The sequence below is a fragment of the Desulfosarcina alkanivorans genome, assembly GCF_009688945.1.
Taxonomy (GTDB): domain Bacteria; phylum Desulfobacterota; class Desulfobacteria; order Desulfobacterales; family Desulfosarcinaceae; genus Desulfosarcina; species Desulfosarcina alkanivorans.
The window spans coordinates 2,590,003-3,051,375 of sequence record NZ_AP021874.1; the positions used below are offsets into that span (position 1 = coordinate 2,590,003).

Sequence of the window (461,373 nt, forward strand, 5' to 3'; positions counted from 1 at the left end):
ATATGCTGTGGACCGGGCGCGGGGTGCCGCGCAAGTACTGCGGGAACTGCAAGCCCATGATTTCCGGGTACGACGACGCGGCCTTTTACGAAGCCGCCATCAGCGCTCCCGGCCATTCCAAGAAGAAGGGCCGGCGGCATGAGGGGGAGTGAAGATAGCTCATAGCTCATAGCTCATAGCTCATAGCTCATAGCTCATAGCTCATAGCTCATAGCTCATAGCTCATAGCTCATAGCTCATAGCTCATAGAGCGAGAACCAGAAGACGGTGGAACTGTCAACCGGAAACGGTGGCAAGTGGCCACAGTGAATAGTGAGTAGTGAACGGTGATGTGGGATATACCTAAAACTTAAAACAGGCCCTGCCAACCAATCGAACCAATTCAACCGTCAGATTAAAATAAAAAAGGCCGAACGACCGCGTCTGCGGTCTGTCCGGCCTTGTCGTTTCCGGTTGGGGCAACCTTAGAAATTGCCTTTATTTTACCATCGGTCAGGCATTGACGGGTTCCATTTATCCCCGGCGGTGCAATCGCCTGAGCGCGCCAGCGCCGAGGCGGCAGGGGTGACGCCGTAGTGTTTTACTGCGAACCCGTGGCAACAAGGGCGATGAAGGGCTCAGGCGTTCCCGTAGGGTAAAGAATTGAGGGAGCCTGACATTTTCACTGAATGGACCGGTGGTGATGTCCTGACCGGGGTGTAAGCAGGCACCACAAAATCATGGGCCGTTAAGCATGTTCTTTCTGCACCGCCGGGGTTTTTTTCATGGTTCTCACCACCGACGGATGGTTCTGCCGTCTGGCCAATTGCTCGAAGAGCCGGCTCAGGGTCGCCAGCCGCTTTTCCAGGTCGACGACCTTCTGCTCCAGCCGGTCGTTTTTGCGGCGCTCTTCGTCCAGGAGCGCTTCCAGCTGTTTCATCAGGCGGTCGTGGTGGGCTGCCAGTTCCGCTTCGAGCTGCCCGACCCGCCCCTTGACCTCCATGCGGATGTTCTCGAGAGCCTCCGCCGACGGGACCGGGTCGTCGTCCTCGTCGGATGCCACAGCAGCCGGCTCCGCCTGGATCCCCACACCGATCCGGTCCCGGGTGATCTGCCGGACGATATCCTGGGTGATCCGCGGGGCTTCATCGGCAAATCCGTATACCAGGGCCGCCTGGCAGATCAGGTTGATGGACCGGGGAACGCCCTCGGAGAGCTCATAGATCATTTGAATCGCAGCGTCGGTGAACAGCCCTTCCGGCCCGCCGGCCGTGCGGATGCGATGGGCGATGTATGCCGCGGTCTCCGTGCGATCGAGGGCGGTCAGGTGAAAATGGACAGCCACCCGCTGGCTGAACTGGCGCATCTCCGGCTTCTTGAGGGTGCGCAGCAGTTCGGGCTGCCCGATCAGGAGGATCTGCAGCAGGGCGTATTGATCGCTTTGCAGGTTCGAGAGCATGCGGACCTCTTCCAGCGCCTGGGGGGAGAGGTTCTGGGCCTCGTCGATGACCAGCAGGGTTCGACGGTCCGCCTCGTACTGCCCGATCAGGTGGCGGTTCAACGATTCGATCACCTTGGCCTTGTCCGCCGCCCCCGCATCGAGTTCAAACTCGGCCTGCACCATGCGCAGCATCTGCCCGGCGGAGACGTTGGTGTTGGCGATCATCGCCGTGTCAAACCCGTCGCCCAGCTGTCTCAGGATGTACTGGGCGGTGGTGGTTTTCCCGGAGCCCACTTCCCCGGTCAGCACGATGATGCCCACATTCTCGGTCAGCCCGTATTCCATGTAGGTCAGGGCGTGCTGATGCTTTTCGCTTTCGTACAGAAAGTCCGGATTCGGGGCCAGCTGGAATGGCTTTTCCCGGAATTGGTAGAATTGCTCAAACATGGTCAGTCCCGTCGTTCTCGGTTCTCGGTTCACTGCTCACCAGATCACCAGCTTTTAGGCTATCAGCTATGAGCTATGAGCTGCGACCTTTCACCGCCGCCCCCCATACCGCCCGTACAGGGCGGTCGCCCCATTGTATCGGTTCAGGACGAAACCGGCAATTTTCTCCCGGGGCAGCAGGTCCAGGGCATTCTTGAGATCCTGCTGGCGGGTGATCCCCTCGCCGATCACCAGGACAATGCAGTCCACCAGGGGGGCGAACGCCAGGGCATCCGCCCCGCCCAGCACCGGCGGCACATCGAATATCACATAGCGGTCGTCGTAACGGGTTTTCAGGTCGGTGACCAGGTCCTGCATGCGGGGCGACCCCATCAGTTCGGAGCTGTCCTCGATCATCCGGCCGCCGGAAATGAGTGTAAACTTCTCGATGCCCGGCCAGGCGATGATATCGTGCAGGGGCACGTCGCCTTCGAGGTAGTCCAGCAGGCCCACCTGGCTCGGGTATCCCAGGTAGCGGTGGATCGACTGCATCTGCAGGTCCGCATCCACCAGCAGCACGGTCTGGCTGTACTCGCGGGCAAAGGTCGCCGACAGGTTGATGGCGGTCACGGTTTTGCCTTCACCGGGCGAGACGCTGGTGACCATCATCGTGTTCCAGTCTTTCTTCTTGCCGATGTGGCGCAGCTGGGTGCGCAGTACCTTGTAGTACTCCACCTCGGGAAAATCTGCGGACAGGGCCACGCAGTGGTTTCTTACCGCCGTCTCCACATCGATGGAAACGGTTTTCGACTCGGAGTAGACCGGCGGCTGCCAGGCCGGTGCGGCGGTAGCCGCAGCCTTGGCGGGTTGACGGGCAGCCGGTGCGGGGACGGGGCCGGATTGCGCCGCCCGCTCCCGCTTGGCCTTGTCCAGTGCTTTTCTCAGATTCATGGGGATATCCTTTACATTGGTGGCATTTTTCTCATCAACTTCGCCCAGAACACATCCAGATCCATCACCAGGGTGTGAAATGCCAGCACACCGATGCCGACCAGCACGATGCCGGCCACGCCCCAGGAGATCCGTTTCAAGCGCCGGTTGCGCCGGTCCCCCGGGGTGACGATCGTGGGGACGCTGACCAGCAGCGGCAGGGACGAGACTTTGGCCAGGTCAAGGGGGGTGTGGATGGACTGGTCGGAAAACTCCCGTACGGCGGCAACCCCCACACCGGCTCCGACGCCCAGCACCAGGCCGATCAGGGCGATGGCCAGGCGGTTGGGCTTGAAGGGCTTTTCGGGCAGCGGCGCCGGGTCGATCAGGGTGAAGCGCTCCCCCTTCTGCTCTTTCTCCAGGCCAAGGGCCACGTTGGACTCCATGACCTTGCGCGACAGGTCCTCGTATTTGGCCCGGGTGTTGTTGCGGTCCACCATCAGGGAATTGTACTCCTGTTCGATCTTCGGTGTGGTTTCGATGCGCTGCCGGTAGACCTCCACCTTGGCCGCGCTGTCCGCTTTCTGCTGCAGGAGCGATCTGATCTCCGCGCGGGTGCTGGCCAGCTGGGACGCCAGGGTGATGTAGGCCGCATTGTCCGGCTGCTCCCGCTGTCCGTCCGGCGCATTCGCCTTCGCGGCCATACGGTTTTTCAATTCGGCGATTTCGCCGCGCATTTTTTTGACGTCGGGGTAGTCGTCGGTAAACTGGCTTTTCAGATTGACCAGTTCGAGTTCCAGCATCTTGAGGCGATCCTTCTCCGGGTCTTCCATCTCCGGGATGCTGGCCAGCTGGGTTTCCAGGTATCCCTCGCGCTCCCGCAGGGACCGGATCTGGTCGTCGAGGCGCTGGATGCCCGACTCCGCGCTGTTGAGCGACTGCAGGTTGACCTGCAGCATCTCGGGCAGTGAATTGATGTGCCGCGCCTTGAACACGGTGATTTTTTCCTCCAGTTCGTCGAGCTGCCCCTTGAGCCGCCCGGTTTCCTCTTCGAGGAATTCGGTGGTCTCGGTGGTCTGGCGCCGGCGCACCTGCAGGTTCTCGCTCAAAAAGAGGGAGACCAGCGTGTCGGCCACCCGCTGCACGGTGGCGGCCTGTTTGCCCTCGTAGGAAAGCGTGAAGGCGATGGTGGCGGCCGTGGGCCGTCCGGTGCGGCGGTCGATGGTCTCCACGCTGATCAGGTCCAGGTGGATGTCCTCGCGCATCTTGTCGACAATCTCTTCGGTGGTCCAGCGATCCTTGTACTCGGGGTAGAGATTGAAGCGGTTGATGATCTCCACCAGCCGGGTCGTGCTCATGATGCGCTGCTGGGTGGACTGGATGCGCTGCTCGGCGTACCCGGTGACCGTGCTCATGACAAAATCGGCCGGGATGTCCTGCTCTTCGATCAGGATCGTGGCGCTGGATTTGTATATGGACGGCAGCAGCAGCGCCACCGCCCCGGCCACCAGCATCACCAGCACGGCCGGAACGATCAGGTGCCACTTGCGCCGGTTGAGGATATCGACATACTGCCCGATCTCCAGGGGTTGTTCTTCCATGTTCAATGCGTTGCCTTTCGTTTAAATCGTTGAGCGTTGGGATCGAAAAAACGGTTTGGTTTGCTATGGGCTATGGGCTATGGGCTATGGGCTATGGGCTATGGGCTATGGGCTATGGGCTATGGGCTATGGGCTATGGGCTATGGGCTATGGGCCGGCAATCACAGGGCCGTTGTTCCGTCAACAGTAAAACAGTGAACGGTGAACAATCTGAAAGCGATACCGCAAACCAATCGGACCAATAAAACAAATTAAACCAACCAACAATTTTTAGCTTATTAACTGCTTCGCCCCTCGCCCCTCGCCATCAGCTATCAGCTATCAGCAATGAGCTATGAGCCATCAGCTCTCAGCTACTCCAGCCAGTCGTGCGCGGCGGTCAGCTGCAGCAGGAACTTGTTCCGGCAGGCCGTCGTGTCGCCGTCCCGATCCTCGTAGACCGTGTAGACGTAATCGGCGGTCAGGTCAAAGTCATCGGTCAGGGACCAGGTCAGCCCGCCCCGCAGGTTCCAGGTCTGGGTGTCGACGTCGTCCTGGGTGGGGTCGTCCTGGTCGCTTTCGTTGCGGTACCATTGGACGGCCAGGTTGGCGCGCAGCCGTTCCAGCAGGCGCATCTGCCCGCTCAGGCGCACCGTGGTGCGGTTGGCAGTGCTGTTCTGGCCGCTCACCGGCTGCAGGTCGTGGGAGAAAAACAGTGCGCACGAGGAGCGCTCGCCACGGTACTCGGCCGTCAGGCTGCCCACGAAGCCCCAGCTGTCGTAGCTGTCGCTGCTGGTGACCGGGGATTGCACGATCAGGGGCGGATCGTAGGTTCGCGCGACCCCCTGGTCGCTTTCGGAACGGGCGTAGCGACCGCCCAGGTCAACGGTGAGATCCAGCCTTTCGGTCAGGGCCGTCTCGGTGCCGGCGGTCAGGGAGTAGCTGTCCACCTCCGAGTCGTCGGAAATGGCGGTGGTGATGTCAAAAAAGCCGTCGGTGCCCGTCAGGGTATAATCCCGCTCGAATTCATAGTGGCTGTAGCCCAGGTTCAGCCGCCCGGTGGTGCGGGCCAGCCCCCCCTCCAGGCTGCGATTCAGGTACAGCACGGCGTGGTAGTCCCTGCGGTCCGAGGTCTGGTCGTCGTCGTAGTTCTCGCGGTTGAACTCCACGAACAGCCCGCCGGACGTCATCTCTGAAAACACGTAGGCCGCCGAGGCGCCGGCATTGGAGCGCTTGCGGCGGATGTTGCCCAAGACGACGCCGGTGGTTTCGATGTCCCGGTCGGGCCGGTTGTCGTCGCTCAGGTGGCCTTCCAGCCCCAGTTGCCAGCGCTCGGTGGCCTGGTAGCTGGCCTCGGCGTTGTACCACTGGTCCGTATCGTCGAAGTCGTCGTAGTCCCCGTAGCGGTAGAATTCGGCCATGGCGTCGGCCCGGGCGCTGAGGCGCTCGCCCTCCCGCACCAGCGCCAGCCTGGGGGCAATGGTATAGATGCTGTCGGCCAGTTCCCCGCGGTCATCCAGGCGAATGTTGTCGTTGTATTCGTAGCTTGCCGCCACGGAGGTGACCAGCTGGTTGTCGGCGCCCAGCGCGCAGTATGGACAGAGAAGTTTGAGCACAAGTACTATCAATAATACGGACGGTTTAAAAAATTTCGAGTCAGTAATGCGCGCTGGAGCTGGAAGCTGAAAGCTGAAAGCTGAAAGGTCAGGAACCATCTTTACTGATCGCATTTATGAGTCCTTTCAGCATTGCTGCGATTTCTAAACCGTCTTGCTCCAACTGGCTCAGTTCGTTGGCGTCTATCCATCCTTTTCGGTGAAAAATCTCTAGCAATGTCATGGTTTCGTATAGGGATCCTCTGGAAATATACAAGTACTGCCGGAACTCCTTTTTGGAGAGTCGACCTTTGCCTTCGGCGATATTCATGGCAATACTGGTTGAACTTGCCTCTATCTGTTCCATTAGGCGAAAATGCGTCCGTTCCGCAAAAACCCTTTCGACGGTATTGATGACCCGGACAGCAAATGCAACCGCCTTTTGCCACACATCCAATTGTTTATAAGCAAATTGCATCCTCCCCCTTTCCTTTCCGTTTTTCTTGCTTTCAGCCTTAAGCTTCTTTCAGCTTTGAACTTTCAGCTTTGAGCTTCATCCGCTACCAGCTACCAGCTACGAGCTACTTAACAACAATCACATCCCCCCGCTCCAGCCATATATTCTCCGCAACCCGATTTTCCTCGGTCACGGCCTGGTAGTTGAACGGGATCACCATGGTCCGGTCGGCGGTCTTTCGGAAGATGCGGATGTCTTCCCGATTGGCGAAGACGTTGAGGCCGCCGGCCATGGCCAGGGCCTGGAGCACATCGATCCGGCGGTTCAGGGGCAGGTGTCCGGGGCGGTTGACCTTGCCGATCACGTAGACCACCTGGCTGTTGACCTGCTGGACGATCACGCTCAGGTCCGGCTCCGGGATGTAGCGCACCAGCTTTTTCTCCATGGCGGCCTTGAGCTGCGCCACCGTGCTGCCGGCCGCAGAGAACTGGCCGATCAGCGGAAAGGAGATGGTGCCGTCGGGAAGGACCACCATCTGGCGGGTCAGGGCCGGGTCTTTCCAGACGCTGATCTCCAGAAGGTCGCCGGCGCCAACCACATAGTCCGCCACCTCCCCGGCCAGCGGCCGGACAATCATTGCGGCCGGGGCGGCGACCGTCGCTACCGGGGGCGCAGCGCCGCCCTGGTGGGCGCACCCTGCGGTCATCAGGAGGTAAAGGGCCATGCCCGTGATGAGAATGTGTATCCGACCGGTCCGCTGCCTCGATGTTTCCTGTTTCATGTTCATCCTCTGGGTTGAGCTCGTTGAGAGCGTTATGATCGTCTGGAGCGAAAAGACGGTTTGGTTTACTATGGGCTATGGGCTATGGGCTATGGGCTATGGGCTATGGGCTATGGGCCGGCAATCACAGGGCCGTTGTTCCGTCAACAGTAAAACAGTGAACGGTGAACAATCTGAAAGCGATACCGCAAACCAATCGGACCAATAAAACAAATTAAACCAACCAACAATTTTTAGCTTATTAACTGCTTCGCCCCTCAGCACTCAGCACTCAGCACTCAGCACTCAGCACTCAGCACTCAGCCATCAGCCATCAGCCATCAGCTATGAGCTATGAGCTATCAGCTATCAGCTATCAGCTATCAGCTATCAGCTATGAGCTATCAGCTACGAGCTATCAGCTTCCTATCTTCTCCAAAAGCGCCTTGGCCGCGGCCCGCTCCGGGTAGCTGCCCTCGGCCGCCAGGGCTTTCTCCAGCCGTTCCCGGGCTTCGTCCAGGCGGTCGCTGTCCACGAGCACGCGGGCCAGGTGGTAGTTGATCACGCCGCTGTCGCCGTTTTTCTCCACGGCTTTTTCAAGCGCGTCCACGGCCATATGGCGGTTGCCCTGCCTGTAATAGATCCAGCCCAGGGTATCCAGCACGGTGGGCTCGCCGGGATTGAGCGTCTCGGCCTGCCGGGCCAGGTCCAGGGCACGGTCCAGATCGGCGGCGCTGTCGGGATGCTCGGCCAGCAGGAAGGCCAGGTTGTTGGCGGCGGCCCAGCGTCGGGGATCGGCGGCCAGGGCTTTTTCGTACACCGCCTTGGCCTGGTCGGCGGCGCCGCTTTTCTGATGCAGAAAGGCCAGGGTCATGTAAGCGGCGGTATTGTTCGGGCTGGCGGCAATGGCCGCCTCCAGGTTCTCGACGGCCTCATCGGTTTTGCCCTGGGACAGGTAGAGCCGGGCCAGGTTGTCGTGGGGGACGTTCCACTGGGGGCTGCGTTCGATGGCCTTCTTCAGGGTTGCTTCGGCAGCGATCGGCTTTTTGGCAGCCACCTGCACCTGGGCCAGCAGGTTGTAGGTAAAGGCGTTTTGCGGGTAGGCGGCGATCTTTTGATCGCACAGCATCCTGGCCCGGTCCAGCTGGCCGTCTGCCGTATACAGCTTCACCAGGGCCGCCAGCAGGGGCATGGAACCGGTGTTGCGGGCGTATCCTTTTTCCAGGATGCCGATGGCCGCATCACGGCTTCCCTTGACCTCGTGCAGGCGCGCCAGTTTCAGGTAGCCGCCGGGTACCTCGGGTGCCTGGTCCACGATGCGCTCATAAAGAACCCGGGCCGCATCGACCTGTCCCTGGGACATCTTGAAATCCCCCAGGTCGGACACGGCGCGCATGTCCGCGGGGTCGATCTCGGTAATCTTGACCAGCTGCGCCTCGGCTGCATCCGCATCCTTGTCGGCCAGGTAAAGCCGTGCCAGGGCCCGCCGCAGTTCCTTGGCGGCCGGCTTGTGCCGCAGTCCCTGGTTGAGGGCGTCGGTGGCCAGGGCCGTCTGCCTGTCTGCCAGGTGCGCCTGGGCCAGATAGAGATAGCCCTTGACGTTCTGCGGGTCTTCGGCGGTCACGGTCCGAAAGGCGGTCACGGCCCCGGCCCCGTTGCCGTCGGCCAGGCAGAGCTGCCCGCGGATGAAATGGGCGTCCACGCTCTTTGCATTTTCCGCCAGCACCTCGTCGACCAGGGCCTCGGCCCGGTCGGGCTCCCGCTGCGCCAGGTGGATGCGGGCCATATTGGTCTTGGCCGCCAGGATGCCCGGGTCGGCCGGGTCGCTGGACAGTGACAGGCTCTCTTCAAGCGTTGCCATGGCCTTGTCCGGCGCCCCGATGCCGATAAAATAGTCGGCCAGGGCGTCCCTGAGCATGAAGCTGTCGGGGTTGGCGGCAATGCCGTCGCGCAGCATCTGCCCGGCGCGGTCGGTCTCTTTCTGCTTGAGGTAGAACCGGGCCGCGGCAATCGTATGCTTCTCCGTGTCCGGTTCCAGCGCCGCCAGCTCCGCCAGCACGCCGGCGGCCTTCTCCCGCTGGCCGGCCTTCCAGTAAAATTCAGCCAGGGCCAGGCGATGGCCGGCCACCTCCGGCTGCAGTTCGATGGTATCGCGCAGCACCATTTCGGCCTGGTCCGGCTTCGTGGACTTGAGGTAGTGGTTGGCCAGGATCATGCGAAGGTTGATCGCATCGGGATTTTTGGCAATGCCCTCGATCAGAAGGGCCTCGACCCGGGCCGCATCCCCCTTCCGGCTGTGAATCGCGGCCAGCATCAGGTAGAGCTCCGGTGCGGTTTCCCCATCCCCGTGCAGGGCATCCAGAATAGACCGGGCCGCATCCGTCTTTTCTTCGTGCAGCAGCAGGGCCGCCTGCACCTGCCGGGCGTCCGGGTTCTGCGGCTCCCTGGCCAGCACCAGGTCCACTTTCTCACGGGCCCGGTCCGGGGCCTTGGCCGCCATGAAGAGCCGGGCCATTTCCACCTGGGCTCCCATGTGGTCCGGGTCGAGCTTGACCGCCTTGCCGAAGCTGCCGAAGGCACGCTTGTAATTTTTCTCCTTCATCTCCACCCGGCCGAGCATGTAGTAGGCGTCGGCATACTCGGGTTCGATCTGCAGGGCATTTTTGAACTCCAGCCGGGCACGCACGAAGTCACCCTGCTCGAAAAGGGTCCGGCCCTTTTCGTAGAATCTGGCCATCTTCTCTTCCTTCGAACCGCAGGAGACCGACACGGCCAGCATCGCGGCAACCAGGAAGATGGAAGCTGTTTTTTTTAGCATGGTCATTCTTATCCTTTCAGGGTAGGCGTTTTGAGCGTTATGATCGTTGAGAGCGAAAGAACAGTTGAATTGGTTTGATTGGTTCAGATCCATTCCCAAACCAATGCAACCAACCAACAGCTTTTTCGCTTTGAGCATATTTGATAGTCAGCGCCCCAACTTGACCAACCTGGTCTGAATAGGTATATTTGGTTATATGAGGTTTGATTAGCTTCTTTTAAAGAGGATCCACCATGAAAATTGTCAATATCTCAGAGGCCAAGACGAATCTTTCGAAACTGGTTGCCCTGGTTTACCGGGGCGAAAAGGTGGTCATCGCAAAAAACAACCTTCCCCTAGTGGATCTGGTCATTCACAAACCCGAAGGGAAACGCAAGCTTGGACTTCTGGCCGGCAAGTATACGGTACCGGAAACGATCATGGACGAGGACGCTGACATCAACGCCATGTTCTATGGAAACGGGCAATGAAGATTATCATTGACACGCACATCTATCTTTGGGCTTTGGCCGAACCTTTTAGACTGAGCGATCCGAAGCGGTCCGCGTTGGAAGATCTGGCCAATACGATTTACCTCAGCGCTGTCAGCATTGCCGAACTGATGATCAAGGCGTCCATCGGAAAAATCCAGATCGATTTCGATCCGGTTGCCAAGGCCAAGGAAAGCGGGTTTTCCCTCCTGGATTTCAGTTCGGATGCCGCGTTGATGCTTAAGGATTTGCCGTTTCACCATAAAGATCCGTTTGACCGCATGCTGATCGCCCAAAGCATTGCTACCCGATATCCTATCATGACGGAAGATTCAAAAATCACGCAGTACGATTGCAGGGTCATTTAGCGGCAAGAAAAATTTTCCAAACAGGTTCGAGCGGTTGAAACCGGTTGAATTGGTTTGATTGGTTCGATTGGTTCAGGTCCGTCCCCAAACTAATACAGCCAATAGAAAAAATTAAACCAACCAACAGCTTTTTAGCGTACCAGCTGTAAGCGATCAGTTATGAGCCATCAGCTATGAGCTATGAGCTAACTAAATCGCCCCCTTGCGCTGCAGCACCACCAGCACCGTCTTCAACAGGATTTTCAGGTCGTCCATGAAACGCCAGTTCTCCATGTAGCTGCAGTCCAGGTGGACCACCTGGTCGAAGTCGTTGATCTTGTTGCGGCCGGACACCTGCCACAGGCCGGTGAGGCCGGGCTTGAAGGAGATGCGCTTGAAGTGCTCGTCCCGATAGGCCGCCACCTCCTTGGGGGTGGGGGGCCGCGTGCCTACCAGGCTCATCTCGCCTTTGAGCACATTTAGAAACTGTGGGAATTCATCCAGGGAGGTCTTGCGCAAAAAGCGGCCCACCCGGGTGATGCGCGGATCGTCTTTCATCTTGAACATGGCGCCGCCCATCTCGTTGCACCCGGCCAGGCCGGCCAGGCACTGCTCGGCGTCGTGGACCATGGAGCGGAACTTGTACAGCTTGAACGTGCGCCCGTTCTGCCCCACCCGCCGCTGGCTGAAAATCACCGGCCCGGGGGAATCGAGCTTGATGGCCAGGGCCACCACGGGGAACATCAGGACGAAAAGCACGGTGCCGACCAGCCCGCCGGCGATGTCGAGAATGCGCTTGTAGAGCATGCCGGCGGCATTGAAGTTGTTGTTTCCGATGGTCAGAAAGGGCACCTTCTGGCAGATGTCGATGGAAAAATGCCCGCTGTCCGCGCACCACAGGGACGGCAGGATGCGCACGAACACCCCCAGTGTCTTGCAGGTCGCGATATAGCCGGACAGGGTGATGCCGCGGTGCCCGTTGATGGCAAAGACCACTTCGTCCACGGTGTGCCGCTTGATGATGTCAGCCAGTTCCTCGAGGGCCCCGATGGCATCGTCGCCCTCTTCCCGGCTGGGATCGATGGAGAGGCGGCCCACGATCTCATGCCCCCAGCTCAGCTGGGTTTCCAGCAGGCCGATCACGTAACTGCCGATTTCCCGGTCGCCCACCACCAGGATCCGGTGGCGGTTGAAACGCCGTCCGGCGAACTTTTCGAAGTAGACCTGGACGATGGTGCGCGCACCGGCGATCAGGACTGCACACGATCCGGCAAAATAGAGCAGGAAGAGCCGTGAGTAGTCTTCTTGATGGGAAGCGAAAACGACAAACACCAGCATGAGAAAGGCCGGCACCAGCGCCTTGAAAATGGCGACATACAGGGCGAGGTAACCGGTCGGCCGCTGGTCGCTGTACAGCCTGAGCCGACCCATGGTGTAGTTGACCACCACCATCACAATCAACACGGAAACGGTGAACACGGAGATGTCCATGGACCACAGCCATTGGCCCTGCACCAGCCGCAGGTAGTAGGCCACATAGCCCGCCGCGATCACGCACAGTCCGTCCAGTGCCATCAGCAGTGTTGTGATGATGTAAACTTCTTGTTGGAGCATCAGGTCAGTTTGATTGGTTTGATTGGTTGGGTGGGAAAAACCGGTTTACGGTTCACTGTTCACTGTTCACTGTTCACTGTTAAGGGACTGGGAGGATTGGTTTTATTCAGCCTTCATCCTTAAGCTTCTTTTTGCTGTTTTTTCAACCGTCAACCGATAACAGTCAACCGTCAACGTGTTTTTTCAATGATTGATGCAAGGATTGAAGCATTTTGGATATTGATTTCAGCTCTTGAATTAATTCTTTTGCGTCCATATCAGAAAAAATATTAACTTCTTTTGAGATATAAATCTGTGTGCGCAGTTCTGCAGCCGACCCTTGGGCTATATTGAGAAAGCGTTGAAAGTCCGGAATGCTTTTTCTTTCGCTTCCTTCCGCAATATTCGAGGGGATAGATATCGATGCGCGCAGCATTTGATCTTTCATTCCCCAGTCGCGACAATCTTTCAATAATCCATAGAGACGCACGGATAAACGGCAGGATTTTTTCCAAACTTCCAAATCTTCAAAGGAGGATCCCAAAAGTTCCCTCTGCTTTCTGTTTTTTCAACCGTCAACGGTAAAATCCAGGTCCACGGTTTACGGTTCTCAGCCCTTTGACCTTCCTGTTGCTGTTATTAAAACCGTAAACATTTTTTTCCATTCTGTTACATCGGTACAAATTCCGGCAGCACCGCATACACCCGCCCCACAAACTCCTCGAGCACCTTATACGCCTCCGCCATGCTCTGCCCGGGGGCCAGGGTCATTTCCGCGCGCACCAGGGCGCCGTCGGTGCGATGCCGGGTAAATGCATCCACCATCAGCCAGTATTTGTTCCTCCAGGGGCTGATGATCGTGCGGCCGCGCTGGAAAAAAAAGTAGCTGCCCAGAATGCGCGTCCGGCCCTTTTCCCAGATGTTGGTCCTGAGGGGCAGCGGCTGGCCGGATTCGGTGTTTACCGTATGCTCGCGCGAGCCGATCAGGGCCCAGCCGCCGCCCAGCATGCACGACTGGGGTGCGTGGGCCGTGTGCCGGGTGCCCTGGTACTCGTAAAACGGGATCAGCAGGTAAATCGTGTTGGGAAAGCCCGGATGGTAATAGGTCGCGCTGACATAGTCGTCGGCCCACAGGCTGTTGAGAATCTCATCGGAAAGGTAGCTGCGCCTGGCATGCCACCCGCCGATGGTCATGGGGAATGTCTCGAAGGAGGTGCGCGCCGGCAGGTTGGCCGCCGAGGGCAGCCGCTGCAGGGCATAGCCGCTGCCGGCGAACAGCAGGCAGAGGGCCACCGTTATGGCAAGTGGCTTTTGTAAACCGTTTTGAACGTTAGAAACCGTCAACCTGTTTTCTTTCTCATTAGAACGCTTGGTCGTCTGACGTAGTATCAATGAGACGCCGAACAATATTGCGCCCGCCAACATAAAGACCACCCATCCGGAAAAGTCGTGGAAGAAGTCCTCGGCCAGTTCGGGGTGCCCCCACATGTGCAGCATGCCGGTGGCGAAGATGCGCAGGCCGTTGACCAGAATGGAAAGCGGCAGCACCACTGCCAGCAGAACGCCCTTCTGCCACAGTCGCCGGCAGTAGAAATAGCCGAACAGCAGGGCCATCAGGATCAGGGGAACGAAGTAGCGCAGCCCGCTGCAGGCATCCACGACCTGCAGCTGGGTGATGCCCAGATCGATGATGTTGCCGTCCTGCAGGACCGACACCCCGGCGATGCGCAGCAGCATCACCGAGAGGGTGCTGGCCGCCAGCTTGAGGTTGAAGGTCAGCATCTTATTAATGAATGGCGGCAAGGGCACCAAAAAGGATAGGATCAACAGCGGAAACAACAAGTGCCGCAAACGTAGGCCGTAGAGGATGAACAGGATACCGACGAAGCCGCCCCAGATGCCGATGTAGAGCAGGGTTTCCACCGATCCCAGTTCGCCGGCGATCATTACCAGGATGGAGAATAGCACCGGCACCAGCCCCCACAGGTTCCAGGAAAACTGACCGAAATGAAAGTCGTTCTTCTTTTCCCAGCAAAGGTAGAGGAACAGAGGCACGATCAGGTAACAGTAGCTGTTGTCGCCGCTGTTCCAGCGAATTGCCAATTTCTGAAAAAGGGGTATGAATGCAAGCACAAAGGCGGAGATCATTAACCCGGGCAGCCCAAATTTTACGGCATTTTGATTGGTCATGGTTTTACCGTTGGGTTTGTTGAGTGCGTTTAATGTGGTTTAAAGAAAACGAACACCCTGCTAAGAGCAATTATTCAGAAAGCGAGGTGTTCAATGAGCAAGAAACGAAAACGGCAAAATTACTCTAAAGAGTTCAAAACCGGATTCAAAGAATCAGTTTTTCATAAACGGCTAATGTCTGGTGAGCGATAACATCCCAGTTGTACTTATCAGCCACTATTCCCTGAAAGGCTGCTCTTTTAACACCGCTAATAGGACGATCGATAAAGCTGCAAAGCTTTTTTCCCAAGGCCCTGACATCGCCGCATGGAAAGTAATATCTGGGGTCCAAGTCTACCGCACGGTTGGCTGGAATATCGGACACAAGGGGGGGGCACCCATAGCTCATGGCCTCCAACAGAGCAATCGGTAATCCTTCATGGTAGGACGGCAAAACAAAGAGGGCTGCATTAGAATACAACTGGGAAAGATATTCACCGTTTACGTACCCTGTGAGTTTTATTCGCGGATCTTTTTGAACAAGTGATTTAAGGTGGTTGCTGTACGCAGTTTCGTGGTCCGCATCTCCTGCAATAACAAGTTTAAATTCACCTTGAACATGTTGAAATGCCTTTACCAGATCATGAAGCCCTTTTTCCGGCACAAATCTGGCTACAGCAAGAAAATAGTTGTTCTTCGAAACTCCAATGCCGTCGAGATGACATGTTTCAACTCTTTTTTCAGGAATCGGTACGCCGTTGAATATCAAATTGGCATTTTTCCCACACCGTTTATGAACGATGTTTTCGATTATTTCTGATATTACAATCACTTCATGGGAAAACTTTCCGCCGAGATATTCTCCAGTTCTTAGGACCCATCTTGCCAGCGGGCCCCACTTCTGTCGATCATATTCCGGACCATGATTGGTCATAACGACCTTGTATCCCATCAGTCGTGCCACCGGGACCAAAAGCGATGGACCGATCCCCTGGAAATGAATGACGTCTGGTTTGTGCCGGATTGCAACGGCCAAAGAAAAAAAGGTATGGCAAATGGTTTCTAAGCTCTTCCTCTTGGTCGCATATACATGGACCAAACCAACGCCTTTGAAGTAATTTTTCTTCTCTTTAACGTAGGGTATTCTCGTGCAGATTTCGACGCAATGACCTTTCTGAACAATGCGGGGGTATAACTCCTGACAGTGTGTTTCCACTCCTCCTGGGATGTCAGGAATCCCCCGGCAACCGGTTACGTAAATTTTCATAGGAATCAAAAAAATCTTTGGGCAAATTACTTCCGTTTAACTCAATCCGAGAGGCGGGTCAAACAAGATTGGGTCAAAATTCAAGGGAGTTGCTTACCAGCCACCACTACCACTACCAGTTCTTTCCCTTCTCGACGGCCATCATGATATTATGTTTTTGAGTAACCACCGGGTGGAATCAAACAAACCGTTCGAAAGTTTTCATTAGCAGGTCGATATGTGCCTGATAAGAAAATTCATTCGTGGCTTTTTGATAACAATTGAGAGCATACTCGTGAATCCTTGACGGATGCTCCATTGCAAAACATAATTTATCAGCGAGATCATTTGCATTTCCTGGTTCAAACAATAGACCAGTCTGATTCTCTTCAACAACCATGGCCAGAGAGCCGATCTTGGATGCGACAACAGGCGTCCCGCATGCATAGCTCTCTATCAGTGTATTGGGCAAATTTTCATACCAAATCGACGGGATGACGGTCATGTAGGCTGACCCCAGATAATCCGCTATCGTGTCGGGCGGCATTTTTCCTTTCATGTCGACATAGCGTTCCAAATTGTTGGTCTGGATCTGCCGGTGCAATCGACTGACATAATCCTGATCGTGCCCAGCCCCGATGACAACGGCCTTCAGGCCATCAATCTTTCTTTCGTTTTTCAGGATGCCCATCGCCTCGATGAGCACCTCGAGGCCCTTCGGGGGATCAAGGCGGCCGATATAGACCAACTGCTTTCCGTTTTTTTCAGCATGCGTCGGCTTGAAGGCCTCCGTGTCCGTAAAGGTTGGGATGCATTCAATCCGGCTGTCCGGGTAGCCGGCACGAACCATTATTTCCGCCATGAAGGGATTGGTAGCGATGAAACAATCGATCAGCTCGAAATACCGTTTGAACCGATGATACCAGGTCGCCATGGCGTCGACGGCTGAAGCGAGGTGACTGCCTTTAACGCACCGATGTCGAATGCTCGGCAACAGGTTCCCTTCGACGCAAAGCGTGCAGGGTTTTCCGGACCGAAGGCAGTGCTGTTGCGGGCAGACCATGCCGAAGTCAGAGAGCCTGGCGACAATGGGCAAATTATGTTTTTTAATTCCCTTGAGCAGGGAGGGAGACAACTTCCTGAGGTAGCATAAGATATATGCAATATCAGGTTTTGTCTCTTCTATCATCCTTGACACGGCCTTTTCGACTTCCCTTGAAAAAATAAGCCGCGAGAGTGTCCTGGAAAAGGTCCGAAGAGACCTTTCATGCTCGTGAAAATAGACCTGGTCGGTCCGACCGATCGGAGGTACAAAGTATTGCCGGTATTGCGATGGCTGATTCTGATCGTATGTCACGGAAAAGGGAAGGATGTCGATCCCGCCCTGATCCATATGCTTGATCAGGTTGAACATGTATCGCTCGGGCCCGCTGGACACAAAATACCGGTAGTGACTCAGGAGGACTTTCATCTAGCTATATAATCCTCTCCGCCGGATAAAAAAGGACATGGACGTGGAGCCAAGAAATACCCTTAGAAATAGGAATAAAGCGTGTTTGATTAGTGTGCGGCACAGATACAGGCACCCAATGAATTTGGGTCGGTCGCAAAATGCACTGTAGAAAAGTGTTTTATAATAAAACGGATAGCGCTTGTTTCGATATGCAGAAAAAATCATAGACAGTTTTTGGTTGGCAAGGTATCTATAGAAATAGTTAGAATTTGGCCGGGTATAAACCCGGCTGCCAGCAATGACTTGAAGCCGGTATCCAGCTTGTCGTGCTCTACCAAAATAATCAAGATCGCTATAATGTTGAGGAAATCTGAGCTGTTCAAAAAGTCCGATTGTTTTCAAACATGACATGGGAAGCAAAGTAGATCGGCTGCCGATCACTTCAGCTTCAATACAGGCTGGTAGATTTTCAGGATTAACGCCATAATACTGGATTTGCAACTTTCTCAGGGGACCTTTGTACCTCTCACCGGCATTTAAAACGGTACCGTCATCCTCGCTGATACAAACAGAGGCACAGATGTTCATCGGACAATCATCCATCGCCTCTATTAATCTCTTCAAAGTTTCCGTTTCCAATCGGTTATCGTCATTCAAGACATAAACATAATCCACCCCAATAGTCAGCGCGTGCTTGAACCCGCAGTTGACTCCCCCGGCCCACCATAAATTGCCATCTCCTCTAATCACTGTAACATCGGGGAACGCCTTCTCGACTACCTCCCTGGTTCCATCTGCAGAGCCGTCATCAATTACTAGAATCTCGAGCACACAGTCATCAAGAATCTGCATCTCCAACTGTTCAATGATAGAAAGTGTTAGCTGTTTCCGATTATGAACCGGCAAGATTGCCAAAATTTGTTTTTTCATGTTGGACTGCAAACGTTAAGAACCCAAATACCAAAGTATTTCTGCAAAGCATCTTGTTGAACGAATGATGACGCAAGATGCCGTGCAATCAACACGGTTTCATTCCAGCAGGCGACCTAAGTTAAACTTCCATACTTGGCGTTTTTTGCCGTCTATTTTGCTTCGTATTAGAGTTAATGGTCGGAAACTGATATCCAAAGCCCCTATTGTATTACCCCATGCACCATGACGGAGCATGAAGTTACTCTTAAGAACGAACTGCAGGTAATTGATCAATGTTTCCATCTTTTTCAATTTCAGCACGGCAGAGGTCTTAATCGTATTGGACAACCGAGATGAATACTTTTCAATAAGATAGGCTTTTTCCTTGGAAACGATGTCACGTTTGGTCTCTCTAATCGTATCCTCATGATTCACTTCGATAGCGAGAAACTCATTTACCTTCCGAAAATTATACCCTTTATCCACAAGCCTCAGCCAATACTCGCAATCAGCAAGAAGGTCCACCTCATTTCGAAAATCACCGACGGAAATAAAACACTCTCTTTTCAAAAACAACGTCGGTTGTGCAATACGGTTCCCGGCATATAACCACAACGGATGAAATGATGGCCTAATGTTTAGAAAAGATTTATTGCTTTTCAAATCAACAATGACTGAATCTCCAAAAACCACATCAGTGTTCGGATGTTTTTCGAAAACTGATGCCACCGTAGCAAGCGTCCACGGCAAGTAAATGTCATCCGTATTCAGGTATGCGATTACATCACCAGCTGCCATCTCGAAACCTTTGTTGATCGCGTCATACATGCCATCATCCGGTTCACTGAGATATTTAATCGAACCATTGGACTTGTATTTTTCAAGGAGATCTAAAGTGCCATCCGACGAATCAGCGTCAACAACAATATATTCGAGTGCCGGGTATGTCTGATTGAGAACGGATTCTATTGTTTTACCAATGAATTTTAAACGATTGAAAGACGGTGTGATTATGGAAAATTGAACTGACATTTCTGCGATATTACCCTCAAGAAAACCAAAACCGTTGGAATTAAAACCACTGCGTAAAAATTTTACCTATTGGCTTTTAATCTCATCGACTTGGCCATATTCACTGCGTGGAAGACAAATTGCCCCATCGGTTTGCCTCCAACAAAAAAAAGCCACGAAATCACTTCCCCTGCGAGCCCGCCGTCTGACCTTGAAAGCTGCCTATAATTTTGTGCAGTATCCTTATCGCCTGTCGCCTGTGCCGTCGCTATGCCTTGCACAACTCGTGCTAAAAACCTTTTCGGGTTATGGATTTTAAGCGTCCTTAAATAATGTGTTTCTTCTTTGAGGATTCGATGAATAAAAGCCTGTCGGTTAAGAATTGAGAAGGAGCCGGTTTTTAGATTCTTGGTAATCATATCCTCACCCTCCGTATGATAAATACGCAACCCTTCATGGAGATAATATCTGCAAGCCCTCTCATTGATTTTGAACCAGAGCGTATCTTCAAAACCGGGCAATTTTTCATTGAATCGATCTACACCGAGCAACTCGGTTTTTGTCAGACCCCAGAATTCTCCGGTACATTTCCGTGCGACATCAACGCTGCTTAGGAACTGATTCGCGTTCAAACCTTTGCCAGAGAATTCACCTGTGGAAGTATCGAAACAATTACACGTGATCGCATTAATTTTTTCGTCTACCTGATCGGGCACTGAAATCATCCGTTCCAGTGCTTCAGGCACCATCTCATCATCACTGTCGAGGAATGTGAACCATGTTCCTCTGATCTGATCAAGGCCAGTATTTTTAGCTTCTGTAACGCCCCTGTTCTCCGAATGAGATATAATCCTTATTCGCTCATCTTGGTATAATTCAAGCTTTGATTGCGTATTGTCACTTGATCCATCGTCAACAACAATCAATTCTAAATCTTGGTATGTTTGGGAAAGTACGCTGTCTATTGCCCTCCCAACTGTGTGAGCACGATTATACGCTGTTAAAATAATGCTTATTGTTTCTTTGCTATGGCTCATCATTTACCCAAAACGGCTTTTCTATTTTTATAAGGTTTTTTATAGCCCAAGGATTCAGCCAGCTTCCCGCACTCGTGATAAATAATATCTATTTCCCTACCTGTCAGTTCGTTTAAATAATTATCATTCACGTTCACCCTCATCGGATACCACCTTGACCTCATTGAGCCATATAGCGTTCTTTTTTGGCCGGGAGCTGGAAGGATATCAATTTCAAAATTCAGTTGCGCAAAGTCACACATGGATCGAATGTATTTTTCAGGGTCCAATATTATTTTTTCAAACTGATATAATTTAATATTTTCCACTTTTTCACTTGCTGCCAAGGCAAGTTCATATGAGTTTCTCCAATGCTGACAGCACAATCTGATGCTTCTTTCTGTAGTGATTCCGAATCCGTGTTTATGACGACTCTTGTAATAAATCTCAGCAACCCGTTTACACATGGCATAGGGATTACGTGTTACAACGATAAAAATGGGGGTAGATGGGTTCAATGCTTTTTTTACCGCTTCAATATTTATTGTGTATAGTTGGCTTTTATCAATGAAACGAGCCCTGTAGGGGTCATGGGCATAGGCTCTTATGACTCTTTTAATTACTCTTTGGAATCTATCGCTAATATCGGGCGTAATAGATTCTACATCCACACGGTATAATGGCAGTGTTTCGTCTAACGCGTAAGTCCAGTACCTGAACCTGTCCGTAGGGTACTTCGTCGGGTATTGTTTGTTCACGACAAATGAGAACTCCTTTGGGATTCTCCAGTCGTGTAAATAAGCGTGCATTTCATTTTCAGCAGCGTCCCAGTGCAGGTTGTTTCCCCGGCAAAAACAGGTTATTGAGTGTCGTTGGAAAACTTTCATCAACATTGTCAATCCACAGCCCTGTGTACCAAGAAGGAAAATAGGCTTATCGATCTCAATGCGGTTTAGGTTTGTGCTGTACCTAAATATGTTTGTAAAGTACCGTGCAGCTCGTTCTTTATTGAGCAGCCAGCGTAACAACTGAGAAATTTTAGAAAACTGAGAAATTTTGCTTATGGATCTCATATGAAAAGCTCAATTCTTTACTTCATCAATTACAGAAAGAACCTCAAAAAATCCTAGTTTAATGATTGAGGATTCAGGATTTTACAAAAAATATGTGCAAGAGAAGCGGGTTTTAATACCAGTTTTTCGAGCCCGTTTTCCAGTGTAAACTGTCTTTCAACAACTTCTTCGCCCTGCTTTCCGGAGCCAAGTGACGGTCCTCCGTTAATGCTGGTTTGCGATAACAACTCAATCACTTCCACAGTGGGCTCTATGACGACTCTATCCGGGAAAGAAATTAGGGTTTCCACTGACTGGTCTGGGTGTCTGTTGAGCACAGTGATTACAATTTCCTTATTTGCCAGGCAGTAACTTGAAACGGCATCCAAAAATTTGATTTCATCAACACCTTTGGCCAAAAATGAAGTTTCAAAAAGGGGTACACGATATGTCTTGGATTGAATATTCAGTCTAACTTTTCTACTTCCAGAATGATCTGAGTATAATTTCATAATTTTATAATGGGGCGTAACACTATCATCCGGTCTAATCATTCCAAATCCGAGCCGTTTACCAATCAGGGAAAAATGGCATAATATCGGCACGCCCTTTCTAATCGAAGTATTTAACAATCCCGCATACCATAGGGCAGACTTTAATGTCATATTTTTTTTGTGCATTTCGATATCAATTTTTCTCCCATCGCCAAAGCGGGTATTGGCTTCGGTAATAGCCACAGTTTGATGAGGATAAACTGTCTGGATACGTTGGATTTGCCGTTCAATTTGATAATTGTTTGCAACCAAAAACTGGTCGGCTATTCCCTCATAGTTCCAGATCTCTCGATCAATGCCGTATTGTATATTTTTAATCTTTACGCTTTCGACAAAAAGGTTTCGATCACCAACTCCTGGAATCAGCCTATCATTCACAAAGCACAATCGGATCGAATGCCCCCCCTTGGCCAGGGCCTTTTTAATGGAGATTTCCTCAGGCTTGTTCGGATCGACAATATGCTTTCCCGTTTTCCTGTCGACAGCCACAGCTACCTCCGGGCAACCAAGCGCACACGTGCCCCCGGCTTTTATGATTATTTCGTAATCGCCGGGTTTATTTATTAGGAATTGGCGTTCGCTGCAGGCGTTCGAAAAAAGTCTTGTTACGGGGGGCAGCCTATCAGGCTTGGCATATACATGCAGGACAATGAAATCAATTAATGCTGGATTAAGATACGGGTTCTTGTCAAACTGCTTTCCACGAAACCGCATTAGTGGATCGCCGGTCACACCGATTTTTATCTTGGGGTCAACGGCCTTCATGGCCTTTGCATAGGCATGAGCTCTTTCGATGTAGGACGAATCCCGGGTAAAATAATTCTCGTTTCCTATCTCCCAGAACTCTACGTCAATGGGGTCGAAAAGGCCATTAGCACTTCTCAACCATGCGAAGTAGTTTGGACGTATTTCCTGTTGCTCGCTGTACGAGGACATTTGCCAGGAAGGATCGATTTTTGGGGGAACCGGTAGGTTGCAGAAGGCCACCCAATTGGCTGCCTCCTCAATGCTTCCCGTCTGGTAGTTGGCGGTTATGATTATGTCAGAACCAATTGCCTTAGCAAATCGAGCCAGTTCTATGGTGCCGAAGAACTGCCTGTATTTCCTGCCTATGACATCTTCCCCAAAAGGCCTTTCAAAAAATGTTCCGATGGCATCACGCCAATGATGCATTTCGCTGTCACGAGCCCCCGGATACCTAAGAAGCTTAATTGGAACCTTCCTGCATTTTTCAACCATAAATGGATTATTCGAAACTGAACCGTCAACAGGATTGAACATCAGCAAACGGTTGGACCTGTTGACGCGAACAATGTCGGCTTCATTCATAACAAACAAATTCGTTCCGATGATATTGGGGGATATGGTCTCCCCGCTGATACCCAGTATATTTACCTTGGCCTGCTGGACGTCATTGGCGGGGAAAGCCAACCTTGGATTTATCGCGGCGATGAGGAACAAAGCCATTATAATTACAATATAGCAGTGCGGGGTACGCATGATCCAATTCCGATTATTATCTTTAACCAAAACTGCTTCTTTTATCGATTCACCATCATGCATTGCCATCTGTCGATAATGCCTCTGATATTGCATTTTCCAAAAAGACCATTCGACCTTTCGAATTTAGCGACAGATCTCTTGAGTTCAGGATCATTTTCTAAGCTGCACAACAACTTATCAAGCCAACAATTGTATAATTTCTTATCGAGCCGGTTGTTTTCAAGAATTATCGTTTTAGTTTTTTCGGAAACCGCCTCATGTTTTTTCCCGGCGGTATTGCGCTTTGAGTAATGTATGCGGCCCAAAAGCCCTTTTTCCCTCATCAACAGGAGCGAAAGGTCGAAAAGTTCCAAGATGCCGACCATAGCGAAATGATTCTCCATGTGCGCCATAGCCCTTGCCAAGTCATCCTCATTCAACTCCTTTTCGGAATTATCATCCCCGTTGGACGATGAGAGGAGCCGGACCTGGCCATTCTGGATCTCCGTTGTAGGACATGTAAGAACGAATTTTTCCAGGGACATCTTCCCGCCTGAGGGTGTAACGATTGCGGGATAGAGGTAATGATCTGGCCTTCTCAAGACAAAGTTGTAGTAAGAGATGACCCGCTTTACCGGGTCTCGAAGGAAGGTCACGTAGATGGCGTCCTCATCAAAAAATCGATGCAGGCCAAAACCCATGTGGCCCATCGCCCACAATGTCTTCTCTTTGGGCCCCCTCTTCTTGAACGCCTCTATTGATTCGATGTTATTCTTATACGATACCTGAAAAATGTTTTTTTCAGGGATGTTCTTTCTGACAATCTGGTAAAATGTCTGTCCACCGGCCTTGGGGATATGGAGGAAAACAACTTTTTTATCTGGCAGAAACGGATGCATCTAATTTGTTTCCAAGATATTGACAGATCCCCGGCAATACCAGCAAAATGGCCAGAATCTGTGTATGGCGGTAAATGATAAAGGGAGTGCCGAAAAGCAAATCCGGAATCTCAAACAAAAAACCGCAAAAAAAGGCATCTCCGATAATTTTCATGCGCTCGTTTTTCCATTTTTTTCTTCGGGCAAAAACCCACCAGAGCACATAGGAAACAAGCAACCAAACATAAACCAACAATCCAACCAGACCCATCTTGACGTACATGTGGCCCAACGAACTGTGAACAAAGTCCGTTTCCTTCCAAGGTGTAATTCTTGGACAGTTGACACCCCATGGCCCTGCGCCAAAAAAGGGGTTTATTTCATTTGTCTTTGCCACGGCATGATAGATCTCACCAAACCGATTTTTCTTGACGTCAAAGCTGCCGTCATTCGCTACCAAGTCACTGGTCATGGACTGCTTTTTTTTGTCATTTTGAAAACGCGTTTGTAAAATATTGATACTGACTGCGATCAGAAGCAGGGACAAGATCGCAATTGCCATTTTTTTCCTGAGGCTGGAAATACAAAACAGCCAGATGACAACAAACATCAACCCCAGCAGGGCAGTACGCCGAAAAGAAAAAAGGATATTGACAAAAAGAATGCCGCTCCCTGAGTATGCTACGATCTTTTTAAAACCTTTTTTATAGGCTGACCCGAGATAAAGGCAGATGGTGGTGACCAAAAAAAGGACACTCTGCCCGTAATCGAAAAAGGTCAAGCGGCTGCGACTGCCCTCGAAGTTGGCGTAGTAGTTGGCCGGGTCCCCCCCAAACAGCAAAAAACGAATCAATCCGTATATCGCCATGGCGATGGCAACGCTGACGAGCAATTTCACGAATAGGTCCAAATTGACATCACAGTCAATTACCCATTTAAGGGTGTAGTACAATATGGTCATGTTAAGCAGGGTAATCAGCCCCCTTCGCGAGAGCACATTCTCGATCGCCACCCCTTTGAGAACGCCGAAACCGGCATAGAGAATAAAGAGGATAGTCAGCAAAACAAGCGGGACCGTCACCAATTTGGGGGCAGGGATACTTTTGTATGGACCAATCACCCGGGTGGCAATACCAGCGTAAACGAACAGAAAGAGAAGATAAATATTGATTATCGACAAAGGCATCAAACCCGTACCGCGGGTGTAAAAGGTCAAGTTCGCGCCTTCTGCACCGTATAAACTCCCGGTAAAAATGAACAAGAAAAAAAGATAGGAGAAGACAGCTTTCTGTGGTTGAAAGCTGTAGCGCACAGACATCAGCGCCAGCAGAACAAAGCTCAGTGTGGTCACTAAGGATGAGTATTCGTAGGTAATGCTCATTGCAGATAAACATCCATAAGCTTGTGGGCGCTGTCTTCAACGCACGAACCGAAACAGGAATTCAGCCGATGTGAAGAGCGGAATACCGGCTCGGTCTTGAATGACAGGGCCATTTCGTCCAAGGTGTCGAACAGTTTGAGCTGTTTCGAAGATTCGACATAGCAATCGAACTCCGGGGTGCCGCCCAGTCTAAGGGCCCTCACATCTTTCGAGAGAAACAATGCCTCCAGAACACCGGTCGAACATGACTCTTCACAAATGGAAGAAAGCACGAAAACATCGGATACTATATGCTGCCGGATGCATTCCTCGTAGGGAACGAATCCGAGAAAACGGACCGGCGCATCGCGGAAACGGACCTTCAAACTTTCCAGATCGCGCCCCGAACCTGCCACGGTGATCTGGATGGGTCCGTCAAAAATGCGGTACTGCCTGCATACATCGAGAAAAACGCCGATTCCCTTATGGGGGTCAATTGAATTGGCCAGAAACACCCTAGTAATTTTATTCCCTTTTCTGGGTTCAGAATCACATGCATCCATAATCTCCCGCAGCCTGCGGCAGTCGATGAAATTATGGATCACCGAGATATTGTGGCCGACCGAACCCAGCACAGCCAAATTGACATCAGCGAGCCGCCGGGAAACGAAAATGTGTTTATGGCGTTCGATCGCAAGGCGCGCATTCCCGCGCCATTTTTTAACCCCGTCCAAGGTTATCCATCTCAACAAAGGGTAGGAAAACCGGCCATGACACTGGCTGCACTGCGCCACTCTTGATTCAATGCGACAGGGATTGCCTCCATTTTTCATTAAGGTCTTGTGAATGCAAATCAGGCTGTAGTCATGGTGGGTGATGGTCAGGTTGATGGTTTCCGGCAAATACCGGGCTATGAGCGGGAAGTGACCATGGTAATGGATGGCATCGTAGTTCGAAGCGATAGAGGTTATCATCCGGGCGATTCGCTTTGCCTTGGCCAAATGAAACGCCCCCAGGTATACACCGGCTCGATTCTCGATCTTTCTGACGTACCAGTGAATGCGCAGATGAGGCTTCGAAATCAAACGTCCCTTGAAACCCATGGCCAACACATTCTCTTCTGATGCAGCATCTGCATTGCATAAAAAGTCCACCGAATGCCCCAACTCTATAAAGCGGTTGGCAAGAATTACGGCGTGCTTACCCAGCCCCCCCATGGACGAATGAGGCACCAGTTCACATGCAAAAAGTATTTTCATATCATCCTACGACACACCCACCTTTCTCAAAGTGAGTGCGCACGTTACGAGTGAACAGATTTGGACGACGGAATTTTCTTCATCATGGTATTCATCAGGCGCCATCGCTCTTCTTGATTTAACACGCCGAAATATCCCAAAAGCATAAATAGGACGCTTACAATCAGGGATTGAGACGCCAAAGAGATCCAAAATGAGTCCACAAGTGCCATGGCCTTTTTCAGGACAAGGGTAATGGCAGTTATGAAAAGCGAACAGAAAAAGGTCAACGAATACGCTTCCTTCAATACCCGCGCGATGGAAAGTTTAATAGTTATCCGATGAACGTAGACATTGAAGCTGATGGAGCAGATGGCTGAGGACGCAAGAAAGCCCCAGGCCACACCATCGAGCCCCACCAGAACACCACCAGCGTATGTGAGTGCAATTGCCGTCGCCCCCCTGATGAAAGCAAAGGCACTGGTCACCATGGGGTGGTCCAGTCCTTCGGTGACGAGTGACGGCATCATGGTGACACGATCGAAAAGAAAACCTACGGCAATAAGCGCAAGAACCCGGAAGGCCTGATCGGCAAATTCTGATCCCATCCAAATAAGAAGGATGTCGTGGGCAAAGGCCACGAAGACGACCGTGAGCATCATATTCAGGAAAAACATGAACCGGCTCATGCGGATATATATCACGTGAAGTTTCTCAATTTCCCGCTTGGCCCCCAATTCACTCGAGATTGGGAAAATCATCATGGACAGCCGCGATGACAGGGACATGATGCGGCTTACGAGTTGCTGAGGCACACTGAACAGGGTTACGGCAGCCGGCCCCAATATAGCGCCGACGACAATTAGATGAAAATGGTTTGAGGTGACGGTCCCTATCCGTCCGATGAATGTAATGACGCTGTATGATGCTATGTTGCGTATCAGGGCCTTTTCAAACGCCATGGTGAAACGAAAATAGGGCAGGCAGCGTTTGACGGAGGCCATGAGCGCTATTACGCACAGCAGGTTGCTGACGATTCGCAGGGCAACGATTTCAAGAAGGCCGTAACCGGCATACACCAGCACCACAGTCGCCAGTGTGGTAATGACCTGGAAAAGCACATCCGTTTGGTTGCTGATGTCGAACCGGTGGAGGGCTTTGGGCAGGGACAACATGTAGCTCTTCAGGATGTTGCTCAGGAACCCGCCCCCCGTCAGAAAAAGCACGATGCGTGCCGTTTCGGTATAATTCGCAGGTATCTTAAACATCCGCATCAACACCGGATCGACAGATAGCATGATCAGGGAGCAGCCCAGAATGCCGATCGCCAGATAGGCCAGGAAGCCGAAGGAAATTACCTGCTTAACCTTTTCGTCGTCCCCTTTTCCGTTGAACTCCGCGATATAGCGGATTCCCCCTTTGACCATGTTCATGTCCAGGATGGCAAAATACCCCATTACTGTCAGGCCAAGGGTATAAATCCCATACTGGTCATTTCCAAGCCGGTTTACAATAAACGGAATGGCCAGGAACTGAACTGCTATGGGTGTCAACCATGCGAAGAAAATAGAGGTACTGTTTTTCAGAACGTTGAATTGGTTTGACATAGATTTTGTGGACATTCTTAATATTTAATTTTCTGTATTTTTGGCACCACCAACACACCCTTTTTTCCGCCAATTTAAAAACCTCGCCATCGATGACCGTTCCTTCCGGAACAAACATGGTCTCAGGGCTGTTATTATCGTTGGGAGCGTTGGGTCCGTTGAACGTTGGGATCGTGGTTTTTGCGTTTCACGTTCTAAACGATCTAAACGTTTCACGCGCCTTGGGCTGAAAGCTGTAGACTGTAGGCTATGAGCTATCAGCTTACCACCAGACACATTCACCGCAAAATAATCAACCGCTGCTGATTCAAAAAATCAACAACCCGTTCGACACAGGCGTCCAGTACGTACTGGTCGGTTTCTACCACCAGATCCGGATTCGCAGGTTCTTCGAAAGGCGCCGAGATGCCGGTCATGTTCCTGATCTCGCCCTGCCGGGCACGGCGATAGAGCCCCTTGGGGTCGCGCTGCTCGCAGACTTCGAGCGAACATTTGACATAGCACTCGAAATAGGACCACCCGGCCATCAACTCCCGCACGAACCGCCGGCTCTCTTCATAGGGTGCAATGAATGCAGCAAACACAAGGATGCCGGCATCCACCATCAGCTTGGCCACTTCGGCGATGCGCCGCACATTTTCCCTGCAGCCCTCGGGGCTGAGATCCAGTTCGCTGTTCAGCCCGCTCCTCACATTGTCGCCGTCCAGCACATAGCTGCGGATGCCCTTTTGGTATAATTTGGCCTCGACCTGATGGGCCAGGGTCGACTTGCCGCTACCGGAAAGTCCGGAAAACCAGACCAACCCGCTCTTGTGGGCGTTCATTATGTGACGGTCCTGCTGGGTGATGATCGGGTCGAAGGGGACGATGTTCGGGGCAGCATCCATGGTGGCCCAACCTCTTTAGGTGTCTTGCGTGTGTTATGGGATTTGGGGTCGAATAAGGAATAAGCTCAAAGCCCGGAAGAGCATAGGGCGTGGAACTGTTAACAAAAAACCGTTAACGGTGAACGGGATAACAGACGGTTTTAGGTTTTAGATAATACCTCAAGGCTGTAGGCTATAGGCTATGGGCAATGGGCTGAAAGCTCAAAGCTCGGAACTCAAAAAGACTGTTTATCCTTCAACCATAAACCACAAACCAGAGACCAGAGACCAGAGACCAGAACTCATCTCTCAGCACTTTTTAAATACCATTCATACGCCTGCCGGATTCCCTCTTTCAGGCTGATTTTTGACCGCCAGCCCAGGTGGGCCAGCCGTGACACATCCAGCAGTTTCTGCGGGGTGCCGTCCGGTTTGGACGCATCGAACACGACCTCTCCCTTGAAACCGACCACCTCTTGAATAACCTCCGCCAGTTGGCGGATGGTACCGTCGACGCCCGAGCCCACGTTGACGAAGCAGGGCGTCGGGTAGTTCAGCAGTTCCCTGTCGGCAGTCTTGTCGTCCAGGTTCATGACGTGCACGCAGGCATCGGCCATGTCGTCCACATGCAGGAACTCCCGTTTGGGTGATCCGGTTCCCCAGACGACAACGGAGTGCTGAGGACTGAGTGCTGGGGACTGAGTGGCCTCGGTTCCCGAGGAGGACTGAGGACTGAGGACTGGGGACTGAGTGGCGCCCGTTCCGGGCGAGGGCTGAGGACTGAGGACTGAGGTTAAAGAATGCTTGATGTCATGGGGAATGGGGCCGAAGCAGGCCTCGTCTCTTTGGATCCCCTCAATGTCGCCATTTGCCGCCAGCCTGGTCAGGTGAAACTTGCGGATCAGGGCCGGCAGCACGTGGGAATTTTCGAGGTTGAAATTGTCGTTGGTGCCGTACAGGTTGGTGGGCATCACCGCCATGAAGCGCGTGCCGTACTGCCGGTTGTAGGATTCGCACATCTTGATGCCGGCGATCTTGGCGATGGCATAGGGCTCGTTGGTCGGCTCCAGCAGGCCGGTGAGCAGGTGCTCCTCTTTCATGGGCTGGGGGGCCAGCTTGGGGTAGATGCACGAACTGCCCAGAAACAGCAGCCGTTTTACCCCGTGGACATAGCTCTGGTGGATCACATGGTTCTGTATGGCCATGTTCTGATAGATAAACTCGGCCGGAAAAGTGTTGTTGGCATGGATGCCCCCCACCTTTGCCGCGGCCAGAAACACATACGCCGGTTTTTCCGCCTGGAAAAAATCGGCAACGGCCTCCTGATCCAACAGGTCCAGCTCGGACCGGGTGCGGGTGATGATCCGCGTGTACCCTGCCGATTCAAGCCTGCGCACCAGGGCCGATCCGACCAGGCCGGCGTGGCCGGCAATAAAAATGCGGGCGTTCTTTTGCATGCCAAAAGATCGCGTGCTGAGTGCTGAGGACTGAGGATCCTCGGTTCCCGAGGAGGACTGAGGGCTGGGTGCTGAGGACTGATTTATTTGATCGGAATTCGTCATTATCTGGCGTCGCGTTGTTTTTGGATGGAAGCCCTGAGGCCGCCGATGATTCTTGAGACCTCTGTGGCGAGATCCATAAGTTTTTTACATTCACTGTCAGATAGATAATCTACATCTTTGGCTATATACAGCTGAGAGCGAACTTCGGCACAGGATCCCTTGGCAATCACCAGAAAATGATGAAATTCGGCGCGGCTTCCGCGTTCAAAGCCTTCAGCAATATTGGACATTACTGAAACGCTGGCCCGTCTTATCTGGTCCCTGAGACCAAAATCTTTTGCAAAGGCGCCTTCCGCAGTGCACAAGTATATCTGTTTCGTCAACTCTCGCGCCTTTTGCCAGGCAATCAAATCTTCAAATTTTTCTACACGCCCCATAGCCACTTCCCTCAGTCCTCAGCACTCAGTCCTCAGTCCTTCAATCTCAGTCACTCCTGATGATGATTCACCCGAAACCCCGCCCGCTCCACGAGTTCGTCGCGTTTGGCCTCCTCCAGATCGAGCCGGACCATCTCCCTGACCAGTTCCTCGAAACTGATGTCGGGCGTCCACCCCAGCTTCTCTTTGGCCTTGGCCGGATCGCCGAGCAGGGTCTCCACTTCGGTGGGCCGGAAATAGGCGGGATCGACGGCCACGACGGTTTTCCCGTTGGCCGGGTTGATGCCCTTTTCATCGATGCCCTCGCCCTGCCAGTCAATGGCCAGGCCCAGTTCCCGGGCGGCCGCGTCGACGAAGTCCCGGACCGAGTGCTGTTCGCCGCTGGCGATCACGAAATCATCCGGCTGTTCCTGCTGCAGCATGAGCCACTGCATGCGGACGTAATCCCGGGCGTGGCCCCAGTCGCGAAGGGCGTCCAGGTTGCCCAGGTAGAGGCAGTCCTGCAGCCCCAGGTAGATGCGCGCCAGGGCACGGGTGATCTTTCGGGTGACGAAGGTTTCTCCGCGCAGGGGGGACTCGTGGTTGAACAGGATGCCGTTGCAGGCATAAATGCCATAGGCCTCGCGATAGTTCACCGTGATCCAGTAGGCGTACAATTTGGCGCAGGCATATGGCGACCGGGGGTAGAACGGGGTCTTCTCGTTCTGGGGGCTCTCCTGGACCAGACCGAACAACTCCGATGTCGAGGCCTGGTAGAACCGGGTTTTCTTCTCCAGCCCCAGCAGGCGGATGCCTTCGAGCAGGCGCATGGCGCCCAGGGCATCCACATCCGCCGTGTACTCGGGGGTTTCGAAAGAGACCTGCACGTGGCTCTGGGCGGCCAGGTTGTATACTTCGTCCGGCTGCACCTGCTGCAGCACCCGGATCAGGTTGCTGGCGTCGGTGAGATCCCCGTAATGCAGGATCATGTCCCGGTCCTGTTCGTGGGGGTCCTTATAGAGATGATCGATGCGGTCCGTGTTGAACGACGACGCCCTGCGTTTGATGCCATGGACTTCGTAGCCCTTGGCCAGCAGCAGTTCCGCGAGGTAGGCGCCGTCCTGTCCGGTGATGCCGGTGATGAGTGCTTTTTTCATGGGTGTCCGTTGGGTTCGAATAAAGAGGGGTCAAGTCTGCTTTTGGCTTTTAATTAAAAATATCTTTGTTGGATTCGAAGGCCCAGTTCAAAGCTGAAAGCGAGAAAAGCTGAAAGCGAGAAAAGCTGAAAGCATGGAAACCAGAAGGCCGTTTATCCTTCAACCAGAAACGGTGATCAGTGAACGGTGATCAGTGAACTGGGAACCGAGAACTCAGAACCCGGAACCCGAACGCAGTTCGGAAAACGATCCCCACCCTCGACCTAAAACCTAAAACTACTTAGCACTTAGCCCTCAAAACCAATACAACAAATAAAACCAACCAACAGCTTTTTCGCTCACCGCCTACTCTTCCATCAGCTTTATGGCCATCAATTGTCTATCTTCCAGTTTGAAAGCGACGGCGAGTTTTCTGATGGTCGAATCCCGCAGCCGGGCACCGGGCCGTTCGAATTTGGCCACGGCCGCCTGGGACATCCCCATGCGTTCGGCCAGTTCCTTTTGTGTCAGGCCAAGGTATTCGCGCCACGCTTTGATCAGCGACTCGTTATTGTTCACATGCGCCTCGACAACCTGTTGGGGAATACCAGACGCTCGCGCCTTTTCCAGCTTCAGGATATGTTTGATGTGGTTCCAGTCCTCCCAGGGAACCAGGACGAAGGCAGGATGACCGCGGTGTACGATGGTCTGGTATTTAAAGGATCGGTTCATCATGGAGGCTCAATTATATGCCGAGGGCAAGCACCTTGATGATATCGTTTGCTTCCTATAGCTCCGCCGCCTGGGTTACATACCAGCGTGGCGATTCGATTATCGAGTGGATGGGATTGACTGGATCGAAAATATAAAACTTCGCTGTTGGACCTTTCTAAAGCGGAGAAATCCGTAAGCGAAGTCACGGCGTTTTACTGTCTTTATGTTAGCGCCGGGTTATGGTCGGGTTAGGATTTCAATAACCCCAACAATGATTATCGATCCGATGTCAAACCTCAGGAAGAGCAACTATATGCCTCTGTTTTTAATAAGCAATCAGACATTTTTCACTCGATCTGAAGCTGCAGGCCGAAGCCGCGAAAAACAACCTAACCAAAAGGGATTACCGACTTTTTAGTTTTTGGATTTCAGATGAGAATAGATGGGCACGATTCAGGTGCCAGGCCTCACGGCGGCTAATGAAATTCTAACAAACACGCTTTAGTGTGAGTGAATTGATAAGGCTGTACGCGATTGAGGAATCGTTGATCCAGACAGGGCCGTTTTTCTGCTGATTCAGGGAATATGGCCGTTTGCGGCCTGAAAAAGCCTTTTACGATACTGTCATCCGGCGTCCGACCATCGATGGCCGGCTTATCCGACATCAGCGTTATGTCCACCCATTCATTCCCGGGATACCACCGCCATGCCACCTGAAACCGCAACCGCACCGCCCGTGTGCATTACGCAAAAGGACGGCCTTCGGCAGATCGGCCTGGCGGGGCACAACACCTTTCAGAACCGGATGCTCAAGTCGATCCTCGAGACGGGACTGGGCCGGGACTGCCGGGTTGACATGATGGACGCACGCCACCGGAAAGCGGGAAGCGGCGCACAGCCGCGGGATCTGGTCCTGTGGGACGGGTATGCACTGAACGCCAGGGAGGTCTGGGCCAGACTGCGGCTGGACGACCAGCCCGACCCCGCCCGCCAGGCGGTCGCCCTGTTCAATATCACGCCCGGCGCCGACATCGCCTTCGAGCGCCAGGCCATCGAAAGGGGCATCCGCGGCATTTTCTACCAGGATGAGTCCCTGGACCGCTTCCTGAAGGGGGTGAAAATGATTCTTCAGGACGAACTGTGGTTCTCCCGCAAAACCACCTCGACCATCCTCATGGAGTCCCATTTCCGCCGCCCCGGCATCGTGGCCGCCGAGGCCATGCTGACCGCCCGCGAAAAGGAGATACTGGGCGCCATCGCCTCCGGCGCCAGCAACAACGACATCGCGGTGGAATGCTTCATCAGCCCCCACACCGTCAAAGCCCACCTCTACAACATCTACAAAAAAATCGGCGTCGGCAACCGCCTGGAAGCCACCTTGTGGGTGGCCCGCTATCTGTAATCCCCCGGACATGACCTGAAAATCACTACGACGTTTCTTTTGATGTCGCTTCGCTCCGTCTTTTGAAAGAGATCGAATGAGCCGAAGGCGAAAACCATATTCTGAGTTCTGGATTCTGACGCCTGAATTCCTATACGACGATTACGGCAGAGCCAATTATCTCCGACCTGGCCCAGAGGACCTGGTTTTCTGGACCGAATAAATAGGCCTTTTTACGAATTCGCCAGATAGTGTCGATCCAGAAATGAGGAATTTTGGTCGAGATCAAGGCATGCGAAAAATTTAACCGCAGGCATATGGTTGATATTCCGAGGATTAAGTTTTTCGCATAACACAGATATCGGGCAAAATAACCATTTGTGGATGAACACCAACTAATACCTCCTGCCCTGCAGGCCTAATACCTTTCTAAGCTCCCGCCTGCCCGAAATTAAGAAATTTTTCATACCCCGGCCGGATATCATGTCCCGGCCGGGTGTGGTTGATTATCGCCAGTACCGGTAAGTGCTCCGGGGTACTCTTGAGGTCCTTTGCTGACTTGCCCTGTGCAGGCATCAGAAAGCCCGAGGAGGCTGCAGAAGCAGCATTCCCGGGCTTTTTTTCGTAACAGGGGACGATTTCGAACAGGAGCGTAACATGGAAGAACGCCGGCAAATGAGACGATTCACGCTGCGATTGCCTTGCCTGATCCACCACTGGAGCGACACCCGCGAAGAACTGCTGGTTCAAACGATGACCCGCAACGTCAGCACCGGCGGCGCATTGGTTGAAACCGACGGTCCGCTGCCGCCCGGCATTCGTGTTCAATGCAACCTGCTGGTCCAACGCAGCGGACGGCTCAGTGGCGTCGGCGGCGGCAGCTGCATCCGCCTGAGCGGCAGGGTCGTGCGTGCCGGGACCGACGAAATGGGCGTTACCTTCGGCGAGGACTACCGCATTGTGCGCACCTCACACCTGTGGGAACAGTACCGGGCCGTTTTGCGGTGGCTTGAACAATGGGAAGCCATGGCCACCGGGCAACCCGATCGGGCCGTTGCATAGCCCACCGACCATCATACAAAAAGGAGAAGAGACATGAAAAAGATCGTATTGCTGCTGACCATCGGACTGTTATGGTTCACCGGCCCGGCATGCGCGTGCCTGGTCAACCTGCACGACAACAGCGGCCCGGTCTTCGACGATGCCGACCTGGTCGACGTCTGGGACGGACTGGATTGGGACACTTACCTCAGGGGCATCGATCAGGACATTTTCCAGCCCCAGGCAGCGGTCTTCAGCATCTGGGGCCGGTACGGATTTGCCAACGCCCTGACGGTTGAAGGCGACCGGATGCAGGGCCGGCACGGGAGAGGCCTTCACGACGCCTTCTCCTTCCGCCCCACGGCCATCTACGGCAATGGGCCCTTTGACCCTTTTTATTTTCTCTTTAACGAATGTGTTGCGGACCTGGACCACTTCTGGATGTTCACCATGGACACGCTCACCCTGGGTGATCTGGATCTTGATGTCCTGGTGGCCATCCTGATGCGGCCCACGGAGACCAATCCGGTGCCGACCCCCATTCCCGGCGCGGCCCTGCTGCTGGCCAGCGGCCTGGTGGCGGTGATGGGGACACGGAGGAAGCTGAAAGCTGAAAGATAGAAAGTACACAGTTCCCGGTTCACGGCTGACAGCTCCACCGCCCTCCGGTCTTCGCACTTTGAACTGTGATCCGGGAACTGTGTACCGTGAACCGAGGACTCCGAACGGAGTTCGTTGAACTTTGAACCCCGAACGCAGTTCGAAGACCACAGACCCCAAACCGGAAACCCTGAACAGGGTTCGTTGCCCCCGAACACATTCCTGACAAGCCCCTAACACAATCCTCATATATTTCTGTTTTCCTAACCGATCCACATCGATGCCGGACAATCGGTGTATCCGCTCTATTGCCTTGTCGTTATAGCAGCAACGGGGTTGACCGCAGGAAGGTGCTTCGAAACATGGCTCATGGATTTGTTCGGGAAATGATGCAGGCGGACAGCGCAAATTTTCGCCTGCAGCTGGGGGCATGCCTGCTCGGCGGACTTCTCCTGGGCGTATCCTATCTTTCCGCGTGGGTGTTGGATCAGGTTGAACTGGCCGCGCTGGTATCGCTGTCTGCGGCTATTTTGCTGGGCGCCCCTCTGGTTTACAACGCCCTGAAGGATTTGTGGCGTGACCGGCTTGAAATGAACGAACTGGCCGCGCTCAGCTTCGTCGTGTCCCTGGGAAGCACCCAGTATCAGACCGCCGCACTGATCGCCTTCTTCCTGGTGGGCGCCCAGTTGATCGAATACCGGTCGCAGTTGGGCGCCCGCAAGAACCTCGAGGCCCTGCTTCGACTGGCTCCTCAGCGGGCATGGGTCCAACGGGAAAACGCTTTTGAAGAGATCGATGCCGCCGAGCTCTCCGCCGGTGATGTGGTCCGGGTCCGGGCAGGGGACCAGATACCGGGGGACGGTACCGTCATGGAGGGGTACAGCACCGTCGATCAGGCCACGATCACCGGAGAGTCCCTGCCCGTTGAAAAACAGGCCGGCGACCGGGTTTTCGGCGGGACGCTCAACCAGACCGGATTGCTCACCATCCGCATCACCGTGGAAACGGGCGACACGACCCTGGCCAGAATCCAGACCCTGATCGCCCAGGCCGAAGCAAACCGCACCCCGGTGTCACGGCTGATCGACCGATACGTCTCCTGGTATACGCCCATTGTGCTGATGTGTGCGGCCATCGTGCTCTTTTTCACCCGCGACCTCAATCGCGCCGTCGCCATGCTGATCGTGGCCTGCCCCTGCACGATCATTCTCTCCACGCCGACCGCCTTCGTGGCCGCGTTGAGCGCTTCCGCCCGGCTGGGCGTCATCATCAAGAACCTTCACTTTCTGGAGGTCGCCAACCGCATCGACACCCTGATCTTCGACAAGACCGGCACCCTCACCACGGGCCGGCTCACGGTGGCATCCATCAGCGTCAACGGCAGGGTCAGCGAAGATGAACTGGTGGCCCTGACCGCCAGCCTCGAACAATACTCGACCCATCCGGTCGCCAAAGCGGTCATGGCCGAAGCCCGCCTGAGAAATATCGAGCCATCGGCAGCAGTCGATGTGGGGGAAACCCCCGGCTTCGGCATTCAAGGAAAACTCAACGGCAGCAGCATGGCCATCGGACGCAGACGCTGGATCGAAAAGCGGTGTCCGATGGGAATTATGGAATCTGCGGATGGAGACGGAACCACCAGCCTGCATGTCGCCCAGGACAACCAGTGGATCGGAACCCTTCACCTGGCCGATACGGTGCGGCCGGATGCCAAAGCCGTCATCGAGGACCTGCGATCCCAGTCGGTAGGTCAGGTGGTCATGCTGACCGGGGACCGGCGGTCCGCCGCCGATAGGATCGCCGCACACCTGTCTTGCGAGGTTGAATCCGAGGTCATGCCCAGCCATAAAATGGCCCGAGTGGAAGCGGCACGCCGGGAGGGCCGCGTTGTGGGCGTGGTGGGAGACGGGGTCAACGATGCGCCGGCCCTGGCCGCCGGGGATGTCTCCATTGCCATGGGCGCCGCGGGCAGCGATGTGGCCATTCATTCCGCCGGAATCATCCTGATGAACGACCAGCTGGACCGCATTCCGTTTGTACTGGAACTCTCCCATCGCGTCGTCGCCACCATCCGCCAGAATCTCATTTTCAGCACCCTTTTCATTCTGGCGCTGTTCGGGTTGAGTGCGGCGGGGTCCATCCCTCCGGTGCTGGCGGCGGTCCTGCACACATCCAGTTCCCTGTTTGTCGTTTTCAACTCCGCCCGCCTGCTGCGCGTGGGAGAGGACCTTTCATGAACGAAGGACGGAAACTGCTCGGCCGCGGCGCCGTCCACAGCCTGACGGGATTGCTCACCTGTACGGCCCTGGCCGGCCTGCTCGCCTGGATTACGCGGCTGCATGCCGGCACCATCGCCTGGCATGTACTCTGGCCGTGCCTTGCCGGAACGATTGTCTGGGGCCACCTGCTGGCCTCCTATCTGCTGCTGGCCCGGGATTCCCGCCACGCAGAAATCCCCGACGGGCATGAACCGGCCGATTCACAATCGACCGAATCCGGCAAACGCCGCATCCGCGGCGTGCATCGTTTCTATTACCGATTTATCGTACCCGTCATGGAGTTGGGAGCGGCCCTTCTGCTCGCCCAGAGTTTCCGTTCAGGCCTGGCTGTGCCGCCGTCTGCAACGGCAGCCGCGTCCACGAGCAGCCTGCTGCTCGTGGCGGCCTATTCCATCACGGCCCTGCTCCTGATCGTGCTTTCCGTGTATGTGACCGGCCTGATGGCGGCCAGAACCTGGCACCTGCTGAAAAGCGGGCGCAACATCACCAACCTTGTTGCCGGCCTGTTTGTCGGCCTGCTGGCAGGGGCCTGCGGCGATCATTTCGGATTCAGTAAAATAGCGACAATCGTCGGTTGGGGGTTCGTTGTTGTCAACACCCTGCTGGCCGCGGAAATCCTCCTCTCCATGGGCCTGCGCCTGTTCTCGCCGCGCAGGCCCAACGCCCTGCCGCGTCCCGCCTTCGATTTTTATCTCCTCGAAGGACTCTCCCAGCCGGACCGGATCGGCCATACCTTTGCCGCCATGCTGGAAGGCGTCTTCGGCTTCGACATCACGCGGACATCCTTTGGCAGGGTCGTTCAATCACTGATCCTGCCCACGGTTTGGGTCACGGCCGGTTCGATTGCAGGCCTCTCCTGCATCGTGATCGTCCCGCCCCACGAGCAGGCCGTCGTTTTGAACCTGGGCCGCCTCGTCCCGCAGCCGCTCCAGCCCGGCCTGCATCTCAAGCTCCCCTGGCCCCTGGCGTCCGTCCGTCGATACGACGTCGGCGCCGTCCGCAGCATTCACGTGGGCTCCCACAAACCGGGCCGCACGGGGGGCGGCGTCTACCGGAAAGGGGTTCCCATTTTATGGACCAACATGCACGGCATCGACATCGACGAACTGCTGATCTGCTCTTCTCCCCTGGACAGGAACCGCACCGCCGTGGATGGGCAGCTGCGCAAAGCGGACATCCGCAAAGTGCCGTCCGTATCGCTGGCCGCCGCCGATGTTCACATCCAGTATGCGATCGACAATCTGATCGCCTATGTGAACACCTCCGCCGCACCGGAATCGCTGCTGCGAAAAATGGCGGAAACCCGGGCGACACGGCTGATCTACCGCTACGACATCGATGCCCTGTTTACCGAGGCACGCCTCGACCTGGTCGACGATATCCGGCATGCACTGCAGGATGCCTGCGACAAACGCGAGTTAGGCATCAAGATCGTTCATGTCGCCATCACCGCCGCACACCCGCCGGTGGAGGTGGCCGACGATTTCGAGGCCACCGTCGTGGCCATGCAGGAAAAGGAGACCCGCATCCAGCAGGCACGCCAAACCGCCATTCGGACTCGGGTGGAGGCCACCGGTTCGGTCAAAACGTTCTACCGGCTGGCATCCCTGGCCGACCAGGTCGATTTCCAGAAGGAGGCGGCGGCAGTGACGGATTACGATGCGTTGCTGCATGATGCCGGAGGCGCGGTGTCTCAGCGCCTCGCGGAAGCCAAGTCCTATCGTTTTACCCGGGAAAACCGGGAACGGGGGACCACCGAGCGGTTTGTCCAGCAGCTGCGCGCCTATGAAGCCTCGCCCCGAAATTACCGCTACGATACCTATTTTTCGACCCTCGAGAAAGGCCTGGCGAAAAACAGGAAAGTCGTTCTCCTCGGCGGCACCGACAATACCATTGTTCGCATGGGCATCGGCGAGCAGGGGATGGGCATGAACCTGATGCCGGATGAAATCGGGATGAGATAATGCTGACCCACCGAATCATGAAATTTACCATTGGGATCGTTCTGTCATCGTTCTTCCTCGGCATGCTGTTCACCTACCAGGTAAACTTCGATGAGGTTGTGCTGGTGACCACCTTCGGCCGGGCCACCGAGCAGTCGGTGATCAACCGGAACGGCGACCAGGCCGGTCTTCACCTGAAATGGCCCTGGCCGATCCAGACGGTCTATCGCATGGACCGCCGTTACTTCGTGATCGAGGATCGCCTGGAACAGCAGGAAACCAGGGACCGTCAGGTCGTGATCGCCAAGGCCTTTGCCGTGTGGCGCATCGACGACCCCCTGCGGTTTCACCGCATGTTCCGCTCCAACCTGGAGGCCGAGGACTTCCTGAAGGAACGCCTGCGGGCCACCAAAGCCGAAATCAGCCGGTTTTCCTTCGACGACCTGACCAACGCCGATCCGCAGAAACTCCGGCTCGATGACGTCCAGCAAGCCCTGTTTGCGCGTATGCGATCGGATCTTGACGGACACGCCTGCGGCATCGAGGTGGTGGACATGGACATCAGCCGCATTCTTCTGCCCGAGCGGATCACGCGTTCCGTCTTCTCGCGCATGAAACAGACGCGCCAGCGGTTCGCCCAGAACGCCCGATCCGAGGGCAAGGCCATCGCCCAGGGCATCACCGCCGAAACCAACAGCGATAAGCAGCGGATACTCGCTTTCGCGGACCGGGTCGCCCAGAACATCCGCGCCCAGGGGGACGCGGCGGCGGCGCAGTATTATGCCGAGTATAACAAGGATCCGGAGTTCGCCCTGTTCCTGCGAAAGCTGGAGGCACTGGAAAAAAGCCTCGAAACCAACACCACGTTTGTTCTGGACACCGATTCGGAGCCCTTCGAACTGCTAAAAAAATAACGGAAAGCGACTCGCCCCTGTGTACGATTCACAACCCTCAAAAAAACCGGCCACTTCTTATCTGGACCACGTGATGGCATCCGGAGGCACCGAGGCCGTGAGCAGCGTCGATTCCCTGTCGCGCGCGCTCAACGTTGGATTTCGCGTTCTGAGAATCCTCATGGCTGGGCTGGCGGCCGTGTTTTGCTTCAGCAACATCTATTGGGTTCCGGAGGGATCGGTTGCCGTCCAAACCCGCTTGGGCAAAATTGTCGGGGAAAAGGAGACCGCCTTACGTCCCCCCGGCGGCCCCTACCTGGCCTTTCCCTATCCTTTGGATCAAATCGTCCGCATGCCGACCGGCATCCAGAAAATCGCCGTCCATAATGCATTCTGGTCGGAAACGGACGAAATCCAACCTGCCGTCGACGACCGGCCCGAGACCGAGTCCCTCCGTCCCGGCGTCCACGGGTCGCTGCTGACGGCGGATAAAAACATTGTCCAGGGAACCTGGATCGTCCATTATAAACTGGACACCGGCGGCGATACCCGGTCCGCGGCGACGGACTTCGTTCGCCATGTGGGCTCCATGGAGCGGGCCGCCCGAATCGTTCGCCGATCGGCTCAGTCGGCCATCGTGAAGGTGGTCGCACAAACCGATGTCGCGAATTTCGTTGCCGGCCACATCGACAATCAGGCCATCCGGAATCTGATCGCGACCCGGCTGGACCGGCTTCATGCGGGGTTGACCGTTACCGGGGTGACGGCCAGCCGGTACGCCGTGCCCAGGATGTTGATGGCCGATTTTCAGGCGGTCAATCAGGCCGAAAGCCATAAGGCCCTGTCCATCGAAAAGGCCTCCCGCCAGCGGGTATCCATCCTCAACGAGCTTGCCGGAAGCGGCTGGCAGGAGTTGCTGGAGGCGATCGAGACCCATGAACGGTCGCTGGAAAAAGGCGATCGGCCCGCCGAGGAAGCCGCCTTCGGCACGGCGCGGGACATTCTGCTTGCCGGCGATGTAGGCGGCGCCGTCGGCCAGATGCTGGATGAGGCCAAAAGTGAAAAGACCGCCACCATTCAGCGGGCCCGTGCCGCGACGGCCCGGTTTAACGAATTGCTGCCATCGTTTAAAAAGAATCCTGACGTGCTTCCAACCCAACTGATTCAGGACACGGTACGAAAAATATGGTCGGCCATCAGCGTCGACGCACTCTACGTACCGCCGGGTCAGAAACTGGTTCTGGATCTGGGTCGATCGGAGCCGATCGATCAATGAATCAAGACTGACACACTCGTAAACAGCTTTTTCAGAGCGCCCATGGCCAACACACCCGAAAGAAAGTTGGGGCGGCGTGGGAGCGGCTTCCAGCCGCGATAATGGTGAACCGAATCGCGGCTGGAAGCCGCTCCCACGAAAAAACGACCTCTGTTAGAGGCGACCTCCTTAGAAGTCGCAGAGGTGTCATGCCGGAATTGATACGCCTGTCCCGAACCTGATTCGGGGGCATCCAGAGCATATTTAAATACTTATAGATTCCCGCCTTCGCGGGAACGACAGGTCTGATGATTTTTTGCAAGACTGTCAAAAGTGGAGGAACCGTGAAGATCAAGAAAACTATCGTTGTCGTCATCGTCGCATCGCTGCTGATTGCCTGCGGATCGGAAAAAGAGCCCGAGCACCCCAAAAGCTGCCTGGAGAGCATGCCGGAAACGATTTCGGGATTGAAAGTATCGGGAGCGCGCACCGAAAAAAATGTGATCAACAACCTGTGGCCGATCATTTGCCGGGCGCAAGAGTTGTACGCCCGGCGAATGAAGGAGAATCCCGAACTGGGCAAAGGAACCGTGGCGCTGAAAATGGCCGTGGAGTTCAACGGCGAAATCGGCGCCTATTCGATCGTGCGCAACACCACCGGTGACCCTGAGCTTGAAAAAATGATTTTGAAACTGTTTCAATTCATGGATTTCGCTCCTTTCGGCGCGCACAACTCAGAATCGGAAATTGTTCTGCCGATTCATTTCAAGCCCTGAGAATTGAAAGGCCAGCAATGAATGTAATTGTCTATAATTAAGCCGGGACCTCATTCCGGCCTAAGCCCTCCCGGAGAGCCGTATTGGTGAGCCTTGAATACGGCTACTGTTCATCGTTATCTCCTTTAACCTTGGGGAAGCGGCCTCGGAACCCTTATCAATCTTACTTCACGGCCGGTTTTCCAATTTCAACGCGATTCACATGTCCTTTAGAAATTCAAGAATGTGCCGGTCCGGCGCTGCTGCAACATCCTTGCAACCCGAACTGATTTCCCCTGGCCGCAGGGCGGCGCCTGTGTGCCAGGCCGGGCAAAGCAAAGAACATGGGGAGATGCCGTAACGGCACCTCCCCATGTTTTTTGTGCTCTATCGTTTTTGCACGCTACAAAAAGATCGTTTAGATCTGGCGGAGTTTTTTCAGAATTCTGGCCGCCTTCTTGGAGATGTAGACCGTTTCGGCGACATTTGCATCGCCGGAGGCGTACACCGTCAAACCGGGCAGACTGATATTTCTGCCTCCAACGACCATGTAGTCGGCGCCCAGCGGAAAGACAGCTTTACCCACCGTGAGCACATCGTTTGCCACGTCGATCACGAAATTATCGGTGAGATTTTTAATGTCCACGTAAAGATTGTAGGTGATTTCATCCAGATCCACTTTCATGGCGTCGGCCATGATATAGGCCAGTTCGGTGTTGTCCAGAGTACCGTCAATATCGAGGCCGTAGGCCCAGACCGGCACGGTGCCGGCATCATGGCCGTGGCTGGTCCAGCCGATGGCGGTGTAGTGCTTGCTGATCACCCGGGCAAGGGCGTAGCTTTTGCCCACGCTGGGTTCCAGGTCGATGATCTCCTGGGCCACCGCATCTGAGCAGTCGATGGACCAATATGTACTCAGTGCGTCCTGGATCCCCGTGATATCCCAGCTGGCAACATTACTCACCAGGGCATTGGCGGAACAGGTCATCTTTTTCAGAGGATCAAGAAGTTCATTTTCCCCCAGGTCCGTGTAGCTCAAACCATAGTTTCCGACGGTCATACCACCGGTGTTATGGTCCGGGAAGGCCAGGACGATGGTGTTGCCGTTGCGTTCGGCGAAATCCACTGCCGCCTTGACAGCGTCATCGAAGGCCAGGAAATCGTTGAGCATGTATGCGGGGTCGTTGTTGTGGCCGGCCCAGTCCACCTGGGAGCCTTCCACCATCAGGAAGAAGCCGTCACGGTCCTGGGAGAGCAGTTCGATGGCCTTCGCGGTCATTTCCGCCAGGCTCGGCTGGGTGGGATGGAGGGTTTCACGGTCCATTTCCGGATCCAGATGGCTGTCATCGAAAAGCCCCCAGACTTTCCCGGAGGTCAGTGCGGCCATGTCCTCCTTGTTGTCCACGAAGGCATATCCCCGATCCAGAAGGACCTGCATAAGGTTCTGGCCGTCGGTACGTTTCGCCCCCCAGGTTTCGCCGAAAGTGGTGGTGTAGGGTTCGGAGATCAGGTGACGGGCGCCACCGCCGAACACCACGTCAACGTTGTTGTAGACCATGTGCTCGGTGATATCGTTGTCCCAGCCGCGGTCCTCGATGTGACAGGCAAAGGCGGCCGGCGTGGCATGGCTGACACGACTCGTTACCGCAATACCGGTGGCCTTGCCGGCCAGTTTGGCGGCTTCCAGGACAGAAGCGACCGGTGCGTAGGCATCTGCCGTGGGGGAAACGCTGGGCAGGAGGTCGTCCGTACGGGGACCGACGCCCAGAAAACGGACGGTGGTCTTGTGGCCGGTGGCGAAAGCTGTGGCGGCCGCCGCCGAACCGGTAATGATAGAGTTGGCCATGTGGATTTTGGCGCTGCCACCCTGCATGCTGTCCACCTGCAGATCACCTTCTTCCAGGACAACGTTTTTGTACCAACGGGCCAGGGTCTGGACAGACTCGTCACAGCCGTCCGGAATCAGGACGATGACGTTTTTAGCGCGCTTCTGATGGCCATACCGGTTGCCATATTTGTCAGCCAGCGCAGGGTTGATGGAAAAGGCGCCGATCATCGCGGCGACTGAAGCTCCTACCAAAATTTTTCTGGCGAAACGCATTGAAACTCCTCCTTGCTTTTAAATTAGGAATAACTGCACAACCAAGAAAAAACCGAGAAATCCTCTGTTCACCTCCTTCTCTTTTGATCTTATGGTTAGCATTGCGTTGAAATGTCCAGTTGAGCCCGGTTTCATCCTGCGGCTATCTGGCGACAGCTGCCGGCGCGGGACCCCAAGCGGTTGAGACACAAAGCCCGGACGACGCGCACGTCTTCGCATCATCCGGGCTTCTCGGTACCTTATTGAAAGGGCGACAAAGTACCCGCGAATTCGATCGGCAAGTGAATTAAACGGCCTCTCACTGAAGCTGAAAGCAGACCTATGATTGATTTGTTATGTTTTTATTAGGCGTGGCAAAGGGACAGGAATACGTCCGTCGGCATGGCAGAACACCATTTTTCTGAATTGCACTGTATTGGGAGATGGTTACATTGATCATGGTGGTTTTTGGTGCTTCACAGGGGCCCCACACTAGTAAAATTCTAACAATGTATCAGTATTCATGAACATTCATCCAACCCGTTTAACCCGTCAACAAAGAGGCCCCCTTTGCCCAGCAAAATGAAAATACTCTTTATCTGTCAGCACAACAGCGGCCGAAGCCAGATGGCCGAAGCCTATCTCAAAAAAGTATTCGGCAACGACTTCGACGTGGAAAGCGCCGGACTGGAGCCGGCCGACGCCGTCAATCCCCTGGTTGTCCAGGTGATGGCCGAAGTCGGCGTCGACCTGTCGGCAAAAAAGCCCCAGAGCGTGTTCGAACTGTTCAAGGCAGGCAGGCTTTACGATCACGTGGTTACAGTATGCCGCGACTCCGAAGAAAAATGCCCGCTGTTTCCCGGGGTGACCAGACGATGGCGCTGGCCGTTCCCGGACCCGGCCAAAGTGGAAGGCGCCGATGATGAAAAACTCGCCGAGGTCCGCCGCATCGGGGACATGATCAGTGGCTGGCTGAAGAACCCGCCGGATGGCGCCATCGATTACCATGCGCTGATTGACGGATAAGGCCCCCTGCCGGGCATGTGCAGGTCGGGTTTGTCAGGCCGGTGTTGATTCACCATCACCAAAATAGTAGTCCTGGCAAGCCTGACAGATAGCGGAGATGCGGTATTCAAGCGCAGAGAAAGAGGTGCGGAAAAATTTGGCGGGCTTCCCGCAGATCTTGCATGTGCCGTTCGCTTTGGCGACAGGGCCTCTTAACACCACCTCTTTTTCGGACAAGGCTCCAATTAACTCCTGAATTCTACTCATCATCAAATCTCCCGGAACCATCAACCGCTGTTCAAACAACGGCCAACTGTTTAAACCACCGGCAGCCGACAGGAAAGAGAAGCAGTTCTGCCGGCCGTGGCATTGCCGCTGGTGATTAGACATCACCGGCAACGCTGCTCTGCGGAAGAAGGGTTGTTGTATATGATCTACCCACGGGCGAACCGATGAATCGGCGAGGGTATCGGTGTATTCGGGGAATCATGATTCTGGATTGATTAGAAAAGGGACAGGGCTTGACTAGATTACGGATCACAGGCAGCCGGGGTCAGTCATCATTATTCGGCCTTGTGACCGGCCGCCATGTGCAGGAGGCGCTTCACGCTCTGTGCAGCCAGAAAATCAAACCCTTTCAAAAACACAATGGCTCCAGCCAGTATGACCAATCCGGTTACCGGGTAGTGAATATCAATACCTGTCATGTGCCTGCTCCGAATTATTGATTGATGTATCTCGACTTTTTCCAGAGGATTCTGCCATAAAAATGTTAGTCAACGATTAGCAGCGCCCGCCGGGAAGGCTCCCGTCGCGGCACACGCTGACTTCAGGTAACATGCCGGTTTTTTTGTTGATATTTCTATTTTCAATCCATTCTACGCGCTAAAGGACCGGCCCCTAACACAATTCTAACATTCGAACGGTAAACAGCTGGGGTCGATGCGCTCCGCCATGGTTTACGGGTGGGGGCATCCCACCCCCCTTGTAATGGGGGCAAACCATCTCAATTGACGGAGCCATCATGATATCCGAAAATTGCAGTATTGAGGAGTTCGTGGAGACCGTAAAGGACAAGGCCCCCTGGGAAGTGATCGCTCTTGCAGTCGAGGAGGCCACCCAGGCCGACCGCATGATCCATCGGACCGGCCTGCGTTCGGAGCTGGTGTTTTTCTGCGGGCGACGCTATTCCAGTCACCTGAAACGATTGATCGCTCTTTTGCGGTACACGGTAAAGCCCAGGCGTTTGAACGATGAGGTATATCATTTATATGCGGCGCATTGGGGCAACGCGTGAACCGATCGACGCGCTACTGTCCATGATCCTGATCATGTGTTTCATCGTCAGCGTGTAAAAACCGTTTCAATCATGAAACGGTACCCGGGTATCTGTTTTTCCAGATGGTTAACGGTCTCCATGACTCTTTTCACGGTGTCCGTATGCGCCTGCTGGACCTTGCCACCTGCACGTGCCGGGGAAGCATACCATTACCGGGAGACCACCGGCAAAGCCGTCACCAATGGCCGTGGCGACTCACCCGGGGGCAGCCTGCTCACCCTCGCCTGCACCTCTTTGAACGAGCAGCATACGACAACGACCAGGCACGATTACGATACCGTCCGCTGGCGGGTTTCTGCCGGCAAGGGTCGAACGGCGTTCCTGGCCGAACGCGACAAGAATACGATCGTTATTCACGGCATGCTCAGCGGCCAGCCGGTCGACAAAGTTCTCAAGGTTGACAACGCGACATGGTACCGGGCCGCCTCGCTTTCCCTGAGGGAACTGGTTGCTTCCGACGATTCCGAACGGGTATTCTGGACTATACGGTACGACACCCTGACGGCGCACAAAATCAGGACGATAAAAACCTGAATTCTTCCCGCCAGTCCGAAAAGCGCGCGAGTACTCACATATTCCTTGACCCGAACGCTTAAAAGCTGATAATTATTATCGATTCCTGCCTTTTTCTTTTTCGATGGTTTTACAGATGGTTTTTCCAGGCAAAGGTTGAAGGATACCGGGTTCAACCGGCCAGCCGTCGTCGGCAGGTTTGTTTGGTCCGTCGATTCAGCTGCCAGGAAAATATGACAATTCCGGAGGAACTGAAAATGAATTGCCTGATGGATCACATCGTTTTGAATATGGAAGAGGACGAGCGGATGATTGGATTTTATTCGAAGGTGTTGATGCTTGCCACCGAGCGTCTGGAAGAATACCGGGCGGGAAAGGTACCCTTCCCCTCGGTACGGATGAATGCCGATACCATTATCGACCTGTTTCCGAAAAACATGTGGCGGAAGACGTCGACAGGCGGGAGCGGCCGCCGCAATCTGAATCATTTCTGCCTGTCCCTGAGTAAAAAAGACTGGGAGGATCTGACGGCGCGCCTCGATGCCAACCAGGTAAAAATAGAGGACGGCCCTGTGCCACGCTGGGGGGCACACGGCACCGGAATGTCCATTTATTTTCGGGACCCCGAAGCGAACCTCATTGAAGCACGGTTTTATGAGGAACCCCATAGTTCGGAAAACTGTCTGCTCGGATCATAGATAGTACTCATCGCTAAATGACCCATTTGCCGATTTCCGGAAAAAAGAATGGACAGCTTTCCGAAACTCGACATTTCCATGGCAGATGGAATGGCTGTCACCGTCGCTGGCAGGGGGACCGTCATCCCTTAAGGAGAAAAAATTGGATATTGAAATAGCCGCCGATTCAGATTCAGGCGATGTCCTGCGCATACAGACCGAAGCGTTTGGGCACGACAAGGAAGCAAACCTGGTAAACCGGTTGCTGAATGATGACACTGCCAGGCCGCTATTGTCGCTGCTCGCTGTTGATCGGAAAGAAGCAGTCGGACATATTCTTTTCACCCGGGTTCGAATAACCGGGAACGAAGACGCTGTGTCGGCCATGATTCTCGCGCCGCTTGCCGTCCTGCCAAAGGCCCAGGGTACGGGTGTGGGCGGGAAACTCATCGAGGAAGGGTTATACCGACTCGCTGAATCCAAAGTCGATCTTGTTTTTGTGTTGGGCCATCCGGGGTACTACCCGCGTTTTGGTTTCCAGCCGGCAGGCATCCGGGGGTTCGAAGCGCCGTACCCGATTCCGGAAAAAGATGCCGCCGCATGGATGGTTCAGGAGCTGAGACCCGGCGTTATCGGAAATGTCTACGGGAAAATTATATGTGCAGACCCCCTGGATGAACCGGAGCACTGGCGGGAATGACAACCCGTCTCGCCGCGCTTTCCGGGCATCAGGCGTGCATGGAAAAAAATCAATGCGGTCTGCCCATCCATCCCTTAATTTTCCAGGCGGCCTCAAAGGGCAGGATCCCTTTGGCCGTCGTCTTTTTCCCCGGCGTCCGGATCATGTCCCGACCGGATCGGTTCCGGAGGGCGATCCGTCGCTGCCCGCCCGTCGGGCATAGCATCAGGCGCCGGGCTTCCGGAGGAAATGGAGGGTAAAATGAAGCATGGTCCCCTTCCCGCGCCGGACAACAATGGCATCATCGACGCCCTTCCCCGGAACCTGACCGAAGCAACCCTTCAGGATGCCTGCCTGCGCAGCGGGCTGCATTACGACCGACGCGACACCAACGGCGGGGTGCTCTATTTTCAAGCCCGCAAAGGGACATGAACGCCGCCATCACCATCATTGTGCTCGGGGGCCTGATCGGCGTTTTTTATTTCATTGCGTGCCGTGCCCGCACCTTCAGGCGATGCCTGGCGCAAAACGGTTTTGAACCTGGCGACCATTGCCCCGAACATGTGGAAGCCCTGTGCGGCGGCCTTTTCGACGGCCGGGTGCGTCCCGGCGTCCATTACCGGGCCCGTGCGGATTCCCGATGGGGTGATGATGCCTGGGTCGTGGACGTCGATGCCGGAGGCGGCGACGATCCGTCCCAGCAGGTGCTGATTTCCGGCGCGATATCGTCACCCCTGCCGGCGTTCGTCCTGGGCCTGACGGAAGGCATCACCCGGTTCGACCGCTTGAACCGGCTGGCCGGATCATTCAAAAAGACGGGGCTCCGGCTGCTGCCCGAATCCCTGCAGCCCTTTCTTCAGCAGCACCGTGGCATTGCCGTCTATTCCCGGCAGGCGCTGGACGCAGCCACAGTGGTTCCGCCAGCGGTGGTCGACGGCCTGCGCAGCGGCGGTTATGGGGGCGCCGCATTTTTTAACCGGCGTGTCGTGGTCTGGACCTTCGCCCAGGCCAGACCGGAAAAGCTTTTCCGGATCGCGGAAGCATTAAGCACCCGGATCGCCATGTGGCGACGCTCCGGAAAAGAGAAGTAACCCCCATTCATAAAGGGCCGGTTCACCCGGCGTCCGGACGGACACGGCCCCTTTTTTCAACTTTGGGATGGACCCCCGCAACAACCTGTTAATGACTAACCCAAGGAGGCTGAGAACGATGAAAAAAATCATGTTGATGGTCGTGATCCTGTCCGCAGTGTGCCTTGCCGCCATTTCAGCATCGGCCGGCGGTGCTTCGCCGGGGCTCTGGGATGTCTACCGGAATGTTTTCGTGGACGCCAAATACATCGACCTGACCCATGCCTTCGAGCCGGTTCAGCCGGTGTGGCCGGGATTCGGCCAGGCCACCTTCAAGCCGGCCACGGCGGGCAACCGGATCGAGGGCTACATCGATGTCGGCCAGCAGTTCGAGTATGAAAAGCACGGTTTCGTGGCCACAGCTTACGAGCTGACCACCGATCAGTACGGAACCCAGCTCGACCCGCCGGCCCACTGGGAGAAAATGGGGGCGACCATCAGCGATATCCCCGCCACCTACGCCGTCCGTCCCCTGGTGGTGATCGATATCCATGAAAAGGTCGCCAGGGACAGCGGTTATCACCTCCAGGTGGGGGACATAAACAATTGGGAGCGCGAACACGGACGCATTCCGGCGGGATCGGTGGTCATGGTCCGCTCGGACTGGTACCAAGGCTGGTCGAACCGGGAACGGTTCAACCAGAAGCCCTTTCCCGGTGTCGGCCTGGAAGCCCTCAAGTTTCTCCACCTGCAGCGCAACATCCTTTTTCACGGCCACGAACCGCTGGACACTGACACCACGCCCACCCTCGAAGGTGAGTACTGGCTGCTGCACAATCATTTCGCCCAGGCCGAAGGGGTCGCGAACCTCGACAAGGTCCCCGAGGCCGGCGCGCTGATCGCCATCGGGTTCGCCAAGCCCTTGGGCGGCACCGGCGGTTACGCCCGCTACATCGCCATCGCACCCGGGGACTGGCCCCATGGCGTTTCGATCAGGCAGGTGCCCGGCGCTCCCCTGCCCGTCCAGCCGCATCCGCTGAAGCGCGATGAAAACGGGGTCATGCGTCCCACGCCGTAGAGCACCTGTTTGTAAAAGAGGACCCGGCTTTGGGTTCCCCCTGAAAGGGGGTATGGCTGCAATCGCAAGAAACCATAGGCGTCAGAAGACAGGATTCAGGAGCCAGAAGGATTTTGATGTCGCTTCGCTCCGTCTTTTGGAAAAGATCGAATGAGCCGAAGGCGAAAACCTTATTCTGAATTCTGAATTCTGACGCCTGAATTCCTACACGACGATTACGGCGGAGCCAATTATCTCTGACCTGGCCCAGAGGACCAGGTTTTCTGGACCGAATAAAAATAACATGAAAAAATACCTTTTCCTGGCTGTGATTGCATTGCTGTTATACGGATACCTTCAAGATCGGGGCATCGGCCTGCCCGGCTTTTCATCACCGGCCCGGGATGGTGACAGCGCTCTCCAACAGGCCTATGACAACCGGCAGAGCGACCTTCAGGTACAAGGAGAGGGCGTTGTCGTCAAGGTATTGCCCGATGATCTGAAGGGGGCACGGCATCAGCGGTTCATTTTACGTCTGGGCAGCGGCCAGACGATACTGATCGCCCACAATATCGATCTGGCCCCCCGAATCCCCCGTTTGAACGAAGGCGATACCGTGGCTTTTTATGGTGAATACGAATGGAATGCCAAGGGCGGCGTGATTCACTGGACGCATCACGATCCGGGTGGCCGCCATGCCGGGGGCTGGCTGAGGCATGACGGCACCACCTACGAGTAAGGGCCGGGCCCCATGCCATCCCGTGCCACCGGCCCCGTCGGGTCTTCGGCGGTCCGTGGTTCAGGCGTCCAGGAAGGCCATGCGCCCCTCACACATGGGACTTGAGCAGCGCAATGCCTTCCTCGCGGGCATGCAGGATCGTCTTCATTTCGACCCCCGCCAGTTCGGTCCGTTTCAGGATATGCTCCTTGAGGGCCTGGCGGTATTTCAGGTACTCGTCCCTGGCGGAGATGTTGGGGATGACAGGTTCGACGTACAAAAAATTGGTGACGGACCTGTTTTTGCCGTTGGCGTTGCCGTCGGTCAGGTCCACCCGGTACTGGCCGTAGCCCAGGAAGCAGTGGATCATGGGCACATAGGGCAGGCCGTAGCGGGCAAGGATGGCATCGGTGCCCGTGACCATCGCCTCGGTCATGGCATAGATGCCGATGTTCTTTTCAACGGGCAGGTTCAACTCGCCCGCCAGGGTGGCGATGACGGCATGCTTGGTGGTGCAGGAGCCCATTTTCTCTTCGAAGAGAACGAAGAGATCGTCCCGGTCCGAGTTGTAGCCGTAGGGCAGGTCGTGAACATACCGGCAGGCATGATGAAACGTATCGACGCCGAGGGCTGAAAACTGCTCCGAAACCCCGTCGGAAGACACGATGGCCGCATCGGGAAACACGTTGTAATTGTCCATGCCCCCCCCTCAACCGCCAATCTTTTTCAGCAGCCAGGCCATGTTCTCCCCCAGGGTCTTCATGATCTCCAGCCCCTCGGCGTCGTCATTGACCTCTCCCTTTTCCCTGCCGAACCCCATGTTCCAGTAGCGGGAGCCGGGAATGATCATTTCGCTGATGGTATAAAAATGGTTGATGGCGTCGAAGGTGCTTACCGCTCCGGCCCGCCGCACCGCCACCACGGCGGCCCCGACTTTTCGCCGCAGCATCATCCCGTTGGCGATGGACACCATACCGGCGCGGTCGATCAGGGCCTTGATTTCCGGGCTCATGCAGGCAAAATAGGTCGGCGACCCCAGGATGATGCCGTCGGCCGCCAGCATGCGGTCAACGCAATCGTTGAGCATGTCCTTGTCCACGGCACAATGCCGGTCCTTGTTCTCGAAGCACTTGTAGCAGGCGATACAGCCCCGGATGGGCTTTCCGCCCACCTGAACGGTTTCGGTCCCGATGCCCTGATCCTCCAAAACATCCAGTACGCGCCGGATCAGAATGGAAGTATTGCCGTTTTTTCTGGGACTGCCGTTGAATGCGACCACGTTCATCGTTATTCTCCTTTATGGGTTGGGATCCCCCAATCTATCAGATGATCTCCCGGCCGACAACCGAAAGTGAATTGCCGGACGGCATGGGCGCAAGGTCGTTTCCTGAAGTCCAGGCCCCGGGGGAGCTTGCGTTTCCTGACGGATGGTGGTTTCCTGACTTCAGCCCGCATCGATCCCGGTTGTCTGGGGAAACCGGTCGAAGCCGGTTCGAAACAACCGATTGCCGGTCATAAGAGGAGAGACCATGCAGGGACTGATCCGCCAGATCCTGACGTCAAAAGTCTATGAAGCCGCCGTCGAAACCCCGCTCGAGGAGGCGAGCGGACTGTCGCGCCAGTTGAAGAACCGCATCCTGCTCAAGCGTGAAGACCTGCAGCCGATTTTTTCCTTCAAACTGCGCGGTGCCTACAACAAGATTGCCCATCTCTCCGAAAGGCAGAAAAAAAACGGGGTGATCGCCGCTTCGGCCGGCAACCATGCCCCGGGGTGTCGCCTTTTCAGCCCGGCAGTTGGGGCTCAGGGCCCTGATCGTGATGCCGGCGACCACCCCGCAGATCAAGCTTCAGGCCGTCAAGGCGCTGGGCGCCGAGGTGGTTCTGCACGGGGACAATTATTCGGAAGCGGCCGACCGCTGCCGCCGGCTGGCCGACGAGACCGGCATGACCTACATCCACCCCTTCGATGACGAACTGGTCATCTCCGGCCAGGGAACGGTCGCCGACGAACTGCTGCGACAGAGCGCCGGCCGGATCGATGCCGTCTTCGTACCGGTCGGCGGCGGCGGATTGATCGCCGGAATCGCCTGCTGCCTGAAAGAACTCTGCCCGGCGGTAAAAGTGATCGGTGTCGAACCGGTCGACAGTGATGCCATGTTCCAGTCGATCAAGGCGGGCCGCCGCGTCACGCTGGAATCGGTGGGAATTTTCGCCGACGGCGTGGCCGTGCGCACCATCGGCCGGCAGACCTTCGAGCTCTGCCGCCAGTACGTCGACGGAATCAATATCACCGAATTCAACTATCGGCTGGCCGACCGCAGCCAGGCCCAGTTGTTCATGGGCGTGTCCGTCGGCAGTAAAAAGGAGCGCGAAGCGTTTTCACGGCACCTGGCCGCCGAAGGCTACCGCAACCTGGACCTCACGGACAACGACCTGGCCAAAACCCACCTGCGATATATGATTGGCGGCCGATCCCCCGAAGCGACCCGCGAACGGCTGTTCCGTTTCTGGTTCCCGGAACGCCCCGGCGCATTGTCCCGTTTCCTCGCCGACATGGGCACCAGCTGGAACATTTCCCTGTTTCACTATCGGACCCTCGGCAGCGATTTCGGCCGGGTGCTGATTGGCCTGGAGATCCCCGACGGCGATGAAAAGAAATTGTCAGTTTTCCTGGACAGGCTCGGCTACCGCCACGTCGAAGAAACCCGGGACCCGGCCTACCGGCTGTTCCTGTAAAGCAGGCCGGCCCGGGATCATTCGAACCAAAAGCGGCATTGACGCAGACCCGATACTGCCCTATAGATATAAAGAAACATCGAATTTCTGGTCACGCCATCGCTTTCTCACGCCTGATGGTCTCTGAGGCACACCGCCCGAACTGGTTGCTGCGCCATCCATTTTTTCGGTCATCAGCCGCTCCCCTGCCGCATGCAACGCCCTGATCCTCTGTCTCGATATTATTTTCCCATTCCATGGCAAAGCCGCCATTTCGCACACGGTTTAATCGGAAACTCGAAATAGGGGAAGGACGTAAACATGAACCCTGCGGTCGACAACCTCTTGAATTTTCGACGGATTAAAAAAACTGGTGGGCCATGCCTGGTGATCGCCGTTCTCCTGTTGACCGGCGGTTGGTTGGGACACGTCCATGCGGGCATACCCGAATCAGAAAGAGAAAGCCTGATTGCGCTTTACAACAGCACCAATGGGGACAGCTGGGACGATAATGGCGGTTGGAAAACCCCACCGTTGCATGAAGATGGGTTTGCCCTGCCCGGCACGGAATGTGACTGGCACGGGGTATTTTGCTCTGTAGACAGCGTCACTGTAATTTCCTTAGCCGACAACCAGCTGACCGGCAGCATTCCACCCGAATTGGGCAACCTCACCAGCCTGTGGCGCCTTAACCTTTACGCCAATCAGCTCTCGGGCAGCATTCCGCCCGAGCTGGGCAGCCTGGTCAACTTGATAGAAATGAGCCTTTCGCGAAACCAGCTGACCGGCAGCATCCCAGCGGAACTGGGCAACCTGACCATTCTGCAGCTCTTTAGTCTCAGATACAACCAGCTCAACGGCAGTATTCCACCCGAGCTGGGCAGCCTCACCAGCCTGAAATGGCTTGACCTCTATTCCAATCAGCTTTCCGGCAGCATCCCGCCCGAGCTGGGCAGCCTCACCAGCCTGCTGCAACTGATACTCCCGCGAAACCAGCTGACCGGCAACATTCCGCCGGAATTGGGCAGCCTCACCAACCTGCAAGACCTTTACCTTAGATCCAACCAGCTGACCGGCAGCATTCCAGCCGAGCTGGGCAGCCTCACCAACTTGCAAGACCTTTGCCTTAAATCCAACCAGCTCACCGGCGGCATTCCAGCCGAGCTGGGCAACCTCACCAACCTGCAAGGCCTTTGGCTTGATTCCAACCAGCTCACCGGCGGCATCCCAGCCGAGCTGGGCAGCCTGGCCAATCTGGAAAACCTCTACCTCAATTCCAACCAGCTGACCGGCAGCATTCCACCCGAGCTGACGGGCATGACATCGTTGTCTGTTTTAAATCTCTGCGATAACCATCTGTATACGTCCAATCCAGATCTTCGGGATTTTCTGGATATCCTCCAGCCCGGATGGGAAAGCTGCCAGAGACCGCCCTTTGCGCGAAACCTACCCGCTATCCCGCTGCTGCTTCTCGAAGAGTAAACCCCGGCGGCCCATAAAAACATGGTGAAAACGGCCACGGGTTTGATTTCCTGATGTGATGGCGCCCACCTGTGTACTGGGCAGGACTCGACCATGGGTTCGTTCGAGGAATCGGACCGGCTCCCTTTTTTTCCTCAAGGGAGCGATAGGGTGAACGCTGACGGGATTGCCACTTCACCCGCTCATCCGATTTTCCGACCGGATCCTTTCAGCTGTCGATGGTCTTGAACTGCTCCGGCGGCGCGCCGCAGACCGGGCATTTTTTGGGGATGCGTTTATCGGTCACGTAGCCGCACACCTGGCACACATGGTATTCCTTGACCGTATCCTTGATCACGTTCATGATCGCCCGCTCGTAGAGTTTGGCGTGGTAGCCTTCCGCATCCCTGGCGTGGCTGAAAGCCATCGCGGCGGCAGTCTCGCCCTCTTCTTCCGCCGTCTTCAGGAAATCAGGATATTCGTTCTCACTGATGGATTTTTCACGCTGGAAGGACAGCTCCAGGTTGGTATCGGTGTCCTTGACGATCAGGTCCCTGACCAGGTTCATCTGCCGGGTGGCATGCACCCGCTCCGCCTCGGCGATGGCACGGAACAGCAGGGCGACCTGGGGAATGTCCTCTTCGTCGGCCTTTTGCGCGTAAGCCAGCAGCCGGAAGTACGCTTTTGCCTCTCCGATAAACGCCTTGTATACATTTGCCTTGGTCTTTTCCTTCATCAACGCCTCCGTGGATGGGGTAAAAAAAGGGGTCGAGGATTCAAGGGTCCAGGGGTTCAAATGAGGGAATACATACGCTCGATCCTATCGTGGGGCCTCTCCCTCGAATCCTTGCCCCCTGGAATCCCAATGAGGGCCTCATCCCTGCAATGTCTTCTTCAATATCTCTGCGGGCCACCTGGCCCTTACGTCTTCTTCGCCCTGATAGTAATCCACCGTTGAGCCGCTGGCGAACACCTCCAGGGTGGGCAGAACGGCCATCTTGCCGGAATCGGGATACTCGCATACGTCGATGCCCACCGTGGTCCGGATGTCCAGGTAGACACACGGCGCGTCACCGTGATTGTATACCTGATGGGCACCGGTGTCGCCCCGTTCAAAAAAAACCAGGTCGCCCGCCACGATCTTCTGGAAGCCTTCAGGCGATCGCAGGGTCGCCTCGCCGGAGAGGACGAGGAAGAGCTCCTCTGCCGCCCGGTGAAAATGGTAGGGGAACGAAAAACAATCCGGGTCCAGTGAACGGATGTCGAATTCAAGGTGGCCGGCCCCCGCCACTTTGGCCAGCCTGGGACTCGTCAGCCATTCAAACTCGGGCAGGCGGGACTTGCGCCGTTTTAATGCCAGGTCCTTTGTCTGAAACACCGTGGGCATGTTTTCCTCCGGTCAAGAATCAATCATAAAGCGCCCGTATCGCCGCATCGGCCATGGTCGGGGCGATGCGGGGCTGCCAGGCAGGATCCACCCAGGAGCCCAGATGGGTATGCATATCCAGGTATTTTTTGGGGATGGGGTGCGTGCCGACAACCACCCGGACACCGTACCGCTTTTCCAGAAACGCCTTGAAGGTGTCGATATGGGGACAGGGCGGGTACCCCACCACCATGCCGGTGGCCAGGTGAATGACCGCCGCGCCGTTTTTGACCATTTCCTCACCGGCATATTCGATATTGCCGCCGGGACAGCCGTCGCAGGTGGTGAACCCGACCAGCTCCAGGTCGGTGTCCGGGTAAATGCTGAAGGCGCCTTCCCTGTTTCTCATGGACCGGAGGCACTTTCCCCCAGCACAGCGGCGATAGCGGTCACAGATAATGATGCCGATTTTGGTGACTGGATTCATTTCAGCTCCTTTTCAAATACGGGTGAGGTTCCACAGGTTGAAAATGGACAGGAGGCCCTGTCCGCTGTAAATTCCGTTCGCAGATTATCCATACCGACGTCGGGCCCGGATCACAGCAGCCCGGTAAACTGGTCGGCGATGGGAAAGAGGCCGAAGAGCCCGCCGGTGTGGATGAAAACGATGCGCTCGCCGAATACGCGGGGTGCCTTCGCCAGTTCGGCCATCATCCCGAAATAGGCCTTGCCGGTGTAGACCGGGTCCAGCACCACCCCCTCCAGGCGGACCAGGTCACGGATGGCGGCCAGTTCCTCCGGCCGCGACAGGGCGTAGCCCCGCCCCACATAGCCGTCGACGATATCGTAGGGGGGTATGCCGGCGGAGGAGTGGGGCTGCCAGGCCCGATCGAACTCCCGGCAGATGCCGTCGATGATGTTGACGAAATAATCCCGGTCATCGCAGACATTGACCCCCACCACCCGAACCGGCTCGCCCGACAGTCGGGCACCCAGCGCCAGCCCGGCGAGGGTGCCGCCGGAACCGGCGGCGCAGACGATGGTGGTCGGCTTTACGCGGTCCCCGTCCAGGCGTTTCAGGTCCGCCGCCAGCTCCGCCATCCCGGCCACATAGCCCCAGGCGCCCAGGGCGGTCGAACCGCCTTCGGGGATGATGCAGGGGTGCCGCCCTTCGCTGCGCAGTCGCCGGGCCTCCCGTTCGAAGACCTCGTCACGCGCCCGGTATTGATCCGGCGAGATCCAGACGACGTCGGATCCGGCGAGCCGGTCGAGCAGGATGTTGCCCGAAACGGCCGGTGGGTTGGCAGGGTCGTCCGTGCGCAGTAAAAGCAGGGACGACAAGCCGGCCCGGACGGCTGCCAGGGCCGTGGCACGGCAGTGGTTGGACTGCGCGCCACCGCAGGTGATCACGGTGTCGGCACCGCGTTGAAGGGCATCGGCCAGAATAAATTCCAGTTTGCGGACTTTGTTGCCGGACAGCTCGCTGCCGGTGAAGTCGTCCCGTTTAAAAAAAATCTCCACTCCGGCCTGCCTGCTGAGCCGTTCCATCTTTTGCAGAGGGGTGGGGGTGTTGGCCAGGGTAATGCGGGGAGGAAATGCATCCTGTTGTATCATGCCGGGGCTCCTGAAACCGGGTGATTGGAATGGGTCGAAAAAAAAGCAGAAGACGCCTTTTGTTTCTACATCACATGGGCGGAGAAAAACAAGAGCCCGCTGGAAATTCCAGCGGGCTCGGGGATGGGTCGCGGGCGATCGACGACCACGGGCGGGTCATCGTCTCTCATTTTCGGGCTGCCAGGAAAAACGGTTCGGGTCCGGCACGACTGATAAAAAAGCGTCCCTGCCGGTTAAACGGGCAGGTGGAGGGTGAAGGTGCTGCCTTTTTCCAGTTCGCTTTCCACGGTAATGCTGCCGCCGTGGGCCTGGGCGATATGCTTGACGATGGCCAGGCCCAGGCCGGTACCGCCGAGTTTGCGGCTGCGCGCCTTGTCGACCCGGTAAAACCGCTCGAACAGCCGGGGCAGGTGCTTTTTGGCGATTCCCATGCCCTGGTCCCTGAAGCATATCCGGATCTCGTGGTCCACGCGAATTGCCTCGACATACAGGGCACTTTTCTCCGGACTGTACTTGATGGCATTGTCCAGGAGATTGACCGCCGCCTGTTCCAGCAGGGTGGCGTCAAAGCGGCCGCTGAGATCCGTGTCACAGGAGAGGTTTACATCGATTCCCTTTTCCCGGATGCTCTCCGAGCACAGACTGACGGCCGTCTTGAGCACATCTTCGATGCGGCAAACCTCGAGCCCGATCTGCTGGACCTCGAGATCGCGTTCGATGCGCGACAGCTGCATCAGGTCATCGATAATGGCAGTTAGCCGGTTGACGTGCTTGTTGATGATGGATAAAAAGCGCCGGGCTCGCAGCCCAAGGCGGGAACCTTCTCAGCCAGCAGGTTAAATGCTTTACCAACAAAGATCATGTTTTGAATTCGCCTTGTGTTGTTTTTTCACCATACAAGGCGGGAATCTATAAGCACCTGAAATTACTGGATCCCCGCCTGCGCGGGAATGACAAAAAGGGAATAATTTCAAATTTTACGAAACCATCACTATTGATTCTCCCCATTATCCGAACCGGCCGGTAATATAATCTTCGGTCTGCTTTTTCCCGGGGCGGGTAAAAATGGTGTCCGTGTCCCCCACCTCGACCAGTTTGCCGATGTAGAAAAAGGCGGTGACATCGGATACCCGGGCTGCCTGCTGCATGTTATGGGTCACGATGATGATCGTGTAGGTTTCCTTGAGCTGGTGAATCAACTCTTCGATCTTCTGGGTGGCGATGGGATCCAGCGCCGACGCAGGCTCATCCATGAGCACCACCTCCGGTTTGACGGCCAGGGCCCGGGCGATGCACAGGCGCTGCTGCTGCCCGCCGGAAAGCCCCAGGGCGGTGTCCTGGAGCCGGTCCTTGACCTCGTCCCAGATGGCGGCCTGCTTGAGGCTTTCCTCGACCCGCTCCTGCACGAAGGCCTTGTCCTTGATGCCGTTGACCCACAACCCGTAGGCCACGTTGTCGAAAATGGACTTGGGAAACGGGTTGGGCTTTTGAAAAACCATGCCCACTTTCCGGCGCAGCATGACCACATCGACAGCCGGCGCGTAGATGTCGTCACCGTCCAGGGTGATCCGCCCGTCCACCCGACTGATGGGAATCAGATCGTTCATTCGGTTCAGGCAGCGCAGGAAGGTACTTTTCCCGCACCCGGACGGACCGATCAGGGCCGTCACCTCGCGGGGTTTGAAAACCATGGAAACATCATGAAGGGCCTTGAAGTCCCCATAGTAAAAATCAAGGTTCTCCGACGACATTTTATATTCCGGATCCATCTGTTCTTCGGATTGTGCAGGCACATTCATGGCGCGCATCCTAAATAAAATGGGTTAAATGGGTTTGTTGGTTCAATTGGTTGGCTGGGTGGGATTTTTTTCAACGAACTCAACAAATCAACCGGCGAAGCCTATTGCAGCCGTTTTCTCAGACGGGCCCGCCAGAAAATGGCCAGCAGGTTCATCCCCAGTACCAGGGCAATCAGAACGATGGCCGTGCCGTATTGCAGGTGCCGCGTCTTTTCGATTTCCGTTCCGGCGGTGGCCAGCACATATATGTGGTAAGGCAGCGCCATGACCTCGTTGAAAATGGAAGTGGGCAGCCTGGGCGTAAAAAACACCGCCCCGGTGAACATGATCGGTGCCGTTTCTCCAGCCGCCCGGCTGATGCCTAAAATGGCGCCGGTGAGGATACCCGGCAGGGCCGACGGCAGGACCACCCGCCAGATGGTTTGCCATTTGGTGGCCCCCAGCCCCAGCGATGCCTCGCGGTAGGTGTCGGGCACGGACTTGAGGGCCTCCTCCGTAGATCCGATGATCACCGGCAGGGACATGGCCCCCAGGGTCAGGGCGCCGGCGGCGATGCTGACGCCCAAGTCGAGGATGACCACGAAAAAGGCCAGGCCGAACAGGCCGAACACCACCGAGGGGACCCCCGCCAGGTTGTTGATGCCCAGCCGGATCAGCCGCACCACCTTTCCCGGCCGGGCGTACTCGTTCAGGTAGATCGCCGAGGCGATGCCGATGGGCAGGGCAGCGATAATGGCACCGAAGCTCAGGCTGAAAGTACCCACGATACAGGGCAGAATCCCCCCCTTGGTCATGGACGCCATGGGCGGCTGGGTGAGAAATTCCCAGGTGATGGCCCGCCAGCCGTTGGCCACCATGAAATAAACGATGGTCAGCAGGGCGAGGCCGTTGATGGCGGCGGCACCACGAAACAGGAAAAAAAAGACCTTTTGGGTCAGTTTCCGGCGCCTGTCATAGCGTGCTTGGGCCTCGGACATGGTTTTTTCGGTGCTCGTCATTTTTTTTTCTTGTGGCATGGATTCAACCGTCCCCGTCCCGGACTTACTTTTCTTTGCGGTTTCGGAAACCAGAAGCGCGGCCATTACAGGGATGCCTCCCCCGCCTGCGTGTAGCGATGGGCGATATGGTCGGCAACGATATTGAAGATCATGGTGAAAACAAAAAGCACGATGCCGGTGGCGAAGAGGGCATAGTAGTGTTCACCGCCCACCGGCGCCTCGGCCATCTCCGCCGCGATGCTGGCCGGCATGGGCCGCACCGGATCGAAAATGGATTCGGGCAGCATGGCGGCCCCGCCGGCCACCATGAGCACCACCATGGTCTCGCCCACGGCCCGGGAAAGGCCGAGGATCACCGCCGTACTGATGCCCGACAGGGAGGCCGGCACCACCACGCGGACAATGGTCTGCAGTTGGGTGGCACCCAGAGCCACGGAGGCCTCGCGCAGGGCCACCGGCACGCTGTGAATGGCGTCTTCGCTGATGCTGCAGATGGTGGGAATGGACATGAAGGCCAGCATGAGCGATGCGTTGAACAGGTTCAGTCCCGTGGGGATGCCGAACACCTGTTGGAGGAAAGGCGCCACCAGGACCATACCGAAGAAACCGATCACCACCGACGGCAGGGCCGCCAGCAGTTCCACGACGGGCTTGACGACTTCGCCCACGCGGGGCCTGGCAATTTCGGAGAGGTAGACGGCAGTCATGACGCCCAGGGGGATGGAAATGAAACCGGAGACGGCGGTCACCGCCACCGAGGCGACAATCAGGGGAAAAATGCCGAAGTCCGCCGGATCGGAGGTGGGATACCAGTATTTCCCGAAAATGAAATCCCTGACCGACACGGTTTCAAAGATAGGCAGTCCCTCTTTGAAGAGAAACAGCATGATCAGGAACAATATGGTGATGGATGCCGTGGCGATAATGAAAAACATCGCCTGCATGGATTTTTCTGTGTTCTGGCGTCGGTTGACCATCGTCATGTCCCACTGCTGAGGGGTGTTTAATCCGTCTCGATTGTCCCCTGCCGAAAGGCAGGCAGTCCGCCGGACACCGGTCCGGCGGACTGCCTGATCAAGGGGAGGGCATGGTGAAGCCGTTGGGACGTTTAGTACAGCGGCACATACCCACTCTTCTCAACATGCTTCTGTCCTTTGTCCGGATGAAGCATGTAGTTGACGAAATTGAGGGTGTCGTCCTTGGGCCAGCCGTTGGTGAACATGAACAGCGGCCGGCTGATGGGGAAGGTCCCGTTGAGCGTGGTTTCCTTGGAGCCCGTCACCCCGTTGACCGTCAGGGGTCTGACGCTGTCGTTGAGGTAGCCGATGCCGATGTAGCCGATACCGTGTTTGTTTTTGGAGACGGCTTGAACGATGGCCCCGTTGGATGCCATGACCTGGGCGCGGGGGGTGACGCGTTCCTTGTTCATGACCTTTTTCTCCCAGGTCTCGTATGTGCCGGAAGAGGTGTCGCGCGAGCAGATAACGATCTTGAGGTCCGGCCCACCGATATCCTTGAAATTGGTGATTTTGCCTTTGTAGATGTCTTTTAGCTGGGCCAGGGTGATCGCGGACAGGTTGTTGCTGGGGTGAACGACCGGAATGATGGAGTCATAGGCGATGGCGAAGGGAACCGGGTAAATCCCGTTGCCGTGAGCCAGGGAGACTTCCTTGCTCTTGATAAACCGCGAGGCGTTGGCGATGTCGGTGGAACCGTCAATCAGCGCTTTGATGCCGTTGCTTGAACCGCCGCCGGAAAGGGAGATGTTCACCTCGGGATGGGCTTTCATATAGGCCTCGATGGCAATCTGGGAAATGGGCAGCACCGTGGTGGACCCCTTGATCACCAGGTTCCCGGCGGTGGCGGCAGTGGTCAACAGGATCAGTGCAGCGGCGACGAATGCGAAAATGGAGAACTGCGTTTTCATGGATGGGTCCCTCCGTAAAATTTGAAATAGAATGAATGCCGTCTAAAAAGGACGTGAGCAGCGCGCGCAGTCCGGCCAGCGAAGCCGTGCCTGAGCGCGCGATTATATGTCAGCCCAACAACGGGCCGGGCCGGCCGGGTCCGGGGCACGCGGAACCGTTCACCCCAAGGATGTCGTCGATCGTCCGAGAATAAAATGATGAGCATAACCCGGAGACCCGGCAAACTGGCCATTTAGGGTTGGACATGGTTTGATCGCGGGGTATAGCGGCTGCCTGTTAGCACAGTGTTAGTGCCGGATTAGTTTTGCATAGGGTCGGGATAATCGAAGCGGGAAGGGTGGTGTCGATTGATGCCATGAACGCCCGGCCGGAATCCAAAAAAAAAGGGGCCGAGGCAGGGTCAAGAATCCCCCTGGGGTGAGAAAAAGAATCCGTGGGCAGGTCCTGCTCTGAGGCGACGGATCATCAGGGTCAGGGCGAGTGTTCTCCCGGGCCGGGGGACCAGCACATCGGCCCGCACTGCCCTGTGCAACAGAAAATAGCCGGGGGCGGCTCGATCAGATTCGTTCAGCCGGCAGGTGCAGACAGAAGGTGCTGCCTTTTTCCAGTTCGCTTTCCACGGTAATACTGCCGCCGTGGGCCTGGGCGATATGCTTGACGATGGCCAGGCCCAGGCCGGTACCGCCCAGCTTGCGGCTGCGCGCCTTGTCGACCCGGTAGAACCGCTCGAACAGCCGGGGCAGGTGCTTTTTGGCAATGCCCATGCCCTCGTCCTTGAATTGAATCCGGATTTCATCGCCCACCGTCAGCGCCTCGATGCGGATGGTGCTCTTCTCAGGGCTGTATTTCACCGCGTTGTCCAGCAGGTTCACCGCCGCCTGCTCGAGCAGGGTCGCATCAAAGCAGCCGCTCAGACTGGCCGCGCAGGAGAGCTGGACATGGATGCCCTTCTCCGCGATGCCGTCGGCGCAAAGACCGATGGCGGTATCGAGGACATCGGCGATGCGGCAGCGTTCGAGTCCGATCTGCTGGATTTCATCGTCCCGTTCGATGCGCGACAGCTGCATCAGGTCCTCGATGATGGTGGCCAGCCGGTTGACGTGCTTGTCGATGATCGTTAAAAACCGCCGGGTCTCCTCGCGGTCGTCCAGCGCACCGGTGCACAGGGTCTCGACAAACCCTTTGATCGCCGTCAGGGGCGTTTTGATTTCATGGGATACCGAGGCGGCGAAATCGCGCCGCATGTTCTCCAGCCGGCGCAGCTGGGTCACGTCGCTGATCACCAGCAGGCCGCCCATGCGCTGTTTCTGGGAATCCATCAGCGGGGTGCATTGAACATTGAAAATACGCTCCCCGTCGTGGTGGTAGAGAATATCCGACTCGACGCTCTCCCCGGTATTCAGGCTGCGGTTTAAGAATTCCTGGAACTCGTGATTGCGGATGACCTCCAGGATGCTGCGACCGAAAACGGTTTCCATGGGAATGCTGAACATGCTGGCCGCCGTCTGGTTTATGCTGATCACCTGCTGGTCCATGTCCGTGGCGATGACCCCTTCACGCATGCTGGACAGCACCGCTTCGGTTTTGCCGCGCTGCCGGTTGATCTCATCCATGCGCTGCTGGAGCTGTGCGGCCATCTGGTTCATGGTTTCGGCCAGGCCCGAGAACTCGCGGATGTCGGACAGGGCCATGCGATGGGAAAGATCCCCGTCGGCAAAGCGCCGGGCGCTGATGCGCATCTTTTCCAGAGGCTGCGTAATCCGTCTGGATACGAACCAGCTGATACCCGAGGCCAGCAAGGCCACCAGCAGGGCGCCGGCGGCGATTCGCCAGCGGATGCCGCCGATGCGGTCATCGATCGCGCTGACGGACAGAGACGTTCTCAGCACACCGACCAGCGCTTCATTGGCATACAGGGGAATGGCCACGTACATCATGTTCCGGGAGATGGTGTCGCTGTGTCGGATGCTCACACCGGTTTCACCCTGGTAGGCATCGCGAATTTCATCCCGGTCGCGGTGGTTGTCCATGTTGGCCGGAATTTCTTCCGAGTCGCCCACCACGCGCCCGTCGGGAAGAATCACGGTGACCCGTGTAATGGTCTGGGCGGCGGCCGCCTTGCAAAGCGCATCCACCGCGTGTTCATCCAGGGGGGAAAGCAGGGCCGTCACCTGCTTTTCCAGGAGTCGACCGCTGACTTCAAGATCCACCTGGGTGCGCTCCAGGTAAAACTGGCGGGAAAAACTCAAGGCATACCAGCTCACCGCAAACAACGAAACCAGCGTAATGACCAGATAGGAAGGAAAGAGTTGATAGATCAGTTTTTTTTTATTCTTCATCATATTTCCATGAACCGGTAACCCACCCCCCGCACGGTTTCGATATATTTGCCAAGTGGCCCCAGCTTCTTTCGCAGGCCGACGATCTGCACATCGACGCTGCGGTCGGTGACCGGGTAGTCGTCACCCCGCACGGCATCCACGATCTGGGAACGGGTAAAGACCCATCCGGGGCGCCGGGCAAGAATATAAAGGACCTGGAATTCCGTATAGGTCAGGTCCAGCGACCTGCCCTGGGCCGTCACGTGGCGCCGTCCCGTATGGATGGTCAGGTCACGGACGTTCAGGATCTCGCTTTCCCCTTCCCCAAGCCCGCTCCGTCTTCGAATGACCGCCTTGATGCGGGCGATGAGAATTCTCGGGGAAAAGGGCTTGGTCACATAGTCGTCAGCGCCCAGTTCCAGGCCGGTGACGACATCCGCCTCCTCCCCCTTTGCGGTGAGCATGACAATGGGCGTATCCCTGGTGCCGGTGTGCTGCTTGAGCCGACGGGCCACCTCCAGGCCGTCGATGCCCGGCAGCATCAGGTCGAGAATGATAAGGTCCACCGGGTCGGATACCGCCGCTTTCAGGGCGGCTTCGCCCGATTCCGCACAAGCCACCGCATACCCTTCGCGGACCAGGTTGTACCGTACCAGTTCGAGGATATCCTCCTCGTCATCCACCACCAGTATCTTCTCTTTTCCCATTGTTCAACTGACCTTTGACATTTCGGGATATTCGGTTTTCTGACCTCGGCCTTCAGTCATCCGTCCGCCGGCGTTAATCCAGCCGGCCGTGCCGGACGATCTCTCCCTCGATCATATAAACCACCTCTTCGGCGATATTGGTGGCGTGGTCGGCCAGCCGTTCGATGTGACGCGAAATCAGCAGCAGGTTGATCATGTAGCCGATATCTTCGGTGACGCCATTGGCAATGGCCGTCTTGATACGGTCATAGGCCTCGTTCTTGATCGCGTCCACCTCGTCGTCCAGGTGAAGCACCCGGATGGCGTCATCCAGGTCCTGGTTCACCAGGCTGTCCAGACTCATGCGCAGCATGGCCTCCGCCTTGTCCGCCATCACCGAATAATCGAAACGATAGGGAACGACGGGATGTTTGGAGATGCTCACCACGCGCTGGGCAATGTTGACCACCTGGTCGCCGATACGCTCCAGGTCGTTGTTGATCTTGATGACCGCAATCAGGAAGCGCAAATCGGTTGCCACCGGCTGGTGCAGGGCGATGATCTTGAGGCATTCCTCCTCGACATCCACCTCCATCTGGTCGATCTCGTGGTCGAGATGGATGATCTCATTGGCCATGGCCACATCACGGTCTTCCAGCACCTGCTTGATCTGGTGGACCCGTTTCTCGACGAGTGCGCCCAGGGAAAGGATCATCTTCTTGATCTTATCGAGTTCTCTTTGAAAGTGCTTCACGGTTCGGGTTTCTCCTTGGCTTTGAAAACGGCCCGCATATCGCTTCAATTGTTAATTTTGAATGTTGAATTGTGAATTGATGTATTCTTCCTGATTTAAATCGACAGGATGCCTTAATTCAAAATTCATAATTCAACACTTAAAATTACTGTTTGTTCTCCCAATCATCCAAAGCGGCCGGTAATGTAATCCTGCGTCAACTGGTGAAGCGGGCGGGTGAACAACTGGTCCGTCGGCCCCACTTCGATCAGGAGTCCCAGATGAAAATAGGCGGTCCGCTGGCTGACCCGCGAGGCCTGCTGCATGGAATGGGTGACGATGGCAATGGTGTACTGGGCGCTCAACTCGTGAATCAGTTCTTCGATAATCGAGGTGGCGATGGGATCGAGTGCGGAACAGGGCTCATCCATCAGGATGACTTCCGGATTGACCGCAATGGTCCTGGCAATGCACAATCGCTGCTGCTGGCCACCGGAAAGACCGGTGCCCGGCTGGTCCAGCCGATCCTTGACCTCTTTCCACAACCCGGCCTTGCGCAGGGACATCTCTACAATTTCATCGGTTTCGCTGCGGGTGGTGGCGATGCCGTGGATTTTCGGCCCATAGGCGATGTTGTCGTATATCGATTTGGGGAATGGATTCGGTTTCTGGAACACCATGCCCACCTGGGCCCTCAGGGGGACCACGTCGACCGACGGATCGTAGATATCGGTTTCATCCAGCTTGATCGCGCCGGTCACCCGGCAGATATCGATGGTATCGTTCATGCGGTTCAGGCAACGCAGGAAAGTCGATTTTCCACATCCGGAAGGACCGATCAGGGCGATCACCTCGTTTTTACCGATATCGAGCGAAACGTTATAAATCGCCTGTTTTTCTCCGTAGAACACATCGACATCGCGGCATGTCATGCGCGGGTTGTCACTGAATGGATGTCCAACCGTCCGTTGCTGGCTGGCATCAATCGGTTTCCCGCTTTGCGGATCTATGATCTCATTTTTCTTATCTGCCACGTCTGCTTTTCTCCCTGTGGGCCGCAAGGCCATTGTTTTCCAATCTTGCACCCGGCCTGGTGAAACCGCAAGCGGTTAATAAACCAGGGGTTGACGATATCGTCTCGCAACGCAAACTGTTTCCGGTTGTCCTGCCGCTTTGAATGTTAAGCCGGCCGCAGGTACAAGGCAATCTCTATTTCGGATCCTGACGCGACCACAAAGGCCGGCGGCAGTCATCGTGTCCGGCCTCCCTCTGCCGGTATCGGGCCTGAGGTCAGGGCGGCCCGCTCGCATCCGGACGGGCGCCGTCTGGCCGTCGACGGGCGGGCGGCCGCGGCCGGCGCGCCCGCCGTCGATGGTTACACTACTTACACTCCATGGGGGTCAGCATTTTGATGTCCTGGGCGTACTTTTTTCTTTCCGCATCAGGCATGGGAATCAGTCCTTTTTCAGACAGGTATCCGTCGGGGCCCCAGGCCTTTTCGGAGCTGAAGGCCTTGAGGTACTCTTCCATACCCGGGATGGTCCCGATGTGTGCCTTTTTGACGTAGAAAAACAGCGGCCTGGAAACCGGGTATTTGCCATCGGCAATATTTTCGAAGGTCGGGGCGATGCCGTCGACGAAAGACCCCTGCATTTTATCCGCATTCTGGTCCAGGAAGCTGAAACCGAAAATACCCAGCGCACTGGAATCCTTTTCCAGTTTCTGCACGATCAGGTTGTCGTTTTCACCGGCTTCCACGTAGGCCCCGTCTTCCCTGACGGTGTGGCAGATGGCCTTGTATCTCTTCTTGTCCTTTTTCTTCATGGCTTTGATGAAATCGAACGTCTTGGCCCCGCCTTCCATGGCCAGTTCCACGAAAGCATCGCGCGTTCCGGAGGTCGGCGGCGGTCCCAGAACGGTAATTTTCTGGTCGGGCAGGGAGGCGTTGACCTCTTTCCAGGTTTTGTAGGGGTTGGGCACCAGGTTGTCGCCGCCCTTGGGATCCGGAACATCCTTGGCCAGCGCCAGAAAAATGTCCTTGCGGGTCAGTTTCATGACCGGGGCCGATTTGCTGTTGGCCACAACGATGCCGTCATATCCGACCTTGACCTCGATGATCTCTTTGACCCCGTTTTCAAAACAGGTCTTGCATTCGGAGGATTTAATGGCGCGCGACGCATTGGTGATGTCCGGATGTTCGACACCCACGCCGGCGCAAAACAGCTTCAGGCCGCCGCCGGAACCTGTGGATTCGATGGTCGGGGTCTTGAACCGGGTGGTCCGGCCGAATTGTTCGGCAACCACGGTGGCGAAGGGGTAAACGGTGGATGACCCCACGATGCTGATGTAGTCCCTGGCCGCCATCGTATCCACGGCGTTCACGCCGATCAGCAGGGCCGCAGCAGTCAAAATACTAAATACCTTTTTCATGAATGTCTCCTTTTCCATTGCGTTTTTTGTGCTTCTGCCGCATCCGGCAGCCGCCGTCGACCACGCTACCCGCGTTGGATCGACAGTTTTGGGTTGAACTGCATTAGATTGACAACTACCACCTTTTTTCAAAGCGTTTGCGCAGCAACACGGCCAGGGCGTTCATGGTGATCAGAAACGCCAGCAGCACCATGGTCGCCGCAGAGGTCCGCTCGACAAAAGCGCGCTCGGGGCTGTCCGCCCACAGGTAAATCTGCACCGGCAGCACCGTCGACGGATCGATGAACCCTTGTGGAATGTCCACGATGAAGGCCACCATGCCGATCATCAGCAGCGGGGCGGATTCTCCCAACGCCCTCGCCATCCCGATGATCGTACCGGTCATCATGCCCGGCATGGCCAGTGGAAGCACGTGGTGAAAAACCATCTGGTTCTTGGATGCCCCGACGCCCAGCGCCGCCTCGCGGATCGAGGGCGGCACCGACTTCAGGGAAGCCCGGCTGGCAATGATGATCGTCGGCAGGGTCATCAGGGTCAGCACCAGGCCGCCGACCAGTGGTGCTGAACGCGGCAACCCGAAGAAATTGAGGAAGACGGCCAACCCCAGAAGGCCGAACACAATCGACGGGACAGCGGCCAGGTTGTTGATGTTGACCTCGATGATATCGGTCCACCGGTTCTTGGGGGCAAACTCTTCCATGTATACGGCCGCAGCCACGCCGGTGGGAAAAGAGAGCAGCAGGGTCACCACCAGGGTGTATAAGCTGCCCATCAGCGCACCACGGATACCTGCCATCTCAGGCTCACGGGAGTCGCCATTGGAAAAGAAATTGACATTGAACGCCTTGCGCAGCCGCCCTTCCTGGGCAAGCGTATCAAGCCAGGCCAGCTGGTTGTCCTTGAGACGTCGGTCGCTTTCGGGCAGATCACGGTTCATGTGCCCCTTGACCAGCATATCCACGTCATCATCAGCCAGCACCCAGATGGATTGGACCCGGCCGATCAGGTCCCGGTCTTCAAGAAGCAGGGTTCGCACCTGAAAAGCGGCCCCGGGACTCACCAGGCCGTACAGCGATCGTTTATCCCGCCGCCCCGACACGTCGGGAAACAATCCCCGCAGTGAGGCCTTGACCAAGGCCGGAAAGTTGGCATCCGCCACCAGTTCCGCTTCGAATTCCGCCGGGTCGAAAAAGATGTCGAGCTTGATTTCGGTCTGCTGGAAGGCACTGTAACCGTTGCCCATAATTGTCAGGAACAGCAGTGCCAGAAAGGCCAGGCTGAGGGTGATGGCCACGACACCGTATATCCTGAAGCGGCGTTCGGCCCGATAGCGACGCTTCAGGCCACGGTTGACGATATCGATGGTCCGGCGGCTGTCCGTTCGCGTGAGCGACTTCAATTGACTGGTCTTCTTATTCATATTGCTCCCGATACTTACGGACCACCACCAGAGCGACGACATTCAGCGCCAGGGTGACGATAAATAAAAGCAATCCCAGGGCGAATGCCGCCAGGGTTTTGGGGCTGTCAAACTCCTGGTCGCCAACCAGCAGGGTCACGATCTGGACGGTCACCGTGGTGACGGCCTGAAAGGGATTGGCCGTCAGGTTGGCCGACAGGCCGGCGGCCATCACGACGATCATGGTCTCGCCGATGGCGCGCGAGACGGCCAGCAGAAGGCTGCCGACGATCCCGGGAAATGCGGCGGGGATGACCACCTGCCGAACCGTTTCGGAAGGCGTGGCCCCCAGGGCATAGGCGCCGTCCCGGAGAGACTGGGGCACCGCATTGATGACGTCGTCCGAAAGGGAGGAGACGAAGGGAATGATCATCACCCCCATGACCAGACCGGCGGCCATGGCGCTTTCCGAGGAGATGGTCATGCCGATGGCATGGCCGGAGTCGCGAATGAAGGGTGCCACGGTCAGTGCGGCAAAGAAGCCGTATACGACCGTGGGGATCCCGGCCAGGATCTCCATCAGCGGCTTGACGATCGCACGGACCCGCCGGTTGGCGTATTCCGAGAGGTAAATGGCGGACATCAGGCCGATGGGTGCCGCCACGGCCATGGCGATCATGGAGACCATCACCGTCCCGGCGAGCACCGGAATGGCACCGAAGGCCCCCGAGGAACCGACCTGGTCGGCGCGGATGGCCATCTGGGGACTCCATTTCAAACCGAAAAGGAAATCCGTCACCGGAACGATCTGGAAAAAGCGGATGGCCTCATAGAGGACCGAAAGCACGATCCCGATGGTCGTGAAAATGGCGATGGTCGAACAGAAGATCAGCAGGTAGCGGACGATCCGCTCCACCTGGTTGCGCGCCCGCAGGGTCGGCACGATCCTGGACCGCACGAAAACCAGGGCCAGCAGGCCCAGTGAAACCGATGCGACGGCCAGGCTGATAGATGAAATCCGCTGCAATTCAATATAACGGTCGGCGGCCTGGCGAATCATCGGATCGGACGCGGCTGAAACGATATTGCCATTCACCAGGTTGCGGATGTCGTTGAGCATCAGGTTCAGGCGTCCGTCGGGAAGGGATCGAAACGCTTCGGGGAGGCCGTTGAACACGATGCCGGTGATAATGGACGGCTCGAAAGCCAGCCAGGCCGCGTAAACCACGATGGCCGGGATACCGCACCAAATGGCGGTCAGGGCGCCGTAGTGAACCGGGCGGGAGTGCAGCTGTTGCAGGCCCTGCACGCCGCCGGCAACGGAAAAGGCCTTTTTACGGCCGATGAAGTAACCTGCACAGGAAAGCAGCAACAGAACAATCAACAAATGTAGTGGGTTCATATCTACCGGTGGTTGTTAAAAGATTGCGGGACAAGACCTTTCGATCCGGCGCCGCCTCTGCAAGATGGCAGGTGGGTGCATGGCCAGGCACAGCGTCTTGCGGTCGGTTGTCCTTCGGGTCGGATCATTTAAACGGGTCTGTCAGATTAGTGTTAGCGTTATGTTAGCGGCCTTTATTTTCTTGAAACGACTGCTTTCTGGTGGGACGCAAAGTAGGGCCTTAGTGTTAGATTTGTGTTAGCGCCGGGTTAGTTTTCAGTGAGACACGATTAGTCTTGACCCGCACTCCGGCTTTACCTATTATGCCGGTTTTTTCACAAGCGGATAGCGGCCATTGCCGATCCGGACCAGGCCCCTGCTCCGCGACCAGTAACCGATGGGACCCATTGAACCGATGAAACCCGATGCCCATGCCAACCTGAAGGTGCTTTTTGCCCTGACCCTGGTCCACTTCACCGGGGACTTTTACAGCGCCTTCACCACGCCCCTCTTCCCCGCCTTCATGGACAAGCTCAACCTGAGCCTGGCCCAGGTGGGGATGATTGCCGGCATCAACCGGTTCCTCTCTTTTATCGTCCAGCCGATCGCCGGCTACCTGGCGGACCGCTACCAGGGCCGCGCCATCATTTTGGGCGGACTGCTCATGGCCGTGGTCTTCATCCCCCTTTCCGGCGTTGCCGGAAGCTATTGGATGCTGGTGCTGTTCATCGCCCTGGGGTCCGTGGGATCATCCCTGTTTCACCCCTCCGTGGCCGGCATGATCCCCCTCTACGCCGGCAACCGCAAAGGCTTTTCCATGTCCGTGTTCAATACCGGCGGCACACTGGCCTTTGCCGCAGGACCGTTTTTCATCACCGCCGTCGTGGCCGCCTGGGGCCTGGAGGCCATGCCGGCCACCATGGTCATCGGGCTGATGGTAATGGTCTACCTGTGGGTGGTGGTGCCGTCACCACAAAGCGAAGGCATGGCCGCGCTGGGATTGATGGGCACCCTGAAGCGCCAGTTCGGCACCGTGTGGAAATCCATTTTCCTGATCTGGCTGGTCATGGTCCTGCGGGCGGTGGTCGGCCAGTCGTTCATGACCTTCATGCCCGTCCTTCTGGTGAGCCGGGGATACTCGCTGGTTTCCGGCGGCGTCATGATCACCCTGTTCACCCTGTCCGGCACGGTCAGCGGCCTGATGGCCGGATATCTCGCCGACCGGGCCGGATCCCGGCCGATCTTCCTGGTTGCCCACCTGCTGATGACGCCGGCCCTGCTCGTCATGCTGTGGCTGCCCGGGCCCTGGATCTATGCGGGTGTGTTCGTGGCCGGTTTTTTCGTGCTGGCCACCATGCCCCTGGGGGTGACCCTGGCCCAGGAACTGGCGCCGGGCGGGCGCTCCATGGTATCCAGCCTGATGATGGGCCTGGCCTACGGCCTGGGAGGCGCGATGGCGCCGGTGGTCGGTCGGCTGGCCGATCTGTATTCCATCGCCAGCGTGTTGTGGGCGGTCGCCTTCATCCCCCTGGTGACGATACCGCTGATCCTTCTGTTTCCACGAGGAAGGACCGAGGCGGCCGCCGGATAAGGGTTCGAAATTGCGCACCGCGATCGAAGCGGATGCCGTGGAGGCCCTAAAACAGCTTGCTTCCCACTTTTGCATCCACCGCCGGTGATACGAACGTGGCCTCCCCGCTGTCTGCTTTGGGGTATTGGACCCCGAGCACCAGCACCTCGGAAACGACGGGCCCCATTTGCCGGGGTGCAAAATTGAGCACACCGAGCACCAACCGGTCCTTCACCGCTTCGATGGGGTGCCGGGTAAAACGCCCGTAACTGACCCGGACGCCGAATTTTCCGAAGTCGATGGTCATCCGGTAGGTCGGCCGATGGGTACGGGTTTCAAGTTCTACCGTCGTGACCCTGCCCACCCGTATATCGAGCTTGTCGAATGAGTCCTCGAAAGCGACGATTGGCTTGGTATCCCTGGCCATTTTCATATCCTTTCCATCAGAGAAATTCCGCAGCCGCTGAGGGCGCCAAATATGGGGAACCGGCACGGCATAAAAACCGGGAGGCCCGCTCCTGTTCGCAAGGGAGGCCTTGAACAGGGACCGCAGGGCAACAGCTTACCGAAAAAGTCCTGAAAGCTCAACTGCCGTGGCCATGAGCAGCAGTGACAAGGGGAAACTACAGCGACTGCATCTGTGTGGTCACGAATACCGAGGCCCCCTTGGTGCTTTTGAATTGGAAATGGCCGCCTTCCACCAGTTCCTGGCAAGCGGCGACCACATCGGCATCATAGAGCGTGCCGCTGTTGACGGTGAGTTCCCCCATGGCTTTTTTCAATCCCAGCGAAGGGCGGTAGGGGCGGTGGGAGCCGATGGTTTCGAATACGTCGGAGACGCTCAGGATTCTGGCCTCCATCATGATGGCCTCCCCGGCGAGGCCCTTGGGGTAGCCGGACCCGTCCATGCGTTCGTGGTGCTGGAGGACAATTTCCGCCAGTGGCCAGGGAAAATCGATTTTCTTCAGAATATCATACCCTGACTGCACGTGGGTCTGGATCATTGCGTATTCCGGGCCGCTGAGACGTCCCGGCTTGCACAGGATCTCTCCGGGGATGGTCAGTTTGCCCAGGTCGTGGATCACACTGGCCATCTGCAGGCCATAAATCCGATCCTTTGAAAGTCCGACCTTCCGGGCAATGGCGCAGGCCAGCTCCGCCACCCGGTTCTGGTGGCCCGAGGTATAAGGGTCCCGCATTTCAACGGCCAGGGCGATGGCCTGGACCGACCCCTCCATGGCTTTCTGGAAACGGTCCACGTTGCGGCGCAGTTCCCGGGCGGTCTGCCTGAGCTGGCCGCGGGTCTCCCTTTCATGCAGCACCCGCTTCAGCCGCGCCACGATCTCCGCCAGCCGGATGGGTTTTTCGATAAAATCGCTGGCCCCCTGGGCGAGGATCTCCTCGTAGGCGAAATTATTCACCAGGCCGGTGATGATGATCACATCGGCATCGAAATGGTCCTTGATCCGACGGCACAGGTCGAGGCCGCTCATCCCCGTCATCTGGACATCGGAGATGACCACCTCCACCGGCTCCGAAGGCAGGATCCGTAACGCCGATTCTGCACTGTCGGCCGTCAGGCAGCGGCACCCGGAGGCCTCGATGCCATAAGCAAGAATATCACGGATATCGTCGTCGTCATCCACCACCAGAACGAGGGGGGTGGATGCGTCTTCTGGTATTGCGGGTTTCATATATAATCTCCTCAATAACCGAAAATGCCGGGTCTTGGAGGCGTTGACACAGCGCCGCAGGTTGTCCCTGGTTTCAGAAAGCCGGGTACCGCACCAAAAGGGGAGCGTGGATATGGTCGGCAGGGTGTTGGAATCGGTCCTGAAATCAGCGCCGCCGATGGCCGGCTCAGGATTTGAAAATGAGGAATATCACATAGGCCACATAGCACCCGATGAGAATCAGACCTTTTCTTCGCGAAATTGTCAAGTCCCCTCTCATCATCACCCAGGGCAGTGCACTGATGGTCATCATCACCAGGTAATCCACCACCAGGCCGCTGCCGACAAAGCCCCCGGCAATAGCGATCGGCCTGACCATGGCCGTCGCGCCGACGACACTGAGAAGATTGAACACATTGCTGCCCACCAGGTTCCCCAGGGAGATATCCATCTCCTTTTTCATGGCGGCGACCACCGATGTCGCCAGTTCGGGCACCGAGGTGCCGAAGGCCACGACGGTGAGGCCCACGAATTTTTCGTTGACCCCCAAAACGGACATCACGCTCACCGCGGCATCCACAAGCAGATCCGCACCGACGACCACCCCCGCCGTGCCACCCACGATCATCAGGCACTGCATCCACGTTTTTTGCATCAGCCCGGCATTCGTCGGTGGAACGATCGCCGCTTCGCCAACCAAGCCCGGCATGGCTCGACTGACACGCACGGCGACCTTGTAATTGAACCAGGTATAGGCAAGGATGCCGCCAAAAAGGGTGACCCCCTCGATCCTGCCGATCACCGAGTTGAAGGAGAGCAGCAGCAGGTAGGCGGAAATGGCCAGCATGAGGGGGATGTCCCGGGTGATGACGATGCGGCTGGTCTTTACGGGCTGAAACACGGCGGTCAGCCCCAGCACCAGGGCGATGTTGCAGATGTTGCTGCCCACCACGTTGCCCAGGGCGATCATGCTCTTTCCCTTGACGGCGGAAACGAGGCTGACCACCAGTTCGGGGGCCGAGGTGCCAAAGGCCACCACGGTGAGGCCGATGACCATGGGGGACAGCCCCAGGCTGCGGGCCAGGGTGGAGGCGCCGCGGACCAGCCAGCCGGCACCGTAGTATAACAGCAGGAGGCCTGCCGTGAATGCGATCAGGTGGGAAATGGTCAAAAAACACGCCTTCCTCGGGCCGGTTTTCGAAACGGCCGGTTTTCAGTCAATGCCGGCATCGGAATTTCCTTTTTCACGTCGAAATCGACCGCAATATGACATTGTCGGGGGTTGAACACAATGCGATTTTATTCAATTCGTACCTAATTTTTCAGCCGTCAGGAAGCATTTCCCGAAGGTGCGTAGCGGATCAGGGCCGCTTTTCTGCCGGCCACCCGCTGATAGGTCTCGTCGGGCCACCCCAGGGCGATCACGGCATAGGGGGTTTCGTGGTCGGGAATGCCCAGCATGCGAACGATCGACCGCTGCCGCCGCATGGCTTCGATGACAAAACCGATCAGACAGGACCCCAGGCCCATGGCATGGGCGGCCAGCAGCATGTTGCCGGTGGCCAGCATCGCATCTTCGGACGGGCAGGACGCGTCATCGTCGGCGGACACCACGATCACGGCCGTGGCCCCGTGAAACAGCAGATCCCGCTCCCCCCTGTCCCACGCCGCCAGCCCCATCTTTACCGTGGGGTAGTGAAGGCGGTAATAGGCGTCCAGTTCCGGTCTGCCGACCAGCTTCAACCCGGTGCGCAGCCATCGGTTCTCCGCCATGCGGTTGGTCTGCCTGAAAAAGTCGCCCACCCGCCGCCCCAGACGGTCGACGGCGTCCCGGTCCGGCAGGATGGTGAAGGTCCACGGCTGGCAGTTGGTCCCCGACGGCGCGGTGACGCCGACGTGCACCAGATCCTCAAGCAGGGAGCGCCCCACCGGCCGGCCTGAAAAATTTCGGCAGGATCGCCGCGACCCCATGAGATTCACCAGGGCGGCGGTGTCGAAACGGCCATGGGCGATCCAACGGGTATCGGCGGCAAAGGTCTGGAAGTGGGACAGGGCGGCATCCACCGCCGTCACCCGGATGGCGTCGACCGGGCAGGCGGCGGCGCAATGGTCGCAGCCCAGGGACTCGGTGCCGATGACAGCCGCCTTGCCATCGTTCAGGCCCAGGGTTTCCTTGGGACAGACCGGTACGCACAAACCGCACCCGATGCAGGCATCGGCATCGATTTCGGTGGTAACGGAGCGATCCTGCAGATTTTTTTTACCATCTGTCATTTTTTATTATTCCAGTGCTTGACATGGGTGTACCGGACCTTAATATTCCCGCTTTCAAAAAATTTTCCGTAAAGGAAGCTGTCCCGATACCGATTGAAAAAATCCGGTCCGCAACCATCGCACCACTGTTCCCGCGCCCGAGGAATCGCCAGATGAAAAAGTTTTTTTACCACCAGTTTATATCGTCCGTCCTGTGGAACCTGTTCCTGATTACCGCCGGATCCATCGTATTCGGCATCGGATTGAAGGCCATCGCCATCCCCCACGGGTTTATCACCGGCGGCATTTCAGGTCTGACCCTGCTCTTTTACTATGTCAGCGGCCTTATGTCACCGGGGTTATGGTACCTGATCGTCAACGTCCCCATCTTCCTGATCGGCTGGATCCACGTCAGCCGGCGATTCTTTCTTTACAGCCTTTATGGCATGGCCGCCTTATCGATGGCCATCGACCTCATCGGCTTCACCCTTCCCATCAGGGAGCCGATCCTGGGGGTGCTGGCCGGCGGCGTGCTCATGGGCGCCGGCACCGGCATCATCCTGCATTCTCTGGGTTCTGCCGGCGGCATGGACATTGTCGCCATCATCCTGAACCAGAAATTCAACGTGCGCATGGGCACGTTCTACTTTGCCTTCAATATCGTGTTGTTCGCCTTCAGCTTCGGGTTTCTGGAAGCCGACCTGGTGCTCTATTCCCTGTTCATGAGTTTCATTTCGTCACAGACCCTGGACTACGTGCTGACCATTTTCAACCAGCGCAAGATGGTCATCATTATTTCCGATTGCAACGATCGTATCTCCAGGGAGATCCATAGCCGCCTCCGCCGGGGCGTCACGTTCCTGAACGGCAGCGGGGCCTATACGGGCCGGGACAAGAAAATTATCCTGACCGTAATCCACAATTACCAGCTCAAACGCCTGGAGGAGGCCGCCCTGTCCATTGACCCGGAAGCCTTCATCATCACCGAAAACACCTTTAACGTCCTGGGCAGGGGATTTTCCAGGCGCAAGGTGTATTGATAAGCTCATAGGTCATAGGCCATAGGTCATAGGTCATAGGCCATAGGCCATAGGTCATAGGTCATAGGTCATAGGTCATAGGTCATAGGTCATAGGTCATAGGTCATAGGTCATAGGTCATAGATAGGTATGGGCCGGCCATCCGTTCTGTCAAACAAAAAAGGCGCTGTCGGTATCCGTAAATACATCGTTGCCGACAGCGCCGTATGGTTTTTGAGGGGTCGTCAGTCCGGCCGGGAAGTGTCCGGGGCCTTCTCCGCTTCGTCTGTCGCCGGGGTTTTGCCGTAAACCACAATCCCGCCCTCGTCACCGGAAAAGAGGCCGGGTCCCGGTTTTTCGTCCCTGTCGTCGTGGTATTCAAACGGCTCCGGCGAGGCGGCACATCCGGCGATCACGAGCATCATTGCCAGCACCCACGTCCGGCAGCGGTTTTTCCGGGCGGCCGTCATTTAGAACTTCACCCGCATGCCGGTCATAATGGCATTGATGGCGTCGTAATCGCCGCCGTTGCTGTCCAGGTCATGGAACCGGTACCCCAGGTAGGCCTCGGTGCCCCATCCCTGGATATCCTGAACCATCTGGAAGCCGAAGGTGTCGGCGTCGTCACCATCGGCGGCAATGTCCGAGTAGCGGCCGAAATCAATGGACATGGCGGTCACCCCCAGCGGGCACCAGCGGGCCCGGTAGCCGAATTTGGTGTAGAAAAACCCGCCGTCATCCCTGCCGGGGCCCTTGTGGTCGCGGGTGCCCATGGCAAAGGTGCCGTTGAACCCGGAGTCGTGCAGCACCGACACCGATCCGGCCAGCTGATCGTCAATGCCCTCTGACGTGCTGCCGGGGTTGGCGTAGGCCGCCGCCGCGGCCAGCTTGAAGGCATCCACCTGTGCCGTATAGCGCACGGCAAAGTCACCGCCCCCGTCGGCAATGTATGAGGTCGAACCGACAAAGCCGTTGAACGAGGGGCTGTCGTAGCGGATGCGTTCGTCCCGGCCGAGCCCGTCCATGTTGCTGAAGACGCTGCCGATATTGATCACGGACAACGCGTTGTTGTCGCTGTCGTAAAACAGCTGGCCGCCGGCCATGTCGCCAATGCTGGAATAGCCGACGACGCTGGTGCCGGACAGGTCCATCTCGGAGGTGCCGTCCGAGGCCGTGGATCCCCAGCCCAGTGAAAATTTGCCGATGGTGCCGCCATCCACCCAGAGGTCCAGGTGCCGCTTGCGAAAATTATTGTCGCCGACACCGCGCTTGTCGTTCTGGTTGACCAGGTTGCTGTCATTGGACTGGAACTCCACCTCGATCCGGGTTCCCACTTCATAGTTGCCACCCGGCTTGATGGTGCCCAACACCCCCACCCGGGTGGAAGAGTTGTCGTTGTCCACCAGGTAGACATTGCTATTGTCACCATCGTCGCTGAACAGCACCGCCTTGTTCACCTGGCCGTAAACCTTGACATTGGCCTTGGGGTTGCCGGTCTTGACGGCTGCCGGGCTGTCCGTCGCCGCCTCGGCCGAAGCCACTTCCCTCTGGTTCTTCAGGGCCTGCACCTGCACCTGAAGCTGCTCGAGGGCCTTTTGCTGTGCCTCGATCTGGGCCTGCTGCTGCCGGATGATCTTCTCGAGACGATCCAGGGTTTCCGGGTCCGCCCCGTATGCACTAAACGCAGTCATAAAACCAATCACGACAGCAAGAACGGACATGCGTCGCAGGATGTTCACCATAACCGTTTTCATGGCACCCCCTCCGTTTCCTGATGGTTGATGATAGTGGACAATCATTCGACAAAGAGCATCCCGCCCCCCTGGATGCAGCGCGGCCTCGGCTGAAAGGGCTCGTCAGGCGCCTCCCCGGCCGCGCCGTATCAAGCCAACCGGTCGGCCATGCCTGCCCGCAACCACACTGGTGATGGATTTACGATTGGACGGAATTGAACAGATGGGTCAGAATTGGATCGCAAGTCAAATACGATGGGACTATATCATCAAAAAAAGAAGTCTGCAAATGACGGTCGCCGGGCCATTTCACGAAAGTCATCTTATCTCACCGGGGGGCCGCCACGGGTTGCGCTTGCCGTAGGGCCGTATCAATCGGCCGATCCATCCGGACCGGGCTCCCCATCGGGCACACAGGACGACGGAAGCACTTTATTGGCTTTCACGCCCAGCGCCTTGAGCTGCTCGGCCCGCCGGACCAGGTTTCCCCTTCCCGAACAGAGCCGGTCCCGGGCCGTGCGATGGGCTTCCCGGGCCCGATCAAGCTGCCGGCCGACCTCCTCCATGGCCTCGATGAACCCGATAAACTTGTCATAAAGCCCGCCGGCCTGGCGGGCGATCTCCAGGGCGTTTTCATTCTGGTCCGCATAGCGCCAGAGGTTGTGAATGGTTCTCAGGGTCACCACCAGGGTGGACGGCGACACCAGGATCACGTTCTTCTCGAAGGCTTCGGCCAGCAGCGAGCGGTCGTGCTCCAGGGCCGTGAAAAAAGCCGCCTCGATGGGCACGAACATGAGCACGAAATCCAGGGTATGAAGCCCTTCCAGGTCTTCGTAGTGTTTTTCGCCCAGACCGTTGAAGTGACTTCTCAGAGAAGTGAGCAGTGCCTTGATCGCCGTGCTGCGCACCCTTTCATCGGTGGATGAATGGTAGCGTTCATAGGCCTTGAGGGACACCTTGGCATCCACGATGACATCCCTGCCCTCGGGTAGCCGGATGATGACGTCCGGCTGGTATCGGCTGCCGCGGCTGTCGGTCAGGCTCACCTGCGTCTCGTAGGCCCGTCCCTTTTCCAGGCCGGAGGCCTCCAGGATCCGTTCCAGGATCACTTCTCCCCAGCCGCCCAGGGTCTTCACGTCCCCCTTGAGGGCGTTGGTCAGGTTGAGGGCGTCCTTTCCGATCCGCTCGTTCAGGTTTTTCAGGTGGCCGATTTCATTCAGCAGGGTCGCCCGATCACGGGATTCCTTGTCGTAAACGTCCTCCACCCGCTTTTTGAAATCACCCAGTTGCTCGCGCAGCGGACTGATCAGCCCATCCATCCGGGCCTGGCTGTCGTCGGCGAAAATCCTGCCCTTCTCTTCCAGAATCCGTTCCGCCAGTACCTTGAACTCGACGGTCAGTCGCTCCCGGGCATCGTTGAGCAGAGCAATCTTCTCACTGGCCTGCCGGCGTTCGGCGTCCAGCCGGGTGGTGGTCTCGGACAACTTTTTTTCCAGGGACAGGTTCGCGGCGTTGAGCTGTTCCTGCCCGTGCCGGTTCTTCTCCAGCGTTTCCTCCAGCACGGGAATCCGGGCAGCGGTCTGTTCCAGGGCGGCCTTTTGCGCTTCCAGTCGGGACAAGGCATCGCGGCGCTGGTCCAGCTGGCCTGCGAGCGAAGCCAGGTCGGCCCGTGCCGTCTCCAGCTGTTGCCGGGCAGAAGCCAGCTTTTCTTCCATGGTCGCCTTTTCCATCTCCCCGAGGTGCATCATGGCGGCCAGTTCGGATTTCAACCGCGACCGGACGACCAGCAATGCGATCAATACAGCCAGGAGTATCCCGGCAGTTCCGCCGATCAGATAGATGAGTTGAAGCTGGGTCATTCCATGTCCCCTGTGAATGGTCATGCAGCGATCCGATGAAGGTCGTCATGCGTTTATACGCCAGTTTCAACGGCAACTCCACCCTCTTTTCATTGGTACCGGTTGAGATCGACACCGCCCGAACCATAAATGATGGTGGGCGCGCTGGCCACGTATGGAGGACCCGGCGCTAACCGTTGCCAAACCGTTTTCTAACCAAATACTAACAAAAATATTGACCCTGTCTGGCGCACTGTTTAAATTGAATCTTTAGTGCCACGATTCACCAGCATATTCAAACGTCCATGGATCAACTGCTTACAGGCGAACAACCCGATGGCCCACAACCACTCATGGCAGTCCGTATTCAAGCCGGGGAGCTCCGAAGATTTTTTCCTGGATGAAACCCCCATGAAGTTCTGCGTGAATGCGGATGGGTTCAACCCGGTCAACGCCTGGTGGCTTTCAGAGCTGTCCCGATTGATCTATCGAAGAGATGCTTCGGAGGGCGTCCAGAGGCCGGGGCGCACATCCCGGAACGCGTTCCTGGCACGCGTGGGTCTGGCTGAACGGCACTTTTTCAACGGCCCCACGATTCAAGGCGCGCTTGTGGAAACCGTCGACACCGGCAAGGATGCCTTTGCGGCCCTGGTATTTCGCGGTACCCGCGGTCGCCTGTCCAACTGGCTGGTCAATCTGGATATGGTCATGAGTCCGTGGCCTCACGGCGGCAGGGTCCACCGCGGATTCAAGCATGGGTTGATGGAACTCTGGGAATCCATCTCCGCAGCCCTGGAATCCGTGGACAAACCCCTGTTCTACACCGGCCACAGCCTGGGCGGCGCCATGGCCACACTGGCGGCATCGCTTAAATCACCACACGCCGTTTATACGTTTGGCGCCCCTCGGATCGGAGATGTCGCCTTTGCCGCAACCCTGTCCGATGTGAAGATTTACAATGTATGCAATCCCCGGGATATCGTTACCGAGCTGCCCCCTTCCGGATGGTGGTCCCGTTTTATCCATGCCGGGACCATGATCCACAATATCGAAGTGATGCGGCCCCATCGCAGCCTTGTTCAGGCGCCTTCATTTCTGGCCGGCCACGCCCCCCTGAATTATACCAACCAGCTTCCGGTCGCCTTCGACAATTAGGATCCTCCAAATACGGATATCCGATAAAGGCTTTAGATCCAGCCCTGTGCCGGATGGACGAATCGTTGACCCCGGCCACCGGTCTCTGGTAAATACTTCTCTCGCACGCCATCACCCCAAAGGGAGAAAAGCACGGCCGTGGCCCTTAACCGTGGCACAACCATACCGGATCGACTGAAGCGCCTCGACGGCTATCTTGCCGATGCGGAATCCCGAATTCAAGGAATCAGGGAGGACTGCGAAAAAACAATCGTCTGGCATGACAGCCAGCGGAAGCGGCGGGACCTTGCCATCGTATACATCCACGGTTTTTCGGCCAGCCGCATGGAAACCTGGCCCCTGTGCGACCGCCTGGCCGAGGCCAATGGCGCCAACCTGTTCTATACCCGCCTCACCGGCCACGGACAGGATGGCCCCGCCATGGCCGCGGCAACGGTCGCGGACTGGCTGAACGACGGCCTGGAAGCCGTGGCCATCGGCCGGCGTCTGGGGAAAAAGATCATCCTGGTGGGCATGTCCACCGGCGCCACCCTGGCCACCTGGCTGGCGGCCCAGCCGTCGGTGGCCCCGCTGATCGACCGCCTTGTTCTTCTATCCCCCAACTACTTTCCCAAAAACCCCATGGCCGCGGCAGCCCTGTGGCCGCCCTCATTTCGGATCATGGAGCAGTTTTACGGCGGATGGCGAAGTTTCAGCATCGCCAATGACAGGCATGCCCGCTACTGGACCGTGCGATACCCGCTGAAGGCCATTGCCGTCATGATGCAGCTGGTTCGCCGCTCCTGGCAGGTTGACCTGAAAAACGCCGCCATGCCCGTGCTGATGATGGTCAACCCCTGGGACCGGGTGGTCAACGTCACCCTGGCCGTCGTACGCTACCGGGCCTTTCCGTCCGCGCAGAAAAAGCTGGTGCTGTTCAGGAAAAACAGGGATCTGGGCCGCCACGTGCTGGCCGGCGACATCCTGGCCACGCAGGCCACCGCAAAGGCGTTCGCCATCATAAACACCTTCCTTAACGAACACAGGCCGCAGGAATGAAACACCCCCGAGGAGGAAACCATCGACCGGTTGCATAAATCCAGCCTGCACTTATTGTTGTGGAATAAGTGTTGAGAACCCGTCATCCGTGAAAGGAATACCATGGCCGACACCAACGACACCCACCTCAAATCGGTGGGCTACATTCTCTGGATCTTCGGATTCACCGGGGCCCACCGGTTTTATTTCGGCAAGCCCATTTCCGGCACCATCTACTTTTTCACCCTCGGCCTGCTGGGCATCGGCTGGCTCATCGACCTGTTTCTGATTCCCTCGCTGGACCGGCAGGCGAGCATCCGGTTCCGCAGCGGCCGCGTCGACTACACGCTCGTATGGGTGCTGCTCACCTTCCTGGGATTGCTGGGCATCCACCGCATGGCCATGGGCAAATGGCCGACCGGCATCCTTTACCTGCTGACCGGCGGCATCTTCGGGCTGGGCTACCTTTATGATTTCTGGACGCTCAACGACCAGATCACGGTGATCAACGGATCTTAGGGACCGGGCGTCCCCAGCGACCGGCCGCCCCTGAAAAAAGCGCTGCCGCCCAGCGCGTTCATCTGCTGGCGAATCTGCCAGGTCCGCCGTTTCACATAGTCGGAGGGCCGGTCGGCACGCATGCGTCTGGGGCTGGGCAGCACCGCCGCCAGGGTGGCGGCTTCGCGGCGATTCAACCGGGACGCCGGTTTGTGGAAAAACCGCCGCCCGGCGGCTTCAACGCCGAACACACCGGTGCCCATTTCGGCAATGTTGAGATAGACTTCCAGGATTCGCCGCTTGGACCATGATATTTCCATGAGCAGGGTAAAATAAACCTCCACGCCTTTCCTGACATAGCTGCGTCCCGGCCACAAAAACAGATTCTTGGCCACCTGCTGGCTGATGGTGCTGGCCCCGCGGGGACGGCTGCGGGCACGGTTGTCCCGGATGGCATCGGCAATGGCCTTGACGTCCAGCCCCCAGTGATCGAAAAAATTCTGATCTTCGGAAGCAATCACGGCCAGGGCCGCGTGGGGAGAGATCCGGTCCAGGGGTACCCACCGGTAGTCCACCCGGGTGCCCGACAGGCGCTGCTGAAGCATGAACGCGCTGGTGGGCGGGGCCACCCACCGGAAAAGAAGGGTCATTGCGATGGTGCCCGCCAGCACGAGGGCCGCTGTTTTCCGCAGCAGCCCCATGAGCCTGCGACCCCAGCTTTTTTTGGGTCTTTTTCGCCTGGCCATGGGTGGTTCACACCGTTTCCGTCATTCCGGACCAATGCATGGGCCGTCTGCCGGTTGATTCAGTTCAGGTTGAAGAAAGTCGAGGCATTCAGGTAAAAAAGTTTCTCGCGCAGGGCCTCCGGCAGGTCATCACGGTGTCGACAGCGCACGGCGTCTTCAAAAAACATGCTGCCCGAGTCCGTGTTGCACATGATGCGGTCGACCTGATCGGCATGGATCGAAACGATACGCGTCATCTCCGGCCACGCGGTTTTGGCCGGGCTCAGGGTGACCCCCGCCCAGAAACCGGCCTCGAGTACCGCCCCGATGGTTTCGACCGTGCAGTGATCGACGACCAGCCCCGGACGCAGCTCCGGAAATCGATCCAGGATCTCCAGGATGACTGCGGTAATCCGGCGTTTATCGGACCGGGGGGTGTGAACACCGATTCTTTTGCGGCGCTTCAGCAGGCGCCTGCCTATTTCGAGCTGGGCGACGAAGACCTCCCGCTCCCTGGCATCGCCGGTTTCAAGACCGATTTCACCGATGCCCAGACACGCTGGATCATCGATGAACGGTTCCAGAATCGGGCCGATCTGCGACGGCTTCAAATCCGGCGGCATCGAACGGGGGTGAATGCCGGCCAGATAATGGCAATTCAGGCCGGCAGCGGTAAGGGTCCGGATGCAGTCAGCCTTGGCCTGGAGGCTTGCTTCCAGTTGGGCAACCGATTCGACCCCTTCGAAATAGGACCATGAAACCACTGCGCAGCTGTTTTCCTTGAGCCATTGCAGGCGATGGGGGTGATGCCGCAGTATCAGATCAAGGTGAACGTGACTGTCAAGAATGCTTTTCATAGAAACCCGGCAGACCTTTCTGTGGAACAGAAGAATCTAAAAAAAGAGGATCCGTAGCCTTGCGGAAGACCGTGAATCAAGGATATAAGCAGGATACCGTCCTCCAGGCAGCCCGATGCAGCCAGAAAGCCGACACCATGGACTCGAGTAAAGCACAAATCCCGTCAGAATTCCACATCCGCAAAGGCGTCCCCGGGGACGCCCGATTCCTGGCCACACTGGGCAGAAAGACCTTTTCCGACAGTTTTGCGGCGGACAATCGCCCCGAAGACATGGCCGCCTACCTGGACGCGTCCTTCGGTCCCGGAAAACAATCCCTGGAGCTGGCGGACCCGCTGTCCGTATTCCTGATTGCCGAAGTCCGGGGCCGGGCGGCAGGATACGCAAGGCTGCTGAAATCGCCGGTGCCGCCGGGTATCCGTATCCGCCCGGAACGCCCCATCCAGCTGGTGCGCCTCTATGCCTGCCGGCAATGGATCGGACGCGGGGCCGGTCCGGCACTGATGCGCGCGTGCATTGCCGAATCACGGAAGCGGCGATGCGACGGCATCTGGCTGAGTGCCTGGGACAGGAATATCCGGGCGATCCGTTTTTACCGCAAGTGGGGGTTTTCCCGGGTGGGCACCCGGCCGTTCCTGGTGGGAAACGACCGGCAGAACGATCTGGTCCTGTGGCGGCCGCTGCTGGCGGCGCCGCAATAAGGCCAAAACCCGACCGGGGATGGGGTGACCACCAGCCGGAAACGCTGCGGGTGGCCGGGTGACGGTCCATCCATGGTCCGCTGCCATGACCGGGCGTGGGAGAGCCGGTCCACGATGACCGCAAATGGGCTGGATGCATCCACGCCTTCCTGCAGGCCGCAGGAGTGGTCAACGGTCACCGGGCCGGCTGCTTCCGGCATCGGGAGTTGATCGCCGGTCTGCAGGCTGAATCGGACTCGTCCGGAAAGGGCCCTGCCGCATACGGGTAAACGGCCGGGGCGAAATGGCATTTGGAAGGGCCCGGCACGTCAACAGGTGGCCCCGGGAGGCATGGAAATGACAGGCGCAACAGCGAAAACCGTCCTGGTTGTCGAAGATGATGAGAATACGGCATCGCTCATCGCCCTGTACCTGGAGCGCGAAGGTTTCATGCCGGTGACGGCCGGAGACGGACAAGCGGGCCTGGCCCTGGCGAAAACCCGCCGGCCCGATCTGGTGATTCTCGACCTGATGATCCCCAAGGTGGACGGCTGGGAGGTCTGCCGACAGTTGCGACAGGTTTCCGAAGTGCCGGTGATCATGCTCACGGCGCGGGGGGATGAGATCGACCGGGTGGCCGGGCTCACCCTGGGCGCGGACGATTACGTGGTCAAGCCATTCAGCCCCCGGGAACTGGTGGCCCGGGTCAAGGCCGTGCTCCGGCGCACGTCCCCGGCGGCGAAGACGGAGAAAACCGTCCTGATTCACGGTGCGGTCCGCATGGACCTGGAAAATCGCCGGTTCACCGTGAGCGATGAACCGGTTTCGCTCACGCCCCACGAGTACGCACTGATGGCGGCCCTCATGTCCGCCCCGGGACGGACCTTCACCCGGGACGAACTGCTGGACCGCCTGTATCCCGGCGGGGAAGCCGCAGTCATCGACCGGGTGGTGGACGTCCACATCGGCAAGCTTCGCCAGAAAATCGAACCGGTGCCCGCCGCGCCGCGTTACATTCTGACCGTTCGCGGCATCGGCTACCGCTTTGCGGACCGGCAGCCGGAGTAAGGAGGAGACCACGGTGAAACGCTTCCTGATGGTCAAGCTGCTGACCGTCAACCTCGTGGTCGTGGGGTTTGCGGTGGCGGTGGTGTGGCTGGCGATCGACACCCTGGCCGCAGGCTACTTCGTCACGCTCATGGAAAAATACCACATCTCACCCGAACCGGCCCACGCCATGTTTGTCGCTGCCGTGCACCGGTACCTGATCTGGGCCCTGGGGGGGGCCATGGGGCTGGCCATCCTGCTGAGTTTCGTGATGAATCGCCGCATCCTGGGCCCCCTGACACGCATGACGGCCATCACCGATGAAATTGCCGCCGGTAAATTTTCAGCGCGGGTTCCCGTGGCCGCAGCGGACGAGGTGGGGCAACTGGCCCGGGCATTCAACCGCATGGCGGAAAACCTGGAAAAGATTGAACGCCTGCGCCGCACCCTGATGATCGACGTGGCCCATGAACTGCGCACCCCGCTGACCAACATCCGGGGATACCTGGAAGCACTGACCGACGGCGTACTGCCCCCGGATCCGGGAACCCTCGGCCTGCTTCAGGACGAAACCCTGCGACTGGCCGAACTGGTGGAAGACGTACTCGCCCTGGCCCGGGCCGATGCCGCTGGCGGTCAGCTTGAACCGACGTCCGTCGATTTGCGGTTCATGGTGCAAAACGTGCTGGCGGCCTTTGCCCCGGCGGTGGGTAAAAAAACACTGGCAGTCCGTCTCCACGCACCCGCATCGCCGGTAATGGTCCACGCGGACCGCAAACGCCTGGACCGCGTCCTGCGTAACATCACCGACAATGCCGTCCGCTATGCGCCGGCGAAAAGCCCTGTTACCGTCACGGTCGCCACGGAACCGGAAGCGGTCCGGGTGGACTACGCCAATCCCGCCGATGACCTCGTCCCGGAGGACCTGCCTTATCTTTTCGAACGCTTTTACCGGGGGGAAAAATCGCGCTCCCGGCGTCACGGCGGCGCCGGCATCGGTTTGTCCATCGTCAAGAAACTGGTGGAAGCCCATGGCGGAGGGGTTTATGCCGACCTGACCGATGGCGTCGTCCACATCGGTTTTACCCTGCCTCTGGCAACGGATACGACAGCCGGTCGACGATAGATCAGGCCCCCCGCCCTCGAGAAACCGTAAGCGCGTGACCGGATCTTTCATGGATCCATGGACAGCCGGTTGCCGTGCATGACGGAAAATAATCGACAAAATGGTGCCTGTCCTGCTTAATTTTTTGAAACCGTGGGCGATATGGTTGTTAACTTCTTACTTTAGGGGAAGGTCTGAAGGATGTCCGTAAAACCGTCCTATGAAGAATGCCATCAGAAGGTCCAGGATTTAAAAAGAAGGATGGAAATTTACCGCTCCTTTGTGAACAACAGTTCGGACCTTTTTTATCGAACGGGCCTTGATGGCAAAATCTCGTATATCTCGCCTTCGGTTTACAAGCTCTCGGGTTATACCGTGAAAGAAGCAATTGGAATGAATATGGCGGAACAGATATACCTGTTTCCGGAAGAACGGAAGATTTTCATCGAAAAGCTTCATGATAAAGGTCAGGTGGTTAATTTTGAAGCCCAATTGAAAAGAAAAGACGGGGCCGTCTGGTGGGCTTCCACCAGTGCGCACCTGTACAGGGACAGGGACGGGAAGGTACTCGGCGTTGAGGGGATAACACGCGACATAACGGGGCTGCAGACCGCCAACCAGGCACTCAAAGAAAGTGAAGAGCGGTTCAGGCTGGCCTTTCTGACGATTCCGGACGCGATCAATTTAAACAGAGTCTCTGATGGGGTGTATATCGACATCAATGAGGGGTTTACCGATCTGACCGGTTATACGCGTGAAGACGTCATTGGAAAGCCATCTCTCGACATCAATATCTGGAAAGCGTCCGAAGACAGGAAGCGGTTGGTAGATGAATTGATGAAAACCGGCCATGTGAAAAATCTTGAGGCCCGATTTGTAAGAAAAAATGGAGAAGTGGGCATAGGCCTCATGTCGGCACGCATCCTTCATATCAACAATGAAGATGTCATTCAATCCATAACCAAGGATATTACCGAACGCAAAAACGCAGAAAGGTCCCTGCAACAGAGTGAGAAGCGGTTACGGTTGATCACGGACAACATGGCGGATGTCGTCAGCCAGGTGGATGCGGCCTTCAAGGTTATCTATACCAGCCCATCATTAAAAAGGATATTTGGGTATCTTCCGCATGAAATCGAAGGGAAACGCGGAACGGACATGATCCACCCGGACGATCTCGAACGGATTCTCAAGGTGGCTGAAAAAGCCAGACGACAGTGCGCGCAATCGGTTCTCCTCCAATACCGTTATCGGCATGCAAACGGCGATTACGTCTGGGTCGAATCTGCCGTTCGCCTGCTCTACGATGAACGGGGTCAGTCAAAGGGGGCCATCCTCGGTACGCGGGACATCTCTGATCGCAAGCAAGCCGAAAAAGAAAAAGAAGTCCTGGAGAAACAACTCATTCAGTCGCAGAAATTGGAATCATTGGGCCGCCTTGCCGGAGGTGTCGCCCACGACCTGAACAACCTGCTTTCGCCGATACTCGGGTACAGCGAACTGCTTTTGGATGATTTGGCCATGCAGGCTCAACACAAGGAGAAGATAGAGCAGATTAACATGGCAGGAATGAGAGCCCGGGATTTGGTGAGCCAACTGCTGGCTTTCAGCCGCAAACAGACCCTGAAGGTCCGATCGGTGAACGTGAACGACGTGCTTGCGGATATTGGAAAACTCCTTGAACGTACCATTCGTGAGGATATTGAGATCAGTATCTGCCAATGCCCCCATATCAAACCGGTAATGGCCGATACTGGCCAGATCGAGCAAGTGATTATGAACCTGGCGCTGAACGCCGCAGACGCCATGCCTGAAGGGGGAAAATTGACCATTGAAACGGCGCTGGCGGAATTGGATGAGACCTATACGTCGACGCATCCTGTCGTCAATCAGGGCGAATATGTCATCCTGAGTTTCAGTGATACCGGACACGGAATGGATGAAGGCACCCGTCTAAAAATTTTCGAGCCATTTTTTTCAACCAAGGGAAAACAGGGAACGGGTCTGGGGCTCGCAACGGTTTACGGAATCGTCAAGCAGCACCACGGCAACATCTGGGTCTACAGCGAACCCGGCAACGGCTCGATCTTTAAGATTTACCTGCCAACGACCCAAAAACAGCCGATGGTGACACCCACGGACAAAAAACCGAGTTCCGGGTTAACGGGCTCGGAAACGATTTTGCTGGTGGAAGACGATACACAGGTGCGTGACCTTGCCCATGAAATCCTTACCAATCATGGATATACGATTTTACAGGCTCAAAATGGAAAAGAGGCATTGAACGTCTGCAGGTCACATGAAGGCCCGATAGATTTGTTGATCACGGATGTGGTGATGCCGGGAATGAACGGAAAAGAGCTTTTTTCCATTTTGACAAAAAAGCATCCGGACGTCCAGGTGATCTACATGTCCGGCTATACGGAAAACATTGTCTCCCATAATGGCGTGCTCGATGAAGGTTTGCAATTCATCCAAAAGCCGTTCACCGTTTTCAATTTAACGGCCAAAGTACGTCAGGCCCTTGCCGGGTAGGCCGTGATGGTCATTTAGGACAACTGAACACGCCCAATACCAGGATACCAGAATCCTCCCAATCCCCTCTCCCTTGAAAATCTTTACCCAATCTTTACCTTAACGTTACACATCCCTTGGCGGGATGTCTTATTGTCTGTTCGTCACCCAATGGATACAGACAGACGGGCAGGAGGTGTGAAATGAAAAAAATGATTATTGCATCACTGGTACTGGCAGCGGTGCTTATCGGTTATCAGCAGGTCAGAAGCATGGATGACAAGATGGAGAAACCCATGGATAAAATGGCTGAACACACGCTATCGGCCGTCTTTGCCGGCGGCTGTTTCTGGTGCACCGAATCGGATTTCGAACAGGTGGACGGCGTTCTCCAGGTGGTGTCGGGCTACACCGGCGGACGAATGGAAAACCCGACCTATAAGCAGGTATCGGCCGGCGGGACCGGCCATGTCGAGGCCGTTAAAGTAATTTACGACCCGACCCGGATATCCTACGACCAACTGCTGGCGGTCTTCTGGCGCCACGTGGACCCCACCGATGCCGGCGGCCAGTTTGTGGATCGGGGCGATCAGTACCGCAGTGTCATTTTCTACGCTACCGATGAAGAGCGCCAGATGGCAGAAGCGTCCAAGCGAGCCCTGGATGCATCCGGCCGCTTCGATCGGCCGGTGGTGACCGACATTCTCCCGCTGGGCACGTTCTACGAGGCCGAAGCGTACCACCAGGATTATTACAAGAAAAATGCGCTGCGCTACAAATGGTACCGATCCGGCTCGGGAAGGGACCGGTTTCTTGAGATGACCTGGGCCAGGGAGGAAATGAACATGGAGAAAAAGATGTCTTCCCCGGGGGCGGCGGTGCAAAAATCCGAGCCCCCCTATGACATCCCCCCGGATGAAACGCTCAAAAAAACCCTGACCCCGGAGCAGTACCGGGTGGCCAGGGAAGACGGCACCGAGCCGCCCTTCAATAACGAATTCTGGGACAACCACGAACCGGGCATTTATGTGGATGTCGTATCCGGGGAACCGTTGTTCAGCTCCACCGACAAATTCGATTCGGGAACCGGCTGGCCCAGCTTCACGCGTCCGCTGAATCCGAAGAACGTGGTGGAGAAAAAAGATTCCAGCTTTTTCATGGTACGCACCGAGGTGCGCAGCAAGCACGCCGACTCCCATCTGGGACATGTCTTTGAAGACGGCCCCGACCCCACCGGACTTCGCTACTGCATCAACTCGGCGTCCCTGAAGTTCATTCCCGCCGATGAGCTGGATCAATCCGGTTATGGCCGCTACCGGAAGCTGTTCGACGAATAGAGGGATTGGGACCTGGTTTGTGGTTGGTTGTTTGTGGTTGGTGTTGGTGGTTTCAGTGCTCGGGGATGTGGGATATGGGTTCGGGGTTCGACATCGGCCCTCAATCCCTCAATCCCCAAATTCCTTAATTCATCCTTCGTCCCTCGCCTCTCGTCTCTGGTTGCTGGTCGCCACTCAAAGCCACAGACCAGAAACCACAAACGACAAGCCGGGCTTTAACCGGCGTTCCGGCCCAGTTCCAGCCCCAGTTCCAGGGCCTGGTGGTTCATCTCCAGAAAACCCGACGGGATGCGCTGCTCCAGAACCTTCATGATCGACGCCGGCTGCACCAGGCCGGTCATCCCCACCACCGCCCCCAGCATGCAGATGTTGAACACGATCGGCTTGCCGATCCGGTCCATGACCGTCTCGTACATGGGCAGCTGACGCTGGCGGGCGTCCACCTTCAGCTGCGGCCGGACGAAACGCGTGTCCATGATCAAAAGACCTCCGGGGCGGATGATGTCGTAAAACGTGTTGTACGACTCCTGGGTCAGGCACACCAGCACGTTGGGCTGGATCACCTTGGGAAAGTTGATCTGGGTGTCAGAGATGATCACGTCGGAGCGCGTCGCGCCCCCGCGCGCCGCGGCACCGTAAGCCTGCGTCTGAACCGCCGTCAGATCTTCGTGAAGCACCGCCGACTCGGCAAGGATGATCGCCGCCGTGATCACCCCCTGGCCGCCAGACCCCGAAAATACCATTCTGCATCGTTCCATCTATCGTCCCCCCATGGCCCGCTCGATGATCCGGTTGTACTCGCTGCAGTACTCGGGCTTGTCCGTCTGTACGAATATACCCCGCTCGATCAGATCCGGGTTCTCCGCCTTTTTCTTCGAGCCGATGGGCACCGTCATCTCCTTCATGCGCGTCATCATGTCCACGGCGCTGCCCAGCCGGTTCTTGCGTCCGAAGTAGGTCGGGCACTGGCTCATCACCTCCACCACCGAAAACCCCTCGTGCAGCACCGCGCTGCGGATGATGTCCGCCATCTGCTGCACGTGGTAGGTCGTGGTGCGCGCAACGAACGTCGCACCGGCCGCCCGGGCCATCTCCACCACGTCGAAACCCTGGTCGATGTTGCTGTACGGCGCCGTCGTCGCCATCATCCCCGGGCCCGTCAGCGGACTGTACTGGCCCCCGGTCATCCCGTAGATGCGGTTGTTCATCACGATGGCCGTGATGTCGATGTTGCGCCGCGCCGCGTGGATGAAGTGGTTGCCACCGATGGACAGCGCGTCCCCGTCGCCCATGGGAACGATCACGTTCAGCTCCGGCTTGCTCAGCTTCACACCCGTGGCGAACGCCAGGGCCCGACCGTGGATCGTGTGCAGGGTGTGAAAATCCATGTACCCCGAAATGCGCGACGAGCAACCGATGCCCGACACCATCACGATCTCGTTGCGGCTCATCCCCAGCCGCTCCACCGCGCGGATCAGGCCGTTGAGGACGATCCCGTGACCGCAGCCCGGACACCACAGGTGGGGAAAAAACCGCTCCCGGATATAGTCGTTGACTGCCATCTTAGACCCCCTTGCCCTTGATCAGGCGAAGTATGTTCTTGATGTCCGTGGGCGTGATGAACGCGCCGTCGATTCGGTTGGCCAGAAACACCCGCTCCGGGTGGTCCACCGTGGTCTTGACCATCTGGCACACCTGCCCCATGTTCATCTCCACCACCACCGTGGTCCTGGCCGCGTTGCAGTACTGGCGGATGACCTCCGCCGGAAACGGCCACAGCGTCTGCAGTTCCAGAAGGCCGATCTTCTCTCCGCGCGGCCGCAGGCTCTCCACGATGTGCAGCGCACTGCGCGCTGACGAACCGAACGACACCAGCACCGTCTCCGCGTCCTCCAGGTAAAACGTCTTGTAGCGCGCCATCTGGGCCGCGTTGTTCTCGATCTTGTCCACCAGGTGACGCAGCAGCCCGTGAACGATCTTGGGGTTGTCCGACGGAAACCCCCACATGTCGTGCACCAGACCGGTCACGTTGTAGCGGTGAACCCCGCCGAAGTCGCTCATGGGCAGCCGCCCGTCTTCGCGCGGCAGGTAGGGATGGTAGTCCACCCCCCCCTTGACCGCCGTGCGCAGCCGCTCCACCAGCGGGATCTCCCCCGGCTCCGGGATCTCAAGCCGCTCGCGCATGTGGCCGACCACCTCGTCGAACAGCAGCACCACCGGCGTGCGGAAGGTCTCGGCGATGTTGAAGGCCTCGACCGTCATGGCGAACACGTCCTGGTGGTTCGACGCCGTCAGCGCAACGATGCTGTGGTCCCCGTGGGTCCCCCAGCGCGCCTGCATCACGTCTCCCTGGCTCACGTGGGTCGGCACCCCCGTCGACGGACCCCCGCGCTGGACGTTCACGATCACGCACGGAATCTCCGCCATCACCGCGTAACCCAGCGCCTCCTGCTTGAGCGAAAACCCAGGCCCCGACGTGGCCGTCAGCACCTTGTGCCCGGTCAAAGACGCGCCGATGACCGCGCACATGGAGGCGATCTCGTCCTCCATCTGGATGAACTTGCCGCCGATCTGCGGCAGCCGTTTCGATAAATGCTCGGCAATCTCCGTCGACGGCGTGATCGGGTAGCCGGCGAAAAAATCCAGCCCCGCGTAAAGCGCCCCTTCCACGCAGGCCTGGTTGCCCTGGATGAATTTAATCTGTCTGGTCATGGCTTTGCCTTTACACTCCGTTATTGTCTGGTTTCTCTGTACTGACCGGAAACCATCTTTATCCATCACCCGAATTCAGGAGGCCGAATCCAGAATTCAGAAGGAAAGGATGTCGCCTTCGGCGGCACCGATTTATTCTGACTTCTGACTCCCGGCTTCTGGCTTCTGATCCGCCACCGTCACCTCGATGGCCAGGTCCGGGCAGCGCAGTTCGCACAGCCGGCAGGCGATGCAGTCCTCAATACGCACCGCCACCGCCTTGTCCTGAGCGTCCAGTTCCAGTACCGACTTCGGGCAGAACGCCACGCAGATCCCGCAGCCCTTGCACCAGTCCCGGTTGATCCGGTGTTCCTTCAACTTTGTTTTTGGCATGTTACCTGTGATTCCTTATTCTTTTCCAAACAGCGGGTTTCATATTCTCCGGCACATAAACATAAAGCCGCTTACCGCTTTTTAAGCTTCTGGTAATAGGAGTGGACCGTATAGACCGCCGCAAGGGGATTGTGGCCGGTTACCCGGTCTTTGGCGGCCAGTACGGTGCTGAAGGCCTCGGCTCTTTTGAGAAACATGGCGTCGTGCCCCACACAAAGGCCGAGCACTACGTTCAGATCAGTCTCTTCCCGATTCAATATTTCGGCCTGAAGCAAAGGGTTGCACATGGTTTCATAGCTCCCGACGTTCACTTTTTCAGCATCGGTGAGCCCGATCGCCTCCTTGGCGATACCGCCGCAATTGCAGGAAACGGAAGCCAGTACAAATCCTTGAGATTCAAATATGTCAGCGACGAGGCCCGCTTCCTTTTGCAGTCCTCCGCAAAAGGCGAGCCCCAGCTTGCGGCAGCCGAGCTTTTTGGCAAACTCGACGGTTTCCTGAATTCGAGACTTGGTCGGCTGAAGAACATAGGGCCCCGGATTGCGGTTGGCGTAGCATTCGGCTTCCTGGATCGAGGCCATTCGTGCGAATTCGGCAACTGCCGGATAATGGTAGCTATCGAGAATTTTCTCTGCGAGTTCACGATAGTTGACGGTAGGACAAAATTCTGGATGACGACCGCCGGATTCCCTTTTACATATTTTTTCGTTATTGGGGATACGGCATCTTGCGCAATGGGCTCTGCTTTCCATTACAGCTCCTGTTCGAAAAAGAATTTAGTGTTCCGCCTGTTTTTAGGTCATCTATTTCCATTATGGTTCAATCGCCCATCCTGCTCTCCTCGCTGAAAAAGGAGATGCAGACCAGAAGAAAAACGCTTGTAATCAGAAAAAAAACCAGGGCCGGCGTGTATGCCTCGGGCGGATAGGCGCCACCCGTTTTTCCGGTCCTGTCCATAATCCATCCCGTCAGCGGCTGGTAAACGGCGGCGCTTAAAAATGCGAAAAAGTTGACGCTTCCCACCGCTGTGCCGGCCATCCAACCGGGAAAAAGCTCTTTGGCTGCGGCAAAGGCGACCACCGCCACCCCGTTGCCGAAAATCCCGAACAGAAAAAACAGCGGAAAGAGGGCTGCGTATGACAGGCGGGTCCTGAACGAAAAGATCAGGATCCAGAGAATGACCTGCACCAGGGAGGCGAACCAGACCACCGTCTTTCTTCGACGTACCATCCGGTCCGAGATGCGGCCCAGCAAAGGGCCGCCGGCGATGGTACCCAAAGCGATCATGGCCAGAATGTTTCCGGTTTCGGATTTGGAAAGACCGCAGACATCCATCAGGAAAGGACCCGCCCACAACCCGCAGAACCCGAAGAGGATGCCACCGAAAAAGAAAAACCAGCCGGCCAGCGGCCAGAATCGGCCGGTGGACAACACGACCCCCAGACCGGTCCATACCCCGGGTCGACGGTCGACTGAATTCACCTTGCCGGCGTCCACCGATCCCGGTGGTGGTTCCGGCACCACCAGCCAGGTGGCCACGGCCAACAGGATCGTCAGGCTGCCGATGCCGGCAAAAGTCCCCCGCCATCCGAAGAAAGCCGTCATCCATGTCAGGGGGGTGGCGGCAACAAACCAACCGACGCCGCCCATGGCCAACAGCAACCCGGATACCGCCGCGTACTCCTTGGGATTGAACAGACCGGCGCAAACCCGCATGGCCGGCACGAAAACAGCGGAAAGACCGAGGCCGACCAGGATCCGGGCAGCCGTGGCCACATGGAAATTGGGTGCCAGTCCAAAGAGAATCGCTCCGGCGGCACCCAGGGTCGAAAACAGCGCAATGGTTTTGCGGGCGCCCCAGCTGTCCGCCAGCACCCCCACCGGCAGCTGCATCAGGGCGTAGGGATAGAAATAGCCAGAGGAAAGCAGGCCCAGGGAAGCCCCGCTGATGGAAAAAGCCGACACCAGCTCCCGGGTCATGAGTGCCGGAGAGACCCGGTGGAAGTAGACCAGCAGGTACTGGAGCGACAGGATCGCAAAGACCGCCCACCGATATCCGGTTTGCCCCGTGGCCCTGGCCAGCGGTTGCGAAAAAGCCATACTGTCCCCCCCTCCCGCTACCATTTTGAGGACGGCGCGGCGAAACACCGGTGCAGGAGTTCTCCCATGTCCCAGACCCGGATGCTCAGGTCCTTCTCATGCTTCATCAGGTTGATGAGGCAGATGGGGCATGCCACCAGAACGTCACGGCATCGCCCGGCCAGCTCTCTGGCCCGGATGCATGAGATCGACCGGCTCAGATCCGCGTAGGCATATTCGACCGGCCCGCCGCAGCAGGCGGTGTTGACGCGATTGTTTTCGGGTTCGACCACCTCGACGCCCATCCGGGACAAAACGGTCCGGGCAGGCTCCACGACACCCAGGTCCCGGGTCATCACACACGAGTCGTGCAGGACGATTCTTTCCGGAATCCCGTCCGGCCTGATTGCTGGAAAGATGGTTTCGGTTTGTGCAAGTACTTCCAGGTAATGGCGAACGTTCAGGTTGAAGCCCGGAATATAGCGGGGGTATATCTTTCGAAGCATGAAGGTGGTGTGGGGATCGACCGTCACAACCGTCTGGCTTCCGGATGCGTTGAGCGTCCGGTATACCTCTCGGGCGATGGGGACGACCGCCTCTTCCAGCCCCAGGTCGTATAACAGGACCCCGCTGTAAAGCTCGTTCTCATGGAGGTAAGCCGGCGGCGTACCGGCCCTTTTCAGGGCGGCAACAATGCCCTTGAGGGCGGATTCGGACCGTTCCCGGACATCTCCCTCGCGCCGGGCGCCCAGGCGGATAATGGGATCGGCGGCTATGGCACCGGCCATCTCGGCCATTTTCGCGAACGCCTTGACCGACAGCATCGGTAGCAGCGGCTGTGCGGCCGCTGCCATTTCCGTGGTCTGAACCACGTAGGGAAGCATCTGGTACATCCGGGCCGTATAGAGCAGCGCCGCGCCGCGAGCCGGCAGACCCAGCCCGCCGGCCCACCGCGTCCAGTACGCATTTTTCAAGCCCAGCGGATCCCCGGTCCGTTCCAGGTTGCCGCGGATGGTGTTCAGGGCCTGTGAAATCAAGACCTTAGAGTTTCGCATGTTTTCCTCCCTGAACCAACCGATCCGAAAGCAGACGGCGGCCACGCTGGATCAGTTCACAGATATCCAGATTCTGTCCCTTGCTCTTGCAAACAACCTCACAGCGGCGGCATTGCAGGCAGCTGTAAAGGCAGTATGTCAGCGCATCGTCCAATTCAAGCACGCCGTTGAGCAGGTGTTTTACAATTTGCATGCGTCCGTACGAGGAAAAGCTCTCGACGCCCCCGAAGGCCTGGTAGGTGGGGCAGACATCCACGCAAAACCTGCACGAACGGCATTTGGCCAGTTCCTGAAGAAGCAGTTCCTGTTCCCTGTCGTCTCTGTTCACAACCAGCCCTCCAGGTTCCCTCGATTGAGTATATTCTCAGGATCGAAAGTCTTCTTAAGCCGAATCAGTGTTTGGGTGTAAACCGGGCCGTACTTCTTTTCCAGGAACCCGGCACGCTGGGCCGTCAGGCCCCATTCACCGCCGCATCCGCCGTACTTGACGTTGAGGGCCTCGGTTTTTTCCCGGACCTCAAGGGTGACAGCCTTTTTCACCTCGTTGGAAATGTCTTTGGTGGGGATGAAGGCATAGCCATGGATGGTCGGCGCACCGATGTGGCCGAAGGAGTAAAACTCATTTCCCTTAAAACTGTCCAGGTTCAGAATCAGTTCTTTCGCTTCCCGGAAGGCGAGCTTGAGCTTGTCCACCCGGGGCGTAATCTCACTGCCGAAGGTCGAACCGAGCCGGTACACGTAATTTCCCGCCTCCGCCCGACTGCTCCAGATCTTATCCCATTCGGCCGCATCGGAGACGATCCGGGCTTCGATGGGGTTCGCTTTCTTGACGAATTCTAGGAAAATACGGGCCTTTTCCCGACAGCCCACCTCGGTGGCTGAGTGCATGCTCATCATGGCAACGGCACCGGGAGGGGCCTCAAGCCCCACGGCCTCAAATCCGACCTTTGAGGATTTCTCATCCAGGTATTCGAAAAACAAGGGGGTGTGCATCCCTTCCCGGTACATGGCCATCACCGTATCGAGAATCTCTTCGGTGCTGTTGAAATAGGCCACGATGTTCGCCATGTGCGGCTTGGGAATCAGGCGCATGCGGATCCGGGTGATTACGCAAAGCAGGCCTTCGGAACCCACGAGAAATTTAGTCGCCTCGATACCGGCCGGCTTGCGGGTCGATTGCGTCCCTGTTTGAAGGATCTCGCCGGTGGCCAGGACCACTTCCATTCCCAGCACATAGTCCCCCGGCTTGCAGAGGCTGGCATCCACCGCATGGGCGCTGGTGTTTACCGAAACGGAGCCGCCGATGGTGGCGATCGGTTCGCTCCCGGGAAAGATCGGCAACAGGGCGTTGTGAGGCGCCAGCGCTTTTCTGAGATTTCCGATGTGCATCCCCGGACCGACTTCAAAGTACCCCCGTTCCGGGAATATTTTCAGATCCTGCATCCGGGCCGTGTCGAGCACAATGGCGTTGGTTTTGGGCCGGCCGAGGCCGACCAGGGAGGTGCCGGACCCATGGGTGTGCACCGGAATCTTTTTGGCACTGGCATAGGTCAAAATGGCGGAAACCTCCCGACTGTCCGCCGGCCGGACCACCGCGTAAGGCATGTGGTGGGGCTCTACGTCCCAGGGCATGGTATCCTTGGCGTAGGCCAATGCGGTGGGCCGGTCGCTAAAGGCGTTGTCCTGGCCGACGATATTGACTAAATCTCTGGTAAGCTGTTTAAGGCCGACATCCATTGGTTTCTCCTCTTATTCATATGGCTTTTCCGTTTTTTTACCCGCATAAACCGTAAAATTGTGGTGCTTGAAAAAACAATCCACGTCCGCGAAACCGGCCGCTCTCATCCAGGCAAGTTGATGATCCAAAGTGGCGGGCCGGTCGCAGGCCATCCGCTGATAGATCGCGTCAAGTGCTTCTTTCTCGATGTCGGTTGAGCCCAGGTGCCGGCGCCAAAAGGACTGATAAAGCGCTTCCGTGGCCGGCGTTGCGCCCAATGCCAGCTCGGCATGGATAAAATACCCGCCGGGGGTCAGCCTCTCGAAGACCCTCTGCACCAACCGCTGTTTTTCCGAATCGGACAAATGATGGACCGACATGGCCGAAACGATCAGCGGGTGTGGGCCGGGCAGTTCTTCACGGGCGTAGTCCCGGACGTAAAAATCCACGCCTGTTTCCCCGGAAAACCGTTCCCGGGCCAGGGTCAGCATCTTTTCGGAATTATCGAGAAGGTGCGCCTCGGCCCTGGTGAACCGTTCCCGGATCAGCGCGGAAACCAGACCGGTTCCGGCACCCAGGTCAAGAAAGGAAAACCGGTCCGCCGGTGCGAAGGGAATCAAATCCAACAGGGTTCCGTAGAAGTCGTCAAAGCAGTAGATGACCTTTCGTCGGTTGCCGTCGTATTTCCGGGCCCCGGCGTCGAAAAGTTCTTTTACCGTCATAAAAAGCACCTGATCTTCAGTTTTTGGGGACCGGCTCAGCCGGCCATGATTCGGACGAGATCATTCACATCGGTCAGCGATTCCAGATGATCGACCATGGAGAACAGCTCGTCGCGGGCCGCATCCTGGATTTCAATTCCGCTGAAATCGATGCATTTGAGGAACTTGTTGCGGCACTGGTCCTCGTTCATGGGATTTTGGGGATTGCCCAGAGGCACCGGGACCCGTTCGCGGGCAACGGTTCCGTCCCCCCGGGTTATTTTCATGCGGGCCTGAAGGATATCCTTTGAAGGAAGGGTCGGATCGGCAACGACCCGGACGCGGTCGGCCAGGCGCATCACCGCGGAATCGGTGATGGCCCGGGGTTCAAAATCCTGCAGAAAGACATCGCCCCGGACAAGGGCGCACGCCGTGGTATAGGGGATGCTGAACTGGGCGTCGACCTGCGGGTTGTCCCCGATCTCAAAAGGCTTGCCCACCATTTCAGCCACCATGGCGGAAACGGACACGTCGACCTGCCCGATGGCATCTACCGGCCCCACCCGGTCCTTCAGGGCCAGTGCGGCGCCAATGCTTGAATGGGTCATCCGGCAGCTTGGATAGGGCTTGATGCTCAAATCAACAATGCTATGATGCGCGCCCAGGCCCTCGGTGACCGCTGAAGGGGTGAACACGCCCTGCTCGTATAGCGGGTAGAACCCGTATGCACCGGTGAGGAACCGCCGGCTGCCGGTGATGCCGCGGCCGGCCAGAAAAGCGGAAAGCACACCGGCGGAGGCGGCAAAACCGGGTTGCATCCGCTTGACCAGTCGGCCTTCAATCAGCCCTTGAGCGTTGCCGGAGGTCTGTCCGTATACCACACCGAGAGCGTTGAAAATCTGTTCCCTGTCGAGACCGAGAACCTTGGCGGCGGCGGCAGCGGCGCCAAAACCGCCGCAAGTGGCCGTTCGGATCCAGGAAAGGGGGCTGTCAATGGCCAGGCTGATTCGGCAGATGAGGTCCACGCCGACCACCAGGGCGGTGATCAGTTCCTTTCCCCCCACCTTTTTTCCGGTCTCTGCTGCCGCCAGTGCAGCGGGCAACACATTTACGAAAGTGTGCAGGGCCGAAGCATCAAGCGTATCGTCGAAATCCAGGGCATGCATCATGGCACTGTTGGCCATGGCGGCCAGCGGCGGCGGCGCCTGAATACCGGACAGAAACACCGAAGCGCCCTGTGCCGTCTGCCAGGTGGCGAGCAGGTCGACTATTTCCGGGCACCCCGGTGCCTGGCGTCCCGGGAAGGTCACACCGAGGGCATCCAGGATCAGTTTTTTGCAGCAACTGACCGCTTGCGCATCAAGGTCATCGAAGCCGGTACCGGCAATGTGATCGACCAGCAGTTGTTCCAGAGATGGTTCTATGGTTGGCATGTCGTCTCCGTCATTTTCCATTCGGGGGGAAGCATCCGGCATTCAACGGGCACCCCCCGGACATCGTCCGTGGGCCTGCCGCGAGGGCCTCTCCTTTTCTGAACGTACGGCCCCATCGGGGTATCAAAACAAGTCATGATCCCATTTCTCACGGTCAGGTGGCCTGCTGCCGGTGGATCAGACCGATGGTAAACCGTTTGACCAGATCGGGAACCCGAATGCAAAGGATCACGATGACGAGAGCCAGTCCTGCGATGTCCGAATAAAGGCCGGGATAAATGAGGCATCCGCCGCCGATGAACAGCAGCGACCGGAGAAGGATGGTCAGCCGGCCCCCAAGATAGTTCTGGGCGGCGCAGGCCAGGGCGAGCACCCCAAAAAAGGAGGTGATGCACACCTGGACAATCTGTCCGCTGTTGCCGATCAACAGCAAGGCGTTGTTGTAGACAAACATGTAGGGCACAATGAAGATGACCAGGGCCAGACGGCAGGCCGTGAACGAAGTGCGCATCATGGGTGCGTCTGCGATCCCGGCGGCCACGAAGGCGTCCGGCGCCATGGGCGGCGTGATGCCTGCGATGGTGGCGAAATAGAAGACGAAGAGATGGGCTGCCAGCGGGTAAACCCCGAGCTTGATCAGGGCCGGCACCACAAGAATGGACAGCACGATATAGGCGGCTACGGGCGGTACACCCATGCCGAGGATAATCGAGGCGACCATCGTCAAAAGCAGCAGCAGCAGCAGGTTGCCACCGGACATTTTGATCAGCAGGCCCGACATCATCAGTCCCAGACCGGTCAGGGTGATCATGCCCAGTACGACGCCGCCCAATGACAGGATGGCAACGACAGGCAGCGCCGTGAGGGCGCCCTGTTCGAGGCCGTCGAAAAACTGGCGGATGGTCATCCGCCGGCCGGGGCCGGCCAACTGGCTGCACAGGGGGATGGAAACGGCGCCCCAGAAAGCCGCCCGGGTCACCGAGACCTTGGAGTATACCAGAAAGAAAATCAGGACGAAAATCGGGATGAAGAAAAACCAGCCTTCTTTGAGCGTCTGCTTCAAGCTGGGGAGTTCCTCCCTGGGCATACCGGCCATGTCCAGTTTCTGGGCTTCAATGTCGATCATCAGAAACAGCCCGACATAGTATAGTATGGCTGCCAGGCCCCCGGCTTTCATGATGGTGACGTAGTTGACGCCCAGAACCTCCATGATAATGAAGACGGCGCTGCCCATGATCGGCGGCATGAGCAGGCCGCCGGCACTGGAAACCGTTTCCACGGCGGCAGCGAAATGGGGCTTGTAGCCGCTGCGCTTCATCAGCGGGATCGTGATCTGGCCGGTGCCCGCCACGTTGGCCGTGCCGCTGCCCGAAAGCATTCCGAACAGGGATGAGGCCACCACGGCGATTTTTGCAGGACCGCCGCGTACGTGCCCGAAAAGGGCGAAAGAGAGATTGATGAAAAATTCACCACCACCGGCGGCCCGCAGAAGCGCGCCAAAGAGAATGAACAGGAAGATGTACGTTGCAGAGATTCCGGCCAGCATTCCAAAAACGCCGTCGGTGGTGATGAACATGTTGCTGACGATACGCTCGAAGGAGTAGTTGCGATGGGCTATAAAACCGGGCAGCATTTCGCCGAAGCGGGCGTACATCATCGCCGCCACGGCGATCACCGGAAAAATCCAACCCAGTGTCCTGCGGGCGGCTTCGATGCACATCAGCAGAAAAACGGTCCCCATGGCCAGTTCGTACCAGGGAGGACACATGCCGCATTCGCCGATTTTCTTGAACCAGTTGCACAACACATATATTCCCATCAAAAGGACAGCGCCCGCCATCAGGTATCCATGCCAGGCAATACGCAGTTTCTTCTTTTGATCGAAACCGTAGGCCAGAAAAATCAACACCAGGGCGAAGGTCACATGAATGACCCGCTGGTTCATGGCGGTCAGTTGAAAGATGCCCGTATAAAGCTGAAAAAGGCTCATGGCAATGGCAATGACGCGGATGAGAAGTGGGGGGTGTACTGCGGGCGGTGCGGTTTGGTTCTCCATGATTGACCCCGTTTTTTCCGATTATTCGCTACGCTTCAGGTGGGCGGCCACCCATCTGCCCGACGGCGGACCCGACCTATGGTGCTTTCCGTATGGCGTTTTGCGGACGATACGCTGCGATGTCTCCGGCTGTGGGAGCGGCCGCTTCGACGGGCCCCTCCCGATCCGTTCCAAAGTGCTTCCAAGGCCTGTGGACAGGGCGTGGCGGACGTGCAGGCAAGTGCTGACGCTGCACGTCCATTCCGGTTATTCGTAATGCTCTGACCGATGATCCCAGATGCCCTTCTCCTTGTAATACCTGACCGCTCCCGGATGGTAACCGACGGGAACACCGGGAGATCCGCGGAAGGCGTTTTCCGGTGTATACATCTTGGCCATGGGATGGATGGCATCCCTGTCCCCCGGATGGTCATAAACCGCCTTGATGATATTGTAGACCAGGTCCTCCGGCAAATCGGTCCGACAGATCCACATCTGCGGCAGGCAATAGGTGTGGATATCCTGGTCGATGCCATTGTAGGTGCCTGCCGATATGGTCAGCGGTACGACATTGCTGAACTGGCTGCGCAGCCCTTGGAGCATATCGGGCTTGATGTCCAGAATCCGGATCGGGATGTCCCGGGCCAGTTCCATAACGGACGCCAGGGGTGAACCGGCGAAAATCAGGCCGGCGTCGATGGTCTGGTCCCGGAGGCCTCGGGTCACTTCCGAAAAAGAGATGTATTTCGGAGAGAAGTCGTCGAAGGACAGATCCCAGCCGTTCTTCAGGTGCTTTTTCGATACCACGTTGAGGGTGGCGCTTCCGGCCGGACCGACACCGATCACCTTCCCCCTGAAATCGGCGATGGACTCGATCTTGGATTCCTTGCGTACGATCCAGTGCACATCGCTGGTATGGCCGATGGCGATCAACCGGATCTTATCGACATCCAGGCCCTGCTCCTTGATGCCATTGAGGGTGCCCATGCAGGCCAGCCCCATTTCCATTTCCCCCCGGATCATCAAACGGGCATTTTCGTTGGAAGCGGCCGTGGATTCCGCAGCCACACGAACATTGGGGACATGGTTGTTGATCAATGAAGCGAAGCCGGCCCCCAGGAAATAATAGGTTCCCGCCGGGCTCCCGGTCCCGAAAGAGATAAATTCGATGGCTGATGCCGGCGGCGCGGCCACGACAAGAAGTGCGATTAATGAGACGCTGCTGAATTTCATGAACCGGATTAAAAAGCCTTTTACAGACATAATGCCCTCCTTTAGAATCCTTCGAATGGGGTTAGCCAAGCTCTTTGACCAAAATCGTGAAACCACTGGGCAACTGATTGTAGAGCATCGGAAACTCACGCGTGTGCTCCTCTCCGGCCGGCACCCCGGTCACATCGCCCTTGACCTTGCGGGGATACAACCCGCCCGCCGATGTACCGTCCGGCAGGAAAATATTGACGCGAAACCGCTTGGTTTCAGACGACATGTTTTTCACCGAAAGGGCCATGTGCAGACGGTCGGTGCCCTTGTATGGCTTGATGCAATAAGCGATCTTTGTAATTTCCGCCGAAGGGGCGATCTCATAATTGATATTCTGGGCGAAAGCATCTTCCTTGACCTCAACCGCCGTGGTGGCGCATCCGCAAAAACCAAAGATCACCATCGCCAACAAGACGCTTCCCATAAATCCAATCCGACTCAGCCTGGGCATAACATTCTCCTTTTCTGTGGTGGGGTTGTTTTGGTTGTGTCCTTGTATTCTGAAAATGGAAGATTATTCGGGGGATCGTTTCGAGTTTTCTCACCGTGGATGATTTTTGGTGGATACGTTCTTAACCTCCGAAGTGGTTCTCCTGCCGTATTCGGCGGTCGATTTCCTGCACCTGGTCTGCAGGCATGACCCGGGCGTATGCCTGGTAGGTAGCCAGCAGATGCCTGCGCGTCATTTCATAGGCCTCGGCCGAATTGCGTTTAATGATGGCATCGAGGATTTCCCGGTGCCCCTGGATGAACTTCTGGATTACCTGGCGTTTGAGCCGGGTTCGGGTCAACTCGATGATTGTGGCGGAATAGGATTGGGTGATCGATTCCGTGATGAAGATGATAATCGGGTTTTTGGTGATTTTGGCGACTTCGCAGTGAAAAGAAACATTCGTCAACCGGGCGTCTTTGCGCGAGTTGGGAATTTGAGATTCGGCCCGGTCCAAAAGCTGCCGCAGCCGGTCAATATCGTCGTCACTGCGGTACTTCGCGGCAATTTCCGACGCCCGCGGTTCGATATAGAGGCGCGCATCGATCAGGTGCGAAAAACCAATGTGCCCCATGTGAATGAGGTTGCGAAAATTTTCGGTGATCGGATCCGAATTGGGTTCCGACACGTATGCACCGGCATATACGCCTCTTCGTATTTCGATCAGGCCGGCGCTTTGCAGGTTCCTCAGAGCCTCACGGATGGTGACCCGGCTCACCTGGAACTGGTCCACCAGTTCCCTCTCCGAAGGCAGCTTCTCACCGGGTTTAAAGGTTGCATCCGCAATGGAGGATTGGATCGCGTTTTTCACTTCCTGGGAAAGCAACGGTTTTTTCAGGGACTTGTAGCCTGCCATGTCGACGTCCTTTCCAGTGGGTCGATGGTGTCAACGACTAATGTCTGTCGTTCGACGTCTGTTGTCATACCACTATAGGAACCGCATTCCGATGTCAAACCTTTTCCGAAAAAGGGGTTGAAGGAAAGCGGTCGGTCTGTGGTCTGTGTTTCCTGGTCTCTGGTTGCGGGTTTGTGGTTGCTGGTCGCCACTCAAAGCCACAGACCAGAAACCACAAACGACAAGCCGGGCTTTAACCGGCGTTCCGGCCCAGTTCCAGCCCCAGTTCCAGGGCCTGGTGGTTCATCTCCAGAAAACCCGACGGGATGCGCTGCTCCAGAACCTTCATGATCGACGCCGGCTGCACCAGGCCGGTCATCCCCACCACCGCCCCCAGCATGCAGATGTTGAACACGATCGGCTTGCCGATCCGGTCCATGACCGTCTCGTACATGGGCAGCTGACGCTGGCGGGCGTCCACCTTCAGCTGCGGCCGGACGAAACGCGTGTCCATGATCAAAAGACCTCCGGGGCGGATGATGTCGTAAAACGTGTTGTACGACTCCTGGGTCAGGCACACCAGCACGTTGGGCTGGATCACCTTGGGAAAGTTGATCTGGGTGTCAGAGATGATCACGTCGGAGCGCGTCGCACCCCCGCGCGCCGCGGCACCGTAAGCCTGCGTCTGAACCGCCGTCAGATCTTCGTGAAGCACCGCCGACTCGGCAAGGATGATCGCCGCCGTGATCACCCCCTGGCCGCCAGACCCCGAAAACACCATTCTGCATCGTTCCATCTATCGTCCCCCCATGGCCCGCTCGATGATCCGGTTGTACTCGCTGCAGTACTCGGGCTTGTCCGTCTGTACGAATATACCCCGCTCGATCAGATCCGGGTTCTCCGCCTTTTTCTTCGAGCCGATGGGCACCGTCATCTCCTTCATGCGCGTCATCATGTCCACGGCGCTGCCCAGCCGGTTCTTGCGTCCGAAGTAGGTCGGGCACTGGCTCATCACCTCCACCACCGAAAACCCCTCGTGCAGCACCGCGCTGCGGATGATGTCCGCCATCTGCTGCACGTGGTAGGTCGTGGTGCGCGCAACGAACGTCGCACCGGCCGCCCGGGCCATCTCCACCACGTCGAAACCCTGGTCGATGTTGCTGTACGGCGCCGTCGTCGCCATCATCCCCGGGCCCGTCAGCGGACTGTACTGGCCCCCGGTCATCCCGTAGATGCGGTTGTTCATCACGATGGCCGTGATGTCGATGTTGCGCCGCGCCGCGTGGATGAAGTGGTTGCCACCGATGGACAGCGCGTCCCCGTCGCCCATGGGAACGATCACGTTCAGCTCCGGCTTGCTCAGCTTCACACCCGTGGCGAACGCCAGGGCCCGACCGTGGATCGTGTGCAGGGTGTGAAAATCCATGTACCCCGAAATGCGCGACGAGCAACCGATGCCCGACACCATCACGATCTCGTTGCGGCTCATCCCCAGCCGCTCCACCGCGCGGATCAGGCCGTTGAGGACGATCCCGTGACCGCAGCCCGGACACCACAGGTGGGGAAAAAACCGCTCCCGGATATAGTCGTTGACTGCCATCTTAGACCCCCTTGCCCTTGATCAGGCGAAGTATGTTCTTGATGTCCGTGGGCGTGATGAACGCGCCGTCGATTCGGTTGGCCAGAAACACCCGCTCCGGGTGGTCCACCGTGGTCTTGACCATCTGGCACACCTGCCCCATGTTCATCTCCACCACCACCGTGGTCCTGGCCGCGTTGCAGTACTGGCGGATGACCTCCGCCGGAAACGGCCACAGCGTCTGCAGTTCCAGAAGGCCGATCTTCTCTCCGCGCGGCCGGAGGCTCTCCACGATGTGCAGCGCACTGCGCGCTGACGAACCGAACGACACCAGCACCGTCTCCGCGTCCTCCAGGTAAAACGTCTTGTAGCGCGCCATCTGGGCCGCGTTGTTCTCGATCTTGTCCACCAGGTGACGCAGCAGCCCGTGAACGATCTTGGGGTTGTCCGACGGAAACCCCCACATGTCGTGCACCAGCCCGGTCACGTTGTAGCGGTGAACCCCGCCGAAGTCGCTCATGGGCAGCCGCCCGTCTTCGCGCGGCAGGTAGGGATGGTAGTCCACCCCCCCCTTGACCGCCGTGCGCAGCCGCTCCACCAGCGGGATCTCCCCCGGCTCCGGGATCTCAAGCCGCTCGCGCATGTGGCCCACCACCTCGTCGAACAGCAGCACCACCGGCGTGCGGAAGGTCTCGGCGATGTTGAAGGCCTCGACCGTCATGGCGAACACGTCCTGGTGGTTCGACGCCGTCAGCGCAACGATGCTGTGGTCCCCGTGGGTCCCCCAGCGCGCCTGCATCACGTCACCCTGGCTCACGTGGGTCGGCACCCCCGTCGACGGACCCCCGCGCTGGACGTTCACGATCACGCACGGAATCTCCGCCATCACCGCGTACCCCAGCGCCTCCTGCTTGAGCGAAAACCCAGGCCCCGACGTGGCCGTCAGCACCTTGTGCCCGGTCAAAGACGCGCCGATGACCGCGCACATGGAGGCGATCTCGTCCTCCATCTGGATGAACTTGCCGCCGATCTGCGGCAGCCGTTTCGATAAATGCTCGGCAATCTCCGTCGACGGCGTGATCGGGTAGCCGGCGAAAAAATCCAGCCCCGCGTAAAGCGCCCCTTCCACGCAGGCCTGGTTGCCCTGGATGAATTTAATCTGTCTGGTCATGGCTTTGCCTCTGTTGCCTGGTTTCTCAGTAATGTCTGGTAAACCGTTGGTTTGCAGTGCCTGAATTCAGGAGGCCGAATCCAGAATTCAGAAGGAAAGGATGTCGCCTTCGGCGGCACCGATTTATTCTGACTTCTGACTCCCGGCTTCTGGCTTCTGATCCGCCACCGTCACCTCGATGGCCAGGTCCGGGCAGCGCAGTTCGCACAGCCGGCAGGCGATGCAGTCCTCAATACGCACCGCCACCGCCTTGTCCTGAGCGTCCAGTTCCAGTACCGACTTCGGGCAGAACGCCACGCAGATCCCGCAGCCCTTGCACCAGTCCCGGTTGATCCGGTGTTCCTTCAACTTTGTTTTTGGCATGTGTCTTCCCCGACTTTTTACCCTTTCGTTCATGCTTGGCAGGATCTCGTAAAGAGGCCTGTTTTCCAACCGCCGCAAAATGGTGCCCTCATAGAAGCTCGATAGCCCCTTGTCAAGAAAAAGCGAATTGTTTTCCGGCCTTTTGGGGTTTTAAAGCTCGAAAGGTCAAATTGCTTTGTTTTTCAATGGGGTAATGAACAGCCTGCAGCCGCAGGCAGCCGGTTGGAAAAACGGGCAGGCCGGGCCTGGAATTGCGTTGGTCCGGCGAACGAAGTGAAAAGGGCACGGGAGCGCGTTTCGGCAACGCAGGCAGCCACTAAATATAGGTAATCAAATCCGGATCGTTCTGGGCCTCCAGGTGCGCCACGCAATTGAAGAGCACCAGCCACAATTGATCCTGATGATGGCGCAGCACGGTAATGGAGGTATTGCGCAGTTCCCAGCCCAGGCGGACCGTCTGTTCTCTGGAGGTGTCCAGGGTCCGGCGCAGGGCGACGGCCGTGGGTCCGCCGGAGGTGAACACGACCACTTTCTTGTGGTCCTCCAGCTTGCGCACCAGCTTGTCGATGGCACCGCCGATTCGCTCCCTGAACTGCTGCGCCATTTTAAGGCGCGTGTCAATCTGGACAGGCATCATGTCCGCCTTTTCGGCAACGTCGAAGATCCGTCCGATAGCACCGTGGTCGGTATGGATATGCTTCATCTGCTCTGATAGCTCGGGGTCTTCCTTGATTACGGTGAACAGGCGATTCATCATCTGGTCGGAACTGTCCATTTCATTGAAATCCGCATCGATGGTCAGCTTCGGCGTCGATTCACCATTCATCTGGTCCATGGCGATGGTGGCGGTCTGCACCTGCCGCCTCAGTGCGCCGGAGTAGGCGGCATCGAACCGGATGCCGGTGTCGCGGAAGTGCCTGCCCAGCAACTCAGCCTGCCGCTCACCGACAGTGGACAGCCGGTCGTACGCCGGCTGACCGAATGACGCCTGACCATGCCGAACAAAATAGATTTCATTCATCCGGGTACCTTATTCACTTTTTGGAGTTATCGGTTTGCATTGCGGAATGCCCGCCAGCGCGGCATCGACAAGGAAGGTTCTAACCGGTTTGAAACAGGACCGACCTTATTGGATCCGATTACGGATAATTATCCCAGGCGGATCAGAATCGTCAAGAAAAATGAATATTGATTCATTTCGCTTGTGCCGGCAGCGATCGGGAAGTAGGATAGCGCCGACGGGCAGCGCCCGAAATTTCAAGTACCCTTAGATGTGACCAAGGAGCCGTTATGATATCATCAACCGTTGCAGTCGTTCGCTATCAAAAGCCCCGGGAATCCGTAAAACACGCCGTAGACCTGTGCCATGGTCTGGAGAATCTGAAATCCGGCATGCGCGTGTTCATCAAACCCAATATCGTTTTCTGGACCCGAGCGGTCGCCTTCCCCAAATGGGGGGTCATCACCACCTCGCGGGTCGTGGAAGACATGGTCCGGCTGCTGAAGGACAAGGGGGTCGACGATATTACCATCGGCGAAGGCATGGTCACCCAGAACCCCAAAGACGGCCGGACGCCGGCCCATGCCTTCGAGACCCTTGGCTACAGGGTCCTGGAACGGCGATACGGGGTCAGGACGATCAACGTCTTCGAGCGTCCGTTTGAAGGAGTGGACCTGGGAGACGGTGTTTCACTGAACTTCAACACGGATATCCTCAACTGCGACCTGGTGGTCGATCTGCCCGCCATGAAAGCCCACAACCAGACTGTTGTCAGCCTGGGCATCAAAAATCTCAAAGGCACCATCGACATCCCTTCGCGCAAACGCTGCCACAATGCGGATCCGGGCAAGAACCTGGACTTCATGGTGGCCCGCCTGGCCGACCGGCTGCCGCCGGTGTTCACCCTCATCGACGGCATCTATACCCTGGAGCGCGGCCCCGGCCCCGACGGCAGCATGCGACGCAGCGATATCCTGGTGGCATCATCGGACATCCTGTCGGCAGACATGGTCGGCGCACGGCTCCTCGGCTATGAACCGGACCAGGTGCCCCACCTGGCCCTGGCCGCCGCCAACCGCGGCCGGCCCACGGACCTTTCCGACGTTCGGGTGGTGGGCGCGGCGCCAGAGGATCTGGCCCGGCCGCATAATTTCGATTTTCCCTACACCAGCGATGAACACGGTGAACTGCCGGCTTCGCTGGCCAAACAGGGCATCAAAGGCGTGTTTTACCGCAAATACGACGATACCATGTGCACCTATTGCAGCCAGCTCAACGGCCTGACACTCACGGCCATTCGCTTTGCCTGGAAAGGGCAGGCCTGGGACCGAATCGAAATCCTCACCGGCAAACGCATGGATCCGACGCCGGGAATGCAGGCCACCATCCTGCTGGGCAAGTGCATGTACCAGAAGCACAAAAACAACCCGGACATCAACCGGATGATCGCCGTCAAGGGGTGTCCACCCCGACCGTCGGACATCGTCAAGGCCCTGCACCAGGCCGGCATCGATGCCGATCCGGGCCTGTTCGAAAATATCGACCAGCTGCCCGGATTCTACATGGCCCGCTACCAGGACCGGCCGGAGTTCGAGGAGGGCTTTTTCCGGGTGGAAGACTGAGGTCGGAAGAAAAGATCAATAGGACTGCATGGCGTCAAGCAAGAAACCAAGAAAACGGATGGATTTCAGACGCCTGCGGGTTGGAAGGGTTCGTAAACCGTTCAAGATCAAGGATTGCGAGTTCCAAGGATTGGAGGCGTAAGGGTTTACGCCGCAATGACGCGGGATGAAGCGTAACGCAGATATCGGATGTGTTTTACGGAGCCGCTGTTAGTCATAGGTATCCCAAAAATGAGATATCTGTACGGCGTTGGCCCCGCCGTCCATCATCAAGGTCTGCCCGAACCATCGGCGCAAAGCCAGATCACACGGCCCGCATCGTTACACCGCGCTGGCCCCGCCGTCCACCATCAGGATCTGTCCGGTGATAAAACCGGCACCCGGTGAGCACAAAAACAAGACCGGATGCACCACGTCCACGGTTTCGGCGATGCGGCCCATGGGAATCGCCCTGACGATCTCCTTGAGCAGGTCGTCGTTGGACCAGAAAGGCTGTGAGAAACCGGTGCGCACCATGCACGGCGCCACGGCATTGACCTGGACGTTGAAGGGCGCCAGTTCCTGGGCCAGGGTTCGGGTCATCATCTCGATGGCCGCCTTGGCGATGCCATAGATGCCCATGAACGGGGCAGCCCGCCGGGCGGCGATAGAGGTGATGCTGACGATCCGGCCCGCCTTCTGCTCCCGCATCAGCTGCGCCGCTTTTCGGGAACACAGCCAGGTGCCGGTGAGGTTGGAGTCGACAATCTTGCTGAACAGGGCCGGTTCGGCATCCACCACCCCGGTGATCAGGTTCATGCCCACATTGTTGACCAGTGCATCGACCCGGCCGAAGTGCGCCACGGTCTGGTCGAAGAGCCGGTCCACGTCGGCTTCACGGGCGACGTGGGCCGGAATGGCCAGCAAACGATCCCCCCCGTCCAGTTCAGCCGCGGCCGCATCCAGCCCCGCCTGCTTGCGGCCGCAGATGACCACCCGGGCGCCCTCGGCCAGCAGCGTTCTGGCCAGGTCCAGACCGATGCCCCGGCTGCCGCCGGTCACCACCACGACGTTTCCCTCTAATCCGTACGAAATGCTTGCCATTGTTGTCTCCAACATATCGATTGAGCGTTCGGATAACCGAACCAGGTTATGAATCTGATTCGATTTTATAACAGGATTCTATTCATCTTGACTTCACCTAATGGATTCCCTATGAAAAGTCAATCGGGCGCCCTTTAAAGAAACGCACCGGCGCGCCCCGCCGTCACGTCCGCCTGAGAACAGAAAAAAGGATTGGAGACCCTATGGCAAGCCGATTCGGCGGATATACGGGAAAAATACTGGACATCAACCTGTCCACCGGGGCCATCGGCGAGTATCCGATCTCCGACAAGGATCGGGAGCGATTTCTCGGCGGCCGGTTCCTGTCCACCAAGATCATGTGGGACCAGCTTACGCCGGGCACCGATCCCCTTTCCGAAGAAAACATTCTCATTGTCATGACTTCGCCCCTCACCGGCACCGGGGCCCCGTCCACCAGCCGCTACGACATCTCCGCCAAAAGCCCCCTCACCGGTGCCGTGGGCCACTCCAACAGCGGCGGCAGTTTCGGTATCCGCCTCAAGCGGGCGGGCTGGGACGGCATGATCGTCCGCGGCAGGGCACCCGGACCGGTCTATATCGAAATCGATCAGGACCGCGTGGCCATCCACAACGCCGAAGAACTCTGGGGGTTGGACACCCAGGCCGCCCAGGCGGCCATGGGCAAGGGCGGCACCCTGGCCATCGGTCCGGCCGGGGAGAACCGGGTCAAATTCGCCACCGTGGTCTCCCAGGAGCGCAGCCACGGCCGTACGGGCATGGGCGCCGTCATGGGGTCCAAAAACCTCAAGGGCGTCGTGGCCCGGGGAAAATGCAAGATCCCCATCCGCGACAAAACGCGTTTCAAGAAAAGCGTTAAAAAATGGACCCGCATGCTCAAGGGGCACCCGGCCACCGGCGAGGCGGCACCCCGCTACGGCACTGCCGTTTTTCTCACGGCCCTGTCCGCCGGCAACGCATTGCCCACCCGAAACTTCTCCCGTGGAAGCTATGAAAACGCCGAAAAAATTTCCGGTCAGCGGCTGGCACGGGAGTACCTGGTCAGAAACGACGGATGCGCCTCCTGCCCCATCCGCTGCGGCCGGGTGGTGGAACTGGACGGCAAGAACGTCAAAGGCCCCGAATACGAAATTCTCTGCCTGATGGGCGCCAACCTGCTGATCGACGACCTGGAGGCCATCATCCGCTGGAACTACGAACTGGACCTTCTGGGCATGGACACCATCACCGTGGGCAACCTGCTCGGCTTTGCCATGGAACTCAATGAAAGAGGCATGTGGGACAACGGCCTCCGCTTCGGTACAAAGGAGAACATCTCCGCCGTTATAGAAGACATCGCCTACCGCCGTGGCGTCGGTGCGGACCTGGCCGAAGGGGTAAGAGCCCTGTCCGAAAAATACGGCGGTCAGGCCTTTGCCGCCCATGTCAAAGGCCTGGAGATCGCCGCCTACGAACCCCGCGCCTCGGTGGGCCACGGCCTGGGCTATGCCACGGCCAGCCGCGGGGCCTGCCATCTGGACGGCGGCTACCTGATCTACCTGGAGGTGACCGGTCCGGTGACCCTCGACCCCCTGCACCGGCGCTCCAAACCCGGGTGGGTCATCCTGGACCAGGACCTGCTGGCCGCCATCAGCGCCGGCGGCAACTGCCTGTTCACATCCTGGACCTTCGTGCCCAGGATCGCCTTTACCCTATCCCGCTTTCGCTGGGTGGCCAAAACCATCACCCGGCTGATGACCTTCTCCTGGCCGGCGGTCGAGCTTCTGCTGAAAGTGCCGCCCTTTTTCATGCGATTCCACCTGCCCCTGCTGCCCCACACCAAAGTGATCAAACAGGTGACCGGCATGAAAATGGATTTCGGCCGCTTTTCGCGGGTTGGTGCTCGCGGGTACACCCTGGAACGCCTGTTCAACCTGCGTGAAGGCATCGGCAAGGCGGCCGACACCCTGCCCAAGCGGTTTACCGGGGATCCGTTGCCGGGCGCCGGGAAAAACTCGGGGGTCCCCATCGAGCAGATGCTGCCCGCCTACTACCGGCTCAGAGGTTGGGACACGGAAGGCGTTCCCACTGAGAAAACCGTGAAAAAACTGGGATTGGACGTTGTGGATCTGGACGCCTTAAGCGACTGAAACACGCCCGCCATCGTAAAAAAGCCCCGTTTTATTCACCTTCCAAATGCCTGGTTCCTCCATATCAACGGCCACCCCCTATCCCATTCCATGGCATCCTTCACCCGCCGCGATCAGGTGAATCGGTTCGATCGGAATTATCGCGGACTGTCAGGATAATTTTATCCAGAAAAATAGTCCACCGGCCTAAAGGTTGGATAAAAAGCGCCAATAAACAACAGGCAACAACGATGCTACATCGTGGCATATTTCTCTACATAGTGCCCATCCATAAATGGCCAATTTGTCCGATATCTGCGTTGCGCTCAAAATTTTATCCTTGGAATATCAGGCATATGCCTGCGGTAAAATTTTTCGCGCGCCTTGATCTCGACCCAATTTTCCTATTTCTGGATGAACACGACCTACAACAGGAGGCACCATCATGCTGAATCGGCTGTCCGTCAAAGGCAGAATGTATATCATCAACATATCGATCCTGGTTCTGTTCGTCACCATGGTCCTGTTTTCAGTGAGCAGCAGCAGCGGGGTCAAGGACCTGGGCATCGAAAAAACCGGCGAGGTGATGCTGACGGATCAGAAGGCCAAGCTCCAGGTGGCTACCCACACGGCGGCGATGATGATTGGTACAGCCATCAAGGGTGTCACCGATAAAGCGGAAGCGGTCGCCGTCATCCGCAGCCTGGTCGATGAGATCCGCTATGAAAGCGACCGGTCAGGCTACTTTCTTGTGTACGACGGTACCACCAATGTGGCCCTGCCCCCCAAAAAAGAGCTCCAGGGAAAAGATCTGGCGGGAATCAAAGATAAAAACGGCGTAATGATTGTCCAGGAAATGCGTGACAGGGCCAGGGACGGCGGCGGGTTCGTAAACTACATCTGGTCCAAGCCGGGAGCCGGCGACACCCGCAAACTGACATATGCAGAGATGATTCCGGGAACCAGCATGTGGATCGGCACCGGCGTCTACCTGGACAACATCGACGTCTACCAGGCCCGGATGGCCGATGAAATCGGTTCCATGGTCTCCAGCCGCACCACCCGCATGGTCCTGGTGTCGGGCATCATCTTCGCCGCCATCATTGCCCTGTGCCTGTCGATCGCCTTCGGCATCGTGCGGGCATTGAAGGAGATGATCGCCAGCTTCCAGGACATCGCCGAGGGCGAGGGGGACCTGACCAAGCGCATCGAGATTGCCTCCAGGGATGAAATTGCCGAACTGGCCGGCTGGTTCAACACGTTCCTTGAAAAGCTCCAGCCGATGATCAAAAAAATTGCTGACAACGCCACCCACATGAATCACTCGTCGGCAGCGTTGTCCGACATTGCCACCATGGTGTCCCGCGGTGCCGGTGAAACCTCCAGCCGGGCAAACAATGTGAGCACAGCCGCCGAAGAAATGAGCGCCAGTCTGAACAACGTGGCCGCAGCCATGGAACAATCGTCAACCAACACCTCCATGGTGGCCACCGCCGCCGAGGAGATGACCGCCACCATCAACGAGATCGCCCGGAACGCCGAAAAGGCCCGATCCATCTCCGAGCAGGCCGTGCACAAGGCCCGGGACACCTCCGGTCAGATGGATGGTTTAGGACAGGCCGCCCAGGGCATCGGCAAGGTGGTGGAGACCATCACCGAAATCAGCGAGCAGGTCAACCTGCTGGCCCTCAACGCCACCATCGAGGCGGCCCGGGCCGGCGAGGCCGGCAAGGGTTTTGCCGTGGTGGCCAACGAAATCAAGGAACTGGCCAAACAGACCAGCGAGGCGACCCTGGAGATCAAGGAAAAGATCGCCAATATCCAGGGCAGCACCGACGGCACCGTCAAGGGCATCAACGAGATCACCGGGGTGATCGACAGCGTCAACGACATCGTCGGCACCATCGCCACGGCCGTGGAGGAGCAGAGCACCGCGACCCAGGAAATCGCCAACAACATCGCCCAGGCGTCCCGAGGCATTCAGGAGGTCAACGAGAATGTCAACCAGAGTTCCACGGTGGCCGCGGACATTACCGGCGACATCGCCGTGGTCAACCAGAGTTCCAGCGAGATGGCCAACAGCAGTGACCAGGTGAAGGTCAGTGCCGACGACCTCAAGGGCATGGCTGAAGAATTGAACACCATCGTGGGCAGCTTCAGGGTTTGATCGCTTCGTTTGGGCATGAAGTGATCTCAAACGGATCTTGGCCCGGCTCCAGATCCGGTCGAAGCCGCTCTCCATGGCTGACAATCACCGCCTGCTTGCTCGATTACATAGAGAAAGGGGCACGGCATGAATACGAATCGAACAACGAACAGCCGGCCGTCAACCAGGGGAGACCGATTGTTTCGGTGCCGGCGGATCACGCTTGCCATGGCATCGTTGGCCGTCACGGCCCTGCGGGCACTTCAGGCAGGCGGTCCGGCACCCGGCCCCGCCCGGGCGCCAGCGTCAGGAGAAGCGACGGCGCCAGCGAAATTCTCATCCGCCGACCCCCTGCACAGGTCCATCAGCATCGATGGACTGGACTATCTTGCCGGAAGCAACCAGCATTGCTCCCGGCAAGCGATCATCCGTTAACCGGCCTGCACCGCAATGCGCCTGGGCGTGGCCTTTTCGACCTTGGGCAGGGTAAGCCGCAGCACCCCGTCACTGAGCTTTGCATCGATCTTTTCCTGGGCGATGACCTCGGACAGGGAGAATTGGCGGTAATAGCGCCCGGTTTCATATTCCACGTATATCTTCTCGCCGGGCGTCCCCGCGGCGGGCCCTACCTCTCCCGTCAGCGTCAGGGTATCGTCGCGAAGATCCACATTGAGATTATCCGCCTTCACACCGGGCATATCCGCCAGCAGCGTGATGGCTTTTTCGGTCTCGAAAATATCCACATTGGGGGTAAACACCGGGCCCGGCTTGGTCTGCTCGGCGGCTGAATCCAATGGCTGCTTTTCTCTGACCTTCAGTTCTTTTGACTCAGACATGATCCGTTCCTCCTTTACTGTCCGGGTTATTGAACCGCAATCTGTCGGGGCTTGGCCTTTTCCGCTTTGGCGATGGTCACGGTCAGTACGCCGTCCGCCAGCCGGGCCTTGACGTTTTCGGGATCGATGTCGCCGGGCAGGGCAATGGCCCGCGAAAAGCGCCCTGCTTCACGCTCCCGGCGATGATATCGGGCATCGGCATCCTCTTCAGAGATCTTGCGTTCGCCGGCCAGGCTCAATTGATTGGCGGTGACATTGAGGTCCAGGTCCGCGGATTTAACTCCCGGCAGTTCCGCACTGACGTAAAAAGCCTCTGCATCCTCCGTGATGTTCACCGCCGGATAGACACCGGCTCCGACACGGCCGGACTGCCTGTCCCCGAAGGCGTCGAAAAGCCGCTCCATCTGACGCCGCACACCGTCAAGATCTGTGTAGGGAGCACCGAAGCGCTGACCGGGAGCACCGAAAAGCGTTCTGTAAATCATTACCTGCCTCCTTTGGTTGTGGGTCTTTCCAACCCGTCTGATTTTTCCAAAGAATATTTATCGATTTGACGTTGTCAATATAGTAGAAATATTTTTTAATTGCATTATTTTCTAAAAATGTTGTATAAAAGTAATTACTAAAAAGCGCCGTACGTGGAGATTGAATATGAATCCGAAACACACGAAAAGTAAAAATCAGTCCCTGATGTTTATTTCCAGTTCGGGCCTTCGCGGCCGGCAATCGGTGCGAGCCACCTTCAAGCTCTCCTCGGGGTGCATCGAGGCCATCAGCATTGTTGCCGCACAGTTGGGCATCAAACAAAAATCCCTGTTCGATCATCTGGCCCAGGACAGCGAGTCACTCAACGCCATTGCCCGGGAGGTTCAAAATGCCCGGGTCCGGCCTGAAAACCGGGTCCAGAAAACCTACGTGATCAGCCGAAGTTCCCTCTCGCTGCTGGATGAAATTTCAAGGGCCTTCAACGCGCCCCGCGATGCACTGGTGGAGTTCTCGGTAAGACGGTTGCTGCCGGTAATCGACAGGGAACAAAAAAAGTATGAAATGCGCAAGGCGGCCTTCTCCGGAATCCAGCGGCATTTCAATAAAGGAATGCAGCTGCTCGAGCAGATGAGCGATCAGTTGGGGGAGGACGATCCGGTCGTCACCCGGATGGCATCGGTGATGGATACTTACACCGTTGCGGCCAAAGCCATGGCGGCCTTTCTTGAGCGAACCCAAGGCATCGAGGATTTCGATCCGGACGATCTGAACCAGATTGAGGTGCAGTTTGAGTGATAGGATCGCCCCACGGCCGGCACCTTCACGGCCGCAACGTGGCGCAATTTCATCCGGGGCTGGAAATGCCCCCCGGTCAGGGGCGCCGATGCCCCTCGTTGCCGGAAAGCACCGGACCGTTGACCCTATAACGGCCAAACCGGGCCGCCCCTTCACACCGGTTGCAGTACCGATGAGAATGGGTTATCATGTTTTCCGCTGACATTGCATCCGCGGAACCCCGTGCTTCCAGGGGGGGGGTAAGTCCCGCCCGCATGCAGATCGTCCCCGAAAAAGGAGTTCCGGCGAATCGCTGCCTTAACTGGAGGATGGGAGTCCCGAAATGATCAAACTCATCGATCTGCTCAAGATCACCGGCGTTTACCTGAACAGCTATAAAATTCATTGCGCTGCGGGCAAGGACGACTCCCCGCTGGAAGCCTTCTTCGAAGGCCGGTTCAAGGCCTGGCAGGAGCATCAGAACCAGCAGAATTTTCGATGCGATGAGATCATCTCCCTGATCCACCTGCAGGAGGACAAATGGCTTTTTGCCGGCATATACCAGGTGCTGGGCGTAAAACACCGCAAAGCGGGGGACAAAAGCTGGTTTGAATATGGCACCAAAGAGATGGCCGGCCTCGAGCATCTCACCGGTCGCATCGTCATCCAGTTCCGCAAGCGCTTTATCGCATCCCATTTGATCGGCATAAAATACATCGACAAGCTGCTGGTATCTGAAATTCGTGAAAAGCGGATGCGGGTTTCGGACTTTCCCGGATACAATGCCATCAACCTGAGTTACCGGCTGCTGCGAACCGTTGTCCGAAAAAATTTACCCCAATGGAAAGAAGCCCTGAGCAATGTCAGCGGGATTTATCTGGTTACTGACACCCATACCGGCAAACATTTTGTCGGCAGCGCCCATGGCGGCGACACGATCTGGCATCAATGGGTCTCTTTTGCCATCAGCGGCCATGCGGATGTCAAACCATTGAGCCGGCTTTTGAGCCGCGAGGTGGGCGACTACCAGTTCAATTTCCAATTTTCCATACTCGAAATCTGCGACCTGAAGACAGGCAGGGATTATGTCCTGTCCAGGGCACAGCACTGGAAACAGGTGCTGCGTTCGATTGAATTTGGTTACAATGAAAAATAAGATCCCGCTGCGTTTTCGCCGATCCCGGGGCGGCCGCCATTGAAATGGCGTTGATCTGGCCGCATCATTGGGCTAAATTGGAAAAACGATGTACCGACAGTCGAAAATGCCTGATTCTTTTTAGTGCATACCCTGCTCCGCCATCCACTTGCCCTACCCTGGAAAACATGCCTTTCAGGCCCGGCTGCCGTATATCTTTTATGGACCGTTCTCCTTGCCGCTTGACCCGGGATTGACGGTAACGTCTTTTTTACAGGAGGATCGCCACATGGATGACAAGCACCACCAAAACAGCATCGGCGGCAGGGAGGCGTGCCTGTGCGACCGGACACTGGAAAAGGATATCCAGCGTCACATGCGGTTCACCATGGGCAGGGACCCGGCCAAACCCAACCGGCATGCCTGTTTCATGGGATTGGCATACAGCGTCCGAGACCGCCTCATGGACCGGTGGTTCCACACCCAGCGCTCCCAGTATGACACCCTGGCCAAGCGGGTGTACTTTCTCTCCCTGGAATTTCTGCCGGGCCGATTTCTCATGAACTACCTGATCAGCCTGAAGATGGTTGACGAAGCCCGCCGGACGGTGGAGAAGATGGGCTTTGATCTCGACGAACTGGAAGAGGAAGAATGGGATGCCGGCCTGGGGAACGGCGGCCTGGGACGCCTGGCCTCGTGCTACATGGACTCGCTGGCCTGCCTGGACTTTCCCGGCTACGGTTACGGCATCCGCTACGATTACGGCATATTCCACCAGACCATGGAAAATGGATGGCAGCGGGAACAATGCGACAACTGGGCCCGTAAAGGAACGCCCTGGGAAATCCGCCGTGGAGAATTTTTAATTCCGGTCCGCTTTTACGGCCACACCGAAACCCGCACCGATGCCAACGGCCGCCAGTACTACCGCTGGGTCGACGGCGAAGTGGTCATGGCCATGGCCTGCGATATCCTCGTCCCCGGCTACGGAGATGGTTTCGTCACCAATATGAGACTGTGGCGGGCCCAGTCCAGCCGGGAGTTCAACCTGGATGAATTCAACCAGGGAGACTATATCGGCGCCGTCGAGGCCAAGGTGCTCAGCGAAAACATCTCAGGGGTGCTCTACCCCAGCGACGAAATGGAACAGGGCCGGGAACTGCGCCTGAAACAGCAGTATTTTTTCGTGGCCGCCACCCTGGCCGATATCATGCGTCGATTCAAAAAATTGAACCGGAATTTCTCCGAACTTCCCGATTTCGTGGCCATCCAGCTCAACGACACCCACCCGGCCATCGCCATTCCCGAACTCATGCGCCTGCTCATGGACGGGGAGGGGATGGCATGGGACGACGCCTGGCCCGTCTGCGAAAAAACGTTCGCCTACACCAACCACACGATACTCCCGGAAGCCCTGGAGACCTGGCCCGTTGACCTCATCCGCCGGCTTTTGCCCCGGCACATGGAAATCATATTCGAGATCAACCGCCGTTTTCTGAACGAGGTGCGAACCCGCCAGCCATCGGACAGCAGCCTTCCGGGGCGTGTATCGCTGATTACGGACAGCGGTCAGCAGCGGGTCCGCATGTCCCATCTGGCCATCGTGGGCAGCCATACCGTCAATGGCGTGGCCGAGCTGCACAGCAAAATTATCAGGGAAGATCTGTTCAGGGACTTCGACACGGTATTCCCCGGACGCCTGGCCAATGTCACCAACGGCATCACCCCCCGCCGATGGCTGGCCCAGGCCAATCCCCTGCTGGCACGGCTGATCAATGAAACCATCGGGCCCGAGTGGATCACGGATCTGGATCGACTGCGGGAACTGGAACCCCTGGCCGACGACGCTGCATTTCGCCGACGCTGGATGGAGACCAAACGGGACAACAAAAAACGGCTGGCACGCTATGTCCTGAGAAAAATCGGTCTGGGCATCGATCCGGACACCCTTTTCTCGGTGCAGGTCAAACGCATCCATGAATACAAGCGGCAGTTGCTCAACGTGCTGCACGTGATTACCCGTTTTCACCGCATCAAGGCCGCCCCCGGCCTCCCGGTGGTGCCGCGTACGACCATCTTTGCCGGCAAAGCCGCCCCGGCCTACCACCAGGCCAAACTGATCATCCGTCTGGTCAACGCCGTGGCTGAGAAAATCAATAATGACCCGGACATCCAGGGAAAGCTGAGGGTCCTGTTTTTACCCAATTACTGCGTCTCCCAGGCCGAGAAAATTATCCCGGCGGCAGACCTGTCCGAGCAGATTTCCACCGCCGGTATGGAAGCATCGGGAACGGGAAACATGAAGATGTCCCTGAACGGGGCCCTGACCATCGGCACCCTTGATGGCGCCAACGTGGAAATCATGGAGGAAGTGGGCCGGGAAAACATTTTCATCTTCGGGCTGACGGCAGGCCAGGTAACCACCCTTCGCAACGGCGGCTACCACCCGGGGACCTACTACGACGGTGATGCCGAACTGAAACAGGCCCTGGACAGCATCAGCCGGGGTGACTTCTCGCCGGAAGACCCCCATCTCTTTGCGCCCGTCGTCGATTCGCTGCTTCACCAGGGGGATTACTACATGCTCCTGGCCGACTACCGGGACTATCTAACCGCTCAGGAATCGGTGGACAATGCCTTTCAGGACAAGGAAGAATGGGCCCGGAAATCGATCCTCAACACCGCCCGCATGGGTAAATTCTCCAGCGACCGCTCGGTCAGGGAATACGCCGACCGCATCTGGGAATTGAAGCCGCTGCCGGCGGTTGAATTAGGTGAAGAGTCTTTAGGCTGAAGGTAAGATTCGCGGAAGCGCCAATCCTCAAAAAAATAACAATTGTTAAACGCCAAATCCCAAATAAATTCCAAATCACAATATCCTAACCGCAAATTCAGGGCCAGGTCCTGCAACAGATTGTCATTATGATATTTCCAGTTTGAAATTTTGAATTTGGCTATTGTGATTCATTTGCCATTTGGGTTTTGGGTATTGTGATTTATAATTGGTTTTGTGATCAAAAAACAAAGCTTTCAGGAAAAATCAACAATTTGTCAACCAAGAGGCCATCCACATGCCCGAAGATAAAAGCATGCCCTCTCCTGCCAGTTCGGTGTCCATCGCCCGGCAGCCCATTTTTGACCAGAACCGTCGATTGTGGGGTTATGAACTGTTTTGTGTCGGCGAGGACCCGTCGGCCACACCGGACTGCACGCCGGAAAATACGGCCATCAACGTTGCCGCAAGCGCGTATATGGGGCTCCAGCAGATTCTGAAGCAGGGCCACAAAATAATGCTCAATTTTGATGAGATCGGCATCCTGGATGACATGCCCTATGCCCTGCCCCCGGTGCTTGCCGCGGTCCAGGTGGATGAACAGGTATTTCTGCGCCCGACCATCCCTGAGATATTGGCACGCCTGAAATCCGATGGCTACCTGATCGCCGTCAGCGGGTTCAGCGGTGAGCGGCAGTTCGAGCCGTTATACCGGTTGGCGGACATCATTGCCGTACCGGTGATCGGCAAACAAAAAGCGGAGGTGTCGACCCTGTTGGCCACCATCCACGATGTGGATGCCAAGCTGCTGGCCCGTCGGGTGGATGAGGCCGCCGCCTTCGACATGGTCCGGGAAGCGGGTGTCACCCTGTTCGAGGGGGCCTTTTTCAAGCAGCCGGACACCATCAGGGTGAGGAAGATGACCTCCAGCGCGGTGTCGCGCCTGCAACTGCTCAAAAGTATCGAACAGCAGGACCCGGATATCGATGGCCTCGCGGAAACCATTCAATCCGATGCCGCCATCAGCTTCCGCCTGCTGGCCTACCTGAACGCCTCCGCCTTCGGCTTTTCTCAAAAAATCAAATCCATCCACCATGCCATCCGGCTGCTGGGATGGCCGAAACTGAAAAACTGGCTGCGGGTGGTCCTGCTCAACGACATGAGCCAGGCCGCAGACACGCCGGACCTGCTCCGTCTTTCCGCCCAGCGGGGCAAATTCCTGGAACTGGTGGCCCGGCATCACGATTTCTGGGGGTTCGATCCGGAAAGCCTGCACCTGCTGGGACTGTTTTCCCTGCTCGACACCATGCTGGGCACCCCCATGGCGGACATCGTCACCTTTCTGCCCATCGAAAACAAAATCAAGGGCGCCCTGCGCCGCGATTCCAACAACGAGTACCTGCCGCTGGTCCGTCTCGCCCAGTGCGTCGAGGAAGCCCGCTGGGAGGACGCCGGAGCCATGATGCAGCAGCTCAACCTGGATCGGGCGAAGGTGACAGCCGCCTTCAAGGATGCCGTGGAATGGGCCAACCAATTGACGTCGGCGGACGGCGTGGACCGGCATGATACCGATTAGACGGTCGATACCGATGCCCCCGGGGCATCCCCTTTCTATCGTTCGGGAAAGGCGGCCTACCCTTCCTTGATCACGATCTCTTCCCCGAGCGTGGCCCCGAGAAGCAGATCAAGGCCACCGCCTTCGGTGGAAAAATTCTTCGGGGTGTATTCCGTACAGGGCTTGCCGCCGCATTCATTGTCCGGAAGCAGTCCCATGCGCTGGTAGGCCTCGCCCACCAATTCGCTGCAGAACAGGCTGGACAGGTCCTCTTCCACATGGCCCATGGGACCGTCCCACACGGCCTTGACCATCTGGATGATGTGCGCTTCGTAGGGGCGGTCTTTCATCTCCTGTCGGAAACGGGAAAGGGCGTCGAGCATGCCGGGCGTGCGGTCAACGCTCAGGTGCCGGACGGCGATCGTACCATTGTAGGCCTTGACCGCTTCACTCATCACGTTGATCTGCACCCCGTTTTTCAGATTGCCGTCAACAAAGTCCTTTGCCTTGCACACCGGCGTGGCCTGGTAAAGCAGGGCCACGTCCGGCTGTTTCACGCGTACCACCATGGCCACGTGAGACCAGGTGCAAAGGGCGCCGATCTTCAACCCCATGCTGATCAGGCCTTTTCCTGAAAACAGTACGATGTCACCGGTATCCAGCCGCTCTCTCACGTCATCGTAAATCGCCATCAGCCAGTTCCTTTCTCCAGAGGGTAAAAGGGTTGTCGTATGCCGGCCAGTCGCAGGGGGGCATACGCCCGCGCGGGCCTTTCGGGTATCAGTAAAACCAGTGGATATGACGAACGGAATTCAAACCGGATGGAACGCTGTATTTTCAGTATCAGATGGATCGGGGGGTTACAAATGGTTTTCCGGTCCCTGTTTCTGGATGCAACCGCCGTAAAGGGTCAACCAGGGGGCCCGGCACCCAACAGGTCACGGAGCACCTCCCGTTCCTGCAGGTTGGGCAGGACGCCAAAAAGCCCGGCTTCCAGGACGATCTCCCCGCGCTGGTTGGTAAAGACGGCTTCGGCTTCCGCCCGATTCTTCTCATCCAGGGCGATGAGCGTGCAGCGGCAGGTGATGGTGTCGTTGAGATAAACCGGCTTCCTGAACCTGAAATTCATCCCCGAGGCCAGCCATCCCATCTGGCCGCCCATCTCGGTGATCATGCCGCCCACAAGCAGGCCATGGCAGATCCGGTCCGTGAACCCCTTGAGGGCAACGAACCGCCGGCTGGAGTGGATGGGGTTGTCGTCCCGGGTCACGTCGGCAAAGGCCTTGACATCTTTCTCGGAAAAGGTCCGGGTGAGGGTGAATGTATCACCGGTCTTCAGCCCGGCAACGGTCCGGCGGCGGATGTCGGTCATGGGAAAACTCCGTTTCCTTAGGGTTCAAGGATTCGAGGGGTCCGGGGTTCGAGTGAAGGCAGACGATCGTTTAACTGTTGGATCAAGCTTCAGGTTCGGATCGTTGTGAAAAGCGAGCCACAAAACAACCCATTTGCAATTTCGAAAGACCAGGGTTGAAATCATCTCATGATGGCGATTGAAAAAAGGCGGAATGCCTTCCTTGCCCCTCGTCCCTTGGCCCCTTGGATCCTTCTCATTTTTTTATCTTAACCCACAGCAGCCTCGCCTTCCCCTTGCCCGTGTTTTTCCATTGGGAGGGGGTTTCACTGCTGAGATAGATCACATCCCCCGGTTTTGCCGGAATCATGCGGTTGCCGACGTTCAATTCCACCTGGCCTTCGAGGAGATACCCCATTTCCTGGCCTTTGTGGACGAAAAAATGGGCGGAAAGTTTCTTGCCGGGGGGAATTTCGATCAGGTAGGGTTCGGCGTCTGCATCGAATTCCGCCGGACTCAGCCGGTAACCGACCGCATCCCGTTTCGGCAGGTCGGACAGGGCGACCCGGGTGCCGCCGTCCGAGAAAACCACCTGATCCACTGCGTCGGACCGCTCCTGGAAAAAAGCGGCCACCGGAACGTTCAACACCTGGGCGATTTTGTACACCCCCGGCAAAGAGGGGTAGATGGTACCGCTTTCGATCTGGGAAATGGTGCTGGGCGTCACTCCCACCAGGGCGGCCAGCTCTTTCTGGGCCATGGCCTGCCGTTTTCTGATCTGTTTGACCCGGCCGCCCAGATCGATGTTTCCGCCCTTGCCGGTCTCCGTTTCAAAGGCCACCGCCAGTCCGTCGTTCCAGTATATCAGGGGACGGTTCAGCGCGTCGGGCTTGCGTTTGTCCGCCTTGAGGATGGTCAGTGCCGACTTTCCCCGTTTGACGGACAGGTCGATGGCCACCTGGGCAATATGGTTGATGTTGGCCCTCAGCCGTTCCGAGTGGGCACGCTTTTCCATGATCCAATAGGCGATGGTATCCAGTTCATAGAGTCGCGGGCAGGCATGGGAGTAAAACTTCAGAATCGCCTCTTCCCCTCCCCACAGGTCCTGCATGCCGGTGAGCGAGTCGAATACGAAGCGCACGTCCCCCGTCATGGAACCGTGCAGGCTGTAAAAGGCATCGGAGACCACTTTCGGATCTCCGGGTTCGTTGATTCGAACGATGCGGTAGGGCCACCGGGCGCCGTCTTTCTCGTAAAATTTACTGAACACCTCGCTGCCGTCCCCTTTTCCGTGGGTGAAGCAGTCCAGGATGGTCAGATGCTGATTCTCCGCCAGCGGTCCCAGATCCTCCAGCAGGGTTCGGGGGGACCGGTCAAAGCTGATGTATATCAACGGCTTGCCCTGACGCTGGGATTCATGCACAAAATTGAGGCTGAAGGTCGCGGCCAGGCTGCCGGCATCGTCGTACCAGACGACGTTATCGCCGATAAACAGCGCCCCCAACTGCCGGTCAAGCTGCCGGACCCCCGAAGATACGCGGATTTTATTTTTAAACATGATACCCTCGTAAAAAAGTGCATTTCCGACGGATTCGTAAAAAAGCCGAGATCAAGGCTTGCGAGTCGTAAGGAATGAGGCGTACTGACGGTACGCCGCAGTGACGAGGGATGAAGCGTAACGCAGAAATCGGCATTTTTACGAATCCGTCAAACATGAATGCGGCACCTGTTGACATCGGTTGACATTTCAACTTCGGTGATCACGATACACTAACGGGCGGGTTGGACGAAAGTTAAAAAAAAGGTTGCCAAAAACCTGTCGGATCAATTAATGCGGCAGCGACAGCTATACGACAGGAAACAGCGGGTTGGGCCACTGGCTTGGGCGCTGATAATTCGGAAGGCAAAACCATGGTGAAAAAGAAACCGATCGTTGTCATCGGATGTGCGGTGCTCGGAGTGGACATGAAGCATGCCGCCAGGCACCTGGGGCTCGACGTCGACTTCAAATTCCTGGAAGCCGGACTTCACGAACGGCCCGACCTGCTGAAAAAAAAGCTGCAGGCGGCCATCGATGCGGTATCGGCCGCCGGCGACGCCGAACGGATCGTGATCGGTTACGGGGTCTGCGGCAGGGGCACCATCGGTATCCAGGCCCGTGAGATCCCGCTGACCATCCCCAAGGTGCACGACTGCATCGCCATGTTCCTGGGCGGCCCCGAGGCGTATCGCAGGCAATTCAAAAAATTCCCCGGTTCTTACTACATCACCGCCGGATGGTACGAGGAAAAAGCCGTACCGGTTTCCCAGCGCAAACTGCAGGCCTGGTATGGCGACCAGCGGGTCCACCGTGACGACATCGCCCGTCAGCACGGCGAGCGGGCGGCGGACCAGACCATTGCCTTTCTCAACTCGTGGCAAAAAAATTATCAGCGGGCCGCCTATATCGATACCGGCGTCAGAAACGGCGGGAAATCCGAGAAGCATGCCCGGGAAATGGCCGAGGCCTATGGCTGGCGCTATGAAAAAATCCCCGGCAGCCTGGCCCTGGTCGAAAAAATGCTGACCGGCACCGCCACCACCGACGAGATCCTTTTCGTCGCGCCCCGGCACGCCATCGAATTCGATGCGGTGACCGGCACCCTGTCATCGCATCCCTTGTGGGCGGAGCGCTCCGCCACAGGGGACGGCACCACCGTGGTCACCGGGGGCGCGCCAGCCGCGTCGCGCACCGCCGGCATCGGACTGGGCATCGATGCCGGCGGCACCTATACGGACGCGGTGGTCTACGATTTCATCAGCAAGGCCACCCGGTGCAAAGGCAAGGCCCTCACGACCCGCTGGGATTTTACGGTCGGCATCGATCGGGCCCTCGAAAAACTGGATCCGGACCAGCTGAAACAGGTGGAGATGGTGGCCCTGTCCACGACCCTGGCCACCAATGCCATCGTGGAGGGCGACGGCCAGCGGGTGGGCCTGCTGCTCATGCCCCCTTACGGCATATACCGGCCGGATGATTTTCACCACGAACCCAAGGCACTGATCCCCGGACGCCTGTCCATCACCGGTGAAGAAATCGAGCCGGTGGACGAAGAACGGGTGCGGCAGACCGTCACGCGGATGGTGGAAATAGAGCGCGTCAGCGCCTTTGCGGTATCCGGTTTTGCCGGTGCCATCAATCCGGACCACGAATTGACGGTCAAACGCATCATCCGGGAGGAAACGGGCCTGTGGGTCACCTGCGGGCATGAGTTGTCCGCCATTCTCGATTTTACAATCCGGGCCACCACGGCGGTGCTGAATGCCCGCATCATACCCCGACTGGGCCGGCTGATCGTCAATCTGGAACATTCCCTCAAAAGAAACAACATTCTCGCACCCATCGTGGTGGTCAAGGGAGACGGGACCCTGATGCAGGCGGAGATGGCCAAACAGCGGCCGGTGGAAACCATATTCTCCGGTCCGGCCGCCAGTGTGGCCGGCGCCCGGCACCTCACCGGCCTTGAAGATGCCCTGGTGGTGGATGTGGGCGGCACCACCACGGACACAGCGGCAGTCGAGGACGGCAGGGTGCGCGTCTGCAGCACCGGATCCACCGTGGCCGGCCGGCGGACCCATGTACGGGCCCTGGATATCCGCACTGCCGGACTGGGGGGTGACAGCCTGATCAACCGCGAAAAAGGCACCCTCTCCATCGGTCCCCGCCGGGTGGCGCCCATTGCCTGGCTGGGTGCCAATTCGGACGGCGCCGTTGAGGCCATCGAATACCTGAGCACCCGCCTGCGCCATTTTGAGACCAGCACCCGAAACATGCAGATCCTCGCCCTCAACGAAACGGCGGACCGGCTGGAGCCGACGGAGATGGAGAAGAAGGTCCTGGACCTGCTTGGGAAACGACCCCGATCCATCCTGGAACTGACCCGCCGGACCGGTGTGCTTCTGGACCGCCACCTTCCCCTGGACCGGCTGGAAGAAAACTTTGTCGTCCAGCGTTGCGGGCTGACCCCGACCGACCTGCTGCATATCAATGGAGAGTTCCGGCGCTGGGACCCGGCGACGGCCGACCGGTTTTTCCACATGTTCGCCGCCTTGAACAAAAAAGCGGAAAACGCCCTGCTGAAAGAACTGCTGGAAACCGTATCGCGAAACCTGGCCCTGGAGATTCTAAAACGCCAGCTGGACGATGAGGTCAACCCCGAGGCCCTGCACAGCTGCCCGGTCTGCCAGGCTTTGATGAACAACGTCTTCAACGGCGGGAACAGCCATTATCGCATGCACATCGACTTCAAACGGCCGGTGGTGGGCATCGGCGCGCCCATCGCCTTTTTCCTTCCCCGGGCAGCCGCCATGATCGGTGCCCGGGCCGTCCTGCCCGAGCATGCCGACGTGGCCAACGCCATCGGGGCCATCACCAGCAGCGTGGTAATCGAGCGCCAGGTGCGCATCATCCCCGGTGGGGACAGCGGATTTCTCATCGAAGGCCTCTCCGGCGCCAGGCGTTTCAAGGAATTCGAGACGGCGGATGCATTCGCCAAAGGCCAACTGGTCGGCATGGTGCGGACATTGGGCCGGGAAGCCGGCACCAGCAGCACCGAGGTCACGATCGAAACCGAGGACCAGCTTCCCGTGGATGCCGGCGGGAATCCGGTCTTCATCGGCCGGATCCTCAAGGCTCGGCTCACCGGTCCCCCCGACCGCGTCGTGGCCGAAACGCCGATGGTCAGCGCCGTATAGGTCGCCCCCCCATGAGGAACGGATGCGGTTACAATGGCGGGCCATTGTCTGAGGTGAATCCAGGAATACGGGAGGCAGAGGCCAGTAGAGGTTCGATGCCGCTGCACACCGGCGATTCCCTGTCCGTGATTGCGCCGAAGGCGGTTCCTTCTTCTGGATGCTGACTCCCGAATTCTCCTTTATCGAATTCAGGCAACACCGACTGGCCCTGACCTGGGCCAAAGACGTGATTCTCCGGAATCTTAAAACACGGCACAGGTCTATTCGACCAGGTCACGGATCGCTTTGATGCCGGCCAGGGAGAACTGCGTGGTGTGCTCGGCGATCCGATTTACGCATTCGGGGGTCAGTTCATCCTCATCGAGAAAGTCAACCCGGCTTCTGCGAAGCAGGCTGTATCCCCGGCACTGGTTGACGATGCTCATCTCGCAGAGCTTGACTGCCGTCTCGGGCACATCCGGCCCCATGATCTTTCGAATCAGTTCGGTCATCTCTTGTCGGCGGGGAGCGATTTCCTCTTTCCAGGCCTCGTCGATCAAGCCGGTCGGATTGGCCAGTTCCATCAGTTCCATCCGCCGAAAATTGCTCCTGTGCCCATCGATGTTCAGAATCTTGACGATAAATCGATGAATCATAAAGCCGAACCGCTTTTCCGGCGAAAGATCCGCTGACGTTTCTTCCATCCCGGCCAGAAACTGCTGCAAGGCCTGGCGCCAGGCCGCCACGTACAACGAGTCCTTGTCGCCGAAATAGTAGTTGACGGCGGCCACGTTGGCACCGGCCCGACGGCAGATCTCGGTGATCGTTGCCATCCGGTACCCCTTTTCCGCAAATACCGAGCAGGCTGCATCCAGTAATTTCTGCTTGGTTTCCTTGCCGTCTTTCCGCTTTGCCATTTAATAAACCTTATATTTACGAATAGTTAAAAACTAATACAGAATATTAATTGTTTATTTTAAATGACTTTTTAAAAAATTTATTTGATAATGTCAACTGTCTTTGCTATATCCGCCCTGCCATCACGGCAGGTGTGATCCATGGATCGACAACGAAATGGCATCCTCAACACCAAATGGAAACAGCAGACGGAGGAAATAGGTACCCATGAAACCGATAAATCAAATGAGGGTAAAAATTGGCATGGCGATCGTCCCGTTGGCCGTCCTGGCCATGGTCGGCTGCCAGAAAGCCAAAAAGGAAACCCGGCAGCCGGCGCCGACGCCCCAGGTATCGGTGGTAACCGTCCAGCCGCAACCGATCATGCTGACAACCGAATTGCCCGGCCGCACATCCGCCTACCGGATCGCCGAGATCCGGCCCCAGGTCAACGGCCTCGTCCAGAAACGGCTGTTTACCGAGGGCGTCGACGTAAAGGCCGGTCAGGTTCTTTACCAGATTGACCCCGCCTCTTTTCAGGCAACGCTGAAAAACGCCGAGGCCGCCCTTGCCCGATCCAGGGCCAACCTGCCCGCCGTTCAATCCAGGGTCGATCGCTACGAGGAACTGCTGGCCGAAAAAGCGGTCAGCCAACAGGATTACGACGATGCCAACGCCTCCCTCAGGCAGGCCGAGGCCGACGTCCAGTACTGGCAGGCCACGGTGGAGACCGCCCGCATCAACCTGGACTACACCCGCATCACCGCGCCCATCTCCGGCCGCATCGGCCGTTCCAATGTGACCGAAGGGGCCATCGTGACCGCCTATCAGCCGGTGGCCCTGGCAACCATCCAGCAACTGGATCCCATCTATGTGGATGTGCCACAGTCGACCACCGAACTGCTGCGCCTGAAGCGGCGCCTGGCAGACGGCCGCCTCAACCGGGACGACATGAACCACAAAATCGCCACCCTCATCATGGAAGACGGCGCCACCTATCCCCAGGAGGGAACCCTGCAGTTCCAGGATGTGACCGTGGATCCCACCACCGGTTCGGTGACCCTGCGGGCCGTGTTCCCCAACCCCGACGGTTCGCTGCTGCCGGGCATGTTCGTGCACACCGTCATCAATGAGGGCGTCAACCAGGCGGCCGTCCTGATCCCCCAGCAGGGCGTTTCCCGGGATCGTCGGGGCAACCCCATCTCCCTGATCGTGGATGACGAAAGCAAGACAGCCCTGCGCATGCTCACCGTGGACCGCGCCGTAGGCGACCAGTGGCTGGTTTCGGCCGGCCTGGCCTCCGGCGACCGGGTGATCGTCGAGGGGCTGAAAATGCTGCGGCCCGGCACCCTGGTGAAGCCATCCCCTTTCCATGCAGCCGACGCGAATCCGGCCAAAGCGACCCCGCCGGCCGGCGCACCCAACTAACGGAGGCATCTGATGTTATCGAAATTCTTCCTGGACCGGCCGGTCTTCGCCTGGGTGATCGCCATCGTCATGATGAGCGCCGGGGCCCTGGCCATCTATAACCTGCCCATATCCCAGTATCCGCCCATCGCCCCGCCGTCCATCGCCATCGAGTCTTATTATCCCGGGGCCTCGGCGGAGACCGTGGAAAACACGGTGACCCAGATCATCGAGCAGAAGATGACCGGCCTGGCCGACATGCTCTACCTTTCCGGAGAAAGTTCGTCCTCCGGCACCTCGCGGATCGAACTGACCTTCGAGCCGGGCACCGATCCGGACCTGGCCTGGTCCAAGGTGCAGAACAAGCTCCAGCTGGCCATGGCCAGCCTGCCGGACGTGGTCCAGCGCCAAGGTGTGAAGGTCAGCAAATCGACCCGCAACTACCTGATCATTATCGGGCTGATTTCCGAAGACGGCAGCATGAACGGCGACGATCTGCGCGACTACGCCCAGTCCAACCTGGAAAAAATCCTCTCCCGGGTGCCGGGGGTGGGTGAGGTCGAAGCCTTCGGATCCCAGTACGCCATGCGGATCTGGACGGACCCGGACAAACTGACCAATTTTCATCTGACCATGGAAGACGTTATCGGGGCCCTGCAGGCTTACAACGTGGAGGTCTCGGCCGGCCAGTTCGGCGGGACCCCGGCCGTGGAAGGCCAGCGCCTGAATGCGGCCATCGTGGTCCAGCACCTGCTCCAGACCCCCGAGGAGTTTGCCGCCATCCCGATCGTGACCAACCCCGACGGGTCGGTGGTGCGGATCAGGGACATCGGACGAACCGAACTGGGCACCGAGCGCTACGACGTGGTGGCCAAAAACAATGGCAAGCCCGCTGCCGCCATGGCCATCCGCCAGGCCGCCGGCGCCAACGCCCTGGACACGGCCGATGCCGTCAAAGCGAAAATGGAGGAGATGAGCCGCTATTTTCCGCCCGGTATGAAGGTGGTCTATCCCTATGACACCACCCCCTTTACCGAGGTGGCCATCCGGGAGGTGGTCAAAACGCTCTTCGAGGCGGTTTTTCTGGTCTTCGTGATCATGTATCTGTTCATGGGGACCTTCCGGGCCACCCTGATCCCCACCATCGCTGTGCCGGTGGTGCTGCTGGGGACCTTTGCCGTTCTGGGGCTGTTCGGGTTTTCCATCAATATGCTCACCATGTTCGCCATGGTGCTGGCCATCGGCCTGCTCGTGGACGATGCCATCGTGGTGGTGGAAAATGTGGAGCGCATCATGGCCGAAGAAGGCCTCTCGCCCCGGGAGGCCACGGCCAAGTCCATGGACCAGATCACCAGCGCGCTCATCGGCATCGGTCTGGTGCTGGCGGCGGTCTTCGGGCCCATGGCCTTTTTCCCCGGGTCCACCGGTGTCATCTACCGCCAGTTTTCCCTGACCATCGCCGCGGCCATGCTCCTGTCGGTGGTGGTGGCCCTGATTTTGACCCCGGTGCTGTGCGCCGCGCTGCTCAAGCCGGTACCGGCAGGGCACCAACCGGCCGACGGCGCCGTGTTTTTCCTGCGCCCCTTTTTCCGGTGGTTCGACCGGTCCTTTTCCCGTTTCCGTGACATCTACGTCAAACATGTCGGCCGGGTGCTGGCCAAAAAACTGCGCTACCTGCTGGTATTTGTGCTGATCGTGGTCGCCATGGGCTATCTTTTCAGACGCATGCCCACGGACTACCTGCCCAACGAAGACCAGGGGATCATGCTGGTCCAGGCCGTGCTGCCGGGAAATGCCACCCTGGAGCAGACCGATAGGGTCATGGACAAAGTCCGGGACCATTTTCTGACCCGTGAAAAAGAGGCCGTGGATTCGATCATGACCATTCCGGGAATCAGTTTCGGCGGCCAGGGGCAGAACATGGGACTGGCCTTCGTCAAGCTCAGGGACTGGGACCTGCGCCAGCGGCCGGATCTGAAGGTCGACGCGATTGCCGGCCGGGCCATGGGCGCTTTTTCACAGATCAGGGAAGCCATGGTCTTCGCCTTTCCGCCGCCGGCGGTACTGGAACTTGGCAATGCCACCGGGTTTGACTTCCAGCTCCAGGATCGCGGCGGGGTGGGCCATGCCAAACTGATCGAGGCCCGCAACCAGCTGTTGGGCATGGCGGCCCAGGACCCGCGCCTGGTCAAAGTGCGGCCCAACGGCATGGAGGACGTACCCGAATACCGCATCGACGTCGACTGGGACAAGGCCGGCGCCCTTGGGGTGCCCATCTCCAGCATCCACACCACCATCGCCGCGGCCTTCGGCAGTTCCTATGTCAACGACTTTATCCAGGCCGGGCGCGTCAAGCGGGTCTTCGTCCAGGCCGACGCCCCGGACCGCATGCTGCCCGAGGACCTGAACAAGCTCTATGTGCGCAACACGGCCGGCAAAATGGTCCCCTTCGCCTCCTTTGCCTCAGGGCACTGGACCCAGGCGTCGCCGCGGCTGGAGCGCTACAACGCCTTCCCCGCCATCAACGTCTGGGGCGAGCCGGCCCCGGGGCGCAGTTCGGGTGAGGCCATGGCGGCCATGGAAGAGATCGTGGCCCGGCTGCCCGAGGGGATCGGCTTCGACTGGACGGGCCTGTCCTACCAGGAGCGCATGGCCGGCTCCCAGGCGCCGCTGCTGTATGCCTTTTCCATCTTCGTCATCTTCCTCTGCCTGGCGGCCCTGTACGAGAGCTGGCCGATCCCCATCGCGATTCTGCTGACCCTGCCCCTGGGGGCCATCGGCGGGGTGATCGCCTCCACATGGCGGGGAATGCCCAACGACGTCTATTTCCAGATCGGGCTGCTGACCACCATGGGGCTGACCACCAAAAACGCCATCCTCATCGTCCAGTTCGCCCGGGCCAGGGTGGATGAAGGCGCCCGGCTGACCGCGGCCACCCTCGAAGCGGCCAAGCTGCGCCTGCGCCCCATCATCATGACCTCCCTGGCCTTCGGATTCGGTGTCCTGCCCCTGTTCCTGGCCAGCGGGGCCGGGGCCGGGGCCCAGCGGGCCATCGGCACCGGGGTGCTGGGCGGCATGGTCACGTCCACCATCCTGGTGACCCTGTTTGCCCCGCTTTTTTACGTGATTATTTACAAAGCGCTGGGAAAACATCGAAAAAGCGTTACCATGAAACACATTGTTGAAAACGGCTCAGGGGGGACAGTCTCATGAACAGGCACTTTATTTTCGTATGGGTCGGCATCGCCCTGCTGCTGGGCGCCTGCTCCCTGACCCCGACCTATACCCGGCCCGACGCGCCGGTAGCCGACTCCTGGCCCGACGGACCGGCCGATGGGAAAACCGATATCCAGCCCGATGGGCTCCGTGCCGCCGATATCCCCTGGCGGGAATTCTTCGTCGACCCGGGCATGCAGCAGACCATCGCAGCGGCCCTGGAAAACAACCGCGACCTGCGCCTGGCGGCCCTCAATGTGCAACGGGCCCGGGCAGTCTACGGCATTCAGCGGTCGGCCCTCTATCCGGCCGTGGACGCCACCGCCAACGCCAGCAGACAGCGCGTCCCGGCGGACCTCACCAACACCGGCGACGTCGAACGGCCGGAGCAGTACGATGTCAATCTGGGGATCTTCGCCTGGGAGATCGATTTTTTCGGTCGCCTGCGCAGTCTGCGGGACCAGGCCCTGGAATCCTTCCTGGCCACGGAGCAGGCATACCGCAGCACCCGGATCCTGATCGTCTCGTCCGTTGCCGATGCCTATCTCTCCCTGGCCGCCGACCGGGAGAACCTGGCCCTGTCGCGAACCACCCTCCAGGCCCAGCAGGATTCCTACCGGCTGATCAAACGGCGCTATGACGTCGGCCTGGCCTCGGAAATCGATCTCAACCGGGCCCAGACCCAGGTGGATGTGGCCCGCCGCAACATCGCCAGCTACACCCTGCAGGTGGCCCGGGATGCCAACGCACTGAAACTGCTCGTCGGTACAGTGGCGCCGGTTCCCGAGGAGATGCTGCCCGACGACCTGGCCGGCGTAAAACCGCCCGCAGTGGTCCGGGCCGGCCTTTCTTCGGAGGTGCTGCTTTTGCGCCCGGACATCCTGCAGGCCGAAAACCAGCTCAAGGCGGCCAACGCCAACATCGGCGCGGCCCGGGCTGCGCTGTTTCCGCGCATCTCGCTGACCACGACCCTGGGAACGGCCAGCGGCGATCTGTCCGGTCTGTTCGAATCCGGATCGGGCACCTGGCTGTTCGCCCCCCAGCTGGCCTTGCCGGTGTTCGATGCGCGGCTGTGGTCGGCGGTGGACGCCGCCAGGGCAGAAAACCGGATCGCCCTGGTTACTTACGAAAAAGCCATCCAGACCGCATTCCGGGAGGTGGCCGACGCATTGGCCGTCCAGGGAACCATCGACGACCGCCTGGCCGCCCAGCAGTCCCTGGTACGGGCCGCATCGGAGACCTATCGCCTTTCCGACATGCGCTACACCAAGGGAATCGACAACTACCTCAGCGTCCTGGATGCCCACCGCTCGCTCTACGCCGCCCAACAGGAACTGGTGGTGCTCAAACGGGAAAAAATCGCCAACCAGGTGCGACTCTACGCCGTATTGGGCGGCGGCGCGGAGTGAACCGGCCCCGGGACCTCGGGATGCCCGCTGCCCCTTCTGCCCGACCACAGCCCATGGCGCCGGCCGCTTCCACATGCCAATGAAACGCCAAAAAGAATTCATGGAGATGGCCCGACGCATCTGCCGCACCAGCAGCAGAATCATCGACAGGTGCAGCCCGGGCCGGATCCAATCCGGCGATAAAGTGCTCTCCCCGACGCAATGTCATCTATGCGAGGTGGTCCGGCAGTGCCAGCCGGTGACGGTCACCGAGCTGGCCCGGCACCTGCGGGTAACCGCCCCTTCGGTCTCGGTCATGGTCGAACGGCTGGTCGAGCAGGGCTTTTTGAAACGGGGAGCGCATCAAAAAGACCGGCGGAAATGCGTCATCGCCCTGACGCCGCTGGCAGCCGGCGAACTGGCTCGTGAAGAAGCCCGGCGCCTTCGGCCCATCTGCGATCTTCTGGCAAAGGCCGGCCCGGACAAGGCCAGCCAATGGCTGACCGCTTTCAGCCAGATTGAGACGGAGATGACCGACACGAACTCGTGACCGGCTCCCGGCTGTAGTGCCGCAGCCCGATCTCAACCGCCTGCCCGCCGTTCCATCCAAGAGGGTGAGCCGTCTGCCGACGCCCCTGAAGGCGAATACTGCCTTCCGCTTTCTCCTGCATGTCCCTCCTGCCGTTACAAACTGTTACCCGCCCGTAACCCAACTCCCATAAAGGCACACAGACAGCGGCCGATAGCACAACCAGACGTTGATTACGAGGCCATGAGAAAACCATATTGGATGGTTTGGCATTCATCTCACCCAAACCCAAGGAGGCAGAATCATGATGTCAGGTATTTCAGGTATGAACGCTATGATGGGGGGCATGCGTCCCGACCCGCAGCAGATGTTCAACCGCATGGACAAAGACGGCAGCAGCAGCATCGACAGGGACGAACTCGGCGCCATGGCGGAAAAAATGGCCGAAAAGACCGGCACTGAAATCGACGTGGACAGCCTGATGGAGGCGTATGACGGCGACGGCGACGGGGTTCTCAACCAGGAGGAAACCCAGGCCGCCATGGAAAGCCTCAAGGATCAGATGGGACCGCCACCAGCTGGCGGACCGGGGGCAGGGGGAGGACCGCCGCCGCAGGCGGAGACGTCCGGCGTATACGGTCAGGACGGCGCCGACGCCCAGTCCACCATCGCGCAATTGCTCGACGCCCTGTCCGAGTCGGGGGATGAAGACCGGGAGGACGCGGTAACCCGGGCGTGGATCGACACCCTGAAGGGCGAAAATCAATCCTACGCCCCCGTCGACACCCGGGCATAGGCCTTCGCCGGCCGCCCGTCCCGGGGCGGCCGGACGAACCGCTCTTCGATCAGGGGCCGTATCGACGCTTGCCGCGGCCGCCCGTCATCTGCTGCCAGTGAAGCGTTGACGGCGACAGAATCCGGCGCCGTCGTATTACAAACGGCATTCGGGGGCCGACGACATCCCGGCGGTTTCGGGGCCGCTGTGAACCGCCAGGCCGGTCTTTGAGGCAACCGCCCGCAGCATGCCCTCGAAAAGCCATCGGTGGGTGGGCAACAGCACGTACCAGTACAGGATGCCGGCCAGGCCCCGGGGCAAAAATCGGGAAATCATCTTCAATTCCACCCTGCCCGGGCCTTGCGGCGCGATGACAAACTCCAGCAGGGCGTCGCCCGGCGTCTTCATTTCCGCCAGCAGCAGCAGGCGATGGGGCGGATCCAGGGCAACCACCCGCCAGAAATCCAGGCCGTCGCCTACCCGCAGGCTTTCAGGATGACGCCGTCCCCGCCGCAGGCCGGGACCGCCGACAAGCCGATCCATGACCCCCCGCAACCACCAGAGGCCCTGGGCAAAGTACCAGCCGTTGGCGCCGCCGATGGCCTGCACCGTGGACCAGACCCTTTGGGTGTCGCCTTCCAGGACAATGCGGTGAGCGCCGCCCAGCACCGTACCACCCGCATAATCGGCATCCCCGCAGGTGGTCCACTCGGGCGGCAGGCTGCCGCCGCCGTCGAACCAGCAGGTATCCACCTCTTCCTGGCGGATGCGTTCCAGCGCTGTCCGAACGGTCTGTCGGGTATCCATGACCGCCACCGGCACCAGTTCCCGGATGCGATGGTCCCGGCAAACCACCGGAATGCTCAACCCTTCGGCCAGGGGCTGGGCGATGGCGGCCGGTACCGGGGTCACCAGGTGAACCCAGCGGGCGCTCAGCCAGGGCGTCAGCACCGGCACGGGAATGATGAGCCGCCGCCGAAGGCCCGCTTCGCGGGCATAGATCTGAATAAGGTCCCGATAGCTCAGGATATCCGGACCGCCGATATCGAAGGTCCCGCCGACGGTTTCGGGCGCCGCCAGACACCCCTGGAGGTAATCCAGCACGTTGCCGATGGCGATGGGCTGGCAGGGCGTCCGGACCCACCGGGGCGTAATCATCACCGGCAGGCGGTCCACCAGGTAGCGCAGCATCTCGAAGGAGGCGCTTCCCGATCCCAGGATCATGGCCGCCCTGAGGATGGTCACGGGCACGGGGCCTGCCCGAAGGATCCGCTCGACCTCGTGGCGCGATTTGAGATGGCGGCTCAGGCCTTCGTGACCCGCCTCTCCCAATCCCCCCAGGTAGATGATACGGGACAGGCGGTTGTCCCGGGCCGCCGCGACCATGTGACGGGCCGCGGTGCGGTCCGCATCGGCAAAGCGTCCCTTGTGGGCGTTCATGGAGTGGATCAGGTAGTAGGCCGTGCCGCAGCCGCTGGCGGCACTGACGAAGGCGTCGCAGTCCAGAGCATCGCCGGGGACAATCTCCAGGCGCTCATGGCTGCCCCAGGGCCGGCACCGCAGCCGTTCCGGGGAGCGGGCCATGGCGCGCACCCGGTGACCCCCGGCCAGCAGGCGCGGGATGAGCCGTCCGCCGACATAACCGGTGCCGCCGGTAACCAGAATGGGTGGGGTTGATGGTTTCATGAAGCACCGGAAAGCCGGAAAAAGCGTCAATGATTGGCGTGGATGGCAGCGACCGGCTTACATCGGTGCCGCCCGCGGCTAAAAGTCGTTGATGGCATCCACCATCTGCCTGAGCCGGCCGAACGCCCGCTTGTTGAAATCCACAACCAGCCGGGGCAGGCCGGCAAGCTCCGGTTCGTCCATCTCCTCGTCAAAAGGGCCGGAAAGGCGCATGTCGCCGCCGGGGGTCAGAATATCCCCATAGGCGTTTTTGAGCGTGTCCACATGATCCTGGTCCAGGGGGGTCAGCATGCGGATCACCAGCTGACCGCCCACGTATCGCAGGCTGTGATACCGGGAGTAAAAATGATGGATCCGGGCAACGACGTCATCTGCCCGGTACATCGTTTCCATGAGTTGAAAGTCGTCGTGGGAGATGTACCCCTGGCCGGACAATTCCTTTTCCAGAAAATGACACAGCCGCTCCCAGTAGGTTCCCCCGGGTTCGTCCATAAAAATCAGGGGCAGCGGATAGCGTTTGCCGGTCTGCAGCAGGGTAATGGACTCCATGGCCTCATCCAGGGTGCCGAATCCGCCGGGGAAAAGCACCACTGCATCAGCCTCCTTCAGGAATGCCACCTTACGGTTGAAAAAGTACTTGTAGGAGATATGGCGAGGATTCCCGACCAGCACGGGGTTGGGTTTCTGCTCGAAGGGCAGCCGGATGTTGACGCCGAACGAATGCTCCGGGCCGGCCCCCTCGTTGGCCGCCTGCATGATCCCTGGCCCGCCGCCGGTGATCACCATGAATCCGGCCTCGGCCAGCCGCTTCCCCAGGGTTTTCGCCATCTGGTACAGGGGCGCATCCGGCGGGGTCCGGGCCGAGCCGAATACGGTCACCTTGCGCACGGTTCGATAGGGTCCGAAAACTTTGGCGGTAAAACGCATCTCCTTCAGGGAGGCATTCATCAGCTTCAGGTCGGCACGGCCGCCGTTCTCCTGGCCGGCCTTCAGGCCGGCCAGAATGATTTCACGCACGATATCCGTGTTGACGATGCCGCCCGCTTCCGTCATCAGCCGGTCGATGGAATCGTCAACCGGTCCGTTGGTCCGGGTGAAGTGCAGTTCCACGGGTGTCGATGGTTCGATTTCGAGGTTGTCCGCCATGTCCGTCATTCCTTTCCCGATAATGGCTGTGAAAACGATAGTGTAACCGTTTTTCCACAATTAGCAAGCAGGAGGTGGAATCGGCACCGCATGCGACCGCGCGTCCGTTACGGTTCAAACCGGCTGGAAAATGATTATGTTAAGGGTTCGCAAGGGAGGGTGACCATGCAATTGTCCGAATTCAAGGCCGCGGGAAACGTGCTGACCCTGGAGGTCCGCGAGGAGATCCGGAAAGCCCGATTCAAGGCCATCTGCGAGGATATGGACCGGGCCACAGCAGCCCTGGGGACTGTCCGGCTGGTGCTGGTGATGCGGCACTACCCCTCTTTTAACAGTGCCGAGGATTTCTACGACGACTTGCGGTTTTTAAGGCTGTATGACCATGCCATCGACCGGGTGGCTGTCGTGTGCGACCGGTTCTGGAAGGACTCCTGGGTGGGCATTTTCAGCCTGTTCAGCGGTATCCGCATGCAATTTTTTGAAATGACGCAGGTCAGGGCGGTCACCCGGTGGATTCAAGGCAACTGAGACGAACGGATCCTCGGGGAGGCCCTGATCATCCGGCATGACCATCCGGTTTGGATGGATGGCCGGGAGGACGTCCGGCAGGGACGGCCATCGGGCGGACGTCGGCGGCCACCGGAACCGCCAGGCGATCCGTCGTCACCGCTCGGCGGCACGGCCGGCTGGCGCCGGGGCCCGGCCGCACGTTACGCATCAAGGTGGACACCGGGTGCCGGCCATACGGGCTGCCCGCCATCAATCCCTCAGGCGGTAGTGAAACATTTCAAAGTGGGTGTGCCCGCCGAGCAGCGCATCGATCTTCTCCTGGATCGCCTGCCGGTCCTTGCTCAGCAGCCACGCTTCCCAGTCCGAAGCGGACTCCCAGGTGCTGATGACCAGGAAGACATCCGGCCGGTCGTTGCTCTTCATGGTTTCGCCGGAGATATACCCGGGTTGAGCCGTGGCCAGGGAGCGCATCTCCCTGAACAGCTGAAGCATTTCCCTGCCCTTGTCTCCTGGAACCGTACGGGTGATCAGAACCTTGACGCTCATGGCAACCTCCTTTTCAAGTGGGGTACAGATGTGGACCAACACCCCTGCGGGATGTCAACGATCGGCCAGCCGGCAGTCGGAAAGAAAATGGAGGAACCGTGCGGATGGAAAAACAACAGGGTGGCAGCCGGCGGAAACGGTGCTCTGATTCATTAAAAGACGATATGGCCGGATTGTCAAACGGATATTGCGCTTCTTGCCGCTTGACACGATTGGGCGAAAACCTTACATTATTCAGGCTTTCTTTATAAAATTTTTAATTGATTTCAGTTTGTTAATTCAATGACCGATCTTCGTCACCGCCCCATTGTAAGGCCGGGTCAGGCCAACTCCGGATGGGTAAGGTCTTCCGGACGCGCCCTGGTATGGCAGATGACGATGGTGGTTGCCCTGTCGCTTCCACTGGCTGTGGGAACCGGCCTGGCGCCTGCAAGGGTTTATGCCGGCCCGCCCGATGCCATGGTTGACACGCTGTCGGCGGCGCATCGCGACCTCGAGCGCAACACGGCGCTGGAAGCCCGGACAGCCGCCGGACTGGAGGAGCTCAAGCAAACCGGGCGGGCACCTGCCGACGTCATCACCGACTACGAAGCGTATCTGGAGCACGTGCGGGCCATGGTGGCCGAAAACCGGCGACTGGTGCAGCAGTTGGAAACCCTGCGTCTGGAAGGCGTACAGCCGGCATCATCGACGCAGGCGCTGCAAGCCGGGCAGATGATCGACGCCCCGATTCCGGAAACGACGGTGACCGACGAAGTGGCCGCCCTGGACCGGGAATTGAACGCCTCCCTGGCGGAATTTGACGAACTGCTCCTGGAGGAAATGGAACGGATCCGCGAGCGATCCTCACCGAGGGTCGACGCCCTGGCCCAAGCGGCTGCCGACGCTGCCGAACGGCTGAAGGAAAAGGGAATCGATATCGAGGCGTCCGGTTCGCAAACGGAATCCGAATCCAGCCCATCGGGTCAGCGGGAGGCATCCGCAGCGATGCCCGGAAAGACGTCATCCCCAACCGCTGCCAATGCACCCGGCCGAGCGTCGGATTCCGGTAAGACCGCGACACCCGGGGGCGGAGACGCCGAAGGGATCGAGGGCGACCGGCAGACACCGACCGGGCGCCGTGACGGCGGCGACGACGACATCGTCGCCCGGCAGCTGAGGGAGGCTGCCGAGCAGGAAACCGATCCCGTGCTGAAGGAAAAATTATGGAAGGAATACGACGCATACAAGCGGGGCGGGGCATGAGGGCGGTTTCATGATGAACCGGCGATGGGGACCACTTCTGCTGTCACTGGCAGCCATCTCATCGTTCCTGGCCGCGTGCGCGTCGGGCCCGTATCAGAAAATCGGCCCGACCCCCATCATCCAGGCCGAGGAGGAAATTCCCCGGGAGCAGTTGCTGGATGTGGGCATCGTGCCGTTCACCTCGGATGAAATGACCGAACAGGAGGCTGAAGACCAGGGAACCAACCCGGATATCCGAACGGTTGAATCCCATTTTATGGCCTGCCACCTGAAGAACACGCTGCACCGGAGCAGCCAGTGGGGGGCCATCAGCGTTCTCCCCACCTCGGATGGTTCCGTGGACCTGATCGTCAAAGGCCACATCCTGGAATCGAGCGGCGAGCATCTGACCGTGAAGATCGAGGCCACCGATGCCACCGGCAGGGTCTGGCTCAATAAAACCTACAGTGCCCAGGCAAGTGAATACTCTTACAGGGACACCCTCCCCGGCCGGAAAGACGCCTACCAGGACCTGTATAATGCCATCGCCAACGACATCGCGCGATTCAGGGTCACGCTGTCTCCCGGCGAGGCACGGACGATCCGCACCGTTTCGCGTCTGAAGTTCGCCGAAGCATTGGCCCCGGAACCCTTCAGCGGATACCTGGCTGCGGACGGCAAAAACCGGATGACGGTCAGCCGTCTGCCGGCCGCCGACGACCCCATGATGGACCGCCTGCTCCAGATCAGGGGGCGGGAGGATATGTATGTGGATACGCTGAACCAATATTACGACGGGCTCTACAACGACATGTGGGCATCCTACGAAGAATGGCGCAAAATGAGCCTGGCCGAACGCGAGGCCATGCAGAAGATCAAAAAGGAAGCGGCCATGCGTCAGGTGGCCGGCATCCTGATGATGGTCGGCGCGATCGCCCTGGCGGCCGGTGATGTCGACTACACCGGGCCGCTCCAGGTGGGGATGGCCGTGGTCGGCGGGCAGGTCATCGTCGACGGGTTCAACATTTCCAAACAGACCCGGATCCACGCGTCGGCGCTCAAGGAACTGAGCGAGTCCTTTGCCGGTGAAATGAAACCGATTGTCATGGAATTTCAGGGCCGGCAGGTCGAACTGACCGGTTCGGCCGAAGAACAGTTCCGGGAATGGCGCGACCTCCTGCGCAGAATTTACTATGCCGAAACCGGTTTCGCCCCGGCACCCCTTGCCGATCAAACGAAAGACGATGCCATCGATTGAAACCGACCCGTGCGATGAATGACCCGACGCCACCTGAACCGATGCAACCTGTCGCACCCACCGGCGACGGTCCGCAGCACCCCGCCGTGGAACCGGTTCATTCGATCGCGTTCAAACCCGCCCACGAAAGTGAAAAACGAAAATCGGCTGCACGTCACCCAAAGCTGCGCGCCTGGGCGCTGGCCGGCCTGCTGGCCCTGCTCTTCGCGGCCGGCGGATGGCTAATGCACCATCTGCATCACCGGCCGGTCGTTTCGCAGCCCGCCAGCCCGCCCCTCCCGGCGCCTGAAACAACTGCCGCAGCGAATCTGGAGGCCACGCCGCCGCCAGGCGTTTCCGGCGAACCGGAGCCGTCGACCCCACCGGCCCCAACTGAGCCCGCGGTGGAAATGAGCGAAACACCCGCCGACCCGGTTTCCGACGACGAAACAGCGTTCCGGGCGCCCAGGCCGGGGCCGGTGACCGAGAGGGCGGCCGACAAAGCCGGCGAACCGCCGGCCCCGTCCCGCAAACGATTTCGGGACCTGTTGTCCCGGGGACTGACGGCGCTGCATGGCGGGCAACACCGTCAGGCGCACGATCTGCTGCTCGAGGCCGCATCCGTCGACCCCGGCTCGGATGCGGTCCGGGAGGCCCTGCACCAGGCCGACCAGGCGCTGAAACTGGCGCAGCTGGATCGGCTCCAGCGACTGGCAACGGCCGCCGAACGCGACCTACAATGGCAAAAGGCCCGCGACCTGTACCTGGCGGCGTTGACCATCGATCCCAACGTCGGCTTTGCCCTGCGGGGCCGGCAACGGACCATGGACCGCATCACCATCGCCCGGCGGATCGACTTTTACCTGACGCAGCCCGAAACCCTGTTCAACGACCGGCATCTGGAAAATGCCGTCCAGCTTCTTCTGGATGCCGGGCAGGTGGCCCCCCGCGACCCCGCCCTGGCGGCCAGCCTGAATGAACTGGATCAGCTCGTCACGGCGGCGCAGACCCCCGTCCGCGTGACCATCACCTCGGACAACCGGACCGACGTGGCGGTTTACCGGGTGGGCCGCCTGGGCCGCTTTGAAGCCCATGACCTGCACCTTCGCCCGGGGGCGTACACGGTGGTCGGTGTCCGCGACGGATACCGTGATGTCAGGCTGAGCGTTACGGCCAAACCCGGTGCAGGCCCCCTGACCGTCCGGGTGGTCTGCAATGAAAAAATCCATTGACCATGACCAGGATCCCCGTGCCATGCCTTCGGAAATAGAATCCAGATCCGAGTCGGCCGAAACGATCGAACCGATTCCCTTCCGCCCGGCTTCAAGGCCGCGGCGCCCGGGCCGGGCCGCGGTGCTGAAATGGCTGCTCACCGCCACCGCCGGGACCCTGCTGATCTTTCTCGTCGCCGGGACATGGTTCGTGTTCACCGCGCGGCGGGTCGCCCTGGACATCACCCCGCAGCCTGAGCAGATCAGGATTGACGGCGGGATCACAGCGCCCGGGGCCGGCGACAGCCGCCTGATGCGCCCCGGCCGTTACACCCTGTATGCGAAAAAGCCATGCTACCGGCCGCTGAGACACGCATTCACCGTCACCACCGCCCGGACGCAGACGGTTCAGGCGGCCATGGCCCGGCTGAACGGCCGACTGGCGCTGGAAATCCGGACCAAGGGCGAGACGGCGACCGCCCTGACCGGGTTGAGGGTATATGTCGACGACGTGGCCGTGACGGCCGGCGCCTTCGATGCCCTGGACCTGCCGGCCGGAAGTCGACGGATACGCATCCGTGCGGATCGGCATCAGGACTATTCCGCCGACATCACCATCGAAGGCTGCGATGTGCGGCAAACCCACCGGGCGGTCCTCGTCCCCGACTGGTCGGCGGTCACCGTCGACTCGATGCCGGCCGGGGCGACGGTCGCCGTGGACGACCGGGAGATGGGCCGGACCCCCTTGCGCATGGAACTGACGGCAGGGACCTATGAGGTGGCGCTTCGCCTGGCCGGGTACCGGACCTGGCGGACACGGCTGGCCGTCCGGGCCGATCAGCCCCTGTCCATCGAGGACGTTGTCCTTCAGCCGGCGGACGGCAGCCTGGCCGTAACCAGTACACCGACCGGCGCCACCGTGATGGCCGGAGCCCGGTATGCCGGGCTCACGCCGCTGACCATCGCCCTGGCGCCAGGCGCCGCCCACACCCTGAAGATATCCAAGACCGGATACCAGACGGCCACGCGCCGGGTGACGCTCGACCCCGGGGCGGAACAACACCTGTCGGTCACGCTCGACGCCAGGCTGGGAACCGTCCGTTTCACGGTCCAGCCGCCTGACGCCGAGCTGGCGGTCAACGGCCGGAACATGGGCAGCCTGCCGGCCAGCATGCGCATGCCGGCCGTCGAACACCGGATTGAAATCAGCAAACCGGGTTACCAGACCCATCGCACACGCATCACTCCGCGGCCGGGCTTCGACCAGGAAATCCGGATTGCACTGAAAAAGAAAGAGACCGCCACGGCAGTCCCCGGCGAAAGCATCACCGCGGCCGGCGGATACACCCTGCGACTGATCCGGCCGAAGGCCTTTACCATGGGGTCATCACGGCGCCAGCAGGGCCGCCGCTCCAACGAGACCCTCAGGGAAATCGAACTCAGCCGGCCCTTTTACATGGGGGTCAGGGAGGTGTCCAATGCCCAGTTCAGGCAATTTCAATCCAGGCACCGTTCGGGCGCATTTAAAACCAAGACCTTGAACGGCAGCGGGCAACCGGTGGTCCGGGTGACCTGGCAGCAGGCCGCTCTTTTTTGCAACTGGCTGAGCGCCCGGGAATCCCTCCCCCCGGTCTATGAAAAAACCGCCGGCGGGGTTGTCGCCGTCAAGCCGATGGGCACCGGCTACCGGCTGCCGACCGAGGCGGAGTGGGAGTATTGTGCGCGTTTCAGGAACAATCGCGCCACCGCCAGGTACCCGTGGGGAAAAGGGTTTCCGCCCCCCGCGGGTGCAGGCAATTTCGCCGACCGGTCCGCCCGGGACTTGCTCCCGGTGCCCCTCAGCGGGTACAATGATGGCTATCCGGCCACCGCGCCCACCGGGCAGTTCACGGCCAGCCCCCAGGGTCTGTTCGACTTGGCCGGAAACGTGGCGGAATGGTGCCACGATTATTATTCGATAATCAGCGGCCACGCCGGAAAGCGCCATGTGGATCCCACCGGTCCCGCCGAGGGCCGGCACCACATCGTCCGCGGCTCGAGCTTTAAACACGCCGGCATCAGTGAACTGCGGTCGGCCTTCCGCGACTACAGTGACGACCGACGGGATGACCTGGGTTTTCGCGTGTGCCGCTATGCGCGGTAGGCGGCCCGTGACCGGGAAACCCGATCGATGGCAGCAGGTGGGTGTCTGATGTCCTTGTGGATGCGCATGGCCGGAAAACTGGAAAAGGCCTTGACGCGGGCAGCTATGTGCACGGCTGTCCTCTCGGTGTGCATGACCGCCGCCTTTCCCGGCGTGGCCATGGACTGGACCGCCTCCCCTGGCGTGACGGGGTTGGACGGAGCCCCCCCCTGCAGGTGGTGCGTCCTGTTTGCCCGGGTGGACGATGCCGGGATGTCCGCATCGGGGCCACTGGAGGACGCCGCACCGGAAGCCCGGAAGGATCCGGAATCCGATTCGAAAACCTCGCCGGCAGAGTCGGAACCCGACCGTCTGGAGGAATTCAGGCCAACGGAAGAAATCGAGGCCGACCAGGGCGTTGATTTTCCATACGACATATAGGTCAGGCGCCGACGCAAAAAAAACTGGATGTTATTGATGAACGGGAAGGGTGATGCGAAAAAGAAACAGCATATCCACGGAATTCGCCTACCAGGTCATCTCGCTGGCACTGATCGTGATCATTGTCCACGCCGCCTATGTCGGTTTTATCCGTCCTTCGGCGGACGCGGTGCTTGCCCGCCAGGCCCTGAGCGTTCAAACGGACGCCACCACCATCGTCGAACGGTCCCTGTTCGTGATGGTCCGGGATTATGAACAGGAGGCCTGTTTCATTCTCATGTTCTGGGCCCTGGCCATCATGGCCTTCAAGGCCCTGGCGACCCTCCGGGACCGATCCCTCCTCGACCGGGACCTCATCCTCCTGCCCGAGGGGGTAAGGATTCTTCCCGAAGACACCCGGGACGTCTCACGCCGCATCGAAGGGCTGCCGCAGCAGCAGCGCAGCGCCCTGCTGCCCCGTGCGCTCCTGGCCGGCCTTCAGCGATTTACCGCCACGAGCAACATCCAGGATGTCGCCGATGCGACGCGCGCTTACTGCACGGCGGAAAGCGAACGCCTCGAGTCCGAGCTGTCCATGATCCGCTATGTGGCCTGGGCCATTCCCTCCATCGGCTTCATCGGCACGGTTCGGGGCATCGGAGACGCCCTGGGCCAGGCCCATCAGGCCATCGAAGGCAATATCTTCGGTGTCACCCGCAGTCTGGGCGTGGCCTTCAATTCAACCCTGATCGCCCTGCTGATCAGCATTGTTCTGATGTTCATGCTTCACCAGCTGCAGCTGCTTCAGGAGCGCTATGTCCTCGAGGCCGAGGCCTATTGCGAAGAAAACCTGACCCGGCATCTTCACTCGGGAGCGTCCTGAATGGCACCGGTATACCTGGAACTGAGTGATGCCGGTATCATCGCCGCCGGGGGGGCGCCCGCCGGGATACTGAAATTGGACGGCCCGGGCCGGACGAGTCCGGGATTCGCCCTCCAGGACGGCCGCCGGCTGATGGTGGGCCGCACCGCCGCCCTGCAGGCGCGCCGGTTCCCCCAGCAGACCATCAGCCGATTCTGGGACCGGCTGAACACGGAACCGCTGCGACAGAGTGGATTTACGGCCGCCAGCCATGCCGAACTGGCCTATGAACATTTAAAACGGATCTGGTCGGCACTGGAATCGGCGGGGGACGGGGTCGTTTTCTGCGTGCCGGGCCATTACCGTCGCGACAACCTGGGCCTGCTGCTGGGGATAGCCGGTGAACTGAAGATGGACGTACGGGGGTTTGTTCCCATCGCCCTGACGGCGGTCAGCCCCGCCGCCGGGGAGATCATCCACATCGATCTGCACCTTCATCGCTGCGAGGCCACCTATCTCAGGGCCAGCGGCGAACTGGCCCAACGGGATACCGCATCCGTTCCGGATGCCGGTCTGGAGCGCCTCTACCGGATCTGGGCCAAGACCGCCGCCCGGGAATTCCTGCAGGCCACCCGATTTGACCTGTTCCACAGTGCGGCATCGGAGCAGTCGGTCTACGAACAGCTGCCGTCTCTGATGGCAGCGCTCACGGATCATCAGACGGTGCGGTTTGAAACCGAAAAAGGCGGGAGCAGCTATCACATGCCGCTGCAGCGGCGGGGCATGGTCGAAGCGGCCGGTGAGGTGTATGCCCGGATTTCGGACATGGTCGCATCGCTGATCGAAAGGAACCGGCTTGCCGGCCGGCCCCTGGCCTTCCAGCTGTCCCGACGGGCCTGCGGTCTGCCGGGACTGAAGGCGCTGCTGGCCCCCTTCTCCCCGTACCCTGCCGAGGAACTCGCTTTCGGTGCCGCAGCGCTGGGCGCCGCCGGCTGCTGGCCGGCGATGGCGGCGCAAAACGCCGACCGCGGGCCATCCCGCCACACCCGGCGGCCCGTTGTTCAACACCCGGCCGCCGAAAACAGGGACACCGGCGGCGGAACCCGGCCGACGCACCTGCTGGTCGAGAACACGGCTTATCCCATCGGCCCGGATCCGCTGGTCATCGGCAGTTCACCCGGGCGGGGCAACGGGGCCATCCGCCTGGCCGGCAGCCATGTTTCCGCCAGGCATTGTTCGATCTACCGTGAGGGCGGACGGGTTTTCCTCGACCCCTGCAGCGAGCAAGGAACCCATGTGGACGGGGTGCCGGTGACCGAACGGACCACCCTGTCGATCGGTCAGACGGTCGCGGTCGGAGAACAGGGCGCCCCCCTCCGGTTGATCCGATGCCTGCCAGCCGATGGGCGCGGAACACCATTGACGGTTTCGTAAAAATCTTTTTCAGGTCCTGCGCGGCCGGGTATCCGAAAGGAACCGAAATGGCGCAGGAGCGGCTTCCAGCCGCGATCGTCCCATTGCATTGCGGCTGGAAGCCGCTCCTGCGAAAAACGACCCCGTTTTGATTAACGTTTCCTCAGAAGCCGGGATCGGTGAAAACGGGTCAGCCGGAATCGAGGCTCTGGTAAACTGCTATGCGGCGTAGACGCCTGAACGTTTTCAGTCTCTCATTCATCGACTGCATCTGCTGCGGCCTGGGCGCCATCATCCTTTTGTTCGTGGTGGTCAACGCCAAAAGCGCGGCCCGCCGGGATACCGTCACCGCCGGCCTGCGCGCCGAGGTGAACCGGCTCGAGACCGCACTCGTCCGGGACCGGGCCGACCTGGCGGACGCCCGCAAGGCGATGACCGACATCGAGGCCCGGGTGACAAAGACCCGGGGCCTGTCGCGGCAGGTCCGCGATACGATCGAGGCCCGCAACATCGAACTGGCGGATGAAGACCGGCAGACCCTTGCCGCCCGGCAACAGGCCGACAAGCTCAAATCGGAGTTAAAAGCGATCGAGGAGGAACTGCGGCGCCTCAGGGCGGGGGCCGATGCGCGGGACACGCCCGGTGACCGTCTGCGGACATTTCCGGGCCAGGGAGACCGCCACTACCTCACCGGCCTGAAAATGGGCGGGCAGCGGATCCTGATCCTCGCCGACGCCTCGGCCAGCATGCTGGCCGAATCGATCGTCGACGTCATCCGGCGGCGCAACCTGGAGGACGGGGACAAGCTCAGATCCGACAAATGGCGTCATGCCGTGGCCACAGTGGACTGGCTGACCGCCCGCCTGCCGCCGGCCAGCCGCTTCCAGGTTTATACCTTCAACGAAAACGCCCGGCCGCTGATCGGGGGAAACCGAAAGGCATGGCTGGATGCCGGGGATCTCGAATCGTTGAACCGGACGGTGACGCAAATGCGCAAGGTCGTTCCCGGCAAGGGCACCAGCCTGCTGAACGCCTTCCGGGCGGCGGCGGAACTGAAACCGCCGCCCGACAACGTCTTTTTGCTTACCGACGGCCTGCCGACCATGGGCGCCCGGAAACCGCGGGTCAAGCGGGTATCCAGCCGGAAACGGCGCAAGCTGTTCAACGAAGCCGTCGCGCAGCTGCCGGCCGGCGTGCCGGTCAACATCATTTTGTTCCCCATGGAAGGCGACCCGCTGGCGGCCGATGCCTTCTGGCGTCTGGCGAAACAATCCAACGGATCCTTCTTCAGCCCTTCCAGGGACTGGCCCTGAACGGATGCCATGAAAACCGGAAAAAGAAATATCGACATATTCAGCCTGTCATTCCTGGACTGCATCTGCTGCGGGTTCGGCGCCATTATCCTCCTGTTCGTACTGTCCAAATTCGCCGAGCCGGTGGTTCTCGGGGAACTGACCGAGGCGTTTTCGTCCCGGATCCGGCGCATGGAGAAGGAACTGGCCGACGTCCGGGGCAAGGCCCGCAGCCTCGATCGCGAGATGACCACCCGGGTCGCGCAGTTGTCCGCGGAAGAAAAGCGCCTGTCACGGCTGCAGGGCGACCTGTCCGACCTGCAGGGGGCTTTTGCGGCCGCCAGGGACGATGCCCGCGTGCAGAACATCATCCAGGGGAGGCTGGCGCGCGCGCGTCAGGAACTGACCGACGAGATGCGGCGCCTGCTCAAAGGGGCCCCGCCCCCCCGGGCCGACAGCCCGGTGGGCGGCATCCCCGTGGACAGCGAGTATATCATTTTCATCATCGACACCTCCGGAAGCATGCAGGCCAACGCCTGGGGCCTGGTCCAGCAGAAAATGCGCGAAACCCTTCAGGTGTACCCCAGGGTCAGGGGCATTCAGGTCATGAACGATATGGGACGCTACCTGTTCCCCCAGTACCGGGGCCGCTGGATTCCCGACTCCCCGGCACGCCGCCGGGCGATTGTTTCCGGCCTGGGCACCTGGCGCGCCTTCAGCAACAGCAGTCCGGTGGAGGGAATTACCGCGGCGATCAATACCTTTTACGCCGCCGACAAGAAAATCAGCCTGTATGTCTTCGGGGATGAGTTCAGCGGCAGCCGCGTCCAGCCGATAGTGGACGCCATCGACCGCATCAACGGCGCCGACAGCCACGGCGGCCGCCGGGTCCGGATCCACGCCGTGGGGTTCCCGGTGGTGATGGAAAAAACCAGCCAGCCGGGAAATACCGGCCAGCGGTTCGCCACCCTGATGCGCATTCTGTGCCGGCGCAATGGCGGCACCTTCGTGGGATTGAACGGCACGCGGCCCTGAAGCGGGTCATGCCCCCAGGTTGACCACCACCCGCCCTTTCTGCTGCCCCTTGAGAATCAGGTCGATATGGTCACTGAGTCCGTCGAGGGAGATCTCGGTTGAAATTTTTTCCAGCCCGTCGATTTTCCACGCGCCGGCCAGATTCTCCCACACCTTTAGCCGGACATCCATGGGGCAGTTCTGCGAGTCGATGCCGATCAGCCGGACCCCGCGCAGGATGAAGGGAAAGACGGTCAGGGGCAGGTCCGGCGAGGCCACGTTGCCGCAGCAGGTAACGGTGCCCCAGGGATGGGTGGATTTGATGGCCGTGGCCAGGATCTCCCCGCCCACCGTGTCCACCACCCCGGCCCACTGGGATTTGAGCAGGGGACGGCCGCTGGTATCGGCCGCTTCGGCCCGGTCGACAATCCGGGACGCACCGATCCCTTCGAGAAATGCCTTCCCTGACGGTTTGCCGGTCACGGCCGCCACGGTGTACCCCAGTCCGGCCAGCACGGCCACGGCCACGCTGCCCACCCCGCCCGTGGCGCCGGTGACCAGCACCGGCCCGTCTTCGGGCTTCAGCCGTTCGGTCAAAAAAAGGACGCCCATGCCGGCGGTGAATCCGGCCGTGCCGTAAATCATGCTCTCTTTCAGGGAAATGGCGCCGGGCAGCGGCACCACCCAGTCGGCCGGCACCCGCACGTACTGGCCGAAACCGCCCGACGTGTTCATGCCCAGGTCGTAGCCGGTCACCAGCACCGGATCCCCCTTTTTGAATGCATCGACCCGGCTGTCGGCAACCGTCCCGGCGGCATCGATACCCGGCGTGTGGGGGTAGTTGCGGGTCACGCCCTTGTTGCCGATGGCCGACAAGGCGTCCTTGTAGTTCAGGGAGGAATAGTGCACCCGGATGAGCACATCTCCACCGGGAAGATCGTCGCGTGTCCGCCGTTGAATCCGGCGGTGGTAGGTCTTTTCCTCACCGGCGGTCACCACCAATGCGTTGAAGGCGTCAACTGTCATGGTTCATTTCTCCTTTTGATAATCGATGGATTGAACGCTCTGGACCGGGGGGTATACTGTCGCTTGAGCCACGATGCCAGCCCATCCAGCCCGGGGAACAGGGTCCGTTCAGTGATGTTGGCCTGGTCCAGCTTGTCACGGATTTCCCACTTGAGTTCCTTGGGGATGATGATCCGGCCGTATAGCTCCGGATGATCCACCAGCCACCGGTCCAGTTGCGCAGTGGGCCTGGACATGACTGAAGAAAAGGCAAACTGGTTGACGATTCGCGCATCGATGGACGGCGGTTCGAAAAAAAGCACCAGGTCCTCCCCCAGGGCGTCGAAGGCCTTGATGTCGCCCAGGGCGTGTTCCAGCATTTCAAGGGTAAAGGCGTGGGCGCCATGGTGCACCAGTTCTTCGGACAGGGGGCTGGGCAGCATCTGGTTGATCTTCACGTAGTCGGCGAACCAGATGACCCCGTCGCGGTGGAACCGGTCCGTGTCCGCCGTGGCGAAATGAGCGGCCACAAACGGAGAATAGGTCCAGTCCAGCAGACGGGTGGGCAGGCCGTGGTGCTGGGCCACGGTGAGCCAGCGCCAGGCCGAGGCATGATCGCCGGTCCAGGGCACTTCGGCATACTTGCTGAAATTGCGCAGCAGGTGGTACTCCAGGTGCGCGTAGTCGCGGCAGCGCCGGGTAAAACTGGTTTTCAGGTCATAGGTTTCGTCCGACAGCCCCCGGAAGGCGTAATTGGAACGAAACCGCATCAGGGCATCCTGCCAGGAATTCTGGTACAGGCACTCGCACAGCTCACACCAGCTCTGTACCCGGATATCGTTGCCGTGTCCGCACGCGTCTGCCATACTCAGCACCCGTACCCGTGCACGTCGATTTCCCCTGCCGGCAATTCGACAGGGTTCCCGCCCGGACGGCAGCCCGTTTCAGGTTTCATGCGTTGCCTCCGCTTGTCCCTTCGTCACCCGGCGCCTGCCAACCCGATTCCCAGGCGGCCGCCATGCGTCCGAAGGCGGTCTTGATCCGCGTTGCCATCGGTCGATCGGCCAAAAATTGAAGCACCTGTTTTTCGATGGCGGTAATTTTCAGCCGGTCCAGGCCGACATCGCCCCACAATCGTGCATAAACCGGCCAGGCGGGCCGGGTCTGGCCCCGGTATGCCCGGCGGACCAGATCGAGATAGGCGGTCACCCGATCTTTGGATTCGCTGTTGGGCGTTTGCGCATGGACGAGCAGGGGCAGCCGTTCATCCAGTTCGGCGGCGGCCGCATCCTGCATGTCCTGAATCACCTTAGCCGCTGAAGCCCGTATCCAGCGGGCATCCGCATCCAGCTGGGCGGGGCCGCCCAGCAGCCGGTCAAACAGGGTGCGTTGAATGCGGTCACACACACAGTGGACGTGCCAGCCCAGGGTGAAGGCATCCGATGGAAAAGCCGGATCGAGAAAACGGCGCGCATGGGTCTTCCTGCGGTGGACGCCGGTAAGCCAGCGGCTGTCCGGGTAGAGGGTGCCGGAAAGATAGGCGCCCATCTGCTCCGCAGGCAGGCCGTTGGCGACCGACAGGGCAAACCGGATATGGGTAGCGGGCAGTGCCACGGTTCAATGGCTCCGTCGTCCAACAGGTTGTAAGATGGTTTTCGAACGGTCGTCGGGAACGATTACGGGTCTTCCGGTTAAAATAGTGCAAAGGCGGGCTGCCGTCAAACGATTGCAGCATCTCAGGGCTGCGGGCAGGAATTGGCAGAGAGCACGGCCTTCGGAAAAAAGGGGAAACGACCCCGGCGGGGCGCTAACCGGTTGCGGCCGCAATGCTTGCACAGGCGGGCGGGCACGTCGTCAAATCGCCGGTTCCGGCCGCCGGCCTGCCGGGGCGGGCAATCGGCGCTTGATTCGATCGTTGACGCACCGCGCCTGGCCGGGCGGTTGCCAGCGTTCCGGTCACCACCCGGCAGGCGATGCCATTCATACGGGGCGCTTTCGGCAATAGCAAGGCGCGCCCCAGGGCCCATTTCACAGCCGGATAGCCGTCAGATCCATGCGTTCAGCACCGACGGCCGTTTTTCAGCACAACAGGGTTTACCAGTGGCCTTCGGCATTGGGTTCGGAAACCCAATTGACGTTTCCGTCGTTAAAGGCGGCCACCGCCTCACGAACGGTGCCGCTCACATCACCGGCCACCTTGACCTGGGCGGCTTCGAGCGTTTTGAAGGCGTTGGGGCCGCAAAACCCGGTGAGCAGTACATCGGCGTGCCTGTCACTGATCATTGAGGCGGCCTGAATGCCGGCACCCTTGAAGGCGTTGACATTCTCTGCATTATCCAGCACATCGAAGGCCAGGGTCTCGGTGTCGACTATCAGAATATAGGCCGCCCGCCCAAAACGGGGATCCATGGGGGAATCCAAATCCTTTCCCGTGGATGTTACGGCAATTTTCATCGATGTTCCTCCCTGATTTAGAATTACTTGATTCCATTGAGAATAACAAAAAATTCACGTGCATGAACAGCGCCGCCGCTTGGCATACCGGAGCCGGACCCAAAAGCCTCGAGGCCGGCCGGAACCGGGTCGGCCGGGTCCTTCAACCGGAGGCATGCCGGGGATGGAAACCGTCGTCCAACCTCTGAAATGGCTGAAGGGGCGCATGTTGAAGCGGGTTCATCATTGTCCGCCGCCGCCGCCACACACCTGATCATCGGAAATCATGGCCAGTTTGCCGGCAATGAGGTCTTCCACCACCGGACGGATGTCCGGGCGCTGGTCGTCATGATAGACATCGATGCCGGCCTGGCGAAACCCCATGAGCGGCCGCATGCCGATGCCGCCCACCACCAGGGCGCTGACCTGATTGTCCGCCAGCAGGTTCACCGGCACCATACAGCCGCCCTGAACGTGACTCAGGTTGTCGATTGTGGAGATCTTTTCAATGACCCCGTCTTTCACGTCGACCAGGGTAAAGGTATCACAATGGCCAAAATGACCGGACCGCTTACCGTCAAGACCTCCGGCTTCCATCGAAGGGATGGCGATTCTTCCGTTTTCCATGCTGTCGTGTACTCCTTTCTATTGCTGTTATCTGTCGCTCGTCCGGAATGGGCACGATCTAGTGTTCAGCCGTCATGGCCGATGTTTGCATAATGGCGGCCCACACCTGTCGCAGATGGTTGCCGGCCGCCCCGTTGCCGTCGTATTCAAGAAGCGTCTTTCCCTGCACCATGGCACGGGTGAAGGCCGCATCGAAGGGAACCCGGCCGACCACCGGCACGCCCTGGTCCCGGGCCATCTGTTCGATGGTGGCGCTGTTGTCCGGGTTGAGGTCGAACTTGTTGATGCACACCATCACCGGCACCTTGAAAAACCGGCACAATTCGATGGCGCGGGCCATGTCGTGGATACCGGAAACGGTGGGTTCGGCAACGATCACCACGCTGGTGGCGCCGCCCACCGAGGCGATGACCGGGCATCCGACACCCGGAGGGCCGTCCGTGAGGATCAGGTCAAGGCCCCTGGCTTCGGCCAGCTGCTTGGCCTGCTGGCGCACCAGGGTCACCAGCTTCCCGGAATTTTCCTCGGCAATACCCAGCCGGGCATGCACCATGGGCCCGAAGCGGGTATCGGACACAAACCACTGGCCGCAGGTCCTGACCGGAAAATCAATGGCCTGCTCCGGACAAAAATCCACACACACCCCGCAGCCTTCGCAGCCGATCTCATCGACGACGAAGTCAGGGCTGATGGCCGAAAATCGGCACATGTCGATGCAGGTACCGCAGCCCGTACACCGCTGCGGGTCGATCACCGCCACACCGCCGCCCTGGAAATCGGTCTGTTCCTGGATGTCGGGCTGCATCAGCAGATGAAGATCCGCTGCGTCCACGTCTGCATCGCACAACATGCTGCCGGCAGCCAGGGTCGCAAACGATGCGGTCAGGCTGGTCTTGCCGGTGCCCCCTTTTCCACTGAGGATAACGAGTTCTTTCATTTTGCACCGGCCCCCTTTCCGGTCAGCGTTTCGATCTGTCCAACCAGTTCGCGGAAACGGGCCTTCCATTCGGGCATGGCCAGGGCGAACATGTCCCCGCGGGAATAGCTTTCGGCAATCTGCCGGTCGAAGGGGATCTCCATGAGAATGGGAAGTCCTTCGGCGCGGGCATAGGCCGTAACCGTGTCGTCCCCCATGTCGGCGCGGTTGATGACCAGGCCCATGGGAATCTTCAGTATTTTCACCGCTTCCACTGCCAGCTTCAGGTCGTGGAGGCCAAAGGGGGTGGGTTCGGTGACCAGCAGAACGAAATCCGTGTCCTTCATGGCGGCAATCACCGGACATGACGTACCCGGAGGCGCGTCGATCAACGTCAGGCCGTCATCCCAGGTGCAGTCGCGGACCTCCCGGATGAGCGGCGGTGCCATGGCCTCCCCCACCCGCAGCCGCCCGTGGGCAAAGGAGACGCCGTTCACGGCGCCGGTTTCCAGAACACCCAGTTCCCGCCCGGTTTCGGTAATGGCCCCCTCCGGGCATACGGCCATGCACCCGCCGCAGCTGTGGCACAGCTCGGGGAAGGTGAGCACCGTATCGCCGACAACGGCGATGGCCTTGAACCGGCACATTTCCATGCATTTCTTGCATTGATTGCACTTGTCGAGGTCAATGTCGGGAACCGGGGTGGTGACTGTTTTCGTTTCTTCGATGGCCGGCTTTAGAAACAGGTGTGCATTGGGTTCTTCCACGTCACAATCCAGCAGTTGGACCGGGCCTTCTACGGAAATGGCGAGATTGGTGGCCACTGTGGTTTTTCCGGTGCCGCCTTTCCCGCTGGCGATGCTGATAATCATTCGATGGTGCCTCCTTGAACAACAGGCCGCGTTGCCTGAAAACAAGGCATTCGCCTGTCAGTAATATCGCTGAAACCGTCAGCGTTTGGGTAGGCCAAGAGTAAGCATAGGCTCAAAAAACGTCAAGCAATTTTTTTGCTAATGCTCAAAAAAATAGGGGAGTGGGAGGAAGGGATGATCCGCCGGCCGAAACCATCGGAACCGGAAACCGGAAACGAACCGTTAACATTCAGGGTCTGTCGGGTGGGCGGCCGGATGGCCATGGAAAGGCGCCGTTATCTTGACAGGGCGGCATACCCCGTTTTTATCCGCAGCCGGTCATGCTGACCGGCTTTTTTTCCGTTTACAAGTTGCCTTCCGCCTAACAACCCGTTTCCCGGGATAAAAATCCGGCATGCCGCGACCTCGGCCGGAAATCCCCGAGTGCGGGCAGGCATGTCGTCAGGAGCGGAACCGGATCATTTTTACCGCCTCGTCCACCCAGTCCGAAATCAACCGTGACTGATCGCGGTGTGCCTTTGATTTTTTGAGGCGCTGAAAGATCTCCTCCCTGGTTTTGACGGCTTCCAGGGAGGGAATGCTCTCCATACTGCCGATATTGGCCAGGCCGCGTATGGCGATGCGCAAATTTTGCAGCAGGTGGGACATGAACCGATCGCTCTCCTTGAGAAAATAGAGGTCCGACTCCGGGCTGCCGTATTCGGTCACGGCGCTCCGCATGATCGACTGTCCCACGGTCGTTTCCATCATGGACAGAAAAATGTATACTTCCCGCTCAAGACCCAGAAGCTCCTTCACGGTCAGGCGCTGTTTGCGTGTCTGGCCAAACTCCAGGGCTTCGCACAGGGATTGATGGATGGTCCGCGCCTTGTCGAAAAAGGCCTCCTGCTCCCGGTCCATGCGCCATGCGGCATACCTCGCCACCTCTTTGTCCAGCCCCCGTTTGTCTAAAAGAATATCCTCGGGCGTGATTTCGATATCGGCCAGGCTCTTATCGTATTCGTGCAGAATGAGGTTGGCCAGCATCAGGGCCTTGGCATCCGAGAACTGGATACGGCCTGAATCCTTGAGAAAGTCTTCAAGCAGAATTTTAAAGGCCCGCTTGGGCTGGTTCATCCGGCCGGTAAGCATTTGAAGGGAATTGAGAAAAGCAGTTCGATCTTCAGGAGCCACGACATCCTTGAGATGCCGCCACAAGAACTCAAAAATCTTTTTCTCGTATCGGGTAAACCGTGACAAGGCGGAGGCAAACGCCGATTTGATGAAGCGGCCCTTCTCATCGAAACACTGTTTCAAGGCATCAACCAGTTCGCGGGCTTCATCCATATCGATGCCAAAATCCTCGGACAGGATTTCAAAATCCCGTTCATCAAATCGAATGGTGCCGTGAACCATACCGGTCATCTTTTTCCGGGTTGACGACCGCCCTTTGAAAAAAGAAACCATTTTATACAGCTGTCGGTGAACCGCCCCCAGGATCGTCCCGCTGTTGCCCACATTATCGTCTCCGGAACGGGAAACATAGAGGTTGTCGAACACGTCATCCCGGACCGTGTCCAGGCGTTTTTGCAGATTCGTCAGGACCTCCTGGCGGGCGTCCTCGCTTTTCGGTTTGCTGTCGATGGCCTGGAGCAGATGAGAGGAAAACCCCAGCCGCTCTTCCAAATGGTGAGAATTGATTTTCGGATAGTCATCGCCGTATACACTTTTGATCACCTTGGCGACCTTTTCGGGAGAGGCCTCGACACTGGCGATAATCCTCGCCACCTTGGCTTTTTCCATGGAGAAGTCTTTTTCGCTCTCTTCCCGCATGAGCCAGTCCATGTTATTGATCTCCATGGGCGGCCGGGTCAGCTGGGCACTGATTTTGGGCAGACCGAAAATGGCATTGTAGACGCTGGTAAACTGGCAGCCTTCTCCTGAGGCTTCTTTTTTTTGAATCCATGCATCCACCTTTGCGACCAGGTTGCGCATGGTTTGTGCGCCGAGCCGGTTCACGCCGGCCACCAGGGTCAAGTTGGCATTGAGGTCCCCCTTCTCATCGATCACCATGGGCACCACATTCGCTTTGCCGGTGCCCAGGACAATATCACGCTGGTTCTCGTGCGCACCGTAAAGGCGGCACAGGATGTGAAGACCGCGGTGCAGACGCCTCAGCGAATCGGGATCGCCTTTGGGGAGATTCAGGTTGAGGTTGTTGATGCCGCGATCGGAAAAAATGCCGAATGCAGACAGCAGCTGGCTCATCAGGTGGGAAAGCAGGTGGCCGTGACGCTTGATCATGGCCGGAACGATATCCAGGTCCACCACCATGTTTCCAAAAATGATTTCGTAATCCATCCGTTCGGGGATATCCGTGTCCACCGAAAGGCCTCGATACCGGACCAGGATCCGTCCGGCCTCATGGGGCAGCTGGGAAAGTTTGGCCAGGGTGTCGGACAGTTGATCAAACGTCTGACGTTCCTCGCTCTGCCGGGCATCCGGGTCCATGCGTTCAAGGTAGCCGGCAATGTGGTGCACGATCTCACACAGCAAAATCCGCCATACGTCCTGCTGTTTCTGCTCTTCAGCGAGGCTCTCGGCCATCATTTCCGCGGCCGAGCGTCCTTTTTTCTGGTCTTCGATCCCCTCTATCTGGGCAAAAAGCTGCTCGGCGGCATCGTCCAAATGTATCTGTTTTTCATCCATGGCCATGACCTGTGTCGCGTGAAAAGTGATTGTGACGGACCGGGGTGCGTTCATGCCGCCGCGGTGGCAGCATCATGCTCAACCACAACAGCAAAAGCGGGTCAACCCTATGATTCCAGAACGTATTTGTCCAATATCACAGTTTTGCAGAAACGGGAATCGAAAACCGGATGAGGCCCGCGGCGAATCGATCGCGGTGGTGCAGCCGGGAATCGACATCCGGGGGTTGGCCGCAGCGGGACCGGCAAAATGCCGCCATCCAGCCGACCGGCTTGAAATAGCGGCAGCCCTTTGGTAGTTTGGAAACCAACAGACAACCGGAACCATGAGGGGATCCTGCACTAAAAATGACAATGATCAAGTCCAAAGCACTCGAAGTCAACCTGGCCAGCACCTATGTGGACGTCACCATCGATACCCGGTACGAAAGCATCCAGGCGGTCATGTCCCGCTACTACGGGTTGATGGAGGGCGTCAACACCTTCCTTCGGGAACTGAGCCATCCCTATCGCAACTGGCAGTTTATCGTGGGTGAGGCCAGAAGCTATGCACTGGATTACTTCCACCTGTTCCAGTCCCATCCCCGGGGCGTGGAGGCGGCCGAGGCCATGGTGGGCATATTTAATGAAGTCATCGCCGCGGATGTGGACGATGGCGTGCGCACCGATGCGGTGGACAACCTGCTCTTGTACCTGCAGCAGATCATCGGCGACTCCCGTGACCGGTTGCCGGATTTTCTGCCGGTGCTCGACGCGGCCTTCAGCGGGATACACGACACCCCGGACGATCATTTTTTCCTCTTTGTCAAAAGCTTTTATCCGATCAAGCGCATCCTCCGGCTGCTGGGGGATCGCGGCGAAGGTGCCATCACCGACTATACGGTGTTCAATCACCTGCTGATCCGCACCTTCAAAGCGACCTACCATTTCTGGAGCGAAGTCAAGGACCCGTGGGACAGTTTTCAGGCGGCCGCCGGGCAGATTCAGGATCCGGAACCGGTTCGGGCCTGTTTTTCTGACATCTCCCATGAGGTTCTTCAGGCCCTGACGGACCACCTGCACCGGATCGAGAACCTTCAGCAAATGCACAGCCGGTCCGTATTCGATCAACTGCTGACCCTCACGGATTTCAGCGCAATCGTGGAGCGCTACCGGAAAATACCCCAGATGCTCATGGAGGCCGGTGCCGGCATCGGCCAGGGGCACCAGTGGAAGGTGATTTCCCTTTTCCATATCATGGGCATTTCCAGCCTGAACCTGATTCATGAAGAGGCCCTGCGCGACATCAACCGCACGGTGGGCTGGCTGATCGAAAATGAAAGCTACCGCAACATCGGCGACCTGATCGAAAAAACCTTTTTTATCCTCAAGACCCAGACGGAGCAGTTCCCGGCCACGACCCTCACCTGCGTTCTCAACATGGGCCAGGCGGTCTACCAGACCGATGCCATCGACCTGGTGAACTTTTTTATCGATCGGGTGGTGGATCTGGGTTTTCAGACGCCCATGCTTGGCGGGGTGGACAACGATTGGCAGATCCAGGTCAATTCAGCCCACCTGCAGAATATCCGCACCTGGCTGGAGCTGGTGGAGTGCAAGCCCAAATGGTCATCCCGGCTGCTCTCCAGCCTGATTATCAAACTCTCACTGTCAGGAATCTTCATCAAGGACACGGACCTGTTTCCCAGGGATATCACCCGATTTCTCAACAGCGAAATCGGACCGATCTACAATCTCGCCAAACAACTGACCCGCCTGTTTCCGGCCTATTTCAACGATATCGGGGCAGAGGGCCTCTTGCGGGATATTTCCACCCGACTGGATGAAATCACCCATCGGCGCGATATTCTCATCCATTTCCTTCGCAAGCAAAGCCACGTGGAGAGTTCCAACCGCATCATCCGGTTCATGGAAGCGGTGCTGCACTTCTGGAAAACCCGGGACAAGGCACCGCTGAAACCCTTCGTGCCCCCCTCCATCCATGCCCGGATCGAGACCCATGGCGAATACATTGACGGCGTCAACGCCCTGTTCGCCCACCTGGGCAACAAAGGCCTGGATCTTCCTGCAGAACTGCTCGTCGAGAAGGATGCGCGCATCCGCGTCCTGCTGACCGGGGCCTCCGGCGTCGATCCCATCGATATCGAACGGGTGGCGCTGATCGCCGCCTTTTATAAACTGCTTTACCACAAGTACCAGCTGGACCATAAATCGCTGCGCCACCACCTCGAGCAGCCGGACAGGGAATCTTTTCCGGACCTGGAGCGGCTGCGCGCCGCGCTGGACGAACCCGAACTCAAGCAACGCCTGTTCATGCTGATGGATTATCTGGAAGGGCTCAAAACGGTCATTCTCTCCGACGAGTCCTATGAAATCAGGGCGGACATCTACAAAAAACGCCACATCACCATCGACATCCCGTCCATGTACGGCAGCTATCACGAGCGCAAATTCGACGCCCTGGGGCTGACGTTCCGGATCGAATCCCTGATCAACGTACTCTTCGAAGAACTGGTGGACCAGATCAATCTTGGCCTGATCACCCGGGCCACCTTTCACGAAATTTATGAACGGCTGACCCTTTTCGACAAGGCCCTTCGCCTGGACGGGATCTATTCGGGCGAACTGGAACGGCAGCTGGACCTGCTGGCCCATGCCCTGGAGGTAAGGGGATTCACCTTTACCCAGTACCTGGATATCTTCAAGGGGTTCGCCGTTGCCGTCAAAAATATCATCAACGACTATTTCAACAATATTCACGGTCAGAACCTGACCCGCATTCTCGCCCACATGTCCACCGATCGAATCCTGGACAAATACCTGCCCCGGGAGGAGGCCGTGGACACGGAAAAACTCAAACACCGCGTATCCGAAATCTTTTTCCGCGACCGCATCGCCACATCCCTGGGGCTCCAGCAGCTGGACCTGTTTTTGACCCGCATTCTCAACACCCTGTTCCACCAGTCCAACATGCTCCCCAAAGACAAGCTCCATCTGCTGCTCAACTATGATTCCCAGCGAATCATGACCGGACTGGATCAGATCAACAACAGCGCCGTCGGCATCATCTACATGGGCAACAAGGGGCTCAACCTGCTGAAGCTGAAAAACCTGGGGATGCCGGTTCCCCCGGGATTCATCGTCACCACCGAGGCCTTTCGCTGCCGGGAGCTGATCGACGGGTTCGTACCGGTCAAAAAGAACTTCCGGCAGCAGGTCAGGCAGCACATCGCCCTGCTTCAGGAGATCACCGGCAAACGGTTTGGCGACCCGGCCAACCCCCTGCTTTTTTCGGTGCGCAGCGGTGCGTCCATTTCTCAACCCGGCATGATGGAAACCTTTCTGGATGTGGGCATCAATGAAGAAATTGCAGCCGGTCTGGCCCACAGGATGGACAACCCGTGGTTTGCCTGGGACAACTATCGGCGATTCCTTCAGTGCTACGGCATGGCCTTCGGGTTGGAACGCGATGATTTTGACGCCATCATTGCCGACTTCAAGGTGCGGCTGGGCATTCCGTTGAAAAAGGGCTTCACCGGCGAGCAGATGAAGATGGTGGCCCTGGCCTACAAATCCCGGATCCAGGACGAAGGCGTCGAGATCCTGGAAGACCCGCTGGACCAGCTGTTCATGACCATCAACGCGGTATTCTCTTCCTGGGAGTCCCCCCGGGCGAAGACCTACCGCAAGATCATGGGGATCTCCGATGACTGGGGCACCGCCGTCACCGTTCAGGAAATGGTCTTCGGCAACATTTCTCCCCAGGCGGGATCCGGTGTTTTCTTTACTCACAACCCCCGCTGGTCCGGCGACACCCTGAGCCCATGGGGCGACTTCACCCTGGAAAACCAGGGGGAGGACGTGGTGGCCGGCCTGGTGAGGACCCTGCCCATCTCGGTCAAACAGCAGGAGATCGAAATGCGGGATACGGATATCACCCTGGAGACCCACTACCCGGAAATTTTTGCGGCCATCCGCAAATGGGCGGCCCGCCTTATCTATAAGAAGGGCTGGAGCCCCCAGGAGATGGAATTCACCTTCGAAGGGGCTTCAGCCGACGACATCTACCTGCTCCAGACCCGGGACATGGCCATCCGGGAGCGCAAAGCCGTGCTGGCCTTCGACGTGGACGACGATCCCAAAAACCGCTACCTGGGTCACGGCATCGGCGTCGCCGGCGGGGCCATGAGCGGCCGGGCCGTCTTTACCCTGGCGGAAATCGACCACTGGCGGGCCACCGAACCGGACACGGCCCTGATCCTCATGCGCGGCGACACGGTTCCCGACGACATCAAGGAGATTTATGCCGCCGACGGGGTCCTCACCGCCAGGGGCGGACTCACCAGCCACGCGTCGGTCGTGGCCCACCGGCTGGGGAAAACCTGCGTGGTCGGATGCGGCACCCTGGTGTGCAATGAGAAGGAAAAAACTGCCGCATTCGACCAGGTGGTCATCCGTTCAGGAGACCATATTAGCATTGACGGTCGTGAGGGATCGGTTTATCAAGGAGCCATGAAGATCAGAGAGACCTAATAAGCCTCCAATAGAATAAACAACAGAATAATGCCATGAACGGTGCACAGGTGAATATCCGACATAGTGGTCCCGCCCGCATCGGCACACTTACCGTCTGGCATCACATTGGAGGCGTCAATGAATCTTGAAATGATAGACCTAATTCGGGAAATCGGTGTACCCGGAGCCATCGTCGTGGGTGTTTATCTATTCGTAAGATGGATTATGAAGGAAATAATACCCTATTGCGAGATCGTCATCAAGTACCGCCCCCCTAAGCATGACGCAGAAACTACCACAGCAAAAGGAGAATAATGCCTTGAATGAAGGACAGCTGAAGATCGGCATCAATGGCCTCGGCCGCATCGGCAAACTTACCGTCTGGCATCATGTCGGACGGCGCTATTTCAATGAGATCGTGGTCAACATCGGCCGGCAGGCCGGCACCTCCCTGACAGACATCGCCCACTACCTGGAACGGGACTCGACCTATGGCGCCCTGCATACATACCTCCATGGCCACCGGGCAGAGCCGGTGATCACCGACATCGATGAAAGCAGGGGGACCATGGTGGTCGACGGCATCACCGTGCGTTTTCTGAGGGTGGCCCGCACCCCCCGCGACATCGACTGGAAAGCGCAGGACGTGCGGATCGTGGTGGATACCACCGGGCAGTTTCTGGACCCGACCCTGCCCGCCGATCATCCCGGCGGATCGTCCCGGGGGCACCTGGAGGCCGGTGCGGAAAAGGTGGTCGTTTCCGCCCCCTTCAAAATAAAGGGAGACGGGGTGCCCATGCCCGAGGATGCAATCACCACGGTCATGGGCGTCAATGCCAACGACTACGACCCCAAACGCCACCGGATCATTTCCAACGCCTCGTGCACCACCACCTGCCTGGCCCACATGATGAAGCCCCTGATCAACGCCTTCGGGGCCAAACGGATCCTGTCGGCCTCCATGGCGACGGTTCATGCCGCCACCGGATCCCAGCAGGTGCTGGATCGCCTGCCCAAAGCCGGTAAAACCGACCTGAGAAAAAACCGGTCCATTTTGAACAATATCATCCTCACCTCCACCGGGGCGGCTAAAGCCCTGAGGCTGGTGATCCCCGAAATGGAGCACATCGGATTCATTGCCGAGTCGGTGCGGGTACCCGTCAGTGCCGGCTCCCTGATCATCCTTGTTCTCGGCATTCAGGAAAGCCCTTCCGAAGAACCGATCCGTCGCGGAATGATCAACAGCGTCTACGAGCAGGCCGCCCAGCTGGACCCCAACGGGTATCTCAAGTTTTCACAAAAGCAGAATGTCTCCGGAGACATTCTCGGTACGCCCCATGCCGCCACGGTCATCGAAGGGGATGAAACCCACACCCGGACGGCGGACCTGAGCCTGGATCTGGCCAGCGTCCCCGGTTTTCCCCGGGCGGTTCTCGACAGCCTCACGGATACGGTCGTTCGCGCACCGGTCACCCAGGCCGTCATCTATGGCTGGTACGACAACGAGATGGCCAGTTACGTAAACATGCTCGGCGACCGAACGGCAACCATCGCTGAGAACATGTAGTTGAAAAAACCCGTGATCGGCCGGCTTGCACCCCAATGCGAACAGGCATCAGATGGCAATCGCCGTGGCGCTCCTGCTGTCCGCAGGGAACCACCGCCGGATTGACGGCGGGAGAATAAAACCTCTCGGATGACAGCCATTCCCCGCAACATTAGAACTTGACGATACCGCGACCGGAGACATATATTAACTGGCATACACGACATAATCATAACCTGCGGAATCGGGAAGCCCATGAAAGGGCGGTGTAATGAGCGAAAATTCCGGACCGACAAAGGATGAATGCATCTGCACGGATATTCCCAAAGCCCTGTACGAACGTGTTGAAGACTATTGCAAATCCAGGGGAATTGCCACCAGCGAGTTCATCTTCGATGCGATCAGCGAAAAGTTACTTTCCATTCACCGGGAGCGGCGGCGAAAGCCCAGGCTCTAAAAGCCCGCCCGACCGGGCCCCAGGGACCACCGGCCAACCCGAACCCAACGCCTGCAGATCACGTGTCGCTGAGACCGTTGCCAGTATCCTGCGTCATCACGTACGATCATATTCAGGTTCACCGTTTCGCCGATGAATGACCGGCGGGTGCGGTGCCCCTGGTTCTTCATCAGGACAGGAGGTGGAGACGTCATGGCCATCCTTTCCCGGCCGGCGCTGGTCCTTGGCCTGTTTTCGATCCTGATGGCGGCCGGCTGCGCCGCCCTGCAGCTGGACACGTTCAGAAAACGGGCGGCCAGGGGCGACCACGACTGGATCGCCGCCCAGACCGTGGCGTGCACAGAGGACTCGGATGAATGCGGACAACTGCACCTGATCAAAGGGGATGCCTGCTTTCGCCTGGCCAGGGCCGGCAAGGCACCCGCTGACAACTTTGCCTGTGCCGCCCATGAACTGGACCGGGGCCTGAGCCTGATTCGCCACTGGAACGATCCCGCCGACCGGCGCCAGTTCCAGGAAAGCCTTTGCGAATCGCTGGCAAACATCCTGGACCTGCAATCCGGCGATACGGCAGCGCTGACGCAGGGCCGCTTCGAGGACGCGGCCAAGGCCCTTTTCCAGTTGGCTCCGGAGAGCGTTCCGGCCGTCTATTACCTGGCCAAGGCCCGTCTGCGGCAGGTGCAGTCCACACTGGCGGGCCTCAACCCCGCCAGCCGGGTGCCCGCCTGCAACCGCCTCAAACGGTCGCTCAACGGCGTCCTGTCGATGATGGAAAAGGCAGGCAACGCACCGCCGCCGGACTGGGAGCGGTTTGCCGACCGCTACCAGCGCCTTTCCTTCGATTTAGGGGTGACCATCAGTGCCGCCGGATGCCGGTAGCCGGCAGAAATTAAGGAGGGGGTGACATGTTCGGATCGGTCTTCCTGGAAGTGGCCATCGGGATATCGTTTATCTATTTCCTGCTGAGCCTGGTCTGCACCACCTTGAATGAAATGCTGTCCCAGATCCTCGGCATGCGGGCCAAAAACCTGGAGCTGGGGCTGAAGCGCATCCTGAGCGACGAACGCCTGCGAACCGCCTTCTACCGGCACCCCTTGATTCGCAGCCTGGGCAGGACACCCGCTGCCGGTCAGCCGGTCAGGCCGTCCTATATCCCGCCGCAGACCTTTTCCATGGTGATGATGGATGTGGTGGCCGACCAGGTGAAAACGGCCGCCGGACCGGACGGGAGCCATGCGCGGACCGATTCCTTCGACCGCTGGCGCCACACGGTCAGCCGATTGGAGCAGGAGGATATAAAACGGGTATTGTCGGGGTTCTTGGACGTCTCGGACCGCAAGGTGGAGAAAATCCGCACCCACCTGGAGATGTGGTTTGACGATGTGATGGACCGGGTGTCCGGCACTTACAAACGTAAAACCCAGGCCATCCTCCTGGCCCTGGCGCTGGGGCTTTGCGTGGTGGTCAATGCCGACACGATCGAAATCGCCAGGACGCTGTGGAACGCCCCGGTCATAAGACAGGGCGTGGTGGCCGCTGCCGAAAAGCAGGCGCAGCCCCCGGCTGCAAGGGAAAAGGCCTCCCTCGGCGAGCTGACGGGACAGCTCAATGCACTGAACCTGCCGCTCGGATGGCGCCTGGACAACCTGCCGCAGGGGTGGCAGTGGCTGACCAAGATCATCGGCCTGATGGTCACCGCCCTGGCCGTCTCCCTGGGGGCGCCCTTCTGGTTCGACCTGCTGAACCGCTTCGTCCGGGTGAGAAGTTCCGTCAAACCGGTTCCCCGGAAAGGCAGCCCTTAACGGACCGGACGCCTGTCCCCCGGCTATGGATCGGCGGTGTCCGCTCTCAAGGCGGACAGGATCCTGCCGGCCGACTGGATCAACATCAGGGAATCCATTCCCACGGCAATAAACGTATATCCCTGTTTGACAAAGGGCTGCACGGCGGCGGCATCCGCACCGAAAATCCCTATCGGCATCCGGCGCCCTGCACATGCCCGACGGACGGCTTCGATCCGGCGCCGGACGTCGGCATCGTCCACCTGCCCCGCCTTTCCCATGCTGGCGGAAAGGTCGTAGGGCCCCACGAACACGCCGTCGATACCCTGCACATCGAGGATCGAATCGATGTTGGCCACTGCGTCGACATGCTCCACCTGGACGATCACGGCCACACGCTCGTTGGCCGTCGCCACGTAGCCGGCAAAGGATGCGCCGTATCCCTGGGCCCGGGCAATGCCCACACTTCTTTCGCCCAGGGGCGGATATTTGGCCCAGGCCACCACGCGGGCCGCCGTTTCGGCGTCGTTTACCAGCGGCGCGATAATACCGTCGGCCCCCGTGTCCAGGACCTGCTTGACATGAACCGCATCGTTTGCCGCCAGGCGGACCACGCAGGGGCAACGGGGCTGGGCGGCCTGCAGCAGCAGCTGAATATCGCCCGTGGACAGGGGGCCGTGCTCCCCATCGATAAAGAGCCAGTCAAAACCGGACCCGGAAAGCAGTTCGGCCATCTGCGGGCAGGGCATGCTGATGATCGTTCCCGCCAGCTGATCGCCCCGAAGCAGCCGTTTACGAAAAGCCATTGTCATATCGACCCGTCCTGACGGATGTCCAGAAGGTCATCGATCTCAGCGCTGCCGGCGGCATAGAGGGCGTCCAGAAAGGCCACGTAAAAGCTTCCCGGCCGGTCGCTGGCGTCAAACGCCAGCTGCCCGCACAGGCCATAGAAGCCGAAGGCCGCAGCCGTTGCGGCCAGAAGGTCCTCTCCGGCCACGGCACAGAAGGCGCCGGTGACCGCCGACAGGCCGCACCCCAGTCCGGTGACCCGGGTCATCAGGGGCACGCCGTTGGCCACGCGCAGCACCCGGTCGCCGTCGGTAATCAGGTCTCTCTCACCGGAAATGGCCACGATGCAGCCGTGCTGCCGGGCGATGGCACCGGCGCTGTCGACGATCCCGTCGGACAGGGACAGGGATGAATCCACACCCCGGGTCGTCACCGAGTGGTCGGATAAGGAAAACACTTCCGAGGCATTGCCCCGGATGACGGAAACATCGACTTGACGGAGGATGTGCATGACGGTCCGGGTTCGAAAACCGGTGGCGCCCGCACCGACCGGGTCGAGGATCACCGGGATGCCCCGCTGGTTGGCCGCCCCGGCCGCCAGCACCATGGCCTCGATCCAGCTCTCCGACAGGGTGCCGATGTTGAGCACCAGCGCGCCGGCCATGGCAGCCATGTCGGCCACTTCCTTGCGGCTGTGCGCCATCACCGGTGACGCCCCCGCAGACAGCAGGATATTGGCCGAGGAGGTCATCACCACATAATTGGTGATGTTGTGCACCAGGGGAGCGGTTTCTCTTACCTTAACGAGAAGGTCGGCAGTCATCGTCCTCATGCCGGCAAACGGATCACCCATCTGCAGCCACCTTCTCATCTGCGGGAATCGCCTTTTCGAGCTGGGCGGCCACGAAATCCCAGTTGGCCAGGTTGTCCAGCACCGTCTTGACAAAATCCACCCGGCGGTTCTGGTAGTCCAGGTAGTAGGCATGCTCCCAGACGTCCACGGTAAACAGGGGCGTCAGATCATGGGCCAGGGGCGTATCGGCGTTGGCCCCGGCGACCACCGCCAGGCGGCCTTCGTCCAGCACCAGCCAGACCCAGCCGCTGCCGAACTGGTCCTTGGCGGCGGTGAGAAAAAGCGCCTTGAAATCCGTGAAACTGCCAAAGCTTGCATCGATCATCTCCGCCAGCAGGCCCTCCGGCGCGCCGCCGCCGTCCGGCTTCAGGCATTTGAAAAAATAGGCGTGGTTCCATGCCTGGGCGGCGTTGTTGAAGATGGCCGCCCTGGAGGCGTCACCGGCCGTCATCCGGATCACGGCTTCGGGGGTGTTGCCGGCAGGCCCGATCCCCCTGATCAGCCTGTTGGCATTGTTGACATAGCCGGCGTAGTGCTTGTCGTAATGAAACCCCATGGTATCCGCACTGATGAAAGGGGCCAGGGCATCCTGGCTGTAAGGCAGCGGCTCCTTGACGAAAACGGTCGCATCGCCGCCGCCGCCGCACTGCACCAGGAAAAGGGCGGCCGCGGCACAGGCCGCCAGCAGCGATAAACGGGAAATCAGGCGTTTGCCGATCACAGTAAAGGGTGCCATGCTGTTTCTCCTTTTCGACCGTCCGGGGACGGTGGTTAAAAATTCCGGGGCATTGCAGGCAATGCTTCCCACCTGGACAGCGGAACCGTTCAGCGACAGGGAGCCGCAGCCCCGCCCGACCGCAAACTTTCATACAGGGCGATTCCCACGGCGGTGGACAGGTTCAGGGAGCGAATCTCGCCGGTAATGGGAATCCGGTAGCAGGCCCGGTTGAAACGGGCAAGCATCGCTTCAGGCAACCCCCCGGTCTCGGACCCGAATACCAGAAACATCCGCCGGCGGGCCGGCATCTCCCAGAAAGAGCGGTCGGCGCCTTTGGTGAACAGCCCCATTTCGGTGTCTTCTGGCTTGAGTGCGTGGCAGAAGGCATCGAAGCTGTCCCATATCCCGGGGGAGACCCGTTCCCAGTAATCCAGCCCGGCCCGCTTCACCTGTCGGCTGTCCAGGGAGAACCCCAGGGGCCGGATCAGGTGCAATCGCGCTCCGGCACCCAGGCAGGTGCGGCCGATATTGCCGGTGTTCCAGTGAATTTCGGGTGCCACCAGCACCACGTGGCGCTCCAGACCTTCATCGGCAGCGGATGTATCAAGATTCATCTATTCCAGCCATAAATCATTGAAAAGTAGTTTAATTTCATACCGGGAATGTCATACTTTCATCCTCGCCATAGTGGTTGTTTTACGTGTTGGATTGCGGTTCAGATCAAGGCCGCAGGGCAATTGGAACCGGAGGCGTAGCAGCGCTACGTCGAGGATTCCAATTGCCCGAGAACACCGATATGGACCGAAAGATGACAGGTAAAACAGCCACTATTGGATGTAGCCCCACTCTTTCAGCCGCTGATACGCATACTGGGCCTGTTTTCCCTGCTGGACCTGCTGCAGATAAGTGTTGTAGGCCCGGGCCGCGGGCTCGACCTTCTCCATCCCCTCCAGGGAAAGCCCTTTGAAAAAAACCGTATTGGGGTTGCCGGGGAGCTGCCGTTCGTAAATGGAAAAATCTTCGTAGGCCGCGTCAAATTTTTGGTTGCGGATCTTGGTAATGCCGCTGATGTGGTAGGCCTGGGCCTCCTGGGGGTAAACCTGCTTGGCCCGGTCGGCATACCCCTCGGCCTGCCGGTCTTTTTTCTGAACCAGCTGGCACTTGGCCATGAGCAGCAGCCCCGTGTAGTCATCGGGCGCCTGGCCCAGGGCCTGCTCGAACAGCCCTTCGGCCTGGCTGTATTGCTCCTTGGGCATCGCGCCTTCACCATCCTGCATCAACCGGATGGCGCCCCCGATGCTTCTCAGGGCGGCCGTGTTGTCCATATACCGCTCCCGATACAGGGGCTGGCCATCGTACTGCCGGTAATCATTGGTGGCCTGCCTGACCGAGGTCCGGTAACGTTCCGACGACATGGGGTGGGTGGCAAAAAGAAGATCCGTGACGCCGGCTTTGTGCTGATTCATGCTGTTGAGCATCTCCATGAGGCCCACCATGCCCTGGGGACCGTAGCCGGAGCGGGTCATATAGTCCATGCCGAGGCTGTCCGCCTGGCGCTCGTTGTCCCGGCTGTAAGAGGCGAGCAAAGCGCCGGACCCCAGCTGTCCCAGCTGGCCGGCCAGGTTGCCCGCCCCCGAACCGGCAGCCGCGCCGGTGATGACGGCCAGCCCCCCCACGGCCAGGTTGGCCAGCTGGGCCTTGGACATGCTCGCGGCGGTATGCCGGGCGTTGACATGGCCCAGTTCGTGGCCCAGCAGGGCGGCCAGTTCGGCTTCATTGTCCAGCTCCAGCAGGATGCCGCGGGTGCAGGCAATGCTGCCGCCGGGAAAGGCGTAGGCATTGACGTAATTGGCATTGACGCAGTGGAAATTATAGGGCATGTGCGTGCGATGGGTATTGGCCGTCAACCGCTTCCCCGACGCCTCGATATAGCCCTGCAGTAAACGGTCCTGGACCGTCCCGTAGTCGGACGAAAACTGGTGGGGAGACTGCTGCCGGTCGATGGCAATTTCCTGTTTTTCATCCATGATCATGAACTGGGATCGCCCCGTGACGGGATTGGCGGCACACCCCACGGCCAGGCCGGTGGCCGCCATGGACGTCATGATGAGAAATTCACGACGGCTCAGCCCGTTGATCGCCCTTCTGGAAACACGCATGACCACCTCATATACGCTGAAATTGGTTTCATACACCCCCCTCATGAAGGGCCGCGACAGGACAGCCGCCCGACCATGGCAAAGGGGGCCGATTCAGTCCGCAGCATCCGTGAAACCGCAGGCGCAGCGATTCTGCGTCGTGGATTTCAACGGTGCGAAAACACCGGCCGGGGCCGGCCCGTTCAGGCCCGCTGCCCGCAATGCGGGCAATATGAATAAGAACTGTCAAAGGCCTTATTGCAGGCCACACATACCGTCTCGGCGCCTGAGGGCGGCACCTCCCGGGCCGGTGGCCGCACATCATCCACCGGCCGCCCGCAGCGATCGCAAAACAAAAACGGCGTCCCCTTCTTCACCCGGACCAGGGGGATGAAAAACAGGCTCAGGTAGTGGTCAACCCGGGTGGCATATGCCTGTGCCAGCCCGCAGGACGGGCAGCGCTGCGGGCTTTCATCCACCCGCCTGGTTTTGGGTTGAACACCGGCGATCAGAAACATGCTGTCCTTGACGGGGTCGACAAAAAGCCGACATCTGCGTTACACGTCATCGTGCGTCACTGGGGCGTACCGTCAGTCCGTCCCATTTCCCGGGATGGAACATGAATGTTCGCCGTAAGGATGAAGATCCATATACTGTTCGCCCGCTGAAGCGCACTTTCGCGGGCCCGCAAGCCCTGAGGCGTTTTTACCCCCCCCGGAAATGGGACGCTGCAGGGGCATCATCCATGGCACCGTCATCCTGCGTCGAAGGGGCAGGATCTGCCCGCGCGCGGCTATTGCAAGCGTGGGTTGTATTGTATAAGAAAAAGCTTCATAGTCAATATGCAAAACACCTTTCGTGGAGCCGGCCGGACACATGAACCACCTGCAACGCAGCACAATGGAAAAAGATTAATAAACCAATGGTATCGGAAGGAGCACGCCCATGGTCATCGATTTTCACGTTCACACCTTCCCCGCTGAAATACGCAACCACCGGGAACGTTTTTTTGACGCCGAACCTGAATTCAAACTGCTTTACGAATCCCCCAGATCCAGGCTGGTGTCCGCACCGGACATCATCGATATGATGGACGAACAGGGGGTGGACATGTCCGTGGTGTTCGGGTTTCCCTGGCGAACCCCCGACACCTGCCGGCGCAACAACGATTATGTCATCGAGGCGGTGAACCGCTATCCGGAGCGCCTGCGGGGCCTGTGCTGCGTGGACAGCCTGAACCCGGAGGCCGCCGAAGAGGTCCGCCGATGTCTGGACGCCGGCCTGAGCGGAGTCGGGGAACTGGCTTTTTACGGCTGCGGCATCGACGGTGAATGCCAGTTGAGCCTCGACCCCATCATGGCCTTGTGCCGGGAGCGGGATGTGCCGGTGCTGCTGCACACCAACGAGGAGGTGGGGCATCTCTATCCGGGCAAGACGCCCAACACCATGATTCAGATCTATGAAACCATGGCCCGGTTCCCGGACAATACCATCGTGCTGGCCCACTGGGGCGGCGGGCTGTTTTTCTACCACCTGCTTAAAAAAGCGGTCAAGGAGACGCTCCAGAACGTCTATTACGACACCGCCGCCTCCCCGTTTCTCTACGACAACCGGATTTACCGATACGCCAGGGACCTGGTGGGATTGGACAAGGTGCTGCTCGGCACCGATTTTCCGCTGCTGAAACCCGACCGGTACATCAAGGAGATGACCGATTCCGGATTGAGCCGGGCGGATATGGACCTGGTGTGCGGAAAAAGTGCCGCCCGCCTGCTGAAATTGGGCGATTCGAAGTCTTGAATCCAAACGGCCACACCCCATGAATGGGGTATGGCCGTTTTCAGGAGAATCTTTGCGTACAACTAAAGTCAGACTGTTGAAATAATTTCCGAATCGACCGATTCGCAGTACAACGAACAATTGGAGCACATCATCTGCTGATCACGGCGCCCCGGCATCTCAAGGTCTGAACGCGCTCCGGAATGGACCGCTTATCCCTCTGCATTCTTTTCGAGTTCATCCAGCCGGTCCGGCTCCGAAACCGCTATATCCACCAGACACTTGGGGATGGAACTCTGCTCGCACATGACCCGGATTTCCTTTTCTTCCTCGCTGAATTCCATAATTTCGCGGATGGATTCGATGTAATCGGCCAATTCACCCGGCGGTATGTCTTCCAGCGCGGGGCCCTCAGCCGCTGCCTTTTTCCGGGCGGCCTCCTCTTCTGCCAGCCGTTGTTTTTCTTTTATCTCGTCTTCCATGGCCTTTTTGACCGCATCGATCGCGCCTTGGTCGACGCCTGCCATCTCGATGATCAATGCTTCGGAGACGTTATTGTCATAGAGGTGCCGAACCTTTTCTTCCTCGGATTTGCCCGCCACCGCCTCAAGCAGGGTTGCCACACGTTCCTTTTCTGCACGCTCCTTCTTTATCTCGGCTTTCACCTGTTCCAATTTCTCCTCGGAAATCTCCAATGCACTGGTGATGACCTCGGAAGCCACTTCTTCTTCGATGAGCAGTCGGATACTTTCATCACCGGACAAGGCTTTTGCCTTGGCAATCAGCAGATCGAGCCGCGTCTGCTTAACAAGCTTGATCACATCCGCCCGGCGCTCGGGGATTTTGAGTTCCGGCCACGTTTCTCCGATGTCGTCAAGAAGCTTATTCGTTGCTGAATGCGGGTCGGCCACGTCCTCCAGTGAAAATGCAGCGATGGCGGCGTTGAGGTCCTCCAGCAGGGGTTTTCCGACCTTGACCGCTTTATCCACGGCCCATCTCAATTTTAGCAGGTTTCCCCCGTGGCGCGAAACATTGAACCCCGCATTGTCGAGCAGACCTGCCACCCGCTGAATGGTTGGCTCCAGTTTTCCCCCTGAGAGATCCTGTGAGTCGAGCGCAAGGATGTTTTCCTCTATTGACAACCAGAGAGGCTTTTTTTTGAATGCGTCGCTTGTGGCCATTTTTCATCTCCTTTTTAATGATGGTAACCGAAAATAAATGCGCCGATCGAATCCTTCTGAACACGTCTCTGCATGCACCCGGGAAAACAGACAAACTGATCAAAAACTGTTTTTCGGGTAAAGCCTACAGAGGCGTCCCCCTGCGAGTCAAGGGAAAATCCACAATTTGTATGCGGCGGCAATCCGGCTGAATACCCGCCAGGACATCATGCCGGCAGATGCCGCCTGATCCGGGCACGCTACCCATCCGTTATCCGGGCCCGCGCATGGTCCGGCGAAACCCCGAAAACGAGAGGTACCGGAGATGCCCAGCCGTCTTCCATCAGCGGCCGTCCCCGTCCGGCTCAGGCCTCAGCACCCAGCAGCACCTCGTCATTTTCAAAGGCTTTTCGGCGGATGGTTGAGAACATCTCCAGCAGCTTGGGCACGGTCAGTTTATCTTTGTCCGCACCGGATACGTCGATAATCACTTCACCGGCATCCATCATCAGCAAACGGTTCCCGAAAGCGATGGCGTGGTTCATGTTGTGGGTGATCATCATGGTGGTCAGGCGGTGCTCGGTGACAAACCGGGTGGTCAGGTCCATCACGATGGCGGCGTTGCGCGGATCCAGGGCCGCCGTGTGCTCGTCGAGCAGCGCGATGTCCGGATCGGAAAGCACCATCATCAGCAGGGTCAATGCCTGGCGCTGGCCGCCGGACAGGGTACTGACGTTCTCCTTCATCCGCGATTCGAGCCCCATCCTCAATTGGATCAGCTGGTCGCAGAAATAGGCTCGCCGCTTGCGGTTGAGGCTGATCACCGGCCACTTGAATCCTTTTTTGCAGGTAATCATCATATTGTCTTCCAGGGTCATGTTGGAGGCGGTGCCCGCCAGCGGGTCCTGGAAGATCCGGCCCATGGTTCTGGCACGCCGGTACTCCGGCTGGCCGGTGACATCCTCCCCCTTGATGAGGACCTTGCCGGACGTGGGGGTCAGCGTTCCGGAAATCAGGTTGAACAGGGTGGTCTTGCCGGCCCCGTTGCTGCCGATGATGGTGACGAACTCGCCGGCGTCCACGGTCAGGTTCAGGTCCCGGATCACCGTTTTGGCATTGGGGGTCCCCGCGTGAAAGGTACAGTTGAGGTCCTGCAGGCGGATCATGCGGCGGTGCCTCCCTTTCCGCGAATGCGACGGTAGTTGGTCACGGCCAGGGAGGCGATGATCAGGATGCCGGCGATCAGCTTCAGGTCGTTGGGGGTCATGTTGATATAGTAGCCGTAAAAACGGCCCAGGTACATGATGGCCTTGAACAGGATCGCGCCCAGGATCACCCGCAGGGTAAGCATGCCGATACGATTGGACTTGATGATAAACTCGCCCAGCATGACCGAGGCCAGCCCGGACACCACGATCCCCTGCCCCAGGTTCACGTCGGCAAACCCCTGATACTGGGCGGCGAAGGCGCCGGACAGGGCCACCAGCCCGTTGGACAGCCCCACGCCGATAAGCTTGAGCGTGGCCGGGTTGACCCCCTGGACCCTGACCATCTGCTCGTTGTTGCCCAGGGCACCGAACACCAGGCCCATGTCCGTGTGGAAGAACAGGTCCAGCGCAAACTTGACGGCCAGAACGACCAGGGCAAAAAAGATCAGGGATGCCCATTCGGCGGGAATCACCCCCCGGGCGGCAGCCGTGACATGCGTGATAATCGTATCCACCCGCAGCAGGGGCAGGTTGGCCCGGTTGTCCAGTATGCGGATGTTGACCGAATAGAGCATGGTCATGGTGAGGATGCCGGCCAGCAGGTGCGGTACCTTGAGCCGGTTGTGGATGGCCGCGGTGACGAATCCGGCCAGCACCCCGCCGGCAAAGGCCAGCAGCAGTCCGGTCACCGGGTTCATGCCACCGGTCAGCGATGTGGCCATGATTACGGCGCCCATGGGAAAACTGCCGTCCACGGTAAGATCCGGAAAGTCGAGAATGCGGAAGGTGAAAAACACCCCCAGGGCCATGATGGCGTATATCAGCCCTTCGACAAAAATTCCTTCAAGCATGGTGGTTTCGTTTGTTTTTTTGACCGGTTGGCGATGACAACCCAAGCCGGCATGTTACCAATCCAAGGATAATCAATACCATTCAGGAGTCAGAATCCAGAAGGAGGAAGCCGGCTGTGCCGTCATCGTCTGAATCGATCGGGCGAAGCGTGTACACCCCTTCTGAATGCTGACGCCTGACGCCTGAATACCCGAAAGGCCCTGCCTGGATGGACAGACACTATCGTCTGATCAGCTTCCCATCCTCGATAATGCTGTTGGCATTGGCGATGACATCTTCCGGGAAGGTCAGCCCCAGTTCGTTGGCCACATCCAGGTTGATCAGCAGATCCACGTCGGACGCATCGGTCATGAACAGGGTGGGGATGTCTGCCGGTTTTTCTCCATCGAGGATACGAACCACCAGGCGGCCGGTGGCCTTGCCCATCTTGTAGTAGTCGAACCCCCAGGCAGCCAGCACCGGGGTCGTTTCGGCGCTGCTGGGATCGGCGGACATCACCGGAATCCCGTATTTATGGGCCACACTGGTCACGGCGGCCAGGGCGGACACCACGGTATTGTCGTTGGAGATGTAGATGCCGTCGACCCTGCCGGCGATGGTCTGAACGGCCTGTTTGACTTCGGCGGAGTTGGACACGGTGGTTTCGATGAACTTGATGCCCATCCGCTTGCAGACCTGCCGGGCGATGGCGGCCAGGCTCACGGCGTTGGCCTCGCTGCTGGCGTAGACGTGGCCCAGGCTTTTGATCGGCTTGATGCGGTTGAGCAGTTCTATCTGCGCTTTGACCGGGGTCATGTCGGAAATGCCGGCAATGTTTTTCTCACCCTTTTCCGTTGACCCGATCAGGCCGGCCCCCACCGGATCGGTAACGGCACTGTATATGACCGGCCGGTCCCTGAGTGCATTGACCAGGGCCTGGGCCGTGGGGGTGGCGATACCGACCGCCAGGGTCACATTTTCAGCCTTGAATTTCTGGGCGATGGAGGAGGCGGTGGACATTTCCCCGTTGGCATTCTGCGTGTCGAACCGCGCATCGGGATACCCGGCCCTGACCGCTTCCTGGATTCCTTTTTCAATGGCATCCAGGGCCGGATGGGCCACAATCTTGGAAATGCCGATAAGCACCGTGTCCGACGCAGCGGCGGGTGCGGCCAGACCCGCCGTGACAAAAAGAAGCAACGACGCCAGGGCACAGAATCGTTTTTTCATGAACTTTTTTCCTTTCCTTTTTACAGATTTTTCTTTATGTTCTGTCAGGCAGAAACAAAATTGCCAAGCCCTTACCTATATAGGCAGGCAAGCAAAATCAAGCCATTTTTCCCTGTTGCGCCAATGAACACCCAAACGGATCGACCCGGCAAAATTCAGACTTAACCAAAGGCCGTCCCCATGAAAACTGTTACCCGGGAACTGATGAACGTCTTCGCCCGGACCAACGACCTCAAAGAGATGGAAGCGCTGTTCCGGGAGATCTTCACCCCCAGCGAGATCGACACCCTCACCCTTCGCTGGCAACTGCTCAAGGACCTGTACGAAGGCAAGACCCAGCGCAGGATTGCCGCCGAACATAAGATCAGCCTCTGCAAAATCACCCGAGGCTCAAAGTTGCTCAAGGCCAGGGGAAGCTACCTGAAAAAAGTGCTGGACGAACTCTACGAAAAAAGGGACGGGGACTGACCGGCCTCCCACATACACAGGCGACCGGAATTGAGGCCGGGGAATCCTAAAACGGCGGACCGGCCATGCAGCCGGCACCGGGCCACGGTGGTCAGCGTTGGTCCCACCAGGAGATAACCGGCGGGTTGCGCAGGGGCTGGCGCTTGTAGGCGAACCGGGGATATCCCAGCATCAATGCGCCGAAGGAGTGGTGGCCGTCGGGAAGGGCCAGGGCCTTCACCAGGGGCGGAAAACTCATCAATGCCGCATGGAAGTAGCCGGCCCAGCAGCTTCCCAGCCCCATGGATACGGCGGCCAGTTCCATGTATGCGAGGGCAGTGATACAGGCGGCCGGGGCCGTTCGATCGGTTTTCTCGGCATGGGTCACGACCAGCACCGGTGCGCCGCGCAGGATCACATCGGTTCCGGCCTCCCAGCGGCGGATGGCGCGGGGCATGTTCAGACCGTCGGCGATTTCCGGCTGGTTGTCGGCCATCCAGCGCATCCAGTCGATGACGGTCCCCGCCAGTTGCCTGACCCGGTCCTTATTGTCGATGACCCGCCACCGGGGGCTCTGGAAATTGTGTCCCGAGGGCGCGTGGCTGGCAATCCCGATCAACCGGGTGAGTGTGCCCCGGGGAACCGGCTGGTCCTTGTATGCCCGAATGGATCGCCGGCTGCGAAGAAAATGCTCACACTGCTCGACAGTCAACGCCAGTTCCTTCCGGACGGGCGGGCATTGCCGGGCCGTCATCTTCGCGTGAGAAATACTGGCGGTGGGGCACACCGCCACGCAATGCCCGCAGGCGATGCACAAGTCGGCCGCGTCTGCGGACGGCGAGGGCAGTTCCCCCCTGGAAAAATCAATAATGCCCATCGGGCAGACGGCGGCACAGATGCCGTCCCGGTTGCAGGTCTTCTCGTCGATGGTCAACACGGTCATTTTTTATCTCCGCATCAATGTTGCAGAATTGTGGCCTGCCTGAGAATTTCTCTATCTTCCCCGGTTTTAGGCCCCCTGTTCGTAACACCGGTGACGCACCGGGATTGCCACGTCGCCCGGATCGCAAGGCGGGAGAATCGACAATAGCAGCGCTGTCGATCCTGTTTTTCGACTATTTTTCCGTTGATGTCAACGACAAGGGGTAAATCCTCCCCGCGCCAGGCGATAGGGAATGCGCTCGCTTTTTCGGTTCACCGATGGTGAAGTCATGACAGAAATTCGAATGATGAAGGCCGGGGCGAAAAAAAATTCGGAGGCGGGGGCCCGAAGCACTCAAATTCATAGCACCCCAATGCTTCACGGGATACCCCGCCTCCACGAAAATGGCAAGGACGCATCATTTCCGACTGTTTATAATTCCATCGAAAGCGAGCCGGCGATCATCGGTTCGTGATGGCTTCAATGGCGTAGCGGCTCAGTTGCGTGTGGTGCAGCACATCACCGAACGGTGCCATCGCCTCCGGTGCGCCCTTGGCAAACACGAGAACCGGTGTAGCCGTGTGCGTGCCACTATTCCAGACCACCATCTGGTCAGCCGCCACCTCTCTGGCCAACAGATTCTGGCGGTTGTCGTCGGTCTGATAAACGAAGAAGGAGCCGGTCGGACCCATTTTAGGAACCACGTTGGTCCCCAGATAGCTGTGCCCGTCTACGAAAAATGGATTCTCTTCGGTAGCCAGGACCCTGGCGGCCTGGTCTTCGCTTATTTCGAACTCCGTGTACGCATTGACGATTTCCGCCAGCATGGCCGGCGTCTGCTGTTCCTTGGGCAGGCTGTCAAACTTGCCGTAAAAAATATCGCCGTAGCTCAGTTGCTGGCTGTAAATTTTGTCCAGCACCTCTGGATTGCCGAAGTTGTACCCGGGTTTGAATTCTCTTCCCTGAAACAGAGAACCCGGCAGAGTCATTCCCTGGGGGAGGTCGCTCGCGTTGTAGCTAATCCCGAACCCCCCGGTCGTGTGATCAGCCGTCACGATAACCAGGGTGTCATCGCGGTTTTCCGCCCAGTCCAATACATAGTCTACGGTCTCGTTGAGCCTCATCATCTCATGAAGCATCAACCCGGTATCGTTATAGTGAGCGGCCCAGTCGATCATACCGGCCTCGATCATCAGGAAGAACCCCTTGTCATTTTTTGACAACAGCTCCAGCGCCTTTGCAGACATCTCCTTCAACGTGGGAATGGTCCGCTCGGGGCTGTTCAGGCTGTGGGTCACCTTGATGCCGTCGGGCATGGCCGAGTATGCGAACAGGCCTAACACCTTGCCCTGGGCCGCTTCCATCTGGGACCGGTTAAAGGCCAGGTCATAGCCCTTTTCCCGGGCCTCCTTGAGCAGGTTCCGCTCGTCTTTGCGTTTGGACTTGATTTTGACGGAGCCCTGGGTCATCTGCTCCAGCTCTTTTCTCACCGCGGAGTCCTTATCATTGGCCGATTTGGGAATCCAATAGCGCAATCCCCCCGAGAGCATCACATCGGGGCCGGCATTCAACATGTCGACGGCAATTTCGTTTTCCAGGCTGCGATGGGGCTGATGCGCGGCAAAGGCCGCCGGTGTCGCATGGGTGAGGCGGGTATCCGAAACGAGCCCGGTCGACTTGCCCGTTTGGATTGTTTTTTCTAAAATTGTCTCCACCGGATTGCCGTCCTTGTCGGCACCGATCATCTCCGATCCGGCAAATTGGCCGGTGGCCAGCTGGGTTCCGGACGCGGCGGAATCCGTAACGAGAACACCGCTGGGGTAAGTCATCGAGAGTCCCATCACCCCCCCGTCGTCCATCAACCGGTCAAAGGCTGTTTTTCTATTCTTGATGACCGTCCGGGGCGCCTGCCTGGCGTAGGACAGCAGCAGGCCGACCTGCTCCGGGCCCATGCCGTCGCCGATAATCATAATTACATTTTTGGTCGGCGCTGCATCCGGCGCTATCCCGCGGCCCAGCGTACCGGAACAGCCGGCAGCGACCATGACCGTAACCAATGACAATACGACGAACCGGACCATTTTCTTTTTCATTTTGCCTCGCTCCTATTCAGGTGGTTGGTGTTATGTAAACCCCGCCGCAAGCGGCGGGGAAACAGGCCAGGGGTCGGGGTGAAGACAAGGTGGACAGATGAGAAAAAAGCCCAAACAGGCGTTTCGCCATTCTCGGAAAAAAGAGGAAGGACATGATTTTATGGGGTTGCGCGCATGTCTTCATCTCAAAAGGCGAAACGCCTGTTTTAGGAAAAGGCAATGTGCGGCAATCGTCTGACCCGGATCGGGCAACGACGCCCTATGCGCCTTTCTTCTCCGGCTGATGTTTGTAAAAGGGCGACGATGAGGGTGGAACCAAGGTGTTGCCCAGGATCAGGTCGGCCGCCTTTTCGGCAATCATCATCACCGGCGCGTAGATATTCCCGTTGGTCACATAGGGCATCGCCGATGCATCCACCACACGGAGGTTCTCCATGCCGTGGACCTTCATGCTGTCCGGGTCCACCACGGCCATGGGGTCCGTACCCATCTTGCAGGTACACGAGGGGTGCAGGGCGGTTTCACCGTCCGCAGCCACCCAGTCCAGTATCTCCTGGTCGGTTTCAACGGACGGGCCGGGAGACACCTCTCCGCCATTGAAGGGGTCGAATCCCGGCTGGTTCATGATCCTGCGGGCACAGCGGATGGCCTCCACCCACTCGCGGCGGTCCTGGTCGGTGGAAAGATAGTTGAACCGAAGGGCCGGATACTGCCGGGGGTCGGCGGACTTGATCTTCACCGATCCTCTGGCGTCGGAGTACATGGGCCCCACGTGGACCTGGTAGCCGTGACCGCCGGAGGGAGACGATCCGTCGTAGCGGACGGCCACGGGCAGGAAGTGAAACTGGAGATTCGGGTAGGCCACATCGTCGTTGCTGCGAATGAACCCGCCGGCCTCGAAGTGGTTGGTGGCCGCCGCCCCGCTGCGGTGAAAGAGCCACCGGTACCCCACCAGGGGCTTGTTGTACCACTGCATCGCCGGGTACATGGACACCGGCTGTTTGCATGCATACTGCACATAGACCTCCAGATGGTCCTGGAGGTTCTCCCCGACCCCGGGAAGATCGTGCACCGGCCGGACGCCCGCGCGCTCCAGTTCGGCGGCGTTGCCCACCCCGGAAACCTGGAGCAGCTGGGGAGAATTGATGGCGCCGCCGCAGCAGATGACTTCTCCACCGTATACCTTGCGCGCAGCCCCTTTTGCCTTGACATACTCGACACCCACGGCCTTTTTCCCGTCGAAAAGGATTCGATTGGCAAAGGCCCGGCAGACCACGGTCAGGTTGGGGCGGCCTTTGACCGGATGCAGGTAGGCCCGCGCCGCACTCAGGCGGCGGCCGCGGTAGATATTGCGGTCAAAGGCACCGAATCCTTCCTGGCGGTATCCGTTGACATCATCCGTCAAGGGGTACCCGGCCTCCTGAACCGCCTTGAGAAAGGCGCCGAAAAGCGGGTTTTTACAGGGGCCGGTTTCAAGAAGCAGGGGCCCGTTGACGCCATGGTATTCGTCGGCACCGATCAGGCGGGTCTCCGCCCGTTTGAAGTAGGGCAGGTTGTGGGCGTAGTCCCAGTTCTCCATACCGGCATCCCGGCCCCAGCGTTCGTAGTCCATGGCGTTTCCACGGATGTAGATCATCCCGTTGATGCTGCTGGAACCGCCGAGCACCTTGCCGCGCCCATGAAAAACACGCCGGTTATTCATGTGCGGCTCCGGTTCGCTCTCGTAACACCAGTCGTATAATTTATTGCCCAGCGGGACGGTCAGTCCGGCAGGCATGTGGATGAAAATGTCCCATATGTAATCGGGGCGCCCGGCTTCCAGCACCAGTACCCGGTTTTCCGGATTGGTGCTGAGCCGATTGGCCAGCGCACAGCCTGCGGAACCGCCGCCGACGATAATGTAGTCATAGTTTCCGGTTTTCATTTTTACTCCTCATGGGTTGCACGGATGGCTGCATTGAGCCACCCCCTGACACACCGCCGGACAGCCATTCTGAAAGCACGCTGAACGAATGGCGTCCTGTACCAAACGGGAAGGCCTGCCGGGTCGACCGGCTCCTTTTCAGGGACGAAGATTCGGATCCTCTTCCGGAAAGGGCTGCGGGCCGCAGTCAAAACGCCGTTTTTTGTCCAGCCTCAGAGAGACGATCTTTTCCTCGGTCGGGTGGCCGCGCTGGTCCCACCCGCGCTGCTGATAGTACTCCGACAGCATGAATGCCATGTCCGCCTCGCTGATGCGACGCCCCTTGTGGGGGCCGCCGGGAAGCGGCTCCGCGACAATCCGTCTTGGCAGGCGATCCTGACCGGACGTAAGCCCCTCGCGCAGGTTGAAAAGCCGGGTCTGGTTCCAGATGCGCTCCCCCAGGGTGGCAAAAAACCGGGTGTCGACCGATCGGCCGGTGGCGGCGTTGAACAGGCGCACATAGCTTTGCGGCGTGATCCCGAAGGCCCCGAAATCGCATTTTACCAGGGCATCCAGACCGGCGAGGTAATCCTGTTCGCCCTTCAGGATTTCGGCCTTTTGCGTCAGCCCGTAGGTATCCACGGGCTGGCCCCGGTACTCCCGGCCGCCGACCTCATAGGCCACCATGAAGCCGCGCTGGTGGCAGGCACCACGATCGGCGGTCATGTAGGCCAGCCCCATGCCCGGGGTACCGCGCGGCGCCCACCCGGGCACTTCCAGGCCCTTGACGTGAAGCGCGAAATTCCCCGCATCCCCCCCCAGGCGGGCAGCCGCCTGCCTGACCCCCCCGCCGAGCAGGCGGCCCAGATCGTTTTCCTGCGCGGCAATGGCATGGATCAGGTACTCGGCGCCGGCCACGCTGCCAAAGGAGAGCGTCACCCCCTCGGGCGGATCGAGAAGCCCCTTTTCTACCGCTTCAAAGGCAAATCCGATCACGCCGCCCGTGGACATGCTGTCCAATCCGTACGTATCGCACAGTTTTACCAGGTGGGCCACGGCCCGGACATCGTCAATGTCCAGGTTGCTGCCCATCAGGGCGGCGGATTCATATTCCACGATGTCGGTAATGGTATGGGCGTATTTGCCCGTACGTACGGCCCCCATCTGGCTGCATCGAATGGGACAGCCGAAACAGGCGGATTTCCCCAGGAACAGGTGTTTCTTCTGCCCCTCGTCGCCCAACCGGTCCGCCTTGTCGTTGACCTGATCGAAGTAATTGCGGTACGGCATCGTACCGACGGCATTCGACCAGGGGACGGAGTTGCTCGTGCCGCTGTCGGTGAGGGCGTCGCAGGTGTCGCTGGCCCGGATATCGGCATTGGCCGCATCGCAAGCCGCTTGAAACGCCAGTGGGTCATCGACCGTCACCAGGCGGCTGCCCGTGACGGCGATGGCTTTCAGGTTTTTGGACCCCATTACCGCCCCGGCACCACCGCGGCCGGCCTGGCGGTTGTACTCACAGCTGACCAGTGCGAACGGCACCCCGTTCTCTCCGGCCTGGCCGATGGTCACCACCCGGGCCTCGGGTGCATCGAGTTCCTTTTTAACAAGATCGTTGGCCGTCAGGGCATCGGTTCCCCAAATTCCCCGGGCCGGACGAAATTCAACCCGGTCGTCGTCGATCCACAACACCGTGGGCGCTGCTGCCCGTCCCAGGATGATCAGCCCGTCGTAACCGGCATACTTGATCTCCGGCCCGAAACGGCCGCCGAAGAAGGAATCCAGGTAGATGCCGGTCAACGGTGATTTGGTAATCACACAGGCGCGCATGCTGGGTGCCGACGTGGCCGTGAGCGGCCCGGTCATGAACATGATGACATTCTCCGGACCCAGGGGATCCGCGCCGGCAGGCGTCAGGTCATAGAGCAGCTTGGCGCCGAAGCCCTTGCCGCCGACGAAGTCATCTTTCAGCCATTGGGGCAGCGGGACGGTCCAGGCCTTTCGGGAGGACAGGTCCGCCACCAGAAATTGTCCCATGGTACCATCAGCCATCGTTCACCTCCCGCCGGACGGCCAGTTCCAGGGCGCCCGTGGGGCAGGCCGCCACGCAGTGGGGGTCACCGCCGCACAGGTCGCACTTGACCGATTTTTTCAAGTCCACATCCACGCCCACCACGCCGATGGGGCAGTACTGGCTGCACAGGTTGCAGGCCACACAGGTCGACTGATCCACCACCATGGCTCCGGTGTCGGGATCTCGGCGGATCGCCTCGACGGGACAGACATTGGCGCAGTATGGATTGGCGCAGTGATTGCACACCGTTGGGAAGTGATAGAGGTTCTCACGGCCGTGCGTGATCTTGAGCAATGCCCGGTGGGGGTTGAAACCGCCCAGCAAACGCAGGCTGCAGGCCAGCTGGCAGAGGCTGCAGCCGGTACACAGGTCGAAATTGGTTTTGATGAAAAGAGAGTCGGTCATATTCGTTGTCGGTGTCCGAACCGGTCGGAACACGAGCCTTTCAAGACCTTCAGAGTCAGAGGTTCGGGAAACCGGGGGCCGGGGCCACCCGGCCCCCCCGCTGCCGCGCCGGCGCTTATTTTATCCAGCGTGGAACGATGAATTTACTATCCTTGTAGGCCCTGGTTGGCGGATCGGTGTAAATGGCTTTCAGCTCGCCGCCCTGCACCTGGTAGTGCACCACCGGTGCGGCTTCCTGTGCGCGCAGGACATTATCCTTGTCCCACCTGATCAGGCCCTGATGCCCGTTATAGCCGTTTTCCCGGAGATAGGCGTTCACGGCCTTGAAGTCGTAAGCATCGCCCACGGCCGTTACCGCCTTGGCCCATGCCATAACACCGGTGTAGGTTGCCCATGAGCCGGCCGGGATCTGGTGATTGTATAATTTTACGAACTTGTCGATCCAGGCTTGACCGGCGGCATTGGGTGCCACGGGACCGGGCAGGCCGGTGGGCATCTCACCCACGATCCCGTCGGCGGCGTCGCCCAGGTTCTCCACCACTTCGCGCGGGGTGATCCCCCATCCCAGACTCAGGATCGAGCTGGTGGGCTTTTTGATAAACTGGCGGAAAAAAGTGATGTTCTCCTGAGCGCTGGGGATCTCGATGTGGATCAGTGCCGGTTTGATCCTGCGGATACGGGTCAGGATGGCCCCCCACTCGTTGGTGCCGTATGGCACGGTTTCACGCTTGGCGACCTTCCACCCCTTTTTCTTGAAGCTGGATTCCAGGGTATCCCCCACTTCGACGCCCCAGGAGTCATCGGTGTTGATGATGACGGCCTTCTTGTTGGGATACTCGTAAGGCAGGGCCATCAGCACCCGGAACATGCTCTTGGCCTGTTCGATGCCCACATCGGTCAGCTGAAAAATATTCGAATACTGGGCCGGGTTTTCCCTGTAGACATCCACGGCGGCCTGTGAGCCGTCGTCGGCAAAAAAGGGCACGTCGTACTTGCCATAGGCACGGACGTCCTGGCCCCATCCGGCCCATCCGGCATGCACGGAGGTGACCTTCTTCTGGCCGCACAGGTAATCGGCGCCCTGCATGACCACTTCGGGGGCAAATTCCTTGGAATCGTAGCGGATGATCTCGACGGGCTTGCCCAGCAGGCCGCCGGCCTCGTTGATCTCGTCGATGGCCATCTTGATGCCCTTGAAATAGTCATCGCCAGAGCCGGTATAGGCACCGGTCATGGCCAGAGGAACACCCACGGGAATGTTGTCGGCGGCCATGGCCGTCGACCCGGAGAGAACCAAAAAGGCCATTACCATCGATAGTATCGTCACTCGTTTCATGTCGCGCCCTTCCTTTCATTTAATGGTAATGTTGAATACGCCTGCGATACAATGGCATAAAGGTGGTTTTCCAGTTTAAGCATTGTCGTTTTCAGATACGCTGACCGCTGCCTGCCCCAGGACCGAAATGCCTGAGGAAACCATGGCGACGGCTGAAGGGGCCCGGCCGGCCCTGCGTTCAGCCCTGCTTCGCCCCGGCGGACAGGGGTTTGGTCCAGAAGCCCATGACGCCGTTGGGCAGCGCCAGCACTAAAATCACCACCAGGGCCCCCATGGTAACGGCCCGGTAGGCACCCAGCGGCGCCAGCAGTTCGTTGGCGGTGACGGTGATAATTGCCCCTAAGATGGCCCCCGGAAAGTGGCCGATGCCCCCCACCACCAGCATGACCATCAGGGTGCAGAACAGGTCAAGCTCGAGCATACGCGTGGAGATCATGCCGATGTAGTGGCCGTAAAAGGCGCCGACGATACCGGTGAGAAAAGAGGTGACGGCAAAGACCATCAGTTTGTATTTAAAGGCGCTGACCCCCAGGCTCATGGCAAATTCCTGTGAATCTTTGAGTGCCAGGAACGCCGTCCCCCAGTATGATTTGATCACCACCATGATGATCAGCGAGCAGATGACGGTCAGCACCAGGGTCAGGTAGAAGGTGGGTACCAGGTTGGCCGAACTGAAGGTATAATCGAATATGCTGATCGGCGGGATGGTCAGAATGCCGACCGATCCGCCCGAACCGATGGCCTTTCCGATATCGCCCCGCAGCAGGGGCATCAGGGTCATGTGCACGCCGAAGGTCACCAGGGCCACGTATGGTCCGGCCAGTTTGAGGCAGGGCAGGCCGACAAGAACCCCCATGGCTGCCGTAAACAGGCCCGCCAGAAGGATGGCCAACACCGCCGGCACAGCGAAATTGACCGTAATAATGGCGGAAAAATAGGCGCCGATGACGAAAAAAGCCACCTGCCCGAAGGAGAAGATGCCGGCAAAGCCCATGATGACATCCCAGCAGGATGCCACGACGGCCCAGATGAGGCACATGATCAGGATGTGCATGACAAAACGGACGTCACCCACAAACAGGGGCATGAGGGCCATGGCGGCATAGACCGCCCCCATCATGGTCAGCATACGTTTTATACTCATAGAGCGTCAGCCTTTTCCCATCAACCCCTGGGGCCTTACCGCCAGGGTGGTTAGCAGTAAAACGAAGAGAGCGATCATGCCGTAGCTCATACCGAAGGTCCAGCCCACGAAGGCTTCGAGCATGCCGATAATGAAGGCGGCGTATAGGCCGCCGCGAATGGAGCCCATCCCCCCGAAGGCGGTGATCACCCAGGACTTGATCATGATGGCGCCACCGGACATGGGCGAGATGAAGTACTTCTGGCTGAGCAGGATGCCGCCGAAACCCACCATGGCCGTCGAAATGGCAAAGGTGGCCGCAAAAATCCGGTTTTTGGGGATGCCGACGATCCTGGCCCCTTCCGGGTTCTGGGCCACGGCCTGAACGGCCATGCCCGTGCGGGTGTTGTTCAGAATCCAGCCGAAGAGCAGGATGCCGCTGATGGACAGGAAGAAGATCATGATGTCCTGGTAGGAGAAGACCAGGTTCCCCGTCTCCAGGGTGCCTTCCAGGATGGCCGGCAGGGACTTGACGCGGCCGCCGAAGACCACGGCGTACAGGTTGTCCATGAACAGGGCCAGTCCCAGGGTCAGCATCATGACTTTCATTTCCCACTCATCCCGCTTTCTCAGGGGGGCCACCATGGTTTTTTCGAGAGCGTAGCCCACGGCGAACATGAGGGGAACCACCGCCAGGAAGACGGAGAAGTACCCGCCCACCAGTCCGACGAAATTGATCATGATCCAGGCGAAATAGCCGCCCAGGTTGAAAAAGGAGCCGTATGCGAAGTTGAAGGCTTTGGTTACGCCGTATACCAGGGTCAGCCCGACGGCCATTAACGCATATACCGATCCGTTGGTCAGTCCGCTGATGATCACGTCGATGAGTTCGTAGATCAGGAACAGGGTATCTTCGTTCATTGTCATCTTGGTTCCGCTCCGTTTACCGGCAAGGGGACGAAATGCACGCGGCGGGTTCCCGGGATTGCCTGAAAAGGCGATGTATGGCCATGATCATGCTTCTGTGCCAGGGGTGTGGCTGGTTTACATGCCCAGAAAAATCTCTTTGAGGTGGTCGTTGCCCAGGGCGTCATCCTTATTGCCGGAAAAAGTGATGCAGCCTTCCTCTAGGACGTAGATCCGGTCGGCCATCTCGGTGATCTGGGGGATGTTCTGTTCGACCAGCAGTATGGTCATTCCCTGCCGGTTGATTTCCTGAATGATGTTGAACACTTCCAGACGCAGATTCGGCTGCAGCCCCAGGGAAGGCTCGTCGACGCAGAGGAAGTCGGCATTGGCCATCAGGCCCCGGGCGATGGCCAGCATCCTGGCCTCCCCGCCACTCATGGTGGAGGCCAGCTGATGGTGGCGCTCGGCCAGTCGTGGAAACAGGTCGAAGACCCGCTCCAGGTTTTGTTTTTCGCGGGGTCGGGCATTTTTTGAATAGGCGCCCAGCTTCAGGTTTTCAATTACGGTCATATCCGGAAAAAGCTCCCGGTTCTCGGCAATGTAGACCACGCCCTGGTTGACCAGGCTCTCCGCCGGCTGGCCGAGAATTTCCCGGCCATTGCAGGAGATCCTGCCCTCCACGCGTTCGGCCAGTCCACAGATGGCTTTGAGCAGGGTGCTTTTGCCGTGCCCGTTGGGCCCCAGCATCACGGCCACGGAGCCCTTGTCCACTTCGATGGAAACATCCTTGAGCACGTGGAATTGGCCATAATAGGCGTTAAGATCAGCTACCTTCAGCATACGCATCCCCCAGATAACACTCGATCACCCGCGGATCACAGGTCACTGCCACGGGATCTCCGCAACAGATTTCGCCGCCCGTTTCGATAATCAGCAGGGTTTCGGTCAACTCGGTCAACACCTTCATGAAATGCTCGATGATGATGATGGTCACCCCCATGTCCGTATTGATCCGGCGGATGAACGCCATGAGGTCCTTGATCTCGTTGGCGTTGGAGCCGGCCATGGGTTCATCGAGCATGAGGATTTTCGGCCGGGTGGCCAGGGCGGCGCCCATCATCAGTTTTTTCTTGCCCAGCAGGTTCAGCTGCCCGGTGGGCTGGTGCCGGATGGCCTGCATGTCCAGAAAACGGATGATCTCTTCCACGTACGCCGGGTCAAAACGCCCCTGCGCACCGAAGCGGTTGCCCACGCTGATGCTCTTTTCCACCGTCAGGCTGGGAAAGGTCTGGGGGATCTGGAAAGTGCGCGAGATACCCAGTTGGGCAATCCGATGGGGCTGCAGTCCGGAAATGGTCCGCCCATCGAATTCGATCCGTCCGTCGAAAGGGTAGAAACCGGTGATCAGGTTGTAAACCGTGGATTTGCCGGCGCCGTTGGGACCGGCGATGCCGAAAATCTGTCCCTTTTCGACCGTAAAGCTCAAATCATTGACGGCCACCAGTTCGCCAAACTTTTTGGTGACATGGTCGACCTTCAAGATGGGATTCGCACCGTGGCCGGCATCCTTCCCGGATGTCATCATGCGTCAGAGTCCTTTTTATTTTCGCGGATGCAGCGATTGAGCAAAACATAATGGAAGCCGATGAACGAAAGGGCCTCGAGCGGCTCACGAGCGGCAATGGCCGTGGCCGTTTCCCGCCAGTTTTGGATCGTCTTTTCCCGATAATAGGCATCTTCGTACAGGACGTAGTCATAGGAACCGAAACTGATTTGAATGGTCTGCATGATCCAGTCGAAAAGGGGGTTTCGGGTCATCTTCACCAGCAGCAGATTCAGTTCCCGATCCACCTCGGTGATGCGCGCCATGGAGGGCGAGGGGCACAGTCCGGCCGTTTCAAGTTTCTCGACGCCCCTCAAAAGTGCTGCCGCCTGGTCGTCGTCTCCTCTCGATATAGCCAGGATGGTGACCGTTCTGTCTATGGATTCACGAAACTCGATGAGGTCGGCAATGTCGATGTCGCGCTGTTTGATCATCAGCGTCAGGGGCTGACTGGCTTCGTAGGCACCGATTTTCTTGACATAGGTACCGCCCTGCCCTCCCCTGCGCGTTTCGATCAGCCCTTTTTGCTTCAGCTCCCGGAGTGCTTCCCGGACCACACCGCGACCGGTTTTGAAAAGCGTTTGAAGCTCCCGTTCGCTGGGAATTTTTTCCCCGGGCGAAAGCTTTCCGTCCAGAATGGCCGCTTCGATCTGAAGGGCCACATTACCGGTCATCCCGCTGCCGTTTACCGGATTGAACATCGTCCCGCCATTCGTTGTCCGGTTGCGGCCAAAAACGCATTGAAAACACCCACCGTCCGCAACCGTGGCTGCACAGGCGCGATTGATGCCGGTGCATGAAATTATTTTCAGATAAATGAATGAATCGCATTCACAGTTCGGTGGTCGTACCGCTACTGGATATCGAAAGGCTTGTCAACCATTTTTATGATGGTTGCAGCAGCTGCGGAAAAGGAACAAAAAGTATTTTTTTATTAATTATAATAAAGTATTGTATACGAATCTATCCGATTTTGCGTCAGAATCCTGAAACGACATCCGGCCATCTTGGACTGAATTGATGGTACTACCATTAAGGCGTTTTCATATTCATTGAACCATCCAGAAACACCCCGGCAGGCGTCTTCACGTCCATGTCACGCCGCTGACCTGTGTGCACCGGATCGGCACCGACCGGTTTATCTGGCCGGGCCCTCGCTTTTGCCGGCTCCGGCAGGCAGGACGCTGAAAAGTGGCCTCGACCGCTTCAGGTCGAACAGGAAAAAGCGGCAAGGCCTCATGTCCGCCGGCTGCCGACGGTCAACCGATGGTTTTATGCGTTCTACCGCGCTTCATCCCGCAGCACCCGCCGCAGCACCTTGCCGACGCTGGAAACCGGAATCGTATCGCGGAACTCGATGGCCTTGGGCCGTTTGTAGCCAGCCATATTCTCCTTGCAGAAATCGCGGATTTCCGATTCGGTGCAGGTTTCGCCATCTTTGAGCTGGATGAACGCCTTGACCGTTTCTCCGCTTTTGGCATCCGGAACGCCGACCACGGCAGCCAGGGCCGCCTTGGGATGGGTGAAGAGAATATCCTCCACCTCCCGCGGGTAGACATTGAAGCCCCCCACCAGTATCATGTCTTTTTTACGGTCCGTGATCACCACGTACCCGTCCGCATCCACGTGGCCGATATCGCCGGTGAGAAAATAACGGCGGCCGTCGAATTCACGGAACACCTCGGCCGTCTCTTCCGGTTTGTTCCAGTAGCCCTTCATGACCTGGGGCCCGCAAACGGCCACCTCGCCGTCTTCTCCCGGCGCCATTTCGGCCCGGCCGGTGTCGGCGTCCAGGATTTTGATGTTGGTACCGGGCATGGGAAAGCCGATGGATCCGATCTTGCGCCGGTCTCTGAACGTCGGGTTTGCCGTGGCCACCGGAGCGGTTTCGCTCAATCCATACCCCTCGAATATCACGGCACCGGTCTTCTCTTCGAAGCGTCTGCACACTTCCGGGGGCAGGGGCGCTCCGCCCGAGAAGCACCCCATCAGGGAAGTCAGGTCAAACTCATCCAGCAGGGAATGGTTGGTAAAGGCCACGAAGACGGTTGGCACCGCCGGCATCAGGGTGGGCCGGTGCGTTTCCACCAGCTTGAGCACCTCGGTAAAGGGCGGGTCGCCGGCCCGCGGGTCGGGCACGCAGATCAGGCGGCTGCCCGATGCACAGGCGGACAGCATGGCGCAGGTCATGCCGAAGCTGTGGTACCAGGGCAGTACGCCCAGGTAACAGTGATGGCCGCCCCTGCGGATGCCTTCCACCGCTCCGCCGTCTTCGTATACCAGCCGCGCCCAGGCATCCAGCGCCATCAGGTCATACACAAAATTGGCATGGGTCAGGGCCGCCCCCTTGGGCACCCCGGTGGTGCCGCCGGTGTAGATGATCAACGCCAGGTCCCCGGTCGGATCGATGTCCACGGCCGGCGGAGCGGGTTGGGCGCGGGCCACCACGTCGTCAAACATCAGGTGCCCGGGGGCGTGGCGCGCGGCACGGGGGATTTTACCGAGCAACCCGCCCAGAAACCCCTTGAGCCGGGGCAGATAGGATTTGACGCTGCAGACGACCACGGTCTCCACGTCGGTGCCCTGGATGGCTTTTTCGGTGGTGGGGTAGAATTGGGGATGGTCCATGCAGAAAAGGGCCCTGGCCCCGGTATCCGTGAGCTGATAGTTGAGTTCACCGGGCGTATAGAGCGGGTTGCAGGTCACACAGACCGCACCGGCCTTGAGGATGCCGAAGTATATGGCCGGATAGTGGGGCAGGTTGGGCAGGAAAATGGCTACGCGGTCGCCTTTTCGGATTCCCTTGGCATGCAGAAAATGGGCGATTCTGTCGGCCGTATCCTTGACCTGGGCGAAGGTTCGCGGGGCACCGCTGAAGATCGTATAGGTCTGATCCGGATAGTCCCTTGCCGCGTCGTCGAGCAATTGAAACAAGGGCATGTCATAATCATGAATCTCGTGGGGGACACCGTCGGGCCAGTTCTGTGTCGGCCAGGGAGCGAATTCCATTGCATCTACTCCTGTGGGTTGGGGTGGAACGACCGGATCTTCGGCGCTGCCTGGGGCGCCGGAGACGTCATCGGATAAAAGGCCACCGCCTGCAAGGGAGGTCTGAATCCCCGGATTCTTAAACCGGGCCCCCGATGGCGTCAACGAGACGGTAACGCCGATTTATGATTCTTTTCTCGGACTGCAAATGAATAAAAAGGGATGCTTGAAAAGGTAACTTTCGGGGAAGGGTATCCTTTTTCCCGGCCGGGGTCAACACGGGACTGACCCCGGCAAAGATCGTCTCCACCGCTGTAGAATGCTGCGGAGGCTGGGAGCGGATCGGGGGTCGGCGGGTCCGGCCGCCCGGGTCCGAAGAAAACCGGCCTTCGGACGGAAGCGTTTTTCTCCGATGAAAGCCGCTGCGGCACGGCACTGGCGTCAACCGGGCTTTGCGCCGATAATTCGCCAGGCCGGCTTTTGTTCTCTCAGTCCGTCGGGAACCCCCTTCAGGATCGATTGTCTGAGAATTTCCAGCAGCCGGGTCTTGACCTCCGGACCGTGGGTGATCAGGCTCACCTCCCGGGCCGGTACCGGTGATTCCAGGGGCCGCAGCAGTCCCCTGGACGCCGGTGCCAGCGTCATGACCGCCAATTCGGGAAGCAGGGTGACGCCGTGCCCCGACGCCACCATACGAATCAGTCCATCCAGGCTTCCGCCCACAAAGCGCAGCCGTGCAGGGCCTTCTCCACTGAGATCCGCAGATCCCGTGCACAGCCGGGACACCTGTCCGTGCATGCAGTGGCCATTGTGAAGAAGAAGCATCTCATCGGGCATGAAGTCGCCGGTGGACAGGCGCGTCTTTTCCGCCAGACGGTGACCCGGCGACACAAAACCGTAAAAAGGCTCGAAAAACAATGGGGTCTCCCGGATGCCCTTCTGCTCCAGCGGAGTGGCGGCGATGCCCGCATCCAAAGTATCCCTGCGCAACCCCTCAACGATATCCATGGACAGCAGTTCCCGGACAGTCACCCGAATGCGGCTGTGGGACGTGAGCAGATCAGGAATGAACCGGGGCAGCAGGTAGGGCCCCAGGGTGGGAATGATGCCCAGCCGGAGTTCTCCGGACGCCGCTTCCCGTTGCTCCCGGACCACCTCCGTGACGCCTTTGAGTTCCTTCAGGGTCCGGTAGGCCCGATCGATGACCGCCTTGCCGACGGGAGTGGCCTGAACCGGTTTCCTGCCGCGATCGAAAAGGGTTACGTCCAGTTCCGACTCCAGTTTCTGAATCTGCATGCTCAAGGTCGGCTGGGTGACGAAACACCGCTCGGCCGCTTTGGAAAAGCTCCCGTATCGGTCCACAGCGACCAGGTACGCCAGTTGGGTGTGCGTGATCATTCGTATAAATTCTATCTATATATTTATAAATTTAATCGATTTGATTTATGTTATGGGCGTTGCCATTGTTTGTCAACATCGGGACGGCCCCGATGTCGAAGAGCATGTGAGGATATCCCGTCACGGCGGGTAACGGAACGCCGCGGGGCCCCGTATATGAGAAAACCGAATCCGTTTGTCTTGGAGGACTGACCATGAACCACACATTACCCGGACTGCCCTATGCCTACGACGCACTCGAACCCTTCATCGATGCCCGGACCATGGAAATTCACCACACCCGGCACCACCAGACTTACGTGGACAAGCTGAATGCCGCCCTTGAGGGGCATGAGGCGCTCCACGATAAAACCGCTGAAGCCCTTCTAAAAGACCTGGACGCCGTTCCCGAGGGCATTCGCACGGCTGTGAGAAATCATGCCGGCGGACATGCCAACCACGCGTTCTGGTGGCCGATGCTGAAAAAAGAGGTCCCTTTCAGCGGGCCGGTGGCCGAGGCCGTCACCCGGCAATTCGGCAGCTATGAGAAATTCAAGGACGCGTTTTCCAGTACCGCCGCCCTGCTTTTCGGCAGCGGCTGGGTCTGGCTGGCCCTGGACCGGGGGAAACTGGAGATCGTGGCCACGCCCAACCAGGACAGCCCCGTCAGCCGGGGAAAAACACCGGTGATGGGCATTGACGTCTGGGAACATGCCTACTACCTGAAATACCAGAACCGCCGCCCGGCGTATATCGATGCCTTCTTCAAGGTGGTCGACTGGGAACGGGTCAACGATATCTATGTGGCCGCCGCCGGGTGAAGGTGGCCAGGGGCAGGCATGCCCCGGCCAAGACCTGCGGGTCATGGGTGCGGGACAGGCAGGTGGCTCAGGGGGGGCAACGGGCGCCCTTTGACCCGGTTGCGCCCCCCTGCCTTGGCTTCGTAAAGCAGAATATCGGCCTGCCGGAGCAGCGATGCCGGCGTAACCGCGATTCCATCCGCTTGAGGAGAGAAACCGGTTACGCCGAAACCGGCGGTAATGGAGATAGGATGCCCGTCGGTCCGGGTTACGCGGCCCGACACGGTTGTCCGGATCCGCTCAGCCAGCACCATGGCACCCTTCTGACCGGTTTCCGGCAGTACAACCAGAAACGCAGTCGCTGTCCATCGGGCTGCCTCATCCGAAAACGGGGTGTCCCCATTTTTCTTGCTGTCGGTGCATGACCGTTGGCGAATGCCTGCGGACCGAACATACCAGACCCATTATTGAATAACAACATCGGGGCAGCAGTCCGGTCATCGACGGCGTCAAACCGATGTTTATTTCACCGGCCCGGCCGGTCGGACGAGGCCGCTTTGGGCCGATGAGTCGATCAACAGGGTGTTGAAAAACGTCATGAGCGCAGGGCAGACAATGCGAAATTCGGCGAAATAGCGCAGTTTATGAGTGATAAATGAGTATTTTGAGACGAATTTTAACGCCGTATGGACAAGCGCAATCGTTTTTCAACATCCTGTTAAGCCAGGCACCCCCGGCAAACCCGAGCCCCGTCCACCGTTTCCAGCTTGGATGCCATGGTGGGCTCACCGCAGCGGGCACAGGGCGTGGACGGCTCGATGCGCGCCTTGTCCGGCATGCCGGCGGTCACCGCAGAAATGCTGAAAAGATCTTCAGCACGGGTATTGAGAACATCGACGGTCCGCTGCATGCCCAGGGCGTCCAGTTCCGCCCTTTCCGAATCCGTAATGCTGCCGTCGCGCGTTTTTCGGAACAATGTGATCTGGCGGTCGTTGACCCGAAACGCGTCCGGTTTCATGGCCAGGCGCACCCCCCGGCCGGTGCGGCGATTGAAGAAGGTAAAGCCCATTTTCCCGTAATCCCGGTGAATCAGGTTGCCCTTGCCGAACGTGCAGCCGGTCAGCGCCTGAATGGCGTCCACGCAACAGGCATCGGTCTCCACGATGGCCACCAGCTCTTCATCCAGCGCCCGCTTTTCCCGCAGCCAGTCCAACCCGGCGGTGGCCGCCAGGTAACCGATGGCCAGCCCGCCGCACACGTGGCCGTGAAAAGCCTGGCAGCGTTTGAAAGCATCACTGTCCATGATCTGTCGGGCGTCCATATCAGGCCTCCTTTTCCATTTCCCGGTGAATCGTCTCCATCCAGTCCGCCACCTTGAGGTTGTCCACCTGAAGGTAGGACCTGGAATAGGGCTTCACGTCGATAATGGGGCTGCCGTCCACGGCTTCGAGGCCCCTGACCTCCAGGACGTTGCCCTTTCTGGCCACCAGCGGCACCGCCGACACCAGCACCGGGTTGGGCCGGGCCGGACTGCAGGTGGCGAATATGCCCTTCAGGGGAAGGTCCTTGCGTCCCATGGGATGAACTTTTCTCAGGCTGCGCCGGGCCGGGTCGATCAGGTGAGGCCAATAGAGCACCAGCACATGGGAAAAATCCTCGATTCCGTCCAACAGGTCCGCCCATTGGGGGCCGATGACCAGCTGGCAGACGGTGTTTTCCACCCGGCGATGATAGGCCTTGATATTGTCCATGCGATCGGCGAGCGACAGGTCCGCTTCGTCGGCGGACAGCATGGGTTTGTCGATCGCGCTTCTCACCACGCCCACGGGTGTGAGTTGCATCGTCTGCGGATGAACGGGGTCGGGCTGCATAATCACCTCCAGAAATTTGAATATGGAATAACAAACAGATACGCATCCGCCTTGCGGCGGACCGCACATTTTTCCTAATCGTCAGATCTCGAACCCGGCACTGATGAAAAAGGTCTGCCCCATGGCGGGGAAGCCGTATTCCTCCTCGTACCGCTCATCGAAGAGATTGTCCACACCAGCGGTTAAAAATCCCCGGGTCCGTCCTTTCCACAACGGGCAGCGCACGGAAAGCGCCACCACCGCATAGGCGTCCAGATCCATCAGCGTGACACGGCTGCCGACCGGAGCGCCGTCCGGACTTGAAGAGCTGTTGCTGTCGATAAAGGGGACCTGCCGGTCATCCACCCAGCGCACGGCAGCTGTTGCCAGCAGACCATCGTCGCGCCGGTATTGGATGCCCGCATTGAATTTATAGTCGGGCAGTTCGGAAAGCGAATCGCTCAACGCGTTGCTGGCATCGAGCACATCGCCCGTTTTCCGGGTATCCTGCCAGGTGAAATTGAAAAAGGCGGACAGACCGTTCCAGATGCGCCCCTCCATGTCCAGTTCCACCCCGGTGAATTCCACCTGATCGATGTTGTAGACCACCCGACTGGGCGAGTAGCCGAAAATCCAGCGGATGTAGTCATCGACCCGGTAGGTGTACCCGCTCAGCGACACCCTCAGGCCCGGCAGCCCGGTAAAGGTCGCCCCCGCCTCGTATTGAAGGGCGTCCTCATAGGTGAGATCGCTACGGACCACATCGGAATCGGGGTCCACTTCCGGCCGGTAGCCGCCGTAGTACCAGTAAAACGCCGGATTGTCGGGAAAGCGGGTCGCCCGGGCAAAACGGCCGAACAGGGACAGGCCGTCGGCCGGACGGTATACCATTCCCAGCTTGGGCAGAAGCACCTCTTCATCGAATCGGGCCTCGACCGGTTCGTATCCGGCCGGCCGCCCCCCGCTGTAGCCGGAAACCTGATCCACGGTACGGTCCCCGTAGTAGTCTTCGTAGCGGAGTCCGACGTAAAGGTCCAGCCGGTCGGCCAGCGCCCACTGGTCGTCGACGTACGCCCCGTGCCAGCGGGTGCCGTCCCACTCGTCGCCGCCGTCCGTCGGCGGAACGGGGAAGTATCCGGAGCGGACGTAGGTGTTCTCCGTGCCGCCGTATCCCTGGTAGTTCCCGTCGATGCCGGCGCCCAGTCGATGGGCGGCCACCGCTTTTTCGCATCGCGCGACCCACCCCCAGGAGCGGTCGGGGGTGGCGTCCCGTTCCAGGACCACCACACCCTGGTCATATGAGGTGATGGTATCCGTGCGGTCTTCGGTATTGAAATACAGTTTTACCTCGGCATCAACGCCGGCCAGTTGTTTTTGCACCCCCAGGTCCAGTTCGGTGCGTTTTTTGGTATAGGTGCTGTTGTCCCCATGGGTATCCCCGGTGGGAAAACGGATTCCCGGACCGATGAGATAGCTGCCGATACTTTCCGGGTAACGGGGATCCAATCCGGGGGTGCCGGCCTGGTTGGCCACCGGCATGCCGTAATCGCCATCGGTGTATCGGATGCCGGCCGTAATTTCGCCGTCATCGCCCCAGAAACCGGTTATCTCTCCGGAAAGGGCGACCCGCTCCGCCTCGCTGTTCCTGAGGTGGCCGTCGGTTTCCAGGTAGCCGGCCGAGAAGCGCCCCCCAAGTGAGTCGGTCCGCCCCGAGGCAGCGGCGTCCAGCGACCAGGTGTCGTAGCGCTGGTACCCGGCGGCGGCCGTGGCGGCAGGCTCCCGGCTGAGTTTGGCCGGGACCAGGTTGATGATACCGCCCAGGGTGTTTCCGTATTTTGCGCTGAAGGCACCCTTGCCCACATCGACCGATTCCCAATGCTGGAGGGATATGCTGCTCCAGTCCACGAACTGACCGCCCATGACACCGGTGCCGTTGAGCGGCCGTCCATCCAGCATGATCAGTGACCGGCGCTCGTCGAATCCGCGGATCCTGACCTGGCTGCTCTTGGGCGTCAGGACCGACCGCTTCTGCACATCGATACCCGATGTCTTGCCGAGCACATCGGGCAGGGTCGCCGCCACCGCCGCGCCCGTGTCCGCGATGTCGATCCGCTGGATTTGCTGCTCGGGCGAAACGGTGCCCTCGCCCAGGACGGTAATGTCCTCCAGGGTATGCACGTCATCCGAAGCCAAAACCGCACCGCCGTGAACCATGAGGGTGAAGGTTATCATAAAAAAAACGGCTTTCTGCATTCGACCATCTCCTTTCAAGCTGAGTAACAGGTTCCATGTCTCGGTTCATGCCCCGGCGGTATCCCACCTGCCGGGCCGAACCCCGTGACGAAGTCACTATGTGGCTGAAGTCTTCCTGGCTTCGCTTGAAAAAAGATGATGCGTTGCATCCGCTGCCCGAGCCTTCCGATGCCGCTGCCGGTTCCGCCCGTGGCAGCCGGCAGGCCGCGTCATGGAATGCGCTGCATCCGCCGAGTATCCCCTCCTCCCCGTTGTGAATCATTAACGCCAGGCGGCTTGGCGCCGCCGGTTTCCCGCCGTGGACGGCCGGCCATTCATGGACCGTTTGTTATTGATCGTCCCCTCTGAATGCGGCGTTCATGGCTGCAGGAACCTCACGGGTTCCCCCACCGGGCCATAGTCTGCGGCCATTTGATCGTAGACCGGCCGCCCGACCAGAAAAGCGTATATCGCATCGGCCCGTTCGGCCGGGTCCACATCGGCAAACCGCGACGGGTAGAGGGTCTTGCCGATGGCAAGGGCATCAGCCATCGCAGTGCCGATGTTGGTGGTGTAAAAATTAAAGGGCAGCAGGCGGTATACCTTCCGGCTCCGGAAAGCCGACAGGGCGCGGTAAAAATCCGGCCGTTTGCGGTAGTCTTCGGCCACCAGGTCCCGACCGGCCCCGTCGATAAAAATGACCTCGGGGTCGAGGCCCAGGAGGACCTCCCTGTCCACGAAAACGTGGCTGCCGATGGCGGCGTCCACCCGTCCGGCCAGGTTGACGGCATGATTCCAGTCCAGCGGTATGTAGTTACGCTGCGTGCTGGTGATGCCGTGGGCACCCCGGTAGCCGATGCCGCCCACAAAAACGCCGGGTTTCTCCCCGTCATGGGTGTCGGCCGTCCGCCGCTTCAATTCTGCGCGCAGATCCTCGATATATTTTACCACCTCGTCGGCCCGCCGCTGGCGGTTGAGGATCCTGCCGGCCAGTTCAAGCGAATGGTATACGGCCCGGTCGAATCGGGACAATTCCCCGTAGCTGAGCACCACCACGGGAATCCCCAGGGTAGCGGCCACCTCGTCGGCCAGCGGCGCATCCATGTAGGTGGCAAAAATCAGATCGGGCCCAATCCTGAGCACGGCCTCCATGTCCGGCTTCTTGTTGATGGCCCCCGGCCCGCCGGGACCGACAACGGGAAGGGTGTGCAGTTGCGGCTGGGCCAACCAGTAGGGGCGGCCGGCAGCAAAGCGTTTTTCCATGGCCTCGACCCCCGCCACCCGGTCCTGGGCATCCAGATAGACGATCAGCCGCAGGGCGCCGGGGCCGAGGCAGACGATCCGATCCGGTTCGGCCGGCACACGCACACTGCGCCCGGCCATATCGGTGACGGTCAGCGACTGCGCCAGTACAGGCGTGGCCATCCACACCAGTAGCAACATCACCGGCAGCCAGATTCTGTACTTCATTGGTTGCTCCTCACTATCAACATTGATGTCCTTGTAAAAAGTCGTTTTTCCGACGGGTTCGTAAAAAAGCCGAGATCAAGGCTTGCGAAGACCGAGAATACCGCTATCGCGGGTGCCGTAGGCAGCGTACTTACGGTACTCCGCAGTGACGAGGGATGAAGCGTAACGCAGATATCGGCTTTTTTAAGAATCCGTCAACATTCACACCGGCACCACCACCCGATGTCCGCCCACCGTTGCCACCTGGACCTCGAGGCCATAAACGTCTTCGATAACCCCTGCGTCCAGATCCTCCCTGGCGGCCAGTGCATGAACCCGATGGTTTTTGAGAAAGAGGAATCGATCGGCAAAACGAACGGCCAGATTCAGGTCGTGGATGGCGACCGCGGCCATGAGACCGTTCTCAACCACCACGGATCGAATCAGGTCCATCACGTCCATCTGGTTTTTCAGGTCCAGGTTGCTGGTGGGTTCGTCCAGGAGCAGGACGGTCGGCGACTGGGCCAGGGCCCTTGCAATCATGACCTTCTGTACTTCTCCCCCGCTCAGGTCGCACACGGGGCGAAGGGCCAGCCCGGAAAGTCCCATCCGTTCCAGCGTTTCTTCGACCACGGCAAGATCGGCGTCCCCCACCCTCAGCCCCATGTGGGGCCTGCGGCCCAGAAGGACGGCCTCGTATACGGTAAGCTGGGCCTGCGCGTGCTGCTGGGGGACATATCCCATTCGCCGGGCAACGGCATCCCGGGGCAGCTCGAAAAGGTTTTCCCGTCCCAGGAACACCGCCCCTGACCGGGGTTTCAGAATCCGGTTGAGACATTTGAGCAGGGTCGACTTGCCGGCCCCGTTAACCCCCAGGATGGCCAGTATGCGCCCCTTTCCCACGGAAAACGAGACGTCGTCCAGCACGGGATGGCTGTTGTAGGAAAAACGGACGTCATCTACCGACAGGATCATCGATAGCCCCGGACCAGCAGGAAGAGAAACATGGGGGCCCCCATGAAAGACGTGACGATGCCCACCGGCAGGGCGCCGGAACCGATCACCGCCCGCCCGATGGTATCGGCCCCCAGCAGCAGCATGGCACCGATGATGGCCGAAAACGGGATCAGCAGACCATGGTCCGCGCCCACCAGCCGCTTGGCAATGTGCGGCGCGATAAGCCCCACAAAGGCGATCACGCCGTGAAATGCCGTGGCCAGGGCGGCCACCAGGGCGGCCGCCAGCATGCCGTAAATCCGCATGCGGCCGACGCTCACGCCCAGCCCCCTGGCGGTCTCTTCCCCGGCGGCCATGGCGTTCAAATCCCATCGCCGGTAGATCAAAAAGAGGGAGGCAACGGTCACCGCGGCGGCCAGGAGGCCGATCTCGGCCCATCCGGCGCGGGCCACATCGCCGAAGGTCCAGAAGACGACCACGGCCAGCTGGGTGTCCGAGGCCAGGTACTGAACCAGCACCGTTGCCGAGGCGAACAGGGACGACAGGGCCACACCGCAAAGGATGATGGCCTCGGGGGAAAGCCGCCGAAGCCCGGCCAGCACCATGATCACGGCCGTGGCCCCCATGGCGCCGACAAAGGCAAAGACGGTCACCGAAACCATCTGCTGACCGAAGCACACGATGGCGGCTGCCGCGCCGAACGCCGCCCCCTGGCTGATCCCCAGGGTTGACGGGGAGCCCAACGGGTTTTTCAACAGGGACTGGATGCTCAGGCCCGACAGGGAGAGGCCCCAGCCGACCACGATGGCCGAGATGATCCGGGGCAGCCGGATCTTCCAGACGACAATATCGGCGGGTCCGACGGTCGCGCCCATCAGGACCCGCAGCAGGTGTTTCGGGGTGATGTCATAGGCCCCCTGGGTCACGGCCAGCACGGCCAGAAAGGCGGTCAGCCCCATCAGAGACATCATCAGGGTGCGTTTGCCGCGAACATAGCCTAAAAAGGCCTCGGTCACCGTTCCCGATGGCGGGACGGCCGGCCCCAGGGTCAACGCCTGGCTGCCGATTTTTCCGCGGGCATCGCCGCCGCGCCACGATGGTTTCAGCATGTCTTCCTCCAAATAAAAAAGCCACGAAAGCGCTCACCCATTGCTGGGGTGCGTGGCCTTCATGGCTTGGCTGACGTGGCGGGTTCGACCCGTAAGGATCGGGATGCTGCCGGTTCAGAAAAAGGGCCGCTTCTGCCGCCCTGCATATGTTAGTGGCATATACCCAATCGACGCCTGTCCGTCAACCCTTTTTCGTAGAATAAAAATCATTCGAAGGGGCGTTGCACCCCATGTTCAAGCAACCCGGCGCACCCCGACCGGCAACATCGACCCGTGGGCCATCAGATTGCGGTGCAGATCGAAACAGTGCTCGAGGTTATGGCTGATATGCCCCAATCGCGAGTCCCGGAGATAGCCATGCAGGATGTCCCGGTAGGCCGGATGGGCGCAGCGGTCGATAATGGCTCGGGCGCGGTGCCGGGGTCCCAGGCCGCGTAAATCCGCCAGACCCTGCTCCGTCACCACCACCCCGACGGAATGCTCGTTGTTGTCAATGTGGGGGCACATGGGCACGATGGTGCTGACGTCGCCGCCTTTGGCCACCGATGGCGCCATAAAAATGGACAGATAGCTGTTGCGTGTAAATTCACCGCTCCCGCCAATGCCGTTCATAATGTCCATGCCGTATACATGGGAGGAATTGACATTGCCGTATATGTCGATCTCGAGGGCCGTGTTGATGGCAATCACCCCCAACCGCCGGATCACACCGGGGTGATTGGAAATTTCCTGCGGTCTGAGGACGATTCGGGGTCCAAAATAATCGATGTTGTCCACGATCTCCTTCAGTTTGCCGGCCGTCACGGTGAGGCTCGTTGCACTGGCGCCCAGCAAACGCTCACCGATCATCAAGTCCACCAGGGAATCCTGGAAAACCTCCGAGTACATGAAAAATGGAGGAATATGAGGAGAACTTCCCATGGCGGTCATCACCCCGTTGGCGATATTGCCCACCCCCGCCTGGATCGGCAAAAAATCGGAGGGAATGCGGCCGCAGGCCATCTCCCGCCCCAGGAAGTCGGCCACATGACCACCAATGGCCTGGCTGACGGCATCCGGTTCGCTGAATCCGCCGACCTGGTCCGACGCATCGTTTTCAACGACCCCGACCACCTTGCCCGGGTCCACCTGGGCATAGGGCCACCCGACGCGCGAGAGGGGGTCGTGAATGGGAATCGGATTCCGGTGAGGCGGCGGCGGCATGACCAGGATGTCGGCCATTTCCCTTAACCGCGGGGACTGGTGACGGTTGAGTTCGATCACCACGCGCTTGGCGTATTTCAGGTAGGTCGGGGAGGCCCCGATGGAGGTGCTCAGGTAGACCCGGCCATCCGGCGTAATCTCGGTGGCCTCGACCACGGCCAGATCGATGTCGCCCAGAAACCCCCAGGCCACCATCTGGGGAACATGGGACAGGTGCATATCCACATACTCCACCTGCTGGCGGTTGATCTGCCGTCGCAGGGCTTTACCGGTCTGGTAGGGGCAGCGCCAGGAAATCGCCTCGGCGGCGGCCAGGTCCTCGTCAATGCTGTGCCCGCTGGAAGCGCCGGTGAGCACCCTGATCTGAAAGGGATTGCCGGCGGCATGCTGTTCACGGGCATAGTCCGCCAGGGCTTCGGGTACGGCTTTGGCCGCGCCGGCGGGCGTAAAGCCTGAGAAAGAGACGGTCTGGCCATTGGCCACGGTACGGGCGACTTCTGCCGCCGTTAAAATCGGATAGGGTCCGTATGCTGCCATGTTTCAGATTTCCTCCATCGGTTATAGAAATGATCGGCAACTCGCCGTGTTCCCGTCTTGATCAGCAACCGCTGTGCCAGATGTCGTGAGTGGGCACCATTGCTCGACAAGCCTGAGCATCCATCGCCCGTGACCCCCTTCACGGGCCAGGCGCCTGTCGACCAAAGGATCGATGCGTGTCCGATTTTTTTTCAGGTTGTTCGATTCGGTGACGGCTCGAATCATCCGACAGCGATTCGTGAACGGGGAACCGGCAGGCGGACACGTGGCAACCCGGTATAGCAGCCCATGTCCTCATTTCTGCGGGGCACCATATTGACAGAATGTATATCGCATCGGCGGCCGATCAAAATTATGAATTGGACTTCGCCGGGGTTTCGTGAAAATGGGTCTATACTCATAACAAGTTAATACATCACACCTGCGGAAAGGAGGACGCGGACATCATGAAGAACTTTTTTGCCAGCCGTTGGGGAATTGTCAGCGTGGGAGGAACCATCGGCATTCTGGCATCGCTGCTGCAGAACCTGGGAAACCCCGGCAATATGGGCATCTGTGTGGCCTGTTTCGAACGCGACATGGCCGGTGCACTGGGGCTGCACCGGGCCGGCGTGGTCCAATACATCCGTCCGGAGATCATCGGGTTCGTCATCGGTTCGATGATTGCCGCCTATCTGTTCAAGGAGTTCCGGCCCCGGGTGGGTTCGGCGCCCATTGTCCGCTTCGTTCTGGGCGCCTTTGCCATGATCGGGGCACTGGTCTTTCTGGGATGTCCGTGGCGGGCGGTGCTGCGGCTGGCCGGCGGCGACGGCAATGCCATCCTCGGATTGCTGGGTTTGACCTTCGGCATCTGGATCGGTACGCTTTTTCTCAAAAACGGCTACAATCTGGGTCGCACCCAGAGCACCCACACCACGGTGGGGTGGATGCTGCCGCTGATCATGCTGGGTTTTCTGGTCCTCCTGCTGATTTATCCACAGATTGAAGGACAACCCAAAAGCGGCGTTCTATTCTACAGCCTCAAGGGTCCCGGAGCCATGCACGCCCCGCTCATCATTGCCCTGATCGTGGGATTGGGCATCGGATTTCTGGCCCAGCGCAGTCGGTTCTGCACCATGGGTGCCATCCGGGACGTGGTGCTGTTCGGTCAGACCCATCTGCTCACCGGCTTTCTCAGCCTCGTGGTGTTCGCTTTTCTCACCAACCTGGCACTGGGTCAGTTCCATCCGGGCTTTGCCGGTCAGCCCGTGGCCCACACCATGCACGTCTGGAATTTTGCCGGGATGGCCCTGGCCGGTCTGGCCTTCGCCCTGGCCGGCGGCTGCCCCGGTCGACAGTTGTTTCTCTCCGGTGAGGGCGATGGCGATGCCGCCGTATTTGTAATGGGAATGATCGTCGGAGCCGGTTTCGCCCACAATTTCGGTCTGGCCAGCTCCCCCAAGGGCGTCGGCCCCCATGGCATCGCCGCCGTGGTTGTCGGACTGGCCGTTTGCCTGTTCATCGGCTTTACCATGCGGAAAAAGGCGTAAGGAGGATAATCATGAGCACAACCATCGATGCACGCGGATTGTCGTGCCCGCAACCGGTGTTGCTGACCCTGGACGAAATCAAAAAGGGCGCTGAATCGGAAATTATCGTCATGGTGGACACGGACACCTCCAAGGAGAACGTATCCCGGGCTGCCCAAAGCCAGGGATGCACCGTAACCGGCGTAAAGCCGGATGGCGAGGGCTACCAGATCTGCATTACCAGGGGATAGCGTGGGATTTTTCAATTTTCTCAGAAGCAACCCGAATAAAAAGAAACCGGCGGCGGTCCGTCAGGAAGACCGCGGCTTTCTGGTGTTCGAAAACACCAGCGAAGTCATCCAGGCGGAAAACCTGCTCAAACAGGCGGGCTGGACCGTCCAGGTGATGGGTCCGCCGCCGGAGATCCACTCGGGCTGCGATCTGGTGATCACCTTTCCCCTGATCGAAGAACTGAACATCCTGCGACTGCTCGACAAAAACCGGCTTCCGCCCCTGTCGGTGGTGCCGGTCACCGGTCCGTTGCTCGAACCGGTCGGCATCTACCAGGTCAAGGACTTCGGCGAATATCTCATGGTGCGCGCGGCCAACATGAAGATCGCAGTAGAGAAGAATAGCCGAAAAATCGTCAACGTTTCCGGCGGCGGGTGCCCGGATGTGCCCTATCTGGCCCGCAAGATGGTCGGCAAGACGATCGATGAAGCGCCCCGCCCCCGAGAGATCGGCCACACCCTGTGCGGCTATGCCCTGGAACTGGCTTTCGAGGAGACCCGGGTTCGATGCGCGCCGTAGTCGGAACCGTACCGTTCGAGGATTTTCCCCTCACCGTGGGCAACGTCTCTCTTTCCGGACAGGACCTGCAGATCGGCGGGCACACCGTACCCGTCAACCGTGGCACGCCGGCCCTGCTGGCGGCAACGGTCAGGGCCCTGGAGGTGCTTGGCAACGGAAAGGTCACCGGTTTTCTCGTCGGGGACATCGGCCTGGGCAAGGGCAGCCGGCGACTGTATGAAACCCTGGTCCGCGATCTTAACGGATACGACCTGGAAAGCCTGACCTTCCACTACCTGCAGCCGGATGTGGACTGGCACAATCGCGTCCGCTTTGCCGTGGAGGAAATGCCCCGTCGACCGCTGCTGATCGCCGATGCCGGGTTCATGTACGCGGCCAAGATGAGCGGCAGCGCATCCAAATACGATCTGTTCACGCCGGATGCCGGCGAGCTGGCCTTTCTGGCCGACGAAGCGGCCCCCCATCCCTTTTACACCCGCGGGTTCATCCTGCACGACGAAAACAAGGTTCCCGACCTGATTCAGCGAGCCTATTCACACAAGAATGCGGCCCGCCATCTGCTGGTCAAGGGAGAAATCGACCGTCTGGCCGACCGGTCGGGCATTCTCGAAAGCGTCGACGGTCCGTCCATCGACGCCATGGAGGCCATGGGCGGCACCGGCGACACGCTGACCGGGCTGGCCGCGGCGTTGATTGGTGCCAACGGTCTCTCCCTGCACCAAGCCGCCATCGCAGCGGCTATGATCAACCGCGAGGCCGGCGCATTGGCCAGTTTGACCCCCGCCAGCCAGGTCGCCGATCTGATCCGTCATCTGCCCCGGGCCATGGAAAAAGTCCTTACCTGAGGCGTGTAGCGCTTCCTGTAGCCCCTATTTCTCGTTGGCTGGGGTTCCCACGCCTACGAATTGCCCATTTCTTTTCATTCAATTTAAATGATTTCAAACGAACTCATTGTGGTTATCTGAAATAGGACCTGGTCTGTACCATGGTTGGTATCGCAGATTTGGTAACAACAAAATCACCGGTGAAATCCGGTGCATCTTCCTTGTTGAAAAATGATTATCAAGATAGTTTGAATTTTGACAACCATTTGGATGCAGTTCTGAGTTCAGCCCCATTCGGATATGTTTTCTCTCTATTCAGTATTTTTGAAACTTGAACCATTTTAATGCTGGGAAAGAATTTTTTAAATGTTTCAAAATTTGGACTGAGGCTGCTGTCTTTCCATTTTACCTCTATTAATAGCGAAGGGATGTTGTTTGCTGTTATACAAAAATCAATTTCTCTGCCATCTTTATCCTTCAGGTAATACAGTTTTCCTTCTTCTCCCAGACAATCTTTCCGGAAATGTAACTCCTTTTGAATGGCGCATGCCACAGTGTTTTCAAGCTTAATGCCTTGTTCACCAAGGACCTGGCCGGTATCGTAGAAATAAAACTTTGGCGTTTTCTGAATAGCCCTGGCAATATTTTTGTGGAAAGGTGAAACTTTAAAAAGAACATACATGTTTTCAAGTATGGTTAACCATCTTTTAACCGTTTTATCCGAACACTGCAGATCTTGTGCAAGGGAACTATATGAAATAGGACTTCCTACCCTATGTTTTAATAATTGGATCAGGGTTTCAATCTGAGTGATCTGTTGGACATTTTCAAGATCAATTAGGTCTTGCTTTAAAATAATATCAAGATGAGATTTTTTCCAACGATTATAAAATCGGCTGGTCCCATTTAGAAATGGTTCAGGGAAACCGCCAATCCGAAGAAGTTTATCCAGCTCGGCCTCAAGATCGTCTGATTTTAAATAAGTATTAATTTCCTTAAGATCCAGTGGATGCATTCTAAATTGGAAAAACCTTCCTGCTAGAGAATCTCCAACCTTTTTATAAGTATCTAATTTGGCGCTGCCTGTAACAAGTATGGATGGTGGTATACCTTCTGTATCGTAAACCCCCTTTAACCAGGATTTCCAATTTTTTAACTTGTGCAGCTCATCAAAAATAACCAGGGGTTTTGATCGGTCCCAGGACTTTTCATTCAGGCTCAATCTGTCTTCAACACTATCATAGTTGAAATAATCAAAATCGTTTTTCAACATTTTCGATAGCGTTGTCTTTCCAGTTTGGCGTGGTCCAGTCAGTAGAATGATTTTTTTATCTAAATCTTCTTGGATATATCTTTCAAGGTATCTTTTCATGGAGACTATTTTGGCATCTATTCCGAAATAGTCAAGACTTTTTCGGAATTCTATTCGGTAAAGTCGGATTTTAAAATCTGCTTAGGACGCTGGTTTTTACCCTGAAACTGAACGGCTAAGAACATTTTGAGGCCATTTTTAAACTTGACCCGCACTTTAATGGGCGTCCCCGGATCACCGGATCACTTTCCGACCCCGGATCAGGCCACCTATCCGACCGATCGGGCATTCTGAAAAGCGTCGACGGACTCTCCGTGGAGGCCATGGGCGGCACCGGCGATACGCTGACCGGTCTGGCCGCCGCGTTGATCGGTTCCAACGGCCTCTCCCTGTCCGCAGCAGCCATCGCAGCGGCGAGGATCAACCGCGAGGCCGGTGCATTGGCCGATTTGACCCCCGCCAGCCAGGTTGCCGATCTGATCCGTCATCTGCCCCGGGCCATGGAAAAGGTCCTAGCCTGAGGCGTGTAGTCCCTTCTTGTAGCCCCTGACGCTCGTTGGCTGGGGTTCCCACGCAGACGAATTGCCCATATCATTTCGTTCAATTTAAAAAATTTCGAACGAACTCATTGTGGTTATCTGAAATAGGACCTGGTCTGTACAAGGTTGGAGCATCAGCGTAATCCGCCATCATTTTTTTGCCTGTGATAGCAATTTGAAAGTCAACTAATCATTGGAAAAGGCCAACCACCAGATGTAGCGGTTGGCCTTCCTTTTTTTTAGGATGCTACTGGGTACATAACTCTTATTATGTTGTCTTCATTGACATGGTGTTTCATCACTTCTACATCCACCTGTATGTCTGCAATAAAACTCTAATTCATTATTTAGTATTTCAGCTTGCTCCAATAGTTCTTCCGCTTCGGCCATCTCCATAAAATGCTTAATATCTAAATCTTCATAGGCATATAAAGAATCTGGAATAAAAATTCATAGAACGTCGGCCACTACTGCTGCAGTTATTGCTTCGACCCCTAAAAATGCTAAACCTGCGCCAATAGCTGCACCTGTCGCTAAATTACTTCCAGTTTTCGCAGAAGACGCCATTGAAGAAGACGCACCAATTGCAATCCTACCTAAAGCATCAAGGCCAAATGGATCAACAAAATTCACCGGATTATTTTGGACATTTATCCGGTCGTACCCTCCCTCCAAAGAAAGCGCATTGCCTATATATCAAAGATCTATACGTTATTATATCGACCTTTAACTGACATAATTTCGACAAGAAATCATAGGGTCGTAGCCGTAAAGTTATGTAAAAGAGCGGCTGAGGATTTACGCCTCAGCCGCTCTTGAATGCTTTATGTCTTGGACTATAGCTTTTCTCCACATTTAGTACATGTCTTGGGTATCCATGATGTCCAGATATAGACTTCATTACCCAAAATCTTTACAGGATTGTGCAAGACGGGTTTACCGCATGAGGGGCACTTAAGCGTCAAGCAGTAAACACCCACACCGGCGGTGAACAGCAATAAAAGGATTAGAATGTGCTCACCAATATAAGCTGAACCTATCATCAGGACAGAACCAATTACAATCCACATAGCCACAATTATTCTATAGTTTTTTCGGAGTGTTGACATATTAATCACTTACAGGGATCTCCATAGGGATTATCGAAGAAGTTTCGTATCTCATTCAGAAAATCTCTAAACGTATATGTCTCAGTGAAACTGCCCGATACCGATCCACCAATGAATGTAGCAGAAGGACCTAATCCTAATGTTCCGCCTAAAAAATCGCCTGTATTATTATCTACAATCGATGTGATGCTAAGGGGACCGACGGTACAATTCTGATTTATTGTGGTGCCTGACACATTGGAAATATCGCCTTTAATGTAACCAATAAATGCGTCAGCAGAAGCATTTACTCCTAATCCGCCTCCACCGGAGCCGAAAACTCCTACATCTGCTTTGCTTTCACCAACACCTGGATTAATCACAACACCGGCGCTTCCCTCAACGCCACCTACTCCAACAGCACTACCGCCACCTCCGATAAGGATATTTAGCAGACCATAAGGATCAATCGCATTGACCGGATTATTTTGGACAAAGATATAATGCTATGACATTCCTTTTTGAATGAGTGATTCATAAATCTTTTTTGACACAGGAATTGAGGAAATCGCTCCTAAGGTTGATACTACAATTCCAATAAAAAAGCTTTTTTCAATGATAATTAAATACAGTCCGATAAATGTAGGTATGATGATCAAAGAAATAGTTGCGAAACTCTTTACTGTCTTTAAAAAGGTTTTATTGGTGGTCTCTGCTTTAGTGCTATTTGGTGACTTTTTCGAGATAGCGTAATATCGCCGAACTCCGATGTAATACCCATAAATAACAGCAGGAAAGCTTACCAGAAAAACAGGTATAAGAATGATAAGACTATCTTGAATTGTAAAACGGAAAACTCCCGTAATAACAATATGAATTGCTAATAATGAAAGGGAATAGACAAAGGCAATGGCAAACGTCTCAGCGCAGAATTTATACATCTTTTTAGTCTCCACAAGTGTCACCAGCACCAGTATCATGATGATCTATATGGCCTGAAGGGAAGGCTGGGAAAAGGCCGGAATAATCCGAAAGAGTTGGAATGTCTGTACTGATTAAGTTGTTAACATGATTGATTATCGTTGTCGTTCCAAACATGACCTGGTATTCACCTGCGGCAACCAGGGAAACTCCAACTGGTATCACCAATGCACTAAATCCAAAAGTCTCCGGAATTGCTGCTGCAGAAGATGCTGTTAACAATGCTCCGCCAGTTCCAACCCATGCTCCAGAAATGATAGAGGCAGTTCCAATCACAAAAGGAGAAAAAAAATGTTCGACTGGTACCCAATACTCTCCCAATGTTTTTAATCCATACGGATCTAAAAAATTGATGGGATTATTTTGGACCATAGCATAGAGGTTAATCCCCCCAACTTCTCCCAACGGATCACGAGTCAGCCACTTGCCGATCAACGGTGAGTAAAGCCGGAACCCATAGTAATTCAAACCAAGCTCTGAATAATAGCGCTTGGTAGAGAACTGAAACGGCTGATCCAGAGCACCGGTTTGGGCCAGCACCTTTCCGAAACTAACGTACCGGTAGGCGACAGCGACAGCGGAGGCAGTATCCAGCACGGCAGAAACATTGCCCTTGCCGTCGTAGTAATACGTATAATCGTAAGCATTCACGGGGTACTTTGATGGTCCGATTGGCTTCGCAAGTCCCCGAAATCAATACACAAAAGCAAGGTTCCTAACCATCTGGAATAATTCAAAATAAATCTAGATTTTTCTTTTTGGCTATGATAGGGTGCTTTTCATGGCACTCAAAAGACCTTTTTCGGAACTCGATTGGCAACTGACGCCAGAGCCGGTGCGTCATTACATCATGGCTCTGGAACGGACGCTTTTCGATATGGAACAGCGGATTGCACTCCACGAAAAACGGCTCGAGAAGCTCGAGGTTCGGACCCGGAAAAATTCTCACAACTCCAGCAAGCCACCGTCTTCCGATCCACCTTTTGCGAGGAAGAAGAGAAAGCAAAAAAAGAGCAAAAAGGCTAAAGGCGGTCAGAAAGGCCATAAGCCGCACCAGCAGCAAGTGCTGGACCCGACCGAGAGCTATTGGTTGACCCCGCAACGTTGCTCATGCGGGCATTCGGCTTTCGATCAGGAAAAGATGAAAACGTTTTACGTACATCAACATATTGAGCTTCCCGAAATCGAAATGCAAGTCAATCACTATCTTCTCCAGCAATGCGATTGCCCTAACTGCGGTAACGTGGTCAAAGCCATGCTGCCACCTGAGATGTCCACCGGTTACGGTCCTCGTTTTACCGCCTTTATCGGTGAACTGAGCGGCATCAAGGGCATGAGCCGAAACGATGTCAAAAAGTTGTGCGAATCTGTATTAGACATTCCCATTGCCACCGGAACCATCCAGAAAATTGTCGACCGCACCTCAAATGCGCTATTGCCAGTCTACGAACGCATCGGCCAGATCGCCCGACGCTTTTGGTGTAACTACATCGACGAAACATCCTGGTTTAAGCAAAATGATCTGCACTGGCTGTGGGCCATGGTAAATGAACGGGTGGCATTTTATCGTATCGACCCACACCGGTCTAAGGAGGCCTTCGAAAACTTAATCCAGGATTGGAACGGCATTCTGGTCAGTGATGGATACGGCCTATACCAAAAATGGGTGCACCGCCAAACCTGCCTGGCTCACCTGATCCGCAAGGCCGATGCCCTGACGGAAAGAAAGAAACCCGACCTTCGCCGCTTCGGAGAAATCGTCGCCGCCTGGCTGAGGCAACTGGTATCGTTTGCCAAAGAACCTCCCGACTCAAAACAGTGGTCGGATTTTTATACGTTCTTCTTGTTCACCGTCTCCCTTTGGGAGGAGGACAAGACCGATGCTGGTAGACTTGCCCGTCAGATCGTACGGGAAATGGACAGTCTGTGGACCTTTCTCGATCACCATGGCGTCGAACCTACAAATAATCGCGCTGAGCGGGCCTTACGTTTTGGTGTGCTGTGGCGAAAACGCAGTCTGGGAACCCAAAGCGAAAAGGGTAATCGGTGGGTCGAGCGGATCTTGTCACTGAAAGAGACCTGCCGTTTAAATGAAAAGCCCACGTTCCCATTTCTCGTGGAATGTATTGCTTCCTACTTTCGTAATATAATGCCTGACCTTTCCTGGATTTGATTCATACGGGAATATCCCGTGAACGCGTACGTATAATCCATACCACCTTGGCGCATATTCAGCAATCCGCCGATCCCGCCACCCATGTTCGCCCCCCAGGTGTATTCGCGGGTAAGCTGATTCGTGCCGTCGCGCTCTTGGAGCGCCAGCAATCCATCGCGAACGATGCGCATATCGCTCACAGGAGAACTGTTCTCATTTTTTTATCTGTCCCATAAAACTGAAGGCGCTATATACGAACTCGGTCTTGTAGGTGGTCCCTCCATCCGCATACTCGATGGACACCAGCCGGTTCTCCGCATCGTATGCTGCGGTGAACGGATGGCCGGCAGGTGTATATCCCTGGATCAGGTTGCCTGCGTCGTCGTAGGCTAGTGCCCCGGTGGTGCTGTCGCTGGTCATCTGCTCGACAACATTGTGCGTGTAGGTGGTCACCTGATCGGCGGCAAAGCTGATGCCCGGCCCGTCGGTGACCGTTTCCGAAGAGATCTGATCCGGATGCTCGGTGTCGGCGTAGGCATAATCGAAACGAGTGATGGGTTGCGAAGAACCGTCGGTGTTGATCAGGGCTGTGAGGCGTTTGAGCGGATCGACGTATTCGTAGGTTGCCTGTCCGTTTTCGGGGCTGGTAAGGAAACGGCGGGCAAAGAAGAAATCTCCTTCAACCACCGTCAGTCTTAACAGTTTCTGAACTTTTGCAAGATGATTACTTATACCACTATTTTTTTTACCAAGAACATCTTTTTAACTTACATTCCGCACCCGTGAGAATCGATTTTAGGAAATTTTTTATCGTTCAAAAATAACCACATAGGCGATTTAACATATTGTATTTACTGTAAAATAAAAATACCTAGACATTTCAACTAGTTGCTGGTACGTTACCCCCAATCTTGACAACAACAGTTCAAAGGAGGGGACATGCCACCGCTTGACACTGAAAGTTTGACCATCACCGAGGTCAGGCATCTGCCGATCGTCAAGGCTTATGCACAAAAAATCGGTCTGGTGGAGACCATCGACCGGATGGTCGGTTCTCAAATGGAATTGAGCCCCGGCATGGCTGTATTCGGCATGGTGCTCGACACCCTTTCGGGACGGACACCGCTTTACCGTCTGACCGAATTTTTTGAAGAAAAGGATACGGAGCTTCTCCTGGGCACCGCTATCGAACCGGAACGCTTTTGCGATACCAACTTGGGCCGGTCCATGGATCAGATTTTCGAGACCGGTACCCAGAAGGTGTTTTCTCAGATCGCGCAGAATGCATTGACAGTTTTTGCCGTCGATCCGCGACGACTGCATTTCGATACGACCTCCGTGAGTGTATTCGGCGATTACCATCTGGTTGATCCACCGTTTGAGATCACCTATGGTTACAGCAAGGACAAACGACCGGACCTCAAACAGTTTCTGGTATCGATGCTGTGTGTCGACCGCAACATCCCCATTTTGGGGACCACGACGGACGGCAACGCTTCGGACAAGACCTTGAACAACGAACTGCTGACCAATATCTCCGCATACATGGCCAGACACGGGCTTGAACCGGGCGCGTACGTCTATGTGGCCGACTCTGCATTTGTCACCGAGGACAATCTGAAGAAAGCCGACAGGCGTCAGACCTGGTTTCTGACCCGCCTGCCGGCGACCTACAAAGAGTGCGGCCGGATCATTCGTGAAGCCGTGGCCGCCGATGACTGGATCGACATCGGCCGCCTGGCCGAAGAACGCGACCGCCCCAATCGCTCAGTTGCCCGCTATCGGGCCTATGACGGCACCGTCGAGCTTTACGGAAAAACCTACCGGGCGATCGTCGTGCATTCCAGCGCGCATGACAAGCGGCGTCATAAACGCATCGATCGCATGTTGAAACAGGACCGCAAGCAGCTTGAAAAAGACTGCAAAAAGCTCGCGGACACCGTGTACTATTGTCAGGCCGATGCGCAGGTCGCGTTAGACAAACTGATTCGTCAATCCGCGTCCAGCTACCACCGGCTTCAAGCTGGTGTTGAAAAAATCCCCAAATACGGTCGCGGCCGGCCTGCGGCCGGTAAGCCCCGAAAGGTTTTGCGCTACGAATATCGCGTAACGGCGACGGTTGTGGAAGCCCCGCAAAAAGTGCAACCGCTCAGGGAAGAAGCCGGTTGCTTTGTCCTGTTGACGAATCTTTTGGACCAACAAGGCGACTGGTCCGCCCCGGAACTGCTCTCCCTTTACAAGAGCCAGATCGGCATCGAGAAGAACTTCAGCTTCCTGAAGGACCCGGCCATCGTAAACAGCATTTTTCTGAAAAAGGCCCAGCGGATCGAAGTGTTGGGCCTGGTATTGCTGATCTCCCTTTTGATCTGGCGTTTGATGGAGCGTTCCATGCGCCAGTATGTCGAGACCAATGACTGTGAGTTGCCCGGTTGGGTGCGACGCAAAACCAGAAAGCCGACCAGCTTTATGATGACGACCAAGTTCTCTTCAATCATGGTCGTTTCCATCGGGAACCACAGACAGTTGGCAAAACCATTGAAAGCTGTTCAGCTTGAGTATTTGAAAGCGCTTGGCGTCACAACTGACACATTCACAGCCCCATAAAGCGATGAAAAATAGTCGAATCGTTGCTGCTTGGGGTGCGGAATGTACGTTTTAAGGCCTTAAGGCCGCAAATTGGGCCTGTTTTCAACCTAACAATTTGATATCTGAGTATTCTGTTTGCCCCAGAGTCCGATTTTGGTTCGACCCTTTTCCTCGTTAAAAAGTCACTTCCCCCAGAATATTTACTGAAGTGTTTGATCTTTTTTTAATTTTTTTAAACAGAGTTCAATACTGTTCTTAATATTTTGCTCATTTGGATTTAAGGCTTCGGCCTTCTTATATGCTTTAAGTGACAAATCATATTTTTTTATCATATTATAGGCATATCCCAATCTAACAAAACCTATATAGTCTTTCGGATAATGCTTGACATATTTTTCCAAATAATTAATTGCTGATTCAAACTCTCTAAGTTCTATAAAACTATACCCTAAATAATAATTATGGGAATCGCTTTCTCGTAACTTTTCATAACAACCTAAAAGATCAACGACTTCTTTGTATTGTTTTGATTTAAAATATACTCTGGAAAGTAAAAGAATGGTTGAATAGTTGTTACTCTCATGGTCAAGTAAAGATTCAAGTAATTTTTTTGATTCATCTAACTGATTATGATCTAAATATTGACTGCTTAAAAATAATTTTATAAATCGATTATCAGGTTTTTTATTCAGTTCTTTTAAACACACTTTCTCAACAACTGAAAAGTATGAAGCAGTAGGATTTGTAATTAACCCTGCAATTATTTTAAAACCAAGTATTATTTTTTCAATTCGCATTTTATTTCCATCCTGTACTGCTATAGAATTATGGATTACTTGCTCTTACAAGGTCCATTATTGCGCGAACGATTTTCTTCCATAGTGGTGCTTTAGGATCATTCCCTGGATCATTCGGATCATACCCTTTTCCAGGCCCCATCCACGGGGTCCCCTCTTCACATTTGCTTTTCGCAAGTTGTTCTTCCATTTCTTCTGTTTTCTCCCTTATATCTTCGGGAGTAATGGGACCTGGAGGATATAAACCTGAATCATCTTGAAAAAGCCTTACAATATCTTTCGCTAAGGGGCGAGGATCCATTAAATCCGCTATTCTCCCCAAATCCTTTTGCATCTGTGCCGACTGCCCAGGGGTTAGTCCAAGCTGAGGGTAACCGGCAGTTCCAACACCGAAACCGGAGCTTGCAACTCCACCAGCCCCCCCCATACCAATGGCAGCCGGAGTTAGCCCCCAAGGATCAACCCAGTTCACCGAATCATTGGCAAGGTTAATCCGGTCGAGCCCTACCGCCAAAAAGAGCGCAACTCCTTATATATCAAAGATCCACACCGATTTTACCCGACCTGTAATTAGGCATAATTTTGACAAAAAATGGAAAAAGCGTAACCGTAAAGTCGGGCATGGGGTTCAGTGTCGGCAGACACTTTCTTTTTAGCGCCTATGGGTAAGATAATCAAATGATTTTTAGCGGTTAAAAGAAAAAGGAGAGGTTTTCTCTTTAACCGCCACGAGGAGAACAGACCGGCTGCCCCCGCAGCAGCCGGAGGACCGGCACGGGCCGCAGGGCGAGGAGGCAGACGCCGCCTTTCAAAGGGGCGGCGGGCGGGATAAGAATCGGATTCGACCGGCTGCATTCCTTAATGTGTCGTTGCCCCGCCTGGCGGGACCCGTGCTCTGATTATATAAACTCGCGTTATCGGATGGCGCACCGCAATCTATGTCCAATCGGACGTGCTGTACGATAACGACTGATTATGTAAGAAGAAGCAGGGGGCGTGACAGGCGGGGCTTATCAATGGATGCGGCCGACCTTCGGGGCGGCGGGCGGGCATATCGATTCAGACGCAGGCCGCCCCCGCAGGCAGCGGAGGACCGGAGGGCCGTAGCCCGAGGAGGCGGACGCACCGCTCATCTGCGGTTGTAGGTGCTGCGGATGCCGTCCAGCAGAGCCTGCATGTTGTCCGGGTCCAGGGTCTGCAAGGCCTCGCCCAGGTTGAACCGGTCGTGAAGGTTCGGGTTGCACAGGTTGAGCAACGCTTCCAGGATCAAAAACTCGCCGTGGGAGAGCAGCCCGCCGCCGCCCTTGTACAGCCAGGTGGAAAGATCCAGGTCGTAAAAGTCGGTGGGCGTGATACCCGGGATATTGCCCCGTTCCACGCCTTTGTGACGCAGCGCCGGGAACGAACAGGCGATCCGGTACAGCCTTTCGTCAATGGATGACATAAGGGCCTCCTTTCACATTTTTTCCCGTTCACGGGGATGACAGCGGCGATGGATGTCTTTCAGGTCGGTGATCGACAGATGGGTATACACCTGGGTCGAGTCCAGCGAGGCGTGACCGAGCAATTTCTGGATCGTCCGGATGTCGGCCTTGTTCTTGAGCATGGCCGTGGCGCACGAATGCCGGAAGGTATGCGGGTGCACGTTCTTTTTCAGCTTGGCTTTTTTCGCATACTTTTTGACCAGTTTCCAGACCACGTTTTTGGAGAACGTTTTCCCCTGCATGGTGAGGAACAGGTGGGCGTTGTACGGATCGACGATCAACTCGCCGCGAACGGACTTGATATAGTTTTCCAAGTACCGGCAGGCGATCCGGCCGATGGGAACGATGCGGTCCTTCTTGCCCTTGCCCTCGATAATGCGCAAGAACCCGTCTTGGTAGTCCACATCGGCCAGGGTCAGCTTGTTGAGTTCGTCCTTGCGGATGGCCGAAGAGTAGAGCACTTCCAGGATGGTGCGGTCGCGGTAGCCGATGACGGTCTTAACATCCGGGGCATGGATGATCCTGCGGGCCTCTGCCGGCGTCAGCACGCCCCGGGGAAGCTTTTTGGGCTCCTTGGCATAGGCCACATTGCCGCCCGGATCGGAGACAATATAATCGTTGTCCTTTAAAAAGCGGGTGAAGTTCTTGGCCGCCGAGAGCATGCGGTTCTGGTAGGCGATGGAGTTGGGCTGTCCCCGGCTGTTCAGGCTTTCGAAAAGCGCCATTTGATACTCACGGATCGTTTGGGAAGCGATTTGCTCCACATGCGTCACGCCGCAGCCTTCCAGGTAGGCCAAAAACTTTGCCAGCATCCAGTCTACATGGTCGATGGTGCGCTCTGACAGGTTCCGCACTTTGAGCGACCGCAGATAGGCGACGGATAAGGATTTAAAGTGCGTTTCGTTCATAGCGGCCCTTGATCCTTTCGATTTGGGGTTTCACCGTGACCCTGGCGGTTTTATCCTTTTCCCTGGGGTGAGTCTTTGCGTGCACGGCCTTGATATCCAGCCCCAGTGCCCGGATATACTGCTGGGTGCTTTTCAGGTCCGCATGGCCCAGCATCCGTTGCACCGCCACGATATCCGCCCCGTTTTTTACCAGGTCGGTGGCAAAGGTGTGCCGGAACGTATGGGCCGTGACCCTTTTTTTAAGCCTGGCCTGCCGGGCAAACGTGCGGATCATGAGGCTCACCACCTGGGAGGTGACCGGATTGCCGTAGCGGTTGACGAACAAGCGCCGGGTTTTGCGGTTCTTCTTTGTCAGCCGGGGCCTGGCCTTGGCGATGTATTCGCGCACGGCTTTGACGGCGTGCCTGCCCATGGGCACCACCCGGTCCTTTTGCCCCTTGCCCTTGTTGACCCGCAAAAGGCCGCCTTGAAGATCGGCATCGAACACGGTCAAGGCGCACAGCTCCCGCAAGCGGATGCCGGTGGAGTAGAACACCTCCAGAATGGCCCGGTCCCGGATGCCGGTCATCAGGGCCAGGTTGGGCTGGTCCAGGATCTTTTCCATCTCCTTGCGGGTCAACACATGCCGGGGCAGGGATTTGTCCTTTTGCGGTTCGCGGATGGATTCTGCCGGGTCGATGAACACCCGGTTGGATGCCTCCAGGTATTCGAACAGACGCTTTATGGCCCGTACCTTGGTGCAGATGGTGCCGATGGTGTAGGATTTGCCCTTATCGGTTTTGTGGCGGTAAAGCCCTTCTATGTAAGCCTCGATATGGCCTTTGGTCACCTGCCGTACATCGCCGGCGTCCACGGCCTGCAAAAAACCCCGGGCCTGCCCGGTGTACAAATCGACCGTTGACGGGCTGCAGCCGCGGACCTGCAAATGCTCCTTGAACGAGAACAACAGCTCGTTGAGATTATCCATACGACCCCCCGTTTAACTGCGTTTACGATGACGGTTTGGCGATGTTGCCTATATTACTTTTGCCCGGATTGCCACGAAGTTGGGCCTAAAATTGCTGTCAGCCCTTGCCGATAAAGCGTTTGCCAAGATCACGGCGCACCCTCGTTGTGAGCTCGAACCGGGCTCGTAGTCCCCTTGTAGTTGAGATTTCAGCCCTCGTTGTCGTCGACAATCCCGGCCTGCTTTGCTTTTTTTCTTAACTGCTTGATATCGATCAGCCCGACCATAAAGGGCCTGCCGTCCTCGCCGCCGCCGGTGTAAACCAGCTCGTACACGTACTCCTTGCCCCTTTTTCCCATGGCTGTGTACAAATACTCCAGCTCTTCCAACTGGCGAATGTGGGTCCGCACCTGGAAGTCGCTCCAGCCGCTGTATTCCCGGATCTGGCGGCGGTTGAAGCGGTATTCGGCGGACGCGCCCGCCTTGCCGTCTTGCTCGCACATCTGCTTGACGAGAAGAAGCAGCTTGCGCGACGACGGGCTCAGTTCGTCAAGGCTGCGCCCCAGGACTTCGTTTGCTATGGTGTTGGCCTTTTCGATGTCGGCCAGCGTCACGGTGATGTATTCGATGGCCTGGCCCTCGTGCTCGACGGTGCGGCGCCTTCTCTGGTACTGGAACAGGTAGCTGACTGCCGATATCAGGTTCAGGTACTTGGTGTGGTCCCGCCTGGCCCGCAGGGATTTACTGGTGAAGGTGAGCAGTTCGGCATAGGGGTTGACCACCTTGACGGACTGCAAAAGCCGGTTGGCGTTGCGGTGCTTGGCCATGACCGCATCGGCGGACAAACCCGACAGCATCCCGGCCATGGTGTGGCGCTGCCTTTGCTTGGCCAGGATCTTTTCGGTCATCTCCACCGACTCGTCGATGGAGACGAACACGAACCGGGAGGCGGTCTCACCGTCGATATCCACGGCCGTGGTGGTGATAAAGACCATCAGCGGGCCTTCCACCGTGTTTTCTTCGGTTTTGAGCTTGCCGGTGGCCGCATCCTTGCCCGTGTAAGCGATGGTGATCTTTTTGGAACTCTGGATGGAGCGGATGGAGTAGATGGCCCCGTTCATACCGTCCAGCTCCTCGATGGCCAGGATTTTATGCTTGAGGCTGTCCGACTCCTTGTAGAACAGGGCCTGGTCGGTCAGACGGGTGTACTTGATGACCTCACCGATGGGGATCAACGATAAAACCGTGTCCTGCAAGAACGATTTGCCGGCGGCGCTCCTGGATTGGATCATCACGGACAAGGGTTCGTCCATCTTGCGCGAGACCGCCGCGATATAGCAAAGCAGCTTGTTCATGGACTCGCCGGTGTAGCCCACGGTCTCAAAATCGGCCAGGATCTCGTCGAACATATTCGGGTTTTCGAGAAGGGCCAGGGCCTTTTGTTTGTCGCCGGCGGTCATCTGCGTTTGGCCGGGTTGGGCCTCTTTGGGCGGCCGGTAGCTCTCGGCATGCTGCATCAGCTTTTGCAGGTCGTCGGAGATTGTCTTCTCGTCCAGACCGAACAGGTCGCACAAGCCCTTGAGCAAAAAGCCCCTGGACCTGGCCGAGTAAAAGTCCACCGTATCCACGTGGAAACGGTCTTTGCCCTTGTCTGTGGCAATACCCTTGATGGTGGCTTTCAGTTTGGTCTCGCGCCGGACGATCCCCCGGGCCTCGTAGCGCCGGCCGTCGATTGTCACCGCAAAGCCGTAATCGGTGGCGGTGTAGCGGTCCTTTTTTTCTTTAACCGCCGTCTCGGGCTCCGGGTCACCGGTGCCTATCAGTTTTTTGAACGCGGTGGCGGGCTCGGCGGTTAAAAGAAAAAAGTCGTTGATATCCTGGCCGTCGGGAAGATCGATGCGATGGGCGGTAAAGCCTTCGGATTCGAGTCGGGCGGCTGCTTTCTTCGCTGCCTTTCGCCCGGTATCGTCGGCGTCGAAGCAGACATGCACGGTTTCGACGCCGCACTGCTTGAACCAGGCCAGATGATCGCCGGTAACACCGTTGGTGCCGTAAGCCGGGATGGTGTTGTGGATCCCGGCGCACAGCAACGTCAGGCTGTCGATCACCGATTCGGTAAGAATGATTTGTTTGTGCGCCCGGGCCGCCTGACGGTTGAACAGGCCCAGCCGTTGCCCGGTCAGGTACAGGTGACGGGCGCAGCCGGGCTTGGCCGCATCGTCGATGCGCCGGCCGTAGATCCCGGCCGGATTACCATTGGCATCGTACAAGGGGAAGGTGACGCAGCCGTAAAAGTGCTCCTTGCCCCGCTGGTTCAAAATACCGAGCCCTTTCAACTGGCCGATCAACTCCCCGTCATCGGGCAGCACGTTTAGCAGCGTGCCGTTGGCAAAACCGGCCGTATGGGCGGACAATACCGACTTGTCCGCGATGCCCCGGGTCTCCAGGTACTGCCGGGCGCGCGGGTCTTCGCCAAAGGCCGTGTGGTAGAAGGCCACCACCCGGGCCAGCAGCTTTTTCTGTTTGGCCGACAGCGGCGGGTCGGGGGTTGGCTTCGGTTTGGGCGTTCGAGCCTGCAAGCCGTTGTCTGACAGGCGTTTGACGGCTTCTTTGAAGTCCACGCGGTCGAACAGTTCCACAAAGCGGATCACGTCGCCGGCAGCGCCGCAGCCAAAACACTGCCACAGGTTTTTATCGGGATTGATGGACAGGGATGGATTCTTGTCGTCGTGGAAGGGGCAAAGACCGAACCAGCCCTTGCCGTTTTGCTTTACATCGATGCCCCGGGATTGGACCAGGGCCAGCAGATCAACGCCACGTTTGACGGCCTCGATCTTCTCTTTCTCTATCGTCATATCTCGCTCTCTCTTGTCCCGGCGTAGCCTTTACGCGAAGCCGGGTCTCTCAGTTTGCTGAACATCACGTCGCGCAGGTGGTTCAGGCTTTCTCTCAGTTGTACCGGGTTGACCAGGGCGCGGCCGCAGCGGTAATCGCTGTCCAACCGGTCCAGGTCCCGGCCGGTGATCAAAAACGTGGCGATCTTCCGGCCGTTTCTCCGCACCCGCACGCCTGCCAGGTTGCCGCCGCTGGCCAGAAGATATGCGCCACGGAACAGGTCCGTCACTTCAAGGGTGCCCTTCAAAAGACATCACCTCCTTTGAAAATTTATTTCTGTCACGAATACGTGACTTCCATAACGAATCGGTGACGACCTGTCAAGTACTTATGGGGATTGACTATTACCTATAGATGCTAAATAATGCATTCAATTCGATAAAAACATTGATAATTGATATTTTTAGGTGATTATATGGCTATCGGCGAAAGGATACAGGCACTAAGAAAACGGCAAGGATGGAGCCAACAGCAATTGGCCAAAAAGATCGGTACCAGCGGACCGATCGTGGGGCGCTACGAACGCGGCGAGATGACCCCCTCGGTAGAAGTGGCCAAAAAACTGGCCGACACTTTCGATGTCACCCTTGATTTTCTGGTGGACGATACGGGAAGAACGGCAGAGATCAAGGACAAGGCCATGCTCCAACGCATAATGGATATCCAGGCCCTGGATACAGAGGATCAGAAAACCATTGTGCATGTACTCGACAGCCTGTTAAGGGACGCCAAAGCTAAGAAAGCCTACGCACCTCAATAGCTGGACGCAGCCCCAAGGGATATTTTTGCAGTAAAGGAGGCACCATCATGGGCCAGATTCAATATATTTCTGATGAAAACAACCAGGTGACGGGGGTCATCGTGCCCATCGACCTTTGGCAGGAGATTCAGTCCGAGAAGGAAACGGCGCATCTGCTGAAAAGCGACGCGATGAGGGCACGGCTGCTGGACGCTAAAAACCGCGAGAAAGGCATTCCTTTTGACGAAGCATGCAAAAAGCTTGGTGTTTGACCCCAACGGATTTGAGGATCTGGCCTGGTGGGTAGAGAAAGACCGTAAGAAAGCGCTACGCATCATCAAGCTGATCAAGGAAGTCCAAAAAAATCCGTTCTCCGGCACCGGTAAGCCCGAACCGCTCAAACACGAGTTGTCCGGTTGCTGGTCCCGCCGCATCGACCGGGAACACCGCCTGGTCTACCAGGTCAAAAAGGACACCATCCGTATCCTGGCCTGCCGCTACCATTATTGACCATTCCCATCCGCATTCTCACGTAACATGTAACAGCAAGGATTGGCCACTCCGGTCGCTTCATCGACAAGCCGCTGCGCTCGGCACATCCGATAATACTGTATTATCGGACATGGCCACGCCGTAAGGGCGTGCCTGCCCTCGCTCCACTAGACATAACCATATTATGTCTTCTTGACGATGAGACCGCACTCCCGGGCCTGGCTGTCTGTGTCCGCCCACCGCCCTGAATGAAAATGGCGGTTAAAGAGAAAATCATTTCTCCTTAACCGCCGTCTGTCAATGCTGGTTTCGTACCTTAACCCGATCAATGTTGCTATCGTCGGCGTCGAAGCAGACATGCACGGTTTCGACGCCGCACTGCTTGAACCAGGCCAGATGATCGCCGGTAACACCGTTGGTGCCGTAAGCCGGGATGGTGTTGTGGATCCCGGCGCACAGCAACGTCAGGCTGTCGATCACCGATTCGGTAAGAATGATTTGTTTGTGCGCCCGGGCCGCCTGACGGTTGAACAGGCCCAGCCGTTGCCCGGTCAGGTACAGGTGACGGGCGCAGCCGGGCTTGGCCGCATCGTCGATGCGCCGGCCGTAGATCCCGGCCGGATTACCATTGGCATCGTACAAGGGGAAGGTGACGCAGCCGTAAAAGTGCTCCTTGCCCCGCTGGTTCAAAATACCGAGCCCTTTCAACTGGCCGATCAACTCCCCGTCATCGGGCAGCACGTTTAGCAGCGTGCCGTTGGCAAAACCGGCCGTATGGGCGGACAATACCGACTTGTCCGCGATGCCCCGGGTCTCCAGGTACTGCCGGGCGCGCGGGTCTTCGCCAAAGGCCGTGTGGTAGAAGGCCACCACCCGGGCCAGCAGCTTTTTCTGTTTGGCCGACAGCGGCGGGTCGGGGGTTGGCTTCGGTTTGGGCGTTCGAGCCTGCAAGCCGTTGTCTGACAGGCGTTTGACGGCTTCTTTGAAGTCCACGCGGTCGAACAGTTCCACAAAGCGGATCACGTCGCCGGCAGCGCCGCAGCCAAAACACTGCCACAGGTTTTTATCGGGATTGATGGACAGGGATGGATTCTTGTCGTCGTGGAAGGGGCAAAGACCGAACCAGCCCTTGCCGTTTTGCTTTACATCGATGCCCCGGGATTGGACCAGGGCCAGCAGATCAACGCCACGTTTGACGGCCTCGATCTTCTCTTTCTCTATCGTCATATCTCGCTCTCTCTTGTCCCGGCGTAGCCTTTACGCGAAGCCGGGTCTCTCAGTTTGCTGAACATCACGTCGCGCAGGTGGTTCAGGCTTTCTCTCAGTTGTACCGGGTTGACCAGGGCGCGGCCGCAGCGGTAATCGCTGTCCAACCGGTCCAGGTCCCGGCCGGTGATCAAAAACGTGGCGATCTTCCGGCCGTTTCTCCGCACCCGCACGCCTGCCAGGTTGCCGCCGCTGGCCAGAAGATATGCGCCACGGAACAGGTCCGTCACTTCAAGGGTGCCCTTCAAAAGACATCACCTCCTTTGAAAATTTATTTCTGTCACGAATACGTGACTTCCATAACGAATCGGTGACGACCTGTCAAGTACTTATGGGGATTGACTATTACCTATAGATGCTAAATAATGCATTCAATTCGATAAAAACATTGATAATTGATATTTTTAGGTGATTATATGGCTATCGGCGAAAGGATACAGGCACTAAGAAAACGGCAAGGATGGAGCCAACAGCAATTGGCCAAAAAGATCGGTACCAGCGGACCGATCGTGGGGCGCTACGAACGCGGCGAGATGACCCCCTCGGTAGAAGTGGCCAAAAAACTGGCCGACACTTTCGATGTCACCCTTGATTTTCTGGTGGACGATACGGGAAGAACGGCAGAGATCAAGGACAAGGCCATGCTCCAACGCATAATGGATATCCAGGCCCTGGATACAGAGGATCAGAAAACCATTGTGCATGTACTCGACAGCCTGTTAAGGGACGCCAAAGCTAAGAAAGCCTACGCACCTCAATAGCTGGACGCAGCCCCAAGGGATATTTTTGCAGTAAAGGAGGCACCATCATGGGCCAGATTCAATATATTTCTGATGAAAACAACCAGGTGACGGGGGTCATCGTGCCCATCGACCTTTGGCAGGAGATTCAGTCCGAGAAGGAAACGGCGCATCTGCTGAAAAGCGACGCGATGAGGGCACGGCTGCTGGACGCTAAAAACCGCGAGAAAGGCATTCCTTTTGACGAAGCATGCAAAAAGCTTGGTGTTTGACCCCAACGGATTTGAGGATCTGGCCTGGTGGGTAGAGAAAGACCGTAAGAAAGCGCTACGCATCATCAAGCTGATCAAGGAAGTCCAAAAAAATCCGTTCTCCGGCACCGGTAAGCCCGAACCGCTCAAACACGAGTTGTCCGGTTGCTGGTCCCGCCGCATCGACCGGGAACACCGCCTGGTCTACCAGGTCAAAAAGGACACCATCCGTATCCTGGCCTGCCGCTACCATTATTGACCATTCCCATCCGCATTCTCACGTAACATGTAACAGCAAGGATTGGCCACTCCGGTCGCTTCATCGACAAGCCGCTGCGCTCGGCACATCCGATAATACTGTATTATCGGACATGGCCACGCCGTAAGGGCGTGCCTGCCCTCGCTCCACTAGACATAACCATATTATGTCTTCTTGACGATGAGACCGCACTCCCGGGCCTGGCTGTCTGTGTCCGCCCACCGCCCTGAATGAAAATGGCGGTTAAAGAGAAAATCATTTCTCCTTAACCGCCGTCTGTCAATGCTGGTTTCGTACCTTAACCCGATCAATGTTGCTATGCGGATAGCCCTATCAAATAAGGTGATACCGCTAATAATCCAACTATAAAAACCATCGGTAGGGCGGCTATTGTCAAAACGACGCCAGATTTAAGGAAAGAAGAATTCATGCAAATTTTAACTGCAAATACGGATAGCATCAACGTCCAGAGGTAGACAAAATATACCAAATAATTGAAGGGCGTATGGGGAAAAAAATATCGAAGTAAAATTGATAACACGTGAAAGATCAATCCTATTCCGCTTATGGACAATAAAGATAGCAATAGAGGCTCCATTTTAGGGCTATCTTTTAAATTAAATATCAAATAAATCAACAGGATAAAAACGAAAAAACTGACAAACGTGATCAACCAATTTACTTGCGGTATGCTCAACAATGAGAAAAAATAATTTAGTTTATCACTTGAGTAAAAATGAACAGTCTCTCTATGGACCCCGGATAGACCACCTGATTTAATAAAGCTAAGGACTGTAACTGTAATAAATATTAAAAGAGTCTCATTTTTAAATGCTCCATCTCTTATTTCTTTAAAGACATTAAACGGATTAACAACGATGTCTTTTAACAGGTTGTATACATTGGTTAAAATTACTTGCATGGGTCCTCATCTTTGCCGTAATAGTCATATGTCCAATCGTTAACCTGTGGATAGAAATAATGGGTTCCAGGGCTTGTGATAAATGTTTCATCAGGCCCCGGGATATGTTTCTGAATCCATGTTTGCTCAATTCTTCTTTGAGTTCCTATCTCAAAAGCATCGTCAAGATATGAATTTTCTGGATTTGGGTCTGGAACCCATTCTTGAATAACATCTCTTTTTAGACCCAAATACTCTTTAGGGTCTGCGCCTGCAACGGACGGGTCCATACCGCTACCAATTAAATTTGTAACCCTGTTTAGTAGAAATCTCCCCGTATTTTTCGTGCTATGGTAATCACTCCCAACGGTAACCCATATTAAACCAAATGGATCAACAAAGTTCACCGGATTATTTTGGACATATACATAATCACCATTTTTGTGTCTTTAATATTTTTTGAACAATGAAAAAGGATAGCAGCAAAAGGATTGCAATTATAGCGAGATTAAATACAATTTTCTTAAGATAATTCTTTCTTAATTGTATTTGCTGCTCCATAATCAAATACTTTTTTCTTTCTTTAATATCAGATTTGGTTGGAGAATAAGCAGATTTTGTCCCATTATGATCAATAAATTCTATTGTATTACCAGTAGTAAAATAGTAATATTGTGCTGCAGATAGTCTTTTATATGCACTAATATTTAAATCAAGAACCTCTCCTTCAATCTGCTTCAATTTTACCTTATTTACTTTTACAATTTCTGAATCATTGATCAATAACAACCCTAAAACAGGCCTACCATATGATACTAAACTGAAAAGCAAGCCAATGAAAATAAGTATTAATGCATTCGCACCTTTCGGCTCTATTTTGGTTTTATAAAATAAAATTCCAAAAAGAAAAAGGATTAAGGACAAAATAGGAAATGCGTAAAAAATTACAACATTAAATATTTTTGAGTCTTGGAAGAAAGATGATATTTCACTTACATTGTTAATTAACACAACAGGGATAAAAACAATGAAGAAAGAAATTTGAAAGAACTTAATAATTTTATTATTCATTGAATATATTTTTCCTCAACTATTAATCTGAAAGTGTTTATAACTATTGACAACGTAATTCATTAATTTCATTTGCATGGCTTGAGGATGGAGACAAAAGATCCCATGTGGCTCTAACAATTCCTACACCAAGGTAAAGAGCAACTGCCGATTTATCATGAACAATTCTTTTAAGCTCAATTTCGATCAATCTCATTTCTTCAAAGCTTTGTGCATTCCTAAGTTGATCTCTGTAGAATTTTTCTTGTCTACTAAGATCCATATATGTAGGCATCCAAGTAATTACATCACTTGCATATGATCCAATTGTAAATCCCGCTAAAAATAGACCGTAAGCATTCACGGGGTACTTTGATGGTCCGATTGGCTTCGCAAGTCCCCGAAATCAATACACAAAAGTAAGGCTCCTAACCATCTGGAATAATTCAAAATAAATCTAGATTTTTCTTTTTGGCTATGATAGGGTGCTTTTCATGGCACTCAAAAGACCTTTTTCGGAACTCGATTGGCAACTGACGCCAGAGCCGGTGCGTCATTACATCATGGCTCTGGAACGGACGCTTTTCGATATGGAACAGCGGATTGCACTCCACGAAAAACGGCTCGAGAAGCTCGAGGTTCGGACCCGGAAAAATTCTCACAACTCCAGCAAGCCACCGTCTTCCGATCCACCTTTTGCGAGGAAGAAGAGAAAGCAAAAAAAGAGCAAAAAGGCTAAAGGCGGTCAGAAAGGCCATAAGCCGCACCAGCAGCAAGTGCTGGACCCGACCGAGAGCTATTGGTTGACCCCGCAACGTTGCTCATGCGGGCATTCGGCTTTCGATCAGGAAAAGATGAAAACGTTTTACGTACATCAACATATTGAGCTTCCCGAAATCGAAATGCAAGTCAATCACTATCTTCTCCAGCAATGCGATTGCCCTAACTGCGGTAACGTGGTCAAAGCCATGCTGCCACCTGAGATGTCCACCGGTTACGGTCCTCGTTTTACCGCCTTTATCGGTGAACTGAGCGGCATCAAGGGCATGAGCCGAAACGATGTCAAAAAGTTGTGCGAATCTGTATTAGACATTCCCATTGCCACCGGAACCATCCAGAAAATTGTCGACCGCACCTCAAATGCGCTATTGCCAGTCTACGAACGCATCGGCCAGATCGCCCGACGCTTTTGGTGTAACTACATCGACGAAACATCCTGGTTTAAGCAAAATGATCTGCACTGGCTGTGGGCCATGGTAAATGAACGGGTGGCATTTTATCGTATCGACCCACACCGGTCTAAGGAGGCCTTCGAAAACTTAATCCAGGATTGGAACGGCATTCTGGTCAGTGATGGATACGGCCTATACCAAAAATGGGTGCACCGCCAAACCTGCCTGGCTCACCTGATCCGCAAGGCCGATGCCCTGACGGAAAGAAAGAAACCCGACCTTCGCCGCTTCGGAGAAATCGTCGCCGCCTGGCTGAGGCAACTGGTATCGTTTGCCAAAGAACCTCCCGACTCAAAACAGTGGTCGGATTTTTATACGTTCTTCTTGTTCACCGTCTCCCTTTGGGAGGAGGACAAGACCGATGCTGGTAGACTTGCCCGTCAGATCGTACGGGAAATGGACAGTCTGTGGACCTTTCTCGATCACCATGGCGTCGAACCTACAAATAATCGCGCTGAGCGGGCCTTACGTTTTGGTGTGCTGTGGCGAAAACGCAGTCTGGGAACCCAAAGCGAAAAGGGTAATCGGTGGGTCGAGCGGATCTTGTCACTGAAAGAGACCTGCCGTTTAAATGAAAAGCCCACGTTCCCATTTCTCGTGGAATGTATTGCTTCCTACTTTCGTAATATAATGCCTGACCTTTCCTGGATTTGATTCATACGGGAATATCCCGTGAACGCGTACAATAGACCAACCTCTTTTGCAATTTTCCCATCAGGATCAACAAAGTTCACCGGATTATTTTGGACCATCGCATAGAGGTTTATCCCCCCAACTTCTCCCAACGGATCACGAGTCAACCACTTACCAACTCCCGGAGCATAAAATCTGTAGCCGTAATAATTCAAACCAAGCTCTGAATAATAGCGCTTGGTAGAGAACTGAAACGGCTGATCCAGAGCACCGGTTTGGGCCAGCACCTTTCCGAAACTAACGTACCGGTAGGCGACAGCGACAGCGGAGGCCGTATCCAGCACGGCAGAAACATTGCCCTTGCCGTCGTAGTAATACGTATAATCCATACCACCTTGGCGCATATTCAGCAATCCGCCGATCCCGCCACCCATGTGCGCGCCCCAGGTATATTCGCGAGTAACCTGATTGGCACTGTCTCGCTCCTGAAGCGCCAGCAATCCATCGCGGACGATGCGGATATCATCCACCAGCGAACTGTTTTCGTACTTCTTTATCTGTCCGATAAAATTGCTGGCGCTGTAGGCAAACTCGGTCTTGTACGTTGTCCCTCCATCCGCATACTCGATGGACACCAGCCGGTTCTCCGCATCGTATGCTGCGGTGAACGGATGGCCGGCAGGTGTATATCCCTGGATCAGGTTGCCTGCGTCGTCGTAGGCTAGTGCCCCGGTGGTGCTGTCGCTGGTCATCTGCTCGACAACATTGTGCGTGTAGGTGGTCACCTGATCGGCGGCAAAGCTGATGCCCGGCCCGTCGGTGACCGTTTCCGAAGAGATCTGGTCCGGATGCTCGGTGTCGGCGTAGGCATAGTCGAAACGAGTGATGGGTTGCGAAGAACCATCGGTGTTGATCAGGGCTGTGAGGCGTTTGAGCGGATCGACGTATTCGTAGGTTGCCTGTCCGTTTTCGGGACCGGTGAGGCTTTGGATGCGCGGGTCGGAGCCGCTATATCCGTAAGTGAACGTTCGGGTATCGGCCTGCACGGAGGTGACTCGGTTCAGATCGTCATAAACGTATGAAAGGGCGCGGCCAAGCTGGGGACTGACGCCGATCCTGCGCCCCAATTTGTCGTAAGAATAAGTCAGGGTGTCGTTGTCCCAGGGGCCGTCAATCGTGTGCACCCGAGAATCGTCGTAATAGGTGTAGCAGGTTGTGCCCAGCCCGTCCGTAACAGTGACCAACCGGTCATAGTCGTCATATTCGAAAGTGACCGCAGGCGTATCGTCCGAATAGCGTTTGGCCACCAGCTTGCCGTCATCGTAATAATAATCGCTGCGGATGCCGCGCGGATCGATCATCCGATCCAGGCGGCCGTTCTTGTCATAGGCATACTGGATTACCCGGCCATCGGGCCAGATGCGCCTGGTCAGGCGGTTTTCCCGGTCGTATTCAAAAGCGGTCCGGTTCCGATTGGGGTTGGTGAAGCCTGTCCAATTACCGTTGGGATCGTATTCGTATTCGGTGGCCCCGCCTTCGGGATTGGTGATCCTGATCAACCGTTCGAGGGCATCGTAGTCATAGGTCGTGGTTCTTCCGGCGCGGTCGGTGATGCTGTCCACCAGACGGGGGCAGCAACTGGAATAGGATGCCTGAACCGTATGGCCGTCCGGGTAGAGTACCTGGGTGATATGGTTCAGATCGTCGTAGGAATAGGTCAGTGCGATGCCGGCCGCATCCGTGGCGGTCTCAACCCGCCCGACGCTATCGTAGGTATATTGGGCGATGGTCTGCCCGGCCCGCGTGATCTGGGAGAGGCGACGGGCACCGGGTTGCCCGGCTGGATGATAGGCAAACTCGGTAAAAATGGTGTGATCGTCGTGGATCTGGGTACTCGAAGTCACCTGGCCGTAACTGTTGTATTCGATGGGATCGATCCGCTTGCCGACCATGTCTTCAATCGAAGTGATCTCATGGTAGGCGTTATAGGTCAGGGTCACCGATCCCAATCCCGCACGGTTGATTGCGGTCAGATCCACATCGTTGGCCGGATCGTAAACAAAGGTGGTGACCGCGCCGACCTCAGGGGTGATCGAGGTCAGTTTGCCCATGGCGTTGTAGGTGTACGATGTCGTATTGCCGTAGCTGTCGGATTCGCTCAGGACCTCGCCGCTGTCATAGTCGTGGGTCTTGGTGACCTGGCGGCCTTCGGGATAGAGGATCGTTTCGATCTCCTCGCGGGGGCCGCGTGCGGTTTCTGCAACGTAATAATACAGCGTTTTGGGAACGGCATCCGCGCTATTGTTCGTGGTGGAATCCACATATTCCACATAGTGCCGGGGGCTTACATGCCAACCATACCCCACAAGCCCGTTGTAATAATACTCTTGCTTGTTGCCCAGCGGGTCCGTGACGGTAATCCGTTTATGGGCGCCCAGGCTCTCCCCGGAAGCGGGGTATGTGGCAGCGTTCGCACCGCCGCCGCCTTCGATTGAAAATTGGGTAATCCCGCGTTCGTTTTCGATGGCGGTCAGGTTGGCATCGCCATCGTAGGCGATTGCCGCCCAAATCCCCCCCATGTCCGTGATCCGGGTGAGCAGATCGCCGGTATATTCGAAGTCGGCATGGCGGCCGAAGGGGTCGGTAACACGGATGACCTTGCCGTCCGTATAGGTCAGGGAGGTTACCTGGCCAACGGCATCGGTAATCGTCTCCAGCTGCCCGCTGGTGTTATAGCCCATGGTGAGGCCAAGCCCTCGGACATTGCGTCTTTCCACCAAATGCGGGGTAGTTAGACCGGACCCGTCCGGTATCCTGAAAACAAAAACCAGGTCCATGGGGGTGCGGACCTCGAAATGGTTGTCGTCGATCTTGGCCAACCGGTTGTATTTGCCATACGGGCGTGTATAGCCATCGCTGCCGTCCGGCGTAAAGAGATCTATCCGACCATCGCCCATGACGACGGCAACTTCACCGGATTCTGAATCTTCTATAAGATAGCTGCCATATAAGAACCGCCATTTGCTGCCGAAAGGCTCTTGCCCGGTAATGGTTGCCCGGGAATTGTACGTGAGGCGAAAATAGACCGCCGGCCCGAAGGCGGGCTTGTGCCACACAGGCATGTCCGATATCAGGACATTGAAATTAAGCGGGTTTACGAACCACCTTGGCGCACCACCGCAATCGTCTTCATCTTCATAATCATCCAGGCCCAGTTCGCCCTCGGCTGACTCTACCTGGGGAATGGCTGGTGCGTCGGTACCGCCATAAAGTGATTGAGACACAGCCTTTGATAGAACATTAAATCGCCCACCAGCCTTCTCGAGACTGGCGATGAATACACCGCTCCATACGCTTTCGAACCGATCCAGCGAATGAAGAATATGTCTTTCTTTCTGGGCGTCATAAATCAAAACCCGATCCGTAAAAACGCGATCCAGGACAACGAAATGCCCGCTTGAATGGCCTTTTGCCGGATTCAAATAAACGATAGCCGGCAAGGGAATCGCATCGATGGGGCGGGTCCCTTTTTTATACGCCTTGAGAAAAATGCCATGGCTTTTCGATAGCTCAACCAGGCTCCGGATACTGCTTCCCATCAAGGATGAAGGCAGCATTTCCCTCACCCTATCGGCGGATGAAGGATATCCCTGGATCTCCAAAAGATGCGCCAGGGAGCGGATGCCGCAATTCACCCGCTGTAATCGGAATACGCCAGAAAACTCATCGGGCACGTTTCGGTCGTAGGCCGCAGCGGCGAAAGATCCCGAAGATAAGAAAAATACAGCGCCCAATAAAAAAAGAATTGCGATTTTGGCTTTCATACTGCCTCCGGTATGACCGTCATGTGTGGCTCCAAGACAATTTAGCATTGAGTAATAGATGATCATCTCTATCATCGACATCCATCATGCCAGTTGCTTTCTAAAGGCCTTCCATCCGGTTTTTTCTCATCAGTGCGAGCTTTCCCAACCCAATGAGCATCAGCATCCCTATGAGCAGGAGATAATGATTGGCAGCCGGAACGGGTATTACTCCAGGAGAACTGCCCGCATCGCCCGGGTCGGTTCCTTGCGCGATTTCATCACCATCCGACGATCCGTCTCCGTCTGCATCCGGATCCAGGATGTTGATCAGGCCATCCGAATCGATATCTGCATTCCATGAATCGCCCCAATAGGTTTTTTCGTCGCCGTCGTTCAAACCGTCTGCATCACTGTCCTCGATTTGCGGATTCAGGCCATTCTCGTATTCCCAGATATTGGTCAGCGTGTCCGCGTCACTGTCCTCATTTTCCATGAAGTCGGACAGCCAGTCGGAGTAATCGACGACACCCCTGCTGGAACTCCAATAACCATCAAGAATACGATAAACGTCCACCCAGTCCTGGCCCCAGTAATTATAGCGCCCGTCCACATCAAACTCGTTTTCGTTGTTCAGGTCGTAAGCTCCCAGGTTGCCATACAGGTTGTTATAGTTCAGCACCGAACCGTCACCTGCCTCCAAAAGTATACCCAAATAATTGCCGTGAATGTCGTTGTAATACAATTGAACCGGCGCGGAGGACTCAATATACATCCCATAATCGCCGTTGCCTGTTACCGTATTGAGGGCGATCGGTGACTCAAGCGGATCAGTATCAGAATTTCTCCAATAAATACCGTAGCCGCCATTGTCCATCACCGTGTTGCCCTGCAGTTCAACAAGAACGGTGTTTCCAACACTGCGACAATAAATACCGTCTTCGGATGCGCCGCTGACTTCATTGTTATTGATCATCAGGCTGCCATCCCAATTCCAAATTGAAGTACGGATACCATACGTACCTCCGCTGATCGTATTGCCGTCGATTGCCATGTCTATATTTGAAGCGTCTGCGGAGGCATAGATGCCGTATTCGGCGTTATTGGCAACGGTGTTGCCGTCGATGGACAGATCCGAGCTACTGGAATTAGAATTGTACACATATAGCCCATGCCCTTCATTGCCCAATACCGCGCTTGTACTGATATGACCGGTCAGTTCCGTGCCCGAGTCCGATACATATGCGTACAGCCCGTTGCCACCGCCATACGATAGTTCGGTTCCGTCCAGGGACAGCGCCACCGTGGCACCGCCGCGTGCATCGATCCAGATACCGTCGTCCGCAATGTATTCAATGGCGGTATCGGTCAGTGTCACCGAGGCGGCATGGCCGTTGTTTGCCGACACCGACACCCCCACCTGTCCATTGGAAACCTCACAATTGGAAAGGCTCACCGTCGCATCGTTCGCTTCGGCCACGACGCGGATTCCGTACCAGTCGCCACGGGCTGCTGTAATCGACGAAGAATCGAATACCACCCCGTCGGCGATCAGGGTACCGTAAACGATCAGTTCCGCCTGGGATGTGCTGGCACCGCTGGTGGTGTCATCCTGGTTGACGGCAAAATTGACTTGCGCGCCGGGCTCAATGATCAGGGTCGTTCCGACGGGCACCGTCACATCTCCGGTAACGGTCCATATACCCGACCAGGTTTCATTCCCGCTTAAGGTTCCGGATATTGTGGGCAGGCTTGTATCCACCGTCACGGTCACCCCGGTGCCAGGCGTCTCCACCACCGCGCCCGCATCCGTGGCACGGGACTCGAGGGTATAGACGCCGTCGCCCGCCAGCGTAATCTCTCCGGTCCAGGTTTCGGCGCCGCTCATCGGCTGCCAAGTACCGCCTCCATCAACACTGATTTCCACGGCATCCACACCCGCCGGCGCGTACGCTACGCCGCTTACACTTATCTGAGTATTGCCAAAAGTGCTGCCGTCCACCGGTGCGATGACAAACGATACCGGACCCGTCGGCAATACCTGGACCGTATCCAGCCACGGTTCGTAGTAAACCCTGCCAAGGCCGGGTTCATCGAAACTATCGAAAATCCGGGTGATGTCCTTCGGGTTGCCACCGCCGGTCATCTCTGTCGTTGCGCCGCTGCCCCAGTAATTGTAACGCGCATCCACTGGCGTTTCGCTGCCGTTGACCAACTCGTAATCGCCCAGATTGTCATAAATACTGTTGTAGTACACTGCGGCCTTTGTGCTTGACTCAATGTATACCCCGTATCCACCGTTGCTTGTTAGCGTGTTGAACGTGATCAAAGACTCTATCAGGCTGGAGCTATAGGCGGGAGAGCAGTGAATTCCGCTGCCGGCATTGTTTGTAACCGTGTTGCCATGTATCTCCATAACCAAAGCCGAAGTACTGGCATTCGACAGTCCCCGAATCCCGTGGCTCCCGTTATCGTGGACATAGTTGTCTATCACCCGTGGTTCAAACATACTACCCGACAAAGCATAGGCGTATATGCCTTCGTTGGCGGCACCATTCACATCGTTGTTTGAAATTGTCAGACTGCCATCCCATCCCCACGAGTACAAATAAATGCCGTTGGTACCGCCGCTAATCGTGTTACCGGAGATCATAATGTCCGTCAGGTAATTGTTGCTGGCTCGTGTGTATGCATAGACGCCGTATTCAGCGTTGCCTTCGATAACGTTGCTGTCGATGGAAAGATCCGAGCGGCCGGAACCGTAATTTTGCACGTACAAACCATTTGCACCGTTACCAGATACCGTTCCCCAACTGATGTGACCGGAAATCACCGAATCGTCCCAGTATGCATACGAATATAGTCCGTTGGCCCCGTTGTCGGACAGCGTTGTACCGTCCAGCGACAGCAATACCGTGGCACCGTGATCCGCTTTGATCCAGATACCGTCGTCAGCGCTGTCGTCGATCGTCGTATCGGCCAACGTTACTGCAGCCGTATGTGCGCCGTACACATTCACCTTCAACCCCGTCTGCCCGTGGGAGATCGTACTATTGGAAAGGTTCACTGCCGCATCGTTCTCTTCGGCCAGGACCCGGATTCCGTACCAGTCTCCCGCTGTTGGCGTGGCCGACGAGGAGCTGAATACGGCCCCGTTGGCAATCAGGTTGCCGTAAACGATCAACTCGCTTTGGGAGGCGCTGGCTCCGCCGTAGGTGTCGTCATTTAGGACCGGAAAACGGACCTCGGTATCCAGTTCCAAGGTCAATGTTATCCCCGCAGGCACGGTCACATCGCCGGTGATTTGTACCGTACCGGACCAGGTTTCGTCTTCGGTCAAGGCCCCCGAAGTGGTGTACGCGCTTGTGTCCACCGTCACGGTCACACCGGCACCCGGTGTTTCCATCGCCTCATCCACGTCCGTTGCCCGTGACTGGAGCGTATGGGCGCCATCGCCCGCCAACGTGATTTCACCCGACCAGGTCTCGGCGCCGCTCATCGTCTGCCAGTTCGCACCACCGTCATCGCTGACCTCCACGAAATCGATCGCCGCAGCCGACACCGAGATTCCCCGCACGCTCACCCGGGGATTTGCTATTGTACTGCCGTCCACCGGCGCGATAACATGCGAGACCGGCCCCGTCGGCATCGTCTGGACCGTATCCAGCCACGGCTCGTAGTAAACCCTGCCAATGCCGGATTCATCGTAAATATCGTAAATCCGGGTGATGTCCTTCGGGTTGCTCCCACCGGTCATCTCTGCGGTCACGTCACCGCCCCAGTAATTATGGCGTGCATCCACAGCCGATTCGTTGCCATTGGATAGTTCGTAATCGCCCAGGTTACCGTAAAAGTTGTTGTAATGCACCGACGAACCGTCTTCGGCTTCCACGTACAGCCCAATATCTCCGTTTTCATGAATGTCGTTATAGTAGATCTCGGCAGTCGAATTGGACTGGGAGTAAATTCCAAAGGCGCCATTGCCGGTAACCGTGTTGAGGGTGATCAAGAAGCTCTCCGAAACATGATCGCAATAGATACCGCTGCCGGTATTGTCGACCACCGTGTTGCCCCGCACTTCCATTATCAAACCCGAATCGGAAGCCCCCGTATAGCCGTGAATCCCGTGTCCCCCGTTATCGTGCACATGGTTGTTCACCAGCCGGGGGCCGGATGTGCCGTTTCTCATGTAATAGTAAATGCCGTCTTGTAAACTTCCGCTCACTTCATTGGCGCCGATCCACAAACTGCTATCCGATTCATCTACATACAGGTATACGCCGTATTCCCCGTTGGCATCGATAGTGTTGGTGTCGATGGATATATTTACAGCGCCGTCATACAAGAAGTCATCGGCGTTGTCGGTGAACACATACAACCCGTTGCCCCCGTTGTTTGACAGCGTGCATCCGTTTACCGACAGATCCAAGGTGGCATCGTTGTCCACGTCTACCCAGATGCCGTCGCCCGCACTGTTGCTGACCGTTGTGCCGGTCAATGTCACCGTGGCCGTATGCCCGTTGTCCGCCACCACCGACAACCCCACCTGGCCATGGGACACCGTGCAGTTGGAAAGGCTAGCCGCGACATCGTTCTCCTCGGCCAGGACGCGGATACCGTACCAGTCGCCCGCTGTAGGTGTGGTCGATGAAGAGCCGAACACCGCACCGTCGGCAATCAGAGATCCGTACACGATCAGTTCAGCTCTGGATTTACTGGCGCCGCTGATGTTGGTATCCTGGTGGACGGTAAAAATGATCTGCGTTCCGTCTGCGATGGTCAAGGTTTTACCCTCAGGCACGATCACATCGCCGGCAACCGTCACCGTCCCCGTCCAAGTTTCATCCTCGCTCAAAGGACCCGAGGTGGTTGGCAGACCCGTGTCAACCGTCACATTCACACCGACGCCCGGCGTTTCCTCCACATCATTCGCATCCGTGACCCGGGACAAGAGCGTATAAGCGCCACTTGCCAATTCGATCTCTCCCGACCAGGATCCGGCCCCGTTCATCGTCTGCCAGCTCGCACCGCCGTCATCGCTGACTTCGACATAGCCCAGGCCCGCCGGCGATACGGCAATACCCTTTACCTGGACTTGGGTGCTACCAAAAGATGTGCCTTCAATAGGGGTCAAGAATTTGGAAATCGGACCTTCAGGTAAAGAGATCTTTGACTGGGACCAGTCTGAATAATACACTCTGCCTTTTTCTGCATCGTCGAAATAATCGTAAATGGAATAATTGTCTTCAAGGCTGTCATAATTGGGGTATTGGAACAAAACATTGCTGCCCCAGTAATTGTGTTGGGCGGATACTTCAAAATGGCTGGCATTAAAAAGCTCGTACCTGCCACGGCTTGCATAAATATTATTGTAGTGAACGGCGGCGTTATCATCGACTTCGACGTACAAACCGATTCCATCGTTTTGGTGGATATCGTTAAAAAACATTTGCGAAAGGGCGGTGGCTTGGACGAAGACCCCGTAATCACCATTGTTCGTGACGGTATTGAACATTACATGTGGTTCGATCTCATACCTGCTATCGTTATCCCAGCGGGTAATGTATAACCCGCTGCCGGCATTGGAAGTCACCGTATTGCCCCGCACGTCAAGGAAAAAAACCTCTTCGTCGGAAACAGAGTATCCTCGGATTCCGGTGCCGGCATTGTCGTGAACATAATTGTCTATGATCCTGGGTTGGCAATTGTTAAAGCTGTCATCCACTGCGTAACAACAAATGCCAATATCCGTGCAATCGCTCACCTCGTTTTTGGATATCGTCAAGCTCCCCAGCCATTGATTCCATCCATCAAGAGCGATCTCGATACCCCTTTTGCATCCGCTGATTGCATTGCCATCAATTTCCATGTTTGTATATGAATCTTCTGCGTAGGCATAAATACCGTATGCATTGTTGTCGGTGATGGTATTGCCTTCGATGGACAGGTTCGAACGGCCGGAATCGTAATTGCGCATGTATAGCCCATGCCCGCCGTTGCCCGAGACCGTGCATGTGCTAATATGACCGGTAATTTCTGTGCCCGATTCAGTAACATTTGCGTATAGCCCATCATCTCCGTTATCAGACAGCACAGAGTCGTCCAGCGACAGCGACACTGTGGAATTGCCACTCAGCTCTAGTTGTATGCCGTTGCCGGAATTATCGGAAAATTCCGAATGGTCGATGACCATGTCAACCGACTGGCCGATATCGGTTGCCGACAATCCGTTAGAGGCATAAAAAATCCGGCAATAGGTCAGATCGATGGTTCTGCCCACCGATCCGCCGGGCATCTGGATACCGCCCCAATCGCCGGGCGCCGCTTCAGTGGCATTTCCGTCGCCATTCGTGTCACCTGCGTAACGGTCATCTCTTTCCGAGGTAAAGATGATGGGCATCGCCGAAGTGCCTTGGGCCATTAGCGCGCCGTTGACAACCAAAGTGGCGCCTGCTTCGAATTTGAATACGGTTCCCGGCTCGATGGTAAGGATTGCTCCGGGATCGACGGTCAAAGTATTTTGTACCGTATAGGGACCGGATGCCCTGGCAAGGGTCGTATTCTGAGAATAAACCTGGTCGGTTAGCACCGTTCCCGCGTGACCGAATGTGGTAAACGACCAGACCGGACTGCCGGTGCTGGTTGCCCCGTGATTGTCACGGGCGATGATCTTCCAATAGTACGTGGTGTTCACGGATAGCGCGCCGACGGAATAAACGGTTCCGCTATGGTTTGCGGAAACAAGGGGCGGCGTGGGTGAGGTTCCAAGATAGATATCGTAGTCGGCAATGTAATCTCCGGCATTGGGATCGGTTGCCGCATCCCAACTCAGGTAGGCATTGCCCGCCACGATTCCGGCATCGTTTGCCGGCATCCTGTAAACCGGCGCATTCGGCGGGGTATTGGATGTGGTAAACTGCCATATGGGGCCTTCACTGGTATCGCAGCGGGAATCACGGGCCTTTACTTGCCAATAGTAGGTTTGAGACGGTTCCAGGGCGTCAAGTGACAATACCGATGCAGTGGTTCGTTCAAAAAGGGCGGGCGGACTATTCGTGCCGAAATAGATCTCGTAGGACACCGCATCGCCTGTATCCGGGTCACCACCGGACCATTGAAGCGTTGCGGATAAAGGATCGACAGTACTACTTCCGTCCATAGGGGTCGGGTTTGAAGGCGTGTCCGGTGTTGCATTGGCTGGTGATGATACCAGGGCGATATGCCGGCTGAAACGATTGCCCATCAGATCGTAAGTATAAATTACAGCGGTGCCATCATCGTAGACCGTTTTAACCAGCCGGTTCATGTCATCATACTGGTATGTAAGGGTACCCGAAGCCATGGCCTCGAAACATAAGATAAAGACCAGGAAAACGATCGTGATGAATGTCCTGCCAAAAACGGTCTGAATCCGCATGCTATCCCCCCGGGATATATTGATTGTGCAGCATTAATTATCTACCCGTACTTTAAAGGAGAAAATCCCCAAATGATCTTCAAATGTTCTCAGGTTAATAGTGAAGATACGGTCTCCGTTCGATATGGTGGTCGTATCGATTGTCTGGGATGCCGGCAGCGAAGGGTGCGGGCTTTCGATCAGCATCTTCCCGTCGACGAATATGTACAATTCGAATTTTTCCCGTTCGAGTTGTCTAAGATTAACATCCTTGCCCGCAAAAACCTGTAGTTCGGCCTGCCCCTCGATGATTGGTATGCCATCCGCTGTTTTTTTTCCGGATTTAAAGGCTGCGTTTAGAAGCATGTCATGGCAAAATTCTCGTTGGTGCAAAGCATGCAGATTAATGGTGCTGCCCACGGGCGGTTTGATCGGAAAGCGCTTCTTGAGTCCTTTATAATTATAGGAGCGGGGATTGGAGCCGTTCAAAAGGATTGAATTCTCGGGCAGGGAAAACGCATCCAGATAGATTTCGAAGTGCTCCTTTTTCCAGACCTCTATCAGCCCGTTTACGTCTTTTCCATCCCAGGCAGCATGGTAATCCCCCTGACTTCTCGGCACCCATCCAAAAAGGCTGATATAGGCAGGCCCACCTTCCTTCTCTCCTATCCGCATCTGGCAGAGAGCCGGTTGATCCAAACGATAACTGACTTGCTTTGTCTGTGCATTGTATGAAATATCGTGACCGTTAAGCGTCAATCCCCACGGCGTTTCCGAGGGGTTGTAAATTTCGCTGCCCTGTTGGCGACTGCGCACCTTGATGATCGGAATATACGCCCCGGTGGGGCAAAGCTGACCGTTATCGTCGCGCCCGTCCCAGGTCACTTCATGTGTTCCGGGATTCCCTTTCTCGCGATCAAAAAAAGTCTTAACGATTCTGCCATTCAAGTCACAGATGAAAGCACTCATGACAACTTGTTTCGTTTGGTGCCATCGGATCCGCGTTGTCCCGCCGCTGGTACTATCTAAAGTCGTGGGCTGCACCGATACCGAAATCAATAAATCGCCCGCATAGCCATTTACATGCAGCAGCAGCAAAACGAACGCTAATAAAAGGATAAAGCGACATCCAGCAGGATGGTCCAAATCTGACTTTTTTCTCATTCTATCCTTCCCTTGTGCCTTGGCGGCGTTAAGCTATTCAGCGGCATGCCGAGAAATGAGTGCTGAATATCAGCGCTATTTTGGTTTCGATTCGTTTTCCACCTACCTGCCCCTGCCGCCAGTGTGGCAAACCAGTCTGTTAGGCGCATGATCGGCCGATAAGGCCTCGTCTTTTTGCATCTGTCGCGACCTGACACGCCCATTTCGGATCGTCAGCATGCGATCCACCAGGTATTCGGCTTCGGAAACCAGATGGGTAACAAATATGCAGGTCATGTTCATTTCCCGGGCAATCTTTCGAATTTCCAGTAGCAGCCTGTTTTTCAACTCCGCGTCAAGGCCTGAAAAGGGTTCGTCCAAAAGCAGTATTTCCGGTTCCTGGATCAGTGCACGGGCCAGGGCCAGGCGCTGTTTCTCTCCCCCGGATAGCTGGTGGGGATAGGCTTTTTTGAACGCGTCCAGCTTCACCCGGGACAACGCCGCCTCGATTTTTCCGTGGCGTATTTTTTTGTTCGACAGATCCGCCCCCACAGCAAAATCCAATTGCTGCCATACCGTCATGTGGGGCCAAAGCGCCAGTTCCTGGAACACCATGCCTACGGATCGATCATACGGCGCGGTGAGTTTTTGGGGCGTGCTGACCAGTTTGCCGTTTATCCGGATTGTGCCGGCGTCCGGTTTTTCCAATCCCGCCAGCAAACGCAACAGGGTGGTTTTCCCGCTGCCGGAAGGTCCTAACAGCGCCAGGCATTGCCCGGCCGGAACCCGCACGGATACGTCCGCCAGTATGGTTCGATCTCCCAAGCCCACCGACACCTTATTGATCTCGATCATGATTATCCTTTTCGGTTCATCCGTCTTGCCCGGCTGCCGCTATCCGAAATGGGCGAAATTTTCTAACGCCGAAAGCAAGACCTGTAGCCACACTTACATTCACGAAAACAAGAACCAGCGCCATGGCGGCCACCACCTGATTGGCGCCATAGTGCATGAGCGTGTATATTTTCAGGGAAATGGAGCCCTGGCCGGGAGGAATGACCAGCAGGGTCGCGCCCAATTCTCCCATGCAAAGAATGAACGCGATGATCCAGCCGGCAACAAGGCCGGGCGTAGCCAGAGGCAATTCAATCGAAAGCAGACGTTTCCACCAGCGCTTTTCCATGAGCAGGGCCGCATCCTTGAGGCTGCCACCGATCTGCTTGAGGTTTGCGTTCGATGCCCGTACGGCAAACGGCAAAAACCTCCCCACATAGGCAGAAATGAGAATCCACGAGCTTTGATAAACAATCTCGGTAGCCGGCCGATTCCAGCAGTAGATCAGCCCGATCCCAAGGGCGGTGGCCGGGAAGGCCAGCGGCACCAGGGTCATGTAATCCAGGCCCGCAGTGCAGAAAGATGGCTTGTTCTCAATCATCTCGGAGAGAAAATAACCCAGCAGAACGATGACAGTCGCGGAAGCCAGCGAACGCCCCATGGTAGCGGTCACTTCACTAAGAGAATTGTTAAAGACAACCTGGTAGCTCTCCGGAAAGCCGGCCCGGCTGATCAGCACCATGATGGGAACGATCACCGATACCGTAATAACGAGTCCGAAGAAAAGAAAGGCTATTGGCCAGGCACGGCCCAACTCGAACGTTACCGCTTTGCGGCTGCCCGTATCCAAGGTGACATAAGACCGGTTACCCATGAAACGCCGCTGCAGTCCCAAAAGGATAAGCCCGACAATGATCACCGGAAACGATTGGGCAGTCGCCGCGCCTTCGTTGTAAAAGGCGCTGAACTGGGTTACGGCCTCAACGGGGTAGACATGCACGCGAAGCAGCGCCGGGACACCGTAATCGAACAGGGAAAAGAGAAAAACCAGAACCGCCCCTGAAAAGATATGCGGGCTGACCAGCGGCAGGGTTACTCTTAAAAACACGGTGACCGGCTTGTGGATCAGCCCGGCGGCCTCTTCAAGGCGCCGGTCCATGCTGTCGAATCCACACAAGGCCAGCAGGATGACAAACGGGAAATAGGAAAGCGCCAGGATTGTGGCCGATCCGTAAAGATTGTAAATGTCGATGGTTGCGGTCCCTAAACCGAAGGCACCGGCAATAAATGTTGGCCAGATCCCCTTTGGTCCGAGAAAGGACAGCCATGCAATGGCATGAATGTACGAGGGAATGCAAAGCGGCAGCAGGTAAAGCCATTGCCACAATTTCTTACCGGGGACATCCGTACGCGACATCAGGAAAGCAAAGGGAACTCCCAGCAGCAGGGCCATAATGGTTGCCAGGAAAGACAAGGCCAGACTTTTAGTGAAAAGGCCGATCATCCGGCCGTCGGTAAAGACCGAAATGTAATTATCCACCGAGAACGAACCGTCTACAGCAAACGATTTTCCGAACATCATCACCATGGGCAGCACAACGATACCCAAAAACAGGGCCATGCAAATCATGGAGACGAATTTCGGCTGGCTTCTCATCGTCTTCTCAATCGAATGCGTCGGACAATGGTTATCGGATAAACAACTGCTGGACGAATTTAACCGAAACCTCCATTTCGTCAGCCATTTTCTCAAAATCAACCGGCATGGTCTTGACTTGATCCACGGAAACAAAATTGGCCGGCGTTTCCACCTGTTCCCGCACGGGCATCTGCGCCGAGGGGCAATATGCAAGATCCTTCTCCACATCCCGGCTAAGCAGGTAATCCATCAACTTTCTGGCTTTTGCCGGGTGCGGGCAGTTGGCAACCAACCCAACGGTATTGGGGATTAACAACGTTCCGAGGCCGTCTTTGTCCGGATAGATCGCTTTTATAGGCAAGCCGGCCAAAACACCGGTATTCACATCGTCGGTATCGGTAAAACCGGCGACGATCTCTCCGGATCCGACCTGGTCTTTGACGACTGAATTACCGTCAACGATCTTGATCCGGTTGGCTTTTAATTCCATGAAATACCCTTTCGCTTTCTCCTGCCCCCAAAGGGAGAACAGCGCCGCTACATGGGTTGCCGTGGTGCCGAACAGCGGATTGGCGATGGCCACTTTCCCTTTCCATTCCGGGTTCGTGAGCTGCAGGATGGATGACGGCTGTTCTTTAGCTGTCAGGGCGCTTGTATTCACGACCAGCACTCTGGCGCGGGCCGCAAAGCCCGTCCAATACCCTTCCTTATCCTTGAACTGACCGGGAATATCTTCGGCAGAAGGAGAGTGATAGGGTGTCAACACGCCTTTCCGTTTTAAAATGATGGACCGGATAATCTCGTTATTCCAGAACACGTCGCATTGCGGGTTTTTCTTTTCTGCTATCAACCGGTTAACCAGCCCCGTGGTTTTGGTTGCCTCGATATCGTATACGGCCTTGACCGCAATTCCAGACTCCTTTTCAAATCTTTTGAGGATCGGTTCGGAAAATATCTGATCGAGGGCCGTATAGACCACAACCTGACCTGACGAAGCACTAATAGCGACCGCAGGTATCAGTAAAAAAACGATGGCAGCCATGAACAAGATAGTTTTTTGTTTACGTTTCATCGGTTAAACGTCACTCCTTTATCCGGATCAGCAATTGGTCGAGAAATTGAAAACATTTTTCCAGGCATTGATGATTATTCTCCGATTGGACGATGATATTTCTCAGTGCCTGTTCGATCTCCAGTGCCAGGTCAGATCTTTCTCCGCCCCAATAATCGATTTCGATGCTATGAATGGCTTGGGCCAGTTTATCGATGCCGGGATCATCGATCCGATATTTTTGGACGATGATTTCAAAGGTGGATAAATGGTGGGTCCGGCATAGCGTTGCGTCGGGCGTGTCAAAAGGTATGCCTTCCGGCACTAAACTGCCGTCGGGAAAGAACTTAAACTGGGCTTCTATGTCCACAAATCGCTTGATCAACCAGGCCGATGCGCAACGGTCCGGTTCCATTGCCGTGCCTGTAGAATAAAGATGAGGATTATCCTGGGAATAGACGTGTTGGGCGGGCAGATTTATGCCAAGGAACAATAAACAAAGCATCAACGTAGTCAGGTGGTACGTTTTCATTTTCGCCTACCAGATATAACGGTGAACAATGAGCATGTACAAAACCGCGGGCATGTATCGTCACAGCCGCTGCAAATGAGTTCAATTCAGTTTGTAGAGGGGAAAAGTCGCGAGAGCGCTGTTGACTAATATTCTACCCAAATCCTGGTTAGAATATTATTAGATCCGAATTTTTATTCTTGGCCCGAAACAATCATGTCAGTCGAAGCCATCTATTTCGGTTCAGATTCGGTTGAATAGCATGCATATACAATGGTGTACATATACCGAATTCATCGATCTTCAGCAGTTTTCACAAAAATTTACAGAGGCACCTGGCCATCTATCAATTGTGATAGGCTGAACGAAATAGATGCCTTGACAAGGATGGGTGCAGAATAGATCACAGGACCTGAAGCTATTTGCCCCTTCAGAACATACATGTTACTTGCCTTATGTTGCTGGAAAGTAATTGAAATAATATTTAATTTGAAGCACCACTACATATGGGGGCGGCTGAATTTCCAGCTTATTGCAGATTACATTTGGAAAATGAATCTATCACAGAAATGTGGCGACCTTAGATGTGTTGAGAGAAGCTTGGGTGGGCCAGTCCTGTCAAATGTTGTGATAGACGGATATCTGATACTTAACTCATTTTCAAAATGGGGGTAGGATGGTGATGCTCAGGCGTGGTATTCGACGGCGCCTGGCGCCATCGGTGTCATCCTGCCATCGTGGAGCATCAGGATGCGGTCGGCAATCCGCCCGACCTGTTGCGGGTTGTGCGAAACCGTCACAATCGTGCACTGTTTTTTTAGTTGGATGAGCAGTTCCTCGATGACCCCGGCGGCTTTCGTGTCCAGAGAACTGGTCGGTTCGTCGCACAACAGCACCTCCGGCTCCAGGATCAATGCCCGGGCGATGCAAAGGCGCTGCTTCTGCCCGCCGGACAGGTCCAGGGCGCTCTTTTCCAGACGGTCTTTCACCTCTTCCCATAAAAAAGCCTGCTCCAGGGCCGTTCGTATCTTCTCCTCGATGACCGCTTTGTCCTTCAGGCCGGCCAGCTTCAAGGGGAAGGCCATATTTCTGGCGATACTCATCGGCAACGGGTTGGGCTCCTGGAATATCATTCCCACCTTGCGGCGAAGAAGCGGCAGGGGCAAATCCGCTGAAAACGGTGAGAGCCAGCGGCCGCCCAGCCGAATCCGGATGTCTCCCTCCATCCGGGCGCCGGGTACGTCGTCCCAAAGACGGTTGAAAAGGCCGAGGAAGGTGGACTTGCCTTGTCCGGACGGCCCCATGACGGCCGTGACGGCGTGCTCGGCAAACGTCACCCGGATGTCCTTCAATACCGGGTTTTGCCCATAGGAGAAGCTGACCCCTTCGACGATTATTTTATCCCGTGGTTGCATCGAACCCGCTATAGCACAATTCATCGCGATCTACAGTCGGAAAAGTGACCGATAGGTGAGGCTTCGCTGGATCGAGTAGGCCAGCATGAAGAGCAGGGCGCAGGTTGCCATCAGAATGAGGCAGGCGCCATACCCTCGGGAGAGTTCGGCAGGGTCGGTGTATTGGCTGGAGATATAGTAAATGTAAAACGGCAGCGCCTCGAATGAAGACAAGGGGGAACGCGGCACGCCGGCGGTGGCGACCACACCGGTCAGCATGATCACGGCGGTGTCCTCGGCGCATCGGCCGATGGCGAGCATAATGCCCGAGACAATGCCGGCCAAAGCGCGCGGAACCAGTACGTGAACGATGTTCTGGAGTCTGGTGGCCCCCAGGGCGGGAGCGGTTTTGCGGATGGTTGCCGGCACGTTTTCCAGGGCCACCTGGGTGCTGCGGATGACGTAGGGCAGGACCAGAAACGCCAGGGACATCGCACTGATGAGCAGGCAGGGGCCGATCCTGCCGGAAAAACGCTGGTGCAGAAAAATGGCGACGCTGAAACCGAACAGGCCGATGACAATGGACGGAATGCCGGCCAGTAAATCGAAGAAAAAGCCGAAAAGCCGTTTGATGGATGGACTTGCGTATTCGGCCAGATAGATGCCCGCGGCCACGCCGGTGGGTACGGCAAGGGCGGTCGACCCTGCCACAAGAAGAAGGGTGCCGGCAAGGGCGGCAAAAATCCCGTCAAAGACCCGTGCGCGACCCAACAGGGCATCCAGGGGCGGTACCGCGCCGAAGATGAGCTCCATGCCAAGGCCGGGAAGCGAGTTGATCAGCAGATAGCCCACAAACACCAGGACCACCGCACACAGCATGGCGGTCAGGGTCCAGGAAAGCACGAGAACCGCTCTTTCGGCAATATTCCGGATCACGGCGTCACCGTCCTTGTCGATTGAGCAGCCGCACGCAGGCGACGGCGGCGGCGGTAAACAGGTAAAGGATGATGCCGCAGGCGAAAATGGACCGGAATTCGAGGCTGTCGTAATCAGCGGCCTTGACCAGGGCGATGTGTGCGGTCAGCGTGCGGGCCGGGTCCAGGAGGCTTTCGGGTGCGGCGACGGCGTTGCCGGCCAGCATCAGGGCGATGAGCGTATCCCCCAGGGCGCGTCCCAGGGCGAGGATGAACCCCGATGTCATTCCCCCGAGGGCCTTGGGCAGCATGACGTACAGCAGCCGCTGCACCCGGGTGGCACCGAGGGCTTTGGCCGCCTGGCAGTACGCCGGGTCGACCGCCAGCAGGCTGTCCGAGAAGAAGAGGATCATGGTGGGGCTGATCATGACGGCCAGCATGAACGCGGCCGCAGCCACGCTCATCCCCGGCCCGCCCAGTCCATTGCGAACCAGGGGGACCAGCAGGAAGATGCCGACAAAACCGTAAATCACGGTGGGGATGCCGGTCATGAAGCGGACCAGGGCCCATAACCAGCGGCGCAGGTCCGGCCCGCCCAGGCTCGTGATGACGAAGGCCGTGCCCAGTGACATGGGCAGGGCGATCACGGCGGCCGAAAAGGCGATCCAGAGGGTGCCCGAAACCATGGAACCGATGCCGTACCCCCCCTGGTGAGGAGACCAGGGGGTGGAGAATACGGCAAGAATAGATACCTCCCTGAAAACGGGCCGGCCCAGGACGATCATGAAAAAAAGCACCGACGAGGTCATGAGCGCGCTGGCCGCGGCACACAGCATGAATATCCGCTCGGCGGCTTTTTCCCCGAGATCGCTCATTTCACCGGAATAAACCCCTTGGCAGCAGCGATCTGCTGCCCTTCCGGGGCAAACAGATAGTCGATGAACAGGCGGGTCAACCCCGTGGGTTCGCCCCTGGTGTTGCTGTAGAGTCCGCGTGAGACCCGGTATTGATCGCTTTTGACGGTTTCGATCGTCGGCACCACACCGTCCATGGCGACCGGGGCGACGCTCGCGTCCATGTGGCCCACGGAAACATAGCCGATGGCATAGGGATCGCTGGCGACGGCGGTTTTCATGGCCCCATTGGAGGGAATGAACAGGGCTCTGCTGTAGATGTCCCCCTTTTCCAGTGCTTTTTTCCAGAAAACGGCGCGGGTTCCGCTGGCTTCGTCGCGCGTGTACAACGTGATTGAATGATCGGCGCCGCCCAGGGCGGCCCAGTTGTCCACCTTGCCGGCGTATACGGCCTTCAATTGCTCCTGGGTCAGGGATCGGACGGCGTTCTCCGGGTTGACCACGGCGCCGACGCCGTCAATGGCCCATTTGAACATGGAAAGCCCGTAACGGTCGATCTCTTCCGGGGTGGGTTTGCGTCCCGAGTTGCCGATGTCCACGAGTCCTTCGCCCACCTGCTTGATGCCCACACCGGAACCGCCGCCCGCGATGGTGATGACGATATCCGTGTTGTAGGTCATGATCCGTTTGGCCACTTCCTGCATGACCGGGATATGGGCCGTGCCGCCGGCGATCCGGATCGTTCCCTGTTGTCCGTTAAACGCGTCCAGGGCCCCGGCGAGGCAGGGAGACGCCATGAAAGAAAGCCCAAGAAAAACAATCGCCAATCGAAACCATTTTTTTGCCATCGTCTTTTAACTCCTTATATGTTGTTTTGCACTTTACCCATGGATCCGTCGCCCATCCGTTTCGCCTTAAATACTTTCTAAAAGCGCATCGATGCGTGTTCTGAGTTGCCCGGTGTCGCTGTCGGCGTAATCGGTTTCGACTTTCAAAAAGGGCAATCCGTGCACCGCCTCTACGTGCCGGACGATCTTATAGGATTCGACGCTGTAGGAATGGCAGGCCTGCAATACGAAGTCGACTACCGCATCCGGCTTGAAGCGAGTGATCATGTCCGACAGATCCTCCAATCGCCGCTGGTTGGGCGTCATGCAGGCACAGGGAATCTTCAGGTAACGATACGCCATGGCGTCGATGGGGTCACCGCTTTTTTCTTCAAAAACGCCCATGAACGCTTTCATGCCGGTACATGCATCGGGTGCCACCACCATGCCGCCGGCCGCTTCGATCACCTTGAAGATTTTCGTGGCATCGCCGCCCACCGGACAGCCGGTGACCAACACCCGTGGCGCGCCCGGTTTGCCGAAATGGAGCCCCTCCCGCGCACGTCTTTCCAGTATGTCCAGCAAAGGTTCCAGCACCGGGGCCATCTCCTGTCCTGTGGCGGCAATGGCTAAAAACCCAACATCGTACATCTCCTTCCAGTGAAGCACGGGCGGCGACAGCGCCGCATAATCGAATATTTTGCGCATCAGCGCGTTCTTCCGGTTGGCCGCCTGGATCGACGCCTCGATCGTCTCCTCGTCCGCTTTCCGGCCGAAACGCGTTTCGAGAAAGACTTGCAGTTTCAGAATCATCCGCTTCCAGTTGCGACGAGCTTCAACTTCATCGGGAACCTGGGGCAGATCCATGACATGGGTGGGTTTGATATCGGCGATAAGCTCGAACATCTTCTTCTTGCCGTCACAGGTGGTTTCGGCGATGACGGCTTCCGACATGGCATAAAAAGGGCAAGTGCCTTCGATAATGAAGCCGTAGCTCGATTTGATCAGCGGGCACAAATTGGATGGCAGCACTGTTTCAGCAGCGGGAATGGGCACCTTGGAAAAGGCGCACAACACCGCTGGAACGATGCCCATGGCCTGGATCAGCTCAATGGGCGCATAACCGCAATAAATGCCGACCACCGGATCGCCGTTTTTCTTGCGACGCTGCGTGTAGTTCAGCACCCGCTTGGCGGGCTCGCCGGCATAGCCGTCATCCATTAGGGGAGTGATATCCATGGCGTTTGTCTCCATTTCCATGTGAAGCAGGACCGTTTTTTACCTATGGCGCCAGGCGGATGTTTTTCCTCTCATCCGCCGTATCGGCCCATAATTGGCGTTCAGGATGCAGTGACAGACGATCAGGACCCTTTTGCTTCGCTTCATGGCGTATCCGCAGGTAACTGGTCTCGGGCCAACAAGGCCGCACCCAGCGCACCGACCCGTTGGGGATCGTCGGGAATGCGGATCCTGCGGCCCAGATTGGCCTCCAGCAGGGCACACATACACGGGTTTTGGGCCACACCGCCGGTAAAGGCGATATCGCCCTGGGACGAGACCCGGTTGACCATGCCGGCAACCCGGCGGATGACGCTGGTATGCAGTCCTTTGGCGATCTCCCGCGGGCTTTCTCCTTTGGCAATCAGGGAGGTGACTTCCGATTCGGCGAAGACCGTGCACATGCTGGAAATACTCAGCCCGTTCCGGGCCTCCAGGGCCGCCTGCCCGAATTCCTCGATCGTAAAGCCCAGGGTTTTGGCCATGATTTCCAGGAACTTTCCGGTGCCGGCGGCGCAGCGGTCGTTCATCTCGAATTTTTTGACCTTGCCGGTGTCGAACAGCGCAATGGCCTTGCTGTCCTGCCCGCCGATATCAATCACCGCCAGGATCTCGGGGAACAAGGCCCGCGCTCCGCGGGCGTGGGCCTTGATCTCGGTAACCGTCGACGCATCGAAGGAGGTCTCGAAAAGGTTGCGACCGTAGCCGGTGGCCACGATGTGATCGAAAGCCACGCCTTCTATCATTTTTTTGGCTTCGGCCATGGGGTCGAATCCGGTGTCGGCCTGGACACTCTCGACAATTTCCCCGTCTTGGCCGACCACCACCAGTTCGATGGTGCGCGACCCGATGTCGATGCCTGCAGAACGTTTACTCATTTCAATAGTTCCACAAAAGCCTCCACCCGCGTCTTCAACTGGCCGACATCCTCCATGCTGTAATCGGTTTCGAGGCGCAGGCAGGGGATCTGGGCCTCCTCCAGCGCTTTTTCCACCGGGATGGACTCCATCAGGTACGGCTGGCAGAACTGCAAGCCATAATGAATCACGCCGTCGGCCCGGTAATCGGCAACCATCTGCTGGATGTGGTCGAGGCGATCCGGGTTGGGGGTGAAGATGGCACAGTCTACCTTGAAGTAACGATCGACGATGGCATCGAGCATCGCTTCCACGGTTTCCCCGGATTCATCGGTCAGGTTGCGGGTGCCGCGTTCCCCTACGCAGGATTCCTCGCCGACGATCACCGCGCCGGTGGTTTCGACGATCATGGGCAGTTTCCAGTTGGGTACCGCCTGTGGACAACCGGCAACAAGAACCCGAGGGGTCTTTTCAGGGAAAACGCCTTGTTCGGCCTCGATCCGCTTTTCCAGTTCATCGCAGATCTTGTTCACCGAATCGGTAAACCGGGTTGGATTGTCGTAAAAGAACACCTGGTTGGCCAGCAGGGCGTCCAGACCGGAAATCGGCGCCGGATCGGCCTTGCGCAGCGCGGACAGCCGATGGAGGGCTGCACGTTTGGCATTGACCGTCCGGATCGCCTGCTTCAGGGAATCAGCCGTAATTGAAACGCCGGTAAGGCTTTCCATGGCGTCCTTGAAACGATTGTATTCCGCCTTGAGAAGTGCCCGGCCGTTTTCGTGCTTCACCTGGGGCAGGTCCATGACATAGAGATTGTCGACCAGGCCGGCCAACGATTCGTAGGCCTTCTTCTTTCCGTCGCAGGTGTTCTCGCCGACGATCATGTCGGCGCTCTCCAGGTAGGGACAGACCTTGCCGAGCTTGAAGCCGAAAGCGGATTTGATCAGGGCGCAGGTGTTGCGCGGCAGCAGCCTCTCCACATCCTCGGTGGCGAAATCAGCCCCTGAACACAGACCGACCAGGGTGGCATTGGCCGCCAGGACGATTTCCTCGGGGACGAACACGCAGTAGCTGCCCACAATCTTCCGGCCGGCCGTTTTCTCGTCGAGCAGTTCCTTGATGCGCAGTCCGTGGACTTCGCTCATCACGAAATCGAAATAGCCCATCCCTTCGGGGCGATCTTTCTGTGCCAGATAAATGTCCTGATACGCTTGCCCCAGAACACCTAAAAGCGCGTCGTGAGCCTCAAGGTCGAGGCCCAATTCGGTCCACATCGAACGATAGTCTTCACTCATGAGTTACTCCTCATTGTCTTTAAAAACCGATTCAGGTTGAAAACAGGCGCGCCAGGCGCAACAGCGCGCCACTGAAGACAGATTGCCGTCGGCCGAGAAACGCGTTGTCCGCCCGGTCCACCAGTTCTGGCCGTTCTTGCAGGACCAGCCTGGCCGCCATCTCGGCTGCCTGGGCCGTCAAATCGGCACACTGCCGGAAATGGGCCTTGTTGTCATGCCTGACCGTTCTGGACAACACCCGGCAGCAGGTGGCGCCGTTGGCGCTTTTAAACGCATCGTGCAACTGGCGGGCGCTGTCACGCATATCCCGGCGCCGCCGATAGGGATGCGCGTTTCCCAGGAGCAGCCCGGCCGCCATCACGGCTCCGCTGAGCGCCCCGCACAGGCAGCCGCTCTCCCCCAGGGCCACTGAAAACGGGGCGGCCATCGCCATGGCCTGCGCATCGGTCAATCCGCCGTGCAGGCCGTGGTTCATCGCCGCAACCACCGACTCCGTGCACAGCATCTGCCGGGTCTCATATAAATTGCGGGCGCGCTCCCGGATACTTGCAATCAGGGCGTCGGCATCGGGCTCTGATTTTTCTCTCTGATCATTCATGCAAATTTTCACTCATTTATGAAGTGCGTGTCAGCCCGGAAATGGTAGCTTGGGGTTCAGATCAAGGCCGCAGCTTTTTGGAAACCACAGGCGTAGCTGCGCTACGTCGAGGATTTCCAAAAAGCGAGAACGCAGATCTGGACCCCGAGATGCCGTTTCCAGTTGTCTATTCGACTTTTTCCAGCGGGTACTTAGCCCCCTTCCAGGCAAAAACGCCACCCGAATAGCGGTAGACGTTCCTGTAGCCCAGCTTGACTGCCCATGCTGCACCGTTGTGGCTTCGGGTACACTTGACGAAACCGCAGTAAATAACGACGGTCTTGTCTTTATCGCTTCCCAGCATGCGGATGAAATCCTCCCGGGTCTTGCCGTCGGTCTCCTTCGTGTCCCAGGCATTCATGTCCGGGATGGGAAACAGAAACTGAAGGGCACCGGGCACGTGATTCTTTTTGTAACTGGCTTCGTAGGGCATGGTGTCGACGATCACCATATCTTTTCCGCTGTCCATCCATTGCCTGAGCTCTTCGGTGGTCACCAGATCATAGTCGCCGCGCTGTACTTCTCTGACGAGCTTGACCGCCCCGATCTCCTTTTCGACTTCTTTTTCGAATTTGTTGCCGAGCAACGCCATCGCAGGATCGGTCAGGCCAAAAACAAGGACCCCGACCATTGTCAGTTTCAGCACCCATTTTCCCATACGCATTCTCAACTCTCCTCATTTTTTAACGTTGGCATGATGTTTATTTTCGCGAATCGGCCATTGACCAACCGCCTGATCGTCCGGGGCCTGACATCACAATATCGGCGCCATCCATAGAGGAAACCGACGGCCGCCATCATGAGCATATCGCGATAAAGGGCTGCCCTGAGCCCGTGGAATGCCTCGGCTTCGGGATCTTCCGGCCCGAAACAGCCGCAATCCACATCCAGCCCCATTAAGATGCCGTACCCCAGAATGGTGATGAACAACACCAGCAGACCGGCAATCACGGTCAGGCTGCCCCGGATGTCGACCATCAGGCCGGCACCGGCAACGACCTCCATGACCGGCAGGATCATGGCCACGGGCATGATCAGCCCGTCAGGAACCAGCCCGTATGCCTCGATCAACACGGCAAACGTTTTCGGAGCCAGGAGTTTGGTCGTACCGGAGTAAATGAAAATGCAGCCGAGAATCCAGCGAAAGAATCGATACATCCAGGCCAGCACAGGCATGCTATGAGTGTCGGCATACATAATCAAACTATCTGTTTTAGAAACGAATGGGGCAAGCGGTTCGATCTTTGCCGATCCCAGCTAAGAACCGTCTGTCCCATGGCGTGAATCGGCTCCGGCTCCCCGCCGATGGTACCTGAGAGGCCATCACTGATATCAGCCTGATTGAATAGATTGAGATTATAAATTAATCAAACTGTTATTCTCTATACGAGAGCAGGATCGCATTGGTATTTTAAATTTGATTTTCCCAGGCGATTGAGGCATGGATAACCGGTATTCTTAACCTCATATCCCAAGGTCTCATCCATGTTTCGGTTTTTCGGTTTCACATGACAGTGCCCAGGTTTGCTGCCCGGGTTGGTATGCACTGGACAAGACTGAAAGACCGCATTTCTGAGCGACATTCTGTAATTTAAGCCGAGTAATATTCAGGGAAGCGCCGTGCCGAGCCCCTTTAATATAAGGTTCGCCTCAAACGCAGGCCTGCTCACGGCGATGTTTGAAATTGGCGCATGTCCTGATGGCAATGGATTTATGCAGAGCGAGTCTAAACCACTTCCAAATGATGCTTGAGAGGAATAAACATGAGTGAAGCCAAAGCGATTAAAATCCAGTCCAACCGCAAGAGCACCTTCATAGATAAAGTGAAGGCAATTCTTCCCGCAGGAGGAAATCTGAATCTATGCCTCACCTGCGGGGCCTGCGCCTCGGGTTGTCCGGCCACCGGCCTGGAAGGTATGGATCCACGCAAATTCCTACGTTTGGCAGCCCTGGGACTGGACGACGAAATAAACGGCCACCCCTGGGTCTGGATGTGTTCTTTGTGTCAGCGCTGCGTTTATGTCTGTCCCATGGAAATCAACATACCGACCCTTGTTTATGAGGCACGCACGCTCTGGCCCCGGGAAAAAAGACCCAAAGGCATTCTGGGATCCTGCGACATGGCCTTGCGCAATGACAGTTGCAGCGCCATGGGGTCGCCCCCGGAGGATTTCATTTTCGTGGTGGCGGATGTGTGCGAGGAAGTCCAAGGCGATCAGCCGGGATGGGAAAACCTGCAGGCCCCCATGGACAAAGAGGGCTCCCACTTCTTTCTCAGTCAGAACTCGCGGGAGCCGGTCACCGAACCCGAAGAGATGGTGCCCCTATGGAAAATTCTTCATCTGGTTGGGGCGGACTGGACCTATGGAAGCACCGGCTGGGGCGGCGAAAATTACTGCATGTTCCTGTCCGACGATAAAAACTGGAAAGCCATCACCGAAAAAACGGTTCGCAAGGCCGAATCCTTAGGGTGCAAGGTCTACCTGAACACCGAGTGCGGGCATTCGACCTATTCCGTATGGATGGGTGTCCAGCGACACAAAATTGAAACCGGCCTGGAAATCGCCCCGATTGTTCCTTATTACGCCCGCTGGATTCGGGAAGGTAAAATCAGGCCCGAAAGCAATTGGAACAAAGACCTGAAAATCAAATTCACCGTTCAGGATCCCTGCCAGCAGGTGCGCAAAAGCTTCGGCGATCCCCTGGCCGAGGATCTCCGGTTCGTGGTCAAAACCTGTGTGGGAGAGGAGAACTTCGTGGACATGACCCCCAACCGGTCCAACAACTTCTGCTGCGGAGGCGGTGGCGGCTACCTGCAGTCCGGTTACAATGAAGCCCGGCGGCAGTATGGCAAACTCAAATTCGATCAGATCAAGGCCACCGGCGCCACGTATGTGGTGACCCCCTGCCACAACTGCCACGCCCAGATTCATGATCTGGAAGAGCATTATGAAGGCGGCTACAAAACCATTCACCTGTGGACCCTGATCGCCCTTTCCCTGGGCGTGCTTGCCGACACCGAACGCGTCTATCTGGGGCCGGACCTGGCCGAGGTGTGGCTGCCCGGGGAACCGGGGACACCGATCCTTTCGTGGATAAATAGAAGATCCCGGGCAATTGTCGCGTCCGGAAAAATTCAAAACGCTTCGCTTGAATAAGGAGGACACCATGGCCCCTGAACGCTTCGAGCCCCGGATCGTCGCTTTCTGCTGCAAATACTGCGCGTATGCCGCAGCCGACCTGGCCGGCTCCATGCGCCTGAACTATCCGCCGAACATGAAAATCATTCAGCTGCCCTGCAGCGGCCGGGTGGACATGCTGCACCTGCTCAGGGCCATCGAGGAAGGCGCCGACGGCGTCTGTGTCGCCGGATGCCTGGAAGGCGAATGCCACTTTGTGGAAGGCAACCTCAAGACCCGGAAGAAGGTCGAGGCCGTTAAAAAAGCCCTGGTGTCGGCCGGCATCGAACCGGAGCGGGTCGAGATGTTCAACCTGTCATCCGCCATGGGTGCCCGGTTCGCCGAAATCGCCACGCAGATGACCGAACAGATCCGGGCGTTGGGGCCAACCCCGGTAGTCGAAGCCTTGACTGCCATCTGAGTCCATTCGCCGGAGGAGTAAAAATGTCCGCCTGGGAGCCTGTAATCGTCGCTTTCTTCTGCAACTGGTGCACCTACGCCGCCGCCGATCTGGCCGGCGTCGGCCGGATGCAGTATCCGGCCAACATCCGTGTCATCCGCCTGCCATGCAGTGGGCGCATGAGCCCGAAATTCATCCTGGCGGCCCTCATGCAGGGTGCCGACGGGGTCTGGGTGTCGGGCTGTCACCCGGGCGACTGCCACTATATCTCTGGCAATTATTACGCCCGCAGAAAATTCGCCTTGTTGACCCGCCTGCTCACTTTCATGGGCGTCGAACCGGACCGGGTCCGGTTCTCGTGGATCTCGTCGGCCGAATCCACCAAATTCATCCGGGTGGTCAACGAGGTGACTGAACATATCCGCATGCTCGGACCGTCCGACCGTTTTGTCAAACACCCCGCGTCCCACCCCCTTGAGGAGGCTGCATCATGATTGAACGGATACACCTGGATCCAAAACTGGAAAAATGCCTGGCAACGCTGAGGAAAGGAAGTCGCCGAACCTGCCTGGCCGCCAATCGGGTGGCGGCCATTATCATGGAAGTCAAACGCGGAAAACTGCCGCCGGAAGAAATGTGTACCTTTACCCGCAATGGTGAGGCACGCATCAAGGGATGCCGTAAATACAATCTGGGCGCCGGGTACCGTCTTGTCTCCCTGAAGCAGGGCGATGACCTGTATTTGCTGTTTGTCGGCACCCACGATGAATGCGACCGCTGGATCGAAAACAACCGGGAGCACCTGCCGCTGCAAAGGATTGCCGGGCGCTGCAGCACGGTAAAACGAACGGCCCGCAAAAAAAGCGATTCGGAAACGTCACCCCTGATGCCGGAGATGGAACCGGATGAAGACTGGATCCCCCCGCTGAGTGACCGCGACCTGCGACGGGTCTTCAGTGGGTTGGTGGGGGACAAACAGGTTGAATCCTGAGAATCACAGGATCTTGAAATACGGGGATTAACCGGCTTTACGAAAGGATAAGACCATGCTGACCGTCACCGGATCCGCCGCCCAGGCGGTGGCCGAATACTTCAAAACCATGGAGGTCAAACCCGTGAGAATTTTTCTCTCCCAGGGATGCGGCGGCCGGCAACTGGCCATGGCCCTCGACGAGGCTAAGCCTTCGGATGCGGTCGTGGAAACGGGCGGGTTCCAGTTTATCATGGATCGGACGCTGCTTGATCAGGCGCAATCGGTGCAGATCGACTACGCCGACATGGGGTTCAGGATCTCGTCCAGCCTTGAACTTGCCGGCGGATGCCGGGGCTGCGATACCACCGGTTGCTGCTGCTCTTGAGGCGGTTTTCAGTCGCAAGTAAATATCCGGGCCCGGAGGACCAGGTTTTGTTTTTCCCTTGAAAAGGGCGGTCGCCGCTTGATTGATTATCACTCAAGCAACAAGTAGTCAGAATTCAGGAGTCAGAAGCCAGAAGCGAAAGGACGTCGCTACGCGCCTGCGGTTATATATACGAAGGAATGAGCCAATGGCGAAACCTTCTTCTGGATGCTGAATTCTGACTCCTGGATTCTTTTGTAATGCCTGCAGGCATAACCCGCTGCCCTGGACCTGGCCCGGAGGACCCGGTTTTCTGGACCGAATAAAAAAAGCCCCGACCTGTCCGGATCGGAGACTTCTTTTCATTCTGAGAGCTATGGCCCGACGAAGATCACACCTTGAAACTGGCGACCACGGAATTGAGCGTCTGGGCAATCCGGCGCAAATCTTCCGCACTGACCTGGACCTGTCCGCTGCTGCCGGCCATTTCCCCGGCGGACTGGTTGACGGTGCCGATATCCCGGGAGATCTGCGCCGCCACGCTTGAACTCTGGTTGACGTTTTCGTTGACCTCTTGGACACCGCTGGAAACCTGGGCAATATTGTTGGCAATTTCCTGTGTGGCAGCGGACTGCTCTTCCACGGCCGATGCAATGGTGGCCACAATGTCGTTGATCGTCTTGATCACCTTGGAAATCTCATCGATACCGGACACCGCGCCATCCGTGCTTTCCTGGATGTTGGCGATCTTGCCTTTTATGTCCAGCGTGGCGTCGGAGGTCTGCTTGGCCAGTTCCTTGATCTCGTTGGCCACCACGGCAAACCCTTTCCCGGCGTCGCCTGCCCGCGCCGCTTCGATGGTGGCGTTCAATGCCAGCAGGTTCACCTGTTCGGAAATTTCCGTTATGGTTTCAACCACCTTGCCGACACCTGTGGCGGCATTGCCTAAAGCGTCCATCTGTTCCGAAGCGCCCGTGGCAGTGTCGACGGCCCGGTCGGAAATGCTCCTGGCTTTTCCCGCATTCTGAGCGATTTCGTTGATCGTGGAGCTCATTTCCTCAGCCGAAGCGGCCACGACGCCGACATTGGTGCTCGACTGCTCCATGGCGGCGGCAACATTGTTGATGTTCGAACTCATCTCTTCCACGGCTGAATAGACGGTATCGGATCTTCCGGACATGTCTTCGGCGCTGGCGGACATGCCCGTGGACAGCTCGGCAAGGGTGTTGGATGCGGTGCCGAGGGATGTGGCATTTTGCGCCATTTCCTTCATGAGCCCCTGCAGTTTCTCCATGAAGGTATTGAACCAGGCGGCCAGTTCCCCCAGTTCATCCCTGTCGCCCTCTTCCAGGCGTTTGGTCAGGTCCCCCTCACCCTGGGCGATATCCTTGAGGCCATCGACCATGGCATTGACCGGCCGGGTAATCATTCGGGAAATAAACCAGGCCAGCGAGACACCGACCGAAACGCCGAACAGGATGGCCACCAGCAATATCGTCTTGGCAGACTTATAGGTAGCCGTGGCACTCTCACTGGCGCGTTGGGCCAGATCGAGATTGATTTCCGTCAGCTTGTCCAGCTGATCGCGCATCTGTTCAAAATGTTTCTTGGCGCTCCCCAATGTCAACGCCGTGGCCTGTCCGGAGGCCTCGTCAGTGGCCTTTTGGGCAAGTTCGACCACCTGGCGGGAGTCGATTTGCCATGCTTTCCTGGCCGTTTCGTATACTTCGAAAAGTTCTTTTTCCCTGGCCGTTGTTGCCAGCGCCTTGTATTTATTCCAACGCGTATCGGATTGACTGAGGCTGGTTTCGTACTCTTTAACGAACTGTTCGAACATGGTGGAGTTGGGATCGGTAAAGATCATGGATCGTTCGGCGACCAACAGCTGCTGAAGATCGCGATCGGCTTCGATCAGAAAATCGATGCTGGGCATCTGAACGGAAAAGATCGTTTCCAGCTCCCGTTGAACGCCGCCCAGGCTGCTGAAGCCGGCATATCCGACAACCCCCATAAAAAGAACCATGATGCCGAAACCGGCCATCAGTTTAACCCGAATCTTCATATTTCTGACAAAACCCATCGGCTTCTCCTTCTATTAATGATTGGCAGAAGACGCTTCTGATAATACCTCGGTCCCGTTGGAAAATAGTTTAGGGAAATATTAAATCACGACTTTCAGCAGCGATGGTTATCCTGGTTTCCGCCACCATGGGTTCTGGAACAATGCCGAATCCCATTGCCCATAAAGGCAACATTTTCCTGTCGATCATCTTGACAAACGAACTGGACCCACCTATAGATAATGGACCCGCCCACACCCCGGGTCCACACCGGCATTATGAAAATGCCTTTTCCTCATTGATTCACCACCAAGCTGACTGAACGATTAAACCAGGCCAGGAAGGCTCACGGACAGGAGTCCGTTTTCTTCCCGGCTTTTTAATTTATGGATCATGACATTTCGTAAAATAACCTTGCGTTCAATTTTTTCGATTGTTTTCTGTCTCCTCTGGTTCTCAGCGGCGTTGGCGCATGAAAGAATTCTGGAACGCGACACGAACAAAGACGGAAAGATCGATCAGATCGCCCATGTCGATAAAAAGGGAAACCCGATCCGTCTGGAGATCGACAGCAATGGCGACAGTCGTTTCGACAAATTCCAGGTGTACATGGACGGAAAGCTGGTTACCGTTGAAAGAGACCGGAACCACGATGGAACCATCGACATACGGGATACGTTTCAACAGGACAAACGGATCCGTCACGAACGGTTTTCGACCGAAACCGGGCAATTGGAGCAGATCATCCGGTTTGACGACCAGGAGCGCCCCCTGACGATGGAGCGGGATACCACCGCCGACGGTCGTCTCGATACCCGCCATGAATTCGTGGCCGGGCGCCTGGTCCGATCCACGCGGGATACGAATGGGGATGGCCAGGCAAATGTCTGGCAGGCTTACCGCAACGATCTTCCCGTGGAGCAGACGACCGACGGCGATGGCGACGGACGGGTTGAAAGAATCGTTCTTTTCGACGACCGGGGCCAACCCCGACTCAGCCGTCATGACCTGGACGCCGACGGCACCTTCGAAACGGCCCGGCACTATGCCGGCGGCGAAATCGTCCGCCAGGAAAAGGATGCGGACAACGACGGCACTCCCGACACCGTTCTGCACTTCCAGAAGACGCAGCCCATTCTTCAGAAACGGGACACCAACCTCGACGGCCGGTTCGACGTCACCACCCGCTACCGTGAAGGACAGCCGGAAAAAGAGGAGAAGGACACCAATTTCGACGGCACCAGCGACGTATTTATCCACTTCGACGAAAACGGCCAGCTGTTGAAAATGGAGGAAGACACCCGCTTCAGCGGACGCATCGACCGCGTCCGGAACTACCGGAGCGGCATCGTCGAGCGGGTCGTCAACGATGGTGACGGAGACGGTTTCATGGAAACCTGCACCAATTACAAAAAAGGCAAAATCGACACCCAGACCCAGGATGAGAACAAGGACGGCCATGCCGACAGCACGATCTTCTTCAATGCAAAGGGAGAAAAGGTCCGCGTGGCCAGCGACACGGATCTTTCGGGCCGGCCGGATGCCTGGGAATACTATCGGAATCAAGTCCTGATGCGGGCGGAGCGGGACAGCAACGGTGACGGGACGGTGGACCTGAAGGTCGTTTACCACGACGCGGTACGACAAAAACTCATCCGGGACCGTGATTTCGACGGCCGCTTCGAAACCACCCAGTGGTTCGACCGCCGCCCCTGGTCCATGGTGATGGAACTGGACACGGACCTGGACGGAAAGCCCGAGGGCCGCTACTGCTACATGGACGGTGTCCTTCGCGAAAAGAGGGTCGACGAGAACGCCGACGGCCGTTTCGATTTAAAGGAGATCTACGACGACCGGGGCAGGATCACCCGTAGCGAGGAGGAACCCAATGGCAGCGACCGGTTCGCCCTGGCCTGGATTTACGATGAATCCGAAACCGCCGTCCGCGCGGAAAAGGACCGCGACGCCGATGGCCGCCCCGACATCTGGTACGACTATCTCGAAAACCGGCTGGCCGCCGTGGCGGAAGACACCAATGGCGACGGCCGGGCCGACGTGTGGGAAACCTACGACACGGCCGAGGCCCTTCTCGAACGATCGAAGGATCTTAACTTCGACGGGAAGGTGGATTTCACGGAAAGTGCGGGGGGCGGTTAGGTGTTAAGCGGTTCAGGGGGAACGGCTCCAGATCGTCAATGGATAATATTCCGCCGGCCCTATAGTCTTCAGCCTTCAGTCTATTTATCTATATTCAAGGAGCAACACGATGTTCGATTTTCTTGCCAAAGGGGGCGTTCTGGTGGGGCCCATTTTGCTGTGTTCGGTGATCGCCCTGGCCCTGTTCCTGGAACGCCTCGTCCGGCTCAGCCGGGTAACCATACGCGGCAACGGCCTGGTATCCAATGTTTCCACGCATCTTAAAAAGGGTCAAGATCACCAGGCCTATGAGGTCGCCAGCCGGGACACCTCTCCCATGGGAAGAATTTTCACCCAGGCCATGGAAGTCAAAAACCAGGACCGGGAGACCCTGGAGGCGGTTCTGGTGCACGCGACCGAGGCGGAAACCCGGGAACTGTCCCGCTATCTTCAGGCCCTGGCCACCATCGGCAACATCACGCCCCTGCTGGGATTGCTCGGCACGGTACTGGGGATGATCAAGGCCTTCATGGTCATCCAGGAAATGGGGGGCAAGGTCAATGCGGCAGTGCTGGCCGGCGGTATCTGGGAAGCCATGCTGACCACGGCGTTGGGACTGGCCGTGGCCCTGCCCACCATGGTGGCCCACAGCTATCTGACTGCCCGGGTGGACCGATACGAAGCCCAGCTCCAGGACGGCACCGTGACCTTTCTCAAGTCCATCGGATTCCGGATTCATGGGCACACCCACACGGGAAAAGCCCATACGCACACGCACACCCATGCACACCCGTAAACCCATCAGGAGTTGCCCCATGCTCGTCCATGCCAGGCCCAAAGCGCGCTACCCGGTACAGATGCCCATGACGTCGCTGATCGACATCGTTTTCATGCTGTTGATCTATTTTCTGCTCACCACCAACTTTATGGTGGATGAAGGCATCAAGATCAAACTGCCCCAGGCCCGGGCCGCGGCCCCCCAGACCGAGGAAACCATCACCATTTTCGTCGATTCCCGGGGGCGGGCCTTTCTGGGCGAGGAAGCCATATCCCTTGACCGGCTGTTCGATCGGATCAAGGAGAAGATTGGGGACAAAGAAGATGAACTGGTCGTCGTTCGGGCCGACCGGGCGGTGATCCTCAACAAGGCGGTCAAGGTCATGGACATTGCCAAGGCAGCCGGTGCCGGCCGGCTCTGCCTGGCCACGGAAAAGGAATTGTAGCGGCCATGGAATCGCAACAGCATCCGTCATCGGTGCAGCGCACATCGGAACCCAATTGGCTCCTGCGAACACTGATCATCTTCTCATTGGTGGTCCATGCCGGAATTTTTATCCAGGTATCCGGCGTTTACCAATCCAGCACCTTGAGCTATATCGAAATGACCCTTCAGAACATCGCCCGGCCGGCAACCCGGGACATTCCCCGCCCCCGGCCGCGCCCCAGAATGCCCGCACCCACGAATCCGGTTAAAAAGCTGGACGTAGTCCAGCGCCCCCTGCCCCGCTTCCGGCCGCTGGCCATGGCCCCGGTAGAGAACAACCTGCCGGACACCCTGGTGGAGGACATCAGCGCACCGGACATGCCCCAGACGCCGGGCGTGGACAGTGCCGACTGGGTTCCCGGCCCCCAGGTCTCGGAAACGGCCGATGAATTCATGACCGCGTCCAGCTACCTGGACATGGTGCGCATGAAGATCGAGAGGCGCAAACGCTACCCGGAGGCCGCCAAGGCCAGAAGCATCGAAGGCCGGGTCACCATCCGTTTCGTCCTGTCCACCGACGGGAGTGTCTGGAAAGTGGCCGTCACCAAGGGCTCCAGAAGCAAAGCCCTGAATATGGCCGCCCTGGATGCGGTGAAAAACGCCGCCCCCTTCCCCCGGCTGCCCGCCAATCTGTTCAAGGGAGACCTGCCCCTGGAACTGACCATTGTTTTTGAACTGACTTGAGATAAACCATCCTGGATAAAAGGTCGGGTGTGTCAGGGTTCAAATAAAATACGGTGGTCCACCAGGTTCATGCGCCTGATCTTCCCCTTGATGGTAATCTGGTCGCCGAAGATTCCTACCAGGCGGAAAGTACCGTCAGCTTCGGGCTCCACCAGGTCGACCGACTCCATGAGCAGGGTTTCCTCTCCATCTTTAACCATGTAAGCATTGGCTTCACACATGATCGAGTACCTCCTTTAATCGTTTCTCCACCAGGATCTGGACCAGATGGGGCAGCGGTTCGGCGGCCACCCCGATGATTTCTGCATTTTCCTGGAACAGGGGCAACAGCAGCTTGACTGCGCGACTGGTGGTCACCGCTTCGGCCATCCGGGGCGTTACTTCACCGAGCATGGCGTTGGCCCAGGTGATGGTCACCGGCCCGACGATGCAGTGGGCGCGGCCCGCCGTCTGACAGATGGCGTTTTCACCGGAGGCGCAGCGGTTGGCGCCTGCCCGCAGCATCTGGGAGGCGGCGATGGCGTTGGTTCCCAGGGCGATCAGTTCGATCGTTTCGCCATGGGCGGCCCTGAGGTATTTGATCAGTGTCGAGCCGATACCGCCGCCCTGACCGTCAATGACACAAACACGTTTTCTCACGATTATCTTTTCTATGTATTGGGGACCGGGGTATTCCGGATCATGACATTCAGCCAGGGAAGATGGGCAACCGGTTTTAACAGGCTCCCCGGTTGAGCCTCCCATCTCCGAAGGCGAATTCTCAAAATCCGGCCACCCGCTTCAGAAACAAAAAAACCACGAATGCAGCAGTGGTTTCAATTCCTGCCGATGCCTTCGTGGCCTGAAAACGGATTCGATTTTCGGTTTACCGCAACACCTTCTTGGCGCCTTGTTTCAATACCTGAACAAATAGCCCAAAAGGAATCATCAAGTCAAGCCTATTCAGTATCCGAACCAAACCGATATCGACAACAGATGCCTGGTCAAAGGTGAGGTCGGTTTTTATAGGATAGCCATAGGACCTTGATCAAAGCCGGCAACCCTCACTTTTTCAAGTGCGGTGTCAGATCAAATCGAAACTGATCTGGATACGGGCATGTTAAAAATGCTTCAGATGGCTCTGTAACTACGGGCAAGCCTTCCAATTTCTGCAGTCTATCAGCAATTCGACATCGGCCTGCTGATACCGGTCTATTGTTTTTGAAAAACGACTGAATAGGTCTGTTCAGAAAATTCCGATTTGTCTTTGGCTGATGCGCTCATGTGGTCAGGTGCATCCAGCGTAAGCTTATATGTGCTTGCCAGCTCGGGATCTTCTTCATCGATCTCGGTAATGGTAACGCTATTTCCAGACGTTGAGATCGAAACTGGGTACTCCCATTTCTCACCGGCACTGGATCTAAAAGATGAGGCCTCGGCGTCAGGCGCTAACTTATGAATGCTGTCTGCCGTCATTAGATAAACCATTTGGCCGGACTTTTCGTCTTCATTGATATTCAGGGTCAGCTTGAGCTCTTGATGGTTTTTCAGCTGCTCTTCAAAATAGATTACATCAGTTATGGCCTTGCCCTCCCACACTCCAGCGACCCCTTTGTTTTCAGTCTCTTCCGACAAGTCTATATTAAAATTCACCTCCCTTCGATCAGAAGGGCCTTTAAGAATCTTCCCGTCCCGTTCCAGTTCAATACTAACGACAAGCGCAACCTGATGATTTCCTGCAACCTTTTTTGCCGGTATTTCCAAAGCGATATCATCATTGAAAGAACTGCTCCCCGGTTCTAGATCCCTTGTTTTCCGGACCTGTTCAATCCCATCCATGCCAATTGAGACGATTGCCCGTCCTTGCATCGGAACGAACAGATTGTATCCTGCATTCGCTTTAACACCCAGTGGCGCATCCTTGGAAGCGGGTGCCATCGGAGCAGCAGAAAAATTATCGATTGAAAGACTGCACTTGGATAGCAACGCTTTTAGTCCTGTTTCATTGTCTTTCTTCTTGCTGTCACTGACTACTGTGACGGTCGCGACCTGTTTTGCACCCAAAACAGCTCGGGAAGATAGGACCCCGAATTCGGAAAAACCACGAAAAGAAGCATTCAGTTTATATTCGCCAGGCACATTAGGTGCGTGCCAGGCCGCCCAACCGTTTCCACTGCCTTTGTCAATCCAGCGAGGGCTTTCGACCAGCAATCCATCAGAGCCATTCATGATGATAAGTTCATCAGCGGTCTTACCCTCAGCGGCGGCAACAGGGTTACCATTGCCGTCGAGCAGTGAAAAATAAACTTGTCCATCCCCCAGAGGTTGGCAAACGGCCGGTTCTACGCGAATTTTCAGTTGGCTTGGATTGCCTGTGGCAACCTCGATAACGGCACTACCCACCTGGATCAGCCCTTTGTCGTCATTGTCTCCGCTCAGAGTCGCACTTATTTCAAACACCGTGTTGCTGTTGTTAGGCGCTCGCCATACGGCTTTTTCAGGTTCCGACAAGTCAATCAGCGATGGTTCGATGATTCCATATCGGCTGCTGATCAGCGTTTCCGAAATGTTCGATTTAGGTTTGGCTCGTAGTTTTGCCAAAATAATCGGTCGCTGATCGCCGCTCATGGTCATTGCCGTGAGGTTAAGTTGTATATTTCCACCCGGCCCGACAACTTCACGGTCAGATCTGAGTGACAATGCAACGACCTTGGTTGGATCGGCCAATACGGTAAGCGGAGATGGGGCCTGATCTCCATTCTGTTTTAAGAAAATGTACCGTTGCAACACTTGTTCGGGGGACAAAACGGTGGCATCAGGCCCCAAATTAGTTATATTAGGCAAGCTGGCCTTTTCAGGACGGTTCGGGTGGGTGCGGTACCAAATTTTATATTGGCGATCCCAAATCAAGACACCGCCGTCACCGCTTTCATAGACATCCGGCAATCCGGGGATCTGTGGTTTTACGATATCCATTCGGTCCGCCAACCGAGGAAATTGTTTTTCGAAAGCATTATACCGGCCGTCATCACCGTGGCGGCCGGGCAGCAGCTGGTTGTCATCTCGATCCAGGATTCTTCGGTATATCCTCTCTGACGCACCGACCATGGCGGTACCGGCATCGCCGTAGTGTTGTATGAAATCGCTGACAACCGGCAATCCAGATTTGTCGCCGAATGTCTTCATCAACCAAAACAAGCCATTCAGTCCGTCTCGCATTTTTCTGAAAGCAGGCGTTGGCGCCTTTAGGTCCATTTTTTGGATGAGTGTTTGCAGAGATAGCAGGCGCTGACCATAGTCTATTCCCTTGTTCGCAACCTGAAGATCACGATGATACCTGGCCAGCAAACCGCCGGTGGATTTATCCATCCACGCTTCGTCACTTGACCAAGTATCTACTTGGTTCATGCTGTTCTCCACGTGATGAAGTGTTTGATACATGACGCGAACGGATTCAAATGCCTTCCATGTGCGATCCGATCCTAATACTGTCGATTTTTTCTCACTTAGTTCCTTAAGTTCACGGTTGATTTCGGCAATACGGTCAAGATTATCTGAAGGTATCTCTCCGTTTTCATCCCGTGCAGCCGAAAGTCGCTTTCGTTCTTCTATCAAGGAAGTCATGCGGCTTGTGTAAACCTGTGCCGCTTCTTGGGACAACTGGCGTGTCAAGGCTAAAGAATCGAACGATGCCTGCCCGATGGTAGAGCCGGCATTTGAATATTCGATGAAAGTGAAACAGATCAGAACCGTGATGAGGGCCCTTTGTAACATCTGGCATCTCCTGTCATTTTGAGCATTCGCATGAAGGCAACAGTCAGCAGTTTGAATGCAATCCAGAAAACCTACCAATTAAACCAAATGTAGTTTTGGCTCAATGCCAAAATTGCAGTTCGTCTGTCCCCTGCCGGCCAGGCTGAAATTGCGTGTTTATCCTGAAAAGAGGCGCGTTAGATGAGGGACCGATTCGTAACCGCATCTCAATTACCCCCAGGTCGGCTGATTGACGCGACATGGAAAAGTTTGGAAGTGCAATCGCAGCCGGGCCTGCCAGCTGCCCGGCCCCAACATCCTGATGGGTGCCAAATCCCACTGTATCTGAGCGTCCATTTCATTTATACTGTCCACCACGATGGATTGGTGGTGGATCATAAAACTGTTCTGGGGCGGCGTCGGTCTGGGCCTCGCCTGCCTGCTGCTGATTGCGGTGTGGCGGGCCCAGGGGATTTTCGCCTGGAACCGTTCCCTGCAAAGGGAACTGAAATCCCTGGCCGAGGGGGCGGAAACCGTTTCCTTGAACCGCAGAAACGGCATTCGGGTGATCCAGGACCGCTGCGATGAAATTCGCTACTCCCTGTCGCCCGGCCGCGGTGGTCTGGATCAGCTGGTGGACTATGTCCGCGCCATCGCAGCCTGTTTTTTTCCGGACGCCCGGCGCCCCGAGCTCCAGGTATCGTTAGGGTATCTGGTTCAATGCATGAACGATTCCCTGGTCCGGTTTGACCGGATTCTCCAGCGACCGGAACTGAATCGTCTGAAATCGATGAATATCAAGACCATCCGCAACCTGTTTCGGTGGTCCACCGAGGTGATGCAGCACCCGTCGGTGAAGTGGTACGCGGAACATCGAATCCTGATACGGAGAATCAGCCGTATTCGCTTTCTTTTCTTTATCGATCCATTCTCCTGGATTTTTTTATTGTCGCGAAAGGTTGTGGTCCTTTTGCTGATACGGACGCTGGTCCTGGATATCACCGTTTATGTAGGCAAGGTGGCCCTGAATGCATACGACCAGGGCCATGGCAGGTCAGAGGAAGAAGATGTTGTCCTCCTGGAAGAGACCCTGGAAGATCTCTCCCATGTGCAGATGCCACCGGCCATGGAGGCCGATCCGGCCCTTCTTGAAATCCGCCGGGAACTGGTTGGATTTTCTACGGTGATGCTGTCCAGCCCAACCTGGGAGAAATGGAAAGTGGCTGTACGGAAAGCGGCAGACCATATTGCCCGAAATTATTTTCCCGATTCCGACACGCCTGTGGAAGAGGCCGCTATCGGTCCGCTGCTTTATCGGACACGGTCCTGGCTGGACACGCTGGGAAAGGGAGAGACGATTGCCATCGTTCGCTATGCATACCGCACACGACTTGAAACCCTGTTTCAAGCCAGGGATGTCTCCGAACTGATTCTCACCCCAACGGTTCGCCGCGCAATGCGGACCGCATTGGGTACGTACGGTTGGCTCAAATGGCCGCTGTTCATCTACCGGCATGCCAAACGATTCTCCCTTCCCCGTATGGCCGTGGACCTCGGGTGGTTCGCGGGCAAGAAAACGATTCTGGTTTTGATCCATGGCCGCACATTTGACCAGGTGTGCCGGGAATTGGACTGGGTCTACCGGATTTCATCCAGGTAAACAGGACGGTGCCATAAAAACCCGATATCTTGTGTTTCAGCGCTGCTCAAAATGGCCATGTTCCAATGCATGGTTGTGCTTCCTGAACAGTTTCTTGGAGTCTGTGGACGACAAGGACCGGCGATTCCACACAGTCATGGATAAATCACTTTAATCATTGACAGATTAATTCGTCAAAGACTATTCTTCATCAACATCACCCCCCTGCCACTTCCAAGAAGATATTCAGGAAAGAAGAGCGCATGAACAGGTTCGGACTGATCCAAGCCCTGAAGGCCGCCGATGGCCGTTCCAGAACAGAGGCCGAATCGGTGGTGAACCTGCTTTTCAACACAATAATCGATGCATTGATGGAAGGAGGTCGAGTCGAAATTCGTGGACGCCGTTCCATTTTTGTCAAAGAGTACCAATCCGACACCGGGCCTAATCCCAAAACGGGTGAGCCGTTTCGGATCACACCGGAGTAACTGCCCTTTTTCGATGCGGGTAAGGAATTGAAAGAAAGGGTCGATCGCCGATAATCCAGAGCCCGGATGCCGATTGGTGCAGCCCATGACTCAAGTATGCGGCGACCTGATAACCATTAACCCGAACCCAGACCAAGGAGGCCACATGACCAAAGCTGAACTTATCGAGAAAATTGCCAGGGAGGCCGACATTCCGAAAGCCACCGCAAAAGTGGCGTTCGACTCAGCGCTGGATGGCATCAAAAAAGGACTCAAGAAAAGAAACAGCAAGGTCACCCTGGTCGGATTCGGGACATTCAAAAATGTTTACCGCAAAACCCGGATGGGCCGGAATCCCCAAACCGGTGAAAAGATCAAAATCAAAGGGCGCAACGTGGTAACGTTCAAGCCGGGTAAACACCTTCCATAGCCGCCCGCCATCCTGTAATTCGGTGTGTGCATTTTTCCGGGGTACTTTATCTGCAGCGCATATGGACCGCGGCAGGACGCTGTCGCACAAAGGGGGAGGAAACGTCATGGAGTTCATCGACTATGCCGGCATGCACGCCATGCTCAAACAAACGGTCGACCGATATGGTGATAACAGTGCCTACAAATGGTTTACGGAGCCCGGGCAGACGGATTCGGTGACCTGGAACCAGTTTTACGGTCAGGTCCGGAAGGTGGGCAAATCGCTCATGGCGCTGGGGGTGGGCAAAGGCGACAAGGTCAACATTCTCAGTTATTCGCGCTATCAGTGGGTGCTCTGCGACATGGGCATCGCCAGCATCGGAGCGGTGACAGTGGGCATTTACCAGTCCAACCTGCCCAAAGATGTCCGTTATATCGTCGATCACTCGGATGCGGTGGTAATTTTCGCCGAGGACAATGCCCAGCTGGCCAAGCTGATGGAAATCCGGGCCGAGATTCCCGACATCCGCAAGGTGGTTCTGTTTTCCGGAGACGAACCGGCAGACGATTGGGTCATCAGCTTCGAAGGCTTTCTGGCGTTGGGCAAAGATGTCGCCGATGCCGATTTCGACTCAAGGGCGGACGCCGTGACATCGTCAGACCCGGCTGGCATCGTATACACATCCGGTACGACAGGGGTTCCCAAAGGCGCGGTGCTGACCCACGACAACATCACCTTTACGGCCCAGTCGGTGAAAGGCAGCACCAATATCAGCGAAGGAGAGGAAGTATTTTTGTTCCTGCCGCTGGCCCACGTGTTTGCCCGCACCTGTGTCTACGCCACCCTGCTCACCGGGTGCGCAACGACATTCACGCGCAGCATGGACACCATCGTCGAGGATATCGGCGCGGCCAGTCCGCACTGGTTTGCCAGCGTGCCCCGCATCTACGAAAAAGTCTACTCCAAGGTCATCAGCGGCGCGGAAGCCAAGGGCGGCGCAGCGCTGAAAATCTTCCGGTGGGCCTGTGAAGTGGGGGAGGCGGTCAGTGACTGCAAGCTCAACAAGCAGCCTATTCCCTTCGGGTTGGGAATCAAATATGCCTTGGCCAACAAGCTGGTCTTCAGCAAGGTGAAGGCAGCCCTGGGGGGCAGGGTCAAGTGGTGCATCAGCGGCGCAGCACCGTTGAACCCCTCCATTGCCAGGTTCTTCCACGCCGCCGACATTCTGATTCTCGAGGGCATCGGCATGACGGAAAACACATCGTTTACCAATCTCAACCGCTACGACAGCTATCGTTTCGGTTGGGTCGGCCCTCCAGGTCCCGGGATCGAGCAGAAACTTGCCGACGACGGTGAAGTGATGTATCGCGGGAGAAACGTCATGAAGGAATATTACAAAATGCCGGAAGAGACGGCTGAAACGATTACACCCGACGGGTGGCTGTACACCGGCGATCTGGGTGAGATCGACAGCGAGAACTTCCTGAAAATCACCGGGCGGAAAAAGGACCTCATTATCACTGCCGGCGGTAAAAACATAGCACCGTCCGCCATAGAAGGGGTCATCGCCACATCCAAGTACATCAATCAGATATGCATCATCGGGGACAAGCGCAAATTCCTCAGCGCGCTCGTCACCATCGATCCTGACAATGTGCCGGAATGGGCACAGGCCCGGGGCATCTCCTTCGACTCACTGGAAGCGTTGATGGCCAACGACAAGGTACAGGCAATGATCGAAAGGGAAGTGGCCATGAAAAACAAGGAATTCGCCAGCTTCGAAACGATCAAGAAGATCACCATCGTACCCGAGTTCACCATCGAAAACGGCCTGCTGACGCCAACGATGAAACTCAAAAAGAATGTGGCAATCGCCCAATACGAGGAAGCCATCAACGCAATGTATAGTGATGATTAGGTGGACGGTGCAAAAGATGATGTCGTCAAAGAAAATCTAACAATTTTGCCATATTCAAGCTGACGACACCCTGTTGGCATTATTCCTCGCGCTGGCGTCGTCGATTCAGTGCGGTTTACCCTTTCGCTCCAATTTGATATTTCGGTTTTTAATGAACATCCATGAAAGGCTGATTCCATGCCCTCAGATCGTAGAAAACGCAAACTGAGCGCTATTCTCAGTGCTGATGTAAAAGGGTACAGCCGCCTTATGGGAGAAGATGAGATCGCAACCGTTGACACGCTAAAAGAATACAGAAAGGTGTTGGCAACCCATATCAGCCAGTACAATGGACGGGTGGTAGACTCTCCGGGAGACAACCTGCTGGCACAATTTTCAAGCGTTGTGGATGCGGTGGAGTGCGCCGTTACGATACAGGGGGACATCAGCGCAAGGAATACGGCGTTTTCTGAAAATCGCAAAATGGAGTTTCGTATCGGCATCAACCTCGGAGATGTCATCGAGGATGGAGACCGCATTTACGGTGATGGAATCAACATTGCGGCCCGGATAGAAGGGATTGCCGACGGTGGCGGAATCTGCATATCCGGCACCGCCTATGACCAGGTCAAGAACAAGCTGAACCTGGTTTTCGCGTTCCTCGGAGAACAGCCTGTCAAGAATATTTCTGATCCGGTAAGGGTATATCGATTTTGTCCCGGGTCTGAAACCAGTGGCGAGTCACCGGGCCAAAAGCGGAAACAACTGGGGCCGTGGCACAAAGCGATTCTGTGCGGGGTTTCCTTCCTGGTGATTACAGGTGCTGCATGGGTGATGTTGACTTTTTTTCTTCATCCGGTTCCTGAAGACGTCGCTTCCGTCGAAAAAATGCTGTTTCCCCTGCCCGACAAACCGTCTATTGCCGTGCTGCCCTTCGTCAACATGAGCCGCGATCAGGAACAGGAGTACTTTGCCGACGGCATCAGCGAAACCATCATTTCAGCCCTTTCCCATATCCCCCAGATGTTCGTCATCGCCCGCAACTCGACGTTTACATACAAAGGCAAACCCGTAAAGGTTCAGCAGGTGAGCGAAGAACTGGGGGTGCAGTACGTCCTGGAAGGAAGCGTCCAGAGGTCCGGCGACCAAATCCGGGTGACGGCTCAACTGATAGATGCCACGACGGGACATCATCTATGGGCCGAACGCTATGATCGAGAACTGAAAGATATCTTTGCACTGCAAGATGAAATCACACTGAAGATACTTACGGCCCTGCAGGTGAAGCTTACCGAAGGTGAGCAGGCCCGACTGTGGGGCACGACGGACAACCTTGAGGCCTGGGGCAATCTCATCAGAGGATCCACCCTTTTTGAGCAGTTTACCAGGCAAAGCAACGCCAGGGCCCAGCAGTTCTTTGAACGGGCCGCAAAACTGGATCCGAATTGGGATATTGCCTGGACCATGCTGGCCTGGACGCACTGGGCCGAAGCAAGTCTGGGATGGAGCGAGTCTCCTGCCGAATCAATCAAGCAGGCGATTGACATTGCCACAAAGGCCGCAGGGATCAACAATACCCTTCCCGAGGTCCATTCGCTCTGGAGCAATATCTACCTGGCCCAGGGGGAGTATGACAAGGCCATTGGCGCGGGCCAGAAGGCAATTGCCCTTGGCCCCAACAATGCTTTGTGCCATATCCTTTTGTCGCATACCATGACCTGTGCGGGAAGATTCGACGAGGCGATCGAACTTGCGGAAAAAGCGATGCGCCTCAGCCCCTATAGTTCGGCCTGGTATTTAATGATGATTGACGATGCCTACCGAATGGCCGGCCGTTATGAGGAGGCGCTCGCCATAGGGAAACAGCACCTCGATCGTTGCCTTAACGGCGAGTGTGAGCCCTTCACGGCACATATGGGCCTGGCAGCGACTTACGTTGGCCTTGGGCGTATGGAAGCGGCTCGACGCCATGTCTCGGAGCTATTGAAAATCATGCCCGACCTCTCGGTGGGACAGGCTCGAAAGATCATCTTATTCAAAGACCCGGCCCACGTGGAACATTCTCTCGACGTCCTGCGCCAGGCAGGACTGCCTGAATGATCTCACTGTCAATACAGACCCAAACCGTATTTAGCGCCCATCCATAAATGGCCAAGTTGCCCGATATCTTTGTTGCGCTCAAAATTGTATCCTCGGAATATCAACCCTATGCCTGCGGTACAATTTTTCGCGCGCCTTGATCTCGAACAAATTTTCCTATTTCTGGATGCACACTATTTAACGGCTCCCCCTCTTCCATTAAAAAATCAGCTCGCCATTCTGGGTATTCCATAAAGCCAACATAGTTTGCGTTATAACTATCAGCATGTTAATCAGATGACAGTGCTTCTTCCGACAAAGAAAAGAGGGGTAAATGCCATTTGAAGATTGCCTGTGTCATCAGCTGGGGAAAACGGTAAGGAAGGTAACAAGGGCCTACCGCAATGAGATTGCTGCATAACCCGTAACATCCAAACTCATGGCGATAGACCATAAACAGACAATGCGTGAAGTCGTCGATTACGGTTCAGGGGAAAAACCACCGTCCAAATTCGTCAGGGAATGTTATGCCGTATAAAATCATCGGGATATCTGGAAGCCCGGTAAAAAATGGGAACGCAGACAAGTTTCTGGGATCGATCACGGATTCGGCTTCAGAAAAAGGACTCGATGCGGAAACGATCAACCTATCCACCATTGAAATCAAAAATTGCGTGCACTGCAATTTTTGTCTCGCAAAACAGAAACAGGGACGATACTGTTCACTGAAAGATGACGCACAGCTGGTATTCGAGAAACTGGAACGTGCCGATATCATCGTGTTGGCCAGCCCTGTTTACTTCATGCGCACCAGCGGAATGATGGCGACCTTAATGGACAGGCTGCGGGTTTTTATATTCGGGAACATCGCCGGAGGAAACCTGCGAAACAAAATTGGAATCACTGCCGGTGTCTCCTGGTTAAGGCATGGCGGAATGGAAACGACACACCTTTCACATCTGTATGCATTTTATACATTGGACATGATCCCGGCCACAGTCCACTCCTGCATCAGTCCCATGGGAGCGTCAGCTGTCTCCAGCAGACATGGCGAAGCCAGGTTTGATCCCTCCATTCGTATCGGTATAAAACAGGATCGAGCAGGTATTGAATCGGCAAGGGCCCGCCTTTCCCGCGCGCTGGAACTGACGGCGTTGATCAATGGGGGCCGGCCTTGAATTACCAGGACCAGCATAATAATGAAATGGGCACAACAATGAACAGGTCTTTTCCTGAGCAACTGACCGACCATGTGACCGTCTTTGGAAACGATCATTTCCGACATTATCTGGTCGGTGAATACCAGGAGGTACTGATCGAGTGCGGTGTGACATCCAGCGTCAGGGATTTCGCCGAACAGCTATCGGATTCGGCCCGGCAGGGGCCTGAAAAACTGCTGGCGATGCATGCCCACTTCGATCATGTCTGCGGCATTCCCGAGTTAAAACGGCATTTCCCTGATGCCAAAGTCCTCGCTTCGCCTGCGGCTGCCAGGGTTCTGGACAATCCGAAAGTTGTCGCCGGGTTTTTTGATCAGGACAGAAAACTCCCCGGGCGTTTCGAAACCGGGTTGTCCGAAGCGCCTGCCGGCCGATCGCCCCAGCCAAACCGGATTCCCGTTGATCGAACCGTCAGCGGTGGTGATCGAATTGCACTGAAAGGCGGTGGAGACCTGGAACTGATCGCTGCACCGGGCCACAGTCCCTGCGGCTTGGCTGCCTGGTTCGAAAGGGACCGTGTGCTTTTCATCTCAGATGCCCTTGGATTTCCAATTTCCGAAGATACGATCTTTCCGGTATTCTTTCACACCTATCGGCCATATATGGAAACCATCGAAAAGCTGGCGAAATATCCGGCCGAGGTCCTGGCATTTCCGCACAAGCGCATCTGGCAGGGAAAAGATGTGAAGGCCGTTTTTTCACGAGCGCTTTCTGCAGCTCAAAATATCCGGGAAGAGATTGTGTCGGGGGTGGCCAAGGGCAGGAAGCTGTCCGACCTCAAGCAAATGCTGTTCGATAGATTTTATCGCGAACACCTGCGGACCTATACCCCGGAGAACATTCGGCTCTGCGTGGATCTGCTGGTTCGCAGAAGCATCGAAGACCGCTGCACTGACAATGCTCACCCCTCGTAAACGCCCCTTAACGATATAATGCCCGGATGCAGGTGAAATTGGCTCTTCGGCATAAAAAATCAAGCCGTTAATTTCTAAAACAGTCGACATTGGTATTGACTATTTTTATTAATGAAATTATCCAGCTTTATATTTTTTGACCATACATTCAGCGAGGGAGTGATTTTGGACAGAACGATTCTTGACACCCTGGATAACGAGATAATTCAACTGTTGGTGGTAGATGGGCGCATGCCGATTGGTGAGATGGCCAAAAAGCTCAATGTGACCGCGCCGACCATTCGAAGCAGAATCAAGATTCTCGAGGATAAAGGGTTGTTCAAGGTTTCCGGTCTTGTCGACCCCGACCGGCATCCGGACATGATCACCGCTTTGGTCGCCATGAGCATTCAATCCAAAGGACAGTTGGATAAGATTCTGGATAAAATATCCCAGCTCCCGAATGTTACCTGGGCAGGGGTTGTTGCCGGACGCTATGACATCATTGCACAGGTTGTCTGCGTAGGAGGAAGAAACGAACTGTATCAATTTACCACTGAAACGATCCTGAAACTCGGCAATGTTGTCAGAAGTGAATCGTTTATCATCATGAAATCCAGGCAAAACTGGCTGCGCCTCCCCAAGGATGTGGGGAATATATAATTGAGATATCGAGATGAGAACTTCCGGCCTGCGGTTAAAACCGGAATTCGCATTTCACAAAATTTCTGGCTGTTACTTTCAGGTCCCACACCAGCTTTGCTGCTTTCGGCAAAGAAAAAACCGCAAAATCTATCATGTAAATTTAACGGATTCGTAAAAAGCCGATCTCTGCGTTATGCGTCATCCCTGCGAAACCAGAACCCGCCAGGAAAATCATCGGAGTTGGAATTACAACAGGTGTCAGGGCTTAAAAACCGGGGGTACCAATTGCCTGTTTATTCCATGGTCCTGCGAACCGGTAAAATATGCCCGGCCTTATTTGTGACGCCTTCATAGCAAGTGGTGCCGGATTCGAAGTATACTATCCAGGCCATTCCGGAATGAGAATCAAGCGTTGTCGCCGACCAATGGTAGCCCGTTGGGACAGCTGAAAACTTATGGTCGACGGGAAAGGCAGGATCTCTCCTGCTATAATCGATAAGGGTGCATAGTTCTCTCATTGACGGCAATCGCCAGTTGCCGGCGGATGATCCGTCAGAGAGGACAAGATCCGGGTTCGGGCCACAGTCACCGTCTTTTAGCGATGCGACCGCATGCGAAGTGCTCTTCCAATCCAGCATTCCAAAGCAATTGGTATTTTTTAACCAGATGAGGGTTGTTAGCGTGTCGGTCACGGTGCCATCATTATTGTCTATAAATCGGGAAATGGGGATGGCTTCATCCAGCAATAGTAGCGCATACTGTCGATGAAAGATACATGGCAGACGGTCCCCTTTCCAATCATAGCAGTCAGAATTATAAGGGTTTACGATTCCGCCCCATTCCCCGTCGATTTGAGAATTTGACAGCGAACTGTTTTCATCGGCATATGCACCACTGCCGGGCAGCAAAAAGACAAAAAATGCGAAAACAGTATTCCGAGCCAGTCTGAGGGCATTGGTTATCATCGATCAATCCCCATGGCCCTATTTTATTCCGATGGTGCTCGATGCGGCACGTTGACGATGCCGGCTCTGACCGAACCTCCATAGGCGATGGAAAATACGGCCTGCTGCTTCGATGAATGGTAGAATTATTTTCGAGATGCAGCTTCATAAACCGATCGATTATCCTTTTCCCATTCTCTTTGGGTTCCCAACAGCGACGGGTCGGTTGCCTCCTGAATTGTATAATCTGTATAGGCCCTAAGATAGTGTGTGCCCGACCAAAACCACACCGTAGAGCCCCATGCCAGGCTGACACGGTCGTCATCGATCCCGTTTAATATATCGGCTCTCCATCCTTCTTCGATCTCATAGCGTCCATTTACTTTTGAGCGTTCTGTAATATACGTCGACAGGTTGCGACTATTAAAAACGAGCTTCAACTTGTTCCGTTCCATGATGAAGTGAAAATTGGGGCGATACACGCCTTTTCGCGAACCGGAGAGCAGGTAGAAGACATAGACTTTCTGGCCGTCTCCAATGTTTGCGACAATGTCACAGTCTGTTGCTGAGGCGAGCCGTGAGAAATCAGCCTCCTGGGCCCCCTCTTTAATGTGATCTCCCCAGATTATACGCGACACTTCTTCCGGGTTTTGGCATTGGACACACTTCAAGATGTACTGAACCAGCGCATTGTCGTCAATTTGGCTGCGCTTTGGACCTTGAATTCGGGACGCTTGCAATTCCTGCGCGATGTTCCCCTGACTCGACGATGCCATCGGTGCCATGGGCAATAGAAACGATCCCAGAATCAGGGCCGCCAGATAGACAATGAATGGATTTGATTTCATATAGTCCTCCTTTTTGATGTGTCTGAGGCGAAAGGCCATCCCCCTGGCAGTGGATGTGAACACCGCCAACGCCGGGAAGACTGCTCCCGAAAGGATTGGTTTCGACCGAATGCGATCAATAGTTGGCCATAGGTCCTGGGCGAGAGGGTTCCGTGGAAGAGAACCGTTCCATCGCATATCGCTTCCCGTGTCCATCTGAGACGGGACATGGCAAACCAGACAACAGGGTGGAAGAAATAGACGATTTTTACCCAGTAATTTCCGGTTAAGAAATTGCATGAAAATAATTTAAATTCAGCAGGTTAAAGGTATTTTTTACTTGACATAGGGTCGCTAATGTGGGCGGCGTTTTTGTATATCCTACTATTACAGGAGGTTATGCATGCCGCGCACATTCAAGCCCTTCCAAAAAGGTTGCAAGTTCGAATTTCATTCTCTTTTTCGACCAGCGATAAAGGCAACATCACAGATGCCAGCTCTCAATTCAAAAGGTAACCGACCCTTGCAGATGACTTTTGAAGAACATCTGCGGGCGCTTGTTTACTTTCACCTTGAAGAACATCACTCCGCTCAACATCTGCTGCAAGTTCTCGAAGAAGATGATTTTGCCAAAAGTGAAATCGCACCGGAAAACGGAATCAAAAAAAGCAGCTTTTCAGAGGCCACCAACAGCCGGGGGCTTGAACAGTTCATGCATGTCTTTCAAAACCTGCAAGCCCAGGCCGCTGAAATTTTACCCAAACAACATCCCGAACTTGGCAATCTGATGGGCATTGATGGTTCCCTGATCAATGCCTCCTTATCCATGCACTGGGCCGACTATCGTAAAAAATCAAAAAAGGCCAAGGTCCATGTCGGTTTTGACCTGAATCAGGCGATTCCAAGAAGGATTTATCTTACCGATGGTAAAGGTGCCGAAAGACCTTTCGTCAACTTAATCCTTTCCGAAGGACAAACCGGCGTTATGGACCGCGGTTACCAAAGCCACAAACACTTTGACCAATGGCAGCGCGACAGAAAATCGTTTATGTGCCGGATCAAGGCCAGTACTAAAAAAACGATCATTAGGGAAAGCCCGACTGCCCCTGGTAGCATCGTCTTTTTTGATGCCATCGTTATTCTGGGAACTACTGAAATCAATCGAACCAAAGAACCGTTGCGCCTGGTAGGATACGAAGTCGATCGTGTCAAATACTGGATCGCCACCAATCGTGTCGACTTAACCGCCGAACAAATCGCTGCTGCGTATAAGCTTCGCTGGGACATCGAAAACTTTTTCGCTTGGTGGAAACGGCACCTGAAAGTCTATCATCTCATCGCCAGAAGCGAGCATGGACTGATGGTGCAAATTCTGGCCGGCCTGATCACCTATTTGTTGTTGGCGATCTATTGCCATCGCGAATTTAACGAGCGGGTTTCAATCAAACGCGTTCGCCAACTACGCATAAAAATACAAAATGAATTACGCGCGAGCATGTATGATAAGCCGCCTGATTCAAATTCCAAAGAACAACAATTACGAGAAGTTAATGCAAAAACTTAACCGGAAATTACTGATTTTTACCAACTCCTGCAGGCAGATTGCAAGATCGTCCCAACGTTTCACATGCACCAGTTCATGGGCCAGGATTGATTCCAGGGCAGCATGCCCGGACGAGGCGATCAGATGCTCCGGCAGTATGATTACAGGCCGAAAGCGCCTTATGGTATAGGCGGGCGTCTTTGATATGACGGTCTTTACTTTCACCGCTCTATGGATATGCAATCGCCTGCGCCAGGTGTTGACGATAGTTAACACAGCGGGATCCTGAGACGTTTCTCCCCGCCATACAAATTTCCGATATCGACGGCGTGTGCGAAGAAACAGCACCAGCAGCGAGGTGACAATTGTGAAATAGGTGCAGAAGACAACAAGGCGGAGCGACTTCAACACGGCTGGAGTCGGGACCGCGACCCACCTGCTGGTAACCGTCGCGCCACCCCAGGAGGGATTGAGGACCTCAGACAGGACTGTGCCGGATATAAAGGCGGAGGTCGGATTTTGGTGTCCCTGGTAAAGATGGGATCCAGTTGGAAAGGCTATGTTTTGCTGCGGAACCGCACGTGGGGGAACAGACCGAATCAACCGGCTGGCACTCCAGGGCGCGGCCATATCAGGCGGCAGCAGCAGACGCAACAGGACCAGCAGCCACAAAGCGTGCTGCCAGCGGGGATATCTTCCCCGGCAGCATTTTACCATTGCCCAGATCAGGGGGAAGAGGACAAGCGCATAGAAAGATTGCCGCGCCAGGATGGCAAGAACTGTTTGGGCGATTGGGTCAGGAGGTATCATGGCGCGCCTCCGTTTCATCCGCCAGGAGCTTTTCCAATTCCCGGACCTCCTCCGCCTTCAGGACCTTGCTCCTGGAAAAAAGGGCCACGACCTCCCCGTAGTCCAGTTCCAGGACATGGTCCGCAAAAAACTGGACGATCCGGGTAAATCCCGTCGGCCGGGATATGAGCGGGCGATATAGGAAAACACCGTGGAATTTTTCCCTTGCCAGCAACTGCTTTCGGACCATCCGGTCCATCATGTTTTTGGTTGTGGAATAGGCCCAGTCATGTGCAGCGGTTATTTGATCGTGAACTTCCCGTACACTGAGCTTTCCGTTTTTCCAGATGATTCTCAGGATATTAAATTCCGCCTTGGTCAAATCCGGCATGGGTGGATTCTTGGTCATGAGCACCTCAATGCTAATAGTTAATTTAACTGTTACATTGTAACGATTATAAATGAATATATATATAACCAAGGTAGAATGTCAAGCCTTTTTACCGGAAGTTGACGCTTTGTCGTTGTATGGTTCGCACGGCGAAGGATGGCCTTTCAGCAAGTTTCAAAATCACGAACAACATCATTGGATTTCAGCCTGACTGCGAAGCGATAGGTAAAAAATTCATGATGCACCTGGATAGTCCCCACCCATAAATTGCCAATTCGCCAGCTATCTGCGTTCCGCTCAAAATTTTATCCCTCGAATATCAACCATACGCCTGCGGTACTATTTCTCGCGTGTCGCATCTCGAACAAATTTGCCAATTTCTGGAAGGACTCTGAATCACGGGCTGAATGATTCGCTGTTATATGTACGCCAACCCAATAAAACTTAGTAGAGGAGGGACTCGTCATGGAAATGGATTATGGCATTCTTTCATTATTGCCGCCTTTGTTGGCGATTATTTTGGCCGTGATTACTAAACAGGTATTGCTGTCTCTTTTTGCCGGTATCTGGGTTGGGGCCACAATGGCAGCCGGATGGAACCCCGTCATGGGATGGATTGAGACTTTCCGCGTTTTTATTTTCAAGGCACTGGGAGACAGTTGGAATGCTTCGGTTCTCATCATGCTCATGCTTGTCGGAGCTTTCGCAGCCATGATCGAAAGAGGGGGAGGCGCCCATGCGTTTGCTGATGCCTTGAGCAAGAAAATCAAAACCAGGAAACAGGGACAGCTTACCGCCTGGGCGGGAGGACTGGTGGTTTTCTTCAGTGACTCAAGCAACGCGGTTATTGTTGGACCGATCTTCAGAACCATTACAGATAAGTTGAAGATTTCCCGGGAAAAGCTGGCTTATATCGTCGACTCGACCAGTGCCGCCGTTCCTGCATTACTGCCAATAACTGCATGGGGTGCCTTTTTAGTGGGTCTCATAGCGGATCAATTTGAAGAAGCATCCCACCCGGTCGATCCGTTTAATGCTTTTGTATCCAGCATACCCTATATGTTTTATTTGATCGGGTGTATTCTGCTCGTATTTTTGATCGCATATTTCGGCAAGGATTTCGGTCCGATGAGCAAAGCGGAACGAAGGGCTAACGAAGAAGGCAAACTGATTGCCGACGGTGCTAAGCCGATCAGAAAAGAGGTTGCCATCAAACTACCGGAAGATTCCCAACCTACGGTCTGGAACATGATTACTCCGGTCATCATTCTGATCGTTATGATATTAGGTATGTTTTTAGGGACGGGGGGGGCCCGGAAAAAGGTGTCCTGGCAGCCCTTGGTTCCGGCAGTTCAATTATTTCTCTCACAATGGCTTTTTTTATCGCCACGATAGTAGCCGCCTATTATGACAATCGCGGGCGTCTCAAACCCGGCGTAGCCGACCGTTGGGACATTGATCCGGACAACTCACCGGTGAAAAGCAGATAACAACCTATTCAAACGACGGGTAGCGGTTTAAAAGGCTTATTCAACAAGATCATTCAACCGCAAACCAGGGACGGGCGAAGGGTTTGACTGTTTTTTGGCTATTCGGCGCCTGATCCTGCACCGGCTCACCTCACCAGCTGCAATTCCAAAAAAAGAAAATGACCTCGCCCCGTTCGGAGCATTTTTAAAAATTATAATCATTACATTTTTCTAAAAGATAAATTTAAGCGTTGACAATTTTTTATGATGAAACTATACAGGTTAAAGTTTCTTAAAAGAAAATATAAAAGAGGCTAATTTTTGAATAAGAAAATACTTGATGTCTTGGACAATGAATTGATCGCTCTCCTGACCGAGGACGGGCGCATGCCGATTGGCGAGATGGCCAGAAAGCTCAATGTAACGGCGCCAACCATTCGAAACAGAATCAAGATTCTCGGAGAAAAAGGGTTGTTCAAGGTTTCCGGGCTTGTCGATCCCGACCAGCATCCGGACATGATCACCGCTTTGGTCGCCATAAGCATTCAATCCAAAGGACAGTTGGATAAGATTTTAGACAAGATATCCCAGCTCCCCAATGTTACCTGGGCAGGAGTGGTCGCCGGGCGCTATGACATCATTGCCGAGGTTGTCTGTGTGGGGGGAAGAAAGGAATTATACCAGTTTACAACGGAAACGATCCTAAAGCTCGGCAATGTTGTCAGAAGTGAATCGTTTATCATCATGAAATCCAGGCAGAAGTGGCTGCGCCTGCCTGAAGGTGTGCGAGAAATCTAACCGAAGGTCAATCAGTAATCATACGGTGGAGGGGATAGATAATGAAAAAAATAATTATCGCCATTCAATTCGCCATGATCCTTTTGTGCATTGCATCCAATGGATACGCCGGCCAGGAAGAAGCGTCCGTTACCAACAGCCTGGGGATGAAATTTATTCTCATAACACCCGGCAAATTTATGATGGGAAGCCCCGAAGAGGAGCCTGGACGGTATGCCGGCGAAAAATTACATCCCGTCAACCTGACGAAACCTTTTTACATGCAGACGACCGAGACGACACAGGAACAATGGGTGTCCTTGATGGGAAAAAACCCTTCAAGCCATATCGGATGCGGGGCCAACTGTCCGGTGGAGCAGGTTTCATGGGAGGATGTGCAGCAATTTATTCAAAAGCTGAACGAGATAGAAGGAACCGATAAATACAGGCTGCCTACCGAGGCCGAATGGGAATATGCCTGCCGGGCGGGAAGTACAACGGCGTTTCCCAACGGCAGTATCAGCAGCCTCCAATGTGGTGTTGACGACAACCTGGATGCCATCGGCTGGTACTGCGGGAACTCCCAAAACCTGATTAAGCCGGTCGCTGGAAAAAAGCCGAATGCATGGGGACTCTACGACATGCTCGGGAATGTCCAGGAATGGTGCCATGACTGGTTTGGGGCCTATCCGGACGATGAGGTGGTCAATCCGAAAGGGCCCAGGAAAGGTTCCTACCGTGTGATGCGTGGCGGCGTCTGGTACAGCCCGGCCCGTGATGCCCGGTGTGCAAGCCGTTTTGGGAGCCCTCCGCATTACCGGTTCCAACATATCGGTTTCAGGTTGTGCATGGCCCAATAATAATGAACGCACGACTCACGCCCGGGGGGAGGTGGTACGGTCACCGGAATAAATTCATCATGTTAAATGCAATGTGAACGGATACTGGATAACGGGAGGGAAAATGAAAAAGTTTAAATTCGTTTCGGTGTTGGCTGCGGCGGTTCTCGTTCTCGGTTCCTGGGGCATGGCCTCGGCGGGAACCCTCGACGAAATTTCAAAGCGGGGAGAAATCCGCATCGCCTGTCAGACGCAGGGCGCGCCATTCAGCTTTGTGGACAGAAATGGCGACCGAACCGGCAGTTCCGTCGAGCTCTGCAATCTGATTGCCAAGGAAATGGGGGTCAAGGTCAAATACCTCAATTATGATTGGGACGGCCTGACTCCGGCCCTGCTTTCAAAGAAGGCTGACATGCTCGCCGCCGACATGACACCGACGCTGAAACGGGCCATGAGAATCGCGTTTACCGACCCGTACATGTATGTCGGCAGTGTGGTGTTCGTGAAACAGGACAGCCCGATCAAAACACTGGAAGACATTAAGGCCGGGACAAAGATGGCCGTGCTTCTGGGCTCGACCGGTGAAAGCGACGCCAGAAAAGTTTTTCCGGATGCAAAATACAAGACGTATAAAGGCGGCGGCCCGCTGTTGATCAATGCCGTCATTGCCGGACACGTCGAGGCCGCGGTGAACGACGGTTCATCTGTTCGCAGCCAGATATCCAATTTCCCGCCCAACAGCGTCCGGATTCTGGAAGGCCAGTTGTCCCGGTCCCCGCTGGCCTTTGCCGTTCGATATGATTCTCCCGATCTTAAAAACTGGCTCAACCTGTTTTTCCTGCACAAAAAGCTGGACGGCAGTCTTGATGAGAATCTGGACTACTGGGTCAATTCACTGGACTGGAAGAAAGATCATTAAGCAGCCTTTTACTTCACGGGCGGGTGGCAGTTTACCGATGTGAGCCGGGTGCTCCGGCTCACATCTCCGCCAAATCGAATCCCTGACTGGGAAATTAAGGGCTAAAGATATGCTTGAAGCTTTCAATTTCAGAGCCATCCTGGAATACATGCCAACCTATGGGCAATGCTTTTTGGCCACCCTCTGGCTGTCTGCCTTGTCGCTGTTTGGCGCGATACTGGTGGGAATCGCCGCCTGCGCCATGCGGCTGAGCCATTCACGGCTCCTGTCCGGCGCAGCCGGTGTTTACATCGAAAGCATCCGCTCCACCCCACTTCTGGCGCAGCTCTATTTTTTCTATTTTGGCCTGCCGACTTTCGGGGTCATGCTTCCCGAATGGGTCACCGGGGTGATTGCCCTGACCCTGAACAGCGGTGCCTACTACGCCGAAATCATTCGGGCGGGTATCCAGGCCATTCACTCCGGGCAGATCGAAGCCGGAATTGCTTCCGGTTTCAGCTATCTGCAGCGGATGCGCTATATCATCCTGCCCCAGGCACTGGGGATGACGATCCGGCCCATGCTGGGGCAAGCCATCGTTTTGGTAAAAGACTCGTCGCTGCTCTCGCTGATTTCGATATTGGAATTGACGAGGGCCGGCCAGCTGCTGACATCGGAGCGATTCATGCCTGCTGAAGGGTTTCTGACCACGGCCGTTTTTTATCTGATCATTTACTACATGCTCAAGGCTTTCTCGGGCTGGTCCGAAAAAAAGCTGATTTTTCGGGAAGCGCATTGAGATGCGAGGAATGAAATATGTGGGGTTTCTATTTTAACGAACTGATACGCAGCCTACCCTCTTTTCTCGAAGGCCTTTGGATGACCGTCGCCGTCTCCGGGCTGAGCCTGTTGGCAGGGACCGTCATCGGATTCATCTGTGGCATCTTCAGGGCCGGTAAAAACAGGATTCTCCGAACCATCATCGGTGCATGGGTAGACCTAATTCGGGGAACACCATTCCTGGTGCAGGTATTCATCATTTTCTTTATTCTGCCCAGCGCCGGCATAGAACTTGAGGCGTTCTCCGCAGCGGTTATCGCATTGAGCAATTTAACGGCCAGTTTTATCTGCGAAATCGTCGCCTCAGGGATCATTGCCGTGCCCAAAGGGCAGAGTGAAGCGGCGACCGCCGCCGGACTGTCTCCGTTTCAACAGCTCTGGTACATTGTCCTGCCCCAGGCCATGCGTTCGATCTTGCCGCCTCTGGTGGGACAGTATGTTCTCCTGGTGAAAGATTCATCCGTTGTCTCGGCAATTGGCGTGGTCGATATAACCAGAGTCGGCTGGCTGACGGTGCAGCGCATTCCGGAAGGGTTGATGGTGTTCGGCCTTGTCGGGCTTTTGTATTTTGCCATCTGCTATCCGTTGATTAATCTGTCAGGCTACCTGGAAAGGCGCATGACGGTTGTGTCAACCAAGCTTTAAAGCGGTCTATGCAACGGTGTTGTCGGAAACGGTGCATGTCAGAAGGGGAATAGCGCAATGATATCTTTCAAGAATGTAAACAAATGGTACGGGGACCTTCACGTCCTGAAAAATATCGACCTGGAGGTTGCTGAAGGGGAAGTGGTGGTGGTCTGCGGCCCCAGCGGATCGGGCAAAAGCACCCTGATTCGATGTATCAACCGGTTGGAACCCATCCAGGAAGGCGAACTTGTCGTCGATTCCATGGCGGTGCATGACAAAAAGATCAATATGACCAAAGTCAGGGCGGATATCGGGTTTGTTTTTCAGTCCTTCAACCTCTATCCTCACATGACAGCGTTGCAGAATACAATCATCGCGCCGGTCAAAGTCAGGAAAATGAACAAGGATGAAGCTGAAAGACTCGGCCGTGAGATGCTCGTCCGGGTGGGACTGGAGGAGCGGATCGATCACTATCCGGCCCAACTCTCAGGAGGACAGCAGCAGCGCGTGGCGATTGCGCGGGGCTTGTGCATGCAACCCAAGATCATGCTTTTCGATGAACCCACATCGGCTCTGGATCCGGAAATGATCAATGAAGTTCTCGATGTGATGCGCGGACTGGCCAGAGAGGGCATGACGATGATGGTGGTCACCCACGAGATGGGATTCGCCCGGGAAGTGGCCAGCCGGGTCGTTTTCATGGATGAGGGGCAAATCATAGAAATGGCGCCTCCGGACGATTTTTTTACCAATCCCCAAACCGATCGGGGAAAATTTTTCCTGAAATCGATTCTGACCCACTGACGGGTTGTTCAGTTAAAACCCGATTCGGGGCGCTTTATCTTAATTTCAGGAAAACGGGACTCATTTTCATACGGATTCGCCTTGCTGGGCCGGAATAATTTTTTTTGTTTCCAACAGATTCAGGATCCATTAAATGGTTATTTCCCATTGATTTGGGTCTTCACGAAATCAGTGCTGATAAACGGCTTACCCATATCCGTGCGTCGACGCTGATACATGGCTGTTGTGCAAATGTATTGGGGGTTGAACGACCGGTTAATGGAAATTGGGTCAAAGACGCTGTAAAAGACGGATTAAAAAACGAAGTGAACCAATTCACTGAAAAAAAACCAGGAGACACCAATATGAAAATCGCGGTATTAGGCTCGGGAAATGGAGGCTGCGCGGTCGCATTCGACTGTGCGGCCTATGGGCATCAGGTTGCCTTGTTTGATTTTGAACAATTTCCTGCAAGTATCGGGGCGGTCCGGGACAATGGCGGCATCCACTGCGAGGGTGAACTTGAAGGGTTTCAACCGGTGGCCTATGCCGGACACGACATTGAAAAAGCCCTGGATGGGGCGGACATCATCTATGCCGTTGGTCCGGCCTACAGCACCAGGCCCTTTGCCGAAGCTTGCAGGCCGCACCTCAGGAAAGGGCAGATCGTTATCGTCTGCCCGAGTTCGTGCGGGGGTGCCATCGAGTTCAAAAACGGAGCGGGACGCGATCTTCGGGATGAGGGTGTCCTTGTGGCAGAAACCTCGACACTGCCCTACGCGGTGCGACTGCTCGAACCCGGTAAAATCCGTATTTTCAACAAGCTCGGCGGCGGACTGTTTCTGGCGGCCGTTCCGGCGAAAAACACCCATTCCGTGTTGGCGCGGATAAAAGATGTGTACCCGGCAATGTGTGCAGCCAGGAACATCCTCCAGACCAGCTTGCAGAACGGCAATCCGGTCATTCACCCGGCCATTACCCTCATGAATGTCGCCCACATAGAACGCACCCGGGGGGATTTCGATTTTTATCACGAAGGCGTCACCCCGGCGGTTGGCAGGCTGGTCGAAGCGGTGGATAAGGAAAGGATCGCCATAGGAAACAAACTGGGCGTGACGGTCATTCCCGATCCGGAACTGGGCGTCATCCAGGGCTATATGACCGAAGCCACCTATGACACCGGATTTAACAACGCACCGGGGTTCGCGGGGGTCAAAGCCCAGCCCAGTCTGGATTACCGGTATTTCAACGAGGATGTGGGGTACGGCCTGGTGTTTCTCCAGAAACTCGGGGAACAGGTCGGGGTAGCGACACCGGTCATGTCGGCCGTGATCACCCTGGCTTCCCAGCTGATGAACCGGGATTATGTGGGCGAAGCCCTCCGTACGATGGAATCGCTGGGACTTTCAGGACACGACGCGAAGGAATTGGAAGAACTGCTGGCGTAGTAAATTCACAAATTTGCAGCCGTCACCGGGCCACCCTGATTTTCGACGAGATCCAGACCGGGCTCGGCCGCACAGGACAACTGCCTGTTGATTGTCATGAGGATGCCGAGACGGATGCCACCCTGACCGGCAAAGCCCTGTCGGGTGGCTTCTGTCCCGTTTCGGCCGTTCTCTCCAATTCAGAAGTCCCGGGAGTTTTGATCCCCGGTGAGCATGGCAGCACTTCCGGAGGCAATCCCCCGGCCTGTGCCGTTACCCGCACCGGCGCCCTGGCGCCGAATATCGGCGACCGGGTCAGCGGCAAAGACATCTGGATCTTTCAGCTTGATTGCGTTATCGTTACCGGTGGTGTGTGTACCCTTCCCCATTGCCGGCCGGTTGGATGCCTCGCAAACCGTCAACCGGGGGGTACACCGCCCACTTTCCTGAACACAGCTTTGGATTACAGCTCGTGTTCATCCAGAAACAGGCAATTTGGGTCGAGATCAAGGCGCGCGAAAAATTTTACCGCAGGCATATGGCTGATACTCCGAGGATAAAATTTTGAGCGCAACGCAGATATCGGACAAATTGGCCATTTATGGATGGGCAACAGCTCACTTCGATCTTACAGACCGTACCTGAAGGGCCTGTCATCGGCAATTCCCTGAGATCTATCCGGGAAGACGCGATCATTCTCGAACTCTGGTTTTAGCTCATACGTTCCACGATCCGGACACGCATAATAAAAACCGCCCACCCAGAAGGAGGCTGCTATGGAAGATTTTAAGAGCATTCTCTACCCCGTCGCACTCACCGACATTTCACCCAAGGTCGCCCCCTATGTGGTGACCCTGGCGCGACAACTCGGCGCACAGGTCCATCTGCTGCATGTGCTGCGTCGCTTCGACTGGTTCGTGGACACCTACGTGTCCGATCCCCCGGAGCCGGACTTCAAGCGCATTGCCAGCGACTTCGAAAGCCAGGTTCTGTCCCAGGCGAAACAGAAGCTCAAAGCGTTTCACAAGAAGTATTTGAGCGACATCCAGGTTGCCAACAGGGCCGTGGTCTCCGGAACCCACTACAAGCAGATTTTAAACTATGTGAAATCCGAGGGGATCGACCTCATCATCATGGGCACGGGGACCCCGGTGCAGAAAGTGATTTTCGGTTCGGTTGCAGAAAAAGTTTCCAGACTGGCCAGTGTCCCCGTGATGCTGGTCAAATAAGCCGAAAGCAAACGCCATTCGTCTCACCCTAAGATTAAAGGGAGGAAAACCATGGAAACCAAACGGACAAAGCGCGATCCTTATTTCTGGGAGGCATTGATCTCGATTCTGGGGTTGATTGTTTTCATCAGCCTGGCGATCGTGCGCTATGAAACCGATGCCCATGTCCCCATCCTGCTCGGTGTGCTCGTAGCCGCCGTAGTCGGTCTCAAGGCCGGTTTCAGCTGGAAAGAAATCGAGACCGGAATGCTCAACGGCATCACCAATTCGCTCCAGGCCATCGTGATCCTGGCCATTATCGGTATTCTCATCGGTGTCTGGATATTGAGCGGGGTGGTTCCCACCCTGCTGTACTACGGCCTGAAAATACTGCATCCGAAAATTTTCCTGCCGGCAACCCTGATCATCTGTTCGATTACCTCTCTGGCCACGGGGACGTCCTGGGGCACCGCCGGCACCATCGGCATCGCCCTGATCGGTATTGGCGAAGGGTTGGGATTTCCACTGCCGGTCGTTGCCGGCGCGGTGCTTTCCGGGGCCTATTTCGGCGACAAAATGTCACCCCTGTCCGACACCACCAACATGGCGCCGGCAATGGTGGGCACCGACCTGTATACGCATATCAAGCACATGGCCTATACCACCGGTGTCAGCTACGCGCTGACCCTGGTCATCGAAATCGTACTGGGCTTTTTCTACGGCGGCGGCCAGGCGAATCTGGAAAAAGTCAATCAGATCCTGTCTGGCATCGATGCGCAATTCAGCGTCAATCCGCTGCTGCTGATTCCTCCGGTGATTATCATTGTACTGGCGTTTCGAAAGATTCCGGCGGTCCCGGGCATTGTGATCGGCATACTGGCGGCCGGTTTTCTGGGGGCGATTTTCCAGGGCAACACCTTCGGCGACCTGCTGTCGGCAGCCTATGGCGGCTATACCAGCAGCAGTGGTGTGGAGGCGGTTGACAACCTGCTGACCAAAGGCGGGTTCGAATCCATGATGTACACCGTGTCTCTGGTGATCTGCGCCATGATGTTCGGCGGCATCATGGAAAAGACCAACCAGGTGCGCGTCGTTGTCAACGTCATCCTTAAAAAGGCCGAGTCCACCGGTTCCCTGATTACAGCCACCGTCCTGACCGCGATCGGATCCAACCTGATCCTGTGCGAACAGTACATGGCCATCGTGATGACCAGCAAGATGTACGCCCAATCTTACAAAGACAAGGGCCTGCACCCAAAGAACCTGTCCAGGGCCGTCGAGGACAGCGCCACGGTGACGGCCAACCTGGTGCCCTGGAACTCGGGCGGTGCCTACATGGCCGCCACATTGGGGGTGGCCACCATCGCCTATCTGCCGTTCAATTTCTTCTGCTGGATTTCTCCGATAGTGTCCATGCTCTACGGCTGGCTCAATATCACCATCGATCCCCTGGAGGAAGAAGATGAACTGCCCGGCATGACGGCCGAGCAAGGTGCCGTTTAAAACACGGGTACGCTGCTGTTGATTCGCCGCCACGGGGATAAAGGGATAAAGGAGAAAAGGACATGGGTATGCTTAGCTGCTGTAAAGCAATCATTGCCTTGATTCTGTCAGGGATATGGCTGGGGCTGGGGGCTGCGCCCGCGCCTGCCGCAGACGTGGCGTTCTCAAAAGGCTCAGCTTTGGAGGGTATTCTAAAACGGGGTGAACTTCGCATCGGCCTGGAAGTGGGCTATATGCCGTTTGAAATGATCGACAAACGCAGCGGACTTCGCCAGAAAGCGATCCGGCACGGAGGGACTCGGCGCAGGGGCCGGCAACTCAGCCTGATGGGGTTCGACATCGATGTGGGAATTGAGATGGCCAAGGCGTTGGGGGTCAAACCGGTGTTTGTCGACACCATGTGGCCCAGCATCATTCCGGCCCTGAATCTGGGCCGCTTCGATATCATTTTCGGCGGGATGTCCGTTACCGAATCACGCAAGGAAAAGGTCGATTTTGCCGATCCGTTTATGACCGTGGGACAGACAATCCTGCTGAATGCCAGGCACAAGGAAACCGTTCAGTCATACAAAGACCTGAATAATCCCGGATTTGTCGTGGTATCCAAACCCGGTACGACCGGTGAAGAGGCGGTACAGCGCCTGATTCCCAAGGCCGCCTATGAGACCGCGGATACGGAAATCGAGGGTGCCATGCGGGTGCTGGAAGGCACGGCGGACGCTTTTGTCTATGACTTTCCTTTCAATGCCGTGTTCCGCGCCTTACATCCATCGAATGAGCTGGTCTTTCTGGACGAACCCTTTACCGAAGAGCCCATCGCCTGGGCGATACGCAAGAACGACCCGGATTTCATGAAATTCTTAAATGGTTTTTTAGCCCGGTTGAAAGCCGATGGCCGCTTCGATCAGATTTATTTCAAGTGGTTTCTCAGCTCGACGTGGCATCGATTCGTGCGATAAACTGCGGGCGACTGCGGGATTGACGCCTTTGGGTTGGATTTTGCCCTTCGGTGCCATCGACACCGCGATAACACGGCAGGCGGCGTAATGGTACCGCATGGTTCCAATACGCTCGATGAAATGGAACAAAGGGGTTGATTCTCGCAGCAGCGATAACAGTTGCTGCGAGGTTTCCACTGCACCGGTTATCGGATTCAAGGCCATAGCGCAGTCGCATTCTTTCGACTTTCCGGAAACAGCGATAGAAAAATGGGAGAAGACAGAAAACACCGGGGAAAGTCTGTCCTTCTTGTTTGCGCACTTTGTGTCCTGATGGTTGGCATCGCCGATCGGGCTCAACCCAAAGAGACCGTTTTGACGGTAGATGTCGAGATAACACCGCCTTGTGTCATGTCTGAAGAGACCCGTTTTACCGGTTTTGACATTGAGCTGTGGGAAGAGATCGCCAAAGATTTAGGATTGGCATATGTATATCATGAGACCGATCTGAAGGGTATCTTCAGGGATTTGGTCGATGGTCATGCAGACGTCGCATTATCATGCATCACCATTACCAACGAGCGCGAAAAAATCATCGACTTTTCCCACCACTACATGGATTCCGGCTTGCGTATCATGGTCTTGAACAAGACCAAATTCAGCCTGGCCGAATCCGTAAAATCCATTTACTCACCAATCGTATTCAAGGCCTTCGCTTATATCGGGTTGTTTATCATTATTTGCGGTCATGTTTTTTGGTGGGTTGAAAAAGGGCACAAGTATATCAGCACCAGCTATTTTCCAGGGATATTTCAAGCATATTGGTATGTTCTGGTGACCATGACCACTGTCGGCTACGGGGACATTGTGCCTCGCAGCTGGGTTGGCCGGCTGATGGCTTTTCTCGTAATGATTATCGGAATCGGGATTTTTGGATGGACGATTGCGCAACTGTCTTCGGCAATAACGCTGCAGACACTTCACTCTGACATCACCAGTCACTGGGATCTTCGGGACAGATGGGTTGCAACGGTTGAAGGAACAACAAGCGTACCGGCACTTGAAAAATTAGGCGCCGTTGTCGTTCCAGCCAGGACCATAGACCAGGCCTACGAGAAACTCTTGAACAGCGAAGTGAATGCAGTCGTTTTCGATTCGCCAACCATCCTCTACTATGCCAGGAACAAAGGGGCGGGAAAGGTTTCGGTCGTCGGCCCGCTGTTTGATATTCAGTATTACGGTTTTTTGTTCCCTCAAGGAAGCGAACTTCGTGAATCGGTTAATCGGGCCCTTTTGAAGCTAAGAAATGACGGCACATATGATAAACTTCACAATAAATGGTTCGGCTCACACTAGCGTCGCGACATCTTAACGCCAACCTGCCTGCCTCAACTATCGGGGCTGAGGCTTATTTCTTGATCCGCCGCAATATCTTGAGCCGCCTGGCATTCAACCCATTCGTCATGCGTTGGCACGATTTCACACGAATCCCCGGGGGCCGTTTTCGAGTATGGCCAACCGCCGTTAACCGGGCTGCAAAAGGGCATACACTTCAACCTGTTCTTTTCTTCCCCGGATCGCCATACGCTCCATTTTCTCAAAAATAGCGTTTCCGCGATCCGTCTCCCGGACGTGGGCGTATGTCTGTGCGGAAATCAGCATCTCCGTCTCGACCTTTTTGGTCAGATCCTGGAGGCGGGATGCCAAATTGACGGTGTCACCCACAAGCAGGTAGGATTGGCGGTCAGGGCTGCCGATAGTGGCAGCGATCACCGTCCCGGAATGAACGCCGATCCCGTGCCTGAGCCGGGGATAGCCCTTGGCTTTGAAAGACCGATTCTACGCCTTCAGGCGCCGGCCCATCTCCATGCCGGCCTTAAAGGCACTAGTGTGATGACGCCGCCGCCGTATGGGCGCACCGAAAACCGCATAGACCTGATCTCCGACAAACTGAAGCACCAGGCCACCATGTGCCTGCACGGCTTCGGCCATCTCCTTGAAATAGGCGTTCATGATCTTCACGATCATTTTCGGATCATTGTGTTCCGTCATGGGGGTAAAATCCCGGATGTCCGCAAACAGCACGGAAACATCCTTGAATTCGCCATCGAGGGGGATTCTGCCCGACAGCACTTCGTCTCTCACCTCCCTGGCCACATGGCGTCCGAACGCGTCTTTGATCCGCTCTCGCTCCCTGAGGCCTTCGGTCATGCGGTTGATCACATCGCCATTGTATCCGATTTCATCGCTGGTCGTCACCCGCACCCGTTCGTTGTAGAAGCCTTTGGCCACCCGGCGCAGCACATGAATGATGTCGCCAAAGGGTTTGCTGAGGTTGCCGGACACCACCAGCGTCAGTACAAGTGCAGCGGCAATAAAGACAAACGACTGGATAATCACCACCCGGTTTAAATCTGACAGCACCCTGGCGGCATCCATTCCTCTTTCTGAGAGGTGCAGTGACGAGTAGTGCAAAATGATGATGTTCATCCAAGGCACCAGGTTGATGGCGAAGGCCAAATGAGAATCCGCCCCCGAATCCTCAGCGACGTCATGACAGCCAGGAAATTGGCGATTATCATGGCGTTGGAAATGGCCAGCAAACGTATTCGGTCAGACATACCTCACCTTTTCCTGAACGTTAACGACGGCAGAGCATAAAACGGCAGCCAGAGGGAGCAGAGTCCGTCCGTAAACAAGCGGTTTGGGTCGTGCAGGGCGTGCGGGAAATGTTGCCACGGGCACACGGTGGCCGTCCTGCGAATACAATTTCAAGTCTGATGCCGTATCGCCGCGGCATGACCGGACAATTTGGCACGATTTGGATGGGCACGGCTTATCGACAGATTGAGATTAGCTTGCGGCGCCATCCCTTGTCAAATGTCGGGGGAAAACGGGTTTTGGCGCGCCCGTCGCCGGCAAAGACAAGCGTGCACGTTCACCGCCCTTTCGGGAAGGAATCGGCAACACACGGCTGAATCGGTTCGTCTATGACATCATTGCGCCACAGAACGGTGATCACATCCTCGAGGTCGGATGCGGCACCGGGAAACTGGTAGACAGGATAGCCGGGCGCGTTGACGGCTGTGTCGTGGAAGGCATCGATTTCTCGGCTTCGATGGTGTCGGTTGCCCGGCGGAAAAACCAAAAGCACATTGCACATAGCAAAGTTTTCATTCACCAGGGCAATGTCGACCCTATGCCGGTTCATACAGCGACCTTTGAAAAAATCTGCAGCGTCAACACGATCTACTTCTGGACGGCCCCCGAAGCCACCATAAAGAAAATGGGGCGTCTCTTAAAGCCGGGGGGAATGCTGGCTTTGGGTTACGAGGATATCGCCCAGCTGAAAAAGCGTCGATTGGACACAGATGTGTTCCGGTTTTATTCTCATTCCGATGTCGAAACGCTTGTGAAAAATGCCGGATTTTCAATGGATATCAGGACGCGATCGATTGGATTCGGCCCATCTGTCTTTCACTGCACCATCGCAATTAAATAGTGGCGGTCCAGAATCGAAAAAAGCCGTCAGGACATTGTCCTGACGGCTTTTTTCATTGGTAAGCACTGGCCTGCCGATCAGCGCTCCAGCTCAGTTTCCAAACAGTCCTCCACACGCATGTGATGCGTCTGCCAGACGTTGTTCTCGTTCATGAAGGACGCCATGTTCCGGTTTCCCAGATGGGCCACCATGGCGATGTCGTCCTGTGCTTTTTCCGTGTGCGCCATCTTGGCGTGCAGGGTGGCCCGGCTGTAATAGGCGGCGCCATACTCCGGGTTCAGTTCAATGGCCCGGTCGAAATCAGCCAGGGCGGCATGGTCGTCCCCCTGCTTCTCGCCCACCAGCCCGCGCATGTGATAGGCGCGGGCATAGCCGGGTTCAATCTCGACGGCACGGCTGAAATCATCCCGCGCCCGGTCGAGCATGTCCAGCTTGAGATAGGCCGCGCCACGGCTGACCAGGGTCAAGGCCTGCCCCGCGTCCTGTTCAATGGACAGGGTAAACCGTTCGATGCTTTTATCATATCGGGTTTCGGCGAACGCCGTCATTCCCGATTCAAACCATTGTGTGGCGGTATGGGTTTCTGTCATTGGAGAGTCCTCCTGTATGTCAACATCATTTCAGATGATGGTTCACTGAGTTTACCTGCGCTGGCAGCGGCCAGCCGCAGCATTTGCGCGATTGAAGCGTGTTATCGAATAAATCCGGTAATAGTTAACAATAAGGCTCCGGGCTCTTTTTTCAACCTATCTTGAACTGCGCCAGTTTGGCATTCAGATTCTCGGCCAATGCGGAAAGGTTTTCGGCGCTTTCATGAACTTTGGAGCTGTTGCGGGACACCTCCTGGGATGCCTGCGTGACCTCCATAATGTCCCGGGAGATGGTTCCCGAGAGCTGAGATCCATGAACGGCGCTGTTGTTGACCTCCTGGATGCCATGCACCGCGTGATTGACATTGGATGCAATCTCTTCGGTAGTGGCGGTCTGTTCTTCCATGTTCGATGAGATGGTGGTCACGATTTCGCTGATGTCACTGATGACCTGGACGATCTGTTCTATTTCACCGACCGTATCCCGGGTGGTGGATTGAATGCCGTTGATCTTGCGATTGATCTCCTGGGTGGCGTCGGCGGTCTGACTGGCCAGCTGCTTGATTTCGTTGGCCACGACGGCAAAGCCCTTGCCGGCGTCTCCGGCCCTGGCAGCCTCTATGGTCGCATTCAGAGCCAGCAGATTGGTCTGCTCGGAAATCTCAGCGATGGTATCGGTAATATTGCCGACATCCCTGGTCGCCCGCCCCAGTTCACTTACTTTTCGGGTCACATTCCGGGCCTGTTTTACCGCGTTCCGGGTAATCATGCTTCCTTGTTCGGTGTTGGCGGCAATGCCTTTGATGGTGGCGCTCATCTGTTCCGCGGCGGCGGCCACGGTTTGCACATTGGCGGCGGCCTGTTCGGAGGCTGTGGCGACGCTGCCCAGGCTGGTGTCCATCGATTCGGTGGCCCGGGCAACCGTATCGGCCTTGTCCGATGATTGCCGTGCCCCGGTGGCCAGTTGCTCCGAGATGGTCGACAGTTCCGTGGAGGAAGCGGTTACCGTTTGCGTGCTGTCTGCCACATTGATCAACATTTTGCGCAGATTGGTCACCATCCCGTTAAGCGCCTGGGCCAGAATGCCGATTTCATCCTTCTGGCGCACCTCGAGGGACTGGGTGAAATCCCCGGCGGCCATCGCCTTGGCAAAATCAACGCCCCGGATCAGGGGAGCGGTAATATTTTTGGCCACAAAATACCATATGGCGGCCACCACCGTTAAAGCGGCAGCAATCAGAGAAAGCTGCAGGATTCCCTTTTTATGATTGATGGCGTCAATTTTATGAATAACGGCCTCGAACTCATCGGCGTATGCTCCGGCGATAATAATCCAGTCCCAGGGTTTAAAATATATAAAGCGCGACACTTTTTCCCGTTCCCCCTCCTGGTCGCTGTTCTTCCAGCGGTATCTGATTTCACTGCTTTGCCCGGAAGCTAACTGATGCGCGGCACCGATCAGGTGCTTGATGGGATAGGAGCCGTCTGCGGACTGATGAGAGAGGATATTCTCTCCGTCCCGTTCGCCATTTTTTGAGATCACGTAATTCCCTGCAGAGTCGATGACCGTAATGTACCCGGTCCGGCCGACCCGGGTGTCCATGATCGCTTTTCTGAGGCTGGAAACACTTTCCTGGGGCACGCCCACATAGAGCATGCCCACAATGCGCCTGCTGCTGTCGTAGATCGGTTCATAGGCGGTGATGTACCAGCGGTCGACCACGAAAGCCCTGCCTTTGAACGTCCGGCCGTCGAGAACCGCGGAGACGACCGGGTTGGCCTGGCCGTCGGGGTTGACTGCAGGAATATACGTCCCCACGGCGCGCTTGCCGTCTTTTTTAACCACATTGGTTGCCACCCTGAGCATACTGCCGGAATCATCGAGCTTCTGAAAGATGGTGCATGTCCCGCCGACCAGGGCCTTGACCCTGTCGACGATTGAGGATGCGACCCTCATATCGTCGGTTTTGCCGATCCAGTTGCCACCGACAAGCAGCTTCGGAAGCGATAGGGTTTGATTTTCTTTGGTGTATTGGTTGGTGGCCCGCCATTGGGTGCTCTCGCTTGACAACCCGACGGCACCCGGCTGGGTGAAAACGTCACGGGCCACATTCAACGCGGTGTTGACTTCGTTTTGGACCTGCTCCTGGACGGCATTGCAGGTGGCATAGACCCCGCTAACGATATGCTCGAGGTCGGAGACGGCCATCCGGGTCGTCTCTTCAATAACCATGTTGCCGGTACGGATGTCCTGAAAAAAGGAAATGGAGAAAGTCAGAATCAGCGGGATAAAACTCAATATAATACCATAAAGCAGCAATCTGACCTTTAACCGCAGTTTCCGGAAAAGCATCACCATCTCCTTTGTGAAGGGTCCATTTGATTACAAAACGACGAAGGCATCATGCCTGAAGGCGCTTTCATTGTCGCCAGCCTGGTCCCTGCGTCAAAACGCATCCCCGTGTACATCATCGGCAAAACTAATTTTCCTTCTGACCTTTATCGTCATAAGAAAAAAAAAGTTTAGCCGCGGATGGCCTCGAATCATTTGCGGGATGTCACTGCCCAAAGAAGGAAGGAGGTAAAGCGCCGTCGGCATGCTATGGGGCAACCCGGGGGAGGAACCGATTCCCCGTGACCGGTCACGGGGAATCGTCAGGGGATAAATGCTGCGTCTTTAAACATCGGTGAAGGGGAGCCCCCAGGGATCAGAAGGGCCAGAACCCGCTGTCGTTCCAGATGCGTTCCTTTAGCTCGGCATCGATGGCGGCGAGGAATTCCAGATGCTCCTTTTCCCAGTCGGCCAGCCACTGGTAGAGTTTCTGTTCTTCCGGGTCCTGGGCCTCTTTTCCCCGGTTGGCATAGAGGGCGATGGCCCGTTCTTCCATGAGCATGGCCGCTGAAATGGCCGCGGCTTCGAAATCGGCGGCGGCAATGCGCGATTTGACTTCCGGGGTCAATACATTATGCGAGATGGTGCCCGTTTCCGAGGTGTCCGGTGCCTTGAACCGGCCGGTTTCCTTGAACGCCTTGAACTGCTCGGAAAGAATCTTGACGTGCTGGACTTCTTCGGCGGCCATGGTTTCAAAAAAGTCTTTCACGTCAGCGTTCGTGGATTGCGCTGCCGCCGTCCGGTAAAAGGCTTTCCCCCGCTTTTCCAGCAGGATCGCATTTTTAAGAATATCCAGCGTAGTGTTTTCCGTCATTGGTTCCTCCTTGTTGATTTAAAAACGTGGCAAGCCCTCACTTGACGGGCAGGATTATCGAGCCTCCTTGATTTTTTAGGAAAGCCAAAATCATCTTGACACCTTTTCGGAGACCCGTGTAGACTTCGGAAGAGATCGACGGCCATGGTTACCGGCCCTTTCGAAAGAACAATGAGGGGTGACACCCCCTTTTCTCCTACAGGAAACTAAGCGATACCATGCCGAAAAGCAAGCGCCTGAGTGCCAATATGGAAGATTACCTGGAGACCATATACCATATTGTCTCCGAAAAAAAGGCCGCCCGGGCCAAGGACATCGCCGTTCGCATGGCCGTCAACAGTGCATCGGTGACCGGGGCCCTGCGGTTGCTGGGGGAAAAGGGCCACATCAACTACGCCCCATACGATGTGATCACCCTGACCCCCAGCGGGGAGACCCTGGCCCGGGACATCGTGCGTCGCCACGAGATTCTCAAGGATTTTTTCACCAAAGTGCTGGATGTCGACGAGCAGGAGGCGGAAGACACCGCCTGCAAGATGGAGCATGCCGTCTCTCCGACCATCATCGACCGGCTGGTTCGTTTTGTGGAGTTTGTTCAGATCTGCCCCCGGGGGGGGGAGGAGTGGATCGGCGGGTTCCGCCAGTTCTGCGAAAAAGACGACGCCCTATCCGGATGCGAAAACGCGATTTCAAAATGCCTGGATGACCTGAAAAAAAGGCAACGGCAGTTCAGCCGGGCCAAACGCGAAACGATCACTCTGGAAAGCCTCGAAGCCGGCCAGGTCGCCCGTTTGATCCGGGTCAAGGGAAAAGGCACCATCGTGAAACGGCTGAAGGAACTGGACATCACCCCGGGCAGCATCATCGAACTGGAAAACGAGGACGCCGACGCCGACAGGATCAACATCAAGGTCCGCGGCTATCACCTGTCCCTGCGCAAAGACGACTTCTCAAAGATCGAACTGGAAGTGATCCCCCAGACGTAACACCCACCCTTTGATGGTTCAACCCGCCATTGATAGGCTTCAAGACAATGGTTTTGGCAAGGCCAGAGGGAGAAAGCCGTATAGATAATACTGCGACGACCGATAACGCAGCCAAAAGTATTGTCTTAAAGCCTATTACCACTCGCTGTGCAGCTGGCGCTCCACATCCGGCCATCGGGCTTTGAGATTGGAGATGGCATCCAGGGCGATCTCAAGATGGATGTTCATGTGATTCTTGTAGATTTCCTCGTGCAGTTTCTTGTCCTTGATGCCGCGCCGCTGCAGGGGCATGTCCGACACCAGCATGATCGAACCGATGGGCACTTCGTAACGGTAGGCCACGGAAAACAGCGTGGCCAGTTCCATCTCGATGGCCAGAATGCGCTGGCAACGCAGGTAATCCACGAAATCGTTGTCAAACTCCCACAGCCGCCGGTCGGTGGTATACACGATGCCGCAGCGGGGAATCATCCGGCGGGCCTTGACGGCCCCGATGCACAGCAGGTTCACGGACATGGCCGGCAGGGCGGGAAATTCCATGGGCAGGTAATGGCGGCTGGTTCCCTCACCTCGGATAGCCGCTGTGGGCACCACGAAGTCGCCCACTTCCAGGATGTCGTCAATCCCGCCGCACATGCCCAGCATGACCACGGATTTCAGGTTGTCCAGATAGGCCAGGCCGTTGATCACCAGGGCCGCCTGGGGCGACCCGATGCCGAAATCGATCATGGTGCAGTCCAGTTCCGGTGCATTGACGATCCGGAACATGCCCTCATGGATCTCGCTGCCGGTTCGATCGGCAAAGGCCTTGATGTATTGGCGAAAATTGGTGATCAGCACATGGCCGCAAAAATCTTCCAGTTTGCAGTTGGTATAGCGCTCCAGTGTCTGCCGGATGTATTCGTGTTCCTTGAGCCCCATCGTGCCTCCCATCATGTTGGAATAAAAGCAATAAATGAAAGTCTAATAGACCCGTTCCGCAAGCGGTTGTCAAGGTTTTGTAAGGGATTGGCCAGCCATCGACTGTCGGCTGCAACACCGGCAAAGATTGACATCCGTTCAATTTCAAGCCTATTGCTTTTCAACCGGGGCCGGTATCGGGTTGCCGCCGTGAAGGTCTTAAACCAAACATGAACCGGACCCGGTCAGATGGCCCCGTGAAAAATCGCATTTCTGACGAATTCGTAAAATGAATAACATGCCCCCCACGCACCTGCTGACATTTATCGTCCTTGCAACCGCTGCCTATCTGGCCGGATCGGTGAATTTCTCCATTCTGGCATTTCGGTTCACCGGTCGGGAGGACCCGCGTCAGCACGGCAGCGGGAACCCCGGTGCCACCAATGTCTACCGGCAGGCAGGGCTCGGCTGGGCCGTGACGGTCCTTCTGCTGGATGTGGGTCGGGCGGTCGGCGTGGGCCTGGCGGCCCGTGCGATGCTTCCTTTCTGGCAGGTACCCTGGGTGGGACTCGGGCTGATCCTGGGCAACCACTTTCCCCTCTTCCACGGCTTCAAAGGAGGCAAGGGAGTGGCCAACTACCTGGGATTCACCCTGGCCCTCGCACCGGCGTGGGCCGGCCTCGGTGCCCTGGCCTGGGGAGCGGCCCACCTGATCTGGCACACACCGTTTCTGTCATCCTTTGCCATGGTTGCAGTTCTGGCCGCCGGAACAGCCGTCGCCGAGGGTGCCCATTGGTGGGGCGCTGCCGGCGCCGCGGCGACCGCCTTGTTCATCATGGCCTGCCACCACCGCAACATCCGCGAGCGATGGGGCGGTCAACGGTAGCCGGCAGCGAGCCATGGGAGGGTCCTTGCCCCGTGAGCCCCGCCTTGCCTCCATCAGCGGATGACCGGCACGATGTTGCGCCGGAAATCGCCGCCGATGGCAGCCCCCCGTTTTCCAGGGCCCTGTTGCGGCCTGAAAGACGACCATGATGCGACCGAACGTTTCCATTAACCCGTTTGCACTGGCAGCCGTTACGATCATCGCTGCGACCCTGCTCCTGGTCGCCGTCGGTCGCATGACCATTGTTACCGACATGACAGGGGCCGCACCCGGAAATGGCCCGGTAGCCGCAGACGGACACCACCGCTCACCCGCCCTTCCCATTGTGGATCCCATCCGCATCGACATCGGCGCCACCGGAGGGGATGGGGCACGGCTGCTCGCCGCCGCGGAGTGGGTCGAAACGCGGTTGCAGCAAAACGATCTGTTCCCCCGGGCACGGAATCAGCCGATGCCAAAACGCCTGGCCGACCTGTCGGATCAGGTCATCCCCCATCTGCCGGTGCTGTTCACCGCCGGCGAGCTGCAAGTCCAGGTCGCCCCGCTGCTGACAGACCGGGCGATTCGGCAGGCCATGACCCGGTTCCGGACGGACGCCCCCGGGCAGGCGTCGTCAATGGCCATGGACCCGCTGGGACTTCACCGCATGGTCCTGGCCAGACTGGCCGCCATGAGTCAGGAACCCGGGGCCGCCATCCACCGCGGACGACTTTTCTCCGCGGACCGGCGCCACGTTCTGATCCTGGCCATCCCGATCGGTTCCGGCACGGATGCGACCGTGGCACGCGCCCTGACCCGGTTCTTCCACGACCTGGACAGGGACCTGGAAAAAAAATTCGGCCGGGAGATCACCCTGACTGCCGCCGGTACCTTTCGGACCACCCTGGACAACGCGTCCATGGTCAAGGGCGACGTGCAGCGCATCATCCTGTGGAGTGCAACAGGAATCGTCGTGCTGCTGGCGGCCTGTATTCGTCCCCTGGCTGGGATGCTGTCCCTGATGCCGCCACTGGCCGGGATGATTTCGGCCTTTTTCATTTTCTCATTGACCCACGACAGCATCTCGATCCTGGTGCTGGGATTCGGGGGCCTGATCGTCTCCATCAGCGTGAACCACGGCATCGCCATCATGGGACTGGCCGACGATGACGCCATAAACGGAGCAAGGCATGCCGCCCGGGAAATCCGGGCCGTTGGCCTGCCGGCCGTCCTGGCCGCCGTCGGTGCCTTCGGAGCCCTGGCTTTCAGCGGAATTGCCGTTTTCGAAGAACTGGGACGATTCGCCGCCATGGGCATCGGGTTTTCCTTCCTGTTCGCCCAGACCGTGTTCCCCCTGCTCCTGACAACCGGCCGGCATGGCCCGACGCCTGCCGGACGCCGTTTGGCAGGGTTCACGGACCGTCTGACCTCGGCCGGTTGGTCCGGGCTGGCACTGGCCCTGCTGGCTGCGGCCGTGCTGGCCGTTTTCATCCGGCCGCCTGTTGCCACGGACCGGAAGGCTCCCCAACCCGCCAGCCGGGAAACGAATACGGCCGAAGTCCGGGACAACCGCTTTTCGGATACGGTTGTGATGACCGAGGCCGCTGACCTGGCCGCCCTTCAGGCCAAAAACGACCGGCTGCTGGAACTTCTCGAAACCGAAACCCACGCCGGCGGCATTCTAAAGGCGCTGACGCCCTCCCTCTTTTTCCCCGGCCACCGACGCAGCGCGGAAAATGCCGATGCTTGGAGCCGATTCTGGACCGCAGAACGCGTCCAGCTGCTCTCCTCGGTGCTCGAGCGGCAAGGCGCAGCCCTGGGATTTGCCGACGGCGAATTCGACCCGTTCCTGAAAATGATAACCACCCCTTCATCCCGCCCTCCGGCCATCCCGCCCGACCTGCAAGCGCTGCTGGGCATCTCCAGGGATGAAATCGGCGGCCGGTGGGTTCAGACCACCCGCATCACCCCCCGTGAGCACTTTGACCGTCGTCGGTTCAACGACCGGATGTCCGCCATCTCGACGGTAGCCGACCCGGCACGCCGCTTCCCCGCCATGGGAAAACGGCCCTTCCAAAAAACGGCCGCCATGCTGCTGATCCTCGGTGCGGGCCTGATCCTCCTGCTGGTCCTCTTTCTGGCCGACGCGGGCCTGTCGTTTACGGCCCTCCTGCCCCCGGCCTTCGCCGTTGTCTGCACCGCGGGCACCCTGGGCATGACGGGACGCCCCCCGGACATCCCGGCAACAGTGCTGCTGTCGGTCTTCATTGCAGGCCCGGGCGCGGGCTACGGCCTGTTCCTGATCCGGGGCTGCCAACGCTACCAGCGCTTCGACCACCCCCATTTTTCGGCAGTCCGAACGGCCATGATAATGGGTGCCGCCGCCACCCTGGTGGTCGTTTGGGTTCTTCCGGCCGCAGACCACCACCTGTTCGAAAAAGCCGGGTGGATCGCCTGCTGCACCATCGGCTACAGCCTGGCCGGTGCACTGCTGATTCTGCCGCCCCTGCTGAAGCGTCGGTTCGAAGCCACGCCCACGGACACCGGCGGCATCCGACGGCGCTATCGTAATATGGCACCCTGCCCGAGACTCATGGCCGGCTCCGGGCGGCGTCTGGGCCCGCTGATCGGGGAACTGTCGGCACGGCTGCCGGCCGAAACGGACGCGGCAAACATCCTGGATGTGGGCTGCGGATATGGGGCCCCGGCCTGCTGGATGGCCGACCGCTATCCCTATGCGATTATCCACGGCATCGACCCGGACCCGGAGCGGGTAAGGGCAGCGGCCCTGGCATTGGGCCCCCGGGGACGCATCATCAGGGGATCGGCGCCCGATCTGCCGCCCATGGATGTACTGGTGAACCTGGCGACGATGCTTGACGTGAGCCACCACCTGCAGGACTGGGAACTGGAAAAAAACCCTGGAACGCATCCATGAACGCCTGCTTCCGGGCGGCCGCCTGATCATGCGCTCCCCGCCGCCACCGTCGGCCGCCCGCCACTGGACAGGCCGCCTGGTGCGTTTCAAAAACAGGATCACGGGCCCCGACGCCTGTTACCGGGACCGAGAGGCCCTGAACCGCATCCTGGACAAATGCGGCTTCGAGATCCTGGCCGCCCAGACCGCCGGCAGGCGCACCGCGGCCTTCTGGCACGTGGCCCGGCCCAGATAAATCCCCGGGGGATCCAGCTTCCGGTGTCCGGTCAGGGGTCCTGACGGCGGGGAGAGAAAAGGCCATCATTTCCGGCATCACCCCGGACGATACCCCACGACGGGGCCCGCCCGCCTCAACGCCCTTTTCTGACCGTCAGGACCACATTGGCCCCGAAAATCAGCAGGGCGCCCATCCATCCGGCCCCCCCCAGTGACGGATCCCCAGCCAGCCAGGGTCCCAGCAGGGCGGCCAGCAAGATCCGGGTTGAGGAAATGACGCCGCCCTCCACAGCGGTCACGTAGCGGAAGCCGATGGTGATGAGAAACTGGCCGGCGATGCCGGCCCCGCCGCAAAGGGCCAGGTAGCTGAACTCACGGACGTCGGGCCAGAAGAAGTGATGGTGAAAAAAAAGAAACATCAGCACCGACCCCAGGCCGAACATGTAAAACAATACGGTATTGGCATCGTGGTGCTGCCGGCTGAGGTTCAGGTAGACGATGGCAAAGGCCGCACTGATCCCGGAGGCCAGCCCCCAGAGGCTGGTGAGGGTCAGCCCCAGGCGTCCCGGCTGCAGGATCAGCCAGACACCGGCAACCGCCAGCACCACCATGGCCACGGCCACCGGGTCCCGCTGGTGACGAAGAAGGACCCATGACAGGATGACCACGAAGATGGGGTAGGTCATGTTCAGAATATTGGCCTCGGCCACCGAGGTGTAGCGCACCGCCTGATAGAAGCAGTAGACGGCGATGCAGTTGCCGACGGTGCGGCCGATCAGCAGGTGGTAGCGCTTGGGGGCGGGCCCCTGCCGCTGGAAGCCCATGATGACGCAGACCACCAGGAAACCCAGAAAAAAGCGGAAAAAGGCAAAATAGGCCGAATCGATGGCCACCACCTCCCGTGACCATCGGATCACCACCGTTGAAAAATAGAAGCAGAACGCCGATGCAAAAACAGCCAGACACCCGAGGATACCCATCATTGCCGGGGCATGGACCGTGGTGGCGGGAGGGGGTGTTTGGGGCATGAAGAGGCTTTCAGTTTTGATCCTGGTGATGATGCAGCCCGGCCGGAACCGATAGGTATTCAAATTATCCGGTCCTGTCAAGTCATTGCTCGGCGGTGGAAGACCTTGACCCCGCCCGCGCATTGTATTAACTGGTGCCCAGCCAATACCCGCAGCGGCTCAGGCCGCCGTTAACGATTCAAGGATTCAACCCACCGATGACGCAACCAGATGAAAACAAGGACACGGTTTCCCTGATGACCGAACGCCTGCTTTGCGGCCCGGCCAGACCGGGTCAGGCGTTCTGCATGCCGGGCAGCAATTATGACGAACTTTACCGCATGGCAAGACGGATCAAGGCTTTTTTCAGCAGCCGGAAGGACGACGGCAAACCGGTCTGCCTCTGTTCCGATGACCGCACGGTAATGGCGGCCGCCCTCCTGGCCTCTCTGGCCGGTGGACCGGAACTGCTGATCCCCCATACCCTGTCGGCCGCCGCCCTCGCGGACCTGCACCGGCTGACCGGCTTCACCAGCGCCATCGGCCGGTCCGGCGACCATGTGCCGGCCGGGGTTGCATCAATCGACGTGGACACCCTGGTGGACGAGGCGGAGTCCCTGGCCGCCGGAGAGGTGCTGACCCCGGACAGCCCCTGGGTCCGTCTGTTCGCCGGCGGCTTCGGCGACAGCGCGCGCCTCTGGTCCAAAACCCCCCGCAACCTGCTGGGCGAAGTGGACTATCTGGTCAGGCGCTACGAAATAGGCAGCAGCGACCGTATCCTCTCCACTGACCCGCCCCTGCATATTCGCGGGCTGTTACACGCCGTGCTGATCCCCCTGGCGGTATCGGCGCGGGTGGCGGCAGTGACCCCGTCCCATCCCGAAGCGATCCGCCAGCAGATGGCCGCCGCGTCTCCGACCATTTTCGTGAGTGTCCCCGCCCACTACCGCGCCCTGGCGGACAACCCGCCGGAACGGGGCGCCCTGCGGCTGGCCTTTTGCGTGTCCGGCACCCTGGACGATGCCGACGGCGAGGCCTTTTCCCGTGCAACGGAAACGGACCTGGTGGAGATATACGGTTCCACGGCAACGGGCGGCATCGCCACCCGCTGCCGTGCCGGAGGCGAAGCGGGGTTCACCCCCTACGCCTGCATCCAATGGCGGGTGGCCGGCAACCGCCTGGACGTGCGTTCATCCTTTCTTTCCGACGCGTTGCCGGTGCGCGACAGCGGATGGTATACCATCGCCGACCGGGTGAAAGCGCATGCGGACGGGTTCGTGGTCTCCGACCCGGCAGCGCCTCGTGTGGTCAAATTCGAACCGGCCGGGCTGAACGTACCCGTGGATGAGACCAAAACCCTTCAGGAACTGGGAGCCGACCATGGCATCGACATCCGGGCCGACTGCGGCGGCATGGGGGTCTGCGGCAAATGCCGTGTGCTGGTCCATCCGCAGACGAATTTCTCGCCCCTCTCCGATGCGGAACTGGACGTACTCACACCGGACCAGATGGCCGACGGGTCGCGCCTTGCCTGCCAGGCCCGGGCCACCGGGACGGCAAGGGTCACCATCCCCGACACCCTGGCGGAAAGTGCCGAGACCCGCGGCAAGACGGGCATTGCCGGCAGCTATCCGGCGGACCCCATGATCCGGCGGTTCAGCGTGGACGGCCCTTCGCCGGGCCTGAAAACGGACCACACGCCCGAAAGCCTGGTGGACTGGCTGGCCGACCAGGTGGGGGAAAGGGCGGCCTCGATGGCCGATCCCGCGGCCCTGCGCCAGTTAAGCCGCTACCGCGACAGCCTGAAGGCCTTCACCCTGGTGGTGCACGGGGAGACCGGCATACGCCGCCTCCTAAAAGGGGATCACACCGTCAGCCTCGGGTTTGCCGTCGATCTGGGCACCACGTCGGTGGCAGGCTACCTGTGCGACTTGAGGACGGGAAAGCTGCTGGCCGCGGACGCCTGCGTCAACCCCCAGCGACGGTTCGGTGAGGATGTCATCAGCCGGATCAGCCGGATCAACGAAAAGGAATCGCATCTGGAACAATTCCAGCGACTGGCCGCAGAAGGCATCAATATTCTCATGACCCGCTGCCTGGAGCAGGCCGGCGCCCCCCATGCCGCCATCGACGAGGTGGCCGTATGCGGCAACACCACCATGCAGCAGGTTTTTGCCGGATGGCACCCCAACGGGTTAGGGGTATTCCCCTATTTCCCCCTGACGCTGACGCCGCCGGTGTTCAACGCCGGGGACCTGGGGTTGGCCACCGACCCGGCCGTGCCCGTATTTCTCATGCCGGTCGTATCGGGTTTTGTGGGCGGCGACACCATGGCCGCCATCCTGGCGGACCGTCCCCACGAACGGGACGAAACCAGCCTCATCGTGGACATTGGCACCAACGGCGAGGTGGTGCTGGGCAACCGGGAGGGGTTGTGGGCCACCAGCTGCGCCACCGGCCCGGCGCTTGAGGGCGCCCAGATATCCTGCGGCATGCGGGCGGTGTCCGGCGCCATCCACCGCGCCTGGCCGGACGAAAACCTTGGCCGCGTTGCCTACGAGGTGCTGGGAAATGATGGCCGCAATCGGCCCATGGGGCTCTGCGGTTCGGGCATCATCGACGCCATCGCCGCCCTGCGCCAGCTCGGAGTGATCCGTCCCAATGGTCGACTGGACGAAGCGCGTGACGGCGTGGTGTCCGACCAAGGGGGCATCGGGAGATATTACACCCTGGCCGACAAGGATCAGAGCGCCACCGGCAATGAGATTTCCGTCAGCCTGAAGGACGTTCGCCAGATTCAGCTGGCCAAGGGGGCCCTTTGCACGGGCATTGAATTTCTCATGCGCAAGGCCGGCATCGGAAAAATCGACCGGACGATCCTCACCGGTGCCTTCGGAGCCCGCTTCAACTGGAAAAACGCCCTTGCCATCGGCATGCTGCCGCCGGCCGCCGCCCGGGGCGAGGTCATTCCCAGGGAGAACCTGGCCGGCGTGGGGGTGGTAATGGCCCTGCTGGACCAAAACCTGAGATCGGAAGCGCGCACCCTCTGCCGCCGTATCCGCTATCTGGAGCTGGCCTCCGAGCCCGATTTTGCCATGGCGTTTGCCCTGGCTACGGGGTTTCCGGAAATTGAAGGATAGCCTTCAGCCTATTTACCTGATTCTTCTTTTGTAACCGTTCACGGTTTACAGTTACCGGTTCACGGTTAAGAAAAAATGAAGGCAGCGGGTAACCGTAAACCGATAACCGTGAACTAATACCTTTTCTTTCGCCACGGACCAACACAGACAAGGGCCATTTCAGTTACTGCTATCAGTCTATCAATGCCGTACACTTGATCTCCACGCACCCGCCCTTGGGCAGCGCACTCACCTCGACGGCGGCGCGCGCGGGTTTATGCGCTGGAAAATACTCGGCGTAGATGGCGTTGAAGTCCATGAACCGGTCCATATCGGTGAGAAAAACTTCCACGACGGTCGCCTGCTCCAGGCTGCTGCCGGCGGCGACAAGGATCTGCTTCACGTTTTCGAGGGCCTGGCGCGCCTGGCTTTCCAGGTCCTCCCCCACCAGGTTCCCGGTAGCCGGGTCCATGCCCAGCTGGCCGCTGACAAAAACGAACGGTGCGGCAACCACGGCCTGTGAATAGGGGCCGATGGCCGCCGGGGCGCTGTCGGTGTGAACCGTTTTTAAACTCATGATAACGCTCCTTTATTCATCTTCGAAGTTGATGCCAACTTTTACGTGACGATTTCGGATGATGACGAATCGGTGCTGGCCGAGGCCGTGACCGCCTCCGATCTGACCCGGCGGCATCGTTGGCGAACATGGACGCTACCCCTGGCGATTCGACAACGCCTGGACCATGGCCTTACCGGCTTCGTAGGCCTCTTTCAATGCGGCCGGGGATTCCTGAATCTGTCCTTCGGTTTCGATGTTCTTGTACAACAGGGATTTCCACAACTGCATATCCAGCGCATCCATGAAATATTTTACGCTCAACTGTGCGCCTTCAAACAGCCGTTTTCCCTTGGTGGACCCGACGGAGATAAACAGGCCTTTCCGGGGATAGTTTTTCTGGCCGAAGGGTTTTTTGTCTATCCAATATTTTTTTACCCAGAGGGAGTTGCAGCGATCCATCAGGATCTTGGTATGGGCGCTGACCGTGTAAAAAAAAATCGGTGACGCCAGCATCAACCCGTCGGTGCGCTGCAGCAGGGATTCGACAGGCCCGAAATCATCCTTGATGACACAGGACCCGGCTTTTTTACACCCGTATATTTCCAGGCAGGGAGACATCTTCAAATCCCGCAACACGATTTCAGTGACCTGCGCACCGGCATCGCGCGCACCGGCGACGGCATGGTTGAGCAGGGTTGAGGTATTGCCTTTTCGGCGCGGGCTTCCAAATACGGCGGCGATCTCTATCATGGTGCACGTCCTTTGGGTTACGTGGATTCAACGCAGGCGGCCGGGGAATATCGGGGCCGGAGGGTCACCGGGAGCCGGCGGCATGGCGGAGATCTATCATTTTCAACCGCTAAAAATCAACCGGCGGCCCGGTCCGCCGGTCGAATCAGAACGCGACGGCGCTGGCGGGCATTTTTTTTCAGCTTTCATTCTCTACCGTTTCAGGTAAGCTTAATGCAATGAAAAACACCCCTTCCATTAAAGATGGCCTGTCACAGATTGGCCGTCTGAACCCGCATCTGGCAGACGAACTGGCCAAGATCCCCGAGATCCGGAAAGGACAGACAAGGTCATCACGCCTGGCCCTTCACACCCTCCTGGCCCTCTACCGGCTCGCCCCGGACCGATTCGATCGGATGTTTGCGTGCATGGACACCATCGGCCTGCCTGCGCATCGGAATTTTTGTACGCCGCTTCAGGCCTTGTTCTGGATGGTCCAGGATAGACGGCTGGAGGCGTCCGGCCTGCTGCTGGGACTCAACATTGTTCAGACGGCGGGCCCCGATGGGGGCTGCCGGATCGGCATGCGCCCGGACCCGGACGACGGATGGACCGGCACCCCTTCAACCGGCACCGGTCCGGCATATACCCTGGAAAAAGTTCTTGACGCGGCCTGGAATGGCGAGACCGTGCTGATGCTCGGCCCCGTGATCCGTGAAATCATTCAACGCTTGACGACTGCGGCGGAAGCGGAAGAATACGCCGTGCTCGCGAAACGGCACAGCACCCGGCAGCTGCAGGGCTATATCATGGACGATTTTCTGAGAAAAAAAGAGGTGTTCAACACCAGTGACTGGGGTACGATACAAACGGCCCTGAAACAGTCCCGCTGGAAACGGTTTTATACGGTTGCCGACCGCCTGAATTCGCCGGAGCTCATCAGCTATTACATCAATAACTTCTTCTCATTTCGCAAAACCCCCGCCAGCGGCGTCTATTGCACCTTTTTCAAGAAAACCGCCCAGTGCACCGGGGCGGCCTATTTTGCACAGTTCATGCTGAAGCGTGCCGGCTACCGGACCTTTCTGAGAAGTGTCAAATGGGACGAAGATCCCTGGGACGGTCTCCACACCGGGTCGGGCATCATCCTCGAGGACGGGCGTTACCTGCTTGTCGCCAACTATACGGGAATCAATGCCATGGACGGCCCCTTTGACGACATTGAGAGCCTGGACCGTCGGCTGTCATGCAACAGGAGAATAATTGGCAGCAAATGGGGCGCCTATTTTCCACCACGCTACTTTTAAGAGAAATGAAGCGGTCGATGGTTTCCGAATCCGGGATCGCCCCGGAAAAGACGGGATCACCGGCGCCGCAGGTCTCCGGCACCCTTTATGAATGGAAATGGGTTTCTTTTGCAGGCATTCGCCCGCTCTCGGTCTGAGCGCATCAGCAGGTCAGATGAAAGCACGCACCGACCGACTCCCCCTTCGCCAGCCGATGGTTGTAAATGGCGATGGCCCGGGAATTGGGTCTGGCGATGAATTCAATGCCCCGTTCGCCGAGAAAGGGCATCAGGTTGGCTTCCGGGCGCATTCGCCCGCTGGTGCCCGTGCCGGCCACAATCAATGCCGGGCCGGCGTCGACGAGGGAAAGGATATCGTCAACGGCCAGCACATGGCCCCGCTGCCGCCACCATCCCTCCTGGACACGGCCGTCGGGAAAGATGAACAGGTCGGACGTATAGGTCCGGCCGTCAATGGTCATCACACCGAATGCGGTGCTGTCGATCATGGTCTCTCCTGTCAACGCATATGATGAACCGGGCCACGGTCCATCGGAAGATTCGGTCGGGCGACCTCGTCACGCCAAAAATCCTTACACCCACAAGGTAACGAAGAAATCCTGTTTTTCAACCCGTTTTGAATGTCCGTGACAAGGGGGTGAAAGGGAACGCAGGCGTCTGACTTTTCCGGAACGGTCAAGGCGTTGAAAAAGGTCAAGCGGTCGGGTTGCCCCCGTCCAGCACGCGGCGAACGATTCCGGCCAGATCCGCTTCCACGATGGGTTTGTAGATAAAGGCCTGGATCCCCCTTTCCTGCGCCTTCTCTGCGGACATGTGGATGCTGTATCCCGTGCTGATGATGATGGGCAGCCCCGGCTTGATTTTCAACAGTTCGGCAGCCAGCCGGTCTCCGGTCATGTGGGGCATGGTCATATCGGTAAGCACCAGATCGATGGCCTGGGGCGCATCCCGAAACAGGTCCAGGGCTTCCGTTCCGCTGCTGGCGGTTGACACCCGGTAGCCCAGCTTTTCCAGCAGGTGCCGACCCACATCGATCAGTGCCGGTTCGTCATCGACCAGCAGGATACGCTCACTGCCGCCGGGAAGTTCGGAATCCACCTCCTGCTCGACGGCAACCGGTTGAACGGCTGACGGGATGTAAACATTGAATGTGGTGCCGGTGCCCGGTTCGCTGTATGCGTAAATGGCCCCGCCATAGCTCTTGACGATCCCGTGGACCACCGACAGTCCCAGCCCCGTGCCCTTGCCCTTCTCCTTGGTGGTGAAGTAGGGATCGTATATCTTTTGCATGATTTCAGGGGGAATGCCCCTGCCGGTGTCCTGAACGCTGAGTTTCAGATATTCGCCCGGATGCAGTCCGGGGTGCATCCGAATGTCCCGGTCGGAGAGCCGAACCTGCGAGACGCTGACGGTCAGGCAGCCGCCATCGGAATCCATGGCATGGCCGGCGTTGGTGCTCAGGTTCATGACGATCTGATGGATCTGGGTCGGGTCGGCCATGACAGGGTCGATGCCGGGGCTGATTTGCTGTTTTATGTCGATGGTGGCGGGCATCAATGACCGCAGCAGCCTCAGCGCCTCCTTGACCAGGGGAGCAACCTGCAGGGGACGCAGGTCGCGCTCATCCTTGCGGCTGAAGGTCAGAATCTGTGCGACCAGATCCCGGGCGCGCAGTCCGGCTTTGAGAATCTGCCTCAAATGGCTGTGCACCCTGGAATCCGGATCCACCTCCGGAAGGGACAGCTCGGAATATCCAATCACGGCCGCGAGGATATTGTTGAAATCATGGGCAATGCCGCCGGCCAGGGTTCCGATGGCCTCCATTTTCTGGGCTTGGAGCAACGCCTCACCCAAACGCTTGGTCTCCTTTTCCGCTTTTTTGCGCTCAGTGATGTCCTGCACAAATGCAATTGAAAATTGCCGGTCGTCATATTCGAGCAGATTGGAAGAAATTACCACGGGTATTTCAAGGCCGTCTTTACGCCGGTGGATCGTATCAAACGAATCCGCTTTCTTCTTACAAAGGGTTTGCCATACGTCTTCCCAATTGTCACGGTTGACCTGCGGGTCGATGTCGAAAACGGACAGGGCGGTCAGTTCTTCCATGGAGTATCCGAGGGTGCGGGCGGCTTTCTCGTTTACATTGAGGATCCGGGCGTTCGAACCGATCCGAAAGATACCGATGGCAGCCTTATCAAAGCTGAACTGGGTGAGACGAAGAGCGGCCTCCAACCGGCGACGGTCGGTGACGTCCATCCACATGCCATTAAAAACGGTCTCTGCACCGGTCCTTTGGAAGGTTGCATGGGCCGAAAACCAGATGCGGTCTCCGGAAGGTTTGACCAACCGGCCTTCATATTGCCAGTTGTGCTGATGAGTGACCGCCCCGCGGATGGAGGCCATGAAACGGTTTCTTTCGCTGTCAGGCATACACCGGGTGAATTTATCGAAAAACGTGCCCTCGGCGCTCTCGACACCAAAAATTTCCAATGCCTTCGGGCTTACATAACGACAGGTAAACACGTGGTCGTAAGTGGCGCTGAGCTGGAAGACCACCCCGGGGACATTGGCGGTAACGTCTTTGAGCTGTTTCTCGTTCTCACGGATTTTTTGTTGCTGGGCATATGCGTCGGTGACATCCCGGAACACCAGCACGACCCCGACCATGCGCCCGTCGGGATGGAGGATGGGCGCCCCGCTGTCGGCAATCTGGTATTCCCGGCCATCCCTGCGGATCAGCACGGTGTGATTGGCCAGACCGACGATCTTCCCGTTGGCCAGTACTTCCTCCACCGGACTGACAACCGGCTGTCGCGTGTGGGCGTTGACGATTTGAAAGACCTCTGACAGCCGCCGGCCGCTGGCTTCTGTCGACGACCACCCGGTCAACTGCTCGGCAATGGGGTTCATCCGGACAACGGCCCCTGAGGCATCGGTGGCAATAACGGCATCACCGATGGAATCCAGGGTAATTCGCATGCGGGTCTCGCTGGCCACAAGGGCCTTTTCGCGCCGGCTGATCATCCGGGCCATGTGCTCGAGGCCCTGGGCCAGATGCATGAATTCTGCGGTTTTGGGCGGCGGCCAGTGCAGGTCATACCTTCCCCGGGCGATGCGTTGCGCCTGTTCGCCATAGGCGCGAAAGGTCCGGGAAAGATTGCCGGCCTGCAGCCAGGCCACCCCCAGGGCCAGCATCAGGGCCGAAACCAATCCTAAACCAATCATTCCAAAAGCGGCGCGCAGGGGTTGATAGGCCGCCTGAATCGGCTGGGCGACCAGAACGTACCAGCCCAGCTCGCTGACATCGACCATCGTTCCCAAAAACCGCTTGCCGTCCAGTTCGAAGGCACTGGATGCAAATACGCCATCGCCGCTGGCAGTGCCAGCGGGGAGCTCCGTCAAAGACAGCCGCTGCCCCCAGCGCAGCCGCTGTGAATCCGCCACGATGCGGCCCTGCCGGTCCAGAACCATGGTGAACAGGCCGGCTTCCAGCGGCAGGTGGCTGATGAATTCGGAAAACCGGTCCAGTGTGATTTCGCCGATGACCGCGCTGCCTGACAATGGGATGGTCAGCGCCACCGCCAACCGGCTGCTGGCAGTGGAAAGAAATGTTTCCGACCAGGCGGGCTTTCCCTGATGATGGGCCGGGTTCAGAAAGCCTCGACCGGAAAGATCCATGCCCAGCAGGTCATCGCGCTTTGACCGGCGCAGGAGGGCAAGACCGACGCTGTAAATGGTTTCATCCCGGTGGGAGGCAAGGTAGATGGTCTCGAAGATTTCACCGTTGCCGCATTGGGCATCCAGCAGGGCCGTCAACTGGGATGGCCGCTGGGGCCCCCGGGACTCCACGAAGTCGGCCAGGGCAGCCAGCTGACGCTCGCCGCCTTTCAGGTGGTCCGATACCTGGCCGGCTATGGCCCGGGCCAGGCCTTGATGCTGAACACCGATATTGGCGCGCATCTGGGGCATCAGGAACTGCCACACGAGAGCGGCGATAATCACCACCGGCAGGGCGGCCACCAATGCAAACTGCAGAGACAGATAGCGGCGAAGCGACATCGGTGATTTCATGATATTACTCCAGGACAACAAACTTCCGGTTCCGGACAATGCTGATGGAGGCATTGGACCGCTTCACATCACCAAATTCGTCAAAACTGAAGTCGTCTTGCAGCCCCTCGAACTGCCGCAGGGAAAGAAGGGCCTCCTTGAGGCTCCGGCCTTTTTTTTGAGCGCGCAGGGCGGCCAGCACCACCTGGGTGGCCTCGTGGGCATAAACCCCGGGAAAACCCGGCTCACGATGATAGCGTTCAAGATAAGCTTTGCGAAATGCCTGATACCGGGGTGCCGGGCTGCCGCGATCAAAGGTTTGAACCACCGTGACCCCCTCGACGGCTCTGCCGCCCAGTTCCAGGAGCCGCTCGGTGGCCCCCCAGTCGGCCAGCGAGATCGGGATGGCGGGGTCGAGTTTGCGAATCTGCTGGCACAGGACGGCTGAGTCCATGGAGTTGGCGATAATCAGCACGCCGTCGGGCACCGGCGCCAGCAGTTCGCGGGCAATCTCCAGAAACGTTCGCCCCTCGGCGGTGTTGAATCCGATGGTGGCAAGGATCTCCCCCCCGGCGGCGGTGAAGGGCGTGTGAAAGTTTTCCAGCCAGTTTTCAGTAAAGGAGCGGTTGCCCCGGTCGTAGGCCGCAACGATGCGCCGCAAATCTCCGCTATGGATGTGATAGCGGGCGCTCCTGCCAGCGTATTCGCGGGTCGTGGCAGAGACCCGGAAGAAATAATCGTCCCGGCCGGAAAGATGCTGGGTGGTAACGGTCGGGCTTACGGCGACCAGGCGATTTTCATTCAAAAGGGGGGTGATCGCAAGGCCCATGTCACTGGTCATGGGACCGATAATGGCAGCCACGCCTTCGCCGATCAGTTCGCGTACGGCTTTCCGGGCCATGTCGCCATCCTGCTGGTCGTTCTTGATAATAAGCAGTACCTGGCGGCCGTCGATGCCGCCATTTCGATTGCATTGTTCAACCGCCAGCTGGGCGGCATCCCGCCCGGAAATGCCCAGGTCTGCCACCCGGCCGGACGTTCCCCCAACAAACCCGAGGCGAATGGGCTCTGCCGGCTGGCAGCCCAGAAACAGGAAACCGATGAACACCCCTGAACCGGCCCAACGCCAAAAAGATCGTTTCCAGTGGAAGACGGCTCTCACGAAAGAAGTTCTCCTTCAAAAAGGCGGCGCCGATGGAAGCAACAGCATGACTGCGTTTACGATGGATTCGATAAGTGTGACGGATCGTGTAAAGAACGTAACGGCTTCCGTTGCAGACGCATTTGTGTTATGCGGCAACGATTGACCCAAGATCCTAAAAGTCTGTATTAAACCATTCCGGCATCATATCGCATACTGATGGCGACCGCGGTCGTCACGTGCGGGTTAAACGTCCCGATTGGAAATATCCCATAGACGTCATCTATTGTGGCGTGGTAGCCATCAGTCTAATGTATATTTTACCCGAGCGCAAGTCGTTTGCGGACGGTACCGGAGCCGTATCTCAACACCTCTCAGGATAGGAAATCCAATGACTGAAACGGAAGATGTGTCCATAGCTGCAGCGACAGAAAAAGATATCGACGGTCTGGCCCGGCTGATCCGAACCAGCTTTGCCGATGTGTCCCGGCGGTTCGGGTTGACACCGGAAAACTGCCCCAGACACCCGTCCAATTGCACCCATGAATGGATTCAGGGCGACCTGGAGCGGGGGGTGCATTACTTTATCCTGTCGGTCGCGGGTGAGGCCGTCGGCTGCGTCGGCGTGGAACAGGCATCGCCAGCCACCTGTTACATGGAACGGCTGGCGGTATCTCCAGAACATCGAGGCTGCGGGTACGGGACCCGCCTGGCCCGCCACGCCGTGAGCCGGGCGAAAAAAATGGGCGCCGCCTATGTCGGCATCGGGATCATCGCCGCCGATACCGGTTTGAAAAATTTCTACGAGGCACTGGGCTTTGAAGCGGGGGAAACCAAAACCTTTGCGCACCTGCCCTTTGAGGTGGCTTTCATGACTATTTTGGTGTAAATCAGGCCGGGAGTGACAAGAGCACCTGTATGGAAAAGGAATGGGGGCTATCCGACACGCTGGCCTTGACTCGCATCCATGATGCCGGGGGACATCGTTCGAATGGAAAACAGCCCCGACCCGATTGAACACACGCCAAAGGACGGACATGTCATCTTCAGCAATCCCCCCGGTGGTCATCAGCGGCAGCGGCCTGTGGACCCCGGAGCATATCATTACCAACCATGAACTGGTCGCATCTTACAATGAATGGGCCAACAGGTACAATGAGCACCATGCCCGGGCCATCGCGGCAGGTGAACGGGAAGCAAAGCCGCTGGGCTCGGTTGAATTTATCGAAAAGGCCTCCGGCATCAAGCAGCGCTATGCCTACATCAAAGACGGGATCCTGGACGTGGACCGCATGCGGCCGGCCATCCCGGAGCGGCCGGAGGACGCCCTTTCCGACCAGGCCGAAATAGCCTTACACGCCGCCCGCCGGGCCATGGACGCCGCCGGCAAGACAGCTGCCGACGTCGATGCGGTCATCGTCTCCTGTGCCTACACCCAGCGCGCCTACCCCGCCATCGCCATCGAGGTGCAGAATGCCCTGGGCATCGAGGGATTCGGCTTTGACATGCTGGTGGCCTGTTCGGCTGCGACGTTTGCGCTGCACCGCGCCCATGAGATGGTGGCGGCGGGAACGGCACGCTGCGTGCTGACCATCAACCCGGAACTGACCTCGCCCCAGGTCAACTACCGCGACCGGGACAGCCATTTCATTTTCGGGGACGTGGCCACGGCAACCATTGTGGAAAGGACCGATACCTGCACGGCGCAGCAGCGCTATGCCATCCTCGGCACCCGTGCCCAAACCCGGTTTTCCAGCCACGTACGCTCCAACTTCGGCTATGTCAGCCGGGCCAACGATGCAGACCCCTTCGGCGTCGATAAGCTCTTTCACCAGAACGGTCGCCGGGTGTTCAAGGAAGTCTGCCCCCTGGCCATCCGGCACATGGCCGCCCATGTCGCCGACCACGGGCTGGAGATATCCGACATCAGACGCTGGTGGCTTCACCAGGCCAATATCAACATGAACCTGCTGATCTCCGGCAAACTGCTGGGGCGCGAGGCCACCTTCGATGAAGCGCCCATCGTGCTGGACCGCTATGCCAACACCGCATCGGCCGGTTCATTGATCGCCTTTCACCTCTACCACCAGGATCTTGAACCCGGTGATATCGGCGTGATCTGCTCCTTCGGTGCGGGCTATTCCATCGGCAGCCTGGTGGTTCGGAAAACCGAACGGTAGCACGCCGAAGCAATGGCGGTCCGTTTTTTTAAATCGTCATGGTTGATCCGGGGAAAAAAAGGCCGTTACGAATCCTTGGCATGGCCCTTATGGCCGTGTCCGTGCTCCTCCTGTCCGCCTGCGGTGTGGTGAAAACCACTTACCGGCTGACCAGGGGAACGCTCGTCATGGCCTATAAGGTCACCCGATTCGCCGGCAGCACGGTCTATACCGTGGGCGAGTTCACCTTCGACGTGGTCACGGCACCGTTTTCCTGGCCCCTGACCCATGAGGACATCGACACCATCGACGGCCTGTCCCCCAAGGAGGCCATTGCCCAGGGCCGCGTCAAGGCGTCACCCTACGTCGTCCGGGGCAGGCGCTATGTCCCCATGACGACGGCCCAGGCGGCAACCTACCGTGAAGAAGGCATCGCATCCTGGTACGGGGATGAAACCTACCGCCAGCGGGGCGGGCACATGACCGCCAACGGAGAGGCCTTCGATCCCGACGGCATGAGCGCTGCCCACAAGTACCTGCCCCTGCCGATCTTCGTTCGGGTGACCAACCTGTCCAACCGCCGCCGCATTATCGTGCGCGTCAACGACCGCGGCCCTTTTATCGAAGGGCGGATGATCGATCTGAGCGCGGGGGCGGCCAGACGGCTGGGGTTTTACAAGCATGGCACGGCCCGGGTCCTCGTGGAGACGGTCCATCTGGAGGGCTGACGGCCTCGGGGCCTCGCACCATTCGATTGCCTTGAAATCACCGGGCATTGTTGTTAAAAAGAATCAGCGCCCAGCCTTTCCCAACCATTGCACATGCCATGGCGTTCAATGTCTCTCCTTTTCTCCGGGCCCTCAAGAAGGCATTGCCCATGGGGCCCGCCAGGAAAATGGATGGGATTGGATCCACTTCCCCATTGCGCGATGGGCCTCCTTCGGGTGCGTGCCGCCAACCCCCTTGAGGAAAAGACATGGACATCGAAACCTACATGACCGACCGGGTCGACGATCAGCTCAAGTACTATGAAAATGCCGCCACCAGGGCCAAAAACACCCACGTGAGAACCCAGGCCGCCATCATCATCCTGGGCCTGCTGGTGCCGGTGGTGACCAACCTGCCATCGAGTTGGGGACCGTCGATCGACATTGGCCCGCAGATAAAAATCGCCGTCACGATCCTCTCCCTGACCCTGGCCATCCTCACCGGCCTGGCCAATTTCCGCAAACCCGGCGACCTGTGGCTCACCTACCGCATGACCGAAGAACTCCTCAAGCACGAAAAGTTCCTCTTCATCACCGGCAGCGGCCCCTACTTCAACAGTGAAAAAGCCGGCCACGACTTCGTGGAGAGCATCGAATCGATCATTTCGGCGGAGCACAACAAGTTTCGAACCATCGTCGACACCACCCGGCGCGCCACCGACGGCCGGGTGGAAGCCGGCCAGAAAACGGAAGGGGAATCGCCCGATCGCTGATCGCGGAAGAACAGGGCCGGCGGGGAAGGTCGACCGCAGGAAAGGAATTCGATCAAACCGGCGGGTTGCGGCGGGCAATGGCTTGACACACCGAGGCGATGAGCCGGATCTGGGGTACAATGCTGCTCAATTCCACATACTCGTCACGGCGGTGCGCATTGGCGCCGACCAGGCCCATGCCGTCGACGGTGGGAACGCCCTGGGCGGAAGTAAAATTGCCGTCCGAACATCCGCCGGTGGAGATGCACGCGATATCCAGCCCCATGGTTGCCGCCTCGGCCTCAAACTGACGCCACAACTGCAGGGCCCGGTGGTCCGACTCCATGGGCGGCCGGCCGACGCCACCGCTCACGGACAGCGTGACGCCCGGCACATGGGTGTGCGCCGGCAGGGAGTTGAAAAACGCCTCGACCGGCGCCACGTCGATTTTGCGGGCCACGCGCACGTCGACGGATGCCTGCGCCTCGTCCGGAATGATGTTGGTCTTCTCACCGCCGCGAATGACGGTCACGTGGGCCGACGTGCCCTCGGGGGCCTGATCGTTGAAACGGGCGATGGCAATCGCCTGATGGGCAATTTCAAGGGCCGCGTTGGCCCCCTTTTCCGGCTCCGCGCCGGCATGGGCCGACACCCCGCGGGCGGCAATCCTGAAACCACCGCCGCCTTTGCGCGCCAGGACGAACCGGAATCCAGGCCGGCAGGGTTCGAATACGAACACGCGGTCGCTGTTGCGTGCATGGGTTTCGATCCAGCCCCGGGACGCCTCCGAACCGACCTCTTCATCGCCGTTGAAGCAGACGCCCACGGCCAAGTGTTCCAGCACGCCCCGGTGGTGGAGGGTTTCAAGCGCATGCAGGGCCACCAGCAATCCGCCCTTCATGTCGCAGACGCCCGGGCCGGTGGCCCGGCCACCGTCCACGGCAAAGGGCCGCGCGTCCACTTCACCCTGCGGAAAAACCGTGTCCATGTGCCCCAGAAACAGGATGTCGAACCGGTCCGCAGGCGGACGGTTCTGCGCCTGCAGGCAGGGAACGCCCCGGCCCCCCAGTTTCTCCAGACGAGAGGAAAAACCGATTGCCTCGAGTCGCTTGCCGAGAAACCGGGCCACGGCCGCGATGCCGGCAGGGTTATCGCTGCTGCTGTCGATATTGACCAGGGTCTCCAGATCATCCATGAACGTGTCAAGGCGATCGGCGACGAAGGTATTGATTTCGACCGTCATAATTTAGCCTTATTTCTGAATTAATCGTATTGTAAGGGCGCTTCCGGCAGGAGTCGGAGGGCTTCAGAATCAAGGCGCCAGGGGTGACGCCGCAGTTCTCCTGCTGCGATCCCCCGGCAACGCCGAGTCTGGAGTCCTCCGGCTGCTGACCGATCAGGTCTGGCGTGCCAGCCTGGGGTTGAGCTCGTCGCGCAGCCAGTCCGAGAAGAGGTTGATGGCCACGACCAGAAGGATCAGGGTGACACCGGGAAACAGGGTCAGCCACCACATGCCGGCGTAAATGTAGTTCTTGCCGATGGCGATCATCATACCGATGGACGGTTCGGTTAGCGGGACGCCGACGCCCAGAAAACTCAGGGTGGCTTCCAGCATGATCACCACGGCCAGGTCCACGGCCATGACCACGAAAATGGGGGGCAGGGCGTTGGGCAGGATGTGGCGGAAAAGGATTCTGAAATCCCCTGCCCCGGATGACCGGGCGGCCACAACGTAGGCATTGTCCTTGATTTCGAGGACACTGCCGCGAATGGTGCGGGCGTATTTCACCCAGTCGGCAATGCAGATGGCGAATATCACCGTGACGACCCCGCGGGTTTCGAACACCCCGAGCAGCAGGACGGCCAGCAGGGTGGTGGAAAAGGCGAACACCGTGTCGGCCAGCCGCATGACCACCGCATCCAGAACTCCGCCATAGTAGGCGGCCAGCATGCCCATGATCACGCCGATCACACTGGAGATGGCCACCACCGAAAAGCCGACAATCAGCGATGTGCGCAGCCCGTAGAGGATCGTGGAGAGAATCCCGCGCCCCTGGTCGTCGGTGCCCAGGGGGAATGCCGGCACACTGCCGTCCATCCAGGCGGGTGGAAGCAGGAAGTTTCCCAGGTCCACGGTCATCAGATCATACGGATCCATGGGTGCCAGCAGCGGCGCGAAAATCGCGCAGAAGAAAAAAATCAGCAAAAGAGAACTGCCGATCAGGGCGGACGGGTCCCGCAGGTAGTTTCGAAGGTGCTGGGATTTCAATATACCGGCCATAAGCGAGCTACTCGTACCTGATCTTGGGGTTGAGAAACGCGTACATTAAATCCACCAGGATGTTAATGGTCAGAATGATCACCGCCGCCAGCATGATGTAGGTGACGATCACCGGCTGGTCGGTCTCAAAAATGGATGTCAGCAGCAGGTTGCCCATGCCCGGCCATTGAAAAATGGTTTCGGTGACGATGGAAAAGGCCACGAGTTCGCCGAAGGAGAGCCCGGCGATGGTCACCACAGGAATCAGCACATTTCTCAGGGCGTGTTTGAGGATCACCTTGAAGGGCGACAGTCCTTTGGCCCAGGCGGTTTTAATGTACTCCTCGGAAAGCACCTCGCGCATGCCGGCCCGGGTGAGCCGCAGCAGGACGGCCAGCTGGTATCCGGAAAGGGTGAAGGCCGGCAGAATGATGTGCTTCCAGCCGTCGACCGTCAGCAGTCCGGTACGCCAGAAACCGATCTGGACGGTTTCACCGCGGCCGAACGATGGCAGTATCTCCAGGTAGACTGAAAATGCCATCACCAGCAGGATGCCGATCAGAAAGGTGGGGATGGAAATGCCGAAAATCGACCCGGCCATGATCGCCCGGGTGATCACCCCGGTGGGCCACACCGAGACCACCACCCCCAGTCCAACGCCAAGGATGAACGAGATGCAGATGGCCGTAAATGCCAGCTCCAATGTTGCCGGCATCCGTTCCAGGATCATGTCCAGGGCATCCACCGAACTGATGTAGGATTTGCCGAAGTTGCCTTTGAGTACGCCACCGATGAAACTGACGTACTGAACGGCCATGGGGCGGTCCAGGCCGTAGGATGCCCGCACCATCTCGCGCTCCTGCTGGGTGGCGTATTTGCCGGCCAGCATCAGCACCGGATCACCGGTGTAGCGGAACATGATGAAGCAGACAAAGGAGACCGCCAGCAGGACGACGATTCCCTGGAGCAGCCGTTTGATCAGATAAGTGGCCATGAGTTGTCAGCGGTCCGGTGACCGGTTTAGGGTTGGCACGGCAAAGGAGTCTTCTCCTTCGCCGATTGAAAGTCCAGCAATCCAGGAGCCAGAATTCGGCCGTCGCATCATTCCGATCCAATGGTCTGGGCGAAATGCCCACTGAATCCTGGGTCCTGGATTCATTTTTATCCAAGTGGCCAATGGCCGTTCAAAACGGGTAGATTTGGGTCCGGGCCAAGGCCGCAGGGAGGTTGAAACCGCAGGCGTAGCAGCGCTACGTCGAGGATTTCAGCCGAGTGAGAACGCCGGCCCGGGCCGAAAGATGCCCGTTCTGGATGGCCATTATTTGATTTCCTTGGCCACAATCCACCGGTCCGACCGCGGGGTGAACTTGACGTCCCTGCCCTTGACCACGGCAAAGATATCCTGCTGGTAGTGCAGCGGAATCCAGGCCACGTCCTCGACGGATTTTTTGTTGATGGCCTGGAGCGCCTTTTCACGCTCGGCCCGGTCGATGATGGAAGAGGAGGCAACGATCATGCGGTCGATTTCCGTATTGGAGTACAGCGTGCCGTTGTACGCCCCCATCCCCTTGTCCTTGTCGACGGTATGCAGCAGCTTTTCGGCGGAACGGCCGAAATCGAAGGAGCCGTCGAACCAGCCGATCAGGTAGAAGCGATGCTTGAAGTCCGAGAGCTCATCGAAAAAAATGGACTTGGGTTTCACATCCAGGGTCACCTTGAGCCCGATCTTGGCCAGGTATTTGGCCACGGCCTCGCAGATTTTCTCATCGTTGACATAGCGGTCGTTGGGCCCGGCAATGGTGATGTCGAATCCGTCGGGGTATCCGGCCTCGGCCAGCAGCCGTTTGGCCAGCGCCGGGTCGTAGGGCAGCCGCTTCAATCCGGGGACGTATCCCACGGTGGGCACGTCCGGCACCTGGGCGGTAGCCGTGGCCTGGCCGCGCATGACCTTTTCGATAATCTCGTCCTCGTTGATGGCATGAGCAATGGCCCTGCGCACACGGATATCGGCAAAGGGGGTGCCGGCCTTGTTGGAAATGTCCATGTAAATGGCCCGCCGGGCCGGACGGGAAATCAATTCCACATGGGGCATTTTCTCGATGCGTTCGATCAGGGATACGGGCACGCCGTTGACGATATCGGCCTGCCGGCCGGCCAGGGCGGCAAAACGGGTGGCCTCTTCGGTGATCGGACGGATATCGACGGTCTGGTATTTGGGTTTGCCTTCCCAGTAGTCCGCGTTGGCGGCCATGCGAACGTAGGAGCCTTTGACCCACTCCACAAATTTATAGGCACCGGTACCAATCGGCCGGGTGTTGTAATCGCCGTCATCGCGGCCCGCAGAGGATTCCATGTCCACGATGAAATTCTGGTGCATGGTTTCGGCGAACCACGGCACCGGCTTGACATTCTTGAAAATCACCGTGTAGTCGTCCGGCGTTTCGATGGAGGCGATGGAGTTGGCGATGTTGAGCAGCTTGGAATACTGGGGGTCCTTCATGCGCTCGAAGGTGAACTTGACGTCAGCGGCCGTAAAGGCATTGCCGTTGTGAAACGTGACGCCCTTGCGCAGGCTGAATTTCCAGGTCAGGGCATCCAGCCGCTCCCACTTGACGGCCAGTGCCGGCGAGAGCTTGCCGTCCGGAGCGGGGCGCTGAAGCAGCCCGTCGAAAAAATTGGACATATAGGAGAGGTTGGCGTCGGACGAATAGGCGTGGGGGTTCATGGATTTGGGCGGTGCATCGGTAATCACCACCAGGTCAGCTTTGGCCATCGCAACGGCGGGCAGGGCCAGCAGGGCGATGATCAGGGTCAGGGCGATACGTTTCATGGGGAGAGCCTCCTTTATTGGTTGAAGATCAATGATCGTCATTGCGCGTTAGCGCGGGTATACAGGTGGCAGGCGGCGGTGTGGCCGTTGCCGAAATCGACGGTTTCGGGTATCTCCCGGTCACATATCGCCATCCGTTCCGGACAGCGGGTATGGAACCGGCAGCCCGACGGCGGATCCATGGGGCTGGGCACGTCCCCCTTGAGGATGATGCGCTGTTTTTTACGCATCGGGTCGGGTACGGGAACCGCGGAGAGCAGGGCCCGGGTATACGGGTGTTTGGGTGCCCCATACAGGTCACTGTAGGCGGCCGATTCCACGATTTTTCCCAGGTACATGACGATGATCCGGTCGCAGATGTATTCGACCACGGCCAGGTCATGGGAAATGATGATCATCGACAGATCGAAATTGGCCTTCAGCTCCATGAGCAGATTGATAATCTGCGCCTGGATGGAAACATCCAGGGCGGACACCGGCTCGTCGCCGATGATCACCGACGGATCCAGGGCCAGGGCGCGGGCGATGCCGATTCGCTGGCGCTGTCCGCCGGAAAATTCGTGGGGAAAGCGACGGCCCTGGTCGGGCGACAATCCAACGGTTTCCAGCAGAAAGGCCAGGCGGTCCCGCCGTTGGCTTCCCCCGAAGAGCCCGTGGACGTCCATGGGATCGGAGAGGATATCATTGACCCGCATGCGCGGGTTCAAGGAGGAGTACGGGTCCTGGAAAATCAGCTGCATCTGCTGCCGCAGTTCACGCAGTTCGCTGCGGCCCATCTCACCCATCTCACGCCCCTTCCACATAACCGTACCGGCGGTCAGCGGAATGAGCTGGGTAACCGCCATGCCGGCCGTTGTCTTGCCGCAGCCCGACTCTCCGACGATGCCCAGCGTTTCCCCCCGGGCCAGTTCAAAGCTCACCCCGTCCACGGCGTACACATAGCCGGTGGTCCGGGAAAGGATGCCCCGCTTGATGGGAAAGTGGACCTTCAGGTCCCTTACGCTGATCAGCGCCTCGTTCATGACGGTGGTTTCTCCACGTGCAGCCAGCAGCGAACCCGGTGTCCGCTGGAAACGTCGGTTAGATCGGGTTCGCGATGGCGGCAGACATCCATGACATGGGTGCACCGGTCGCAGAACTTGCAGCCTTCCGGAAGGGCCACCAGGCTGGGAACCATGCCTTTGATCTCTTTCAGCCGCCGGGTCTCACCGGCCGTCCGGCTCCCCAGGACGGGAATCGATGCCAGCAACCCGATGGTATAGGGATGCAGGGGATGCCGGAATATCTCCCGGGTCGACGATGCTTCCACCACGCGCCCGGCATACATGACCACGATGCGGTCGGCCATTTCAGCGATCACGCCCAGGTCGTGGGTGATCATCTGCACGGCCGCCCCGTAATCCTCCTTGAGCGTGAGCATTAGGTCGAGGATCTGGGCCTGAACGGTCACATCCAGCGCCGTGGTCGGCTCGTCGGCAATCAGGACCTCCGGGTCGCAGGCGAGCGCCATGGCGATCATGGCCCGCTGGCGCATGCCGCCGGAGAGCTGGTGGGGATATTCGTGAACGCGTCGATGCGGGGCCGGAATCTGCACCCGGTCCAGCATATCGATGGATGCGTCCAGGGCATCCTTGCGGCTGAGATTCCGGTGCAGGATGAACATTTCCGAAATCTGATTGCCGATAGTGAAAACCGGATTCAGGGAGGTCATCGGTTCCTGGAAAATCATGGCGATGCGGTTTCCGCGAACATGACGCATCTCCTGGGGGGAGAGATCCAGCAGATTCGCCCCGTCGAAATCGATCCGACCGCCCACGATCTTTCCGGGCGGCTCGGGAATCAGGCGCATGATGGACTGGGCGGTGACACTTTTGCCGCTGCCGGATTCTCCGACGACGCCCAGCACCTCGCCGGCATTCATAAAAAAGGAAACCCCGTCCACAGCCCTGGCAATCCCGGCGGACGAAAAAAAATAGGTTTTCAGTCCGTCGACATCGATAATTTTTTCGTTAACCGATGGTTTCATCTCGGCATTTCAGATGGTGAGGGATTGATGGAGCAGAACCACTTAATATAGACACGGCATTCGGGTCAACATTTTTTACTTAACACAGTTAACAATAATATTTAACCATATGGTCTTGCCGGAATCGCCCGCCGTGCCCGCCTATGCCGCGCCGGGTGCGGGATTGGCAGGCCGGCGGAAGCCCCCGGGCCTAATGGAGGGCAAACCCCGGCGCGTCCATCAGTTCGGCAAGCGCCGCATCGAACTGGCCTCCAATGCCGTAAGCGGTCAATCGCTGCCTGATGGCGGCATGGAAGCCATCCGAACCGAGGCGGCCATCGGTACCATCCAGGGCGCCCATACACTGCGCCACCTCGTTTTTGAACAAGGCCACGATGCCGATGTCGTCAGACAGGAAACTTTCGAGGGTAAGCTGGTCGCAGGCGTTGTCGTAGTCGTGTCGACGCATGGCCGTATAGCTGACTTTCGGGGTGTCTCCGTCCGCATCCTGTATCTGGAACTGAAAATAGGTACAGCGGTTGACGATGTGGTAAAGATGCTGATCCGGTGCTTTCAGCGCTGCCGCCACCGCATTGGCATAGAATTTCGCAAAAAGTGCAACCTTTCGGGGATCCGCCGCCTGGGCCGCGGGCCCGATGTTTCTCTCCAGACTTTCCTCGAAACAGGCCCGGCACATATAGGTCTCGAACCGGTACCCCTGCTCGCAGTTTTTTAAAAACAGGGCCTTGCGTTCAGCCACCACATCGCGGGTAAAGGTCCTGAAAAATTTTTCCGCCTCGCTGGCCGGTCGGTTGGGAAACGCCTTCATCATGTAAAGTTCGGAAGGGAGAAAAATACCGCTGGGTCGATGTTTAAGTATGATCTTGGTGCCGCCTATGCTTTCCAGTGCGGCCATGAGCAACTCGAAATAGATATGGTCGAACTGGGGAAGGATGCGTCCCTCAAATTTTCGCCGGCGGTTATTGTCCAGGATTTCGGGAATGTCATGGCGATTGAGCGGCATGTAGTCATAGTCGGCGAGAATCGCGTTGATTTCAGGAATCGAATGGTTCAGCGCCAAAAGAATGGAGGCGATCTTATCCTTTCCCGGCTTGTTGATATTTCCTTTGATCAGTTTGGTCAGGTAGGCATTGGAAATACCCGAAATCTTGCTGATCTGATTCAGGTTCAGGCCGCTGGATTCGACAATCCCGGACAGGCAGGCTTTAAATTTTCGCATGGATGAACCGCTTTCCCCTTCACGGGCGGGGGCCCTTACCGCAGCGGGAGATGCTTTTCCGGATTCGAAGGGTCATCAGAATGCCGTTGGACCAGTCAGCAGTGTACACCAGTTCGCCCATCGGTTGAACATTTTTTTTAACCTCATTTAAAAAAGTTTCTTTTTTTGCTGGTGTCTGCCATCGCCCCCCTCCCGGTCAACCGCCGGATTGATTTGCAATTCTATAAAAAACAAGGTATTCGAATATAAAGAAAAATTAACCAAAAGGCATCTACTTCAGCATAGGCTTCGAAAAGGAAATGGCCATGACGAAACCATTGAGACGGGAAGACCGGCGATTAGACGATGCGGCTGCTATGGCACTGCTGAAGCGGGGTGAGTACGGCATTTTGAGCACCTCGGACAAAAACAACAGGCCGTATGGCATACCGGTCAACTATGTCGTGATGGCGGCAAGCATTTTTTTTCACTGCGCCAGCGAAGGCCGGAAACTGGAAAATATCACGGCCAACCGGGGAGTGTCCTTTTGCGTGGTCGGCAAGACCGAACTGATCCCCGAAAAATTCTCTACCCGTTACGAAAGCGTGGTTGTATCGGGAAATGCCGAAGCGGTGGACGACCGGGTGCTGAAAAAAAACGCCCTTCGGGCCCTGGTGGCCAAATATGCACCGGAACACATCGTCGCTGGAGATGCCTACATCGACAAACTGATGGACCGGACCACGGTTGTGCAAGTGGCCATCGAACGCATGGTCGGCAAGGCCAGAAAGTAAAACACGGATCGTTCCGGGCGAAAGCGCCGGCATGGGCCGCCGGTATATGGCGGCCATCGCCGGTCGAGGGCCAATTGTTTCGGCAGCAGGCCGGCCCCCCCCTAAAGAAAATGCTGATTCTGCCGATATTCCCTGGAGGACAGGTGCACCGGACGAATGGAAATATCAGCAAGCCCCCCCTGAAATGCATACGATGAGCTATTTCCTTGCGGCCGATGAAGGGCCAGGCGTTCCGCTGCCAAAGGAACGCCTTCGGACGCAAAAAACAACCCGCATCACCTTTGCATCGATGCCCGAAACCAGCCTCCGGCATCTGTTTTCCCGTCGTCGATTCGGCACGCCGGCCATCAGACACCGGAATCGAACCGTTTTGCCATGGGTATCGACGGGCCGGAAAACGGGAGCGCCGCCTGATGACGCATAAGACGTTTTCTCTGATCATTGCCATACTGCTGACCATCGCCTTTTGCGGCTTTATCATGATCTATGAAAACCGTGCCATGGCCACCGCCCAATCGCGCATCGACACCCACGCCCGAATCATCGAAGATGCCATGTGGAACTACAACCACCAGGGGATCCACGAGTATCTGAAACTGGCCGCATTCTCGGACCACTACGAATCCCTGGCGGTCCATCACCAGAACGGTGAACTGTTTCAGGAAATATATGGGGAACCGGCTGCGGGTTTGGACAGGTTTCTGGCTGCCGTCAACCTGATACCGCGGGTTAAGCTGAGCGCCCGCGTGAAGCACCAGGGCGAGACCATCGGCTGGATGCAGGCCGTCGGGGTCCCCGAGACCATCTATATGCATGCCTATGTGTTTTTTGCACTGACCATGGTCTTTGTCATCGTGCAGCTCTACCTGCGGCTGCTGAAATCCAAATCCCGGCTCGAAGAGCGGGTCAGGGAGCGCACGGCCGAAGTGACGGCCTCAAACCTGGAGTTGAAGCTGGAAATCGAAGAGCGGGCCCGGGCGGAAGAGGCCCTTCGCACCAGCGAACAGAAACACCGCCTGCTGTCGGAGAATATCAGCGATATTATCTGGACCATGGATCTGGAAATGAACTACACCTATATCAGCCCGGTGGTGGCCAAGGTGCAGGGCTGGGAGCCGGCGGAACTGGAGAAAATGGGCATCGAAAGCGTCCTTACGCCGGCATCACTTGAAAAGGCCCGGCAGATATTCGCTGAACAGATGGCCCTGGGTGAACGGACAAAAAATTACAACCGTTCCAGTACCATGGAGCTGGAGTTGTATCGAAAAAACGGGTCCACCATCATCTGTGAGGTCACCGCCTCGTTTATGGTCGACGAAAATGGACAGCCGGCCGGAATCCTGGGGGTCACCCGGGACATTTCCGAACGCCGGATGGCGGAGAGAGAAAAAGCCGACCTTCAGCGCCAATTGGAACGTTCCAAAAAAATGGAGTCGCTGGGCGTCCTCGCCGGCGGCGTGGCCCACGACCTGAACAATGTGCTGTCCGGCATCGTCAGCTACCCCGACCTTCTGCTGATGGATCTGCCCGAAGGCAGCCCCTTGTCCGCGCCCATCGAGACCATCAAGGAGTCGGGGCAGAAAGCGGCCACCATCGTTCAGGATCTGCTGACATTGGCCCGGCGGGGGGTCAGCACCAGTGAAGTCCTCGATCTGAATCGCCTCATCGAAGCACAGCAGCGTTCTGCCGAGTATAAAAAACTGCTCAGCTATTACCCCGATATCCGGGTCTCTTTCCATCTGGCCGCCGAGCTGCCGAATATCAAAGGATCCTCCGTTCACCTGAACAAAACCATCATGAACCTGATATCCAATGCCGCCGAGGCCCAGCCCAACGGGGGTGACATCATTGTGACGACCGAAAACCTGTATATGGACCGGGACCTGCGGGGATACGATACGGTGAACGCGGGTGAGTACGTCCGGCTGCGGGTAAAGGATCACGGTGAGGGCATCAGCGAAACCGACCTGGACCACATCTTCGAGCCCTTTTACACCAAGAAAAAAATGGGGCGCAGCGGCACGGGTTTAGGGCTTGCCGTGGTATGGGGAACGGTCCAGGATCACGAGGGATACATCAATGTGCACAGCAGACCGGGTGAAGGCACCGTTTTCGACCTTTTCTTCCCACTTTCACGGGAGGCCGTGGAAGAAAAGGCCCCGGGCCTGAGCCTGGCGGCCATTCAGGGCGGCGGCGAAGCGGTTCTGGTGGTGGATGACATGGCGTCCCAGCGGAAAATCGCCGCCCACCTCCTGCAGCGCCTGAATTACACGCCCTACACCGTGGACAGTGGAGAATCTGCCGTGGCCTTCCTGGAGGCTCACACGGTGGACCTGGTGGTGCTGGACATGATCATGGCCCCGGGCATAGACGGCCTCGAAACCTGGCGCCGGATCATCAAGCGTCACCCGCGGCAACGGGCCATCATCGCCAGCGGTTATGCGGAGACCGAAAAAGTGAGAACCGCCCAGCAGCTGGGCGCGGGAGAATATCTGAAAAAACCTTACATGATCGACAGCCTGGGAAAAGCCGTGAAAAATGCGCTGGCCCTCACCCGCCGTCAATAGGGATTGGGCATCCGCCGCTCACAGGAACATCTTTCCCGGATTCATCAGGCCTCGAGGGTCAATCAACCCCTTGATCTGTTTCATCAACGCATAGCCGGCGCCATGCTCCAGCTGCATGAATCTGCGCTTGCCGATGCCGATGCCGTGCTCCCCGGTGCAGGTACCGCCCAGGTCAACCGCCCGATGGACGATGCTGTCGTTGATCTCCTCCAGGGAGGCCCATTCCCCGTCATCAGCCGGGTCACCCACCATGACCACATGCAGGTTGCCATCCCCGGCATGGCCGAAAACAAACCCCACGGCCTTTTTCGCATCCAGCTGCTGCTGGGAAAAAACGACCATCTGCGGGTAGCTGGAGATGGGCACCGCCGCGTCCACAATCAGGGTTTCCCGTCCCGGGAAGGCGCGGTGAATCGTCTCCCAGGCCTCATGGCGGGCCCGCCACAAGTCTTTGCGTTCCCGTTCCTTGACGCCGGTTTGAAAGTCAAGGGCGCCACTGTCCCGGCACAGCTCTTCGGCCAGGGCGGCGGTCTCGTGCAAGGCCGCTTCGCTGACGCCGTGAAACTCACAGAACAGGGAGGGCTTTTCGGCGATTCCCAGCCCCTTCTCACGGTTCATCAGCCCGATCAGTTCAGGTGTGAGCAGTTCCAGGGCCGCAGGCGACAGGCCCGACCCCATGAGCGTCGCCACGGTTTGCGAAGCCGCCTCCAGGGTGTTGAAAACAACCGTGGCCGCCAGGTGGGCGACGGGAATGCCGGCCAGCTTCAAGGTGGCCTCGGTCACGACCCCCAGGGTGCCCTCGGAACCCACAAACAGGCGGGTAAGGTCGTACCCCGACGACGATTTGTGGGCCTTGCCGCCGGTGGGAATCACCCGGCCGTCGGGCAATACCACGGTCAGGCGCATCACGTAGTCCCGGGTGGCGCCGTACCTGATGGTCTGCACCCCGGACGCGTTGTTGGCAATCATGCCGCCGATGGTGGCATCGGCACCGGGGTCCGGTGGAAAAAACAATCCCGACCGGCCGGCATTCGCGTTGAGGGTTTTTCGAAAAACCCCGGGCTGAACATCGGCCTGGAGGTCCTGGGGACGGATGGCGAGGATCCGGTCCATGCGGGTCATATCCATCACCAGACCGCCCTCGACCGGCAGCGGGTTGCCTTCGGTGCTGGTGCCGGCGCCCCAGGGCGTGACGGGAATACCTTGCCCGTAGGTATAGCCAAGGATGGCGGACACCTCTTCGGTGCTGACCGGCCAGATGATGCCGGCAGGCAATCTACCCCGGTGGGGGGAGATATCCTTGGTGTGAAGCTCACGGTTGGACTGGCCGGTGGAAAAGCGGTCCGTCGAAACCAGGGTGGACAGGGCGTCGATCTGGGTTGGCGTGAACTGTTCCATTTTTCCTCCGCTGGTGAATGGGTTGCGCGGGCTGCGGCGCATTGACTGGGTGTTGGAAAACCATCCGGGCCGAAGCCATCACCCTATCCGTGCTTTACACCATTGCCATTACCGCCAACATCTTCGGTCTGGGTCTCATGGGACGGACCTATTGGAAGCGGCCCCCTGAAGTTTTACTCAGCGATGGGTTTCGGACGGAAAGCGCCGGTGGAACCGGATCAAGGGCCTTGAGCTTGGCCAGCAACAGCCCGGCATCGGCGTGGGGGGCCAACCGGTCCCGGAAACCTTCCAGGACGCCAACGGCTTTTTCGGCGATTCGCCGGGCAGCCGTCTGGTTTCCCTGCTCCAGGTGCACATAGGCACCGGCCGCCCTGATGACGGCCTGAAGCAGTTCTTTTTCGTCTCCGCGGGCCGTCAGCCAGTGCGGCTCCAGATACTCGTGGGTTTCAAAAAAGAGGCGCCGGTCCCAGATGGCCACGGCAATATCCAGCGGGTCGTCGAGATGACGGCGGGAAACGATGGCCAGCACCTGGTCGTAGGCCGCCAGCCGCCGGTTGATGTAGTCCGTGACGCATGGTGGCTGCGGTTCGCTGAGAAAAAAACCGGCAATTCGCCGCACCGGGTGCATATCCCTGTCCGCCAGAACATCTTTGAAGCCTTCGGACAGCGCGTTGCGGACGTTGCGGCACAACCGGTTGGTGAACGGGTCAAAACGCTCAATTTCATTCATTTACACATCCTGACGGCCAATCGGGTTTAAACGGGCATCGATCTCCATGGACGGTGTTCCGGCAGCGCCCCCGAAAGAAAGGCCGTTACGGGGCATCGTTGCGGCCCCGGCTGGGTGCGCCTGGGACCATGACTGCGGATAGGGGTTGTAAGATGACCGCGGCTGTTCTATTATTGGTGACGAAGTCGAATTTTTCTACACCAGTCCGTCGCCAGCGTCAATGTAGCGTAAATCCCGCCGGTTTGACAACCATCGCAAGGGTATTAATTTGAAATCTTTCCCGGGCAAGCTGTGGGGAAGATTCACCGAAAGGATAACATCCATTTTCCAGTCGTTCGCGTTCCCCGCTGTGAGGCGCGGCGGGTGGATTCGCGATCACTGTTTATCGCCACCCGAAATCCGGCCCCCATTCATACGGCCAGCCAACATCGGAATCATCTCGCATCGACAAGAAAGGACCGCAGCAGCAATGAATTTCACCTTCGCCCCCAAAAGCATCAATGTGCTCAACCTGGAAAAAAGCCTCACTTTTTACCAAAAGGGCAGCTACTGGATTGAAATTATGCCCGTGAGAAAAAATGATGAATAGAAAATCGAAAGGCCAGCCTGTGGAACCGGTTAGCGGACATCTTGAAATATTGGACAAGGGTTTCGGTTTTCTTCGGGACATCGACAACAATTACCAGGCCGGGCAGGCGGATACCTTCGTCCCCGCCTTCATGATCACCAAATTCGGACTGCGGGAGGGATCGTTCATCGAAGGCCGTGGGGGGCCTGGAAATCCCGGCAACCAGAACCTGAAGCTGACGGCGGTGGACCGGGTCAACGGCCTGTCACTGGACGATTATGCCCGGACCGAAACCATGCATACCATGACCAGCATCAATCCCGAAAAGCGCCTGCGCATGGCCCAGGGGCCCAAAGACATCACCGGGCAGGCCCTGGATATCATCGTTCCCATGGGCCGCGGGCAGCGAGGCCTGATCATCTCGCCGCCAAAATCGGGAAAAACGACGCTGTTGCGCCACATGGCCAATTCGGTAACGGCCAACGATCCAGAAATGGGTGTGTTCATCCTGCTGGTCAACGAACGTCCGGAAGAAGTGACCGACTTCAAACGGGGGCTCAAAGACGCCCACGTATTGTACTCTTCCGCCGACCAGAGTATCGGCCAGCACATGCGCATGACCCGCCTGGCGGTGCATACGGCCATGCGATGCGCGGAGGTCGGCCGGGACACGGTGGTCTTCATCGATTCGCTCACCCGCATGGCCAGGGCGTTCAACGCCGAAACGGAAAGCTACGGCCGGACCCTGTCCGGCGGGCTGGGGGCCAACGCCATGGAAGTTCCCCGCAAAATATTCGGGGCGGCGCGCAATATCGAAAACGGCGGTTCGCTGACCATCATCGCCACCATCCTTGTGGAAACCGGCAGCCGGATGGACGACATCATCTACCAGGAGTTCAAGGGAACCGGCAACATGGACCTGGTGCTCAGCCGGGACTGCGCCGAACACCGCGTTTTCCCGGCCATCGACATCCGTCTGAGCGGCACCCGCAAGGAAGAACTGCTCCTGAACAAGGACGAACTCAAGAAAGCGGTCGATATCCGCCGGGCCCTGTCCAGAAAGGATCCGACTGAAGCCATGGCCGAACTGATCGAATATCTGGACCGCAACGGTCGTTAAGGGAGCCTGTACCGATGGACGGCAGATACCGAAAAAATATCCGCCCCGGCGACGAAGTCAATATCGTCCTCAAAGCGGACCAGCGCAGCGGCCGTCTCACCCGCGGTACGGTCCGGGAGATGCTGACCCGCTCCCCCAGTCATCCCCATGGCATCAAGGTAAGGCTGACCGACGGAAGGGTCGGGCGGGTCAGGGAGGTGCTGAAGACGCCTCAGCCCCCCTGTTCGTAAATAACGGAGACGCACCGAGATTAGATTGCCCAGGCGCCCGGATTGCAGGGCCGGAAAAACGACAATAGCAGCGCGCATTACCGGTGCGCCGGGCCATGCAGCGATCCGGAATGCAGCGGCGATGGAAGGCCATCGTATTCATGGGCAGGGGGCTGAGAAAAAGGCAGTCCGCCATGACCGGTTTTTCAATGCCGGAATAGGGTTAAATCCTTAAAAATATGACCCCAACAGTTGCAATCCCCGATAACGGGCTTATCATCCCCATCGCACCCCGTCGACCCGCGACGGGGTGCGCTGTTTTTAGGGGGGCCGAGCCCCCGGCAACCGGTTGCCCGAAGGCAACATTTTAAATCGCCCGGCGCGATACACAAAGGAGATAAAGATGAAAGATCGTTCCCATATCACCCTCTACAGCGGCGGCCACAAAGGCGCTGAATCCGAATTCGGCCGATTGGCCGAGGCCTGGGGCATCCAGGAGGTCAACTTTTCCTTTGAAGGACACGTCACTGAACGTTCCCGGGGTATCCGTGAGCTTGACGCCAGCGAACTGGAAAAAGGAAATGTGAGCATGGAGATCGTATCGGCACGCATGGGCCGCAAGTTTACCCGGGGGAACAAGATCCGCAAGGTGATCCAGACCATTTTCCACATGGTCAACAACGGCTACCACGTAATTGCCGTGGGATGGATTCAGCCGGATGACACGGTCAAAGGCGGAACCGGGTGGGGGGTTGAACTGGCCAGGCTGTTCAACCGGCCGGTGCATGTCTATGATCAGGACCGCAAGGGCTGGTTCGCCTGGGAAAACAACACATGGGTGGCCCAGGTGCCGTCCATCGAGAAGGACACTTTCGCCGGCACCGGCACCCGGAATCTCACCGAAGACGGTAAAAAGGCCCTCCGGGATCTCTTCGAAAACGCCTTCGGACCGGCCTGACCCGCGGCATCTGAGATCACCTGCAGACGGTCCATGCGCGATCGGCAGCCGTCTGCAGCCGGAAGGGCGGATTCACGGTAAAAAAACCGTCTATTCCCTTTTACCCTGGCGGTTGACGCTCACCTTGTCGCGCTGAAGGGATGATTCCGGGTGGGGTGCCGGCTGCCGGAGCGGATAGCCGATGGCCATGATGGCAGACGCCACCAGTCCCTGGCGCAGGCCGACCACTTTGGCCGCAAAGTCACCGGCAGGGGTGCTGTCATCGAAATTCCGCTTGCGCAACTGGATCCAGCAGCTTCCCAGCCCCAGGTCGGTGGCGGCCAGGTGCAGGATAAGGGTGGCGATGGAAACGTCTTCCACCCAGACATCTGATTTGTCCGGATCCGCACAGACGACGACGGCCAGCGGCGCATTGGCCAGAAAGGAAGCGCCGTGGGGCTTGGCCTGCGACAGGCGCTTGATGGTTTCCGGATCGTTGACCACCACGAACTCCCATGGGTTGAAGCCCCGCGAGGAGGGCGACCGCAGGGCCGCCTCCACGAGTAAATCCACTTTCTCCGGTTCAACGGGCCTTGGCTCGAATTGGCGAACGCTTCGCCGCGATCTTAGCAAATCGATAAACATACCCTCTCCTTCCGATCACGCTGGCATCAGATCTGTCTTCTCAGCTGCTGCCATCTGTTTTTCATGATCTGGTTTCGGACTCCGGGCCTCGGTCACTTCCCGCAGCATTTCTTGTACTTCTTGCCGCTGCCGCAGATGCACGGATCGTTCCTGCCGATCTTCGGGCCCTGCCGGATGGCCTGAACCGGCTGCGGCGCCTGGCCGTCCTTGAAATACCAACGGCCGTCTTCACGCACAAATTCGGCAATTTCATGGTGATCGAAGGCCTTGCCGTCTTTACGGTAGCGGGCCAGGAACTCAACGGTTCCCGCCGAATCATCGGGACCGCCCTTTTCCGTATTCCGGATTTCCAGCCGCTGCCAGTCCAGTTTCCGGGACCAGGCCGCCGTTCCTTTGCGGTCGGCCTCCTGGCGGTTGGAATGATGCGTCGTCTCAAAAATATAATCGAATTCCTTTTTGGCATGGGCCGCGTAGCGGGAACGCATCAGCGCTTCGGCCGTTTCGGCGGTCCGGTCTCCCTTGATCAGCGGTTGACAGCAATCGGCATACTCTTTTTGACTGCCACAGGGGCACAGTTCCATGGTGTTGCTCCACGTATAAGGTTATTTTCGGTTCAGATCCGTTGGGCTGCGGTCTCCGGTGCCTGCCGGGCACCGAATCCATTACGGCAACCGGCTATAAAGGGTAAGGCCCTGACTTGTCAAGTTCGATGAAATCCTAAGCAGTCGCAATTTCGGCGGCACCGCAGAAAGGCCGGGATCAAGGTCAGCGAATCCCGATAAAAGATGAGTCCTTACGGTGCGCCGCCGAGACAGCGGATGAATCATAATGCAGCCATCGGGCTTTTAACCATACCGTCAGTCGAAAGACGGGCGGCCGCAAGCCGGTTTCAGCCTTCGGGCAGCGGCTTGCGCTGCTGCTCCCGGGCGGCATCTTCTGGATGGATACGCCAGGTGAACAGGGGCGACAGGAGGTAAAGGATCATGTACCCCAGACAGATCTGCCCGAAAATCGGTGTGAACATGCTGACCGTCAACAGCGCCAGATTGGCGCGCCCGAACCATGGATGGCGGCTCATGGTCCGTCCCAGGTGGAGGTATCGAATGGGGTAAACGTTCATGATGATCCCGGCGAACCCCATGGTGCCGATTGCAAACAGGCCCCAGAAAACAATCCGCTGCGACGAAAGCGCCAGGGCATGATCGAAGATCACCAGCGGAGACATCACCAGCATGGCTGCCGCCGGTGTGGGCAGCCCTTTGAAGAAGCCGGGGATCGGATGTTTATCGAGGGTAAAATAAATCAGCCGGCCCACGCCCATCAGCGCATAAAAGGCCGCAATCCATCCCACGGGAAGGTGGGCGAAGCGGCCTTCACCGAACTGGCTCAGGGTGATGTAGAAAATCCAGGCCGGAACCATGCAGAAACTGATGGCATCGGCCAGATCGTCCATGATCCCTCCCATGTTGATCGTCCGCTTGGGCGGCTGGTCGGGAAGGGGGTCCGTCAGGCCCAGTCGGCGTGCCAGGGCCCCGTCCAGCTTGTCGAACGTAGCGGCCCCGATCATCATCAGGTAGGCTTCCCGCATGCGGCCCTGGTAGGCGAAAAAAACAGCGATGAGCCCCATCAGGGCGTTCATCACCGTCAGGGCGTTGGGAAATACCGACAGGATCTTTCGCCGGAGCACCTCGTCTCCGTAGCACAGTTCATCCAGACAGGCGGTGCCGTACTTGCGACAATAGCCGGCGATGGATCCCAGGTTGATAATGAAAAAGAGGATTTCCACAAAAAAGAGAATTCGCAGGGAGACATTCCCCATGTAGGAAATGCGGAAATAGATCCATGATTCAGGCCCTTCCGGGATATAAAAGGCGTAGGCGTAAAGCAGGGCGCTGACCGGAGCGGCGACGATGGTTCGCATGCGGTTGTATTCACTGTTTTCCGGTTCCACGCCCTGCCGGATGGCGAATCCGCGCATGAAGGATGCAAAGCTGTCCCGCACCAGCACCGTCACGCAAAGCACCAGGACGAAAATGGCGTGCATCAGTTCGCCGTGGGTGGGGTCGCTCCGGGATACCAGCAGCCGCCACATCATACCGGCGGTGATCACCGGAAATATGATGGAATAAACCAGCTTGTCCATGAGCCGGTCTGCCAGGGGGGCCAGCGGGGCGTTGGGCCTGAAACGGTCTGAAAACCATCCATCCACGATGTCGATAATCATGGAGAGGATCAGAAACGAAACGCCGATGGTATACACCACCGGACTTCGCCCCCACATGATCGCCAGGGCGCAGATCATGCCACCGAAAATCAGGACGGGGCGACTGTATACAAAAAGAGCGGCCAGCCGCGCCGGCAAGGGGATGTTGTCTGTCATGGAAACACGATGCCTGTTGGCCTTAAAAGGGTTGATTGAGCGCTCCTCACATCAAGCCAACGCATCATAAAGGCATTGCCGATTCGAGTCAAGGCGAGAGCGGTCGGGCATTCCCATCCGGGTTGCCGCAGGATCGTTTGGCGTGGCCGGGAAGGCGCCGTCGACCCTGGGCAACCTTCCACAGGCGCCCCTTCGAAACAGGGTCAAGCGCCGCTGTTCAGGCATCCGGGCCGGCTTCGGCAACCCGCTCGACAGCGGGAATCGTCAGCGGCTGGTGAATTTTCAGCGCGGCCAGGTTCACCCCGGTATTGTAGCGCCTGAGCAGCCAGAGCGGCAAATCGAATTTTTCACGGCAGAGGGTCCAGTAGCTGTCCCCCGGCTGGACCCGGTATCGCTGGAGTTCGCCGACCTGGTAGGCCGCGTAGAAATCTTCCTGCATCCGTTTGTGAAACTCGTGGCGCCGGGCTTCGAAATCCCGGGCGGTGACAATCCCCAGCGGGATTTTGATTTGCTGGTTGAGGTGCAGCGCCCTCCCGAAGGGCAACCGGTTGAGGCGACGAATCCGTGAGGCACTGACACCGGCCCATTCGGCGTAATGGCCGAGGGTCTCCTCGACCTCCACCCGCACGATCCCCACCGCCTGTTGCTTGACGCGGGAAATCCTGTAAAAATCGACATTCGTGTCAATGCCGCCAGGCGGTGCCACCGTACCGCGGTGCATCCAATCGTTCAAGGCCGCTTCGGGGATGTGATCATCCATGGCCAGCAGGTCGGCAGGAGCCGGCCCCGACCGCCGGTATCGGGCCAGGTGGCTTTCCACGGGAAGATCCGACGGGGCCACAAAAGGCGGGTTGGTGCTGACTGCAGCCGCCGCCCGCCCCCTTGGTTCCTTCGGCGCCGGGCGCATGGTGGCCGCAGGCATTCGGGCCGACTGACCCGTCTGAGGAATGCGGAGGGTCTGCCTGGCATAGACCGTCGCCCGCCGGTCCAGACCGTTGGCGAGGATCAGGTCGTCCAGTTTCACCTGGTGCATGCGGGCAATTTTGCCGGCCGTGTCCCCCCGCTGAACCGTATAGAATCGGCTGGGCTTCTGGCGCTTTTTGAGCATATCGGCAGGGATTTCCGCCAGGTGCGCACCGCCGGATTCATTGCGGCCGGGCAGGTTCAGAACGTATCCCCTGGGGATGTACTTCTGCCCGCTGAAAACCGGGGGCCGAAGGGCCGGGTTCATGCCCCGGACAACCTCGGGGGACACCTGAAAATGGCGGCAAAGGTCCGCCAGCGCAGCGTATCCATCAAGGCTCACCGACCTTGACGGCAGGGGGGCCGCCAGGGCCAGGTCCCCGAAATAAGACCGGTAGTCGGATGCCACCCGGCGGGCGGCCAGAAACTCGGAGTAGAAGTTCCTCGATGCGAACTTGAAGGTTCGCCCTTTGTAGGCGGTGAAAATTTCGGGATAACCGCCGTGGGCGGCCTTGGCCCGCTGCATGCCGGCGGCGCCATGATTGTAGGCCGTGACGGCCAGCGGCCAGCTGCCCAGCCGGTCGTAATTTTCCTTGAGCAGCCGCGCTGCCGAATGGGTGGCGGTAATGGGGTCGCGCCGCTCGTCGAGCACATAATCCACCGTCATGAATCGTTTGCCCGTGGACCGGGTGAACTGCCACATCCCGGCAGCACCGAATTTGCTGGTTGCGTGGGTATTGAAGGAGGACTCCACATGGGGCAGGTAGGCCAGATCCCCGGGCACGCCGTTGGCCTTCAGGATGGCCCGCATCCGGTCTATGTAAGCCCCGGATCGAGCCAGCCCGTCCCGGAAGCGGTCCCGCTGACCGATCTGGCAGCGCACCCGGGAACGGGCATGGCGGAATGTGCCTGCAGTTGCCTGCGGGCCGAACAGTGCCGCCACCCGCCGGCAATCGGCGTCTTTGGTCAGCGGATCGTCGGCCAGGCGATTCAGGATGGCCGCATATCTGCGACTGGCCGTCTTCATCCGCTCTCGATTGATTTTTCGGGCACCCCGCTGCCCGGCGGGTTCAAGGTCAATCACCCTGTATACCACATCCAGGCGGAGACTGTCGTGGACGACGGCCTGTCGGGTTGAATATTCGGAGTATATCTTTATCCAAAAAGAGACATTGGGTTCGATAACCTCGTACTGGGGAAACGGTTCGCCGGCGGCATGGCCGGATGAAATGAACACGCCCAGCAGGGCTGAAACAATGACGATCCATATCGTTACACGCTTGTGAGTCATGGCGGCGGTTCCTCTTTACCGGTCGGATTGGGTCAGTAATAGTACCAAATTAAAGCAATTTCGATACCATGGTCATTCAATTGGCCACGAACGCCCAGCAGCAGGGCGTTAACGGCAAAACCGGTTTTTTCCAGGTACCGCCCGACCGGGAAAAACGGCCCGAATCCGACAGAAAATTGACAAAAATCGATGACCGGCGCCACGTTTGCAAGGCCCTGCCGACGACCGGCCGGGACTCTCGTCCGCCACGGGTCGAAAAGGCTTGAAACCATCCAGAAAGTGATCATATTCTGAAATCGGTTTTATGGCTGAAGGTTTAGAAAATGAAACTGCTGAGAAGCCTGATCTACCCCTATCTGTACACCCGCTACGGCATTCATCGAATAACCGGCACCGGTCCGTTTGGGCGCCAGCGGGCCAACACCATCTGCCCCCCTGATGGTTCCCGGTGGAACCCGCTGAAACAGGCCATCTGGAAATACCATGTCAAACAGTTCCATGAATCCTCGTGTTCCGTGGCCACCGTGGTCGCGTGCATCAATGCCCTCCGGTTTTTGAAAAACGGCACCCCCCGCCCGATTGATCAAGCCGACATCCTCGACCGGGTGACCACCGGTCACTGGAAAGCGCGGATGAGCGACGGTGGGTATCGCGGGCGGCGCGGGCTGCCGCTGCCGCTCCTGGGCCGGGTGGTCAGGGACAGTCTCGCGGCCTACGAGCTGGACGGTCATCGCGTGGACATCGTCCGGACGCCCAGAACCACCTCCCGGGAACCGGCCCTCCGGGCAACGCTGAAAAAACGTTTGCGGCGCTTTGACCGCCATGGCAAGGGCCTGATCATCGCCCATTTTGACCAGGGCACCCTGGTTCCCACCCTGAATATCCCCCACATATCGCCGGTCGGGGCTTACGATGAAGAGACCGGCCGGGTCACCCTGCTCGATGTGGATCCCGAACAGGAAAAGCCCTACGAGGTGTGCTTCGACAGGTTCTACAAAGGCTTGTCCAGTGATTACCACCATGTGTTCGACGCGTTCGGGTACGGCAGCGGCGGGTATGTCTACATTGAAATTCAGTAGGCACACCCGCCACGGGCGGCGGCCGGTGTCCATCGGAGGCCCCTCCGACCGAAGCAAACTTGCATCGATCGGCAATCATGGTTAATTTTTACTTTTGACAATTAGGGAGACAGCGGCATTCAAAACAGTCATGAATAATCTGAATTCCCGGGACCCGATTTCCAGGAGACGCTTCATGGGCAAGCTCTCGACAGCATTCAAGGTGGCGCTCATGTCTCAGTTCCTGCCACGGGTGGTGCCGGCCGCCGCGAGCACCGAAGGCCCTGCGGCGACGCTTCACTATCATCCGCTGAACGGCGACAGCCTGCGGGAAATGGCACTGCGAAAGCTGCATCACGGGTCGGACGCCTTTTTGAACCCCATGGGAATATCACGCAACAGACGATTCTGGCAGGTGCTCTCCTGGAAGCTGTTCAATAAAAATGCCTATGCGGATTATCTTGACGACCAGCCGATTTCGCCCGTTGCCATCGATTGGGACCCGATCAGGGCTCACCGGGGCGTGTCGGTCACCTTCATCAAACATTCGACCCTGCTGATCAAGGATGGGGACCGAATCCTGCTGGTCGATCCGGTGTTCGACGACATTTTCTGGTTTATCAGGGATTATTCGCCCCGGGCGTTCAACCTGGATGACATGCCGCGGCCGGACCATGTGCTGATCACCCACGGCCATTACGACCATCTGGACGCGCCCTCCCTGGGCGCGCTCGATCCGGGCACCCATGTCATCAGCCCGTTGGGATACGACAATGAATTCAACGCGCTGGGCATGACCCGCCGAACGCGACTGGACTGGTACGAGCATTACAGCGACGGGGCCAGGGAGGTCACCCTGCTGCCCGCCAACCACTGGACCATGCGCAACCCCATCGTCGGCCCCAACCGCTCCCTGTGGGGCGGCTACCTGATCAAAACCGCCGGCGGGCCGACCATCTACATTTCCGGGGACAGCGCCTACTTCGATGGATTCGAGCAGCTGGCCGACGATTACGACATCGACCTGGCCATTTTCAACATGGGCGCCTATGCGCCGCGATGGTTCATGGCACCCAGCCACATGAACCCGGCGGAGACGGTGCGGGCCTTTCAGGAAGTGGGGGCCCGGCAGTTGATGATCGCCCACTGGGGAACCTTTCAGCTGGGCGACGAACCGGTTCATTTCCCTCCAGCGGATCTGGAAAAAGCCCTTGGACAGCAAGGACTTTTATCCCGGTGGATCGACCTGGGACATGGGCAGACCCATTTCTTCTGACAGGAGCAGGCGAGAAGGGAGAAGAATGATGAAAAAAATAGCGTGGCTCTCCGTTCTGTTTGTTTTCGCCGGTCCGATGGACCTGCCGGCGTTTCGCGACCACCAGTCGTCGGTGACGCCTGTCGGCAGCGGGCCGGCATACCCCACCACCCGGGATGTGGTCGCCCGGCTGAAGATGCCGAAGCAACTGCCGATGGATAATGGCCGTCCGGGAAAGCCCGTCCATCCGATATACCCGGGCGACAAACCCGGCCATGGACACCCGGGGAAAGATCGTCCCCGGTACGGATGGTCCGGCGGCACAACCGTGGTGCGGGAAGTTCAGCCGATCATCATCGTGAACCAGCCGGCGCCCCAGACGCCGGCACCGCCGCCGTCCGAACCCGAGCGTGTGTGGGTGCCTCCGGTGATGGGCACGCGCACGGAACCCGGCTACTGGGATTATGGCATCAAAAAAATATGGATGGGTGACCACTGGCGGTTTGAACAGGATTTCGAAGACCGGATATGGGTGCCTGAATCCCAGATGGCGGTCGTCGAGCAGGAGGGGTACTGGAAGATCGTGGAGTAGCGGGCAGGCCGAAACAGGCGCAGGGTTTCACCCGCCTTACGCACCATCCGGATCATGTTTTCCCGATACAGGCCTCGTCGACGCAGCCCTGCTTCCCGCCGAAGGACATGGCAGAAACGGGTTTGTTTTTTTCTTTTTCAGCGACCGCTGCGGGATCAGGACCCGTTGGCGAGGGGACGGCGGCCATTTTCCCGATGCAGGCCTCATCCGTACACACGGTTTGCGATGAAACGGCTACGGAGGATCGGACTCGGGTCCGTTTCTTTTTCCCATCACCGGATTCTCCCTTCATTGCTAACCTCCTCCGGGCACATCAGGGTAAAGCCGCAACCCGCCAGGATTTGGCAAGGCAGGCGTTCGGGCCGGGCATGGTGAGAACCGCCGCATGGACCTTCAGGCACCGGCCTTCAGGCTTGCGAAATATCCGCGCTCGAAATAACGGGCGGTTTCCTTGTCCAAAACGGCCTCGTTTTCGTGAATGTACCGCGGTCCGGCACCCCAGGCGCCGCAGGCCAGCACCGCGGTGTCGCCAAGGTTGAACTTATGGCCGCAGGCCGGGCATCCCTGGGCGTTGGTCGTGTTGAGGGATTCAAGGTCCATGATGATTTTAGGCTTGCAGGCATTCATCTCGTTCATTGCCATTTCCTTTCTTTTCAGCGGGTTCAGTTTATCAGAAGGTATTCATCATCCCGGCAAATGCAAACCGGCGCACCGTGGTTCCCCAGCATGCGCCGGCCTGTGCTGCCGATCATTCGGTCTTTCCGGGGACCCTGAAAGGTTGGCCGCTCTTAAACAGATACAGACAGCACCGGCTTGAAAAAAGGGTCAGCGCCGCGACCCGGGCCGGCGGTTTCGATTCATGCGAAAAGGATCCCTGTCCGGCCCGGGAAGGCTGACAATGATCACGTTACCGGGTTCGAACCGGATGGTGGTCCGGCTGTAGAGGGAATACCACACCCCGGCCCGCTGGCCCGCCGGGTCGGTGATCACCCCGCCCAGGGTGGCGGGGGTAAAGCCCAGCTGATCGGTCATGGCATCAACCAGCCGCTCCAGCAGCGCCGGGGTCATGTCCACGGATCGCCAGAGACCCGGCTTCAGGGTGTAAGCCCGGTCGATGGCCAGAACCGCTGTCGGCCGGGCCTCGGGACCGGTAGCGTAATAGGAATGGTTCGCCAGCACCTCATGTCGCTCGAACACCTCGCTGATATCTTTGCTCGACTGCACGCGGCCGTAAGTGCCGGTGCACCCCGTCACCCCGGTGATGGCCAGGATAAGGAACAGGTACGTCCAAAAGTGTCCGGTCACAGGTTTCATAAGGGTGCCCCTTGGGATTGGGATGCATTCCGCCCGCCGGTTTGTGGCAGTGCCTATCCTTTTTCCCGCTGTCCCCGCTCTTCGAGGTAGGCGAGGGTCTGGCTGGTGGTCAACTGCCGGCTGGACGGTCCGGAGCGAATAAAAAACATCTCATCTTTTTTGTTGGTGATAAATACCGGCCGGGGAGATCGCCGGCAGCGTACTGCAAAAACCGACACCCCCGCTGCGGGCAGTAGCGCAAATTCTATAAATTCCGTAAAATTCAACCCGATGTGCTGCTCGAAGATGGCCGAGAAATGACGCAGGTATTTATCGTCGTTGGGAAAATTGTCCGCGGCAATACCATGAATCGTGCCGTTGTCGGCCACACCCACCAGCAGTGTGCCCCCATCGGTGTTCATGAAGGCCGCCACGGTTTTCAGGCAGGCCAGTTCGATCTCTTTGCCGGCCTTTCCCGATCTCAGGTTCCAGCGCAGGGTGGACTTGAACTCAAGGGTGTCGGTCTCGCCCTGTTCGATCAACGCGATCAACTCCGCGGCCGTCATGGCCTGCAGCGGCTTTTTCCCGCGGCCGGGGCGTTCCGGCCGGCCCATGCGCAGAGCCGCGGCCAACAGAAGACACCAGAGCAATCCCAGGCCCGCCGGCACAAAGAAAAAGCGGTTCAAGGGCAGATGCCGCAGCAGGTCCGTCCTGGAGGCGATGACACCGACACCGGCCTGCTGGCGGCTTCCCTGAAGGCCGTGAATCAACCCGTATTGAGGCTCTCCGGCAACATCGAATCCAAACGGCACGTCGATTTCACCCCCTTGCCGCCAGGCCTGGCCGGCAGCGGCCAGAATGGGGTCCTGCGGGGCGGAACCAGGTTCCCCGGCTCCGGAGTCGGGCGAAACAGGTGCCGAGGGATTCTGGAAATCGATGAAAACCCCGCTGCGGCTGAAGAGAAAAAATCGATACGAACTGCCGGCGCGGATGTCGTCAAGCAGCTGGGCGATCTGGGTATTCAACACGCCGGCGGCGGCCACGTGGCCGATGTGCTCCTTTTGCCATGCGGTGGCGGCGGAAAGGCCGCTCATCCCCGCCGGGGGAAACGATCGGGCGGGGCTCCAGACGATCGATCCCTGACCCTTCAATTCCGGGGCGCGTCGCCAGTCATCCGAAAGCCCGGCCGGGTCCCGGAGGGCCTCCGACCATTGGTCCGTCATCTTGCCGTCGGCGTCTCGCCCCCCCCACACCCAGCCGTCCTTGCTGGATTCGCTCCGCGTGTGGCCCATGAGCAGCCCCTCGCCATCCCGCACCAACACAAAGGACAGCCGGCCCTGCTCCCATAGAAAAAAACCAAAAATCTGCGGATGGTTCCGCAGCAATGGTGAAAATTTGGCAGCCAGTAAGTCCGGTTCGGAGAGGGTCAGCGTTCCGTTCAGGGACCATTGGCGGACCAGGAGCAGGTCCTCGCCGACCGGATTGAAAAACCGGTCGATCCGGGAGGCCATCTGCTCGGCCAGACGGGATATCTGGGCCGCCGCAACGGCGTCACGATTCTGCCGGTCCCGGTACAGGGCGATGCCGGCGATGGCCAGAATCATGACCAGAGAAACCACCTGGAATACGATCAGGTTTCGAAAGCGGCGTGCACGGGCAGGTCTGCTTGAACGGGCCGTCATGGATAGGTTCTTTCATCGGAGGAAACGGGGGCAGCAGGTCGTCGCTGAAACGGGTGTTCGAAGCGGCGGATGGACATACCCGGCTAATCGAGGGTTCTCACCGGCAGGGCGCGATAGGCACGCTGGTGAACTTTCCGGACCGAGTAAAAATAGACGTTGTCGAAGTTGAATACGGTTGCCGTGGGCCCCAGTCTGCCGGTTTCAGCGCTCCAGACCCAGCCGCAACTCAGTTGGATGACCGGAACAATCTTCACCCATTGGCCGCATGCGGCTTCATATCCCTTTCCCTTGAGCACCAGACTCTGCAGTTCCGCCAGCGTCGGCAGACGCCAGTCATCATGCATCGTCGGCAGGGTGTAGGGAAAGGTGTAGCGAATCCACTTTTCCGCCTGATGCCAGTTGATGTCGCCGTGATTGTCGGTTTTGGCCCACATCAACCCCATTTCGTGGTCCGTCACGGTGCCGTCGCCATTGTCCGTAAAGCGGTCTCCGGCATGGGCGGCCCCGCCGATCGTCAATGCCAGCCAGATCAGGACGGCGATAGTGGACAATAAGGCGCGTCTGACCATGGTCTCCTCCTTTTTGCGGATACGTTTCGTCGAAACACCGGGGAAGACGGAAGGGCGATCAAACCCGGTATACGATCAAGTGACCTCGCTCGCGGCCCCAAATCATGTCTAAATGTGCTTGATCCTCTTTTTCAGCCGTTCGGCCACCTTTTCACCACGGTAGGAAATAATCGTCGCCGGCGACCGTCTGAAAATCTTCTCGGCCACGGAACCGACCAGAATATGCTCCAGATCGGTGCGGCCTTTGGGCCCCATGACGATCACATCGATGTTTTCCGACAGGATCAGCTTCAGCAGTTCATCGATGGGGTTGCCAATCCTGAAAATCGTGCGGACGTTTTCCCGGGGATAACCGGCAGCGGCGATGATGTCGTCAAGCAGCTGGCGGCGTTCCTCCTTGACCTTCTGCGTATAATGACTGCCGTCCACGTCATAACCCATGGCCGATATCGTTTCCACCGAGGCCACATCGCGTGAATTGATCACATTGGCGACGATCAGTTCGGCATCGACACCCCGTGCAAATTGGGCGGCGAAATTAAATGTTCCTTGGGCATACTCGGAAAAGGCGATCGCCACCATAACTTTTTTGACTTTTTCCATCTCGGCTTCCTCCGGTTGCGAAAATCGCACCTCCCGGGTTCCTGGGGGGGCGATCCCGTTAGTGGGGCATTTTCCTGCGTCAGGCCACCGCCGCAGCAGTATTCTGTCTGGGCATCCGCGGCCGCTGCAGCAGATAAAGCAGGCCGAAAATGGCCATACCGATAGCGTAGGTCCAGTATCGCTGATCGTGGGGAATGCCCAGCAGGGAGGAGATCAGATCGGGGCGCATCAGCGACAGGGTCACGCAGAGGAATATGGGAATCTCCCAGACTTTGTTCCGGGCGACGAACCATCCCTGGGTGGCCGAGGCAAAGGCGAAATTGCCGAAGCAGGCCATAACGAAAATCAGGATCCCCTGTGCCCAGCTGTTGACATTGTGAAGGATCAGGTCGCTGTTGAAAATGAACATGAATGGCAGGATGGCCGTTCGGATGTCGTACATGAAGCCCTGGATCCCCGTCGCAATGGGAGGCGATTTGGCAATCGCCGCCGCGGCATAGGCCGCCAGGCCCACCGGCGGGGTGTCGTCTGCCAGGATACCGAAGTAGAAACAGAACAGGTGGGCTGACATCAGCGGCACGATGAAATCGTTGAAACCGCCGATCTCCACGATGGCCGGCGCCGTCAGCGAGGCCATGACGATATAGGTGGCCGTGGTGGGCAGCCCCATTCCGATGATCAGACTGGTGATGGCGGTGATCACCAGCATCAGAAAGATATTGCCGCCGGAAAGGGTATCGATAATGGCGGTGATCAACTGGCCCAGCCCCAGGGCCACCACGCCAACGATGATACCGGCGGCGGCCGTGGCCAGCGCGACGGAAACCATGTTGCGGGCCCCCGATGCCAGCGCCGAGAAGATGTCGACGATGCCCTGCTTGAAGGCCGGCCCCAGGGGTTCGTTAGCCAGATGGGCTTTGACCGGGTGCTGCAGCAGCATGATGATGGCCATCACCCAGATGGCGTTGAAGGCGGCCAGTTCCGGCGAGTGACGCACGACGATCAGCTCGTAGAGCAGCATCAGAATGGGCACCAGGTAGTGGGTGCCGCTGATCAGGGTTTTGAAGAAGGCGGGCAGTTCGGCCCGGGACATGCCCCGCAGCCCCAGCTTGGAGGCTTCGATGTGGGTGATGTAGAACAGGGCCGCATAGGAGGCAAAGGCCGGTACGGCGGCGGCCTTGATCACTTCCACATAGGGGACATTGACATACTCGGCAATGATGAAGGCAGCGGCGCCCATGATGGGCGGGGCCAGCTGGCCGTCCGTGCTGGCGGCCACTTCCACGGCGGCGGCCTTGGTGCCCGGATAGCCCACCTTCTTCATCAGCGGGATGGTAAAGGTGCCCGTGGTGACGATATTGGCGATACTCGAGCCGGAAACCAGGCCGGTGAGGCCGCTGCCCATGATGGCGGCTTTGGCCGGCCCGCCCTTGAATCCGCCCAGCAGGCTCAGGGCCAGCTGGATGAAATAGCGTCCGGCGCCCGCCTTGTCCAGCATGGATCCGAAGAGGACGAAGAGAAATACGATCGTGGCCGACACATCCAGCGGGATGCCGTAAATGCCCTCCGTGGACATGGTCATCTGCCCCATGAACCGGTTCAGCGAAACCCCCTTGAAGGCGATCAGATCGGGCATGTAGGGTCCGAAGAAGGCGTAGCAGCAGAAGAGCATGGCAATGATGGGCAGGGCCGGGCCGATGACGCGCCGGGCGGCTTCCAGCAGCAGGATCACCAGAACGGCCCCCATGATCAGGTCCCGGAGGATCGGGGCGCCGTAGCGGGTGATGAGTCCGTCATAATCCAGGGCGATATACAATGCCGAAACGGCGGCAATGATGCCGATGGCAAAATCGAGAAGCGGAATCCGGTCAGTTGCCGAAAAGTAGTCGATGCCGAATTTGGGTTTCTTGAACAGCGGGTAGTTCAGGTAGACGATCAGCAGGGCGAAGCCCAGGTGGATGGAACGGATGAAGGTGGAATCGATGATCAGCCAGCTGGCGATGGAAAGCTGGAACAGGCTCCAGCAGACGGCAACGACAGGAATCACCCATTTGGGCCATCCGGCGGGCCGCCGCCCCACGCCCTCTTCTTCTTCCGCCATGCGCCTGGCGATCTCCAGCCCGTCATCCTGCTCGGTCAATGTCTTGTCAGTCATCGGTATCACCCACCATCATCTGAGAAAGGTTTCCCCTCATGCCCATCCGCCATCCATTCGCAGGGTCCGACGGCAACCCGACATGAAAAGGGCCATCGGATAAAACGCACTCCGGAATCCGGCAGATGCCTGCCGCGGCCGTCGACCGGTAAAACCGGCCGCCGGCCCGCAGATTACCTGTTCAGTCGACGCCTATTTGAGCCCGACTTCCTTGAAATATTTCATGGCACCGTCATGAATCGGCGCGGAAAGGCCTTCCAGCATGCCTTCCTTGGTCAGGACGGCGTAGGCCGGATGCAGTTTCTTGAACTTGTCGAAATTGTCGAACACCTCTTTGGTGATGGCGTAGACCACATCGTCAGAGACTTTGGCAGAGGTCACGAAGGTGGCTTTCACACCAAAGGTGGGGACGTCCTTATCATTCTGGGCACCCGGATACTGGGCCACGGGAACGAAGGATTTGGCGTAGTAGGGATACTTGGCAATCAGTTTATCCACGGTGGAAATGGACACGAAGCGGACTTTGGTGGCCCCTGCAGTGGCTTCCTTGAAAGCGCCGGAGGGATGGCCCACGGTGTAAAAAAACGCATCGATGCGGCCGTCCTGCAGCAGTCCGGGCGCTTCGGCGGCCTTGACCTGTTCGGCCTTGAGATCCTTTTCCCAGTCGATGCCGTTGGCTTCGAGGGCGTCAATCGAGTTCTGGCGCTGCCCGGATCCCGGGTTGCCGATATTGACGCGTTTGCCCTTCAGGTCCTTGATGTCCATGATGCCGGAGTCCACGGTGGCCGCCAGGGTCACCGACTCGGGATGGATGCTGAAAACCGCCCGCAGATCCTTCTGGGGCTTGCCGTCCCATTCGGCCATGCCCTTCATGGCCTGGAACTGCCGGTCGGACTGGACCACGCCGAATTCCAGGTCGCCGGACATGACGGCATTGACGTTGAATACCGAACCGCCGGTGGATTCGACGGTCGCCCGGATACCGTACTGCTTGCGTTTGGCATTGACCATTTTGGCAATCGCACCGCCGGTGGGATAGTATACACCGGTGATGCCGCCGGTTCCGATGGTCACAAATGTGGTTTTTGCCTGGACGTCCGCCGGAACCATGCCGAAAACGAATGCGAGCGCGACGAACAATGCCAATAGAGATACTTTCTTCATTAAATCCTCCTCCTGTTGATGTTACCGGTAAAAAAATAGGCCGCTATCGGCCGGGTTTCACGAGCACGCCCCCTGCTTTCTCCAGAACCTCAAGCGGGTTCTTCAGGGGTGGATGCCAATGATGGACATACCGACAATCTTGATCGACGCAAAGCATCGGATTTTTAAAGTCGCCAAACAATCGGGATTTGAGAAAAGAGGCCGGAATACCTATTCCGCCTGATGTTCAACCGATCCACCCTTTGGAATTAAAAATTCCCGTAAAGGTATTTCTCAAGGCTGGATAACGCATCAAGACTAAAACAAAAGGATACCGCTGTCAACCGGAACCGGCCCGACCTGAAGGCCCGTATAAAACCCGCTGGGAGGCCTTGCACAACCGCTGAAGGATCAGTATGGTGGGCCGATGAACCATGCGCCCCCACCCACCGTCAGCGTTATCCTGCCCACCTGGAACCGGGGATGGACGCTCACCGATGCCATCGATTCGGTCCTCGATCAGGATTTCGGGCCGCTGGAGCTGATCGTGGTGGATGACGGCTCCACCGACAATACCGCCCAATTGCTGTCGGCCTATGGCGATCGCCTGCGCGTGATCCGGCAGGCCAACGGCGGGGTCAGCGCGGCCAGAAACACCGGCATCCGGGCGGCGGGCGGCGACCTGATCGCCCTGCTGGACTCGGACGACGTCTGGCTGCCGGGAAAAGTAACGGCCCAGGTGGCGTTTTTCAGAGAACATCCCGACGCCCTGATCTGCCAGACTGAAGAGATCTGGATCCGCAACGGCGTGCGGGTCAACCCGGGCAAACGCCACCGCAAGCAGACGGGCATGATCTTCGAGCCAAGCCTGGCCCTTTGCCTGGTGAGCCCGTCGGCGGTGATGATGCGGCGGCGCCTGCTGGACGAGGTGGGTCTTTTCGACGAACGCCTGCCCGCCTGCGAGGACTACGACCTGTGGCTGCGCATCGCCTGGCGCCATCCCATCCACCTGATCGACCGGCCGTTGATCGTCAAGCACGGCGGCCACGACGATCAGCTCTCCCGAATGCCCGAACTGGACAAGTACCGGATCCGATCCATCGCCCGGCTGTTGGACAGCGGCTGCCTCTCCCCGGACCAGCGGGAAGCGGCGGCCGCCGTGCTGAAAACCAAGTGCGCCATCTATGCCCAGGGCTGCCGCAAGCGGGGCCGGATGGATGACGGACAGTATTATGATCGGCTGGCAGAAAAATACAGACAACAGGAAAATCACTGCGGGTGAAATAAAGCCGGCGACGGGCTGAATGATTGAAAACAGAGAATTCAGGATGTTCCTGCGAAGGGTCGACTCGCCCGAGATGACCCACCCCTCATTTTGACCGCGGGAAAGGAAATAAGGGTCGTTGTTTACCGATTGAAATGGATAACCCCGCCGCAAGCAGCGGGGTATCTTTTAAAAAATAACTCCATTCCTAGCGCCGAATGCGGCTAAGAACTGAATTCAATGAGATTAAAACCATCTTTCATAAATTTTATTGTATTCACCGGATTCAATTACTGTGTTCAGGGCATCGTTCACCATTTTTATTTTGTCCTGAGATTGTCCTTTTTTGAAAGCAAAACCTAAATATTCCGGTTTATCTGACTTCAGTAAAAAGGCCAGTGTCAAATCCTTGGAATACTGTTCGTTTGTAAGCGGGTAATTTGCTGCAACAGCATCATCACAGACAACGGCATCAGTACGTCCGTTATATAAATCTTCCACAGCAAGGCCAATCTCGTCGTATGACTGCAGGATCACACCTTCAATCTTTTGTATCATCAAAAATCCTGTAGTACCGACCTGAGCACCAATTTTTTTTCCTTTTAAGTCCGCTTCCAATTTTATTTTCGACGTTTTTTTGGCGAGGATTCCTTGTTTAACTTCAAAATACGGATCACTAAAACGCATAGTCTTCTTACGGGCATCCGTAATGGAAAGAGAAGATGAAATCATGTCATATTTACTGGCATAAAGACCTTCAAAAATGTCATCCCAAACAGTGGTCCGGATGTCAAATTTAATATCACTCACTTTTTCCATGGCAGCCAGTAAATCAGGGGTAAAGCCTATGATGGCCTTCTCTTTGTTGAGATACTCCATTGGGGGCCATGTGGTGTCAGAGGCTACGGTGATAACTGTTTGAGAAAATGCCTTGGGCACCAGCACGAGCAAGGTCAAAGCAATCATTAAAATTTTTTTCGACATAGTAAATAATCTCCTATTCATTTATTTTCTTAATCTTACGCCTTATACAAAAAATTCTTCTATCACATTTTTTCGTATACAACGGCCCTAAAAAGTGCTCGACTTTAACCGGAATGCCTCGATGCGCTCCGCAATGTTGGCTTTGAGATTCAAGAAGAATAGCGAATAGTCGAATGCATGATAGACGCCTTCAGGAAAATGGCCGCCTTCTACCGCTAACAGGTCCACATTTTCAGGCCGGACAACCAGGCCGCCGGCCACGATCCGGGCCGACGTGAAATACGGGTATGTTTTGGCCTTGCCGTCAGCGTCGAAGAAGACCGATCCGAGGTTTTTTTCTGCGGGCACGAAGGCCCCGTCCATGGACCAGGAGAGGGGGTTGACCGCCAGGGCGCCGGACTTGAGGGTCGGCGCAGCAGACTGTCTGCCGTCTGCCACGCTATTGTACGAGATGACGCATCCGGTCTGGTCTGACCGGCCGCACATGCGCACTGCCGGGTGGGCGGCGAGGTCTGCAGACGTCAGCGACCAGCCCGGAAGGAGGGCTGCGATGAGTTGCGCTTCCGCACCGGTGGTGCCCCAATGCTCGAGCATGAGATCCGTCAGGATCATGCTGCCCTGGCTGTGGCCGGCCAGAAAAAAAGGACGCCCCCTGTTTTCGTGTTTCAGGTAGTGGGTCAGGGCGCGCCAGACATCACTGTGAATGATCTCATGCAAAGGAGCGGCGTCGGCGTCGCTCAGGCCCAACCCGGCGATGTTCATCTGGCGGTACATGGGTACGTATACGTTGGCCTGTCCCTCAAAGACCGCGGCCTGGGTGTCGATCGTGATTTGAGCCGCGGCGCGCATGTCCGGCCTGGCCGTATCCATGATCCAGTCCGTATCGTTGAACAGGACCGTCGGGTAGACAAAAAAGACATCTACGGGTGCCGTGGGTGCCGTGGGCTTTGCCAGCCAGGATTCCTGCAGGGCATAATCCGGGGCGACCGGAACGGTATGGAGGTCCAGCGGCGGCATCGCCTGACAGGGATTCAAAAAGGCGATGCGGATAAACGCTGTCAACGAAAAAAAGATCAGCAACTTGCGATTTTTCATAAATGCTCCAGGACAGATGGGGATGTTGTTTACTCCGTGATCTTTATATCGTCTATAAAAACACCATGGTATCTGACAACGAAATCACTTCGAAGCACCATCGAAAAAAACAGTCGATTAGCCCGCATAAGCGCTCAGGTCGGCCCCGATGTTCACCCACCCGGAAGTGTCGATGGTCCGTTCGCCGCCATACGGCGAAGCGTCATAACCGCAGGCATCGTAATCTTTTACAGCAGCATTCATGGCAACGGTTGTATATGTCGTGCCGTCGGTGCTTGCCTGGAGTTGGGTCCATCGCCACGCTGATCCATGGTTTCCTGAACTTATTTTCCTCTCAAAAATTAAAAAGAATTGTTTTTGCCCCGGAACTAAACATGGCAATTGGGTCATGTATACTTGATCGGCATCGGGTATTGCTCTGCCTTTCGTCTTTGGGCAATGGGCTGATTACATTATGGGCTGGTTTTGTTAAAACTTTAGAAATAACTGAGGCGAAAAAAGATCATATAAAAAGGGGACGTAGTTTACTAATTTTACAAACTTGGAATTCCGGTTTGCCAGACGGATTGCGGCCTTATGTACAATTTGTAACCAACGTCCCTGAAGCTTCTAAAATTTGCGGAAAACGATCAGTGCCCGGTACTTTTCCAGGGTCTGGCGGCTCAACAGCTGAAACAACACGTAGATACGGGGATGCAGGTTACTGGTATCGGGAATGACAAAGTGTTGTCTCTCGACGCCAATCTCGTCTAAAAAAAACACAAAGGCTTCCAGCGCGCCATCTTGATGTTCTCCCAGGACTTGAGCGTTTAACATCCGCTCTGTCAGGGGGTAAGGGGCCTGTGCGCAAAGATTATCGAAAAGCCAATTCGGTTCGTTCCTGCAATGTAAGGCACCCAGCAGGATAATGTGACGCATCCCCGGTTGGAACGCGTCCCAGAAGTTACGGGCAAGTGATTTCTCGCGCGATCCCGAAATACCACGCTGTTGCTTTTGCTGGCTGTCGGTCTCTTCAATCCCGCAGATCTTGATATCCGGGTTGATGGCCCTGACGGTTCGGAAAACATTCATAATATCGGCATCCAGCAACGGGAAATAGGGCCTGCCAGCGTTCATCCGTTTGAGAAGTTTTTGCAGCTCTTTTGGGGTCGCCTCCATCAGCAGCACATCAGCACTGACCGTTGCGAAGAATTCTTCGGCAAGAAATTGCCGGGTAGATTCTTCATGATACTCGCCAATGCACATTATCTGGTAATCGGATTGATCAATATCGGTCAGCCACTGCTGCATGGGAATCAGACTGGATTCCAGGTTTTCTTTAATGGCATCCCTTTCCGGTCTGGGCAGGCTGGAAAATCGCTGCACCGCATCGACCGCCTGTAAATGATGAAAGGGATGCCGGACGCGCTCCGTGCTGGGCGATCGGGTAGGAGGTCTCGGATATTCCTCTTTTATCCAGTCGTAGACGATCATAAAGACCAGAATGAGGACGTATCCCCCCAATACGGTCAAGATAACCCGGGCCAGTGGAGAATCCATCCAGGTACCCGCCTTCCTGCAACGCTCCTGCCTATTGCTTGAACTTCCTCCAGATGCGCTTCCAGGTAGAGGCCGTGGCGTATACGGCGCTTTGCAGAACGACACGGTCAATCCTGGCCAGTTCGTCCCCGTCAGTGAAGTAGGTGTCAAACACCGGCTTTTCATCCCCATCATACGGGAAGTCGTCTTCGGGAAAGATCATCGAGTTAAAAGCGAACGCCCCCCGGCACCAGAGGACCGCCGTCTCCCAGATATCCCTGTCGTCACCCGGCCATGTCAACGGGTTGTGGAACGAAAGTCCAAATTTCGTGTCCAGTGTCTTGGCTCTGGCAATAATCCGGGCCGGTGTGTCTTGACAATCCCTCAGGTTCTGCTTTTTGAAATACGTTCCGACTTCCCTCTCCCAGTGGCTCTCCCATCGTCTGTGCATGTCGGGCTGGTCCTTGACGTACGCCGCGAGTACCCGCTTGTCCGCATGGCAGGGCATAAAGCAATCCGCGATGTAATGGCTCATCATGAAGAAGAACGTTGATACCTGTTCTTTGCTGATGGTGCACTTTTCGTCGAGGTACGGGCCGTAATACCCTGTAGATCCCGGCACGAGGCCATCGAGTTCCTCGTCACCCAGCAGGAGCATATCGGCAATGGTGTCGAACAGTGATGAAAGGCAGTTCGGGAGATGCTGCCCCGCCTTCTGGTCGGCCTTGAAGGAGCGATCCCACCAGTCGGGTTCCAGCGTTATGTCCCTGGCCACGGCGTTATGCAGGGCCAGATTCCCGTCTAAAGCCGCAAGCAGCGTTGCCTTGTCCACCACGAAGCGGGACGCATTTGGTCCGAAGTAGGGGGTGTTCTTGAACGTATGGTTGCCGATGATGCCGTGCCCTTTTTTGAACTTGGGCATATCGGGCAGCCAGCATCCGATGTATGCGTGCCGGACCCATGGGGCAAGAATCTCCGCCAGTCCCTGGGTCTTCGGGTCATCCTGGACGAGACCAACGGCCCGGATCGCTATCCAGGTGTGTCCTCTTTGTTTCATGGCGCATCCTCCCGGGTTTGCATGCCGTCACCGATTGGTTCTGATAGCCGTCCTCTGTACTGCAATACGAAAAAACGTCCTCGTGGCCAGGTCTCCACAGTTGACATCAACTGTGCTGAGGAACCCGACCAATAGGGTCGTTGCTGACAGGGTAAAAATTGAAAATCAGGTTTTCCCAGACGAATCGGGTATTATTTGTACAACCGGTCAACGACGTCCCCGATCACCATGGTCATGGAACAGGTGCATTCTGAAGAAAAGGTCGTATCCTTTCAATAAGCTGATCGGGCTGCTCTTCGATCACCAAATGACCGGCATCGGGAATGACATGAAAGAATGAGTCCGGAATCATGCCGTGTAAAGCCTGGCCTTTTTCTACTGGCATCCATGTATCCTCACGTCCCCAAAGGATCAAAACAGGGCTGGAAACCCGGCTGTACAGAGGTTGCATCTCATCCGTGTATCTCGAATTTGCCTGCGAAATTTGCCGATAAAAAGCCGCCTTTCCGCCAGGCTCCGTCCACGGACGAACAATCCTATCCAGTGTCGCGTCATCCATGGGCTTAAAGGCTGCTGTTTTAACGTAAGCACGAACGATGGCCTCATGGATATAGTCTGGAACGCCCGCAAAAGCAGCCTCGTGCGCATTGACATGCTGGAAGAAAGGCGAGCCCCAGGGAGAAATCGCCACTGGATCGATAAGTACGATTTTTTCGAAATCACGTCCACTGAGGAGATGCGTTCGAAGAACCGTCGTACCACCGAAGTCATGGCCGATGACAGCAGGATTCATGAGGCCCCAGTGATCCAGAAGCGCATCCAATATCAGGTTCTGGATGCCCAGTGAAACATCGCCGGGAGATTTATCCGATTGACCGTAACCAATGAGGTCATAATAATGTACGGTGAAATATGACGATAACGGCTCAATGAGATGGCGTAAGTTGAATGAAGACCATGGGGTGCCGTGAATCACGACCACTGGTGGGCCATCCCCACGTATTCCATAACGTACCGTCCGTCCATTAAAAATATAGGCTTCGGGCAGCGTCCATTCCGTCATTTATAAAACTCCTGTTTTCCAATAACGCAAACGTCAGCGGCAAACGATTGAACAGTTCTGATTTATCCGTTTGTTTGCCTGAAACCAGTCCGCAATAGTCCGTTTTTTCCATTAATGAAACATCGGGAATATTAATGCTGAACTCCCGGTTTTCGTCTATGCCTTTATTGGTGTGGTGCGGACCTAATGCGATGGCAAATAAAGGCGGTTTGAAATTGACCCTTGAAACCCATCCAACAGCCATGAAATTAGATTTTCCCTCAACAACAGAGCCGACGATAACCATAGGCATGGGGTATAAAAAAGCAGCACCATTATCATTTTTTTTTGTTTTCTTGGCGTAATCTCTGAATTCGTCTCCATACTTCCTCTCAAGATATCTATCGAGAGACGGAATGATATAAAAGATGAAATTCACAGACATGATCAATGGTATCGTCAACATGCTGAGGCTGCGAGTCGTCAAAGCAAGCCCGGTAAAGAGAACGATATCTCCGAAATAATTGATATGCATTGCCAAACTAAATGATCCCTCTGTGTAAAGCCGTCCCCTGTTTTCCGCCTTTAATTTCCAGACATGCCTGGAGTATTCAGAATGCGTATTGATATAGGAGCCTGCCAGATAAAGCAGAATACCAATGACCTCGATAACGCCGACAACCAGTTTGTTGTTTCCTCCTACCTTGGCAAAAGCATAAACAACCAATGACATCAGCACCGTGATGGTTATGGTTTCCGGCCACGACCATTTGCGCTTCTGGAACACCCAGACAGTAACCTGGAGTCGCACGAAGTAGATCGACAGGCAGGATGCCATGAGTATACGTCTCACAAAGTCACCGGTCAACGGGTGATGCCCCAACCACCTGTCTGTTGTTGCACAGTCGGAAAACATCACCAACAGAGCGGCTATAAGGGTAATGAAAATGCAGCCGCTAAAAACAGATTTGTTCAAATATGAACTATCATATTTGTCTATGAATATCATTTTTACCTTTAAAAAATAGGTTTTGCGCGAACACCAAACTTACCGGTCCCGTATAAAGTCGTAATTCCCTTTTTACTGTCGTCCCCGCGAAGGCGGGGATCCAGTGTTATCATATGGTTATAGATTTCCGCCGCGGGAATGACACGACAGGGGACTTTTTACGGGTTCATCAAACTTACCGGCCGGCAGGTTGCGGCTGAGGAGCATCCGTCCGAGCAAATTGCGAGGTTGGAAGGACGTTTTAAACCCGGAGGTTTGTGCTTACCATGAAAATGCGACGCCGCGTTTGCCCAGGATAAAATCGTCAAAAATGATATTGCCGGGCTTATCCACCATTCCGACACAAACGTGGAGTGGCAGTAAATGTTCCTCCCGCGGGTGACAGTAACGTGCGGAAGGCGCCTTCTTCCATTCACTCAGGCGTTGTTCCCGCTCAGCCCGGGACATGGTGCCGGTGCAGACATCAATCAACCAATTTTGAAAGTCATCATTGGCCCTATCGGATACGTTGTTAGCGTCCCGGGCAAAAGCACGCATGTTATGGAACGAAAAGCCAGAGCCGACAATAAGGATATTCTCAGTCAGCAATTCGCGCAATGCCCTGCCAAGAGCAAGATGCCTGGCTGGATTTAAGCCACGCAACAGCGACATTTGAATCGCAGGAATATCGGCCGCCGGATACATCAACTTCAACGGGATAAACAGGCCATGGTCAAAACCGCGCTTAGAATCGACACCCGCCTTTATCTGGTTCCGGTTCAGCAACCTGACGATTCGCTCCGCCAGTGCAGGACTGCCAGGCGCCGGATAGGTGATTTCGTAGGCTTCATCTGGAAAGCCATAATAATCATATAACAAAGTCGGATTTGGGGCACCCGTCAGTGTCGCGACATGCGCTTCCCAATGAGCGCTGATGACCAAAATTGCATCCGGCCTTCGCAGCTGCGCCGGAAGCCGGCTCATGAAGGCAACCATCGCTTTGTGGCCCGGGTCCTCAAGCAATGGTAACGGCCCGCCGCCATGAGAGAAATAGATCACTTGGGGTTTCATATGATATCCTTAACGGATCGTTATATTGCGCTAAGACTCCATCCCAAATCTGCTAATCCTTCAAAGTTAACATTTTCTTTGCATGGGGGGCCTTCCAGCGTCGCTTTTCAGCGGCCGCGGCTGTCTGCGCCCGGCTGCAAAAGCATTGTTCTTAATCTGGCAGGCTAACAGGCAAGGTGGTGTCATGCCGGACAGCTGGAGTATTTAACTGCCGAAGTAATCTGTGGTTTTGCGTTTCTATTTACCCGCCTTCATCATGCACCAAACAACCATGTGGTGAAAAGGCCGAATTAAGTTGAAGTACACTGGACCGGTCCAGTGAAGATACTTGACAGACGTAAACACATGATACCTGGTACGTTTATGGTTTAGTTTTTCAGCGGTGACACCCAGAAAAGCTGTCAAGTGTCTATCTTCCGGTGTTTCTGAAACCCAGTACATTTCCTCTTTTGCATCACGCACAATAAAAAATGATGCATTTTCACCAGGCGTATAGGAAAGATCTTCTGGTTTTATTGAGGGCAAGGTCTCTGGCTTTTCATGACGAACGAGCCCGAGGATGCGTGCAAGAATTTCCCTGATTCCATATAGTGAGACCATCCACCAGGGGTAGTAAGAGAGCATGCCGGAAATAAAACGCCTTAAATCGACATCACTTTCAATTGTTTTAACATCGACATGATCCGCATTCTGGAAATAAATCTCAAGCTCTTTGTACTTTAGAATCTCATTCATTTTAGACTCACACAACACCATTTTGGGGCGCGTCTTCCCCGATTCTTCGTGTAATGTCGAGATTCCCGAATGACAAAGCCCAAGGCGACCGGGCACGATTAACGTCGCCTCATAAAATCTGTCATGAGCTTTTATACCGGTATACGTTTGTTTCTATCGGTCCAAAACCAAGTTTCTTATACAGTTTATTGGCTGCCACACGAGAAGGTCCGGACGTTAAACTGACAGTTTGGGCACCAAGATTTCCTGCCATACCAACAGCATGCTTGACGAGGTGACGCCCCACGCCTCTACCACGTGTTTTTTCGCTGACGACAACGTCTTCAATCCATGCCTTGATCCCCGTAGGAATTTTAACCGCGGTCAATGTAAGGCTGCCGACATAGCTGCCATTTAATTCGACCATCAATAAATGAGAAGACTCCGATTGAATGATTTCCTCTAAGTCTTCAACTGTTAGTGGCGATACCGTTTCCAACAATTGAGGTAGTAGATTATTTAAGGCGTCCAATACTTCTTCTGAGTATTCTGTAACTTCAAGTATCCTCATATATATACGGTGATGGCCCCGAGAGGGGCTTGCGCCCTGTAAGATGCGCCGAGCTTTGCTCGGCGCGATAACGCTGAATTCACTGGTTTCGTGTTGTTTGCGAAATCCTGTGGAATGGCTGGTTGACTGTATTTAACCTAAACGAGGCGATTTTGGTTTTGAACAGAAGTATTCTGGTAAAACATGGTAGAGAAATCGGGTTCTGCTGAGAATTTGATACTATTTCTGCAGACAAGCTATCCTGACCGAATTTGTTGTGGTCATATGCGCATTTTAGCCTGTTTTAGCGCACACCTCTCCACCGGTTTTACTCCAAATTTTATTTTCCCTGCGGGTTATTCGATAACCGGCGCTTTGCGGCACCGTTCAAACAACTCCGGCAAGCGTAGGTTTTCCAGGCAGGTCCTAGTCACCTTTAAGACCGTTTGCTCACTGTGGAAAACGATTTTACCGGCGATATCGATCAGCCGTCTACGCACCGTGGAGGCATAGGAACCAATCGATAATACCGGCGCACTGACATCTTCTTTAAACGACTCGAGCAGAAAATGACCGACCAGCATCATATAATACCAGGCTGCATTGGGGGCGAATCGTTTGAAAGGCAGTTGTTCGTGACCGAAATCCTTCAACGCCCGGTTGGCCAATTCGTCGCTGCCGCGTTCATGATAGCAGGCGACGAGCCCATTGGTGGTCAGATATTCCACCGCTCCGGCGTTTTCCAGCATACCGTCGATCGCCTGACCTTGACCGATGTTGGTGACGATGATGGTGTCAGGCCGAAATCCCGGAAGGTAAAGCTGTTTGCTGTTATCGTGCATCAACCGACAAAAAATCGCGCGGCGGAATTGTTTCCAGTTGCCTTGCCGGATACCGAACTCGGCGTATTTCCAGGCTTTCTTCTTTCCGGATTCGAACCGTTTCCATTTGGACGCATCCCAGTTGTCCGCCATTTGCTTGATGTCTTTATACACTTTGCCGCCGCAGACATAACCGACATGAAGCCTTTCGCAAAGCTCGAAGATTTTCTGGTCGAAAAACCCGCTGTCCATGCGGATGATAATCGGCACATCCCCACGGTAGTCGCATCTGATTTTAAGAACCATGTGCCGGATCATATTCAGGACCGTATCGCCATGATTGGAATGTTTGTCCCCACTGCGAAACACCGCATCGACAATCAAACGTCCCCAATTCATTTGCAGGGGTTGAAAGCCCTTTTTCTTCTTGTAGGTGGGCTTCACGCCGTGCCGGCATTTTGCATCGTCATTGTCCATGACCATCGTATCGATACCCAATTCGATCACATCGGGTTGCGTAATCCGCAGACGCCAGATGAAAAGGGCCTGCAAAAGGCGCCGGAACAAAAACACGCGAGTCCAGGCGAATGCTTTGAAAAAACGTTTGATTTGATGAGAAGAGGCCATGTCTTCAGTTGGCGTCTCTATGCTGCCGGCATAGCCCTCATCGCGAGAAATCTGGTCGAAATATGCCAGGCGCCGACTGGTCCCATCGGCGAAAAAGCAGAGCACTTGTTTGAAAAGTTCTGTAATGGCAAGGCCTTTTCGGTTCTTGCGGATGGATCCAAACCAGCGGTCGAACCAGCCAAAAACCTGAATGCCGTGCATATACGCCACGAACAGGGCCAGCCCGGCTCTTCCGGTCAACCGGTCGGACGTCGTTTCGATGCGTTGGATTTTGAGTTCACTTTGTCGGTAGTTTTTGCTATGCTTACTCATAGAGTCCTTTACCTATTGGGTGTGTTTACGCTTGTTGTAAACATGGTGGTTTTTAACAAGTATTATAACACATTATCCAATTTTAGAGGACTCTTTTTTTGTGAAAATCGCGTATTTTAGGTTTAATTAGTTTCAAGTCCGAGCTTTAGGCCTATCAGAATTAAAATGCTACCACTAAATCCATTTAGAGTTTTTCTAATCGAATCTTTTTCTATAGTTGATTTAAGGCGACATATTAAGTGTGACAAAATAATTAACCAACTCATGCCGATTACAAATTGTACAGATACCAACAGCATGGACTTGATAAACACCGGATCGTTCGGGCCTATAAATTGAGGGAAAAAAGCCAGGTAGAAAACGCAGGTTTAGGATTCAAAACATTTGAGAACAGGCCTTCGCGAAATGACCTTAATGGTTGAAGTCGAATGTTCATTAAAGATTTTTTAGATATAAATACTGGCTGATTATGTCTGAATGCCCCATATATGGAATTGGCACCAAGCCAAATAAGATATAGAGCTCCAGTAAATTTCACATAGCCAAAAAGAACTGCAGAATTGGCTAAAATAACTGAAATGCCCAAAGCAGAAAGGCAGGCATGAACAAATAACCCAGAGCAGATACCAAGTGCAGTATAGTATCCGTCCAATTTTCCACTTTTTGTTTTAAGGATATACCAATAATGAAAAACAAACACAACTTCACCCCTGATCGCGGCCTGAAATTGATGGACCAGGTTCGCCAAGTCCTGCGTTATCACCATTATGCAACCACCACAGAAAGCACATGTTGAAAATGGAATCTGAGATTTATCGATCACTGCGGAGCACATCGCCATCCACGTGAAATGGGCGCCATGGAGATCGAAACTTTTCTCAGCCAACCGGTTACTGTACAGCAGACTCATGCGGAAGACCGGGAAGAGGGGTCGGAGGGGTCTGGCTGCCGGAAGGGTTTGCCAGAAAGATGGGTCCCGCGGCTCGGGATCCGGGCTGGCAATACCTGTTTCCGGCCAAAAAGCGCAGCATCGATCCGCGCAGCGGAAAAGAGAAACGCCACCATGTCCTCTCTTCAGGGCTGCAGAGGGCAGTCCGGGTTGCGGTGCGCCGCACAGGGCTGACCAAACGCATTGGCTGTCACACGTTTCGGCACAGCTACGCTACCGCTTGAAAACGGGGTTAACATCCGAACTGTACAGGAACCGATTGGGCATGCCGATGTCAGGACAGCCGAGATCTACACCCATGTCATGCAGAAAAACCTGAACGCGGCCGAAAGCCCCCTGGACACCCTTCGTTGCGATGGGGCTCGGTAGGGAAGGTTTTAGGGTCAGGCCGCCACATTTGAATTTTAATCATTTTTACAGGGGAACAGCTATGCACTTTCGTTATTTTTGTGGTTCGTTTTTCCAAAATGGCCTATTGGTCCGATATCTGCGCTGCGCTCAAAATTTTATCCTCGGAATATCAGCCAGATGCCTGGGGGACATCCCGTGATCCATACGGGGCGGTAAAATTTTTCGCGCGCGTTCCTGTCCCGTCTGGTTTCCAGCGGAAGATCTCGACCCAATTTGCCTGTTTCTGGATGTTCACTGGGTCGCTACCGGGACTGAGTGGATTTTAGGGGTCACCTTGGACGCAGCCCATTATTCGGCCATTCGCCATTGGAACCTGGTGGTCTGCGGGTTGCGCCCCTTGGCCCCTCGAATCCTATCTCATACTAAGTTGAGCGATTGTCGAGCTTGCCGCAGACTCAAGGCAGAGGTCGCAGCGCTAAAGGGAACTATGCGCTGAGATCGGCAATCATACCATCCGGTCTATTTCACCGATGCGTTTTTTGAGCCGCTTGGCCGACACCGGCCCGTCGGTGCCCACCTCCTGGGCGAACACCGAGACCTTGTACTCCTCGATGGTCCAGAAAAACGCTTCGACGGCCGCCCGTTTTTCGGCGGAGGCCGCGGCATCCATGGCGGCGAGCATGCGGTTCAACTGGTCGAGAAAAGGGGCGATAAGGGCCTGGCGGGCACGGTCCTTTTCCAGGTCGGTAAGACCGCGCTGAACGCGGATGGAGATGGCCTTCAGGTAGCGAACCAGGTGGGTCAGGCGCTGCCGGTCGTAAAGCAGAACGAAGTTATCGGGCACCAGGCGGGCCAGTTCATCCTTGAGGGTCTGCAGGAACTGCCCCACCACCGGGGCGGCGATGCGTTTCTGCTCGATCTCCAGAATCCGGCATTGCGCCTCGTGGTGGGCCTCGACCACAGCCACGACCGCATCGCACAGGTCCCGGCCGCACTGGTGCACCCGCATGCCGATCAGCGTTTCGACGTGGGCGTCGTATTGGGCCGCCGTCAGCAGGTTCACCTCAAACAACTCGCGGGTGACGCACTGGATCAGCTGCGCCTCGACAGCCGCCATCCCGCCGAAATAGTGAACCTGGCGCTTGAGCAGGGCCGGCAGTTTGAGGTTCTTTCTGAGGTATTTGACATCGTCGGCAAACTGGCAGGCCAGCAGGGCCGCCACCCCGGCGGTGTGGGCCGCATCCGCCGCCTTGGAATCGGTGAACAGTTTGATATCGACGTTCCCCCCGGCAACCGCCAGACGGGGATAGAGGCGCCACGGGGTTCCCCGCCGGTCGTCGACATCCAGCACCGCGGGCAGATCGCCGAAATCCCAGCCGGTGAGGCCCTGGCGCTCCCATTTGCGCTTCAGGTCGCCCAACCCCGACGGAAGGGCCGGCCTTCCCGGCGCCTGGTCCAGCAGACGGTCATTCCGCCCGGTGGCCACGATCTTGCCCCTGGCGTCGGTAATGGCCAGGCGCATTTTCAGGTGGTCCGGCAGGTCCTCCACGGGCCAGGCCGCCGCCGGAACGTCGACCTGCAGCCGTCTGAAAAGGAAGCGGCTCAGAGCGGTGGGCAGGCTTTCCCGGCCCCGGGGCATCTCGTTCAGGATGGTCTGCACCGTGTCGGCCACCGGCACCAGTTTGACCCGGTGGACCTTGGGCAGGCCCCGTATCAGGGCGGTGATCTTGTCGGCCAGCAGGCCGGGTACCAGCCAGTCCAGCTGTTCGCGGGGAACGTCCCCGGCGGCCTCGGCCGGGATGGTGACGGTGACGCCGTCGACCTCCGTTCCCGGATCGAAGGCATAGTCGCAGTCCAGCACCCGGTGGCCCAGGTCCAGCCGGCGGGGAAACTGGTCCAGCACGTCCTCGTCGGGCAGGTAGCGGGTCAGCATCTTCCGGTTCAGCCGCAGGAACCCGTCACCGCCCTGCTTGCGGATGCGGTGTTTCAGGGTGCGGATGTCGAACACATCGGGGAGCCGTTCCTTGTAGAAGGCCACCAGCACCTCGTCGTCCACCAGGATATCCCGCCGGCGGATGCGGTCCTCCATGCTGCGCACCTCGTCCACCAGCTCGGCATTGTGGCGGATGAACCCCGGCGGCTGCCGCACGTCGCCTTCCACCAGGGCGCTGCGCACGAAGATGTCGGCGGCCTGCTGCGGATCGATGCGCCCGAAGCCCACCCGGCGGTCCTGGACGATGGGCAGTCCGAACAGGCTCACCTGCTCCCGGGCCACCACCTCGCCGCGGCTGCGCTCCCAGTGGGGATCGGACCAGGTGGGCCGGCACAGGTCGCCGCCCAGGGGCTCCAGCCAGGCCACATCCACCACGGCCGCATTGCGCGCAAAGAGGCGGGAGGTCTCCACCATCTCCGCCGCCACGATCCAGGTGCCCGGATTCTTGAACAGGCCCGACCCGGGAAACAGCATCACCTCGCGATCCTTGGCCGCCCGGAAAAATACCTTTTCCTTTCGCATGGCAATGTTGGAAAGAAACCCGCTGAGGATCGAGCGGTGAATGGCGGCATAGAGCGGGTGGAATGCGCCGTCACGATCCTGTCCGGCCGCCAGGCCATCCGGCAGCACCGGGCCCCTGGCCGTCTTCGGGCCGTTGCCCTGCTCCTTGAGCACCGCCGTAATCTGGCGGTGGATATCGCGCCATTCGCGGATGCGCCGGAAGGAGAGAAAGTGCCGGCGGCAGAATTTCTTCAGCTCGTTCATGCTGCGCGGCCGGTCGGCACGGTCGTGGATGGCCCGCCAGATGTTGAGAATGGTGATGAAATCGGACAGGGGATCCACGAACGGCCGGTGGGCCTGGTCGGCCAGGGCCGCCTTCTCCAGGGGCCGCTCGCGCACGTCCTGGATGCTCAGGGCGGCGGCGATGATGACGATCTGGCCCAGGCAGCCTTCCTTTTGGGCTTCGATGAGCATGCGCGCGAGGCGCGGATCGATGGGCATGCGGGCCATGGTGCGCCCGTTTTCGGTCAACTGGTAGGCCGGGGCGCCTTTTCGCTTGTTGCCTGCGCGCCGGATGGCCCCCAGTTCCACCAGCAGGTTGAAGCCGTCCCGGATGCTTTTTTCCGCCGGCCGGTCGATAAAGGGGAAATCGGCGACGTCCCCGAGCTTGAGGGCGATCATGCGCAGGATGACCTCGGCCAGGTTGGAGCGCAGGATTTCCGGCTGGGTGAACAGGGGCCGGTTGAGGTAGTCCTCCTCGGGGTAGAGGCGGATGCAGACCCCGTTTTCCACCCGCCCGCAGCGCCCCTTGCGCTGGTCGGCGCTGCTCCTGGAGACGGGCACCACCGGAAGGGAGGTGGTCCGGGACCGCGGCACGTACTGGGAGATGCGCGCCAGGCCCGTGTCCACAACGTAGCGAATGCCGGGAATGGTGATGGACGTCTCGGCCACGTTGGTGGCCACGATGATCTTGCGGGCCGATGTGGCGGCGAAGACCTTGCGCTGATCCCCGGCGGCAAGCCGGGCAAAAAGCGGCAGGACGACGGTTCGCGGATAATTGCGGCCGTTCAGGGTCTCGCAGGTTTCGCGGATATCCTGCTCGGTGGGCATGAAAATCAGGATGTCGCCCCGGGCGTGCGTTTTAACCAGCCGGTCGACGGCCTGGGCGGCCAGTTCGACGGGGGTGCGCTCCTCCTTCTCTTCGGGTGCGGCATCGGGGCAGAAATAGCGGGTTTCCACCGGGTACAGCCGCCCGGATACCTCGATCACCGGGGCATCGTCGAAGGCCCTGGAAAATTTCTCCGTGTCGATGGTGGCCGAGGTGATGATCAGCTTGAGGTTGGTCCTGCGCTGGACCAGCCGCTTGAGGATGCCCAGGACAAAATCGATGTTCAGGCTGCGTTCATGGGCCTCGTCAACGATGATGGTGTCGTATTCGTTGAGCCAGGGATCCCCCTGGGTTTCCGCCAGCAGGATGCCGTCGGTGACCACCTTGATGTAGGCCCCGGGGCCGGTCTTGTCCTGGAAGCGGATCTTGTAGCCCACCGACCGGCCAAGAGTCTCCCCCATTTCCTCGGCAATGCGCGCGGCCACGGTGGTGGCGGCGATGCGTCGGGGCTGGGTGCAGGCGATCTTGCCATCAAGGCCGCGTCCGGCGGCCAGGCAGAATTTGGGAATCTGGGTGGTCTTGCCCGAACCGGTCTCACCGGAGATGATGGTCACCGGATGCTGGCGGATGCTGTCGACGATGGCCGCCTTGGCCCCGGTGATGGGCAGGTGGGTCAGGTCCTCGAAGCCGGGCACCCCCTCCCGGCGGCGACGCCGGCGGGCAGCGGCATCGTGCATGCGCGGTGCCAGGGCGTCCATCCGCCGGTCGAAGGCCTCGTCTCCCATTTTTTTGCGCGACCGCACCAGTCGATCCAGTTCACGGCGCAGGGCGATGGCATCGCGGTGCATCATCTTTTTGAGCAGTGTCCTGAAGGTGGTGATCTGTTTTCGGGTATCGGTCATGGGTCGTCCTGTATGTCTGCGAATCGCCGCTGTGGCGCCCTTTTCCATCATTGGGCGAAGGATTTCAACCTTTTTTGGCGGTTTTTGCCCGCCTTCCGCCAGGGTCCCAATTGTGCCCGCGGGTTCAATTTGCTATGCTCGGGGAGCAATCAGCGACTGTCGCCCAACCGATGGTGAAAGATGAAAAAAAATCTATATGCATATGGGTGCATCGTCCTGTTGAGTGTTGCCGTGGTTCTGACCGGCGGAATCGACCAGACGACCAAAGATGCGCTCAAGGTCCGGCACATCCTCAGGACCATCGAAAGGCAGCCCCCCCGGTCCGACCCCGGTGAACTCGCCGCCAGGGTGACCGAAAAAGAGCTCAACGCCTATATCGCCTATCGCCTGGCCCGGGAGGAAAGGCCCTTTATCGATACACTCGAAATCGACCTGATGGACGGCAATCATGTCGGGGGAAGGCTCACGTTCGATGCCCGGCGGTTGAATCTCGACACGCTTCTGGGCACGGAGCTGGTTTTTGATTTCAAGGGGATCCTGGATACCCGGGATGGTGCGGCCCGTCTCGATTTCATCTCTTTGCAGCTCAACGGCCAACCCGTCAAGCCGCAGGTACTGGATTTTGTCATCGGCACGGCTGCACTGGTCTACGGCATGGAGTCGGGCGGGAGTGGGGACTGGTATGAACTGCCCAAAGGGATCAAGCGGATCATGGTCAATAAGGCCGTTGCCGTCCTGTATTACTGACGGATTCGCAAAAAGCTTTTTCAGGCCACGCATGGCCATATCCGAAAGAAACCGAAAAGGCGCAGGAGCGGCTTCCAGCCGCGATCATCCCATTGCATCGCGGCTGGAAGCCGCTCCTGCGAAAAACGACCCTGTTTTGATTAACGCTTCCTCAGAAGCCCGGCACCGTGGGCACACACGGCCTGCGGCACCCGCGACATCGCTATTCTCAGGCTTCGCAAGCCTTCCTGTCCCGTCTGGCGTTTACCGGGAGATCCCGGTCTTTTTACGAACCCGTCCGAAATGCGGCCTTTTTATGCAAGCGTCCGGTGCATTGAACGTATCGATCGTTTCAACCCCGCGATCGGATCCTTTTATCGAGAGCGTCAGCGATTGCTTTCATGTACAATTTCGGGAAAATGCCCTTCCTTGCAGATCAATCCGTCAATGGGCCGGTCGAACACCACGGAAAATCCCTTGCGATCACTGCGCACCACCCTGCCCGCGACCTTGAGCTGATTCTCAAATTCGAAAACCGGAAATCGGAGTTCGATGGGCTGCCCCTCGGCAATTCGCCGCCAGGTCCCGATAAAAACGCCGGTGGCGCCGATATTTTTGATGATATCCCGGTAGGTCCCCTCCCGGACGCTGTATTTTGCAATGATGAACGCGGCCCGGCGGGGAAATCGACGCTGGTTCTGATTGGCTGTAGGTTTCATTGGTCTTGACCCCTGATCGTTACTGTCGCCCTTATTTTACCACCGCCTCCGGACAATGCCAACCACCGTAAACAAAAGGGGCGCCGGGGCGGATCAGTCCGCCCTTGCCTTCACGATCAGGCGCATGGCGTCGAGCCTCACCACAGCCGTCGAAACGGCAGCCAGCAGGGCATCGCGCTCCGCTCTGGCCGCATTGATTTCCTCGTCGCCGATGGCGGTATTCACCCGCCCGAGGGCCTCAAGCCGCTGGACGTCTGCTTCCATGGCCAGGCCGGCGGCCCGGTGGGCGGCCTCAATAACGGGCAGGGCCCGGGCCCGGGCCATCGCCCGACCAGCGTCAACCATGTCCGGGATTCGATGGGAAACGGCGGGAAGGGTTTGCGCGAAAAGGGCTGCCGAACCATCGGCAAACGAATCCGACCGGACGTCGGGCAGGTCATTTTTCCTGTCTTCCAACTGGTGGTCCACGACCACCCGTATGGGGGTGGGCGGCAGGAACCGGTCCAGGCAGAGGTCCGGTGGCGCACCGGCTTCCAGCAGGAACACCATCTCCATGAAAAATGCCGGCGGACCGGATGCGGGCCACAGCGAAAAGGCGACATTTCCCTTGCCGCTTCCCAGAAAAAGGTCCATGGCGCCGGCCACCAGCGGGTGGTCCCAGGTGAGAAAGCCGAGGTCTTCACGGGTCAGGGCCACCGACCGGTCCGTGGTCACCGCAATCCCCGACGGCCGGAAGCCCGGCAGCGGCTGGGCATACCGGTGATCGGGCATCAGCCTGAAGACCCGCTCATCAACCGGTTCCATGACAATTCCGCAATGGTCGAGCAGCGCTTCGACCAGGGCCTGGAAGGCGGAATCGGCGTCGGCCCGACGGATCGTTTCGATCAGGCGGCCGGTCTCTTCCGGGGACCACCGGTCCAGCGCCATGAGCCGATCGCGTCCCGCTTCGATGCGGCGCCGCTGCCGGTCGGCGGCGATTCGACCGCCGCGGATCAGCCGGGCCAGCCGGGCATCGGCCTCCCCCGGCCCGGGTGCCGCTGTCAGCGCCATCAGCGCGCCCATGAACCGTTTCGTTACCCACGCGGCAGCCGGCGCATACCGTTCGAACGCATTCAGGGCCTCATGGTACCACCGGGCCATGACCTCGCCGGCGGTCCGGCGGACGTAGGGCACCATGACCCGGACCACACCGGTCTGCCCGATGCGGTCCAGGCGGCCGATGCGCTGTTCGAGCAGTTCCGGGTCCGCGGGCAGGTCGAAAAGGACCAGCCGGCGGGCAAACTGAAAGTTGCGGCCCTCGCTGCCGATCTCCGAACAGACCAGCAGGACCGCACCGTCCGGTTCGGCGAACCAGGCGGCGTTGCGGTCCCGCTGCACGAGGGTCATGCCCTCGTGAAAACGCCCGATCCTGATATGGGTTTCCTTTTCCAGCGACCGCAGCAGGGCATTGACTTTTTGCGGGGACCGGCACAGCAGCAGCGTCTTCTCATCGCGGTGCTCCCGAAGGAAGGCCGTCAGCCATCGGACGCGGGGGTCGTCTTCCAGACAAACGTCCTCCGGCTGCGGCAGGGTCCCGCAATCCCGGAGAAACTCAGTGTTCAGCCGCCCCCGCATGCCTTTGCCGCCGGCGTCCAGGGGCACCAGGTGGACCGTTCGGCCGGGAAACCCGGAAACGGCGCTGCGGCTGGTCCTGAACATCGCCCGACCGGTGCCGAAGCGGTCGACCAGTGTCCGTACCAGGCGGCGACGGGCGCCGTCAGCGTCCGGCCGTGCCAGCGTGCGCGCGACCCTGTCGGGGGAAACGCCCAGCAGCCGGGAAAGGGCGTCCACGGCGGCCGGGTCGATGCCATCCCCCTGCGCCACCGCCTGCACCAGGTCCGCCATCCGTCCGAATTCCCGGTTTTCCATTTGAAACTGCCGGTAGTCCCCATAGCGATCCGGGTCCAGGAGCCGCAGCCGCTCGAAATGGCTTCGCGCCGACAGCTGTCCTGGCGTTGCCGAGATAAGGATCAACCGCCTGACCGTATGGGCCAGCCCTTGAACCTGCCCGAACAGGTCGTCACCGGGCCGCATGCGATGGGCCTCGTCCACCACCACCATGTCCCAGCCGCCGGCCATCAGCTGACGCCGCATTGCCGGCGGTGCCCCGGCCAGAAAAGCGAAGCCGCACAGGCACAGGGGTTCATCGTCCAGAGACGCGTCACCGGCAGGGTCCCCGGATTGCGCCTTCACGGCGGCATCATCCAGGATGCGAAAGCGCAGGTTGAACCGCCGGGCCAGTTCCACATACCATTGCACCACCAGGGCATCGGGAACGACGATCAGCACCCGGCCGACCCGGCCGGTGGTCGTCAGCCGGTGGAGGATCAGGCCGGCCTCGATGGTCTTGCCCAGTCCGGTTTCATCCGCCAGCAGAACCCGGGGAAACCGCCGGCTGCTGACCTCGGCCGCAATGGCAAACTGGTGGGCGATCAGTTCCACCCGGCCGCCGACAAATCCGTGAACGGGGGATCGGGCCGTCCGGTGGCGGTGGTCGAGCAGCCTGACCCGCAGATCGAACAGGGGCAGCGCATCCCGCTGGGCGGCCATGAGCCGATCAGCGGGACGGTTGACCGTCAGGGTGTCGGCCAGCCGGTCCTCACGCAGGCGGCCCCCGTCTCCGCAATAAACGTTCAGCCCGTCTTCGGTCTCGATGGCGGCGATGGTCAGGGACACGCCGCCGTCGCCGGCAATCCGGTCCCCGGGATGAAAAACGACCCGCCTGAGCGGCGCGCTTTCGATGGCATACGTGCGGGTGAGACCGCTTTTGGGGAATGTGACGGTGACCCGCCGGCCGTCGATCGCCTCGACGATCCCCATGCCCAGTTCGGGTTCCATCTCACTGGTCCAGCGCTGACCGGGGGCAAAGTCCGTTATCACGGCATGCAGTCCTTTCAGGAAATCGTTCAGAAGTCAGAATCCAGGAGTCAGGATGTCGCTGCGCGCCTGCGGCTTTTTACGAAGGAATGAGCCAATGGCGAAACCTTCTTCTGGATTCAGGATTCTGGATTCTGACTCCTGAATTCTTTTGTAATCCATGCAGGCATAGCCCGCTGCCATAGACCTGGCCCAAAGGACCAGGTCTTTCAGGTACGATAAAAAAACCATCGGCCCCGGCAACTGACCGGAACCGATGGTAGGCAATCCGTTGACAACCCGGAGCCCGGGGCTACGAGATCAATCGTTATCCTTTCAGGGAGAACTTGGGCTGAATGATATCGTAGTATGCCTTTTCCGACACACTGCCCCAGGTGCCGACCACCTTCTGGAACTCCCTGAAGGCATTGTTGACCTTGGTGGCCATGGGCGTCTTGGCGGCCTCTTCGGCCACCACCTCGTCGGCCAGTTTGCGCAGGTCGGCCAGCACCTGGTCGGGAAACTGGACCAGCTGGGCGTTCTTGTCGTTGATCAGGGTCTGCAGGGCCTGGCCGTTGCGGGCCTCGAACTGGGACAGCACCCAGTGCTCGGTTTCGGTGCAGGCGGCATCGATGATGTGCTGCAGATCCGTGGGCAGGCTCTCGTATGCTTTTTTGTTGAAGAAGTATTCCAGATAGGTTCCCGGTTCATGCCATCCGGGATAGTAATAGTACTTGGCGGCCTGGAAGAATCCCATGCGCAGGTCGTGCAGGGGGCCCACCCACTCGGTGGCGTCGATCACGCCGCGCTCCAGGGAGGTGAAAATTTCACCGCCGGGCAGCAGCACGACGGTCCCGCCGGCCTTGGCCAGCACCTTGCCGCCCAACCCCGGGATCCTCATTTTCAGGCCCTTGAAGTCGTCAATTGACTCGATCTTCTTGTTGAACCACCCGCCCATCTGGACGCCGGTGGAGCCGCCGGGACGGGGAATCAGGTTGAAGGGGGCGTAGGTCTCTTCCCAGAGCTTCAATCCGTCGCCGCCATAAAACCAGGCGCTCATGCCCTGACCGTTCAGGCCGAAGGGTACGGCGGAAAACCACTGGGTGGCCGGTTCCTTTCCCGCCCAGTAATAGGCCGCCCCGCTGCCCACTTCCACGGTGCCGTCGGAAGCCGCCTGGAAACTTTCCAGAGCCGGAACCAGCTCACCGGCGGCAAACACCTGAATTTTAATGCGACCGTCGGAAAGCTCTTCAATCCGTTTGGCCAGGCGTTCGCAGCCATCCTGAAGCACCGGCAGCTTAGGTGGCCAGGTGGTGACCATGCGCCATTCGTAAGTCTTTTTGGTAACCACCGCCGCCGCTTCCGGTTTCTTTTCCTCTTCTTTTTTTGTGCATCCGATGACGCCCGCTGTCGCTACTGCAGCTGCGGCGGCGCCTACTCCTGCTTTCCTCAGGAAATCACGTCTTTTCATCCTCTCCTCCTTGCATGCGTTAATGTTGAAATTCCACCCCAACAGAAACTACTGCTTCATTACCTGTTGAACTGAACGGATTGGATCCTGCCTTGTCAGATACAGCTGGATTGCAGCAAAGTATTTATGGTCCGAACACCGCTTTCGGCAGCCAGGTAGCCAACTGGGGAAAAAGGACCACGATGGCCAGGCCGATAATCTGGACGAGGACAAAGGGGATGATGCCCCGGTAGATGTGTCCTGTTGAAATTTCCGGCGGCGTTACCGCCTTCAGGTAAAACAGGGAGAACCCGAAGGGCGGCGTCATGAACGAGGTCTGCAGGTTGACTGCGATCAGGATGCAGAACCAGACCGGATCGAAGCCGAACTCGATCATGATGGGCGCCAGGACGGGTACATGGATAAAGGTGATTTCGATAAAATCCAGGAAAAAGCCGATCACGAAAATCAGGCCCATGACGATGGCCAGCACCACGTTGTGGCTGTATCTGTCGGCCAGCGAACCGAGAAATTCCCTCACCAGCCCGTCACCGCCCAGTCCGCGGAAAACCAGCCCGAACAGTGCCGCCCCGCACAGGATGATAAATACCATGCAGGTCAGGCGCACGGTGGTCTGCATCACCTCCTGGAGTATCGTCATGGAAAATTTCCGGTTGGCCAGGGTCAGCAGGGTGGCGCCTACGGCACCCACGGCGGCCGCTTCCGTGGGTGAGGCGATCCCGGCGAAAATGGAACCCAGCACCGCCACCATTAGAAACAGGGGCGGAAACAGGGCTCTGCCCATTCGGGCCGCCAGCTGGCGGGGCGAAATGGCAGCCAGTTCGGCCTTGGGAATGGCCGGCGCCCATTTGGGGCGCACCCAGGAAACGACCAGGATATACAGAACAAACAGGCCCACCAGCAGCAACCCCGGAAATACCGCCCCCATAAACAGGTCGCCGACGGAAACGCCGACGATATCGCCGATGAGAACCAGAACAATGCTGGGCGGGATAATCTGGCCCAGCGTACCGGAAGCGGCAACGGTACCGGTGGCCAGTTCATTCTTATAGCCGCGTCGGAGCATGGTGGGCACCGCCAGCAGCCCCATGGTCACCACCGTGGCCCCGACGATGCCGGTGGAAGCGCCCAGCAGGGCACCCACCACCACCACCGAGACGGCCAGCCCGCCGCGCAGGCGGCCGAACAGGAGCCCCATGGTGTCCAGCAGTTCTTCGGCAAGGCCGGAGCGCTCCAGCATCACGCCCATGAAGACAAACAGGGGAACGGCGATCAGGGTGACGTTGGTCATCACCCCCCATATGCGCAGGGGCAGCAGGTTGAAAAAGGACCAGCCGAAGCCGATCAGGCCAAAACACATGGCCGTGCCCATCAGGGTAAAAGTAACCGGGAAACCCGCCATCAAGAGGATCGTCAGGGCCAGAAACATCCACGCAGGCAAATACTCCATCAACCCTTCTCCTCTTCAGCCGTTTCAACGCCCAGAACCTGCAGCAGCGCATGAACGCCCATGGACAGGCCCTGCAGCAGCAGCAGGGCATACCCCACGGTCATGGTTCCCTTGACAATGAAACGGTAGGGGATGCCCCCCGGATCCGGGGAGCCTTCCAGCATGGAGAAGGAATTGCCCACAAACTTCCATGAGGTGACGATGACCAGGTAGCAACCGGGGATCAGAAAAAAAATAACACCGATCAGGTTGATCCAGGCACGCCCTTTGGTGCTCAGCCGCTGATAAATGATGTCCACCCGCACGTGGCCATCGTGCAGCAGGGTGTAGCCGGCACCGATGAGGAAAATGAAAGCGAACAGGTGCCACTCCAGCTCCTGGGTGAAAACGAAGCTGGTCTTGAACAGGTACCGCATGACCACATCGACAAACACAACCAGTACCAGCAGCAGGGTGACCCAGGAAACCATGCGGCCCACCATTTCGTTGGACCTGTCGATGGCGCCGCAAAAGACCTTTAACATATTGACCATGAAAACCGCCTGAATAGATTAACCCGCATGAACTCGATTTTTCGTTTTGCCACGTTCCGGATCGCCAGCGCAACCGGCGTCGCCCAAAATTAGTAAAGGTTTAAGTTTGTTACACTATATCGTTTTCATTGTCAACACGTAGAAAAAGTGAACGGGATTCATCAGACAGGTCGTCCGGCCGGTTGCCACTGCCTTTTTCAGACAGCACCGCTTTTGCTTGATAAAGGCCCGGCGACAGGTTATGAATATACGCTCAATCAAAAACGGGCGTCTCCGGCGTCGATGCCACCGGGCATCCGTCGGCCGGACGCCCCAGGACCGGCGACAGACCGTCTGAAGGACAAGGTCATGGCAGGCAACTTATACTGGGCGGACAGCTACGTAAAAAAACGCTGCACGGCCGAGGATGCCATCGGGCACATCCGGCCCGGCCAGCGTGTGTTCATCGGCTCGTCCTGCGGGGAACCCCAGCACCTGGTCAAGACCCTCTCCGAGGCGACCGCCTGGTTTACCGATCTGGAAATTGTCCGGCTCATGTCCCTGGAAACCGCTCCGCTCTCGCTGATCGCCGACCGCACCCGGGACCAGCGCCTGAACATCCGCTCATTTTACAATGGGTCGGCAAAATCCAGGCGCCTGGCCGAAAAATCCCGCTTTCTCACCCCGCTTAACCTGTCTGCCGTGCCGCGGCTGTTCAAAAGCCGCCGTCTGCCGGTCGACGTGGCCCTGATCCAGGCGACGCCGCCCGACGATTTCGGCTGGATGAGCCTGGGGGTTTCCGTGGACATCACCCTGGCGGCGGCGAGTTCCGCGGATCTGGTCATCGTTCAGGTCAATCCGGAAATGCCCCGGGTGCAGGGCCGCAGTTTCATTCATGTCAACGACGTCCATCTGGTGGTGGAAAAACAGGAACCCATCCTCACCCTGCCATCGGTTCCCGAATCCGGGGCGGCCGATACCATCGCCCGGCTGATCGCCCGCCTCATCGACGACGGTTCCACACTCCAGATCAGCCCGGGGACGGCCCCCCGGGCCACCTTGATGACGCTGAGGGACAAAAACGATCTGGGCATTCACACCCAGTATATGACCAACGAAATCATGCACCTGTTTGCCCGGGGGGTGATCACCAACCGCCGCAAGGGGTTGAACAACGGTAAAATGGTGGCCAGCAGCGCCATCGGTTCCCCCAGCCTGTATGAATTCATCAACGACAACCCGGCCGTCGAGTTTCATCCGTCGGACGTCGTCAATACACCGGGCATCATTGCCGCCCACAACAAGATGGTGTCCCTGTCCGTCGCCATGGCCCTGGATCTGACCGGACAGGTGGCCGCCGACGCCTTGGAGTTCAACAACTTTTCGGGTGTCACCGGCATGCTGGACTTCATCCGGGGGGCCTTTCAGTCCGAGGGAGGGCGAAGCATCATCATGCTTCCGGCGACCGCCAGGGGGGGCAGGAAAAGCCGCATTGTTCCCATGCTGGGCGACACCGCCGTGGTGGTGCCGCGGGCGGACGTCCAATACGTGGCCACCGAATTCGGCGTGGTGAACCTGTTCGGCAAAAGCCTTCAGGAACGGGCCATGGCCATGATCAGCATCGCCCATCCGGATTTTCGGGATGAGCTGCTGCACCAGGCCAAACAGATGAACCTGATCGGCCCCGAACGAACGATCAAAGGCGCCCTGCACGGGGTGTACCCCATCCGCCTGGAAGAGACGCTGGAGATTGAAGGAAAAACGGTAACCATCCGGCCGGCCAAACCGGTCGACGAGCGCCGGATCCAGGAGCATTTTTACACCCTGGACAAAAACGATATCCTCTCCCGCTTTTTTCACGAAAAGACCAGCTTCGTTTATGACGATGTGGGCGAGGTGTCCCAGGTGGATTACATCCAGAACCTGACCATCCTGGCCGTGGTGGGCGAGTTCGGCTTCGGCAAGGTGGTGGGCATCGGCGAGTACCTGCTGGATCCATCGAGCAACCTGGCCGAGGTGGCCTTCTCGGTCAGCGGTCCCTGGCAGGCCAAAGGCATCGGCCGGCGGCTGATGAAAAAACTTTTCGAAGGCGCCCGGGACAACGGTATCGCGGGCTTTTCCGCTTACACGGCACCCGAAAACCAGGGCATGATCAACCTGTTCAACAGCCTGCCGGTGAATGTGTCCACCGCCATGGAAGATGGCCTGATTGCCCTCAGCTGCCGTTTTGACGATATGAAATAACCAAAGAATTGAGGGACTGCGAAGTGATGAATCAGGGAATGGTTTGAAACTTGAGATTGGAAAGCAGAAATTGGGAAGCGATGCGACGCGTTCAAAAATTGGTAACCAAAAGCATGCAGACCGAATCTCCAATTTCTAATTTCAACATTCTGTGAACGAATACAAAAACGCGAATCTCAGAAATAACCTGTTGATAAGGAATCTCACCCATGACCACCACCCATACCATCAAATTTCTTCCCCACAACCGGGAAATCAAGGTGAACGACGGCGAGAACCTCATTCGCGCAGCCATGGAGGCCGGCGTTCACATCAACGCCTCCTGCGGCGGCGAGGGCGTCTGCGGCAAATGCCGGGTGCTCGTCGAACAGGGTCAGGTCCAGGGGGGCGTCAGTGAGCAGATCAGCACCGAGGACCGTGAGAAGGGCTACCGCCTGGCCTGCCGGTCGACGATCACCGGGGATGTGGTGATCCGGGTGCCCGTGGAATCGGCCGTCGACGCCAGCGTGTTGAGCCAGCGCTACGTCCCGCGGCGCACGGCCCGCATCCGGCAGATGGACCTCAACGATTTGAAGGAACAGGGGCTCTTCCTGCCGCCGGTGGAAAAAATCTACATCGAGCTGCCCGAACCGGACAACCAGGACCACCTGCCCGATGTCACCCGGCTGGTCAGCCACCTGAAGCTCCACCACGACGAGCACCGGCTGACGGTGAGCCTGCCGGTGATCCGCAAGCTTCCCGACGTGCTGCGCAAGGACGGCTTTAGGGTGACGGCCACCCTGGCCCGGCCGGTCATGGACAGCGGCAAGACCGAAATCGTCAACGTCCAGCCCGGAGACACCAGCGACCGCATCTACGGCATTGCCATGGACATCGGCACCACCACGGTCTACGGCCAGCTCATCGACCTGAAAAGCGGGGATGTCCTGTCCGAACACGGGGATTTCAACGGCCAGATCAGTTATGGCGAGGATGTGATCAGCCGGATCGTCTTTGCGGAAAAAGAGGGAGGGCTGGACCGCCTCCACAAGGTGGTGGCCGAAACCATCAACGGCATCGTCAACCGGATCGTGCGCCGGGCCAGGGTGGATCCGGACGACATCGCCGCCATTACCCTGGCCGGCAACACCACCATGACCCAGCTGCTGCTCAAGGTCAACCCGCGCTATATCCGGCGGTCTCCCTACGTACCTGCGTCGACCCTCTACCCGCCCATCCGGGCGGTGGACATCGGCCTGGACCTGCGGGATCACGTCACGGCCCTGGTCTATCCGGCCGTTTCCAGCTACGTGGGCGGCGATATCGTGGCCGGTGTCATGGGGGCGGGGTTGTACCTGGACGACCGGCTGACCCTGTTCATGGACATCGGCACCAATGCGGAAATCGTCATCGGCAACCGGGACTGGCTGGCCTGTGCCGCCTGCAGCGCCGGGCCGGCCTTCGAAGGGGGCGGCATCAAATTCGGCATGCGCGCCGCCAAGGGCGCCATCGAGGATTTTTCACTGGATCCGGCCACCTGGGAACCCATGCTCATGACCATCGGCAACCAGCGCCCCAAGGGGATATGCGGATCCGGGCTGATCATCATGACCGCCGTCATGTTCGAGTTGGGCCTGATCAACAACCTGGGCAAATTCAACCGGGATCTGCCCACCGGGCGCATCCGGGAGGACAACGGGGTGTGGGAATACGTCCTGGCCTGGGCGGACGAAACCCAGATCGACCGGGACATCGCCCTGACCGAAATCGACATCGAAAACCTGATCCGGGCCAAGGGGGCCATCTTCAGCGGCTGCATCACCCTGCTCACCGAAGTGGGCATGGGCATGGCCGACATCGACCGCATCATCCTGGCCGGCGGTTTCGGCAGCTATGTGGACCTGGAAAAAGCCATGACCATCGGCCTGCTGCCGGAAATCGACCCGGAGAAAGTGACCTTCATCGGCAACAGCTCCCTCATGGGGGCCAAGATGAGCAGCCTGACCAACCGCATCCGCAAGGACGTGGTGGAGGTGACCCGCAGCATGACCAACTTCGAACTGTCAGAGACCATGTCCTACATGGACAATTACGTGGCGGCCCTGTTTCTGCCCCACACGGACATGGACCAGTTCCCGCGGCTCAAGGAACGGATGGCACAGCGGCACGGGAAGGCAAAGGGGTAAAACGTCCTCCTCCTGTCGCTCCCGTGGAGGGCGGAAGAGACAGAACATCGGTTTGGGGATTTTTCATGAAATCGCTGAAATCGTTATCCCGATCAATATCTCGTCAGGCATCCGGGCGGCCCGGACCGCCCACTGGACACTGAAGACAATCTAGTAGGAAATTGGGATTTAATCGAACTCATCTATTGACAAATAAACGGTCTAACATATAAGAATATTTTCTGGTTTTTCGCCTTTGGGAAGCGGAGAGCCATCCCGGCCCAAACGGCCTATTCGTATTGTTATTACAAGTTGTTCTTCCGACAGACAAATAAGTCATTATTTGCACACCAGAGGATTGTTTTGTCGATGATGCCTAGCATGAACACGATAAATATCCATCGCGCCGCCCCCAACGGCACCCTATTCCCGCCCATATTCTTCCCCGGCTTCTTATCTACCGCTGTAGATATCATATATACTAAAAATATTTTAATGAAAGGGGGCCTAAGCATTTCAGTTCCTGGCCGAGTATCTGCGCTCCGGCCATAAACGAGGAAGCACCATCGTGAACCTGTCGAACACCTCAATCATTAACCGGTAGCTGATAAGGAGGTAAGCTTTGAGTTTTGAATTCTATAAGGAATCCTATGCAGGTGAGATAAAGGCGATCTCCATCGGTAGCGGCGACAAGGCCGTTACCGTTGGTGGCGAAACCTGCTACCCGCTCTATCAGTTTGAGGGGGAAATGCCCCACAAACCGAAAGTGGCCATGGAAATCTGGGACATGGAACCTGAAGAGTGGCCGGCAGCGGCACTGGAGCCCTTCAAAGACGTGGTCTCCGACCCGGCCGCATGGGCAAAGAAGTGCGTCGACGAATACGGCGCCGAAATCATCGTGCTGCAACTCAAGAGTATCGACCCCAACGGCAACGATGCCAGTCCGTCGGATGCGTCGGCCACGGTCAAAAAGGTGCTGGCCGCCATCGATGTCCCCCTGGTCGTCTGGGGCGTCGCCAACATCGAGAAGGACGAAGCGGTCTTCAAGCAGATCGCCGAAGACTGCCAGGATGTGCAGTTGACCCTCGGTCCGGTGGAAGACAAGAACCACAAGGGCATCGGGGCGGCGGCCATGGGATACGGCCACGCCATCATCAGCTCGTCGCCCATCGACGTCAACCTGGCAAAGCAGGTCAACATCCTGCTGGAGAACCTGGGAATGCCCATGGACCGGGTGCTCATCGACCCCACCACCGGCGGCCTGGGCTATGGCCTGGAGTACAGCTACTCGGTGATGGAACGCCTGAGAATGGCGGCCATGGCCCAGGGCGACGACAAGCTCCAGATGCCCCTGATCAACAACCTGGCCAACGAAATCTGGAAGTGCAAGGAAGCCAAGCAGGGTGTTGACGAAGCACCGACCCTGGGTGACCCGGAAAAACGCGGCATCCTCATGGAAACCGTAGGGGCCGTGACTTATATCATGGCCGGATCCGACATCCTGATCATGCGCCACCCCGAGTCCATCCGACTGGTCAAGGCCTTCATCGACATCGCCATGGACGGTGGCAATGCCGCCGACATCAGCCCCATCGCCAAACGGCTGGAAGGGGTCTCCGTGGATCTGGCCGCCCTGGCACCGGAGCCGGACCTGTCCATCGAAGAAGAGAAAAAAGCGGCACCGGCCAAACCCGCTGCCAAGGCTGACGCCAAACCGGCGGCCAAACCCGCCGCCGCCCCGGCTGCAGCAAAGAAGGCTGAGCCGGCACCGGCTGCAGCGCCGGCTGCACCTGCAGCGCCGGCCGTCGACCCCGAAGCCGAAGCCAAAGCCAAAGCCGAAGCCGCCGCCAAAGCCGAGGCTGACGCCAAAGCCAAAGCAGAAGCCGAAGCCAAGGCCAAAGCAGAGGCCGCCGCCAAAGCCAAAGCGGATGCCGAAGCCAAAGCCAAGGCCGACGCCGAGGCCAAAGCCAGGGCCGAGAAGGAAGCCGCCGCCAAGGCGGCCGCCGACAGGGAGGCTGCCGAAGACGCCCTGCGTCAGAAGCGCGCCGCCGAACGCGAGAAAATGGCCGCCAAACACGCCGCGGCCGGTACGGACGAGCCCGTTCCCATGACAGCTGCCGCTGAGCAGAAGTCGGAAGCCGAAAAGATTCTCAGCCGGCTCAACTGGGTGCATCGACGTGTCTCGCTTTACTAGGGCATCGAACCGTTAACCTTTGCCGAAATCAATACGAGGAGGAACCTCTGATGGCAGAACTGAAAAAAACGAAAGGCCCGAAACTGGCCGATCCCGTCGCCGCAACCATCGATACGGCCAGCCAGGAAATGATCGCACGTGCCCAGAAAATGGGCATCGATACGGTCTTTGATCGTGCGGTCCAGATGAAACCCTGCGCCATCGGCATGCAGGGGATTTGCTGTAAAAACTGCTCCATGGGCCCCTGTCGCCTGCCCCTGCCCAAGGGTGGCATCGAAGGCGAAGATACACGCAAAGGCCTGTGCGGCGCCACGGCCAACACCATCGCCGCCCGTAACTTCATCCGCATGATCGCCGGCGGTGCGTCCGCCCACTCCGACCACGGCCGCAGCGTGGCCGAAGTATTCCGGTCGGCGGCCCGCAAGGAGACCGACGCCTACCAGATCAAGGACGTCAACAAACTGCTGGAAATCGCCCCCTTCCTGGATGTGGCCGTCACCGTCGAAGAGGATGGCGAGGTCAAGGATCGCGACGTCGACGAAATCGCAGTGGAAGTGGCCGAGAAAGCCATCAACGAGTGGGGCAAACCCGAAGGCGAACTGCTCTACGCCAAACGTGCGCCGGAAGCGCTGTATGAAAAATGGAAGAAAAACGGCGTGATCCCCCGCAATATCGATCGCGAGATCGTCGAAATCATGCACCGCACCCACATGGGCGTCGACCAGGACTACAAGAACCTGATCAAGCAGGGCACCCGGGCGGCCATCGCCGACGGCTGGGGCGGCTCCATGCTGGCCACCGACCTGCAGGATGTGCTCTTCGGCACCCCCTACCCCCTGCAGTCCGAAGCCAACCTGGGCGTCATGAAGGAAGACCACGTCAACCTCATCGTCCACGGCCATGAACCGGTGCTCTCCGAGATGATCGTGGCCGTCTGCCAGAAACCGGAAATCGTCGAATATGCCAAATCCAAGGGCGCCAAGGGCATCCAGCTGGGCGGCATCTGCTGTACGGCCAACGAGATCCTCCAGCGCCACGGCATTCCCTCGGCGGCCACCTTCCTGCAGCAGGAGCTGGCCATCATCACCGGCGCCTGTGACGCCATGGTGGTGGACATCCAGTGCATCATGCAGAACCTGGCCAACGTGGCCAAGTGCTTCCACACCAAACTGATCACCACCCACCCCATCGCCAAGATGGAGCAGGACAACGTCATCCACATCGAGTTCGACGAGCACTACGCCCTGGAAGATGCCGATAAGATCGTCCGCATGGCTATCGACAACTTCGCCAACCGCGGCGCCGAAGTGATGATCCCCCGCCAGAAGGCCACCCAGGTCGCCGGTTTCGGCGTCGAGTCCATCAAGTATCACTTGGGCGGTACCTTCCGCGGCGACTACTACACCCTCAACGACAACATCATCAACGGCCGCATCCGCGGCATCGCCGGCGTCGTGGGCTGCAACAACGCCCGTACCCGCCACAACGAAGGCCACATCCAGGTCGTCAAGGAACTGATCAAGAACGACGTCATCGTCCTGACCACCGGATGCAACGGCATCGCCTGCGCCATGGAAGGCCTGCTGACGCCGGAAGCGGCAGCCGTGCACTGCGGCCCGGGTCTGGCCGAAGTCTGCGAAACCGTGGGTATCCCGCCGGTCCTGCACCTGGGCTCCTGCGTGGACAACAGCCGCATCCTGCTGGCCGCCACCGAAGTGGTCAAGGCCGGCGGACTGGGCAAGGACATCTGCGACGTGCCCGTGGCCGGCAGCGCCCCCGAATGGATGAGTGAAAAGGCCATCTCCATCGGCCACTACTTCGTCGCCTCCGGGGTTTACACGGTATTCGGCGTGACCCTGCCCACCTCCGGTGCGCCGGTGTTCCACGACTACCTGTCCAAGGAACTGGAAAAGGTCTACGGCGGCAAGTGGGATCTGGAGGTCGATCCCATCAAGCATGCCCAGCTGATGATCGCCCACATCGACAAGAAACGCAAGGAACTGGGTATCGACAAGGCCAGGGAACGCGTCCTCATGGATATGGCCGACCGCCAGGCCCTGGATGCATAATTGATCTTCAACCAGATCCTCAACGAAGGAGGAATACGATATGTCTAAATTAGTCGCATTTGCCGCCATTCAAGGTGGGTACAAAGTGGTCTCCACCGCTGAAGGCCTCTACAAAAAGGCGCTCGAAACTTACAACGCCGATACCAAGATCGGTTTTCCCAACACGGCCTACTACCTGCCGGTGATCTACTCCCTCACCGGCATGAAGGTGGAAACCCTGGAAGACCTGAAGAAACCGCTGGAATTTGCCCGGGGCCTGCTGCCTCCCCATGTCAAGGGCAAAAACCACCTGCCCTACCTCGGTCCCCTGCTGGACGCCGGCATGGGCGCCATCTTCTCCTACGAAATCATCGAAGCCCTGCGGATTCTCGACCAGCCGGATTTCTACATTGCGGAAGAGGATCCGGATATCGACGCCGGAAAGATCTGGGTGGGCCCGGCGGACGACACCATCCTGCGGAAACGCGGTGTGGAGTTCGTGGACGGTTCGGCCCCCGGCTTTGCCGCCATCGTGGGTGCCGCCCCAACGCCTGAAATCGCCAAGGACATCATCGAAGACTACCAGAAACGCAGCCTCTACATGTTCTGCGCGGCCAACCACAACGGCACCTCGGTTATCGAGCAGCTGATCCAACAGGATGTCCAGATCGGGTGGAACACCCGTATCGTGCCCTTCGGACCGGACATCTCCTCGGCCGTATTCGCCCTCGGGTTTGCCAACCGTGCGGCCATGGCCTTCGGCGGCGTCCAGCCCGGCGACCACAAAAAGATTCTGCTTTACAACAAGGACCGGATTTTTGCCTTTGTCAACGCCCTGGGCGACATCGGCACCGAGTGGGGCGTGGCGGCCGCCGGCTGCGTCAACTGGGGTTTCCCGACCCTGGCGGACACCGACATCCCCGAGATCCTGCCCACGGGTATCTGCACCTACGAGCACGTGGTGGCCAACGTACCCCATGACGAGATCTGCCAGCGGTCGGTCGAAGTCCGCGGCCTGAAAACCATCGTCTCCGACATCGAAATCCCCTGCGCCTTCGGTCCGGCCTACGAAGGTGAGCGTGTACGCGGCGCCGACCTGTACGCCCAGTGCGGCGGCGGCAAGACCCAGTGCACCGAGCTGGTCAAGATGGCCGAGATGAACGACATCGAAGACGGCAAGGTCATTGTGGACGGTCCGGACGTGGAAGACCTCAAAGAAGGCGACACCTTCCCCATGGGGATATACATCCAGGTGGCCGGCCGCGAATTCCAGAGCGACTTCGAGCCGATCCTGGAACGCCAGATTCACCATCTGATCAACTACATCCAGGGCATCATGCACATCGGCCAGCGCGACATCTCCTGGGTGCGCATCAGCAAGGCCGCCATCGAGAAGGGGTTCACCCTCAAAGACATCGGTGTCGTGCTGCACGCCAAGTTCCACCAGGACTTCGGCAAGATCCTGGACAAGGTTCAGGTCACCCTGAAGACCAAGAAAGCCGATGTGGACGAGCTGACCAAAAGGGCGCGCGCCGAATACAAAATGCGCGACGAGCGGGTGGAGAAGATGACCGACGAGGACGTGGAAGTGTTCTACTCCTGCACCCTGTGCCAGTCCTTCGCCCCCAACCATGTCTGCTCGGTCAGCCCGGAGCGGACCGGCCTGTGCGGCGCCTACAACTGGATGGACTGCAAGGCGTCATATGAAATCAACCCCACCGGCCCCAACCAGCCCATTGAAAAGGGCGAATGCATCGACCCGGTCCTGGGCCAGTGGAAAGGGGTCAACGACTTCGTCTACAAAGCGTCCCGCGGAGCCGTTACCCATTACAACTTCTACTCCATGGTCACCGATCCCATGACCACCTGCGGCTGCTGCGAGTGCATCGCGGCCATGCTGCCCTCGTGCAACGGGGTCATGACGGTCAACCGCGACTACGCCGGGGAAACCCCCTGCGGCATGAAGTTCACCACCCTGGCCGGCGTCATGGGCGGCGGGGCATCATCACCCGGGTTCGTGGGCCACTCCAAGTTCAACATCACCCAGAAAAAATTCATCAAGGGTGACGGCGGCCTGGCACGGATGGTCTGGATGCCCAAGATCCTCAAGGAAGAGATCAAGGAACGTCTGGAACGATTCGGCAAGGAAAACGGGATCGACAACTTTTACGACATGATCGCCGACGAAACCGTGGGCATCACCGAGGAGGAGATCCTGCCCTACCTCCAGGAAAAAGGCCATCCGGCGCTGTCCATGGATCCGCTGATCGGCTAACAGCAAAGTCGACGGGGCGGGCACCGCTGCCCGCTCCGTTACCCTAGACGAACCGATTCCCCGGTCGTTGCGGCCGGGTGAATTGCCCATACAGACAAGGAGAATAGTATGGCATTAACCGGTATTCAGATTTTCAAACTCCTGCCTAAGACCAACTGCAAGGAATGCGGGGTTCCCACCTGCCTTGCCTTTGCCATGAACCTGGCATCCGGCAAGGCCGAGTTGGACAGCTGCCCCTACGTCTCCGATGAAGCGCGTGAAAAACTCTCCGAGGCCTCCGCACCGCCTATTCGCCCCGTCGTGGTCGGCAAGGGCGTGCGCAAGGCAACCACCGGCGGCGAGACCGTTCAATACCGCCATGAAAAAACGTTTTACAACCCGACCCTGATGGCGGCCCAGATCGGCAGCGATATCGCTGCGGCCGACCTGGAATCCAAGCTCAAGGGCTGGAACGCCCTGCAGTTCGAACGTGTGGGACTGAACCTGCGCCCGGAGCTGGTGGCCGTCAAGGATGTCGACGGAAACGCAGACGCCTTTGCCGCCGCAGCCAAACAGGTCGCCGAGACATCGGAATTCAACCTGATCCTGATGACCGAGGACGCTGAGGTCATGAAGGCCGGCGTGGCCGCCTGTGCCTTCAAGCGGCCGCTGATGTATGCCGCCACCGAGGCCACGGCAGACGCCTTCGGCGCCATCGCCAAAGACAATGACCTGCCGCTGGCCATCAAGGCCGAATCCATCGACGGACTGACCGCCCTGTCGGAGAAGCTCACCGGCATGGGCCTCAAGGACCTGGTGCTCGACCCCGGTTCACGGGACCCCAAACAGTCCAATGAAGACATGATCGCCATTCGCCGCGCCGCACTCAAGGACGGCAACCGCGCCGTGGGTTTTCCCACCATCGCCCTTCCGTGCGAGATGGCGTCCAACCTGGACACAGAAACCATGCTGGCAGCCATGTACGTGGCCAAATACGGCGGCATCGTGGTGCTGTCCGACTTTGCCGGCGAGTCCCTGTTCCCGCTGCTGCTGGAACGCCTCAACATCTTCACCGACCCGCAGCGACCGATGACCGTCACTGAAGGGATCTATCCCGTCAACAATCCCGACGAGAATTCCCGCGTGCTGGTGACCACCAACTTTGCCCTGACGTATTTTATCGTCTCCGGTGAAATCGAGGCCAGCAAGGTCCCCACCTGGCTGCTCATCAAGGACTCCGAAGGCCTGTCCGTGCTCACTGCCTGGGCCGCCGGCAAGTTCGCCGGTGACGATGTGGGCATGTTCGTTAAAAAAAGCGGCATCACCGACAAGATCAAACATCAGGAACTGGTCATTCCCGGCTATGCCGCCGCCATCGTGGGCGACGTGGAAGAGGAACTGCCCGGCTGGACCATCACTGTCGGCCCCCGGGAAGCGGCACATATTCCCGGCTTCCTCAGAGCGTAACCGCAATGTGATCTTACGGTCGGGGCGGACCCAGCGTTGGATTGCCCCGGCCGTCGTTTCCTGGCCGGTTCGCCGGCCATACCGTTGGCAATAGCGTCATCCATGGCCGGAACACTGGCCGGAGCATGATGCCGAGAAAAGAAAGGAAAGTCGCATGTTACTTATCGGCGAAAGTTTAAATGTCATTTCGACAAAGATCGGCCGTGCCTTCAAGGAGCGGGATCCCAAACCGATCCAGGAAGAAGCCCTTTTCCAGAAGGAAAAGCGTATGGACTACATCGACATCAACCTTGGCCCTGCCAAAAAAGACGGCCACGAACTGATGCCGTGGGTGGTCGAAGTCGTCCAGGACGTCGTACCGGATCTGCCCCTGGCCCTGGACACCTCCAACATCGACGCCATCGAGGCGGCCCTGAAAGTCATCAAGCAGGTTCCTTCCGGCACCCCGCACATCGTCAACTCCATCATGTGCCGGCCGGAACGCTACGAGCGCATGGTACCCATGACAGCCGAGTACAACGCCGATTTCGTCGCCCTGATGTGGGGCCCCGAGGGGCTGCCCCGCGATGAGAACGAACGCGCCGCCCTGTGCGTGGAACTGCTTTACTTCGCCAACGAAGCCGGCATCCCCAATGAGAAAATCTGGGTAGACGGCATCGTGACGCCGGTGAACATCCAGCAGCCCCAGGCCATCAGCCTGATGGAATTCCAGAAGATGATTCCGGATATGGCTCCGGGCGCCAGGAGCACCTGCGGCCTCTCCAACATCTCCAACGGGCCGCCCGACCACCTGCGCCCCATCCTGAACCAGACCTACACCGTAATGCTGATGAAATGCGGTATGGAATCGATCATCACCGATCCGCGCGACGAGCAGCAGACCGCCATCTGCAAGGGTGAACGCCAGGACATCGTGGACCTGATCTACGGCATGCTGGATGGTGTTGAACCCGACCGTGCCAGCCTCTCCAAAGAGATGCTGGACTACGCCAAGACCGTTGATGTCATCCTCGGTAAAACCCTGTACTCCGACTCCTGGCTGGAAATCTAAAAGCCGGACACATTTTGTCACAAAAAAGCCCCTTCCACACCGGAAGGGGCTTTTTTGTGGTTGGGGCGGCAATATTCGAATAATGGGCAGAAAATGACGTTACCGTTTGCGGATCGTGAAATTAGAAAGTGGAAACTTGATGGCCCCGAAAACTGCATTTCCGACGAATTCGCAAACGCGCTTCATCTCCACCCATCTCTATCCACTTTCCAATTTCCAATATCAAATCTCAATGCCCCGGCATGCGAGTCTTCACCGTGTGGTCCGATACCGCCCGGGTCCGGTCCGAAAACAGCTTGGCACAGGTGGGGCAATAAGCATGGGTCTCTTTGACATGGGGGTGGGGGGCGGTGCGGCGTTCGATGAAGTCAATAAACCGCGTAGTGGCAAACCATCGACCGCATCCCTCGCAGCGCTCCAGGGGGTGTTTGCCAATCAACTCATCGCGGATCGTCACGGTGCGGACATTCTGGATGTCCTCCACCCGGATCGTATTGGTGGGGCAAATGTTGGCACAGGTGCCGCACCCGATACATCGATCCGGCTCCGGCACCACGAAGGCAACCCCATCAATCTTTTTCATTTTAAGGGCACCGGCGCCGACGATCTCTTTGCACACCCGGATACACAGGCGGCAGCGCACGCATCCGTCCGGCGGCGCCTCCACATCCACCCCGTACTCCGCTGCCATCTGGCGCAACTGGAGCGACTGGGGTGCCATGCGCAGCAAATTCTCGAATGCTTTTTTGCGAGCGGCGTCCACAATGGGTCCCGTGGTTTTAATATCCAGACCATCCGACACTTTAAGAATGCACGACAGCATGGCAATCTGCCGACCGCCGGTCCTGCCGGTGACTTCCACTGCGCAGAGCTTGCACGACCCGGAGGGTTTCAGGGCCGGGTGGTAACATAAGGTGGGGATGCTGACCTGATTTTCCCGAGCAGCCTGGAGCGCCGTCTGGCCCGCCGTCGCCGGGTATGATGTGCCGTCAATCGTTATCGTGATCATCTCATTAATCCTGATAGATTCGTAAATTGTCGTTTTCCGGACGGTTTCCGGATAATGCCGGCATCAAGGATTGCCAATCCCGGGGAATGCGGCGTAACGCAGGCATCGGCTTTTTTAGGAAACCATCAATCCTGTGCGGCGTCCTGAAGGTCGGTAATGTATTCCTGCAGATAGTGCAATTCCGCCGTCAGTTCACCCACGTGGTGTTTCACCAGGTCTGAAATCGTAAGCATGCAGGCGATCCGCCGGTCTTCCACCACCGGCAGGTGGCGGATATCCGCCTTTATCATCATGGCCATGGCGCTGCTCGCCAGATCATCGGGACGGGCGACGATCAAGTTGCCCGTCATGGCTTCGGAAAGCGGCATTTCCCGGAACAGGCGGTGACGCCAGGCCACGTGGCAGCGCAACACATCCCGTTCGGTAAATATCCCCACCGGCTTATCCCCCTCGACGACAATCAAGGCAGAGGCCTTTTGTTCCGTCATCTGGACAATAGCGTCTTCGGCAGTCTGCTGTGCCGGGATGGTATGCACCACCCGGCGCTTTTGCTGGATCACATCCTGAACCCGCATAGGTGTATTGCTCCTGCTGCATTTCCCCCGCCGTTCCAACGATGCGGGTAAAACAGGTGGTTGAACCATTTTATCCAGGCGACCATCAACCGTCGATGGGCCGCAGACAATCCTGGGGCAGCCGATGGGTGCCCTTGCCCTCCAGGCTCACTTCGACCAGTGCATCCGGGTCGTTGATGGCCGTATCCGGATCGGTGATGATGCCGTGAAGGCCGATGAAGCGATCCATGTAAGCTTCCCAGCTCTCGTCCTGGCTGCGTTGAAAGATTTCTACCTTCTGACCCCTTCGGAAAACCATTGTTCTCTCCTGTTAGGATAGCGACCACAGCAGACGAACGTCGAATAAAGCACATCGCCTGCAAAATCTCCTAATAATCCAAAACCAGGACCGTACGTTATACCAGCATGGTATCGACATTGAACCGGGCGTTTTTGGTCCGGGCACACGATTCGCAAACCAGGGCATCCGCCGACACCTGACCGGCTGACTTCACCCGCTGGCTGATAAAATCCAGGTATTTCTTTGGGCCCATGGCCTTTCCGCAGGAATGGCAAAAAACCAGCTTCTGACGGTTGAGGATCGTACCGCAAAGTATCAATAGCCGCTCGTCACCCCGGTCTTCGATTTTCATGGCGCCGGTGGGACAATTGGCCGCGCAGGCACCGCAGGCGATACAGCGCTCCTCGGTAACCCGCAGGTCGGTGTGGCCGGGATGGTCGAAATCCAGATAACCCATTTCAAGGGCGCTGATGCCCATCTTGTCCCGGCAGACCTCCACACATCGGCCGCATCGGCGGCAGATGTCGCAACGCAGGCACCGGCGGGCCTCCTCGCGAACCATGTTTTCGGTATAACCCAGCTCCACCTGCTGAAAGGTGGTCCGGCGGCGGTCCAGGTTGAGCATATCCATGCTTGGCCGCTTGATGACCGTTTTGGTGCTGGCCGGCACCTCGATGCATGCCTCCCGGCGCCGCCGAACGGGAACCGGCGGCATCTGGGGCTGGGGAATGCCCAGCAGGTAGCGATCGATGGCCTCGGCCGCCCGCTTGCCACCCCCGATGGCTTCGATCACCGTGGCCGGACCGGTTACGGCATCTCCGGCGGCAAAGACCCCCTCGACAGAGGTTTCCATGGTGACCATGTTCACGTCAATGGTGCCCCGCCGGGTCCACCCCATGCCGTCCAGGTCGCCCATGCACAGCTGGTCCACTTTCTGACCGATGGCGCTGATCACCACGTCTGCATCCATGGTATACTCGCTGCCCAGAACCGGAACAGGGGACATGCGACTGCTGCCTTCCCGCTTTACCAACTGGGCTCGGACACAGTTCAGCCCCGTAATCTTGTTGTCCGCTCCCACAATCCTGGCCGGTATGGTGAGAAAGGAAAAACGAACACCCTCTTCCTCGGCCTGTTCCACCTCTTCCTCATCGGCCGGCATTTCGTGGCGGGTCCGGCGATAGGCGATGGTCACCTCCGGGCTTCCAAGACGCAGGCAGGTTCGCGCGGCATCGATGGCCACGTTGCCGCCGCCCACTACCACGACCCGTTTTCCGGGCACACGACGCTCTCCTAAAGCCACCCGGCGAAGCAGGTCGATGGCCTCCATGGTCTGGGGAAAATCCGCTTCACCGGGGATGCCCAATTTATAGGCCTTGTGGGCGCCGATGGCAAAGAAGAAGGCCTCATAACCCCGGGACTTCAAATCGTCCAGGGTGACATCTTCGCCAAACCGGGTGTTGTACGCAAAGGTGACGCCCAGTTCTTCCAGCATGGCCACCTCCCGGTCGATCACTTCCCGCGGCAGCCGGTACCGGGGAATGCCCACCATGATCATGCCGCCTGCCGTGGGCAGTGCTTCGATCACGTGAACCCCGTACCCTTTCAGGGCCAGGTAATAGGCCGCGCTCAGGCCGCCTGGACCGGCACCGATGACACAAACCCGTTTGTTCTGGTCCGGGCCTTTTTCCGGATTGCGGTAACTGCCCTCGGACATGGCCCGCTCGGCGGCAAAGGCCTTGAGAAATTTAATCGAAACCGGGGAATCCATGCGACCGCGCACGCACATGAACTCACATGGCCGGGTGCACACCAGCCCGCAGACCCAGGGGAAGGGATTGTCCTGGCGGATCACTTCGATGGCTTCGGCGTCCCGGCCCTCGCCGATAAGCGTTACATAGGTGGGTACGTCGATACCCGCCGGACAGGCCATCTGGCATGGCGCCGGCGTCAGCCATTCACAGGTCTCCGTGGGGCAGTTGTGGGTCTTCACATGGCTTTCGAAGACTTCTCCGTGGGTTTCCATGATCCCGTGAAGATGCTGCCCCAGCCGTTGCCCCTCGGGCGCATGTTCATCGTCCAGCAGGTCCCGGATCAACGCCCGGACGGCCGGCAGATGATCATCACCGGCACGGCCCCAGGCCACGTCATCCAGAAGGCTGTGAATTTCTTCGGCGATACGGCGGCTTTTCGGGTGCGACAAACCACCCTTGCCGATGACACCATCGATATGGTGAATGCTTTCCGTGACCGGACATTGGCTTAGCGACATGAATGACCTCTTGCCCACCCGCATGCTCCCTGCCGCCGTCGCTCCCCCTGGCCGGCATTCAACAATCGGTATCAACGTGCCCTGGCCACGGTAGGAGTGATCCCCCCGGGAAAAGCCCGGAGGGATCTGGAGGAAGGGGTATGGGTGTTGGAAACATCTTTATGGTAAATAAAAGTATACCCGAAATACGAATTTCCATAGCCCGCCCGCATCACAGGTTTCACCCGTGGGGGTGTGAAAGCGGGGCCGGGCCGCTGCCTCAGAAGGCGCTGTGCTCGAGCGAGGCCACGGTCTGGGCATGTCGCTCCCGGCGAATCTGAGTCATATCTTCCACCGTGCCGAATTTCAGGCAGTGGGTGGTACAGGTGGTCACGCACGCGGGATCCAGTCCCTGATCCACGCGGTCTTTGCAGTAATCGCACTTGACCACCTTGCCCGTTTCCGGATTCCACTGGGGGGCCCCCCAGGGGCATGCGGAAATACAGGTTTTACAGCCCACGCAAAGGCTGTGATCTACAAAAACAATGCCGTCACTGCTGCGCTGCTGCATGGCGCCGGTGGGGCAGGCAGCCACGCACCAGGGATTTTCACAGTGAAAGCAGGGCATGAAAATATAGGCGGCCCGGGGAAGTCCGCCGATCATTTTGGGTCCCACCTGGATAATCTGGCACAGCCGGGGCCCGACCGGCAGATTCTTGTTGGCCTTGCACTGCACTTCACAGGCATGGCATCCGATGCATTTCTTGGTGTCCTGAAAGAGATAGTATTTGCTCATAGTCCTCTTATCCTGTTGAATGCCTGCGGGCACCATGGCAACCCACCATGGCGCCCTTGTGGATAGCGGCCGGTCAGGCAGCCTTCACATTGACAAAGGTATCGTGATAGGCGGGGCTTCCCCCCACCTTGTCGTAAATGTTTTCCTGAAGCGCAGCATCGCTGACGCCCCTGTTGTAGGACCGCTCGGCCCGCTTGGCCTGGTGCCCGAACCCATGCAGCAGAAATACACAGTCGGGATGGATCAGGTCGGTGACATAGGCACGCATCTGCCCGGTGTGACGGCTGGAAGCGATCTCCACCATGGCCCGGTCGGCAATGCCCAGTTCGGCGGCCTTATGGCTGTTGATCCAAAGCAGGTTCTCACCGCAAAGCTCGTTGAGGTATTCCACATTCTGGGTGGACACGTGGGTGTGCAGGGCGGCCCGGCCGGTGACCAGCCGGAACTTACCCGCCCCCGGCACCGGCATCGATTCATATGCCGGCAGGGACTCAAACCCGGCGTCCTCGAGCAGCGAGGACTTGAACTCGATCTTTTTGGACGGCGTTTTGAGCTTGAGGCCGTCCATCCGATCCCAGAAAATCTTTGACTTGCCATAGGCAACAAAACCCTTGGCATCAAAATCCGCCATCGTGAATCCCGTGCCTTCCAACTGCCAGCGGACCAGCTCGTCCATGTTTTCGTAGGGAAAATAATCACCGGTGCCGATGCGTTCGGCGATCTGCTTGAGAATCATGGCGCCGTCACGGGTGTCGTAGCGGGGCGTCACCGCCTGGCGCCGCAGAAACATCTGGGGCTTCAGGCCATTGGCCTGCTGGACACAGTCGGTTCGTTCCAGGTAGGTGGATTCGGGAAGGATCACATCGCTGTACCAGGCGATATCACTGTAGTTGATATCGATGGTGACAATCAGGTCCAGCTCGTCCAGCGCCTTGCGGGTCAACGCGGTGTCGGCAATGGACATCAGCGGCTCGAAACGGTAGTTGAACAGGGCCTTGATCGGGTAAGGATCGGCGTTCATGATGGCGTAGGGCAGCCGGTGGGGCACCCCGTGGGCCGGGTCCGGCAACGGGAAGTCGGGCGTTCCCGCCTTGTCGAACCGGGGAACCTCGATCTTGGGGAAATCCTGTTCCACCAGTTTGCGTGCCGCCTTGCCACCCGCTTCACCGGGACCTTTTTTAAAAAAAATGCCGCCCGGGGTCTCGATGGATCCCATCAATGCATTGAGCATGAGAATGGACCGGCGCAGATATATTTCATTGGTGTGGCTGGCTCCCCGATAGCCGTAATGAAAGGCCACGGTCGGGGCATCCTTGGCCAATTCACGGGCCAGTGCAACGATTTCCCCGGCCGGAATCCCGGTCTCCGCTTCGGCCCACTGGGGCGTATACGGCTGCACGAAGTCCTGAAGTTCAGCCAGGCCGTGAACCCAGCGGTCCACAAAAGCGGCATCGTAGAGCCGTTCATCCAGGATCACATGCATCAGGGCGTAATTGAGTGCCAGATCGGTGCCGGGCCGGATCATCCAGTAGCGATGCGCCTTGGTGGCGGTGATCGAGACCCGGGGATCGATGTAGGTCATTTTGGCCCCATCTTCCATGGCGGCCATCAGGTTGTTGACCTCTTTGACCGACAGGGCCTCAAATATGTTTCGCCCGTAAAGCACGATGTGCCGGGTGTTGCGGTAGTCGACCCCGATCTGCCCGTCGGTACAGCCAAACAGGGAGCGGCAGGCCGTGTTGACCGATCCCTTGCACAGGGCATCGTGGGTATAATGGTTGGGCGAACCGATGGCCTTTAAAAAGGTCTTGCTCACGTGCGTGGCCAGCTGGGTGCGCTCGCCCAGCACCACGCTGTGGCCGCCATACTGGTCAATGATCGATTTGAGTTTGTCGCCCACATAATCCAGGGCCTCGTCCCAGCTGGCCTTGCGCCAGTTCCCCGACCCCCGGTCACCGACCCGGATCATGGGGCTCTGTACCCGCTGCCGGTCGTAAAGCAGGGAGGTTCCGGCGGCACCACGGGGACACAAGCTGCCCTCCATGCCTGCCACATGGGGATTTCCTTCGATCCACGTCACCTGTCCATCTTTAACCTTGACCTTGATCGGACACCGGATCGAACACATAAAACAGAGACTGAAAACTTCTTTTTCCATACCTTGCCTCCAGAAAATTGCAATTTTAACGATCTTTATGGGAAAGATCGTCCCGGCTTGGGTACCGCCCGGCCCCCTTTATCTCTGAATGAAAGTCGACAGGGCCGGCATTTCCCATAATTACTGAATCTTCGGCATTACAGCAACAAACATGCCATGATGTGGTGGGTGATGTTGCGACAGCCTTAGGGCCGTCTTTCCTCATCATATTGATGACATTGGTAATACTTTGTGCCATCGGCTGGACGTGAACCAACAGACCGACAGTGAATGTCGACCATATGCATTTTATTTATTGCATTGAAACAATTTAATTGCAATGTTCTGCCGTAAGAAAAAGCCAAGGTTCAGGCGGCAAATCGTCTTGCCGCAGTTTTTTTACTGCGCCGGCCATAGACAATCCAGGTCAGCGGCCACGGTAGGCGCCCTCATAAATTTGTCGGACCAGAGATGAAAATAGCTGTATCGTACAAAGTTTCAAAAGGTTACCATCTCATCGGGAATTCCGCGGAAAGGGCTGCCAGACGATGGCACAGGCTTTGCTGGTTGTAGGGAGATTATTTTTATGGGTGATCTGTATGCTTTTGAAGACAGCCCCTGCGGATTGCCCGGAAGGAAACCGATGAAAAAAGCGTTTGTCCATATCCAGTGTGCGATGCCGGCCATTGAATCCTTTGCCTGGAGCCTGCTGACCGGCACGATCGGCACCTTGATTCTGGCGGGGTTCTTCAGCGGCATCATGAGCCTGGAGACCCTGTCCATTCTGCTGCCCGTTGTCATTGGCGGCAATGCGGCCATCTCCGGTTACATGCTGATCGAACGCACCGAAGACGAAATCGAACGAAAAAAGACGATGGCTGCGGTTGTCGGCACCCTGGTGGCGCTCGTGTCATTCGTGTCGGTCAATGCCCTGTGCTTCCGGATGGGTGGATTTTATCTGATGTCCGGCGTCCAGGGCCTGGTTGCAGCCGTCATTGGGACGGTCGGCGGATGGTCCGGCGGCGTCCTGGCGGTTAAATACAAAGCGCTCAAGGTACAGATTCCCTGATGTTTTTTGTGCTGATATCAATTCAAAAGGTTTGGATGTTTGTGGAAAGGGGGGCAGACAGGTATAGACGACCATACATAAGGGAACCTGCGCCGATTATACTCAATTGTAGACCGTTTTTTCACGGTTTGCCCGACAGGAGGGCAATTTTTAATTTTTCTTAGAGGAGGTTGATAATGAAGAAAGTTTTATTCCCGGCTATTATGTTCACGGTAATAGCTATTTTTGCGGTCACCGGTATCTGCAGTGCCGCAGCCACCATTTCATCGAGCGAATACAAGGCAGGCGACGTGGTTACGATCGAAGGGTCGATCGCGCCCGGACAGGACCTGTACATTGCCATCGCACAGCAGAAAATGTTTGCCGCACAGGACACCGACGGTGCGCATGAAGTCAAACGCTTCAAGAAAGACATGAAGAAGGCCAATTTCAGCGCCGACACCAAGATTCCTCCCATGTATTACATGATCACCAGCAATCCGGATGCCTTCGGCAAGGAAGGCAAAAAGAAATTCGGTGGTCCCTCCGTGCTCCTGGGCAAGGGCGGCGGAATCTACAACACCACCATGTACTACCTGAAAAAGAAATTCGAAGAAGTCGATCCGGTTGCCCAAACGATGCTTGGCCCCATCCAGACCGAAGAGCAATGGAATTTTCTCAGGTATGCCAACGAGTCAAGCTACGGCATCAACACCATCGTCAAAGAGGGTAACAACGTCGGCAAGGTGACCATCTTTTCCCGTACGGTGATCACCGACCACGCCACCAGCGGCAAGTACTGGGACAAGGGAACCTCCATCAAGCTGGACAAAGACACCGGCAAGTTTACCGTTTCCTTCAAATCCTATCGCCACACCGCACCGGACACCGGGTTCGATGTATACGTCAACGGTGAAAAAAGCGGTTCCTACAACATTACCGGCAAAGGGTTCTGGCTGAGCAAAGGCTATCGCTACATGAACCCCCTCTGGATCACCATCGGCGCGATTCTCGTGGGCACGTACTTCTCCATGATCGGTGCTGCAGGCGGCATGCTGATGGCGGCATTCCAGGTGCTGGTCGTTAAAACCGCAGGTCCCGTCGGCATCAACGCCGCCAACGTGTTGAAGCCCTCCAACATGGCGCTGACCCTTTTCTCACCCCTGGGCTCGTTTTATCGTTATGCGGTGGTGGAACGGCGGGTTGCCTGGCCGATTGGTCTGTCATTCGGACTCGGCATCTTCATCGGCTCCATCTGGCTGGGCAAATACGTGTCCGCCGTCCTGCCCCTCAAGGCCTACAAGGAGTGGCTGGCCGTGCTGGTCGTGCTCATGGGTATCCAGACCCTGCGGGAACTGTCCCCGAAAATGATGGAAAAACGTAAAAACATCAAAGCCATGGTCAAAAAGTTCAACGATGCCGTGGCCAAGGCCAAATCCGAAGGGTCTTCCGTGGAGATGGGCCGCATCGAACCGGTCAAGAGCAGCCTGGTGGATTACCGGTTCAAATTCTGGGGTGAAGAGTTCAAGATCAACCCCCTGCTTTTCGCCATCCTCGGCCTGGCCATCGGCGTGGTATCCCGGTCTTTCGGTATCGGCGGGGGTTTTCTGCTGGTACCGGCCATGACGACCCTTGGGGCGCTGCCCATGTATGTGGCTGTCCCCATTTCACTCATCGGCACCTCCTTTTCCAGTATCGGCTCCTTCATCGGGTACCTGATGACCGGCTATTATCCGGACCTGTGGCTGATGATTGCCATTATTATCGGTGGGTTTGCCGGCGGTATGCTGGGCAGCCGGGCGCAGAAACTCTTCAGCGAAAAAACACTGAAGGTGGTTCTGGCCATCACCCTGTTTTTCCTGTTCTTCCGTTTCTTCAAGATCGAGATCTGGATCTAGTCGATGGGTTAGGATAATGGTGGGGGAAGGCAATCGCCTTCCCCCTTTTTGTTTTCACCAATACGTCTTACCGATAGGGGCTGTGAATGCGTTTCCCCGGGGTTAACCATGGATGATTTCCTGGACATGCTGTGGGACAGGATTATGGACGGGATCGGTGCCATCGCCGCCATACTGGACGCTATCCTGGCTCCGCTAAATCAGCACCTGGGCCCGGCAATGGTGATTCTGCTGCTGGTGGCCGTGCTGGTCGCGTTTACCAAGCTGCTGGCCAGGGTATACCACACCCAACGATACGTCGAACTGAAAGCGAATTACGAACACTGGTTTGAATTGCGTAAAGAAGCGATGGCCTGTGAAGATCGCGAAAAGGGTAAGGCCCTGGCAAGAAACATTGACCAGGTCCAACTCAACAAAGCTTATTACGACTACTTCTTTGAAGGCTTCCTGAAAAGCATCATCACCACCATCCTGCCGATTCTCTTTGCAGCAGCCTACGTCAACAGAGCCTATGCGCCCGACAATCTGATGCGACTCGTTGGCCGTGACTATATCTATAAATTCTCACGTTCGGGGAGCGATCCCGTCGTCATCAGTTCCTTTTTCTGGTTTGTGATATCCCTTTTTCTGGTTTACCTGGCATGGTTCGCGGCCGGTGTCATCATAAGAACGTTTTTCGGAAAAAAGAAAACAAGGCGCCTCGATTCAGAATCGGACGCAAGGCCGTCCGAGGGTCCCCAAGACTGAATACCTTTTAGATCTGCCGCATCGGCAGCACGGCTATTTTTCACGTGGTATCGCCTGACCGTGATTGGCGGCACAGCTACCATCAGAACCATCATCCGGCACCTGTTCGCTCACCAATGGATTTATTTGGGGCTATGAAACCTAAAAAAACGATCGGCGACATTGTTGGCGCAATCCTCTTTCTGGTGTTGTTTCCGGCGGCTCCCGCCATGGCCACTCAGGGTCATGCCGGCATTGAAGGAGTGTGGGTCCACCAGTTTGCCCATCTTTTTTTCCTCTTTTCGATGATGCTTTTAATCTACTGGCTCCGGCAGGCAGGACTGGTCAAGAGACCCGGATGGCGCTACATCCAGTATGTGGCCCTGTTCTTCATTCTCTGGAATGCAGACACCCTGCTGGTTCACTTTCTGGATGAACAGATTCGGGCAGTCAAGGTAGCCAGTCTCGGCCGGTGGCAGATACACGTCTCTGCCACCGGCGGCCGCGAATGGCTGGCGGCTTTATACTATATCGCCAAACTGGACCATCTGCTGTGCGTCCCGGCCATGGTATGCCTGTGGCTGGGCCTGCGCCATATGCTCATAGAGGCCCCACCGGCAGAATCAGGTGGAGGTGTCCGGTAATGAACGTTTCCCTGATACCTATCTGGGCCGTGGATGTACTCGGATCCATCCTGATGATCGTGTTCGCGTTTCTCAGTTTCGGCCTGAGCCTGCGCCTTAAAAAAAAAGATCCCAACAACATCGTCATCACCTATCTGCTGTGGGTGTGCCTGTCCCTGTTCGTATTTGCCATCTCCCGATCCGCCGGCCACCTGCTCAAACAGATTTTCCTGCTGACCGGTCTCCAGGACCTGTGGTCCGCCATCCGGCCATTTTCCGGCGCTGTCAACACGTTCACCTTCATTGTGGTGGCCTCGGTCACGCTTTTTTTCGAACGGACATGGGCCAATTACGGAACCATCCTGAAGGATCGCCAGGCCCTTCAGACCGCTCACAAGGAACTGCTTTATCTCAACCAGAATCTGGAACAGCTGGTTGAGAACCGGACCGAGGCGCTGGTCATTTCGGAGCAGAAATACCGGCGGATCTTCGAAGTCTCCAAAGATATGATCCTGGTCACCCGCACCGACGGCCGGATCGTGAACCTCAACCCGGCAGGCAAGCAGATGGTAGGGTTGACCGCTTCCGGAACCAACACGATCGAGGGACAATTTTTTCAGGATTTTCTGTCCCGCCCCGAGGACTGGCATGCCATCAGCCGTCACATCGAAGACCGGGGCTTTATTTCCAGTGAGGAATTCGATCTCAATCTGGAAGATGGCAACCGGCGCCGGGTACTGCTTTCCGGCAGCCTGGCGAAAAGTCCCTCCGAAGAGGGAGAAACCATTCACTTTCTGATAAAGGACATTGAACAGCGCCGCTTGATGCAAAAACAGATGGCCCAGGCGGACAAGCTGGCCTCCATCGGCGAACTTTCCTCGGGGATCGCCCACGAGATCAACAATCCCCTGGGGATCATACTGGGCTATACCCAGCTGCTGCTGCGCAGCGAGGCGCCCAAGTCAGACCGATACAGTGATTTGAAAACCATTGAAAAACACGTCAAGTCATGCAAGGCCATCGTGGAAGATCTGCTCAACTTTGCAAGAACCTCCAGCCCGCGGAAGGCCAACCTGGACATCCACGCCGTCATTGACGATGTGATCGGATTCCTCCGCCATCACAGCAACCTGGAAAACATTCAGATAGAAACCGATTTCGAAACCGACATACCTCCGGTGCTCATGGATGAAAAAAAGATCAAACAGGTGCTTATCAACCTGCTGATGAACGCCATCCATGCGGTGACGCCCCAAGGCGCCATCAAAATCACCACGGGACTCAACGTGGCGGCACGGCGGATTAGCGTCGAGGTGTCGGACACGGGGCATGGCATCGAAAAAGAAAACCTGCCACGGATCTTCGATCCCTTTTTCACAACGAAACCCACCGGTGAAGGCACAGGCCTCGGACTTTCGGTCAGCTACGGCATCATCAAAGGTCATGGCGGTAACATCACGGTAAAAAGCAAGCGCGGCCACGGAGCGGCGTTTACCCTGTCGCTGCCCGTCACGCCCCCCTATCAGGGAGATCAACCATGACACAGCATCTGCTTATCATCGACGACGAACCGGACATGCTCACCCTTCTCAAACGGAGCCTGGAACCCGAACTGGGGTGTCAGGTGGATACCGCGTCCTCCGGGGAAGCCGGTCTGGAAATGATTCGCGCCACCGACTACGACCTGGTGCTGGCGGATATAAAAATGCCCGGCATCAGCGGGATAGAGGTCCTGGAACAGATAAAGGCCGACCGGGGCGAAGAGGTTACGGTGGTGATGATGACCGCTTACGGACGCATCGAAATGGCTGTCGAGGCCATGAAGCACGGTGCCTATGACTTTATCACCAAGCCTTTTGATCATGATGCGCTGGTCATGCGGCTGGAAAAGGCCTTCGAGCGCAGCCGCCTGCTCAAAGAGAACCTGAGGCTGCACCACGAATGCCGCTCAACGGATATGTTCCAGAAGCTGGTGGGCAAAAGCCCCGAAATGCAGCGGGTCTATGATACGATCAGAATGATCGCCAAAAATGACCTCACCGTTCTGATCACCGGGGAATCCGGCACCGGCAAGGACCTGACCGCCCGTGCGGTTCACGCCCTGAGCAACCGGAACACACGTCCGTTTATCGCCGTGAACTGTCCCACCGTACCGGAGCACATACTGGAAAGCGAGTTGTTCGGCTATAAAAAAGGAGCGTTTACCCATGCCACCCGCGATAGAAAGGGCCTGTTCCAGGAAGCGCACACCGGCACCATCTTTCTGGACGAAATCGGTGACATCGCGCCCACCATCCAGACCAAGCTGCTGCGGGTGCTTCAGGAAAAGGAAATCAAACCGCTGGGAGAAGCGCGCCCCATCCAGGTGGACGTGCGGATCATCGCCTCCACCAACCAGCCGTTGTCTGAAAAGATAAAATCGGGTGACTTTCGTGAAGACTTTTTCTATCGTCTCAACGTCCTGCCCATCCATCTGCCGCCGCTTCGCGAGCGCACAGGGGACATTCCCCTGATCGCCAACCATCTGCTGGAAAAACATTGCGCCAAACTCGACAAACCCCTGAAACGATTATCTCCGGAATTGATGGATGCCTTCGTCGGTCGACGGTGGGAGGGCAATGTGCGTGAAATGGAAAATTTGATCATGCAGGGGATTCTCTTTTCGCCCGCCGACGAAATTACCCCCAAGGACGTTGGCATCCCCCGGGAACCGTCACCGGGGCCGGGGCCGGACATGCCGCCATTTCTGGACCTGCCCTACAAGGAAGCCAAAGAGAACAATCTGAGCACCTTCAATGCCACCTATATCGGGCACATGCTGACCTTGAGCAAGGGCAATGTCACCCAGGCGGCCAAGGCCTGCGGTCTGGAGCGCCAGGCCCTGCAGCAGATCATGCGACGCTACGGCATTTCTGCGGAGCCATATCGGCAGTCGCCCTGAAAAGAATAAAGGGGATGGGCGCACGGCCGCCCATCCCCCCTCTTCCATGAAATCTCCGATAATTACTGGATGCTGATCCGCTTCGGCTTGCCGGTCTCCGGTTTGGGGATGTTCAGCTTCAGCACACCGTCCTTGTATTCGGCTTTGATCTGTTCCGAATCCGTTTCCGCCGGCAGGGTGAACGAACGTTCGAACCGTCCGAAAAACCGTTCACGAAGGGTGTATCGCTCCTCCTTGACCTCGTTGTCACTGGACCGCTCCCCCTTGACCGTCAGCACCCGGCCGTTCACATCGATGGCGATCTTGTCCTTTTCCACGCCCGGGAGTTCGGCTTTCATCACGATGTGGTCGTCTTCCTCGAAGATGTCCACCTTCGGGTTCCACCCCCGGATCATATCCGTTCGGCTGCCATCGAAGAAGCCATTGAAAAGGTCGTCGAACACGCTGTCCATCCGTTGCCGGACATTGAACAGATCTCTGGTTGGATTGAATCTGACAAGCTGCATGATATTACCTCCCTGTCTGTGGGTCATCGACCCGTTGCCAACTGTTTGACGGTAAGGTAATTACACACAGGTGCGTGTCAATACTTTTTATCATATTACTTTTTAATTTTTTTATTTTTAGTAATTTTAATAAAGGCGCCCGGTTACAGCAGCGCCCCCGGGAATGGCTATTCGACGGGCAGACCGGCCTCACGCCATCGGGTCCAGCCGTCCTTCAGATAGCTCACATGGACGAACCCGTTCAAATAAAGGATTTCGGCCAGCTGAGGGGCCAGATGGCAATCTTCGCCGTCGCAATAGGCGACGATCGTGGCAGCCGGGTCTGTCGCCGACAGGAAAGCGGGCAGCCAGGCCTCCGGGTCCGCCGCGTAAAGGTGGACAGCCCCCTTGATGTGTCCGGCGTCGAAATCGGCCCGATGGCGGGCATCGGCAAAAACAGCATTTTTTTCCGTGAAAAGGCGCGCCGCTTCATCGACGGAAATCTCGGAGAAGGCGCTCTGGGCCAATAATTGCCCGTCGTCACCGTCATTTACCGCCACTGGCGGGTCGCCGATCTTATCGGGCCGCAGCGCATAAACCGCAAGGGCAAGCCCAATGGCGATGAGAATGAGAACAACTGCTTCTTTGGATGCCTGTTTGACCATTGACGTTTCGGGTTCCTTCCTGTTGCCGGCCATCGGGGGGGCCGATCCTGATTCGATCAACATAGCAATTTTACGGTCACAATCAACCCGCTTTTTCCTGCCGCATGTATGATCAGATCGGTATTGCATTTACTCATCGAATTGTCCACTATGGCCATTGGGTTTTAACCAGAACCGCTTTAGGGAGGCACGCCATGTGTGACGTCAATGTCTTTGTGGTAAAAAACGGAGTCGAGGAGAAAGTACTGGAAAATGTGGATCTGATCGAGGAGGTGCCCGACGGCATCCGACTGGTCAACATTTTTGGCGAGGAACGGACACTCAAGGCCAAAATGGTCCTTTACAACAACAGTGAAAAAAGGATGCTATTTCAGTCATTTTAGTCAGTCGTAGGTCTCTATGAAAATGCGCGAATGGCCGAACCGGTCGTCGATGATGGCGGTGGCATCCCGGATCATGGAACGCCGGCCGCACAGGTAAAAATCATAGGTGCCCGGCCGCAGCTGCTGCTCGAGGTAACGGCTCACCCGGTGCGGATAAATATTGCCCTGCCCGGCATGATCCCCGGGCAACCGGCTGATACAGGGGACATACCGGTGCAGCACGGCTTCCAGGAGATCCCTGTAGATCAGCCGGTCAGGCGACCCCGCGCCGTGAAGCAGGAGGGCCGCTTCGACCCCGCCCCGACAAAAGGCCACAAACGGGGCCACGCCGGTGCCCGTGGCCACAAACACCGCCGGGTTAACCGGTCCCTGGAAAATAAAATGCCCGTGGGGGCCGGTCAACTGAAAAGCGGTTCCGATACCGGCCTTCAGGATCTCACTGGAAAACCGCCCCTTTTCCACCAGGGCGATGCAGAAATCGATGGTGTCGGCATCCGGTCCGGAAACCATGGTGTAATCCCGCTGGTAGCCGCCCATCCCGATGCGCAGAAACTGGCCGGGCATGAAGGCGAAGTCCGCCGGACGGGTCAGCCGCACTTCAAGGATGCCGGGGGCCAGCCACCGGCGGGCCACCAGGCGTGCGCTGAAACGGCCCCTGTCATCTACCCTTTCCACAGCACATCCGCCTGCCCACGTGAATGATTGCAGAATCGGGCAAGGACAAAAAAGTAATCGGAGAGCCGATTGAGAAATACGAGAATATGCTTCATCGTCTCCGAGGGGCCCGACTCGCCGTCCTCATGGTCGACCAGTTCGATCACGCGCCGTTCCGTTCGCCGGCAGACGGTTCGGGCCATATGGGCCAGCGATGCGGACAGGTGCCCGCCGGGCACTACAAAATGCTTCAGTTCCGGCAGGACCGCATTCATGCGGTCGATGGCGCCTTCCAGGCTTTCGGCCGGATGCATCGTAAACGGCTTTAAGAAACGAGTGGACGCAGCACCGGGCGTCGTGGCCAGCCAGGCACCGGCCGCCAGCAGCATGGTCTGAATGTTCCGGATTTCATCCGTCAAGGCCTCGTCCCCCGGATCAAGACTTGCCGCCACCGCACCGATCACGGAATTGAGTTCATCCAGGTCTCCATAAGCCTCGATTCGCGGGCTGCTTTTTGAAACCCGCTCGCCGCTGAACAGGCTGGTCTTGCCCCGATCCCCCGTACCGGTGTAAATCTTCATTGAACCTCCCTGACCCGGACAAGCCGGAGTTGAGGAACCAACGTCTTGAAAATAAACGGGAACCCTATTTTTTAAAAAATGGATAGAATACCGTTGCTAAACACGTCTATCGTATAACTTTGCACTGATCCGTTGACCATATTCGATTGTTTTACCATGCCGCCCCAGAGGCCTGCCGGAGCTTGCCGGAAAAACGCCTGCCCTTCCCGTCAATCGATCCTTTGGGCCGCCCTGAGTTTGCCCATACGGCCGGCAACCAGAAACCAGACGACGGTGAGCGCCTGTATGCCGAGCATGATGGAAAACCCCGTGCGATAACCGGCGAGGGCATAACTGCCGTCGGCCGAGACGGGAAAGATACCGATCATGGCACCGATCGCCCATTGCCAGAGGAATGCCGCCACAAACACCAGCAGATTAACAGCGGTGGTCACGCGTCCGGACAACTGCACGGGAAAGCTTTGGGACAGGGCGGCATAAGCGAGAATGCCCGACGTACCGAAAAAGCCGAACAGCAGCCAGAGGGGCAGCACCGGACCGGCCGCTCCCCATGCCACCACCACCAGCTGGACCCCCATGAACAGGCCCATGCCGGTCACGGAGGTCGTCAGCACGCTGATCCCGGACCGGCTCAAGCGTCCGGCCAGGGATCCCAGCAGGATGAATCCCGCAATCATGGCCACGGCGACCCAGAAGAGCACATGGGCCACGGCCATGCGCTCAAGCCCGGCCACATCCTTGAGCCAGGGCCCGGCCCAGAGCCCCTGGATGGATAGAAAGGACGCCTGGGACATGGTGGTCAGCGGGGCCACTCGCCAGAACGCCCGGCTGGTAAAAACGGTCCTGACCCCTTTCAACTGATCCCGCAGGCTTTCTGTGTTCCCGCCGGACCGTTTTTCCGGGACCACGATGTATACGGCCACAGCCACCACCAGCGTGAGCACGGCCAGAACCATGAAAACCCCGCGCCAGTCGGTCACGTGCAGGGCCGCCTCCACCGGGGCGGTTGCCGCCAGGGCGCCGAAACCGCCCGCGGCCATCTGGAATCCGTTCACCAGGGGCCATTTCTCCCTGGCAAACCAGAGGGTGTAGGCCTTGAAGGCCGCCATGAGACATGCCGACACGCCAAATCCGATAAATGCGCGGGCGACCACCAGGCCGGCCAGCGTGCCGGATCGCGAAAAAAGATAGGCCCCCAGTCCGGCGAAAAGCAGAAGCATGGCTTCCATGCGACGTGGGCCATACCGGTCCAGCAGGACTCCCAGCGGCAACTGGAAAGACGCGAAGGCGATGAAATAGGTCGATGTCAGCAGGCCCAGCGACGACGGGCCGATGCCCAGGTCACCCACCAGATCCGCTGCAATCACCGCATTGACCACCCGGTAGAGGTAAGAGAGGAAATATCCGGCGGCAAAGGGCACGAATACGCGCAGGGTGGTCAGAAAACCAATGGTTCTATTCACGCGTCCTGCCCCGTTCTGTTTTCAGCCGCTTGTTATACTGGCGCAGCAATTTCCACTGACAATAGTTGGACGGATTGGCACGGGTGTTTTTCAATATTTTCTCGGCGGCCTTCAAATCCATGCCGGTTCTCATCAGGTAGGCGCTGAGAAATGTTCCGGTGCGCCCCACGCCGAAGCGGCAGTGCACCAGCGCTTTATGCCCGCTGAGGATCTGCCGGCCCAGCCAGTCGAGCGCTTTTTCCATTTCCCCCATATCCGGGGCGCACTCATCGGCGATGGGAAGGTAGTACACCGCAAACCCGCTGTCCTGCTGGATCTCGTGCAGATCACAATATTCGCCGCACAGGTTGACGATGGCATGGATGCCGTGAGCCCTGATGACGTCCAGGTCGTCGTATGAAAGCGGTGCATGTCCCGCTGCCAGATCCCCGGTGATCCATGTTAATTCGTAACCGCCCACAAGTCTTCCTTTCCCGCTTTTTAACGGAACCGTCCCTTACAGCGCCACATTGGAAAAATGATACCGCCCCTGCATGAACGCCTCCGCATAGGCATCGACCATGGTTTCGTCCTTCAGATACATGTCCATCAACCGGGTGGCCCCCAGCAGTCGACCGACCATGTCCAGCGTATGGGCAATTTCCGTTTTACCGGCGGCCGCGTAGCGTGCATCGATCAGATCGCTTTTGCGGGTCACCTCAAACCCCAGCCGTTCAAAGATCAGGCCCAGGAAGGCGGCCCGCAGTCGGCGTTTTTCGATATCCGCACCACCGCCGGAGAAGCGCAACAAAATGTAGTTGTCCGCCTCCTTGTCTGCGCAGACCGTATCCAGAACCACGAAATGATACCCGAAACGCAGGTTCAGGTTGGCATAACAGTCGGAAATGATCACGTGACTGGCAAACATGGCCGATTCCGGGCTGATGGAACCACCGCTCATGACCACCTTGTCGTGGGCGGCCCAGTCGAAATGGGAAAACGCCCCCCATTGAATATCCGGGTGGGTCAACCCCTTGAACAGGGCGCGAAGCGGCCTGCTGGCAATATCGGTCAGGCCCACCGGGGCCTGGGCGTCGACCGTGTCGGCCAGGCCGCCGCCCACGTCGATCACGTAAAACAGCATGGGAATGCCGATGGTCAGTTTTCTGGAGCCGCCGATTTTGCGCAGGCGAATATTACTGAGTTGGAACATGGCGGCCACGGCCTTTTCGTGCACGAAACGGATGATGTCATGATGGGAACGGCAGCCTTCCGGAGCAAAGTTGACGCTGCCGGGATCTACCAGCTCGAGGGTCGAAATAAAACTCATCACCGCACCCAGCCGTTTGATGAACGGGCTGTCGGCCAGCAGGTTCCGCCGGGCGCAGGGACTGTCGACCATGGCCTGGACCACCCCCCGGTAGACGGTACCGGTTTCGGCATCCACGGTCACATCGATCCCATCGGGCAGGGCCTGGAGGGCATCGGCGGCATTGACAATGGTGGGGATGCCGAATTCACGGGCCACCGATGCAAAATGACCGGCGGCGCTGCCGGCTTCGGCCACGACGGCATGCAGTCGATTGACGGCGGCGGCAAAATCCGGAGGGATGGTGCGGGTGACCAGCACCGAACCGTCCGGAACATGGGCCAGGTCATCGAGCCCCCTGATGGTGACGGTTTTACCGGCCGCAATGCCTGCGGCGGCAACTTGTCCGCCGGACACCAGCACCGCATTGTCAACCGGCTCGAAGCTGCACGTCAGCCGCCCTGAGGGTTGATGGGCGGGTTCGTCGTAAAACGGCCGCGTCTGAAGCAGAACCAGCCGATGGTCATGGGCGAGGCACCACTCCACATCCTGGGGGTGGCCGAAATGGTCCTCCAGAAGCTGGCCCCATTCGGTCAACGTCAAGGCGGTGGCCTCCCGGATCGGCGCCGTCTTCTTTTTGACCTCATCGAGGGGGCGCGTCTCCAGGCCCCGGGCCGGATCGAAGATTCGCTGCTCTGCCTGACGGTGAGGTCGCTGGAACACGACGTCCGGCGGATCTGTTTTGGTGGCCTGGTAGACTGCGGGGACGGACTGGCCGTCCACCAGCAGTTGTCCCAGCCCCCACACGGCATGAATGGAGAGCCGGTTGTCTGATGCCCGGGTGGATTCACGGGTGACCATGACCCCGCTGGCCACTGCGGCAATCATCTCCACCACCAACACGGCCATGGGCACCTCCCGGTCCGCCATGCCGTAGTTTATCCGGTAGACCAGCGCCGAAGGGGAATATTTACTGGCCAGAACCTGTTTGTAGGCGCTGGCAATCTCTGTATCCCCGACGTTCAGCACGGTGAGGTACTGGCCGGCAAAGGAGGTTCTGGAGTCTTCACCCTTGGCACTGCTTCGAACGGCTAGACGCGGTCCGGGGCCCCACACATCCCGTAACCCGGCCAACGTGCCGTTTATCGCTTCCTGCACATCTTCGGGAACGGTCGCCTCCCGGATCGCCCGGCAGATTTCATCGGAAACCCGGGCCAGCGAGGCTCCGGAATGAATGTCCAGCCGGGCCAGGTTATCGTCGACCAGCCGGTGCAGATCGTTGAAGGCCATAAACCGATTGAATGCACGGGTGGTGATGGCAAACCCGGCCGGCACGGGAAGCCGCAAGGTTTGCGACGCCCTTGCCAGGTTGGCGGCCTTGCCGCCTGCCAGTGATTCGTCCAATGCCTGCCGATGGTCCAGGGGCATCGCATAGGGTGGATCCGTATCCTCCTTGCCGGCGGCAAGCATAAACCGGACGTAATGGTCGAATTTCTGGTGAAACGTGTTCAAGGCGCTGTATTTGCCGGGACAAATCTTGTACAGGTCGGCAATCATATCACCGACGGCGGCGGCGAATTGCGTATATTTTTTTTCGATGACGTTAAAATCCACCGGCATCTGGTCGTAGTATATCTCTTCCAGTTCAGCCATCAGCTCATGGGCGTTTTTGTCCTTTTCAAGCAGCGACTGAAAGGCCGCATATTTATCCTTGATCACCGCACCGGGGTTGAAGACCTGAAGGGTCCAGTATTTAAACAGGTTTTTTATCATCACATGATATCCTGGTTTGCGTTCGGGGCAGTTGCTGACCCGGAAAACGATGATGATGGGCGCGACCTATCGGGGATGGCCCGGGTATGGGTGGTGCCCCGCGAAGGCGCCCGGGGTAAAATAGAAAACGCCCGGTGGGGTGCCGGGCGCTCCGTTAAAACCGTGTTTCAAATCCGGCGGATCACTTGGTCCCGAAAATCTTATCGCCGGCGTCACCCAGTCCCGGCAGAATGTAACCGATATCGTTAAGTTTATCGTCGATGGCCGCGACATAAACGTCCACATCGGGATGGGCCGCTTCCAGCCGCTTGAGCCCTTCGGGTGCGGCCACGAGAAACAACCCCCGGATCTGCCGGCAGCCGGACTCTTTCAGCAGGTCGATGGTCGCCGTCAGGGTGCCGCCCGTGGCCAGCATGGGGTCGAGGATCAGGGCAATGCGCTCTTCCATCTTGCTGGTCATTTTGACATAGTAGCGCACCGGTTCCAGCGTCTCTTCGTTTCGGTACAGCCCCACCACACTGGTTTTGGCCGACGGGATCAGGTTCAGCACACCGTCCATCATGCCCAGGCCGGCACGAAGGATCGGGACCACCGTAATTTTCTTGCCCTTGATGTTCTCGACAACCACGTCGCCTGCCCACCCCTTGATGGTAATGGTTTCGGTTTCCAGGTCCTTGGTTGCCTCATAGGTGAGAAGTGTGGCCAGTTCGTTGGCCAACTCCCTGAATTTTTTGGTCGTAACGTCGTGAGCACGCATAAGGCCGATTTTATGTCTGATCAACGGGTGTTCAACAAGATGTACGGGCACACATCCTCCTTTTCGGGCCCGGCGATGGCACACCGGGCAGTGGTTGGTTGCGTTGGATAAATACGCCTTAAAAATCACCCAACGGTCTGTTGAAAGTGAAGTTGAAAGGGTCCATCAGCAGGGCTTCGTAAGCGGGTTTGGTGTTGCCTCCCAGCGCGGAAAACGGCAGGGATACGAGAAACACCGCTCCGCCGATCAGCGTGGCGCAAAGTCCCAGTGGCCTGACAACCAGGGCATCGCCGGCCATTTTCCCGGCAACAATATCGTCATCCTGTTCAAGCTCCTGGGCAAAGCAGGTCGTACAGGGAACTGCGACCAGCGCAAGCACGGTCAGCAGGACAATGACGCGTTTCAGGATTCCGTTCATACCGTTTCCTCCTTTGTGGGTCGTAAGTTGAGCGATGGTCGAGGCTGCCGAAAACAACCAGAGCGATGATTTTCCGCCGGCCCTTTTTCATACGGGATGGCGTCTGATGCATCGGATGTGTTAAGGTCGGCAATCTCAGGGGGCCAGATGAAAAACCCCGACATCGGTTGACTGTTAAAAATAACGCCGTTCCCTCATTTTTTTAGTCGAAGCACTCGGTTTTCGCTGACACAGGCAGCCTATGGGCAACGCTGTTGCGGAGAACAGGTAAACCGTCGAATTTTAAACTATTAGCAGGTATTGGGAATGCATGCAACGCATGATATGATTGAAAACGCAGTTTCCCGGTGATAGTGGACAGCCAATCGCCCTCCCAACCGGGAAAAAATGTTCGCAACAAAATGAAATTTAAAATAAAAAATGACACGGCCGCTGTCAAGGAGGATCAAGTCGATCCTCACCGGCAAATGGTTTCGGTTGCCGTGGCGCTACCGGTCCATGACATCTTCACCTACAGTGTTCCCGACCATCTGATCCCACAGGCCTGCCCGGGGAAGCGTGTGCTGGTACCCTTTGGCAGGCGAACGGTGACCGGGTACCTCATGGGCCCGGCCACGACAATGGACCCACCGGAAATCAAGCACATCCTGGACGTACTCGATGCGACCCCCCTTTTTCCGGAAACCCTGATTCCTTTTTTTCGATGGATCGCCGCCTATTACATGCACCCGCTGGGTCAGGTCATCAGCACCGCCCTGCCCGCCGGGCTGAATCTGACCGACGTGGCCATACTGACGATCGGCGATGCCGGCAGACAAGCCATGCGATTGCCGTCCCTTTCGCCCCTGGAAGCGATCGTGCTGTCTGCATTGGTCCAGGGGCCGGCCGACATCAAACAATTGCAGAAAACAATCGGACAACCCGTCTCATGGGCATTGATCCATGCGATGCGCCAGCGGGAGTGGGTCCGGGTGGATCGCCAGATCAGGGGACGTCAGATCCGGCCCAAATCCATCCGGTGGGCAACGGTATCGGGAACCGAGGCAATTTCCGACCGCCTCTCCCGTCAACGTCAGCGCATCCGGGACATCCTGCGGACCGAAGGCGATTTGAGCCTCCCGGCATTGAAGGCCCGCGCCGGGACCACCCCGGCACTGATCCGGGAAATGGAAAAGGCGGGCCAGGTCCGCACCTATGAACAGACGATCTACCGGGATCCGTTCGGCGATCCCATCGAACCGGATTCCCCGCCCCGACTGACCACCGAACAGGCGGCGGCCATAAAGGCCATGGCGCCGCTGCTGGGCCGGGGATTCAAAACCGTGCTTCTGGCCGGCGTCACCGGCAGCGGGAAAACCGAAGTCTACCTGCGGATGGCCGAAACCGCCCTGGACCGGGGGCTTCGGGTTTTGGTGCTGGTGCCGGAGATCGCCCTCATTTCACAAACCGAACGCCGTTTCCGGGCCCGGTTTGGAGAAACCGTGGCCGTGCTCCACAGCGGCCTGTCCAGGGGTGAACGATATGACCAGTGGCGCCGCATCGCCGGCGGGAAAGCGACCATTGCCATCGGCGCCCGGTCATGCATTTTCGCCCCCTTTGGCGAAGTCGGCCTGATCATCGTTGACGAAGAACACGACGCCTCCTACAAGCAGGAGGGCGGTCTGAGCTACAATGCCAGGGATCTGGCCGTCGTGCGGGCCCGTCATCACGGTGCGCTGGCAATTTTGGGATCGGCCACGCCTTCGCTGCAATCCTGGCACAACGTCACCGTCGGAAAATATGAAACCGCCATGCTGTCCCGGCGGGTCAACCGCCAGCCCCTGCCGGCCATCCAGACCGTGGACCTGTCCCACATCCGCGATGAACGGGGCATCCATCGCTACATCACCCCCCAGCTTCAACAGGCCATTGGCAAGACTCTGGATGAGGGTGACCAGGCCCTGGTATTTCTCAACCGCCGTGGATTTGCCGCCTTTCCCGTCTGTGCGGACTGCGGCCAGGCCATTCGATGCAACAACTGCGATATCTCCCTGACCCTGCATAAGCGGGCCAATGCATTTCGCTGCCATTACTGCGGGTTCTCCCGGGCGGCCGCATCCAATTGCCCGTCGTGCAGTTCCGAAAAAATCAGGCTTCTGGGCGTGGGAACCGAAAAAATCGAGGAAGCCCTGGTGCAGATGTTTCCCCAGGCCCGGGTGGCCCGCATGGACCGGGACACCATGAGCCGGAAGGGGTCGATCGTGCGCCTTCTCAAAGATCTCAAACACCGCCGCATCGACATTCTCGTCGGCACCCAGATGGTGGCCAAGGGTCACGACTTTCCGGGCATTACCCTGGTGGGGGTTGTCTGTGCCGATCTGACCCTGAATTTCCCCGATTTTCGTTCCGGAGAACGGACCTTTCAACTGTTGGCCCAGGTGGCGGGGCGTGCAGGACGAGGGGATAAACCCGGCAAGGTGATTCTCCAGACGTTCAACCCGGATCATTACAGCATCGTTTCGGCAAAAGAACAGGATTTCAAATCGTTTTTCAATCAGGAAATCGGATTTCGAAAGGCGTTGGGCTATCCCCCTTTCTCCCGTATGGTTGCCGTGCGCATATCCGGTAAAAACCCCAAGCGGACGGCCGGACATGCCGGGGCATTGGGAGAGCACTGCCGGGAGATGCTGGCCAGGAGCGGATCGGGTCCCGGCCGGATTCAGGTGATGGGCCCCATCGAAGCACCGCTGTCGCGCATCGCCAACCGCTACCGCTGGCAGATCCTGGTCAAAAGCCCGGACCCCAACGGGCTCCACCATTTTGTCCACAGGTTGGTCCGCTGCCATCACGGGTTGCCCGACGCCCGGCAAATCAAGGTCGCCATTGACGTGGACCCGTTTTTTCTGATGTAGCTTGACAGGATCGGCACCGAAGCTTAAATACTATGTCTTGTCGATTGCTTATTAAGGCGCGGTTTATCAGCGCATCTTCCAACAAGGAGAGGTCTGCATGAAAGTCCGTATGGTTGTTGTTGCGGCAACGCTTGCAATGCTGTGGGGTACGGGCGCGGCCGTCGCTGCGTCGGACGTAAAGGATCCATCCGGCAAGGCCCCGTCCACCGTTGCGGCTGCCGGGATGCCCGAGGCGAACCTGCCGGAACTGGCATTCCAATTCGACCCGGTGGTGGACGGCACCCAGGTCACCCATGACTTTGCCATCAGGAACGGAGGAAACGGCCCCCTTGCCATAACCAACGTCAAAACCGGTTGAGGGTGCTCGGTCGCCTCCTACCCGAGGCAAATCCCCGCCGGCGGCGAGGGAACCATCACCATAAAAGTCAACACCAACGGCTATGGCGGCAAGCAGATGAAGAAGCACATCGAGGTCTTCACCAATGACGCGACCAACCCCCGGATCAGGTTGGCCATCAGCGGCTCGGTGCTGAGCTTTGCCAAAATGGAACCCCGGTATGCACGACTGGTCGGCCCGGCGGGAACCGATATTAAAAGAGCGATCACCATTACGCCTGAAAAGGCCTATCCGTTCAAAATCCTCAGGGCGAAAGCCCGCAACGGAAAAGACATTGCGTTCGAGGTCAAAACATTCAGCAAAGCCGGTAGTGAGGGCTATGTCCTGACCATTGAGAACAAAAAAACGGTTGCCGGCCGCTATGCGGACACCGTGGTCCTGACCACGGACAGTCAGATCAAGCCCACGATCACCATTCCGGTATATGGCCAGATTATTTCGACAGCACCGCAGCCGGCACCTGCAACGACCAAAAAGAGTGCCGGTGACGGGTGATTGAAGACGGATCGTGACCCGGAACGGACCTGGTTTTCACCTGCCGGCAGGTTGCGGCCTGCAGATCAAATGGCGGCGCAGGCGTTATCCGGCATTTTAAACGAGACCGTTTCCAATGACAACAAAAGCATCGACACGGCATTGTCGGTGCTTTTTATTACGAAGGAGTGTGGTCAGTGACCCCCTGCCTTAAAGTGGTTGCCTTTGATTGTGACGGTGTCATGTTCGACAGCCGGGAAGCCAATCGGGCCTACTACAACCACCTGCTCGAGCATTTCCGCCTGCCGGCCATGACTCCGGAGCAGTTGGCCTACGCCCACATGCATACCGTCGATGAAGCCCTGGCCCACCTCATCCGTGACGAAGCCACCCGCAAGGACGCCCATGCCTACCGGAAACGGCTGGGATACCGCCCCTTTCTGAAATTCATGGAAATGGAACCGGGGCTGGTCCCGCTGCTGGAGGCGCTCCGCCCCCGTTTCAAGACGGCAGTGGCCACCAATCGCACCGACACCATGGCAAGTGTACTGGCGGACAACCGCATCGACCACCTCTTTGACCTGGTGGTCTGCGCGCTGGATGTGCAGTTCCCCAAGCCCCACCCCGAGGCGCTGTTCAAAGTGGCCGAGCACTTTTCGGTGTCGCCCGGGGAAGTGATCTATGTGGGCGACTCCATGGTGGATCAATTGGCCGCCGAAGGTGCCGGCATTCCTTTGGTGGCTTACCGCAACCCTGATCTGAAAGCCGCTCACCACATCAGGCACCTGGCCGAAATTGAGGCGTTGGTGGGCCTGTAATTGAGTAACGGTCTAAACGCTTAAAAACAAGCCCAGCTCATGGCCGCCTATCCCCACACACTGAAAAGCCAGGCCGAAGCCGCCCTGGATGACCCGCATTTCGACTTCATCGCCACCTACCACGCCGTGGCCGACCTTCGCCGTCTGGCACAGAAACACCCGGGGGTTCTCGACGAAGGGACCCTTTTCGCCCTGGAGCGGCTTCTGCAATCCAGTGCCTTTCGCAAAATCCGTCAGTCCTATTTCCTGTTCCGGGAAGCCGCGTCGGTAATGACCGATATCGCCATCATGCCCGGGGGCAACGGACTGGGGGCAAAAGCGCTGGCATCCCTGCATCGCATGCTCGCAAAAACCGGCGGCAGTGCCCACCGGGGCGTGGCCGAAGCGCTGGGCGGCCTGCCGGTCGCCATCAGGGGCCCGCAGGTGAAAAATGGCCCTTCCATGACCCCGCCGGCAATCTCCTGGGCCCAGCTGATTTCCCAAAACAGGCTGACGGCCACCGGTCCCCCGCGGTACATCGGCAGGAGCCTGGTGGTGCAGACGTCTGAAGGCAGCCACCTGCTGGTCGTCAAACTGGCGAAAAAAACGGATACGGCAGCGGGCCTGGAAAAAGAGATCCGCTGGATGGAAATGCTGAAAAAAGCGGACTATGCGGTCGACCGCCGGTTTCACATTCCCAGGCCCCTGTGGGGCGGAAGCCGGCGGGTCTTTCGAATCAACGGTCTTCCCCTGAACCCGTCCGGAACCGTCCATCGCCATCCCGATGGCCTGGCGATCGCATTTGTGGCCCACCGGGACTACTTCGTCTACCCCAACGGCCAACGCATAGACACGTCCTCCGCCCGGGAAATGCTGGCCCGCAATGCATTTTTACTGGGCCGGCTGGCGGCAAAGGGGGTCATCCACGATGCACCCATCCCGCTGTTCCACAACCGCACCCAGCGGCTGCGCCGTGACGACCAGGGCCGCTACCAGTGGTTTCGATCAGGACGCCTGGACCAGTGGCTGTCATCCTGTGCATTTCCCAATCTCGGATTATCCGGGTTGCGGGACTTCGAGCATCTGGAATCGTTGGACGGCGGCGGCCGCCGCCTTTACCGGCATATCGGCAGCCACTTCTTCAGTCTGCTGCTGGTGGCCGGCAGCCATTTCCGCTGCCGGGATAAAACCAGGGTCGGCCTGGACAAAAACAGGCAGCCGGTCGACACGAGGGACCTGTTCGACAAGCCGATGCTCAAAGCAATGGTCGGGGACGTATTCGATGAATACTTCAGCGGGTTCACCGGCCTGTCGCCGGCGGGCCCGCTGCCGGTGGACCTGGATCGTCTCACCGACCGCATGATCGAAGAGATGGGCGTGGACCGCTACATGACCGAACTGCTGCGACGGACCGACCAGAACGGGTTGACCGACAGCGAGTTTATCGCCTTTTTGAAAACGAGGGGATACGATGCGAATCAGCTCGCCGGCCTGAAACGGGGAGAAAAGGACATCCTGATCACCAGCGGCCCCCATCTGGGCGACTTCAACCGTCAGATCTCCCTGCCCGAACTCATCGAGGGCGTGGCCGCCATGTCGGCGGTGTGCATCGCCGGACGGTTTACGGCAACACAATCATCGTCAGGCAAGGTCTGCCGCGCAACCTGAGTAAATCAACCCATCAAACCGCAGTTAAAGCGATTCCCTGGCCCGATTGATATTGTCGATATCCCCCATGACGATCAGGGTCATTCCCGCTTCCAGGATAAAGGAGCTGGGCGGCCGGAATTCAAAGCCGCCGTCCTTGCGCCGCACCCCCAGCAGCAGCAGGTTGAACTGGTCACGAAGGCCGGACTGCATGATCGCCACCCCCACCAGGGGGGAGTCGGCATTGACGGGAACCTGGTGGATACGCAGTTCCCCGCGCTCACTTCTGAGCATGTTATCGAGGAAATCCACGGCGGCCGGCCGGATCATCTCGGAGGCCATGCGCAGGGCGCCAATGACGTTGGGAGAGACCACGGAGGTGGCACCGGCCTTGAGCAGTTTGGGCTGCAGCCGGCTGTTGGTCATCCTGCTGATGATCCGGGCCGTGGGGTTGAGCATGCGGGCCGTCATGGTAATGTAAAGATTGTCATTGTCCGACGGAAGACAGATGGTGATTCCGGTGGCCCGTTCTATGCCGGCAGCTATCAAATTCTTGTCGTCGGTGGCATCGCCGTGGACATGATACAGGCCCTTTACCTGGCGGCAGCGTTCGATGACGAGGTTGTCCTGCTCGATGAGCACCACGCTGGCTTTGCTGGTCACCAGTTCAACGGCCAGGGGAAATCCGGTTTCCCCGCCGCCGCAGACGATGTAATGGTCTGACAGCGCATGGATCTTGTTTTCCATTTTTCTTCTCCTGAGCATCCCGGTCAACTCGCCTTCGATCAGCATGGCCGTCAGGGTGCTGATGCTGTAGAGGATGATGCCCATGCCGAAGGTAATCAGCAACATGGTGAAGACCTGGGCGCTGGGGTTTCCCGTAATGCCCAGCACCTCCCCGTAACCCACCGTGGTCAGTGAAATGACCGTCATGTAAAGGCAGTCGAGGTAGGTGGCATGCCCCTCGAAAATGACAAAATAGCCCGTACTTCCCATCAGCAGGGTCCCGATGAGAGTGGCCATCGCATAAAATAACCGTCTTCTGATTCCCATAAAGGCACCGGAACGCTGGACGCGCCTCCGTTGACGGGTTCCTGTTTACGGCCCGGCGTGGCATGCGGGATGGGCTGCAGGCACCTCCGGGGGTGTCATAAAGGCCGGAAACCGGGTGTCACCGCCGAAGCCGGCGTGCTGCGGGATCCCCCGTCGGACAGATGATGCGCTTGAACACGGCGGTGTCGATGTTGCCGCCGCAGACGACCAGGGCGACCGTCCGGCCCGCCAGTTGAGGGGCCATTTTCAGAAACCCGGCCACCGTGACACCGGCCGCCCCCTCGATCACCAGCCGGTGGTTGTCGAAGACCCGAATCATCGCGCTGCGGATCTCCGCCTCGCTCACGAGCACCCAGTCGTCCACCAGGGTCCGGCACGGATCGAAGGTAACGGCGCCCGGTTCGATACCGCCGGCCGTGCCATCGGAAAGGGTCTCCCGGGCCGGAACCGCCACGATCCGGCCGGCCTTGACCGATGCGGCCATCGCCGGTGAGTTTTCCGGCAGGCACCCCACGATGCGGGCCTGCGGACGCAGTGCCTTGACCGCCCCGGCAATCCCCGAGATCAGCCCCCCACCGCCCACCGCCACCATGACGCAGTCCACCCTGGGCAGTCGAGCCAGGATCTCCAACCCGATCGTTCCCTGCCCGCCCACCACGACCGGATCGTTGTATGGCGAGATATAGACCTTCCCGGTCCGATCGGCCTGCTGCCGGGCATAGGTTTCAGTGGCTTCACAATCCGATCCGTGAAACCGGACGGTGGCTCCCAGGGTCTCGAGCATCCGGACCTTCAGCGGGGAAGCGGTCTCGGGAAGAAAAATGGTCCCCTCGATCCCCAGCCGGCGCATGCCGAAGGCCGAAGCCATGCCGTGGTTTCCCGAAGAAGCGGTGACCACCCCGGCCTTTTTTTCTCCTTCGTCCAGCGCCAGCAAGCGGTTCAGGGCCCCCCGGACCTTGAAGGAGCCCGTGTGCTGGAGGTTTTCCAGCTTGAGAAACACCCGGCCACCGGTTTCGCGTGCCAGGTCAGCGGACGGTTCCAGGGGGGTCGCCCGGATGTAGGGGCCCAGGTCCCGCTGGGCGGCCAGGCAAAGCCCATAGATGTCAGGCGCCGTCGACGCCGCTGCGGTCGCTGACCTCATGACCACCCTCCCCTGGCGGAGACACCGCAGGCGGCAGCCATTGCCGCAGCGGCTTCAGCGGGGTCGCCGGACCGGGTGATGCAGCTGATGACGGCCACCCCGGCCGCACCATGGGCAAAACAATCCACGGCATTGACCGGCCCGATGCCGCCGATGGCCACTGCCGGGACGGGGGACCGGTTGACGATATCCCTGAGCCCGGCGAGCCCGTGGGCTGGCTTGGCATCGACCTTGGTGCCGGTCTCAAAAGTGGGACCGGTGCCGATGTAATCGCAAAAGGCCAGATCGGTGCGCTCCAGTTCGGCCATGGTGGACACGGAGACACCGATGATCGCCGGCGGCCCCATGACGCGCCGGGCCAGCCGGGGCAGGGCATCGTCCTGGCCCACGTGAACCCCGTCGGCACCCACGGCTTTTGCCAGCAGCACATCGTCGTTGACGACGAAGGGCACCCCGGATTCGCGGCAGAACCGGCAAACCGCCTCAACCTCTTCATAGGCATCCAGGCCAAAAGACTTGTTGCGGTACTGGACCATGGTGGCACCGGACCCAACGGCCAGGCGGACCTGGTCCAAAACAGGGAAATCCGCCACCCCGTCATCGGTGATGAAGTAAAATCGAAGCAGGTCGCGAATCTCGTCTGGTTTCATGGAAGCCTTTCCCCCCCGGGCCAGGGATCAGCGCTGCTGTCGACCGGGTCGCCAGGGGCTTGGTTGAACATCCGATGAAGGGTCAGGAAACGGTCCGCATAGGCCGCCTCGTATCGGGCCAGGCCGGCGGTGATTTCCTCGATGGTCTTTTCATGCCGTCCGTTGTCGGTCTTGGAGAAAAACTTGTCTGCGTAGCAAATCAGCCGTTCTTCCACGGAAAAGGGGACCATGTCGCGGACCGGCAGGGGAAGATGTTGACGCACAACCTGGCGTGCGCTGATCCCCACGCCCACATGGCACTCGCAGACCCGGCCGTGCCGCTTAAGATCAAGCCGGTCAAGTATCTTTCGGCCCTCGACCCCGTGGCACACATAGGGCAGGGTTCCCGTACACCCCAGATCCGGACAGCGGGTCCGGCCGATGCCGATGTCGTGAAGCACCGCCGCCTGAACCACGAAGGACCGGTCCGCCTCCAGCCAGGGGGCCCGGTCGAGAACCATTAGCGCTTTTCGGGCCACCAGGTCGCCGTGACGCAGCAGCAGGTCACGGGTCGGGTTGCCGGCGGGATAGACCCGCGAAATGATGGCTTCCGGGTCGATGTTCGCGTTGCTTTTGTCCACCAGGGTCCTATGCGTTCAAGGGGTGATGGGTTCTCTCACGACACTGACAGGGCCAGTCGCAAATCAACATTTCGGGTGCTCCCGGAAATGACGGATGGGGGATCCCCGCAACACGGAATCTGCGACACGCCGGGGCCGCAACGAAATGGAAACCGCAGGCGCGGCAGCGCTGTGCCGGGGATTTCAATAGCGTGAGAACGCGGGCCTTGGCCGAAAGATGCCGTTTCCGGATGGTCACCGGCTATGCCTTGCCCGACAATAAGACCCCTTCAATGAACATGTCGATGTCCCCGTCCAGCACGCTGTTCACATTGCCGACATCCAGACCGATACGGTGATCCTTGACCATCTGGTAGGGGTGCAGCACGTAGGAACGGATCTGGCTGCCCCAGGCAATGTCGTCCTTGCCGTTGTGGATTTCCTGCAGCCGCGCGTCCTGCTTACGTTTTTCCGCTTCGTAGAGCCGCGCCTTGAGCACCTTCATGGCCATGTCTTTGTTGCGGTGCTGGGATTTTTCCTGCTGGCACTGAACCACGATGCCGGTGGGCAGGTGGGTAATACGCACGGCACTGCTGGTCTTGTTCACGTGCTGGCCGCCGGCGCCGCTGGCCCGGAACACATCGATGCGCAGGTCCTTGTCCGCCACGTCGATTTCAATGGCATTGTCCAGCTCCGGGTAGACAAAAACGGACGCAAACGACGTGTGGCGCTTGCCGCTGGCATTGAAGGGAGAAATTCTCACCAATCGATGGACCCCGCTCTCCGACTTGAGATAGCCGAATGCGTATTGACCGGTGGCGGTAAAGGTGACGCTTTTGATGCCCGCTTCGTCGCCGGGCTGAAAGTCGACAATACCGGATTTGAATCCTTTCGCCTCCACCCATCTCAGGTACATGCGAAACAGCATCTCGGCCCAATCCTGGGCCTCGGTACCGCCGGCGCCGGCATTGATGGAGATGATGGCATTGTTCCCATCGTCCTCACCGTCCAGCATCATGTCCAGGGAAAACCGGTGCATTCGCCGGCCCAGGTCGCCGATCTGGCCGGAGACCTCCGCCATCGCATCGGCGTCCGCCTCTTCAACCGCCAGTTCCAGCAGAATGCCCGCTTCCTCCAAATCATTTTCGAGGCCGTGAAAGGCGTCGATGCGCTGTCCCAGAAGGGTGCGCTCCTTCAAAATGGCCGTGGTGCCCTCCGGGTTGTCCCAGAACCCGTCACGGGCAATTTCCGCTTCGATCTCCTGGAGCCGTTTTTCCTGGCTGACCAGGTCAAAGATACTCCTTGAGCTGGTCAAGCTTCTGTTTATGCTCTTTCAATGTCTGTTTGGCTTCGGTACTCATGGTTTATCTCCTATTTGGGTCACACGCGCTCAGGGTCGCAGTAAAACGCAAAGGATCCCGGGCAATCGGTTGGCCCGACGGCACCGGAATCATTTCCTGCCGGGGCCTCGCCCGGCCAGCCGGCTGATCAATCGCTTAATCCAATGGGGCGAATCCCGCAGGGCATCGCCAGCCGGCTCCCGGCCACCGATCATGAACCGCCCCGCCAGCACACCCAGCACCATCAGGCAGGCCATGGGCAGCAGGTCGCCCATGCGGGTATACATGCTGGCTTCCGACAATACGGGCACCGGACGATCGACCACCGCATCTTCGAACAGGTCGGTTCGCGCGATGATCCGCCCGGCGGGGTCAACGAATCCGCTGATCCCCGTATTGGCACAACGGACCAGGCTGCGGCGATTCTCGACAGCCCGGAAGACCGCCATTGAAAAATGCTGGAAGGCTGCGCCGCTCCTGCCGAACCAGGCATCGTTGGTCAGGTTGACCAGCAGCCCGGCACCGTTTTTCACAAGAGACCGGGAAAGTCCCGGGAAAATAATCTCAAAACAGATCTGCACGCCGATGGGAGGGTTCGCCTCTCCCCACGCCAGGGTCCGCCCTTTCTCTCCAGCCGAGAAGTCACCCACCTGAGCCACCATCTTGCCCACGAACGACAGCACGCGTTTAAAAGGGACATACTCGCCGAAGGGCACCAGGTGAACCTTGTCGTATCTCCCTGTGGCACGGCCGTCCGGTGCCACCATAAAGGCGCTGTTATAGTAGGCATGACTGCCGGCTTCCCCATGAACGCTGGGGCTTCCCACCAGCAGATGGACGCCCGCCCGCCGGACGGTGTCGGTTACCAGCCGGGTGAGCTTGGGGCTGGCCTCGAAGTAAAACGGTGTCGCCGTTTCCGGCCACACCACCAGATCCGGGTTGCGGGCAGCGGACGTCAACGTCAGGCCGACGTATTTCTTGGTGGTGGCGATCTGAAACGCCGGATCCCATTTGCGGGCCTGGTCAATATTGCCCTGGACCACGGCCACCCGAAGCGATGAGGCGTTACGAACGGCTTCATCCATGGCCCCGATTCGTGTGGCTCCGTATACCAGGCACGAACCGATCAGCACCAGGGGCGCCACGACGGCCTTCAGGGCCAGCCACCGGTCCACCGGAACCCCCCGCCAGGGTTTGCCTGCAAGGAACAGCAGCAGCACATATAGGGCAGCATTGAAAAGCACCACCAGAAAAGAGATCCCGTACACCCCGAACATATCTGAGATCTGTATGATATGCAACCGATTAAACTGGGAATATCCAACGGTTCCCCATGGAAATCCAGTGAAAAGAAAACTGCGCACATACTCGATCGCCACCCAGAAAATCGGGGCCAGAATAACCAGTTGCCCGGGTTTCCGGCAAAGGCGGGACACCGCCAGTGCAAAAAGTCCCGGGTAGACGGCCAGGTAGGCCGCGAGCAGAACCAGCAGGGAGACACACTGCCACCATGGCAGGTATCCGTAAGTCCGCATGGTGAAGACCACCCAGTATAGCAGGGTCAGGTAGTGGGCCAGACCGGCAATCATACCGGTCCTGAACGCCGCTTGGGGGCTGAGGCCCCGCAGGGCGACCAGCAGAGGGACCAGGGCGAACCAGGCCGTAGCCGACAGCCCCAGCTTGGGAAATGCCAGGGTCATCAAGAGCCCGCTGATAACGGCAGGCAGCCATTTGGATTTAAGCACCATCACCATCTCGCCCCTGTTTCATAACCGTCTCGCCCAGGTATTCCCGGACGGCATTGATGGCGTGGGAAAACATCTTGGTACCGGCCAGTATGGCACAGGCATCATCCTCGTCGCCACAAACGCCGGCAAAAGCAGGACCAATGGCCCTGGCCGGTTCCGGGATCTTGCCGGCAGCATCCAGCGCAGCGACATAATAATCAAGACGTTGTTTGAGGATGTCGAAATAATCGATGTCCGAACCCACGGTCAGAGATGCCGAGGTGGAAAGGGTGCCGGAAAAGACACGGACATGTTCCCAGAAATGCTGACCGATTTCGGCTTTAGGACCATCGTCGGCCAGAAAAAATGAAACCGCCCACCCCACCGATATGATTCTCAGCAGTTGAATTTCGTATTCCATCGTCCCCCGCTGTTCAGGAGACGCCAGCGGCAGGGTGCCAAGAATGACGTTCATGTCGTTACGGTCGATGGCGTATTGAAACAGATCTTCGCCGGCACGGGCTATTGTATCTTCGACTGCTTTTTCGGTATCGGTCATGGATCCTTCCGTCGGGTTGATCGTTGCCGTCCATCCTGGCGGCACAGTCGCATTCAGAACCAACCGCCGCATCTCGATCGGCCGCACCCCGTGGCAAATCGCGACGTGGGGCTCCGGGGTGCCGGGTCAACGATTGAAGCGGCCGAACCTTAAATCACCGGTGGATGCAAGTCAAGCCGGCTGTCTACCCGATGAACACTTGTATTTCGGCCGGTTTCGTGAGATGACGGCAGCGTTTCCCGGGGACGGCTGTAGCCGCTGGCGATCCGATGGGGCGCCTTTGGTTCAGGCAATGACTGCGACCACACATTAAAAGACTGCTCATGAGACCCTTCTTTACGGCGCTGGTGATTGGCTGGATTATTCCCCTTTTCGCGTCCCAGGTGTTTTCGCAGCCCCTGACATCCGATGTCCCGTCTCCGGTGAAAACGGTTGAAAGCGACGATGCCTGCGGCGCCATCGTCGACCTGACCGCCGGCTACCGCGCCGATAAACTGAGCTGGCACATCGCCGGCAACCGGCAGGGAACCCACCCCAACGTCCGTTCGGAGCTCTCATGGACCGATATTGAAATCTACCAGCTCAAGTTGGCCAGCCGGACGGTCCTCAAGGAGCATGTCTACCTGCGGGGCCATGTGAACATCGGAACCGTGGTTTCAGGCGACAACCGGGATTCGGATTATGGCGGAGACAACCGGACCCAGGAATTTTCCAGGTCCCTGAACGGCGTTGACGGTAACGATGTATGGGATGCATCGCTGGGCGTCGGCGCCCGGTTCTCCTTTTTTGACGCAACCATGATGGTCTGTCCAATGCTCGGTTATGCCATTTCCGAACAGGATCTGAACATCGTCGACGGCTACCAGGCCATCACGACACCGCCCGCGACCACCCCCATCGGCCCCATTGCCGGTCTGGACAGCCGGTATGAGACCCGCTGGAAAGGGCCCTGGCTCGGCGTGGATCTCTTTTTTTCAATTCCCTGCACGGAAGGCCCGTTTTCCGGAATCGGGGTCATCTTCACCGGCGAGTACCACTGGGTTGATTTTGATGCCGACGCCAACTGGAATCTTCGTGAGGATTTCGACCACCCGGTCAGTTTCTCCCACGACGCCGATGGCAGGGGTCTGATGGCAGGGGCAAGGATCCTGTTCGAAACCAGAACCCGCTGGGGGATCAATCTGGGCATGAACGTACAGGAAATGACCACGGACGCCGGGCGGGACCGGATCTTCTTTGCAGACGGTTCCGTCGCCGACACCCGACTCAATGAAGTCCGCTGGCGTTCATTTACTTTTGAAGCGGGCGTATCCTACCGATTCTGATTGAATTCCTGCCGATTCAAGCCGCTGGATGACCACGGGGTGGTCCGGGGCGGGGCCTGCGGTCCGACGGGCCGACAGGCCCCAAAAAAAACTCCCCAGACCCGGAGGATCTGGGGAGCCGAAAGCTGAAGCGCACACCCATTGATCTTATAGTACATCAAAATGAACAGAATGCAACACTACAATAACGCCTAAAACATACTTGTCCAAAACACGTACTATCCATGTGAAACGGAGTTGCAGGGGTAAGCAGCGCAACAGCCGGCCAGGCCGGATGTCGGCGATGCCTGTCTGCCTTCAGTATCAGGATCAGGCGGCGCCGTCCATACGGGCAAGGATAATGTTGAGAACCCGGCGCAACGGCTCGGCCGCACCCCAGAGCAGCTGATCGCCAACGGTAAAGAGGGTCAGATAACGCGGCCCCATGTTCAATTTACGAATCCGCCCCACGGGAATGGAAAGGGTTCCGGAAACCGCCGCCGGGCTGAGTTTAGCCAGGGTTGCGGCCTTGTCGTTGGGCACCACCGACACCCAGTCGTTCGCCGAGGCAAGGGCCGCCTCGATGTCAGGCAGCGGAATGGCCTCGGTCAGCTTGATGGTCAGGGCCTGGCTGTGGCAGCGCATGGCGCCCACCCGGACGCACTGCCCGTCGATGGCGATGGGGTTGGCCGAACGCCCGAGAATTTTATTGGTTTCCACCAGCCCCTTCCACTCCTCCCGGGTCTGCCCGTTTTCCATGGCACGATCGATCCAGGGAATCAGGCTGGCCGCCAGCGGCGCACCGAAATACCGGGTGGGAAAATCCGGACCGGCCAGTGTCTCGGAAATCTGCCGGTCGATATCCAGGATGGACGATGCCGGATCGGCCAGCATCGCCCTGGCCCCATCGCCCAGCAGTCCCATCTGCGACACCAGCTCCCGCATGGTATTGGCCCCGCCACCCGATGCACTCTGGTAGGTCATGGAGCTAATCCACGCCACCCAGTTTTTTTCAAAGAGCCCGCCAATGGCCATGAGCATCAGCGAGACCGTACAGTTTCCGCCGATAAAATCCTTGATGCCGTCGTCAAGGGCCCTGTCGATCACATGCCGGTTCACGGGATCCAGCACGATGACGCTATCGTCCTTCATCCGCAGGGTGGATGCCGCATCGATCCAGTACCCCGTCCACCCCTTCTGCCGCAGTGCCAGGTGCGTCCGCTCCGTGTATCCGCCTCCCTGGCACGATACGATCACCGCCAGATCGCCCAGCCGGTCCAGGTCATTCGCGTCCATCACCGGCTGGGGTCCGCCGCCGATGTCAGGGCCGGCGCTGCCGGCCTGGGAGGTCGAAAAAAAAACCGGGGCAAATCCTGAAAAATCGTTTTCAGCCTTCATCCGGTCCATGAGGACCGATCCCACCATGCCACGCCATCCGACGATGCCTATCTTGATCATTTTTTCAGGACTCCTTTAGGTTGATGATCCCGCCGGCAAAATAAATGGAGTGACATTCTCCGGCAGGAATCTGCAGGCGGTTGCCTGTTTCAATAAAGTTCGCATGGTCCGGTTGTCAAGGTGTTTTAAAACATATGACGGGCGCCGGAACCGGTCGTCCCGGAAAAAGATTCCCTGCAGCATGGCATATCGGCACGTCGCGGGTGGTGACCCCGCCCCATTGGAAAAGCGGCTGTTTGTTCATTCAAACAATCAGCAAACAGGCTCAAGAAAATGGCGGCCCGGCCGAATATGGTTCAAAAGGATAGTTGAAGGCCGATCCCGGATGTCGCCGAAACGATGCAATACCCGCCGAAATCCTTCAATGGGTCAACCAAAGATGAAGTTGCGGGAGCCTGAAAAATACAGCATACGGCCGGGCGCAGGCGGTTTCCAGCGCCCGCCGATGGTGCGGCGCAACAACCCGGGCGAAAATCGTCGGGATGGGCATGGGACCTTGAACCGAGGGACGAGGAAGGTTGGATGAAGATCAAGTCGAAATTATTATTCGGTGTAACCGGGGTGGTGCTGTTTATCATGATCTGCTCGACGGCAGCCGTCTACATGCTGTTGAACAAACAAAACCATGCCGCTGTCCGGCGGAACCTGGAAAAAACCATCAACCTGGTCAAAGACGACCTTGGCAGACGCCAGGCCAAGCAAACTCGGGATGTCAGCCAGGCGGTCACCGTAAATAAAATCGGCGAGAGCATCAAGTTCATCGCCGGTTTTGCCGGCCAGATCAATATCACCCGTGACGGCTACGTGAAAACAGCGGGCGCACTCGCACAGCTGATCAGCGCCGGTGATTTGTGGCAGGCTGCCGTCTACAACCACAAGGGGCTGCTCCTCGCATCCGCTCAGGCCATGCCGGACCGGACATTGGCCGCGGTTTTCGCACACGGGGACGGCCAACGGACCTTCGAGCAGGCCCGTATCAATGCCGGGGACCCTCTGAATGAAGCCGCGTGGCAACAATCCGAGTCCTCCCCCCTGTCCACGGTTGCCAATCAATTTTCCGGCAACCCGGTGGCTGAGGCCGAAACCGTTCAGTATATCGATCTGGACGGTGTGCTCTGCCTCCAGACCACGGCTCCCATTCACACCAATGTCTACAACAGGGAGACGGAGCTGGTGGAATCGCAAGTTTTCGGAACAGTGGTGGCCCGTCAGCGGCTGGAAGGTGGTTTTTCGGCGACCCTTGCCAACCTGTCCGGCATGGACCTCAACATCTTCTCCGGCCAGGGGAAACTGAATGTCGGCACGCTGCCCGGGTACAACCAGCTGGCGGGCACGGCGCAGACGGCCGTGGACACGACCCTGTCGGTCGAGGCGCAACCGCCGGCCTCCGCCGAAATCATGGTAGACGACGACGGTTTTTTTCAGGCGGCCCTTCCCCTCCACGACGGATCCAGGGTTGCCGGATGGCTGTGTGCCCTGGTGTCCAGGCAAACGGTTGCCGCCAATACGCGCCAGATGGTCATCACGATGGGCCTGGTGTATGCGGGCTGTCTGGTGGTGGTCATCCCGCTGGCCTATCTTTTCGCCGCGTCCTTCTCCCGCCTGGTCAACAATGTGGCCAACGGCCTGAAGGACATTGCAGAAGGAGAAGGAGACCTGACGAGGCGCCTCGAAGAAGACAGCAAAGACGAACTGGGTGACCTGGCCCGATGGTTCAACACCTTCATCCGGCGACTGCAGGGCATTATCAGGGAAATCGCGGAGAATGCCGGCCACCTGGCGGCATCCGCTTCCGAATTGAAGGGCCTGTCGAAAAGGATGAGCACCCGTGCGACAGACATCTCCAATGAGTCGGCCGCCGTATCCTCGTCATCGGAAGCGGTAAGCCTGAGCACCACCGCTATCGCCTCGGCCATGGAACAATCCAGTGTCAACCTGAGCACCGTCGCCGCTGCCGCCGAAGAGATGACGGCCACCATCAAAGACATTGCGCGCAATACCGGGAATGCCAACCGGATTACCGGCAAGGCGGTGGACCAGGTTAAAAGCGCATCGCAGCGGGTCTCCATCCTGGGCACCGCCGCACAGGAAATCGGCAAGGTCACCGAAACGATCACCGAGATATCGGAACAGACCAACCTGCTGGCCCTGAATGCCACCATTGAGGCGGCCCGGGCCGGTGAAGCGGGAAAAGGGTTTGCCGTAGTGGCCAACGAGATCAAGGAACTGGCCAGGCAAACGGCAGCGGCAACCGAAGAAATAAAAAATAAGATCGGAAGCATACAGGATACGACCCAAAGCACTGTATCTGAAATCGAAAACATCTCGGTTGTGATCAATGAGGTCAATCAGATCGTTTCGACGATTTCAACGGCGGTGGAAGAACAATCCAGCACCACCGGCGAAATTGCAGGCAATGTGGCCCAGGCGTCCCAGGGGGTGCAGGAGGTCAATCAGACCGTCGCCGATAGCACGCAGGCCATCGATCAGGTGGCCCGGACACTGGTGCGGGTCAACCGGGCCGCCAGCGACATGTCCGGCCAGAGCAGCGCCGTCGACGACAGCACCCACGCCCTGTCGCGACTGGCGGAGGAACTGAACCGCCTCGTGGGATGTTTCAAGGTGTAGGCAGATAGGGGTAGCGGCGCACGGATCTTCGAAAAACGAGGCGTCCGGGATGGGGACTATATGGCTTCGGGCATGTCTGACCAGCGGTCCGACAAGAACTGCAAAATGGTCTTCAGAAACCACTCGGGGGTCTCTACCGGTATGGAATGGCCGGCACCTTTCACCAGCAGATGCCGGCCCCCGCTTTTCTCGGCCACCGCTGCCGCCCCTTCCGTGCTTACCAGGGGATCGTCTGCCCCGCTCATCACCAGCAGGGGCATGTCGAGCTTCCCCAGCATGGAACTGAGGCTCGGATAAGCGGTCATGGCCGATAGATGAGCGGCCACGGACGACGCCCGGTTGCGCCGGACGATGGTTTTGGCGATGCGGTCAAGAATTTTTCTGTTCCTGGCCAGATAGGCTTCACCGAAAACATGCGGCGTGGCAGCACTTACCATGGCCTCGAGCCCACCGCTTTCGATAATCTTGAGCCATGACCGGACTACCAGCCGGGCCCGAGGGGAAGCCCGAACCCCGATGGCGCACATGACCAGTCGACTGACCGCTTTGGGCATCCGCCGGGCCATGGCATAGCCCAGCAGCGCGCCATGGCTCAACCCCACCAGGCAGACCGGCCCCAGTTCAAGATGACGAATCAGCGCCAAAAGATCATCCAGGTGCAAATCCAGCGAAAGGGGCAAGGGGCCCAGTTCGCTTTCCCCCTGCCCGCGGGCATCGTAAAGCAGGGAGCGGAACCCGGGCTTCAAGGCTGCCGCGATGACCTTCCAGTACATGGTGGTCTGCAGGGTGCCGTTCAAAAAGATCACCGCCGGCCGGGCAAACTCGAAGCCGACGGTTTCATAATACAGGCTGCATCCGTCCTGGGTTCTGAAATAGGGCATTTGCCGGCCATCCTTTTTGGGGTTGCGGTCCCGGACCCGGCTTCCCGTATATCACATCCGGTCAAAATTCTGAAGATGGCAGACAGCGCCGGCAAAGGCGGTCCGGGACGGCGAAAATCGTTGGGCCGGCACCGTTCGGGCGGACATGGTTTGGGGCCGCTGTTTTTGACATCTGCCGATATCGGTCGCATTATTTAAAATCTAAAGAATATCACCGGTTGCCTAATGGCCGGCTAACAATGACCCGATAGCTTGAATCAGGCGGTGCCGCCAAATCGACGCCGCAGTTCGGACAGGCACCCGGTGAAACAAAGGCTTGCGCGGTGACTGTAAATCAGTCTAAAAAGACATCTACAAAAGATCCTTAAAAGGAGTGTTATCATGTCGACCAAATTCTATTGTAACAGTGAAATCTGCACCCATGCGGACCATGGCCCCTTCGTTCTCGAGCTGGCCCAGGAAGCGGTCATGGACGGGAACAACCTGGCCACCATCTTCTGTCCCCGGTGCGGCAAACCCATGAAGCAACTGCCATTGGACCTGAAAAGTTCAGAGCATCATCGTTTTTACTGCCACAGCGATGCCTGCAGCAGCAGGGAGAACGGCCTTTTCTTCATCGATCTGCCGGGAGAAGCGGTAATGGATAAAAACAATCTGGCCACCATCTTCTGCCCCAAATGCGGCAAAGAGATGAAACCGTTCAGTCAGCAACCGGACGCGGCAATCAACTTTTAAGGACGGGGACCGCGCTGCCCGGACGATGCCGGTCCGTCGTTTTCTTCCGGCATGGGTAACTGCCGATGCAAAAGGGTGGGCATTCCACTGAGAATGCCCACCCTTTTGCGTGGTTGGCCTGCCTCGACGGGCAGTTGAAAAACGGGATTTTCTGATGAACAAACTGATTCTTTCTTTCGGAATCATCTTCGCCGGCCTGGCCCTGGGATACGCCATTCAGCGGCTGACCGCCGCCCGCAGGATACGCCTGCCCGTATCGCTCGAGGTGCTGCGCAAGCGCCTCCAGAAGACCGCCCTGCTTTTCGTCCTGCCGGTGACGGTTCTGGGGGCCATCTGGACGGTGGATGTCCGCTCCCTGTCCATTGCCGCCCTTCCCCTGATCGGTGTCGGTGCCATCACCCTGGGGGGTATTCTGGCCCTGGGCGCCGCCAGAATGCTTCAACTCGACCCCCGAAAAACCGGCGCCCTGGTCCCCTGCGGCGCATTCACCAATATCGGCGCCATCGGCGCACTGATCTGCTATGTGTATCTTGGGGAGATGGGATTCGCCCTGGTACCCATTTACAAACTGTTCGAAGAATTGACCTATTATGCGGTGGGGTTCCCCCTGGCCAAATATTTCAGCGCTGTGGATGCCGTGCAGGATTCCGTCGGGGAACGGTTGAAGGCATTGATGATCGATCCATTCATCCTGACAGCGCTTTTCAGCATCATCATCGGCGGGGTTCTCAATCTCTCCGGGCTTCCGCGGCCTGAGGTGTTCGGCATCGTCAATGCCATCTTCATCCCCCTGGGCACCGGTATGATGCTGATCTCAATCGGCCTGGCCATGCGTTTTGGAAGCGTCCGCCACTATTTAAAAGCATGCACACTGGTGTCCCTGATCAAATTCATCATCGTTCCCGTGTGTGCCACCGCAACCGCCTGGTCGATCGGCTATGGTCATATGGAAAGCGGCCTGCCCCTGAAAGTGGTGATCATTCTGTCATCCATGCCGGTGGCATTCAGCGCATTGATCCCCCCATCGATCTATGACCTGGACCTCGACCTGGCCAACGCCTGCTGGTTTTTCACTACGTCGGCCCTGATCGTCGTGCTGCCCGTGCAGTTGCTTCTGATCAACCTGGTTTGACGAGCCGAGTCGGATCGCCATTGCAGCCCCCTCCTGCCGGATGCCGACCAGTCGGTGTTTTTGGCACCGTGCCGGAACCGGACCACCAGGCCCGAGTTGACCTGTATCCCCATTTGGATGTAAAAGCTTACTGTTGCCCGTCCGCAGGTCGGTGTCACGCCGAAACCGGGGGATCTTGGAAAAATTCATGGCATGGGAAAAATGTTACCCCAGGCTGAAGGCCATTATGCCCATGATTGACTGTTGAGCATCACGCATGCGCTTGAGAAAACCGTTTCCGGAAAAGCTGAAGTCAGAATCCTGATTATGCGAACCTGTTTCTCCCTTTTTCTCCTCCTGTTTTGGGTGGTGTCGGCGGATGTCGCACCTGCGGCCGACCTTCGGATTACCGTGGGCGTCCATGAGAACACACCGCTGATTTTCACCGATCCGAGCGGCCAGGCAAAGGGGATAGCTGTCGACCTCCTCACCCTGATTGCACGCGAGGAGGGCTGGACGATCCACTATCTTCCCGGCTCCTATGCCCAATGCACCCAGCGTCTGGAAAACGGCACTATCGATCTGCTGCCGGGCATGGCCATCTCCCCGCAACTGCAATCGCTGTTTTCATTCGGGGAAGAGACCATCGTTGAGAACTGGGGGCAGCTTTACATCAGTCCGGCGGCCACGTTCTCGGACATCCTTGATTTCCACGACAAGGCCGTGGCCGTGGTTGAGGCAGACATCTATTTTGAGTTTTTCGAAACCATCATGGAAAAGTTCGAAATTCGACCGCGATTCATCCAGGTCGATGACTACGGGAACGTCTTGTCCCTGGTCCACCAAAAAAAAGTGTCCGGGGGAATCGTTCCCCGGCTTTACGGGGCCTACTACGAAAAACAGTTCAGGGTTCGCAAAAGCCCCATCAGCTTCAGGCCCACGGAATTGCGTTTTGGCGTCGCCAGCGGCCGCAATGCCGCCATTCTCCATACGCTGGACAGTCACCTGAAACAGCTCAAATCCAATCCCAATTCCATCTTTTACCAGTCCATGGATTTTTGGACACAGGGGGTGCGAAAGGTCACGCTTCCCCTTTGGCTCAGGCCCGTTTGGGTACTGGCAATTGTCGCCGGGGTCATGGGGCTGATCATCGCAGGCAACATATTTCTCAGACGGCAGGTCAAACTTCGGACAGAAACCCTGAAAGCAACGGTTGCGGAAAAAGAGAAGATCGAGAGCGAGCTGGCGGTGGCAAGGGAAATTCAGCGCCAGCTGGTGCCGACCAATTCCCAGGCACTTGCGCGCAGGCGGGAGTTCGACGTCTACGCCTGCCTGGAACCGGCCCGGGAGGTGGGCGGGGATTTTTACGACTATTTCTTCATCGACCGCAACTCCCTGTGCCTGGTCGTCGGCGATGTCTCCGGCAAGGGGGTGCCGGCAGCCCTTTTCATGGCCATGACCAAAACCATGATCAAGTCCGCGGCAAGGCTGCTGGTGGAACCGGAATACATTATCGCCGATGTCAATCGGGAAATCGCCAGGAACAACCCGTCCCTCACCTTCGTGACCGTTTTTCTGGGCATACTGGACCTGAATACCGGCAACCTGACCTACACCTGCGCCGGCCACAATCCGCCCCTGTTCATCGGCGAGAAGGGGAACTCGGTCCTTTTGGGGGATGCACAATGCCCGGCCATCGGCCTGGACGACACGTTCCAGTACCGGCAGGCCACGGTTCAGATGCGGCACAATGAGGGCCTGCTCCTGTTTACGGACGGCGTTACCGAGGCACAGGATACAAAAAACCGCTTTTTCACCCAGGAGTCACTCATGAACACCGTATCCCTGACTGCCGGTTTGACGCCCAGGGAAAGGATTGCAGCCATCCTGTCCCGCATCCGGGAGTTCACCAAAAACCGCCCCCTGGACGATGATTTGACCCTGCTGGCCCTTTCCTACTTCTCGCCAGACCGAATGGGTGATTCACTTAAAACCATTGTATTGAGAAATGACATCCGTGAAATCGGTCGAATCATGGACGCGATTACCCATTTCGTCGATTCGGCCTCTTTCCCGCCGGTGGCGGTTCACGATGTCAGCCTGGCCATGGAGGAAATATTCTCAAATATCGTCTTTTATGGGTTCGGCGACGACCTGGAGCATAACATTACGCTCCACCTGGCCATCGAGGGCGATGCCCTGGTCCTGACGCTTCAGGATGAGGGCATCCCGTTCAACCCCCTGAATGTTCAAATCGGCCGCAAGGACAAGCCCCTGGAGGAAAGGGACAAGGGAGGGATGGGAATTATCCTGGCCAAGAATCTCATGGACAAGATGGAATATCGCCGCGAGCGGGGGAGAAACATCCTGCGGATGGAGAAACGCTATCGTTAGCGGTGCAGCAAGGAGAAGCCAATGGATCTATCGGTCACATCGAAACAGAAAATGGACGGGGTGTACATACTGTCGGCGGCCGGCCGGCTGGACACCAATACCTATCCCCGGCTGGAAGCGCGGGTGGAGGTGGTGCTCGAGGAAAAACCCCACACGCTGGTGTTCGATATGGAAATGCTCGACTACATTTCCAGCATGGGGGTGCGGGTCATCGCCAAGGCACAGAAAACCATGAAGGCCTATAACGGCAGGGTGGTCCTGTTGAACCTGCAGCCCCAGATCCAGAAAGTGTTCGACATCATCAAGGCCCTCCCGTCCCAGCAGGTCTTTTCCGGCATGGATGAACTGGACGATTACCTGGATCGGATGCAGCGGCAGGTCACCGGATAAAGCCTCAGCGTTCGATGTAAGTACCACACGGGCTTTGCCTGCGAACTCCGGTATTCGGGCGTACCCGTATCGCCCCCGGATTCGACAGATTAAGGCTGTTATCTCCCCCTGTTGCCGTCGAAGGCTGTCTTCGACCTCAAATTTCAATTGGGCTGCCTGAACCAAAGGACAATCGGAGCCGGTTTCTGCCAATGCCGACTAGATGTAGGTGAGGTTTTACGGCAATACATCTCGGCAGGCATCGCAGACCTGCACAAACCAACCCGGCCCCTTTTTCCGGGTTCTTCACCCGAAAAGGCGCTGTCGGCCAAACAGGTATGGCTCCGATTCGAAAAATGGAAAACGCGTCTGAAGCTTACGGTCGAAACTGAACAGTTTTTCGGCCTGGTGGGTTTGGGCCTGGCCGACATCATCCTCGATCAACACCCTTACGATGGCGTTGGCATCCAGTGCGACCATTCATCAACCCTTTGCAGTCACCGTCCCTGGATTGCGCTTTCCATCTGCTCGATCGAAACAGGTTTGTCGGGTTTTCTGTGTTTAAGAAGACCGAAAACCGAACTGGCCGGTTATTGTTCCGTGGTAATGAGCACCTTGCCCTCCTCGAGCGGCACGAAAATCAGCTTTCCGGAGGTTAGGATTTGCAAAAACTCCCTGATTTTTTTGGGGATGGCAACCTGTCCCGTTGATGATAAGGTCCCTGTCTCCATAGCGCCCTCCAAGACGTTTATAATTTTCCTTACTTTTCAGTAAGGATACCAAGCAACGCCGAAAATGCCAAAGATGTTGGTGGCAACTAGCTTTCAAACAGCCAATCGATGAATCTTGACACACTTGCGGCGGAGGGATAAAACCGGCAGCATGAAAAACGGGGAAAAGCGTTTCGCTCCCCCCATGAAAGGAGATATCCATGGACGACCCCATCCCCCACTACTGGAAAATACGGCTGCAGAAACTTAAAAAGGCCCTGGAGGCCAACAATTTCGACGTCTACATCGCCGATAATAAGGACATGGCCAAAAAGATTGCCTACAACACCATCATCCCGGCCATCTCCGCCCGAACCATATCCTGGGGCGGGTCCATGACCTTTGTCGGCACACGCCTGTATGAGGCCCTGAAAAGCGACCCCAACTACACGGTGATCGACACCTACGATAAAAGCCTCTCGCCGGAACAGGGTATCCAGCGGCGGCGGGAATCACTGATCGTGGATCTGTTCATCACCGGAACCAACGCCGTTACGGAAAACGGCCAGCTGGTCAACCTGGACATGATCGGCAACCGGGTCGCAGCCCTGACCTTCGGGCCGAAACAGGTGCTGGTCTTCGTCGGCCGAAACAAGATCGTACCGGATCGCGAGGCCGCCATCGCCCGCATCAAAAACTACGCCGCCCCGGTCAATGTCATGCGGCTGGACAAAAAGAATCCCTGCGGCAAAACCGGTCGCTGCGAAAACTGCAGCAGTCCGGATCGCATCTGCAACACCTGGACAATCACGGAAAAGAGTTTCCCCAAGCACCGGGTGAAGGTCGTTCTGATCAATGAAGACATGGGCTTTTGAGGCCACGGAAAACGGCTGCCGTTGCCCTGAGGAGAGCTTCCGAAAACCGCCTGACGGATTCGGAAGCGCCCGGACACCCAATCTGAAAATAACGGGGCCAACCCGACCAAGGAGCAATCGAGATGACCATCGAAGCGACCACCTGGCTTTACGTAACCATCCAGCAGGCCGGCGCCGACGAACAGATCGTCGGGCAGACCGACACCGAACACGACATTTCTTTCATTCCCGCCTTTTTAAACAAAGAGGACGCGCAGCAGGCCATGTTTCATCTGCCGCTGGAGAAAAAGAAAAAATACGAGGTGCAGGCCATCATTTACGAAGATCTCGCCCGTCACGCCGTTGAAAACGGGTTTTTGATTTTTGTGCTGGACGAGGACGGCAAGGTGCTGGAGCGTCTTCCTGCCGCCCGGTGAGGCGGCCGGGTATCAAGCTGTTTTTTTCTCAGCGCCGGAAAAAACGGTCTCGGGAATTTCCGGTGGCAGGGTCTCGATGTAAACGGACTGGCTGGGGAAGGCAAAAGAGGCGCCCGCCGTCTCTACAATCCGCTTGATTTCACAGGCCAGGTTCTCTTTGATCGCCAGCCATTCCCCCCATACGGTGGTCTTGGTGAAGCAATAGATCAGGATATCGATGGAAGAATCGCTGAAACGGTCGATGCGCACAAAGGTGGAAACCGCCGGCGTGGTGTCGAAGGCATCGGATTCGCGGATGTAGGCGTCGATGCCGTCGCAGATGGCTCTCAACTGGTCAACCGTGGTGTGATACGCCACCCCGATGGCCCAATAGATTCGCCGGTGGGTCATCAGGCTGTAATTGACCAGGGAATTGTCCGACAGCCTGGCGTTGGGCACATACACCGGCGCCTTGTCGAACTGGCGGATCAGGGTGGAACGGAACCCGATGTTTTCCACCGTGCCTTCCACCTCCCCGTCCACCTTGATCCAGTCGCCCGGGTTGAACCGTTTTTCGGCAATAATCAGGATCCCGGCGATCAGGTTCTTGAACAGATCCTGGGCGCCCAGCGCCACGGCGACACCGAACAGCCCGAGCCCGGCGATGATCGGGCCGATCCGGATGCCCCAGATCTCCAGGATGGTGGCGGTACCGATGAAGATCAGGGCCACGTTGATGGCCTTGATCAGCCAGGCCACCATGGAAGCGGTGAAGTATTTTTCCAGTTGCCGGAGGATGCCGGACAGGGGGGACACCAGGTTCCTGAACGCCCAGAAAATGACAAATACGATCATCGAACGCACGATACGATCGGCAAACAGTTCCAGACTGCCGGACAGGGCCAGATAGTCGACGGCCAGATAAACACCCAGCACCACGGGGATAAAGGCGATGGGCCGCTCCAGCACCGTCAGGGCCTCATCGTCGAATCGCATTTTGGTTTTCCCGGCCAGCCTTTTCAGTTGGCCGAGAACGATTTTCACGAACAGGCTGCGGACCAGCAAGGCCGCCAGGACGATGGCCAGGGCCACGAAAATCCGCCCCAGGCTCGTCTCCAGCAGTCCCTTGTCCCAGACATCCACAACCAGCAACCAGAATTGTTTCAAGGTTTCCAAAGCATCACTCCACGTTGCGCGAAAAGCCCCCCTGACGGCAATCCAGGCGGAGAAAAATCGCTCGTTTCCACGATCCATTGGTAAAAAAGGCAGCCGGCACCGCCTTCTGGCGCTGTCCGTCGGCCGGGCACCTGCTGCCACGAGCAGCAGGATGGTAAATGGATCGGGCCCGCCGTTCAACTATTTTTTATGAAAACAGCGATGAATCGGCTCACCGGGGGACATTGATCCGGCGGGTCATAAAGGTCGACACGGCGGCAAGCACCGCGTCGGTTTTTTCCAGATGCGGTGCGTGGCCGCAGCCGGGGATCACCGCCACGTCCACCGCGCCCCCGGCGTTTCTCCGGATGGCATCGATCTGGGCCTGCGACCCGTAGGCGTCATTTTCCCCCTGAATGGCCAGCACCGGTACGCGGATGGCCGGCAGGAAGGGTTCGATGGTCCAGGACCTGAAATGGGGGTGAAGCCAGACGTCGCTCCATCCCCGGAAGGCGCACCGGGTATTTTTCCCGTGGTAATGGGCCAGGCGGGTTTTAAGGTCTCCATTGAGATAACGTTTGCGCGCGGCCTCAATGGATTGTCGGGTGAGGGCTTCGCAAAACACATGGGCGGCCAGGGTGACGACGCCTTTCAGGCCCGGCCCGGGGATACCGCCGGCATGGATCAGGGCGATGGAGCCGCCGTCGGAATGACCGACGAGAACGTAATCGCCAATGCCGGTTTGCCGGAGGACCTCAGGCAGCACGGTCAACCCGTCGTGATGCATGAAATCGATGGCCCGCGGCAGTGGGCAGGGATCGGAGCCGCCGTATCCCAGGCGGCTGAAAACCAGGGCCCCCCAACCGATAAGTTCGGAAAACCGCGCGGGGAAATTCCGCCACAGGGCCACGCATCCCAGTCCCTCGTGGAGGAATACCAGCGTGGGCGCTTCGTCCGGCCCGGGACCGATCCACTGCGCCTCCAGCCGCCCGGCATCTGAATGAATATCCAATCGGCCCGGTCGAATTATTTCTGGTACCACCGGCCGCCGGCATCCTGGAGCCATTCTCCGGCCTTGGCTTTTTTGGCAATCTGCAATGCCCGTCGCCGGCCGACCACCGCTGCCGTGGTGCCCTGCTGCCGGGCGATGGCATGGTAAACCCGCTGGCGGTCGTTATTCTCCGCCGCCACCAGTTCCTCTTCGGGCTTTTTGCCGCCGACGAAGGCCAGAAACCCCTGATTGTCCTCCCCGATGGCACCGGCGGCCTTGAGTTCGATAATCTTGGGAAGCCGGTCTTTCATCCGCGATTTGATATCACCGCCAAATACAGGCCCCGAAAAAATAAAAGCGGCGGCAACCATCGCTGCCACCAACCAGGAATACCGTGTCCGGTTCATCTCAACAGTCCTTTCCCTGCCGACAAAACACCATGGGTCAGCAGTCTCATTCAATGGGCTGGATGGCCCCGGCAGTTTCATCGATATCACCGAAAAAATCGTCAAGGGCCCGGTCCACCTTCACATTCACGTCGATCGTAATGTGGATGGGCTTGATTTCCACCGGTTCTACCGCCACTTCATGGCGGGTGGCGCAGGATGAAAGGCCCCAGACGGCCCAGACGGTTGCCGCCAACGGCAGCAACATCTTTTTCAGCATAACGGGTCTCCTTACTCGATCATGTTGACAATGTCCTTATACTGCAAAAGCTGATTCAGGGGAAGCCTCAGGTTGACGTCCAGGCCGATGCCCTGAAAAACCGATCCCCGGGCGCCGGCCTCGACGCGAACAAAGCTGCCGATCTCCTTTCTGTAAACGAATGGCAGGGGGTTGACCGGCTTGCCGTCGAACTGGAGGCGCATGACCACATCCTCCCCTTCGGACATCAACCCGAGCTTTGCCCAGGTGTAGGCGTAGTTTTTCAGCGCCTCCCGGGCCAGTTCCACCTGGGCAAACTGGGGGGTCCCCGCCGGGATGCCCCGGGTGAGGACCTCCGTGCCGGTGAGTTGAACCTGTCCGCCTTCACCGGGTGTGGAAAAGAGGAACCCGTCGTCGAAACGGATGTTGCCGTTGCGGTATACGACGGGGATCCTGCCGTTGACCGTCCCGGTCCCCCTGGCGTTGACCGACCCCAATTGCTCGAGAATGCGGGACAACCCCAACTGCTGGCAGTAAAGGCTCACCCGGTAGTCCTGTTTGCCGGCCGTGACACGCAGCGATCCGGCGTCCACCTTTCCCCCGCACCAGAACATACGGCCTCTTTCAAGAAACAAGGTCTGCCCCGATTCCACCTGTACGTCAAATTCACCGCCGTCCACGACGATGCCGCCCATGGCGGCACTGGAAAAGCGGACCTTCTGGGCGGGGCCGCTGCGGAGGCGGGGCAGTTCGGGGAAGCGCAGGGCCGCATCGATGCCCGTCACCACAATGTTTTTTTCCGCCACCCGCAGGCTGCCGTCCTTCATGGAAAAATCGACATCGCCGCGCAGGCCGCTGGGGGAAAAGGAAGCATTCCCCTTAGCCGCCACCGTCCCGGTCAGGGACACCCCTTTCCCTGCCGGAAACAACCGTTCCAGGTCACGATCAACCGTCAGTTCATAGGGGGGCATCCTGAACGCGACGTCGGCAGAGGGGAGACGCGCCCCACGGGTGCGAACGGTTCCCGTGAAACGGACGGCCATTCCCGGCAGCAGGTCGCTGGCATGGGTGGCGGAAAAGGCATAGGCATCTGCTTGGCGGGTGATGCGGCCCTGGAGGTTTCCGAGGACGCGCGGACCGTCGTCGATCCGGGCAACGGAGAAGGTGCCCGCCCGGACCGCTTTTCCGGCAACCGAGTGGTAGGGGACGTCTAACCGGACGCCCGACAAACGCAGGCCGCTGTCCTGGTGATGAAACCGGCCCCCGGCAATTTCTACCCGGCCGTCGACCACCGGCGGATCGCTGCCTTGCCGCTGAAACCGCGCCGACACGGTCAGAGCATCGAGTTTACCGGCCATGCCGCGGCCGGTGACCGTCGGTTCGGAAAACTGGATCCGGGCATCGCCGGACCAGGCGGCACCATGGGGACCGTCCCCGAACCGCAGGCGACCTGCGGCATCCGCCGAAGGCAGGTTGGCCAGTGTGCCGGCCAGGACCGCCCGGATCGTGCTCAGATCCAGGGTCCAGTCGGCGCCCCCCTTTTGACGGTCACCCGCCGCTGTAAAACGAAAACGGGGCGGGGCACCATGAATACCGATCCCGCCCGCCATCCCTGTCCATAGGCCTGCGGGCGTATCCGGACCGCTTCCGTTCGTCTGGAATTGGGCGGTCCATTCGCCCGATGCGTTGTGGGTGGCCGCGAATGTCAAGGGCAGTGGGACGCCGGCGGTCAACGCAACCGGTGTCGTGCGATCGAGTGAAAAAGGAAGGACCGTCAGGTCGGCGGTCCCCGCAACCGTTCTCAGGTCGGTATCGACGTCCACGGTTGCCGTCAGCATGTTCAGGGACACGGGTGCCGGTCTCTGAAGCCGAACGCCGCCGGCGGTGACCTGCCAGGCCTTGAGATTCCCGGACCTGGCTGACAGGACCGCCGGGGCCCCTCCCCGCTCCGGTCCGGCCCGAACCGGCGCGCAGGCCAGACCGCCGTCGTGCCAGGTCAGGTCAATGGCCGCATCACCAATGGACACCGGCGCCAGGTTTATCCCGGCGGCTGCCCGGACACTGACCCTTCCGGTGGCGTCCAGACCGGGGACCCGGTGGACCAGGTCGGCAAAACGATCTATGTCAATCATATCGCCGTCTACGCGTAACCGCCCTTTCCGCTGTTTCACATCGACCCGGACGGTCACCGCCAGTGCCTGTCCGCGGGGGAACAGGCGCAGGCGGGCATCCAGGCCGGTCATATCCTCTCCATCCGGGGTCAGCACGAGGTCAAAGGGAATTTTATAGAAGGCGCTGCCCCAGGCCAGGTTGATGAGGCCGCTGCGGACGTCGAGTTTTCCCAGCTGGACGGCCGCCAGGGGAGATGGCCCGTCGGCGGACGCCTCGGCTGCCGTTTCACCTTTCGCCACGGCTCGCCAGTTCACCCCCGGAAAAGAGATGCCGCCGGGGCCGACGGAGGCGTTGATCACGACATCACGAATGCGTATGCGGTCGATTTTTTTCCGGCGCAGGCCAGCCGGTGTATAGTCGAGAACGATGGCGCCCATGGCCAGGGCCGGCCGGTCGGCAGGACCGAAGACAAAAGGCCCCGCAGTCGTCTGGCGCAGGCCGATCCGGGTGATCCGTCCCGAAAAATCGGCAACGCCCAGGCGCTGGATCTGCGCCACGGGAAGCCGCCGGGTCACCATCGCCGGCAGGTAAAGATAACCTGCCATAAGCAGGCATCCCCCTATGGCGGCGGCGGCGATCGCCAGACAGCCGACAGTCAGCCAAAACCGTCTGCGTGGTCGGGTGTCGTTCATCTACCAGCCGATGTTCCGGGCGGTGAGTAGTTTTTTCGCCCGTTCGTGGCCGACAACGGCCGCCTGCTGAAAGCAGTCGACAGCCCCGGCGGTGTCCCCGGATTTATTGCGCACCACCCCCAGGTTGAACAAGGCGGGTCCGTTGGACGGATCCAGGGCCACGGCCTTTGCAAACGCCCTGGCCGCCTGTTCCAAACGGCCGCCCACATAGGCCGTTTTTCCGATTTCGATCCATCCGCCGGCCGTTTCAAGGGACGGCCGGGAAGGCGTCCTGGGCGCAGGGCCGGGCGGCGGGGGCGGGGGCTGCGGCCCATCCGCCGGAACCGGGCGAGGCGGCTGGGCAGACGGCTGAACCGGTGGACGGGCGGCCATGGGGACCGACGTGTACCGTTTTCCCTTTCTCTTTACCAGCCCCCACGCCGCCAGGGCCACGGCCGTCCCCATGAGCGAGATGCCGAGCACCGGACGGTAGAAGACCCAGGCCACGCCCATGACCATCATCGAGAAAAACAGGGCCAGCACGAAAGCGACCAAACCGGTGCCGGCCGCGATCAGGTTTCCCACAAAAGGAATGACATCGGCAAAAACCGACAGGGGTTTGAGAAGCATACAAAGCCCGATGAACATGAGCAGCAGGCCGCCGGCGCGGATCCCCCAGGTGAGCAGGCGATTGTGAAAATGAGCCGTTTTAAACATCTCCGCCGCACTGTGACGGCCTGTCTGGAGCAGGCTGATGGAACCTCCTGACCCAGTGGCATAGGCACCGAACGAATGGCCCTGCTGGGCGGCAATCAGGCTCACAGGGCCGGGAAAAAACGGCCTTGAACGAAATGCGCAGGTCTCCGATGGCCGGATCGCCGGGATCACGGCCGCGGTAATAGCCACCATCGGTCCGCATGCCCTGTGCCCCCAGAATCGATGGCAGGGGGGCCGCCTCGTCCACGGGCACCGGCACCCAGTCGTCGATTTCCCGAACCATGGAAGGGATGAGGGAGAAGGCCCCCACGGTCACGTCGGAAGCGTTGAGCGTCCTGGATTGAAAAGGCATGGAAGCGGGGTTCTCATGCCCGCTGCGCCGTTTGAAAGCCGATGAGTTAATGGGTGATGCGGACCAGACCCGCGAATAGGAATAGGTGGTGACCTTCTTTTCACCACCACCGGTCTTCTTTTCGGTTCGGGTATCCCGGCTTTCTTTCCATTGATACATCTCCACCGTTCGCTGGAGACGCAGGGCCGTCAGGGAAACGGAAAAGGGGGTATCGGCAAGCGATTGCCGGGTATCCGCCGTGCCGCTGGTGTGCACCAGCCGTCCCTGATTGGCCGGATCGACGCGGTCGGGTAAAATGGAAACCACCGCCCCCTCCCCCTCTTTCAGGGTCTGGTCGCGTTTGACGGCCCGACCTTCATTCCAGAACAGCAGGGGAAACGCACCGGCAAAAAGAACCAGGCCCAGAATGATGCCCGTGAAAGACGTTTTGATGCGCCCTCCCCAGGAGGTATGGGTTTCTTCGGTAAAACGGTCTTCAGACATGGCGGCCTCCGGACCGGATCGACTATCCGGGTCTTCCAATTTCTATTTTGATAGGACTGGAAATTTTTTTTTCTAAATGATATTGAACAGATATATTTGTGTCAAACAAAAAGGCAAACCCAAGGCCCCCAACCCGTCCACCTTGCGGGCGGGCTCTTTTTGTGAGCAAATGATAGAATGCCATGACATCACGTTTCGGTATCCGGGAGCGGAGGCCCCGCTGTTCGACGGGCTCGATGTGGCGATCGGCACACCGGGTTTTCACGCCCTGTTCGGTCCGTCCGGCGCAGGCAAGACCTCCCTTGCACGGATCATATCCGGTGATATCGACGGATTCGCCGGCCGGGTAAAGACCGCCGGCGACATGCCCTGCCTGTATACCTTCAACCGGGAGCGGCTGCCCGGGTGGTCGCCCGTCGGCCGACACCTGGAAAAGACCTCGCCACCGGGCCGCCAACCGCTTCGAGATGAACTGATCGATCATTTCGGACTGTCCGAACTCATGGGCCTGCGCTATTCCCAGCTCTCCATGGGGCAATGCAACCGGGTGAACCTGCTTCGTTACCTGCTCCAGGACTTCAGCCTCCTCATCATGGACGAAAGCCTGGCCAATGTGGATGAACCCACCCGGCAGACCATTCTCTATAAAATAAAATCCCTTTTTCCGGAAGCCGGGTTTCTTTATATTTCACACAATGTGATGGAAGTGTCCCAGTTCTGCGACCAGATCATCGTCGTTCGCGGGGCCCACAAATCGCCCCAGACCGCCCGCATCTGCGGACAGGATCACCGTGTTGACCGGCCCCTGGACAACACGGCACTGGAGCGGACCATGCTGGAGATCATGAATGCTGCATAGACGCATTTTCCAGTTTTTCATCGTCTACCTGTCAGGCATCGGCCTGCTGTTCGGCATCAAGCTGGTCCTGAATCTCTCCGACTATGTGATTCCGGGGCCCGTCGGAGTCTGGCAGACGGCGCAGACGGAATTTTACCGCTACATGGGCGATGTGCTGGACACCTTCGCCGTGGCTGTCATCGGTCAGATGCTGTCCATCCTGATGGCCCTGGGTGTCGGCGTGGCCGGACGCCGGGCGACCTGGTTCGGCTCTTTCATCAAAGTGGCGGCCTACAATGTCCAGGCCTACCCCATCGTGGCCATCGCGCCGATCCTCTTCATCCTGCTGGGAGACGGGTTTTTGACCCGTCTGTTCATCGCCGCCATGATCTGCTATTTTCCCCTGCTGTTATCGGTCATCGGCATCATGAGCGAACCGGTGGCCGATATCGAGCATTTTTACCGGGTCACCGGGCGGCTGCGCTGGCAGCTGGAGGTGAAAATCCGGGCCTTTGAGAATCTGCACAAGCTGACCACAGTGGTGTCGGGCAGTGCCACCCTGGCCATGGCCGGTACGATCGTGGCCGAGTTCATCGCCGCCAATGCCGGCATCGGCTACAGCATCCGCATCGCCCTCTACCAGAGCGACCTGTCCAAAATCCTGGTGGCCCTGTTTACCATCGGCATTACCCTCTCCCTTTACCAGGGTGCCCTGGAACTGGCCGGGGCCGGGGTAAAAAAGGCATGGGCGACCGGATGAGTCCATTCTACCAACTGGAGACCGCACCATGAAAACACGCGCATTATATTTCCGGGTGACCGCCTGGGCGTTGCTGCTGATCGCCGGCACGGGGATGGTGACCGCCGGAGACGTCATGGCCAACGAAAAGGTGGCCTATCGGTTGAAATGGCTGATCAACGCCAGCACCGCAGGGGATGTATATGCCCTGGGCCAGGGCTTGTTTTCCGAGCAGGGCCTGGATGTCGCGGTCAAGGCCGGGGGGCCGGAGCGGGATGCCATCCGGGAGTTGGAACTGGGGTACGCCCAGTTCGGCGTCGCCTCGGCGGACCAGGTGATCCGGGCGCTGGCCAAAGGGGCGTCGGTCGTGGTGCTGGCCCAGCTGTTCCAGATCAACCCCCTTCAGTGGATTTATCGGGCGGACGATTTTTCCCTGGCAGGGGTCCAGGATCTGGCGGGAAAAACGGTGGGGATCACCTATGGCGGAAACGACGAAACCATCATGCGGGCGCTTTTGGCGACCGCCGGCCTGGATGAGCGCCAGGTCCGCCTGGCCGGCGTAAGGTACGACTACACGCCGTTTTTCCTAAAAAAAATTACGGTCTGGCCGGTCTACCGCAATACCCAGGGTATTTTTTTGTCGGACAAGCTGGCGGCCGGCGGCGAGCGGGTGGCATTTTTCGATCCGTCCGAATACGGGATCCGGTTCGTGGCCAACAGCGTGGTCACCTCACAACGGATGCTCGACGAGCACCCGCAGACGGTCGCCCGGTTCATCCGGGCTCTGCTGGCCGGATGGCAGGCGGCCATGGCGCCGGCCAGCGAGGCGGCAGCGATCCGGTGGGTGGGCGAACACGATCGTGACACATCGCCGGCGGTCATGCGCCGGCAACTGGCGGTCACCCGCCGGATGGTCCGGCCCGATCCTGCCATACCCGTCGGCCGCATCGACAGGGCGGCATGGCAGCAGACCGAGCAGATCATGCTCCGGCAGCGCCTGATCCCCGGCCCGGTGAACGTCATCGACCGGCTGAGGCCCCAACCCTCACACTGATCAAATACGATTTACGAATTACAGCTGTCGTTTCAGGCCACGGCCTCGGCGAGGATGGCACCGGAGGTGCAGCAAGCGCTGCATTGGGGATCCCAAATGATCGGGAACGCCTGCTCGGGCCCAAAGATGGCGTTTATGCATCTCAACTAATCCGGATATCGGGCCCTGACCCGTTCATGCAAGGCTCGGGAGCGCATCCATAAAAAGCCCGTATCCGAGTCGAAATCGTAGGCGAGCATGCGGTCTGTCCCCTTGTCCAGCCAGTAATATTTTTCCACATCCTCATCGTTCCGGGTGCCCACATCGAAAAGTCGGAACGCCTCCGCCTTGAGGTTCATGAAATCCGAAAAATTACTGACCTCCACAAGGATGGTGTAAAGTCCATTCTCCCAGAACCCGAAAACGATATCGTCCACAAGGGCTCTGGCAAAGCGCTTTTTCTTGTGTTTTCTGGTGTACTGCTGAACCCCGCCGTAGGCCGCGTCCGTTCCAACTTGCGTCAAATCTTTGATCAGTGACGGCGGCTGACCCCATTTCAGGTCGAGATACCCGGTTTCATCCCCGTCCGGCGATGGCGCTGAAAGTGGAAGGCCTTCGGCCGGGGGGTGGGTATCGGCGGGTGTTCGATGTTCCGGGGCCGGTGGCGCTTCGACCGGCCCCGGCGCGTGAATCAGCCGCTCCACGTCAGCCTCATTCACGCGAACCACCTGCCCGTTGTTGATATAATTGACGGTGCCATTCTCCT

The 461,373-nt window shown here is 57.5% G+C and carries 413 protein-coding genes and 3 pseudogenes (2 of these 416 cut by a window edge); 162 read left to right on the top strand and 254 right to left on the bottom strand.

From position 1 onward, the window contains the following. On the top strand, window positions 1–152 hold the 3' end of the coding sequence (locus tag DSCA_RS11375) for a hypothetical protein (RefSeq protein ID WP_155316548.1). 157 nt of this gene lie to the left of the window's left edge; only the last 152 of its 309 coding nucleotides appear in the window; its start codon lies off the left edge, out of view; its stop codon occupies window positions 150–152. A gap of 575 nt (window positions 153–727) precedes the next feature. Here the strand turns inward: DSCA_RS11375 and DSCA_RS11380 are convergent. The 7 genes from DSCA_RS11380 to DSCA_RS11410 all read right to left on the bottom strand — a co-directional run bounded on the left by DSCA_RS11380 (window position 728) and on the right by DSCA_RS11410 (window position 9,986). Then, window positions 728–1,867, bottom strand: a complete 1,140-nt coding sequence (locus DSCA_RS11380) for an ExeA family protein (RefSeq protein WP_155316549.1) — start codon at window positions 1,865–1,867, stop codon at window positions 728–730. Between the two features lie 90 nt (window positions 1,868–1,957). Then, window positions 1,958–2,797, bottom strand: coding sequence for an AAA family ATPase (locus tag DSCA_RS11385; RefSeq protein WP_155316550.1), 840 nt, complete (start codon window positions 2,795–2,797; stop codon window positions 1,958–1,960). A gap of 11 nt (window positions 2,798–2,808) precedes the next feature. Then, entirely contained in the window at window positions 2,809–4,377 is a 1,569-nt protein-coding gene (locus tag DSCA_RS11390; RefSeq protein WP_155316551.1) for a GumC family protein, read from the bottom strand. 353 nt (window positions 4,378–4,730) lie between these two features. Then, entirely contained in the window at window positions 4,731–5,972 is a 1,242-nt protein-coding gene (locus DSCA_RS11395; protein ID WP_167527724.1) for a porin family protein, read from the bottom strand. Window positions 5,973–6,060: 88 nt separating this feature from the next. Continuing rightward, window positions 6,061–6,429, bottom strand: a complete 369-nt coding sequence (locus DSCA_RS11400; protein WP_155316553.1) for a four helix bundle protein — start codon at window positions 6,427–6,429, stop codon at window positions 6,061–6,063. Between the two features lie 103 nt (window positions 6,430–6,532). After that, entirely contained in the window at window positions 6,533–7,189 is a 657-nt protein-coding gene (locus DSCA_RS11405) for a polysaccharide biosynthesis/export family protein (protein WP_197904775.1), read from the bottom strand. A gap of 397 nt (window positions 7,190–7,586) precedes the next feature. After that, window positions 7,587–9,986, bottom strand: coding sequence for a tetratricopeptide repeat protein (locus tag DSCA_RS11410; protein WP_167527725.1), 2,400 nt, complete (start codon window positions 9,984–9,986; stop codon window positions 7,587–7,589). A 233-nt stretch (window positions 9,987–10,219) separates the two neighbouring features. Between DSCA_RS11410 and DSCA_RS11415 the strand changes: the two genes are divergently transcribed. Both DSCA_RS11415 and DSCA_RS11420 read left to right on the top strand, forming a co-directional pair. Next, on the top strand, window positions 10,220–10,456 hold the full coding sequence (locus tag DSCA_RS11415; protein ID WP_155316555.1) for a type II toxin-antitoxin system Phd/YefM family antitoxin: 237 nt from the start codon (window positions 10,220–10,222) through the stop codon (window positions 10,454–10,456). After that, a complete protein-coding gene (locus tag DSCA_RS11420) occupies window positions 10,453–10,824 on the top strand; it encodes a type II toxin-antitoxin system VapC family toxin (RefSeq protein WP_155316556.1) in 372 nt (123 codons plus the stop codon). The genes DSCA_RS11415 and DSCA_RS11420 overlap by 4 nt, the downstream gene beginning before the upstream one ends. 189 nt (window positions 10,825–11,013) lie before the next feature. Here the strand turns inward: DSCA_RS11420 and DSCA_RS11425 are convergent, their stop codons facing one another. The 19 genes from DSCA_RS11425 to DSCA_RS11515 form a co-directional block, all read right to left on the bottom strand. After that, a complete protein-coding gene (locus DSCA_RS11425) occupies window positions 11,014–12,417 on the bottom strand; it encodes a sugar transferase (RefSeq protein ID WP_155316557.1) in 1,404 nt (467 codons plus the stop codon). A gap of 163 nt (window positions 12,418–12,580) precedes the next feature. After that, entirely contained in the window at window positions 12,581–12,940 is a 360-nt protein-coding gene (locus tag DSCA_RS11430; RefSeq protein WP_155316558.1) for a four helix bundle protein, read from the bottom strand. Window positions 12,941–13,065: 125 nt separating this feature from the next. Beyond that, window positions 13,066–14,586, bottom strand: a complete 1,521-nt coding sequence (xrtD, locus tag DSCA_RS11435) for a VPLPA-CTERM-specific exosortase XrtD (protein ID WP_155316559.1) — start codon at window positions 14,584–14,586, stop codon at window positions 13,066–13,068. A gap of 145 nt (window positions 14,587–14,731) precedes the next feature. Continuing rightward, a complete protein-coding gene (locus DSCA_RS11440) occupies window positions 14,732–15,832 on the bottom strand; it encodes a glycosyltransferase family 4 protein (RefSeq protein ID WP_155316560.1) in 1,101 nt (366 codons plus the stop codon). Between the two features lie 178 nt (window positions 15,833–16,010). Further along, entirely contained in the window at window positions 16,011–17,225 is a 1,215-nt protein-coding gene (locus DSCA_RS11445; RefSeq protein ID WP_167527726.1) for a glycosyltransferase family 4 protein, read from the bottom strand. A gap of 57 nt (window positions 17,226–17,282) precedes the next feature. Then, complete coding sequence (locus tag DSCA_RS11450; RefSeq protein WP_155316562.1) at window positions 17,283–18,194, bottom strand: glycosyltransferase family 2 protein; 912 nt, start codon at window positions 18,192–18,194, stop codon at window positions 17,283–17,285. A 99-nt stretch (window positions 18,195–18,293) separates the two neighbouring features. Continuing rightward, window positions 18,294–19,208, bottom strand: a complete 915-nt coding sequence (locus DSCA_RS11455) for a glycosyltransferase family 2 protein (RefSeq protein ID WP_155316563.1) — start codon at window positions 19,206–19,208, stop codon at window positions 18,294–18,296. Between the two features lie 62 nt (window positions 19,209–19,270). Then, a complete protein-coding gene (locus tag DSCA_RS11460) occupies window positions 19,271–20,227 on the bottom strand; it encodes a glycosyltransferase family 2 protein (RefSeq protein ID WP_155316564.1) in 957 nt (318 codons plus the stop codon). Then, window positions 20,224–21,276 carry a sulfotransferase family protein gene (locus DSCA_RS11465; RefSeq protein ID WP_155316565.1) on the bottom strand — a complete coding sequence of 351 codons (1,053 nt, stop codon included), beginning with the start codon at window positions 21,274–21,276 and terminating at the stop codon, window positions 20,224–20,226. Before DSCA_RS11465 ends, DSCA_RS11460 begins: the two co-directional genes overlap by 4 nt. Window positions 21,277–21,329: 53 nt before the next feature. Then, complete coding sequence (locus tag DSCA_RS11470) at window positions 21,330–23,378, bottom strand: carbohydrate-binding domain-containing protein (protein WP_167527727.1); 2,049 nt, start codon at window positions 23,376–23,378, stop codon at window positions 21,330–21,332. After that, window positions 23,351–24,190 (bottom strand): sulfotransferase family 2 domain-containing protein, encoded by an 840-nt coding sequence (locus tag DSCA_RS11475; protein ID WP_155316567.1) that lies wholly within the window; start codon window positions 24,188–24,190, stop codon window positions 23,351–23,353. The genes DSCA_RS11470 and DSCA_RS11475 overlap by 28 nt, the downstream gene beginning before the upstream one ends. Beyond that, a complete protein-coding gene (locus DSCA_RS11480; RefSeq protein ID WP_155316568.1) occupies window positions 24,168–25,550 on the bottom strand; it encodes an O-antigen ligase family protein in 1,383 nt (460 codons plus the stop codon). Before DSCA_RS11480 ends, DSCA_RS11475 begins: the two co-directional genes overlap by 23 nt. Continuing rightward, on the bottom strand, window positions 25,547–26,788 hold the full coding sequence (locus DSCA_RS11485) for a glycosyltransferase family 4 protein (RefSeq protein WP_155316569.1): 1,242 nt from the start codon (window positions 26,786–26,788) through the stop codon (window positions 25,547–25,549). Before DSCA_RS11485 ends, DSCA_RS11480 begins: the two co-directional genes overlap by 4 nt. A 44-nt stretch (window positions 26,789–26,832) precedes the next feature. Next, the gene (locus DSCA_RS11490; protein ID WP_155316570.1) at window positions 26,833–28,389 is read right to left on the bottom strand and encodes an oligosaccharide flippase family protein; all 1,557 of its coding nucleotides are present in this window, start codon (window positions 28,387–28,389) and stop codon (window positions 26,833–26,835) included. 263 nt (window positions 28,390–28,652) lie between these two features. Beyond that, complete coding sequence (gene cysC / locus DSCA_RS11495; protein WP_155316571.1) at window positions 28,653–29,261, bottom strand: adenylyl-sulfate kinase; 609 nt, start codon at window positions 29,259–29,261, stop codon at window positions 28,653–28,655. A gap of 281 nt (window positions 29,262–29,542) precedes the next feature. Beyond that, complete coding sequence (locus tag DSCA_RS11500) at window positions 29,543–30,697, bottom strand: GDP-L-fucose synthase family protein (protein ID WP_155316572.1); 1,155 nt, start codon at window positions 30,695–30,697, stop codon at window positions 29,543–29,545. A gap of 104 nt (window positions 30,698–30,801) precedes the next feature. After that, window positions 30,802–31,179 carry a four helix bundle protein gene (locus tag DSCA_RS11505; protein ID WP_155316573.1) on the bottom strand — a complete coding sequence of 126 codons (378 nt, stop codon included), beginning with the start codon at window positions 31,177–31,179 and terminating at the stop codon, window positions 30,802–30,804. A gap of 50 nt (window positions 31,180–31,229) precedes the next feature. After that, a complete protein-coding gene (gene gmd / locus DSCA_RS11510; RefSeq protein WP_155316574.1) occupies window positions 31,230–32,315 on the bottom strand; it encodes a GDP-mannose 4,6-dehydratase in 1,086 nt (361 codons plus the stop codon). A gap of 345 nt (window positions 32,316–32,660) precedes the next feature. Then, entirely contained in the window at window positions 32,661–33,029 is a 369-nt protein-coding gene (locus DSCA_RS11515; protein ID WP_155316575.1) for a helix-turn-helix domain-containing protein, read from the bottom strand. A gap of 685 nt (window positions 33,030–33,714) precedes the next feature. On the opposite strand from DSCA_RS11515, the gene DSCA_RS11520 reads away from it, so the two are divergent. The 8 genes from DSCA_RS11520 (at window position 33,715) to DSCA_RS11555 (ending at window position 43,176) form a co-directional block, all read left to right on the top strand. Beyond that, window positions 33,715–34,410, top strand: coding sequence for a LuxR C-terminal-related transcriptional regulator (locus DSCA_RS11520; protein ID WP_155316576.1), 696 nt, complete (start codon window positions 33,715–33,717; stop codon window positions 34,408–34,410). Between the two features lie 636 nt (window positions 34,411–35,046). Beyond that, on the top strand, window positions 35,047–35,451 hold the full coding sequence (locus DSCA_RS11525; RefSeq protein WP_155316577.1) for a PilZ domain-containing protein: 405 nt from the start codon (window positions 35,047–35,049) through the stop codon (window positions 35,449–35,451). 33 nt (window positions 35,452–35,484) lie between these two features. Further along, complete coding sequence (locus DSCA_RS11530) at window positions 35,485–36,051, top strand: hypothetical protein (protein ID WP_155316578.1); 567 nt, start codon at window positions 35,485–35,487, stop codon at window positions 36,049–36,051. A gap of 341 nt (window positions 36,052–36,392) precedes the next feature. Further along, window positions 36,393–38,267, top strand: a complete 1,875-nt coding sequence (locus DSCA_RS11535) for a heavy metal translocating P-type ATPase (protein ID WP_155316579.1) — start codon at window positions 36,393–36,395, stop codon at window positions 38,265–38,267. Further along, a complete protein-coding gene (locus tag DSCA_RS11540) occupies window positions 38,264–40,273 on the top strand; it encodes an SPFH domain-containing protein (protein WP_155316580.1) in 2,010 nt (669 codons plus the stop codon). Before DSCA_RS11535 ends, DSCA_RS11540 begins: the two co-directional genes overlap by 4 nt. After that, window positions 40,273–41,166, top strand: coding sequence for an SPFH domain-containing protein (locus tag DSCA_RS11545; RefSeq protein WP_155316581.1), 894 nt, complete (start codon window positions 40,273–40,275; stop codon window positions 41,164–41,166). Before DSCA_RS11540 ends, DSCA_RS11545 begins: the two co-directional genes overlap by 1 nt. 97 nt (window positions 41,167–41,263) lie before the next feature. After that, window positions 41,264–42,421 carry an SPFH domain-containing protein gene (locus DSCA_RS11550; RefSeq protein ID WP_167527729.1) on the top strand — a complete coding sequence of 386 codons (1,158 nt, stop codon included), beginning with the start codon at window positions 41,264–41,266 and terminating at the stop codon, window positions 42,419–42,421. A gap of 323 nt (window positions 42,422–42,744) precedes the next feature. Next, window positions 42,745–43,176, top strand: coding sequence for a hypothetical protein (locus DSCA_RS11555; protein ID WP_155316583.1), 432 nt, complete (start codon window positions 42,745–42,747; stop codon window positions 43,174–43,176). Window positions 43,177–43,573: 397 nt separating this feature from the next. Here DSCA_RS11555 and DSCA_RS11560 read toward each other — a convergent pair whose 3' ends face one another. After that, window positions 43,574–45,256 carry an alkaline phosphatase gene (locus DSCA_RS11560; RefSeq protein ID WP_155316584.1) on the bottom strand — a complete coding sequence of 561 codons (1,683 nt, stop codon included), beginning with the start codon at window positions 45,254–45,256 and terminating at the stop codon, window positions 43,574–43,576. A gap of 549 nt (window positions 45,257–45,805) precedes the next feature. Here DSCA_RS11560 and DSCA_RS11565 point away from each other — a divergent pair. Continuing rightward, the gene (locus tag DSCA_RS11565) at window positions 45,806–46,261 is read left to right on the top strand and encodes an arsenate reductase ArsC (RefSeq protein WP_231716453.1); all 456 of its coding nucleotides are present in this window, start codon (window positions 45,806–45,808) and stop codon (window positions 46,259–46,261) included. A 33-nt stretch (window positions 46,262–46,294) separates the two neighbouring features. Here the strand turns inward: DSCA_RS11565 and DSCA_RS11570 are convergent, their stop codons facing one another. Next, window positions 46,295–46,630 carry a hypothetical protein gene (locus DSCA_RS11570; protein WP_155316585.1) on the bottom strand — a complete coding sequence of 112 codons (336 nt, stop codon included), beginning with the start codon at window positions 46,628–46,630 and terminating at the stop codon, window positions 46,295–46,297. A 173-nt stretch (window positions 46,631–46,803) separates the two neighbouring features. After that, complete coding sequence (locus tag DSCA_RS11575; RefSeq protein ID WP_155316586.1) at window positions 46,804–46,947, bottom strand: hypothetical protein; 144 nt, start codon at window positions 46,945–46,947, stop codon at window positions 46,804–46,806. Between the two features lie 317 nt (window positions 46,948–47,264). Between DSCA_RS11575 and DSCA_RS11580 the strand changes: the two genes are divergently transcribed. The 8 genes from DSCA_RS11580 to DSCA_RS11615 all read left to right on the top strand — a co-directional run bounded on the left by DSCA_RS11580 (window position 47,265) and on the right by DSCA_RS11615 (window position 52,314). Then, window positions 47,265–47,537 (top strand): hypothetical protein, encoded by a 273-nt coding sequence (locus DSCA_RS11580; RefSeq protein ID WP_155316587.1) that lies wholly within the window; start codon window positions 47,265–47,267, stop codon window positions 47,535–47,537. Between the two features lie 120 nt (window positions 47,538–47,657). Further along, entirely contained in the window at window positions 47,658–48,113 is a 456-nt protein-coding gene (locus DSCA_RS11585; RefSeq protein ID WP_155316588.1) for a hypothetical protein, read from the top strand. A gap of 212 nt (window positions 48,114–48,325) precedes the next feature. After that, complete coding sequence (locus DSCA_RS11590; protein ID WP_155316589.1) at window positions 48,326–48,790, top strand: VOC family protein; 465 nt, start codon at window positions 48,326–48,328, stop codon at window positions 48,788–48,790. A 142-nt stretch (window positions 48,791–48,932) separates the two neighbouring features. Continuing rightward, window positions 48,933–49,469 carry a GNAT family N-acetyltransferase gene (locus tag DSCA_RS11595; protein ID WP_231716454.1) on the top strand — a complete coding sequence of 179 codons (537 nt, stop codon included), beginning with the start codon at window positions 48,933–48,935 and terminating at the stop codon, window positions 49,467–49,469. A gap of 240 nt (window positions 49,470–49,709) precedes the next feature. Next, a complete protein-coding gene (locus DSCA_RS11600; protein WP_155316591.1) occupies window positions 49,710–49,880 on the top strand; it encodes a hypothetical protein in 171 nt (56 codons plus the stop codon). Continuing rightward, complete coding sequence (locus DSCA_RS11605) at window positions 49,877–50,539, top strand: hypothetical protein (RefSeq protein WP_155316592.1); 663 nt, start codon at window positions 49,877–49,879, stop codon at window positions 50,537–50,539. The genes DSCA_RS11600 and DSCA_RS11605 overlap by 4 nt, the downstream gene beginning before the upstream one ends. A gap of 118 nt (window positions 50,540–50,657) precedes the next feature. After that, on the top strand, window positions 50,658–51,596 hold the full coding sequence (locus DSCA_RS11610) for a cyclase family protein (RefSeq protein WP_197904776.1): 939 nt from the start codon (window positions 50,658–50,660) through the stop codon (window positions 51,594–51,596). 283 nt (window positions 51,597–51,879) lie between these two features. Beyond that, a complete protein-coding gene (locus DSCA_RS11615; RefSeq protein WP_155316593.1) occupies window positions 51,880–52,314 on the top strand; it encodes a DUF3465 domain-containing protein in 435 nt (144 codons plus the stop codon). An 88-nt stretch (window positions 52,315–52,402) separates the two neighbouring features. Here DSCA_RS11615 and DSCA_RS11620 read toward each other — a convergent pair whose 3' ends face one another. Continuing rightward, window positions 52,403–52,993: a hypothetical protein gene (locus DSCA_RS11620; protein ID WP_155316594.1), complete on the bottom strand. Its 591-nt coding sequence runs from the start codon at window positions 52,991–52,993 to the stop codon at window positions 52,403–52,405. Between the two features lie 9 nt (window positions 52,994–53,002). After that, window positions 53,003–53,578 carry a flavodoxin family protein gene (locus DSCA_RS11625; protein ID WP_155316595.1) on the bottom strand — a complete coding sequence of 192 codons (576 nt, stop codon included), beginning with the start codon at window positions 53,576–53,578 and terminating at the stop codon, window positions 53,003–53,005. Window positions 53,579–53,822: 244 nt separating this feature from the next. Between DSCA_RS11625 and DSCA_RS33060 the strand changes: the two are divergent. The 3 genes and pseudogenes from DSCA_RS33060 to DSCA_RS11635 form a co-directional block, all read left to right on the top strand. Then, a pseudogene (locus tag DSCA_RS33060) lies at window positions 53,823–53,999 on the top strand (pyridoxal-phosphate dependent enzyme); the annotation flags it as partial. Window positions 54,000–54,054: 55 nt separating this feature from the next. Beyond that, window positions 54,055–55,029, top strand: coding sequence for a pyridoxal-phosphate dependent enzyme (locus DSCA_RS11630; RefSeq protein ID WP_331457156.1), 975 nt, complete (start codon window positions 54,055–54,057; stop codon window positions 55,027–55,029). Window positions 55,030–55,329: 300 nt separating this feature from the next. Next, complete coding sequence (locus DSCA_RS11635) at window positions 55,330–56,490, top strand: leucine-rich repeat domain-containing protein (protein ID WP_155316596.1); 1,161 nt, start codon at window positions 55,330–55,332, stop codon at window positions 56,488–56,490. 208 nt (window positions 56,491–56,698) lie between these two features. Here the strand turns inward: DSCA_RS11635 and DSCA_RS11640 are convergent, their stop codons facing one another. The 16 genes from DSCA_RS11640 to pstC (DSCA_RS11715) all read right to left on the bottom strand — a co-directional run bounded on the left by DSCA_RS11640 (window position 56,699) and on the right by pstC (DSCA_RS11715) (window position 73,145). Then, complete coding sequence (locus tag DSCA_RS11640; protein ID WP_155316597.1) at window positions 56,699–57,205, bottom strand: rubrerythrin family protein; 507 nt, start codon at window positions 57,203–57,205, stop codon at window positions 56,699–56,701. A 138-nt stretch (window positions 57,206–57,343) separates the two neighbouring features. Then, a complete protein-coding gene (locus DSCA_RS11645; RefSeq protein WP_155316598.1) occupies window positions 57,344–57,856 on the bottom strand; it encodes a cupin domain-containing protein in 513 nt (170 codons plus the stop codon). A 19-nt stretch (window positions 57,857–57,875) separates the two neighbouring features. Continuing rightward, a complete protein-coding gene (locus tag DSCA_RS11650; RefSeq protein WP_155316599.1) occupies window positions 57,876–58,322 on the bottom strand; it encodes a CGGC domain-containing protein in 447 nt (148 codons plus the stop codon). A gap of 110 nt (window positions 58,323–58,432) precedes the next feature. Then, window positions 58,433–59,449 (bottom strand): 1-aminocyclopropane-1-carboxylate deaminase/D-cysteine desulfhydrase, encoded by a 1,017-nt coding sequence (locus DSCA_RS11655; protein WP_155316600.1) that lies wholly within the window; start codon window positions 59,447–59,449, stop codon window positions 58,433–58,435. 233 nt (window positions 59,450–59,682) lie between these two features. Further along, window positions 59,683–60,183, bottom strand: a complete 501-nt coding sequence (locus tag DSCA_RS11660; RefSeq protein ID WP_155316601.1) for a sensor histidine kinase — start codon at window positions 60,181–60,183, stop codon at window positions 59,683–59,685. Between the two features lie 273 nt (window positions 60,184–60,456). Next, a complete protein-coding gene (gene pstB, locus DSCA_RS11665) occupies window positions 60,457–61,218 on the bottom strand; it encodes a phosphate ABC transporter ATP-binding protein PstB (RefSeq protein WP_269434669.1) in 762 nt (253 codons plus the stop codon). A gap of 131 nt (window positions 61,219–61,349) precedes the next feature. Further along, window positions 61,350–62,246: a phosphate ABC transporter permease PstA gene (pstA, locus tag DSCA_RS11670; protein WP_231716455.1), complete on the bottom strand. Its 897-nt coding sequence runs from the start codon at window positions 62,244–62,246 to the stop codon at window positions 61,350–61,352. Between the two features lie 83 nt (window positions 62,247–62,329). Continuing rightward, the gene (pstC, locus tag DSCA_RS11675; RefSeq protein WP_231716456.1) at window positions 62,330–63,229 is read right to left on the bottom strand and encodes a phosphate ABC transporter permease subunit PstC; all 900 of its coding nucleotides are present in this window, start codon (window positions 63,227–63,229) and stop codon (window positions 62,330–62,332) included. Window positions 63,230–63,354: 125 nt separating this feature from the next. After that, window positions 63,355–64,173 carry a phosphate ABC transporter substrate-binding protein gene (locus DSCA_RS11680; RefSeq protein WP_155316603.1) on the bottom strand — a complete coding sequence of 273 codons (819 nt, stop codon included), beginning with the start codon at window positions 64,171–64,173 and terminating at the stop codon, window positions 63,355–63,357. Between the two features lie 558 nt (window positions 64,174–64,731). Next, on the bottom strand, window positions 64,732–66,516 hold the full coding sequence (locus DSCA_RS11685) for a sensor histidine kinase (RefSeq protein ID WP_155316604.1): 1,785 nt from the start codon (window positions 66,514–66,516) through the stop codon (window positions 64,732–64,734). Next, a complete protein-coding gene (locus DSCA_RS11690; protein ID WP_155316605.1) occupies window positions 66,513–67,202 on the bottom strand; it encodes a response regulator in 690 nt (229 codons plus the stop codon). The genes DSCA_RS11685 and DSCA_RS11690 overlap by 4 nt, the downstream gene beginning before the upstream one ends. Window positions 67,203–67,275: 73 nt before the next feature. Beyond that, window positions 67,276–67,935, bottom strand: coding sequence for a phosphate signaling complex protein PhoU (phoU, locus tag DSCA_RS11695; RefSeq protein ID WP_231716457.1), 660 nt, complete (start codon window positions 67,933–67,935; stop codon window positions 67,276–67,278). Window positions 67,936–68,099: 164 nt separating this feature from the next. Beyond that, window positions 68,100–68,846 (bottom strand): phosphate ABC transporter ATP-binding protein PstB, encoded by a 747-nt coding sequence (gene pstB, locus DSCA_RS11700; RefSeq protein ID WP_231716522.1) that lies wholly within the window; start codon window positions 68,844–68,846, stop codon window positions 68,100–68,102. 448 nt (window positions 68,847–69,294) lie between these two features. Next, entirely contained in the window at window positions 69,295–70,344 is a 1,050-nt protein-coding gene (locus tag DSCA_RS11705; protein ID WP_155316607.1) for a PstS family phosphate ABC transporter substrate-binding protein, read from the bottom strand. 115 nt (window positions 70,345–70,459) lie between these two features. After that, window positions 70,460–71,764, bottom strand: a complete 1,305-nt coding sequence (pstA, locus tag DSCA_RS11710) for a phosphate ABC transporter permease PstA (RefSeq protein WP_155316608.1) — start codon at window positions 71,762–71,764, stop codon at window positions 70,460–70,462. Further along, the gene (pstC, locus tag DSCA_RS11715; RefSeq protein WP_155316609.1) at window positions 71,757–73,145 is read right to left on the bottom strand and encodes a phosphate ABC transporter permease subunit PstC; all 1,389 of its coding nucleotides are present in this window, start codon (window positions 73,143–73,145) and stop codon (window positions 71,757–71,759) included. Before pstC (DSCA_RS11715) ends, pstA (DSCA_RS11710) begins: the two co-directional genes overlap by 8 nt. Before the next feature lie 376 nt (window positions 73,146–73,521). Here pstC (DSCA_RS11715) and DSCA_RS11720 point away from each other — a divergent pair, with 376 nt between their 5' ends. Continuing rightward, entirely contained in the window at window positions 73,522–74,715 is a 1,194-nt protein-coding gene (locus DSCA_RS11720) for an MFS transporter (protein WP_231716458.1), read from the top strand. A 46-nt stretch (window positions 74,716–74,761) separates the two neighbouring features. Here DSCA_RS11720 and DSCA_RS11725 read toward each other — a convergent pair whose 3' ends face one another. The 4 genes from DSCA_RS11725 to DSCA_RS11740 all read right to left on the bottom strand — a co-directional run bounded on the left by DSCA_RS11725 (window position 74,762) and on the right by DSCA_RS11740 (window position 78,641). Next, the gene (locus DSCA_RS11725; RefSeq protein ID WP_155316610.1) at window positions 74,762–75,121 is read right to left on the bottom strand and encodes a tRNA-binding protein; all 360 of its coding nucleotides are present in this window, start codon (window positions 75,119–75,121) and stop codon (window positions 74,762–74,764) included. A 196-nt stretch (window positions 75,122–75,317) separates the two neighbouring features. Continuing rightward, a complete protein-coding gene (locus tag DSCA_RS11730; protein ID WP_155316611.1) occupies window positions 75,318–76,388 on the bottom strand; it encodes an HD domain-containing phosphohydrolase in 1,071 nt (356 codons plus the stop codon). Between the two features lie 166 nt (window positions 76,389–76,554). Then, window positions 76,555–77,538, bottom strand: coding sequence for a calcium/sodium antiporter (locus DSCA_RS11735; protein ID WP_155316612.1), 984 nt, complete (start codon window positions 77,536–77,538; stop codon window positions 76,555–76,557). A 158-nt stretch (window positions 77,539–77,696) separates the two neighbouring features. Continuing rightward, window positions 77,697–78,641 carry a nitroreductase family protein gene (locus DSCA_RS11740; protein ID WP_155316613.1) on the bottom strand — a complete coding sequence of 315 codons (945 nt, stop codon included), beginning with the start codon at window positions 78,639–78,641 and terminating at the stop codon, window positions 77,697–77,699. A 152-nt stretch (window positions 78,642–78,793) separates the two neighbouring features. On the opposite strand from DSCA_RS11740, the gene DSCA_RS11745 reads away from it, so the two are divergent. Beyond that, the gene (locus DSCA_RS11745; RefSeq protein WP_155316614.1) at window positions 78,794–79,660 is read left to right on the top strand and encodes a YitT family protein; all 867 of its coding nucleotides are present in this window, start codon (window positions 78,794–78,796) and stop codon (window positions 79,658–79,660) included. Between the two features lie 224 nt (window positions 79,661–79,884). Here DSCA_RS11745 and DSCA_RS11750 read toward each other — a convergent pair whose 3' ends face one another. From DSCA_RS11750 to rmuC, 3 genes are all read right to left on the bottom strand, one after another. Next, complete coding sequence (locus DSCA_RS11750; RefSeq protein ID WP_155316615.1) at window positions 79,885–80,109, bottom strand: hypothetical protein; 225 nt, start codon at window positions 80,107–80,109, stop codon at window positions 79,885–79,887. Next, complete coding sequence (locus tag DSCA_RS11755) at window positions 80,110–81,393, bottom strand: porin family protein (RefSeq protein WP_155316616.1); 1,284 nt, start codon at window positions 81,391–81,393, stop codon at window positions 80,110–80,112. It abuts the gene before it with no gap. Between the two features lie 350 nt (window positions 81,394–81,743). Then, the gene (gene rmuC / locus DSCA_RS11760; protein ID WP_167527732.1) at window positions 81,744–83,231 is read right to left on the bottom strand and encodes a DNA recombination protein RmuC; all 1,488 of its coding nucleotides are present in this window, start codon (window positions 83,229–83,231) and stop codon (window positions 81,744–81,746) included. 315 nt (window positions 83,232–83,546) lie between these two features. Between rmuC and DSCA_RS11765 the strand changes: the two genes are divergently transcribed. The 3 genes from DSCA_RS11765 (at window position 83,547) to DSCA_RS11775 (ending at window position 85,901) form a co-directional block, all read left to right on the top strand. Next, window positions 83,547–84,365 carry a lipase family protein gene (locus DSCA_RS11765; protein WP_197904778.1) on the top strand — a complete coding sequence of 273 codons (819 nt, stop codon included), beginning with the start codon at window positions 83,547–83,549 and terminating at the stop codon, window positions 84,363–84,365. Between the two features lie 138 nt (window positions 84,366–84,503). Beyond that, window positions 84,504–85,403 carry an alpha/beta hydrolase gene (locus DSCA_RS11770; protein ID WP_155316618.1) on the top strand — a complete coding sequence of 300 codons (900 nt, stop codon included), beginning with the start codon at window positions 84,504–84,506 and terminating at the stop codon, window positions 85,401–85,403. 102 nt (window positions 85,404–85,505) lie between these two features. Then, a complete protein-coding gene (locus tag DSCA_RS11775; RefSeq protein ID WP_155316619.1) occupies window positions 85,506–85,901 on the top strand; it encodes an NINE protein in 396 nt (131 codons plus the stop codon). Here DSCA_RS11775 and mtgA read toward each other — a convergent pair. Together mtgA and DSCA_RS11785 are read right to left on the bottom strand one after the other, a co-directional pair. Beyond that, window positions 85,898–86,626 (bottom strand): monofunctional biosynthetic peptidoglycan transglycosylase, encoded by a 729-nt coding sequence (gene mtgA, locus DSCA_RS11780; RefSeq protein WP_155316620.1) that lies wholly within the window; start codon window positions 86,624–86,626, stop codon window positions 85,898–85,900. The two genes, DSCA_RS11775 and mtgA, sit on opposite strands and share 4 nt — an antisense overlap. 59 nt (window positions 86,627–86,685) lie before the next feature. After that, entirely contained in the window at window positions 86,686–87,462 is a 777-nt protein-coding gene (locus tag DSCA_RS11785) for a TatD family hydrolase (protein ID WP_155316621.1), read from the bottom strand. 71 nt (window positions 87,463–87,533) lie between these two features. On the opposite strand from DSCA_RS11785, the gene DSCA_RS11790 reads away from it, so the two are divergent. The 5 genes from DSCA_RS11790 to msrB all read left to right on the top strand — a co-directional run bounded on the left by DSCA_RS11790 (window position 87,534) and on the right by msrB (window position 94,145). Then, entirely contained in the window at window positions 87,534–88,163 is a 630-nt protein-coding gene (locus DSCA_RS11790; protein WP_197904779.1) for a GNAT family N-acetyltransferase, read from the top strand. A 336-nt stretch (window positions 88,164–88,499) separates the two neighbouring features. Then, a complete protein-coding gene (locus DSCA_RS11795; RefSeq protein ID WP_155316622.1) occupies window positions 88,500–89,210 on the top strand; it encodes a response regulator in 711 nt (236 codons plus the stop codon). Window positions 89,211–89,223: 13 nt separating this feature from the next. Continuing rightward, the gene (locus DSCA_RS11800; protein WP_155316623.1) at window positions 89,224–90,315 is read left to right on the top strand and encodes a sensor histidine kinase; all 1,092 of its coding nucleotides are present in this window, start codon (window positions 89,224–89,226) and stop codon (window positions 90,313–90,315) included. Window positions 90,316–90,555: 240 nt separating this feature from the next. Next, a complete protein-coding gene (locus DSCA_RS11805; RefSeq protein WP_167527733.1) occupies window positions 90,556–92,829 on the top strand; it encodes a hybrid sensor histidine kinase/response regulator in 2,274 nt (757 codons plus the stop codon). A gap of 182 nt (window positions 92,830–93,011) precedes the next feature. Continuing rightward, window positions 93,012–94,145 (top strand): peptide-methionine (R)-S-oxide reductase MsrB, encoded by a 1,134-nt coding sequence (msrB, locus tag DSCA_RS11810; RefSeq protein WP_155316625.1) that lies wholly within the window; start codon window positions 93,012–93,014, stop codon window positions 94,143–94,145. 215 nt (window positions 94,146–94,360) lie between these two features. Here the strand turns inward: msrB and DSCA_RS11815 are convergent, their stop codons facing one another. From DSCA_RS11815 to DSCA_RS11910, 20 genes are all read right to left on the bottom strand, one after another. Beyond that, window positions 94,361–94,903 (bottom strand): 2-oxoacid:acceptor oxidoreductase family protein, encoded by a 543-nt coding sequence (locus DSCA_RS11815; RefSeq protein WP_155316626.1) that lies wholly within the window; start codon window positions 94,901–94,903, stop codon window positions 94,361–94,363. Beyond that, window positions 94,904–95,707, bottom strand: a complete 804-nt coding sequence (locus DSCA_RS11820) for a 2-oxoacid:ferredoxin oxidoreductase subunit beta (RefSeq protein ID WP_155316627.1) — start codon at window positions 95,705–95,707, stop codon at window positions 94,904–94,906. A 1-nt stretch (window position 95,708) separates the two neighbouring features. Further along, a complete protein-coding gene (locus DSCA_RS11825; protein ID WP_155316640.1) occupies window positions 95,709–96,857 on the bottom strand; it encodes a 2-oxoacid:acceptor oxidoreductase subunit alpha in 1,149 nt (382 codons plus the stop codon). 132 nt (window positions 96,858–96,989) lie between these two features. Continuing rightward, window positions 96,990–97,229, bottom strand: a complete 240-nt coding sequence (locus DSCA_RS11830) for a 4Fe-4S dicluster domain-containing protein (protein ID WP_155316628.1) — start codon at window positions 97,227–97,229, stop codon at window positions 96,990–96,992. Window positions 97,230–97,300: 71 nt separating this feature from the next. Next, window positions 97,301–97,981: a DUF1847 domain-containing protein gene (locus DSCA_RS11835; RefSeq protein WP_155316629.1), complete on the bottom strand. Its 681-nt coding sequence runs from the start codon at window positions 97,979–97,981 to the stop codon at window positions 97,301–97,303. Window positions 97,982–98,048: 67 nt separating this feature from the next. Next, a complete protein-coding gene (locus DSCA_RS11840) occupies window positions 98,049–99,329 on the bottom strand; it encodes an MFS transporter (protein ID WP_167527734.1) in 1,281 nt (426 codons plus the stop codon). A 17-nt stretch (window positions 99,330–99,346) separates the two neighbouring features. Beyond that, window positions 99,347–100,363: a (Fe-S)-binding protein gene (locus DSCA_RS11845; RefSeq protein WP_155316631.1), complete on the bottom strand. Its 1,017-nt coding sequence runs from the start codon at window positions 100,361–100,363 to the stop codon at window positions 99,347–99,349. Then, window positions 100,350–100,691 (bottom strand): (Fe-S)-binding protein, encoded by a 342-nt coding sequence (locus tag DSCA_RS11850; protein WP_167527735.1) that lies wholly within the window; start codon window positions 100,689–100,691, stop codon window positions 100,350–100,352. The genes DSCA_RS11845 and DSCA_RS11850 overlap by 14 nt, the downstream gene beginning before the upstream one ends. Further along, window positions 100,688–102,100 carry an FAD-binding oxidoreductase gene (locus DSCA_RS11855; RefSeq protein WP_155316633.1) on the bottom strand — a complete coding sequence of 471 codons (1,413 nt, stop codon included), beginning with the start codon at window positions 102,098–102,100 and terminating at the stop codon, window positions 100,688–100,690. Before DSCA_RS11855 ends, DSCA_RS11850 begins: the two co-directional genes overlap by 4 nt. A gap of 12 nt (window positions 102,101–102,112) precedes the next feature. Then, window positions 102,113–102,802 carry a class I SAM-dependent methyltransferase gene (locus DSCA_RS11860; RefSeq protein ID WP_155316634.1) on the bottom strand — a complete coding sequence of 230 codons (690 nt, stop codon included), beginning with the start codon at window positions 102,800–102,802 and terminating at the stop codon, window positions 102,113–102,115. A gap of 35 nt (window positions 102,803–102,837) precedes the next feature. Continuing rightward, window positions 102,838–104,214: an MmgE/PrpD family protein gene (locus DSCA_RS11865; protein WP_167527736.1), complete on the bottom strand. Its 1,377-nt coding sequence runs from the start codon at window positions 104,212–104,214 to the stop codon at window positions 102,838–102,840. A 154-nt stretch (window positions 104,215–104,368) separates the two neighbouring features. Next, window positions 104,369–106,270: a TRAP transporter permease gene (locus DSCA_RS11870; protein WP_155316636.1), complete on the bottom strand. Its 1,902-nt coding sequence runs from the start codon at window positions 106,268–106,270 to the stop codon at window positions 104,369–104,371. Between the two features lie 246 nt (window positions 106,271–106,516). Then, entirely contained in the window at window positions 106,517–107,512 is a 996-nt protein-coding gene (locus tag DSCA_RS11875; RefSeq protein ID WP_155316637.1) for a TAXI family TRAP transporter solute-binding subunit, read from the bottom strand. A gap of 31 nt (window positions 107,513–107,543) precedes the next feature. Further along, complete coding sequence (locus DSCA_RS11880) at window positions 107,544–107,936, bottom strand: hypothetical protein (protein ID WP_155316638.1); 393 nt, start codon at window positions 107,934–107,936, stop codon at window positions 107,544–107,546. A gap of 148 nt (window positions 107,937–108,084) precedes the next feature. Next, on the bottom strand, window positions 108,085–108,858 hold the full coding sequence (locus DSCA_RS11885) for a FadR/GntR family transcriptional regulator (RefSeq protein ID WP_155316639.1): 774 nt from the start codon (window positions 108,856–108,858) through the stop codon (window positions 108,085–108,087). Between the two features lie 232 nt (window positions 108,859–109,090). After that, on the bottom strand, window positions 109,091–109,633 hold the full coding sequence (locus DSCA_RS11890) for a 2-oxoacid:acceptor oxidoreductase family protein (protein WP_155316626.1): 543 nt from the start codon (window positions 109,631–109,633) through the stop codon (window positions 109,091–109,093). Then, on the bottom strand, window positions 109,634–110,437 hold the full coding sequence (locus DSCA_RS11895; RefSeq protein ID WP_155316627.1) for a 2-oxoacid:ferredoxin oxidoreductase subunit beta: 804 nt from the start codon (window positions 110,435–110,437) through the stop codon (window positions 109,634–109,636). Window position 110,438: 1 nt separating this feature from the next. Then, window positions 110,439–111,587 carry a 2-oxoacid:acceptor oxidoreductase subunit alpha gene (locus tag DSCA_RS11900; protein ID WP_155316640.1) on the bottom strand — a complete coding sequence of 383 codons (1,149 nt, stop codon included), beginning with the start codon at window positions 111,585–111,587 and terminating at the stop codon, window positions 110,439–110,441. Between the two features lie 123 nt (window positions 111,588–111,710). Further along, a complete protein-coding gene (locus tag DSCA_RS11905; protein ID WP_155316628.1) occupies window positions 111,711–111,950 on the bottom strand; it encodes a 4Fe-4S dicluster domain-containing protein in 240 nt (79 codons plus the stop codon). A 316-nt stretch (window positions 111,951–112,266) separates the two neighbouring features. Beyond that, the gene (locus DSCA_RS11910; protein WP_155316641.1) at window positions 112,267–112,971 is read right to left on the bottom strand and encodes a histidine phosphatase family protein; all 705 of its coding nucleotides are present in this window, start codon (window positions 112,969–112,971) and stop codon (window positions 112,267–112,269) included. Window positions 112,972–113,240: 269 nt separating this feature from the next. Here DSCA_RS11910 and DSCA_RS11915 point away from each other — a divergent pair, with 269 nt between their 5' ends. Beyond that, a complete protein-coding gene (locus DSCA_RS11915; protein WP_155316642.1) occupies window positions 113,241–114,572 on the top strand; it encodes a DUF362 domain-containing protein in 1,332 nt (443 codons plus the stop codon). A gap of 321 nt (window positions 114,573–114,893) precedes the next feature. On the opposite strand, the gene DSCA_RS11920 is transcribed toward DSCA_RS11915, so the two are convergent. Next, complete coding sequence (locus DSCA_RS11920) at window positions 114,894–115,655, bottom strand: SDR family NAD(P)-dependent oxidoreductase (protein WP_167527737.1); 762 nt, start codon at window positions 115,653–115,655, stop codon at window positions 114,894–114,896. A 203-nt stretch (window positions 115,656–115,858) separates the two neighbouring features. On the opposite strand from DSCA_RS11920, the gene DSCA_RS11925 reads away from it, so the two are divergent. From DSCA_RS11925 to DSCA_RS11935, 3 genes are all read left to right on the top strand, one after another. Then, entirely contained in the window at window positions 115,859–117,784 is a 1,926-nt protein-coding gene (locus tag DSCA_RS11925; RefSeq protein WP_155316644.1) for an aldehyde ferredoxin oxidoreductase family protein, read from the top strand. 424 nt (window positions 117,785–118,208) lie between these two features. Further along, entirely contained in the window at window positions 118,209–119,930 is a 1,722-nt protein-coding gene (locus DSCA_RS11930) for a methyl-accepting chemotaxis protein (RefSeq protein WP_155316645.1), read from the top strand. A gap of 126 nt (window positions 119,931–120,056) precedes the next feature. Beyond that, entirely contained in the window at window positions 120,057–120,344 is a 288-nt protein-coding gene (locus tag DSCA_RS11935) for a hypothetical protein (protein WP_155316646.1), read from the top strand. Here DSCA_RS11935 and DSCA_RS11940 read toward each other — a convergent pair. Continuing rightward, window positions 120,341–120,745 (bottom strand): Hsp20/alpha crystallin family protein, encoded by a 405-nt coding sequence (locus tag DSCA_RS11940; RefSeq protein WP_155316647.1) that lies wholly within the window; start codon window positions 120,743–120,745, stop codon window positions 120,341–120,343. The genes DSCA_RS11935 and DSCA_RS11940 overlap by 4 nt on opposite strands. Before the next feature lie 26 nt (window positions 120,746–120,771). Further along, window positions 120,772–121,230 (bottom strand): Hsp20/alpha crystallin family protein, encoded by a 459-nt coding sequence (locus DSCA_RS11945; protein WP_155316648.1) that lies wholly within the window; start codon window positions 121,228–121,230, stop codon window positions 120,772–120,774. Window positions 121,231–121,396: 166 nt separating this feature from the next. Between DSCA_RS11945 and DSCA_RS11950 the strand changes: the two genes are divergently transcribed. From DSCA_RS11950 to DSCA_RS11965, 4 genes are all read left to right on the top strand, one after another. After that, window positions 121,397–122,026, top strand: coding sequence for a hypothetical protein (locus DSCA_RS11950; protein ID WP_155316649.1), 630 nt, complete (start codon window positions 121,397–121,399; stop codon window positions 122,024–122,026). Window positions 122,027–122,348: 322 nt separating this feature from the next. After that, complete coding sequence (locus tag DSCA_RS11955; protein WP_155316650.1) at window positions 122,349–123,161, top strand: GIY-YIG nuclease family protein; 813 nt, start codon at window positions 122,349–122,351, stop codon at window positions 123,159–123,161. A 268-nt stretch (window positions 123,162–123,429) separates the two neighbouring features. Further along, a complete protein-coding gene (locus tag DSCA_RS11960) occupies window positions 123,430–125,934 on the top strand; it encodes a glycogen/starch/alpha-glucan phosphorylase (protein ID WP_155316651.1) in 2,505 nt (834 codons plus the stop codon). A gap of 277 nt (window positions 125,935–126,211) precedes the next feature. Beyond that, a complete protein-coding gene (locus DSCA_RS11965; protein WP_155316652.1) occupies window positions 126,212–127,489 on the top strand; it encodes an EAL and HDOD domain-containing protein in 1,278 nt (425 codons plus the stop codon). A 56-nt stretch (window positions 127,490–127,545) separates the two neighbouring features. Here DSCA_RS11965 and DSCA_RS11970 read toward each other — a convergent pair whose 3' ends face one another. From DSCA_RS11970 to DSCA_RS11980, 3 genes are all read right to left on the bottom strand, one after another. After that, window positions 127,546–128,160 (bottom strand): hypothetical protein, encoded by a 615-nt coding sequence (locus DSCA_RS11970; protein ID WP_155316653.1) that lies wholly within the window; start codon window positions 128,158–128,160, stop codon window positions 127,546–127,548. Window positions 128,161–128,378: 218 nt separating this feature from the next. After that, a complete protein-coding gene (locus tag DSCA_RS11975) occupies window positions 128,379–128,840 on the bottom strand; it encodes a MaoC family dehydratase (protein ID WP_155316654.1) in 462 nt (153 codons plus the stop codon). A gap of 235 nt (window positions 128,841–129,075) precedes the next feature. After that, complete coding sequence (locus DSCA_RS11980) at window positions 129,076–130,377, bottom strand: cupin domain-containing protein (protein WP_155316655.1); 1,302 nt, start codon at window positions 130,375–130,377, stop codon at window positions 129,076–129,078. 353 nt (window positions 130,378–130,730) lie between these two features. Here DSCA_RS11980 and DSCA_RS11985 point away from each other — a divergent pair, with 353 nt between their 5' ends. Beyond that, entirely contained in the window at window positions 130,731–133,553 is a 2,823-nt protein-coding gene (locus DSCA_RS11985) for a DUF1638 domain-containing protein (RefSeq protein ID WP_155316656.1), read from the top strand. Between the two features lie 260 nt (window positions 133,554–133,813). Here the strand turns inward: DSCA_RS11985 and DSCA_RS11990 are convergent, their stop codons facing one another. Then, a complete protein-coding gene (locus DSCA_RS11990; RefSeq protein ID WP_155316657.1) occupies window positions 133,814–134,449 on the bottom strand; it encodes a TetR/AcrR family transcriptional regulator in 636 nt (211 codons plus the stop codon). A gap of 208 nt (window positions 134,450–134,657) precedes the next feature. Between DSCA_RS11990 and DSCA_RS11995 the strand changes: the two genes are divergently transcribed. The 5 genes from DSCA_RS11995 to DSCA_RS12015 all read left to right on the top strand — a co-directional run bounded on the left by DSCA_RS11995 (window position 134,658) and on the right by DSCA_RS12015 (window position 141,765). Beyond that, window positions 134,658–135,857 carry an efflux RND transporter periplasmic adaptor subunit gene (locus tag DSCA_RS11995; protein ID WP_155316658.1) on the top strand — a complete coding sequence of 400 codons (1,200 nt, stop codon included), beginning with the start codon at window positions 134,658–134,660 and terminating at the stop codon, window positions 135,855–135,857. A 12-nt stretch (window positions 135,858–135,869) separates the two neighbouring features. After that, window positions 135,870–139,049, top strand: a complete 3,180-nt coding sequence (locus DSCA_RS12000) for an efflux RND transporter permease subunit (protein WP_155316659.1) — start codon at window positions 135,870–135,872, stop codon at window positions 139,047–139,049. Next, entirely contained in the window at window positions 139,046–140,461 is a 1,416-nt protein-coding gene (locus tag DSCA_RS12005) for an efflux transporter outer membrane subunit (protein WP_155316660.1), read from the top strand. The genes DSCA_RS12000 and DSCA_RS12005 overlap by 4 nt, the downstream gene beginning before the upstream one ends. A gap of 73 nt (window positions 140,462–140,534) precedes the next feature. Beyond that, window positions 140,535–140,990, top strand: coding sequence for a MarR family winged helix-turn-helix transcriptional regulator (locus tag DSCA_RS12010; protein WP_167527738.1), 456 nt, complete (start codon window positions 140,535–140,537; stop codon window positions 140,988–140,990). Window positions 140,991–141,273: 283 nt separating this feature from the next. Beyond that, on the top strand, window positions 141,274–141,765 hold the full coding sequence (locus tag DSCA_RS12015) for an EF-hand domain-containing protein (RefSeq protein WP_155316662.1): 492 nt from the start codon (window positions 141,274–141,276) through the stop codon (window positions 141,763–141,765). Between the two features lie 135 nt (window positions 141,766–141,900). On the opposite strand, the gene DSCA_RS12020 is transcribed toward DSCA_RS12015, so the two are convergent. Together DSCA_RS12020 and DSCA_RS12025 are read right to left on the bottom strand one after the other, a co-directional pair. Continuing rightward, window positions 141,901–143,430: an SDR family oxidoreductase gene (locus tag DSCA_RS12020; protein WP_155316663.1), complete on the bottom strand. Its 1,530-nt coding sequence runs from the start codon at window positions 143,428–143,430 to the stop codon at window positions 141,901–141,903. Between the two features lie 78 nt (window positions 143,431–143,508). Continuing rightward, window positions 143,509–144,576 (bottom strand): LOG family protein, encoded by a 1,068-nt coding sequence (locus tag DSCA_RS12025; RefSeq protein WP_231716459.1) that lies wholly within the window; start codon window positions 144,574–144,576, stop codon window positions 143,509–143,511. Window positions 144,577–144,741: 165 nt separating this feature from the next. On the opposite strand from DSCA_RS12025, the gene DSCA_RS12030 reads away from it, so the two are divergent. Further along, a complete protein-coding gene (locus DSCA_RS12030) occupies window positions 144,742–145,104 on the top strand; it encodes a SpoIIAA family protein (protein ID WP_167527739.1) in 363 nt (120 codons plus the stop codon). 231 nt (window positions 145,105–145,335) lie between these two features. Here the strand turns inward: DSCA_RS12030 and DSCA_RS12035 are convergent, their stop codons facing one another. Further along, the gene (locus tag DSCA_RS12035) at window positions 145,336–145,632 is read right to left on the bottom strand and encodes an antibiotic biosynthesis monooxygenase family protein (protein ID WP_155316665.1); all 297 of its coding nucleotides are present in this window, start codon (window positions 145,630–145,632) and stop codon (window positions 145,336–145,338) included. A 282-nt stretch (window positions 145,633–145,914) separates the two neighbouring features. Here DSCA_RS12035 and DSCA_RS12040 point away from each other — a divergent pair, with 282 nt between their 5' ends. From DSCA_RS12040 to DSCA_RS12080, 9 genes are all read left to right on the top strand, one after another. Further along, complete coding sequence (locus tag DSCA_RS12040) at window positions 145,915–146,877, top strand: hypothetical protein (RefSeq protein ID WP_155316666.1); 963 nt, start codon at window positions 145,915–145,917, stop codon at window positions 146,875–146,877. 10 nt (window positions 146,878–146,887) lie between these two features. Then, window positions 146,888–148,114 (top strand): hypothetical protein, encoded by a 1,227-nt coding sequence (locus DSCA_RS12045; RefSeq protein WP_155316667.1) that lies wholly within the window; start codon window positions 146,888–146,890, stop codon window positions 148,112–148,114. A gap of 41 nt (window positions 148,115–148,155) precedes the next feature. Continuing rightward, window positions 148,156–149,325 carry a tetratricopeptide repeat protein gene (locus tag DSCA_RS12050; RefSeq protein WP_155316668.1) on the top strand — a complete coding sequence of 390 codons (1,170 nt, stop codon included), beginning with the start codon at window positions 148,156–148,158 and terminating at the stop codon, window positions 149,323–149,325. After that, the gene (locus tag DSCA_RS12055) at window positions 149,309–151,447 is read left to right on the top strand and encodes a PEGA domain-containing protein (protein ID WP_155316669.1); all 2,139 of its coding nucleotides are present in this window, start codon (window positions 149,309–149,311) and stop codon (window positions 151,445–151,447) included. Before DSCA_RS12050 ends, DSCA_RS12055 begins: the two co-directional genes overlap by 17 nt. A gap of 48 nt (window positions 151,448–151,495) precedes the next feature. Beyond that, complete coding sequence (locus DSCA_RS12060; RefSeq protein ID WP_155316670.1) at window positions 151,496–151,867, top strand: hypothetical protein; 372 nt, start codon at window positions 151,496–151,498, stop codon at window positions 151,865–151,867. A 52-nt stretch (window positions 151,868–151,919) separates the two neighbouring features. Next, a complete protein-coding gene (locus DSCA_RS12065) occupies window positions 151,920–152,729 on the top strand; it encodes a MotA/TolQ/ExbB proton channel family protein (RefSeq protein WP_155316671.1) in 810 nt (269 codons plus the stop codon). Continuing rightward, complete coding sequence (locus DSCA_RS12070) at window positions 152,730–154,142, top strand: FHA domain-containing protein (RefSeq protein ID WP_155316672.1); 1,413 nt, start codon at window positions 152,730–152,732, stop codon at window positions 154,140–154,142. It begins immediately after the preceding gene. A gap of 200 nt (window positions 154,143–154,342) precedes the next feature. After that, window positions 154,343–155,434: a VWA domain-containing protein gene (locus DSCA_RS12075; protein ID WP_155316673.1), complete on the top strand. Its 1,092-nt coding sequence runs from the start codon at window positions 154,343–154,345 to the stop codon at window positions 155,432–155,434. Between the two features lie 9 nt (window positions 155,435–155,443). Further along, window positions 155,444–156,448: a VWA domain-containing protein gene (locus DSCA_RS12080; protein WP_155316674.1), complete on the top strand. Its 1,005-nt coding sequence runs from the start codon at window positions 155,444–155,446 to the stop codon at window positions 156,446–156,448. Between the two features lie 6 nt (window positions 156,449–156,454). On the opposite strand, the gene DSCA_RS12085 is transcribed toward DSCA_RS12080, so the two are convergent. The 8 genes from DSCA_RS12085 to DSCA_RS12120 all read right to left on the bottom strand — a co-directional run bounded on the left by DSCA_RS12085 (window position 156,455) and on the right by DSCA_RS12120 (window position 164,968). Next, window positions 156,455–157,453, bottom strand: coding sequence for a YhdH/YhfP family quinone oxidoreductase (locus DSCA_RS12085; RefSeq protein ID WP_155316675.1), 999 nt, complete (start codon window positions 157,451–157,453; stop codon window positions 156,455–156,457). Continuing rightward, window positions 157,450–158,298 carry an FRG domain-containing protein gene (locus tag DSCA_RS12090; RefSeq protein WP_155316676.1) on the bottom strand — a complete coding sequence of 283 codons (849 nt, stop codon included), beginning with the start codon at window positions 158,296–158,298 and terminating at the stop codon, window positions 157,450–157,452. The genes DSCA_RS12085 and DSCA_RS12090 overlap by 4 nt, the downstream gene beginning before the upstream one ends. An 85-nt stretch (window positions 158,299–158,383) precedes the next feature. Next, window positions 158,384–159,046: a hypothetical protein gene (locus DSCA_RS12095; protein WP_155316677.1), complete on the bottom strand. Its 663-nt coding sequence runs from the start codon at window positions 159,044–159,046 to the stop codon at window positions 158,384–158,386. 480 nt (window positions 159,047–159,526) lie between these two features. Continuing rightward, window positions 159,527–159,886 carry a NifB/NifX family molybdenum-iron cluster-binding protein gene (locus DSCA_RS12100; RefSeq protein WP_155316678.1) on the bottom strand — a complete coding sequence of 120 codons (360 nt, stop codon included), beginning with the start codon at window positions 159,884–159,886 and terminating at the stop codon, window positions 159,527–159,529. Window positions 159,887–160,108: 222 nt separating this feature from the next. After that, window positions 160,109–160,492: a NifB/NifX family molybdenum-iron cluster-binding protein gene (locus DSCA_RS12105; RefSeq protein ID WP_155316679.1), complete on the bottom strand. Its 384-nt coding sequence runs from the start codon at window positions 160,490–160,492 to the stop codon at window positions 160,109–160,111. Between the two features lie 58 nt (window positions 160,493–160,550). Then, on the bottom strand, window positions 160,551–161,429 hold the full coding sequence (locus DSCA_RS12110) for an ATP-binding protein (RefSeq protein WP_155316680.1): 879 nt from the start codon (window positions 161,427–161,429) through the stop codon (window positions 160,551–160,553). Beyond that, window positions 161,426–162,280 carry an ATP-binding protein gene (locus DSCA_RS12115; protein ID WP_155316681.1) on the bottom strand — a complete coding sequence of 285 codons (855 nt, stop codon included), beginning with the start codon at window positions 162,278–162,280 and terminating at the stop codon, window positions 161,426–161,428. Before DSCA_RS12115 ends, DSCA_RS12110 begins: the two co-directional genes overlap by 4 nt. A 441-nt stretch (window positions 162,281–162,721) precedes the next feature. After that, window positions 162,722–164,968, bottom strand: a complete 2,247-nt coding sequence (locus DSCA_RS12120; protein ID WP_155316682.1) for a hypothetical protein — start codon at window positions 164,966–164,968, stop codon at window positions 162,722–162,724. Between the two features lie 347 nt (window positions 164,969–165,315). Between DSCA_RS12120 and DSCA_RS12125 the strand changes: the two genes are divergently transcribed. The 5 genes from DSCA_RS12125 (at window position 165,316) to DSCA_RS12145 (ending at window position 173,287) form a co-directional block, all read left to right on the top strand. Then, window positions 165,316–169,500: a PEP/pyruvate-binding domain-containing protein gene (locus tag DSCA_RS12125; protein WP_231716460.1), complete on the top strand. Its 4,185-nt coding sequence runs from the start codon at window positions 165,316–165,318 to the stop codon at window positions 169,498–169,500. A 301-nt stretch (window positions 169,501–169,801) separates the two neighbouring features. After that, window positions 169,802–171,049 (top strand): type I glyceraldehyde-3-phosphate dehydrogenase, encoded by a 1,248-nt coding sequence (locus tag DSCA_RS12130; protein ID WP_331457158.1) that lies wholly within the window; start codon window positions 169,802–169,804, stop codon window positions 171,047–171,049. 250 nt (window positions 171,050–171,299) lie between these two features. Further along, window positions 171,300–171,485, top strand: a complete 186-nt coding sequence (locus DSCA_RS12135) for a hypothetical protein (protein ID WP_155316684.1) — start codon at window positions 171,300–171,302, stop codon at window positions 171,483–171,485. 192 nt (window positions 171,486–171,677) lie between these two features. Then, window positions 171,678–172,364 (top strand): hypothetical protein, encoded by a 687-nt coding sequence (locus DSCA_RS12140; RefSeq protein WP_155316685.1) that lies wholly within the window; start codon window positions 171,678–171,680, stop codon window positions 172,362–172,364. Between the two features lie 26 nt (window positions 172,365–172,390). After that, window positions 172,391–173,287, top strand: a complete 897-nt coding sequence (locus DSCA_RS12145) for a hypothetical protein (RefSeq protein ID WP_155316686.1) — start codon at window positions 172,391–172,393, stop codon at window positions 173,285–173,287. 23 nt (window positions 173,288–173,310) lie between these two features. Here DSCA_RS12145 and DSCA_RS12150 read toward each other — a convergent pair whose 3' ends face one another. The 6 genes from DSCA_RS12150 to DSCA_RS12175 form a co-directional block, all read right to left on the bottom strand. Continuing rightward, window positions 173,311–174,078, bottom strand: coding sequence for an HpcH/HpaI aldolase family protein (locus tag DSCA_RS12150; RefSeq protein WP_155316687.1), 768 nt, complete (start codon window positions 174,076–174,078; stop codon window positions 173,311–173,313). Then, window positions 174,075–174,908 carry a hydroxyethylthiazole kinase gene (thiM, locus tag DSCA_RS12155; protein WP_231716461.1) on the bottom strand — a complete coding sequence of 278 codons (834 nt, stop codon included), beginning with the start codon at window positions 174,906–174,908 and terminating at the stop codon, window positions 174,075–174,077. Before thiM ends, DSCA_RS12150 begins: the two co-directional genes overlap by 4 nt. After that, on the bottom strand, window positions 174,901–175,644 hold the full coding sequence (locus DSCA_RS12160; RefSeq protein WP_155316688.1) for a superoxide dismutase: 744 nt from the start codon (window positions 175,642–175,644) through the stop codon (window positions 174,901–174,903). Before DSCA_RS12160 ends, thiM begins: the two co-directional genes overlap by 8 nt. Window positions 175,645–175,733: 89 nt before the next feature. Then, on the bottom strand, window positions 175,734–176,240 hold the full coding sequence (locus DSCA_RS12165; RefSeq protein WP_155316689.1) for a tRNA (cytidine(34)-2'-O)-methyltransferase: 507 nt from the start codon (window positions 176,238–176,240) through the stop codon (window positions 175,734–175,736). A 213-nt stretch (window positions 176,241–176,453) separates the two neighbouring features. Then, a complete protein-coding gene (locus tag DSCA_RS12170) occupies window positions 176,454–177,785 on the bottom strand; it encodes a M48 family metalloprotease (RefSeq protein ID WP_155316690.1) in 1,332 nt (443 codons plus the stop codon). A gap of 182 nt (window positions 177,786–177,967) precedes the next feature. Next, a complete protein-coding gene (locus DSCA_RS12175; protein WP_155316691.1) occupies window positions 177,968–178,282 on the bottom strand; it encodes a zinc ribbon domain-containing protein in 315 nt (104 codons plus the stop codon). A 427-nt stretch (window positions 178,283–178,709) separates the two neighbouring features. On the opposite strand from DSCA_RS12175, the gene DSCA_RS12180 reads away from it, so the two are divergent. Next, the gene (locus DSCA_RS12180; RefSeq protein WP_155316692.1) at window positions 178,710–179,564 is read left to right on the top strand and encodes an amidohydrolase family protein; all 855 of its coding nucleotides are present in this window, start codon (window positions 178,710–178,712) and stop codon (window positions 179,562–179,564) included. 191 nt (window positions 179,565–179,755) lie between these two features. Here the strand turns inward: DSCA_RS12180 and DSCA_RS12185 are convergent, their stop codons facing one another. The 4 genes from DSCA_RS12185 to DSCA_RS12200 form a co-directional block, all read right to left on the bottom strand. Next, window positions 179,756–180,724 carry a hypothetical protein gene (locus DSCA_RS12185; protein WP_155316693.1) on the bottom strand — a complete coding sequence of 323 codons (969 nt, stop codon included), beginning with the start codon at window positions 180,722–180,724 and terminating at the stop codon, window positions 179,756–179,758. Window positions 180,725–181,068: 344 nt separating this feature from the next. After that, on the bottom strand, window positions 181,069–181,869 hold the full coding sequence (locus tag DSCA_RS12190; protein ID WP_155316694.1) for an ABC transporter ATP-binding protein: 801 nt from the start codon (window positions 181,867–181,869) through the stop codon (window positions 181,069–181,071). Then, entirely contained in the window at window positions 181,866–182,762 is an 897-nt protein-coding gene (locus tag DSCA_RS12195; RefSeq protein ID WP_155316695.1) for an ABC transporter permease, read from the bottom strand. The genes DSCA_RS12190 and DSCA_RS12195 overlap by 4 nt, the downstream gene beginning before the upstream one ends. Before the next feature lie 220 nt (window positions 182,763–182,982). Then, complete coding sequence (locus DSCA_RS12200) at window positions 182,983–183,972, bottom strand: ABC transporter substrate-binding protein (protein ID WP_155316696.1); 990 nt, start codon at window positions 183,970–183,972, stop codon at window positions 182,983–182,985. Between the two features lie 180 nt (window positions 183,973–184,152). On the opposite strand from DSCA_RS12200, the gene DSCA_RS12205 reads away from it, so the two are divergent. Next, window positions 184,153–184,440 (top strand): Trp family transcriptional regulator, encoded by a 288-nt coding sequence (locus DSCA_RS12205; protein ID WP_155316697.1) that lies wholly within the window; start codon window positions 184,153–184,155, stop codon window positions 184,438–184,440. 91 nt (window positions 184,441–184,531) lie between these two features. Here DSCA_RS12205 and DSCA_RS12210 read toward each other — a convergent pair whose 3' ends face one another. Further along, window positions 184,532–185,362 (bottom strand): nitroreductase family protein, encoded by an 831-nt coding sequence (locus DSCA_RS12210; protein ID WP_155316698.1) that lies wholly within the window; start codon window positions 185,360–185,362, stop codon window positions 184,532–184,534. Window positions 185,363–185,594: 232 nt separating this feature from the next. Here DSCA_RS12210 and DSCA_RS12215 point away from each other — a divergent pair, with 232 nt between their 5' ends. Then, window positions 185,595–185,816, top strand: coding sequence for a hypothetical protein (locus tag DSCA_RS12215; RefSeq protein ID WP_155316699.1), 222 nt, complete (start codon window positions 185,595–185,597; stop codon window positions 185,814–185,816). Here DSCA_RS12215 and DSCA_RS12220 read toward each other — a convergent pair. From DSCA_RS12220 to DSCA_RS12275, 12 genes are all read right to left on the bottom strand, one after another. Then, a complete protein-coding gene (locus DSCA_RS12220) occupies window positions 185,803–187,434 on the bottom strand; it encodes an alkaline phosphatase (protein WP_197904781.1) in 1,632 nt (543 codons plus the stop codon). The two genes, DSCA_RS12215 and DSCA_RS12220, sit on opposite strands and share 14 nt — an antisense overlap. Before the next feature lie 259 nt (window positions 187,435–187,693). Next, window positions 187,694–189,358, bottom strand: a complete 1,665-nt coding sequence (gene betA, locus DSCA_RS12225) for a choline dehydrogenase (protein ID WP_155316700.1) — start codon at window positions 189,356–189,358, stop codon at window positions 187,694–187,696. A 138-nt stretch (window positions 189,359–189,496) separates the two neighbouring features. Beyond that, window positions 189,497–191,389 (bottom strand): aldehyde ferredoxin oxidoreductase family protein, encoded by a 1,893-nt coding sequence (locus DSCA_RS12230; RefSeq protein ID WP_155316701.1) that lies wholly within the window; start codon window positions 191,387–191,389, stop codon window positions 189,497–189,499. Continuing rightward, window positions 191,382–191,816: a 4Fe-4S dicluster domain-containing protein gene (locus tag DSCA_RS12235; protein WP_155316702.1), complete on the bottom strand. Its 435-nt coding sequence runs from the start codon at window positions 191,814–191,816 to the stop codon at window positions 191,382–191,384. Before DSCA_RS12235 ends, DSCA_RS12230 begins: the two co-directional genes overlap by 8 nt. Before the next feature lie 115 nt (window positions 191,817–191,931). Beyond that, window positions 191,932–193,152 (bottom strand): ABC transporter substrate-binding protein, encoded by a 1,221-nt coding sequence (locus tag DSCA_RS12240; RefSeq protein ID WP_155316703.1) that lies wholly within the window; start codon window positions 193,150–193,152, stop codon window positions 191,932–191,934. Between the two features lie 178 nt (window positions 193,153–193,330). Next, window positions 193,331–194,296, bottom strand: a complete 966-nt coding sequence (locus DSCA_RS12245) for a branched-chain amino acid ABC transporter permease (RefSeq protein ID WP_155316704.1) — start codon at window positions 194,294–194,296, stop codon at window positions 193,331–193,333. A 6-nt stretch (window positions 194,297–194,302) separates the two neighbouring features. Next, window positions 194,303–195,202 (bottom strand): branched-chain amino acid ABC transporter permease, encoded by a 900-nt coding sequence (locus DSCA_RS12250; RefSeq protein WP_155316705.1) that lies wholly within the window; start codon window positions 195,200–195,202, stop codon window positions 194,303–194,305. 117 nt (window positions 195,203–195,319) lie between these two features. Continuing rightward, window positions 195,320–196,024 carry an ABC transporter ATP-binding protein gene (locus tag DSCA_RS12255; protein WP_155316706.1) on the bottom strand — a complete coding sequence of 235 codons (705 nt, stop codon included), beginning with the start codon at window positions 196,022–196,024 and terminating at the stop codon, window positions 195,320–195,322. After that, entirely contained in the window at window positions 196,008–196,769 is a 762-nt protein-coding gene (locus tag DSCA_RS12260; protein WP_155320397.1) for an ABC transporter ATP-binding protein, read from the bottom strand. Before DSCA_RS12260 ends, DSCA_RS12255 begins: the two co-directional genes overlap by 17 nt. Then, window positions 196,766–197,488 (bottom strand): FadR/GntR family transcriptional regulator, encoded by a 723-nt coding sequence (locus DSCA_RS12265; protein ID WP_155316707.1) that lies wholly within the window; start codon window positions 197,486–197,488, stop codon window positions 196,766–196,768. The genes DSCA_RS12260 and DSCA_RS12265 overlap by 4 nt, the downstream gene beginning before the upstream one ends. Before the next feature lie 580 nt (window positions 197,489–198,068). Further along, on the bottom strand, window positions 198,069–199,796 hold the full coding sequence (locus DSCA_RS12270; RefSeq protein ID WP_155316708.1) for a long-chain-fatty-acid--CoA ligase: 1,728 nt from the start codon (window positions 199,794–199,796) through the stop codon (window positions 198,069–198,071). A 420-nt stretch (window positions 199,797–200,216) separates the two neighbouring features. After that, entirely contained in the window at window positions 200,217–201,173 is a 957-nt protein-coding gene (locus tag DSCA_RS12275) for a hydrogen peroxide-inducible genes activator (RefSeq protein ID WP_155316709.1), read from the bottom strand. 194 nt (window positions 201,174–201,367) lie between these two features. Between DSCA_RS12275 and DSCA_RS12280 the strand changes: the two genes are divergently transcribed. Beyond that, on the top strand, window positions 201,368–201,973 hold the full coding sequence (locus tag DSCA_RS12280; protein ID WP_155316710.1) for a superoxide dismutase: 606 nt from the start codon (window positions 201,368–201,370) through the stop codon (window positions 201,971–201,973). A gap of 41 nt (window positions 201,974–202,014) precedes the next feature. Here DSCA_RS12280 and DSCA_RS12285 read toward each other — a convergent pair whose 3' ends face one another. The 8 genes from DSCA_RS12285 to DSCA_RS12320 form a co-directional block, all read right to left on the bottom strand. Further along, window positions 202,015–202,389, bottom strand: a complete 375-nt coding sequence (locus DSCA_RS12285) for a GGDEF domain-containing protein (protein ID WP_155316711.1) — start codon at window positions 202,387–202,389, stop codon at window positions 202,015–202,017. Between the two features lie 281 nt (window positions 202,390–202,670). Further along, the gene (locus DSCA_RS12290) at window positions 202,671–203,273 is read right to left on the bottom strand and encodes an FmdE family protein (RefSeq protein WP_155316712.1); all 603 of its coding nucleotides are present in this window, start codon (window positions 203,271–203,273) and stop codon (window positions 202,671–202,673) included. 1 nt (window position 203,274) lies between these two features. After that, entirely contained in the window at window positions 203,275–203,823 is a 549-nt protein-coding gene (gene tsaA / locus DSCA_RS12295; RefSeq protein WP_155316713.1) for a tRNA (N6-threonylcarbamoyladenosine(37)-N6)-methyltransferase TrmO, read from the bottom strand. 81 nt (window positions 203,824–203,904) lie between these two features. Next, complete coding sequence (locus DSCA_RS12300; RefSeq protein ID WP_155316714.1) at window positions 203,905–206,055, bottom strand: TonB-dependent receptor; 2,151 nt, start codon at window positions 206,053–206,055, stop codon at window positions 203,905–203,907. 357 nt (window positions 206,056–206,412) lie between these two features. Then, window positions 206,413–207,504, bottom strand: a complete 1,092-nt coding sequence (locus DSCA_RS12305; protein WP_155316715.1) for an iron ABC transporter substrate-binding protein — start codon at window positions 207,502–207,504, stop codon at window positions 206,413–206,415. A 201-nt stretch (window positions 207,505–207,705) separates the two neighbouring features. Beyond that, window positions 207,706–208,458 (bottom strand): ABC transporter ATP-binding protein, encoded by a 753-nt coding sequence (locus tag DSCA_RS12310; RefSeq protein WP_155316716.1) that lies wholly within the window; start codon window positions 208,456–208,458, stop codon window positions 207,706–207,708. Next, complete coding sequence (locus DSCA_RS12315; protein ID WP_231716462.1) at window positions 208,455–209,549, bottom strand: FecCD family ABC transporter permease; 1,095 nt, start codon at window positions 209,547–209,549, stop codon at window positions 208,455–208,457. Before DSCA_RS12315 ends, DSCA_RS12310 begins: the two co-directional genes overlap by 4 nt. A 234-nt stretch (window positions 209,550–209,783) precedes the next feature. Next, window positions 209,784–211,289, bottom strand: a complete 1,506-nt coding sequence (locus DSCA_RS12320; RefSeq protein WP_155316717.1) for a succinate CoA transferase — start codon at window positions 211,287–211,289, stop codon at window positions 209,784–209,786. 410 nt (window positions 211,290–211,699) lie between these two features. Between DSCA_RS12320 and yedE the strand changes: the two genes are divergently transcribed. From yedE to DSCA_RS12340, 4 genes are read left to right on the top strand one after another with little or no spacing between them, the layout of a single operon-like run. Further along, window positions 211,700–212,818, top strand: coding sequence for a YedE family putative selenium transporter (gene yedE, locus DSCA_RS12325; protein ID WP_269434670.1), 1,119 nt, complete (start codon window positions 211,700–211,702; stop codon window positions 212,816–212,818). An 11-nt stretch (window positions 212,819–212,829) separates the two neighbouring features. Next, complete coding sequence (locus DSCA_RS12330; RefSeq protein ID WP_155316719.1) at window positions 212,830–213,048, top strand: sulfurtransferase TusA family protein; 219 nt, start codon at window positions 212,830–212,832, stop codon at window positions 213,046–213,048. A 1-nt stretch (window position 213,049) separates the two neighbouring features. Beyond that, window positions 213,050–213,607, top strand: coding sequence for a DUF3343 domain-containing protein (locus tag DSCA_RS12335; RefSeq protein WP_231716464.1), 558 nt, complete (start codon window positions 213,050–213,052; stop codon window positions 213,605–213,607). Next, complete coding sequence (locus DSCA_RS12340) at window positions 213,595–214,452, top strand: NAD(P)H-hydrate dehydratase (protein ID WP_155316721.1); 858 nt, start codon at window positions 213,595–213,597, stop codon at window positions 214,450–214,452. The genes DSCA_RS12335 and DSCA_RS12340 overlap by 13 nt, the downstream gene beginning before the upstream one ends. A 217-nt stretch (window positions 214,453–214,669) precedes the next feature. Here DSCA_RS12340 and DSCA_RS12345 read toward each other — a convergent pair whose 3' ends face one another. Beyond that, entirely contained in the window at window positions 214,670–215,803 is a 1,134-nt protein-coding gene (locus DSCA_RS12345; protein ID WP_155316722.1) for an ATP-binding protein, read from the bottom strand. Window positions 215,804–216,057: 254 nt separating this feature from the next. Between DSCA_RS12345 and DSCA_RS12350 the strand changes: the two genes are divergently transcribed. Beyond that, the gene (locus tag DSCA_RS12350; RefSeq protein WP_331457159.1) at window positions 216,058–216,264 is read left to right on the top strand and encodes an NAD(P)H-hydrate dehydratase; all 207 of its coding nucleotides are present in this window, start codon (window positions 216,058–216,060) and stop codon (window positions 216,262–216,264) included. A 468-nt stretch (window positions 216,265–216,732) separates the two neighbouring features. On the opposite strand, the gene DSCA_RS12355 is transcribed toward DSCA_RS12350, so the two are convergent. From DSCA_RS12355 to DSCA_RS12370, 4 genes are all read right to left on the bottom strand, one after another. Then, the gene (locus DSCA_RS12355) at window positions 216,733–216,915 is read right to left on the bottom strand and encodes a hypothetical protein (RefSeq protein WP_155316724.1); all 183 of its coding nucleotides are present in this window, start codon (window positions 216,913–216,915) and stop codon (window positions 216,733–216,735) included. A 481-nt stretch (window positions 216,916–217,396) separates the two neighbouring features. Continuing rightward, window positions 217,397–217,753, bottom strand: a complete 357-nt coding sequence (locus DSCA_RS12360; RefSeq protein WP_155316725.1) for a hypothetical protein — start codon at window positions 217,751–217,753, stop codon at window positions 217,397–217,399. Window positions 217,754–217,876: 123 nt separating this feature from the next. Then, complete coding sequence (locus DSCA_RS12365; RefSeq protein ID WP_155316726.1) at window positions 217,877–218,311, bottom strand: hypothetical protein; 435 nt, start codon at window positions 218,309–218,311, stop codon at window positions 217,877–217,879. Window positions 218,312–218,315: 4 nt separating this feature from the next. Next, a complete protein-coding gene (locus tag DSCA_RS12370) occupies window positions 218,316–219,002 on the bottom strand; it encodes an RHS repeat-associated core domain-containing protein (RefSeq protein ID WP_167527740.1) in 687 nt (228 codons plus the stop codon). 130 nt (window positions 219,003–219,132) lie between these two features. Between DSCA_RS12370 and tnpC (DSCA_RS12375) the strand changes: the two genes are divergently transcribed. Next, window positions 219,133–220,524 (top strand): IS66 family transposase, encoded by a 1,392-nt coding sequence (gene tnpC, locus DSCA_RS12375; RefSeq protein ID WP_155314961.1) that lies wholly within the window; start codon window positions 219,133–219,135, stop codon window positions 220,522–220,524. Between the two features lie 195 nt (window positions 220,525–220,719). Here tnpC (DSCA_RS12375) and DSCA_RS12380 read toward each other — a convergent pair whose 3' ends face one another. Then, the gene (locus DSCA_RS12380) at window positions 220,720–221,193 is read right to left on the bottom strand and encodes an RHS repeat domain-containing protein (RefSeq protein WP_155316728.1); all 474 of its coding nucleotides are present in this window, start codon (window positions 221,191–221,193) and stop codon (window positions 220,720–220,722) included. 252 nt (window positions 221,194–221,445) lie between these two features. On the opposite strand from DSCA_RS12380, the gene DSCA_RS12385 reads away from it, so the two are divergent. After that, window positions 221,446–223,110: an IS1634 family transposase gene (locus DSCA_RS12385; protein WP_155315006.1), complete on the top strand. Its 1,665-nt coding sequence runs from the start codon at window positions 221,446–221,448 to the stop codon at window positions 223,108–223,110. A 182-nt stretch (window positions 223,111–223,292) separates the two neighbouring features. Here the strand turns inward: DSCA_RS12385 and DSCA_RS12390 are convergent, their stop codons facing one another. The 7 genes from DSCA_RS12390 to DSCA_RS12420 form a co-directional block, all read right to left on the bottom strand. Next, window positions 223,293–223,889 carry a tetratricopeptide repeat protein gene (locus DSCA_RS12390; protein ID WP_155316729.1) on the bottom strand — a complete coding sequence of 199 codons (597 nt, stop codon included), beginning with the start codon at window positions 223,887–223,889 and terminating at the stop codon, window positions 223,293–223,295. 28 nt (window positions 223,890–223,917) lie between these two features. Further along, on the bottom strand, window positions 223,918–224,403 hold the full coding sequence (locus DSCA_RS12395) for a hypothetical protein (RefSeq protein WP_155316730.1): 486 nt from the start codon (window positions 224,401–224,403) through the stop codon (window positions 223,918–223,920). A 615-nt stretch (window positions 224,404–225,018) separates the two neighbouring features. After that, a complete protein-coding gene (locus tag DSCA_RS12400) occupies window positions 225,019–225,333 on the bottom strand; it encodes a hypothetical protein (protein WP_155316731.1) in 315 nt (104 codons plus the stop codon). A 12-nt stretch (window positions 225,334–225,345) separates the two neighbouring features. Beyond that, on the bottom strand, window positions 225,346–226,281 hold the full coding sequence (locus DSCA_RS12405) for a tyrosine-type recombinase/integrase (protein WP_155316732.1): 936 nt from the start codon (window positions 226,279–226,281) through the stop codon (window positions 225,346–225,348). After that, a complete protein-coding gene (locus tag DSCA_RS12410; RefSeq protein WP_155316733.1) occupies window positions 226,262–227,248 on the bottom strand; it encodes a tyrosine-type recombinase/integrase in 987 nt (328 codons plus the stop codon). The genes DSCA_RS12405 and DSCA_RS12410 overlap by 20 nt, the downstream gene beginning before the upstream one ends. Window positions 227,249–227,436: 188 nt before the next feature. Next, window positions 227,437–230,082, bottom strand: a complete 2,646-nt coding sequence (locus DSCA_RS12415; RefSeq protein WP_155316734.1) for a CHC2 zinc finger domain-containing protein — start codon at window positions 230,080–230,082, stop codon at window positions 227,437–227,439. After that, window positions 230,079–230,369, bottom strand: coding sequence for a hypothetical protein (locus DSCA_RS12420; RefSeq protein WP_155316735.1), 291 nt, complete (start codon window positions 230,367–230,369; stop codon window positions 230,079–230,081). Before DSCA_RS12420 ends, DSCA_RS12415 begins: the two co-directional genes overlap by 4 nt. A gap of 168 nt (window positions 230,370–230,537) precedes the next feature. Between DSCA_RS12420 and DSCA_RS12425 the strand changes: the two genes are divergently transcribed. The 3 genes from DSCA_RS12425 to DSCA_RS12435 are packed head-to-tail and all read left to right on the top strand — an operon-like array spanning window position 230,538 to window position 231,371. Further along, a complete protein-coding gene (locus DSCA_RS12425; RefSeq protein WP_155316736.1) occupies window positions 230,538–230,882 on the top strand; it encodes a helix-turn-helix domain-containing protein in 345 nt (114 codons plus the stop codon). A gap of 47 nt (window positions 230,883–230,929) precedes the next feature. Continuing rightward, on the top strand, window positions 230,930–231,133 hold the full coding sequence (locus tag DSCA_RS12430) for a prevent-host-death protein (RefSeq protein WP_155316737.1): 204 nt from the start codon (window positions 230,930–230,932) through the stop codon (window positions 231,131–231,133). Continuing rightward, window positions 231,126–231,371, top strand: coding sequence for a Txe/YoeB family addiction module toxin (locus DSCA_RS12435; RefSeq protein WP_269434658.1), 246 nt, complete (start codon window positions 231,126–231,128; stop codon window positions 231,369–231,371). Before DSCA_RS12430 ends, DSCA_RS12435 begins: the two co-directional genes overlap by 8 nt. A gap of 279 nt (window positions 231,372–231,650) precedes the next feature. Here the strand turns inward: DSCA_RS12435 and DSCA_RS12440 are convergent, their stop codons facing one another. Both DSCA_RS12440 and DSCA_RS12445 read right to left on the bottom strand, forming a co-directional pair. Then, complete coding sequence (locus tag DSCA_RS12440) at window positions 231,651–232,580, bottom strand: DNA primase (RefSeq protein WP_155316739.1); 930 nt, start codon at window positions 232,578–232,580, stop codon at window positions 231,651–231,653. Further along, window positions 232,577–232,867 carry a hypothetical protein gene (locus DSCA_RS12445; protein WP_155316735.1) on the bottom strand — a complete coding sequence of 97 codons (291 nt, stop codon included), beginning with the start codon at window positions 232,865–232,867 and terminating at the stop codon, window positions 232,577–232,579. Before DSCA_RS12445 ends, DSCA_RS12440 begins: the two co-directional genes overlap by 4 nt. Before the next feature lie 168 nt (window positions 232,868–233,035). Between DSCA_RS12445 and DSCA_RS12450 the strand changes: the two genes are divergently transcribed. From DSCA_RS12450 to DSCA_RS12460, 3 genes are read left to right on the top strand one after another with little or no spacing between them, the layout of a single operon-like run. Next, window positions 233,036–233,380: a helix-turn-helix domain-containing protein gene (locus tag DSCA_RS12450; RefSeq protein ID WP_155316736.1), complete on the top strand. Its 345-nt coding sequence runs from the start codon at window positions 233,036–233,038 to the stop codon at window positions 233,378–233,380. 47 nt (window positions 233,381–233,427) lie between these two features. Next, complete coding sequence (locus tag DSCA_RS12455) at window positions 233,428–233,631, top strand: prevent-host-death protein (RefSeq protein ID WP_155316737.1); 204 nt, start codon at window positions 233,428–233,430, stop codon at window positions 233,629–233,631. Further along, window positions 233,624–233,869 carry a Txe/YoeB family addiction module toxin gene (locus DSCA_RS12460; protein WP_269434658.1) on the top strand — a complete coding sequence of 82 codons (246 nt, stop codon included), beginning with the start codon at window positions 233,624–233,626 and terminating at the stop codon, window positions 233,867–233,869. Before DSCA_RS12455 ends, DSCA_RS12460 begins: the two co-directional genes overlap by 8 nt. A 316-nt stretch (window positions 233,870–234,185) precedes the next feature. Here DSCA_RS12460 and DSCA_RS33190 read toward each other — a convergent pair whose 3' ends face one another. Genes DSCA_RS33190 through DSCA_RS12475 form a run of 4 tightly spaced genes read right to left on the bottom strand, consistent with a single transcriptional unit; the run spans window position 234,186 to window position 236,184 of the window. Further along, entirely contained in the window at window positions 234,186–234,791 is a 606-nt protein-coding gene (locus DSCA_RS33190) for a YIP1 family protein (RefSeq protein WP_407924244.1), read from the bottom strand. Beyond that, window positions 234,782–235,177, bottom strand: coding sequence for a hypothetical protein (locus tag DSCA_RS12465; RefSeq protein ID WP_155316740.1), 396 nt, complete (start codon window positions 235,175–235,177; stop codon window positions 234,782–234,784). Before DSCA_RS12465 ends, DSCA_RS33190 begins: the two co-directional genes overlap by 10 nt. A 25-nt stretch (window positions 235,178–235,202) precedes the next feature. Beyond that, complete coding sequence (locus DSCA_RS12470; protein ID WP_155316741.1) at window positions 235,203–235,841, bottom strand: hypothetical protein; 639 nt, start codon at window positions 235,839–235,841, stop codon at window positions 235,203–235,205. 43 nt (window positions 235,842–235,884) lie between these two features. Then, complete coding sequence (locus DSCA_RS12475) at window positions 235,885–236,184, bottom strand: hypothetical protein (RefSeq protein WP_155316742.1); 300 nt, start codon at window positions 236,182–236,184, stop codon at window positions 235,885–235,887. 130 nt (window positions 236,185–236,314) lie between these two features. Between DSCA_RS12475 and tnpC (DSCA_RS12480) the strand changes: the two genes are divergently transcribed. After that, the gene (tnpC, locus tag DSCA_RS12480) at window positions 236,315–237,706 is read left to right on the top strand and encodes an IS66 family transposase (protein ID WP_155314961.1); all 1,392 of its coding nucleotides are present in this window, start codon (window positions 236,315–236,317) and stop codon (window positions 237,704–237,706) included. On the opposite strand, the gene DSCA_RS12485 is transcribed toward tnpC (DSCA_RS12480), so the two are convergent. The 17 genes from DSCA_RS12485 to DSCA_RS12565 form a co-directional block, all read right to left on the bottom strand. Continuing rightward, window positions 237,667–241,509, bottom strand: coding sequence for an RHS repeat domain-containing protein (locus tag DSCA_RS12485; RefSeq protein ID WP_167527741.1), 3,843 nt, complete (start codon window positions 241,507–241,509; stop codon window positions 237,667–237,669). The genes tnpC (DSCA_RS12480) and DSCA_RS12485 overlap by 40 nt on opposite strands. Before the next feature lie 100 nt (window positions 241,510–241,609). After that, window positions 241,610–248,905: a right-handed parallel beta-helix repeat-containing protein gene (locus tag DSCA_RS12490; RefSeq protein ID WP_155316744.1), complete on the bottom strand. Its 7,296-nt coding sequence runs from the start codon at window positions 248,903–248,905 to the stop codon at window positions 241,610–241,612. A gap of 33 nt (window positions 248,906–248,938) precedes the next feature. Then, on the bottom strand, window positions 248,939–250,048 hold the full coding sequence (locus DSCA_RS12495; protein ID WP_155316745.1) for a flagellar hook assembly protein FlgD: 1,110 nt from the start codon (window positions 250,046–250,048) through the stop codon (window positions 248,939–248,941). Window positions 250,049–250,150: 102 nt separating this feature from the next. Further along, a complete protein-coding gene (locus tag DSCA_RS12500; RefSeq protein WP_155316746.1) occupies window positions 250,151–250,882 on the bottom strand; it encodes an ABC transporter ATP-binding protein in 732 nt (243 codons plus the stop codon). Between the two features lie 16 nt (window positions 250,883–250,898). After that, complete coding sequence (locus DSCA_RS12505; protein WP_155316747.1) at window positions 250,899–252,518, bottom strand: ABC transporter permease; 1,620 nt, start codon at window positions 252,516–252,518, stop codon at window positions 250,899–250,901. Window positions 252,519–252,549: 31 nt separating this feature from the next. Then, window positions 252,550–253,572 carry an extracellular solute-binding protein gene (locus tag DSCA_RS12510; protein WP_231716465.1) on the bottom strand — a complete coding sequence of 341 codons (1,023 nt, stop codon included), beginning with the start codon at window positions 253,570–253,572 and terminating at the stop codon, window positions 252,550–252,552. Window positions 253,573–253,582: 10 nt separating this feature from the next. Then, the gene (locus tag DSCA_RS12515) at window positions 253,583–253,966 is read right to left on the bottom strand and encodes a chromate resistance protein ChrB domain-containing protein (protein ID WP_167527742.1); all 384 of its coding nucleotides are present in this window, start codon (window positions 253,964–253,966) and stop codon (window positions 253,583–253,585) included. A gap of 782 nt (window positions 253,967–254,748) precedes the next feature. After that, window positions 254,749–255,477 (bottom strand): phosphate ABC transporter ATP-binding protein, encoded by a 729-nt coding sequence (locus DSCA_RS12520; RefSeq protein WP_155316749.1) that lies wholly within the window; start codon window positions 255,475–255,477, stop codon window positions 254,749–254,751. Window positions 255,478–255,507: 30 nt separating this feature from the next. After that, on the bottom strand, window positions 255,508–256,392 hold the full coding sequence (locus DSCA_RS12525; protein ID WP_231716466.1) for a PstA family ABC transporter permease: 885 nt from the start codon (window positions 256,390–256,392) through the stop codon (window positions 255,508–255,510). A 4-nt stretch (window positions 256,393–256,396) separates the two neighbouring features. Beyond that, window positions 256,397–257,245 carry a PstC family ABC transporter permease gene (locus DSCA_RS12530; RefSeq protein ID WP_155316750.1) on the bottom strand — a complete coding sequence of 283 codons (849 nt, stop codon included), beginning with the start codon at window positions 257,243–257,245 and terminating at the stop codon, window positions 256,397–256,399. Then, entirely contained in the window at window positions 257,242–258,072 is an 831-nt protein-coding gene (locus DSCA_RS12535; RefSeq protein ID WP_155316751.1) for a phosphate ABC transporter substrate-binding protein, read from the bottom strand. Before DSCA_RS12535 ends, DSCA_RS12530 begins: the two co-directional genes overlap by 4 nt. Before the next feature lie 66 nt (window positions 258,073–258,138). Continuing rightward, a complete protein-coding gene (locus DSCA_RS12540; protein WP_155316752.1) occupies window positions 258,139–259,290 on the bottom strand; it encodes a double-cubane-cluster-containing anaerobic reductase in 1,152 nt (383 codons plus the stop codon). Window positions 259,291–259,433: 143 nt separating this feature from the next. Next, a complete protein-coding gene (locus tag DSCA_RS12545; RefSeq protein ID WP_155316753.1) occupies window positions 259,434–260,207 on the bottom strand; it encodes an acyl-CoA dehydratase activase in 774 nt (257 codons plus the stop codon). Next, the gene (locus DSCA_RS12550) at window positions 260,204–261,481 is read right to left on the bottom strand and encodes a double-cubane-cluster-containing anaerobic reductase (protein WP_155316754.1); all 1,278 of its coding nucleotides are present in this window, start codon (window positions 261,479–261,481) and stop codon (window positions 260,204–260,206) included. The genes DSCA_RS12545 and DSCA_RS12550 overlap by 4 nt, the downstream gene beginning before the upstream one ends. A gap of 31 nt (window positions 261,482–261,512) precedes the next feature. Continuing rightward, entirely contained in the window at window positions 261,513–262,079 is a 567-nt protein-coding gene (locus DSCA_RS12555; RefSeq protein ID WP_155316755.1) for a C-GCAxxG-C-C family protein, read from the bottom strand. Between the two features lie 166 nt (window positions 262,080–262,245). After that, window positions 262,246–262,782 carry a rhodanese-like domain-containing protein gene (locus tag DSCA_RS12560; protein ID WP_155316756.1) on the bottom strand — a complete coding sequence of 179 codons (537 nt, stop codon included), beginning with the start codon at window positions 262,780–262,782 and terminating at the stop codon, window positions 262,246–262,248. Window positions 262,783–262,784: 2 nt separating this feature from the next. Further along, window positions 262,785–263,276: a MauE/DoxX family redox-associated membrane protein gene (locus tag DSCA_RS12565; protein WP_167527743.1), complete on the bottom strand. Its 492-nt coding sequence runs from the start codon at window positions 263,274–263,276 to the stop codon at window positions 262,785–262,787. A gap of 605 nt (window positions 263,277–263,881) precedes the next feature. Between DSCA_RS12565 and DSCA_RS12570 the strand changes: the two genes are divergently transcribed. Genes DSCA_RS12570 through DSCA_RS12590 form a run of 5 tightly spaced genes read left to right on the top strand, consistent with a single transcriptional unit; the run spans window position 263,882 to window position 267,055 of the window. Next, complete coding sequence (locus DSCA_RS12570) at window positions 263,882–265,276, top strand: (Fe-S)-binding protein (protein ID WP_155316758.1); 1,395 nt, start codon at window positions 263,882–263,884, stop codon at window positions 265,274–265,276. A gap of 10 nt (window positions 265,277–265,286) precedes the next feature. Beyond that, window positions 265,287–265,718, top strand: a complete 432-nt coding sequence (locus DSCA_RS12575; RefSeq protein ID WP_155316759.1) for a hydrogenase iron-sulfur subunit — start codon at window positions 265,287–265,289, stop codon at window positions 265,716–265,718. A 23-nt stretch (window positions 265,719–265,741) separates the two neighbouring features. Continuing rightward, window positions 265,742–266,191, top strand: coding sequence for a hydrogenase iron-sulfur subunit (locus DSCA_RS12580; RefSeq protein WP_155316760.1), 450 nt, complete (start codon window positions 265,742–265,744; stop codon window positions 266,189–266,191). Further along, window positions 266,188–266,688 carry a hypothetical protein gene (locus DSCA_RS12585; protein WP_155316761.1) on the top strand — a complete coding sequence of 167 codons (501 nt, stop codon included), beginning with the start codon at window positions 266,188–266,190 and terminating at the stop codon, window positions 266,686–266,688. Before DSCA_RS12580 ends, DSCA_RS12585 begins: the two co-directional genes overlap by 4 nt. Before the next feature lie 55 nt (window positions 266,689–266,743). Further along, complete coding sequence (locus DSCA_RS12590) at window positions 266,744–267,055, top strand: IscA/HesB family protein (RefSeq protein WP_155316762.1); 312 nt, start codon at window positions 266,744–266,746, stop codon at window positions 267,053–267,055. Window positions 267,056–267,425: 370 nt separating this feature from the next. On the opposite strand, the gene DSCA_RS12595 is transcribed toward DSCA_RS12590, so the two are convergent. Then, window positions 267,426–269,114 (bottom strand): methyl-accepting chemotaxis protein, encoded by a 1,689-nt coding sequence (locus tag DSCA_RS12595; protein ID WP_231716467.1) that lies wholly within the window; start codon window positions 269,112–269,114, stop codon window positions 267,426–267,428. Window positions 269,115–269,559: 445 nt separating this feature from the next. Between DSCA_RS12595 and DSCA_RS12600 the strand changes: the two genes are divergently transcribed. From DSCA_RS12600 to DSCA_RS12615, 4 genes are all read left to right on the top strand, one after another. After that, complete coding sequence (locus DSCA_RS12600) at window positions 269,560–271,251, top strand: hypothetical protein (protein ID WP_155316763.1); 1,692 nt, start codon at window positions 269,560–269,562, stop codon at window positions 271,249–271,251. 109 nt (window positions 271,252–271,360) lie between these two features. Then, entirely contained in the window at window positions 271,361–272,026 is a 666-nt protein-coding gene (locus DSCA_RS12605) for a MotA/TolQ/ExbB proton channel family protein (RefSeq protein ID WP_155316764.1), read from the top strand. Between the two features lie 19 nt (window positions 272,027–272,045). Beyond that, a complete protein-coding gene (locus DSCA_RS12610; RefSeq protein ID WP_155316765.1) occupies window positions 272,046–272,453 on the top strand; it encodes an ExbD/TolR family protein in 408 nt (135 codons plus the stop codon). A gap of 5 nt (window positions 272,454–272,458) precedes the next feature. Continuing rightward, a complete protein-coding gene (locus DSCA_RS12615; protein WP_155316766.1) occupies window positions 272,459–273,178 on the top strand; it encodes an energy transducer TonB in 720 nt (239 codons plus the stop codon). A 32-nt stretch (window positions 273,179–273,210) separates the two neighbouring features. Here DSCA_RS12615 and DSCA_RS12620 read toward each other — a convergent pair whose 3' ends face one another. The 3 genes from DSCA_RS12620 to DSCA_RS12630 all read right to left on the bottom strand — a co-directional run bounded on the left by DSCA_RS12620 (window position 273,211) and on the right by DSCA_RS12630 (window position 276,931). Beyond that, a complete protein-coding gene (locus tag DSCA_RS12620) occupies window positions 273,211–273,399 on the bottom strand; it encodes a CooT family nickel-binding protein (protein ID WP_155316767.1) in 189 nt (62 codons plus the stop codon). Continuing rightward, entirely contained in the window at window positions 273,392–273,817 is a 426-nt protein-coding gene (locus DSCA_RS12625; RefSeq protein WP_231716468.1) for a DUF3842 family protein, read from the bottom strand. Before DSCA_RS12625 ends, DSCA_RS12620 begins: the two co-directional genes overlap by 8 nt. A gap of 552 nt (window positions 273,818–274,369) precedes the next feature. Then, window positions 274,370–276,931 (bottom strand): hypothetical protein, encoded by a 2,562-nt coding sequence (locus DSCA_RS12630; RefSeq protein WP_155316769.1) that lies wholly within the window; start codon window positions 276,929–276,931, stop codon window positions 274,370–274,372. Between the two features lie 358 nt (window positions 276,932–277,289). Here DSCA_RS12630 and DSCA_RS12635 point away from each other — a divergent pair, with 358 nt between their 5' ends. The 8 genes from DSCA_RS12635 (at window position 277,290) to DSCA_RS12670 (ending at window position 286,180) form a co-directional block, all read left to right on the top strand. Continuing rightward, entirely contained in the window at window positions 277,290–278,570 is a 1,281-nt protein-coding gene (locus tag DSCA_RS12635; RefSeq protein WP_155316770.1) for a hypothetical protein, read from the top strand. A gap of 242 nt (window positions 278,571–278,812) precedes the next feature. After that, window positions 278,813–279,037 carry an HU family DNA-binding protein gene (locus tag DSCA_RS12640; RefSeq protein ID WP_155316771.1) on the top strand — a complete coding sequence of 75 codons (225 nt, stop codon included), beginning with the start codon at window positions 278,813–278,815 and terminating at the stop codon, window positions 279,035–279,037. 145 nt (window positions 279,038–279,182) lie between these two features. Continuing rightward, window positions 279,183–279,446 carry an HU family DNA-binding protein gene (locus DSCA_RS12645; protein WP_155320402.1) on the top strand — a complete coding sequence of 88 codons (264 nt, stop codon included), beginning with the start codon at window positions 279,183–279,185 and terminating at the stop codon, window positions 279,444–279,446. Window positions 279,447–279,552: 106 nt separating this feature from the next. Then, a complete protein-coding gene (locus tag DSCA_RS12650; RefSeq protein ID WP_155316772.1) occupies window positions 279,553–281,346 on the top strand; it encodes an AMP-dependent synthetase/ligase in 1,794 nt (597 codons plus the stop codon). Window positions 281,347–281,523: 177 nt separating this feature from the next. Further along, on the top strand, window positions 281,524–283,425 hold the full coding sequence (locus DSCA_RS12655) for an adenylate/guanylate cyclase domain-containing protein (protein ID WP_155316773.1): 1,902 nt from the start codon (window positions 281,524–281,526) through the stop codon (window positions 283,423–283,425). 506 nt (window positions 283,426–283,931) lie between these two features. Then, window positions 283,932–284,582: a flavodoxin family protein gene (locus DSCA_RS12660; RefSeq protein ID WP_155316774.1), complete on the top strand. Its 651-nt coding sequence runs from the start codon at window positions 283,932–283,934 to the stop codon at window positions 284,580–284,582. Window positions 284,583–284,620: 38 nt separating this feature from the next. Further along, window positions 284,621–285,538 carry an MBL fold metallo-hydrolase gene (locus tag DSCA_RS12665; RefSeq protein WP_167527744.1) on the top strand — a complete coding sequence of 306 codons (918 nt, stop codon included), beginning with the start codon at window positions 284,621–284,623 and terminating at the stop codon, window positions 285,536–285,538. Between the two features lie 165 nt (window positions 285,539–285,703). Next, window positions 285,704–286,180 carry an Lrp/AsnC family transcriptional regulator gene (locus DSCA_RS12670; protein ID WP_167527745.1) on the top strand — a complete coding sequence of 159 codons (477 nt, stop codon included), beginning with the start codon at window positions 285,704–285,706 and terminating at the stop codon, window positions 286,178–286,180. 275 nt (window positions 286,181–286,455) lie between these two features. Here DSCA_RS12670 and DSCA_RS12675 read toward each other — a convergent pair whose 3' ends face one another. Both DSCA_RS12675 and DSCA_RS12680 read right to left on the bottom strand, forming a co-directional pair. Continuing rightward, the gene (locus DSCA_RS12675) at window positions 286,456–287,127 is read right to left on the bottom strand and encodes an Lcl C-terminal domain-containing protein (RefSeq protein WP_155316777.1); all 672 of its coding nucleotides are present in this window, start codon (window positions 287,125–287,127) and stop codon (window positions 286,456–286,458) included. A gap of 125 nt (window positions 287,128–287,252) precedes the next feature. After that, on the bottom strand, window positions 287,253–287,954 hold the full coding sequence (locus tag DSCA_RS12680) for a hypothetical protein (RefSeq protein WP_155316778.1): 702 nt from the start codon (window positions 287,952–287,954) through the stop codon (window positions 287,253–287,255). Between the two features lie 382 nt (window positions 287,955–288,336). Between DSCA_RS12680 and DSCA_RS12685 the strand changes: the two genes are divergently transcribed. Beyond that, window positions 288,337–289,497, top strand: coding sequence for an IS4 family transposase (locus tag DSCA_RS12685; protein WP_155316779.1), 1,161 nt, complete (start codon window positions 288,337–288,339; stop codon window positions 289,495–289,497). Here DSCA_RS12685 and DSCA_RS12690 read toward each other — a convergent pair. Both DSCA_RS12690 and DSCA_RS12695 read right to left on the bottom strand, forming a co-directional pair. Next, entirely contained in the window at window positions 289,471–290,286 is an 816-nt protein-coding gene (locus DSCA_RS12690; RefSeq protein ID WP_167527746.1) for a M56 family metallopeptidase, read from the bottom strand. The genes DSCA_RS12685 and DSCA_RS12690 overlap by 27 nt on opposite strands. After that, complete coding sequence (locus tag DSCA_RS12695; protein WP_155316781.1) at window positions 290,273–290,674, bottom strand: BlaI/MecI/CopY family transcriptional regulator; 402 nt, start codon at window positions 290,672–290,674, stop codon at window positions 290,273–290,275. The genes DSCA_RS12690 and DSCA_RS12695 overlap by 14 nt, the downstream gene beginning before the upstream one ends. 447 nt (window positions 290,675–291,121) lie before the next feature. On the opposite strand from DSCA_RS12695, the gene DSCA_RS12700 reads away from it, so the two are divergent. From DSCA_RS12700 to DSCA_RS12760, 13 genes are all read left to right on the top strand, one after another. Continuing rightward, window positions 291,122–292,051: an SLC13 family permease gene (locus DSCA_RS12700; RefSeq protein WP_155316782.1), complete on the top strand. Its 930-nt coding sequence runs from the start codon at window positions 291,122–291,124 to the stop codon at window positions 292,049–292,051. Between the two features lie 395 nt (window positions 292,052–292,446). Continuing rightward, window positions 292,447–292,923 (top strand): Lrp/AsnC family transcriptional regulator, encoded by a 477-nt coding sequence (locus DSCA_RS12705; protein ID WP_155316783.1) that lies wholly within the window; start codon window positions 292,447–292,449, stop codon window positions 292,921–292,923. A 41-nt stretch (window positions 292,924–292,964) separates the two neighbouring features. Further along, window positions 292,965–293,762, top strand: coding sequence for a formylglycine-generating enzyme family protein (locus DSCA_RS12710; protein ID WP_155316784.1), 798 nt, complete (start codon window positions 292,965–292,967; stop codon window positions 293,760–293,762). A 103-nt stretch (window positions 293,763–293,865) separates the two neighbouring features. Next, window positions 293,866–294,660, top strand: a complete 795-nt coding sequence (locus tag DSCA_RS12715) for an ABC transporter substrate-binding protein (protein ID WP_155316785.1) — start codon at window positions 293,866–293,868, stop codon at window positions 294,658–294,660. A 109-nt stretch (window positions 294,661–294,769) separates the two neighbouring features. Next, window positions 294,770–295,438 (top strand): amino acid ABC transporter permease, encoded by a 669-nt coding sequence (locus DSCA_RS12720; RefSeq protein WP_155316786.1) that lies wholly within the window; start codon window positions 294,770–294,772, stop codon window positions 295,436–295,438. 17 nt (window positions 295,439–295,455) lie between these two features. Next, window positions 295,456–296,124, top strand: a complete 669-nt coding sequence (locus tag DSCA_RS12725) for an amino acid ABC transporter permease (RefSeq protein ID WP_155316787.1) — start codon at window positions 295,456–295,458, stop codon at window positions 296,122–296,124. Between the two features lie 57 nt (window positions 296,125–296,181). Next, window positions 296,182–296,910 carry an amino acid ABC transporter ATP-binding protein gene (locus DSCA_RS12730; protein ID WP_155316788.1) on the top strand — a complete coding sequence of 243 codons (729 nt, stop codon included), beginning with the start codon at window positions 296,182–296,184 and terminating at the stop codon, window positions 296,908–296,910. A gap of 344 nt (window positions 296,911–297,254) precedes the next feature. Continuing rightward, complete coding sequence (locus DSCA_RS12735) at window positions 297,255–298,337, top strand: NAD/NADP-dependent octopine/nopaline dehydrogenase family protein (protein WP_155316789.1); 1,083 nt, start codon at window positions 297,255–297,257, stop codon at window positions 298,335–298,337. Between the two features lie 11 nt (window positions 298,338–298,348). Beyond that, complete coding sequence (locus DSCA_RS12740) at window positions 298,349–298,876, top strand: aminotransferase class III-fold pyridoxal phosphate-dependent enzyme (RefSeq protein ID WP_269434673.1); 528 nt, start codon at window positions 298,349–298,351, stop codon at window positions 298,874–298,876. A gap of 216 nt (window positions 298,877–299,092) precedes the next feature. Beyond that, a complete protein-coding gene (locus tag DSCA_RS12745; RefSeq protein WP_155316790.1) occupies window positions 299,093–299,545 on the top strand; it encodes a universal stress protein in 453 nt (150 codons plus the stop codon). A gap of 51 nt (window positions 299,546–299,596) precedes the next feature. Then, the gene (gene nhaC, locus DSCA_RS12750; protein WP_155316791.1) at window positions 299,597–301,027 is read left to right on the top strand and encodes a Na+/H+ antiporter NhaC; all 1,431 of its coding nucleotides are present in this window, start codon (window positions 299,597–299,599) and stop codon (window positions 301,025–301,027) included. 62 nt (window positions 301,028–301,089) lie between these two features. Next, complete coding sequence (locus tag DSCA_RS12755; protein ID WP_231716469.1) at window positions 301,090–301,986, top strand: transporter substrate-binding domain-containing protein; 897 nt, start codon at window positions 301,090–301,092, stop codon at window positions 301,984–301,986. Window positions 301,987–302,235: 249 nt separating this feature from the next. Continuing rightward, window positions 302,236–303,321, top strand: coding sequence for a transporter substrate-binding domain-containing protein (locus tag DSCA_RS12760; protein WP_155316792.1), 1,086 nt, complete (start codon window positions 302,236–302,238; stop codon window positions 303,319–303,321). Between the two features lie 168 nt (window positions 303,322–303,489). On the opposite strand, the pseudogene DSCA_RS32550 reads toward DSCA_RS12760, so the two are convergent. Further along, window positions 303,490–304,455 (bottom strand): annotated as a pseudogene (locus DSCA_RS32550) (adenylate/guanylate cyclase domain-containing protein). 484 nt (window positions 304,456–304,939) lie between these two features. On the opposite strand from DSCA_RS32550, the gene DSCA_RS12775 reads away from it, so the two are divergent. Continuing rightward, complete coding sequence (locus DSCA_RS12775; RefSeq protein ID WP_269434674.1) at window positions 304,940–305,467, top strand: class I SAM-dependent methyltransferase; 528 nt, start codon at window positions 304,940–304,942, stop codon at window positions 305,465–305,467. Between the two features lie 77 nt (window positions 305,468–305,544). Here DSCA_RS12775 and DSCA_RS12780 read toward each other — a convergent pair whose 3' ends face one another. From DSCA_RS12780 to DSCA_RS12790, 3 genes are all read right to left on the bottom strand, one after another. After that, a complete protein-coding gene (locus DSCA_RS12780; RefSeq protein WP_155316796.1) occupies window positions 305,545–306,057 on the bottom strand; it encodes a tetratricopeptide repeat protein in 513 nt (170 codons plus the stop codon). Between the two features lie 151 nt (window positions 306,058–306,208). Beyond that, on the bottom strand, window positions 306,209–308,410 hold the full coding sequence (locus DSCA_RS12785; RefSeq protein WP_167527747.1) for a methyl-accepting chemotaxis protein: 2,202 nt from the start codon (window positions 308,408–308,410) through the stop codon (window positions 306,209–306,211). 355 nt (window positions 308,411–308,765) lie between these two features. After that, window positions 308,766–309,263, bottom strand: coding sequence for a ferritin-like domain-containing protein (locus tag DSCA_RS12790; protein ID WP_155316798.1), 498 nt, complete (start codon window positions 309,261–309,263; stop codon window positions 308,766–308,768). Window positions 309,264–309,481: 218 nt separating this feature from the next. Between DSCA_RS12790 and DSCA_RS12795 the strand changes: the two genes are divergently transcribed. After that, window positions 309,482–310,249, top strand: a complete 768-nt coding sequence (locus DSCA_RS12795; protein ID WP_155316799.1) for a metal-dependent transcriptional regulator — start codon at window positions 309,482–309,484, stop codon at window positions 310,247–310,249. 135 nt (window positions 310,250–310,384) lie between these two features. On the opposite strand, the gene DSCA_RS12800 is transcribed toward DSCA_RS12795, so the two are convergent. Then, window positions 310,385–311,170, bottom strand: coding sequence for an AMP nucleosidase (locus DSCA_RS12800; protein WP_167527748.1), 786 nt, complete (start codon window positions 311,168–311,170; stop codon window positions 310,385–310,387). Between the two features lie 268 nt (window positions 311,171–311,438). Between DSCA_RS12800 and DSCA_RS12805 the strand changes: the two genes are divergently transcribed. From DSCA_RS12805 to DSCA_RS12815, 3 genes are all read left to right on the top strand, one after another. Further along, entirely contained in the window at window positions 311,439–312,035 is a 597-nt protein-coding gene (locus DSCA_RS12805) for a glycerol-3-phosphate acyltransferase (RefSeq protein ID WP_155316801.1), read from the top strand. 145 nt (window positions 312,036–312,180) lie between these two features. Beyond that, window positions 312,181–314,952 carry a methyltransferase domain-containing protein gene (locus tag DSCA_RS12810; protein WP_155316802.1) on the top strand — a complete coding sequence of 924 codons (2,772 nt, stop codon included), beginning with the start codon at window positions 312,181–312,183 and terminating at the stop codon, window positions 314,950–314,952. Between the two features lie 28 nt (window positions 314,953–314,980). Then, a complete protein-coding gene (locus tag DSCA_RS12815; protein WP_155316803.1) occupies window positions 314,981–315,187 on the top strand; it encodes a hypothetical protein in 207 nt (68 codons plus the stop codon). Between the two features lie 115 nt (window positions 315,188–315,302). Here DSCA_RS12815 and DSCA_RS12820 read toward each other — a convergent pair whose 3' ends face one another. After that, window positions 315,303–316,196: a DMT family transporter gene (locus DSCA_RS12820; protein ID WP_231716470.1), complete on the bottom strand. Its 894-nt coding sequence runs from the start codon at window positions 316,194–316,196 to the stop codon at window positions 315,303–315,305. 197 nt (window positions 316,197–316,393) lie between these two features. Between DSCA_RS12820 and DSCA_RS12825 the strand changes: the two genes are divergently transcribed. Continuing rightward, window positions 316,394–319,315 (top strand): ASKHA domain-containing protein, encoded by a 2,922-nt coding sequence (locus DSCA_RS12825; RefSeq protein ID WP_155316804.1) that lies wholly within the window; start codon window positions 316,394–316,396, stop codon window positions 319,313–319,315. Between the two features lie 172 nt (window positions 319,316–319,487). Here the strand turns inward: DSCA_RS12825 and DSCA_RS12830 are convergent, their stop codons facing one another. Together DSCA_RS12830 and DSCA_RS12835 are read right to left on the bottom strand one after the other, a co-directional pair. Continuing rightward, the gene (locus DSCA_RS12830; protein ID WP_155316805.1) at window positions 319,488–319,871 is read right to left on the bottom strand and encodes a Rid family detoxifying hydrolase; all 384 of its coding nucleotides are present in this window, start codon (window positions 319,869–319,871) and stop codon (window positions 319,488–319,490) included. Window positions 319,872–320,006: 135 nt separating this feature from the next. Further along, complete coding sequence (locus DSCA_RS12835) at window positions 320,007–320,603, bottom strand: flavodoxin family protein (RefSeq protein WP_155316806.1); 597 nt, start codon at window positions 320,601–320,603, stop codon at window positions 320,007–320,009. Between the two features lie 218 nt (window positions 320,604–320,821). On the opposite strand from DSCA_RS12835, the gene DSCA_RS12840 reads away from it, so the two are divergent. Next, entirely contained in the window at window positions 320,822–321,889 is a 1,068-nt protein-coding gene (locus tag DSCA_RS12840) for a hypothetical protein (RefSeq protein WP_155316807.1), read from the top strand. Between the two features lie 142 nt (window positions 321,890–322,031). On the opposite strand, the gene DSCA_RS12845 is transcribed toward DSCA_RS12840, so the two are convergent. The 3 genes from DSCA_RS12845 to DSCA_RS12855 form a co-directional block, all read right to left on the bottom strand. Further along, window positions 322,032–322,376 (bottom strand): Mth938-like domain-containing protein, encoded by a 345-nt coding sequence (locus DSCA_RS12845; RefSeq protein WP_155316808.1) that lies wholly within the window; start codon window positions 322,374–322,376, stop codon window positions 322,032–322,034. 205 nt (window positions 322,377–322,581) lie between these two features. Beyond that, window positions 322,582–325,959 (bottom strand): PAS domain S-box protein, encoded by a 3,378-nt coding sequence (locus DSCA_RS12850; protein WP_167527749.1) that lies wholly within the window; start codon window positions 325,957–325,959, stop codon window positions 322,582–322,584. A gap of 4 nt (window positions 325,960–325,963) precedes the next feature. Then, complete coding sequence (locus tag DSCA_RS12855; RefSeq protein ID WP_155316810.1) at window positions 325,964–327,100, bottom strand: ABC transporter substrate-binding protein; 1,137 nt, start codon at window positions 327,098–327,100, stop codon at window positions 325,964–325,966. Window positions 327,101–327,470: 370 nt separating this feature from the next. On the opposite strand from DSCA_RS12855, the gene DSCA_RS12860 reads away from it, so the two are divergent. The 4 genes from DSCA_RS12860 (at window position 327,471) to DSCA_RS12875 (ending at window position 330,718) form a co-directional block, all read left to right on the top strand. Next, on the top strand, window positions 327,471–327,968 hold the full coding sequence (locus DSCA_RS12860; RefSeq protein ID WP_155316811.1) for a GNAT family N-acetyltransferase: 498 nt from the start codon (window positions 327,471–327,473) through the stop codon (window positions 327,966–327,968). Window positions 327,969–328,116: 148 nt separating this feature from the next. Then, complete coding sequence (locus DSCA_RS12865) at window positions 328,117–329,259, top strand: beta-ketoacyl-ACP synthase III (protein ID WP_155316812.1); 1,143 nt, start codon at window positions 328,117–328,119, stop codon at window positions 329,257–329,259. 80 nt (window positions 329,260–329,339) lie between these two features. Continuing rightward, window positions 329,340–329,966, top strand: a complete 627-nt coding sequence (locus DSCA_RS12870) for a septal ring lytic transglycosylase RlpA family protein (protein ID WP_155316813.1) — start codon at window positions 329,340–329,342, stop codon at window positions 329,964–329,966. Window positions 329,967–330,214: 248 nt separating this feature from the next. Further along, entirely contained in the window at window positions 330,215–330,718 is a 504-nt protein-coding gene (locus DSCA_RS12875) for a DUF4231 domain-containing protein (RefSeq protein WP_155316814.1), read from the top strand. Between the two features lie 52 nt (window positions 330,719–330,770). Here the strand turns inward: DSCA_RS12875 and DSCA_RS12880 are convergent, their stop codons facing one another. From DSCA_RS12880 to DSCA_RS12910, 7 genes are all read right to left on the bottom strand, one after another. Further along, window positions 330,771–331,940 (bottom strand): M20 family metallopeptidase, encoded by a 1,170-nt coding sequence (locus DSCA_RS12880; protein WP_155316815.1) that lies wholly within the window; start codon window positions 331,938–331,940, stop codon window positions 330,771–330,773. A gap of 153 nt (window positions 331,941–332,093) precedes the next feature. After that, entirely contained in the window at window positions 332,094–332,978 is an 885-nt protein-coding gene (locus DSCA_RS12885) for an ABC transporter permease (protein WP_155316816.1), read from the bottom strand. Window positions 332,979–332,985: 7 nt separating this feature from the next. Continuing rightward, window positions 332,986–333,951: an ABC transporter permease gene (locus DSCA_RS12890; protein ID WP_155316817.1), complete on the bottom strand. Its 966-nt coding sequence runs from the start codon at window positions 333,949–333,951 to the stop codon at window positions 332,986–332,988. Window positions 333,952–334,275: 324 nt separating this feature from the next. Next, on the bottom strand, window positions 334,276–335,787 hold the full coding sequence (locus tag DSCA_RS12895; RefSeq protein ID WP_167527750.1) for an ABC transporter substrate-binding protein: 1,512 nt from the start codon (window positions 335,785–335,787) through the stop codon (window positions 334,276–334,278). A 38-nt stretch (window positions 335,788–335,825) separates the two neighbouring features. After that, window positions 335,826–336,809 carry an ABC transporter ATP-binding protein gene (locus DSCA_RS12900; protein ID WP_155316819.1) on the bottom strand — a complete coding sequence of 328 codons (984 nt, stop codon included), beginning with the start codon at window positions 336,807–336,809 and terminating at the stop codon, window positions 335,826–335,828. Next, the gene (locus DSCA_RS12905; RefSeq protein ID WP_155316820.1) at window positions 336,806–337,813 is read right to left on the bottom strand and encodes an ABC transporter ATP-binding protein; all 1,008 of its coding nucleotides are present in this window, start codon (window positions 337,811–337,813) and stop codon (window positions 336,806–336,808) included. Before DSCA_RS12905 ends, DSCA_RS12900 begins: the two co-directional genes overlap by 4 nt. A gap of 190 nt (window positions 337,814–338,003) precedes the next feature. Further along, window positions 338,004–339,032, bottom strand: coding sequence for a hypothetical protein (locus tag DSCA_RS12910; RefSeq protein ID WP_155316821.1), 1,029 nt, complete (start codon window positions 339,030–339,032; stop codon window positions 338,004–338,006). Window positions 339,033–339,337: 305 nt separating this feature from the next. Here DSCA_RS12910 and DSCA_RS12915 point away from each other — a divergent pair, with 305 nt between their 5' ends. Further along, on the top strand, window positions 339,338–339,805 hold the full coding sequence (locus DSCA_RS12915; protein ID WP_155316822.1) for a pyridoxamine 5'-phosphate oxidase family protein: 468 nt from the start codon (window positions 339,338–339,340) through the stop codon (window positions 339,803–339,805). Between the two features lie 413 nt (window positions 339,806–340,218). Continuing rightward, complete coding sequence (locus DSCA_RS12920; protein ID WP_167527751.1) at window positions 340,219–342,372, top strand: hybrid sensor histidine kinase/response regulator; 2,154 nt, start codon at window positions 340,219–340,221, stop codon at window positions 342,370–342,372. Between the two features lie 18 nt (window positions 342,373–342,390). Here the strand turns inward: DSCA_RS12920 and DSCA_RS12925 are convergent, their stop codons facing one another. Beyond that, entirely contained in the window at window positions 342,391–343,770 is a 1,380-nt protein-coding gene (locus DSCA_RS12925) for an FAD-binding oxidoreductase (RefSeq protein ID WP_167527752.1), read from the bottom strand. A 148-nt stretch (window positions 343,771–343,918) separates the two neighbouring features. Beyond that, window positions 343,919–344,500 (bottom strand): DUF309 domain-containing protein, encoded by a 582-nt coding sequence (locus tag DSCA_RS12930; RefSeq protein WP_155316825.1) that lies wholly within the window; start codon window positions 344,498–344,500, stop codon window positions 343,919–343,921. A gap of 578 nt (window positions 344,501–345,078) precedes the next feature. Between DSCA_RS12930 and rho the strand changes: the two genes are divergently transcribed. The 3 genes from rho (at window position 345,079) to DSCA_RS12945 (ending at window position 347,355) form a co-directional block, all read left to right on the top strand. Next, window positions 345,079–346,188 carry a transcription termination factor Rho gene (gene rho, locus DSCA_RS12935; RefSeq protein ID WP_231716471.1) on the top strand — a complete coding sequence of 370 codons (1,110 nt, stop codon included), beginning with the start codon at window positions 345,079–345,081 and terminating at the stop codon, window positions 346,186–346,188. A 14-nt stretch (window positions 346,189–346,202) separates the two neighbouring features. Then, window positions 346,203–346,418, top strand: coding sequence for a YwbE family protein (locus DSCA_RS12940; RefSeq protein WP_155316826.1), 216 nt, complete (start codon window positions 346,203–346,205; stop codon window positions 346,416–346,418). Window positions 346,419–346,800: 382 nt separating this feature from the next. Then, the gene (locus DSCA_RS12945; protein WP_155316827.1) at window positions 346,801–347,355 is read left to right on the top strand and encodes a hypothetical protein; all 555 of its coding nucleotides are present in this window, start codon (window positions 346,801–346,803) and stop codon (window positions 347,353–347,355) included. A gap of 90 nt (window positions 347,356–347,445) precedes the next feature. Here DSCA_RS12945 and DSCA_RS12950 read toward each other — a convergent pair whose 3' ends face one another. The 5 genes from DSCA_RS12950 to DSCA_RS12970 all read right to left on the bottom strand — a co-directional run bounded on the left by DSCA_RS12950 (window position 347,446) and on the right by DSCA_RS12970 (window position 352,816). Next, entirely contained in the window at window positions 347,446–347,979 is a 534-nt protein-coding gene (locus tag DSCA_RS12950; protein ID WP_155316828.1) for a nitroreductase family protein, read from the bottom strand. A gap of 92 nt (window positions 347,980–348,071) precedes the next feature. Beyond that, entirely contained in the window at window positions 348,072–348,560 is a 489-nt protein-coding gene (locus tag DSCA_RS12955) for a YchJ family protein (RefSeq protein WP_155316829.1), read from the bottom strand. Window positions 348,561–348,868: 308 nt separating this feature from the next. Beyond that, window positions 348,869–350,359, bottom strand: coding sequence for a CDP-alcohol phosphatidyltransferase family protein (locus DSCA_RS12960; protein ID WP_155316830.1), 1,491 nt, complete (start codon window positions 350,357–350,359; stop codon window positions 348,869–348,871). Window positions 350,360–350,576: 217 nt separating this feature from the next. Then, a complete protein-coding gene (locus DSCA_RS12965; protein WP_155316831.1) occupies window positions 350,577–352,613 on the bottom strand; it encodes a LysM peptidoglycan-binding domain-containing protein in 2,037 nt (678 codons plus the stop codon). Window positions 352,614–352,645: 32 nt separating this feature from the next. Continuing rightward, complete coding sequence (locus tag DSCA_RS12970; RefSeq protein WP_155316832.1) at window positions 352,646–352,816, bottom strand: hypothetical protein; 171 nt, start codon at window positions 352,814–352,816, stop codon at window positions 352,646–352,648. A 120-nt stretch (window positions 352,817–352,936) separates the two neighbouring features. Here DSCA_RS12970 and DSCA_RS12975 point away from each other — a divergent pair, with 120 nt between their 5' ends. From DSCA_RS12975 to DSCA_RS12985, 3 genes are all read left to right on the top strand, one after another. Beyond that, a complete protein-coding gene (locus tag DSCA_RS12975; RefSeq protein ID WP_155316833.1) occupies window positions 352,937–353,692 on the top strand; it encodes a cysteine peptidase family C39 domain-containing protein in 756 nt (251 codons plus the stop codon). A gap of 175 nt (window positions 353,693–353,867) precedes the next feature. Then, entirely contained in the window at window positions 353,868–354,947 is a 1,080-nt protein-coding gene (locus DSCA_RS12980; protein ID WP_167527753.1) for an MBL fold metallo-hydrolase, read from the top strand. A gap of 25 nt (window positions 354,948–354,972) precedes the next feature. Continuing rightward, entirely contained in the window at window positions 354,973–355,518 is a 546-nt protein-coding gene (locus tag DSCA_RS12985) for a hypothetical protein (RefSeq protein ID WP_155316835.1), read from the top strand. 52 nt (window positions 355,519–355,570) lie between these two features. Here the strand turns inward: DSCA_RS12985 and DSCA_RS12990 are convergent, their stop codons facing one another. From DSCA_RS12990 to DSCA_RS13025, 8 genes are all read right to left on the bottom strand, one after another. After that, window positions 355,571–355,810 carry a hypothetical protein gene (locus DSCA_RS12990; protein WP_155316836.1) on the bottom strand — a complete coding sequence of 80 codons (240 nt, stop codon included), beginning with the start codon at window positions 355,808–355,810 and terminating at the stop codon, window positions 355,571–355,573. A 101-nt stretch (window positions 355,811–355,911) separates the two neighbouring features. Beyond that, on the bottom strand, window positions 355,912–356,154 hold the full coding sequence (locus tag DSCA_RS12995) for a hypothetical protein (protein ID WP_231716472.1): 243 nt from the start codon (window positions 356,152–356,154) through the stop codon (window positions 355,912–355,914). 189 nt (window positions 356,155–356,343) lie between these two features. Next, window positions 356,344–356,832 carry a hypothetical protein gene (locus DSCA_RS13000; RefSeq protein WP_155316837.1) on the bottom strand — a complete coding sequence of 163 codons (489 nt, stop codon included), beginning with the start codon at window positions 356,830–356,832 and terminating at the stop codon, window positions 356,344–356,346. Between the two features lie 53 nt (window positions 356,833–356,885). Beyond that, window positions 356,886–358,493 carry an AlbA family DNA-binding domain-containing protein gene (locus tag DSCA_RS13005; RefSeq protein WP_155316838.1) on the bottom strand — a complete coding sequence of 536 codons (1,608 nt, stop codon included), beginning with the start codon at window positions 358,491–358,493 and terminating at the stop codon, window positions 356,886–356,888. Between the two features lie 83 nt (window positions 358,494–358,576). Continuing rightward, on the bottom strand, window positions 358,577–359,062 hold the full coding sequence (locus DSCA_RS13010; RefSeq protein WP_155316839.1) for an Lcl domain-containing protein: 486 nt from the start codon (window positions 359,060–359,062) through the stop codon (window positions 358,577–358,579). A 108-nt stretch (window positions 359,063–359,170) separates the two neighbouring features. Continuing rightward, the gene (locus DSCA_RS13015; RefSeq protein WP_155316840.1) at window positions 359,171–359,665 is read right to left on the bottom strand and encodes a universal stress protein; all 495 of its coding nucleotides are present in this window, start codon (window positions 359,663–359,665) and stop codon (window positions 359,171–359,173) included. A 79-nt stretch (window positions 359,666–359,744) separates the two neighbouring features. Beyond that, the gene (locus tag DSCA_RS13020; RefSeq protein ID WP_155316841.1) at window positions 359,745–361,820 is read right to left on the bottom strand and encodes a TRAP transporter permease; all 2,076 of its coding nucleotides are present in this window, start codon (window positions 361,818–361,820) and stop codon (window positions 359,745–359,747) included. Window positions 361,821–362,012: 192 nt separating this feature from the next. Continuing rightward, window positions 362,013–362,984, bottom strand: a complete 972-nt coding sequence (locus DSCA_RS13025) for a TAXI family TRAP transporter solute-binding subunit (RefSeq protein ID WP_155316842.1) — start codon at window positions 362,982–362,984, stop codon at window positions 362,013–362,015. A gap of 406 nt (window positions 362,985–363,390) precedes the next feature. Here DSCA_RS13025 and DSCA_RS13030 point away from each other — a divergent pair, with 406 nt between their 5' ends. Then, the gene (locus DSCA_RS13030) at window positions 363,391–364,245 is read left to right on the top strand and encodes a glycosyltransferase family 2 protein (RefSeq protein ID WP_155316843.1); all 855 of its coding nucleotides are present in this window, start codon (window positions 363,391–363,393) and stop codon (window positions 364,243–364,245) included. 228 nt (window positions 364,246–364,473) lie between these two features. Here DSCA_RS13030 and DSCA_RS13035 read toward each other — a convergent pair whose 3' ends face one another. The 13 genes from DSCA_RS13035 to DSCA_RS32555 all read right to left on the bottom strand — a co-directional run bounded on the left by DSCA_RS13035 (window position 364,474) and on the right by DSCA_RS32555 (window position 375,916). Beyond that, window positions 364,474–365,211 carry a transporter substrate-binding domain-containing protein gene (locus tag DSCA_RS13035; protein WP_155316844.1) on the bottom strand — a complete coding sequence of 246 codons (738 nt, stop codon included), beginning with the start codon at window positions 365,209–365,211 and terminating at the stop codon, window positions 364,474–364,476. Between the two features lie 87 nt (window positions 365,212–365,298). Beyond that, the gene (locus tag DSCA_RS13040) at window positions 365,299–366,306 is read right to left on the bottom strand and encodes a DUF3089 domain-containing protein (protein WP_155316845.1); all 1,008 of its coding nucleotides are present in this window, start codon (window positions 366,304–366,306) and stop codon (window positions 365,299–365,301) included. Between the two features lie 117 nt (window positions 366,307–366,423). After that, the gene (locus DSCA_RS32930; protein WP_269434659.1) at window positions 366,424–366,549 is read right to left on the bottom strand and encodes a hypothetical protein; all 126 of its coding nucleotides are present in this window, start codon (window positions 366,547–366,549) and stop codon (window positions 366,424–366,426) included. A 366-nt stretch (window positions 366,550–366,915) separates the two neighbouring features. Then, window positions 366,916–367,845 (bottom strand): hypothetical protein, encoded by a 930-nt coding sequence (locus DSCA_RS13045; protein ID WP_155316846.1) that lies wholly within the window; start codon window positions 367,843–367,845, stop codon window positions 366,916–366,918. A gap of 31 nt (window positions 367,846–367,876) precedes the next feature. Further along, complete coding sequence (locus tag DSCA_RS13050) at window positions 367,877–368,881, bottom strand: hypothetical protein (RefSeq protein ID WP_155316847.1); 1,005 nt, start codon at window positions 368,879–368,881, stop codon at window positions 367,877–367,879. A gap of 232 nt (window positions 368,882–369,113) precedes the next feature. Further along, a complete protein-coding gene (locus tag DSCA_RS13055) occupies window positions 369,114–369,944 on the bottom strand; it encodes an alpha/beta fold hydrolase (RefSeq protein ID WP_155316848.1) in 831 nt (276 codons plus the stop codon). After that, a complete protein-coding gene (locus tag DSCA_RS32275) occupies window positions 369,907–370,710 on the bottom strand; it encodes a DUF1295 domain-containing protein (protein ID WP_197904782.1) in 804 nt (267 codons plus the stop codon). The genes DSCA_RS13055 and DSCA_RS32275 overlap by 38 nt, the downstream gene beginning before the upstream one ends. A gap of 483 nt (window positions 370,711–371,193) precedes the next feature. After that, a complete protein-coding gene (locus tag DSCA_RS13065) occupies window positions 371,194–371,982 on the bottom strand; it encodes a DODA-type extradiol aromatic ring-opening family dioxygenase (protein WP_155316849.1) in 789 nt (262 codons plus the stop codon). A gap of 237 nt (window positions 371,983–372,219) precedes the next feature. Then, the gene (locus DSCA_RS13070) at window positions 372,220–372,717 is read right to left on the bottom strand and encodes a DUF2867 domain-containing protein (protein WP_167527754.1); all 498 of its coding nucleotides are present in this window, start codon (window positions 372,715–372,717) and stop codon (window positions 372,220–372,222) included. A gap of 121 nt (window positions 372,718–372,838) precedes the next feature. Next, the gene (locus DSCA_RS13075; RefSeq protein WP_197904783.1) at window positions 372,839–373,228 is read right to left on the bottom strand and encodes a GNAT family N-acetyltransferase; all 390 of its coding nucleotides are present in this window, start codon (window positions 373,226–373,228) and stop codon (window positions 372,839–372,841) included. Between the two features lie 374 nt (window positions 373,229–373,602). Further along, entirely contained in the window at window positions 373,603–375,006 is a 1,404-nt protein-coding gene (locus tag DSCA_RS13080) for an IS1380 family transposase (RefSeq protein WP_155314716.1), read from the bottom strand. Window positions 375,007–375,128: 122 nt separating this feature from the next. Beyond that, on the bottom strand, window positions 375,129–375,320 hold the full coding sequence (locus DSCA_RS33195; protein ID WP_407924245.1) for a hypothetical protein: 192 nt from the start codon (window positions 375,318–375,320) through the stop codon (window positions 375,129–375,131). A 14-nt stretch (window positions 375,321–375,334) separates the two neighbouring features. Then, complete coding sequence (locus DSCA_RS32555; RefSeq protein ID WP_231716473.1) at window positions 375,335–375,916, bottom strand: LysE family translocator; 582 nt, start codon at window positions 375,914–375,916, stop codon at window positions 375,335–375,337. A 222-nt stretch (window positions 375,917–376,138) separates the two neighbouring features. Between DSCA_RS32555 and DSCA_RS33200 the strand changes: the two genes are divergently transcribed. Continuing rightward, a complete protein-coding gene (locus DSCA_RS33200) occupies window positions 376,139–376,324 on the top strand; it encodes a tyrosine-type recombinase/integrase (RefSeq protein ID WP_231716474.1) in 186 nt (61 codons plus the stop codon). A 487-nt stretch (window positions 376,325–376,811) separates the two neighbouring features. On the opposite strand, the gene hrpA is transcribed toward DSCA_RS33200, so the two are convergent. Then, window positions 376,812–380,810: an ATP-dependent RNA helicase HrpA gene (hrpA, locus tag DSCA_RS13100; protein WP_197904784.1), complete on the bottom strand. Its 3,999-nt coding sequence runs from the start codon at window positions 380,808–380,810 to the stop codon at window positions 376,812–376,814. 180 nt (window positions 380,811–380,990) lie between these two features. Between hrpA and DSCA_RS13105 the strand changes: the two genes are divergently transcribed. Continuing rightward, entirely contained in the window at window positions 380,991–381,557 is a 567-nt protein-coding gene (locus tag DSCA_RS13105) for a hypothetical protein (RefSeq protein ID WP_155316853.1), read from the top strand. A 365-nt stretch (window positions 381,558–381,922) separates the two neighbouring features. Here DSCA_RS13105 and DSCA_RS13110 read toward each other — a convergent pair whose 3' ends face one another. The 6 genes from DSCA_RS13110 to DSCA_RS13135 form a co-directional block, all read right to left on the bottom strand. Continuing rightward, the gene (locus DSCA_RS13110; protein ID WP_155316854.1) at window positions 381,923–382,255 is read right to left on the bottom strand and encodes a PilZ domain-containing protein; all 333 of its coding nucleotides are present in this window, start codon (window positions 382,253–382,255) and stop codon (window positions 381,923–381,925) included. A gap of 93 nt (window positions 382,256–382,348) precedes the next feature. After that, on the bottom strand, window positions 382,349–385,174 hold the full coding sequence (rapA, locus tag DSCA_RS13115) for an RNA polymerase-associated protein RapA (RefSeq protein ID WP_155316855.1): 2,826 nt from the start codon (window positions 385,172–385,174) through the stop codon (window positions 382,349–382,351). Between the two features lie 33 nt (window positions 385,175–385,207). Beyond that, window positions 385,208–385,438, bottom strand: a complete 231-nt coding sequence (locus tag DSCA_RS13120) for a hypothetical protein (protein WP_155316856.1) — start codon at window positions 385,436–385,438, stop codon at window positions 385,208–385,210. 40 nt (window positions 385,439–385,478) lie between these two features. Then, window positions 385,479–386,621, bottom strand: coding sequence for a TRAP transporter substrate-binding protein (locus DSCA_RS13125; protein ID WP_155316857.1), 1,143 nt, complete (start codon window positions 386,619–386,621; stop codon window positions 385,479–385,481). 124 nt (window positions 386,622–386,745) lie between these two features. Then, complete coding sequence (locus DSCA_RS13130) at window positions 386,746–388,071, bottom strand: TRAP transporter large permease (protein ID WP_155316858.1); 1,326 nt, start codon at window positions 388,069–388,071, stop codon at window positions 386,746–386,748. Beyond that, window positions 388,071–388,604 (bottom strand): TRAP transporter small permease subunit, encoded by a 534-nt coding sequence (locus tag DSCA_RS13135; RefSeq protein WP_231716475.1) that lies wholly within the window; start codon window positions 388,602–388,604, stop codon window positions 388,071–388,073. The genes DSCA_RS13130 and DSCA_RS13135 overlap by 1 nt, the downstream gene beginning before the upstream one ends. Window positions 388,605–388,952: 348 nt before the next feature. Here DSCA_RS13135 and DSCA_RS13140 point away from each other — a divergent pair, with 348 nt between their 5' ends. The 7 genes from DSCA_RS13140 (at window position 388,953) to DSCA_RS13170 (ending at window position 401,985) form a co-directional block, all read left to right on the top strand. Next, window positions 388,953–390,827, top strand: coding sequence for a bifunctional acetyl-CoA hydrolase/transferase family protein/GNAT family N-acetyltransferase (locus tag DSCA_RS13140; RefSeq protein WP_155316859.1), 1,875 nt, complete (start codon window positions 388,953–388,955; stop codon window positions 390,825–390,827). Between the two features lie 209 nt (window positions 390,828–391,036). Beyond that, window positions 391,037–392,992: an ASKHA domain-containing protein gene (locus DSCA_RS13145; RefSeq protein WP_155316860.1), complete on the top strand. Its 1,956-nt coding sequence runs from the start codon at window positions 391,037–391,039 to the stop codon at window positions 392,990–392,992. A gap of 601 nt (window positions 392,993–393,593) precedes the next feature. Beyond that, window positions 393,594–395,165, top strand: a complete 1,572-nt coding sequence (locus DSCA_RS13150) for an acetyl-CoA decarbonylase/synthase complex subunit delta (RefSeq protein WP_155316861.1) — start codon at window positions 393,594–393,596, stop codon at window positions 395,163–395,165. A gap of 50 nt (window positions 395,166–395,215) precedes the next feature. After that, on the top strand, window positions 395,216–397,234 hold the full coding sequence (cooS, locus tag DSCA_RS13155; RefSeq protein ID WP_155316862.1) for an anaerobic carbon-monoxide dehydrogenase catalytic subunit: 2,019 nt from the start codon (window positions 395,216–395,218) through the stop codon (window positions 397,232–397,234). A gap of 40 nt (window positions 397,235–397,274) precedes the next feature. Further along, complete coding sequence (acsB, locus tag DSCA_RS13160; protein WP_155316863.1) at window positions 397,275–399,488, top strand: acetyl-CoA decarbonylase/synthase complex subunit alpha/beta; 2,214 nt, start codon at window positions 397,275–397,277, stop codon at window positions 399,486–399,488. A 108-nt stretch (window positions 399,489–399,596) separates the two neighbouring features. Beyond that, entirely contained in the window at window positions 399,597–400,934 is a 1,338-nt protein-coding gene (gene acsC, locus DSCA_RS13165) for an acetyl-CoA decarbonylase/synthase complex subunit gamma (protein WP_155316864.1), read from the top strand. A gap of 154 nt (window positions 400,935–401,088) precedes the next feature. After that, window positions 401,089–401,985 (top strand): dihydropteroate synthase, encoded by an 897-nt coding sequence (locus tag DSCA_RS13170; protein ID WP_155316865.1) that lies wholly within the window; start codon window positions 401,089–401,091, stop codon window positions 401,983–401,985. A 229-nt stretch (window positions 401,986–402,214) separates the two neighbouring features. On the opposite strand, the gene DSCA_RS13175 is transcribed toward DSCA_RS13170, so the two are convergent. From DSCA_RS13175 to DSCA_RS13200, 6 genes are all read right to left on the bottom strand, one after another. Next, on the bottom strand, window positions 402,215–402,994 hold the full coding sequence (locus DSCA_RS13175) for a 2Fe-2S iron-sulfur cluster-binding protein (protein WP_155316866.1): 780 nt from the start codon (window positions 402,992–402,994) through the stop codon (window positions 402,215–402,217). A 125-nt stretch (window positions 402,995–403,119) separates the two neighbouring features. Next, complete coding sequence (locus DSCA_RS13180) at window positions 403,120–403,569, bottom strand: CBS domain-containing protein (protein ID WP_167527756.1); 450 nt, start codon at window positions 403,567–403,569, stop codon at window positions 403,120–403,122. A gap of 85 nt (window positions 403,570–403,654) precedes the next feature. After that, window positions 403,655–403,867, bottom strand: a complete 213-nt coding sequence (locus DSCA_RS13185) for a hypothetical protein (RefSeq protein ID WP_155316868.1) — start codon at window positions 403,865–403,867, stop codon at window positions 403,655–403,657. 97 nt (window positions 403,868–403,964) lie between these two features. Then, window positions 403,965–406,121 (bottom strand): FAD-dependent oxidoreductase, encoded by a 2,157-nt coding sequence (locus DSCA_RS13190; protein WP_155316869.1) that lies wholly within the window; start codon window positions 406,119–406,121, stop codon window positions 403,965–403,967. Between the two features lie 259 nt (window positions 406,122–406,380). Continuing rightward, window positions 406,381–406,896, bottom strand: a complete 516-nt coding sequence (locus tag DSCA_RS13195; protein WP_155316870.1) for a 4Fe-4S dicluster domain-containing protein — start codon at window positions 406,894–406,896, stop codon at window positions 406,381–406,383. 73 nt (window positions 406,897–406,969) lie between these two features. Next, complete coding sequence (locus tag DSCA_RS13200) at window positions 406,970–409,054, bottom strand: molybdopterin-dependent oxidoreductase (protein WP_155316871.1); 2,085 nt, start codon at window positions 409,052–409,054, stop codon at window positions 406,970–406,972. 622 nt (window positions 409,055–409,676) lie between these two features. On the opposite strand from DSCA_RS13200, the gene DSCA_RS13205 reads away from it, so the two are divergent. The 6 genes from DSCA_RS13205 to DSCA_RS13230 all read left to right on the top strand — a co-directional run bounded on the left by DSCA_RS13205 (window position 409,677) and on the right by DSCA_RS13230 (window position 416,269). Further along, window positions 409,677–410,102, top strand: coding sequence for a hypothetical protein (locus tag DSCA_RS13205; protein ID WP_155316872.1), 426 nt, complete (start codon window positions 409,677–409,679; stop codon window positions 410,100–410,102). A 176-nt stretch (window positions 410,103–410,278) separates the two neighbouring features. Continuing rightward, complete coding sequence (locus tag DSCA_RS13210) at window positions 410,279–411,979, top strand: sulfite exporter TauE/SafE family protein (protein ID WP_231716476.1); 1,701 nt, start codon at window positions 410,279–410,281, stop codon at window positions 411,977–411,979. Between the two features lie 108 nt (window positions 411,980–412,087). After that, window positions 412,088–412,726 carry a hypothetical protein gene (locus DSCA_RS13215; protein WP_155316873.1) on the top strand — a complete coding sequence of 213 codons (639 nt, stop codon included), beginning with the start codon at window positions 412,088–412,090 and terminating at the stop codon, window positions 412,724–412,726. 134 nt (window positions 412,727–412,860) lie between these two features. After that, a complete protein-coding gene (locus DSCA_RS13220) occupies window positions 412,861–413,349 on the top strand; it encodes a hypothetical protein (protein ID WP_155316874.1) in 489 nt (162 codons plus the stop codon). Continuing rightward, on the top strand, window positions 413,349–414,869 hold the full coding sequence (locus DSCA_RS13225; protein ID WP_155316875.1) for a two-component system sensor histidine kinase NtrB: 1,521 nt from the start codon (window positions 413,349–413,351) through the stop codon (window positions 414,867–414,869). Before DSCA_RS13220 ends, DSCA_RS13225 begins: the two co-directional genes overlap by 1 nt. Continuing rightward, the gene (locus tag DSCA_RS13230; RefSeq protein ID WP_155316876.1) at window positions 414,866–416,269 is read left to right on the top strand and encodes a sigma-54-dependent transcriptional regulator; all 1,404 of its coding nucleotides are present in this window, start codon (window positions 414,866–414,868) and stop codon (window positions 416,267–416,269) included. Before DSCA_RS13225 ends, DSCA_RS13230 begins: the two co-directional genes overlap by 4 nt. Before the next feature lie 62 nt (window positions 416,270–416,331). Here the strand turns inward: DSCA_RS13230 and DSCA_RS13235 are convergent, their stop codons facing one another. Both DSCA_RS13235 and DSCA_RS13240 read right to left on the bottom strand, forming a co-directional pair. Further along, window positions 416,332–416,775 (bottom strand): Hsp20/alpha crystallin family protein, encoded by a 444-nt coding sequence (locus DSCA_RS13235; RefSeq protein ID WP_167527757.1) that lies wholly within the window; start codon window positions 416,773–416,775, stop codon window positions 416,332–416,334. 167 nt (window positions 416,776–416,942) lie between these two features. Then, entirely contained in the window at window positions 416,943–417,452 is a 510-nt protein-coding gene (locus tag DSCA_RS13240; protein WP_167527758.1) for a rhodanese-like domain-containing protein, read from the bottom strand. A 161-nt stretch (window positions 417,453–417,613) separates the two neighbouring features. Between DSCA_RS13240 and DSCA_RS13245 the strand changes: the two genes are divergently transcribed. Beyond that, window positions 417,614–417,802 (top strand): CooT family nickel-binding protein, encoded by a 189-nt coding sequence (locus DSCA_RS13245; protein ID WP_167527759.1) that lies wholly within the window; start codon window positions 417,614–417,616, stop codon window positions 417,800–417,802. Here DSCA_RS13245 and DSCA_RS13250 read toward each other — a convergent pair whose 3' ends face one another. The 7 genes from DSCA_RS13250 to DSCA_RS13280 all read right to left on the bottom strand — a co-directional run bounded on the left by DSCA_RS13250 (window position 417,803) and on the right by DSCA_RS13280 (window position 424,736). Then, window positions 417,803–418,477, bottom strand: coding sequence for an FAD-binding oxidoreductase (locus DSCA_RS13250; RefSeq protein ID WP_155316880.1), 675 nt, complete (start codon window positions 418,475–418,477; stop codon window positions 417,803–417,805). Beyond that, window positions 418,465–419,037: a cob(I)yrinic acid a,c-diamide adenosyltransferase gene (locus tag DSCA_RS13255; RefSeq protein WP_155316881.1), complete on the bottom strand. Its 573-nt coding sequence runs from the start codon at window positions 419,035–419,037 to the stop codon at window positions 418,465–418,467. Before DSCA_RS13255 ends, DSCA_RS13250 begins: the two co-directional genes overlap by 13 nt. Before the next feature lie 209 nt (window positions 419,038–419,246). Further along, window positions 419,247–420,500 carry an MFS transporter gene (locus tag DSCA_RS13260; protein ID WP_155316882.1) on the bottom strand — a complete coding sequence of 418 codons (1,254 nt, stop codon included), beginning with the start codon at window positions 420,498–420,500 and terminating at the stop codon, window positions 419,247–419,249. Further along, window positions 420,493–420,960: a protein-tyrosine phosphatase family protein gene (locus DSCA_RS13265; RefSeq protein WP_155316883.1), complete on the bottom strand. Its 468-nt coding sequence runs from the start codon at window positions 420,958–420,960 to the stop codon at window positions 420,493–420,495. Before DSCA_RS13265 ends, DSCA_RS13260 begins: the two co-directional genes overlap by 8 nt. 36 nt (window positions 420,961–420,996) lie before the next feature. After that, complete coding sequence (locus DSCA_RS13270; RefSeq protein ID WP_155316884.1) at window positions 420,997–423,561, bottom strand: PEP/pyruvate-binding domain-containing protein; 2,565 nt, start codon at window positions 423,559–423,561, stop codon at window positions 420,997–420,999. A 181-nt stretch (window positions 423,562–423,742) separates the two neighbouring features. Beyond that, window positions 423,743–424,369, bottom strand: coding sequence for a uracil phosphoribosyltransferase (upp, locus tag DSCA_RS13275; protein ID WP_155316885.1), 627 nt, complete (start codon window positions 424,367–424,369; stop codon window positions 423,743–423,745). Between the two features lie 67 nt (window positions 424,370–424,436). After that, window positions 424,437–424,736 (bottom strand): hypothetical protein, encoded by a 300-nt coding sequence (locus DSCA_RS13280; protein ID WP_155316886.1) that lies wholly within the window; start codon window positions 424,734–424,736, stop codon window positions 424,437–424,439. Between the two features lie 401 nt (window positions 424,737–425,137). On the opposite strand from DSCA_RS13280, the gene priA reads away from it, so the two are divergent. The 4 genes from priA to DSCA_RS13305 all read left to right on the top strand — a co-directional run bounded on the left by priA (window position 425,138) and on the right by DSCA_RS13305 (window position 430,963). After that, window positions 425,138–427,627, top strand: a complete 2,490-nt coding sequence (priA, locus tag DSCA_RS13285) for a replication restart helicase PriA (protein WP_231716477.1) — start codon at window positions 425,138–425,140, stop codon at window positions 427,625–427,627. 97 nt (window positions 427,628–427,724) lie between these two features. Then, complete coding sequence (locus DSCA_RS32935; RefSeq protein WP_268815389.1) at window positions 427,725–428,519, top strand: DUF1573 domain-containing protein; 795 nt, start codon at window positions 427,725–427,727, stop codon at window positions 428,517–428,519. A gap of 176 nt (window positions 428,520–428,695) precedes the next feature. Continuing rightward, window positions 428,696–429,316, top strand: coding sequence for an HAD family hydrolase (locus DSCA_RS13300; RefSeq protein ID WP_197904785.1), 621 nt, complete (start codon window positions 428,696–428,698; stop codon window positions 429,314–429,316). A gap of 39 nt (window positions 429,317–429,355) precedes the next feature. Next, window positions 429,356–430,963 (top strand): SidJ-related pseudokinase, encoded by a 1,608-nt coding sequence (locus tag DSCA_RS13305; RefSeq protein WP_155316889.1) that lies wholly within the window; start codon window positions 429,356–429,358, stop codon window positions 430,961–430,963. A gap of 24 nt (window positions 430,964–430,987) precedes the next feature. Here the strand turns inward: DSCA_RS13305 and DSCA_RS13310 are convergent, their stop codons facing one another. From DSCA_RS13310 to DSCA_RS13340, 7 genes are all read right to left on the bottom strand, one after another. After that, on the bottom strand, window positions 430,988–431,965 hold the full coding sequence (locus tag DSCA_RS13310) for a potassium channel family protein (RefSeq protein ID WP_231716478.1): 978 nt from the start codon (window positions 431,963–431,965) through the stop codon (window positions 430,988–430,990). Window positions 431,966–432,113: 148 nt separating this feature from the next. After that, entirely contained in the window at window positions 432,114–433,136 is a 1,023-nt protein-coding gene (locus DSCA_RS13315) for a threonine/serine dehydratase (RefSeq protein WP_155316891.1), read from the bottom strand. Next, entirely contained in the window at window positions 433,133–433,786 is a 654-nt protein-coding gene (thiE, locus tag DSCA_RS13320; RefSeq protein ID WP_155316892.1) for a thiamine phosphate synthase, read from the bottom strand. The genes DSCA_RS13315 and thiE overlap by 4 nt, the downstream gene beginning before the upstream one ends. After that, entirely contained in the window at window positions 433,783–434,406 is a 624-nt protein-coding gene (locus DSCA_RS13325) for an HD domain-containing protein (RefSeq protein WP_174783987.1), read from the bottom strand. Before DSCA_RS13325 ends, thiE begins: the two co-directional genes overlap by 4 nt. Window positions 434,407–434,647: 241 nt before the next feature. Beyond that, a protein-coding gene (gene prfB / locus DSCA_RS13330; protein ID WP_231716479.1) for a peptide chain release factor 2 occupies window positions 434,648–435,746 on the bottom strand; the annotation gives its coding sequence in 2 pieces (ribosomal slippage) (window positions 434,648–435,676 and window positions 435,678–435,746; 1,098 coding nt in all). Between the two features lie 89 nt (window positions 435,747–435,835). After that, window positions 435,836–437,473 carry an apolipoprotein N-acyltransferase gene (gene lnt / locus DSCA_RS13335; RefSeq protein ID WP_167527761.1) on the bottom strand — a complete coding sequence of 546 codons (1,638 nt, stop codon included), beginning with the start codon at window positions 437,471–437,473 and terminating at the stop codon, window positions 435,836–435,838. Continuing rightward, window positions 437,463–438,011: a hypothetical protein gene (locus tag DSCA_RS13340; protein WP_155316895.1), complete on the bottom strand. Its 549-nt coding sequence runs from the start codon at window positions 438,009–438,011 to the stop codon at window positions 437,463–437,465. Before DSCA_RS13340 ends, lnt begins: the two co-directional genes overlap by 11 nt. A gap of 323 nt (window positions 438,012–438,334) precedes the next feature. Here DSCA_RS13340 and DSCA_RS13345 point away from each other — a divergent pair, with 323 nt between their 5' ends. Next, complete coding sequence (locus tag DSCA_RS13345; protein WP_155316896.1) at window positions 438,335–439,336, top strand: TonB-dependent receptor; 1,002 nt, start codon at window positions 438,335–438,337, stop codon at window positions 439,334–439,336. Window positions 439,337–439,645: 309 nt separating this feature from the next. Here the strand turns inward: DSCA_RS13345 and asd are convergent, their stop codons facing one another. After that, window positions 439,646–440,773, bottom strand: a complete 1,128-nt coding sequence (gene asd, locus DSCA_RS13350) for an aspartate-semialdehyde dehydrogenase (RefSeq protein WP_155316897.1) — start codon at window positions 440,771–440,773, stop codon at window positions 439,646–439,648. A 522-nt stretch (window positions 440,774–441,295) separates the two neighbouring features. On the opposite strand from asd, the gene DSCA_RS13355 reads away from it, so the two are divergent. Beyond that, window positions 441,296–443,401 carry a methyl-accepting chemotaxis protein gene (locus DSCA_RS13355; RefSeq protein WP_155316898.1) on the top strand — a complete coding sequence of 702 codons (2,106 nt, stop codon included), beginning with the start codon at window positions 441,296–441,298 and terminating at the stop codon, window positions 443,399–443,401. A 56-nt stretch (window positions 443,402–443,457) separates the two neighbouring features. Here the strand turns inward: DSCA_RS13355 and DSCA_RS13360 are convergent, their stop codons facing one another. After that, on the bottom strand, window positions 443,458–444,282 hold the full coding sequence (locus tag DSCA_RS13360) for an alpha/beta fold hydrolase (protein ID WP_155316899.1): 825 nt from the start codon (window positions 444,280–444,282) through the stop codon (window positions 443,458–443,460). 381 nt (window positions 444,283–444,663) lie between these two features. On the opposite strand from DSCA_RS13360, the gene DSCA_RS13365 reads away from it, so the two are divergent. The 4 genes from DSCA_RS13365 (at window position 444,664) to DSCA_RS13380 (ending at window position 448,912) form a co-directional block, all read left to right on the top strand. After that, entirely contained in the window at window positions 444,664–445,017 is a 354-nt protein-coding gene (locus tag DSCA_RS13365) for a hypothetical protein (RefSeq protein WP_155316900.1), read from the top strand. A 154-nt stretch (window positions 445,018–445,171) separates the two neighbouring features. Then, window positions 445,172–446,149: an AEC family transporter gene (locus DSCA_RS13370; protein ID WP_155316901.1), complete on the top strand. Its 978-nt coding sequence runs from the start codon at window positions 445,172–445,174 to the stop codon at window positions 446,147–446,149. A gap of 243 nt (window positions 446,150–446,392) precedes the next feature. Continuing rightward, complete coding sequence (locus tag DSCA_RS13375) at window positions 446,393–448,522, top strand: SpoIIE family protein phosphatase (protein WP_155316902.1); 2,130 nt, start codon at window positions 446,393–446,395, stop codon at window positions 448,520–448,522. A 21-nt stretch (window positions 448,523–448,543) separates the two neighbouring features. After that, window positions 448,544–448,912 carry an STAS domain-containing protein gene (locus DSCA_RS13380; protein ID WP_155316903.1) on the top strand — a complete coding sequence of 123 codons (369 nt, stop codon included), beginning with the start codon at window positions 448,544–448,546 and terminating at the stop codon, window positions 448,910–448,912. A gap of 285 nt (window positions 448,913–449,197) precedes the next feature. Here the strand turns inward: DSCA_RS13380 and DSCA_RS13385 are convergent, their stop codons facing one another. Beyond that, window positions 449,198–449,371, bottom strand: coding sequence for a hypothetical protein (locus tag DSCA_RS13385; RefSeq protein WP_155316904.1), 174 nt, complete (start codon window positions 449,369–449,371; stop codon window positions 449,198–449,200). 451 nt (window positions 449,372–449,822) lie between these two features. Between DSCA_RS13385 and DSCA_RS13390 the strand changes: the two genes are divergently transcribed. Beyond that, a complete protein-coding gene (locus DSCA_RS13390; protein ID WP_155316905.1) occupies window positions 449,823–450,476 on the top strand; it encodes a lactate utilization protein in 654 nt (217 codons plus the stop codon). A gap of 122 nt (window positions 450,477–450,598) precedes the next feature. Further along, a complete protein-coding gene (locus tag DSCA_RS13395; RefSeq protein WP_155316906.1) occupies window positions 450,599–450,892 on the top strand; it encodes a hypothetical protein in 294 nt (97 codons plus the stop codon). A gap of 12 nt (window positions 450,893–450,904) precedes the next feature. Here the strand turns inward: DSCA_RS13395 and DSCA_RS13400 are convergent, their stop codons facing one another. The 6 genes and pseudogenes from DSCA_RS13400 to DSCA_RS32565 form a co-directional block, all read right to left on the bottom strand. Beyond that, window positions 450,905–452,047: a mechanosensitive ion channel family protein gene (locus DSCA_RS13400; RefSeq protein ID WP_197904786.1), complete on the bottom strand. Its 1,143-nt coding sequence runs from the start codon at window positions 452,045–452,047 to the stop codon at window positions 450,905–450,907. Window positions 452,048–452,258: 211 nt separating this feature from the next. After that, a complete protein-coding gene (locus tag DSCA_RS13405; RefSeq protein WP_197904787.1) occupies window positions 452,259–453,068 on the bottom strand; it encodes an alpha/beta fold hydrolase in 810 nt (269 codons plus the stop codon). After that, window positions 453,053–453,424, bottom strand: a complete 372-nt coding sequence (locus tag DSCA_RS13410; RefSeq protein ID WP_155316908.1) for a YdbL family protein — start codon at window positions 453,422–453,424, stop codon at window positions 453,053–453,055. Before DSCA_RS13410 ends, DSCA_RS13405 begins: the two co-directional genes overlap by 16 nt. A gap of 46 nt (window positions 453,425–453,470) precedes the next feature. Beyond that, on the bottom strand, window positions 453,471–453,683 hold the full coding sequence (locus DSCA_RS13415; protein ID WP_155316909.1) for a YnbE family lipoprotein: 213 nt from the start codon (window positions 453,681–453,683) through the stop codon (window positions 453,471–453,473). An 11-nt stretch (window positions 453,684–453,694) separates the two neighbouring features. Then, the gene (locus DSCA_RS13420; RefSeq protein ID WP_167527762.1) at window positions 453,695–456,379 is read right to left on the bottom strand and encodes an intermembrane phospholipid transport protein YdbH family protein; all 2,685 of its coding nucleotides are present in this window, start codon (window positions 456,377–456,379) and stop codon (window positions 453,695–453,697) included. Between the two features lie 87 nt (window positions 456,380–456,466). Further along, window positions 456,467–457,997: pseudogene (locus DSCA_RS32565) on the bottom strand (TMEM43 family protein). A gap of 76 nt (window positions 457,998–458,073) precedes the next feature. Here DSCA_RS32565 and DSCA_RS13435 point away from each other — a divergent pair. Genes DSCA_RS13435 through DSCA_RS13445 form a run of 3 tightly spaced genes read left to right on the top strand, consistent with a single transcriptional unit; the run spans window position 458,074 to window position 460,628 of the window. Continuing rightward, complete coding sequence (locus DSCA_RS13435) at window positions 458,074–458,856, top strand: ATP-binding cassette domain-containing protein (protein WP_231716480.1); 783 nt, start codon at window positions 458,074–458,076, stop codon at window positions 458,854–458,856. After that, the gene (locus tag DSCA_RS13440; RefSeq protein ID WP_155316913.1) at window positions 458,846–459,595 is read left to right on the top strand and encodes an ABC transporter permease; all 750 of its coding nucleotides are present in this window, start codon (window positions 458,846–458,848) and stop codon (window positions 459,593–459,595) included. Before DSCA_RS13435 ends, DSCA_RS13440 begins: the two co-directional genes overlap by 11 nt. Window positions 459,596–459,623: 28 nt before the next feature. Continuing rightward, window positions 459,624–460,628 carry an ABC transporter substrate-binding protein gene (locus tag DSCA_RS13445; protein ID WP_155316914.1) on the top strand — a complete coding sequence of 335 codons (1,005 nt, stop codon included), beginning with the start codon at window positions 459,624–459,626 and terminating at the stop codon, window positions 460,626–460,628. Window positions 460,629–460,774: 146 nt separating this feature from the next. Here DSCA_RS13445 and DSCA_RS13450 read toward each other — a convergent pair whose 3' ends face one another. Continuing rightward, on the bottom strand, window positions 460,775–461,373 hold the 3' portion of the coding sequence (locus DSCA_RS13450; protein WP_155316915.1) for a hypothetical protein. It continues 121 nt past the right edge of the window; the window shows 599 of its 720 coding nt (coding positions 122–720); the start codon falls outside the window, past its right edge — the gene reads right to left on this strand; its stop codon occupies window positions 460,775–460,777.

Coding starts and splice junctions, on each gene's coding strand:
- DSCA_RS11380 (WP_155316549.1), bottom strand. CDS start 1,867: ATGTTTGAGCAATTCTACCAATTCCGGGAAAAGCCATTCCAGCTGGCC.
- DSCA_RS11385 (WP_155316550.1), bottom strand. CDS start 2,797: ATGAATCTGAGAAAAGCACTGGACAAGGCCAAGCGGGAGCGGGCGGCG.
- DSCA_RS11390 (WP_155316551.1), bottom strand. CDS start 4,377: ATGGAAGAACAACCCCTGGAGATCGGGCAGTATGTCGATATCCTCAAC.
- DSCA_RS11400 (WP_155316553.1), bottom strand. CDS start 6,429: ATGCAATTTGCTTATAAACAATTGGATGTGTGGCAAAAGGCGGTTGCA.
- DSCA_RS11405 (WP_197904775.1), bottom strand. CDS start 7,189: ATGAAACAGGAAACATCGAGGCAGCGGACCGGTCGGATACACATTCTC.
- DSCA_RS11410 (WP_167527725.1), bottom strand. CDS start 9,986: ATGCTAAAAAAAACAGCTTCCATCTTCCTGGTTGCCGCGATGCTGGCC.
- DSCA_RS11415 (WP_155316555.1), top strand. CDS start 10,220: ATGAAAATTGTCAATATCTCAGAGGCCAAGACGAATCTTTCGAAACTG.
- DSCA_RS11420 (WP_155316556.1), top strand. CDS start 10,453: ATGAAGATTATCATTGACACGCACATCTATCTTTGGGCTTTGGCCGAA.
- DSCA_RS11425 (WP_155316557.1), bottom strand. CDS start 12,417: ATGCTCCAACAAGAAGTTTACATCATCACAACACTGCTGATGGCACTG.
- xrtD (WP_155316559.1), bottom strand. CDS start 14,586: ATGACCAATCAAAATGCCGTAAAATTTGGGCTGCCCGGGTTAATGATC.
- DSCA_RS11440 (WP_155316560.1), bottom strand. CDS start 15,832: ATGAAAATTTACGTAACCGGTTGCCGGGGGATTCCTGACATCCCAGGA.
- DSCA_RS11445 (WP_167527726.1), bottom strand. CDS start 17,225: ATGTTCAACCTGATCAAGCATATGGATCAGGGCGGGATCGACATCCTT.
- DSCA_RS11450 (WP_155316562.1), bottom strand. CDS start 18,194: ATGAAAAAACAAATTTTGGCAATCTTGCCGGTTCATAATCGGAAACAG.
- DSCA_RS11455 (WP_155316563.1), bottom strand. CDS start 19,208: ATGTCAGTTCAATTTTCCATAATCACACCGTCTTTCAATCGTTTAAAA.
- DSCA_RS11460 (WP_155316564.1), bottom strand. CDS start 20,227: ATGATGAGCCATAGCAAAGAAACAATAAGCATTATTTTAACAGCGTAT.
- DSCA_RS11465 (WP_155316565.1), bottom strand. CDS start 21,276: ATGAGATCCATAAGCAAAATTTCTCAGTTTTCTAAAATTTCTCAGTTG.
- DSCA_RS11470 (WP_167527727.1), bottom strand. CDS start 23,378: ATGGCAATGCATGATGGTGAATCGATAAAAGAAGCAGTTTTGGTTAAA.
- DSCA_RS11475 (WP_155316567.1), bottom strand. CDS start 24,190: ATGCATCCGTTTCTGCCAGATAAAAAAGTTGTTTTCCTCCATATCCCC.
- DSCA_RS11480 (WP_155316568.1), bottom strand. CDS start 25,550: ATGAGCATTACCTACGAATACTCATCCTTAGTGACCACACTGAGCTTT.
- DSCA_RS11485 (WP_155316569.1), bottom strand. CDS start 26,788: ATGAAAATACTTTTTGCATGTGAACTGGTGCCTCATTCGTCCATGGGG.
- DSCA_RS11490 (WP_155316570.1), bottom strand. CDS start 28,389: ATGTCCACAAAATCTATGTCAAACCAATTCAACGTTCTGAAAAACAGT.
- cysC (WP_155316571.1), bottom strand. CDS start 29,261: ATGGATGCTGCCCCGAACATCGTCCCCTTCGACCCGATCATCACCCAG.
- DSCA_RS11500 (WP_155316572.1), bottom strand. CDS start 30,697: ATGCAAAAGAACGCCCGCATTTTTATTGCCGGCCACGCCGGCCTGGTC.
- DSCA_RS11505 (WP_155316573.1), bottom strand. CDS start 31,179: ATGGGGCGTGTAGAAAAATTTGAAGATTTGATTGCCTGGCAAAAGGCG.
- gmd (WP_155316574.1), bottom strand. CDS start 32,315: ATGAAAAAAGCACTCATCACCGGCATCACCGGACAGGACGGCGCCTAC.
- DSCA_RS11515 (WP_155316575.1), bottom strand. CDS start 33,029: ATGATGAACCGATCCTTTAAATACCAGACCATCGTACACCGCGGTCAT.
- DSCA_RS11520 (WP_155316576.1), top strand. CDS start 33,715: ATGCCACCTGAAACCGCAACCGCACCGCCCGTGTGCATTACGCAAAAG.
- DSCA_RS11525 (WP_155316577.1), top strand. CDS start 35,047: ATGGAAGAACGCCGGCAAATGAGACGATTCACGCTGCGATTGCCTTGC.
- DSCA_RS11530 (WP_155316578.1), top strand. CDS start 35,485: ATGAAAAAGATCGTATTGCTGCTGACCATCGGACTGTTATGGTTCACC.
- DSCA_RS11535 (WP_155316579.1), top strand. CDS start 36,393: ATGGCTCATGGATTTGTTCGGGAAATGATGCAGGCGGACAGCGCAAAT.
- DSCA_RS11540 (WP_155316580.1), top strand. CDS start 38,264: ATGAACGAAGGACGGAAACTGCTCGGCCGCGGCGCCGTCCACAGCCTG.
- DSCA_RS11545 (WP_155316581.1), top strand. CDS start 40,273: ATGCTGACCCACCGAATCATGAAATTTACCATTGGGATCGTTCTGTCA.
- DSCA_RS11560 (WP_155316584.1), bottom strand. CDS start 45,256: ATGCGTTTCGCCAGAAAAATTTTGGTAGGAGCTTCAGTCGCCGCGATG.
- DSCA_RS11570 (WP_155316585.1), bottom strand. CDS start 46,630: ATGTCTAATCACCAGCGGCAATGCCACGGCCGGCAGAACTGCTTCTCT.
- DSCA_RS11575 (WP_155316586.1), bottom strand. CDS start 46,947: ATGACAGGTATTGATATTCACTACCCGGTAACCGGATTGGTCATACTG.
- DSCA_RS11580 (WP_155316587.1), top strand. CDS start 47,265: ATGATATCCGAAAATTGCAGTATTGAGGAGTTCGTGGAGACCGTAAAG.
- DSCA_RS11585 (WP_155316588.1), top strand. CDS start 47,658: ATGACTCTTTTCACGGTGTCCGTATGCGCCTGCTGGACCTTGCCACCT.
- DSCA_RS11590 (WP_155316589.1), top strand. CDS start 48,326: ATGACAATTCCGGAGGAACTGAAAATGAATTGCCTGATGGATCACATC.
- DSCA_RS11600 (WP_155316591.1), top strand. CDS start 49,710: ATGAAGCATGGTCCCCTTCCCGCGCCGGACAACAATGGCATCATCGAC.
- DSCA_RS11605 (WP_155316592.1), top strand. CDS start 49,877: ATGAACGCCGCCATCACCATCATTGTGCTCGGGGGCCTGATCGGCGTT.
- DSCA_RS11610 (WP_197904776.1), top strand. CDS start 50,658: ATGAAAAAAATCATGTTGATGGTCGTGATCCTGTCCGCAGTGTGCCTT.
- DSCA_RS11615 (WP_155316593.1), top strand. CDS start 51,880: ATGAAAAAATACCTTTTCCTGGCTGTGATTGCATTGCTGTTATACGGA.
- DSCA_RS11620 (WP_155316594.1), bottom strand. CDS start 52,993: ATGGACAATTACAACGTGTTTCCCGATGCGGCCATCGTGTCTTCCGAC.
- DSCA_RS11625 (WP_155316595.1), bottom strand. CDS start 53,578: ATGAACGTGGTCGCATTCAACGGCAGTCCCAGAAAAAACGGCAATACT.
- DSCA_RS11630 (WP_331457156.1), top strand. CDS start 54,055: ATGCCCCGGGGTGTCGCCTTTTCAGCCCGGCAGTTGGGGCTCAGGGCC.
- DSCA_RS11635 (WP_155316596.1), top strand. CDS start 55,330: ATGAACCCTGCGGTCGACAACCTCTTGAATTTTCGACGGATTAAAAAA.
- DSCA_RS11640 (WP_155316597.1), bottom strand. CDS start 57,205: ATGAAGGAAAAGACCAAGGCAAATGTATACAAGGCGTTTATCGGAGAG.
- DSCA_RS11645 (WP_155316598.1), bottom strand. CDS start 57,856: ATGCCCACGGTGTTTCAGACAAAGGACCTGGCATTAAAACGGCGCAAG.
- DSCA_RS11650 (WP_155316599.1), bottom strand. CDS start 58,322: ATGAATCCAGTCACCAAAATCGGCATCATTATCTGTGACCGCTATCGC.
- DSCA_RS11655 (WP_155316600.1), bottom strand. CDS start 59,449: ATGATACAACAGGATGCATTTCCTCCCCGCATTACCCTGGCCAACACC.
- DSCA_RS11660 (WP_155316601.1), bottom strand. CDS start 60,183: ATGCAGCTGTCGCGCATCGAACGCGATCTCGAGGTCCAGCAGATCGGG.
- pstB (WP_269434669.1), bottom strand. CDS start 61,218: ATGGATCCGGAATATAAAATGTCGTCGGAGAACCTTGATTTTTACTAT.
- pstA (WP_231716455.1), bottom strand. CDS start 62,246: ATGACGAGCACCGAAAAAACCATGTCCGAGGCCCAAGCACGCTATGAC.
- pstC (WP_231716456.1), bottom strand. CDS start 63,229: ATGACGATGGTCAACCGACGCCAGAACACAGAAAAATCCATGCAGGCG.
- DSCA_RS11680 (WP_155316603.1), bottom strand. CDS start 64,173: ATGAAAACGCAGTTCTCCATTTTCGCATTCGTCGCCGCTGCACTGATC.
- DSCA_RS11685 (WP_155316604.1), bottom strand. CDS start 66,516: ATGATGAAGAATAAAAAAAAACTGATCTATCAACTCTTTCCTTCCTAT.
- DSCA_RS11690 (WP_155316605.1), bottom strand. CDS start 67,202: ATGGGAAAAGAGAAGATACTGGTGGTGGATGACGAGGAGGATATCCTC.
- pstB (WP_231716522.1), bottom strand. CDS start 68,846: ATGACATGCCGCGATGTCGATGTGTTCTACGGAGAAAAACAGGCGATT.
- DSCA_RS11705 (WP_155316607.1), bottom strand. CDS start 70,344: ATGAAAAAGGTATTTAGTATTTTGACTGCTGCGGCCCTGCTGATCGGC.
- pstA (WP_155316608.1), bottom strand. CDS start 71,764: ATGAATAAGAAGACCAGTCAATTGAAGTCGCTCACGCGAACGGACAGC.
- pstC (WP_155316609.1), bottom strand. CDS start 73,145: ATGAACCCACTACATTTGTTGATTGTTCTGTTGCTGCTTTCCTGTGCA.
- DSCA_RS11720 (WP_231716458.1), top strand. CDS start 73,522: ATGGGACCCATTGAACCGATGAAACCCGATGCCCATGCCAACCTGAAG.
- DSCA_RS11725 (WP_155316610.1), bottom strand. CDS start 75,121: ATGGCCAGGGATACCAAGCCAATCGTCGCTTTCGAGGACTCATTCGAC.
- DSCA_RS11730 (WP_155316611.1), bottom strand. CDS start 76,388: ATGAAACCCGCAATACCAGAAGACGCATCCACCCCCCTCGTTCTGGTG.
- DSCA_RS11740 (WP_155316613.1), bottom strand. CDS start 78,641: ATGACAGATGGTAAAAAAAATCTGCAGGATCGCTCCGTTACCACCGAA.
- DSCA_RS11745 (WP_155316614.1), top strand. CDS start 78,794: ATGAAAAAGTTTTTTTACCACCAGTTTATATCGTCCGTCCTGTGGAAC.
- DSCA_RS11750 (WP_155316615.1), bottom strand. CDS start 80,109: ATGACGGCCGCCCGGAAAAACCGCTGCCGGACGTGGGTGCTGGCAATG.
- DSCA_RS11755 (WP_155316616.1), bottom strand. CDS start 81,393: ATGAAAACGGTTATGGTGAACATCCTGCGACGCATGTCCGTTCTTGCT.
- rmuC (WP_167527732.1), bottom strand. CDS start 83,231: ATGACCCAGCTTCAACTCATCTATCTGATCGGCGGAACTGCCGGGATA.
- DSCA_RS11765 (WP_197904778.1), top strand. CDS start 83,547: ATGGCCCACAACCACTCATGGCAGTCCGTATTCAAGCCGGGGAGCTCC.
- DSCA_RS11775 (WP_155316619.1), top strand. CDS start 85,506: ATGGCCGACACCAACGACACCCACCTCAAATCGGTGGGCTACATTCTC.
- mtgA (WP_155316620.1), bottom strand. CDS start 86,626: ATGGCCAGGCGAAAAAGACCCAAAAAAAGCTGGGGTCGCAGGCTCATG.
- DSCA_RS11785 (WP_155316621.1), bottom strand. CDS start 87,462: ATGAAAAGCATTCTTGACAGTCACGTTCACCTTGATCTGATACTGCGG.
- DSCA_RS11795 (WP_155316622.1), top strand. CDS start 88,500: ATGACAGGCGCAACAGCGAAAACCGTCCTGGTTGTCGAAGATGATGAG.
- DSCA_RS11805 (WP_167527733.1), top strand. CDS start 90,556: ATGGAAATTTACCGCTCCTTTGTGAACAACAGTTCGGACCTTTTTTAT.
- msrB (WP_155316625.1), top strand. CDS start 93,012: ATGAAAAAAATGATTATTGCATCACTGGTACTGGCAGCGGTGCTTATC.
- DSCA_RS11815 (WP_155316626.1), bottom strand. CDS start 94,903: ATGGAACGATGCAGAATGGTATTTTCGGGGTCTGGCGGCCAGGGGGTG.
- DSCA_RS11820 (WP_155316627.1), bottom strand. CDS start 95,707: ATGGCAGTCAACGACTATATCCGGGAGCGGTTTTTTCCCCACCTGTGG.
- DSCA_RS11825 (WP_155316640.1), bottom strand. CDS start 96,857: ATGACCAGACAGATTAAATTCATCCAGGGCAACCAGGCCTGCGTGGAA.
- DSCA_RS11830 (WP_155316628.1), bottom strand. CDS start 97,229: ATGCCAAAAACAAAGTTGAAGGAACACCGGATCAACCGGGACTGGTGC.
- DSCA_RS11835 (WP_155316629.1), bottom strand. CDS start 97,981: ATGGAAAGCAGAGCCCATTGCGCAAGATGCCGTATCCCCAATAACGAA.
- DSCA_RS11840 (WP_167527734.1), bottom strand. CDS start 99,329: ATGGCTTTTTCGCAACCGCTGGCCAGGGCCACGGGGCAAACCGGATAT.
- DSCA_RS11845 (WP_155316631.1), bottom strand. CDS start 100,363: ATGCGAAACTCTAAGGTCTTGATTTCACAGGCCCTGAACACCATCCGC.
- DSCA_RS11855 (WP_155316633.1), bottom strand. CDS start 102,100: ATGGATGTCGGCCTTAAACAGCTTACCAGAGATTTAGTCAATATCGTC.
- DSCA_RS11860 (WP_155316634.1), bottom strand. CDS start 102,802: ATGACGGTAAAAGAACTTTTCGACGCCGGGGCCCGGAAATACGACGGC.
- DSCA_RS11865 (WP_167527736.1), bottom strand. CDS start 104,214: ATGCCAACCATAGAACCATCTCTGGAACAACTGCTGGTCGATCACATT.
- DSCA_RS11870 (WP_155316636.1), bottom strand. CDS start 106,270: ATGGAGAACCAAACCGCACCGCCCGCAGTACACCCCCCACTTCTCATC.
- DSCA_RS11875 (WP_155316637.1), bottom strand. CDS start 107,512: ATGTCTGTAAAAGGCTTTTTAATCCGGTTCATGAAATTCAGCAGCGTC.
- DSCA_RS11880 (WP_155316638.1), bottom strand. CDS start 107,936: ATGGGAAGCGTCTTGTTGGCGATGGTGATCTTTGGTTTTTGCGGATGC.
- DSCA_RS11885 (WP_155316639.1), bottom strand. CDS start 108,858: ATGGCAGGCTACAAGTCCCTGAAAAAACCGTTGCTTTCCCAGGAAGTG.
- DSCA_RS11890 (WP_155316626.1), bottom strand. CDS start 109,633: ATGGAACGATGCAGAATGGTGTTTTCGGGGTCTGGCGGCCAGGGGGTG.
- DSCA_RS11895 (WP_155316627.1), bottom strand. CDS start 110,437: ATGGCAGTCAACGACTATATCCGGGAGCGGTTTTTTCCCCACCTGTGG.
- DSCA_RS11900 (WP_155316640.1), bottom strand. CDS start 111,587: ATGACCAGACAGATTAAATTCATCCAGGGCAACCAGGCCTGCGTGGAA.
- DSCA_RS11905 (WP_155316628.1), bottom strand. CDS start 111,950: ATGCCAAAAACAAAGTTGAAGGAACACCGGATCAACCGGGACTGGTGC.
- DSCA_RS11910 (WP_155316641.1), bottom strand. CDS start 112,971: ATGAATGAAATCTATTTTGTTCGGCATGGTCAGGCGTCATTCGGTCAG.
- DSCA_RS11915 (WP_155316642.1), top strand. CDS start 113,241: ATGATATCATCAACCGTTGCAGTCGTTCGCTATCAAAAGCCCCGGGAA.
- DSCA_RS11920 (WP_167527737.1), bottom strand. CDS start 115,655: ATGGCAAGCATTTCGTACGGATTAGAGGGAAACGTCGTGGTGGTGACC.
- DSCA_RS11925 (WP_155316644.1), top strand. CDS start 115,859: ATGGCAAGCCGATTCGGCGGATATACGGGAAAAATACTGGACATCAAC.
- DSCA_RS11930 (WP_155316645.1), top strand. CDS start 118,209: ATGCTGAATCGGCTGTCCGTCAAAGGCAGAATGTATATCATCAACATA.
- DSCA_RS11935 (WP_155316646.1), top strand. CDS start 120,057: ATGAATACGAATCGAACAACGAACAGCCGGCCGTCAACCAGGGGAGAC.
- DSCA_RS11940 (WP_155316647.1), bottom strand. CDS start 120,745: ATGTCTGAGTCAAAAGAACTGAAGGTCAGAGAAAAGCAGCCATTGGAT.
- DSCA_RS11945 (WP_155316648.1), bottom strand. CDS start 121,230: ATGATTTACAGAACGCTTTTCGGTGCTCCCGGTCAGCGCTTCGGTGCT.
- DSCA_RS11950 (WP_155316649.1), top strand. CDS start 121,397: ATGAATCCGAAACACACGAAAAGTAAAAATCAGTCCCTGATGTTTATT.
- DSCA_RS11955 (WP_155316650.1), top strand. CDS start 122,349: ATGATCAAACTCATCGATCTGCTCAAGATCACCGGCGTTTACCTGAAC.
- DSCA_RS11960 (WP_155316651.1), top strand. CDS start 123,430: ATGGATGACAAGCACCACCAAAACAGCATCGGCGGCAGGGAGGCGTGC.
- DSCA_RS11965 (WP_155316652.1), top strand. CDS start 126,212: ATGCCCGAAGATAAAAGCATGCCCTCTCCTGCCAGTTCGGTGTCCATC.
- DSCA_RS11970 (WP_155316653.1), bottom strand. CDS start 128,160: ATGGCGATTTACGATGACGTGAGAGAGCGGCTGGATACCGGTGACATC.
- DSCA_RS11975 (WP_155316654.1), bottom strand. CDS start 128,840: ATGACCGACATCCGCCGCCGGACCGTTGCCGGGCTGAAGACCGGTGAT.
- DSCA_RS11980 (WP_155316655.1), bottom strand. CDS start 130,377: ATGTTTAAAAATAAAATCCGCGTATCTTCGGGGGTCCGGCAGCTTGAC.
- DSCA_RS11985 (WP_155316656.1), top strand. CDS start 130,731: ATGGTGAAAAAGAAACCGATCGTTGTCATCGGATGTGCGGTGCTCGGA.
- DSCA_RS11990 (WP_155316657.1), bottom strand. CDS start 134,449: ATGGCAAAGCGGAAAGACGGCAAGGAAACCAAGCAGAAATTACTGGAT.
- DSCA_RS11995 (WP_155316658.1), top strand. CDS start 134,658: ATGAAACCGATAAATCAAATGAGGGTAAAAATTGGCATGGCGATCGTC.
- DSCA_RS12000 (WP_155316659.1), top strand. CDS start 135,870: ATGTTATCGAAATTCTTCCTGGACCGGCCGGTCTTCGCCTGGGTGATC.
- DSCA_RS12005 (WP_155316660.1), top strand. CDS start 139,046: ATGAACAGGCACTTTATTTTCGTATGGGTCGGCATCGCCCTGCTGCTG.
- DSCA_RS12010 (WP_167527738.1), top strand. CDS start 140,535: ATGCCAATGAAACGCCAAAAAGAATTCATGGAGATGGCCCGACGCATC.
- DSCA_RS12015 (WP_155316662.1), top strand. CDS start 141,274: ATGATGTCAGGTATTTCAGGTATGAACGCTATGATGGGGGGCATGCGT.
- DSCA_RS12020 (WP_155316663.1), bottom strand. CDS start 143,430: ATGAAACCATCAACCCCACCCATTCTGGTTACCGGCGGCACCGGTTAT.
- DSCA_RS12025 (WP_231716459.1), bottom strand. CDS start 144,576: ATGGCGGACAACCTCGAAATCGAACCATCGACACCCGTGGAACTGCAC.
- DSCA_RS12030 (WP_167527739.1), top strand. CDS start 144,742: ATGCAATTGTCCGAATTCAAGGCCGCGGGAAACGTGCTGACCCTGGAG.
- DSCA_RS12035 (WP_155316665.1), bottom strand. CDS start 145,632: ATGAGCGTCAAGGTTCTGATCACCCGTACGGTTCCAGGAGACAAGGGC.
- DSCA_RS12040 (WP_155316666.1), top strand. CDS start 145,915: ATGACCGATCTTCGTCACCGCCCCATTGTAAGGCCGGGTCAGGCCAAC.
- DSCA_RS12045 (WP_155316667.1), top strand. CDS start 146,888: ATGATGAACCGGCGATGGGGACCACTTCTGCTGTCACTGGCAGCCATC.
- DSCA_RS12050 (WP_155316668.1), top strand. CDS start 148,156: ATGCAACCTGTCGCACCCACCGGCGACGGTCCGCAGCACCCCGCCGTG.
- DSCA_RS12055 (WP_155316669.1), top strand. CDS start 149,309: ATGAAAAAATCCATTGACCATGACCAGGATCCCCGTGCCATGCCTTCG.
- DSCA_RS12060 (WP_155316670.1), top strand. CDS start 151,496: ATGTCCTTGTGGATGCGCATGGCCGGAAAACTGGAAAAGGCCTTGACG.
- DSCA_RS12065 (WP_155316671.1), top strand. CDS start 151,920: ATGCGAAAAAGAAACAGCATATCCACGGAATTCGCCTACCAGGTCATC.
- DSCA_RS12070 (WP_155316672.1), top strand. CDS start 152,730: ATGGCACCGGTATACCTGGAACTGAGTGATGCCGGTATCATCGCCGCC.
- DSCA_RS12075 (WP_155316673.1), top strand. CDS start 154,343: ATGCGGCGTAGACGCCTGAACGTTTTCAGTCTCTCATTCATCGACTGC.
- DSCA_RS12080 (WP_155316674.1), top strand. CDS start 155,444: ATGAAAACCGGAAAAAGAAATATCGACATATTCAGCCTGTCATTCCTG.
- DSCA_RS12085 (WP_155316675.1), bottom strand. CDS start 157,453: ATGACAGTTGACGCCTTCAACGCATTGGTGGTGACCGCCGGTGAGGAA.
- DSCA_RS12090 (WP_155316676.1), bottom strand. CDS start 158,298: ATGGCAGACGCGTGCGGACACGGCAACGATATCCGGGTACAGAGCTGG.
- DSCA_RS12100 (WP_155316678.1), bottom strand. CDS start 159,886: ATGAAAATTGCCGTAACATCCACGGGAAAGGATTTGGATTCCCCCATG.
- DSCA_RS12105 (WP_155316679.1), bottom strand. CDS start 160,492: ATGGAAAACGGAAGAATCGCCATCCCTTCGATGGAAGCCGGAGGTCTT.
- DSCA_RS12110 (WP_155316680.1), bottom strand. CDS start 161,429: ATGAAAGAACTCGTTATCCTCAGTGGAAAAGGGGGCACCGGCAAGACC.
- DSCA_RS12115 (WP_155316681.1), bottom strand. CDS start 162,280: ATGATTATCAGCATCGCCAGCGGGAAAGGCGGCACCGGAAAAACCACA.
- DSCA_RS12120 (WP_155316682.1), bottom strand. CDS start 164,968: ATGGATGAAAAACAGATACATTTGGACGATGCCGCCGAGCAGCTTTTT.
- DSCA_RS12125 (WP_231716460.1), top strand. CDS start 165,316: ATGACAATGATCAAGTCCAAAGCACTCGAAGTCAACCTGGCCAGCACC.
- DSCA_RS12135 (WP_155316684.1), top strand. CDS start 171,300: ATGAGCGAAAATTCCGGACCGACAAAGGATGAATGCATCTGCACGGAT.
- DSCA_RS12140 (WP_155316685.1), top strand. CDS start 171,678: ATGGCCATCCTTTCCCGGCCGGCGCTGGTCCTTGGCCTGTTTTCGATC.
- DSCA_RS12145 (WP_155316686.1), top strand. CDS start 172,391: ATGTTCGGATCGGTCTTCCTGGAAGTGGCCATCGGGATATCGTTTATC.
- DSCA_RS12150 (WP_155316687.1), bottom strand. CDS start 174,078: ATGACAATGGCTTTTCGTAAACGGCTGCTTCGGGGCGATCAGCTGGCG.
- thiM (WP_231716461.1), bottom strand. CDS start 174,908: ATGGGTGATCCGTTTGCCGGCATGAGGACGATGACTGCCGACCTTCTC.
- DSCA_RS12160 (WP_155316688.1), bottom strand. CDS start 175,644: ATGGCACCCTTTACTGTGATCGGCAAACGCCTGATTTCCCGTTTATCG.
- DSCA_RS12165 (WP_155316689.1), bottom strand. CDS start 176,240: ATGAATCTTGATACATCCGCTGCCGATGAAGGTCTGGAGCGCCACGTG.
- DSCA_RS12170 (WP_155316690.1), bottom strand. CDS start 177,785: ATGCGTGTTTCCAGAAGGGCGATCAACGGGCTGAGCCGTCGTGAATTT.
- DSCA_RS12175 (WP_155316691.1), bottom strand. CDS start 178,282: ATGTTTCTGATCGCCGGTGTTCAACCCAAAACCAGGCGGGTGGATGAA.
- DSCA_RS12180 (WP_155316692.1), top strand. CDS start 178,710: ATGGTCATCGATTTTCACGTTCACACCTTCCCCGCTGAAATACGCAAC.
- DSCA_RS12185 (WP_155316693.1), bottom strand. CDS start 180,724: ATGGCCACAAGCGACGCATTCAAAAAAAAGCCTCTCTGGTTGTCAATA.
- DSCA_RS12190 (WP_155316694.1), bottom strand. CDS start 181,869: ATGATCCGCCTGCAGGACCTCAACTGTACCTTTCACGCGGGGACCCCC.
- DSCA_RS12195 (WP_155316695.1), bottom strand. CDS start 182,762: ATGCTTGAAGGAATTTTTGTCGAAGGGCTGATATACGCCATCATGGCC.
- DSCA_RS12200 (WP_155316696.1), bottom strand. CDS start 183,972: ATGAAAAAACGATTCTGTGCCCTGGCGTCGTTGCTTCTTTTTGTCACG.
- DSCA_RS12205 (WP_155316697.1), top strand. CDS start 184,153: ATGAAAACTGTTACCCGGGAACTGATGAACGTCTTCGCCCGGACCAAC.
- DSCA_RS12210 (WP_155316698.1), bottom strand. CDS start 185,362: ATGACCGTGTTGACCATCGACGAGAAGACCTGCAACCGGGACGGCATC.
- DSCA_RS12215 (WP_155316699.1), top strand. CDS start 185,595: ATGCGCTCGCTTTTTCGGTTCACCGATGGTGAAGTCATGACAGAAATT.
- DSCA_RS12220 (WP_197904781.1), bottom strand. CDS start 187,434: ATGAAAAAGAAAATGGTCCGGTTCGTCGTATTGTCATTGGTTACGGTC.
- betA (WP_155316700.1), bottom strand. CDS start 189,358: ATGAAAACCGGAAACTATGACTACATTATCGTCGGCGGCGGTTCCGCA.
- DSCA_RS12230 (WP_155316701.1), bottom strand. CDS start 191,389: ATGGCTGATGGTACCATGGGACAATTTCTGGTGGCGGACCTGTCCTCC.
- DSCA_RS12235 (WP_155316702.1), bottom strand. CDS start 191,816: ATGACCGACTCTCTTTTCATCAAAACCAATTTCGACCTGTGTACCGGC.
- DSCA_RS12240 (WP_155316703.1), bottom strand. CDS start 193,152: ATGAAACGAGTGACGATACTATCGATGGTAATGGCCTTTTTGGTTCTC.
- DSCA_RS12245 (WP_155316704.1), bottom strand. CDS start 194,296: ATGAGTATAAAACGTATGCTGACCATGATGGGGGCGGTCTATGCCGCC.
- DSCA_RS12250 (WP_155316705.1), bottom strand. CDS start 195,202: ATGACAATGAACGAAGATACCCTGTTCCTGATCTACGAACTCATCGAC.
- DSCA_RS12255 (WP_155316706.1), bottom strand. CDS start 196,024: ATGCTGAAGGTAGCTGATCTTAACGCCTATTATGGCCAATTCCACGTG.
- DSCA_RS12260 (WP_155320397.1), bottom strand. CDS start 196,769: ATGATGACATCCGGGAAGGATGCCGGCCACGGTGCGAATCCCATCTTG.
- DSCA_RS12265 (WP_155316707.1), bottom strand. CDS start 197,488: ATGTTCAATCCGGTAAACGGCAGCGGGATGACCGGTAATGTGGCCCTT.
- DSCA_RS12270 (WP_155316708.1), bottom strand. CDS start 199,796: ATGGAATTCGCTCCCTGGCCGACACAGAACTGGCCCGACGGTGTCCCC.
- DSCA_RS12275 (WP_155316709.1), bottom strand. CDS start 201,173: ATGATCACGCACACCCAACTGGCGTACCTGGTCGCTGTGGACCGATAC.
- DSCA_RS12280 (WP_155316710.1), top strand. CDS start 201,368: ATGAACCACACATTACCCGGACTGCCCTATGCCTACGACGCACTCGAA.
- DSCA_RS12290 (WP_155316712.1), bottom strand. CDS start 203,273: ATGGACGCCCGACAGATCATGGACAGTGATGCTTTCAAACGCTGCCAG.
- tsaA (WP_155316713.1), bottom strand. CDS start 203,823: ATGCAGCCCGACCCCGTTCATCCGCAGACGATGCAACTCACACCCGTG.
- DSCA_RS12300 (WP_155316714.1), bottom strand. CDS start 206,055: ATGCAGAAAGCCGTTTTTTTTATGATAACCTTCACCCTCATGGTTCAC.
- DSCA_RS12305 (WP_155316715.1), bottom strand. CDS start 207,504: ATGAAGTACAGAATCTGGCTGCCGGTGATGTTGCTACTGGTGTGGATG.
- DSCA_RS12310 (WP_155316716.1), bottom strand. CDS start 208,458: ATGATCCTGTCGGTAGATGACGTCCGTTTTTCCTACAACAGCCATCCC.
- DSCA_RS12315 (WP_231716462.1), bottom strand. CDS start 209,549: ATGCTGAAACCATCGTGGCGCGGCGGCGATGCCCGCGGAAAAATCGGC.
- DSCA_RS12320 (WP_155316717.1), bottom strand. CDS start 211,289: ATGGCAGCATACGGACCCTATCCGATTTTAACGGCGGCAGAAGTCGCC.
- DSCA_RS12330 (WP_155316719.1), top strand. CDS start 212,830: ATGAGCACAACCATCGATGCACGCGGATTGTCGTGCCCGCAACCGGTG.
- DSCA_RS12340 (WP_155316721.1), top strand. CDS start 213,595: ATGCGCGCCGTAGTCGGAACCGTACCGTTCGAGGATTTTCCCCTCACC.
- DSCA_RS12345 (WP_155316722.1), bottom strand. CDS start 215,803: ATGAAAAGATACCTTGAAAGATATATCCAAGAAGATTTAGATAAAAAA.
- DSCA_RS12365 (WP_155316726.1), bottom strand. CDS start 218,311: ATGTATAAATTCTGCGCTGAGACGTTTGCCATTGCCTTTGTCTATTCC.
- tnpC (WP_155314961.1), top strand. CDS start 219,133: ATGGCACTCAAAAGACCTTTTTCGGAACTCGATTGGCAACTGACGCCA.
- DSCA_RS12385 (WP_155315006.1), top strand. CDS start 221,446: ATGCCACCGCTTGACACTGAAAGTTTGACCATCACCGAGGTCAGGCAT.
- DSCA_RS12390 (WP_155316729.1), bottom strand. CDS start 223,889: ATGCGAATTGAAAAAATAATACTTGGTTTTAAAATAATTGCAGGGTTA.
- DSCA_RS12400 (WP_155316731.1), bottom strand. CDS start 225,333: ATGTCATCCATTGACGAAAGGCTGTACCGGATCGCCTGTTCGTTCCCG.
- DSCA_RS12405 (WP_155316732.1), bottom strand. CDS start 226,281: ATGAACGAAACGCACTTTAAATCCTTATCCGTCGCCTATCTGCGGTCG.
- DSCA_RS12410 (WP_155316733.1), bottom strand. CDS start 227,248: ATGGATAATCTCAACGAGCTGTTGTTCTCGTTCAAGGAGCATTTGCAG.
- DSCA_RS12415 (WP_155316734.1), bottom strand. CDS start 230,082: ATGACGATAGAGAAAGAGAAGATCGAGGCCGTCAAACGTGGCGTTGAT.
- DSCA_RS12425 (WP_155316736.1), top strand. CDS start 230,538: ATGGCTATCGGCGAAAGGATACAGGCACTAAGAAAACGGCAAGGATGG.
- DSCA_RS12430 (WP_155316737.1), top strand. CDS start 230,930: ATGGGCCAGATTCAATATATTTCTGATGAAAACAACCAGGTGACGGGG.
- DSCA_RS12440 (WP_155316739.1), bottom strand. CDS start 232,580: ATGACGATAGAGAAAGAGAAGATCGAGGCCGTCAAACGTGGCGTTGAT.
- DSCA_RS12450 (WP_155316736.1), top strand. CDS start 233,036: ATGGCTATCGGCGAAAGGATACAGGCACTAAGAAAACGGCAAGGATGG.
- DSCA_RS12455 (WP_155316737.1), top strand. CDS start 233,428: ATGGGCCAGATTCAATATATTTCTGATGAAAACAACCAGGTGACGGGG.
- DSCA_RS33190 (WP_407924244.1), bottom strand. CDS start 234,791: ATGCAAGTAATTTTAACCAATGTATACAACCTGTTAAAAGACATCGTT.
- DSCA_RS12470 (WP_155316741.1), bottom strand. CDS start 235,841: ATGAATAATAAAATTATTAAGTTCTTTCAAATTTCTTTCTTCATTGTT.
- tnpC (WP_155314961.1), top strand. CDS start 236,315: ATGGCACTCAAAAGACCTTTTTCGGAACTCGATTGGCAACTGACGCCA.
- DSCA_RS12485 (WP_167527741.1), bottom strand. CDS start 241,509: ATGAAAGCCAAAATCGCAATTCTTTTTTTATTGGGCGCTGTATTTTTC.
- DSCA_RS12490 (WP_155316744.1), bottom strand. CDS start 248,905: ATGCGGATTCAGACCGTTTTTGGCAGGACATTCATCACGATCGTTTTC.
- DSCA_RS12495 (WP_155316745.1), bottom strand. CDS start 250,048: ATGAGAAAAAAGTCAGATTTGGACCATCCTGCTGGATGTCGCTTTATC.
- DSCA_RS12500 (WP_155316746.1), bottom strand. CDS start 250,882: ATGATCGAGATCAATAAGGTGTCGGTGGGCTTGGGAGATCGAACCATA.
- DSCA_RS12505 (WP_155316747.1), bottom strand. CDS start 252,518: ATGAGAAGCCAGCCGAAATTCGTCTCCATGATTTGCATGGCCCTGTTT.
- DSCA_RS12510 (WP_231716465.1), bottom strand. CDS start 253,572: ATGAAACGTAAACAAAAAACTATCTTGTTCATGGCTGCCATCGTTTTT.
- DSCA_RS12515 (WP_167527742.1), bottom strand. CDS start 253,966: ATGGAACCGGACCGTTGCGCATCGGCCTGGTTGATCAAGCGATTTGTG.
- DSCA_RS12520 (WP_155316749.1), bottom strand. CDS start 255,477: ATGCAACCACGGGATAAAATAATCGTCGAAGGGGTCAGCTTCTCCTAT.
- DSCA_RS12530 (WP_155316750.1), bottom strand. CDS start 257,245: ATGAGCGATCTCGGGGAAAAAGCCGCCGAGCGGATATTCATGCTGTGT.
- DSCA_RS12535 (WP_155316751.1), bottom strand. CDS start 258,072: ATGGCAAAAAAATGGTTTCGATTGGCGATTGTTTTTCTTGGGCTTTCT.
- DSCA_RS12540 (WP_155316752.1), bottom strand. CDS start 259,290: ATGGATATCACTCCCCTAATGGATGACGGCTATGCCGGCGAGCCCGCC.
- DSCA_RS12545 (WP_155316753.1), bottom strand. CDS start 260,207: ATGAGTAAACGTTCTGCAGGCATCGACATCGGGTCGCGCACCATCGAA.
- DSCA_RS12550 (WP_155316754.1), bottom strand. CDS start 261,481: ATGAGTGAAGACTATCGTTCGATGTGGACCGAATTGGGCCTCGACCTT.
- DSCA_RS12555 (WP_155316755.1), bottom strand. CDS start 262,079: ATGAATGATCAGAGAGAAAAATCAGAGCCCGATGCCGACGCCCTGATT.
- DSCA_RS12560 (WP_155316756.1), bottom strand. CDS start 262,782: ATGCGTATGGGAAAATGGGTGCTGAAACTGACAATGGTCGGGGTCCTT.
- DSCA_RS12565 (WP_167527743.1), bottom strand. CDS start 263,276: ATGTATCGATTCTTTCGCTGGATTCTCGGCTGCATTTTCATTTACTCC.
- DSCA_RS12570 (WP_155316758.1), top strand. CDS start 263,882: ATGAGTGAAGCCAAAGCGATTAAAATCCAGTCCAACCGCAAGAGCACC.
- DSCA_RS12575 (WP_155316759.1), top strand. CDS start 265,287: ATGGCCCCTGAACGCTTCGAGCCCCGGATCGTCGCTTTCTGCTGCAAA.
- DSCA_RS12580 (WP_155316760.1), top strand. CDS start 265,742: ATGTCCGCCTGGGAGCCTGTAATCGTCGCTTTCTTCTGCAACTGGTGC.
- DSCA_RS12585 (WP_155316761.1), top strand. CDS start 266,188: ATGATTGAACGGATACACCTGGATCCAAAACTGGAAAAATGCCTGGCA.
- DSCA_RS12590 (WP_155316762.1), top strand. CDS start 266,744: ATGCTGACCGTCACCGGATCCGCCGCCCAGGCGGTGGCCGAATACTTC.
- DSCA_RS12595 (WP_231716467.1), bottom strand. CDS start 269,114: ATGGGTTTTGTCAGAAATATGAAGATTCGGGTTAAACTGATGGCCGGT.
- DSCA_RS12605 (WP_155316764.1), top strand. CDS start 271,361: ATGTTCGATTTTCTTGCCAAAGGGGGCGTTCTGGTGGGGCCCATTTTG.
- DSCA_RS12610 (WP_155316765.1), top strand. CDS start 272,046: ATGCTCGTCCATGCCAGGCCCAAAGCGCGCTACCCGGTACAGATGCCC.
- DSCA_RS12615 (WP_155316766.1), top strand. CDS start 272,459: ATGGAATCGCAACAGCATCCGTCATCGGTGCAGCGCACATCGGAACCC.
- DSCA_RS12620 (WP_155316767.1), bottom strand. CDS start 273,399: ATGTGTGAAGCCAATGCTTACATGGTTAAAGATGGAGAGGAAACCCTG.
- DSCA_RS12630 (WP_155316769.1), bottom strand. CDS start 276,931: ATGTTACAAAGGGCCCTCATCACGGTTCTGATCTGTTTCACTTTCATC.
- DSCA_RS12635 (WP_155316770.1), top strand. CDS start 277,290: ATGGATTGGTGGTGGATCATAAAACTGTTCTGGGGCGGCGTCGGTCTG.
- DSCA_RS12640 (WP_155316771.1), top strand. CDS start 278,813: ATGAACAGGTTCGGACTGATCCAAGCCCTGAAGGCCGCCGATGGCCGT.
- DSCA_RS12645 (WP_155320402.1), top strand. CDS start 279,183: ATGACCAAAGCTGAACTTATCGAGAAAATTGCCAGGGAGGCCGACATT.
- DSCA_RS12650 (WP_155316772.1), top strand. CDS start 279,553: ATGGAGTTCATCGACTATGCCGGCATGCACGCCATGCTCAAACAAACG.
- DSCA_RS12655 (WP_155316773.1), top strand. CDS start 281,524: ATGCCCTCAGATCGTAGAAAACGCAAACTGAGCGCTATTCTCAGTGCT.
- DSCA_RS12660 (WP_155316774.1), top strand. CDS start 283,932: ATGCCGTATAAAATCATCGGGATATCTGGAAGCCCGGTAAAAAATGGG.
- DSCA_RS12665 (WP_167527744.1), top strand. CDS start 284,621: ATGAACAGGTCTTTTCCTGAGCAACTGACCGACCATGTGACCGTCTTT.
- DSCA_RS12675 (WP_155316777.1), bottom strand. CDS start 287,127: ATGATAACCAATGCCCTCAGACTGGCTCGGAATACTGTTTTCGCATTT.
- DSCA_RS12680 (WP_155316778.1), bottom strand. CDS start 287,954: ATGAAATCAAATCCATTCATTGTCTATCTGGCGGCCCTGATTCTGGGA.
- DSCA_RS12685 (WP_155316779.1), top strand. CDS start 288,337: ATGCCGCGCACATTCAAGCCCTTCCAAAAAGGTTGCAAGTTCGAATTT.
- DSCA_RS12690 (WP_167527746.1), bottom strand. CDS start 290,286: ATGATACCTCCTGACCCAATCGCCCAAACAGTTCTTGCCATCCTGGCG.
- DSCA_RS12695 (WP_155316781.1), bottom strand. CDS start 290,674: ATGACCAAGAATCCACCCATGCCGGATTTGACCAAGGCGGAATTTAAT.
- DSCA_RS12700 (WP_155316782.1), top strand. CDS start 291,122: ATGGAAATGGATTATGGCATTCTTTCATTATTGCCGCCTTTGTTGGCG.
- DSCA_RS12710 (WP_155316784.1), top strand. CDS start 292,965: ATGAAAAAAATAATTATCGCCATTCAATTCGCCATGATCCTTTTGTGC.
- DSCA_RS12715 (WP_155316785.1), top strand. CDS start 293,866: ATGAAAAAGTTTAAATTCGTTTCGGTGTTGGCTGCGGCGGTTCTCGTT.
- DSCA_RS12720 (WP_155316786.1), top strand. CDS start 294,770: ATGCTTGAAGCTTTCAATTTCAGAGCCATCCTGGAATACATGCCAACC.
- DSCA_RS12725 (WP_155316787.1), top strand. CDS start 295,456: ATGTGGGGTTTCTATTTTAACGAACTGATACGCAGCCTACCCTCTTTT.
- DSCA_RS12730 (WP_155316788.1), top strand. CDS start 296,182: ATGATATCTTTCAAGAATGTAAACAAATGGTACGGGGACCTTCACGTC.
- DSCA_RS12735 (WP_155316789.1), top strand. CDS start 297,255: ATGAAAATCGCGGTATTAGGCTCGGGAAATGGAGGCTGCGCGGTCGCA.
- DSCA_RS12745 (WP_155316790.1), top strand. CDS start 299,093: ATGGAAGATTTTAAGAGCATTCTCTACCCCGTCGCACTCACCGACATT.
- nhaC (WP_155316791.1), top strand. CDS start 299,597: ATGGAAACCAAACGGACAAAGCGCGATCCTTATTTCTGGGAGGCATTG.
- DSCA_RS12755 (WP_231716469.1), top strand. CDS start 301,090: ATGGGTATGCTTAGCTGCTGTAAAGCAATCATTGCCTTGATTCTGTCA.
- DSCA_RS12760 (WP_155316792.1), top strand. CDS start 302,236: ATGGGAGAAGACAGAAAACACCGGGGAAAGTCTGTCCTTCTTGTTTGC.
- DSCA_RS12780 (WP_155316796.1), bottom strand. CDS start 306,057: ATGACAGAAACCCATACCGCCACACAATGGTTTGAATCGGGAATGACG.
- DSCA_RS12785 (WP_167527747.1), bottom strand. CDS start 308,410: ATGCTTTTCCGGAAACTGCGGTTAAAGGTCAGATTGCTGCTTTATGGT.
- DSCA_RS12790 (WP_155316798.1), bottom strand. CDS start 309,263: ATGACGGAAAACACTACGCTGGATATTCTTAAAAATGCGATCCTGCTG.
- DSCA_RS12795 (WP_155316799.1), top strand. CDS start 309,482: ATGCCGAAAAGCAAGCGCCTGAGTGCCAATATGGAAGATTACCTGGAG.
- DSCA_RS12800 (WP_167527748.1), bottom strand. CDS start 311,170: ATGGGGCTCAAGGAACACGAATACATCCGGCAGACACTGGAGCGCTAT.
- DSCA_RS12805 (WP_155316801.1), top strand. CDS start 311,439: ATGAATAACATGCCCCCCACGCACCTGCTGACATTTATCGTCCTTGCA.
- DSCA_RS12810 (WP_155316802.1), top strand. CDS start 312,181: ATGATGCGACCGAACGTTTCCATTAACCCGTTTGCACTGGCAGCCGTT.
- DSCA_RS12815 (WP_155316803.1), top strand. CDS start 314,981: ATGCGCTCCCCGCCGCCACCGTCGGCCGCCCGCCACTGGACAGGCCGC.
- DSCA_RS12820 (WP_231716470.1), bottom strand. CDS start 316,196: ATGCCCCAAACACCCCCTCCCGCCACCACGGTCCATGCCCCGGCAATG.
- DSCA_RS12825 (WP_155316804.1), top strand. CDS start 316,394: ATGACGCAACCAGATGAAAACAAGGACACGGTTTCCCTGATGACCGAA.
- DSCA_RS12830 (WP_155316805.1), bottom strand. CDS start 319,871: ATGAGTTTAAAAACGGTTCACACCGACAGCGCCCCGGCGGCCATCGGC.
- DSCA_RS12835 (WP_155316806.1), bottom strand. CDS start 320,603: ATGATAGAGATCGCCGCCGTATTTGGAAGCCCGCGCCGAAAAGGCAAT.
- DSCA_RS12840 (WP_155316807.1), top strand. CDS start 320,822: ATGAAAAACACCCCTTCCATTAAAGATGGCCTGTCACAGATTGGCCGT.
- DSCA_RS12845 (WP_155316808.1), bottom strand. CDS start 322,376: ATGATCGACAGCACCGCATTCGGTGTGATGACCATTGACGGCCGGACC.
- DSCA_RS12850 (WP_167527749.1), bottom strand. CDS start 325,959: ATGAAATCACCGATGTCGCTTCGCCGCTATCTGTCTCTGCAGTTTGCA.
- DSCA_RS12860 (WP_155316811.1), top strand. CDS start 327,471: ATGACTGAAACGGAAGATGTGTCCATAGCTGCAGCGACAGAAAAAGAT.
- DSCA_RS12865 (WP_155316812.1), top strand. CDS start 328,117: ATGTCATCTTCAGCAATCCCCCCGGTGGTCATCAGCGGCAGCGGCCTG.
- DSCA_RS12870 (WP_155316813.1), top strand. CDS start 329,340: ATGGCCCTTATGGCCGTGTCCGTGCTCCTCCTGTCCGCCTGCGGTGTG.
- DSCA_RS12875 (WP_155316814.1), top strand. CDS start 330,215: ATGGACATCGAAACCTACATGACCGACCGGGTCGACGATCAGCTCAAG.
- DSCA_RS12880 (WP_155316815.1), bottom strand. CDS start 331,940: ATGACGGTCGAAATCAATACCTTCGTCGCCGATCGCCTTGACACGTTC.
- DSCA_RS12885 (WP_155316816.1), bottom strand. CDS start 332,978: ATGGCCGGTATATTGAAATCCCAGCACCTTCGAAACTACCTGCGGGAC.
- DSCA_RS12890 (WP_155316817.1), bottom strand. CDS start 333,951: ATGGCCACTTATCTGATCAAACGGCTGCTCCAGGGAATCGTCGTCCTG.
- DSCA_RS12895 (WP_167527750.1), bottom strand. CDS start 335,787: ATGAAACGTATCGCCCTGACCCTGATCATCGCCCTGCTGGCCCTGCCC.
- DSCA_RS12900 (WP_155316819.1), bottom strand. CDS start 336,809: ATGAACGAGGCGCTGATCAGCGTAAGGGACCTGAAGGTCCACTTTCCC.
- DSCA_RS12905 (WP_155316820.1), bottom strand. CDS start 337,813: ATGAAACCATCGGTTAACGAAAAAATTATCGATGTCGACGGACTGAAA.
- DSCA_RS12910 (WP_155316821.1), bottom strand. CDS start 339,032: ATGCGAAAATTTAAAGCCTGCCTGTCCGGGATTGTCGAATCCAGCGGC.
- DSCA_RS12915 (WP_155316822.1), top strand. CDS start 339,338: ATGACGAAACCATTGAGACGGGAAGACCGGCGATTAGACGATGCGGCT.
- DSCA_RS12920 (WP_167527751.1), top strand. CDS start 340,219: ATGACGCATAAGACGTTTTCTCTGATCATTGCCATACTGCTGACCATC.
- DSCA_RS12925 (WP_167527752.1), bottom strand. CDS start 343,770: ATGGAACAGTTCACGCCAACCCAGATCGACGCCCTGTCCACCCTGGTT.
- DSCA_RS12930 (WP_155316825.1), bottom strand. CDS start 344,500: ATGAATGAAATTGAGCGTTTTGACCCGTTCACCAACCGGTTGTGCCGC.
- rho (WP_231716471.1), top strand. CDS start 345,079: ATGATGAATAGAAAATCGAAAGGCCAGCCTGTGGAACCGGTTAGCGGA.
- DSCA_RS12940 (WP_155316826.1), top strand. CDS start 346,203: ATGGACGGCAGATACCGAAAAAATATCCGCCCCGGCGACGAAGTCAAT.
- DSCA_RS12945 (WP_155316827.1), top strand. CDS start 346,801: ATGAAAGATCGTTCCCATATCACCCTCTACAGCGGCGGCCACAAAGGC.
- DSCA_RS12950 (WP_155316828.1), bottom strand. CDS start 347,979: ATGTTTATCGATTTGCTAAGATCGCGGCGAAGCGTTCGCCAATTCGAG.
- DSCA_RS12955 (WP_155316829.1), bottom strand. CDS start 348,560: ATGGAACTGTGCCCCTGTGGCAGTCAAAAAGAGTATGCCGATTGCTGT.
- DSCA_RS12960 (WP_155316830.1), bottom strand. CDS start 350,359: ATGACAGACAACATCCCCTTGCCGGCGCGGCTGGCCGCTCTTTTTGTA.
- DSCA_RS12965 (WP_155316831.1), bottom strand. CDS start 352,613: ATGACTCACAAGCGTGTAACGATATGGATCGTCATTGTTTCAGCCCTG.
- DSCA_RS12975 (WP_155316833.1), top strand. CDS start 352,937: ATGAAACTGCTGAGAAGCCTGATCTACCCCTATCTGTACACCCGCTAC.
- DSCA_RS12980 (WP_167527753.1), top strand. CDS start 353,868: ATGGGCAAGCTCTCGACAGCATTCAAGGTGGCGCTCATGTCTCAGTTC.
- DSCA_RS12985 (WP_155316835.1), top strand. CDS start 354,973: ATGATGAAAAAAATAGCGTGGCTCTCCGTTCTGTTTGTTTTCGCCGGT.
- DSCA_RS12990 (WP_155316836.1), bottom strand. CDS start 355,810: ATGAAGGGAGAATCCGGTGATGGGAAAAAGAAACGGACCCGAGTCCGA.
- DSCA_RS12995 (WP_231716472.1), bottom strand. CDS start 356,154: ATGAACGAGATGAATGCCTGCAAGCCTAAAATCATCATGGACCTTGAA.
- DSCA_RS13000 (WP_155316837.1), bottom strand. CDS start 356,832: ATGAAACCTGTGACCGGACACTTTTGGACGTACCTGTTCCTTATCCTG.
- DSCA_RS13005 (WP_155316838.1), bottom strand. CDS start 358,493: ATGACGGCCCGTTCAAGCAGACCTGCCCGTGCACGCCGCTTTCGAAAC.
- DSCA_RS13010 (WP_155316839.1), bottom strand. CDS start 359,062: ATGGTCAGACGCGCCTTATTGTCCACTATCGCCGTCCTGATCTGGCTG.
- DSCA_RS13015 (WP_155316840.1), bottom strand. CDS start 359,665: ATGGAAAAAGTCAAAAAAGTTATGGTGGCGATCGCCTTTTCCGAGTAT.
- DSCA_RS13020 (WP_155316841.1), bottom strand. CDS start 361,820: ATGACTGACAAGACATTGACCGAGCAGGATGACGGGCTGGAGATCGCC.
- DSCA_RS13025 (WP_155316842.1), bottom strand. CDS start 362,984: ATGAAGAAAGTATCTCTATTGGCATTGTTCGTCGCGCTCGCATTCGTT.
- DSCA_RS13030 (WP_155316843.1), top strand. CDS start 363,391: ATGAACCATGCGCCCCCACCCACCGTCAGCGTTATCCTGCCCACCTGG.
- DSCA_RS13035 (WP_155316844.1), bottom strand. CDS start 365,211: ATGTCGAAAAAAATTTTAATGATTGCTTTGACCTTGCTCGTGCTGGTG.
- DSCA_RS13040 (WP_155316845.1), bottom strand. CDS start 366,306: ATGAAAAATCGCAAGTTGCTGATCTTTTTTTCGTTGACAGCGTTTATC.
- DSCA_RS32930 (WP_269434659.1), bottom strand. CDS start 366,549: ATGAATGCTGCTGTAAAAGATTACGATGCCTGCGGTTATGACGCTTCG.
- DSCA_RS13045 (WP_155316846.1), bottom strand. CDS start 367,845: ATGGATTCTCCACTGGCCCGGGTTATCTTGACCGTATTGGGGGGATAC.
- DSCA_RS13050 (WP_155316847.1), bottom strand. CDS start 368,881: ATGAAACAAAGAGGACACACCTGGATAGCGATCCGGGCCGTTGGTCTC.
- DSCA_RS13055 (WP_155316848.1), bottom strand. CDS start 369,944: ATGACGGAATGGACGCTGCCCGAAGCCTATATTTTTAATGGACGGACG.
- DSCA_RS13065 (WP_155316849.1), bottom strand. CDS start 371,982: ATGAAACCCCAAGTGATCTATTTCTCTCATGGCGGCGGGCCGTTACCA.
- DSCA_RS13070 (WP_167527754.1), bottom strand. CDS start 372,717: ATGAATGAGATTCTAAAGTACAAAGAGCTTGAGATTTATTTCCAGAAT.
- DSCA_RS13080 (WP_155314716.1), bottom strand. CDS start 375,006: ATGAGTAAGCATAGCAAAAACTACCGACAAAGTGAACTCAAAATCCAA.
- DSCA_RS32555 (WP_231716473.1), bottom strand. CDS start 375,916: ATGAGTCTGCTGTACAGTAACCGGTTGGCTGAGAAAAGTTTCGATCTC.
- hrpA (WP_197904784.1), bottom strand. CDS start 380,810: ATGACCGATACCCGAAAACAGATCACCACCTTCAGGACACTGCTCAAA.
- DSCA_RS13105 (WP_155316853.1), top strand. CDS start 380,991: ATGAAAAAAAATCTATATGCATATGGGTGCATCGTCCTGTTGAGTGTT.
- DSCA_RS13110 (WP_155316854.1), bottom strand. CDS start 382,255: ATGAAACCTACAGCCAATCAGAACCAGCGTCGATTTCCCCGCCGGGCC.
- DSCA_RS13125 (WP_155316857.1), bottom strand. CDS start 386,621: ATGAAAAGACGTGATTTCCTGAGGAAAGCAGGAGTAGGCGCCGCCGCA.
- DSCA_RS13130 (WP_155316858.1), bottom strand. CDS start 388,071: ATGGAGTATTTGCCTGCGTGGATGTTTCTGGCCCTGACGATCCTCTTG.
- DSCA_RS13135 (WP_231716475.1), bottom strand. CDS start 388,604: ATGGTCAATATGTTAAAGGTCTTTTGCGGCGCCATCGACAGGTCCAAC.
- DSCA_RS13140 (WP_155316859.1), top strand. CDS start 388,953: ATGGCAGGCAACTTATACTGGGCGGACAGCTACGTAAAAAAACGCTGC.
- DSCA_RS13145 (WP_155316860.1), top strand. CDS start 391,037: ATGACCACCACCCATACCATCAAATTTCTTCCCCACAACCGGGAAATC.
- cooS (WP_155316862.1), top strand. CDS start 395,216: ATGGCAGAACTGAAAAAAACGAAAGGCCCGAAACTGGCCGATCCCGTC.
- acsB (WP_155316863.1), top strand. CDS start 397,275: ATGTCTAAATTAGTCGCATTTGCCGCCATTCAAGGTGGGTACAAAGTG.
- acsC (WP_155316864.1), top strand. CDS start 399,597: ATGGCATTAACCGGTATTCAGATTTTCAAACTCCTGCCTAAGACCAAC.
- DSCA_RS13170 (WP_155316865.1), top strand. CDS start 401,089: ATGTTACTTATCGGCGAAAGTTTAAATGTCATTTCGACAAAGATCGGC.
- DSCA_RS13175 (WP_155316866.1), bottom strand. CDS start 402,994: ATGATCACGATAACGATTGACGGCACATCATACCCGGCGACGGCGGGC.
- DSCA_RS13180 (WP_167527756.1), bottom strand. CDS start 403,569: ATGCGGGTTCAGGATGTGATCCAGCAAAAGCGCCGGGTGGTGCATACC.
- DSCA_RS13185 (WP_155316868.1), bottom strand. CDS start 403,867: ATGGTTTTCCGAAGGGGTCAGAAGGTAGAAATCTTTCAACGCAGCCAG.
- DSCA_RS13190 (WP_155316869.1), bottom strand. CDS start 406,121: ATGTCGCTAAGCCAATGTCCGGTCACGGAAAGCATTCACCATATCGAT.
- DSCA_RS13195 (WP_155316870.1), bottom strand. CDS start 406,896: ATGAGCAAATACTATCTCTTTCAGGACACCAAGAAATGCATCGGATGC.
- DSCA_RS13200 (WP_155316871.1), bottom strand. CDS start 409,054: ATGGAAAAAGAAGTTTTCAGTCTCTGTTTTATGTGTTCGATCCGGTGT.
- DSCA_RS13205 (WP_155316872.1), top strand. CDS start 409,677: ATGAAAAAAGCGTTTGTCCATATCCAGTGTGCGATGCCGGCCATTGAA.
- DSCA_RS13210 (WP_231716476.1), top strand. CDS start 410,279: ATGAAGAAAGTTTTATTCCCGGCTATTATGTTCACGGTAATAGCTATT.
- DSCA_RS13215 (WP_155316873.1), top strand. CDS start 412,088: ATGGATGATTTCCTGGACATGCTGTGGGACAGGATTATGGACGGGATC.
- DSCA_RS13220 (WP_155316874.1), top strand. CDS start 412,861: ATGAAACCTAAAAAAACGATCGGCGACATTGTTGGCGCAATCCTCTTT.
- DSCA_RS13225 (WP_155316875.1), top strand. CDS start 413,349: ATGAACGTTTCCCTGATACCTATCTGGGCCGTGGATGTACTCGGATCC.
- DSCA_RS13230 (WP_155316876.1), top strand. CDS start 414,866: ATGACACAGCATCTGCTTATCATCGACGACGAACCGGACATGCTCACC.
- DSCA_RS13235 (WP_167527757.1), bottom strand. CDS start 416,775: ATGCAGCTTGTCAGATTCAATCCAACCAGAGATCTGTTCAATGTCCGG.
- DSCA_RS13240 (WP_167527758.1), bottom strand. CDS start 417,452: ATGGCCGGCAACAGGAAGGAACCCGAAACGTCAATGGTCAAACAGGCA.
- DSCA_RS13245 (WP_167527759.1), top strand. CDS start 417,614: ATGTGTGACGTCAATGTCTTTGTGGTAAAAAACGGAGTCGAGGAGAAA.
- DSCA_RS13255 (WP_155316881.1), bottom strand. CDS start 419,037: ATGAAGATTTACACCGGTACGGGGGATCGGGGCAAGACCAGCCTGTTC.
- DSCA_RS13270 (WP_155316884.1), bottom strand. CDS start 423,561: ATGATAAAAAACCTGTTTAAATACTGGACCCTTCAGGTCTTCAACCCC.
- DSCA_RS13280 (WP_155316886.1), bottom strand. CDS start 424,736: ATGAACGGAATCCTGAAACGCGTCATTGTCCTGCTGACCGTGCTTGCG.
- priA (WP_231716477.1), top strand. CDS start 425,138: ATGAAATTTAAAATAAAAAATGACACGGCCGCTGTCAAGGAGGATCAA.
- DSCA_RS13305 (WP_155316889.1), top strand. CDS start 429,356: ATGGCCGCCTATCCCCACACACTGAAAAGCCAGGCCGAAGCCGCCCTG.
- DSCA_RS13310 (WP_231716478.1), bottom strand. CDS start 431,965: ATGGCCACTCTCATCGGGACCCTGCTGATGGGAAGTACGGGCTATTTT.
- DSCA_RS13315 (WP_155316891.1), bottom strand. CDS start 433,136: ATGAGGTCAGCGACCGCAGCGGCGTCGACGGCGCCTGACATCTATGGG.
- thiE (WP_155316892.1), bottom strand. CDS start 433,786: ATGAAACCAGACGAGATTCGCGACCTGCTTCGATTTTACTTCATCACC.
- lnt (WP_167527761.1), bottom strand. CDS start 437,473: ATGGTGCTTAAATCCAAATGGCTGCCTGCCGTTATCAGCGGGCTCTTG.
- DSCA_RS13340 (WP_155316895.1), bottom strand. CDS start 438,011: ATGACCGATACCGAAAAAGCAGTCGAAGATACAATAGCCCGTGCCGGC.
- DSCA_RS13345 (WP_155316896.1), top strand. CDS start 438,335: ATGAGACCCTTCTTTACGGCGCTGGTGATTGGCTGGATTATTCCCCTT.
- asd (WP_155316897.1), bottom strand. CDS start 440,773: ATGATCAAGATAGGCATCGTCGGATGGCGTGGCATGGTGGGATCGGTC.
- DSCA_RS13355 (WP_155316898.1), top strand. CDS start 441,296: ATGAAGATCAAGTCGAAATTATTATTCGGTGTAACCGGGGTGGTGCTG.
- DSCA_RS13360 (WP_155316899.1), bottom strand. CDS start 444,282: ATGCCCTATTTCAGAACCCAGGACGGATGCAGCCTGTATTATGAAACC.
- DSCA_RS13365 (WP_155316900.1), top strand. CDS start 444,664: ATGTCGACCAAATTCTATTGTAACAGTGAAATCTGCACCCATGCGGAC.
- DSCA_RS13370 (WP_155316901.1), top strand. CDS start 445,172: ATGAACAAACTGATTCTTTCTTTCGGAATCATCTTCGCCGGCCTGGCC.
- DSCA_RS13380 (WP_155316903.1), top strand. CDS start 448,544: ATGGATCTATCGGTCACATCGAAACAGAAAATGGACGGGGTGTACATA.
- DSCA_RS13385 (WP_155316904.1), bottom strand. CDS start 449,371: ATGGTCGCACTGGATGCCAACGCCATCGTAAGGGTGTTGATCGAGGAT.
- DSCA_RS13390 (WP_155316905.1), top strand. CDS start 449,823: ATGGACGACCCCATCCCCCACTACTGGAAAATACGGCTGCAGAAACTT.
- DSCA_RS13395 (WP_155316906.1), top strand. CDS start 450,599: ATGACCATCGAAGCGACCACCTGGCTTTACGTAACCATCCAGCAGGCC.
- DSCA_RS13410 (WP_155316908.1), bottom strand. CDS start 453,424: ATGAACCGGACACGGTATTCCTGGTTGGTGGCAGCGATGGTTGCCGCC.
- DSCA_RS13415 (WP_155316909.1), bottom strand. CDS start 453,683: ATGCTGAAAAAGATGTTGCTGCCGTTGGCGGCAACCGTCTGGGCCGTC.
- DSCA_RS13420 (WP_167527762.1), bottom strand. CDS start 456,379: ATGGCAGGTTATCTTTACCTGCCGGCGATGGTGACCCGGCGGCTTCCC.
- DSCA_RS13435 (WP_231716480.1), top strand. CDS start 458,074: ATGATATTGAACAGATATATTTGTGTCAAACAAAAAGGCAAACCCAAG.
- DSCA_RS13440 (WP_155316913.1), top strand. CDS start 458,846: ATGCTGCATAGACGCATTTTCCAGTTTTTCATCGTCTACCTGTCAGGC.
- DSCA_RS13445 (WP_155316914.1), top strand. CDS start 459,624: ATGAAAACACGCGCATTATATTTCCGGGTGACCGCCTGGGCGTTGCTG.